Origin of the sequence: Mycobacterium sp. 48b, assembly GCF_048282725.1 — a bacterium.
Taxonomy (GTDB): Bacteria; Actinomycetota; Actinomycetes; order Mycobacteriales; family Mycobacteriaceae; genus Mycobacterium.
In genome coordinates this window covers 4,239,320-4,700,692 of record NZ_JBLVUL010000001.1, presented here as the reverse complement: position 1 = coordinate 4,700,692, position 461,373 = coordinate 4,239,320, and the positions used below count along the sequence as shown (strand labels likewise).

General features: G+C 65.6%; 388 protein-coding genes, 1 tRNA gene, 6 pseudogenes and 1 other annotated feature (1 of these 396 running past the window's edge). Of the genes and pseudogenes, 236 read left to right on the top strand and 159 right to left on the bottom strand.

Features of this window, described 5'->3' with window-relative positions; translation table 11 throughout:
• The 5 genes in view from ACNQR1_RS22935 to pyrF are tightly spaced (at most 2 nt apart) and all read left to right on the top strand, a layout consistent with a single transcriptional unit that may run on beyond the window.
• A protein-coding gene (locus ACNQR1_RS22935) for a dihydroorotase (RefSeq protein WP_418047996.1) crosses the window boundary here: on the top strand, positions 1-271 show its 3' end. 1,052 nt of this gene lie to the left of the window's left edge; 271 of the gene's 1,323 nt are visible here — the last part of the coding sequence; its start codon lies off the left edge, out of view; the stop codon is at positions 269-271.
• Positions 268-768 carry a transporter gene (locus ACNQR1_RS22930; protein WP_418047995.1) on the top strand — a complete coding sequence of 167 codons (501 nt, stop codon included), beginning with the start codon at positions 268-270 and terminating at the stop codon, positions 766-768. The genes ACNQR1_RS22935 and ACNQR1_RS22930 overlap by 4 nt, the downstream gene beginning before the upstream one ends.
• The gene (gene carA / locus ACNQR1_RS22925; RefSeq protein WP_418047994.1) at positions 765-1,898 is read left to right on the top strand and encodes a glutamine-hydrolyzing carbamoyl-phosphate synthase small subunit; all 1,134 of its coding nucleotides are present in this window, start codon (positions 765-767) and stop codon (positions 1,896-1,898) included. Before ACNQR1_RS22930 ends, carA begins: the two co-directional genes overlap by 4 nt.
• Positions 1,898-5,251 (top strand): carbamoyl-phosphate synthase large subunit, encoded by a 3,354-nt coding sequence (gene carB, locus ACNQR1_RS22920; protein WP_418047993.1) that lies wholly within the window; start codon positions 1,898-1,900, stop codon positions 5,249-5,251. The genes carA and carB overlap by 1 nt, the downstream gene beginning before the upstream one ends.
• A gap of 2 nt (positions 5,252-5,253) precedes the next feature.
• Positions 5,254-6,066, top strand: a complete 813-nt coding sequence (gene pyrF, locus ACNQR1_RS22915) for an orotidine-5'-phosphate decarboxylase (protein WP_418047992.1) — start codon at positions 5,254-5,256, stop codon at positions 6,064-6,066.
• Positions 6,067-6,240: 174 nt separating this feature from the next.
• Here pyrF and ACNQR1_RS22910 read toward each other — a convergent pair whose 3' ends face one another.
• Positions 6,241-6,804 carry a hypothetical protein gene (locus ACNQR1_RS22910; RefSeq protein ID WP_418050460.1) on the bottom strand — a complete coding sequence of 188 codons (564 nt, stop codon included), beginning with the start codon at positions 6,802-6,804 and terminating at the stop codon, positions 6,241-6,243.
• 499 nt (positions 6,805-7,303) lie between these two features.
• Between ACNQR1_RS22910 and mihF the strand changes: the two genes are divergently transcribed.
• From mihF to metK, 5 genes are all read left to right on the top strand, one after another.
• The gene (gene mihF / locus ACNQR1_RS22905; RefSeq protein ID WP_003880790.1) at positions 7,304-7,618 is read left to right on the top strand and encodes an integration host factor, actinobacterial type; all 315 of its coding nucleotides are present in this window, start codon (positions 7,304-7,306) and stop codon (positions 7,616-7,618) included.
• 11 nt (positions 7,619-7,629) lie between these two features.
• Positions 7,630-8,223, top strand: coding sequence for a guanylate kinase (gene gmk, locus ACNQR1_RS22900; RefSeq protein WP_418047991.1), 594 nt, complete (start codon positions 7,630-7,632; stop codon positions 8,221-8,223).
• A gap of 94 nt (positions 8,224-8,317) precedes the next feature.
• Positions 8,318-8,638, top strand: coding sequence for a DNA-directed RNA polymerase subunit omega (gene rpoZ, locus ACNQR1_RS22895; protein WP_044518192.1), 321 nt, complete (start codon positions 8,318-8,320; stop codon positions 8,636-8,638).
• Between the two features lie 19 nt (positions 8,639-8,657).
• Positions 8,658-9,905 (top strand): bifunctional phosphopantothenoylcysteine decarboxylase/phosphopantothenate--cysteine ligase CoaBC, encoded by a 1,248-nt coding sequence (coaBC, locus tag ACNQR1_RS22890; protein ID WP_418047990.1) that lies wholly within the window; start codon positions 8,658-8,660, stop codon positions 9,903-9,905.
• 143 nt (positions 9,906-10,048) lie between these two features.
• Positions 10,049-11,248: a methionine adenosyltransferase gene (gene metK, locus ACNQR1_RS22885; RefSeq protein WP_418047989.1), complete on the top strand. Its 1,200-nt coding sequence runs from the start codon at positions 10,049-10,051 to the stop codon at positions 11,246-11,248.
• Positions 11,249-11,423: 175 nt separating this feature from the next.
• On the opposite strand, the gene ACNQR1_RS22880 is transcribed toward metK, so the two are convergent.
• Together ACNQR1_RS22880 and ACNQR1_RS22875 are read right to left on the bottom strand one after the other, a co-directional pair.
• Complete coding sequence (locus tag ACNQR1_RS22880; RefSeq protein WP_418047988.1) at positions 11,424-12,896, bottom strand: flavin-containing monooxygenase; 1,473 nt, start codon at positions 12,894-12,896, stop codon at positions 11,424-11,426.
• Positions 12,896-14,275, bottom strand: coding sequence for a cytochrome P450 (locus tag ACNQR1_RS22875; protein ID WP_418047987.1), 1,380 nt, complete (start codon positions 14,273-14,275; stop codon positions 12,896-12,898). The genes ACNQR1_RS22880 and ACNQR1_RS22875 overlap by 1 nt, the downstream gene beginning before the upstream one ends.
• Positions 14,276-14,364: 89 nt before the next feature.
• Between ACNQR1_RS22875 and ACNQR1_RS22870 the strand changes: the two genes are divergently transcribed.
• From ACNQR1_RS22870 to ACNQR1_RS22860, 3 genes are all read left to right on the top strand, one after another.
• Positions 14,365-15,405, top strand: a complete 1,041-nt coding sequence (locus ACNQR1_RS22870) for an AraC family transcriptional regulator ligand-binding domain-containing protein (protein WP_418047986.1) — start codon at positions 14,365-14,367, stop codon at positions 15,403-15,405.
• Positions 15,406-15,479: 74 nt separating this feature from the next.
• A complete protein-coding gene (locus tag ACNQR1_RS22865) occupies positions 15,480-16,616 on the top strand; it encodes a catalase family peroxidase (protein WP_418047985.1) in 1,137 nt (378 codons plus the stop codon).
• Positions 16,613-17,179: a cytochrome b gene (locus ACNQR1_RS22860; protein ID WP_418047984.1), complete on the top strand. Its 567-nt coding sequence runs from the start codon at positions 16,613-16,615 to the stop codon at positions 17,177-17,179. Before ACNQR1_RS22865 ends, ACNQR1_RS22860 begins: the two co-directional genes overlap by 4 nt.
• A gap of 6 nt (positions 17,180-17,185) precedes the next feature.
• Here ACNQR1_RS22860 and ACNQR1_RS22855 read toward each other — a convergent pair whose 3' ends face one another.
• On the bottom strand, positions 17,186-18,133 hold the full coding sequence (locus tag ACNQR1_RS22855) for an alpha/beta hydrolase (RefSeq protein ID WP_418047983.1): 948 nt from the start codon (positions 18,131-18,133) through the stop codon (positions 17,186-17,188).
• On the opposite strand from ACNQR1_RS22855, the gene ACNQR1_RS22850 reads away from it, so the two are divergent.
• The 9 genes from ACNQR1_RS22850 (at position 18,096) to ribD (ending at position 29,143) form a co-directional block, all read left to right on the top strand.
• Positions 18,096-18,854: a lysoplasmalogenase gene (locus tag ACNQR1_RS22850; RefSeq protein ID WP_418047982.1), complete on the top strand. Its 759-nt coding sequence runs from the start codon at positions 18,096-18,098 to the stop codon at positions 18,852-18,854. The two genes, ACNQR1_RS22855 and ACNQR1_RS22850, sit on opposite strands and share 38 nt — an antisense overlap.
• Positions 18,851-20,851: a primosomal protein N' gene (locus tag ACNQR1_RS22845; protein WP_418047981.1), complete on the top strand. Its 2,001-nt coding sequence runs from the start codon at positions 18,851-18,853 to the stop codon at positions 20,849-20,851. Before ACNQR1_RS22850 ends, ACNQR1_RS22845 begins: the two co-directional genes overlap by 4 nt.
• 48 nt (positions 20,852-20,899) lie before the next feature.
• On the top strand, positions 20,900-22,738 hold the full coding sequence (locus ACNQR1_RS22840) for a DUF2207 domain-containing protein (protein ID WP_418047980.1): 1,839 nt from the start codon (positions 20,900-20,902) through the stop codon (positions 22,736-22,738).
• Entirely contained in the window at positions 22,732-23,268 is a 537-nt protein-coding gene (locus ACNQR1_RS22835; protein WP_418047979.1) for a LemA family protein, read from the top strand. Before ACNQR1_RS22840 ends, ACNQR1_RS22835 begins: the two co-directional genes overlap by 7 nt.
• 114 nt (positions 23,269-23,382) lie before the next feature.
• Positions 23,383-24,942, top strand: a complete 1,560-nt coding sequence (locus ACNQR1_RS22830; protein ID WP_418047978.1) for a DUF222 domain-containing protein — start codon at positions 23,383-23,385, stop codon at positions 24,940-24,942.
• A gap of 184 nt (positions 24,943-25,126) precedes the next feature.
• Positions 25,127-26,056, top strand: a complete 930-nt coding sequence (gene fmt / locus ACNQR1_RS22825; protein WP_418047977.1) for a methionyl-tRNA formyltransferase — start codon at positions 25,127-25,129, stop codon at positions 26,054-26,056.
• On the top strand, positions 26,053-27,462 hold the full coding sequence (locus ACNQR1_RS22820; RefSeq protein WP_418047976.1) for an RsmB/NOP family class I SAM-dependent RNA methyltransferase: 1,410 nt from the start codon (positions 26,053-26,055) through the stop codon (positions 27,460-27,462). The genes fmt and ACNQR1_RS22820 overlap by 4 nt, the downstream gene beginning before the upstream one ends.
• A gap of 5 nt (positions 27,463-27,467) precedes the next feature.
• Positions 27,468-28,145 carry a ribulose-phosphate 3-epimerase gene (gene rpe, locus ACNQR1_RS22815; protein WP_418047975.1) on the top strand — a complete coding sequence of 226 codons (678 nt, stop codon included), beginning with the start codon at positions 27,468-27,470 and terminating at the stop codon, positions 28,143-28,145.
• Entirely contained in the window at positions 28,142-29,143 is a 1,002-nt protein-coding gene (ribD, locus tag ACNQR1_RS22810; protein WP_418047974.1) for a bifunctional diaminohydroxyphosphoribosylaminopyrimidine deaminase/5-amino-6-(5-phosphoribosylamino)uracil reductase RibD, read from the top strand. Before rpe ends, ribD begins: the two co-directional genes overlap by 4 nt.
• A 314-nt stretch (positions 29,144-29,457) precedes the next feature.
• Here ribD and ACNQR1_RS22805 read toward each other — a convergent pair whose 3' ends face one another.
• Positions 29,458-31,131, bottom strand: coding sequence for an MFS transporter (locus tag ACNQR1_RS22805; RefSeq protein ID WP_418047973.1), 1,674 nt, complete (start codon positions 31,129-31,131; stop codon positions 29,458-29,460).
• Positions 31,131-31,844 (bottom strand): LppX_LprAFG lipoprotein, encoded by a 714-nt coding sequence (locus tag ACNQR1_RS22800; protein WP_418047972.1) that lies wholly within the window; start codon positions 31,842-31,844, stop codon positions 31,131-31,133. Before ACNQR1_RS22800 ends, ACNQR1_RS22805 begins: the two co-directional genes overlap by 1 nt.
• A gap of 73 nt (positions 31,845-31,917) precedes the next feature.
• Here ACNQR1_RS22800 and ACNQR1_RS22795 point away from each other — a divergent pair, with 73 nt between their 5' ends.
• The 4 genes from ACNQR1_RS22795 to ACNQR1_RS22780 all read left to right on the top strand — a co-directional run bounded on the left by ACNQR1_RS22795 (position 31,918) and on the right by ACNQR1_RS22780 (position 34,891).
• The gene (locus ACNQR1_RS22795; RefSeq protein WP_418047971.1) at positions 31,918-32,517 is read left to right on the top strand and encodes a riboflavin synthase; all 600 of its coding nucleotides are present in this window, start codon (positions 31,918-31,920) and stop codon (positions 32,515-32,517) included.
• Positions 32,518-32,614: 97 nt separating this feature from the next.
• The gene (locus ACNQR1_RS22790) at positions 32,615-33,943 is read left to right on the top strand and encodes a bifunctional 3,4-dihydroxy-2-butanone-4-phosphate synthase/GTP cyclohydrolase II (protein ID WP_418047970.1); all 1,329 of its coding nucleotides are present in this window, start codon (positions 32,615-32,617) and stop codon (positions 33,941-33,943) included.
• Entirely contained in the window at positions 33,940-34,419 is a 480-nt protein-coding gene (gene ribH / locus ACNQR1_RS22785; protein ID WP_418047969.1) for a 6,7-dimethyl-8-ribityllumazine synthase, read from the top strand. Before ACNQR1_RS22790 ends, ribH begins: the two co-directional genes overlap by 4 nt.
• 7 nt (positions 34,420-34,426) lie before the next feature.
• The gene (locus ACNQR1_RS22780; protein WP_418047968.1) at positions 34,427-34,891 is read left to right on the top strand and encodes a PH domain-containing protein; all 465 of its coding nucleotides are present in this window, start codon (positions 34,427-34,429) and stop codon (positions 34,889-34,891) included.
• 25 nt (positions 34,892-34,916) lie between these two features.
• Here ACNQR1_RS22780 and ggt read toward each other — a convergent pair whose 3' ends face one another.
• Positions 34,917-36,941 (bottom strand): gamma-glutamyltransferase, encoded by a 2,025-nt coding sequence (ggt, locus tag ACNQR1_RS22775; RefSeq protein WP_418050459.1) that lies wholly within the window; start codon positions 36,939-36,941, stop codon positions 34,917-34,919.
• A 56-nt stretch (positions 36,942-36,997) separates the two neighbouring features.
• On the opposite strand from ggt, the gene uvrC reads away from it, so the two are divergent.
• From uvrC to secG, 13 genes are all read left to right on the top strand, one after another.
• Positions 36,998-39,073, top strand: a complete 2,076-nt coding sequence (gene uvrC / locus ACNQR1_RS22770; protein WP_418047967.1) for an excinuclease ABC subunit UvrC — start codon at positions 36,998-37,000, stop codon at positions 39,071-39,073.
• Between the two features lie 37 nt (positions 39,074-39,110).
• Complete coding sequence (rapZ, locus tag ACNQR1_RS22765) at positions 39,111-40,025, top strand: RNase adapter RapZ (protein ID WP_044518226.1); 915 nt, start codon at positions 39,111-39,113, stop codon at positions 40,023-40,025.
• Entirely contained in the window at positions 40,022-41,080 is a 1,059-nt protein-coding gene (gene yvcK, locus ACNQR1_RS22760; RefSeq protein WP_418047966.1) for a uridine diphosphate-N-acetylglucosamine-binding protein YvcK, read from the top strand. Before rapZ ends, yvcK begins: the two co-directional genes overlap by 4 nt.
• Positions 41,077-42,054, top strand: a complete 978-nt coding sequence (gene whiA, locus ACNQR1_RS22755; RefSeq protein WP_217157918.1) for a DNA-binding protein WhiA — start codon at positions 41,077-41,079, stop codon at positions 42,052-42,054. The genes yvcK and whiA overlap by 4 nt, the downstream gene beginning before the upstream one ends.
• A 412-nt stretch (positions 42,055-42,466) precedes the next feature.
• A complete protein-coding gene (locus tag ACNQR1_RS22750) occupies positions 42,467-43,108 on the top strand; it encodes a TetR/AcrR family transcriptional regulator (RefSeq protein WP_418047965.1) in 642 nt (213 codons plus the stop codon).
• Between the two features lie 5 nt (positions 43,109-43,113).
• On the top strand, positions 43,114-44,043 hold the full coding sequence (locus ACNQR1_RS22745; RefSeq protein WP_418047964.1) for a sterol desaturase family protein: 930 nt from the start codon (positions 43,114-43,116) through the stop codon (positions 44,041-44,043).
• A 108-nt stretch (positions 44,044-44,151) separates the two neighbouring features.
• Complete coding sequence (locus ACNQR1_RS22740) at positions 44,152-44,787, top strand: SOUL family heme-binding protein (protein WP_418047963.1); 636 nt, start codon at positions 44,152-44,154, stop codon at positions 44,785-44,787.
• A 146-nt stretch (positions 44,788-44,933) separates the two neighbouring features.
• A complete protein-coding gene (locus tag ACNQR1_RS22735) occupies positions 44,934-46,709 on the top strand; it encodes an ABC transporter ATP-binding protein (protein ID WP_418047962.1) in 1,776 nt (591 codons plus the stop codon).
• Positions 46,706-47,698, top strand: a complete 993-nt coding sequence (locus ACNQR1_RS22730; RefSeq protein ID WP_418047961.1) for a phospholipase D-like domain-containing protein — start codon at positions 46,706-46,708, stop codon at positions 47,696-47,698. The genes ACNQR1_RS22735 and ACNQR1_RS22730 overlap by 4 nt, the downstream gene beginning before the upstream one ends.
• An 82-nt stretch (positions 47,699-47,780) precedes the next feature.
• On the top strand, positions 47,781-48,803 hold the full coding sequence (gene gap, locus ACNQR1_RS22725; RefSeq protein WP_418047960.1) for a type I glyceraldehyde-3-phosphate dehydrogenase: 1,023 nt from the start codon (positions 47,781-47,783) through the stop codon (positions 48,801-48,803).
• A gap of 5 nt (positions 48,804-48,808) precedes the next feature.
• The gene (locus ACNQR1_RS22720; RefSeq protein WP_418047959.1) at positions 48,809-50,032 is read left to right on the top strand and encodes a phosphoglycerate kinase; all 1,224 of its coding nucleotides are present in this window, start codon (positions 48,809-48,811) and stop codon (positions 50,030-50,032) included.
• Positions 50,033-50,054: 22 nt separating this feature from the next.
• Positions 50,055-50,840, top strand: a complete 786-nt coding sequence (gene tpiA / locus ACNQR1_RS22715) for a triose-phosphate isomerase (protein ID WP_418047958.1) — start codon at positions 50,055-50,057, stop codon at positions 50,838-50,840.
• 44 nt (positions 50,841-50,884) lie between these two features.
• A complete protein-coding gene (gene secG, locus ACNQR1_RS22710) occupies positions 50,885-51,118 on the top strand; it encodes a preprotein translocase subunit SecG (RefSeq protein ID WP_019348649.1) in 234 nt (77 codons plus the stop codon).
• Here secG and ACNQR1_RS22705 read toward each other — a convergent pair.
• Positions 51,115-51,528, bottom strand: a complete 414-nt coding sequence (locus ACNQR1_RS22705; RefSeq protein ID WP_418047957.1) for a hypothetical protein — start codon at positions 51,526-51,528, stop codon at positions 51,115-51,117. The genes secG and ACNQR1_RS22705 overlap by 4 nt on opposite strands.
• Positions 51,529-51,700: 172 nt before the next feature.
• Between ACNQR1_RS22705 and ppc the strand changes: the two genes are divergently transcribed.
• Positions 51,701-54,508, top strand: coding sequence for a phosphoenolpyruvate carboxylase (ppc, locus tag ACNQR1_RS22700; RefSeq protein WP_418047956.1), 2,808 nt, complete (start codon positions 51,701-51,703; stop codon positions 54,506-54,508).
• A gap of 24 nt (positions 54,509-54,532) precedes the next feature.
• Here ppc and ACNQR1_RS22695 read toward each other — a convergent pair whose 3' ends face one another.
• The 4 genes from ACNQR1_RS22695 to ACNQR1_RS22680 all read right to left on the bottom strand — a co-directional run bounded on the left by ACNQR1_RS22695 (position 54,533) and on the right by ACNQR1_RS22680 (position 58,826).
• Complete coding sequence (locus ACNQR1_RS22695; RefSeq protein WP_418047955.1) at positions 54,533-55,657, bottom strand: FAD-dependent monooxygenase; 1,125 nt, start codon at positions 55,655-55,657, stop codon at positions 54,533-54,535.
• A 16-nt stretch (positions 55,658-55,673) separates the two neighbouring features.
• Positions 55,674-56,948 carry an ABC transporter substrate-binding protein gene (locus ACNQR1_RS22690; RefSeq protein WP_418047954.1) on the bottom strand — a complete coding sequence of 425 codons (1,275 nt, stop codon included), beginning with the start codon at positions 56,946-56,948 and terminating at the stop codon, positions 55,674-55,676.
• Entirely contained in the window at positions 56,948-58,243 is a 1,296-nt protein-coding gene (locus tag ACNQR1_RS22685; RefSeq protein WP_418047953.1) for an MFS transporter, read from the bottom strand. The genes ACNQR1_RS22690 and ACNQR1_RS22685 overlap by 1 nt, the downstream gene beginning before the upstream one ends.
• A 205-nt stretch (positions 58,244-58,448) precedes the next feature.
• Positions 58,449-58,826 (bottom strand): ATPase, encoded by a 378-nt coding sequence (locus ACNQR1_RS22680; RefSeq protein ID WP_418047952.1) that lies wholly within the window; start codon positions 58,824-58,826, stop codon positions 58,449-58,451.
• 52 nt (positions 58,827-58,878) lie between these two features.
• Here ACNQR1_RS22680 and ACNQR1_RS22675 point away from each other — a divergent pair, with 52 nt between their 5' ends.
• A complete protein-coding gene (locus tag ACNQR1_RS22675; protein ID WP_418047951.1) occupies positions 58,879-59,034 on the top strand; it encodes a hypothetical protein in 156 nt (51 codons plus the stop codon).
• A 9-nt stretch (positions 59,035-59,043) separates the two neighbouring features.
• On the opposite strand, the gene pgl is transcribed toward ACNQR1_RS22675, so the two are convergent.
• Genes pgl through tkt form a run of 5 tightly spaced genes read right to left on the bottom strand, consistent with a single transcriptional unit; the run spans position 59,044 to position 65,492 of the window.
• Positions 59,044-59,751: a 6-phosphogluconolactonase gene (gene pgl / locus ACNQR1_RS22670; protein ID WP_418047950.1), complete on the bottom strand. Its 708-nt coding sequence runs from the start codon at positions 59,749-59,751 to the stop codon at positions 59,044-59,046.
• Positions 59,744-60,655, bottom strand: coding sequence for a glucose-6-phosphate dehydrogenase assembly protein OpcA (gene opcA, locus ACNQR1_RS22665; protein WP_418047949.1), 912 nt, complete (start codon positions 60,653-60,655; stop codon positions 59,744-59,746). The genes pgl and opcA overlap by 8 nt, the downstream gene beginning before the upstream one ends.
• 28 nt (positions 60,656-60,683) lie before the next feature.
• A complete protein-coding gene (zwf, locus tag ACNQR1_RS22660) occupies positions 60,684-62,231 on the bottom strand; it encodes a glucose-6-phosphate dehydrogenase (protein WP_418047948.1) in 1,548 nt (515 codons plus the stop codon).
• Between the two features lie 28 nt (positions 62,232-62,259).
• Entirely contained in the window at positions 62,260-63,375 is a 1,116-nt protein-coding gene (gene tal / locus ACNQR1_RS22655; protein ID WP_418047947.1) for a transaldolase, read from the bottom strand.
• A gap of 26 nt (positions 63,376-63,401) precedes the next feature.
• Positions 63,402-65,492 (bottom strand): transketolase, encoded by a 2,091-nt coding sequence (tkt, locus tag ACNQR1_RS22650; RefSeq protein ID WP_418050458.1) that lies wholly within the window; start codon positions 65,490-65,492, stop codon positions 63,402-63,404.
• A gap of 234 nt (positions 65,493-65,726) precedes the next feature.
• Here tkt and ACNQR1_RS22645 point away from each other — a divergent pair, with 234 nt between their 5' ends.
• The gene (locus tag ACNQR1_RS22645; protein ID WP_418047946.1) at positions 65,727-66,659 is read left to right on the top strand and encodes a heme o synthase; all 933 of its coding nucleotides are present in this window, start codon (positions 65,727-65,729) and stop codon (positions 66,657-66,659) included.
• Positions 66,660-66,719: 60 nt separating this feature from the next.
• Entirely contained in the window at positions 66,720-67,658 is a 939-nt protein-coding gene (locus tag ACNQR1_RS22640) for a DUF1214 domain-containing protein (RefSeq protein ID WP_418050457.1), read from the top strand.
• 95 nt (positions 67,659-67,753) lie between these two features.
• On the opposite strand, the gene ACNQR1_RS22635 is transcribed toward ACNQR1_RS22640, so the two are convergent.
• Entirely contained in the window at positions 67,754-68,728 is a 975-nt protein-coding gene (locus ACNQR1_RS22635; protein WP_418050456.1) for a quinone oxidoreductase family protein, read from the bottom strand.
• A gap of 32 nt (positions 68,729-68,760) precedes the next feature.
• Between ACNQR1_RS22635 and ACNQR1_RS22630 the strand changes: the two genes are divergently transcribed.
• Both ACNQR1_RS22630 and ACNQR1_RS22625 read left to right on the top strand, forming a co-directional pair.
• The gene (locus ACNQR1_RS22630; protein WP_418047945.1) at positions 68,761-69,699 is read left to right on the top strand and encodes an ATP-grasp domain-containing protein; all 939 of its coding nucleotides are present in this window, start codon (positions 68,761-68,763) and stop codon (positions 69,697-69,699) included.
• A 44-nt stretch (positions 69,700-69,743) separates the two neighbouring features.
• Positions 69,744-70,547, top strand: a complete 804-nt coding sequence (locus ACNQR1_RS22625) for an SDR family NAD(P)-dependent oxidoreductase (RefSeq protein ID WP_418047944.1) — start codon at positions 69,744-69,746, stop codon at positions 70,545-70,547.
• 16 nt (positions 70,548-70,563) lie between these two features.
• Here the strand turns inward: ACNQR1_RS22625 and ACNQR1_RS22620 are convergent, their stop codons facing one another.
• From ACNQR1_RS22620 to mptB, 4 genes are all read right to left on the bottom strand, one after another.
• Positions 70,564-71,466 carry a COX15/CtaA family protein gene (locus tag ACNQR1_RS22620; RefSeq protein WP_418050455.1) on the bottom strand — a complete coding sequence of 301 codons (903 nt, stop codon included), beginning with the start codon at positions 71,464-71,466 and terminating at the stop codon, positions 70,564-70,566.
• Between the two features lie 97 nt (positions 71,467-71,563).
• Positions 71,564-72,346: an ABC transporter permease gene (locus ACNQR1_RS22615; RefSeq protein WP_418047943.1), complete on the bottom strand. Its 783-nt coding sequence runs from the start codon at positions 72,344-72,346 to the stop codon at positions 71,564-71,566.
• Positions 72,343-73,281 carry an ABC transporter ATP-binding protein gene (locus ACNQR1_RS22610; protein ID WP_418050454.1) on the bottom strand — a complete coding sequence of 313 codons (939 nt, stop codon included), beginning with the start codon at positions 73,279-73,281 and terminating at the stop codon, positions 72,343-72,345. Before ACNQR1_RS22610 ends, ACNQR1_RS22615 begins: the two co-directional genes overlap by 4 nt.
• A complete protein-coding gene (mptB, locus tag ACNQR1_RS22605; RefSeq protein ID WP_418047942.1) occupies positions 73,272-74,948 on the bottom strand; it encodes a polyprenol phosphomannose-dependent alpha 1,6 mannosyltransferase MptB in 1,677 nt (558 codons plus the stop codon). Before mptB ends, ACNQR1_RS22610 begins: the two co-directional genes overlap by 10 nt.
• 116 nt (positions 74,949-75,064) lie before the next feature.
• Between mptB and ACNQR1_RS22600 the strand changes: the two genes are divergently transcribed.
• The 14 genes from ACNQR1_RS22600 to ACNQR1_RS22535 all read left to right on the top strand — a co-directional run bounded on the left by ACNQR1_RS22600 (position 75,065) and on the right by ACNQR1_RS22535 (position 87,009).
• On the top strand, positions 75,065-75,841 hold the full coding sequence (locus tag ACNQR1_RS22600) for a helix-turn-helix transcriptional regulator (protein ID WP_418047941.1): 777 nt from the start codon (positions 75,065-75,067) through the stop codon (positions 75,839-75,841).
• Complete coding sequence (gene sufB / locus ACNQR1_RS22595; RefSeq protein ID WP_418047940.1) at positions 75,838-77,268, top strand: Fe-S cluster assembly protein SufB; 1,431 nt, start codon at positions 75,838-75,840, stop codon at positions 77,266-77,268. The genes ACNQR1_RS22600 and sufB overlap by 4 nt, the downstream gene beginning before the upstream one ends.
• Positions 77,269-78,447 carry a Fe-S cluster assembly protein SufD gene (sufD, locus tag ACNQR1_RS22590; RefSeq protein ID WP_418047939.1) on the top strand — a complete coding sequence of 393 codons (1,179 nt, stop codon included), beginning with the start codon at positions 77,269-77,271 and terminating at the stop codon, positions 78,445-78,447.
• 2 nt (positions 78,448-78,449) lie between these two features.
• Positions 78,450-79,223 carry a Fe-S cluster assembly ATPase SufC gene (sufC, locus tag ACNQR1_RS22585; protein WP_418047938.1) on the top strand — a complete coding sequence of 258 codons (774 nt, stop codon included), beginning with the start codon at positions 78,450-78,452 and terminating at the stop codon, positions 79,221-79,223.
• 1 nt (position 79,224) lies between these two features.
• Positions 79,225-80,478 (top strand): cysteine desulfurase, encoded by a 1,254-nt coding sequence (locus ACNQR1_RS22580; RefSeq protein ID WP_418047937.1) that lies wholly within the window; start codon positions 79,225-79,227, stop codon positions 80,476-80,478.
• Positions 80,475-80,963 carry a Fe-S cluster assembly sulfur transfer protein SufU gene (sufU, locus tag ACNQR1_RS22575; RefSeq protein WP_418047936.1) on the top strand — a complete coding sequence of 163 codons (489 nt, stop codon included), beginning with the start codon at positions 80,475-80,477 and terminating at the stop codon, positions 80,961-80,963. The genes ACNQR1_RS22580 and sufU overlap by 4 nt, the downstream gene beginning before the upstream one ends.
• A complete protein-coding gene (locus ACNQR1_RS22570) occupies positions 80,960-81,301 on the top strand; it encodes a metal-sulfur cluster assembly factor (RefSeq protein ID WP_064886506.1) in 342 nt (113 codons plus the stop codon). Before sufU ends, ACNQR1_RS22570 begins: the two co-directional genes overlap by 4 nt.
• 70 nt (positions 81,302-81,371) lie before the next feature.
• The gene (locus ACNQR1_RS22565) at positions 81,372-82,355 is read left to right on the top strand and encodes a hypothetical protein (protein WP_418047935.1); all 984 of its coding nucleotides are present in this window, start codon (positions 81,372-81,374) and stop codon (positions 82,353-82,355) included.
• Positions 82,356-82,361: 6 nt separating this feature from the next.
• A complete protein-coding gene (locus ACNQR1_RS22560) occupies positions 82,362-82,889 on the top strand; it encodes a hypothetical protein (protein WP_418047934.1) in 528 nt (175 codons plus the stop codon).
• A gap of 128 nt (positions 82,890-83,017) precedes the next feature.
• Positions 83,018-83,629 (top strand): heme peroxidase, encoded by a 612-nt coding sequence (locus ACNQR1_RS22555; RefSeq protein ID WP_418047933.1) that lies wholly within the window; start codon positions 83,018-83,020, stop codon positions 83,627-83,629.
• Between the two features lie 187 nt (positions 83,630-83,816).
• Entirely contained in the window at positions 83,817-84,191 is a 375-nt protein-coding gene (gene trxA, locus ACNQR1_RS22550; protein ID WP_418047932.1) for a thioredoxin, read from the top strand.
• Between the two features lie 18 nt (positions 84,192-84,209).
• Positions 84,210-85,040 (top strand): enoyl-CoA hydratase, encoded by an 831-nt coding sequence (locus ACNQR1_RS22545; RefSeq protein ID WP_418047931.1) that lies wholly within the window; start codon positions 84,210-84,212, stop codon positions 85,038-85,040.
• 16 nt (positions 85,041-85,056) lie between these two features.
• Positions 85,057-86,685: an ABC-F family ATP-binding cassette domain-containing protein gene (locus ACNQR1_RS22540; protein WP_418047930.1), complete on the top strand. Its 1,629-nt coding sequence runs from the start codon at positions 85,057-85,059 to the stop codon at positions 86,683-86,685.
• 129 nt (positions 86,686-86,814) lie between these two features.
• Positions 86,815-87,009, top strand: a complete 195-nt coding sequence (locus ACNQR1_RS22535) for a helix-turn-helix domain-containing protein (RefSeq protein ID WP_044519487.1) — start codon at positions 86,815-86,817, stop codon at positions 87,007-87,009.
• Positions 87,010-87,038: 29 nt separating this feature from the next.
• On the opposite strand, the gene ACNQR1_RS22530 is transcribed toward ACNQR1_RS22535, so the two are convergent.
• Together ACNQR1_RS22530 and ACNQR1_RS22525 are read right to left on the bottom strand one after the other, a co-directional pair.
• Positions 87,039-87,617 carry a TetR/AcrR family transcriptional regulator gene (locus tag ACNQR1_RS22530; RefSeq protein WP_418047929.1) on the bottom strand — a complete coding sequence of 193 codons (579 nt, stop codon included), beginning with the start codon at positions 87,615-87,617 and terminating at the stop codon, positions 87,039-87,041.
• Positions 87,618-87,684: 67 nt separating this feature from the next.
• Positions 87,685-90,513 carry an aconitate hydratase gene (locus ACNQR1_RS22525; protein ID WP_418047928.1) on the bottom strand — a complete coding sequence of 943 codons (2,829 nt, stop codon included), beginning with the start codon at positions 90,511-90,513 and terminating at the stop codon, positions 87,685-87,687.
• Between the two features lie 312 nt (positions 90,514-90,825).
• Between ACNQR1_RS22525 and ACNQR1_RS22520 the strand changes: the two genes are divergently transcribed.
• The 9 genes from ACNQR1_RS22520 (at position 90,826) to ACNQR1_RS22480 (ending at position 99,937) form a co-directional block, all read left to right on the top strand.
• The gene (locus ACNQR1_RS22520; RefSeq protein ID WP_418047927.1) at positions 90,826-91,410 is read left to right on the top strand and encodes a DUF6676 family protein; all 585 of its coding nucleotides are present in this window, start codon (positions 90,826-90,828) and stop codon (positions 91,408-91,410) included.
• 223 nt (positions 91,411-91,633) lie between these two features.
• Positions 91,634-93,076, top strand: coding sequence for an NlpC/P60 family peptidoglycan endopeptidase RipA (gene ripA / locus ACNQR1_RS22515; RefSeq protein ID WP_418047926.1), 1,443 nt, complete (start codon positions 91,634-91,636; stop codon positions 93,074-93,076).
• A gap of 10 nt (positions 93,077-93,086) precedes the next feature.
• Positions 93,087-93,782: an NlpC/P60 family peptidoglycan endopeptidase RipB gene (gene ripB, locus ACNQR1_RS22510; RefSeq protein WP_418047925.1), complete on the top strand. Its 696-nt coding sequence runs from the start codon at positions 93,087-93,089 to the stop codon at positions 93,780-93,782.
• Positions 93,783-93,916: 134 nt separating this feature from the next.
• The gene (locus tag ACNQR1_RS22505; RefSeq protein ID WP_418047924.1) at positions 93,917-95,080 is read left to right on the top strand and encodes an AAA family ATPase; all 1,164 of its coding nucleotides are present in this window, start codon (positions 93,917-93,919) and stop codon (positions 95,078-95,080) included.
• Positions 95,077-96,024, top strand: coding sequence for a DUF58 domain-containing protein (locus tag ACNQR1_RS22500; protein WP_418047923.1), 948 nt, complete (start codon positions 95,077-95,079; stop codon positions 96,022-96,024). Before ACNQR1_RS22505 ends, ACNQR1_RS22500 begins: the two co-directional genes overlap by 4 nt.
• A gap of 42 nt (positions 96,025-96,066) precedes the next feature.
• The gene (locus ACNQR1_RS22495; RefSeq protein ID WP_418047922.1) at positions 96,067-97,074 is read left to right on the top strand and encodes a VWA domain-containing protein; all 1,008 of its coding nucleotides are present in this window, start codon (positions 96,067-96,069) and stop codon (positions 97,072-97,074) included.
• A gap of 84 nt (positions 97,075-97,158) precedes the next feature.
• The gene (gene fabG1 / locus ACNQR1_RS22490) at positions 97,159-97,935 is read left to right on the top strand and encodes a 3-oxoacyl-ACP reductase FabG1 (protein WP_418047921.1); all 777 of its coding nucleotides are present in this window, start codon (positions 97,159-97,161) and stop codon (positions 97,933-97,935) included.
• A 62-nt stretch (positions 97,936-97,997) separates the two neighbouring features.
• Positions 97,998-98,807 (top strand): NADH-dependent enoyl-ACP reductase InhA, encoded by an 810-nt coding sequence (inhA, locus tag ACNQR1_RS22485; protein WP_418047920.1) that lies wholly within the window; start codon positions 97,998-98,000, stop codon positions 98,805-98,807.
• 95 nt (positions 98,808-98,902) lie between these two features.
• Positions 98,903-99,937 carry a ferrochelatase gene (locus ACNQR1_RS22480; protein ID WP_418047919.1) on the top strand — a complete coding sequence of 345 codons (1,035 nt, stop codon included), beginning with the start codon at positions 98,903-98,905 and terminating at the stop codon, positions 99,935-99,937.
• Positions 99,938-99,963: 26 nt separating this feature from the next.
• Here ACNQR1_RS22480 and ACNQR1_RS22475 read toward each other — a convergent pair whose 3' ends face one another.
• Positions 99,964-100,821 carry a hypothetical protein gene (locus ACNQR1_RS22475; protein ID WP_418047918.1) on the bottom strand — a complete coding sequence of 286 codons (858 nt, stop codon included), beginning with the start codon at positions 100,819-100,821 and terminating at the stop codon, positions 99,964-99,966.
• 57 nt (positions 100,822-100,878) lie between these two features.
• On the opposite strand from ACNQR1_RS22475, the gene ACNQR1_RS22470 reads away from it, so the two are divergent.
• Positions 100,879-101,313 carry an NfeD family protein gene (locus ACNQR1_RS22470; RefSeq protein ID WP_418047917.1) on the top strand — a complete coding sequence of 145 codons (435 nt, stop codon included), beginning with the start codon at positions 100,879-100,881 and terminating at the stop codon, positions 101,311-101,313.
• 51 nt (positions 101,314-101,364) lie between these two features.
• Positions 101,365-102,564, top strand: a complete 1,200-nt coding sequence (locus tag ACNQR1_RS22465) for an SPFH domain-containing protein (RefSeq protein WP_418047916.1) — start codon at positions 101,365-101,367, stop codon at positions 102,562-102,564.
• A 10-nt stretch (positions 102,565-102,574) separates the two neighbouring features.
• Here ACNQR1_RS22465 and ACNQR1_RS22460 read toward each other — a convergent pair whose 3' ends face one another.
• Both ACNQR1_RS22460 and ACNQR1_RS22455 read right to left on the bottom strand, forming a co-directional pair.
• Complete coding sequence (locus ACNQR1_RS22460) at positions 102,575-103,051, bottom strand: nitroreductase family deazaflavin-dependent oxidoreductase (protein WP_418047915.1); 477 nt, start codon at positions 103,049-103,051, stop codon at positions 102,575-102,577.
• A gap of 22 nt (positions 103,052-103,073) precedes the next feature.
• Positions 103,074-103,841 carry a TVP38/TMEM64 family protein gene (locus tag ACNQR1_RS22455; protein ID WP_418047914.1) on the bottom strand — a complete coding sequence of 256 codons (768 nt, stop codon included), beginning with the start codon at positions 103,839-103,841 and terminating at the stop codon, positions 103,074-103,076.
• 138 nt (positions 103,842-103,979) lie between these two features.
• Between ACNQR1_RS22455 and mutA the strand changes: the two genes are divergently transcribed.
• From mutA to ACNQR1_RS22400, 11 genes are all read left to right on the top strand, one after another.
• Entirely contained in the window at positions 103,980-105,857 is a 1,878-nt protein-coding gene (gene mutA, locus ACNQR1_RS22450; RefSeq protein ID WP_418047913.1) for a methylmalonyl-CoA mutase small subunit, read from the top strand.
• Position 105,858: 1 nt separating this feature from the next.
• Positions 105,859-108,108 (top strand): methylmalonyl-CoA mutase, encoded by a 2,250-nt coding sequence (gene scpA / locus ACNQR1_RS22445; protein ID WP_418047912.1) that lies wholly within the window; start codon positions 105,859-105,861, stop codon positions 108,106-108,108.
• On the top strand, positions 108,108-109,082 hold the full coding sequence (meaB, locus tag ACNQR1_RS22440; protein WP_418047911.1) for a methylmalonyl Co-A mutase-associated GTPase MeaB: 975 nt from the start codon (positions 108,108-108,110) through the stop codon (positions 109,080-109,082). Before scpA ends, meaB begins: the two co-directional genes overlap by 1 nt.
• Positions 109,083-109,148: 66 nt before the next feature.
• Positions 109,149-109,490: a DUF4333 domain-containing protein gene (locus ACNQR1_RS22435; RefSeq protein WP_418047910.1), complete on the top strand. Its 342-nt coding sequence runs from the start codon at positions 109,149-109,151 to the stop codon at positions 109,488-109,490.
• Positions 109,491-109,565: 75 nt separating this feature from the next.
• The gene (locus ACNQR1_RS22430) at positions 109,566-110,831 is read left to right on the top strand and encodes a serine hydrolase domain-containing protein (RefSeq protein WP_418047909.1); all 1,266 of its coding nucleotides are present in this window, start codon (positions 109,566-109,568) and stop codon (positions 110,829-110,831) included.
• 971 nt (positions 110,832-111,802) lie between these two features.
• The gene (gene pks2, locus ACNQR1_RS22425; protein ID WP_418047908.1) at positions 111,803-118,090 is read left to right on the top strand and encodes a sulfolipid-1 biosynthesis phthioceranic/hydroxyphthioceranic acid synthase; all 6,288 of its coding nucleotides are present in this window, start codon (positions 111,803-111,805) and stop codon (positions 118,088-118,090) included.
• A 55-nt stretch (positions 118,091-118,145) separates the two neighbouring features.
• Positions 118,146-119,594: a condensation domain-containing protein gene (locus tag ACNQR1_RS22420; protein ID WP_418047907.1), complete on the top strand. Its 1,449-nt coding sequence runs from the start codon at positions 118,146-118,148 to the stop codon at positions 119,592-119,594.
• A 28-nt stretch (positions 119,595-119,622) separates the two neighbouring features.
• The gene (locus tag ACNQR1_RS22415) at positions 119,623-120,981 is read left to right on the top strand and encodes a hypothetical protein (protein ID WP_418047906.1); all 1,359 of its coding nucleotides are present in this window, start codon (positions 119,623-119,625) and stop codon (positions 120,979-120,981) included.
• A 6-nt stretch (positions 120,982-120,987) separates the two neighbouring features.
• Complete coding sequence (locus tag ACNQR1_RS22410; protein WP_418047905.1) at positions 120,988-122,379, top strand: hypothetical protein; 1,392 nt, start codon at positions 120,988-120,990, stop codon at positions 122,377-122,379.
• Between the two features lie 14 nt (positions 122,380-122,393).
• Positions 122,394-124,145 (top strand): AMP-binding protein, encoded by a 1,752-nt coding sequence (locus ACNQR1_RS22405; protein ID WP_418047904.1) that lies wholly within the window; start codon positions 122,394-122,396, stop codon positions 124,143-124,145.
• A 17-nt stretch (positions 124,146-124,162) separates the two neighbouring features.
• Positions 124,163-125,491 carry a hypothetical protein gene (locus ACNQR1_RS22400; RefSeq protein WP_418047903.1) on the top strand — a complete coding sequence of 443 codons (1,329 nt, stop codon included), beginning with the start codon at positions 124,163-124,165 and terminating at the stop codon, positions 125,489-125,491.
• A 3-nt stretch (positions 125,492-125,494) separates the two neighbouring features.
• On the opposite strand, the gene ACNQR1_RS22395 is transcribed toward ACNQR1_RS22400, so the two are convergent.
• On the bottom strand, positions 125,495-126,202 hold the full coding sequence (locus tag ACNQR1_RS22395; protein ID WP_418047902.1) for a GAP family protein: 708 nt from the start codon (positions 126,200-126,202) through the stop codon (positions 125,495-125,497).
• Between the two features lie 11 nt (positions 126,203-126,213).
• Entirely contained in the window at positions 126,214-127,458 is a 1,245-nt protein-coding gene (locus ACNQR1_RS22390) for a glycosyltransferase (protein WP_418050453.1), read from the bottom strand.
• A 294-nt stretch (positions 127,459-127,752) separates the two neighbouring features.
• Between ACNQR1_RS22390 and ACNQR1_RS22385 the strand changes: the two genes are divergently transcribed.
• Positions 127,753-130,935, top strand: a complete 3,183-nt coding sequence (locus ACNQR1_RS22385; RefSeq protein ID WP_418047901.1) for an RND family transporter — start codon at positions 127,753-127,755, stop codon at positions 130,933-130,935.
• A gap of 11 nt (positions 130,936-130,946) precedes the next feature.
• Here ACNQR1_RS22385 and ACNQR1_RS22380 read toward each other — a convergent pair whose 3' ends face one another.
• Both ACNQR1_RS22380 and ACNQR1_RS22375 read right to left on the bottom strand, forming a co-directional pair.
• Positions 130,947-131,681 (bottom strand): hypothetical protein, encoded by a 735-nt coding sequence (locus ACNQR1_RS22380; protein WP_418047900.1) that lies wholly within the window; start codon positions 131,679-131,681, stop codon positions 130,947-130,949.
• A gap of 45 nt (positions 131,682-131,726) precedes the next feature.
• Positions 131,727-132,095, bottom strand: a complete 369-nt coding sequence (locus tag ACNQR1_RS22375; RefSeq protein WP_418047899.1) for an XRE family transcriptional regulator — start codon at positions 132,093-132,095, stop codon at positions 131,727-131,729.
• A 136-nt stretch (positions 132,096-132,231) separates the two neighbouring features.
• Between ACNQR1_RS22375 and ACNQR1_RS22370 the strand changes: the two genes are divergently transcribed.
• Both ACNQR1_RS22370 and ileS read left to right on the top strand, forming a co-directional pair.
• Positions 132,232-132,798 (top strand): hypothetical protein, encoded by a 567-nt coding sequence (locus ACNQR1_RS22370; protein ID WP_418047898.1) that lies wholly within the window; start codon positions 132,232-132,234, stop codon positions 132,796-132,798.
• Between the two features lie 314 nt (positions 132,799-133,112).
• Positions 133,113-136,280 (top strand): isoleucine--tRNA ligase, encoded by a 3,168-nt coding sequence (gene ileS, locus ACNQR1_RS22365; protein WP_418047897.1) that lies wholly within the window; start codon positions 133,113-133,115, stop codon positions 136,278-136,280.
• 10 nt (positions 136,281-136,290) lie between these two features.
• Here ileS and ACNQR1_RS22360 read toward each other — a convergent pair whose 3' ends face one another.
• A complete protein-coding gene (locus ACNQR1_RS22360; RefSeq protein WP_418047896.1) occupies positions 136,291-136,509 on the bottom strand; it encodes an RNA-binding S4 domain-containing protein in 219 nt (72 codons plus the stop codon).
• A gap of 32 nt (positions 136,510-136,541) precedes the next feature.
• Here ACNQR1_RS22360 and ACNQR1_RS22355 point away from each other — a divergent pair, with 32 nt between their 5' ends.
• On the top strand, positions 136,542-137,924 hold the full coding sequence (locus ACNQR1_RS22355) for a DNA polymerase IV (RefSeq protein ID WP_418047895.1): 1,383 nt from the start codon (positions 136,542-136,544) through the stop codon (positions 137,922-137,924).
• On the opposite strand, the gene ACNQR1_RS22350 is transcribed toward ACNQR1_RS22355, so the two are convergent.
• From ACNQR1_RS22350 to ACNQR1_RS22340, 3 genes are read right to left on the bottom strand one after another with little or no spacing between them, the layout of a single operon-like run.
• Positions 137,906-138,352: a hypothetical protein gene (locus tag ACNQR1_RS22350; RefSeq protein WP_418047894.1), complete on the bottom strand. Its 447-nt coding sequence runs from the start codon at positions 138,350-138,352 to the stop codon at positions 137,906-137,908. The genes ACNQR1_RS22355 and ACNQR1_RS22350 overlap by 19 nt on opposite strands.
• Before the next feature lie 50 nt (positions 138,353-138,402).
• Complete coding sequence (locus ACNQR1_RS22345) at positions 138,403-138,873, bottom strand: hypothetical protein (protein ID WP_418047893.1); 471 nt, start codon at positions 138,871-138,873, stop codon at positions 138,403-138,405.
• A gap of 22 nt (positions 138,874-138,895) precedes the next feature.
• Complete coding sequence (locus tag ACNQR1_RS22340) at positions 138,896-139,864, bottom strand: asparaginase (RefSeq protein ID WP_418050452.1); 969 nt, start codon at positions 139,862-139,864, stop codon at positions 138,896-138,898.
• Positions 139,865-139,909: 45 nt separating this feature from the next.
• Here ACNQR1_RS22340 and lspA point away from each other — a divergent pair, with 45 nt between their 5' ends.
• The 7 genes from lspA to dnaE all read left to right on the top strand — a co-directional run bounded on the left by lspA (position 139,910) and on the right by dnaE (position 148,444).
• Positions 139,910-140,632: a signal peptidase II gene (lspA, locus tag ACNQR1_RS22335; RefSeq protein ID WP_418047892.1), complete on the top strand. Its 723-nt coding sequence runs from the start codon at positions 139,910-139,912 to the stop codon at positions 140,630-140,632.
• Positions 140,632-141,555: an RluA family pseudouridine synthase gene (locus ACNQR1_RS22330; protein ID WP_418047891.1), complete on the top strand. Its 924-nt coding sequence runs from the start codon at positions 140,632-140,634 to the stop codon at positions 141,553-141,555. The genes lspA and ACNQR1_RS22330 overlap by 1 nt, the downstream gene beginning before the upstream one ends.
• Positions 141,556-141,605: 50 nt before the next feature.
• Complete coding sequence (rarD, locus tag ACNQR1_RS22325; protein ID WP_418050451.1) at positions 141,606-142,505, top strand: EamA family transporter RarD; 900 nt, start codon at positions 141,606-141,608, stop codon at positions 142,503-142,505.
• Positions 142,506-142,535: 30 nt separating this feature from the next.
• Positions 142,536-142,913: a YciI family protein gene (locus ACNQR1_RS22320; RefSeq protein WP_418047890.1), complete on the top strand. Its 378-nt coding sequence runs from the start codon at positions 142,536-142,538 to the stop codon at positions 142,911-142,913.
• Positions 142,910-144,121, top strand: a complete 1,212-nt coding sequence (locus ACNQR1_RS22315; RefSeq protein ID WP_418050450.1) for an RNA polymerase sigma factor — start codon at positions 142,910-142,912, stop codon at positions 144,119-144,121. Before ACNQR1_RS22320 ends, ACNQR1_RS22315 begins: the two co-directional genes overlap by 4 nt.
• A 57-nt stretch (positions 144,122-144,178) precedes the next feature.
• The gene (locus ACNQR1_RS22310; protein ID WP_418047889.1) at positions 144,179-144,826 is read left to right on the top strand and encodes a TetR/AcrR family transcriptional regulator; all 648 of its coding nucleotides are present in this window, start codon (positions 144,179-144,181) and stop codon (positions 144,824-144,826) included.
• 69 nt (positions 144,827-144,895) lie between these two features.
• Positions 144,896-148,444, top strand: coding sequence for a DNA polymerase III subunit alpha (gene dnaE / locus ACNQR1_RS22305; RefSeq protein WP_418047888.1), 3,549 nt, complete (start codon positions 144,896-144,898; stop codon positions 148,442-148,444).
• Positions 148,445-148,475: 31 nt separating this feature from the next.
• Here the strand turns inward: dnaE and ACNQR1_RS22300 are convergent, their stop codons facing one another.
• Positions 148,476-149,309, bottom strand: a complete 834-nt coding sequence (locus ACNQR1_RS22300) for a class I SAM-dependent methyltransferase (RefSeq protein ID WP_418047887.1) — start codon at positions 149,307-149,309, stop codon at positions 148,476-148,478.
• A 135-nt stretch (positions 149,310-149,444) separates the two neighbouring features.
• Here ACNQR1_RS22300 and ACNQR1_RS22295 point away from each other — a divergent pair, with 135 nt between their 5' ends.
• Positions 149,445-149,849, top strand: a complete 405-nt coding sequence (locus ACNQR1_RS22295) for an SRPBCC family protein (RefSeq protein WP_418047886.1) — start codon at positions 149,445-149,447, stop codon at positions 149,847-149,849.
• Here the strand turns inward: ACNQR1_RS22295 and ACNQR1_RS22290 are convergent.
• Together ACNQR1_RS22290 and ACNQR1_RS22285 are read right to left on the bottom strand one after the other, a co-directional pair.
• Positions 149,843-150,073: a hypothetical protein gene (locus ACNQR1_RS22290; protein ID WP_418047885.1), complete on the bottom strand. Its 231-nt coding sequence runs from the start codon at positions 150,071-150,073 to the stop codon at positions 149,843-149,845. The genes ACNQR1_RS22295 and ACNQR1_RS22290 overlap by 7 nt on opposite strands.
• A gap of 80 nt (positions 150,074-150,153) precedes the next feature.
• A complete protein-coding gene (locus ACNQR1_RS22285) occupies positions 150,154-150,543 on the bottom strand; it encodes a lipoprotein LpqH (RefSeq protein ID WP_418047884.1) in 390 nt (129 codons plus the stop codon).
• 193 nt (positions 150,544-150,736) lie between these two features.
• Between ACNQR1_RS22285 and ilvA the strand changes: the two genes are divergently transcribed.
• A complete protein-coding gene (ilvA, locus tag ACNQR1_RS22280) occupies positions 150,737-152,017 on the top strand; it encodes a threonine ammonia-lyase IlvA (protein WP_418050449.1) in 1,281 nt (426 codons plus the stop codon).
• 26 nt (positions 152,018-152,043) lie between these two features.
• On the opposite strand, the gene ACNQR1_RS22275 is transcribed toward ilvA, so the two are convergent.
• Positions 152,044-153,708, bottom strand: coding sequence for a M4 family metallopeptidase (locus ACNQR1_RS22275; protein ID WP_418047883.1), 1,665 nt, complete (start codon positions 153,706-153,708; stop codon positions 152,044-152,046).
• A gap of 300 nt (positions 153,709-154,008) precedes the next feature.
• Here ACNQR1_RS22275 and ACNQR1_RS22270 point away from each other — a divergent pair, with 300 nt between their 5' ends.
• Both ACNQR1_RS22270 and ACNQR1_RS22265 read left to right on the top strand, forming a co-directional pair.
• On the top strand, positions 154,009-155,736 hold the full coding sequence (locus ACNQR1_RS22270; protein ID WP_418047882.1) for a tyrosinase family protein: 1,728 nt from the start codon (positions 154,009-154,011) through the stop codon (positions 155,734-155,736).
• A gap of 11 nt (positions 155,737-155,747) precedes the next feature.
• Entirely contained in the window at positions 155,748-156,560 is an 813-nt protein-coding gene (locus tag ACNQR1_RS22265) for a DUF2182 domain-containing protein (RefSeq protein ID WP_418047881.1), read from the top strand.
• On the opposite strand, the gene ACNQR1_RS22260 is transcribed toward ACNQR1_RS22265, so the two are convergent.
• Positions 156,529-157,695 carry an MFS transporter gene (locus tag ACNQR1_RS22260; RefSeq protein ID WP_418047880.1) on the bottom strand — a complete coding sequence of 389 codons (1,167 nt, stop codon included), beginning with the start codon at positions 157,693-157,695 and terminating at the stop codon, positions 156,529-156,531. The two genes, ACNQR1_RS22265 and ACNQR1_RS22260, sit on opposite strands and share 32 nt — an antisense overlap.
• Before the next feature lie 116 nt (positions 157,696-157,811).
• Here ACNQR1_RS22260 and ACNQR1_RS22255 point away from each other — a divergent pair, with 116 nt between their 5' ends.
• Positions 157,812-158,240, top strand: a complete 429-nt coding sequence (locus ACNQR1_RS22255; RefSeq protein WP_418047879.1) for a winged helix-turn-helix transcriptional regulator — start codon at positions 157,812-157,814, stop codon at positions 158,238-158,240.
• Here the strand turns inward: ACNQR1_RS22255 and treZ are convergent.
• Genes treZ through ACNQR1_RS22235 form a run of 4 tightly spaced genes read right to left on the bottom strand, consistent with a single transcriptional unit; the run spans position 158,234 to position 166,573 of the window.
• Entirely contained in the window at positions 158,234-159,967 is a 1,734-nt protein-coding gene (gene treZ, locus ACNQR1_RS22250) for a malto-oligosyltrehalose trehalohydrolase (protein ID WP_418047878.1), read from the bottom strand. The two genes, ACNQR1_RS22255 and treZ, sit on opposite strands and share 7 nt — an antisense overlap.
• Positions 159,960-162,227: a malto-oligosyltrehalose synthase gene (treY, locus tag ACNQR1_RS22245; protein WP_418047877.1), complete on the bottom strand. Its 2,268-nt coding sequence runs from the start codon at positions 162,225-162,227 to the stop codon at positions 159,960-159,962. Before treY ends, treZ begins: the two co-directional genes overlap by 8 nt.
• Position 162,228: 1 nt before the next feature.
• Positions 162,229-164,397: a glycogen debranching protein GlgX gene (glgX, locus tag ACNQR1_RS22240; RefSeq protein ID WP_418047876.1), complete on the bottom strand. Its 2,169-nt coding sequence runs from the start codon at positions 164,395-164,397 to the stop codon at positions 162,229-162,231.
• Positions 164,398-164,401: 4 nt separating this feature from the next.
• A complete protein-coding gene (locus ACNQR1_RS22235) occupies positions 164,402-166,573 on the bottom strand; it encodes an acyltransferase family protein (RefSeq protein WP_418047875.1) in 2,172 nt (723 codons plus the stop codon).
• A gap of 91 nt (positions 166,574-166,664) precedes the next feature.
• Here ACNQR1_RS22235 and ACNQR1_RS22230 point away from each other — a divergent pair, with 91 nt between their 5' ends.
• The 4 genes from ACNQR1_RS22230 to ACNQR1_RS22215 are packed head-to-tail and all read left to right on the top strand — an operon-like array spanning position 166,665 to position 170,335.
• Complete coding sequence (locus ACNQR1_RS22230) at positions 166,665-167,963, top strand: adenosylmethionine--8-amino-7-oxononanoate transaminase (protein WP_418047874.1); 1,299 nt, start codon at positions 166,665-166,667, stop codon at positions 167,961-167,963.
• Positions 167,964-168,001: 38 nt separating this feature from the next.
• A complete protein-coding gene (locus tag ACNQR1_RS22225; protein ID WP_418047873.1) occupies positions 168,002-169,150 on the top strand; it encodes an 8-amino-7-oxononanoate synthase in 1,149 nt (382 codons plus the stop codon).
• Positions 169,147-169,824, top strand: a complete 678-nt coding sequence (gene bioD, locus ACNQR1_RS22220; protein ID WP_418047872.1) for a dethiobiotin synthase — start codon at positions 169,147-169,149, stop codon at positions 169,822-169,824. The genes ACNQR1_RS22225 and bioD overlap by 4 nt, the downstream gene beginning before the upstream one ends.
• Position 169,825: 1 nt before the next feature.
• The gene (locus ACNQR1_RS22215; protein WP_418047871.1) at positions 169,826-170,335 is read left to right on the top strand and encodes a 2'-5' RNA ligase family protein; all 510 of its coding nucleotides are present in this window, start codon (positions 169,826-169,828) and stop codon (positions 170,333-170,335) included.
• A gap of 88 nt (positions 170,336-170,423) precedes the next feature.
• Here ACNQR1_RS22215 and ACNQR1_RS22210 read toward each other — a convergent pair whose 3' ends face one another.
• A complete protein-coding gene (locus tag ACNQR1_RS22210; RefSeq protein WP_418047870.1) occupies positions 170,424-171,041 on the bottom strand; it encodes a TetR family transcriptional regulator in 618 nt (205 codons plus the stop codon).
• Between the two features lie 96 nt (positions 171,042-171,137).
• On the opposite strand from ACNQR1_RS22210, the gene bioB reads away from it, so the two are divergent.
• From bioB to ACNQR1_RS22195, 3 genes are read left to right on the top strand one after another with little or no spacing between them, the layout of a single operon-like run.
• Entirely contained in the window at positions 171,138-172,145 is a 1,008-nt protein-coding gene (gene bioB / locus ACNQR1_RS22205) for a biotin synthase BioB (protein WP_418047869.1), read from the top strand.
• A 24-nt stretch (positions 172,146-172,169) separates the two neighbouring features.
• Positions 172,170-172,415, top strand: coding sequence for a hypothetical protein (locus ACNQR1_RS22200; RefSeq protein WP_418050448.1), 246 nt, complete (start codon positions 172,170-172,172; stop codon positions 172,413-172,415).
• On the top strand, positions 172,412-173,119 hold the full coding sequence (locus ACNQR1_RS22195) for a DUF2567 domain-containing protein (RefSeq protein ID WP_418047868.1): 708 nt from the start codon (positions 172,412-172,414) through the stop codon (positions 173,117-173,119). Before ACNQR1_RS22200 ends, ACNQR1_RS22195 begins: the two co-directional genes overlap by 4 nt.
• Here ACNQR1_RS22195 and ACNQR1_RS22190 read toward each other — a convergent pair.
• The 4 genes from ACNQR1_RS22190 to ACNQR1_RS22175 are packed head-to-tail and all read right to left on the bottom strand — an operon-like array spanning position 173,100 to position 176,470.
• The gene (locus tag ACNQR1_RS22190) at positions 173,100-173,510 is read right to left on the bottom strand and encodes a VOC family protein (RefSeq protein ID WP_418047867.1); all 411 of its coding nucleotides are present in this window, start codon (positions 173,508-173,510) and stop codon (positions 173,100-173,102) included. The two genes, ACNQR1_RS22195 and ACNQR1_RS22190, sit on opposite strands and share 20 nt — an antisense overlap.
• 48 nt (positions 173,511-173,558) lie before the next feature.
• Positions 173,559-174,374, bottom strand: a complete 816-nt coding sequence (locus ACNQR1_RS22185) for an AraC family transcriptional regulator (RefSeq protein WP_418047866.1) — start codon at positions 174,372-174,374, stop codon at positions 173,559-173,561.
• Positions 174,375-174,403: 29 nt separating this feature from the next.
• Positions 174,404-175,735 (bottom strand): lipase family protein, encoded by a 1,332-nt coding sequence (locus ACNQR1_RS22180; RefSeq protein ID WP_418047865.1) that lies wholly within the window; start codon positions 175,733-175,735, stop codon positions 174,404-174,406.
• Positions 175,736-175,777: 42 nt separating this feature from the next.
• Complete coding sequence (locus tag ACNQR1_RS22175) at positions 175,778-176,470, bottom strand: NUDIX hydrolase (RefSeq protein ID WP_418047864.1); 693 nt, start codon at positions 176,468-176,470, stop codon at positions 175,778-175,780.
• 46 nt (positions 176,471-176,516) lie between these two features.
• On the opposite strand from ACNQR1_RS22175, the gene nadA reads away from it, so the two are divergent.
• From nadA to nadC, 3 genes are read left to right on the top strand one after another with little or no spacing between them, the layout of a single operon-like run.
• Positions 176,517-177,560 (top strand): quinolinate synthase NadA, encoded by a 1,044-nt coding sequence (gene nadA, locus ACNQR1_RS22170; protein WP_418047863.1) that lies wholly within the window; start codon positions 176,517-176,519, stop codon positions 177,558-177,560.
• Complete coding sequence (locus ACNQR1_RS22165; RefSeq protein ID WP_418047862.1) at positions 177,557-179,158, top strand: L-aspartate oxidase; 1,602 nt, start codon at positions 177,557-177,559, stop codon at positions 179,156-179,158. The genes nadA and ACNQR1_RS22165 overlap by 4 nt, the downstream gene beginning before the upstream one ends.
• On the top strand, positions 179,158-180,015 hold the full coding sequence (nadC, locus tag ACNQR1_RS22160) for a carboxylating nicotinate-nucleotide diphosphorylase (protein ID WP_418047861.1): 858 nt from the start codon (positions 179,158-179,160) through the stop codon (positions 180,013-180,015). The genes ACNQR1_RS22165 and nadC overlap by 1 nt, the downstream gene beginning before the upstream one ends.
• Here nadC and ACNQR1_RS22155 read toward each other — a convergent pair.
• Positions 179,952-180,830 (bottom strand): helix-turn-helix domain-containing protein, encoded by an 879-nt coding sequence (locus ACNQR1_RS22155; RefSeq protein WP_418047860.1) that lies wholly within the window; start codon positions 180,828-180,830, stop codon positions 179,952-179,954. The genes nadC and ACNQR1_RS22155 overlap by 64 nt on opposite strands.
• 86 nt (positions 180,831-180,916) lie before the next feature.
• On the opposite strand from ACNQR1_RS22155, the gene ACNQR1_RS22150 reads away from it, so the two are divergent.
• A complete protein-coding gene (locus ACNQR1_RS22150) occupies positions 180,917-181,327 on the top strand; it encodes an SRPBCC family protein (RefSeq protein ID WP_418047859.1) in 411 nt (136 codons plus the stop codon).
• Here the strand turns inward: ACNQR1_RS22150 and rhtB are convergent.
• Both rhtB and ACNQR1_RS22140 read right to left on the bottom strand, forming a co-directional pair.
• Complete coding sequence (gene rhtB, locus ACNQR1_RS22145) at positions 181,324-181,959, bottom strand: homoserine/homoserine lactone efflux protein (protein WP_418047858.1); 636 nt, start codon at positions 181,957-181,959, stop codon at positions 181,324-181,326. The two genes, ACNQR1_RS22150 and rhtB, sit on opposite strands and share 4 nt — an antisense overlap.
• A 21-nt stretch (positions 181,960-181,980) precedes the next feature.
• A complete protein-coding gene (locus ACNQR1_RS22140) occupies positions 181,981-182,391 on the bottom strand; it encodes a nitroreductase family deazaflavin-dependent oxidoreductase (RefSeq protein ID WP_036446192.1) in 411 nt (136 codons plus the stop codon).
• A 104-nt stretch (positions 182,392-182,495) separates the two neighbouring features.
• Between ACNQR1_RS22140 and hisD the strand changes: the two genes are divergently transcribed.
• The 11 genes from hisD to ACNQR1_RS22085 all read left to right on the top strand — a co-directional run bounded on the left by hisD (position 182,496) and on the right by ACNQR1_RS22085 (position 192,121).
• Entirely contained in the window at positions 182,496-183,824 is a 1,329-nt protein-coding gene (gene hisD / locus ACNQR1_RS22135) for a histidinol dehydrogenase (RefSeq protein ID WP_418047857.1), read from the top strand.
• Complete coding sequence (locus ACNQR1_RS22130; RefSeq protein WP_418047856.1) at positions 183,824-184,972, top strand: histidinol-phosphate transaminase; 1,149 nt, start codon at positions 183,824-183,826, stop codon at positions 184,970-184,972. Before hisD ends, ACNQR1_RS22130 begins: the two co-directional genes overlap by 1 nt.
• Positions 184,969-185,577 (top strand): imidazoleglycerol-phosphate dehydratase HisB, encoded by a 609-nt coding sequence (gene hisB, locus ACNQR1_RS22125; protein ID WP_055113886.1) that lies wholly within the window; start codon positions 184,969-184,971, stop codon positions 185,575-185,577. Before ACNQR1_RS22130 ends, hisB begins: the two co-directional genes overlap by 4 nt.
• Entirely contained in the window at positions 185,574-186,191 is a 618-nt protein-coding gene (gene hisH / locus ACNQR1_RS22120; protein WP_418047855.1) for an imidazole glycerol phosphate synthase subunit HisH, read from the top strand. Before hisB ends, hisH begins: the two co-directional genes overlap by 4 nt.
• Entirely contained in the window at positions 186,188-186,922 is a 735-nt protein-coding gene (priA, locus tag ACNQR1_RS22115; protein WP_418047854.1) for a bifunctional 1-(5-phosphoribosyl)-5-((5-phosphoribosylamino)methylideneamino)imidazole-4-carboxamide isomerase/phosphoribosylanthranilate isomerase PriA, read from the top strand. The genes hisH and priA overlap by 4 nt, the downstream gene beginning before the upstream one ends.
• Positions 186,919-187,749 (top strand): inositol monophosphatase family protein, encoded by an 831-nt coding sequence (locus ACNQR1_RS22110; protein WP_090426294.1) that lies wholly within the window; start codon positions 186,919-186,921, stop codon positions 187,747-187,749. The genes priA and ACNQR1_RS22110 overlap by 4 nt, the downstream gene beginning before the upstream one ends.
• Positions 187,746-188,531 carry an imidazole glycerol phosphate synthase subunit HisF gene (gene hisF / locus ACNQR1_RS22105; protein ID WP_418047853.1) on the top strand — a complete coding sequence of 262 codons (786 nt, stop codon included), beginning with the start codon at positions 187,746-187,748 and terminating at the stop codon, positions 188,529-188,531. Before ACNQR1_RS22110 ends, hisF begins: the two co-directional genes overlap by 4 nt.
• Positions 188,531-188,875, top strand: a complete 345-nt coding sequence (gene hisI, locus ACNQR1_RS22100) for a phosphoribosyl-AMP cyclohydrolase (RefSeq protein WP_418047852.1) — start codon at positions 188,531-188,533, stop codon at positions 188,873-188,875. The genes hisF and hisI overlap by 1 nt, the downstream gene beginning before the upstream one ends.
• Positions 188,876-188,964: 89 nt before the next feature.
• Positions 188,965-189,420, top strand: coding sequence for a DUF2834 domain-containing protein (locus ACNQR1_RS22095; RefSeq protein WP_418047851.1), 456 nt, complete (start codon positions 188,965-188,967; stop codon positions 189,418-189,420).
• Between the two features lie 93 nt (positions 189,421-189,513).
• On the top strand, positions 189,514-191,136 hold the full coding sequence (locus ACNQR1_RS22090; RefSeq protein WP_418047850.1) for an N-6 DNA methylase: 1,623 nt from the start codon (positions 189,514-189,516) through the stop codon (positions 191,134-191,136).
• Positions 191,126-192,121 (top strand): hypothetical protein, encoded by a 996-nt coding sequence (locus ACNQR1_RS22085; protein WP_418047849.1) that lies wholly within the window; start codon positions 191,126-191,128, stop codon positions 192,119-192,121. The genes ACNQR1_RS22090 and ACNQR1_RS22085 overlap by 11 nt, the downstream gene beginning before the upstream one ends.
• A 7-nt stretch (positions 192,122-192,128) precedes the next feature.
• Here the strand turns inward: ACNQR1_RS22085 and ACNQR1_RS22080 are convergent, their stop codons facing one another.
• Both ACNQR1_RS22080 and ACNQR1_RS22075 read right to left on the bottom strand, forming a co-directional pair.
• Positions 192,129-192,926 carry an ABC transporter ATP-binding protein gene (locus tag ACNQR1_RS22080; protein WP_418047848.1) on the bottom strand — a complete coding sequence of 266 codons (798 nt, stop codon included), beginning with the start codon at positions 192,924-192,926 and terminating at the stop codon, positions 192,129-192,131.
• Positions 192,923-193,594 carry a FadR/GntR family transcriptional regulator gene (locus ACNQR1_RS22075; protein ID WP_418047847.1) on the bottom strand — a complete coding sequence of 224 codons (672 nt, stop codon included), beginning with the start codon at positions 193,592-193,594 and terminating at the stop codon, positions 192,923-192,925. The genes ACNQR1_RS22080 and ACNQR1_RS22075 overlap by 4 nt, the downstream gene beginning before the upstream one ends.
• 158 nt (positions 193,595-193,752) lie before the next feature.
• Between ACNQR1_RS22075 and ACNQR1_RS22070 the strand changes: the two genes are divergently transcribed.
• Entirely contained in the window at positions 193,753-195,501 is a 1,749-nt protein-coding gene (locus ACNQR1_RS22070) for a 2-isopropylmalate synthase (RefSeq protein ID WP_418047846.1), read from the top strand.
• On the opposite strand, the gene ACNQR1_RS22065 is transcribed toward ACNQR1_RS22070, so the two are convergent.
• On the bottom strand, positions 195,488-195,952 hold the full coding sequence (locus tag ACNQR1_RS22065; RefSeq protein ID WP_418047845.1) for a peroxiredoxin: 465 nt from the start codon (positions 195,950-195,952) through the stop codon (positions 195,488-195,490). The genes ACNQR1_RS22070 and ACNQR1_RS22065 overlap by 14 nt on opposite strands.
• A 63-nt stretch (positions 195,953-196,015) precedes the next feature.
• Between ACNQR1_RS22065 and ACNQR1_RS22060 the strand changes: the two genes are divergently transcribed.
• The 12 genes from ACNQR1_RS22060 (at position 196,016) to ACNQR1_RS22005 (ending at position 212,896) form a co-directional block, all read left to right on the top strand.
• Complete coding sequence (locus tag ACNQR1_RS22060) at positions 196,016-197,575, top strand: anthranilate synthase component I (RefSeq protein WP_418047844.1); 1,560 nt, start codon at positions 196,016-196,018, stop codon at positions 197,573-197,575.
• On the top strand, positions 197,572-198,180 hold the full coding sequence (locus ACNQR1_RS22055) for a TIGR02234 family membrane protein (protein ID WP_418047843.1): 609 nt from the start codon (positions 197,572-197,574) through the stop codon (positions 198,178-198,180). The genes ACNQR1_RS22060 and ACNQR1_RS22055 overlap by 4 nt, the downstream gene beginning before the upstream one ends.
• A gap of 83 nt (positions 198,181-198,263) precedes the next feature.
• Positions 198,264-199,082, top strand: coding sequence for an indole-3-glycerol phosphate synthase TrpC (gene trpC / locus ACNQR1_RS22050; RefSeq protein WP_418047842.1), 819 nt, complete (start codon positions 198,264-198,266; stop codon positions 199,080-199,082).
• A 38-nt stretch (positions 199,083-199,120) separates the two neighbouring features.
• Positions 199,121-200,386 (top strand): tryptophan synthase subunit beta, encoded by a 1,266-nt coding sequence (trpB, locus tag ACNQR1_RS22045; RefSeq protein ID WP_418047841.1) that lies wholly within the window; start codon positions 199,121-199,123, stop codon positions 200,384-200,386.
• The gene (gene trpA, locus ACNQR1_RS22040; protein ID WP_418047840.1) at positions 200,383-201,171 is read left to right on the top strand and encodes a tryptophan synthase subunit alpha; all 789 of its coding nucleotides are present in this window, start codon (positions 200,383-200,385) and stop codon (positions 201,169-201,171) included. The genes trpB and trpA overlap by 4 nt, the downstream gene beginning before the upstream one ends.
• Positions 201,168-203,567, top strand: coding sequence for a prolipoprotein diacylglyceryl transferase (gene lgt / locus ACNQR1_RS22035; protein ID WP_418047839.1), 2,400 nt, complete (start codon positions 201,168-201,170; stop codon positions 203,565-203,567). Before trpA ends, lgt begins: the two co-directional genes overlap by 4 nt.
• Positions 203,568-203,594: 27 nt before the next feature.
• The gene (locus ACNQR1_RS22030) at positions 203,595-203,990 is read left to right on the top strand and encodes an NINE protein (protein ID WP_418047838.1); all 396 of its coding nucleotides are present in this window, start codon (positions 203,595-203,597) and stop codon (positions 203,988-203,990) included.
• Positions 203,980-204,381 (top strand): DUF2752 domain-containing protein, encoded by a 402-nt coding sequence (locus tag ACNQR1_RS22025; protein ID WP_418050447.1) that lies wholly within the window; start codon positions 203,980-203,982, stop codon positions 204,379-204,381. The genes ACNQR1_RS22030 and ACNQR1_RS22025 overlap by 11 nt, the downstream gene beginning before the upstream one ends.
• A gap of 96 nt (positions 204,382-204,477) precedes the next feature.
• Complete coding sequence (gene gltB / locus ACNQR1_RS22020; RefSeq protein ID WP_418047837.1) at positions 204,478-209,046, top strand: glutamate synthase large subunit; 4,569 nt, start codon at positions 204,478-204,480, stop codon at positions 209,044-209,046.
• Entirely contained in the window at positions 209,039-210,541 is a 1,503-nt protein-coding gene (locus ACNQR1_RS22015; RefSeq protein WP_418047836.1) for a glutamate synthase subunit beta, read from the top strand. The genes gltB and ACNQR1_RS22015 overlap by 8 nt, the downstream gene beginning before the upstream one ends.
• Positions 210,542-210,568: 27 nt before the next feature.
• Positions 210,569-211,987, top strand: coding sequence for a pyruvate kinase (gene pyk, locus ACNQR1_RS22010; protein WP_418047835.1), 1,419 nt, complete (start codon positions 210,569-210,571; stop codon positions 211,985-211,987).
• A gap of 48 nt (positions 211,988-212,035) precedes the next feature.
• Positions 212,036-212,896 (top strand): acyl-CoA thioesterase II, encoded by an 861-nt coding sequence (locus tag ACNQR1_RS22005; RefSeq protein ID WP_418047834.1) that lies wholly within the window; start codon positions 212,036-212,038, stop codon positions 212,894-212,896.
• Positions 212,897-212,902: 6 nt separating this feature from the next.
• Here the strand turns inward: ACNQR1_RS22005 and ACNQR1_RS22000 are convergent, their stop codons facing one another.
• The 6 genes from ACNQR1_RS22000 to ACNQR1_RS21975 all read right to left on the bottom strand — a co-directional run bounded on the left by ACNQR1_RS22000 (position 212,903) and on the right by ACNQR1_RS21975 (position 219,819).
• On the bottom strand, positions 212,903-213,460 hold the full coding sequence (locus ACNQR1_RS22000) for a DUF4190 domain-containing protein (protein WP_418047833.1): 558 nt from the start codon (positions 213,458-213,460) through the stop codon (positions 212,903-212,905).
• Between the two features lie 10 nt (positions 213,461-213,470).
• Positions 213,471-215,003 carry an ATP-binding cassette domain-containing protein gene (locus ACNQR1_RS21995; protein ID WP_418047832.1) on the bottom strand — a complete coding sequence of 511 codons (1,533 nt, stop codon included), beginning with the start codon at positions 215,001-215,003 and terminating at the stop codon, positions 213,471-213,473.
• Positions 214,990-216,519 carry a thiol reductant ABC exporter subunit CydD gene (gene cydD, locus ACNQR1_RS21990; RefSeq protein ID WP_418047831.1) on the bottom strand — a complete coding sequence of 510 codons (1,530 nt, stop codon included), beginning with the start codon at positions 216,517-216,519 and terminating at the stop codon, positions 214,990-214,992. The genes ACNQR1_RS21995 and cydD overlap by 14 nt, the downstream gene beginning before the upstream one ends.
• Positions 216,520-216,593: 74 nt before the next feature.
• Positions 216,594-217,634, bottom strand: coding sequence for a cytochrome d ubiquinol oxidase subunit II (cydB, locus tag ACNQR1_RS21985; protein WP_418047830.1), 1,041 nt, complete (start codon positions 217,632-217,634; stop codon positions 216,594-216,596).
• A gap of 15 nt (positions 217,635-217,649) precedes the next feature.
• On the bottom strand, positions 217,650-219,143 hold the full coding sequence (locus tag ACNQR1_RS21980) for a cytochrome ubiquinol oxidase subunit I (RefSeq protein WP_418047829.1): 1,494 nt from the start codon (positions 219,141-219,143) through the stop codon (positions 217,650-217,652).
• 85 nt (positions 219,144-219,228) lie between these two features.
• Positions 219,229-219,819: an HdeD family acid-resistance protein gene (locus ACNQR1_RS21975; protein ID WP_418047828.1), complete on the bottom strand. Its 591-nt coding sequence runs from the start codon at positions 219,817-219,819 to the stop codon at positions 219,229-219,231.
• A 207-nt stretch (positions 219,820-220,026) separates the two neighbouring features.
• On the opposite strand from ACNQR1_RS21975, the gene ACNQR1_RS21970 reads away from it, so the two are divergent.
• The 8 genes from ACNQR1_RS21970 to ACNQR1_RS21935 are packed head-to-tail and all read left to right on the top strand — an operon-like array spanning position 220,027 to position 227,706.
• Positions 220,027-220,914, top strand: coding sequence for an ABC transporter substrate-binding protein (locus ACNQR1_RS21970; protein WP_418047827.1), 888 nt, complete (start codon positions 220,027-220,029; stop codon positions 220,912-220,914).
• Between the two features lie 7 nt (positions 220,915-220,921).
• A complete protein-coding gene (locus ACNQR1_RS21965) occupies positions 220,922-221,830 on the top strand; it encodes an amino acid ABC transporter permease (protein WP_418047826.1) in 909 nt (302 codons plus the stop codon).
• Positions 221,831-221,847: 17 nt separating this feature from the next.
• Positions 221,848-222,600, top strand: coding sequence for an amino acid ABC transporter ATP-binding protein (locus ACNQR1_RS21960; RefSeq protein WP_418050446.1), 753 nt, complete (start codon positions 221,848-221,850; stop codon positions 222,598-222,600).
• Positions 222,601-222,610: 10 nt separating this feature from the next.
• Positions 222,611-223,468, top strand: a complete 858-nt coding sequence (locus ACNQR1_RS21955; RefSeq protein ID WP_418047825.1) for a sulfurtransferase — start codon at positions 222,611-222,613, stop codon at positions 223,466-223,468.
• 57 nt (positions 223,469-223,525) lie between these two features.
• Complete coding sequence (macS, locus tag ACNQR1_RS21950) at positions 223,526-224,680, top strand: MacS family sensor histidine kinase (RefSeq protein ID WP_418047824.1); 1,155 nt, start codon at positions 223,526-223,528, stop codon at positions 224,678-224,680.
• Positions 224,677-225,330: a response regulator gene (locus ACNQR1_RS21945; RefSeq protein WP_418047823.1), complete on the top strand. Its 654-nt coding sequence runs from the start codon at positions 224,677-224,679 to the stop codon at positions 225,328-225,330. The genes macS and ACNQR1_RS21945 overlap by 4 nt, the downstream gene beginning before the upstream one ends.
• 43 nt (positions 225,331-225,373) lie before the next feature.
• Positions 225,374-227,161, top strand: a complete 1,788-nt coding sequence (locus ACNQR1_RS21940) for a DUF2339 domain-containing protein (RefSeq protein ID WP_418047822.1) — start codon at positions 225,374-225,376, stop codon at positions 227,159-227,161.
• 59 nt (positions 227,162-227,220) lie between these two features.
• Entirely contained in the window at positions 227,221-227,706 is a 486-nt protein-coding gene (locus tag ACNQR1_RS21935; protein ID WP_418047821.1) for a Dps family protein, read from the top strand.
• Here the strand turns inward: ACNQR1_RS21935 and ACNQR1_RS21930 are convergent.
• Positions 227,703-229,028 (bottom strand): adenylate/guanylate cyclase domain-containing protein, encoded by a 1,326-nt coding sequence (locus tag ACNQR1_RS21930; RefSeq protein WP_418047820.1) that lies wholly within the window; start codon positions 229,026-229,028, stop codon positions 227,703-227,705. The genes ACNQR1_RS21935 and ACNQR1_RS21930 overlap by 4 nt on opposite strands.
• A gap of 222 nt (positions 229,029-229,250) precedes the next feature.
• Here ACNQR1_RS21930 and ACNQR1_RS21925 point away from each other — a divergent pair, with 222 nt between their 5' ends.
• The 8 genes from ACNQR1_RS21925 (at position 229,251) to ACNQR1_RS21890 (ending at position 241,289) form a co-directional block, all read left to right on the top strand.
• Positions 229,251-230,162, top strand: a complete 912-nt coding sequence (locus ACNQR1_RS21925; RefSeq protein WP_418047819.1) for a hypothetical protein — start codon at positions 229,251-229,253, stop codon at positions 230,160-230,162.
• A 526-nt stretch (positions 230,163-230,688) separates the two neighbouring features.
• A complete protein-coding gene (locus ACNQR1_RS21920) occupies positions 230,689-231,099 on the top strand; it encodes an MmpS family transport accessory protein (protein ID WP_418050445.1) in 411 nt (136 codons plus the stop codon).
• Positions 231,096-233,996 carry an RND family transporter gene (locus tag ACNQR1_RS21915; RefSeq protein WP_418047818.1) on the top strand — a complete coding sequence of 967 codons (2,901 nt, stop codon included), beginning with the start codon at positions 231,096-231,098 and terminating at the stop codon, positions 233,994-233,996. The genes ACNQR1_RS21920 and ACNQR1_RS21915 overlap by 4 nt, the downstream gene beginning before the upstream one ends.
• Positions 233,997-234,036: 40 nt before the next feature.
• Positions 234,037-236,904, top strand: a complete 2,868-nt coding sequence (locus tag ACNQR1_RS21910) for an RND family transporter (protein WP_418047817.1) — start codon at positions 234,037-234,039, stop codon at positions 236,902-236,904.
• Between the two features lie 99 nt (positions 236,905-237,003).
• Positions 237,004-237,342 (top strand): hemophore-related protein, encoded by a 339-nt coding sequence (locus ACNQR1_RS21905; RefSeq protein ID WP_418050444.1) that lies wholly within the window; start codon positions 237,004-237,006, stop codon positions 237,340-237,342.
• A 199-nt stretch (positions 237,343-237,541) separates the two neighbouring features.
• Entirely contained in the window at positions 237,542-238,510 is a 969-nt protein-coding gene (locus ACNQR1_RS21900; RefSeq protein ID WP_418050443.1) for a sulfotransferase family protein, read from the top strand.
• Positions 238,510-239,895 carry a hypothetical protein gene (locus ACNQR1_RS21895; protein WP_418047816.1) on the top strand — a complete coding sequence of 462 codons (1,386 nt, stop codon included), beginning with the start codon at positions 238,510-238,512 and terminating at the stop codon, positions 239,893-239,895. Before ACNQR1_RS21900 ends, ACNQR1_RS21895 begins: the two co-directional genes overlap by 1 nt.
• A 107-nt stretch (positions 239,896-240,002) precedes the next feature.
• Positions 240,003-241,289 carry a glycosyltransferase gene (locus ACNQR1_RS21890; protein ID WP_418047815.1) on the top strand — a complete coding sequence of 429 codons (1,287 nt, stop codon included), beginning with the start codon at positions 240,003-240,005 and terminating at the stop codon, positions 241,287-241,289.
• 39 nt (positions 241,290-241,328) lie between these two features.
• On the opposite strand, the gene ACNQR1_RS21885 is transcribed toward ACNQR1_RS21890, so the two are convergent.
• Positions 241,329-242,117, bottom strand: a complete 789-nt coding sequence (locus tag ACNQR1_RS21885) for a GAP family protein (RefSeq protein WP_418047814.1) — start codon at positions 242,115-242,117, stop codon at positions 241,329-241,331.
• 413 nt (positions 242,118-242,530) lie between these two features.
• On the opposite strand from ACNQR1_RS21885, the gene ACNQR1_RS21880 reads away from it, so the two are divergent.
• Together ACNQR1_RS21880 and ACNQR1_RS21875 are read left to right on the top strand one after the other, a co-directional pair.
• Positions 242,531-243,820 carry a glycosyltransferase gene (locus ACNQR1_RS21880; RefSeq protein WP_418047813.1) on the top strand — a complete coding sequence of 430 codons (1,290 nt, stop codon included), beginning with the start codon at positions 242,531-242,533 and terminating at the stop codon, positions 243,818-243,820.
• On the top strand, positions 243,813-244,571 hold the full coding sequence (locus ACNQR1_RS21875) for a class I SAM-dependent methyltransferase (RefSeq protein ID WP_418047812.1): 759 nt from the start codon (positions 243,813-243,815) through the stop codon (positions 244,569-244,571). The genes ACNQR1_RS21880 and ACNQR1_RS21875 overlap by 8 nt, the downstream gene beginning before the upstream one ends.
• A 36-nt stretch (positions 244,572-244,607) precedes the next feature.
• Here the strand turns inward: ACNQR1_RS21875 and ACNQR1_RS21870 are convergent, their stop codons facing one another.
• Complete coding sequence (locus ACNQR1_RS21870; protein WP_418047811.1) at positions 244,608-245,396, bottom strand: GAP family protein; 789 nt, start codon at positions 245,394-245,396, stop codon at positions 244,608-244,610.
• 273 nt (positions 245,397-245,669) lie between these two features.
• Here ACNQR1_RS21870 and ACNQR1_RS21865 point away from each other — a divergent pair, with 273 nt between their 5' ends.
• The 3 genes from ACNQR1_RS21865 to ACNQR1_RS21855 all read left to right on the top strand — a co-directional run bounded on the left by ACNQR1_RS21865 (position 245,670) and on the right by ACNQR1_RS21855 (position 248,959).
• Positions 245,670-246,581, top strand: coding sequence for a class I SAM-dependent methyltransferase (locus tag ACNQR1_RS21865; protein WP_418050442.1), 912 nt, complete (start codon positions 245,670-245,672; stop codon positions 246,579-246,581).
• Between the two features lie 208 nt (positions 246,582-246,789).
• Entirely contained in the window at positions 246,790-247,629 is an 840-nt protein-coding gene (locus ACNQR1_RS21860; protein ID WP_418031001.1) for a TylF/MycF/NovP-related O-methyltransferase, read from the top strand.
• A gap of 64 nt (positions 247,630-247,693) precedes the next feature.
• Positions 247,694-248,959 carry a glycosyltransferase gene (locus tag ACNQR1_RS21855; RefSeq protein ID WP_418047810.1) on the top strand — a complete coding sequence of 422 codons (1,266 nt, stop codon included), beginning with the start codon at positions 247,694-247,696 and terminating at the stop codon, positions 248,957-248,959.
• 31 nt (positions 248,960-248,990) lie between these two features.
• On the opposite strand, the gene ACNQR1_RS21850 is transcribed toward ACNQR1_RS21855, so the two are convergent.
• Positions 248,991-250,397, bottom strand: coding sequence for a cytochrome P450 (locus ACNQR1_RS21850; RefSeq protein WP_418047809.1), 1,407 nt, complete (start codon positions 250,395-250,397; stop codon positions 248,991-248,993).
• A gap of 580 nt (positions 250,398-250,977) precedes the next feature.
• Between ACNQR1_RS21850 and ACNQR1_RS21845 the strand changes: the two genes are divergently transcribed.
• Genes ACNQR1_RS21845 through ACNQR1_RS21835 form a run of 3 tightly spaced genes read left to right on the top strand, consistent with a single transcriptional unit; the run spans position 250,978 to position 283,744 of the window.
• Complete coding sequence (locus tag ACNQR1_RS21845; protein ID WP_124712060.1) at positions 250,978-251,208, top strand: MbtH family protein; 231 nt, start codon at positions 250,978-250,980, stop codon at positions 251,206-251,208.
• Between the two features lie 17 nt (positions 251,209-251,225).
• Complete coding sequence (locus tag ACNQR1_RS21840; RefSeq protein ID WP_418047808.1) at positions 251,226-275,609, top strand: non-ribosomal peptide synthase/polyketide synthase; 24,384 nt, start codon at positions 251,226-251,228, stop codon at positions 275,607-275,609.
• Complete coding sequence (locus ACNQR1_RS21835; RefSeq protein ID WP_418047807.1) at positions 275,606-283,744, top strand: amino acid adenylation domain-containing protein; 8,139 nt, start codon at positions 275,606-275,608, stop codon at positions 283,742-283,744. Before ACNQR1_RS21840 ends, ACNQR1_RS21835 begins: the two co-directional genes overlap by 4 nt.
• Positions 283,745-283,784: 40 nt before the next feature.
• On the opposite strand, the gene ACNQR1_RS21830 is transcribed toward ACNQR1_RS21835, so the two are convergent.
• Positions 283,785-284,459, bottom strand: coding sequence for a methyltransferase family protein (locus ACNQR1_RS21830; RefSeq protein ID WP_418047806.1), 675 nt, complete (start codon positions 284,457-284,459; stop codon positions 283,785-283,787).
• Positions 284,460-284,657: 198 nt separating this feature from the next.
• Between ACNQR1_RS21830 and ACNQR1_RS21825 the strand changes: the two genes are divergently transcribed.
• Entirely contained in the window at positions 284,658-284,918 is a 261-nt protein-coding gene (locus ACNQR1_RS21825; RefSeq protein WP_418047805.1) for a hypothetical protein, read from the top strand.
• 26 nt (positions 284,919-284,944) lie between these two features.
• On the opposite strand, the gene ACNQR1_RS21820 is transcribed toward ACNQR1_RS21825, so the two are convergent.
• Positions 284,945-285,021, bottom strand: a tRNA-Leu gene (locus ACNQR1_RS21820).
• Between the two features lie 83 nt (positions 285,022-285,104).
• Between ACNQR1_RS21820 and ACNQR1_RS21815 the strand changes: the two genes are divergently transcribed.
• The 7 genes from ACNQR1_RS21815 (at position 285,105) to ACNQR1_RS21785 (ending at position 291,471) form a co-directional block, all read left to right on the top strand.
• Entirely contained in the window at positions 285,105-285,731 is a 627-nt protein-coding gene (locus ACNQR1_RS21815; RefSeq protein WP_418047804.1) for an ANTAR domain-containing response regulator, read from the top strand.
• 197 nt (positions 285,732-285,928) lie between these two features.
• On the top strand, positions 285,929-287,140 hold the full coding sequence (locus tag ACNQR1_RS21810) for a branched-chain amino acid ABC transporter substrate-binding protein (RefSeq protein WP_418047803.1): 1,212 nt from the start codon (positions 285,929-285,931) through the stop codon (positions 287,138-287,140).
• Positions 287,141-287,224: 84 nt separating this feature from the next.
• Complete coding sequence (locus tag ACNQR1_RS21805; protein ID WP_211154337.1) at positions 287,225-288,262, top strand: branched-chain amino acid ABC transporter permease; 1,038 nt, start codon at positions 287,225-287,227, stop codon at positions 288,260-288,262.
• Positions 288,259-289,461 (top strand): branched-chain amino acid ABC transporter permease, encoded by a 1,203-nt coding sequence (locus ACNQR1_RS21800; RefSeq protein WP_418047802.1) that lies wholly within the window; start codon positions 288,259-288,261, stop codon positions 289,459-289,461. The genes ACNQR1_RS21805 and ACNQR1_RS21800 overlap by 4 nt, the downstream gene beginning before the upstream one ends.
• Complete coding sequence (locus tag ACNQR1_RS21795) at positions 289,458-290,312, top strand: ABC transporter ATP-binding protein (protein WP_418047801.1); 855 nt, start codon at positions 289,458-289,460, stop codon at positions 290,310-290,312. The genes ACNQR1_RS21800 and ACNQR1_RS21795 overlap by 4 nt, the downstream gene beginning before the upstream one ends.
• Positions 290,296-291,042, top strand: coding sequence for an ABC transporter ATP-binding protein (locus ACNQR1_RS21790; RefSeq protein ID WP_418047800.1), 747 nt, complete (start codon positions 290,296-290,298; stop codon positions 291,040-291,042). The genes ACNQR1_RS21795 and ACNQR1_RS21790 overlap by 17 nt, the downstream gene beginning before the upstream one ends.
• A gap of 102 nt (positions 291,043-291,144) precedes the next feature.
• Positions 291,145-291,471: a YnfA family protein gene (locus ACNQR1_RS21785; RefSeq protein WP_418047799.1), complete on the top strand. Its 327-nt coding sequence runs from the start codon at positions 291,145-291,147 to the stop codon at positions 291,469-291,471.
• A gap of 3 nt (positions 291,472-291,474) precedes the next feature.
• On the opposite strand, the gene ACNQR1_RS21780 is transcribed toward ACNQR1_RS21785, so the two are convergent.
• Complete coding sequence (locus ACNQR1_RS21780) at positions 291,475-292,362, bottom strand: SCO6745 family protein (RefSeq protein ID WP_418047798.1); 888 nt, start codon at positions 292,360-292,362, stop codon at positions 291,475-291,477.
• An 8-nt stretch (positions 292,363-292,370) separates the two neighbouring features.
• A complete protein-coding gene (locus ACNQR1_RS21775) occupies positions 292,371-293,087 on the bottom strand; it encodes a FadR/GntR family transcriptional regulator (protein WP_418047797.1) in 717 nt (238 codons plus the stop codon).
• 124 nt (positions 293,088-293,211) lie between these two features.
• On the opposite strand from ACNQR1_RS21775, the gene ACNQR1_RS21770 reads away from it, so the two are divergent.
• Positions 293,212-293,727 (top strand): gluconokinase, encoded by a 516-nt coding sequence (locus ACNQR1_RS21770; RefSeq protein WP_418047796.1) that lies wholly within the window; start codon positions 293,212-293,214, stop codon positions 293,725-293,727.
• Positions 293,724-295,178 (top strand): GntP family permease, encoded by a 1,455-nt coding sequence (locus tag ACNQR1_RS21765; protein ID WP_418047795.1) that lies wholly within the window; start codon positions 293,724-293,726, stop codon positions 295,176-295,178. Before ACNQR1_RS21770 ends, ACNQR1_RS21765 begins: the two co-directional genes overlap by 4 nt.
• Before the next feature lie 60 nt (positions 295,179-295,238).
• Here ACNQR1_RS21765 and ACNQR1_RS21760 read toward each other — a convergent pair whose 3' ends face one another.
• The 3 genes from ACNQR1_RS21760 to ACNQR1_RS21750 are packed head-to-tail and all read right to left on the bottom strand — an operon-like array spanning position 295,239 to position 297,424.
• The gene (locus ACNQR1_RS21760; RefSeq protein ID WP_418047794.1) at positions 295,239-295,769 is read right to left on the bottom strand and encodes an RDD family protein; all 531 of its coding nucleotides are present in this window, start codon (positions 295,767-295,769) and stop codon (positions 295,239-295,241) included.
• Positions 295,770-295,778: 9 nt separating this feature from the next.
• Positions 295,779-296,639, bottom strand: coding sequence for a DoxX family protein (locus tag ACNQR1_RS21755; protein ID WP_418047793.1), 861 nt, complete (start codon positions 296,637-296,639; stop codon positions 295,779-295,781).
• A gap of 47 nt (positions 296,640-296,686) precedes the next feature.
• The gene (locus ACNQR1_RS21750) at positions 296,687-297,424 is read right to left on the bottom strand and encodes a tat pathway signal sequence (RefSeq protein ID WP_418047792.1); all 738 of its coding nucleotides are present in this window, start codon (positions 297,422-297,424) and stop codon (positions 296,687-296,689) included.
• Between the two features lie 131 nt (positions 297,425-297,555).
• On the opposite strand from ACNQR1_RS21750, the gene ACNQR1_RS21745 reads away from it, so the two are divergent.
• The 3 genes from ACNQR1_RS21745 to ACNQR1_RS21735 are packed head-to-tail and all read left to right on the top strand — an operon-like array spanning position 297,556 to position 300,236.
• A complete protein-coding gene (locus tag ACNQR1_RS21745) occupies positions 297,556-298,254 on the top strand; it encodes an MBL fold metallo-hydrolase (RefSeq protein ID WP_418047791.1) in 699 nt (232 codons plus the stop codon).
• 44 nt (positions 298,255-298,298) lie between these two features.
• Positions 298,299-299,117 carry an acyl-CoA thioesterase domain-containing protein gene (locus tag ACNQR1_RS21740; protein ID WP_418047790.1) on the top strand — a complete coding sequence of 273 codons (819 nt, stop codon included), beginning with the start codon at positions 298,299-298,301 and terminating at the stop codon, positions 299,115-299,117.
• A 51-nt stretch (positions 299,118-299,168) separates the two neighbouring features.
• A complete protein-coding gene (locus ACNQR1_RS21735; RefSeq protein WP_418047789.1) occupies positions 299,169-300,236 on the top strand; it encodes a M42 family metallopeptidase in 1,068 nt (355 codons plus the stop codon).
• Positions 300,237-300,268: 32 nt separating this feature from the next.
• Here ACNQR1_RS21735 and ACNQR1_RS21730 read toward each other — a convergent pair whose 3' ends face one another.
• From ACNQR1_RS21730 to ACNQR1_RS21720, 3 genes are read right to left on the bottom strand one after another with little or no spacing between them, the layout of a single operon-like run.
• A complete protein-coding gene (locus ACNQR1_RS21730; RefSeq protein ID WP_418047788.1) occupies positions 300,269-300,736 on the bottom strand; it encodes a GtrA family protein in 468 nt (155 codons plus the stop codon).
• Positions 300,737-300,787: 51 nt separating this feature from the next.
• Positions 300,788-301,264 (bottom strand): hypothetical protein, encoded by a 477-nt coding sequence (locus tag ACNQR1_RS21725; RefSeq protein ID WP_418047787.1) that lies wholly within the window; start codon positions 301,262-301,264, stop codon positions 300,788-300,790.
• Between the two features lie 40 nt (positions 301,265-301,304).
• The gene (locus tag ACNQR1_RS21720; protein WP_418047786.1) at positions 301,305-302,663 is read right to left on the bottom strand and encodes an aromatic ring-hydroxylating oxygenase subunit alpha; all 1,359 of its coding nucleotides are present in this window, start codon (positions 302,661-302,663) and stop codon (positions 301,305-301,307) included.
• Positions 302,664-302,805: 142 nt separating this feature from the next.
• Here ACNQR1_RS21720 and ACNQR1_RS21715 point away from each other — a divergent pair, with 142 nt between their 5' ends.
• Genes ACNQR1_RS21715 through ACNQR1_RS21700 form a run of 4 tightly spaced genes read left to right on the top strand, consistent with a single transcriptional unit; the run spans position 302,806 to position 305,244 of the window.
• Positions 302,806-303,345 carry a hypothetical protein gene (locus tag ACNQR1_RS21715; RefSeq protein ID WP_418047785.1) on the top strand — a complete coding sequence of 180 codons (540 nt, stop codon included), beginning with the start codon at positions 302,806-302,808 and terminating at the stop codon, positions 303,343-303,345.
• Between the two features lie 36 nt (positions 303,346-303,381).
• Positions 303,382-303,999 carry a TetR/AcrR family transcriptional regulator gene (locus ACNQR1_RS21710; protein WP_418047784.1) on the top strand — a complete coding sequence of 206 codons (618 nt, stop codon included), beginning with the start codon at positions 303,382-303,384 and terminating at the stop codon, positions 303,997-303,999.
• A 35-nt stretch (positions 304,000-304,034) separates the two neighbouring features.
• Complete coding sequence (locus ACNQR1_RS21705) at positions 304,035-304,868, top strand: EamA family transporter (RefSeq protein ID WP_418050441.1); 834 nt, start codon at positions 304,035-304,037, stop codon at positions 304,866-304,868.
• Between the two features lie 19 nt (positions 304,869-304,887).
• Positions 304,888-305,244 carry a hypothetical protein gene (locus ACNQR1_RS21700; protein WP_418047783.1) on the top strand — a complete coding sequence of 119 codons (357 nt, stop codon included), beginning with the start codon at positions 304,888-304,890 and terminating at the stop codon, positions 305,242-305,244.
• A gap of 2 nt (positions 305,245-305,246) precedes the next feature.
• Here the strand turns inward: ACNQR1_RS21700 and ACNQR1_RS21695 are convergent, their stop codons facing one another.
• From ACNQR1_RS21695 to ACNQR1_RS21675, 5 genes are all read right to left on the bottom strand, one after another.
• A complete protein-coding gene (locus tag ACNQR1_RS21695; protein WP_418047782.1) occupies positions 305,247-306,092 on the bottom strand; it encodes an ABC transporter permease in 846 nt (281 codons plus the stop codon).
• Complete coding sequence (locus tag ACNQR1_RS21690) at positions 306,089-306,964, bottom strand: ABC transporter permease (protein ID WP_418047781.1); 876 nt, start codon at positions 306,962-306,964, stop codon at positions 306,089-306,091. Before ACNQR1_RS21690 ends, ACNQR1_RS21695 begins: the two co-directional genes overlap by 4 nt.
• Before the next feature lie 5 nt (positions 306,965-306,969).
• Entirely contained in the window at positions 306,970-308,163 is a 1,194-nt protein-coding gene (locus ACNQR1_RS21685) for a polyamine ABC transporter substrate-binding protein (RefSeq protein WP_418047780.1), read from the bottom strand.
• Between the two features lie 61 nt (positions 308,164-308,224).
• Positions 308,225-309,265, bottom strand: a complete 1,041-nt coding sequence (locus ACNQR1_RS21680; protein ID WP_418047779.1) for an ABC transporter ATP-binding protein — start codon at positions 309,263-309,265, stop codon at positions 308,225-308,227.
• A gap of 431 nt (positions 309,266-309,696) precedes the next feature.
• Entirely contained in the window at positions 309,697-311,118 is a 1,422-nt protein-coding gene (locus ACNQR1_RS21675) for an MFS transporter (RefSeq protein WP_418050440.1), read from the bottom strand.
• A 142-nt stretch (positions 311,119-311,260) separates the two neighbouring features.
• Between ACNQR1_RS21675 and ACNQR1_RS21670 the strand changes: the two genes are divergently transcribed.
• Positions 311,261-312,649, top strand: a complete 1,389-nt coding sequence (locus ACNQR1_RS21670; RefSeq protein ID WP_418047778.1) for a purine-cytosine permease family protein — start codon at positions 311,261-311,263, stop codon at positions 312,647-312,649.
• 3 nt (positions 312,650-312,652) lie between these two features.
• Here the strand turns inward: ACNQR1_RS21670 and ACNQR1_RS21665 are convergent, their stop codons facing one another.
• Together ACNQR1_RS21665 and ACNQR1_RS21660 are read right to left on the bottom strand one after the other, a co-directional pair.
• The gene (locus ACNQR1_RS21665) at positions 312,653-313,717 is read right to left on the bottom strand and encodes an isocitrate/isopropylmalate dehydrogenase family protein (protein WP_418047777.1); all 1,065 of its coding nucleotides are present in this window, start codon (positions 313,715-313,717) and stop codon (positions 312,653-312,655) included.
• A 15-nt stretch (positions 313,718-313,732) separates the two neighbouring features.
• Positions 313,733-314,581, bottom strand: a complete 849-nt coding sequence (locus ACNQR1_RS21660) for an alpha/beta fold hydrolase (RefSeq protein WP_418047776.1) — start codon at positions 314,579-314,581, stop codon at positions 313,733-313,735.
• 162 nt (positions 314,582-314,743) lie between these two features.
• Here ACNQR1_RS21660 and ACNQR1_RS21655 point away from each other — a divergent pair, with 162 nt between their 5' ends.
• Both ACNQR1_RS21655 and ACNQR1_RS21650 read left to right on the top strand, forming a co-directional pair.
• Positions 314,744-315,391: a LysM peptidoglycan-binding domain-containing protein gene (locus tag ACNQR1_RS21655; protein ID WP_418047775.1), complete on the top strand. Its 648-nt coding sequence runs from the start codon at positions 314,744-314,746 to the stop codon at positions 315,389-315,391.
• 187 nt (positions 315,392-315,578) lie between these two features.
• Positions 315,579-316,451: a hypothetical protein gene (locus tag ACNQR1_RS21650; RefSeq protein WP_418047774.1), complete on the top strand. Its 873-nt coding sequence runs from the start codon at positions 315,579-315,581 to the stop codon at positions 316,449-316,451.
• Positions 316,452-316,515: 64 nt separating this feature from the next.
• Here the strand turns inward: ACNQR1_RS21650 and ACNQR1_RS21645 are convergent, their stop codons facing one another.
• The 5 genes from ACNQR1_RS21645 to ACNQR1_RS21625 form a co-directional block, all read right to left on the bottom strand.
• Positions 316,516-316,824, bottom strand: coding sequence for a hypothetical protein (locus ACNQR1_RS21645; RefSeq protein WP_418047773.1), 309 nt, complete (start codon positions 316,822-316,824; stop codon positions 316,516-316,518).
• Between the two features lie 324 nt (positions 316,825-317,148).
• Positions 317,149-317,667, bottom strand: a complete 519-nt coding sequence (locus ACNQR1_RS21640; protein WP_418047772.1) for a hypothetical protein — start codon at positions 317,665-317,667, stop codon at positions 317,149-317,151.
• A gap of 205 nt (positions 317,668-317,872) precedes the next feature.
• Positions 317,873-318,718: an alpha/beta fold hydrolase gene (locus ACNQR1_RS21635; RefSeq protein WP_418047771.1), complete on the bottom strand. Its 846-nt coding sequence runs from the start codon at positions 318,716-318,718 to the stop codon at positions 317,873-317,875.
• 133 nt (positions 318,719-318,851) lie between these two features.
• On the bottom strand, positions 318,852-319,142 hold the full coding sequence (locus ACNQR1_RS21630; protein ID WP_418047770.1) for a hypothetical protein: 291 nt from the start codon (positions 319,140-319,142) through the stop codon (positions 318,852-318,854).
• Between the two features lie 122 nt (positions 319,143-319,264).
• Positions 319,265-320,683 (bottom strand): MFS transporter, encoded by a 1,419-nt coding sequence (locus ACNQR1_RS21625; protein ID WP_418047769.1) that lies wholly within the window; start codon positions 320,681-320,683, stop codon positions 319,265-319,267.
• Between the two features lie 64 nt (positions 320,684-320,747).
• Between ACNQR1_RS21625 and ACNQR1_RS21620 the strand changes: the two genes are divergently transcribed.
• The 4 genes from ACNQR1_RS21620 (at position 320,748) to ACNQR1_RS21605 (ending at position 324,404) form a co-directional block, all read left to right on the top strand.
• A complete protein-coding gene (locus ACNQR1_RS21620; RefSeq protein WP_418047768.1) occupies positions 320,748-321,245 on the top strand; it encodes a CGNR zinc finger domain-containing protein in 498 nt (165 codons plus the stop codon).
• A 62-nt stretch (positions 321,246-321,307) separates the two neighbouring features.
• Positions 321,308-322,204, top strand: a complete 897-nt coding sequence (locus ACNQR1_RS21615; RefSeq protein ID WP_418047767.1) for an SAM-dependent methyltransferase — start codon at positions 321,308-321,310, stop codon at positions 322,202-322,204.
• A 107-nt stretch (positions 322,205-322,311) separates the two neighbouring features.
• Positions 322,312-323,106 carry a rhomboid-like protein gene (locus ACNQR1_RS21610; RefSeq protein WP_418047766.1) on the top strand — a complete coding sequence of 265 codons (795 nt, stop codon included), beginning with the start codon at positions 322,312-322,314 and terminating at the stop codon, positions 323,104-323,106.
• Complete coding sequence (locus tag ACNQR1_RS21605; RefSeq protein WP_418047765.1) at positions 323,103-324,404, top strand: TrpB-like pyridoxal phosphate-dependent enzyme; 1,302 nt, start codon at positions 323,103-323,105, stop codon at positions 324,402-324,404. Before ACNQR1_RS21610 ends, ACNQR1_RS21605 begins: the two co-directional genes overlap by 4 nt.
• A 20-nt stretch (positions 324,405-324,424) precedes the next feature.
• Here the strand turns inward: ACNQR1_RS21605 and ACNQR1_RS21600 are convergent, their stop codons facing one another.
• Positions 324,425-324,826, bottom strand: coding sequence for a hypothetical protein (locus ACNQR1_RS21600; RefSeq protein ID WP_418047764.1), 402 nt, complete (start codon positions 324,824-324,826; stop codon positions 324,425-324,427).
• Positions 324,827-325,144: 318 nt separating this feature from the next.
• Here ACNQR1_RS21600 and ACNQR1_RS21595 point away from each other — a divergent pair, with 318 nt between their 5' ends.
• A complete protein-coding gene (locus ACNQR1_RS21595; protein ID WP_418047763.1) occupies positions 325,145-325,741 on the top strand; it encodes a hypothetical protein in 597 nt (198 codons plus the stop codon).
• 18 nt (positions 325,742-325,759) lie between these two features.
• Here ACNQR1_RS21595 and ACNQR1_RS21590 read toward each other — a convergent pair whose 3' ends face one another.
• Genes ACNQR1_RS21590 through ACNQR1_RS21580 form a run of 3 tightly spaced genes read right to left on the bottom strand, consistent with a single transcriptional unit; the run spans position 325,760 to position 329,012 of the window.
• Positions 325,760-326,878: a hypothetical protein gene (locus ACNQR1_RS21590; protein WP_418047762.1), complete on the bottom strand. Its 1,119-nt coding sequence runs from the start codon at positions 326,876-326,878 to the stop codon at positions 325,760-325,762.
• A gap of 14 nt (positions 326,879-326,892) precedes the next feature.
• Positions 326,893-327,987 carry a phosphotransferase gene (locus ACNQR1_RS21585; protein ID WP_418047761.1) on the bottom strand — a complete coding sequence of 365 codons (1,095 nt, stop codon included), beginning with the start codon at positions 327,985-327,987 and terminating at the stop codon, positions 326,893-326,895.
• A complete protein-coding gene (locus tag ACNQR1_RS21580) occupies positions 327,984-329,012 on the bottom strand; it encodes an NADP-dependent oxidoreductase (protein ID WP_418047760.1) in 1,029 nt (342 codons plus the stop codon). The genes ACNQR1_RS21585 and ACNQR1_RS21580 overlap by 4 nt, the downstream gene beginning before the upstream one ends.
• Before the next feature lie 119 nt (positions 329,013-329,131).
• Here ACNQR1_RS21580 and ACNQR1_RS21575 point away from each other — a divergent pair, with 119 nt between their 5' ends.
• Positions 329,132-329,812, top strand: a complete 681-nt coding sequence (locus ACNQR1_RS21575) for a TetR family transcriptional regulator (protein WP_418047759.1) — start codon at positions 329,132-329,134, stop codon at positions 329,810-329,812.
• Here ACNQR1_RS21575 and ACNQR1_RS21570 read toward each other — a convergent pair.
• Positions 329,809-330,891 carry an SDR family oxidoreductase gene (locus ACNQR1_RS21570; protein WP_418047758.1) on the bottom strand — a complete coding sequence of 361 codons (1,083 nt, stop codon included), beginning with the start codon at positions 330,889-330,891 and terminating at the stop codon, positions 329,809-329,811. The genes ACNQR1_RS21575 and ACNQR1_RS21570 overlap by 4 nt on opposite strands.
• 53 nt (positions 330,892-330,944) lie before the next feature.
• A complete protein-coding gene (locus tag ACNQR1_RS21565; RefSeq protein ID WP_418047757.1) occupies positions 330,945-331,538 on the bottom strand; it encodes a TetR/AcrR family transcriptional regulator in 594 nt (197 codons plus the stop codon).
• A gap of 44 nt (positions 331,539-331,582) precedes the next feature.
• On the opposite strand from ACNQR1_RS21565, the gene ACNQR1_RS21560 reads away from it, so the two are divergent.
• Together ACNQR1_RS21560 and ACNQR1_RS21555 are read left to right on the top strand one after the other, a co-directional pair.
• Positions 331,583-332,437, top strand: coding sequence for a phytanoyl-CoA dioxygenase family protein (locus ACNQR1_RS21560; RefSeq protein WP_418047756.1), 855 nt, complete (start codon positions 331,583-331,585; stop codon positions 332,435-332,437).
• A 63-nt stretch (positions 332,438-332,500) separates the two neighbouring features.
• On the top strand, positions 332,501-333,046 hold the full coding sequence (locus tag ACNQR1_RS21555) for a phage baseplate assembly protein V (RefSeq protein WP_418047755.1): 546 nt from the start codon (positions 332,501-332,503) through the stop codon (positions 333,044-333,046).
• A gap of 17 nt (positions 333,047-333,063) precedes the next feature.
• On the opposite strand, the gene ACNQR1_RS21550 is transcribed toward ACNQR1_RS21555, so the two are convergent.
• On the bottom strand, positions 333,064-333,615 hold the full coding sequence (locus tag ACNQR1_RS21550) for a helix-turn-helix domain-containing protein (protein WP_418047754.1): 552 nt from the start codon (positions 333,613-333,615) through the stop codon (positions 333,064-333,066).
• A 213-nt stretch (positions 333,616-333,828) separates the two neighbouring features.
• On the opposite strand from ACNQR1_RS21550, the gene ACNQR1_RS21545 reads away from it, so the two are divergent.
• Positions 333,829-334,749, top strand: coding sequence for an MBL fold metallo-hydrolase (locus ACNQR1_RS21545; protein ID WP_418050439.1), 921 nt, complete (start codon positions 333,829-333,831; stop codon positions 334,747-334,749).
• 65 nt (positions 334,750-334,814) lie between these two features.
• Here ACNQR1_RS21545 and ACNQR1_RS21540 read toward each other — a convergent pair whose 3' ends face one another.
• Entirely contained in the window at positions 334,815-335,150 is a 336-nt protein-coding gene (locus tag ACNQR1_RS21540; protein ID WP_418047753.1) for a hypothetical protein, read from the bottom strand.
• A 252-nt stretch (positions 335,151-335,402) separates the two neighbouring features.
• Here ACNQR1_RS21540 and ACNQR1_RS21535 point away from each other — a divergent pair, with 252 nt between their 5' ends.
• The 8 genes from ACNQR1_RS21535 to ACNQR1_RS21500 all read left to right on the top strand — a co-directional run bounded on the left by ACNQR1_RS21535 (position 335,403) and on the right by ACNQR1_RS21500 (position 344,551).
• Positions 335,403-335,720, top strand: coding sequence for a hypothetical protein (locus ACNQR1_RS21535; protein ID WP_418047752.1), 318 nt, complete (start codon positions 335,403-335,405; stop codon positions 335,718-335,720).
• Between the two features lie 288 nt (positions 335,721-336,008).
• On the top strand, positions 336,009-337,037 hold the full coding sequence (locus tag ACNQR1_RS21530; protein ID WP_418047751.1) for a hypothetical protein: 1,029 nt from the start codon (positions 336,009-336,011) through the stop codon (positions 337,035-337,037).
• Positions 337,034-338,050 (top strand): hypothetical protein, encoded by a 1,017-nt coding sequence (locus ACNQR1_RS21525; RefSeq protein WP_418047750.1) that lies wholly within the window; start codon positions 337,034-337,036, stop codon positions 338,048-338,050. The genes ACNQR1_RS21530 and ACNQR1_RS21525 overlap by 4 nt, the downstream gene beginning before the upstream one ends.
• A gap of 335 nt (positions 338,051-338,385) precedes the next feature.
• Positions 338,386-339,402, top strand: a complete 1,017-nt coding sequence (locus ACNQR1_RS21520; RefSeq protein WP_418047749.1) for an AurF N-oxygenase family protein — start codon at positions 338,386-338,388, stop codon at positions 339,400-339,402.
• Positions 339,403-339,862: 460 nt separating this feature from the next.
• Positions 339,863-340,594, top strand: coding sequence for a TnsA-like heteromeric transposase endonuclease subunit (locus ACNQR1_RS21515; RefSeq protein ID WP_235718637.1), 732 nt, complete (start codon positions 339,863-339,865; stop codon positions 340,592-340,594).
• A gap of 137 nt (positions 340,595-340,731) precedes the next feature.
• Positions 340,732-342,684: a Mu transposase C-terminal domain-containing protein gene (locus ACNQR1_RS21510; RefSeq protein ID WP_036372924.1), complete on the top strand. Its 1,953-nt coding sequence runs from the start codon at positions 340,732-340,734 to the stop codon at positions 342,682-342,684.
• Positions 342,672-343,685, top strand: a complete 1,014-nt coding sequence (locus tag ACNQR1_RS21505) for a TniB family NTP-binding protein (protein ID WP_011891572.1) — start codon at positions 342,672-342,674, stop codon at positions 343,683-343,685. Before ACNQR1_RS21510 ends, ACNQR1_RS21505 begins: the two co-directional genes overlap by 13 nt.
• Before the next feature lie 2 nt (positions 343,686-343,687).
• Positions 343,688-344,551 carry a TniQ family protein gene (locus ACNQR1_RS21500; protein WP_011891571.1) on the top strand — a complete coding sequence of 288 codons (864 nt, stop codon included), beginning with the start codon at positions 343,688-343,690 and terminating at the stop codon, positions 344,549-344,551.
• Between the two features lie 89 nt (positions 344,552-344,640).
• Here ACNQR1_RS21500 and ACNQR1_RS21495 read toward each other — a convergent pair whose 3' ends face one another.
• The 3 genes from ACNQR1_RS21495 to ACNQR1_RS21485 are packed head-to-tail and all read right to left on the bottom strand — an operon-like array spanning position 344,641 to position 347,613.
• Complete coding sequence (locus tag ACNQR1_RS21495) at positions 344,641-345,234, bottom strand: cadmium resistance transporter (RefSeq protein ID WP_011894055.1); 594 nt, start codon at positions 345,232-345,234, stop codon at positions 344,641-344,643.
• Between the two features lie 19 nt (positions 345,235-345,253).
• Positions 345,254-347,221: a heavy metal translocating P-type ATPase gene (locus ACNQR1_RS21490; RefSeq protein ID WP_011891568.1), complete on the bottom strand. Its 1,968-nt coding sequence runs from the start codon at positions 347,219-347,221 to the stop codon at positions 345,254-345,256.
• A complete protein-coding gene (locus ACNQR1_RS21485; protein ID WP_063840634.1) occupies positions 347,218-347,613 on the bottom strand; it encodes an ArsR/SmtB family transcription factor in 396 nt (131 codons plus the stop codon). Before ACNQR1_RS21485 ends, ACNQR1_RS21490 begins: the two co-directional genes overlap by 4 nt.
• A 1,016-nt stretch (positions 347,614-348,629) precedes the next feature.
• Between ACNQR1_RS21485 and ACNQR1_RS21480 the strand changes: the two genes are divergently transcribed.
• Positions 348,630-349,436, top strand: a complete 807-nt coding sequence (locus ACNQR1_RS21480; protein WP_418047748.1) for a hypothetical protein — start codon at positions 348,630-348,632, stop codon at positions 349,434-349,436.
• Between the two features lie 179 nt (positions 349,437-349,615).
• Here ACNQR1_RS21480 and ACNQR1_RS21475 read toward each other — a convergent pair whose 3' ends face one another.
• The 4 genes from ACNQR1_RS21475 to ACNQR1_RS21460 form a co-directional block, all read right to left on the bottom strand.
• Positions 349,616-352,702, bottom strand: a complete 3,087-nt coding sequence (locus ACNQR1_RS21475) for an RND family transporter (RefSeq protein WP_003882619.1) — start codon at positions 352,700-352,702, stop codon at positions 349,616-349,618.
• Between the two features lie 124 nt (positions 352,703-352,826).
• Entirely contained in the window at positions 352,827-353,252 is a 426-nt protein-coding gene (locus tag ACNQR1_RS21470; protein ID WP_003882618.1) for a DUF6188 family protein, read from the bottom strand.
• Positions 353,253-353,325: 73 nt separating this feature from the next.
• Positions 353,326-353,886, bottom strand: coding sequence for a TetR family transcriptional regulator (locus ACNQR1_RS21465; RefSeq protein ID WP_079710224.1), 561 nt, complete (start codon positions 353,884-353,886; stop codon positions 353,326-353,328).
• Positions 353,887-353,945: 59 nt separating this feature from the next.
• Positions 353,946-354,458 carry a PaaI family thioesterase gene (locus ACNQR1_RS21460; RefSeq protein ID WP_003882616.1) on the bottom strand — a complete coding sequence of 171 codons (513 nt, stop codon included), beginning with the start codon at positions 354,456-354,458 and terminating at the stop codon, positions 353,946-353,948.
• Positions 354,459-354,601: 143 nt separating this feature from the next.
• On the opposite strand from ACNQR1_RS21460, the gene ACNQR1_RS21455 reads away from it, so the two are divergent.
• Positions 354,602-355,261, top strand: coding sequence for a TetR/AcrR family transcriptional regulator (locus ACNQR1_RS21455; RefSeq protein WP_003882615.1), 660 nt, complete (start codon positions 354,602-354,604; stop codon positions 355,259-355,261).
• Here the strand turns inward: ACNQR1_RS21455 and ACNQR1_RS21450 are convergent.
• The 6 genes from ACNQR1_RS21450 to ACNQR1_RS21425 form a co-directional block, all read right to left on the bottom strand.
• Positions 355,258-355,668, bottom strand: coding sequence for a DUF6262 family protein (locus tag ACNQR1_RS21450; RefSeq protein ID WP_003882614.1), 411 nt, complete (start codon positions 355,666-355,668; stop codon positions 355,258-355,260). The two genes, ACNQR1_RS21455 and ACNQR1_RS21450, sit on opposite strands and share 4 nt — an antisense overlap.
• Positions 355,665-357,896 carry a tyrosine-type recombinase/integrase gene (locus ACNQR1_RS21445; protein ID WP_003882613.1) on the bottom strand — a complete coding sequence of 744 codons (2,232 nt, stop codon included), beginning with the start codon at positions 357,894-357,896 and terminating at the stop codon, positions 355,665-355,667. The genes ACNQR1_RS21450 and ACNQR1_RS21445 overlap by 4 nt, the downstream gene beginning before the upstream one ends.
• Positions 357,883-359,085 (bottom strand): tyrosine-type recombinase/integrase, encoded by a 1,203-nt coding sequence (locus ACNQR1_RS21440; protein ID WP_021269098.1) that lies wholly within the window; start codon positions 359,083-359,085, stop codon positions 357,883-357,885. The genes ACNQR1_RS21445 and ACNQR1_RS21440 overlap by 14 nt, the downstream gene beginning before the upstream one ends.
• A gap of 16 nt (positions 359,086-359,101) precedes the next feature.
• Entirely contained in the window at positions 359,102-360,346 is a 1,245-nt protein-coding gene (locus ACNQR1_RS21435; RefSeq protein ID WP_003882611.1) for an ImmA/IrrE family metallo-endopeptidase, read from the bottom strand.
• 61 nt (positions 360,347-360,407) lie between these two features.
• Entirely contained in the window at positions 360,408-361,118 is a 711-nt protein-coding gene (locus ACNQR1_RS21430) for a hypothetical protein (RefSeq protein ID WP_003882610.1), read from the bottom strand.
• A 915-nt stretch (positions 361,119-362,033) separates the two neighbouring features.
• Positions 362,034-362,924 (bottom strand): pentapeptide repeat-containing protein, encoded by an 891-nt coding sequence (locus tag ACNQR1_RS21425; RefSeq protein ID WP_161494442.1) that lies wholly within the window; start codon positions 362,922-362,924, stop codon positions 362,034-362,036.
• A gap of 865 nt (positions 362,925-363,789) precedes the next feature.
• Between ACNQR1_RS21425 and ACNQR1_RS21420 the strand changes: the two genes are divergently transcribed.
• Positions 363,790-364,590 carry a hypothetical protein gene (locus ACNQR1_RS21420; protein ID WP_019347193.1) on the top strand — a complete coding sequence of 267 codons (801 nt, stop codon included), beginning with the start codon at positions 363,790-363,792 and terminating at the stop codon, positions 364,588-364,590.
• A gap of 474 nt (positions 364,591-365,064) precedes the next feature.
• Here ACNQR1_RS21420 and ACNQR1_RS21415 read toward each other — a convergent pair whose 3' ends face one another.
• From ACNQR1_RS21415 to ACNQR1_RS21395, 5 genes are all read right to left on the bottom strand, one after another.
• Positions 365,065-365,196, bottom strand: a complete 132-nt coding sequence (locus ACNQR1_RS21415) for a hypothetical protein (protein ID WP_264010420.1) — start codon at positions 365,194-365,196, stop codon at positions 365,065-365,067.
• Positions 365,197-365,229: 33 nt separating this feature from the next.
• A complete protein-coding gene (locus ACNQR1_RS21410; RefSeq protein ID WP_019347191.1) occupies positions 365,230-365,361 on the bottom strand; it encodes a hypothetical protein in 132 nt (43 codons plus the stop codon).
• 332 nt (positions 365,362-365,693) lie between these two features.
• Positions 365,694-366,140 carry a hypothetical protein gene (locus ACNQR1_RS21405; RefSeq protein WP_019347190.1) on the bottom strand — a complete coding sequence of 149 codons (447 nt, stop codon included), beginning with the start codon at positions 366,138-366,140 and terminating at the stop codon, positions 365,694-365,696.
• 4 nt (positions 366,141-366,144) lie between these two features.
• The gene (locus tag ACNQR1_RS21400) at positions 366,145-367,020 is read right to left on the bottom strand and encodes a DUF6192 family protein (RefSeq protein ID WP_043369900.1); all 876 of its coding nucleotides are present in this window, start codon (positions 367,018-367,020) and stop codon (positions 366,145-366,147) included.
• A 785-nt stretch (positions 367,021-367,805) separates the two neighbouring features.
• Positions 367,806-368,561, bottom strand: coding sequence for a hypothetical protein (locus ACNQR1_RS21395; protein ID WP_131721956.1), 756 nt, complete (start codon positions 368,559-368,561; stop codon positions 367,806-367,808).
• Between ACNQR1_RS21395 and ACNQR1_RS21390 the strand changes: the two genes are divergently transcribed.
• Positions 368,560-369,021: a hypothetical protein gene (locus ACNQR1_RS21390; protein WP_019347187.1), complete on the top strand. Its 462-nt coding sequence runs from the start codon at positions 368,560-368,562 to the stop codon at positions 369,019-369,021. The genes ACNQR1_RS21395 and ACNQR1_RS21390 overlap by 2 nt on opposite strands.
• Positions 369,022-369,076: 55 nt before the next feature.
• Positions 369,077-369,277 carry a hypothetical protein gene (locus tag ACNQR1_RS21385; RefSeq protein ID WP_019347186.1) on the top strand — a complete coding sequence of 67 codons (201 nt, stop codon included), beginning with the start codon at positions 369,077-369,079 and terminating at the stop codon, positions 369,275-369,277.
• A 129-nt stretch (positions 369,278-369,406) separates the two neighbouring features.
• Here the strand turns inward: ACNQR1_RS21385 and ACNQR1_RS21380 are convergent, their stop codons facing one another.
• The 4 genes from ACNQR1_RS21380 to ACNQR1_RS21365 all read right to left on the bottom strand — a co-directional run bounded on the left by ACNQR1_RS21380 (position 369,407) and on the right by ACNQR1_RS21365 (position 373,455).
• Entirely contained in the window at positions 369,407-370,381 is a 975-nt protein-coding gene (locus ACNQR1_RS21380; protein ID WP_019347185.1) for a hypothetical protein, read from the bottom strand.
• 44 nt (positions 370,382-370,425) lie between these two features.
• Positions 370,426-370,971 (bottom strand): hypothetical protein, encoded by a 546-nt coding sequence (locus tag ACNQR1_RS21375; protein ID WP_131721957.1) that lies wholly within the window; start codon positions 370,969-370,971, stop codon positions 370,426-370,428.
• A gap of 153 nt (positions 370,972-371,124) precedes the next feature.
• Positions 371,125-371,361, bottom strand: coding sequence for a hypothetical protein (locus ACNQR1_RS21370; RefSeq protein WP_019347183.1), 237 nt, complete (start codon positions 371,359-371,361; stop codon positions 371,125-371,127).
• Between the two features lie 33 nt (positions 371,362-371,394).
• Positions 371,395-373,455 (bottom strand): DEAD/DEAH box helicase, encoded by a 2,061-nt coding sequence (locus ACNQR1_RS21365; RefSeq protein WP_019347182.1) that lies wholly within the window; start codon positions 373,453-373,455, stop codon positions 371,395-371,397.
• 147 nt (positions 373,456-373,602) lie between these two features.
• Here ACNQR1_RS21365 and ACNQR1_RS21360 point away from each other — a divergent pair, with 147 nt between their 5' ends.
• Entirely contained in the window at positions 373,603-374,214 is a 612-nt protein-coding gene (locus tag ACNQR1_RS21360; protein ID WP_019347181.1) for a hypothetical protein, read from the top strand.
• Positions 374,211-375,257 carry a helix-turn-helix domain-containing protein gene (locus ACNQR1_RS21355; RefSeq protein ID WP_019347180.1) on the top strand — a complete coding sequence of 349 codons (1,047 nt, stop codon included), beginning with the start codon at positions 374,211-374,213 and terminating at the stop codon, positions 375,255-375,257. The genes ACNQR1_RS21360 and ACNQR1_RS21355 overlap by 4 nt, the downstream gene beginning before the upstream one ends.
• A 177-nt stretch (positions 375,258-375,434) precedes the next feature.
• Here ACNQR1_RS21355 and ACNQR1_RS21350 read toward each other — a convergent pair whose 3' ends face one another.
• The 5 genes from ACNQR1_RS21350 to ACNQR1_RS21330 all read right to left on the bottom strand — a co-directional run bounded on the left by ACNQR1_RS21350 (position 375,435) and on the right by ACNQR1_RS21330 (position 380,954).
• Complete coding sequence (locus ACNQR1_RS21350) at positions 375,435-375,920, bottom strand: hypothetical protein (RefSeq protein WP_019347179.1); 486 nt, start codon at positions 375,918-375,920, stop codon at positions 375,435-375,437.
• A 122-nt stretch (positions 375,921-376,042) separates the two neighbouring features.
• Positions 376,043-376,912 (bottom strand): hypothetical protein, encoded by an 870-nt coding sequence (locus ACNQR1_RS21345; RefSeq protein WP_162563158.1) that lies wholly within the window; start codon positions 376,910-376,912, stop codon positions 376,043-376,045.
• A 79-nt stretch (positions 376,913-376,991) separates the two neighbouring features.
• Positions 376,992-377,999 carry a TniB family NTP-binding protein gene (locus ACNQR1_RS21340; protein ID WP_019347177.1) on the bottom strand — a complete coding sequence of 336 codons (1,008 nt, stop codon included), beginning with the start codon at positions 377,997-377,999 and terminating at the stop codon, positions 376,992-376,994.
• Between the two features lie 4 nt (positions 378,000-378,003).
• Positions 378,004-380,070: a Mu transposase C-terminal domain-containing protein gene (locus ACNQR1_RS21335; RefSeq protein WP_418047747.1), complete on the bottom strand. Its 2,067-nt coding sequence runs from the start codon at positions 380,068-380,070 to the stop codon at positions 378,004-378,006.
• Positions 380,067-380,954, bottom strand: a complete 888-nt coding sequence (locus tag ACNQR1_RS21330; RefSeq protein WP_080989697.1) for a TnsA-like heteromeric transposase endonuclease subunit — start codon at positions 380,952-380,954, stop codon at positions 380,067-380,069. Before ACNQR1_RS21330 ends, ACNQR1_RS21335 begins: the two co-directional genes overlap by 4 nt.
• A gap of 626 nt (positions 380,955-381,580) precedes the next feature.
• Here ACNQR1_RS21330 and ACNQR1_RS21325 point away from each other — a divergent pair.
• From ACNQR1_RS21325 to ctaD, 19 genes and pseudogenes are all read left to right on the top strand, one after another.
• Positions 381,581-381,925: a helix-turn-helix domain-containing protein gene (locus tag ACNQR1_RS21325; protein WP_418047746.1), complete on the top strand. Its 345-nt coding sequence runs from the start codon at positions 381,581-381,583 to the stop codon at positions 381,923-381,925.
• A gap of 103 nt (positions 381,926-382,028) precedes the next feature.
• A complete protein-coding gene (locus ACNQR1_RS21320) occupies positions 382,029-383,432 on the top strand; it encodes an IS1380 family transposase (RefSeq protein ID WP_011768002.1) in 1,404 nt (467 codons plus the stop codon).
• A 227-nt stretch (positions 383,433-383,659) separates the two neighbouring features.
• Positions 383,660-384,514, top strand: coding sequence for a hypothetical protein (locus tag ACNQR1_RS21315; protein ID WP_418047745.1), 855 nt, complete (start codon positions 383,660-383,662; stop codon positions 384,512-384,514).
• Between the two features lie 807 nt (positions 384,515-385,321).
• The gene (locus tag ACNQR1_RS21310) at positions 385,322-386,812 is read left to right on the top strand and encodes a sensor histidine kinase (RefSeq protein WP_418047744.1); all 1,491 of its coding nucleotides are present in this window, start codon (positions 385,322-385,324) and stop codon (positions 386,810-386,812) included.
• Positions 386,813-387,048: 236 nt separating this feature from the next.
• Positions 387,049-387,372, top strand: coding sequence for a hypothetical protein (locus ACNQR1_RS21305; RefSeq protein WP_019347172.1), 324 nt, complete (start codon positions 387,049-387,051; stop codon positions 387,370-387,372).
• 517 nt (positions 387,373-387,889) lie between these two features.
• Positions 387,890-388,354, top strand: a complete 465-nt coding sequence (locus ACNQR1_RS21300) for a hypothetical protein (RefSeq protein WP_418047743.1) — start codon at positions 387,890-387,892, stop codon at positions 388,352-388,354.
• 117 nt (positions 388,355-388,471) lie between these two features.
• Positions 388,472-389,590, top strand: a complete 1,119-nt coding sequence (locus ACNQR1_RS21295; RefSeq protein ID WP_043369888.1) for a PLP-dependent cysteine synthase family protein — start codon at positions 388,472-388,474, stop codon at positions 389,588-389,590.
• Entirely contained in the window at positions 389,590-390,846 is a 1,257-nt protein-coding gene (locus ACNQR1_RS21290; RefSeq protein ID WP_044518562.1) for an MFS transporter, read from the top strand. Before ACNQR1_RS21295 ends, ACNQR1_RS21290 begins: the two co-directional genes overlap by 1 nt.
• Positions 390,847-391,166: 320 nt before the next feature.
• The gene (locus ACNQR1_RS21285) at positions 391,167-391,841 is read left to right on the top strand and encodes a hypothetical protein (RefSeq protein ID WP_131721945.1); all 675 of its coding nucleotides are present in this window, start codon (positions 391,167-391,169) and stop codon (positions 391,839-391,841) included.
• Between the two features lie 706 nt (positions 391,842-392,547).
• Positions 392,548-393,228 (top strand): MspA family porin, encoded by a 681-nt coding sequence (locus tag ACNQR1_RS21280; RefSeq protein WP_043369375.1) that lies wholly within the window; start codon positions 392,548-392,550, stop codon positions 393,226-393,228.
• A gap of 63 nt (positions 393,229-393,291) precedes the next feature.
• Positions 393,292-393,981 carry an MspA family porin gene (locus tag ACNQR1_RS21275; RefSeq protein ID WP_043369377.1) on the top strand — a complete coding sequence of 230 codons (690 nt, stop codon included), beginning with the start codon at positions 393,292-393,294 and terminating at the stop codon, positions 393,979-393,981.
• A 352-nt stretch (positions 393,982-394,333) separates the two neighbouring features.
• Positions 394,334-396,747: pseudogene (locus tag ACNQR1_RS21270) on the top strand (heavy metal translocating P-type ATPase).
• Positions 396,748-396,805: 58 nt separating this feature from the next.
• Complete coding sequence (locus ACNQR1_RS21265; RefSeq protein ID WP_264010416.1) at positions 396,806-398,746, top strand: cytochrome c oxidase assembly protein; 1,941 nt, start codon at positions 396,806-396,808, stop codon at positions 398,744-398,746.
• A gap of 508 nt (positions 398,747-399,254) precedes the next feature.
• Positions 399,255-399,443 carry a hypothetical protein gene (locus ACNQR1_RS21260; protein WP_019344409.1) on the top strand — a complete coding sequence of 63 codons (189 nt, stop codon included), beginning with the start codon at positions 399,255-399,257 and terminating at the stop codon, positions 399,441-399,443.
• A complete protein-coding gene (locus tag ACNQR1_RS21255) occupies positions 399,440-399,667 on the top strand; it encodes a twin-arginine translocation signal domain-containing protein (RefSeq protein ID WP_418047742.1) in 228 nt (75 codons plus the stop codon). The genes ACNQR1_RS21260 and ACNQR1_RS21255 overlap by 4 nt, the downstream gene beginning before the upstream one ends.
• 58 nt (positions 399,668-399,725) lie before the next feature.
• The gene (locus ACNQR1_RS21250) at positions 399,726-400,697 is read left to right on the top strand and encodes an IS481 family transposase (RefSeq protein ID WP_047328144.1); all 972 of its coding nucleotides are present in this window, start codon (positions 399,726-399,728) and stop codon (positions 400,695-400,697) included.
• Between the two features lie 8 nt (positions 400,698-400,705).
• A complete protein-coding gene (locus ACNQR1_RS21245; protein WP_418050438.1) occupies positions 400,706-401,272 on the top strand; it encodes a superoxide dismutase in 567 nt (188 codons plus the stop codon).
• Between the two features lie 67 nt (positions 401,273-401,339).
• The gene (locus ACNQR1_RS21240) at positions 401,340-401,564 is read left to right on the top strand and encodes a hypothetical protein (protein WP_043368143.1); all 225 of its coding nucleotides are present in this window, start codon (positions 401,340-401,342) and stop codon (positions 401,562-401,564) included.
• 217 nt (positions 401,565-401,781) lie between these two features.
• Positions 401,782-403,512 carry a cytochrome c oxidase subunit I gene (gene ctaD, locus ACNQR1_RS21235; protein WP_047040680.1) on the top strand — a complete coding sequence of 577 codons (1,731 nt, stop codon included), beginning with the start codon at positions 401,782-401,784 and terminating at the stop codon, positions 403,510-403,512.
• A gap of 339 nt (positions 403,513-403,851) precedes the next feature.
• On the opposite strand, the gene ACNQR1_RS21230 is transcribed toward ctaD, so the two are convergent.
• The 6 genes from ACNQR1_RS21230 to ACNQR1_RS21205 form a co-directional block, all read right to left on the bottom strand.
• Positions 403,852-404,175 carry a hypothetical protein gene (locus ACNQR1_RS21230; protein ID WP_019348707.1) on the bottom strand — a complete coding sequence of 108 codons (324 nt, stop codon included), beginning with the start codon at positions 404,173-404,175 and terminating at the stop codon, positions 403,852-403,854.
• Positions 404,176-404,881: 706 nt separating this feature from the next.
• Positions 404,882-405,784, bottom strand: a complete 903-nt coding sequence (locus ACNQR1_RS21225) for a cation diffusion facilitator family transporter (RefSeq protein WP_019348708.1) — start codon at positions 405,782-405,784, stop codon at positions 404,882-404,884.
• Between the two features lie 501 nt (positions 405,785-406,285).
• Positions 406,286-406,639, bottom strand: coding sequence for a zf-TFIIB domain-containing protein (locus ACNQR1_RS21220; protein WP_074416698.1), 354 nt, complete (start codon positions 406,637-406,639; stop codon positions 406,286-406,288).
• Between the two features lie 411 nt (positions 406,640-407,050).
• A complete protein-coding gene (locus tag ACNQR1_RS21215) occupies positions 407,051-408,274 on the bottom strand; it encodes an alpha/beta hydrolase (protein ID WP_080989476.1) in 1,224 nt (407 codons plus the stop codon).
• A gap of 80 nt (positions 408,275-408,354) precedes the next feature.
• A complete protein-coding gene (locus ACNQR1_RS21210) occupies positions 408,355-408,600 on the bottom strand; it encodes a hypothetical protein (protein WP_019348712.1) in 246 nt (81 codons plus the stop codon).
• 423 nt (positions 408,601-409,023) lie between these two features.
• Entirely contained in the window at positions 409,024-411,189 is a 2,166-nt protein-coding gene (locus ACNQR1_RS21205; protein ID WP_418047741.1) for a SulP family inorganic anion transporter, read from the bottom strand.
• 479 nt (positions 411,190-411,668) lie between these two features.
• Between ACNQR1_RS21205 and ACNQR1_RS21200 the strand changes: the two genes are divergently transcribed.
• From ACNQR1_RS21200 to ACNQR1_RS21190, 3 genes are all read left to right on the top strand, one after another.
• Entirely contained in the window at positions 411,669-412,433 is a 765-nt protein-coding gene (locus tag ACNQR1_RS21200) for a response regulator transcription factor (RefSeq protein WP_047041111.1), read from the top strand.
• A 412-nt stretch (positions 412,434-412,845) separates the two neighbouring features.
• Positions 412,846-413,241, top strand: a complete 396-nt coding sequence (locus tag ACNQR1_RS21195) for a BlaI/MecI/CopY family transcriptional regulator (protein ID WP_043370820.1) — start codon at positions 412,846-412,848, stop codon at positions 413,239-413,241.
• On the top strand, positions 413,238-414,158 hold the full coding sequence (locus tag ACNQR1_RS21190) for a M56 family metallopeptidase (RefSeq protein WP_019348596.1): 921 nt from the start codon (positions 413,238-413,240) through the stop codon (positions 414,156-414,158). Before ACNQR1_RS21195 ends, ACNQR1_RS21190 begins: the two co-directional genes overlap by 4 nt.
• Positions 414,159-414,286: 128 nt before the next feature.
• On the opposite strand, the gene ACNQR1_RS21185 is transcribed toward ACNQR1_RS21190, so the two are convergent.
• On the bottom strand, positions 414,287-414,883 hold the full coding sequence (locus ACNQR1_RS21185; protein ID WP_019348597.1) for a cytochrome c oxidase subunit 3: 597 nt from the start codon (positions 414,881-414,883) through the stop codon (positions 414,287-414,289).
• Positions 414,884-415,309: 426 nt separating this feature from the next.
• On the opposite strand from ACNQR1_RS21185, the gene ACNQR1_RS21180 reads away from it, so the two are divergent.
• Positions 415,310-416,182, top strand: coding sequence for a hypothetical protein (locus ACNQR1_RS21180; protein ID WP_131722456.1), 873 nt, complete (start codon positions 415,310-415,312; stop codon positions 416,180-416,182).
• Between the two features lie 213 nt (positions 416,183-416,395).
• A complete protein-coding gene (locus ACNQR1_RS21175; protein ID WP_048895639.1) occupies positions 416,396-417,037 on the top strand; it encodes a hypothetical protein in 642 nt (213 codons plus the stop codon).
• 334 nt (positions 417,038-417,371) lie between these two features.
• Here ACNQR1_RS21175 and ACNQR1_RS21170 read toward each other — a convergent pair whose 3' ends face one another.
• The 3 genes from ACNQR1_RS21170 to ACNQR1_RS21160 form a co-directional block, all read right to left on the bottom strand.
• Positions 417,372-418,004 carry a class I SAM-dependent methyltransferase gene (locus tag ACNQR1_RS21170; protein ID WP_019343365.1) on the bottom strand — a complete coding sequence of 211 codons (633 nt, stop codon included), beginning with the start codon at positions 418,002-418,004 and terminating at the stop codon, positions 417,372-417,374.
• A 29-nt stretch (positions 418,005-418,033) separates the two neighbouring features.
• Positions 418,034-418,636 (bottom strand): methyltransferase family protein, encoded by a 603-nt coding sequence (locus tag ACNQR1_RS21165; protein WP_019343366.1) that lies wholly within the window; start codon positions 418,634-418,636, stop codon positions 418,034-418,036.
• 70 nt (positions 418,637-418,706) lie between these two features.
• Complete coding sequence (locus ACNQR1_RS21160; protein WP_019343367.1) at positions 418,707-419,369, bottom strand: DsbA family protein; 663 nt, start codon at positions 419,367-419,369, stop codon at positions 418,707-418,709.
• Positions 419,370-419,415: 46 nt separating this feature from the next.
• On the opposite strand from ACNQR1_RS21160, the gene ACNQR1_RS21155 reads away from it, so the two are divergent.
• Both ACNQR1_RS21155 and ACNQR1_RS21150 read left to right on the top strand, forming a co-directional pair.
• Positions 419,416-419,793 carry an ArsR/SmtB family transcription factor gene (locus ACNQR1_RS21155; protein ID WP_019343368.1) on the top strand — a complete coding sequence of 126 codons (378 nt, stop codon included), beginning with the start codon at positions 419,416-419,418 and terminating at the stop codon, positions 419,791-419,793.
• Positions 419,786-421,906, top strand: a complete 2,121-nt coding sequence (locus tag ACNQR1_RS21150) for a heavy metal translocating P-type ATPase (protein ID WP_047039792.1) — start codon at positions 419,786-419,788, stop codon at positions 421,904-421,906. Before ACNQR1_RS21155 ends, ACNQR1_RS21150 begins: the two co-directional genes overlap by 8 nt.
• Before the next feature lie 31 nt (positions 421,907-421,937).
• Here ACNQR1_RS21150 and ACNQR1_RS21145 read toward each other — a convergent pair whose 3' ends face one another.
• Both ACNQR1_RS21145 and ACNQR1_RS21140 read right to left on the bottom strand, forming a co-directional pair.
• Positions 421,938-423,011, bottom strand: a complete 1,074-nt coding sequence (locus ACNQR1_RS21145; RefSeq protein ID WP_019344579.1) for a tyrosine-type recombinase/integrase — start codon at positions 423,009-423,011, stop codon at positions 421,938-421,940.
• Between the two features lie 146 nt (positions 423,012-423,157).
• On the bottom strand, positions 423,158-423,394 hold the full coding sequence (locus ACNQR1_RS21140) for a ribbon-helix-helix protein, CopG family (protein ID WP_019344578.1): 237 nt from the start codon (positions 423,392-423,394) through the stop codon (positions 423,158-423,160).
• Positions 423,395-423,452: 58 nt separating this feature from the next.
• On the opposite strand from ACNQR1_RS21140, the gene ACNQR1_RS21135 reads away from it, so the two are divergent.
• Positions 423,453-423,782: a hypothetical protein gene (locus tag ACNQR1_RS21135; RefSeq protein ID WP_019344577.1), complete on the top strand. Its 330-nt coding sequence runs from the start codon at positions 423,453-423,455 to the stop codon at positions 423,780-423,782.
• Between the two features lie 91 nt (positions 423,783-423,873).
• On the opposite strand, the gene ACNQR1_RS21130 is transcribed toward ACNQR1_RS21135, so the two are convergent.
• On the bottom strand, positions 423,874-424,365 hold the full coding sequence (locus ACNQR1_RS21130) for an HXXEE domain-containing protein (RefSeq protein ID WP_019344576.1): 492 nt from the start codon (positions 424,363-424,365) through the stop codon (positions 423,874-423,876).
• A gap of 907 nt (positions 424,366-425,272) precedes the next feature.
• Here ACNQR1_RS21130 and ACNQR1_RS21125 point away from each other — a divergent pair.
• The 5 genes from ACNQR1_RS21125 to ACNQR1_RS21105 all read left to right on the top strand — a co-directional run bounded on the left by ACNQR1_RS21125 (position 425,273) and on the right by ACNQR1_RS21105 (position 431,234).
• Positions 425,273-426,634, top strand: a complete 1,362-nt coding sequence (locus tag ACNQR1_RS21125; protein WP_064914151.1) for an LLM class flavin-dependent oxidoreductase — start codon at positions 425,273-425,275, stop codon at positions 426,632-426,634.
• Entirely contained in the window at positions 426,631-427,701 is a 1,071-nt protein-coding gene (locus ACNQR1_RS21120; protein ID WP_074330961.1) for an ABC transporter substrate-binding protein, read from the top strand. Before ACNQR1_RS21125 ends, ACNQR1_RS21120 begins: the two co-directional genes overlap by 4 nt.
• Positions 427,698-428,945: an acyl-CoA dehydrogenase family protein gene (locus tag ACNQR1_RS21115; protein ID WP_071289705.1), complete on the top strand. Its 1,248-nt coding sequence runs from the start codon at positions 427,698-427,700 to the stop codon at positions 428,943-428,945. Before ACNQR1_RS21120 ends, ACNQR1_RS21115 begins: the two co-directional genes overlap by 4 nt.
• A gap of 273 nt (positions 428,946-429,218) precedes the next feature.
• Entirely contained in the window at positions 429,219-429,812 is a 594-nt protein-coding gene (locus ACNQR1_RS21110; protein WP_071289706.1) for a TetR/AcrR family transcriptional regulator, read from the top strand.
• A 123-nt stretch (positions 429,813-429,935) separates the two neighbouring features.
• On the top strand, positions 429,936-431,234 hold the full coding sequence (locus ACNQR1_RS21105) for an IS256 family transposase (protein WP_071289707.1): 1,299 nt from the start codon (positions 429,936-429,938) through the stop codon (positions 431,232-431,234).
• A 49-nt stretch (positions 431,235-431,283) separates the two neighbouring features.
• On the opposite strand, the gene ACNQR1_RS21100 is transcribed toward ACNQR1_RS21105, so the two are convergent.
• From ACNQR1_RS21100 to ACNQR1_RS21085, 4 genes and pseudogenes are all read right to left on the bottom strand, one after another.
• Positions 431,284-432,741, bottom strand: a complete 1,458-nt coding sequence (locus ACNQR1_RS21100) for a Fis family transcriptional regulator (RefSeq protein ID WP_071289708.1) — start codon at positions 432,739-432,741, stop codon at positions 431,284-431,286.
• Positions 432,719-433,081: a helix-turn-helix domain-containing protein gene (locus ACNQR1_RS21095; RefSeq protein ID WP_071289709.1), complete on the bottom strand. Its 363-nt coding sequence runs from the start codon at positions 433,079-433,081 to the stop codon at positions 432,719-432,721. Before ACNQR1_RS21095 ends, ACNQR1_RS21100 begins: the two co-directional genes overlap by 23 nt.
• Positions 433,074-434,085, bottom strand: a pseudogene (locus ACNQR1_RS21090) (tyrosine-type recombinase/integrase). The gene ACNQR1_RS21095 and the pseudogene ACNQR1_RS21090 overlap by 8 nt, the downstream one beginning before the upstream one ends.
• A gap of 30 nt (positions 434,086-434,115) precedes the next feature.
• The gene (locus ACNQR1_RS21085; protein WP_048896466.1) at positions 434,116-434,298 is read right to left on the bottom strand and encodes a hypothetical protein; all 183 of its coding nucleotides are present in this window, start codon (positions 434,296-434,298) and stop codon (positions 434,116-434,118) included.
• Positions 434,206-434,334 (bottom strand) — a sequence feature (AL1L pseudoknot). (Overlaps the previous gene by 93 nt.)
• Before the next feature lie 120 nt (positions 434,335-434,454).
• Here ACNQR1_RS21085 and ACNQR1_RS21080 point away from each other — a divergent pair.
• Positions 434,455-435,579, top strand: coding sequence for a tyrosine-type recombinase/integrase (locus ACNQR1_RS21080; RefSeq protein ID WP_048896465.1), 1,125 nt, complete (start codon positions 434,455-434,457; stop codon positions 435,577-435,579).
• A gap of 347 nt (positions 435,580-435,926) precedes the next feature.
• Here ACNQR1_RS21080 and ACNQR1_RS21075 read toward each other — a convergent pair.
• Together ACNQR1_RS21075 and ACNQR1_RS21070 are read right to left on the bottom strand one after the other, a co-directional pair.
• A protein-coding gene (locus ACNQR1_RS21075; RefSeq protein WP_109772112.1) for an IS3 family transposase occupies positions 435,927-437,065 on the bottom strand; the annotation gives its coding sequence in 2 pieces (ribosomal slippage) (positions 435,927-436,795 and positions 436,795-437,065; 1,140 coding nt in all).
• Positions 437,066-437,249: 184 nt separating this feature from the next.
• A complete protein-coding gene (locus ACNQR1_RS21070; RefSeq protein ID WP_048896473.1) occupies positions 437,250-438,761 on the bottom strand; it encodes an aldehyde dehydrogenase family protein in 1,512 nt (503 codons plus the stop codon).
• Between the two features lie 550 nt (positions 438,762-439,311).
• Between ACNQR1_RS21070 and ACNQR1_RS21065 the strand changes: the two genes are divergently transcribed.
• Complete coding sequence (locus ACNQR1_RS21065; protein ID WP_048896462.1) at positions 439,312-440,025, top strand: TetR/AcrR family transcriptional regulator; 714 nt, start codon at positions 439,312-439,314, stop codon at positions 440,023-440,025.
• A gap of 328 nt (positions 440,026-440,353) precedes the next feature.
• Here the strand turns inward: ACNQR1_RS21065 and ACNQR1_RS21060 are convergent.
• The 15 genes and pseudogenes from ACNQR1_RS21060 to ACNQR1_RS20990 all read right to left on the bottom strand — a co-directional run.
• Positions 440,354-441,208 (bottom strand): annotated as a pseudogene (locus tag ACNQR1_RS21060) (integrase core domain-containing protein); the annotation flags it as partial.
• Positions 441,209-441,267: 59 nt separating this feature from the next.
• The gene (locus ACNQR1_RS21055) at positions 441,268-442,062 is read right to left on the bottom strand and encodes an RsiV family protein (RefSeq protein ID WP_064914587.1); all 795 of its coding nucleotides are present in this window, start codon (positions 442,060-442,062) and stop codon (positions 441,268-441,270) included.
• Between the two features lie 4 nt (positions 442,063-442,066).
• Entirely contained in the window at positions 442,067-442,765 is a 699-nt protein-coding gene (locus tag ACNQR1_RS21050) for a hypothetical protein (RefSeq protein ID WP_047040097.1), read from the bottom strand.
• A 17-nt stretch (positions 442,766-442,782) separates the two neighbouring features.
• Positions 442,783-444,057 (bottom strand): MlaD family protein, encoded by a 1,275-nt coding sequence (locus ACNQR1_RS21045; protein WP_418047740.1) that lies wholly within the window; start codon positions 444,055-444,057, stop codon positions 442,783-442,785.
• The gene (locus tag ACNQR1_RS21040) at positions 444,054-445,175 is read right to left on the bottom strand and encodes an MCE family protein (RefSeq protein ID WP_047040099.1); all 1,122 of its coding nucleotides are present in this window, start codon (positions 445,173-445,175) and stop codon (positions 444,054-444,056) included. The genes ACNQR1_RS21045 and ACNQR1_RS21040 overlap by 4 nt, the downstream gene beginning before the upstream one ends.
• Complete coding sequence (locus tag ACNQR1_RS21035) at positions 445,172-446,275, bottom strand: MCE family protein (RefSeq protein WP_052773255.1); 1,104 nt, start codon at positions 446,273-446,275, stop codon at positions 445,172-445,174. Before ACNQR1_RS21035 ends, ACNQR1_RS21040 begins: the two co-directional genes overlap by 4 nt.
• Positions 446,272-447,318: an MCE family protein gene (locus ACNQR1_RS21030; protein WP_047040101.1), complete on the bottom strand. Its 1,047-nt coding sequence runs from the start codon at positions 447,316-447,318 to the stop codon at positions 446,272-446,274. The genes ACNQR1_RS21035 and ACNQR1_RS21030 overlap by 4 nt, the downstream gene beginning before the upstream one ends.
• 7 nt (positions 447,319-447,325) lie before the next feature.
• Positions 447,326-448,369: an MCE family protein gene (locus ACNQR1_RS21025; protein ID WP_047040103.1), complete on the bottom strand. Its 1,044-nt coding sequence runs from the start codon at positions 448,367-448,369 to the stop codon at positions 447,326-447,328.
• 4 nt (positions 448,370-448,373) lie between these two features.
• Positions 448,374-449,912, bottom strand: a complete 1,539-nt coding sequence (locus tag ACNQR1_RS21020; RefSeq protein WP_074413391.1) for an MlaD family protein — start codon at positions 449,910-449,912, stop codon at positions 448,374-448,376.
• 1 nt (position 449,913) lies between these two features.
• Positions 449,914-450,774, bottom strand: a complete 861-nt coding sequence (locus tag ACNQR1_RS21015) for an ABC transporter permease (RefSeq protein ID WP_052773256.1) — start codon at positions 450,772-450,774, stop codon at positions 449,914-449,916.
• Between the two features lie 3 nt (positions 450,775-450,777).
• On the bottom strand, positions 450,778-451,644 hold the full coding sequence (locus ACNQR1_RS21010; RefSeq protein WP_047040105.1) for an MlaE family ABC transporter permease: 867 nt from the start codon (positions 451,642-451,644) through the stop codon (positions 450,778-450,780).
• Between the two features lie 136 nt (positions 451,645-451,780).
• Positions 451,781-452,425 (bottom strand): annotated as a pseudogene (locus ACNQR1_RS21005) (enoyl-CoA hydratase family protein); the annotation flags it as partial.
• Between the two features lie 62 nt (positions 452,426-452,487).
• The gene (locus ACNQR1_RS21000) at positions 452,488-454,470 is read right to left on the bottom strand and encodes an acetyl/propionyl/methylcrotonyl-CoA carboxylase subunit alpha (protein ID WP_047040114.1); all 1,983 of its coding nucleotides are present in this window, start codon (positions 454,468-454,470) and stop codon (positions 452,488-452,490) included.
• 5 nt (positions 454,471-454,475) lie between these two features.
• Entirely contained in the window at positions 454,476-456,071 is a 1,596-nt protein-coding gene (locus ACNQR1_RS20995; protein ID WP_047040116.1) for an acyl-CoA carboxylase subunit beta, read from the bottom strand.
• A gap of 100 nt (positions 456,072-456,171) precedes the next feature.
• A pseudogene (locus tag ACNQR1_RS20990) lies at positions 456,172-456,537 on the bottom strand (exopolyphosphatase); the annotation flags it as partial.
• 81 nt (positions 456,538-456,618) lie between these two features.
• Between ACNQR1_RS20990 and ACNQR1_RS20985 the strand changes: the two are divergent.
• Complete coding sequence (locus tag ACNQR1_RS20985) at positions 456,619-457,962, top strand: IS256 family transposase (protein WP_074328301.1); 1,344 nt, start codon at positions 456,619-456,621, stop codon at positions 457,960-457,962.
• A 24-nt stretch (positions 457,963-457,986) separates the two neighbouring features.
• On the opposite strand, the gene ACNQR1_RS20980 is transcribed toward ACNQR1_RS20985, so the two are convergent.
• Complete coding sequence (locus ACNQR1_RS20980) at positions 457,987-458,718, bottom strand: DUF6933 domain-containing protein (protein ID WP_019348133.1); 732 nt, start codon at positions 458,716-458,718, stop codon at positions 457,987-457,989.
• Between the two features lie 18 nt (positions 458,719-458,736).
• Here ACNQR1_RS20980 and ACNQR1_RS20975 point away from each other — a divergent pair, with 18 nt between their 5' ends.
• Positions 458,737-459,138, top strand: a complete 402-nt coding sequence (locus ACNQR1_RS20975; protein WP_019348132.1) for a hypothetical protein — start codon at positions 458,737-458,739, stop codon at positions 459,136-459,138.
• 206 nt (positions 459,139-459,344) lie between these two features.
• Here ACNQR1_RS20975 and ACNQR1_RS20970 read toward each other — a convergent pair.
• Together ACNQR1_RS20970 and ACNQR1_RS20965 are read right to left on the bottom strand one after the other, a co-directional pair.
• Positions 459,345-460,076, bottom strand: a pseudogene (locus ACNQR1_RS20970) (acyclic terpene utilization AtuA family protein); the annotation flags it as partial.
• Entirely contained in the window at positions 459,994-460,473 is a 480-nt protein-coding gene (locus ACNQR1_RS20965) for an HXXEE domain-containing protein (RefSeq protein ID WP_418047739.1), read from the bottom strand. The pseudogene ACNQR1_RS20970 and the gene ACNQR1_RS20965, both read right to left, overlap by 83 nt.
• Positions 460,474-461,373: the final 900 nt, after the last annotated feature.

Below are 461,373 nucleotides of genomic sequence, written 5' to 3'. Positions count from 1 at the left end.
CCTGCTGACCTGGCGCGGCGTCGCAAAGGTGATGAGCGAGGCTCCAGCTGCCATCGTCGGACTGCCCGACCAGGGCCGGCCGCTGGAGGTGGGGGAGCCGGCCAACCTCACGGTGATCGACCCTGACGCGACCTGGACCGTCGAGGGCGACGAGTTGGCCAGCCGCTCGGACAACACACCTTTCGAATCGATGACGCTGCCGGCGACCGTGACCGCCACGCTGCTGCGGGGCAAGATCACCGCGCTCGACGGGAAGCCGGGGCCACGGTGAACACGCCTACCCTGATTGCGTCACTGGTGCTGGCCGCCCTGCTGGCCGTGCTGATCGCCTTCCTGATCCGCCAGATGATGCGCGGCTGGCTGCATCGCGTGCAGCGCCAGGCCGAGCTGATCGGCACCCTGCCGACGCTGCCCGACACGGTCGGCGCGGCGACGATCGCGGCAACCAAGGGGATGTACGTCGGCAGCACGCTGGTACCGCACTGGAACGACAAGGTCGCCGCTGGCGATCTGGGCTTCCGGACCAAGGCGGTGCTGACGCGCTATCCCGAGGGAATCATGATGCAGCGCAGCGGTGCCGGGCCGATCTGGATCCCTGCCGAGTCGGTCACCGCGATCAGGACCGAGCGCGGAATCGCAGGCAAGGCACTGACTTACGACGGAATCCTGGCCATCAGGTGGCGGCTGCCCTCGGGCACCGAGATCGACACCGGGTTCCGCGCCGACAATCGCGCAGAGTACGACCGCTGGCTGGAGGAAGAGGCATGACGAACAATCGAAATGGTAAGGCGGTCCTGGTACTTGAGGACGGGCGCGTCTTCACCGGTACGACATTCGGGGCGGTCGGGCAGACCCTCGGCGAGGCGGTGTTCTCCACCGGCATGTCGGGCTACCAGGAAACGCTCACCGACCCCAGCTACCACGGCCAGATCGTGGTCGCGACCGCGCCGCAGATCGGCAACACCGGCTGGAACACCGAGGACGGTGAAAGCCGCGACGACAAGATCTGGGTGGCCGGCTACGCCGTCCGAGACCCCTCGCCACGCGCGTCGAACTGGCGCGCCAGCGGCACCCTCGACGACGAGTTGGTCCGGCAGGGCATCGTGGGCATCGCCGGGATCGACACCCGCGCAGTGGTGCGCCACCTGCGTACGCGCGGGTCGATGAAGGCCGGGGTGTTCTCCGGCGAGGCATTGGCGGGGACCGACGAGTTGGTGGCCCGCGTTCTCGACCAGCCCTCGATGCTGGGCGCGGATCTGGCCGGCCAGGTGAGCACCCAGAGCTCTTACGTCGTGGAACCTGAAGGCGGCCACCGTTTCACGGTCGCGGCGGTCGACCTCGGCATCAAGACCAACACTCCGCGCAATTTCGCCCGGCGCGGGATCCGCAGCCATGTCCTGCCGTCGTCGGTGACCTTCGACCAGATCGCCGACCTCAAGCCCGACGGGGTGTTCCTGTCCAACGGCCCCGGTGACCCGGCCACCGCCGATCACATCGTCGCGGTGACCCGCGAGGTGCTCGGCGCCGGAATCCCGTTGTTCGGCATCTGCTTCGGCAACCAGATCCTGGGCCGCGCGCTGGGCCGGTCCACCTACAAGATGGTGTTCGGCCACCGCGGCATCAACATCCCGGTGATCGATCACATCACCGGGCGGGTCGCGATCACCGCCCAGAACCACGGCTTCGCCCTGGAGGGCGAAGCGGGGGAGCAGTTCGGCACCCCCTTCGGCACCGCAGAAGTCAGCCACACCTGTGCCAACGACGGTGTGGTCGAAGGCATCCGGCTGGCTGACGGCCGGGCGTTCTCGGTCCAGTACCACCCGGAGGCCGCGGCCGGCCCGCACGATGCCGAGTACCTGTTCGACCAGTTCGTCGACCTGATGGCAGGAGAGAAGTAATGCCACGTCGCTCTGACCTCAACCACGTGCTGGTGATCGGGTCCGGCCCGATCGTCATCGGTCAGGCCTGCGAATTCGACTACTCGGGCACGCAGGCCTGCCGGGTGCTGCGTTCGGAGGGCATCCAGGTCAGCCTGGTCAACTCGAACCCGGCGACGATCATGACCGATCCCGAATACGCCGACAACACCTATGTCGAGCCGATCACCTGGGAGTTCGTCGAGAAGGTCATCGTCCAGCAGGCCGAGCGCGGCAACAAGATCGACGCCGTGCTGGCCACCCTCGGCGGGCAGACCGCGCTGAACACCGCGGTGGCCCTGCACGACAACGGTGTGCTGGAGAAGTACGGAGTCGAGCTCATCGGCGCCGACTTCGAGGCCATTCAGCGCGGCGAGGACCGGCAGAAGTTCAAGGACATCGTCGCCAAGGTGGGAGGCGAGTCGGCGAAGTCCAGGGTGTGTTTCACCATGGACGAGGTTCGCGACACGGTCGCCGAGCTGGGACTGCCCGTCGTCGTCCGCCCCTCGTTCACCATGGGTGGGCTGGGATCGGGCATGGCGTACTCGGCCGAGGACGTCGAGCGGATGGCCGGTGACGGGCTGGCCGCCTCGCCGTCGGCGAACGTGCTGATCGAGGAATCCATCTACGGCTGGAAGGAATTCGAGCTCGAGCTGATGCGCGACAGTCGCGACAACGTCGTGGTGGTCTGCTCGATCGAGAACTTCGATCCCATGGGCGTGCACACCGGCGACTCGGTGACCGTCGCGCCGGCGATGACACTGACCGACCGCGAATACCAGAAGATGCGCGACCTGGGCATCGCGATCCTGCGCGAGGTGGGCGTCGACACCGGTGGCTGCAACATCCAGTTCGCGATCGACCCGAGTGACGGGCGCCTGATCGTCATCGAGATGAACCCGCGGGTGTCGCGGTCCTCGGCACTGGCCTCGAAGGCCACAGGCTTCCCGATCGCCAAGATCGCGGCGAAGCTGGCCATCGGCTACACCCTCGACGAGATCATCAACGACATCACCAAGGAAACGCCTGCCTGCTTCGAGCCCACGCTGGACTACGTCGTCGTCAAGGCGCCGCGGTTCGCGTTCGAGAAGTTCCCCGGCGCCGACGCCACCCTCACCACCACGATGAAGTCGGTCGGTGAAGCGATGTCGTTGGGCCGCAACTTCATCGAGGCCCTCGGCAAGGTGATGCGGTCGCTGGAGACCAGCCGGGCCGGGTTCTGGACGGGCCCGGATCCGGACGTGACCGTCGAACAGCTGCTGACCGGCCTGCGCACCCCGGTGGACGGCAGGCTCTACGACATCGAGCACGCGCTGCGCCTGGGTGCCAGCGTCGAGCAGGTGGCCGAGGCCTCCGGCGTCGACCCGTGGTTCGTCGAGCAGATCGCCGGTCTGGTCGCGCTGCGGGTCGAGCTGCTGGAAGCGCCGGTGCTCGACGCCGAACTGCTGCGCCGGGCCAAGCACAGCGGGCTCTCGGATCGCCAGATCGCCGCTCTGCGACCGGAACTGGCCGGCGAGTCGGGTGTGCGCGCGCTGCGCCGCCGGCTCGGCATCCACCCGGTGTACAAGACCGTCGACACCTGTGCGGCGGAGTTCGACGCCAAGACGCCGTACCACTACAGCAGCTACGAGCTCGATCCCGCCGCGGAGACCGAGGTGGCCCCGCAGACCGAGAAGCCCAAGGTGCTGATCCTGGGCTCCGGACCGAACCGAATCGGCCAGGGCATCGAATTCGACTACAGCTGCGTGCATGCCGCGACCACGTTGAGCGCGGTCGGGTTCGAGACCGTGATGGTCAACTGCAACCCCGAGACGGTGTCCACCGACTACGACACCGCCGACCGGCTGTACTTCGAGCCGCTCACTTTCGAGGATGTGCTGGAGGTCTACTACGCCGAGGACGCCTCGGGCAAGGGCGAGGACGGGGCCGGCCCCGGTGTCGTCGGGGTGATCGTTCAGCTCGGTGGCCAGACTCCGCTGGGCCTGGCCAAGCGTCTCGAAGAGGCCGGGGTCCCGATCGTGGGCACCGGGCCCGACGCCATCGACCTGGCCGAGGACCGCGGGCTGTTCGGCGAGGTTCTGGTCAACGCCGGCCTGCCCGCCCCGCGGTTCGGGACCGCTACCAGCTTCGAGCAGGCCCGCCGGATCGCCTCCGACATCGGCTATCCCGTGCTGGTCCGCCCCTCCTACGTGCTGGGCGGGCGCGGCATGGAGATCGTCTATGACGAGGGGACCCTAGAGGGCTACATCGCCCGCGCCACCCAGCTGTCCCCGGAACACCCCGTGCTGGTCGACCGGTTCCTGGAAGACGCGATCGAGATCGACGTCGACGCGCTGTGCGACGGCAACGAGGTGTACGTCGGCGGCATCATGGAGCACATCGAGGAGGCCGGTATCCACTCCGGTGACTCGGCGTGCGCGCTGCCCCCGGTGACGTTGGGCCGCAGCGACATCGAAGCGGTACGCCGCGCGACCGAGGCCATCGCCCACGGCATCGGTGTGGTCGGGCTGCTGAACGTCCAGTACGCGCTAAAGGACGACGTGCTCTACGTGCTGGAGGCCAACCCGCGTGCCAGCCGCACGGTGCCGTTCGTGTCCAAGGCGACCGCGGTGCCGCTCGCCAAGGCCTGCGCCCGGGTGATGCTGGGTGCCACCATCGCCGAGTTGCGTGCGGAAGGCCTGCTGAACAAGAACAGCGACGGGGCCACCATCGCCCGCAACGCCCCGGTGGCGGTCAAGGAAGCCGTGCTGCCGTTCCACCGGTTCCGCCGTGCCGACGGTGCCCAGGTCGATTCGCTGCTGGGACCCGAGATGAAGTCGACCGGCGAGGTGATGGGCATCGACCACGACTTCGGCACCGCCTTCGCCAAGAGCCAGACCGCAGCCTACGGGTCGCTGCCGGCGCAGGGCACCGTCTTCGTCTCGGTGGCCAACCGCGACAAGCGGTCCCTGGTGTTCCCGGTGAAGCGCCTCGCTGATCTCGGATTCCGGGTGCTGGCCACCGAGGGAACCGCAGAGATGCTGCGCCGCAACGGCATTCCCTGTGATGAGGTGCGAAAGCACTCTGAGCAGCCCAGTGGAGACCGCGATCTCCCGTCCGCGGTCGACGTCATCAAGGCCGGCGAGGTCGACATGGTGATCAACACCCCGTACGGGAATTCCGGGCCGCGCGTCGACGGTTACGAGATCCGGTCGGCCGCAGTGTCGATGAACATTCCGTGCGTGACGACGGTGCAGGGCGCCTCGGCCGCGGTGCAGGGCATCGAAGCGGGAATCCGCGGCGACATCGGTGTGATGTCACTGCAGGAACTGCACAGCGAGCTGGAATCGCGCTGACGATGGAGGCTTTCGGGCAACGGCTGGCCGACGCGGTGTCGGAGCGGGGGCCGCTGTGCCCCGGCATCGACCCCCATCCTGAGCTGCTGCGGGCCTGGGGGCTGTCCGCCGACGCCGAAGGGCTGGCCACGTTCAGCGACATCTGTGTGACGGCATTCGCCGGCTTCGCGGTGGTCAAGCCACAGGTGGCGTTCTTCGAGGCCTACGGCTCGGCGGGTTTCGCGGTGCTGGAACGCACGATGGCCGCCTTGCGGGAGGCCGGCGTGCTGGTGCTGGCCGACGCCAAGCGTGGGGATATCGGCTCGACGATGGCCGCCTACGCCGCGGCGTGGGCCGGTGACTCGCCGCTGGCGGCTGACGCGGTGACCGCGTCGCCGTATCTGGGCTTCGGTTCGTTACAGCCCTTGCTGGACACCGCCGCGGCCCATGGCCGCGGCGTGTTCGTGCTGGCGGCGACCTCCAACCCGGAGGGGCCGAGTGTGCAGCGCGCGATGGCCGGCTCACGCACGGTCGCACAATCCATCGTCGACGACGTCGCCGCGGTGAACCGGGAGGCGGGCCGGTCCACGGGCTCCGTCGGTGTGGTGGTCGGGGCGACCGTGACCGAACTGCCCGATCTCAGCGCGCTGGGAGGGCCGGTGCTGGTTCCCGGCGTCGGGGCCCAGGGCGGCCGCGCCGACGCGCTCGGCGGATTCGGTGGGGCGCAACTGGTCCTGCCCACGGTGTCGCGCGAGGTGCTGCGTGCGGGGCCGGAGGTGGCCGATCTGCGTGCGGCAGCCGAGCGCCTGCGCGACGAAGTCGCCTATCTCGCCTGACCGCGCGCCCCGTCGCGTGGGCCGTTTTGGTTGTGCCCTGCGCCGTTTTCCACACCTGGGCCGTGGTCGCCGCGGCGTCGCGACCCAGGCGTGGAAAACGATGACCGATACGAGAAGCGGTCGAGCACAATCAGATTGACTGGTTGCCCGTCAGACCTGTTGCGGCGCAGGCCGTCACAGCGGGATCCAGATGCCGAAGAACCAGAAACCCCACGCGTTGTAGCCCGGATCGAAAATGGGTGTCACCCAGCTGCCGTTGTAGTTGAACGGCTGGTGGTCGAACCGGCCCTGGTCCATGCCGCGCCAGGACAGGTCCGGGGGTGGCGGGCCCCAATGCCGGCCATGGTCGTCCGGTCCACCGGGACCACCGGGACCACCGGGGCCTCGGTCACCCGGCCATCCGGGTCCACCTGGTCCGCCGGGGCCACCCGGACCCCCGGGCCAGCCTGGCCCGTCATGGCCTCCTGGGCCGCCGGGACGGTCCGGTCCACCGGGTCCGCCTGGTCCGCCCGGCCCGCCGGGGTGTTCGGGCCCTCCTGGGCCTCCTGGGCCGCCAGGACGGTCGGGTCCGCCTGGCCCTCCCGGTCCGCCTGGTCCTGGCCCACCTGGCCCCTGGCAATTGCCGAAACCGCAGGGCGGCCCGGGTTGGGCGGCCGCTACACCCGCTCCCGCCGCCAGAGTGGCGGTTCCGAGAGCTATGGCGAGGGCAGAAGCGCAGGTCAAGCGCTTGATGTTCATGTCCAGCTTCCCTTCGGGGGTCATGGATTCCCGACCACGAGAGGCTATTTAGCCAAGCTGTGTAATCGCTATGTGGCAATTAGGCGCGGGCTGGGCGTCGTGAAAGGCACCCGCCTGACGTGCGCGTCATCGGTTCCGACACGCCCGACACGCCGTGACCAGCGAAAATTTTCTCGAATACCCGGTGGTAACCGGGTCCGGTGGCGTCGGAACCGGTGTCGGAGGCCTGGATAGTTAGCTGTCGATCGCTCGAAAAGCATTGACTTGCAGGAATATCCGGTTCTACGGGGCGCCGCCGGCGATGCCGTACCCCGTTTTCGGAGAGAAATCGGCGGTCGCCCGCGCGCACTACACGCTGGGCTTTTAGCGTCGTAACCAGGGGGTGGCGTTCGCTTTCGTCAGCCAGCGTGGGTAGGTTCGTCGTCGCTGGCTGGTTTGCACTCCAGCCGTAAAAAACAAGAGATGGCCGAAGAAGAATCGCCAGGAGACGGAGGAACCCGTGGCCCTTCCCCAGTTGACCGACGAACAGCGCGCGGCAGCGTTGGAGAAGGCTGCTGCCGCACGTCGAGCGCGAGCCGAGCTCAAGGATCGACTCAAGCGCGGCGGCACCAACCTCAAGCAGGTGCTCACCGACGCCGAGACCGACGAGGTCTTGGGCAAGATGAAGGTCTCCGCGCTGCTGGAGGCCCTGCCCAAGGTCGGCAAGGTCAAGGCACAGGAAATCATGACCGAGCTGGAGATCGCCCCGACCCGCCGTCTGCGCGGCCTCGGTGATCGTCAGCGTAAGGCCCTCCTGGAGAAGTTCGACCAGTAGAGGCTCCGGCATTGAGCGCTGGTAGAGGGGCCGGACAACGCACAGCGACGGCTCCGGTCGTCGTGTTGTCCGGCCCCTCCGCCGTCGGAAAGTCCACTGTGGTCCGCTGTCTGCGGGAGAGGCTTCCCGACCTGTATTTCTCCGTGTCGGTCACGACCAGGGCGCCGCGCCCTGGCGAGGTCGACGGAGTCGATTACTCATTCGTGTCCGCCGAACGGTTCCAGCAGCTGATCGATGACGGTGAGCTGCTCGAGTGGGCCGACATCCATGGCGGATTGCATCGCTCCGGCACGCCTGCCCAGCCGGTGCGGGACGCCACCCGGGCCGGGCGCCCGGTGCTGATCGAGGTCGATCTGGCCGGTGCGCAAGCGGTCAAGCAGGCCATGCCCGAGGTGGTGTCGGTGTTCCTGGCACCGCCTAGCTGGGACGAACTGGTCAGCCGGCTGTCCGGTCGGGGCACCGAGTCGCCCGAGGTGATGGCCAGGCGATTGGAGACGGCGCGGGCCGAAATGGCCGCCAAATCCGACTTTGACCAGGTCGTGGTAAACCGCCAGTTGGATACTGCGTGTGCTGAATTGGTATCCTTGCTGGTGGACAGTCGATGACTCATCGTGGCAGGACCGACGCGATCGGATTCGCGAGCCACCAGCACGCTGTTCGCAAACAGCATTTTCGCCATAACCGCCAGGAGACTTTTTAGTGAGCACCCCGCACGCCGATGCGCAGCTGGCCGCTGCGGACGACATCGATTCGTCCGCCGCCAGCGCCTACGACACTCCGCTGGGCATCACCAACCCGCCCATCGACGAGTTGCTGGACCGCGCGTCGAGCAAGTACGCGCTGGTGATCTACGCCGCCAAGCGCGCGCGTCAGATCAACGACTACTACAACCAGCTGGGTGACGGCATCCTCGAGTACGTCGGCCCGCTGGTCGAGCCCGGTCTGCAGGAGAAGCCGCTGTCCATCGCGATGCGGGAGATCCACGAAGACCTGCTCGAGCACACCGAGGGCGGCGAGTAGCCAGGCCAGGGCCGGGCACGTGAGCGCGGGTAAGCGAATCGTCGTCGGTGTGGCCGGCGGCATTGCCGCCTACAAGGCGTGCACCCTGGTCCGTCAACTCACCGAGGCCGGACACTCGGTGCGCGTATTGCCCACCGAGTCGGCCCTGCGGTTCGTCGGAGCCGCCACGTTCGAAGCCCTGTCGGGCAATCCCGTGCACACCGGTGTGTTCACCGATGTGCACGAGGTGCCGCACGTCCGGATCGGCCAGGAAGCCGATCTGGTCGTCGTCGCACCCGCCACCGCCGACCTGCTGGCGCGTGCCGTGGCCGGCCGCGCCGACGACCTGCTGACCGCCACGCTGCTCACGGCGCGATGTCCGGTGCTGTTCGCCCCGGCCATGCACACCGAGATGTGGTTTCACCCGGCCACCGTCGACAACGTGGCCACGCTGCGTCGTCGCGGCGCGGTGGTGCTGGAACCCGCATCCGGGCGGCTCACGGGAGCCGACAGCGGCGCAGGACGGCTACCCGAGGCCGAAGAGATCGCCACCTTCGCGCAGTTGCTGCTGGAGCGGGGTGACGCCCTGCCGTACGACCTGGCCGGGGTCAAGGCCCTGGTGACGGCCGGCGGCACCCGCGAACCCCTCGATCCGGTGCGGTTCATCGGCAATCGCAGTTCCGGCAAGCAGGGATACGCCGTGGCCAGGGTCCTGGCCCAGCGCGGCGCCGACGTGACACTGGTCGCCGGCAACACCGCCGGTCTGGTCGATCCGGCCGGCGTCAACGTCGTGCACATCGGTTCGGCCGCACAGTTGCGCGACGCGGTGTCCAAATACGCCCCCGAATCCAACGTCCTGGTGATGGCCGCGGCCGTCGCCGACTTCCGACCTGCCCAGGTGGCCACCAGCAAGATCAAAAAGGGCGGCGCCTCCGAACCCAGCTCCATCGACCTCGTCCGCAACGACGACGTGCTGGCCGGGGCAGTGCGCGCCCGTACCGACGGGCAGCTGCCGAACATGCAGGCCATCGTCGGTTTCGCTGCCGAGACCGGCGACGCCAACGGCGACGTGTTGTTCCACGCCAGGGCCAAACTCCAGCGCAAGGGATGCGACCTGCTGGTGGTCAACGCGGTCGGGGAGAACCGGGCGTTCGAGGTCGACAACAACGATGGTTGGTTGCTGAGCGCCGACGGCGCCGAGGCCGCACTCGAGCACGGTTCAAAGACTCTGATGGCCACCCGTATCGTGGACGCGATCGCGGCGTTTCTGGGCAAGCACGACGGGTGATCCGACGTACGCATCAGGATGCGGCAAAGGGTTGCGCATTCGCGTCCCACGCGCTTGGGTGCAACAGGGCATGGATATTATTCGCCTAACTAAGTAGTTTTGAGATTGAGAACTTTTTCAGATCGGCAGGAAGGAAGCAGACCGTGAGCCAAGGTCGCCTGTTTACCAGTGAGTCGGTAACCGAAGGACACCCCGACAAGATCTGTGATGCGATCAGCGACTCGGTGCTCGACGCGCTGCTGGAGCAGGATCCCAAGTCGCGGGTCGCGGTGGAGACGCTGGTCACCACCGGTCAGGTGCACGTCGCGGGGGAGGTCACCACCTCCGCCTACGCCGACATTCCGAAGATCGTCCGTGACCGCATCCTGGAGATCGGCTACGACTCGTCGACCAAGGGCTTCGACGGCGCGTCCTGCGGTGTGAACATCGCCATCGGTGCGCAGTCGCCCGACATCGCCCAGGGTGTGGACACCGCCCATGAGGCGCGTGTCGAAGGGGCCGGCGATCCGCTGGACGCCCAGGGCGCCGGTGACCAGGGCCTGATGTTCGGGTACGCCATCGGCGACACCCCCGAGCTGATGCCGCTGCCCATCGCACTGGCCCACCGGCTGTCACGAAGGCTGACCGAGGTCCGCAAGAACGGCGTGCTCGACTACCTGCGCCCGGACGGCAAGACACAGGTCACCATCGCCTACGACGGCAAGACCCCGGTGCGGCTGGACACCGTGGTGCTGTCCACGCAGCACGCCGACGGCATCGACCTCGACGGCACCCTGACCCCGGACATCCGGGAGAAGGTCGTCAACACCGTGCTGGCAGACCTCAACCACGAGACGCTGGACACCTCCGATTTCCGCCTGCTGGTCAACCCGACCGGCAAGTTCGTGCTCGGCGGCCCGATGGGTGACGCCGGCCTGACCGGCCGCAAGATCATCGTCGACACCTACGGCGGCTGGGCCCGCCACGGCGGCGGCGCCTTCTCCGGCAAGGATCCGTCAAAGGTGGACCGGTCGGCGGCGTACGCGATGCGCTGGGTGGCCAAGAACGTCGTCGCCGCCGGCCTGGCGGAGCGGGTCGAGGTGCAGGTGGCCTACGCGATCGGCAAGGCCGCCCCGGTCGGTCTGTTCGTCGAGACCTTCGGCACCGAGACCGTCGACCCGGCCCGCATCGAGAAGGCCATCAGTAGTGTGTTCGATCTTCGTCCCGGCGCGATCATCCGCGACCTGGACCTGCTGCGGCCGATCTATGCCCAGACGGCGGCCTACGGCCACTTCGGGCGCACCGACATCGAACTGCCGTGGGAACAGCTGAACAAGGTCGAGGACCTGAAGGCCTCGGTCTAGTTCCGCTGCCGAGCAGACGCCGAAGCCCCCGCCATTGTGCGGGGGCTTTCGCGTCTTTTCGGTTCTTTGCTGGGTGATCAGCGCACAGCATGAACACAGACCGATACCGTCAGGCAGACCGACACGGCCACCGCGACAGCCACACAGACCGAGACATCACTGACGCCGGCGCCGACTACGAGGTGAACGCGTAGTCGTCCAGGGGGAAGCTGCGGCTCCGCCAGTACGCCTCGAACGTGGTGGCTGGCCGGAGCGGCACGTCCCCGTTGCGGTCGAAGTAGTAGCTGTTGGCCAGGCTGCAGCTGTCCTGCCAGAAGATCTGGCGGTGACGCTTGCGCATCATCTCGGCGAAATACCGGTCGTTGGCCTCCTGGCGGACCTCGACGCGGTGGGCCGTCCGGCGGTCGGCCTGCTCGATACACCGCACCAGATGGCGGGTTTGGGCCTCGATCATCGCGAAGTACGACGACCCGACGTAGCCGTACGGACCCATCACGGAGAAGAAGTTCGCGAAACCGGGAACGCTGACACCCTCGTAGGCCTGCATCCGGTGCTGCTTCCAGAATTCGCTCAGCGACTGCCCTCCCGAGCCCACGATGTCGAACGTCAGCGCGTCGACGTCCATCACCTTGAAGCCGGTGGCCAGGATCAGCACGTCGACGTCATGGCTCTCACCGTCGGTGGTGGCGACGCCCGAACTCGTGATCTTGTCGATCGGCTCGGTGACCAACCGGACGTTGTCCCGGTTGAATGTGGCCAGATAGGTGTTGTGGAAGCCAGGTCGTTTACATCCCACCGCATACCGCGGTGTGAGCTTGTCCCGCACTTCCGGATCACGGACCTGTTGACGTAGATAGGCCCTTCCGGCCGCGCCCGCGCGCTTGGCGAACGGGTTGATCGTGAAGTACTGCGCGGCGAGCGGGAACGTGAACTCCACGTACGCCTGGCTGATCAGGCGATGCAGCGTCCGGCCGCCGGGCAGGCGCAGCGCCCAGCGTGCGACCGGTGGGATCGGCACATCGAACTTCGGGAAGCACCAGATCGGGGTGCGCTGGAACACGGTGAGCTGCTTGACCTTCGGAGCGATTTCGGGGATCACCTGGACCGCTGACGCGCCGGTTCCCACGATCGCCACCCGCTTACCCGTCAAATCCAGGGTGTGGTCCCACCGGGCGGTGTGCACCGTGACCCCGGCGAAGGAGTCCACGCCGTCGATCTCGGGCAGCTTCGGGACGGTCAGCACCCCGCTGGCGTTGACCAGGAACCGAGCTGTCAGGGTCTCACCCGAGTCGAGGTCGAGCCGCCACAGGTTCTCGTCGTCATCGAAGACTGCGCGGGCAACCGTGGCGTTGAACCTGATCCGGGGCCGCAGGCCGTACTTGTCGACGCAGTTGTCGGCGTAGGCGCGCAACTCGTTGCCGGGGGCATAGGTGCGTGACCACACCCGCGACTGCTCGAACGAGAACTGGTAGGAGAACGACGGGATATCCACGGCAACACCCGGATAGGTGTTCCAGAACCAGGTTCCCCCGGCTCCGTCCCCGGCCTCCAGGATCAGGTAGTCGTGCAGCCCCGCCTTGTCCAAGGCGATCGCGGTGCCGATGCCGGAGAATCCGGCGCCGACGATGAGGGTGTGAAAGTCGGGCATCAGGCCACCTCCCGGCTGCGTCCGATCATGTGGACGCCGTGTTTGGGTCGCAATGTCAACGTAGCCTCCAACTCCACCGGGTGATCGGGATTGAGATCGAACGCGCACCGTCGACTCATGATCGCGGCGATCAGCACCATCTCCATCAGCGCGAAACTCTGTCCGATGCAGATCCGGCGTCCGCCGCCGAAGGGGAGATAGGCCGAGCGCGGGCGGTTCTTGGTCGAATCCCCGAGGAAACGACCGGGATCAAAGGTTTCCGGATCCAGCCACCACCGTGTGTCGTGGTGGATCTGGTGAATCGGGATGATCACCGTGGTGCCCGGACGGATGTGGTGGCCGTCGATGTCGTCGGGCTCGACGGCCTCACGCGCGATGATCCACACCGCGGAGTAGTACCGCTGCGACTCCTGCAGGCATGCGGTGGTCCACGGCAGCATGGTCAGGTCGGCGGCTGCCGGACGACGCGCCCCGATCACGTCATCCACCTCGGCCAGCATCCGGTCCCTGGCCTCGGGATGGCGCGCCATCAGGTACCAGAACCACGCCATCGCGTTGGCGGTCGTCTCGTGTCCCGCGAGCATGAACGTCAGCGCCTCGTCCCGGACGCGCTGGCGGGGCCAGGTTCCCTCGTCCGCGCCGAACAACACGTTGAGCAGGTCGGCCGATTCTGTCGGGTGGGCAAGACGTTCGTCGAGCACGGTGTTCACCGCGGCGTCCAGGGCCAGGGCGATCCGCTGGCCTTCGCGCAGCGGTGGCGGCAGGCGGATCCCGGAGAACGTGCTCGACGCCAACGCCTCGTAGACCGGGCGGGGGAGCAGGCCCAAGAGCCCGAGCCTGGCCAGCAGCTCGGTGCGTCTGAGTCCACGCGTCGTGAGGTCTCGCATGCTGTGCACGATCGGCCCGAAATCTTGGCTGAACAGTGCGTTGGACACGACTCGGAGGGTGGTTTCCACCATGGCCGCGTGCATGTCGAACTGCACGCCGTCGCCCTGCTCGCTGAGCTCGTTCGTCGCTCGTTCGATCGGGTCGATCATCAGGTCGACGATCGTATTGAGGTGACGGCGTGCGAACGTCGGATTCAGTGCCGTCCGGTGACCGGCCCAGGAGTTGCCTTCGTCGGTCAGCAGGTTGATCCCCGCTGCGGCCCGAATCGGCTCGTACTCGTTGGACTTGACGTAGCGGAGGCGCGCCTGGTGCAGCACGTGGTCGACGTAATCGGGATGGGTGATCGACACGAAACGTCTACCTGCGCAGCGGAATCGGGTGATATCCCGGCCTTGGGTCCGGGCGAGGAAGCCTCCGTCGGTGCTGAACCCGACGGTGATGGCCTCGCGCGTCATGGTCCACGTGCTCAGTCGTGCCGCCGGCGCCGCCATGAATCCAGCGTATGAGTGACAGCGCCGAGGAGGAATGGGACTATCGGACACGGAGTTGGGATTTTGGGACAGCGGGTGGGAGGTGGGCCATGGCCAGGTCGGGCTCATCGTGGTCTGCGGACGTGTGCCATCCGATCCATGCCACCAGGGTGCTGTGCGAGGTGGCCGTGGAGCGCGGCGTCGCGGCGGCGCAGGTCCTGGCCGGAACCGGTGTGACGCCGGCCGATCTCGATGACCCCGATGGCGTGATCAGCGCGCACGACGAGATCCTGGCCGTGCGTCATCTGCAGGCCCGGCTTCCCGACGCGCCCGGACTGGGTATCGATGTCGGTGGCCGGTCAGCCCTGACTCACATGGGGTTGTTCGGATTCGCGGTGATGTCCTGTGCCACGCTGCGAGAGCTGTTCAGCATCGGAATGCGCTATTTCGCCCTGACCACCCTGCAGATCGATCTGCAACTGTTCGAGGGTGCCGAAGATTGCGTACTGGAACTCAACGCCGGCCATCTGCCCCGCGACGTCCAGCGTTTCTTCGTCGAGCGCGATATCGCCGGAATGATAGCCACCACGGCAAGTTTCGCGTATCCGGTGGTGGCGCAATACGCCGACCGGATAACCGCCGAGGTGTCGATCGACGAAGACGTGCTGCAGCCGCTGCTGACATTGATGCCGCTACCCAACGTGGCGTTCGGCCGTGCCCACTCCCGGTTGCACTTTCCCCGCCGCATGTTCGACGAGCCACTGCCACAGGCCGATCCGTACACCCTCGACCTCTGCATCGCCCAGTGCGATGCGCTGATGCAACGATACGAGCACCGTCGCGGTATCACTGCTGTGGTGCGCAGCAAGCTTTTTCGCGACACCGGCCGGTTTCCGGCCCTGCCCGAGGTGGCCGCCGAGCTCGACATGCATCCACGCACCTTGCGGCGCCGACTCGCCGATGAGGGCAGCTCATTCCGCGCGTTGGTGAACGAGGCCCGCTCGGCGCTCGCGCGCGACCTGCTGTGCAATGTCGGGTTGACGGTGGACGAGGTGTCGCGGCGGCTCGGATACACCGAGACCTCGACGTTCTGCCACGCGTTCAAACGCTGGCACGGAGTGCCACCCAGCACGTTCGCGCAGACACGCTAGTCAATTGAACCGCGGGGAACGGCCGTTCGTTTCACACTAGGCCGAGGCCGGAACGGGAAAGGGACACAACCACGATGGAATCCGATGACGACTCTCCGACGGCAGACGAGCAGGGGGACGTCGAACCGCAGGCCCAATCCCCGGGTGCCCGACCGGTGCTCAGCCGCCGAGGAGCGCTGCTCGGTCTGGCCGCGGTCGGTGGTGTCGCGGCAGTCGGTGTCGGCGGTCTCGCCGAGGCTGCGGGCTGGCTGCGACCCGATGCGCTGACGCCCGCCGATTTCGCCGACCGATTCGAACAGATCGCCGGTCGTCACGAGGGATTCCGCCGCAACCACGCCAAGGGTTTGGCCGCGACGGGAACGTTCACCAGCACGGGCGCGGGCGCCCAGGTGAGCAGGGCGGCGGTGTTCAAACCCGGCACTGTGCCAGTCGTCGGCAGGTTCTCACTGTCGGGCGGACTACCCGACCAACCCGACAAGACCGACACCGTCCGCGGACTGGGCCTGATGTTCCCGCTGCCGGACGGGCAACAGTGGCGCATCGCGATGGTCAACGTCCCGGTGTTCACCGACAACACCCCGCGGGGCTTCTACGACCGGATGCTCGCGTCCCGCCCACAACCGCAGACCGGTAAGCCCGACCCGCAGTCGATGGCGGACTTCCTGGCACGCCATCCGGAGACGGCGGCGGCGATGAAGATCATCAAACAGAGCCCGCCGAGCGCCGGATTCGCCGACAGCACCTTCCGCGGCCTCCACGCCTTCCGCGCCACCAACGGCCAGGGTGAGACCACTTTCATCCGGTGGACAGCCGTGCCCGTGTCCGAACAGCCTGCCGAACCGCCCCAGAACAAGGACGAGAACGGCCTGTTCGACGCACTGATCGACACGGTGGCGCACGGCCCGGTCAGTTGGAAACTGATCCTCACGCTGGCCGAACCCGGCGATCCCACCGACGACCCCACACTGCCGTGGCCGGCGAACCGCCCGACGATCGACGCGGGCACCATCACCATCGACGCCGTCCACACCGAGGCCCCCGGCAACGCCCGCGACATCAACTTCGACCCGCTGGTGCTGCCCGACGGACTGGCCGCCTCCGACGATCCGGTGCTGAGCGCGCGATCCGCGGTCTATGCCCGCTCGTTCAACCGGCGGGCCCGAGAACCCAAGTCGCCCAGCGCGGTCGTGGTTCCCGGGGGTGAGCGATGACCACGGAGACGAAACCGCCGATCACCCGCTTCAACCTGCCGGCCAGGCTGCTGCACTGGTCGATGGCGGCAATGGTGATCGCGCAGTTCTTCATCGGCGTCACGATGATCGCCGCACTCAGCTACTACCCGTTGCTACTCGCCATCCACCGTCCGCTGGGCATCGCGATCCTGGTATTCGCGATCGTGCGACTCGCCAACCGGCTGACCCGTCGGCTGCCGCCGTTCCTGGCCACGATGGGGCCTGTGGAACGGCGGGTCGCCAGCTACTCCGAATACCTCTTGTACGCACTGCTGTTGGTACAGCCCCTGATCGGGTGGGCCATGCTGTCGGCCGCGCAGTCACCGGTCGTGCTGGTGGGGGCGTTGCAGCTGCCGGCGATCGCCCCGCACAACATCACGCTGTACGCCGCGCTGCGCACGGCCCACACCGTCGCGGCCTACCTGCTGTTCGCCACGTTCACCGCCCACATCTGTGCGGTGGTGTTTCACACCGTTGGGCTACGCGACGGCATCCTGCATCGAATGTCGTTGTGGCCCAACAGAAAGCATCCCGGGGAATAGGGCCCGTCAGCCGTGCAGCGCATCCCGCAGTACGGCCATGGCCTTCTCGAACGCCTCCGTGGTCGCGGGCACCACACCGACATATCCGAGATAGCCGTGCACCAGGGTCTTGGCGTTGTCCAGCTGCACCGGAACGCCTGCTGCACCGAGCATCTCGGCATAGCGAATGCCGTCGTCACGCAACGGGTCATGCCCGGCCACCGCAATATAGGCCGGTGCGAGTCCGGACAGGTCGGCCGCGCGGGCAGGCACCAGCGTGGCCGGCGGGTCGGACAGGTCGACGTGACCGGCATACCAGCGGGAGAACCCTGTGACGGCGTCGAGTCCCAGGATCGGTGCGTTGGCGTTCTCGGTGAACGACGGCAGGCTGGTGTCCCATGTGGTCGCCGGGTACCAGAGCAGCTGGAGGCGCAGCGCGGGAGCGCCCGCGTCTCGGGCCAGCTGCGCCACGACGGCGCTGAGGTTGCCACCCGCCGAATCCCCGGCGACGGCCATCCGGTCCGCATCGACACCCAACTCCGCGGCGTTGGCGGCCACCCACTGCGTCACGGCCCACACGTCGTCGACGGCGGCCGGGTACGGGTGCTCAGGGGCCAACCGGTAGTCCACCGACACCACCACCGCGTCGGCGCCCACGGCGTGCTGGCGGGCCGTACCGTCGTAGCTGTCCAGGTCGCCCAGTGCCCAGCCGCCACCGTGGATGAACACGATGACCGGCGCCGTCGTACCGTCGGCGGTTGGCGGCCGGTACACCCGGACCGGGACCGGGCCGGCCGGCCCCGGAACCTCACGGTCCTCGGTCTTCACCTCGGGATGGACCGGCATCCGCGGAATCTCACTGAACTGGCGACGGGCCTCTTCGACACCTATGTCGGTCGACAGTTGGAACGGCACTGCCTCCAGTACCTTCTGCAGGATGGCATCAACAGCTGGTAACGCGTCAGCAACGGGCATTCCGCAACCGTACGCACACCGCGTCACGGTGTGGTTGTGGGTGGTGGCCGCGGTGGTTGCGGCGGCTTACGGGGTGTTCCTGATCGTCACTGCGATGCGGTTGCCGACAGGAGCGGATCTGACCGGTCAATTCACCCTCCAGCCTGCGGTGAAGGCGCTTGCGGCGGTCCTGCTGGCCGGGGCCGCGGTGGCCCACCCGATCGTTCGGGAACGCCGCTGGCTGGTCGGTGCGCTGCTGTTCTCGGCGCTCGGCGACTTCCTGCTCGCCATCCCGTGGTGGGAGCCGTCCTTCGTGCTGGGACTGGCGGCGTTCCTGGTCGCGCATCTGTGCTTCCTGGGCGCGCTGGTGCCGCTGGCGCGGCGGTCGACCCCGCGGCTGATCGCCGTCGCCGTCACCGTCCTCGCGTGCCTGGCGCTGCTGACGTGGTTCTGGCCCCGCCTCGTCGAGCAGGGGATGGCTGTGCCGGTGGTCGCCTACATCGCGGTGCTCGGAGCCATGGTGTGCGCGGCGCTGCTGGCCCGGCTGCCCACGCCGTGGACTGCACTCGGGGCCGTGTGTTTCGCCGTGTCGGACGCGATGATCGGCATCAGCCAGTTCGTCCGCGGTGACCAGTTGCTCGCGGTCCCGATCTGGTGGGGCTACGCGGCGTCGCTGGTACTGATCACGGCGGGCCTCTTCTTCGGGCGCGCGACACCACCGCCTGCTAAACCTGCACCGTGACCATCACCCGCCGCGCCGCCGAGCATGAGCCCATCGCGCGGGTGCTTCCTCTACTCACCGTTCCGCACCTGGACCGGGAGTTCGACTATCTGGTGTCGGAGGAACAGTCCGACGACGCCCAGCCCGGCGTGCGGGTCCGGGTGCGCTTCAACGGCAGGCTGGTCGACGCATATCTGCTGGAGCGACGGTCCGACACCGAGCACACCGGCAAGCTCGGCTGGCTGGATCGCGTGGTCTCGCCCGAGCCGGTCCTCACCCCGGAGATCCGTCGGCTCGTCGACGCCGTCGCGGCGCGGTACGCCGGAACCCGCGCGGACGTGCTGCGTCTGGCGGTCCCGCCACGTCACGCCAGGGTCGAGAAGCAGACGCCCGAGGAGCCGGATCCGGTCGCGGCGATGCCGGTCGACACCAGTGCCTGGGCCCGCTACGGCCGCGGCGAACAGTTCCTGACCGCAGTGGGCGAGGGCCGTGCCGCCCGGGCGGTGTGGCAGGCGCTGCCCGGGGAGAACTGGGCGCACCGGCTGGCCGAGGCCGCCGCGATGGCGATGAACGCGGGACTGGGCGTGGTGGCGGTGGTGCCCGATCAGCGCGATGTGGACGCGCTGTACGCCGCGGCCACCGAACAGGTGCCCGAGTCGCGGGTGGTCGCATTGTCGGCCGGGCTGGGCCCGTCCGCCCGCTACCGCCGTTGGCTGTCGGTGCTGCGCGGGCAGGCCCAGCTGGTGATCGGCACCCGCAGCGCCGTGTTCGCCCCGGTGGCCAACCTCGGGCTGGTCCTGGTGTGGGACGACGGCGACGACAACCTCGCCGAGCCGCGCGCGCCCTATCCGCATGCCCGTGAGGTCGCCATGCTGCGCGCCCATCAGCTGCGCTGCGCCGCGATCATCGGTGGCTACGCGCGCACCGCCGAGGCGCAGGCGCTGGTGCGGACCCGCTGGGCACACGATGTGGTGGCGGCTCGGCCGGTGGTCCGGGCCGCCGCGCCGCGCGTCGTCGCCTTGGAAGACAGCGGCTACGCGCAGGAACGCGATCCGGCAGCCCACAGTGCGCGGCTGCCGTCCATGGCGCTGCAGGCGGCCCGCTCGGCCTTGCAGGCGCAGCACCCGGTACTCATCCAGGTTCCGCGGCGCGGGTACGTGCCCGCGCTGGCCTGTGCGCGGTGCCGCGCCGTGACCCGATGCAGGCACTGCACCGGCCCGCTGTCCCTGCCGGACCGGGGCAGCGCAGCCGCGGAATGCCGGTGGTGCGGCCGGGCCGAACCCGCATTGCGTTGTGCCCGTTGCGGTTCGGATGCGGTGAGGGCGGTCGTGGTGGGCGCGCGACGCACCGCCGAAGAGTTGGGTAGGGCATTTCCCGGCACCTCGGTGATCACCTCGGGTGGCGACTCGGTGGTCGGTGCGGTGAAGGCCGGCCCGGCCCTGGTGGTCAGCACCCCCGGCGCCGAACCTGTGGCCGACGGTGGTTACGGCGCGGCCCTGTTGCTCGACGCGTGGGCGCTGCTGGGCCGGCAGGATCTGCGCGCCGCGGAGGACACGATGCGCCGGTGGATGGCGGCGGCGGCCCTGGTCCGGCCCCGAACCGACGGGGGTGTGGTGGCGGTGGTGGCGGAGTCGGCGATCGCCACCGTGCAGGCGCTGATCCGATGGGACCCGGTCGGGCATGCGGATGCCGAACTCGACGGCCGTGGCGAGGTCGGACTGCCACCCGCGGTACACATGGCCGCCATCGACGGAACGACCGCGGCGGTCGAGGCCCTGCTCGAGACGGCGCAGCTGCCCGATGTCGCAGAAATCCTCGGGCCGGTGGAACTTCCCGTCGGTGCACGCAGGCCACCGGGCCTGGGCGCCGATGCCGAGGTGAGTCGGATGCTGGTCCGGGTGCCGCGGGGCGGGGGTCTGGAGTTGGCGGCCGCGCTCCGCCGGGCCACCGCGGTGCTCAGTGCGCGCAAGGATCAGCAACCATGTCGTATCCAAATCGACCCTCTGCACATCGGGTAAGGCGGATACTTCACCCGTTGTCGGTGAGTGCCGAATCAGGAGGCTGCGATGCGCCGGGTGGGGTCGTGGTTGTTTACGTTGGGGCTCATTGCCTTTGGCCTGCTGTGGCCGCTGCTGTTCACCGGCGGGTCGGGATCGGGAACAGCCGCGGGCCCTGCCGATCCCGTGGTGATCACCGAATACCGGGCGGATTTCACGGTCGACGCCGACGGACGGATGACCGCGGTCGAGACCATCACCGGCGATTTCCCCAGCGGCCGGCACGGCATCTTCCGCTACTGGGACGTGGCCAACCAGAACAATTCCCGGCTCCGGCAGGTGCCCGACATCACGTCGGTCACGATGGATGGTGTGCCGATGGCCTACGAGCTCCTGTGGGAGAGGGGCAACCGGTTCCGGGTCGCCAAGATCGGTGACCCCGCCACCACCCTGGACTGGGGCAGCCACGTCTTCGAGATCCGCTACAGCATCGACGGTGTCCTCGACCCGGGCTCTGTGGGACTGAGCCGTCAGTTCGCCTCGAACACCGGTGACCCCGCTGCCCGGTCGGCCTTCTACTGGAACGTCATCGCGCCGGCGTGGAACAACACGATCGAGCGGGCCGACATCTCGGTCACCCTGCCCGCCGAGATCACCGGGGCCGGTTGCAGTGTGGGATTCGGTGTCGGCAGCGGCTGTACGGATCTGCGCACCGAAGGCAACACCGTGCGGCTGGTGGCCACCGGCCTTCAGCCGCACACCCCGGTGACGCTGCGCGCCGGGGTCGACGTGGCGACACCGCCGCAGACGGTCCTGCCCTGGCCCTACACATGGGACCGGATCCTGGGGCGGTCGATCACCGCACTGGTCTGGGTCGCCCTGCTGACCGTCGGCATGGGATTCCTCGCGTACTTCTGGTCGCGGACCACCGTCGAACCGGCACCGGGATTCCCGGTGCAGTACGCGCCGCCGGAAGGGCTCGGGCCGGTGCAGACCGAGTACATCCGCACCGAGACCGTCCCCAAGAACGGGTTGAGCGCGACGCTGTTCCATCTCGCCGAGCGGGGACTCGTGGAGCTGCGGCAGGTCAGTGACAAGCACTGGAAGATCAAAGGTCTCGCGAAGCCGGCAGAGTGGGCCGGCGTCGATCCGGTCGGCATCGACGTAGGTGCCGCGCTCAAGGTGATGTCGGTGGGTGCGGAATTCTCCGCGAAGAACACCGCGACGTCGGGCAAGAAGCTGAGCAAGGCCAAAGCCGACATGGCTGTGGCCGTACGCAAGTGGGCGTTCGACGGCGGCTTCATGGTCAAGCGCCGCAAGGAACTGTGGGTTCGCGTCGCCAACGTGGTGGCGTTCTTCGCGGCGCTGGCCGGTTTCTTCCTCTTGTTCGGAATTCCGATGACTTTGTGGGGATTGCCCTTCGCGGTGTTCTTCCTGTGTTCACTGCGCGGCTGGCGTGGGGGTGTGGGGACCCGCCGGACTCCGGCAGGCCGGGAGCTGTGGTCGCGGGCAGAGGGATTTCACCGTCTGCTCTCCACCGATTCGGCCGAGACGAGGTTCGACTTCGCCGCCCGAAAAGACCTCTACCTGGCCTACATTCCTTTCGCGGTGGCCGGCGGTGCCGCGGCGCTGTGGGCCAAGAAGTATCAGGACACCATGGGTGCGGCTGCACCCCAGCCAAATTGGTACAACTCATCGTCGTCCTCGTCCGACAGCAGCCACGGTTTCAGCGGCGGATCCAGCGGTCCGGACTTCGACAGTTTCGAATCAGCACTATCGTCGTCGATCGGGGCGTACACCGCCTCGCAATCGTCGTCCTCCTCTTCGTCGGGCGGCGGGTCGTCGTCCGGTGGAGGTGGCGGCGGAGGCGGCGGCGGCGGAGGTGGGGGAGGTGGCGGCTCATGGTGAGGCTGCTGTTGGTCGTGGTGCTGATACTGGCCGTGGCGGTACTGGTGGGCTTCGTCGTCGGCTACAACAAGCTGCGGGCAGCCGACGTGCGGGTCGCCGAGGCGTTGAGCGGCATCGACGTCGAGTTGACCCGCCGGGCCGCGCTGATCCCGGCGCTGGTGCAGACCGTGGCGACGTTCGCCACACACGAGACGGCGGTGCTCGGCCGGGTCAGCAGTGCCCAGGCGGCGCTGACCTCGGCGACCGGAGGAGCCTCAGTGGTACAGCGCAGCGCCGCCGAACGGGATCTCGACTCGGCGCTGAGCGGGGTGCTGGCGCTGGGATCGTCCTACCCGCAACTCAATTCGTCGAACAACTTCCTGAATCTGCAGGAGAACCTGGCCGACACCGAGAACAAGCTGGCGTTCGCCCGGCAGTACTACAACGATGCGGTGGCCACCCTCAACCGGCTGGTCGGAACGATCCCGTGGGTGTATCTGGCCCCGCTGGCCGGGGTGTCGGAGCGGGAGTATTACCGCTCGCCCCAATAAGCTTCGAGGCCCCAGGCGGACTCACCTGAGCTCGCCGAAAAACTTTGGTCACTTTGGTCACGTCAGTCCCAAACTCAGGTGTTTCTGTCGGGGTGTCGAACTAGCGTTCGAATCATGGTGGTCGGGTTGGTGCTGAGCCGGGACGCGGTGCAGACAGCGCTGGTCGGCCACCGCGCCGCGACCGCGTCGCTGGTTGATGCCGATTTCACCGCGTTCGACACCGCGGAGTTGTTGGCGCTGCAGTCCGAGCGGGAGCGGCTCGCCCGTACCGAGGCTATGATCGATCACCGGATCCAGGCCGCTCTGATGGCTCGTGCCGCCCCGCACGAGATCGGGGGCAAGTCCTGGAAGGATGTACTGGCCTCCCGGATGCGGATCAGCGGCAGGGAAGCCTCCCGCCGGGTGGCCGCAGCCGCCGCCTTGGGGCCGCGGTATGCCGTCGGCGGTGAGGTGTTGGAGCCGCTGTTTCCCGCCTGCGCCGAGGCGCTGCTGGCGGGCACGATCAACACCGAACACATCACGATCATCCGTGACACCGTGGCCAAGGCCGAAAAGTACGTCAGCATCGCCGAACTCGGCCAGATCGAATCGGACCTGGTGGCCGCCGCGACGCGCGACACGCCCGAAACCTTGAAGGCCGCCGCCGAGAAACTGCTGTATCTGCTCAATCAGGACGGCGACTCGCCTGATGTCGCGGCGCACCTGCGTGGGCTGCGGATCGGCACGCAGGACGCTGACGGGCTGGTGCATGTCCAGGGCTGGCTGGATCCCGAGACGGCGTCGTATCTGACTACGGTCACCGGTGTGTGGGGTGCGCCGGGTATCAACAACCCAGCCGATCCCGAACCGGTCCACAACCCCACACCGAACCCGCTCGACGACCAGGCCGACACCCCCGGCCCCGATGCTGAGCCCGGCGTGCCCGGGCCTGATGTGAGCGACTCCGAGGCCGTCGATGTCATTGATGAGGAGTCTGAACTCGACGCCTGCGAGGAGCAGCAGACCTCTCATGAGCAGGACACCGCTCAGGCTCAGCACGACCAGCAGGCTGCCGCCGCACGGGACACTCGAACCCAGGCGCAGCGCAACCACGACGCGCTCAAAGCGGTGCTGCGCGAAGTGCTGATGTCCAAACGGCTCGGTCAGTATGGCGGTCTGCCGGTCACGGTGGTGGTCTCCACGACCCTGGCCGAACTGGAGGCCGGCGCCGGCATCGCGGTCACCGGCTCGGGGCTGTGGATGCCCATGGCCGACTTGATCAGGCTGGCAGAGCACAGCTTCCACTACCTCACCGTCTACAAACACCACACCGCCGAACCGCTCTACATGGCTCGCACCAAACGATTGGCCACCAAAGCCCAACGCCTGCTGCTCTACAACCGTGACCGCGGCTGCACCCGCCCGGGATGCACTGCAGCGGCCGACCGTTGCGAGGTCCACCACGCCAAAGCCGACTGGCAACACGGCGGGCAGACCGATGCCCCCGACCTCGGCCTGGGCTGCGGACCCGACAACCGCTTGGTCGGACTCGGCTGGACGACCAGCGTCGACCCCGACACCGGTCGCGTCCACTGGCACCCACCACCCCTGATGGATACCGGCCAAGACACCGTCAACCACCACTTCCACCCCGAGGAGCTCCTCGTTCCTCCGGACGAAGCTGACGACGGGTAGAAACCGCCCGCTCAATCACAACCACGCTGACGCGCAGCATGATTGAAATCACCCATGTGCGGAATCGTGCCCGTGAACGCGGCTCTGCGATAGCGCTGAGAACATCCGGATGCAAGACCGCCGATTCGACATCGATGAGTCGACGCATTAGGGCCGCACCGCCCTGGCTCCCTAAACTGGATCGGTGCGCCTCGTCTTTGCCGGAACTCCAGAGCCCGCCCTCCCGTCGTTGCAGCGGCTGATCGACTCGCCCCGCCACGATGTGGTCGCGGTGCTGACCCGGCCCGACGCCGCCGCCGGGCGGCGGGGCAAGCCCGCTCCGTCACCGGTCGCGAAGCTGGCCCTTGAGCACGACATACCGGTGCTCCGGCCGGCCAAGCCCAATTCCGACGAGTTCATCGCCGAGCTGTCCGAGCTGGCACCCGACTGCTGTGCCGTCGTCGCCTATGGAGCGCTGCTGAGTGAACGGCTGCTCGCGGTGCCCCCGCACGGGTGGGTCAACCTCCACTTCTCGTTGCTGCCGGCCTGGCGCGGTGCGGCACCGGTACAGGCCTCCCTCGCCGCCGGTGACGAGGTGACCGGAGCGACGACATTCCTGATCGAGCCTGCCCTCGACTCCGGGCCCGTCTACGGCGTGGTCACCGAGCGGGTGCGCGACACCGACACCGCGGGAGAACTGCTTGGGAGACTTGCTGATTCGGGCGCGGCACTGCTGGAATCCACCATGGACGGCATCGCCGAGGGGGCGCTGACCGCGGTGCCGCAGCCGGCTGACGGAATGAGCCTGGCGCCCAAGATCACCGTGGAGTCGGCCCGGGTGCGCTGGGACCTGCCGGCCCACGTCATCGACCGGCAGGTCCGTGCGGTCACCCCGAATCCCGGCGCCTGGACGATGATCGGGGACCTCCGCGTCAAGGTCGGTCCGGTCACGGTGGATCAATCGGGAGATTCGTTGGCGCCCGGGGAAATCCGGGTCGAACGCAATGCCGTGCTGGTCGGTACCGGCTCGCAACCGGTCCGACTGGGTCAGATCCAGCCGCCGGGAAAGAAACTCATGAACGCCGCTGACTGGGCCCGCGGCGCGCGGTTGGAGGAATCGGTGCGCGCATCATGAGCAGGCCCTCGAACTCACCGAACCGACCGAACCGGCCCAACCGACCGAACCGCCAGCACCGGCGGACCCCGCTGGATCCGGCCCGCAGGGCGGCGTTCGACGTGCTGCGTGCGGTCTCGGAGCGCGACTCCTACGCCAACCTGGCCCTGCCCGCACTGCTGCGGGAACGGGGGATCGAGGGCCGCGACGCCGCCTTCGCCACCGAGCTGACCTACGGCGCCTGCCGGACCCGGGGGCTGCTCGACGCGGTCATCACCGCCGCGGCCGGGCGCCCGCCCGAGCGGATCGATCCGGTGCTGCTCGACCTGTTGCGGTTGGGCGCCTATCAGCTGCTGCGCACCCGGGTCGAACCGCACGCCGCGGTATCCACCACCGTCGAGCAGGCCGGAATCGAATTCGACACGGCCCGAGCCGGTTTCGTCAACGGCGTGCTTCGGACGATCTCGCGCAGCACCGAGCAGGAATGGACGCAGCAACTGGCGCCGCCGGCGGCCACCGACCCGGTCGGGCACGCCGCGTTCCTGCACGCCCACCCGCGGTGGATAGCCCAGGCCTTCACCGATGCGCTCGGCGCCCGGGCCGGTGAACTCGACGCCCTGCTGACCAGTGACGACGAACGCCCACTGGTCCATCTGGCGGCACGGCCCACCGCGCTCACCGCGGCCGAGCTGGCCGCACAGTCCGACGGCACCGTGGGCCGCTACTCGCCGTACGCGGTGTACCTGCCGGGCGGTGATCCCGGACAGTTGGCGGCCGTGCGCGACGGTGCCGCCCAGGTGCAGGACGAGGGCAGCCAGCTGGTGGCCCGCGCCCTGACCCTGGCCGAACTCGACGGCCCGGACAACGGTCGCTGGCTGGATCTGTGTGCGGGGCCGGGCGGTAAGACCGCGCTGCTGGCCGCCATCGGTGCGGCCTCGGGTGCCCGGGTCACCGCTGTCGAGCCCGCGCCGCGCCGTGCCGATCTGGTCGAGGAGAACACGCGAGGTCTCGACGTCGACGTGCGTCGGGTGGACGGTCGGGAATCGGGCCTGGAGGCCGGATTCGACCGGGTCCTCGTCGATGCCCCCTGCACCGGTCTGGGAGCGCTGCGCCGCCGGCCGGAGGCCCGTTGGCGGCGCCAGCCCGGCGACGTCCCCGGACTGGCCAAACTGCAGCGCGAACTGCTCGCCGCGGCCATCGCGCTGACCCGTCCCGGCGGTGTGGTCCTGTACGCGACGTGTTCGCCGCACCTGGCCGAGACGGTCGGGGTGGTGGCCGACGCGGTGCGCCGGCATCCGGTGACCCAGCTGGACACCCGGGAGTTGTTTGCCCCGGCCGACGACCTCGGCGACGGACCGCACGTCCAGCTGTGGCCGCACCGGCACGGGACCGATGCGATGTTCGCTGCTGCTCTGAAAGTAGGCTGACCGCCATGGCAGAACCCCTGATCGCCCCGTCCATCCTGTCCGCTGACTTCGCGCGGCTGTCCGATGAGGTCGCCGCGGTGGCCGGGGCCGACTGGCTGCACGTCGACGTCATGGACAACCACTTCGTGCCCAACCTCACGTTGGGCCTGCCGGTGGTGGAGTCCCTGCTCAAGGCGACCGACATCCCGATGGACTGCCACCTGATGATCGACCAACCCGAACGCTGGGCGCCGCCGTACGCCGAAGCGGGCGCCTACAACGTCACGTTCCACGCGGAGGCCACCGACAACCCGATCGGTGTGGCCCGCGATATCCGGGCCGCCGGTGCCAAGGCCGGGCTGTCGGTGAAGCCGGGCACCCCGTTGGAGCCCTACCTGGAGATCCTGAAGGAGTTCGACACCCTGCTGGTGATGTCGGTGGAGCCCGGGTTCGGTGGGCAGAAGTTCATCCCGGAGGTGCTCGCCAAGGTGGGCACCGCACGCAGGCTCGTCGATGCCGGTGAGCTGACCATCGTCGTCGAGATCGACGGCGGCATCAACGCCGACACCATCGAGCAGGCCGCCGAGGCCGGCGTGGACTGCTTCGTCGCCGGCTCCGCGGTGTACAGCGCGGCCGATCCCGCCGCCGCGGTGAAGTCCCTGCGTCAGCAGGCTGCGAGCGCCTCGAAGCATTTGACGCTATGACGCCCGAGGCCGCGATGCGGCTGGCCATCGAGCAGGCCGAACAGGTCAAGGGGTCGACATACCCGAACCCGCCGGTCGGCGCGGTGATCCTGGACCGTGACGGGCAGGTCGCCGGCGTCGGGGGCACGCAGCCCGTCGGAGGCGCGCACGCCGAGGTGATGGCGTTGCAGGCGGCCGGGGACCGGGCCGAGGGCGGCATCGCCGTCGTCACCCTGGAACCGTGCAATCACCACGGCCGCACCCCGCCATGCGTGGACGCGCTTCTGGCGGCGGGGATTTCGGCTGTCACCTTCGCCGTGTCCGATCCCAACCCCACAGCCGAGGGGGGAGCGCGGCGACTCGCCGAGGCCGGTGTCGCGGTGAGCGCCGGGGTGCTCGCGGACGAGGTCGAAAAGGGCCCGCTGCGCGAGTGGCTGCACAAGCAGCGCACCGGATTGCCGCATGTCACATGGAAATTCGCGACGAGTGTGGACGGCCGCAGTGCCGCCGCCGACGGTTCCAGCCAGTGGATCACCAGTGAGGCGGCCCGGGCGGACGTTCATCGCAAGCGGGCCGCGGCCGATGCGATCGTGGTCGGCACCGGGACGGTGTTCGTCGACGATCCGACGTTGACGGCGCGCCGGGCAGACGGCACGCTGACCGGGCATCAGCCCCTGCGGGTCGTGGTGGGTATGCGCGAGGTGTCGCCGGATGCCAAGGTGCTCAACGATGATTCGCACACGATGCTGATCCGCACGCATGATCCGCACGAGGTGATGCGGTCGCTCGGTGACCGGACCGATGTGCTCCTGGAGGGCGGGCCGACCCTGGCCGGGGCATTCCTGCGGGCAGGCGTCGTCAATCGGATCCTGGCCTACGTGGCGCCGATCCTGCTGGGTGGGCCGATCACCGCGGTGGACGACATCGGGGTGCCGAGCATCGGGCACGCCCAGCGGTGGGGGTTCGACGGCATCACCGCCATCGGGCCGGATGTTCGCCTGAGCCTGGTACCCAACTGATAGCAGGCTTTCAGTAGGTAGCCAGCTCTAGTTAGGGTGACCTAAGTTACGCTTGCGAAATACCGGGCATTGTCAGTCATGATCGGTACACTCGTACCAAAGCGCGTTCGCTGCCGAATGTGCGCCGGTGAACACGAGCAAAGGACGCGAGCATGACTGCACTGCAGGATTGGCTCCCCAGCACATCATTGACCCCCCGCACGCTCCGCGCGCTGGTGCGCGCTCCGCTTCGCCTCGTGTTGCCCAGCCGGCCGGTTGAGGCCGACCGGGCACCACGTTTGCTGAGCCCCGGGGTTGAACGCTGCTGAACCGGATCAGCTCGATCGATGGCGTCCCGGCGGCTGGTCGGTGCCCTGGGCCTCCGGGTCGGCGGACTGCACCGGAAGAACCTGCGTCGGTAGGTACAGCTGCCCGGTCGACGGGTCATCGCTCTCACCGGCGCCGAGGTTCTCGGGAGGGCCACTGAGTTCGTCGGCGTGGACGTGCCGCGCGGCGATCAGCAGGCCGAGCACCGCACCCGCAGCGCAGACGATCGCGGTGATCCCGAAAATATCGCCGTACATCGACACGTACGCCTCGCGATAGCGGGTCGCCTGAGATGCCAGCCGCTCCTGCAGCGACATCGAGCCGGTGTTGGCTGCGGCCGTCAGACCGGCCAGGTGCTGATTGAAGCGGTACAGACCCCAGGCCGACAGACCCGCCATACCGATCAGCATGCCGATCATCCGGGCCACCACGACGAATGCCGAGGCGATGCCGTGCTGGGCGGCGGGCACCACCCGCAGCGTGGCCGAGGTGAGCGGAGCGATGACCAATCCGAGTCCCAGGCCGACGATCGCCAGATCGGTGTCCAGGACCGGCAGCTGGAACAGCCCCAGGTCGTGGACCGCGTCGAGCACATCGCTCGACCACTTGGTGATCAGCCAGAACCCGCCGGCAGCGATCATCAGCCCGACGAACGTAATGATGCGATCCCCGACCCGGGTGGCGATCCAGCCACCGATCAGCGCGCCGATCGGCAGCGCGCCCAGGAACCACAGCAACAGGAACGCGGTCTCGTACTTGTCCTTACCGAGCACGCCCTGACCGAACAGTTCGACGTTGACCAGCGTGACCATCAGTGCGGCACCGGTGCACAACGAGGCGGCCAGCGCGGCCAGGAACGGCCGGAACTGCACACCCGCGGGTTCGATCAGCCGAGTGCGGGCGACCTTTTCCCACGCGAAGAACGCGACCGCGGCCACCAGCGCACCGATCAGGACCGGAAGGCCCCAGTCGGGCAGGACCTGCTTGCCGTCCGGTTCCGGGTTGTAGAGGCCGACAACGGCCAGGCCCAACGCGATCGCCAGCAGGACGCCGCCGATGACGTCGACCTTCTCGGGATGGTCGCTCGGTTCCTTGCCCGGCAGGCTGAAGTGGATCATCACCATGGCGATGACGGCCAGCGGCACATTGATCCAGAACACGGCCTGCCAGTGATGGAACAGGGCCACCGCGCCGATGCCGTAGAGCGGGCCCAGGACACTGCCGAATTCCTGCGCGGCGCCGACGCCGCCCAGCACGGCTGCCCGATTGCGCGCGGCCCACAGGTCGGCGGCCAGCGCCAGGGTCACCGGGAGCAGCGCGCCGCTCGCGGTGCCCTGCACCACGCGGCCGATGACCAGCATGGTCAGATCGCCCGACAGCGCGGTGATCACCGAGCCGATCGCGAAACCGGCCAGACCGACCTGGATCAGCATCTTGCGCCCGAACCGGTCGGAAGCCCGGCCCAGCAGCGGCATGGCCGCGATATAGCCCAGCAGATAGCCGGTGATGATGGGTGTGACCTGCTGGATCTTGTTGATCGCGATGCCGACGTCGGACATGATGTCGGTCATGATCGTGACCACGACGTAGGTGTCGAGGGCACCGAGCAGCACGGCGAGACTGCCCGCGCTGATCGCGATGTGGCGGTTGCGGCCGGATTTCACCGACTCCGCGGCCTGCATCAGGACGCGGGCTTGGTGACGGTGACCTGCTTGCCCCAGTCAGACAGGGTCATGGTGACGCTGTTTCCGGGGGTGGGTTCGAGCTTGGCCTGCAGCAGGGCGTGGTCGCCGTCTTCCTTGATCCACGCCGTAGCGGGGACCGGGCCCTCCGCCTTGAGCTGCGGGGCGATCTTGTTGACGGCGTCGGCGCTGACCGTGCCGGTCACGCGGACGCCTTCGGTGCCGTTGACCGACTCACGGCCGTCGGCCTTGGGGTCGGTGAAGCTCGACAGCACGTTGGCCAGGCCCAGATCGGGGTTCAGGATGGTCGACACGTCGTAGATCTTCTCCGCGGGTCCGTAGTCGGACAGCGGATCGCCTGCGGTCAGCGCGGCATACAGATTGCCCTCGGCGACCACGAACTTCGCGTCGGCTATCTTCTGGCCGAAGGCGTTGAGGTCGACGGTTCCCTCGGCGGCCACGGCCGGCGTGTTGGTCAGGTCGCCGTCGAGCTTCTCCACGGGAAGACCCTTGATGGTGCCCTGCACGGTCAGCAGCAGATGCACGCTCTGCTGGGCCTTGGTGGTGGCTGCGGATTGCTGAAGCAGCGTGGCCGCGTCGGGCAGCGGGGCATTCGACTTCTCAGAAGACGACGAGCAGCCCGCGACCAGCGCGGCGGCTGCGAAGAGGATTGCGAGTAAGGACTGGACTGCGAAGCGTGGGCGCGTCTGCATTACTGCATCGTAGAGGCTCGCGGCAGCCGGGCGTTTTCTCCAACTCCTACTCGGGCCGAATAGTCTGGTCGGCGTGTTCACCGGAATCGTTGAAGAGCTGGGTGTCCTGGTCGACAAGGCGGAGCTGACGGATGCCGCCAGATTCACCATTCGCGGCCCCGTGGTCACCGCCGACGCCGGTCACGGCGACTCGATCGCGGTGAACGGGGTCTGCCTGACCGTGGTGGACGTGTTGCCCGACGGCGCGTTCACCGCCGACGTCATGGGGGAGACGCTGAACCGGTCGAGTCTGGGTGGGGTCGGAGTGGGCAGCCAGGTCAACCTGGAACGGGCCGCCGCGGTGAACAGCCGCCTCGGCGGCCACATCGTGCAGGGCCACGTCGACGGCACCGGCACTGTGATCTCCCGCACGCCCTTCGACCACTGGGAAGTGGTCCGCATCGGCCTGCCCGGCGCGTTGTCGCGCTATGTCGTCGAGAAGGGGTCGATCACCGTCGACGGGGTCTCGTTGACGGTGTCCGCGGTGGGTGACGACTGGTTCGAGGTGTCGCTGATCCCCACCACGCGTGAGCTGACCACGTTGGGCCAGGCGAGCGTCGGGACGACCGTCAATCTCGAGGTCGACATCATCGCCAAATACGTGGAACGGCTGATGGCCGGTCCCGGTGAGTAAGAGCTGGCAATAACCGCTGGATTTCGGTGGTTCATACTGGAGTCGGCGATTGGTCCCGCATTGGGGACCTGTCATTAGAACAGGCAAGGTGGCGCAGATGACCAGGCTCGATTCCGTCGAGAGGGCGATAGCCGATATCGCGGCGGGCAAAGCCGTGGTGGTGATCGACGACGAGGATCGCGAGAACGAGGGCGATCTCATCTTCGCTGCCGAGAAGGCCACCCCCGAACTCGTGGCGTTCATGGTCCGCTACACCTCGGGCTACCTGTGTGTGCCGCTCGACGGCGAGATCTGCGACCGGCTGGGCCTGCTGCCGATGTATGCGGTCAACCAGGACAAGCACGGCACCGCCTACACCGTCACGGTGGACGCGAAAAAGGATGTGGGAACCGGCATTTCGGCGTCCGACCGGGCAACCACCATGCGTGCCCTGGCCGATCCGGGTTCTGTGATCGACGATTTCACCAAGCCCGGCCATGTGGTTCCGCTGCGGGCCAAGGACGGTGGCGTGCTGCGCCGTCCCGGACACACCGAGGCCGCCGTGGACCTGGCCCGCCTGGCCGGGCTGCAGCCCGCCGGCGCGATCTGCGAGATCGTCAGCCAGAAGGACGAGGGCGACATGGCACGCACCGATGAGCTGCGTGTCTTCGCCGACGATCACGACCTGGCGCTGATCTCGATCGCCGACCTGATCGAGTGGCGGCGCAAGCACGAGAAGCACATCGAGCGCATCGCCGAGGCACGGATCCCGACCCGGCACGGCGAGTTCGTGGCGGTCGGTTACAAGAGCATCTACGAGGACGTCGAGCATGTCGCGCTGGTTCGCGGCGACATCTCCGGTCCGGCCAGCGACGGTCACGATGTCCTGGTCCGGGTGCACTCCGAATGCCTGACCGGTGACGTGTTCGGTTCCCGGCGCTGTGACTGCGGCCCGCAGCTGGATGCCGCGATGGCGATGGTGGCCCGCGAAGGCCGCGGCGTGGTGCTCTACATGCGCGGGCACGAGGGCCGCGGCATCGGCCTGATGCACAAGCTGCAGGCGTACCAGTTGCAGGACGCGGGCGAGGACACCGTCGACGCGAATCTGAAGCTCGGTCTGCCCGCCGACGCGCGCGACTACGGCATCGGCGCGCAGATCCTGGTCGACCTGGGGATCCGGTCGATGCGGTTGCTGACCAACAACCCGGCCAAGCGCGTGGGTCTGGACGGTTACGGGCTGCACATCATCGAGCGCGTGCCGCTGCCGGTGCGGGCGAACTCGGAGAACATCCGCTACCTGATGACCAAGCGGGACCGGATGGGCCACGACCTCGTCGGCCTCGAGGACTACGACGAAGCGGTCAGCATGGACGACTACGACGAGGCGGTGTACCTGCTCGGTGACCGCAGGCCGCCCAGTGCGACCGATTCGGGTTCGACCCTGTGAGCGGCCACGGAGTTCCTGATCTTCCCCAGGTGGACGCTTCGAACGTGAAGCTGGCGATCGTGGCCAGCACCTGGCACACCCAGATCTGCGATGCACTGCTCGACGGAGCGCGCAAGGTCGCCGCTGACGCCGGTATCGCCGAGCCGACGGTGGTGCGTGTGCTCGGTGCCATCGAAATCCCGGTGGTGGCACAGGCATTGGCGGCCACCCATGACGCAGTGGTGGCGTTGGGTGTGGTCATCCGCGGTCAGACCCCGCATTTCGACTACGTCTGCGATGCGGTGACGCAGGGCTTGACCCGGGTGTCACTCGATGCGTCCACACCGGTCGCCAACGGCGTGTTGACCACCGACAACGAGGCGCAGGCCCTGGACCGAGCCGGTCTCCCGGATTCCACCGAGGACAAGGGCGCTCAGGCGGCGGCAGCGGCCCTGTCCACCGCGTTGACGTTGCGCGAACTGCGCGCCAAGGCGTGACCGCGAGATGACCGACAAGAAGACTGCGGACACCTGGGACCTTGAGATCCGGCCTTACCGGACACCGTATTTCGCCTACGGTGCCGCGCTGATCATCTTCCTGGCCCACGTCGCGGTCGGCGTGCTGCTGAAGGTGGGCTCCACCGGCGTGGTCTTCCAGACCTCCGACCAGGTGGCGATCGCCCTGCTGGGAGCGATCATCGGCGCAGTGGTGCTGTTGTTCGCGCGACCGCGGCTGCGGGTCGGCTCATCGGGTGTGGCAGTCCGGAATCTGATCAGTTTCAAGGTGATTCCCTGGTCCGAGGCTCTCGGGGTGTCGTTCCCGGTCGGAGCCCGCTGGGCCCGGCTGGACCTGCCCGACGACGAGTACATCCCCGTGATGGCGATCCAGGCCATCGACAAGGACCGCGCGGTCAAGGCGATGGACGAGGTCCGGGACCTCATCGACCGCTATCGCTCAAATCTCGTCTGACCCAATCTCGTCTGACACCGCAGGATCAGCCGACGTCGCCGAGCACCACGCCTTCCCGGCGCGGATCGGCGCCGCCGATCCAGCCGTTCGGCGTTCGGACCAGGGCTGACAGGCCACTGGACTGATCCGCCAGCGAAACCTGATGGCCGAGTGCCCGCAGTCCCTCGACCAGTTGATCACGGTCGCCGTTGGCGACGGTGTCGACCAGCGGGTGTTCCCCTCCGACGTTGGTCACGGGTGTGTTGGCCGCCCCGAAGTCGATCATGGATACCGCCTGCTGTGGATCCAGGTTCCAATCCATGACGCCGACAAGGGTTTTCACGACGTACTGGATGATCACCGAGCCGCCGGGGGAGCCTGTGACCGCATACAGGGGACCGCGTTGCGGCCCGGTCTTGTCGAACACCAGGGTCGGCGCCATGGTGCTGCGCGGGCGCTTGCCGGGCTGAACCCGGTTGGGTATGGGATGGCCTTCGGCGCTGGTCGGCTCGGCGGAGAAGTCGGTGAGCTGGTTGTTCAGCAGGAAGCCGTCGACCATGTGGAACGAACCGAAGGCGGACTCGATCGTGGTGGTCAGTGACGCCGCATTGCCCTGACTGTCGATCACGCTGATCTGGCTGGTGCCGTGTTCCGGCGGGGGCGGGATGGTCATCGGCGGGGCGAAGTCCCCGGGCGCGGCTGTGCCCATCGTGTGGTTCCGGGAGATCAGGGCGGCGCGGCCGGTGAGGTAGGCGCCGCCGAGAAGTGCCTCCGGCGATCCGCCGGGGAGCGGGACGAAATCGGTGTCGGCGACGTAGCGGTCGCGGTCGGCGTACGCGAGGCGTTCGGCCTCCGAGACCAGGTGCACCCCGGTCACCGACGGATGCCCGCCGTTGAGGTCGATTCGGGCGGGTTTGTAATCGCTCATGGGAAAGTGCTCGAGTATGCCGAGGGTGGCGGCCACCGCGATGCCGCCCGACGACGGCGGAGGCATGCCGCAGACCTCGCGGCCGCGGTAGGTGGTGCACAGCGGGTCGCGCTTTTTGACGGTGTAGCCGGCGAGGTCCTGTTCGGTCATGACGCTCGGGGTGCGGCCGCCGCTGGTATCGGTCGCGGCTGCCACGACAGCGCGGGCGATGTCGCCGGTGTAGAAGGCCTGCGCACCCTCGGATGCGATGGCGCCCAAGGTTTTCGCGTAGGCCGGATTGGTCATGCGGGTGCCCACCGGCTTCGGACTGCCGTCGGGGTTGAGGAAGTAGCCGGCGGCAGCGGGGTCCACCCGGAGTTGGGCGTCGGCATCGTCGATGGCCGCGGCCAGGCGCGGGCTGATGTCGAATCCCCGGTCGGCCATCGAGACGGCCGGGTCGAACAGGTCGCGCCAGGCCTTCTTACCGAACTGGCGGTGCACGTCGTCGAGCAGGCGCACGATCCCCGGTACCCCGATGGAGCGGCCCGACGCCCGGGCGTCGGGTTTGGGGAGCGTGCGGTCGGTGTCCGAGACCCAACGCAGGTAGTTCTCGGTCGCCGCGGCGGGGGCGGTCTCACGTCCGTCATAGGCGCGCACCGCGTTGCCCGCCGCGTCGTAGTACAGCAGGAAGCCACCGCCGCCGATCCCCGAAGACTGGGGTTCGACGAGACCGAGCACTGCCTGAGCGGTCACCAGCGCGTCGGCAGCCGTGCCGCCGTCGCGCAGCACCTTGCAGGCGGCTTCGGTGGCCAGCGGATTGGCGGTGGCCACCGCGTAGGTGGCAGTGCGAACGGCTGTCATGTCGCTGCGGTAGCCGGTTCCGATTTCGGGGTTGGCGCCCAGGTCGGGGGTCGTCGGCGGTGCCGACGGTGGGGCAGGCGTCGGCGGTGCCGACGGTGGGGCAGGTGTCGGCGGTGCCGACGGTGGGACTGGGCCGGGCGGTGGCGGTGCCTGCGGCGGCCTGGGCAGCGGGGTTCCGTTGGAAAGGATCTGGCACGGCCCGGCATCGGTCCTCGCGGGGCGCCGACTGCCGTCGGCGCACCCGGCAAGGATCACGGCGACGACACTGAGCAGCGCGATGACCGAACGGGTGGACGCCAGCAACCGCACAGTTCGACGGTAGCGGAGTTCCGTCGGATCGCGGCAGTAACCTGGAAACCGTGCCCGATCCAGCGACGTACCGGCCGGCGCCCGGATCGATACCAGTTGAGCCGGGCGTGTACCGGTTCAGGGACCCGCACGGCCGGGTCATCTATGTCGGCAAAGCCAAGAGCCTGCGCAGCCGGCTGACGTCGTACTTCGCCGATATCGCCGGCCTTGCACCGCGCACCCGGCAGATGGTGATGACGGCGGGCAGCGTCGAGTGGACCGTGGTGACCACCGAGGTTGAGGCGCTGCAGCTGGAGTACAACTGGATCAAGGAATTCGATCCACGCTTCAACATCCGCTACCGCGACGACAAGACGTACCCGGTGTTGGCGGTCACACTCAATGAGGAGTACCCGCGGCTGATGGTGTACCGCGGACCACGGCGCAAGGGCGTGCGCTACTTCGGTCCCTATTCGCACGCGTGGGCGATCCGGGAGACACTCGACCTGCTGACCCGGGTGTTTCCGGCCAGAACTTGTTCTGCGGGAGTTTTCAAGCGGCACAGGCAGATCGACCGTCCGTGTCTGCTCGGCTACATCGACAAGTGCTCGGCACCGTGCATCGGCCGGGTCAGCGCCGAGGAACACCGGCGGATCGTGCTGGATTTCTGCGACTTCCTGTCGGGCAAGACCGACCGGTTGGCCCGCGACATGGAGCAGCAGATGACCGCGGCCGCCGAGGAGCTGGACTTCGAGCGGGCCGCCCGGTTGCGCGATGACATCGCGGCACTCAAACGCGCGCTGGAGAAGCAGGCCGTGGTCCTCGGCGACGGCACCGATGCCGACGTGGTGGCGTTCGCCGATGACGATCTCGAGGCGGCCGTGCAGGTGTTCCATGTCCGCGGCGGCCGGGTGCGGGGTCAGCGCGGCTGGATCGTCGAGAAGTCCGGCGACCCAGAACAATCCGGGCAGGAGCATCTCGTCGAGCAGTTCCTCACCCAGTTCTACGGTGAGCAGGCCGAACTGGGCGGAGCGGCCGACGAGGCGACCAACCCGGTGCCACGCGAAGTTCTGGTGCCGGTGCTGCCGCCGAATGCCGAGGAACTGGCGGCGTGGTTGTCGGGGCTTCGTGGTTCGCGGGTGAGCTTGCGGGTGCCGGTGCGCGGCGACAAGCGCACATTGGCCGAGACCGTCGCGCGCAATGCGCACGAGGCGCTGGCCCAGCACAAGCTCAAGCGCGCCGGTGACTTCAACGCGAGATCGGAAGCGCTGCAGAGCATTCAGGATTCCCTCGGCCTGGCCGACGCACCGTTGCGGATCGAATGTGTGGACATCAGCCACGTGCAGGGCACCGATGTGGTCGCGTCGCTGGTGGTGTTCGAGGATGGCCTGCCGCGGAAATCGGACTATCGGCATTACGCGATCCGCGAAGCTGCCGGTGAAGGACGCTCGGACGACGTCGCCTCCATCGCCGAGGTGACGCGGCGCCGTTTCCTGCGGCACGTGAGCGATGCGCAGCCGGATCTGGGCACGGACCAGCGTCCACGCCGGTTCGCGTATCCGCCCAACCTGTTCGTCGTGGACGGTGGTGCCCCTCAAGTGAACGCGGCGGCCGCGGTGCTCGACGAGCTCGGCGTCACCGACGTCGCGGTGATCGGGCTGGCCAAGCGGCTCGAAGAAGTGTGGGTGCCGGCCGAGCCCGATCCGGTGATCTTCCCGCGCAACAGTGAGGGGCTGTATCTGTTGCAACGCGTACGCGACGAGGCACACCGGTTCGCGATCAGTTATCACCGCAGCAAGCGGTCCAAGCGGATGACCGCCTCGGCGCTCGACTCGGTGCGTGGGTTGGGGGAGCAGCGCCGCAAGGCGTTGGTGACGCATTTCGGCTCGGTCGCGCGGCTCAAGGACGCCACGGTGGAGGAGATCACGGCGGTGCCCGGGATCGGTGTGACTACGGCGAAGGCTGTCCTGGCTGCGCTCGGCGGCGAGCCGCCAATCGAACCCGGCGGCGAGCCGCCAATCGAGCAATCGGGTACACCGCCGTCGGTCCAGAGCGGTGACCCGCGAAGTGAGAACAGCGCCGGACTGGGCGATTCAGGGACGCCCGCAACGGTTATCGAGGATGATCGACGCAGGGTGTCGGGATGACGGGTAACGGGGACATGAATAGCCAGGCGGGTCGCGCATGAATGAACATCTGCGCGAGGGCGGCATCGTGGGTGGTGCGGACGCGGATTCGGGAATCGATGTGGTGCTGGTCACCGGCCTGTCCGGGGCGGGCCGCGGTACCGCGGCCAAGGTGCTGGAAGACCTCGGCTGGTACGTCGCCGACAACCTGCCGCCGGAGCTGATTGCCCGCATGGTCGAGCTGGGGCTGGCCGCCGGTTCTCGGATCACCCAGCTTGCCGTGGTGATGGATGTGCGGTCGCGCGGCTTCACCGGTGATCTCGATTGGGTGCGCAATGAACTGGCGGCGCGCAGCATCACCCCGCGGGTGCTGTTCCTCGAGGCCTCCGACGACATCCTGGTGCGCCGCTACGAGCAGAACCGTCGCAGCCACCCGCTACAGGGCACGCAGACCCTGGCCGAGGGGATCGCCGCCGAGCGGGCTTTGCTGGCCCCGGTGCGCGCGGCGGCCGATCTGGTGATCGACACGTCCGCACTCCCGGTGCCGGCGTTGCGTGAGAGCATCGAGCGTGCGTTCGGCGGTGAGACCGTCGCCTACACGAACGTCACGGTGGAGTCCTTCGGCTACAAGTACGGCCTGCCGATGGATGCGGACACGGTGATGGATGTGCGGTTCCTGCCGAACCCGCACTGGGTCGACGAATTGCGCCCGCACAGCGGCCAACACCCGGATGTGCGTGACTACGTGCTGGGACAACCGGGGGCCAGGGAATTTCTCGACACTTACCATCGTCTGTTGGACGTGGTGATCGCCGGATACCGCCGGGAGGGGAAGCGTTATATGACCGTCGCCATCGGCTGTACTGGCGGCAAACATCGCAGCGTGGCGATCGCCGAGGCGCTCGCCGAGCGGTTGCAGGGCGGTGACGGGCTCACTGTGCATGTGTTGCACCGGGATCTGGGTCGCGAATGACCCCGCGGATCGTGGCCCTCGGCGGAGGGCACGGGTTGTACGCGACCCTGTCGGCGGCGCGGCGGCTCAGCCCGCACGTGACGGCGGTGGTGACCGTTGCCGACGACGGGGGGTCGTCGGGTCGGTTGCGCAGCGAACTCGATGTGGTGCCTCCCGGTGACCTGCGAATGGCGTTGGCGGCCTTGGCCTCTGACAGTCCGCACGGCAGGTTGTGGGCGACCATCATCCAGCATCGGTTCGGTGGCAGCGGCGCACTGGCCGGTCATCCGATCGGCAATCTGATCTTGGCGGGTCTCAGTGAGGTGCTGGCCGATCCGGTTGCGGCACTCGATGAACTCGGGCGAATCCTGGGGGTGAAGGGCCGGGTGCTGCCGATGTGCCCGATCGCCCTGCAGATCGAGGCCGACGTCGCCGGCCTGGAGTCCGATCCTCGGATGAGCCGGGTGATCCGCGGTCAGGTGGCAATTGCCACCACGGTGGGCAAGGTGCGACGGGTGCGACTGCTGCCCGGGGATCCGCCGGCCACCCGGCAGGCCGTCGAGGCGATCATGAGCGCCGATCTCGTGGTGCTCGGGCCGGGGTCGTGGTTCACCAGTGTGATCCCGCACGTGTTGGTGCCTCAGTTGGCGGCGGCATTGCGGGCGACGGCGGCGCGGCGTGCGCTGGTCTTGAATCTGGCGGCGGAACCGGGTGAAACCGCGGGGTTCTCGGCCGAGCGTCACATCCACGTTCTGGCCCAGCATGCCCCGGACTTCAGCGTGCATGACATCATCGTCGATGCCAGCCGGGTGCCGAGCGACCGTGAACGGGAGCAACTCAGCCGCACAGCCAACATCCTCAATGCCCGCGTTGAGTTTGCTGACGTGTCTCGACCTGGTACACCTTTACATGACCCGGCGAAGTTGGCCGCGGTGCTGGAGGGTGTCCGGTTGCGCGCGATGGCGCCCGGAATAGTGCAGGAGTCCACCGTTCCCACGCCCGCTGCGAGGTCGGTCGACGTGGCGCAGCAGGAGCCGGCGCCGAATACACCGAGAGGGGACGATCCGTGGCGATGACAGCCGAGGTGAAAGACGAGCTGAGCCGTCTCGTAGTCAACTCGGTGAGTGCTCGCCGCGCGGAGGTGGCGTCGTTGTTGCGCTTTGCCGGCGGTCTGCACATCGTGGCAGGCCGGGTGGTGGTGGAAGCCGAGGTGGATCTCGGGATCATCGCGCGCCGCCTGCGTAAGGACATCTACGACCTGTACGGGTACAACGCGGTGGTGCACGTGTTGTCGGCCAGTGGGATCCGCAAGAACACCCGCTACGTCGTGCGGGTGGCTGCCGATGGGGAAGCGTTGGCCCGGCAGACCGGGCTGCTCGACCTCCGCGGACGCCCGGTGCGCGGCCTGCCCGCTCAGGTGGTCGGCGGTAGCGTCGGTGACGCCGAGGCGGCGTGGCGTGGCGCGTTCCTCGCGCACGGTTCGTTGACCGAGCCGGGACGATCGTCGGCGCTGGAGGTCAGCTGCCCCGGTCCGGAGGCGGCTCTGGCGCTGGTCGGCGCGGCCAGGCGGCTCGGCGTCAGTGCCAAGGCCCGCGAGGTGCGCGGCAGCGACCGCGTCGTGGTGCGCGACGGCGAGGCGATCGGCGCGTTGCTGACCCGCATGGGGGCCCAGGACACGCGGTTGACGTGGGAGGAACGGCGCATGCGCCGCGAGGTCCGCGCCACCGCCAATCGTCTGGCCAATTTCGACGACGCCAACCTGCGTCGGTCGGCGCGTGCCGCGGTGGCCGCGGCTGCCCGGGTGGAGCGCGCGTTGGACATCCTGGGTGAGGGTGTGCCCGATCATCTGGCCGCGGCGGGCAAACTGCGCGTCGAACACCGGCAGGCATCCCTGGAGGAGTTGGGCCGGCTCGCCGACCCGCCGATGACCAAAGATGCTGTGGCCGGCCGTATCCGGCGCCTGCTGTCGATGGCCGACCGCAAGGCCAAGCAGGAAGGGGTTCCCGACACCGAGTCGGCGGTGACCCCGGACCTGCTCGACGACGCCTGATCCGCCGCGGTACGAAGGGTCGTCGCCGCGAGTGGCGGCAACCCCCTTGCCGATGACCGAAAACGGCTGCTGCCAAGGCTATTCGGCGCAACTGGCTCCCGTCGCAGCGGTGCCGGCTGTGCAGTGGTTGGCTGCGGTTTCGCTGGCGCTCCACGCGAGAAGTTCGACGGTGTCGACCTGTCGGCCGTGAAGCGCTACAAGCCGGGGACATGCGTCAGCCCGCCACGCCAGGGAGGCGGCTTCGGAATCCTCGCGATAGGTGATGGCTTACTGGGGTCGGTGCGGTTCCAGGTGATGGACAGATCGTCGAATTTCTGGTGGGCGATCCCTACCTGCTCGGCCGCTGACGTCCATGGATATTTCGGATAGCGAACACTATCCGAAATTTCAGATAACGAGTACTATCTGAAATATGGCGCACGACGAAAGCTCAAAGGGCCCGGCCGCGGCGCGGCTGACGCGGGCTGAGAATCAGGCCAGGACCAGGGCGGCGCTCTTGGAAGCGGCCGCCCAGACCTGCGCCCGCAAGGGATACGCCGCCGCATCGGTCGACGAGATCGCCGCGGCGGCGGGCTATTCGGTCGGCGCCGTCTACTCGAACTTCTCCAGCAAGGAAAACCTCTTCTCGGAGCTGATGAATGAGCGTGCCTCCGGTCGGCTCGACCAGGTGGCGCAGACCATCTCCGGGAACGCCAGCGGGCCGTTGACCGCGTTGGGCCGCGTGCTCGTCGAGATTGCCGACAACGACATCGAATTCGAGGCGATCCAGGCAGAGTTCTGGCTGCACGCGGTGCGCAACCCCGACGCCATGACGATTCTGCAGGAGAGGTCGGCGCGCACGCTGGCCTCACTGCGCGAGATCCTTGCCGAGGCGCTGGAGCGCAACAACATCGACGACAGCGTCTCGGTGGACGGATTCGCGGTGGTGGTCCTCGCGCTGTTCCAGGGACTGATCCGGCAGCGGCGCATCGACCCGACCCGGGTGCCGGAGGAACTGTTCGGTCAGGCACTGTCCTGGCAGTTGGCCGGTATGCCCAAGAAAGCCACGGGGTAGCCCCGATGGATCCGTTGCGCATCGGGCTCTACGCCATGCCCGCCTTCTTCGTCCTGATGGCGGTCGAGTTCCTCAGCTACTACTTCGACAAAGACAAGGACACAGACGGCCGCGATTCCGCCCGGCGCCGAGCCGGCATCTCCTGGCGGGACACCGGCACCAATCTGTCGATCTATGTGCTGGGCTTCATCCTGCGGCCGCTGGACAAGTTCATCGCGGTCCCGATGGTGGCGATCGCGGCCGCCGTGACACCGCTGCACCTCTCGGCCTCTCACTGGTGGGTCTGGGTGCTGGCCATCGTGCTGGCCGACCTGGCCTACTACCTGCAACACCGGATGTCACACCGCATCCGGCTGTTCTGGGCAGCCCACAACGTGCACCACTCGAGCCTGTACTTCAACCTGTCCACGGCCACGCGGTTGTCCTGGCTGATTCCCGGATCGTTCCTGGCCACCATCGGTTACGCCGCGGTGGCACTCATCGGCATCCCGGCCTGGATGGTCTTCCTGTCGCAGGCCATCGTGCTGCTCTACCAGTTCCCGATCCACACCGAGCGCATCGACCGGTTGCCCCGCGTCATCGAGTTCGTGTTCAACACCCCGTCGCATCATCGCGTGCACCACGGAGCCAACAACCCCTACCTGGACAAGAACTACGCGGGCATCTTCATCCTGTGGGACCGGATGTTCGGCACCTTCGTCGCCGAAGACGAACCGGTCCGGTACGGACTCACCAAGAACATCGACACCTACAACCCGATCAAGGTGAACTACCACGAGTTCGTCGCCATGGTCGGCGACGTCTGGCGGGCCCGGAGCTGGCGCGGCCGGCTCGGATACCTGTTCGGCCCGCCCGGATGGAGCGAAAATGCCGATGCCACAACGGCTGTGGAAGCCTATGCGCAGAAGGTGCCGGTCCCGAACGCGATGAGCTGAGGGCCGGCGACCAGATCTGATCCGCTTGCCGCCCCATCCGCAGGGGTGGCGGCTCCGAATGCCTGATGACGTCGCAACACGCTGCGTCACGGGAGGAAGGAGCATGCCATGGTGGACCGCTTCGCCAGCTTGATCGGCGACACCGTTGCTCTGGCCGGGTCGGTCGTCGGATGCCGGAGGGGCACCGAAGAACCGCCCTACCGGGCTGAACCGCTGATCGATGGGGTCGAGCTGCGTCACTATCTGCCGCGTCTGGCCGCCGAGACCACTGTCTTCGCAGCGGACAGGGAGGCTGCGCTGCACACCGGATTCCGTCGGTTGGCCGGCTACATATTCGGCGGCAACCACCGCCACGGCGCGGTTGCCGCCTCGGCATCCGAACGTGACACCGCCCGGGGCGGGCAGAAGATCGCGATGACGGCCCCGGTGGCGCAGGACGGCGATGCCGAGCAGGGGTGGGACGTCCGGTTCTACCTACCGGCCGCGTGGACGGTGCAGACGCTTCCCGAACCCGATGACAATCGGGTTCGGATCGTCGAGTTGCCCGCTCAGACCGTCGCCGTGCTGCGATTCAGTGGGGATCGCGGGGCGGACGCCATCTCGCGGCGTACCGAGCAACTCCGGGAGACGCTGCGGGCCACCGGTTTCGACAGCCAGGACGAGGCGACGGCCTGGTTCTACGATCCACCGTGGACGCTACCGCCGCTGCGGCGAAACGAGGTCGCTGTCCCGGTCGACGCGTAGTTCGGGCACTTCGCTGGGCGTGCGCCTCCACCAGATCGCCGGCCGGGTGATAAGTGAGCCACGCTGACGTCATTGCGGCGTTGTAGTGTGTGGCGACCAACTGGACGTCGAACCAGTTCACGACCCCGATTGAGGCAGCGGCCGCAATGAGACTGATTCTTGAGCTGATCCGCCCGTACCGGTTGCTGGTCGCCGGGATCTTCGCGGTACTGCTCGTCCAGATCGCCACCGGCCTGGCCGCGCCCTGGCCGTTGAAGGTCGTGCTCGACAGCGTCGTCGGCCACCACCCGCTGCCGGGATGGCTGCACGGTCTGCTGCAGCCGCTGCTCGGCGGCGAAGGCAAGATGCACATCGCCGGTCTGGCCGCGATCATGGTGTTCGTCATCGCGGTGGTGGCAGCCATCGCGTCCTATACCGCCAACTACCTGACCGAAACCGTCGGCCAGCGAATCGGCAACGACCTGCGCACCCGCGCCTACCACCACCTGCAGCAGTTGTCCCTCAACTACTTCGACACCCACCGCGTGGGCCCCATCTTGAGCACGCTCACCGACGACGTCGACACCATCCAGGGCTTCGCGTCGTCCTCGACGCTGGGCATCGCAACCGACCTGCTGACCATCGTCGGCATGTTGGCCATGATGTTGTGGCTGCAGTGGGACTTCACGCTCATCGCCCTCGCGGTGGCGCCGCTGCTGCTGTTGTTCGTGTCCCGGATCCGCAAGGCGGTCAAGGCCGCGACACATGAAGTGCGCAAGCGGGAATCCGACATCGTCGCGGTCGCGGAGGAGGGGCTGCAGTCGATCCGGGTGGTCAAGGCCTTCGACCGCGAGGACATGCAGGAGCGTCAACTGGCGATCGCCGGTCAGCAGGCCGTCGATGCGGCACTCAACGCGCGGCGGGTCAAGTCCGTGGTGTCACCGATTGTCGGCGTCGTGGTGGCCGCCTGTACCGCGGTGGTGTTGTGGCGGGGCTCGGCGCTCATCCTCGCCGGCGCGATGACGGCAGGCACGCTGACCGTGTTCATCTCCTATCTCGCGTCGTTCTTCAAACCGGTGCAGGATCTGGCCAAACTCACCAACACCATCGCCATGGCCTCGGTCGGCGTGGACCGCGTCAACGCCCTGCTGACCGCCGAGACCTCGGTTCAGGAGAAACCCGACGCGGTCGAGCCGGAGCAGCTCAGGGGAGCCATCAGCTTCGATCGGGTGGCGTTCGGCTACGACAGTGAAACTCCCGTCCTTCGCGAAGTCACCTTCGAGGTGCAGCCCGGTCAGTTGGTGGGCGTCGTCGGGCACACCGGGAGCGGAAAATCCAGCCTGGTCAGCCTGATTCCGCGGTTCTACGACCCGAGCGCGGGCACCGTCCAGATCGACGGGGTGGACCTGCGCGACTACAAACTCCATGAACTTCGCAGCCAGATCGCCTACGTCTTGCAGGACACGGTGCTGTTCCGGGGCACCATCCGCGAGAACATCGCCTTCGGCCGGCCCGACGCCGATCCCGACGAGATCGTCGAGATGGCCAAACTGGCCAACGCCCACGAGTTCATCTCCGCGATGCCGCTGGGCTATGACAGTCCGGTGGGTGAGCGGGGGTTGACTCTGTCCGGCGGTCAGCGGCAACGCATCGGCATCGCCCGCGCCCTGATCCGGGACAGCCCCATCTTGATCCTCGACGAACCGACCGCCGCCCTGGACGCCGAGTCCGAGCACCTGGTGATGACAGCGCTGCAGCGACTGATGAACGGCCGCACGGTGATCACCATCGCCCACCGCCTCAGCACGATTCGCGATTCGGACAAGATCGTCGTGCTTGAGGAAGGCCGGGTGGTGGAGGAGGGCACGCACAGCGAGCTGCTGACCGCAGGCGGCAGATATGCCGAGTTGCACCGCATCCAATACGAGGACGAGACAACGTGACACGTTCGCTGATCATCCTGCCCGACGACTCGGCGCAGCCGGTGCTCGACGCCATCGGTGCGGCCACCCGCTCGGTGCGGATCAAGATGTTCGCCTTCAACCACCTGCCGCTGCTGGAGGCCGTGGTGGCCGCCCACCGGCGTGGCGTGGACGTCAAGGTCATGCTCAACCCCGAACGCCGCGACGGGGAGACCGACAACGACAACGCGCGGGAGACGTTGCAGCGGTTCGGTATCGAGGTCCGGGCCAGCAACCCGGCCTTCGATCTGACCCACGAGAAGTCCATGGTCGTCGACGACGACCATGCGTTTGTCGAGTCGCTGAACTGGACCGAGGAGAACTTCACTGTGACGCGGGACTATGCCGTCGTCACACCCAGCGCCTACGAGGTGGCCGAGATCGTCGATTGCTTCGAGGCGGACTGGGCGCGTGAGGAGTTCGATCCGGGCGGCGGAGCACACCTGATCTGGTGCCCGACCAATGGTCGCCATCGCATCGCCGAATTCATCGACAGCGCCAAGCACACGCTGTTCGTCCAGAACGAGCGATACCAGGATCCGGTGATCATCGAGCGCCTGGTCCGTGCGGCGCATCGCGGGGTGAAGGTTCACGTCATGGCCCGCGCGCCCCACCACCTCAAGTCGGGCAAGCTCCTCGAGGGCGTCAGTGGGATGCGCATCCTGGACGACGTCGGCATCAAGATCCATCGGCTCAAGCACATGAAACTGCACGCGAAGATGATCCTGGCCGATCGCGAACGTGCGATCGTCGGTTCGATCAACTTCTCCCCGGGTAGCTTCGACCATCGTCGCGAGTTGGCCATCGAGGTGACCGATCATCACATCCTCAAGCGCCTCAACGAGGTCGCCCACCATGACTGGAAACATTCGGAGCCGATGGACCTGTCGGACGAGGGGTTGATCGCCGATCTGGTCGGTCAAGACCCCCACGAACTCGACCAACTCGCCCTACGCGACCCCGACATCTGATGCACTGACCGGACCGCACAGTGAGGGCTTTTCGCTACTAGGCTGGCGGCGAGCAGTTACCGGCAACCGAGGGAGAAATCACGTGACCATCCGGGTAGGCGTTAACGGCTTCGGCCGCATCGGGCGCAACTTCTACCGGGCCCTGGCAACGCAGCAGGCCGAGGGCAAGAACACCGACATCGAGATCGTGGCCGTCAACGACCTCACCGACAACGCCACCCTGGCTCACCTGCTGAAGTTCGACTCCATTCTCGGCCGCCTGCCGCAAGACGTCAGCCTCGAGGGCGAAGACACGATCGTCATCGGCGACAAGAAGATCAAGGCCCTCGAAGTCAAGGAAGGTCCGGCGGCGCTGCCGTGGGGCGACCTGGGCGTCGATGTCGTCGTCGAGTCCACCGGTATCTTCACCGCCCGCGCCAAGGCCCAGGGCCACCTCGACGCCGGGGCCAAGAAGGTCATCATCTCCGCGCCGGCCAGCGATGAGGACATCACCATCGTGCTGGGCGTCAACGACGACAAGTACGACGGCAGCCAGAACATCATCTCCAACGCCTCGTGCACCACGAACTGCCTCGGCCCACTGGCCAAGGTCCTCAACGACGAGTTCGGCATCGTCAAGGGCCTGATGACCACCATCCACGCCTACACCCAGGACCAGAACCTGCAGGACGGCCCCCACAAGGATCTGCGCCGCGCCCGCGCCGCCGCGCTGAACATCGTGCCGACCTCCACGGGTGCCGCGAAAGCGATTGGCCTCGTCTTACCTGAATTGAAAGGCAAGCTCGACGGCTACGCCCTGCGCGTGCCGATCCCCACGGGTTCGGTCACCGACCTGACCGCCGAGCTCGCCAAGCCGGCGCCAGCCGACGAGATCAACGCCGCCATGAAGGCCGCCGCCGAAGGGCCGATGAAGGGCATTCTCAAGTACTACGACGCGCCGATCGTGTCCAGCGACATCGTCACCGATCCGCACAGTTCGATCTTCGACTCGGGTCTGACTAAGGTCATCGACAATCAGGCCAAGGTTGTTTCCTGGTACGACAACGAGTGGGGATACTCCAACCGCCTTGCCGATCTGGTCGAACTCGTAGGGAAGTCGCTCTAATACCAATGACTGTTAAAACACTCGCTGACCTGTTGGCCGAGGGCGTGGAGGGGCGGGGCGTGCTCGTGCGCTCCGACCTGAACGTCCCCCTCGATGACGAGGGCAACATCACCGACCTCGGCCGCATCCTCGCCTCGGTCCCGACGCTCAAGGCGTTGGCCGAGGCCGGTGCCAAGGTCGTGGTCACCGCACACCTGGGTCGCCCCAAGGGCGCCCCGGACCCGAAATTGTCGCTGGCCCCGGTCGCCGCGGCACTGGGAGAGAAGCTCGGTCGTCACGTGCAGCTGGCCGGTGACGTGGTCGGCACCGATGCGCTGGCCCGGGCCGAGGGCCTCACCGACGGTGACGTGCTGCTGTTGGAGAACATCCGCTTCGACCCGCGGGAGACCAGCAAGGACGACGCCGAGCGGTCGGCGCTGGCCGAGGCGTTGGCTGCGCTCGTCGAGGGTGCCGACGGCTCGCCGGGTGCGTTTGTCTCCGATGGTTTCGGCGTCGTGCACCGCAAGCAGGCCTCGGTCTACGACGTCGCCACCCTGCTGCCGCACTACGCGGGCACGCTGGTGGCCACCGAGGTCAAGGTGCTCGAGCAGCTGACCAACTCGACCGAGCGTCCCTACGCCGTGGTGCTGGGCGGGTCCAAGGTGTCCGACAAGCTCGCGGTCATCGAGAACCTGGCCACCAAGGCCGACAGCATCGTCATCGGCGGCGGGATGTGCTTCACCTTCCTTGCGTCCCAAGGGGTTTCGGTAGGGACCTCGCTGTGCCAGGAAGAGATGATCGACACCTGCAAGCGGCTGCTCGACACCTACGCCGACGTGATACACCTCCCGGTGGACATCGTGGTGGCCGACAAGTTCGCCGCCGACGCCGAGCCGGAGACCGTGGCCTCCGATCGGATCCCCGAGGGCAAGATGGGTCTCGACATCGGTCCGGAGTCGGTCAAGCGCTTCACCGCTCTGCTGTCCAACGCCAAGACCGTGTTCTGGAACGGCCCGATGGGCGTTTTCGAGTTCCCGGCCTTCTCGGCAGGCACAAAGGGAGTCGCCGAGGCCATCATCGGTGCCACCGAGAAGGGCGCGTTCAGCGTCGTCGGAGGCGGAGACTCGGCGGCCGCGGTGCGCCAGCTCGGCCTTGCTGAGGACGGTTTCTCGCACATCTCGACCGGCGGCGGCGCGTCGCTGGAATACCTTGAGGGTAAGACCCTGCCCGGCATTGAAATCCTGAAATAGTAGTACTGGACAAAGGTTAATAATGGCCCGTAAGCCGCTCATCGCCGGCAACTGGAAGATGAACCTCAACCATTTCGAGGCCATCGCACTGGTGCAGAAGATCGCATTCGCCTTGCCGGACAAGTACTTCGACAAGGTCGATGTCACCGTCATCCCGCCGTTCACCGATCTGCGCAGTGTGCAGACCCTGGTCGACGGGGACAAACTGCGCCTGACCTACGGAGCGCAGGATCTCTCGCAACACGACTCGGGCGCCTACACCGGGGACATCAGCGGGGCGTTCCTGGCCAAGCTCGGCTGCAGTTTCGTGGTCGTCGGGCACTCGGAGCGGCGTACGTACCACCACGAGGACGACGCGCTGGTGGCGGCCAAGGCCGCCGCCGCGTTCAAGCACGGCATCACCCCGATCATCTGCATCGGCGAGCAGCTCGAGGTGCGCGAGGCCGGCAACCACGTGGAGTTCAACGTGAACTCGTTGCGCGGTTCGCTGGCCGGGCTGAGCAAGGAACAGATCGGCCAGGCGGTCATCGCCTACGAGCCCGTATGGGCGATCGGCACCGGGCGGGTGGCCAGCGCCGCCGACGCTCAGGAAGTCTGCAAGGCCATCCGTGACGAGTTGGGCAACCTGTCCTCGCCACAGCTCGCGGCCGGTGTGCGGGTGCTCTACGGCGGGTCGGTCAACGCCAAGAACGTCGGCGAGATCGTGGCGCAGGGCGACGTCGACGGTGCACTGGTCGGTGGAGCTTCGCTGGACGGCGAGCAGTTCGCGACGCTGTCGGCCATTGCCGCGGGTGGGCCGCTGCCGTAACCCGGGGGCCTGGGCCGGACACCGCACCCGGTAGTCTTACAGCCATGGAATTGGCTCTGCAGATCACTCTGGTCGTGACCAGCGTGCTGGTCGTGCTCTTGGTGCTGCTGCATCGCGCCAAAGGTGGCGGTCTGTCCACCCTGTTCGGTGGCGGTGTCCAGTCCAGCCTGTCCGGCTCCACCGTGGTGGAGAAGAACCTCGACCGGCTGACCCTGTTCGTGACCGGCATCTGGCTGGTCTCGATCGTGGGCGTCGCGCTGCTGATCAAGTACAGCTAACCGGGAGCGACGAGCGTCGGCAGCGGCCGGGTCGGACCGGTGCCCGGTGCGACCTCGGTCGCGGTGTCGATCGGTGTGTCGATGATTGCCCGCGGTGGCCGTGGTGCCGTGCCCTGCTCGACGCCGGCCTGCTGAGCGGGCGGTGCGTAACAGTTGGGCGAGCCGTCGGACTGAGTGTCGTTGGGGTCCGAGGTGGGCACGCCACCGGAGTCGAGGCAACACAGGTCGGCATTCCTGACCGTCTTGCTCATGCAATCGTCGTATGCCTCGATGTCCCATGTGCCGTCGTCGGGTGCGGCAATCGCCACGGCGGGTGCGGCCAGCGCACCGAGACCCAGCGTCGCGCTCAGAATGGCACCCTGAGCCAATCGACCCCAATTGCTGGGTTGTGAAGGTTTGATCCTTGCCATCGTGGCCTCCTGGGTTTGCCGGAACAGTCACAGCTGATTCACAACATGCTCCGCCGGATCCGGGGCGGCGTCGAGAGATCCGGCGGATCGCGCCAGGTGGTCGTTGCCCAGTCAAGCGTGGCGCTGGTGTTGCCGCCATGCGGGGGACCGTGGCTGCACCGATACTGGGGGAATGGCTGACGGTCCCGACACCACGCTCGACCCGATCGGCGCGGTCCAGCGCACTCCGGTGGGCCGAGAGGCCACCGAGCCGATGCGCGAGGACATCCGGCTGCTCGGTGCGATTCTCGGTGACACCGTGCGCGAGCAGAACGGCGCGGAGGTCTTCGACCTGGTCGAGCGGGCGCGGGTGGAATCCTTCCGGGTCCGTCGTTCGGAGATCGACCGGGCCGAGTTGGCGGCGTTGTTCACCGGCATCGAGGTCCACCAGGCGATCCCCGTCATCCGCGCCTTCACCCACTTCGCGCTCCTGGCCAATGTCGCCGAGGACATCCACCGCGAGCGGCGCCGGGCGGTGCACGAGGCCGCAGGGGAGCCGCCGCAGGACAGCAGCCTGGCCGCGACGTATCTGAAGTTGGACGCGGCTGGGCTGGATGGCGGTGGCGTCGCCGATGCGCTGTCGGGAGCCCTGGTTTCGCCCGTCATCACCGCTCATCCCACCGAGACCCGGCGCCGCACCGTCTTCGACACCCAGCATCGGGTCACCGAGTTGATGCGGCTGCGCCTGCACGGGCAGACCCGCACCGCCGACGGCCGCGACATCGAGATCGAATTGCGCCGCCACATCCTCACCTTGTGGCAGACCGCCCTCGTACGGTTGTCCCGGCTCAAGATCTCCGACGAGATCGAAACCGGCCTCCGGTACTACCCGGCCGCGTTCTTCGAGGTCATTCCACAGGTCAACGCCGAAGTCCGGACCGCGTTGCAGGCCCGCTGGCCTGGGGCGAACCTGTTGGAGCAGCCGATTCTGCGGCCGGGCAGCTGGATCGGCGGCGACCGCGACGGAAACCCCAACGTCGACGCCGGCGTGGTACGGCTGGCCACGGGGCGAGCCGCCCACGTCGCCTTCGCGCACTACTTCACCGAGATGACCGCGCTGGAGGAAGAGCTGTCGATGTCGGCGCGGCTGGTCAGGGTGAGCGATGGGCTCACCTCGCTGGCCGGTGCCTGCAACGAGCCGGCGCGGGGCGACGAACCTTACCGGCGGGCACTGCGGGTGATCCACGCCCGCCTCACGGCCACGGGGCGGCAGATCCTCGACGAGCAGCCCGAACACGAACTCGATCTGGGTCTGGAACCCTATCGAGCTCCGGGGGAGTTCCTGGCCGATCTGGACACGGTGGACGACTCGCTGCGCGCCAACGGAAGTGCGGTGCTGGCCGACGACCGGCTGGCCCGGCTACGAGAGGCGGTGCGGGTCTTCGGGTTTCATCTGTGCGGCCTGGACATGCGGCAGAACTCCGAGGTGCACGAGCAGGTGGTCGCCGAGTTGTTGGCCTGGGCCGGGGTGCATCCCGACTACGCATCGCTGCCCGAATCGCAGCGGGTGGAACTGCTCGCGCGCGAGATCTCCACCCGCCGTCCGTTGATCGGCGAGGGTGCCGAACTTTCGGAGCTGGCTCGCAAAGAACTCGACATCGTCGGAGCCGCGGCGCGGGCGGTCGGCGTCTTCGGTCCGCAGGCCGTGCCGAACTACATCATCTCCATGTGCCAGTCGGTATCCGATCTGCTCGAGGCCGCGATCCTGCTCAAAGAGGCCGGCCTGCTCGATGTCTCGGGTGCGGCTCACGGAGCGGAGGTGTACGCACCGGTCGGGATCGTGCCGCTGTTCGAAACCATCGACGATCTCCAGCGGGGATCCTCGATCCTGCAGGAGGCGCTCGCGCTGCCGGTCTACCGCAGTGTCGTCTCCGCGCGCGGGCAGCATCAAGAAGTGATGCTGGGGTACTCGGACTCCAATAAGGACGGAGGCTACCTCGCGGCGAACTGGGCGCTATACCGGGCTGAACTTGACCTCGTCGAAGCGGCAGGCAAGACCGGAATTCGCTTGCGCCTGTTTCACGGTCGGGGCGGCACCGTGGGCCGTGGTGGTGGACCCAGCTACGACGCGATCCTGGCGCAGCCGCCCGGTGCGGTGAAGGGTTCATTGCGGATCACCGAGCAGGGCGAGGTGATCGCGGCGAAGTACGCGGAGCCGCGGATCGCGCACCGCAACTTGGAGACGCTGTTGGCGGCGACACTGGAATCCACCCTGCTCGACGTCGAGGGGCTGGGCGACGAAGCCGAGCCTGCCTATCAGGTACTCGATGAGCTGGCCGCCCTGGCACAGCGGTCCTACGCCGAATTGGTCCACGAGACACCGGGATTCGTCGAGTACTTCAAGGCATCGACCCCGGTCAGCGAGATCGGTGCACTCAACATCGGCAGCCGTCCCAGCTCACGCAAACCGACGACCTCGATAGCCGACCTGCGGGCCATCCCGTGGGTGCTGGCCTGGAGCCAGTCCCGGGTGATGCTGCCCGGTTGGTACGGCACCGGCGCAGCGTTCGAACAATGGATCGGGGAGGACGAGTCCCGGGTCGCGGTGCTGCAGGACCTCTACGAGCGTTGGCCGTTCTTCCGCACCGTGCTGTCGAACATGGCGCAGGTGCTGTCCAAGTCGGATATGGGCCTGGCGGCACGGTATTCCGAATTGGTCGACGATCCGGAATTGCGGGCCAGGGTGTTCGACAAGATCGTCGCCGAACACGATCGCACCATCGCCATGTACAAGCTGATCACCGGCCAGGACGACCTGCTGGCCGACAACCCCGCGTTGGCCCGCTCGGTGTTCAACCGGTTCCCGTACCTCGAACCGCTCAACCACCTTCAGGTCGAACTACTGCGCAGGTACCGCGCGGGCGACACCGACGAACTGGTGCAGCGCGGAATCCTGCTCACCATGAGCGGACTGGCGACTGCCCTGCGCAACAGTGGCTGAATTGTCGCTGTCGCGTACGGGTGGCTAGCTCACGAGGACGTCCGCCAGCCGCAGCGACACTGTGGCCCGGCGGTCGGCGTAACTTCGCGCCGCACGCTGGATCTCGGCGGTCTGCTCCGTCCTGATCCGCTGGTAACGCTGCAACGCTTGGGGGAGGTCGCCGTCGTGCGCCGTGGCGATCTGGGCCGCGAGTTCCGCGGCGTCCTGGATGGCCTGGTTGGCGCCCTGGCCACCGAACGGCGTCATCGGGTGGGCCGCGTCCCCGAGTAGCGCAATTCGTGCACTGGTCCACCGGTCGATCGGATCCCGGTCGTACACCGGATGCATGTAGACCGGGCTCGTCGCGGCGCGCAGCATCCGCCCGACCACCGGATCGAACTCGTCGAACTGGCGGGCCAGTGCCTGCAGATCGGCCCGGGCCGACCACAGGTGCAGCGGTGGCTCGTCCACCCCGAGGGTGGCGTCGACCGCCACCTGCCTGCCGGCCCGCACCGGCATCGAGATGACGTGTTTCGCGTAGTCCGTGGAATGCCAGGATCGCAGCCGGTCGTTGGGGACGTCCAGGCATTCGGCGGGGCTGACGGCCCGGAAGATCACCGAACCGCAGTAGTGAATGTCGTCCTTGCTGAACATCTTCCGCACTGTCGACCGCAGGCCGTCGGCCGCGATCACCAGACCGGCCCGCTGCACCTCACCGTTGGTGAAGCGCAGCTCGACGTGATCGTCGCGCTCGATGATGCCGGCGAGCTCATGGCGCAGCCGCACCTGCCCGGATCCCACGGTCGAGACCAACAGGCTGTGCAGATCGGCGCGATGCACGGTGCGCGGGGACACCTCGGCGTCGGCGTAGCCGAACCGGCCGTGTTCGCAGCCGGCCACCGGGATCGCCGCGTAGTCGGTGATGTTCTCCAGGTGTCCCTGCTGGTCACGGTTCTCGAAGTATTGCGTGGCCGAGGAGATTTCGTTGAACCCGTCGACGATGTTCCACGTGTCGAACAATCTCAGGGTCTGCGGCGAGATCCCGAGCGGGCCACCGACCTCGCCGAGTTTGCGGGTCTTGTCGAACACGACGGGACGATGGCCGAGGTGCTGCAGGGCGACTGCGGTGGCCAGCCCGCCGAGTCCGGCGCCGATGATGGCGATGTCCATGATGGGCCTTTCGGGGTCAGGGGATTCGGGCGAGGGCTTCGGCGTCGAGGTAGACACCGGACAGTGCGCCGGGCCGGTAGCTGGTGACCGTGCGGACATTGCAGAGCGGCAGCCACAGGCCGCCGGTGAGGATGCGAAGCTGGATGGCGTGCACCAGGTCGCCGCGAGTGTCGGGGTCGGCACAGGCGAGCTGGGTGTCGAGCAGCGTGTCGAGGTCGTCAGGTACGGTGCGGCGGTTCATGTTCCGCTGGTCGACGGCGAACTGGTAGCGCAACAGATCGGGATCGCTGCCGGTGAAGTAGAAGAACCGGAAGTCATAGTCGCCGGACTGCTGGCGGCGGCGAAGCTCGGGAAACTCGACGTCGGCGAGGACGAGTTCGATGCCGTGTCGCTTCCACTGCGCCGCGACCGCGGTGAGGATCGCGGCGTCGACGGGGGAGAACGTGCTGTTGAACACCACCTCGAACGAAAGCCCCTGAGCGCCTGCGGCAGCGAGTAGCCGGTGGGCCGTCGCCGGATCGAAGGCGAGCTCGGCCGAGCAGTCCTGGTAGCCGACGGTCGTCGGCGTCAGCACTGAGGACGCGAGGCCGTACCAGTCGGCGGCCAGGATCGGCCGCAATGCCTGACGATCGATCAGCAGCGACAGCGCACGCCGGACCCTGGGGTCGGTCAGCGGGCCGCGGGATGCGTTGGGACACAACCCGTAACTGATGCCGGGATTGTGGAGTTCGGCGACGACGTAATTGTCGATCGGCCCGGCGTACACATCGCCGGTGCCGGCCTTGCGGAACGCCAGCCGGCGCGTTCCGTCGGCGACGCCTTCCTCGGTCTGCACCCACCGGCCGGTGCCCAGTCCCGATGAGCTCCTGATCGCGAGGTTCACGCTGGCCAGCGACCGGAGGAATGCCGCGTTGTGTCGCACGAAGTGAAACGTCACTTTGTCGGCCCCGGCCTCGATGCGGCCGAGTCCGGTGAGCATCGTGACCGCGGCCGGCAGCGGTGAAACCTGTTCGAGGGCAATGATGCCGGAAAAGCTCTGCACAACCGTCTCGGGTGTGAGCGGTGTGCCGTCGGAGAAGCATCTGTCGGGCCGGATGGTCAGGTCCAGGGTGAGCGGGTCGCGGTAGTGCCACGCGGTGGCCAGCCACGGGAGCAGTTCCCCGGTGCCCGGATCGATGTCGAGCAGGCTGTCATAGATCATCCGGCAGTACGTTTTCGAGATGCTGTTGTACGCCAGGCGCGGATCGTCGGTGAGCTGATGCGTCGGCCAGCCGAACGTGAAATCGCGCATCATCGCACCGGCACCAATTGCGTTGCGTGCCAGGCTGAACGGGCGGCCAGTATCGCGATCAATCCGGCCGCCGTCACCAGCACGGCCGCCCCGCCGAACAGTGCGGCACCCAGGCCGTCGATCATCGTCGCTCCGGCGGCCACCCCGATCGCGGCACCCAGCGCCCGAAGATAGTGGTACAGACTGGAATCGAACGGGATGTGCCTGGAACTGGTCAGCACGTTACTGGCCAGCGAACTCCACAGGAATCCCATCGCGGCGCCCATCAGCGCCGCACTGACCAGCAGCAGTTGCGCCGGCAGACTCAGGCCGGCCGCGATCAGGAACGCCGAGCCGACACACACAAGACCTGTGCTCTTCCGATTGTGCCCGGGCCTGCCGAGATTCAGCATGGGAATCAGTCCGGCGAAGAACGCCATGGGCAGCAGGAACAGCGCTGAGCCATAGGAATTCAGCCCTCGCACCTGCTGCAGGACATACACCACCGACAACGTGAACACGTTCGTGGCGATACCGGCGACGAACACCACGACCAGGCTTCTCGACAGGACACGAGATTGTGACCGGCCACGCAGGACGATCACGACAATCCCGAGCAGCATCGCGACGGCGAGCAGCGCGACCTTGACGTACAGCGCGGTAGCCCAACCGATCGCCAGAAAGATCGCCAACTGCACCACGGCGAGGCCCACGAGCGGGATCGCCTCCCGGTCGCCCGCCGTGTCCTCGCCGGTGGTTCCCGGGCTCCCCGGTGCCAGTGCCAGCAGCACCATCGCCGCGACCGTGGTCACCACGGTTTCGTACGGAAACGAGCGCCAGCCCCACAGATCGTTGAGCAGCGCGGTGATCAGGGGTGAACACAGCGCAGATGCCGACACCACCAGGCCCCAGGCACCCAGCACGGCCGAGTGGTGATCCGGATAGAACTGCGCGCGGATGATCCGGAAGATCTGGGGTGCGAGCACGGCCGAGGCGATGCCCTGGAGGAACCGCAATGCGATGAGGACCCAGAACTCAGGGCTGAGCCCGGCAGCGACACCGAGAACGGCCAGCGCCGCCGAACTGACGAAGAACGCCGCGGTGGGCCGCCAACGATGCGACAGCAGGCCCGCGGGCAGCAACGCCAGGCAGAACCCGGCCAGGAATGCCACACCGATGTACGCGGCCTGTGAGAACGGGATACCGAAGTAGCCGGCAATCGCCGAGTTCAGCAGAACAGCCGACGACGAGTTGGAGTAGAGGGTGTATTCGGTCAGGTAGAGAGACGCCGCAACGGCGTATAGGGACGGCTTCATGACGCCTCGAAGCTAGATAGCAGGATCGATGGGCAGCGAGAGCTAACCCGAGATCCTCTTCAGCGGCGCCAGCCGGGCCCGGTTCCAGATCGACGCGAGCAAACTCGGTGCGCACGGCGCGGCAGCGCACACGGCGCGTGCGTCTGCGCGATCGAGTCCGGCACCCATGGCGACCACTGTAACCGAGGCGTGGAGCGGACCGGCGCTACAGTCCTGCGCTCTTGCGGACCCGGGTGACCACGGCGCGCACCGCATTCTCGGTCGCTGCCAGCGGTGACATCACCGCCTCACCGATCCCGACGATGACTTCGACGCGGTCCACGATCGACTCGAGACGCTCGACGACCGCGATGAGGCGCGGCGCGAGCTCGTCGATTCGGGTGATGGTGTCGTTGAACCGGTCGAGGGTGGCATCCAGGCCGCCGGTCGATTTGTTGAGGTCCACCAGCGTGGTGCTGAGATCGGTGAGCAGGGTGTCGACCTGCTCCACCGTCATGTCGGCGTTGAGCGCGGCCTGCGTCAGTGTACGAATTCTCTGCCGTCCAGAATTCGGGCGGGTGCGGCCGTCGCCTTTGTCTGCCATGCCGAACAGTATGGCTCCGGTACGGAACCAAACGTGGTCGAACCGCGTCTGAATGGCTGTGCGGCAATTCTGTGAACACCGCGCCCGGTCGGCCGTGGCGGCCGACGGGGCCACACCCCACCATCAGGTGGCCGACTACCTGGCCGGGTACGCCGAGGCTCTGGCGGACGCGACGACCGAGCAGCACGACGGTGCCGCGGAGGACTAGCCGCTGGACTCAGAGCTTGCCGGCGGCAGCCTCGTCGAGCAGCCAGATGGTCTTCTCCTGACCGATGGCGCCCGCGGCGGGGACGTCGACCGGATCCGCACCGCCGACCGCGGCGGCGACGGCTTCGGCCTTCGCCTCGCCCGACACCACCAACCAGACCTCTCGCGAGCGTTGAATCGCGGGCAGCGTCAAGCTGATTCGGCGGGGTGGCGGCTTGGGGGAGTCGGTCACCGCGACCACCAGCCGGGTGGTCTCCCGCACGGCCGGCGTGTCCGGGAACAACGAGTTGATGTGCCCTTCGCCGCCCATCCCCAGCAGGTGCACGTCGAACTGTGCAGGCAACTGCTGTTCGTATGCGGTGGCGGCATCGTCGATGGCGTCACCGAACTCGCCGTCGCTGGTGGCCATCCGGTGCACATTGGCAGGCGGGATGTTGATGCTCCCCAACAGCGCGTCGTGGGCCTGCTGGTCGTTACGTTCGGCGTCACCCTGGGGCACGTAACGGTCGTCGCCCCAGTACAGCTGAACGTTCGACCATTCGATCTCGGCACACGCGACATGGCGCAGCATCGCGATCCCGACGGTGCCGCCGGTCAGCACGATGTTCGCGGCGCCGCGGGTGGCGATCGCCGAAGTGATCGCCCCGACCAGCCGCGCTCCGGCCGCCGTCGCCAATGCGTCTGCATCGGAATAGGTTTCGATGACACGCTCAGACATAGCTCACCTTGTCGATTCCCGTGAGTGCGTCGTAGTAGATCTCGTCGGCATCGAGGCGGCGTAGATCCTCGGCCAGGCACTCCTTGGCCTCGCGGCGGGCCAGCGGCACCAACGCATCCGGCTTGCCGGTACGGCTCAGTACGGCGGTGACGCCGGTCTGCGGGCGTGCCAGGGTCACGGTTTCACTGGGCCTGGTCAGCTCGACCTTCAATTCGCCGGCCGTCCGGGTCACCGGTCCGTCGATCCGGTTGGCCAACCAGCCGGCCAGGATGTCGAGCGCGGGTTCGTCTTTGAGCCCTGACACCAGCGCGGAGGTGATGGGTTCGTGCGGTGGCTGGTCGATCGCCGCGGCCAGCAACGCACGCCAGTAGGTGACGCGGCTCCAGGCCAGATCGGTGTCACCGTCCGTGTAGCCGTTGAGCCTGCTCTTGATGCAGGCCAGTGGATCGGTGCCGTTGGTGGCATCGGTGATCCGGCGAATCGCCAACTTGCCCAGCGGATCCTGTGCGGGGACGGCAGGGGCGAGATCGGGCCACCAGGTCACCACCGGGGTGTCGGGCAGCAGGAACGGCGTCACGACACTGCTGGCGTGATTGGCCAGCGGACCGGACAGTCGCAGCACCACCACCTCGTTGGCGCCCGCGTCGCGGCCCACCCGCAGCTGGGCGTCCAGCCGCGCCTCGGTGGTCAATCGGTCTCCGGGGATGACCACGATCACGCGGCAGGGATGCTCACGGCTGGCCCAGTTGGCCGCCTCGATCGACTCCTCGAGCACCGCTTCGGTATCGGGGGCGATGACCAGCGTCAGCACCCGGCCGAGGGTGATCGCACCGCCCTCCTCACGAAGAGCGACGATCTTCTTGTTGATCGCCCCGGTATTGGTCTCGGGCAGATCGACGATCATATTGCTCGGTTCCTCGCGCTAGCGCTCGTCACGGCCGCCTCCATTCCCGGCCCGACCGGCGCAGCATCTCGAATGCCGAATCGGGGCCCCATGTTCCGGACTCGTACGAATCGGGCTTACCGTGCGTAGCCCAGTACTCCAGTGCGGGATCCAGGATCTTCCAGCACAATTCGACCTCGGCGTTGACCGGGAACAGCGATGGCTCGCCCAGCAGGACATCGAGGATCAGACGCTCGTAGGCCTCGGGTGACTCCTCGGCGAAGGCCGAGCCGTAGGAGAAGTCCATGCTGACATCGCGGACTTCCATGATGTGACCCGGCACCTTGGACCCGAACCGCAACGTGATGCCTTCGTCCGGCTGGACCCGGATCACCAGCGCATTCTGGCCCAGCTCATCGGTCATCGTGGCGTCGAAGGGCAGGTGCGGTGCCCGTTTGAACAACAGCGCGATCTCGGTGACCCTGCGGCCCAAGCGTTTTCCGGTGCGAAGATAGAACGGCACACCTGCCCAGCGCCGGGTGTCCACATCCAGCGTGATGGCCGCGAACGTCTCGGTGGTCGACGTCTTCGAGAACCCTTCTTCGTCCAGCAGCCCGACGACCTTCTCGCCACCCTGCCAGCCCGCGGCGTACTGGCCCCGGGACGTGGTCTCGTCCAGTGGCTCGGCGAGCCGGGTCGCCGAAAGCACCTTGATCTTCTCGGCTTGCAGCTCGGCGGGGGAGAAACTCACCGGCTCCTCCATCGCCGTCAGCGCCAGCAGCTGCAGCAGATGGTTCTGGATGACATCCCGGGCGGCACCGACGCCGTCGTAGTAGCCACCGCGCCCGCCGAGACCGATGTCCTCGGCCATCGTGATCTGCACGCTGTCGACGTAGTGCGAATTCAACACCGGCTCGAACATCTCGTTGGCGAAGCGCAGTGCCAGGAGGTTCTGAACGGTCTCCTTGCCCAGGTAGTGGTCGATGCGGAACACCGACGACTCCGGGAACACGCTGTTGACCACAGCGTTGAGTTCCTCGGCGCTCTTGAGGTCGTGACCGAACGGCTTCTCGATGACCACCCGGCTCCAGCTGCCCTCCGGCTTGTCGGCCAGACCGGATTTCGACAGTTGCTCGCAGACCTGAGGGAACGCCTTCGGCGGGATCGACAGGTAGAACGCATGATTGCCGCTGGTGCCGCGCTCGACATCGAGTTTGTGCAGGGTGTCCTTGAGGCGCTCGAACGACGCGTCGTCGTCGAAAGTGCCCTGCACGAACCGGAATCCCTCGGCCAGGCGGTCCCAGACCTCCTGGCGGAACGGGGTTCTGGCGTGCTCCTTGACCGCGTCGAAGACGATCTTGCCGAAATCCTCGTCCGCCCAGTCGCGGCGGGCGAAGCCGACCAGCGCGAAGCTGGGTGGCAGCAAGCCTCGGTTGGCCAGGTCGTAGATGGCCGGCATCAACTTCTTGCGGGCCAGGTCCCCGGTCACGCCGAAGATCACCACCGCACAGGGTCCCGCGATGCGGGGCATGCGCTTGTCGCGCTTGTCCCGCAACGGGTTACGCCATGCGGCCGTGTCGGCGCCGGCCGGGCTCATCGCCGTCCTCGGCTCTCCGCGCGGGCGCTCATCGCGTGGCGGCGTCGAGTTGGCCCTGTGTCGCGTCGAGCAGTTCCTGCCACGACTTTTCGAACTTCTCCACACCCTCGTCCTCGAGCACCTTGAACACATCGACCAGGTCGATGCCGATGGCGCTGAGTTTGTCGAAGGTCTCCTGCGATGCCGCCGCGGTCCCGGTGATGGTGTCACCGGCGATCTTGCCGTGGTCGGCGACCGCTTCCAGCGTCTTCTCCGGCAACGTGTTCACCGTGTGCGGTGCGACCAACTCGGTGACGTAGAGCGTGTCCGAGTAGTCCGGGTTCTTGACGCCGGTGGACGCCCACAGCACCCGCTGCACGCGGGCGCCGTCGCCCTTGAGCGCCGCGAAGCGCTCGCCGCCGAAGACTTCCTCGTAGGCCGCGTAGGCCAGACGCGAGTTGGCCACACCGGCCTTGCCGCGCAGTGTCAGTGCATCCTCGGAGCCGATCTTCTCCAGCCGGTTGTCGATCTCGGTGTCCACGCGGGACACGAAGAACGAGGCGACCGAATGGATCTTGGACAGATCGTGGCCGGCCTCCTTGGCCTTTTCCAGCCCGGCCAGGTAGGCGTCCATCACCGCGCGGTGCCGCTCCACCGAGAAGATCAGCGTGACGTTGACGGAGATGCCCTCGGCGATCACCGCGGTGATCGCGGGTAGCCCGGCAAGCGTCGCGGGAATCTTGATCAGCAGATTGGGGCGGTCGACGATCTTCCACAGCTCGATCGCCTGCAGGATCGTCTTGTCGGTGTCGTGGGCCAGTCGGGGGTCGACCTCGATCGACACCCGGCCGTCCACACCGTCGGAGGCCTCGTACTGCTTGGCCAGGACGTCGCACGCGTTGCGGACGTCGTCGGTGGTGACGGTGCGGATGGTGGCGTCGACGTCGGCGCCCCGCTCGGCGAGTTCCTTGACCTGCGCGTCGTAGGCGGTGCCCTTCGACAGCGCTGCCTGGAAGATCGACGGGTTCGTGGTCACCCCCACGACGCTGCGGGTATTGATGAGCTCCGTCAGATTTCCTGATTGCAGCCGCTCGCGCGACAGATCGTCGAGCCAGACGGATACACCCGCGGCACTCAGGGCCGCGAGGTTCGGGTTCTGAGTCATGTTCGCCTTCTCCTGCCAGTCGTCGGTCAGTTGTCCAGAGATCGTTCAGCCGCGGCCACCACGGCCTCGGGGGTGAAACCGAACTCACGGAACAGCGTCTTGTCGTCGGCCGAGGCGCCGTAGTGCTCGATCGAGACGATCTCGCCGGTGTCCCCGACCAGCTTGTACCAACTCTGCGCCACTCCGGCCTCGACCGCCACCCGGGCCGAAACCGCAGGCGGCAGCACCGAATCGCGGTATTCCTTGGGCTGCGATTCGAACCACTCGACACACGGCATGGACACCACGCTGGCGTTGATGTCCTTGTCCGCCAACAGCTTCTGTGCTGCGACGGCGAGCTGGACCTCGGAGCCCGTGGCGATGATCACCACGTCGGGGTTCTCGTCGGGGGTGCCGCCGAGCACGTAGCCGCCGCGGGCCACGCCTTCGGCGCTGGTGCCCTCCAGCACGGGAACGCCCTGGCGGGTCAGGATCAACCCCACCGGACCGGTGCTGGCGGTGCGTTCCAGCACGGTCTTCCATGCGTAGGCGGTCTCGTTCGGGTCACCCGGCCGCACCACCGACAGGTTGGGGATCGCGCGCAGCGCCGCCAGGTGCTCGATCGGCTGGTGCGTCGGGCCGTCCTCGCCGAGGCCGATCGAGTCATGGGTCCAGACGTAGACCGGATCGATGTTCATCAATGAGGCCAAACGCACGGCCGGTCGCATGTAATCCGAGAACTGGAGGAAAGTTCCGCCGTACGCGCGGGTCGGGCCGTGCAGCACGATGCCGGACAGGATGGCGCCCATCGCATGCTCGCGGATACCGAAGTGCAGGGTGCGGCCGTACCAGGTCGCATTCCAGTCCTCGGTCGAGATCGAGGGCGGTCCAAACGAATTCGCGCCCTTGATGGTCGTGTTGTTGCTGCCGGCGAGGTCGGCCGAACCACCCCACAGCTCCGGCAGGGTCTGACCGACGGCGGCCAGAACGGCTCCGGAGGCGGCACGGGTGGCCACCGGCTTGGAATCGAGCTCCCAGTGCGGCAGGTCGGCGTCCCAGCCCTCGGGCAGCTTCTGTGCCTGCAGCCGGTCCAGCAGTTCCTTGCGCTCGGGCTCGCGCTCGGCCCAGGCATCGAAGGTCACCTGCCAGTCGGCGTGGGCCTTCTTGCCGCGGTCCACCAGCTCGCGGGTGTGGCCGATGACGTCATCACGGACGTCGAAGCTCTTGTCCGGGTCGAAGCCGAGGATCTTCTTGGTGGCGGCCACCTCGTCGGCACCCAGGGCCGAACCGTGCACGCCACCGGTGTTCATCTTGGTGGGGGCGGGGTAGCCGATGATGGTCCGCAGGGCGATGAACGAGGGCTTGTCGGTGACCTTCTTGGCCTCGGCGATGGCCTGCTCGATACCGACGACGTTCTCGCCGCCCTCGACCTCCTGGACGTGCCAGCCGTAGGCGCGGTAGCGCGCGGGCACGTCCTCGCTCAGCGCGATGTCGGTGTTGTGCTCGATGGAGATCTTGTTGTCGTCCCAGAACACGATCAGATTGCCGAGCTGTTGGGTGCCGGCCAGCGACGACGCTTCGCTGGTGACGCCTTCCTCCATGTCGCCGTCGGAGGCCACCACGTAGATGAAGTGGTCGAACGGGCTCTCACCCGCGGCGGTGTCGGGATCGAACAGGCCGCGCTCGTAGCGGGCGGCCATCGCCATGCCGACCGCCGACGCCAGCCCCTGGCCGAGCGGACCGGTGGTGATCTCCACACCCTTGGTGTGGTGGTACTCGGGGTGGCCCGGGGTCAGCGAACCCCAGGTGCGCAGTGCCTCGATGTCGGCCAGCTCCAGGCCGAATCCGCCGAGGTAGAGCTGCAGGTACAGGGTCAGGCTGGAATGTCCACAGGACAGCACGAAGCGGTCCCGGCCGATCCATTCGGTGTCGCTGGGATCGTGGCGCAGCTGCCGCTGGAACAGCGTGTAGGCGAGGGGAGCCAGGCTCATCGCTGTTCCCGGGTGGCCGTTGCCGACCTTCTGCACCGCATCGGCCGCGAGCACCCGGACGGTGTCGACCGCAACGCTGTCGAGGTCGGTCCAGTCATCGGGGTGGTTGGGCTGGGTGAGAGCGGTGATCTCTTCGGCGGTGGTCACTAAGCTCACTTCCTCGTCTTCGATCTGCTGGCACGTGCGCACGCAGTTGCCATGCTGCTACGACAAACACCCTAGTGGGGCGGACTGATCAGATGCAGACTGGTTCTCACAGCGATACCCGGTCGTTTACCCCGTTGTCGCCCGGAACAGACCCTGCGGTGCCGAGGCGTTCGGGCGGCGGTCTACCATCGTGTGTAGTAGAAGCCGCGTGACGCCACCCGAGGAGTTATTTGCGTGAGCATTCGCGAGCGCCGGCTCATCAATGGGGCGCCGAGCCGAATACGATCCACCTTCCTGTCGTATTTGGCGTTGACCAAGCCGCGTGTGATTGAGTTGTTGCTGGTCACCACGATTCCGGCCATGTTGCTGGCCGACCGTGGCACCGTTGACCCGCTGCTGATCCTCAACACGCTGATCGGCGGCATGCTGGCCGCGGCCGGCGCCAACACGCTCAACTGTGTGGCCGATGCCGACATCGACAAGGTGATGAAGCGGACCGCCCGCCGCCCGCTGGCCCAGGCGTCGGTCCCGACGCGGCACGCACTGATCTTCGGTCTGGTGCTCTCGGTCACGTCGTTCTGCTGGCTCAGCTGGACGTCGAATCTGCTGTCCGGATTGCTGGCCGTCGCGACGATCGCGTTCTACGTCTTCGTCTACACGTTGCTGCTCAAACGCCGCACGTCGCAGAACGTCGTGTGGGGCGGAGCGGCCGGCTGCATGCCGGTGATGATCGGTTGGTCCGCGGTCACCGGCACCATCCAGTGGCCGGCGTTGGTGATGTTCCTGATCATCTTCTTCTGGACGCCGCCGCACACCTGGGCGCTGGCGATGCGCTACAAGGACGACTACAAGGCGGCCGGGGTGCCGATGCTGCCCGCCGTGGCGACCGAGCGTCAGGTCACCCGCCAGATCCTGATCTACACCTGGTTGACGGTCCTCACCACGCTGGCGCTGGCGCTGGCCACCGGGTGGCTGTACGGCGCCGTGGCTCTGTTGGCAGGTGCGTGGTTCCTGGTGATGGCCCACCAGCTGTACTCCGGGGTCAAGCGCGGCGAGCCGGTGAAGCCGCTGCGGTTGTTCCTGCAGTCGAACAACTACCTGGCCGTGGTGTTCTGCGCGCTGGCCATCGACTCGGCGCTCGCGCTGCCGACGGTCTTCGGCCACTAGCTCGGCGAACTGCCGCCCCAACACCGTTGGTGTGGCAGCGTTGTGGGCATGACCGAACTGGTGAGCCCCGACAACTTCGCGCGTGCCGAATCCGACCTGTACTTCGCCAACATCGTCAACGACGGCGGCTTCGGACAGTTCTTCCACAACCGTGAGATGAGCTCGATCGATCATCAGATCGTCATCCGGCAGAACCGCGACACCCTGTACTCCGCGGCGGTGTTCGATCTCGACGCCGGGCCGGTCACCATCACGCTGCCCGACGGTGGCGGCAGGTTCATGTCCCTGCAGATCATCAGTGAGGACCACTACACCACCAACGTCGCCTACGCGCCCGCCGAGCTGACGTTCAGTCGCGACTCCGTGGACACCCGCTTTGCGGTCGCGGCCGTCCGCATCTTGGCCGATCCGGCCGATGCCGCCGACCTGGCCGCAGTGCACGAACTACAGGACGCGATCGGGGTGTCCCAGGTCGAGCCGGGCTTCTTCGAGGTGCCGGCGTGGGATCCGGCCAGCCAGAAGACGGTGCGGGACGCCCTCATCACCTTGTCCAGCACGCTTGCCGATACGAAATCGATGTTCGGACCCAGGTACGCGGTGGATCCGGTGCGTCACCTGATCGGCTCGGCGTTCGCCTGGGGCGGCAACCCGGAGCGCGATGCGCTGTATCTCACCGTGGTGCCGCCCCGCAACGACGGCGCCACCGTGCACCGGCTGACCGTGAAAGACGTCCCGGTGGACGGGTTCTGGTCCATCACCGTCTACAACAAGGACGGCTACTTCACGCCGAACGCACAGAACGCCTACTCGGTGAACAACGTCACCGCTGTCAAGAACCCCGACGGCACCACCACGGTGCAGTTCGGTGGGGACGAGAGCGCAGGCGGGGCCAACGTGCTGCCGGTCACCGAGGGCTGGAACTACCTCGTGCGGCTGTACCGGCCGAGGCCCGAGATCATCGACGGGTCCTGGGTGTTCCCCGAGGCGCAGCCCGTGTAACGACGTCCGAGCATCGTCGGTTTCTACGCCGGGGCTGCCGACCGGCCGTCAGCGCAGCCCTGGCGTGGAAATCGGTGTGGCCCGAACGTGAACGCTCAGGGCACCAGCACGATCGAGCCCACGGTCTTGCGGCCCTGCAGGTCGGTGTGGGCCTGGGCGGCCTCGGCCAGCGGATAACGGCCGCCGACGGTGATGTTGATGGACCCGTCGGCAATGGCGTTGATCAATTCTCCTGCACGCCAGGAGAACTCATCGGGTGTGCGAGTGTGGTGGGCCAGTGTCGGCCGGGTCAGGAACACCGAGCCGGCCGCGTTCAGTCGCTGCGGATCCACCGGTGGCACCGGCCCGCTGGCGGCGCCGAACAACGCCAGCGTGCCGCGGACCGCGAGGCTGGCCAGGCTGGCGTCGAACGTCGTCGCGCCGACCCCGTCGTAGACGGCCGCCACGCCCGCGCCACCGGTGAGATCGCGGATCTTGTCGCCGAATTCGGCCGGATCCTCCGGGTACTCGAGCACCTCGATCGCACCGGCCTGCCGGGACAGCTCGGCCTTTTCCGGAGTCGAGGCGGTGGTGATCACCCGGGTGCCGATGCTGGTGGCCCACTGGGTCAGGATCAGGCCGACACCGCCCGCGCCGGCATGCACCAGTACGGTGTCGTTCGGCTGCACGGCATAGGTGGACTTGATCAGGTAGTGCGCGGTCATGCCCTTCAGCAGGGCCGAAGCGATGGCATCCGGCGCCACGCCGTCGGGCACGTAGGCGACGAAATCGGCTGGGGCGACGCAGAAGTCAGCGTAGGCGCCCGTCGCGTTGGCGGTCACCACCCGGTCACCGACCGACAGGGCGGCCACGTCGTCGCCGACCGCGGCGACGGTGCCGCAGACCTCCGACCCGACGATGAACGGAACGTCCCGCGGATACTGCCCGGACCGGAAGTAGGTGTCGATGAAGTTGACGCCGACCGCCTCGGCCTTGATCAGTACCTCGCCGGGGCCCGGGGAGGGCTCGGGTCGCTCGACGTAGCTCAGGACTTCGGGTCCGCCGGTCTCGGCAACTTCGATGGCATACACGCCATCCATCATCCACACCTATCATCGCGAAGGTGAAGCTCGCCCGTCCGGATGTGTTCCATCCCCGCATCGTGTTGGCCGGTTGCGCCGCATTGCCCGAGGGTGACGGCGACGACGCCGGCCTGCTCATGGCGCTGCGCAACCGCGGTCTGCACGCCCGCTGGCTGCCATGGGACGACCCGGCCACCCTCGATGCCGACCTGGTGATCCTGCGGGCCACCTGGGACTACGCCGAGCGTCTTGACGAGTTCCTGGCATGGGCGCGGGCGGTGCCGCACCTGATCAACTCGGCACGGATCGTGGAATGGAACACCGACAAGCGTTATCTCGACGATCTGCACCGCACGGGGGTTCCCGTGGTGCCGACCGGGTACTTCGCGGTCGGCGACAAGGTCAGCGTTCCCGATGGGGAAGTCGTGGTGAAGCCCGCGGTGGGGGCCGGTTCGGCCGGGGCACAGCGGTTCGTCGACGCCTCGGAGGCCCTGGCTCACGCGGCGGCGCTGCACGCCGACGGCCGCTCGGTGCTGGTGCAGCCGTACGACCCGCGGATCGCAGAGGGGGAGACCGCCCTGGTGTTCCTGGGCGGTAAGGAATCCCACGCGTTCACCAAGGGGCCGATCCTGCCTCCGCCCGGGCAGTCGCCCGAGTTCGAGGAGACCGGCACCTACGCGCAGGAGTCGCTGTCACCGGCAGATCCCGACGACGAGGTCTGGGAGGTGGGTCGCCTGGCAGTCGACGCGGTGATCCGGTTGTTCGACCTGGAGCCCGAGGATCTGGTGTACGCCCGGGTCGATGTGGTCGGCGGACCGGAGGATCCCCGGCTGCTGGAGCTGGAACTGGTCGAGCCGGGACTGGGATTCCGCCAGCTCGCTCAGCCCGCGCGGGGAGATGCCGAGCGGCGGTTGGCCGTAGCCGTGGAGGGCGCCCTGGAGCGGTTCGGGCTGGGCCCGCTGTCGCACCGCGGTTTCTGACGAACTCGGCGAACTGGTCGGTCGAGGCGCCTTAGAGTCGGCCGGTGGACACCTTTGACGGTCGCGGTGCCGTGGTCACCGGCGGGGCCAGCGGCATCGGGTTGGCGACGGCGCGGCAGTTCGCCGCGCAGGGCGCCCGAATCGTGCTCGCCGACCACGACGAAACGGTGCTCGGTCGAGCCGTCGCCCAACTGCGGTCCGAGGGGCACGACGCCTACGGCGTGCCGTGCGATGTCCGCGAACTCGAGCAGGTCGTTCACCTCGCCGACGAAGCCTTCCGCCTGCTCGACGCTGTGCACGTGGTGTTCAACAACGCCGGCGTGGCGGTCGACGGGCCGGTCGCGAAGATGACCCACGACGACTGGCATTTCATCCTCGACGTCGACCTGTGGGGGCCGGTTCACGGTGTCGAGGCGTTTCTGCCCCGACTGATCGAGCAGGGTCAGGGTGGCCACCTGTTGTTCACCGCATCCTTCGCCGGCTTGGTGCCCAACGTCGGCCTCGGCGCGTACTGCGTGGCGAAGTACGGCGTGGTCGCACTGGCCGAGGTGCTGGCCCGCGAGGTCGGCGACGACGGCATCGGGGTTTCGGTGCTGTGCCCGATGATGGTGGGCACCAACCTCCTTGCCACGTCGGCGCGAGCGCGCGGACACGTGGTCGAGGACCAGATCATCACCGGCAACGACGTTCTCGACGTCGACGAGGTGGCCCGGCTCACCGCCGAGGCGGTTCTTGCCGATCGACTGTATGTGCTGCCGCACGAGGCGTCACGAACGTCGATCCGCCGCAGATTCGATCGGATCGACGCGACGTTCGACGCGCAGACCGCCGCCGGGTGGACCCACTGACGAGGGTGATACCGGACTAGTCGCCGACCCGGACCAGCTCACGCATCGAGGCCCACAACGCCGCGGTGGCCGCGGTGCAGGTGGCCGCACCGGCGACGTGTACGGCGACCAGGACGGCGGGAACACCGGTGTAGAACTGCACGATGCCGACGAGTCCCTGGGCGCACACCAGCGCCACCAGAACGGCGAGCCGGACCAAGACCGGACGTGGTGCGCGCACCGCGGCGAGGCCGAATCCCAGCGCGACGATCAGCGACAGGTAGGCGACCAGCAGCGACGAATGCATGTGCACCAGGGTGGTGATCTCGACCTGCAGGCGCGGCACCACACGGTCAAGGCTCTTGTCCCCGGCATGCGGGCCGGCGCCGGTCACCAGCGTTCCCGTCACCAGGACCGCGGCCAGGACGACGGCGCTCAGGACGGTCAACTGCCGCAACGGTTTCGGCACGGTCGCCGTCGGCGCACCGTCGTCGGGCTGGCCGATCTTGACGAACAGCAGCACCGCGAGCCACACCATCGCCATGGAGGCCACCAGGTGGATCGCCACGGTCCACCAGAGCAGGCCCGTCCGCACCGTGATACCGCCGATGATGGCCTGGACCACGGTGGAGGCCGGCATCAGCCAGGCATAGACCAGCACTTCGCGGCGACGACGGGCCCTGGTCACGGCCAGGACGGCGGCGATGGCGGTCAGCACCACCAGGAAGGTGATCATCCGGTTGCCGAACTCGACCACCTGGTGCACGACGGCGACTTCGGCGTGCGGGACGGGCGTGAAGCTGCCCGGGAAGCACTGCGGCCACGTGGGGCAGCCCAGGCCGGATGCGGTGACCCGGACGATCGCCCCGGTGACCGAGATGCCGCCCTGGGTGAGGATCACCAGGAAGGCGATCAGCCGCTGGACCCGAAGACTCGGCATGGGCAGCAGGTCGACCAGTCGCTGGAAAGCTGTTCCGCCGGGCACGGCCTGATCGTAGTTGATCAGGAACTACAGCCCGTAGTAGGGCTGGTGTGGATCAGGTGAACCGGAACCAGCGCAGCGCGCAGACCGCGGCGACGGCACCCCACACCACCAGCACGGCCACGCCGAACCAGTCCATCGACACGGTCATCGCCTGGGTCAGGGATTCGGTGAGGGCGCCCGACGGCGTCAGCCGGGCAGCCCAGCGCAGGGCCGACGGAACCGGGCCGCCTTCGAGGGTGAGCGCGCCGAGGCCGGCGAACACGAACCACAGCAGGTTGGCCAGCGCGAGCACGATCTCGGCCTTGAGGGTGCCGCCCAGCAACAGTCCCAGCGCGGCAAACGTGGCCGTGCCCAGTGCGATGATCACGGCCCCCAGCGCCAGCCCCGCCGGCGAAGGGCGCCAGCCGAGTGCAAAACCGATGGCGCCCAACAGGATTGCCTGCAAGAACACGACAGTCACCACCGCCAGCGACTTGCCGGCGATGATTCCCCACACCGGAAGTGCGGTGGCGCCGAGGCGCTTGAGGGCGCCGTACCGGCGGTCGAAGGCCACCGCGATGGCCTGCCCGGTGAACGCCGTCGAGATCAGGGCCAGGGCCATGATGGCCGGGGTGAAGGTCGCCGCCCGATTGTCACCGAACGAGCCCAGCGGCAGCAGGGTCATCCCGACCAGCAGCGTGATCGGGATGAACATCGTCAGCAGCAGCTGTTCACCGTTGCGCAGCAGCAACTTCAGTTCCAGCCCGAACTGGGCGGCCAGCATGGCCGGCACCTTGGCCGGGCGGGGATCCGGGGAGAAGGTGCCCGGCGCGAATCGGTTCTCGGCGCTGGTCATGACCGCAGCTCCCGTCCAGTCAGGTCGAGGAAGACATCTTCGAGGCTGCGCTGCTCCACCCGCATATCGGTGGCGAGCACGTTGAGCCGGGCGCACCACGCTGTCACGGTGGCCAGCACCTGCGGGTCGATGTGCCCCTCGACCAGGTACTCGCCGGGCGCGGTCTCGGTGGCCTTGTAGTCCTCCGGCAGGGCGGCGGCCAGCAGGGACAGGTCGAGCTTGCGCGGCGCGGTGAATCGCAGCTGGTTCTCGGCGCCGCTGCGGGTCAGCTCGGCCGGCGTGCCGGTGGCGACCGCGACGCCGTGATCGATGATGACGATCCGGTCCGCGAGTTCTTCGGCCTCGGTGAGGTGGTGGGTGGTCAGCACGACGGTGACGCCGTCTCGGCGCAGCGCATCGATCAACTCCCACACCACAATTCGGGCGTGGGCGTCCATCCCGGCAGTGGGTTCGTCGAGGAACACCAGTTCGGGTCGGCCCACCACTGCGCAGGCCAGTGCCAGGCGTTGTTGCTGGCCGCCCGACAGGCGCCGGTAGGTGGTGCGGGCGGATTCGGTCAGGCCGAGGGTGTCCATCAGCCAGGCCGGGTCGAGGGGATCGGCGGCATAGGAGGCGACCAGATTGAGCATCTCGCCGGCCTTCGCTGCGGGATAGCCACCGCCGCCCTGCAGCATCACGCCGATGCGCTCGCGCAGCCGGGCGTTGTCGGCAACGGGGTCCAGGCCGAGGATCTCGACACGGCCGCCGTCGGGGCGGATGAATCCCTCGCACATCTCGACGGTGGTGGTCTTGCCCGCGCCGTTGGGCCCGAGCAGGGCCAGCACCTCGGCACGTTGCACGTCGAGGTCGAGATCGGCGACCGCTGTTGTCGATCCGTAGCGCTTGCTGACGCCGCGGAGCAGCACCGGATGTTCAGAACGCGAGGTCACGGGGATTCAGCGTAGGCGTCGGGGGACTGCGTGCGTGCCGGCGGTGGGCTTGTGTCCGTCTGACGTGACGCGCGCCACGGTAGCCGGCGCCACGTCAGCCCGATCAGGATCAGCACGATCAGCGTGCTCGCCAGCGTCGCCATCACGATCTGGAACAACGTGAACCGGTCACCGTTGGCCGTCGGGCCGAAGATGCCGACGACCAGGGTGATGGCGATCGTGGATCCGCGGAACCCGGGCCGGGTCGCCCACGCGGCCAGCGGGATCACCGCCCACAGCAGATACCACGGTTGCACCACGGGGAACAGCAGGATCGTGCCGCCGAGGGCGACGCCCAGACCGCCCACGGGATGCAGGCGGCCGCGCATCACCGCCAGCAGCAGCCAGCTGACCAGGATCGCGATCAAGAAGACACCGATGGCGCGGGTCAGGGCGAGAACCGCGGTGGTGTGGTCACCGAGACCCAGCAGGATGCCGACCTGGCCGGTGCCCAGCGCCAGCAGCGTCGGCGGTGACATCCAGCTGCGCACGACGTTGGCCGTGCCCAGGGTGCCCAGCCACCCGAAGCCCAGCCCGCTGGCCCAGCCGATCAGGGCCATCACCGCCAGAGACACCGCGCCGAGGGGGATGCTCGCCACGAAGAACGCCTTGATCGTGCCGCCCAGGCGCCAGGCCAGAGCCATCGCCACGAATCCCAGCGCCAGCAGCGACGGCAGCTTGACCTGGGAGGACAGGGTGATCAGCACGGTGCCGAGCAGCAGCATCGCCGCGGGGTACCAGTGCTCCCAGTCCTCACGGGAATGCGGCCAGGTCAGTGGCCGGGGGATGAGCGGCGCCGCGGCGTCGATACCGCGCAGGGCGAACTCCGTGCCGGCCAGCATCAGCCCCAGCATCAGCGCCTCGTTGTGGATTCCGGCCACCAGGTGCATGAACAGCAGGGGGTTGCAGGCGCCCAGCCACAGCGCGCTGACCTCGGCGACACCGCAGCGGCGGGCCAGTCGCGGCGTCGCCCACACGATGAGCCCGACACCGAGAAGCACCACGACGCGGTGGCACAGCACCGCGGCGACGATGTTCTCACCGGTCAGCCTCGAGATGCTCTCGCCGATCCACAGGAAGAGCGGTCCGTATGGTGCCGGGGTCTCGCGCCACAGGCTGGGCACCGACAACGTGAACACGTGATCGAGACCGAGGCCGGTCGCCGGGCCGACCTTGTAGGGGTTGAGGCCGATGTACCCGATCTCGCTCTGGGCCAGGTAGGAGTAGACGTCCTTGCTGTACATCGGCGGGGCGATCAGCAGGGGAATGGCCCACAGCAGCAGCGTGCGGTCGAGCTGGCTGCGTGACATCCGCCGGGGACCGAGGGCGAAGCGTCCCAGCATGAGCCAGGCCAGCGCCATCATCACCGCACCGGTGGTGGTCATCGTCAGCGACACGGTCTGGATGCGGGAGGGGAGGTTGAGCAGCCGCACCCCGAAGGTCGGGTCCTGCACGACGGGGCGGGCGCCGGCGCCCAGGGCGCCGATCGCCATCAGTACGGTTCCGGTGGCCCCGAACAGCCGGGTACGGCGCTGCGCGATGACTTCGGCGGGGTTGAGTGGGGACCCGACGGTCCTTTCGTCGCCGTGCCACCGGGCGATCGATGAGCTGAAGGTCGACAGGCGGCTTGCCATCAGGGCAGCGTAACCGTCGGCGGAGGCGGTCTTCGCCCGGCAACGGTGGCCCAGGTCACGTAAGGGTGCCCTTGCTAGAACCCGGACGGGAATTCCGTCACAATGGTGTTGTGAAAATGCGTCGGACGGCTGCGGGCTCCGCTGCGAGCCCAGCTTCGGTGAGTGTGCCGAAGCCGGTCAACGACGTGGTGCCGGCCTCCGACGGCCATACCCGGCGGGCGATCATCCACCTGCTGCTCGAGGGCCCCATCACGGCCGGTCAGATCGGCGAGCGGCTCGGAATTTCGGCTGCCGGTGTGCGTCGTCACCTCGATGCCCTGATCGAGGCCGGCGATGCGCAGGCCAGTGCCGCGGCTGCGTGGCAGCACAACGGGCGGGGCCGCCCGGCCAAGCGCTACCGGCTGACCGCCGCAGGGCGCGCCAAACTCGGTCACACCTACGACGATCTCGCGGTCGCCGCGATTCGGCAGCTGCGCGAGATCGGCGGCAAGGATGCCGTGCGGACATTCGCACGGCGCCGGATGGACACCATCCTGGCCGGGGTCACCGAGGGCTCCGGCGGAGTCGCCGACACCGCTGAGCGCGTCGCCGATGCACTGACCCGGGCCGGGTACGCCACCACGACGACACCGGTGGACGGCCCCATCCACGGGGTGCAGATCTGCCAGCATCACTGTCCGGTATCGCACGTCGCCGAGGAGTTCCCGGAGTTGTGCGAGACGGAGAGCGAGGCGTTCGCCGAGATTCTGGGCACCCACGTACAGCGCCTGGCCACCATCGTCAACGGCGACTGCGCCTGCACCACCCACGTTCCACTCGATGCGGACGGCCCAGCCCAGGCGTCCGCAGTGACCACCCAAACGACAGCAAGCAAACAAGGAGCGGCGACATGACCATCACGCCCGAAACGCCATTGACCCAGGAAGAGACCATCGCGTCGCTGGGCAACTACGGCTACGGCTGGTCGGACTCGGACGTCGCAGGCGCAAGCGCGCAGCGCGGCCTGTCCGAAGCCGTCGTGCGTGACATCTCGGCCAAGAAGAACGAGCCGGAATGGATGCTGGAGTCCCGGCTCAAGGCCCTGCGTACCTTCGACAAGAAGCCCATGCCGAACTGGGGTTCCAACCTCGAGGGCATCGACTTCGACAACATCAAGTACTTCGTGCGCTCCACCGAGAAGCAGGCTGCTTCCTGGGAGGAACTGCCCGAGGACATCCGCAACACCTATGACCGCCTTGGCATTCCGGAAGCCGAGAAGCAGCGGCTGGTGGCCGGTGTGGCGGCCCAGTACGAGTCCGAGGTGGTGTACCACCAGATCCGCGAGGACCTTGAGGCGCTCGGCGTCATCTTCCTCGACACCGACTCGGGCCTGCGTGAGCACCCGGAGATCTTCAAGAAGTACTTCGGCACGGTCATCCCGGCCGGCGACAACAAGTTCTCGGCCCTGAACACCGCGGTGTGGTCGGGTGGGTCGTTCATCTATGTGCCGCCGGGCGTGCACGTCGACATCCCGCTGCAGGCGTACTTCCGGATCAACACCGAGAACATGGGCCAGTTCGAGCGGACGCTGATCATCGCCGACGAGGGCTCCTACGTGCACTACGTCGAGGGTTGTACCGCTCCGATCTACAAGTCCGATTCGCTGCACTCCGCGGTCGTCGAGATCGTCGTCAAGCCCGGTGCCCGGGTGCGCTACACCACGATCCAGAACTGGTCGAACAACGTCTACAACCTGGTCACCAAGCGGGCCCGGGCCGAGGCCGGCGCCACCATGGAGTGGATCGACGGCAACATCGGTTCCAAGGTCACCATGAAGTACCCGGCCGTCTGGATGACCGGTGAGCACGCCAAGGGCGAGGTGCTCTCGGTGGCGTTCGCCGGCGAGGGACAGCACCAGGACACCGGTGCCAAGATGCTGCACCTGGCTCCGCACACGTCGTCGAACATCGTGTCCAAGTCGGTGGCCCGTGGCGGTGGCCGCGCGTCGTACCGCGGCCTGGTCCAGGTCAACAAGGGCGCACACGGCAGCAAGTCGAGCGTGAAATGCGATGCGCTGCTGGTGGATACGATCAGCCGCAGCGACACCTACCCGTACGTGGACATTCGCGAGGACGACGTCACGATGGGGCACGAAGCCACCGTGTCCAAGGTCAGCGAGGATCAGCTGTTCTACCTGATGAGCCGCGGCCTGACCGAGGACGAGGCGATGGCGATGGTGGTGCGCGGCTTCGTCGAGCCCATCGCCAAGGAACTGCCCATGGAATACGCGCTCGAGCTCAACCGGCTGATCGAGCTGCAGATGGAAGGCGCGGTCGGTTAAGTGAGTTCCAATCTGACAGAGGCGGCCGAGAGTGTGGCCGTGAACAAGGGCGAGCTGTTCGCGTCGTTCGACGTGAACGCATTCGAGGTGCCCGGCGGTCGTGACGAGCTGTGGCGGTTCACCCCGCTCAAGCGGCTCCGCGGCCTGCACGACGGCTCGGCTGTCGCCAACGGCAGCGCCGGCATCACCGTGACCGAGCGGCCCGGCGTGACCGTGGAGACCGTCGGCCGGGACGACAAGCGGCTCGGCGAGGGCGGTGTGCCCACCGATCGCGTTGCGGCCCAGGCCTACTCGTCGTTCGAGACCGCGACCGTGGTGACGGTCAAGCGCGACACCGAGGTGGCCGAGCCCATCGAGATCGTCGTCGACGGGCCCGGTGTGGACACCGTCGGCTACGGGCATCTGCAGATCCGGGTCGAGGAGCTGTCCCGGGCCATCGTCGTCGTCGATCTGCGCGGCAGCGGAACCTACGCCGACAACGTCGAGATCATCGTCGGCGATTCGGCCGGCCTCGGCCTGATCTGGATCGCCGACTGGGCCGACGACATGGTGCATGTCAGCGCTCATCACGCCAAGCTCGGCAAGGACGCGGTGCTCGGGCACGTCAACGTCACCCTCGGTGGCGACGTCGTCCGCACCTCGGCCACCGTGCGGTTCACCGGTCCCGGCGGTGACGCCAAGATGCTCGGCACCTACTTCGCCGACGACGGTCAGTTCTTCGAGTCGCGTTTGCTCGTCGATCATGCTCAGCCGCACTGTAAGTCCGACGTCCTCTACAAGGGCGCGCTGCAGGGTGATCCGGATTCCAGCAAGCCCGACGCGCACACGGTGTGGATCGGCGACGTGCTGATCCGGGCCGAGGCCACCGGCACCGACACCTTCGAGGTGAACCGCAATCTGGTGCTCACCGACGGCGCCCGCGCCGATTCGGTACCCAACCTCGAAATCGAGACCGGCGAGATCGTCGGCGCCGGGCACGCCAGTGCCACTGGGCGTTTCGACGACGAGCAGTTGTTCTACCTGCGCGCCCGCGGTATCCCCGAGGATCAGGCCCGACGTCTGGTCGTGCGCGGATTCTTCAACGAGATCATCGCCAAGATCGCCGTCCCCGAGGTACGCGAGCGCCTGACCGCAGCCATTGAAAAAGAACTAGCCATCACTGAATCGAGAACTTCGTAGTCATGACCACTCTGGAAATCAAGGACCTGCACGTCTCGGTCAACGCCGCCGAAGGCGCCGAGAACACCGAGATCCCGATCCTCAAGGGTGTCGACCTCACCGTGAAGTCGGGGGAGACCCACGCGGTGATGGGGCCCAACGGCTCGGGCAAGTCGACGCTGTCGTACGCCATTGCCGGGCACCCGAAGTACACCGTCACCTCCGGGTCGATCACGCTCGACGGCGAGGACGTCCTCGAGATGAGCATCGACGAGCGGGCCCGCGCGGGTCTCTTCCTGGCGATGCAGTACCCGGTCGAGGTGCCCGGGGTGTCGATGTCGAACTTCCTGCGCACCGCGGCCACCGCGGTGCGAGGCGAGGCCCCGAAGCTGCGGCACTGGGTCAAGGAAGTCAAGGGCGCGATGGACGAGCTGGAGATCGACCCGGCGTTCGGCGAGCGCAGTGTCAACGAGGGCTTCTCCGGTGGCGAGAAGAAGCGCCACGAGATCCTGCAGCTGGGCCTGCTCAAGCCGAAGATCGCGATCCTCGACGAGACCGACTCGGGTCTGGACGTCGACGCGCTGCGCATCGTGAGCGAGGGCGTCAATCGTTACGCCGAGGCCGAGCACGGCGGTGTTCTGCTGATCACCCACTACACCCGGATCCTGCGCTACATCCAGCCGCAGTTCGTGCACGTCTTCGTGGGCGGCCGGATCGTGGAGTCGGGCGGCCCCGAACTCGCCGACGAGCTCGAAGAGAACGGATACGTGCGCTTCACGCAGGCGGTCGGAGCCTGACATGACGGCCGCACGGACTATTGACCCCACCGTGCTGGCTGAGGTCAGGGCGGACTTCCCGATTCTGAGCCGGGTCATGCGCGGTGGAAAGCAGCTGGCGTATCTGGATTCCGGGGCGACGTCGCAGAAACCGCTGCAGGTGCTCGACGCCGAACGGGAATTCCTCACCACCTCCAACGGCGCCGTGCACCGTGGTGCGCACCAGCTGATGGAAGAGGCCACCGACGCCTACGAGCAGGGCCGCGCGGACATCGCGGCGTTCGTCGGTGCCGAGCCCGACGAGCTGGTGTTCACCAAGAACGCCACCGAGTCGATCAACCTGGTGTCGTATGTGCTGGGGGACAAGCGGTTCGAGCATGCCGTCGGCCCCGGCGACGTCATCGTCACCACCGAGCTGGAACACCACGCGAACCTGATTCCGTGGCAAGAACTGGCCCAGCGCACCGGTGCGACGCTGAAATGGTTCTCCGTAACCGATGACGGCCGCATCGACCTGGACTCACTGGAGCTCGACGAGCGGGTGAAAGTGGTGGCCTTCAGCCATCATTCGAACGTCACCGGCGCGGTTGCCCCGGTGGACGAGGTGGTGTCGCGGGCCAAGGCGGTCGGTGCGCTGACCGTGCTGGACGCGTGCCAGTCGGTGCCGCACCAACCGGTCGACTTCCGTGCCCTCGATGTCGATTTCGCGGCATTCTCGGGTCACAAGATGCTCGGCCCCACCGGTATCGGCGTGCTCTACGGCCGTCAGCAGCTGTTGAACGCGATGCCGCCGTTCATCACGGGCGGTTCGATGATCGAGACCGTCACGATGGAGCAGACCACCTACGCGCCGGCCCCGCAACGGTTCGAGGCGGGCACCCCGATGACCTCTCAGGTGGTCGGACTGGCCGCTGCCGCAAGGTATCTGAGCGATATCGGGATGGACGCGGTCGAAGCGCACGAGGCGGACCTGGTGGCGGCCGCCCTGGAAGGTCTGGCAGGCCTGCCGCAAGTCCGCGTCATCGGGCCGACCACGACCGAACTGCGCGGGTCGCCGGTCAGTTTCGTGGTCGACGGAATCCACGCCCACGATGTCGGGCAGGTGCTCGACGACGAGGGCGTCGCGGTACGCGTCGGACACCATTGCGCGTGGCCGCTGCATCGTCGGTTCGGGATCGCGGCGACCGCGCGCGCGTCGTTCGCGGTGTACAACACGCTCGACGAGGTCGACCGCCTGGTGGCCGGCATCAGGCGCGCTGTGGAGTTCTTCTCGTGAAAATGGAACAGATGTACCAGGAAGTGATCCTGGACCATTACAAGCATCCGCATCACCGCGGACTGCGGGAGCCCTTCGCTGCCGAGGTACATCACGTGAACCCGACCTGCGGGGACGAGGTGACGTTGCGGGTCGCGCTCTCTGAGGACGCGGAAACGGTTGCCGACATCTCGTACGACGGCCAGGGCTGTTCGATCAGCCAGGCCGCCACCTCGGTGCTCACCGATCAGGTCATCGGCCTGAGCGTCGGCGATGCACTCAAGACGGTCGAGGCGTTCACCGAGATGATTTCCTCACGCGGCAACGTGGAGGGGGACGAAGATGTACTCGGTGACGGCATCGCGTTCGCCGGTGTCGCCAGGTACCCGGCGCGGGTGAAGTGTGCTCTGCTGGGTTGGTTAGCTTTCAAGGCCGCGCTGGCGGAGGCCAGGCCAGAAAATAAGGCGTTGGCACAGGCCAGCGACGACGTGGAGGACAAGCGATGAGTGATACCGCTTCTGACGAGCTGCTCGCCGATGTCGAGGAGGCCATGCGCGACGTGGTGGATCCCGAGCTGGGCATCAACGTCGTCGACCTGGGCCTGGTTTACGGACTCAACGTCGAGCAGGGCGACGAGGGCGCGGTTGCGCTGATCGACATGACGCTCACCTCGGCGGCCTGTCCGCTCACCGACGTGATCGAGGACCAGTCGCGTACCGCGTTGGTGGGCGCGGGCCTGGTCAACGAGATCAAGATCAATTGGGTCTGGAACCCGCCGTGGGGCCCGGACAAGATCACCGACGACGGTCGCGAGCAACTGCGCGCGCTCGGATTCACCGTCTAGACGCCAAGGCCGTCGGGCTGTCGGTCCTCGGTGCTACCAATGTCGCCACCAGGCGAAAACGGAGGCACGTATGGGACACAACAGCCCCGAGGTAAAGGTCGTCGGTGACCGGTTGGTGCTGGGACCGGCGTCGGTGACGTTCGAGCGGACCCTTCGTATCCCGGAGACCGGATTACACCCACTGCCACCGAGTCTCGGGTCGTTCCGACTGCGCCGGGTTCAGGACTATCCCGATCGGGTTCCCGCGCAGTGGCTGGCACACGGCGGCGTCATGCTGCCGGTCTATCAACGTGAGGCCATGTGGTTGTCGTTCGGCTCGGCCGAACCCGCCGCGCTGCAGATCGGCATCGGGAAGGTGTGTGCGGTCAGCGGCCAGGGCTGGAATGACCGCCTGACCCGCGATCCGCAGAACTACGTCGCTCTACCCGAGCAGCCGTGGCTCGACGGCATCAACGCCGGTGACGGGTTCATCCGACAGTTCGTGGCCGTGCCGCTCGGCTGCGGGGCGACGGTCGAAGGGCAGGTCACGGGACAGGAAGTCCATGGCGGTGTCCAGCTGCGCGCGGTCGGCCTGACGCCGGCGGCTCTCGAAGAGTGGCGGGCGCGTCCCCGATTCGACGAAGCGATGGTGGATTTCGATGACTGCGGGCCGCTCCCTGCGCCCTGCGCGGCACCGTCGATGGGCCTGGGGGCCGGCGGCAGGATGCGGCAGGAGGTGTACGCCGACGACCGGCCGCTGTCCGACTACGACCAGGACCGTTCGTGGCGGGTGTTCGTGCATCTGTGTAGCGCGGCGCAATGGGCTGCGATCACGGGGGAGGTGCCGCCTGCGACCCCGGTGGACCGCGACGCCTACGTCGAAGCCGGTCTGCCGTGGTTCGACTATTACGACGCGGATGCCCAGGACCTGGCGGCCACCGAGGTATTGAAGAACGTCAAGAGTGTCGGGGAGTGGTTCGGGGAAGGTGAGATGCCTTTTGTCCCTGTCGATCCCGCGAAAGTCGTCACGGTGAAGGGCACACCGGGTGATGCTGTGGCCGATGGAGATTGGTAGCGGGCGGTGCTGACCGCCCCGGCGTTCGTCTGGCGTGGTGGGTTCGCGGGCCGGGCGCTGATGGCCGGCGCCGCCGTGGGCATGGTGCTGGGCGTGCTGTCCTGGCTGGACTCCGGGTTGTGGGTCTCGGGTGCGGTCGTCCTCGTCATCGTCGGCACGTTCTACGGCATCTGGACGGCACGCCGGATGGCACGGTATTGGCCGATGTCGGCGCAGTTGTCCGGCGCCGACCGGGTGGCGGTGGTGCGCGCTGCCCGCGGTGGTGAACGGATCGACGACCCACGCTTGGTCGAGGCTGCCCGCGCGTACGGGCGGGGTGTGCACGAGGCCGCGGAGTCGGCCCGCCCGTTCCGGTGGCTGCTGCCGTTGGTGCTCATCGTCGCGGCGGCAAGTGCGTTGTGGGACGCCGTCTTCGGATCTGTGGGAAACGCCGTGGTGTCGGTCATCTATCTGGCGGCGCTGGCGGTCGAACTCTTCTGGTGGCCGCGGCGGCAGGCTCAACTGCTGGCCAACGTCGACCGAGCGTGTCGCTGACCGAACAACGTGTCCTGTGGATAACTGCCGACTTCGGACCTTTTTCGGGGTGGGCTTGTCGGCTGGCGTCTCTAGCTTTCGGCGCAACGGGGACGAAAGGCGTTCCCATGCAACCGGAAGGCAACATGATGAGCGCAGAACTAGAACGACTGCACGCGTCCTGCGAACGCGATCTCGGAGACCCGGCGGCCTGGCCGGATCCCGGTGCTTATCCGAACTCGCTGGCGTTGTGCATCATCGATGCGATCTACGTCACGGGAGCGCGGCATCTGACCGTCGAGCGGATCATCGAGCGGTATCGCAGTCACCGGGCCGGCCAAGGGGGCGACGCCGACTCCGACGGTGCCGCGGAACTGCTGGCGAACATCCACGACCTCGGCGGGCCGCAGCAGTGGGCCTCGCAGATCGGCAACCGTCGCCCGACCTCCACCGTGAGGAACGCGCCGCTGCGGTCGGTCGCACTCCTCGAAGCCACCCAGGCCCTCGTCGAATTGGGGATCCGGACGGCCGAGGATCTCCGTGCGGCCGCCCAGGACGAGGATCGCTGCGCCGCGGCGAAGGCCGCGTGGTGTGTGGTGCCGGGTCAGGGGTCAGGTTTCACCTGGGGCTATCTGGTGACGCTTGCGCAGGTCCCCGGCGTCACCGTCGACCGGGCGGTGGCAGGCTATGTCGCCCGCGAGACGGGTACGGCGGCGCCTGCTGCCGCGTTGTTGTGCGCGGTGTCGGAAAGCTCGGGCTAGGGGATCGCCGCTCTCCACCACGCGATCTGGCGATTCGAGTCCGGACGGCCCTACCAACGGGACGTGCCCGCCTGACGGCTCGCCGGTAGCTCAGCGGCTTTCGGCGCGCCCCCGCCGAAAGCCTGCTGCCAGCTCATATTGACCATATGGTGGGAACAGGCCGCTACGCCCCGACGTTAGGACAAGTGTGACTACGCAGGACATCACCGCAGATCAGTTCAATGACATCGTCAACGGCAACGACATCGTGCTGGTGGATTTCTGGGCGTCGTGGTGCGGGCCGTGTCGTGCATTCGCGCCGACGTTCAAGGCCGCCTCTGAGCAGCACCCCGATGTCGTCTTCGCCAAGGTGGACACCGAGGCCGAGCAGGGGCTGGCCGCGGCCGCCGACATCCGGTCGATCCCCACCCTGATGGCGTTCAAGAAGGGCAAGTTGGTCTTCAACCAGGCCGGAGCACTGCCACCGGCAGCACTGGAGGACCTGGTTCAGAAGATCAAGGAATTCGACATCGACGCAGCCATGAAAGAGCAGGCCGCTCAGGACGACGCCGAACAGGTGTGACGAACGGCACGCGATAGCGTGCTGTCCGTGACTGCCCACAACGAATTCGTACTGGTTGACCGTCCGCGGCCGGACGTAGCCCTGGTAACCCTCAACCGTCCTGAGCGGATGAACTCGATGGCGTTCGACGTCATGGTGCCGCTCAAGGGCGTGCTCGAAGAGCTGCGCTACGACAACAGCGTGCGCGTCGTGGTGCTGACCGGGGCAGGACGGGGCTTCTCCTCCGGGGCCGATCACAAGTCGGCCGGCTCCGTGCCGCACGTCGCCGGGCTGACCAGGCCGACCTACGCACTGCGCTCGATGGAGATCCTCGACGATGTGATTCTCGCCCTACGCCGGCTGCATCAGCCGGTGATCGCCGCGGTGAACGGAGCGGCCATCGGGGGCGGTCTCTGCCTGGCCCTGGCATGCGACGTCCGGGTCGCCGCCGAGGGCGCCTATTTCCGCGCCGCGGGGATCAACAACGGGCTTACCGCCAGTGAGCTGGGCTTGTCCTACCTCCTGCCACGTGCGATCGGGTCGTCACGTGCGTTCGAGATCATGTTGACCGGCCGGGACGTCGACGCGGACGAGGCGGCGCGCATCGGCCTGGTTTCCAGCGTGGTGGCCGAGGAGGAGCTTCTGGAGACCTGTTACGGCATGGCGGACCGGATGGCGGCGTTCTCCCGGCCGGGTATCGAGTTGACCAAGCGCACACTTTGGAGTGGACTGGACGCCGCTAGCCTGGAGGGGCACATGCAGGCCGAGGGCCTGGGACAACTCTTCGTGCGCCTGCTCACCGCAAACTTTGAGGAAGCGGTCGCTGCGCGCGCGGAGAAACGACCCGCCGTTTTCACCGACGAGAAGTAATTAGGAGGACCGCAGCGTGATCACCGCAACGGACCTGGAGGTCCGCGCCGGCGCGCGCACGCTGCTGTCCTTCGAGGGCTCGGCATTGCGGGTGCAACCCGGTGACCGGATCGGACTGGTCGGGCGCAACGGCGCGGGCAAGACCACCACCATGCGGATTCTGGCCGGCGAGGGCGAGCCGTACGCCGGATCTGTCACCTCGACCGGTGAGATCGGTTATCTGCCACAGGATCCCAAAGAAGGCGATCTCGATGTCCTGGCCCGCGACCGGGTGCTCTCGGCCCGCGGTCTGGACACGCTGCTGGCGGACCTCGAGAAGCAACAGGTCCTGATGGCCGAGGTCGCCGACGATGCGGCTCGCGACAAGGCGGTCCGCAAGTACGGTCAGCTCGAGGAGCGGTTCTCCGCGCTCGGCGGGTACGCCGCCGAGAGCGAGGCCGGGCGCATCTGCGCGAGCCTGGGCCTGCCGGATCGAGTGCTGACGCAGCCGCTGCGGACGCTCTCCGGTGGTCAGCGCCGCCGCGTCGAACTGGCCCGCATCCTGTTCGCGGCGAGCGACACGGGTTCCGGGTCGGCCACCACACTGCTGCTCGACGAGCCCACCAACCACCTCGACGCGGACTCGATCGGTTGGTTGCGGGACTTCCTGCACAACCACACCGGTGGCCTCGTCGTCATCAGCCACGACGTGGATCTGCTCGACGAGGTCGTCAACCGGGTGTGGTTCCTCGATGCCGTGCGTGGTGAGGCCGACGTCTACAACATGGGCTGGAAGAAGTACCTCGACGCCCGCGCCACCGACGAACAGCGTCGCCGCCGGGAACGTGCCAATGCCGAGAAGAAGGCCGGCGCGTTGCGGGCCCAGGCTGCCAAGATGGGCGCCAAGGCCACCAAAGCCGTTGCCGCCCAGAACATGTTGCGCCGGGCTGAGCGGATGATCTCCGAGCTCGATGCCGAGCGGGTGGCCGACAAGGTAGCCCGGATCAAGTTCCCGACGCCGGCGCCGTGCGGCAAGACCCCGTTGGTGGCCAAGGGACTGACCAAGACCTACGGGTCGCTGGAGATCTTCACCGGTGTCGATCTGGCGATCGACCGCGGATCCCGGGTGGTGGTGCTGGGACTCAACGGTGCAGGCAAGACGACATTGCTGCGGCTGCTCGCCGGTGCCGAGACCGCTGACGCCGGAGCGCTGGAACCCGGTCACGGGTGCAAGATCGGCTATTTCGCCCAGGAGCACGACACCCTCGACAACGAGGCGACGGTCTGGGAGAACATCCGCCACGCCGCGCCGGACACCGGTGAGCAGGATCTTCGAGGTCTGTTAGGCGCCTTCATGTTCACCGGCCCTCAGCTGGAGCAGCCCGCGGGCACCCTGTCCGGTGGTGAGAAGACCCGGTTGGCTCTGGCAGGCCTGGTTGCCTCGACGGCCAATGTTCTGTTGCTGGACGAGCCCACCAACAACCTCGATCCCGCGTCACGCGAGCAGGTTCTCGACGCGCTGCGCAGCTACCAGGGCGCGGTGGTGCTGGTGACCCACGACCCGGGCGCCGCCGAAGCTCTCGATCCACAGCGGGTGGTCCTGTTGCCGGATGGCACGGAGGACTTCTGGTCCACCGAGTACCGGGATCTCATCGAGCTCGCCTGACGGCGAATCCTCAAGAACCACCCCATCTTCGAGAACGTCAATTTAAGACGTTGGACAAATCGACCACCCGGTGTGTGGGTGGTTTCTACTCTGGGTACCCGTCGGGACATCACAAGCTGGGAGATGTCGATGAGGGATATGAACAAGAATCGCGGCGAACTGCTGTCAGAGCTTCGCAGGGCATACGAGGGGGGCGCCAGCATCCGCACACTGGTAGCGACAACGGGCCGTTCCTATGGCTCGATCCATAGCTTGCTGCGTGAATCGGGAACGACGATGCGCAGCCGTGGTGGCCCCAACCACCGAACCCGGTCCAGGGTGTGACGCGCACAACCGCTGTGCGGTAGCCGGATTCAGCTGTCGGCGGACGCCTGCTGTCGCACGCTGTCCTCGACGAGGTCCAGTACCGCGGTGAGATTCTTCGGGTCCTCGCCGGAGGCGATCCGGGCCACCAAGCCGTCGAGGACCAGGTCCAGATAGATGTGCAGGACCGCGCTCGGCACGTCGTCACGCAGTCGCCCGGCCTGCTTCTGGCGGCGCAGACGCTCGGTGATCGCAGCGTCCAGTTCGGCCGACCGTTCCGCCCACCCTTGGTGAAAAGCGGGATCGTTGCGCAGCTTTCGCGCGATCTCCAGCCGGGTGGCCAGCCAGTCGAACTGCTCGGGTGCTGCAAGCATGTTCCGCATCACCTGGATGAGGCCTTCGCGGGCGGCCACCTCGGCCATCCGCTCGGCGTCCTCGCGGGCCAGTTCGAAGAACAAGGTGTCCTTGTCCTTGAAGTGATGAAAGATCGCGCCGCGCGACAGCCCGATGGTTTCTTCGAGCCGCCGCACGGTCGCACTCTCATATCCGTACTGACCGAAGCAGCGCCGGGCGCCGTCGAGAATCTGACGGCGCCGGGCCGCGAGGTGGTCGTCCGTCACCCGGGGCATTCGACCACTCCTCGCGCAAGCGCCCGTCGGCGCTGTCGGTTACCTGCTTCGGTCAGTCTGGACAGGATTACTTCGACTTCAGCATGTTCCGCAGCACGTACTGCAGGATGCCGCCGTTGCGGTAGTAGTCGGCCTCGCCGGGGGTGTCGATGCGGACGACCGCGTCGAACTCCACCTTGGAGCCATCTTCCTTGGCAGCGGTGACCTTGACCGTCTTCGGCGTCTTGCCCTCGTTGAGCGCCTCGATGCCGGTGATGTCGTAGGTCTCGGTGCCGTCGAGCTTCAGGCTCGCGGCCGACTCGCCTGCCGGGAACTGCAGCGGGATGACACCCATGCCGATCAGGTTCGACCGGTGGATGCGCTCGAAGGACTCGGTGATGACGGCCTTGACGCCGAGCAGCACCGTGCCCTTGGCCGCCCAGTCGCGCGAGGAGCCCGAACCGTATTCCTTGCCGCCCAGGACGACCAGCGGGATGCCGGCTTCCTTGTAGTTGACCGAGGCGTCGTAGATGAACGACTGCGGGCCACCCTCCTGGGTGAAGTCGCGGGTGTAGCCGCCGGAGACGTCGTCGAGCAACTGGTTCTTCAGCCGGATGTTGGCGAAGGTGCCGCGGATCATCACCTCGTGGTTGCCGCGACGCGACCCCAGCGAGTTGTAGTCCTTGCGCTCAACGCCGTTGGCGTCCAGGTACTGCGCGGCCGGGGTGCCCGGCTTGATCGAACCGGCCGGGCTGATGTGGTCGGTGGTCACCGAATCACCCAGCAGGGCAAGGACTCTGGCGCCCTTGATGTCGCCGACCGGCTGCGGCTCGGCGGGCATGCCGTCGAAGTAGGGCGCCTTGCGGACGTAGGTCGAGGCATCGTCCCACTCGAACGTGTTGCCCTCCGGAGTGGCCAGCGAGCGCCAGCGGTCGTCGCCCTTGAACACGTCGGCGTAGGAGTCGGTGAACATCTCCCGGTTGATCGAGGAGGCGATGGTCTCCTCGATTTCCTGGGCAGACGGCCAGATGTCCTTGAGGAAGACGTCGTTGCCCTGCTGGTCCTGACCGAGCGGATCGGTCTCGAAATCGAAGTCCATCGTGCCCGCGATGCCGTAGGCGATCACCAGCGGCGGCGAGGCCAGGTAGTTCATCTTGACGTCGGGGGAGATGCGGCCTTCGAAGTTACGGTTGCCCGAGAGCACCGCGGTGACCGACAGGTCGTTGTCGTTGATCGCCTTGGAGATCTCGTCGGGCAGCGGACCGGTGTTGCCGATGCACGTGGTGCAGCCGTAGCCACCCAGGTAGTAGCCCAGCTTCTCCAGGTACGGCCACAGGCCGGCCGTGTTGTAGTAGTCGGTGACGACCTGGCTGCCCGGCGCCATGTTGGTCTTGACCCACGGCTTGGAGGTCAGGCCCTTCTCCACGGCCTTCTTGGCCAGCAGCGCCGCGCCGAGCATGACCGACGGGTTGGAGGTGTTGGTGCACGAGGTGATGCCGGCGACGACGACAGCGCCGTGGTCGAGCACGAATTCGCCGCGCTCGTCGGAGCGCACGGTGACGGGCTTGGTCGGCCGGCCCTCGGCGCCGTTGGCGGCCGACGGACGCACATCGACCGCACCGTCGTCGGCGAACGACAGCTTGGCCGGGTCGGAGGCCGGGAACGACTCTTCGACCGCCTCGTCGAGCTGCGTGTGCGGGGTCGGGAGGTTCTCCTCGACGTAGTTGTGGATGTCCTTGCGGAACGCGTTCTTGGCGTCCGACAGCTCGATACGGTCCTGGGGACGCTTCGGGCCCGAGATCGAGGGCACCACGGTGGACAGGTCCAGCTCGAGGTACTCCGAGAAGGCCGGCTCGTGGTCGGGGTTGTGCCACATGCCCTGCGTCTTGGCATAGTCCTCGACGAGCGCCAGCTGCTGCTCGCTGCGCCCAGTCAGCCGCAGGTAGTTGATGGTCTCCTCGTCGATCGGGAAGATCGCTGCGGTGGAACCGAATTCGGGGCTCATGTTGCCCAGGGTGGCGCGGTTGGCCAGCGGCACCTCGGCCACGCCCTTGCCGTAGAACTCGACGAACTTGCCGACCACGCCGTGCTTGCGCAGCATGTCGGTGACGGTGAGCACGACGTCGGTGGCGGTGACGCCGGGCTTGATCTCACCGGTCAGCTTGAAGCCGACGACGCGGGGGATGAGCATCGAGACCGGCTGGCCCAGCATGGCGGCCTCGGCCTCGATACCGCCGACGCCCCAGCCCAGTACGCCGAGGCCGTTCTCCATGGTGGTGTGGCTGTCGGTGCCCACACAGGTGTCCGGGTATGCGACTCCGTTGCGGGTCATCACGACGCGGGCCAGGTACTCGATGTTGACCTGGTGCACGATGCCGGTGCCCGGGGGGACGACCTTGAAGTCGTCGAACGCGCCCTGGCCCCAGCGCAGGAACTGGTAACGCTCGGAGTTGCGCTCGTATTCGAGTTCGACGTTGCGCTCGAAGGCGCCGGCGTTGCCGAAGACGTCGAGGATGACGGAGTGGTCGATGACCATCTCGGCGGGGGACAGTGGGTTGACCTTGTCCGGGTCGCCGCCCAGGGCGGCCACGGCCTCGCGCATGGTGGCCAGGTCGACGATGCACGGCACACCGGTGAAGTCCTGCATCAGCACGCGGGCCGGGGTGAACTGGATCTCGATGCTCGGCTCGGCCGAGGGATCCCAGTTGGCGATGGCCTCGATGTGGTCCTTGGTGATGTTGGCGCCGTCCTCGGTGCGCAGGAGGTTCTCTGCGAGCACCTTGAGGCTGTAGGGGAGCTTCTCGGTTCCGGGTACCGCGTCGAGGCGGTAGATCTCGTAGCTCTGGTCCCCGACAGTCAATGTGTCGCGGGCACCAAATGAGTTAAGGGACGAATTTTCCGTATTCTCGCTGCTCACATCAACTCCCGGCTTGATCTCACCGCGACGGGCTGTGTCGGCGGCGTTCTGATCCTAACAGTACGCTTGTCCTGCAATGCCCTGTGGGCCGGGGTCCAGTCTTCACTGGTCGGGTGTTCGGTGCTACCCCGTCCGGGCGATCCGTGTGATCCGGCCGCCCGGCGGCCGCCCCACGCCCGACCGACGCTCATTTGTCACGCCGGCGTGGCGCCTGACCGTGTGCGTCACCCCAGCGTGACGATAGGTGGTCGATGCGGTGACGATTCCCGTGTCGCCTCACAGGGCCCGGCGGGCTCGGCGTACCGTGCGTCTGTGACCGGACCCCATGTCATCCCGTTCCTGCCGGCCTATATCCCGGTCGAGGTGTGCGAGACCGTCGGAATGGACCCGGCCCAGCCCGACGGTGTGGCCAAGTGCATGGTGGCCGTACAGGCCGACGTCCGCGACGACGGGGTCAGTGCTCCGGGTGCCGATGTCGAGGCGCTGCGCCAGGTGGTCAGCGATGCCCGTCAGGGCGGGGTCGACCTCAAGATCGTGGTTCTGCCGAGCAATCCCGGCATCGACACACCGTTGCGTGATATCGCCTCAGAGGTGGGCGAGGCCAATCCGGGCGCGACCGTGCTCGCGCTGAGTCCGTCTTTCGCCGGCACGTACAGCCCGACTATCGACCGGGTGACTTTGGAAGCCGGACAGGACGTGGCCAAGACTGGTAATCCGGTGTTGTCGGCGAAGAATTTCGTGGGGGAGATTTCGACCCCGGACTTTCCCTGGACCGCGCTCACCATCGTGCTGACGCTCGGGGTCGCCGCAGCGGCCACGCTGACCCGCGTCCTGCAGGTGCGCAGCAAACGATTGGCCGGGTCAGGGGCCTCGAGCGCTCCCTCGGTAGAGGTCTGAAAAACCCGTCGAACATTAGTTCGGAATATCTCCGAATATCACTAATAGGTCACACTATTCGCAATTACATTCTTGTAATTCGTGACTAAAGTTTCTTTGGCTTCAGATGTGACGTACGGTGCAATCGGTAGCCATTGTTGCAGTTGTGCTTCGTGTGACTTCTGTGCAAAGGCCCCGAGCAAACGCCGTACGCCGGCGTTGAGCCATAGGAGACTTGAGTCGAATGAGACGCACCGTCGGCGTCCCGCGCACGCGAGGGGCAGTTGGGGTCGCTGCACCCCGGCTGAGCGGCCGCTTCTGGGCTGTGCCGGTGACCGTCGCGATGCTGTTGGCCACGGCGATGTCCGGCGGGGTGCGGGCCGCCGCTGATCCAGGCGCACCCGATCAGGTCGCAACGCTCGTCGCCGCGGTGGCCAACGCCGATCAGAAGCTGCAGGAGTTGGGCGCTGCGATCCAGACCCAGCAGGAAGCCGTCAACAAGGCGATCGTCGACGTGCAGGACGCCCGCGACGCGGCAGCGACGGCGCAGCAGGAGGTCGACGCCAGCCAGCAAGGCATCGCCGATGCCAATGCCGCGATCGTCGAGGCGCAGAAGAGGTTTGACACGTTCGCGGCCGCCACCTACGTCAACGGCCCGTCGAGTTCGTACCTGACCGCGTCCGATCCCGCTGACATCGCGCGCACCGCGGCGACCGGTCAGACCCTGGCGGCCAGCACCGACAAGGTGATCGCCGATCTGCAGCGCGCCCGCACCGAACAGGTGAACCGTGAGTCGGCGGCCCGGCTGGCCAAGCAGAACGCCGACCAGGCCACGGTCAATGCCCAGACCAGTCAGGACGCCGCGGTCTCGGCACTGCAGCAGGCGCAGCAGACGTTCAACGCCCAGCAAGGTGAGCTGAAGCGGTTGACCGACGAACGGGCAACGGCGGCAGCTCAACTCGCTCAGGTGCACAAGGCGGCGGCGCCGACCGCCCCGCCGGCCCAGGGAGCCGCCCCACAGGTCGCTGCGGGCGATTGGGACCGGGCCCCTGGTGCACCGGCTCAAGCCGGCCAGAAGTGGGCCGGTGAATGGGATCCCACACTGCCGGCGATCCCCAGCGCGTTCGTCAGCGGTGATCCCGTCGCGATCATCAACACCATCCTGGGCATCTCGTCGACCTCGGCTCAGGTCACCCAGAACATGGGACGGCAGTTCCTGCAGAAGCTGGGCATCCTGCCCACGCCGACCGGCTACACCAACGGCGCCATCCCGAGGGTGTACGGGCGGCAGGCATCCGAATACGTCATCCAGCGGGCCGGCTCCCAGATGGGCGTTCCGTACTCCTGGGGCGGTGGCAACGCCGCCGGTCCCAGCCGCGGCATCGATTCGGGCGCCAACACGGTCGGCTTCGACTGCTCGGGCCTGATCCTCTACGCGTTCGCAGGGGTCGGCATCAAGTTGCCGCACTACTCGGGCTCGCAGTACAACGCCGGTCGCAAGATCCCGTCCTCGCAGATGCGGCGCGGCGACGTGATCTTCTACGGGCCCGGTGGCAGCCAGCACGTGACGCTCTACCTCGGCAACGGCCAGATGCTCGAAGCGCCGTACACGGGTTCGCAGGTCAAGATCTCGCCGGTTCGGACCAGCGGGATGACCCCGTACGTCGTCCGCTACATCGAATACTGATGGGAACACATTGCGCTCCTTCGTCTTACGTTGCCTGATACTGATCGCCGCCACGATGTTCGCGGCGATCAGTTTGGTGGCGCCGGCCGGCGCCGCTCCTGACGACGGACAGTGGGATCCCACTCTTCCGAAGATCGTCAGTTCCGGGGCTCCGGGCGATCCGGTGGCGATCGCCAACGCGTCGTTCCAGGTCAGCCAGATCGCGCTGCAGACCACGCAGAATCTTGGCTCGCAGTTCCTGCAGAGCATCGGCCTGGCCCCGAAGCAGGCGGCCTCGACATTCCCCGGCGGTCGGGTTCGCGGACCGCAGGCCATCGAATACGCGATCCGGCGTGGCGGTACCCAGATGGGCGTGCCGTACTCGTGGGGCGGTGGCACGCTGACCGGTCCCGGCCCCGGTGTCGACTACGACGCCGGAAAGATGGGCTTCGACTGTTCCGGCCTGACGCGCTACGCCTATGCGGGCGTGGGTGTGCAGATTCCGAAGTATTCGGGCGACCAGTACAACACCGGCCGCAAGGTGCCGGTGGCCCAGGCAAAGCGTGGTGACCTCCTGTTCTGGGGTCCCGGCGGCAGCCAGCATGTGGCGATGTACCTCGGCGGCGGCAAGATGCTGGAGGCGTCGGGCAGCGCGGAAAAAGTGACCGTGAGCCCGGTGCGCACCTCGGGCATCCAGCCCTATGCGGCCCGCATCATCGAATCCTGAGGGGAACCTGAAGTCTTCCGGGCAGCGTCGACGGATCTCGAAGTGCCTGGAATAGTTGACGGCGGGCACCCGATTGCCCGATGAGCAACACCGCAAGACCAGCGTTTGTAGTCGAACACCGTGGGAGGAAGTTGATGACGTCACCGAGTGGACCGCCGCAGGGCGCCGGAGGTTATCCCGGTTCGAGCCCGGCGCCGGGCTTTCCGCCCGGGTCGGCCGGCTCCCACGCCGCCGCGCCGGCTGCGCAGGCTCCGACCAACGGCAGCCTGCAGGCCGAGGTGCACACCCTGGAACGCGCCATCTTCGAGGTCAAGCGAATCATCGTCGGCCAGGACCAGCTCGTGGAGCGGATGCTGGTCGGGCTGCTCGCCAAGGGGCACGTGCTGCTCGAAGGTGTGCCCGGTGTGGCCAAGACGCTGGCGGTCGAGACCTTCGCCAAGGTCGTCGGCGGTACCTTCGCCCGCATCCAGTTCACCCCTGACCTGGTGCCCACCGACATCATCGGTACCCGGATCTACCGGCAGGGCAAAGAAGACTTCGACATCGAGCTCGGCCCGGTGGTGGTCAACTTCCTGCTCGCCGACGAGATCAACCGTGCGCCGGCCAAGGTTCAGTCCGCACTGCTGGAGGTGATGGCAGAGCGCAAGATCTCCATCGGCGGCAAGACCTTCCCGCTGCCGAGCCCGTTCCTGGTGATGGCCACCCAGAACCCGATCGAGCAGGAAGGCGTCTACGCGCTCCCGGAAGCCCAGCGCGACCGCTTCCTGTTCAAGCTCAACGTCGACTATCCGACGCCGGAGGAAGAGCGCGAGATCATCTACCGGATGGGCGTCAAGCCCCCGGAGCCCAAGCAGATCCTGAACACCGGCGACCTGCTTCGGCTGCAGGACCTCGCGGCCAACACGTTCGTGCACCATGCGCTGGTGGACTACGTGGTGCGGATCGTCACCGCGACGCGCGAGCCGGAGAAGTTCGGCATGCCCGACGCCAAGGCGTGGATCGCCTACGGTGCGTCACCGCGTGCCTCGCTCGGCATCATCTCCGCGGCCCGCGCGCTGGCGTTGGTGCGCGGCCGTGACTACGTCATCCCGCAGGACGTCGTCGAGGTCATCCCCGATGTGCTGCGCCACCGCCTCGTTCTGACCTACGATGCGCTGGCCGATGAGGTCTCGGCTGAGACCGTGGTCAACCGGATCCTCCAGACGGTTGCCCTGCCTCAGGTGAACGCGCTTCCGCAGCAAGGGCATTCGGTTCCGCCCGCCGTACCTGCCGCGGCTGCCGCGGCCGGCAGTCGGTGACTAGTTCGCGACGCGCTGTCGATCTGCCATCGCTCAAGCGCGGCGAGATCCGGGATCCCGCGCTGACAGCCGCGTTGCGCAAGCTCGAGCTGACGGTGCGTCGCAAGCTCGACGGAGTTCTGCACGGCGACCACCTCGGACTGATCCCGGGTCCGGGATCAGAGCCGGGGGACTCGCGGATCTACCAGCCCGGCGACGACGTTCGCCGGATGGACTGGTCGGTGACGGCGCGAACGCAGACGCCCCACGTGCGGCAGATGATCGCCGACCGCGAACTGGAGACCTGGCTCGTCGTCGACATGTCGGCGAGCCTGGACTTCGGTACCACCGGCTGCGAGAAGCGTGATCTGGCCGTGGCGGCCGCGGCGGCGATCGCCTTCCTCAACAGTGGTGGCGGCAACCGGATCGGCGCGATCATCGCCAACGGTGACACGGTGCGCCGGGTCCCGGCATTGAGTGGGCGGGTGCACGAGCAGGAGTTGCTGCGGGCGATCGCCACCACGCCGAAGGCGCCGACCGGGGTGCGGGGCGACCTGGCCGCCGCGATCGATGCGCTCCGTCGTCCCGAACGCCGACGCGGCATGGCGGTCATCATCAGCGACTTCCTCGGGCCGATCAACTGGATGCGCCCGCTGCGGGCGATCGCCGGCCGCCACGAGGTGCTGGGCATCGAGATCCTCGACCCGCGCGATGTCGAGTTGCCTGCCGTCGGGGATGTGGTGCTGCAGGACACCGAGACCGGTGTCACCCGCGAGTTCACCATCGACGAGCAGCTGCGCAGCGATTTCGAGCGGGCCGCCGCAGCCCACCGGGCGGAAGTGGCCCGCACCTTGCGGCGTTGCGACGCCCCGCTGCTCAGCCTGCGCACCGACCGGGACTGGATCGCCGATGTGGTGCGGTTCGTCGCGACGCGGCGGCGCGGGGCCATGGCCGGCAGCAGGTAGCCGAAAGCTTGATGAGCAATCAACCGAAATGACTTCTAGCACATGACATTACCGATTCTCGGTCCGATGAGCCTGACGGGCTTCGCGCACGCGTGGTGGTTCCTGTTCCTGTTCGTGGTTCTGGGCCTGATCGCGTTCTACGTCGTCGTTCAGCGCGCACGCAAGCAGCGGATCCTGCGGTTCGCCAACATGGAGCTGCTCGAAAGTGTGGCGCCCAAACAGCCCACCCGCTGGCGGCATCTGCCCGCGGCGCTGTTGGCGGTCTCGCTCGTGCTGCTGACGGTGGCGATGGCCGGTCCCACCCATGATGTGCGGATCCCGCGCAACCGTGCGGTGGTGATGCTGGTGATCGATGTGTCGCAGTCGATGCGTGCCACCGATGTCGCCCCCAGCCGGCTGGCCGCGGCGCAGGAAGCCGCCAAGCAGTTCGCCGATCAGCTCACCCCGGGGATCAACCTCGGCCTGATCGCCTACGCCGGCACAGCGACGGTGCTGGTGCAGCCGACCACCAACCGCGAGGCCACCAAGAACGGCCTGGACAAGCTGCAGCTGGCCGACCGGACCGCCACCGGTGAAGGCATCTTCACGGCGCTCCAGGCGATCGCCACCGTGGGCGCGGTGATCGGCGGCGGTGACGAGAAGCCGCCCGCACGCATCGTGCTGATGTCGGACGGCAAGGAGACCGTGCCGTCCAACCCGGACAACCCCAAGGGCGCCTACACCGCGGCGCGCACCGCCAAGGATCAGGGGGTACCGATCTCCACGGTGTCCTTCGGAACGCCCTACGGCTACGTCGAGATCAACGATCAGCGCCAGCCGGTGCCGGTCGACGACGAGATGCTCGGCAAGATCGCCAAGCTGTCCGGCGGAGACGCCTTCACCGCATCCAGCCTGGAGCAGCTGAAGCAGGTGTTCACCTCGCTCCAGCAGCAGATCGGCTACGAGACGATCAAGGGCGACGCCAGCCTGGGCTGGCTGCGACTCGGGGCGTTGGTGCTGGCCGTGGCCGGTGTGGCGGCGCTGGTGATCAACCGCAGGCTCCCCGGCTAGGACGTGATCCGGACCCGGCGGAAACCGGTCGGCCAGGGTGACGCGATTTTCAGACCGTGCTGGTGAGGAGATAAGTTGGCGGGCATGAGTGACAGTGTCGCCACTGAAAGTGCCACCGAGACCGCCACCGCAGAATCCGGTGGCCGCCCGGCATTCGTTTCCCGCTCCGTACTGGTCACCGGTGGAAACCGGGGGATCGGCCTGGCGATCGCGCAGCGCCTGGCCGCCGACGGGCACAAGGTGGCCGTCACCCACCGCGGATCGGGTGCGCCCGACGGCCTGTTCGGCGTCGTGTGCGACGTCACCGACAACGAAGCCGTCGACCGTGCGTTCAAAGAGGTCGAGGAACACCAGGGCCCGGTCGAGGTGCTGGTGTCCAACGCCGGCATCTCCCAGGATGCGTTCCTCATGCGGATGACCGAAGAGCGGTTCGAGAACGTCATCAACGCGAACCTCACCGGGGCGTTCCGGGTGGCGCAGCGGGCGTCGCGCAGCATGCAGCGCAAGCGTTTCGGCCGGATCATCTTCATCGGCTCGGTCTCGGGGATGTGGGGCATCGGCAACCAGGCCAACTATGCGGCGGCCAAGGCCGGTCTGATCGGCATGGCCCGCTCGATCTCGCGGGAACTGTCCAAGGCCGGCGTCACCGCGAACGTCGTCGCCCCGGGCTACATCGACACCGAGATGACCCGGGCGCTCGATGAGCGGATCCAGGCGGGCGCTCTGGAATTCATCCCGGCCAAGCGGGTCGGCACCGCCGACGAGGTCGCCGGTGCGGTCAGCTTCCTGGCGTCGGAGGACGCCGGCTACATCGCCGGTGCGGTGATCCCGGTCGACGGCGGCATGGGTATGGGTCACTGATCCAAAGCTCGGTATTTCCAAGAACTTTCGCATAACTCTTCACCGAAGTAGGAGTCAGGACAATGGCAGGTTTGCTCGAAGGCAAGCGCATTCTCGTCACCGGGATCATCACGGACTCGTCGATCGCGTTCCACATCGCCAAGGTGGCACAGGAGGCCGGCGCCGAGTTGGTGCTCACCGGATTCGACCGGATGAAGCTCATCCAGCGCATCGCCGACCGGCTGCCCAAGCCCGCCCCGTTGCTCGAGCTCGACGTGCAGAACGAGGAGCACCTGGCCAGCCTGGCCGACCGGGTCACCGAGACCATCGGTGCGGGCAACAAGCTCGACGGTGTCGTTCACTCGATCGGCTTCATGCCGCAGACCGGGATGGGCGTCAACCCGTTCTTCGACGCCCCGTATGAGGATGTCGCCAAGGGCATCCACATCTCGGCATATTCCTACGCCTCGCTGGCCAAGGCGACGCTGCCGATCATGAACGAGGGCGGCAGCATCGTCGGCATGGACTTCGACCCGACCCGGGCGATGCCGGCCTACAACTGGATGACGGTGGCCAAGAGCGCCCTCGAGTCGGTCAACCGGTTCGTCGCGCGTGAGGCCGGCCCGTTCGGTGTCCGCTCCAACCTCGTTGCGGCGGGCCCGATCCGGACCCTGGCCATGAGCGCCATCGTCGGCGGTGCGCTGGGCGCCGAAGCCGGTGACCAGATGCGGCTGCTCGAAGAGGGCTGGGATCAGCGTGCGCCGGTCGGCTGGAACATGAAGGACCCGGAGCCGGTCGCCAAGACCGTGTGCGCCCTGCTGTCCGACTGGCTGCCCGCCACCACCGGCACCATCGTCTACGCCGACGGCGGCGCCAGCACTCAGCTGCTCTGATCTGACTTGTTTTCTGCCGAAACCGCATTCCAGCAGGTGTGCACGCGCACAAATCCTGCCGGGATGCGGTTTCGCCGTATGAGGGAGGCGAGATGATGGCCGGCGATGAAACAGGCTTCGACGCCGTTCTGCTGTTGTCCTTCGGGGGACCGGAGGCGCCGGAGGAGGTGATGCCGTTCCTGGAGAACGTGACCCGGGGGCGCGGTATCCCCGCCGAGCGGCTGGCCGACGTCGCCGAACACTATCTGCACTTCGGTGGGGTGTCGCCGATCAACGGGATCAACCGGGCACTGATCGAGCAGCTGCGGGCCGAGCTGCCCGACATGCCGGTCTACTTCGGAAACCGGAACTGGGCGCCCTACGTCGAAGACACGGTGGCAACGATGCGGGACAACGGGATTCGACGCGCAGCCGTGTTCACCACGTCGGCCTGGGGCGGGTATTCCAGCTGCACCCAGTATGTCGAGGACATCGCCCGGGCCCGTGCTTCGGTGGGCGACGATGCGCCCGAACTGGTCAAACTGCGCCAGTACTTCGATCATCCGCTGTTGGTGGAGATGTTCTCCGACGCGATCGCCCGAGCGGCAGCCACATTGCCTGCCGAGCTGCGTGATGAGGCTCGGCTGGTGTTCACCGCGCACTCGGTCCCCATCGCTGCCGATGAGCGGCACGGCCCGCGGCTCTACAGTCGGCAGGTCGGCTACGCGACGCGACTGGTCGCCGCCGCTGCGGGTTATCAGGACTTCGACCAGGTGTGGCAGTCGCGCTCGGGTCCGCCCCGGATCCCGTGGCTGGAACCCGACGTCGCCGATCACCTGACTGCATTGGGCCGCAAGGGAACTCGGGCCGTCATCGTGTGCCCGATCGGGTTCGTCGCCGATCACATCGAGGTGGTGTGGGATCTGGACTACGAGCTGCGACTGCAGGCCGAGCAGGCGGGTATCGCGTTCGCGCGGGCCAGCACCCCGAACGCCGACAGGCGGTTCGCTCGATTGGCCGCCGGGCTGATCGACGAATTGCGCACCGGTGCGGCACCGCTGCGGTCGGCCGGTCCAGATCCGGTGCCGGGTTACGGATTCAGCGTCAACGGTGCGCTGTGTTCACCGAACTGCTGCGGGACGCCGTCCTAGCTCGCGAACCAACAGGGCCGGGAAAGTCAGTCGCGCCAAGCCGATTGCAGGATCGCCTCAAGTGCGGCCAGCCGTGCCGAACGGACCACCCGGTCCAACGGCCTCATGGCATCGCCGGCGATCTGGACCTCCGAGGAACTCTGCAGGCCGATCGGCATCAGGCCCGAGCTCACCGTGATGATCGCTTCCACGTGGGCGGCGTTCTCCAGCACCCGCACGGCCCGGGTCGGCGCATGGTCCGGGATCGGGTGCATCCGGCCGGCTTCGAGGATGTCCTCCACCATGCCGCGCGGATCGTCGATGTCCACACCGACACCGGCCCGCAACGTGACCAGGGTGTCGGCGGCCGAGCGCACCGCCGACTTCAACTCGTACTCGGCCTCGCCGAGGTCGTAGTGCTGCGGCGGCGGCAGAAGAGGCAGTGAGTAGACCGTCCACGACAGTGCCCTCGGTTCGGGTTCCAACGTGGATTCGGTTTCCACGTCGTCGAATTCGAAATACTCGAACTCCGGCACCAGCCCGACGCCGTCCAGCTCGTCATGGGTCACGAGCACCGCTTCGCCGACCGCCAGGGCGTCCCGCTGGAACTGCGTACCCGCGGGTAGACCGCGGACGTCGCCGGGCACCGGCAGGGCCACCCTGATCGAGGGCCTGGTACCGGATCTGCCGACGGCGGTGCGCAGGGTCTGCAGCAAGGACACCGAACCGGAGTCCTCCAACTCCGGCCAGGGCAGGCTGGTTCGGACCGCTGCTTGCGAGTCATACGCGGTCACAGAATGCATTGGAGCCCACTGGGATAACGCGTCGAGGACGTCGTCAGGCGCGGCCGCGCCGGCAAGCCAGGCGTTGGCCCACATCGAAAGCGTTGCACTTGGACACCACATGATCCTGGCAGTGTAATTGTCGGCCGCCGATCGGGCCTGATTCGCTAGGGTGAGCGCATGCCGCTACCGCTGATCTGGCTCATCCTGGCGCTGGGACTCGCCGGGGCGGAGGCGCTGACCGGCGACATGTTCCTGCTCATGCTGGCCGGCGGCGCGCTGGCCGCGAGCGGGTCGAGTTGGCTCTTCGACCTGCCCCTCTGGGCGGACGGCGCGGTGTTTCTCGTGGTGTCGGTGCTGTTGCTGGTCTTGGTCCGGCCCGCGCTGCGGCGCCGTTTCGAGCTGGGACGCGGTCTTCCCGAGCCGGTGAAGGCACTGGAAGGCAAGACCGCGCTGGTGCTCGACCGGGTGGCGCAACACGAAGGTCAGGTCAAACTCGACGGCGAAGTCTGGACGGCGCGGCCCCTGAACGACCACGATGTGTACGAACCGGGTGAGCATGTGACCGTGGTCAGGATCGACGGCGCCACCGCGGTGGTCTTCAAGACGATGTAGTGCCTCTTCAATACGACTTCGATACGACGTAGCTCCAGGGAGGGATTCACCATGGAAGGTGCCGTAGCCGGACTGGTCTTGCTGCTTGTGCTGGTGGTGTTCGCGATCATCGTCGTGGCCAAATCGGTCGCGCTCATTCCCCAGGCCGAGGCCGCGGTGATCGAACGCCTCGGCCGCTACAGCCGCACCGTCAGTGGTCAGCTGACCTTGCTGGTGCCGTTCATCGATCGGATCCGGGCGCGGGTGGATCTCCGTGAGCGGGTGGTGTCGTTCCCGCCCCAACCGGTGATCACCGAGGACAACCTGACCCTCAACATCGACACCGTGGTCTATTTCCAGGTCACCAACCCGCAGGCGGCGGTGTACCAGATCAGCAACTACATCGTCGGTGTGGAGCAGCTGACCACGACCACCCTGCGCAACGTCGTCGGCGGCATGACCCTGGAACAGACGCTGACCTCACGCGACTCCATCAACGCTCAACTCAGAGGTGTGCTCGACGAGGCGACCGGCCGGTGGGGCCTTCGCGTTGCCCGGGTGGAGCTGCGCAGCATCGACCCGCCACCGTCCATCCAGGAGTCGATGGAGAAGCAGATGAAGGCCGATCGTGACAAGCGGGCCATGATCCTCACCGCAGAGGGTGTGCGGGAGTCCTCGATCAAGCAGGCCGAGGGGCAGAAGCAGTCGCAGATCCTGGCGGCAGAAGGCGCCAAGCAGGCCGCGATCCTGGCCGCCGAGGCCGACCGGCAATCCCGGATGCTGCGCGCCCAGGGCGAGCGGGCCGCCCAGTACCTGCAGGCACAGGGCCAGGCCAAGGCCATCGAGAAGACCTTCGCCGCGATCAAGGCCGGCCGGCCCACCCCGGAGATGCTGGCGTATCAGTACCTGCAGACGCTGCCGCAGATGGCCAAGGGGGAGGCGAACAAGGTCTGGCTGGTGCCCAGCGACTTCGGCTCGGCGTTGCAGGGCTTCACCAAGATGCTGGGGGCTCCCGGCGAGGACGGCGTGTTCCGGTACACACCACCACCGGTGGACGAGGATCTGCCCAAGCCCGAGGACGACAGCGACGAGGTCGCCGACTGGTTCTCCACCGAGACCGATCCGGCCATCGCCCAGGCGGTGGCCAAGGCAGAGGCCGAGGCCCGGGCCACCACGCCGCCGCTGAGCGCCAGGCCGCCGCAGTCGTCGTTGGAGACCCCGCCGGGGACGATGCCCAACGAACTGGATGGTGGCGCACACCGCGCGCAGTAGCGCGGCTGCGTCAGCGCTGAGGCTGCAGTCGGATCTCGACCATCGGCAGCGGTGTGTCCGTCTCGGTGATCGGCTGACCGAGCGTGCCTTCGAGGACGAGTTTGAACTGCTGCCACGTCGTCGGGTGGCGCTCCCGATAGTCGGTCAGGACCTGGTCGGCGCGGCGCTGGTCGAGGACATGGGCCACCCCGGACACCGGGCGGTGACTGCCGAGCCACACCCGGACCGCTGGATTGGCGGCAATGTTGCGGAACCACTGCGCTTTCGCCCCGAAACCCGAGGCGACGACGACGGCGTCGGGACTCGGTCGGTCGACGACTTCGAGCACCACGTAGCGGCGCTCACCGGAGGTGCGGCCGATGTGCTCGAGCATCATCAGCCGCTTGCCGAGTAGTGCTCCGGCGCGCATCCGGTAGAGCCAGATCGGGGCACGCACCAGCCGTCGGTTACGCAGGAGTCGGGCACCGAAATCGGGCAGTGCGCTCATCCGTCGTCTCCTCCCGCTCAGCTCACGGCTCCGTGAACGTGCATGGAACGTCCACCGATTGCGGCGTGTCGGCCTGCAGGCGCGCACGCTCGCGGTGGTGCTCGCGGCGATGGAGGCGCATCTCGTAGACCAGGCCGGTCACACCGAGCGCGGCGGTACTCAGCGACACCAGGATCAGCGCTGGGCTGATGTTCCCGGTCAGTGCGTCACCGAGGACCACGACCGCCGCGGTGCCGGGGAACAGCCCCACCAGCGTCGCCAAGGTGTAGGGCACGACCCGCACGGCGGACGCACCTGCGGCGTAGTTCAGTACCGAGAACGGCACCGCCGGGATCAGCCGCATGGAAAGCACCACCGGCCAACCACGCCGCCGAAGCCGGGTGTCGAGTGAGTCGATCCGAGGATGGGGCACCAGCCGATTGAGCTGCCAGCCGGCCGCGCGGATCAGGAACAGGGCCAGCACCGCACTCACCGCGCTGGCCGCCACCGCGATCGCCACCCCCAGCACCGGGCCGAACAACAGGCCCGCGGCCAGGGTGAAGGCGGTGCGGGGGAACGGGAACACCGTCACCACGATGTGGGCGCCGAGGAAGGCCAGCGGAAACCAGGGGCCCACCGACGTGGCCCAGTCCCGCATCTGCATCGCCGTGGGCAATGGAACCAGTACCGCAACTGCGACAAGAATCACAATGCCGGCCAGCAGGCCGACGATCCGCCGAGGTGGCAGCTGGGAAGCCGTCGCGATCACCGCGGCGCGCACCACGCGCAGGGTTCTGACGACGGGTTTCACGTTTTACAACAGTACGTCCCGGCGGCGGGGAACACCGCTGGGTGTAACCGCGAGTCCGCCCACCAGCGGTCAGCGCCGTGATGGCGATCATTTAGCCTTTAGCGCAAGTGGGTAGGTCACACGCTGCGATAACAGGAGATGCGGGTGTCGTTACAGGGGACTAGTGCGGTCGAGTCAGACCGTGAGCAGTGGCGGACGGCGGTCGCCGGCGTGCTGGCCAAGAGCAGTCGGCGAGACGTGGCGGATCTGCCGGCCGAGCCGGAACGCCTACTGGATTCGCAGACCTATGAGGGTTTCACGATCCGGCCGCTCTACACGAGCCTGGACGCGCGTCCGGAGACCGCCCTGCCGGGGCAGTGGCCGTTCGTGCGCGGCGGCGACGCCCTTCGCGACGTGAAGTCCGGCTGGAGGGTCGTCGAGAGCTTCCCCGCAGTCGCAGGCACCGACGTGGGCACGGTCAACGGCGCGGTCCTGGTGGCATTGACAGAAGGCGCCAGTGCGCTGGCAGTGCGGCTCGACGAGGGCGGGATCGCCCTGGGCGAGCTGGACCGCCTGCTGGACGGCGTGTTCCTTGATCTGGTGCCGGTGATCTTCGAAGGTGTTGCGGACAGCGCAGCAGACCTGGCCGCCGTTGCCGACGCAGTGCTGCCCCTCCTCGCAGATCTCGACGACGACCAGCGCTCGCGGTTGTCGATCGATTTGGGTGCCGACCCGCTGACCGCGCCGTTGTCCGGCCGGCCCGCCACTGACGGCGCCGACCTGCCGGCCGCCGTCGCCAAGCTCACCGGCCATGCCGGCGGGGTTCGGGCGATCACGGTCGACGGCCCGGCGTTCCACAACCTCGGCGCCAGTGCGGCCTGGGAGCTGGCCGGCTCCGTTGCCGCGGCGGTCGCCTATCTGCGGATCCTCAACGACGGCGGAGTGGCCGCACCGGATGCGTTGCGGCAGATCAGTTTCCGCTATGCCGCCGATGACGATCAGTTCATGACCATCGCCAAGCTGCGCGTCGCGCGGCAGCTCTGGGCCCGGGTCGCCGAGGTGGTCGGCGCCGACACTGCAGGTGACGCCGGAGCTGCGCGCATTCATGCCGTGACCTCGCTGCCGATGATGACCCAGCGGGATCCGTGGGTGAACATGCTGCGCACCACGCTGGCCGCCTTCGCCGCGGGCGTCGGGGGAGCCGACACCGTGCAGGTGCATCCGTTCGACGCGGCGATTCCCGCCGGCCTCGACGGCACGTCGACCAGCTTCGCCCGCCGCATCGCCCGCAACACGCAACTGCTGCTGCTCGAGGAGTCGCACATCGGTGAGGTGCTCGACCCGGCCGGCGGTTCGTGGTTCGTCGAGGACCTGACCGCTCAACTCGCCGAACAGGCCTGGGCGCATTTCCAGGACATCGAGGCGCGGGGTGGATTCGTCGCGGCCCGCGACCACATCGCCGCCCAGATCGCCGAGGTCGCAGCCCGGCGCAGCGCCGACGTCGCGCACCGCCGCACCGCGATCACCGGTGTCAACGAATTCCCCAACCTGGACGAAAAGCCGCTCCCGCAAGGCGGTTCGGCGTCGTCGATCGCTCGGTACGCGGCCGGATTCGAGGCGCTGCGTGACCGCTCGGACGCCTTCCTGGCATCCACCGGAGCGCGGCCCAAGGTTCTGTTGCTGCCGCTGGGGCCGCTGGCCGAGCACAACATCCGCACCACGTTCGCGTCGAACCTGTTGGCTTCCGGCGGAATCGAGGCGATCAACCCCGGGCCCCTGGACGCCGCCGCGATTGCCGCGGCGGTGGCCGAATCCGGTGCCCCGACCGTGGCGGTGCTGTGTGGAACCGATGCCCGCTACGGCGCCGAGGCGTCCGGTGCGGTGGCGGCCGCCCGTGCCGCCGGTGTCGGACAGGTGTTGCTGGCCGGACCGGAAAAGGCTGTCGCCGAAGCCGATTCGAAACCGGACGGATATCTGACCGCCAAGATCGATGCGGTCGAAGCCTTGTCGAACCTGCTCACCGGACTGGGGGCCTGAGATGACTGCCACAACTGGAATCGGAAGTTTCGCGGACGTACCGCTGCACGGCGAAGGCACGGGTGCGCCTGCCACTCCAGAAGCCGTCGAGACGCACGTCGCAGCGGCCGCCGCCGCGCACGGCTACACCCCCGAGCAGCTGACCTGGGCCACGCCCGAGGGTATCGACGTCAAGCCGGTGTACATCGCTGCCGACCGCGACGAGGTGGCCGAGGCCGGCTATCCGCTCGACAGCTTCCCGGGCGCACCGCCTTTCGTGCGCGGGCCGTACCCGACGATGTACGTCAACCAGCCGTGGACCATCCGCCAGTACGCCGGGTTCTCCACCGCCGCCGAGTCCAACGCGTTCTACCGGCGCAACCTGGCCGCGGGCCAGAAGGGCCTGTCGGTGGCCTTCGACCTGGCCACGCACCGCGGCTACGACTCGGACCATCCGCGCGTGCAGGGTGACGTCGGAATGGCAGGCGTGGCCATCGATTCCATCCTCGACATGCGCCAACTGTTCGACGGCATCGACCTGTCGACGGTGTCGGTGTCGATGACGATGAACGGCGCGGTGCTGCCGATCCTGGCGCTCTACGTCGTCGCGGCCGAGGAGCAGGGGGTGCCGCCGGAGAAGCTGGCCGGGACCATCCAGAACGACATCCTCAAAGAGTTCATGGTCCGCAACACCTACATCTATCCGCCCAAGCCGTCGATGCGGATCATCTCGGACATCTTCGCCTACACCAGCGCCAAGATGCCGAAGTTCAACTCGATCTCGATCTCGGGCTACCACATCCAAGAGGCCGGAGCCACAGCCGATCTCGAGCTCGCCTACACGCTGGCCGACGGGGTGGAGTACATCAAGGCCGGCCTGGACGCCGGACTGGACATCGACAAGTTCGCGCCGCGGCTGAGCTTCTTCTGGGGCATCGGCATGAACTTCTTCATGGAGGTGGCCAAGCTTCGGGCCGGCCGCCTGCTGTGGAGCGAGCTGGTGGCACAGTTCGAGCCCAAGAGCGACAAATCTCTGTCGCTGCGCACCCACTCGCAGACCTCGGGCTGGTCACTGACCGCACAGGACGTGTTCAACAACGTCGCTCGAACCTGCATCGAGGCGATGGCTGCAACGCAGGGGCACACCCAGTCGCTGCACACCAATGCCCTGGACGAGGCGCTGGCCCTACCCACCGACTTCTCCGCGCGGATCGCCCGCAACACCCAGTTGCTGCTGCAGCAGGAGTCGGGCACCACCCGGCCGATCGACCCGTGGGGCGGTTCGTATTACGTCGAGTGGCTCACCCACCAGCTGGCGGAGAAGGCACGCGCCCACATCCACGAGGTGAACGAGCACGGCGGCATGGCACAGGCGATCAGCGACGGCATCCCGAAGCTGCGCATCGAGGAGGCGGCCGCCCGCACCCAGGCGCGGATCGATTCCGGGGCCCAGCCGCTGATCGGCGTCAACAAGTACCAGGTGGAAGAGGACCAGGAGATCGAGGTCCTCAAGGTCGAGAACAGCCGGGTGCGAGCCGAGCAGCTGGCCAAGCTGCAGCAGCTGCGTGCCGACCGCGACGAAGACGCGACGCAGGCCGCGCTGGCCGAGCTGACCCGCGCCGCCGAGGCGACCGGTGCCGCAGGAGAGGACGGGCTGGGCAACAACCTGCTGGCCCTGGCCATCGATGCGGCCCGGGCGAAGGCCACTCTCGGCGAGATCTCCGACGCGCTGGAGAAGGTGTACGGGCGGCATCAGGCCGAGATCCGTACGATTTCGGGCGTCTACCGCGACGAGGTCGGAAAGGGCAGCAACATCGCTACCGCTACCGAGCTGGTGAACAAGTTCGCCGAGGCCGACGGCCGTCGGCCCCGCATCCTGGTGGCCAAGATGGGCCAGGACGGGCACGACCGCGGCCAGAAGGTGATCGCGACGGCATTCGCCGACATCGGCTTCGACGTCGACGTGGGCTCGTTGTTCTCCACCCCGGAGGAGGTGGCCCGACAGGCCGCCGACAACGACGTCCATGTGGTCGGGGTGTCCTCGCTGGCCGCGGGGCACCTCACGTTGGTGCCGGCACTGCGCGACGCGCTGGCCGAGGTGGGCCGCCCGGACATCATGATCGTCGTCGGCGGGGTCATCCCGCCCGGGGATTTCGACGAGCTCTACGAGGCTGGGGCCACCGCGATCTTCCCGCCGGGCACCGTGATCGCCGATGCCGCCATCGGCCTGCTGCAGAAGCTGGCAGACCGGCTCGGTTACCAGCTGAGCTAGTGGCTGCTTCAGTTCGCGAACTGGCGGAGGCCATCCGACGTGGCGACCGCGCCGCGCTGGCGCGGGCCATCACGATGGTCGAGTCCACCCGGGCCGATCATCGTGACCAGGCCCAACAGTTGCTGCTGGAGCTCATGCCGGACGCAGGCAAAGCCCAACACGTCGGGATCACCGGGGTGCCGGGGGTCGGCAAGTCGACGACGATCGAAGCCCTCGGCATGTACCTGATCGAGGCCGGTCACCGAGTGGCGGTGCTGGCCGTGGATCCGTCGTCGACCCGGACGGGCGGCTCGATCCTGGGCGACAAGACCCGGATGGCACGGCTGGCGGTCCATCCGGATGCCTACATCCGGCCCTCGCCGACCTCCGGCACGCTCGGCGGGGTGGCCAAGGCCACCCGCGAGACCATCGTGCTGCTGGAGGCCGCGGGCTACGACGTCATCCTGGTCGAGACCGTCGGGGTGGGGCAGTCCGAGGTGACGGTGTCGAACATGGTCGACACGTTCGTCTTCCTCACCCTGGCCCGCACGGGTGACCAGCTGCAGGGCATCAAAAAGGGTGTGCTGGAGCTGGCCGACGTCATCGTCGTCAACAAGGCCGACGGCGAGCACGCGATCGAGGCCAAGGCGGCTGCTCGCGAATTGACCGGCGCCATCCGTCTGATCTACCCCCGCGAAACACTATGGCGGCCACCGGTTCTCACGATGAGCGCGGTCGAAGGGCATGGGCTGGCCGAGCTGTGGGAGACAGTGCTCAAACACCGTGAGGTGCTCACTGAGGCAGGCGAGTTCGAGGCCAGGCGCCGGGCGCAGCAGGTGGACTGGACCTGGTCGATGGTGCGCGACACCGTGCTGGACCGGGTGATGTCGCATCCCGGTGTGCGTGAGATCCGCGACGAGGTGGAACGCCGGGTGCGCGAGGGTGAACTGACCCCGGCGCTGGCGGCCCAGGAGATTCTCGACGCGGCCGACTGACAGGACGTCCGCCGCACTTACGCTGTTCGCAGCGACACGGAAGCGAAAGGCTGGGCTGAGCCGGAGATGAGGGACGTGAAGGCGAAACTGCATGGGCTCGTGGCCGCCGCGATGGTCGGCGGCGTGGTGTTGACCGGATGCGGGGGAGGCGGGTCGACCGGTACCCAGCCCACCGTGGCCAAGACCAAACTCCAAGCCCTGGCAAAGGAGAAGCTGGAAGCAGCGGCCAAGCGCAAGGCCAAGTCTGTGACCTGCGACGATGGCATCGTCGGCAAGGTGGGGGCGACCCAGCGTTGTGTGCTGACGGCCAAGGACGGCACCAAGTACGGCGTCACGGCTACGGTCAAGACCGTCGAGTCCGACAACGTCAACATCGACTTCAAGGTGGACGACAAGCCGAGCCCGTGATCCGGAGGCCGAACCCGGGCTAACAGGTAGGTAACTCTTGTGGAATTTGCCGGGGGTCCAGGTAAATTCAAGTGTGTGACCGATCACAACGGGGTGCGCGACGAGGCGCTCCCACACGGCGTCCAAGGCGCGGCCGACAGGAACTTCTCCTGTACGGTCCGCGGGTTCTCGAAACTGTTCCCAGGCCGGAAGTACGGCGGCGGGGCGCTGGTGATTCTCCAGGACGGAGAACCCGTCGTCGACGTCTGGACCGGCTACTCGGATCGTCAAGGCACACAACACTGGACGGCCGATACCGGCGCGATGGTGTTCTCCGCGACGAAGGGGATGGCATCGACGGTCATCCACCGCCTCGTCGACCGCGGCCTGATCGAATACGACAGCCCGGTGAGCGCGCACTGGCCTGAATTCGCGGCCAACGGCAAATCCGCGATCACGGTGCGGCAGGTGATGGCGCACGAGGCGGGGCTGTCTCAGCTCAATGGCGTCAGCAAAGCCGATCTGCTGGATCATCTGGCGATGGAGAGCCGGGTAGCCGCCGCTCCCGTCAATTCACTGCTGTTCGGGAAGCCGGCCTATCACGCTCTGACCTACGGCTGGTTGTTGTCGGGTCTGGCGCGTGCGGTGACCGGGCAGAGCATGCGTGAGCTGTTTCGCGTCGAGTTGGCGCAGCCGCTGGGCACAGACGGTCTGCACCTGGGCCGCCCACCGCTGGAGGCTCCTACCCGGGCCGCACAGATCCTGCTGCCGCAACGAGTTTGGCCGAATCACATCTTCGACTTCGTGGCGCCACGGGTCGCTGCGCTGAACTTCTCGGGTGCGTTCGGCTCGATGTACTTCCCCGGCGTGATGTCAATGGTTCAGGGCGATACCCCGTTCCTGGACTCCGAGGCGCCCGCGGTCAACGGGGTGGCAACAGCGCGCGGCCTGGCCAGGATGTACGGCGCGATCGCCAACCGCGGCCGCGTCAGAGGCGCGGAATACCTGTCCGAGCGCACCGTGGCCGGGCTGACCGGTCCGCCCGGTCTCCGCCCGGACCGAAATCTCGGGGTGCCGCTCGGCTTCCACCTCGGATATCACTCGGTTCCGTTCGGGGTGATGCCAGGATTCGGACACGTGGGGCTCGGCGGGTCGGTCGGCTGGGCGGACCCGGCCAGCGGCCTGGCGATCGGTTTCGTGCACAACCGGCTGCTGACGCCGATGGTGCTCGACATGGCCGCCTTCGTCGGTCTGAACGCTCTGATCCGAAAGGACGTCGCCCGCGCCCGCGCGCGTGGATACGTGGCCGTACCGGATCTCGGCGCGTCGCCGCACGGGGTGCCCAGACCCGCCGCGGGGTAGGTCGTCGCTCACCGGGATGAGCCGACCTGACGGACGCCGTCAGGTCGGCTTTCTTCGTTGCGGGCCGCCCGCGTGGCCCCGCGCAGCCCGCTGCAGGGCTTCTAGCTGCAGTGATATACATCACATAATGTCCCAGTCTTGGGACACCTTTCCTGGCAATGCAGCGCTTCTCCGCCGTTAACCCTGGTCGGTTTGCTTTTCAATGCAAGCAGTGGGCTTGGTCACGCGATCGCGGACGGCGTGTGCTGGGTCTCAATGCGGCCCTGTCGAGGCCTGGGTGGGCTCAGCGCTGCGTTCAGGGGTTGCGAGCCGCCGGTCCATCTTCATGATCGGCGCTGGTCGCTACGGTTGCGGTGTCAATTAATCCCATTAGCCAATGCGGTTATCAGGTACACAATCGTACCATTATCGATACGCGCGTAAGCGGAACATGAATTCGGTTCAACTACGGTTTCGGTAGTTTGCGTGCAGGTTGCCAGCTAACTATTTGAAGGCAACCTATGAATTGACTGAGAGTGGGCAATTGAACACGGTTTTCGAATCGTGGACAACCTGCGAAAAGGTGTTTCAATGCCCGAAAGTTGGACGATGTTAGTTAGCGGAATAATTTCTTGCGGTGCGCGGTGATGTCAGTCTGCGTGGCGAATCTTGTTGTGCAGCAGGAGTATTAGGGAGAATCCAGGCGGAGCGACCGGCCTTACCGGCGTCTCGCTGAGGAAATTGTCTGGCGGTGTCAGTTTCCGATAATGGGTTAACCCAGCGAACACGCGATGCTTTTTGCGATCAAGTGTTTCCAACATCTAGGTTGGGCCACGCGCTAGGCTACGGACCCGCGTCGGCAACGACTCGAACCGGATACAGGGATTCGGTACCGTGCGTCGATGGCGACGTAGCGCACTTTCTTTTCCACGTTCTAAGTACGTTGATCGGAGCTTTGCTCATCGATCGCACCGAAGAGAGGTTGAGCCGACTTGGCCGAGACTCCAGTGACCCCGATTGCCGTCATAGGCATGGGCTGCCGGCTCCCGGGCCAGATTGAATCGCCCCAACAGTTGTGGGCGGCGCTGCTGCAAGGCGATGACCTGGTCACCGAGGTGCCGGCGCAGCGGTGGGACGCTCATGAATTCTATGACCCTGAGCCCGGCGTGCCTGGTCGGTCGGTGTCCAAGTGGGGTGCCTTCCTGGACGACGTGGCAGGTTTCGACGCGGGATTCTTCGGTATCAGTGAGCGCGAGGCGACGGCAATCGACCCGCAGCACCGCCTGCTCTTGGAAACTGCCTGGGAAGCCATCGAACATGCTGGAATCGACCCGGCAACGCTGGGCGGCTCGCTGACCGGTGTGTTCATGGGACTGACCCACGGCGATTACCAGTTGGTTGCCGCCGATGCCCATGCGATCGAGGGCCCGTACGGCTTCACCGGAAACAATTTCAGCCTGGCATCCGGCCGGATCGCCTATCACCTTGGCGTGCACGGTCCGGCCTATTCGGTCGATTCGGCCTGCTCGTCGGGCCTGCTGGCCGTGCACAATGCCTGCCGCAGCCTGCACGACGGCGAGAGCGACGTCGCGCTGGCCGGCGGAGTCTGCATCGTGCTGGAACCCCGGAAGCTGGCATCGGGTTCGGCTCAGGGCATGTTGTCGCCGACCGGGCATTGCCACGCGTTCGACGTGGCGGCCGACGGATTCGTGGCCGGTGAGGCCGCAGCTGTCGTGATGCTCAAGCGGTTGGTCGACGCCGAGCGCGATGGCGATCGCATTCTCGCCGTCGTCCGCGGCACAGCGGCGAATCAGGACGGCCGCACGGTCAACATCGCCACCCCGTCCCGCGACGCGCAGGAAGCCGTATACCGGGCAGCGCTGGCCGCAGCGGAGGTCGATCCGGTGACCGTCGGCCTGGTCGAGGCGCACGGCACCGGCACTCCGGTCGGCGACCCGATCGAGTTCGCAAGTCTGGCGGCGGTTTATGGGAGTGGCGCACCGTGTGCGCTCGGCTCGTCGAAAACAAACTTCGGTCATAGTCAGTCGGCATCCGGCGCGGTCGGCCTGATGAAGGCCGTGCTGGCGCTGCAACACGGCATCGTGCCGCCCAACCTGCATTTCACGCGGCTGCCCGACGAGATGGCACGCATCGAGACCGACCTGTTCATCCCGAAGGAGACAGTCGACTGGCCGGTGGCCGGGGCGCACCCCCGTCGTGCAGCGGTGTCCTCTTACGGGCTGTCCGGGACCAACGTGCACGCCGTGTTGGAACAAGCGCCACCCGTCGCAGACGCGGCCTCCGCGTCTCGGGGCCTCACCGGTTCGTGCCTGTTCGCGCTCTCGGCGACGTCAGCGGGCGAATTGCGCCGGACCGCGGGACGGCTGGCTGACTGGCTGGCGGACCGGGCCGACGTCGACCTGACTGATCTGGCCTACACGCTGGCACGCCGCAGGGCACACCGACCGGTACGCACCGCGGTCGTAGCCGAAGACCGGGGCAGCCTCATCGCAGGGCTGCGTGAGATCGCCGATGGCGACGTGCCCTACGAGGCCGCGGTGGCACAGGACGATCGCGGGCCGGTCTGGGTGTTCTCGGGCCAGGGGTCTCAGTGGGCCGGGATGGGGGCCGGGCTGATGGCGTCCGAGCCCGCGTTCGCCGCGGCGGTTGCCGAGATCGAGCCGCTCATCGAGCGCGAGTCCGGGTTCTCCGTCACCGAGGCGATGACGGCAACCGAGGTGGTGACGGGCATCGACCGGGTCCAGCCCACGGTGTTCGCCGTCCAAATCGGATTGGCGGCGACGCTGCGCGCCCGCGGTGCAGAGCCTGGTGCAGTCATCGGGCACTCGATGGGCGAGGTCGCTGCCGCAGTCGTGTCAGGGGTGCTGTCGCTTGACGACGGGGTGAAGGTGATCTGCCGGCGCTCGCGGTTGATGGCCACGATCGCGGGCTCCGGCGCGATGGCGTCCGTCGAGCTGCCGGCCCAGCAGGTGCTCTCGGAGCTGGCCGCGCGCGGAATCAACGACGTCGTGCTGGCAGTGGTCGCATCGCCCAAGTCGACCGTGGTGGGCGGTGCGAAGGAGTCGATTCGCGAGCTGATCGCCGAGTGGGAGAGTCGCGACATCATGGCCCGGGAGGTTGCCGTTGACGTGGCATCCCACACCCCCCAGGTCGATCCGATCCTGGACGAGCTCGCCGACGAGCTCGCCGATCTGGACCCGGCCGATCCGACCATCCCGTACTACTCGGCGACCCTGTATGACCCTCGCGACATGGCCGATTGGGATGCCGACTACTGGGTGGACAACCTGCGGCACACCGTCCGTTTCGCCGCAGCCGTACAGGCGGCGTTGGAGGACGGCTTCCGGGTGTTCACCGAGCTCGCGCCTCATCCGCTGCTGACCCACGCCGTCGACCAGACGGCCCGCACACTCGACATCCCGCACATGGCCTTGGCCACGCTGCGTCGGGAGCAGGAACGTGCCGGAGGCCTGCTCGGCGCGGTGGCCGACTTGCACAGCGCCGGAGCCCGGGTCGACTTCGCCGCGCTCCTGCCTGCCGGCCGGCTCGTCGACGCGCCGCTGCCCACCTGGAACCGGCAGCAGCTGATGCTCGCCCGCGATCCCAACGAACTTGCCCCCGGTGGCGCAGTGATCGCGGTGCACCCGCTGCTCGGAGCGCACGTGCGGCTCGCGGAGGAACCCGAACGCCATGTGTGGCAGTCCGATGTCGGCACGGGCACCCAGCCGTGGCTGGGCGATCATCAGGTGCACAACGTCGCGGCACTGCCGGGTGCGGCCTACTGCGAGATGGCGCTGGCGGCCGGACGCGCCGTGTTCGGTGACCGGGCCGAGGTGCGCGACATCACGTTCGACGAGATGCTGCTGCTCGAGGAACAGAGTCTGGTGTCGGCGTCGGCCACCGTGTCGGGGGACGGGACCGCCGATTTCGTGGTGGAGACCCAGAACGAGGGCGAGCGCGTCGGCCGGTCCGCCGCCCGCGTGCACCGCGCGGATGACGGGGCGGTTCCACCGAGCTACGACGTGGCCGCACTGTTCGACACCCATCCGCAGCGAGTGGAGGGTGCCGAGACGCGGGCCGCATTCGCCGAGCGCGGCATCCAGTACGGCCCGGCCTTCTCCGGTCTGGTCGCCGCGTATGTCGGTGCCCCGGAAGGGGAGACCCTCGATACGGTGCTCGCCGAAGTCGCGTTGCCCGGATCGATCCGTTCGCAGCAGGGTATGTATGCGATCCACCCGGCATTGCTGGACGCCTGCTTCCAGGCTGTTGGCGTTCATCCGCGCCTGCGTGGTGACCTCACCGGCTCGCTGATGCTGCCGCTGGGAGTGCGACACCTTCGGGCTTTCGGATCGACCCGCAATGCCCAGTACTGCCTCGCGCGGTTCACCGACGTCACGCCCATGGGCGTGGAGGTCGACATCGACCTGCTCGACGAGCAGGGCACCTCGGTGTTGAGCGTCGGCGGATTGCGTTTGGGCACAGGCATTTCGGCCAGTGGGCAGCGTGAGCGCACCCTCAACGATCGGCTGCTGGCGATCGAGTGGCGCGAGGAGGAGTTGCCCGAGCCCGACTTCGTCGATCCCGGCCGCTGGCTGCTGATCAGCACCTCCGATGTGGCAGACCTGATGGCGACCAGACTCGCCGACACCTTGAAGGCGCATCAGGTCGACGTCACGACCATGGCATGGCCGCAGCACTCTGATCACAACGCTCGTGCCGAGCGGCTGCGCGAGCTTCTTGTCGCTCGGCCGTTCAGCGACGTGCTGGTCGTCACCGCACCCCGCAACGGCACCATCGACGAACAGGCCGGCGTCCGCGGAGCCGACAACGTACGGCATCTGGTGCACATCGCGCGGGAGCTGCCCGAGGTGCACGGCGAACCACCGCGGTTGCATGTGTTGACGCGCAACGCCCAGACGGTGTTGGCCGAGGATTCCGCCAATCTGGAGGAGGCGGGTCTCCGCGGTCTCATCCGGGTGATCGGGATGGAGCATCCCCGCCTGCGGGCCAGCCAGATCGACGTCGACGACTACACCGATCCGGCGCGGGTCGTGGCCCAGTTGCTGGTTGGCTCCGAAGAGGACGAAACTGCCTGGCGGGGCGGAAATTGGTATGTGGCACGGCTGATCCCGGGTCCGCTGCGACCGGAGGAGCGCCGCACCACGGTGGTCAACCCGGCACGGGAGGGCATGCGGCTGCAGATCCGGACACCCGGTGACATCCAGTCGCTGGAACTGGCGGCGTTCGAACGCGTCGCCCCGGGTCCGGGACAGATCGAGGTGTCGGTCTCCGCGTCGAACCTGAACTTCGCCGACGTGCTCGTGGCGTTCGGGCGGTACCCCAGCTTCGAAGGGCGGCTGCCGAAACTGGGTGCCGACTTCGCCGGTGTGGTGACCGCGGTGGGTGCCGGAGTCGTCACTCACCAGGTCGGTGACCAGGTGGGTGGTATCTCGGCCGATGGTGCGTGGGCGACTTTCGTGACGTGCGACGCCAATATGGCCGTCACGTTGCCGGCCGGGGTGCCGATGAACCGGGCCGCTGCGGTGCCGAGTGCACATGCGACCGCCTGGTACGGCCTGCACGACCTGGCCCGGATCTCGGCCGGCGACAAGGTGCTGATCCATTCCGCCACCGGCGGTGTGGGCCAGGCGGCGATAGCCATCGCCCGCGCGGTGGGTGCAGAGATCTTCGCGACCGCTGGCAGTGAAACGCGGCGAAACTTGTTGCGCGACATGGGCATAGACCATGTCTACGATTCGCGGAGTGCCGAGTTCGCCGAGGCGATCCGTCGGGACACCGATGGCTACGGCGTGGACATCGTGCTCAACTCGTTGACCGGTGCGGCTCAACGGGCGGGACTCGAGCTGCTGTCCTTCGGCGGCCGGTTCATCGAAATCGGCAAGCGTGACATCTACGGCGACACCCGGATGGGACTGTTCCCGTTCCGCCGCAATCTGTCGTTCTACGCCGTCGACCTGGCCCTGCTGGCCCTGACCGAACCCGATACCGTGCGGCAGCTGCTGGAGACCTGCTACGGGCGCATCGCGGACGGGACATTGCCGCTGCCGGAGACCACCCACTATCCGCTGCAGGACGGCGCCACCGCCATTCGAGTGATGGGTGCCGCCGAGCACACCGGCAAGCTGGTGCTCGACATACCCGAAGGTGGGCGGATCTCGGCGGTGGTCCCGCCGGAAGAAGCGCCGGTGTTCCGGCCGGACGGCGCCTACATCGTCACGGGCGGCCTTGGCGGTCTCGGCCTGTTCCTCGCCGAGGCGCTCGCGGCGGCAGGTTGCGGTCGAATCGTGCTCAACGGTCGATCTGCACCGTCGCCGGAGGCTCTCGTGGTCGTCGACCGGATCCGGGCCGCCGGCACCGAGGTCGCCGTGGAGTTGGGCGACATCGCCGAACCCGATACGGCTGTTCGGCTGGTGGAGGTGGCGTGCGCGACAGGGCAACCGTTGCGTGGCCTGTTGCACGGCGCCGCTGTGGTCGAAGACGCGGTGTTGGCGAACATCACCGATGAGCTCATCGAAAAGGACTGGGCGCCAAAGGTTTACGGTGCATGGAACTTGCATCGCGCTACCCAGGGCCAGTCACTGGACTGGTTCTGCTCGTTCTCTTCGGCAGCGGCTCTGGTCGGTTCACCCGGGCAGGGCGCGTATGCCGCGGCGAACAGCTGGCTGGACGCGTTCACCCATTGGCGCCGCAGCCAGGGACTGCCGGCTCTCGCCGTCGCGTGGGGACCATGGTCGGAGATCGGCCGCGGTACCGGTCTGGCCGAGGGATCCGGTGCGGCGATCTCGCCGGACGAAGGTGCGTACGCATTCACGACGTTGCTGCGCCACAACCGCGCGTACAGCGGATACGCGCCGGTAGTCGGGACGCCGTGGCTCACCGCGTTCGCGCAGACGAGTCGGTTCGCAGAGGCGTTCGCATCCTCGGGTGGTGGACGTGGTGGTTCAGGCGGCAGCGCCTTCCTGTCCGAGCTACGTGCACTGCCTCCGGCCGAGTGGCAGACCCGGATGCGCCGGATGATCGCCGATCAGATCAGCACGATCCTGCGCCGGTCCGTCGACCCGGACCGTCCGCTGGCTGAATACGGTCTCGACTCGCTCGGGACTCTCGAGGTCCGAACCCGGATCGAGGCCGAAACAGGTATTCGCGTCGGTGCCACGGACATCAGCACCATCAGGGTGTTGGCCGAACGGCTTTGCGACGCCTTGGCTCCGGATTCGCCCGTCGCGGTTTCGTCGTGACGGTGGTGTGTGCGATGCCGTCCAGCGTGGTCGTCGAGACAGGAGATGATACTCAGTGGTTGCGATGAAACCGATTCACGACTGGTCGGGCGAGCCCGGCGAAGTGGTGTCGTGGAATCCATCGCGGGCATCAGTGGCCAAGGTGGCCGGAGCTCCGGTCAGCGACGTACCGGTGAGTTATCAGCAGGAGCAGCACCTGCTGGCCTTCCGCAAGCACCGGTCGCAGGGCACCGACATGGCCCGTCTCAACATCCCCGCGTGGGATGTGCCGGGTCGCTGCGATATCCGCGCGATGTCCTACGTGATCAACGCGTACCTTCGCCGGCACGACACCTTCCACAGCTGGTTCGAGTATGTCGACGATGGATCGATTCGTCGTCGGACCGTCAGCGATCCGCGGGATATCAAGTTCGTCCCGACCAAACACGGCGAAATGTCGGCGAGCCAATGGCGTGAGCACATTCTCGCCACGCCGGACCCGTGGCAGTGGGACTGCTTCCGGTTCGGGATCATCCAGCGGGACAGCTATTTCACGCTGTACATCAGCGTCGACCATGTCCACACGGATGCGATGTTCATGGGTCTGGCCTTTGTCGAGATCCACATGATGTACCAGGCGCTGGTCCATGGCGCCGCGCCGCTGCAGCTGCCCGAAGCCGGCAGCTACGACCGATACTGCCTGGAACAGCGGAAGTACACAGCTGGTCTCGATCAGGACTCATCGGAAGTGCGGGAGTGGATCTCATTCCTGAGGGCGAACGACGGAACCTTGCCGCGGTTCCCGTTCCCGCTCGGGGACCCGTCGTTGCCCCACAGCGGTGACGTCGTCACCATCCAATTGCTCGACAAGGAGCAGGGCGATCGGTTCGAGCAGGCCTGCATCGCCGCCGGAGCCCGGTTCAGCGGCGGTGTATTCGCTTGTGGCGCATTGGCGCAATATGCCCTGACCGGCGTGGACACCTACCGGGTCATCACACCGACCACGACCCGGCGCGACGAGGCCGAGTTCATGACGACCGGTTGGTTCACCGGGCTGGTGCCGATCACCGTCCCGATGCCCACCGCGTCGTTCGGTGCGGCCGCACGAGCCGCTCAGCAGTCGTTCGACGGCGGGATGGACCTGGCGCACGTGCCGATCGAGCGGGTGCTGGAGTTGGCGCCCGCCGACAGTGGCATCCGCACCGCGGATCCGGGCGTGCCGATGCTGTCGTACCTGGATGCAGGTCTGCTGTCGCCCGGCGTCATCGCCGAATGGCAACGACTGAACGGCACTCTCTACAGCGATTCCCGCTCTGCCTTCCAGGTCGGCATGTGGGTCAACCGGGTCGAGAACTGCACGACCGTCACCGCCGCGTTCCCCGGCAATCCGATTGCGCGGGAATCGGTTCTTCGGTACCTCGATGCCATGAAGGCTGCCTACCTGCGCGTGGTGGACGGCCACGATGTCGTGGTTGCCCCTGAGGAGGTCGGCGACGAGGCGGGCCTCGGTCTGAAAACGGCGTGAGCACAAACATGTTGGAGGTTCCTGCGCGATGACAGATGCCATCACGCGATCAGCGGATCGGCTGTCGTTCACAGACCAGGCGATGTTTCTCGGCTTGCGTGCCACCGGCCAGGAAGCCGTCATGCAGTGCGTGTGGATCTACGAGCGACCGGTCGACTTCGACGGTCTGCGGCGCTTTCACGAAGGCATCGGCCACGGCGTGTTCGGGCGGCGAATCGAACGCTCGCCGTTGCCATTCGGCCGACATCGCTGGGTGTCGGCACCCGGACCGCAGACGGAATTGGACATCGCCGAGCCCAGGGCTCGCGGCGAGCTGGGCCGTTGGGTGGACGAGCGCGCGGCGATGCCACTTGATCCGGAACACGGCCCGGGTTGGCACATGGGTGTGCTGCCGATGACGGACGGTTCGACCGCGATCTGCCTGGTGGGTTCGCACTGCCTCGGCGACGGTGGTGGCGGGATACTCACCATTCTCGATGCGGTGTACGGCAACAAGACCGACTTCGGTCATCCCGTGGCGTCGTCCCGTACCCGGTGGCGGGCGATCGGGGCGGATCTGCGTGAATCGTTGCGGGGCGCTCCCGAACTGGGCCGCACCGTGGTGGCCGCGACCAAACTCGCGCGGCGCCGGCGCGGCGACATCTCACGTTCGGGTGCGGCGCGGCCGAGAGTCGTCGCCGGCGCGGACGACCGGGTGTACATGCCCGCCGTCACCGCCTACGTCAACGTCGAGGATTGGGATCTGCGGGCCAAAACTCTTGGTGGAAACAGCTATTCGCTGGTAGCCGGACTCGCCGCGAGGCTTGCTCAATCGATGGGGCGGGTCCGGGCCGAAGACGGCGCGGTCACGCTGAACATTCCGCAGAACGATCGCACCTTGGATCGTGACATCCGGGCCAACGCTGTGCGCCTGGTGAACGTCGCGATCGACCCCTCGAAGGTGACCGCCGACCTGTCCGACGCCCGCGCGGCGATCAAACAGGGCCTGGCCACGGCCCGCGAGGTGCCGGACGAGACGTTGCAGCTACTTCCGCTGACTCCGTACATCCCGAAGCGGGTGGTGCGCAAGATGGCTGATGTGGTGTTCGGTTTCGCGGCCGATCTGCCGGTGTCGTGCTCCAACATGGGGGTGGTCCCGTCGGCCGTGGCGCTGGCCGACGGCACCGAAGCCGACTTCATGTACTTCCGGGGAATCGATCGGTACGCCACCAGAGGAGCCCTCGAACAGCGTTGCGGCCTGCTCACCGTGGTCGCCTGCCAGGTCGAGAACAAGGTTTCGCTCAGCGTGGTGGGTTACGAACCAGGTTCGGAGAATTCCACGCCGTGGCTGCACGAATTGGTCGCCAAGGTGCTGGCCGACTTCGAACTGACCGGTGTGATCGAGTAGGTACCGATGAGCAGATCTTTCTCTTTCTCAAAGATGTTCGGCTCGCCCGCTGCTCCGCCGGACCACCGCCTGGCGTTGTGGGATGAGGCTGCGGTGCGGACGATGCGCGCCACGGGCCGCGTGCAGGTCATGCAATGCACGTGGGTCTACGACCATCCGGTCGACTTCGACGGGATCCGGCGTTTCCACCAGAATTTCGGTGGCGGACTGTTCGGCCGGCGTATCGAGCGTTCGCCGTTGCCCTTCGGCCGATACCGCTGGGTTTCCGCGTTGGGGCCCCAGGCGCCGCTCGACATCGCCGAACCCCGTTCGCGGGCGGAGATCGGCGACTGGCTCGACGAGCGCGCGCAACTTTCGATCGACCCGGAGCGTGGCCCCGGTTGGCACATGGGTGTGCTGCCGGCGACCGATGGCTCGACCGCGGTCACCGTGGTGGTTTCGCACTGCCTGGGTGACGGCGTCGGGGGAGTGATGGTCGTCGCCGACGCGATCGCCGGCCGACGGACCGACCTCGGCTATCCGATGCCCAGCTCGCGAGGCAGATTACGCACGGCCGTTGCCGATTTCAGAGATACCGTTGCTGCGGTGCCGGAGGTGGCCCGCACCGTCGCCACCGGCGTCAAGATGCTGCGTCGGCGAGATCCCGAGGCAGGTGCACAGACGGACCCTAAGCCCCGACGACTGGTGCCCGACGGAGGCGAGCAGGTTGTACTGCCGGCGATCTCGGTGTTCGTCGACCTCGTGGACTGGAATGCACGCGCCGAAACCGTCGGCGGCAACAGCTATTCGATGCTGGCGAGTTTTGCGGCCAAACTGGGGGAGCGGATGAGCCGATCCGCTGCCGACGGCAACATCACGCTGCTCATCGCGGTCAACGACCGCACCGATGGCGACACCCGGGCCAACGCGATGTTGCTTGCCAACGCACGGGTGGACCCGATGACCGTGACGACCGATCAGTCCGGTGCTCGCGGGGTGATACGGCACGCGTTCAAGACATTGCGCGAGGTGCCCGACGAGACGCTGCAACTGCTGCCGTTGACCCCCTTGGTGCCGAGGCGTGTCCTCAAGCAGGTCGCCGACGGGTTCCTCGGGAACGCCGACCTGCCGGTGTCGTGTTCGAATCTGGGCGATCTGTCATCGGAGGTGACCCGCGTTGACGGTACCGAGGCCGAGTACATCGTGTTCCGTGGCGTGGATCAGGGCACAACGCGCCAGGAGTTGGAGGACACCGACGGTCAGCTGGTGCTCGTGTCTTCTCGCGTCGGCGGCAAGGTGTCCATCGGGATCACCGGATATCAGGCGGGCGAACAGAATTCGAAGGCGCGGCTGGCCGAGTTGACGGCAAAGACCCTCGCCGAGTTCGATCTCACCGGCGAAATTGACTGGAACAGCTGAGGAAGGCTGAATCGATGACCGATACGACGTTGGTCGGTGTGCTGCGGGAGCGTGCCAGCCTGCAGCCCGACGACATCGCCTACACATACCTGGATTACGACCACGATCCCGAGGGCGTTCCGAACGCGCTGACCTGGGCGCAGCTGTACCGCAAGGTTCGCGGACTGGCGCACGAGATCCGGCAGAACGGATCGGTCGGCGACCGTGCGGTGATCCTCGCGCCCCAGGGCCTGGAGTACGTCATCGCGTTCCTGGGCTCACTGGAGGCCGGGTTCATCGCCGTGCCGCTGTCGGTGCCGATGGGCGGGGTCCACGACGAGCGGGTATCGGCGGTGCTCACCGACTGCCAGCCGTCGGTGATCCTCACCACCTCGCCGTCCAGTGCGGCGGTTGCCGAATACGCAGTCCAACAGGGTGATTCGTCCGCACCCGTGGTGATTTCGGTCGACACGCTCGATCTCGACGCGCGGGTGAAGGCGATCAGCAGTCGCGAGGCTCGTCCGGCGACTGCCTATCTGCAGTACACGTCGGGTTCCACCCGTACCCCTGCCGGTGTGATGGTGACCAATCGCAACCTGACGGCCAACTTCGAACAGATGATGTGCGACTTCTTCCCGCATTTCGGCAAGGTTCCGCCGCCGGGTACCAATGTGGTGTCGTGGCTGCCCTTCTACCACGATATGGGTCTCATGCTCGGGGTCGTCGCACCGATTCTGGGCGGCTGGCACACGGCGTTCACCACGCCGCTGGCCTTCCTCGCGCGGCCGGCCCGCTGGATCCAGATGATGGGCAGCTACCCGCGCGTCGTCACCGCCGGACCGAACTTCGCCTTCGAGCTGGCCGTCGGGCGCACCTCGGATGAGGACCTCGCCGGCATCGACCTCGGTGATGTGATCGCGGTATGGAGCGGAGCCGAACGGGTTCACGAGGCGACGTTGAAGCGTTTCGCGCAGCGGTTCGGCAAGTTCAACTTCTCCGAGGGTGTGCTGCGTCCGTCGTACGGACTGGCAGAGGCGACGCTGTATGTCGCGACCGGTGAGCCTGGTCCGCCCAGCGTGGTGGCCTTCGAGACCGAGAAGCTGTCCGCCGGGCACGCCGAGCGGTGCGCCGCCGGGTCGGGCACCGAACTGGTCGGATACGGCACTCCCGAATCACCGCTGGTGCGCATCGTGGATCCCGAGACTCGCCTGGAGGTTTCGGCCGGTGGCATCGGTGAGATCTGGTCGCACGGTGAGAACAACTGCATCGGCTACTGGGAGAAGCCCGAACAGACCGAGTACACGTTCGGCGCCACCCTGGCCGACCCGTCGCCGGGCACGCCGGAGGGACCGTGGCTGCGTACCGGTGATCTCGGCTTCATCTCCGACGGCGAGCTGTTCATCATCGGGCGGATCAAGGACCTGCTGATCGTCCGGGGACGCAACCACTATCCCGATGACATCGAAGCCACCATTCAGGAGATCACCGGCGGCCGTGTCGCGGCGATCGGGGTGGAGGAGGACCGTACCGAGCAACTCGTCGCGATCATCGAGGTCAAGAAGCGTGGCGATACCGAAGAAGCGGCCGCGGAGAACCTGCTGACCATCAAACGCGATGTGGCGGCCGCGATTTCGCAGGCCTACGGGCTCAGTGCCGCGGATCTCGTGCTGGTCCCTCGGGGTGCGATCCCGATCACCACCAGCGGCAAGATCCGACGCGCTTCGTGCGTGGAACAGTACCGGGACGGTCAGTTCAACCGGCTCGACGACTGCCTGCAGCCGGCGTAGCGCGGTTGCCGACGCACGTGGATTCGCGACTCGCCTACATCGACCAGGCATCGTTTCTCAGCTTCCGGGCGCTGGGGCGTGGGCCGCTCATGCAGTACACCTGGATCTACGATCGACCGGTCGATCTCGACGGAATCCGCCGATTCCAACGCAATCTGTCCGAGGGCCTGCTGGGTCGCCGCATCGAGCGGTCACCGTTGCCGTTCGGGCGAGACCGTTGGGTGGCCTCGTCCGGGCCGGCCGACATCGCCGTATCCGTCACGGAGTGCGCCCGCGCCGAGGTCGGGCGGTGGGCCGACGAACGGATCCGATTGCCGATCGATCCTGAACACGGCCCGGCGTGGCATCTCGGCGTGCAACCCTTCACCGACGGCGGCGCGGCGGTGTCCCTGGTGGCGTCGCACTCGGTTGTCGACGGACAGGGCATGACGCTGGCAATCGTCGATGCGGTGAACGGCGTCAACCGTGAATTGGGTTATCCCGAGCCGGGTTCGCGGCCGCGCAGGAAGGTGCTGGCCGACGACGTCAGGGCCGCGGTTCGCTCGGTGCCCGAGCTCGGCAGGGCCGCGGTCGCAGCGGTGCGAGTAGCCCGGGCCGAACGTGCCGATCTGGCAACGTCGTTCAACACGGCAACCGAAGTGCCACCCACCGGTGACGACGTACCGGTTCTGGCGCCGACGGTGGCGGTGTTCATCGATCTGGAGCGGTGGGATGATCGCGCGAGAGCGCTCGGCGGCACCAGCAACTCGTTGTTCGCGGGGCTGGCCGCTCGACTGGGGCAGAAGCTGGGCCGCGGCGGTGGCGACGGATCGCTCACCCTGTCGTGGCCGGTCAGTGATCGCACCGACGGCGACACCCGGGCCAATGCGCTGATCGCCGCGAAGATGCAAGCCGATCCGGACATCGTGATCAGCGACCTGAATCCGGTTCGGAGCGCGATGAAATCGGCGCTGGGGGAGTCCGGCGAACTGTCCGCGCGGTTGATGGCTCCGCTACCGCTCACGCCCTTCACCCCAAAAGCGTTGGTACGGCGCCTGGAGGCCATGGTGGTGTCCGTCGACAACCCCGTCGGCTGCTCCAACATCGGCGAACTCGACCCCGCGATGAACCGTCCCGACGGAACGGACGCGGATCTCGTCTCGCTGCGGTTGCTCGAGCCGCAGATCACCACGCGCGCCCTGAACCGGATCGGCGGATACGTCTCGCTGGTGTCCGGACGTGTGCACGGACGGATCTTCATCAGCGTCGGCGCATGGACGGTCGGGGCCGCGAACACCAAAGAGGCCCTGCGTGAGGTTGTGGCCGCGGGCCTTGCCGATTTCGGTCTGTCCGGAATCGTCGAATAGCCTTCAGCGCCCGGCGATTCCGATACTGATCAGCACGCATCCGGCGATGGCCAGCACCATCGCGAAATCACGACGGCGCCGAGCGCGGATCCAGAGCTGGAACGAGGCGAGCGACGAGCGCGTGCGGTCCGGCGCCAGGGCATAGCTGACCAGGGGCACCGCCGACACGATGTTGGCGACCAGAAGATAGATGCCGAGGGTGAGTGCCTTGCCCCACGCGGACACGCTTGAGGCGCCGATCACGACGAGCAGCGCCATGTATTCGACCGACGGCAAGGCGGTGCTGATCCCCATCACGCCCGACACCCACGGAGCGGTGCCGAACGATTTGCGCTGGAACCAACCGGTCTTCTTGGCGGGGGTGGCTGTGCCTCCATCCCCGGGCGGAGGATCCACACCGCCGGCCGCAACCTTGCTGCGGGACCGGCTGGCGACGGAGATGTTGCTGGCCAGCGCTGCCGCGAGCAGCACTGCCAATATCCCGACAGCGAGCTGTACCGTCGCGCCGTTGATCTCCGGGACACTGAACAACCCACGATGGACCACGAACACCACGAGAACGGCGACCGCCGAGCTCATCGCGACACCGCCGGCCAGATAGGCCGCCAACTGAAGAATCGGCCGGGGCCGGCTCAGCACGACGAGGATGAAACCGATTCGCGTCGGATCGAAATTCACCGCGATGGCAAGTGCCAGAACGGTGGTCCACATAGCAGGCGACCCTACCGGTGTCCCGCGGCGGCGGTCTCTTCGAGCAGGCGCACAGCCGTCGAGACACTGACTTCCGGCGTTGTCATGGCGGCGCCCAAAGTGGCCGCGCGCGCGGCGCATTCCGGTAGTAGCACAGTCTGGAGCGCTGCTCGGAGCGTCTTGGGAGTGACCCTGGAGAACGGCTGCGAGGTACCGACTCCTAGCCGCTTGATCTGCCGGGCGAAGATCGGCTGATCGGCGGCCACCCACAGGATCAGGGTGGGCACCCCGGCCCGTAGGCCGGCAGCAGTGGTGCCTGCGCCACCATGGTGGACAACGGCGCGGCAGCGCGGGAAAACCGCGGCGTGGTTGACCGCTCCGACCACCTTGACGTGGTCGGCCTGACGGTTGGCGGCCAGATTCCACACGCCCGAACTGATCAACGCGCGCTGTCCGAGTTCGGCGCACGTGTCGGAGATCAACTGAACTGCGGCGGCAGGGTTCTCGACCGGCATGCTGCCGAATCCGAAGTAGATCGGTGGCTTGCCGGCGGCGATCCAGGCGGCCACTTCGTCATCGTTGTCGGTGCCCAGACCCATGGTGATCGCCCCGACGAGCGGTCGCGTGCCGCCCCATTCCGCTGACAAGCCGGGAAAGAGGAGTTCGTCGTAGGCCTGAATCTCCAGTGCGCCGCTCTCCACGATGCGCCGCACCGAACGGACCCGGGCGGGCGGAAGGTTCAGCTGTCGCCGCTGGGCGTCTTCGGCCTTCTTGGACAATCGCCACAGTGCCCATTCGAGGCCGGCGAACCCTGACCGGACCGCCCATTTGGGCACCGGCACCGGCACGATCTGGCTGTTGGGGCGGGCCGGGAAGTAATGCAGCGCGGCCAACGGAATGTCGTGGTGTTCGGCGACATTGGCGGCGACTTCCTGATACGTGGTGCCGGTCAGGATCAGGTCGGCCCCGCGGGCGAGTGGCGCCAGCGCGCCGTTCATGTCCGCCCAGCCTTCGGCGATGTACGCGATGCCTTCTCGCAGGGCTCGGACCGGGTTCTGCGGCTTCCAGAAGTTGCGGAACACGTCGTTGTCGAGTTGTTTCTGGGAATCGACTCCGTAGGCCGTCGCGGGTGCCAGTCCGACCTTCTCGACGAACTCGATCAGATTGGGCGGGACGGCCATCCGGACTTCGTGGCCACGCTCCCGCAGGGCAAGCCCGACTGCCGCGCATGGCTCGATATCGCCTCGAGTTCCATGGACTGCCACGACGAACTTCACTGCCACCCCGCTGTCGGATCGGGCGCCGGACACCCTGGTTCCGCTACACGCTAGCGGTTGTACGGTGTTCATGGCCTGCCAGGCCCAGATCATTTGTCGGTGTGCTCAACTCGGCTCGTCGACCCGACAGCGCCGGCCACCCGGTTGGCTGAGGTGAACACACCTGTTGTCGAGTTAGCCACGGGCATGCCGGGCTTCGGCTTCGGCGTCCATCGTCGCAGTATCCGATGGGCGCAAGGCATTACCGCAGTTCGTAGCCGTCGTTTGCGTGAATCTGCCGTGTAGCCTATGGGGATGTTGAGCCGCGCCAAGATCCGCGGCGCGTTTGCTCGCGTGGGATTTGCAGGTCTTGGTCAGCTGGTGGTCCGGCGTCCGTTGACGATCATCGTCAGCTGGGTGCTGCTCGCGCTGTCACTGTGGCTGGCTGTGCCCTCCCTGATGGAGGTGGCCCAGAAGAATCCGCCTGACTTCCTGCCGGCTGATGCACCGGTGCTGGTGGCGGGCCAGAAGATGAAGGACGCATTTCACGAGGCTGACGCGGGGAACTTCGCTGTCGTCGTGCTGAGCAATGAGAACGGCTTGACCACGGCCGACGAGGACTCCTACCGGAACCTGGTCGCTCAGTTGAAGGCCAACAGTGCCGTGACGTCCACTCAGAACTTCGTCGACATTCCCGAGCTGCGCGAGGCGATGACGAGCAAGGACCAGAAAGCCTGGACCTTGCCGGTGAGTCTGTCCGGGACGATGGGGACCGGGCCGGGCCAGGAGGCATATCGCAGCGCGATCAAAACCGTCAACGAGGCCACCCAGAATTCGGGCCTCGCGGTGAATGTCGTCGGCGCCGCGGCGACGTTCGACGACATCGACAAGATTGGTGCGCGTGATCAGCACATCATCGAGATCGCCACCGTGGTCATGGTGCTGACGATCTTGATCATCGTGTACCGGAACCTGGTCGCGATGCTGATCCCGCTGATCACCATCGGCATATCCATGGTCGTTGCCCAACAGGTGGTGGCGGCCCTCGGCGAATTGGGGCTCGGGCTCGGGCCGCAGACGATCGTGCTGATGACCGGCATGCTGATGGGCGCCGGGACGGACTACGCGGTGTTCCTCTTCAGCCGCTATCAGGAGTTGACGCGCGACGGGATGAGTTCCGACGTGTCCATCGTCAGCGCGCTGAGCTCGATCGGTGAGGTGATAGCCGGATCGGCAGCGACTGTCGCGATCACGTTCCTGGGCTTGATGTTCACCAAGCTGGGCGCCTTCTCGACGGTCGGGCCGGCGCTGGCCGTCACGGTCTTCATCGGTTTCCTGGCCTCGGTGACACTGCTCCCGTCGCTGATCACACTCGCCGGTCGCCGCGGGTGGGTCAAGCCCCGCCGCGACGTGACCGGAAGGTTCTGGCGCCGGTCGGGCATCCACGTGGTGCGGCGGCCGTTGGCACACCTGGCGGGCAGCCTGGTGATCCTGGTCGCGCTCGCCGGATGTGCGGCGATGGTGAAGTTCAACTACGACGACCGTAAGGCGCTGCCGGCCGACTCCTCCAGTAACCGCGGTTACGAGGCGATGGACAAGCATTTCCCGATCAGCCAGACACTGCAGCAGTTCATTCTCATCGAATCTCCGCAGGATCTGCGCACGCCGAAGGCGCTCGCCGACATGGAGCAGATGGCCCAGCGCGTCAGCCAGCTCCCCGACATCGACGTGGTGCGTGGTATCACCCGGCCGACCGGAGAGGTGCTCGAGCAGGCGAAGGCCACCTATCAGGCCGGTGAGGTGGGCGGGAAACTCCGGGACGCGTCCAACCTCATCGAGGAGAACAACGCCAACCTCGACATGCTGAGCGGCGGCGCGCATCAACTCGCCGACGTGTTGGGCCAGGTACGCACCCAGGTTGTCGGGGCGATCGGTTCGGTTCGCGGTCTGGTGGGTGCGTTGACGCAGATGCAGAAGCGCTTCGGTGGCTCCAAGACACTCACCGACGTCGATTCGACGTCGAGCCTGGTCGGCAACATGCGTGCCCTCGGTGATGCGCTGAGGAAGAACGTGAGCCAGGCCAAGGCCATCCACGACTGGGCCAAGCCTGCCGTCGATGCCCTCAACGTCAGTCCCGCCTGCAACCTCGATCCGGCCTGTGTGTCGTCGCGCTCAGATCTGCAGCGCGTCGTCGCTGCCTATGACGACGGCACGGCCAACACGATCGCCGACCTCAGCAAGCAGCTGGAGTCCACGGACGGCAGCTCGACCCTCGACGACACGGTTCGCCAGCTCGAGTCGACGATGAGCACGGCAACCAACGCACTTCAGCAGTTGGGCATGGACGATCCGCAGGGACTGCAGCGGCAGATCAACACCGCGGTCGAGGGGGCGAACCTCCTGGCGGATTCGAGTCGCCAACTCGCTGACGGCGTGCAGTTGCTCGTCGACCAGACCCGGACCATGGGGGGCGGGCTGGACCAGGCATCAGGGTTCCTGCTCGGGATGAAGCGGGATGCGGCGAATCCGCCCATGTCGGGCTTTTACATTCCGCCGGAAGTGCTCACCCAGACGGAGTTCGAGAAGGCGGCGAAACTGTTTGTTTCGGATGACGGGCACACGGTGCGCTACCTCGTCCAGACTGCCCTGAACCCCTTCGGCAGCGAGGCGATGGATCAGATCGATCAAATCATCGCGACCGCGAACAGCGCGAAGCCGAACACGACGTTGTCGGACGCGGAGATCTCGATGGTCGGGTTCTCGGCGGTGAACCGTGACATCCGCGGTTTCTACAACGCGGACATCCGCTACATCGTGTGCATCACGTTGATCGTGGTGTTCCTGATCCTGGTGGCCCTGTTGCGGGCGGTGGTGGCCCCGCTGTATCTGGTGCTATCGGTTGTGTTGTCCTACCTGTCCGCCCTCGGCATCGGGGTCTTGCTGTTCCAGTTCATCCTGGGGCGAGAACTGTCGTGGAGTGTGCCGGGAATGGCGTTCCTGGTGCTTGTCGCCGTTGGTGCCGATTACAACCTGCTGCTCATATCGCGGATCCGGGACGAATCGCGGCTGGGCATCAGGTCCGGCGTCATCAAGACGGTGGGGGCCACGGGCGGGGTCATCACCTCTGCCGGTCTGATCTTCGCCGCTTCGATGCTGGCGCTGACGGTGAGCAGCATTGCCAGCATCGTCGAAATCGGTTTCATCATCGGCGTCGGACTTCTGCTCGACACGTTCCTGGTTCGTACGATCACCGTTCCGGCAGCGGCCGTTCTGATCGGGAAGCTCAACTGGTGGCCGTTGAAACCTCCGCATGCCCGCCATGCCGCGACCCGTCCCGGCGAACAAGAGGCTGTCGGTCACGGCCAGGATGGTTCCGAAGGCACCGAGGCATCCGATGTGCACGATGCCGGCGCAGACACGGAGCCGGCCGGCGCACCGGGTGACCTATCAGATTCCGAACAGTCGGTGACCGATCCGGTGGGCGTCCGCGGGCGATGACGCGGGGGCGGTCACCGATTGCTCGAGGTGAGCCACCGCGTCTTGATCCGCCAGGAATGTGCGGATGCCAGCGCGAAGATCGCACCGCATGCGCACGCGAAAACCCAGACCAGTCGCCCGTTCTCGATGGGCTGCAGTGCCGGCACCAGCGACGTCACGATCCGGATCGTGCAGGCGAGCATTCCGCTGACCGAGGCGAACAGGTAGATGTTGGCGATCAGGCGGGACTTCGGGTCCCGGCGCAGCACCAGCATGGCGCGGGCCCCGTAGCCCAGCAGGTAGAGCAGGGTGCCGCAGAGCAGGATCCAGTACACGCTGAGCCAGAAGTCCGTGGGCACCTGGAAGAAGTCGGCCCGGTACACCGTCGCGCCGTTGCCCATCGAGAAGGTGGCCAGCAGCACCGGGATGCAGATGGTGGCCGGGCGCTCGACGTACTGCTTGAAGGAGCGCTGCATGGCGTTGTCGTCCTGGAGGCGGCCCAGGGAGTTGTAGACGATGGCCGACGCCGCCACGATGTAGGCGTCGTGGCCGAGGTAGTCCTCGACGTTCCACTTACCGGTCAGCTGGTACAGGGCGTGCCCGATGGTCCCCGAGGCCCACGGTGACATCAGGAGCACTGCCAGGCCCTGGAGCGCGATGTTCAGAGTGGCGGCCACTTCCCACCGGCAGGACCAGGTGACTCTTCTGATCCACAGGCTCCATGCGATACAGGCCAGTGTTATGGCGATGAGCGTGGCGATGGACATGACAATTGGCCTCGGACGGTGGTGCGGATAGCTGGCGCCGGCTGGCTACAGCGGGGGCGCGTCGGCTCGTGGGGTCAGTTCGGACAGTTTCCTGGGCCGATGGATCGACGGGCGGACACGGGTGGCGGTGTCCACCGGAGCAACGGTCACCGGTGACGACTCCATGTAGTGCCAGACTTCCTGGCGACTCATCAGCCCGAACCGGATCTGGAGGTCCGGATAGCTGAGGTGGAAGCGGTCGGCCACCTGCCGCAATTCCTCGGCATTGGGGTAATCGGCTTCTTTCACGCGCCGGTAGTACGTGCTGCTGGATACTCCCAGCGCGCTGTACACGGCCTTGGCGTCGACCTCGCCGTCCAGCAGATAGTCGAGCAGGGCCTTGAGCTGCCTGCCGTTCTCGTCGGTTCGCGGCATCTGAACACCATAGACCTACAGCCCGCAGTTGGTCACAGCGAACCGCAGCAAAGCCAGCAATGGCGTTATTGACAATGCTGTCAGACTTTTGGCACAGCTCTCCCATTTTTGGGAGACGCTGGCTACCGTTACAGACATGTCTGTTTCCGTCCTGCCCGACGCATATGGCACCGGTTCGTGGATCGCCGACTACGCCACGGTCGGTCCGCCGGCCGCCTCGGATATGGCAATGGTGGCCGGTGAGCTCGACGACGTGTTGTACGAGGAGTTGCACGGCGCCCGGGTCGCGTTGGGCTGCACGGCCGAGGAACTGCTGCTGGCCGCCCTGGCCCGGACCGTCGCCCGCACGATCGGTGAGGGCGTGTTGACCGTCGACGTGGTGAGCGGTCCCGAGCGGGCCGGGTATCGCCGCGTCGGGGTGCCCTGCGTGTCGCATCGCGGCCTGTCGGGGCCTGAACTGCTGGCGGCGGCACGCCCGGGTGTCGACACCGGCGACCACCCGGCGGCGGACATGAGCTTCGCGTACGGCGACGGGCCGCGGGCGGGGCAGTCCGATCACCCGCTCGCCCTGCACGTCCACAGCGATACCGAGACCACCATGCGCCTGGTCTGGCGGTTCGACAGCCGCAGGTTCGACCGGTGCACGGTCGACGAGTTGGCCGAGCAGTTTCCGCTGGCCCTGATCGAGGTCACCTCCGGTTAGGTCTGATTTCCGAATGATTTGCGGCGCTCATTAGACTGGGCGCATCGGCGCTGATCCGGCCATCACCGGGGAGCCTTCGGAAGAACAGCCACGGATTCGACCTTTCGGGTTCGGCGTGGCCCAGTAGAACCGGACGGGTGGGCCCGTGATCGCCCGAAGTTGAGCGGCGCGCTGCGGTGCAGCGCGCAAGCGGGGTGGTACCGCGGCGCTTGCGCACCCGCGCGACGTCGTCCCCGTGCCTGGACACACCGGCTTCCCGAGTGGGGGAGCCCCCGACGCGGCCCGGCCGCGTCATAGGCACAGGAGACGCGTCAGTGACTGCCCAATCGGAGTCGTCAACGTCGGCCGGTTACCCCAAGCCGGCCGCACCCAACTTCCCGGAGCGGGAACTTGAGGTGCTCGACTACTGGGCTGCCGACGACACCTTCCGGGCCAGCATCGCCCGCCGTGAGGATGCCGAGGAATACGTCTTCTACGACGGTCCGCCCTTCGCCAACGGGCTGCCGCACTACGGCCACCTGCTCACCGGTTATGTCAAGGACATCGTGCCGCGCTACCGCACCATGCGTGGTTACAAGGTGGAGCGCCGATTCGGCTGGGACACCCACGGTCTGCCCGCCGAACTCGAGGTGCAACGCCAACTCGGCATCGCCGACAAGGCCCAGATCGAAGAGATGGGCATCGAGAAGTTCAACGAGGCCTGCCGTGCGTCGGTGCTCAAGTACACCGACGAGTGGCGCGCCTACGTCACCCGCCAGGCCAGGTGGGTCGACTTCGACAACGACTACAAGACCCTGGACCCGACCTTCATGGAATCGGTGATCTGGGCCTTCAAACAGCTGTGGGACAAGGGCCTGGCCTACGAGGGCAACCGGGTGCTCCCGTACTGCTGGAACGACGAGACCCCGTTGTCCAACCACGAGCTGCGGATGGACGACGACGTCTACCAGAGCCGCCAGGATCCGGCGGTCACCGTGGGCTTCACCGTGACCGACGGCCCGCTCAAGGGTGCGCACCTGTTGATCTGGACGACGACGCCGTGGACGTTGCCGTCCAACCAGGCCGTCGCCGTCAACCCCGACATCGACTACGTCCTGGTGCAGGGTTCCGACGGGCGGCGCTACGTCCTGGCCCAGGCTCGGCTCGCGGCGTACGCCCGTGAGCTCGGGGAGGAGCCCGAGGTTCTCGGCAGCTACACCGGGCGGGATCTGCTCGGCACGCGGTACCTCCCGCCGTTCACCTACTTCATGGACGCGCCCAACTCGTTCCAGGTGCTGGCCGCTGATTTCGTCAGCACCGAGGACGGCACCGGCATCGTGCACATGGCACCCGCCTACGGCGAGGACGACAAGGCCACCGCGGACACCGCCGACATCGTCGCGGTCACCCCGGTCGACTCGAAGGGCCGATTCGACGCGACGGTGCCCGATTACGCGGGCCAGCACGTCTTCGACGCCAATTCGCAGATCATCCGCGACCTCAAGAACGGCGACGGGCCTGCGGCGGCCAACGGCGCGGTGCTGTTGCGCCACGAGACTTACGAGCACTCCTACCCGCACTGCTGGAGGTGCCGCAATCCGTTGATCTACCGCGCGGTCTCGTCGTGGTTCATCAAGGTCACCGAGTTCCGGGACCGGATGGTGGAGCTCAACCAGCAGATCACCTGGTATCCCGAGCACGTCAAGGACGGACAGTTCGGTAAGTGGCTCTCCAATGCCCGCGACTGGTCGGTGTCGCGAAATCGGTACTGGGGCAGCCCGATTCCGGTATGGAAGTCCGATGACCCGGCCTACCCGCGGATCGACGTCTACGGCAGCTTCGACGAGCTCGAGCGCGACTTCGGTGTGCGGCCGACCGATCTGCACCGGCCGTTCATCGACGAGCTGACCCGGCCCAACCCGGACGACCCGACCGGCAGGTCCACGATGCGCCGCATCGAGGACGTGTTCGACGTGTGGTTCGACTCCGGGTCGATGCCGTACGCGCAGGTGCATTACCCGTTCGAGAACCAGGAGTGGTTCGACGGCGTCAACGGTGAGGACGCGCACTTCCCGGGCGACTTCATCGTCGAGTACATCGGCCAGACCCGCGGCTGGTTCTACACCATGCACGTACTGGCCACCGCACTGTTCGACAAGCCGGCCTTCAAAACCTGTGTGGCGCACGGGATCGTCCTTGGCAACGACGGTCAGAAGATGAGCAAGTCGCTGCGCAACTACCCCGACGTCAGCGAGGTGTTCGACCGCGACGGGTCCGACGCGATGCGCTGGTTCCTGATGGCCTCGCCGATCCTGCGCGGCGGCAACCTGATCGTCACCGAACAGGGCATCCGCGAAGGCGTGCGCCAGGTGCTGCTGCCGTTGTGGAACGCCTACAGCTTCCTGGCGCTGTACGCGCCGAAGAAGGGCACCTGGCGGACCGACTCGGGCAACGTGCTGGACCGCTACATCCTGGCCAAGTTGGCTCAGCTGCGTGACGATCTGACCACCGCGTTGGACACGTGCGACATCTCCGGTGCCTGCGACGAGCTGCGGCAGTTCACCGAGGCGCTGACGAACTGGTATGTCCGCCGGTCACGTTCGCGCTTCTGGGAGGAGGATGCCGACGCCATCGACACCCTGCACACCGTGCTCGAGGTGACCTGCAGGCTGGCCGCGCCCCTGTTGCCGCTGGCGACCGAGGTGATCTGGCGGGGCCTGACCGGCGAACGTTCGGTGCATCTCACCGACTGGCCGGAAGCCGATGTGCTGTCGAAGGACGCCGACCTGGTCACCGCGATGGACCAGGTGCGCGAGGTGTGCTCGGTCGGGTCCTCGCTGCGCAAGGCCAAGAAGCTGCGGGTGCGCCTGCCGCTGCCGAAACTGACTGTGGCATTGGACAACACGGTTAATCCGTCCTCGATCGCACCGTTCGCGGACCTGATCGCGGACGAGCTCAATGTCAAGGCCGTCGAGTTGACCGACGACATCGACGCCTATGGCAAGTTCGAGCTCGCCGTCAACGCCCGCGTTGCCGGCCCCCGGATCGGCAAGGACGTGCAGGCCGCGATCAAGGCCGTCAAGGCGGGGGAGGGCGTGGTCAATCCCGACGGCACCCTGACCGCCGGGCCGGTCGTGCTGCAGCCGGAGGAATACACCGCCAAACTGGTTGCCGCCGATCCGGAATGGACCGCGGCCCTTCCCGACGGCGCGGGCCTGGTGGTGCTCGACGGCACGGTGACCGAGGAACTGGAGGCCGAGGGCTGGGCCAAGGACCGCATCCGCGAACTGCAGGAACTGCGGAAGTCGACCGGCCTTGAGGTGTCCGACCGCATCTCGGTGCAGATCTCGGTTCCGGCCCGGTACGAGCCGTGGGCCCGTACCCACCGAGACCTCATCGCCGGTGAAATCCTGGCCACCAGTTTCGAGTTCGTAGGCGCAGAGACGGTGCCGGAGGGCTCGGAGATCGGGGACGGGGTGCGGGTCGCGATCGCCAAAGCGTGAGGTGGCCGGATCAGCCGCCGGTCACCCGGGCCGTGCGGTCACCGAGTGAGACGGTGTCGCCCGGACGCAGCTGGCGGCCGCGCCGCAATTCGACCTCGCCGTTGACGCTGACCAGCCCGTCGGCGATGACAGCCTTGGCGTCGGCACCGCTGTCGATCAGGGACGCCAGCTTGAGGAACTGGCCCAGGCGAATCGACTCGTCCCTGATCGGTACGTCATCCGGCGTCATGCAGGTCAGGCTAGCGCCATAGCATCACAACCATGAACGGCGCCGAGGTCACGGGCGCGGGTGGACGTTGGGTCCTGCACCTCGACATGGACGCGTTCTTCGCATCCGTCGAACAGCTGACCCGCCCCACCCTGCGCGGCAGACCCGTGCTCGTCGGAGGCCTGGGCGGGCGCGGCGTGGTGGCCGGGGCCAGCTATGAGGCGCGCCGCTACGGCGCGCGCTCGGCCATGCCGATGCATCAGGCCCGCCGGCTCGTCGGTGCACCCGCGGTGGTGCTGCCACCCCGCGGCGCCGTGTACGGCGTAGCCAGCCGGCGTGCGCTGGACACGGTGCGCAGTGTGGTTCCGGTGCTCGAGCAGTTGTCCTTCGACGAAGCCTTCGGCGAACCTGTCGAACTGGCAGGCGCGACCGCGGCCGACGTCGAGGAGTTCTGCCAGCGGCTACGCGCCAAGGTGCGCGAGCAGACGGGGCTGGTGGCCTCCGTCGGGGCCGGGTCCGGAAAACAGATCGCCAAGATCGCTTCCGGGTTGGCCAAACCCGACGGCATCCGGGTTGTCCGCCGCGACGAGGAGGCGCGGCTGCTGGACGGCCTACCGGTGCGCAAGTTGTGGGGGATCGGGCCGGTGGCCGAGGAGAAGTTGCACCGGTTGGGCATCGAGACGGTCGGCGCGCTGGCCGCGCTGTCGGATGCCGAGGCCGCCAGCGTGCTCGGCACGGCGGTGGGCGCCGCGTTGCATCGGCTGGCCCGTGGCATCGACGATCGCCCGGTGGCGGAGCGGGCCGAGGCCAAGCAGATCAGCGCCGAATCGACATTTCCCGAGGACCTCACCACGTTGCGTCAGCTGCAGGATGCGATCGGCCCGATCGGCGAGCACGCGCACCGGCGCCTGGAGAAGGACGGCCGCGGCGCCCGCACCGTGACCGTCAAGCTCAAGAAGTCCGACATGAGCACACTGACCCGCTCGGCAACCCTGGCTTTCGCCACCACCGAGGCCGCCACCCTGATCGGCACCGCCCGCAGGCTGTTGCTCGACCCGATCGAGATCGGACCGATTCGCCTTGTCGGCGTAGGCTTTTCGGGACTCTCCGACAGCAGGCAGGAGTCGTTGTTCCCGGACCTGGAGCAACCCGAAGAAGCGTTCGACTCCCACCATCAGGCCACGGAGGCAGCTCAGGCAACCCAAACCGGTTGGCGCATCGGCGATGACGTGGTCCACCCCGACCACGGACATGGCTGGGTACAGGGTGCCGGGCACGGGGTGATGACCGTGCGCTTCGAAACCCGCGCCAGCGGGCCGGGCCCGGCCAGGACATTCCCCGACGACACACCGGGTTTCAGTCGGGCCGACCCGGTGGCCAGCCTGGACTGGGGCGACTATCTGAGCGGATTGGCCGATTACCAGAGCACGCCGTAGGTGGCGCTCAGGATGAAGCCGTGCTCGCCGTACGTCTTGCACGTCACGGTGCCCTGATGGCCGACTCCGCAACTGGCGCCCCAGTTCTCCAGCCGATGACCTTCGGGCAGCACGTCGACGTCGCGGGTGAACGATGCGGTGTCGGAGTGCCGGTAGGAGGCGGGCCCGCCACTGTTGACGACGATCTGGTTGCTGCCCGCCGGGGCATCGATCGGCACGGCGTCACAACCCACCGGACCGCCGTTGGGGCCGATGCCGCAGTGACGACCGTCCGCGGTCCGGAAGAACACCCCGTAGAAATCGGTGGGCGAGCTGTAATGGCCTTGCGCAAGGGGATAGCTGTCGATATCGTCGGCGCCCGGCGGCGGCTCGGCCGCGGCAGCCGGCGCGGAGACCAGCGCCGACAATCCGACTGCGGCAACTGCCATGATGTGGCGCATAGGTTCCATTCAACCGACGGCGTCAACCCCGCGGCTGATCACCAGAGCACGCCGGAAGCGGCATCGAGCGAAAAACCATGCCGGCCCGAGGTTTTGCAGATCAGTGTGCCCTCGTGGGTGACAGCGCAGGCGGCCTCCCAGTTCTCCAGCCGATGGCCCGCGGGCAGCACGTCGACATCTCGGGTGAACATCTTGCTCCCCGAATGGCGGTAGGAAGCCGGTGCTCCGGCCTCGACGAAGGTCTGGTTCATGCCTTCGGGCGCATCGGCGGGCACCGCGTCGCAACCGACCGGACCGCGGTTGGGCAGGATTCCGCAGAACCGACCGTCCGGGGTCTGGAAATACAGCCCGTAGAAATCGGTGGGCGAGGTGTAGTTGCCCTCGGCGATCGGGTAGCCGTTGATGTCCTCGATACCGGGCGGCGGCGGCCACGGCCAAGCCTGCGCGGTCGGAAGTGGGCCGAACACCGATAGGACGACGGCAGCCGCCGCCGCAATGTGGAATCGCACGTTCTCTATTGAACACAGGGCGTCAACCCCAGGCGTCGACGACCTCGGCAATCGGCCGGGTGGCAGCCAGCGCCGCCATCAGCAGTACCCGCGCCTGGGCCGGGCGCAGCCTGGGCACCACCACCGCACCAGCGTCGACGAGCTGCTGTCCGGGGCCGTACTGCGCGGCGACCGGCCCGCCGGGAACCCGGGTCGACACCGTCACCACCACACCGTCCCGGCAATGCCTGCCGACCCCGTCGATCAGTGCGGCGCCGGCGTTGCCCGAGCCCACCCCCTCGATCACGATGCCCCGTGCTCCGGCGGCGACACAGGCGTCGAGGGCCGCGGCATCGGCTCCCGGATAGGCGGCGACGATGTCGACGCGGGGCGCGGACTCCGCGACGAGCGCACCGAGAAAGGCGCGCGTTTTCGTCCCGGTGATCTCCCATCCCGCGTCGGTGACGGTCCCGAGCGCGGTTCCGGTGAAGGCCTCCAACTCGTGGGTGTGACGTTTGCGCAGGCCCAGCGGTTGCCACACCGTGCCGGCGAAGCTGACCGCGACGCCGAGACCCCGGGCCTGCCCGTCGGCCGCAACGGTGATCGCGTCCCGCAAATTGCCTGGGCCGTCACTGTCCGGATCGTCCGCGCTGCGTTGCGACCCGGTGAGTACCACGGGCACGTCTCCGCTGTAGGTGAGATCGAGCCACAGGGCGGTCTCCTCCATGGTGTCGGTCCCATGGGTGACGACGACTCCGTCGGCGGTCGCCGCTGCGGCGGCGACCGCGGCCGCGATCCGGTCCCAGTCCGCGGGGGTCATCAGTGCGCTGTCGGTCGCCATCGCGTCGACGATGTCGACCTGCGCAGCACCTGCGATGCCGGCCGTCAGCTCGGCACCGGTACGCGTCGGGCGTCTGATTCCCGCCTCGTCGGTGCTGGTCGAGATGGTGCCGCCGGTGGTGATGACGACGATGCGGCTGGGCGGGCGCTCGGGCGGCTTCGCGGGCTCCATCACGGTGCAGATTGTCCCGCATCGACTGTTTGGGATGATGGGAGAGTGACTGATGAAACGTCAGGCCCGGCGGAGCCGGTGACCGACGCAACCGGGGACACGAAATCGTCCTCCGTAACAGCTGCTCCGCCTCGGCGGCGGCTGCGTCTGCTGCTCACCGTTGCTGCCGTGGTGCTGTTCGTCGACGTGGTGACCAAGGTGCTCGCGGTGCGCCTGCTGACACCCGGGCAACCGGTGTCGATCATCGGTGACACCGTCACCTGGACGCTGGTGCGTAACTCCGGCGCCGCGTTCTCGATGGCAACCAGCTACACCTGGGTGCTGACCCTCATCGCGACCGGCGTGGTGATCGGCATCGTCTGGATGGGCCGCCGCCTGGTTTCCCCGTGGTGGGCCATCGGCCTGGGCATGATCCTGGGCGGTGCGACCGGAAACCTGATCGACCGTTTCTTCCGCGCGCCCGGACCGCTGCGCGGCCACGTGGTGGACTTCTTCTCGGTCGGCTGGTGGCCGGTGTTCAACGTGGCCGATCCGGCTGTCGTGGGCGGCGCCATCCTGCTGGTCGCGTTGTCCTTGTTCGGTTTCGACTTCGACTCCGTCGGGCGCAGGCGCGTCGACGATGCGGCGCCGGAGGAATCCAAGCCGGAACCGGCTGCCACGAAAGAAAATCGAGCCACGGACGCTGACGTGGAGGAGACCGGTGATGCCGACCCGGTGACCGAGCCCGACGAGTCGAGCACGGTCGGTCGCCAGGCCGAGACGTCATAGTGACCACCCGGTCGATGCCGGTGCCCGAGGGCCTGGCGGGAATGCGAGTCGACGCCGGGCTGGCCCGGTTGCTCGGGCTGTCGCGCACGGCTGTGGCGGCCATGGCAGAGGACGGCGGCGTCGACATCGATGGCGCCCCGGCCGCGAAGTCCGACAAACTCGTCGCCGGATCGTGGCTGGAGGTCCGACTGCCGGAGGCGCCCGCACCCGTCGAGAACACCCCGGTCGACATCGAGGGCATGGACATCCTCTACGCCGACGACGACATCGTGGCGGTGGACAAGCCGCCGGGGGTGGCCGCGCACGCCACGGTCGGCTGGCACGGACCGACGGTGTTGGGTGGCTTGGCCGCCGCCGGGTTCCGCATCAGCACCTCGGGCATCCACGAGCGCCAGGGCATCGTGCACCGACTCGATGTCGGCACCTCCGGCGTCATGGTGGTGGCGCTGTCCGAGCGGGCCTACACGGTGCTGAAGCGGGCATTCAAGCAGCGCACCGTCGACAAGCGCTATCACGCGCTGGTTCAGGGGCATCCGGATCCGTCGAGCGGGACCATCGATGCCCCGATCGGGCGGCACCGAGGGCACGATTGGAAGTTCGCGGTCGTCGAGGGTGGCCGGCACAGCATCACCCATTACGACACCCTCGAGGCGTTCCAGGCAGCCAGCCTGCTCGACATCCACCTGGAGACCGGCCGAACCCATCAGATCCGCGTGCATTTCGCGGCGCTGCACCACCCCTGTTGCGGTGACATGACCTACGGCGCAGATCCCACGTTGGCGAAAAAGCTCGGACTGGAACGTCAGTGGTTGCATGCCCGGTCCCTGGCCTTCACCCATCCGGCTGACGGCCGGCGCGTCGAGATCACCAGCCCGTACCCGGCTGACCTGCAGGCCGCTCTCGACGTCCTGCGCCGTCACTAGTCGTGGGTGTGCAGGCGCCTCCGCAACGAGCTGCTGCAGGCCGCTCGGGGGTGCTGTACGGAGCGGGTGCCTACATCTGGTGGGGATTGTGCCCGGGTTTCTTCCTGCTGTTGCTGCCTGCGGGGGCGCCGGAGGTGTTGGCCCACCGCATCGTGTGGAGCGCGCTTTTCCTGCTGCTGGTGCTGGCGGTCGCCCGCCGTCTCGGCGATCTGCGCCGGCTGACGCTGCGGACCTGGCTCCAGCTGCTGGTGGCCTCCGTCCTCATCGCCATCAACTGGGGGACGTACATCTACGCCGTCACCACCGGTCACGTCGTGGACGCAGCGCTGGGCTATTTCATCAATCCTCTGGTGAGCGTGCTGCTGGGCGTGCTGGTGTTCCGCGAACGGATCAATCGTTGGCAGGCCACCGCCTTGTCGCTCGCCCTCATCGCGGTGGCGATCCTGACCGCCGAACTGGGCGCTCCGCCGTACATCGCTGTCATCCTCGCGTTGTCCTTCGGCGTCTACGGCCTGGTCAAGAAGGTGGTGCAGGCGGACCCACGGGTGAGTGTGGCCGTCGAAACCTTGTTGGCCCTCCCGCTCGCGGCCGGTTACGTGATCACCCTGGAGGTACTGGGGCAGGGGAACTTCCTCAACCACGGCTCCTGGCATGCGGTGCTGTTATTGCTCGCCGGACCTGTCACCGCCATTCCGTTGTTGTTGTTCGCCGCGGCCGCACAACGGCTTCCGATGGTGACACTGGGCCTGCTGTTCTATCTGAACCCCGGATTGCAGATGGCCTGGGGCGTGTTCATCGGCCATGAGCCGATGCCACCGGGGCGATGGGTCGGTTTCGCCCTGATCTGGGTGGCGCTGGTGATCATGACGTTCAGTGCACTGCGAAGGAAGACCGCCGATTCGCCGGCCGAGATTGTCGATCAGGTGGAGCCGGAATCGTCATCACGGTGACAGGCTGGATTCGACAACCAGGAGGACACCGTGCAGTACTGCCTACTCATGCACTACCAGGAGGGACCGGAGGCGGGTCTGAGCGAGGAGGATATGAAGCCGGCCCAGGCCGCGTTCGCACGCTACGCCGACGACCTGGATGCGGCGGGCGTGCTCGTCGGCACTCAGGTACTCCAATCGGCGTCGGCCACCACGACCTTCACCGCACGCACCGGTACCGCCGAGATCCAGGACGGGCCCTTCGCTGACACCAGGGAACGGTTGGGCGGGGTGTTCGTGATCGACGTGCCCGACCTCGACGCGGCGTTGGCGTGGGCCGAGAAATGCCCCGCCGCGGCGTGGGGTTCGATCGAGATCAGACCCGTCGCGGTGACCTACGGCCGGGGACGGGGCTGGTACACGCCCTGAACGTGCCCGCCGGGGATCGGCTCAGCCAGGTGGTCGGCCAGTCGTACGGCCGGCTGCTTGCGCTGCTCGCCGCGCAGTGCCGCGACATCGCCGCGGCCGAGGACGCATTGGCCGACGCGATGGAACGTGCCGTGGGCCGCTGGCCTGGCGACGGCATCCCGGACAATCCCGAGGCGTGGTTGCTGACCGTGGCGCGAAATCGGCTGCGGGACATGTGGAAATCGCCGGCTCATCGGTTGCGTGGGTCCTGGCCCGAAGACCTCGATGTCGTCGAGCAGCTGACCGAGCCTGCGGCGATCCCCGACCGTCGGCTTGAGCTCATGCTCGTGTGCGCACACCCGGCCATCTCCGCCGACATCCGCACCCCGCTGATGTTGCAGACGGTCCTGGGGGTGGATTCGGCCGCGGTCGCGGCGGCATTCGCCGTCGCCCCGGCGACGATGGCGCAGCGGCTGGTACGCGCCAAGAGGCGTATTCGGGACACCGGGATACCGTTCACCCTGCCCGAGCGCACCGACCTTGCCGCACGACTGCCCGAAATACTCGAAGCGGTCTACGGCGCCTACTCGATCGACTGGTTGTCGGTGCCGCAACGGAATGCCCTCGAATCGCTGTCGTCGGAGGCCGTGCACCTGGTCATGGTGCTCGTCGAGTTGCTGCCCGACGAGCCGGAGGTGCTCGGCTTGGCCGCGTTGATGTGCCTGTGCGAAGCGCGGCGTCCGGCCCGCCTCGACGCGCTGGGCAGCTTCGTCGGGTTGGACGACCAGGACCGGCGCCGGTGGGACCCCGCGCTGTACGCACGCGGCGAAGACCTGCTCGCCCGGGCCCACGGCTTCGGTCGGCCGGGCCGGTTCCAGTACGAGGCGGCGATTCAATCGGCGCACTGCGCCCCCGAGGTCGACCGTCACGCGCTGCGCAAGTTGTATCGGGCGCTGATGCGCGTCGGGCCGTCGCTGGGAGCCGGCGTTGCCCTGGCGGCCTTGGACGGCGAAATCGACGGAGCTGAAGCGGGATTGCATGCCCTCGACACGATTACGGACCGCGCGGTCGAGAGATTTCAGCCGGCGTGGGTCACCCGCGGTCATCTCCTCGGCGTGGCGGGGCGGCTGGACGAGGCCGCGACGGCATACCGCCGAGCCATCGAACTGACCACCGACGATTCTGTGCGGGCCTACCTGAACGAGCGCGTGGTTGACCTGCCCAGATAGCGGCCTTTGCGGAGGGGTCTTTTGACCTTGATTCAGCAATGACTTAGTGTTTGCTAGATGACTCCCCGGGGTAGACCCAAGGCGAGCCGTCGAGGGCCCGGCCGACCGGTCGGTGCCGATGCTGCGCAAACCCGCCAACGCATCGTGCAAGCGGCCTACGAAGTCATCAACGAGCGGGGCTACGCCGCGGCGACGTTCCAGGAGATCGCCAAGCGCAGCGGCCTGAGCCGCCCGACGCTGAACTACTACTTCGCCAGTCGCGAGGATCTCTACCGTGCACTGCTGCAGCAGGCGCACGAGGTCGTCATGTCGTGCATCCACGTCGCGAAACAGCATGACGGAACGCTGAATCGGTTGCATGCGTACATCGATGCCGTGGTCGAGGTGTGGCATGGCGACGGTGCGGTGGTGGGGTTTCTGGTCAATGCCCGGCTGGAGTCGTACCGTCATCCCGATCTGCCCGCGGCCACCGTCACGGCGACCCGGGGCTTCCTCGGCGAACTGGTGACCGAAGCGGTCGTCCGGCGCGAGTTGCCGCCCTACACCGACCAGGCGAGCCTGGTCGAACTGCTGTACGCGATGCTGTGGGGGGTAGGTGCGTACGCCGGCTGGCAGCGCAGGCCCGTCGACGTTGTGGCGATAGCCAAGCAACTGCAATTGGTGATAGGTAGCGGATTGCTGTCTATCGCCGACGGTGATCTCTGACTCGCCGGCAAAGACACGCGAGGCGACACGCGCGGCGGTGTCGGTGGGGCGCCATAGACTGGCACCCCTATGAGCGGTTCATCTTCTGGGTCCTTCGTGCACCTGCACAACCACACCGAGTACTCGATGCTGGACGGCGCCGCGAAGATCACCCCGATGCTGGCCGAGGCGCAGCGTCTGGGCATGCCTGCGATCGGCATGACCGACCACGGCAACATGTTCGGTGCCAGCGAGTTCTACAACTCGGCGACAAAGGCCGGCATCAAGCCGATCATCGGTATCGAGGCGTACATCGCGCCCGCCTCGCGGTTCGAGACCAAGCGTGTCCAGTGGGGTGACCCGAGCCAGAAGAGCGACGACGTCTCGGGTAGTGGCGCCTACACGCACATGACGATGGTCGCGGAGAACGCGACCGGCCTGCGCAACCTGTTCAAGCTGTCGTCGTTGGCCTCCTTCGAAGGTCAGCTCGGCAAGTGGTCGCGCATGGATGCCGAGATCATCGCCGAACACGCCGCGGGCATCATCGCGACCACGGGTTGCCCGTCGGGTGAGGTGCAGACCAGGCTGCGGTTGGGCCATCGCCAGGAGGCGCTGGAGGCGGCCGCCAAGTGGCGCGAGATCTTCGGCCCCGAAAACTTTTTCCTCGAGCTGATGGATCACGGCCTCGACATCGAACGCCGCGTCCGCGAGGGCCTGCTGGAGATCGGCCAGAAGCTCAACATCCCGCCGCTGGCGACCAACGACTGCCACTACGTGACGCGGGAGGCCTCACAGAACCACGAGGCCCTGCTGTGCATCCAGACCGGCAAGACCCTGTCGGACCCGAACCGGTTCAAGTTCGACGGCGACGGCTACTTCCTCAAATCCGCCGAGGAGATGCGCGCGCTGTGGGACTCCCAGGTGCCGGGAGCGTGCGATTCCACGGTTCTCATCGGCGAGCGGGTGCAGTCCTACGCCGACGTCTGGACTCCCACCGACCGCATGCCGGTGTTCCCGGTCCCCGACGGCCACGACCAGAACTCCTGGCTGACCCATGAGGTGCAGGCCGGGCTGGAGCGCCGGTTCCGCGGCGCGCCCGTGCCCGCCGAGTACACCGATCGCGCGACCTACGAGATCAAGGTCATCTGCGAGAAGGGCTTTCCGTCCTACTTCCTGATCGTGGCCGACCTGATCAACTACGCCCGCTCGGTCGGGATCCGGGTGGGCCCGGGCCGTGGATCGGCGGCCGGATCGTTGGTGGCCTACGCGATGGGCATCACCAACATCGACCCGATCCCGCACGGTCTGCTGTTCGAGCGCTTCCTCAACCCGGAACGTCCGTCCGCCCCCGATATCGACATCGACTTCGACGACCGGCGCCGCGGTGAGATGCTGCGGTACGCGGCCAACAAGTGGGGCAGTGACCGGGTGGCCCAGGTCATCACCTTCGGTACCATCAAAACCAAAGCGGCGCTGAAAGATTCGGCCCGCGTGCATTACGGCCAGCCGGGTTTCGCGATCGCCGACCGGATCACCAAGGCGCTGCCGCCGCCCATCATGGCCAAGGACATCCCGGTGTCGGGGATCACCGACCCCAACCACGAGCGGTACAAGGAAGCCGCCGAGGTCCGCGCCCTGATCGACACCGATCCCGATGTGCGGACCATCTTCGAGACCGCGCGCGGCCTGGAAGGCCTGGTGCGCAACGCGGGTGTGCACGCCTGCGCAGTGATCATGAGCTCCGAGCCGCTCATCGACGCGATCCCGCTCTGGAAGCGGCCCCAGGACGGCGCGGTCATCACCGGCTGGGACTATCCGTCGTGCGAGGCCATCGGCCTGCTGAAGATGGACTTCCTCGGCCTGCGGAACCTGACGATTATCGGGGACTGCCTGGAGAACATCAAGGCCAACCGGGGGATCGACCTGGACCTGGACACGCTGCCCTTCGATGATCCGGCCGCCTACGAACTCCTCGGCCGCGGAGACACGCTGGGCGTGTTCCAGCTCGACGGCAGCGCGATGCGTGACCTGCTGCGGCGTATGCAGCCCACGGGATTCAACGACATCGTGGCGGTGCTCGCGCTGTACCGTCCCGGTCCGATGGGCATGAACGCCCACAACGATTACGCCGACCGCAAGAACGGCCGTCAGGCGATCAAGCCCATCCACCCCGAGCTCGAGGAACCGCTCAAGGACATCCTCGCCGAGACCTACGGCCTGATCGTCTACCAAGAGCAGATCATGTTCATCGCGCAGAAGGTCGCCTCCTACACCATGGGTAAGGCCGATGCGCTCCGTAAGGCCATGGGTAAGAAGAAGCTTGAGGTGCTCGAAGCCGAGTACAAGGGCTTCAAAGAAGGTATGACCGCGAACGGATTCTCCGAGGCCGCGGTGAAAGCCCTGTGGGACACCATCCTTCCGTTCGCCGGGTACGCGTTCAACAAATCCCACGCGGCCGGCTACGGCCTGGTGTCGTACTGGACCGCCTACCTCAAGGCCAATTATCCCGCCGAGTACATGGCAGGCCTGCTCACCTCGGTCGGTGACGACAAGGACAAGGCAGCGGTCTATCTGGCCGACTGCCGGCGGCTCGGCATCACCGTCCTGCCGCCCGACGTCAACGAGTCGGTGCAGAACTTCGCCTCAGTGGGTGACGACATCCGGTTCGGTCTGGGCGCCATCCGCAACGTCGGCGCGAATGTCGTTGCGTCGCTGATCAGTAGCCGAACCGAGAAGGGCAAGTACGCCGACTTCTCCGATTACCTCAACAAGATCGACATCGCGGCCTGCAACAAGAAGGTCACCGAGTCGTTGGTGAAGGCGGGCGCGTTCGACTCACTCGGCCATCCCCGCAAGGGGCTGTTCCTGGTGCACACCGACGCCGTCGACTCGGTGCTCGGCACCAAGAAGGCCGAGGCCATGGGTCAGTTCGACCTGTTCGGCGGTGCCGACGACGGCGGCGGCACGGATGCCGTGTTCACCATCAAGGTGCCCGAGGAGGAGTGGGAGGACAAGCACAAGCTCGCCCTAGAACGCGAGATGCTGGGGCTGTACGTGTCCGGCCATCCGCTCAACGGGATTGCCCACCTGCTGGCCAACCAGGTCGACACGCAGATCCCGGCGATTCTCGACGGCGACATCGCCAATGATGCGCAGGTGGTGGTCGGCGGTATCCTGGCTTCGGTCAACCGTCGCGTGAACAAGAACGGCTTGCCTTGGGCCTCAGCTCAATTGGAAGACCTCACCGGTGGTATCGAGGTGTTGTTCTTCCCTCAGACGTACTCGTTGTTCGGTCACGAGATCGCCGACGACGTGGTGGTACTGGTCAAGGCGAAAGTGGCTGCCCGCGATGACCGCATCTCGCTGATCGCCCACGAGCTGGTCGTGCCCGACTTCAGCAGCGCCCAGGCCGACCGCCCACTGGCGGTCAGCCTGCCCACCCGCCAGTGCACGATCGACAAGGTGAGTGCGCTCAAGCAGGTGCTGGCCAATCATCCAGGCACATCCCAGGTGCACCTTCGGCTGATCAGCGGTGAGCGGATCACCACGCTGGAACTCGATCAGTCGCTGCGGGTGACCCCGTCGTCGGCTCTGATGGGCGATCTCAAGGCACTGCTCGGCCCCGGTTGTCTGGGGTAGCAGCCCGGTCGACCCTGACGATCGCGTCCGGTCAGAACCGGTATCGCAGGATGCGCGCCTTTCGGGCCGTCGCCTTGGTGAGGCCGGTGGCTCGTGTTGCGACCCGGAGCGCAATGGGAAAGCGGTCGACCTCCGGTTGGTGAGCCAGGCTGGACTCCTCGACCAGCCTCAATCGCGGATTCCACGTCTCGGGATGGTGGGCATCCTTGAAACCCGGGTAACCCCACTGACTACCGACGTCCTTGAACATCTTGGCGGGAAAGAACTTCAGGGCAGCCCTGCTCATCCATCCGATGCGGCCGTAGTCGTTGAACGCGAGTTCCCCGGATTCGAAGTGTTCGGTGATCTTCCGGAAGATCCCGGCGATCACCGGTTCGCCGAGGAACGCGAACAGTCCGTCGGCAACCAGCATGGTGGGTCGATCGGAGGGGATCGGGTCGGTCCAGTCCGCGTCGGCCAACGACGCGGCGACGGTGTGCGCGTGGAGGAGCGCCGGCAGCACTCGGTCCCGCAGCTCGCTGATCCCCGGCAGGTCCACGGTGTACCAGTCGACCGTGACCGGCGGCGAGACGCGGTGGACACCGCTGTCGAGACCGCCGCCGAGATCGACCACCACGGCATCGGGATGGTCGGCGACGAACGTCCGAACACGGTCGTCGAGCATCTTGGCCCGCAGTGCCGACTGACACACCACGCTGGTCTGTACCCCCAGGCCGGTGAAGTCGTAGTCGAGTTGTCCGACTGTCTCATCGGCGATCGTGTCACCGAGGATCGGGCGGTCCCATCGGCTGTCGAGAGCCCTGGCGTACAGCGTCAGGAATGCGGTTTCCTCTACCGGCGTGAGACCCGTCGTCGCAATACCCACAAACCCGACCGTACACCCGGTGCGCGGCTGAACACTTCGGCGAAAACGTTTACCGCCCTTGCGATCACGGTCTGCTGAATCGCTTGCCGAATGGTCTGGGTGCGCGGTGGGCCTGCGGCAGCCTACGGTGGAACCATGCGTAGCAGGCATGTGAGCGTCTGGATCGAGGTCGCCCCCGACGCGGTGTACGCCTATGCGTCGGATCCGCGGCAGATGGTCACCTGGGCGGCGGGGCTTGCCAAGGGCGGGTTGCGCCTCACTCCGCGAGGGTGGTTGGCGGATTCCCCGATGGGTGAGGTCACCGTCGAATTCACTGCGACGAACGCGCTGGGCGTGCTCGATCACGTGGTGTGTCTGCCTTCGGGCGAGGCCGTCTACAACGCGATGCGGGTCGTTCCGGCAGGGGTCGACGCGACGGCGTGCGAAGTCGTGTTCACCGTCCGTCAGCGCCCCGGGATGACCGATGAGCAGTTCGAGGCCGACGCCGCCGCCGTGGCTGCGGATCTAGAGACGCTGCGGGGACTGCTGGAAGGTCACTGATCGGAGGGCGAGATACGGCCCAGTCCCAGCCACACCACAAGGGTGGCCGCGCTAGCCGAGAGCACAGCCGGTGCCGCACTCATCGTGGCCACCCCGACGACCACCAGCACCACGGCACCGATCGCCAGGGCGATCAGCTTGTAGGTCGGCCAGGGAACCCCGGCGATGTCGACCTGGTGATCGGCCCGGGAGGCGACGCTGCGAAAGTTCCCGGCGGTGGTCATATGTTGACGATAGCTCGCAATATTGATTTCGGCCAGCCGAAACCTCGGATCAGGCGTGTCGATTTACCGGCTGATCTGGTTCAACAGTGGGCTTCCACCCGATACCGGACCTCGGCCGGCTTCGTCGGGCGGTCGGCGAACGAGCCGTGGGCTGTGCCGCTGAAGTGGAATTTGGCGTCGTCGATGCTGGCACGCGTGTCCGAGGCGCCGGCCGGTGCGCCCCCGGTGAAGCCGGTCAGGTCCCGGATCCGCATGACCTTGGGCTCGACCGTGCCTCCGGTCTGGACGATCGCGGTGAATCCGGGCGTTTGCGGCTCGGTTTCGATGGTCCACAACCAGGACAGTTGCTTGCAGTCCACCTTGTAGGTGGTCGGCATCTCGTGGTCGTTGATGAAGACCCGCGCGGTGTGGGTATCGGAGGGGGTGCCGGTGGGTGCTGCGCACGCGGCAGCGGCGAGCGCAACCACCATCACGGTGTGCCGCCGCCCACTGCACTCGCTGAGTGTGTCGCACCACGGATGTTTTCCCAGTTCGGGGTCTGTTCAACCACAACCTGTGAATTTCGGTGGTCCGGCGCCGCGGACCGCGGAATCTCGGCGTGTGCGCCTACCCACGTGCAGCGAAACCGCTGGCCAGTGGCACCATTGAACGGTGACTGCCGATCTGAGCAAAGGCTCCCGAGTGTCCCCGCTGGCCGCGCCGCTGACCGCTGCCGACATCGACGAGGCCGCAGAGCGAATTTCCGGGGTGGTCACCCGCAGCCCGCTGCAGTTCAACGAGCGTTTGTCGGAAGCCACCGGGGCGAACGTCTACCTGAAACGCGAGGACCTGCAGGCGGTGCGTTCCTACAAGGTGCGCGGTGCGTTCAACCTGATGGCACAGCTCTCGCCGGAGGAGCTGGCGGCCGGCGTCGTGTGTTCTTCGGCAGGCAACCACGCCCAGGGCTTCGCGATGGCCTGCCGGTCGATGCGCACGCACGGCCGCGTCTATGTACCGGCCAAGACTCCCAAGCAGAAGCGGGACCGGATCCGCTACCACGGCCGCGAGTTCATCGAGCTCATCGCAGGCGGATCCACCTACGATCTGGCCGCCGCTGCCGCGCTCGACGATGTCGCACGCACCGGGGCCACCCTGGTGCCCCCCTACGACGACCTGCGCACCATGGCCGGACAGGGCACGATCGCCGCCGAGCTGCTCGACCAGCTCGACGACGAGCCGGATCTGGTGATCGTCCCCGTGGGTGGCGGCGGCTGCATCGCCGGCATCACCACATATCTGGCCGAGCGCGCGTCGGGCACCTCGGTGCTCGGGGTGGAGCCGGCAGGTGCGGCGTCGATGATCGCCGCACTGGCCGCGGGCGGACCCGTGACACTCGATCACGTCGATCAGTTCGTCGACGGGGCGGCAGTGGCACGGGCCGGTGCACTGCCCTACGCCGCACTGGCTGCCGCCGGGGACATGGTCGCCCTGACCACGGTCGACGAGGGCGCGGTATGTAGCGCGATGCTCGACCTGTACCAGAACGACGGGATCATCGCCGAGCCCGCCGGTGCGCTGTCGGTGACCGCGCTGCTCGAGGCCGATATCGAGCCCGGTTCCACCGTGGTGTGCCTGATCTCCGGAGGCAACAACGACGTCTCCCGCTACAACGAGGTGGTCGAGCGCTCACTCGTGCACCTTGGCCTCAAGCACTACTTCCTCGTGGATTTCCCGCAGGAGCCGGGGGCGCTGCGTCGCTTCCTCGATGAGGTGCTCGGGCCGGGCGACGACATCACCCTGTTCGAGTACGTCAAGCGCAACAACCGGGAGACCGGCGAGGCGTTGTGCGGTGTCGAGCTGAGTGCGGCCACGGACCTGGAAGGCCTGCTGGCCCGGATGCAGGATTCCGATATCCACGTCGAGTTGCTCGAACCGGGTTCACCGACGTACCGGTACCTGACCTGAGCACCCCGACCTGAGTCGGCGAGGCCTCAGGCTCCGATGCCGGTGGCCTCGAACCCGGCGCTGATCGCGGCGACCTTCTCGTCCAGCACGTCCGGCGGATCCTTTCGGAACAGCGACTTGGCCACCAGCTCGACCGCACGCCGGCTGTCGCTGAACCGCGATGTCCGCGAAAGGTGCAGGGTCAGTGCGAGATAGAACAGTGTGGCGACGTCCTGCGGCGTGAAGAGGTGGCCCTGCCCGTTCTTTGCGCTGATGACGTTGTACGCCGCCTTGTTGTGGATGCCGCTGTTCGTGTGCACGCCTCCGTTGTCGCGGACCGTGGTCACGTAGTCGCGCATGTGGGCGGGCTGTCCGCGCCGGGTCGGATCGCTCAGATCGCGCAACGGCAGACCGGTCCCGTCGAGTTCCTCGCCCATCTCCCAGTTCCAGCTGTCGATATCGGGTTTCTGGGAGTTGGCGATGATCGTTCCCATGATGTCCGAATAGGACTCGTTGAGCGCGCCGGACTCGTCCTTGTATTCCATGCGGGCGGTGTTGTCGGTCAATCCGTGTGTCATCTCGTGGGCGACGACGTCTACGGCCACCGCGTAGGACCGCAGCTCGCCGTCGACGCTGCGCTGGCCGTACACCATCTGTGTGCCGATCCACGCGGCGTTGCGCCATTCCCGGGGTGTCGGATCCTGGATCGACGTGCAGTTGATGGACGAGATGAACGGCCCGCCCTGGTTGTCCAGACCGTTGCGCTGCAACGTGTTCAGCAGGTAGTCGGCGACCTCCTGGGCATTGGCATGTGCGCTGATCGCGGCCGGGCTCCACGGGGCCGGAGGGTTGGTGATCGGCGCGGCACCGGGCAGCGAACGGAATTGCGATTCGATCCTGCGGAACCCGAAATCGTAGGTCTCGATGCGCCGGGTCGGGTCCACCAGCCGCTTGTTGTCGTTCTCATCGCGCTCTGCCCGGATGCGCCGGGTCTGTCCGAGCGCGTCGGTGGAGTCCAGCTCCTCGAGGGTCCACGAAATCGTTTGGGTACGGGGAAGTTTGGTCACAAGATCGCCGGAATGGGCGTCGACGACGTAGTCGAAGAGCTCCGGCAGCGCCTCCGGGTGACCGTCCGAGGTGTGTTTGCGGTGTCGCTGTACGTTCTTGGCGATGTAGACCAGGCGCCAGACCCCGGGCTGGGAGCTGTTGTCGAAGTAGAAGTACAGGCGGGGTGGCTCCGGCAGGGGCAGCGCGTCCTTGCCCGCATCCTTGACGATCACGTCTTGAGCCTGGGCCGGCGATATGGCCGCCACGGAGTCGACGCCGTCGGGATTGCCGATCGCGGAATTCACGGCCAGCATGTTGTTGTCGTCGTCCAACTCGATCGTCACGAGGGAGCCGTAGATCGGGATGTGCTGACGGTACTGGGCGAACTTGACGACGGTGGAATCGGTGAGCGGGATGGATTCGGTGCCCAGGGCACGGTACTCGGTTCCCGGACCCGCGCTCCTGTCGGTGATGGTCGGCACCTCGGGGCTGGCGATCATCTGGTTCAGGTAGCGGCGCGCCGCCGATTCAGGGTCGAGCGTTGTCACATCGACTGCCGGCGCCGCGTCGGGTCTGACCGCCTCGTCGTTGATGGCCCGCACGGCCGGGCCCTGGTACCTGTCCGCGCTGTGCAGCGCAAAGCTCTCTAACCCGTTGTCGTTCATCAGTTCTCACATCTCCTGGTCCAATGGTGGCTGCCCCTGGTCCGCGGCCGGCCGGGTGCCGGCCATGGCATGGCCTGATCATGCGTCTCGGACGCCACGAATTGCGTGCGTAGTCGCCTACTCGAAAATTGCGCCGAACCGACCGGCGAGGTCCGCCGCGGTGCCGATGCCGTGCGTCATCTGACCGCGCCGGCCGCGAATGCAGGTAGTGATCTACGCGCGCGCCGGCGGCCGCGGGTGCCTACCGTCCATGACGTGGGGTGAGGGCCTCACAGCAGATCCGCCGTCAAGGAGCCCGCCATGGCGAAATACCTCATCAATTCCGGTGACACCCTCGGTGCCATCGCAACTCGGCTCGGGGTGGGTCTGGCCGGCCTTGAGTCGGCGAACCCGCACATCACCGATCCGCACCGGATCTTCCCGGGCCAGATCATCACGGTGCCGGGCACCTCACCGGTACCCGGACCCGAATACGTCGTGCAATCCGGTGACACCCTGACCCACATCGCGGCGAGATTCGGGGTGAGCCTGGCCGATCTTGAGACCGCCAATCCCCAGATCGCCGACGTGAACCGGATCTTCACGGGTCAGATCATTACGGTCGCGGAGGCCGCCACGCGGGTCCGGCACGATATCTGGACACTCGACCAGATCGATCATTGGCACCCCGCCATCTACGCGTATGCCCGCGGCGTGCAGGTACTGATCGACCGGACCGACGTGGATCAGCTGGACCCGATCGGTTGGCAGTATCAGTCCGACATTCACGGCACCACAGTGAATCCCGACAACTTCCGCAACCAGTGCCAGCATTTCTGCTGGTTCTTCCTGCCCTGGCACCGGATGTATCTGCAGTGGTTCGAGCGGATCATCAGATCTGCCATCGCAGACCTCGACGATGTCGACGAGCAGACGAAGGCGACCTGGGCCCTGCCCTACTGGAATTACAGCAGCGACGATCCTGCCCACCGGCGGTTGCCGCAGGCCTTTCTCGACACCACCCTGCCGGACGGCGTGACGCCGAACCCGCTGTGGGTGCCCGGGCGCAATCTCAACGACGGGTCGTCACTGCCCGCCTCCGATGTCGACCTGTCGAGCGCTCTGGCGCCGGTCGATTTCGCCGGGATCGGCGGGTTTGCCGGTGGCCGTACCGGATTCAGCCACGGCGGTGAAGATCCAGGCTCGGCGATGGGACCGCTGGAAGGGACTCCTCACGGCGCGGTCCATGTGGGTGTGGGGGGTCTGATGGGATCGTTCAACTCCGCCGCGCTGGACCCGATCTTCTGGCTGCACCATGCCAACATCGATCGGATCTGGGAGATCTGGCGGACGATGCCCGACCGTTCGAACACCACGGAGGCGGCCTGGCTGACCGGCGTGACGTTCCATTTCCACGACGAGAACCGCGCGGCGCTCACCGAGACGGTGCAAGAGGTGCTCGACACCACGGCCCAGCTCAGCTACCGCTATGAGGACATCACGGCTCCTGTCGCACTGGAGGCTCTCATGCCAACCGAACCCGCACCGGAGAACCCACCGGAACTCGTCGGGGCATCGGACGACGCCGTCGCCCTCGCGGGCGAGACCACCAATGTCAGCTTCGGCATCGCGCCCCCGATCGGCCCGCTGGCCGAGGAGGCGACACCGGCATCCCGTGCCTTCCTCCGCATCGAGGACGTGACGTCACCGGCGCCGGTCGGTGTGACCTACAAGGTGTATCTCAATGTCGGTGGCGGTGAACCCGCCGTCGATGACGACCATTTCGTCGGCGTCGCGGCCTTTTTCGGGATCGAGGAAACGAGCAACCCCGACAACGAGCACGGCGGGATGCGTCTCGCGTTCGACATCACCGGCCTGTACCGGCGATTCAGTGCCGAAGGCCGTTGGAGCGATCAGGTCAGCGTCACCTTCGTTCCGCAGTATGTGGAACCGCCGGAACATCCGATCCAGCTGCCGGGTGCGCAGGCTTCACCGCCGCAGGAGTCCGGGAATGCACGAGTCGGTCGGGTGAGCGTCTTCCTGCAATGACTCTCACCGCAGTGACGAGCCGGACGACCCGGCCATCGGCGTGGCGGCGATTGCGGTGGGGACATCCGGAGCTGTCCCTGCTGGCCGTCTCGGTGGCCGCCTGGCTCGCGGTCGTCATCCTGCACCTGACGATGCCGTCTCACGGCGGAGCCGCACACTGTTCGATGGTGCCGCAGGGCGCGGGCCACCATCACGGCACGACGCGGGTCGATGTCGTCGCGGAACATTGCGTCGGGATACTCTCTGGTGCAAGGGAATTCCCTGAGTCAATGGCACTGTGGGTGGGTATGGCAGCGGCGATGATGCTGCCGACGGCACTGCCGGTTGCCCGGTCGATCGCTCTGAACGGCAGATGGAATCGCCGCCACCGTGGCCAGGGGTTGTTCGCAGTGGGCTATCTCGCGGTGTGGTCGGTGTTCGGGGCTGTCGTGCTGGCCGCCTCCTGGTTGGCCGGACCGGGAACCGCAGATGCCCTGCTCGTTTCGGCGCTCTTGGCGACGGCGGCGGCCTGGGAACTGACCCGCAGGAAGCGGTTCTTCCTGCGGGCGTGTCACCGGGTTCGGGCGTTGCCCGCGGACGGATGGCGAGCGGACCGGGCCTGCGTGGGGGAGGGCGTGCGGAACGGATTGCAGTGCACCGGCGCCTGCGGGCCGATGATGCTGGCGATGGCGCTGGCCCCGCACGCGTTGTGGCTCATGGTGGTTCTGTTCGGAGTGGTCGTGGGGGAGAAGTGGGTGACCAGGGGCGTGGACCATCTTCGCCTGTTCGCCGCGGTGCTGGCAGTGGTCGCCGTCATCGTGGCGTTTGGTGCGCCGCTCGGCTGACCGTCCAGACGACGAGCGCACAGGCCGCGAACGCAGCGCCGAGGATGCTGGAGCCGGTCCACCCCGCGACGGCGTAGATCGCGGTCGTGGTGGTTGCCCCGAGGCCCGAGCCGAGCGAATAGAAGAACATGTAGCCCCCGATGACGCTGCTGGTGCGATGCGGGTGGGCGGTGGTGAGCAGGTGCTGGTTGCTGACGTGCACTGCCTGCACGGCGAAGTCGAGGACGATCACACCCACGACGATCAGTGCCAGCGACCATGATGCGTGTCCGATGGCCAGCCATGACGCGGTGAGGAGTGCGAGTGCCCCGCCGGTGACGGCGCTCGCGAGTCCGGAGTCGGCCAAGCGTCCTGCCCGGGCCGCACCGAGCGCGCCGGCCAGTCCTGCGATTCCGAAGAGGCCGATCTGTGCCGTGCTCAGGTGCCACGGAGCCGCGGTGAGCGGCAGCGCCAGACCGCTCCACAGCGTGCCGAACGACGCGAACAGGAAGAAGGCGATGAGCCCGCGCGAGACGAAGAGACGTTCGCGGAACAGCCGGGCCAGCGAGGCCAGCACGTCGAGGTATTCCACCGGTTGCCGTCGTGGGTCGGGTGGCAGGAGTTTCGGGATCAGGCATGCCAGCGCAACCAGCAGTACCGCCAACCCGGCATAGACGCTGCGCCACCCCCACACCGCGGCGAGTGCGCCCGCCGCGACCCGTGAACCGAGGATGCCGACGACGACTCCGGAGGTCACCACACCGAGGGTGCGGCCGCGGTCCTCGACGGTGGACAGCGCCGCCGCGTAGGCAACCGTGGTCTGTACGACGACCGCGAACAACCCCGCGACCGCCAATCCGGCCAGCAGCAGCCAGGTTTGGGTGGCCGCCGCTGCCAGTGCCACGCCGACCGCGGCCAGGAGCAGATGCCCACTGATGAGCCGGCGGCGGTCGACGATGTCGCCGAATGGGACGAGGACCACCAGCCCGACCAGATAACCGAGTTGCCCGGCCGTGACGATCCATCCCAGATCGGCCTCCGGCATGCCCAGGTCGCGGCCGATCCCGGCGAGGACAGGCTGTGCCGCGTAGATCGTCGCGACGGCGACTGCGCACACGGTGCCGAAGAACATCCGCAGGCCGAAGGTCAGTTCCATGCACACCCCTTCAATTGGTTGCAGATTGCAACTTATTGGAGGCTACGGCAGAATGGTTTCATTCAGCAACTCTTCATGGGGGTGTGATGGCCGAGTCCGTGCCGCATGGCGATGACGTGACCTGGACCGATGCCACCTGTCCGGTGGCGCGCACTCTCGACCTGGTCGGGGATCGCTGGAGTCTGCTCATCGTGCGCGATGCGATGGACGGCGCACGGGCATTCACCGACTTTCAGCAGCGCACCGGCATCGCGCGCAACATCCTCACCGACCGGCTGCGCCGACTCGTCGAGCGCGGCATCCTCGACCGGGAGGTGGCCGCATCGGGCCGGCGGCAGGTGTACACGCTCACCCGGGCGGGCCGTGACCTCTTCACGGTCGTGGTCGCGTTGCGCCAGTGGGGCGAGCGGCACGCCTTCGAGCCCGACGAGGCGCGCTCCGTGCTCGTCGACCAGCGGGGTCTAGCGCTCGCGGAGTTGCGTCCCACGGACTCGCGCGGGGCCGCGGTGGATCTGGACGGCACCGCCGTGCGCAAGGACTACTGAAGGCGCTCGGTGCGCAGAATGGCGAAGGAGTGGCCGGTCAATACCGTAGCGGCGGAACCGATGTCGGGTTCTTCCCAGGCTGCCACGAGTTCGCCTGTCACCGGCACCGACACCGCGTCGGAGCCGAGGTTGCAGACGATGGACAGCGCACCGCGGTGCAGGACGATCCAGCGCTGCTGCTCGTCGAATTCGATCGACATGTGATCCAGCCACGGATCGGCGAGGTCGGGCTCGGTGCGCCGCAACGCGATCAGCTCCCGATACGTCCTGTGCAGCCGATCATGATCCCCGTCGGCGACCTCGCTCCAGTTCAGTTTGGACCGCAGGAATGTCTGCGGGTCCTGGGGATCCGGGATCTCGTCGGCATCCCAGCCGTGCTCGGCGAATTCGGCCTTGCGGCCCTCGGCGGTGGCGCGGGCCAGTTCCGGCTCGGGATGCGAGCTGAAGAATTGGAACGGCGAGGAGGATCCCCACTCTTCACCCATGAAAAGCATTGCCGTATACGGTGTGCCGAGTGCGAGCACCGCCTTGACGGCCAGCTGGCCGAAAGTCAGTAGCTGTGACGGCCGGTCGCCGACGGCGCGGTTGCCGACCTGGTCGTGGGTGAGGGTGTAGGCCAGCAGTCGGGTACCCGGAATGGTGGCGGTGTCCAACGGACGGCCGTGCCTGCGATGGCGGAACGACGAATAGGTGCCCGCGTGGAAGTATCCGTGCTTCAGCGTCTGCGCCAAGGCGGCCAGCGACCCGAAATCGGCGTAGTAGCCCTGCCTCTCACCCGACACCGCCGTATGGATGGCGTGGTGGACGTCGTCGTCCCACTGTGCGGTCAGGCCGTAGCCGCCACGGTCGCGCGGGGTGATCAGCCGCGGGTCGTTGAGGTCGCTCTCGGCGATCAGCGACAGCGGTCGGCCGAGTTCTTCGGCCAGGGCGTCGGTCTCGGTCGCCAGTTCCTCCAGCAGGTGGATTGCGGTGGTGTCCACCAGCGCATGCACCGCGTCCAGCCGCAGACCGTCGGCGTGGAAGTCGCGCATCCAGCGCAGCGCGCAGTCGATGATGTAGCCGCGGACCTCGTCGGCGTCGGCATCGGACAGATTGACCGAACTGCCCCACGGATTGCTGCCGGTGGACAGATACGGACCGAACCGCGGAAGGTAGTTGCCCGACGGACCGAGGTGGTTGAACACCGCGTCGATCAGCACGCCGAGTCCGCGTGCGTGGCAGGCGTCGATGAGCCGGATCAGGCCGTCCGGTCCGCCGTAGGGCTCGTGCACCGCGTACCAGAGCACTCCGTCATAACCCCAGCCATGGACGCCGTTGAAGGCGTTCACCGGCATCAACTCGACGAAGTCCACGCCGAGATCCACCAGATGGTCCAGCTTCTCGATGGCGGCATCGAACGTGCCCTCGGGGGTGAAGGTCCCGGTGTGAAGTTCGTAGATCACCCGGCCGCAGATGGACCGGCCCTTCCACCCGGCGTCGGTCCACACCTCCGGCGCGGGCTCCCACAGCTGTGAGCGCGCGTGTACACCGTCGGGCTGGCGGGCCGAGCGAGGGTCGGGAAGGACGGTCGTGTCGTCGTCGAGGACGAACCCGTACCGGGCGTCGGGGCGGCAGCCGACCTCGGCCCGCCACCAGCCGTCAGCGGCGCGCGTCATCTCGTGCAGTGTGCCGTCCACGTCGACCCGCACGCGGTCGGGTTTGGGTGCCCATACCGTGAATTCAGTCATCGGTGCGCTCCAACAAGGCCACCGGCGAATCGGCGAGCAAGTCGGTCAGCGGCACCAGGCCGGTCCAGCTCCGCCCATTGAGCCGGTCTGTCCACCGGCCGTCGGGCAATGGCAATGCCGTATCGGCCCAGCCGGTTTCGGCCAGAGCCACGGTCCACCGGCACGCGGCCACCAAGACATCCTGGCCGCGCAGAAACGACACCAGGTGTGCCGCGTTGCCACCGATGGCGGGCAGCGGCGTGTAGCCGCCTGCCAGGAAGGTCGCCGGCCGGTCACGGCGCAGGGTGAGCGCGGCGGTGGTCACCCGCAGTTTGTCATCGCCTCCGCGCTCCAACGCATCGCGCAGTGCCGCGTAGTCGATCGGGCGGCGATTGTCCGGATCGACCAGACTGTCCTCCGTCGTCTCGGTGCCCTGGTAGACATCGGGAATGCCGGGAACGGTCAGCTGGATGAGTTTCTGACCCAGGCTGTCGTTTCGGGCGTGCACCTCGAGCCGGCCCACCAAGGCCGTCAGTTCGCCTGCGACCGGCCCATCGAGGACCCGGTCGAGCCAGCCGTGCATTTCGTTCTCGAAGTCCACGCATGGGTCATGCCAGGACGTTCGGGTGGCGGCTTCCCTCGAGGCCTTCTCGGCGTAGGCGTGCAACCGGGCGCGAAGATCGTCTGTCACGGTGCCGTCCACCGGCCAGACGCCGAAAATGTTCTGCCACAGGAACAGTGCGGTGTCCCGGTCCGGGGGATTGGACGATGCCGACCACCGTTGGACCGAATCGGCCCAGGTCTGCGGCACCTGGGACAGCAGCCCGATGCGGGCGCGGACGTCCTCTCCGCGCTTGGTGTCATGGGTCGACAACGTGGTCATCGTCTTCGGCCAGGCCCGCATCCGCGTCGTCGTCCGCTGGTGGAACTCGGCAGTGGACACCCCGAACAACTCGGGTGCCCCGCCGACCTCGTTGAGCGACACCAGTCGGGCGTCGCGGTAGAACAGGCAATCCTCGACAGCCTTGGCCGTCGCAGCCCCGCACAGTTGGTTGAACCGGGCCACCACCTCGTCGCTGGAGGACAGTGCCGTCGCGATGATGGACAGCGCATCGGTGAGTTCTGGTGCGGCGCAGGCCGTCTCCCGTAGGGCTACCGGCAGGATCGCGCCGAGCGCCGGATAGTCACTGCGGTACACGCCGATCCGGCTGATCAGGGAGGCCACGGCCGTGGGCAGCAGGCGGTCCGGCTGATTCGTCACCGCCGTGATGGCCCGGCACAGCCGACTCAATTCGCTGGCCAGGGTGTCGGTGACCGCCGCGGCCTTGAGTGTGCGTTCGGCGGCGGGCTCCGGGCGCCCGCTCACCGCGGTGAGTGTGGCCTCCCCGGGCGGGGCGATGAACAACCCACCCACCTCGCGGAGCGCGTCGTAGCCGGTGGTGCCGTCGACGGGCAATGACGCATCGAGACTCTCGTCGACGGCCAGGATCTTCTCGACCACGATCCAGGCATCGGGGCCGGTGAGTTCGCGCAGCCGCCTCAGATAGCCTGCGGGGTTGGACAATCCGTCCGGATGATCGATACGCAGACCGTCCACCAGACCCTCGTCGAACCAGCGCTTGATCTCGACGTGGCTCGCGTCGAAGACGGCTCGGTCCTCCTGGCGCAGCGCCGCCAGGGAAGTGATCGAGAAGAAGCGACGGTAGCCGCAGACCCCTGTGCGCCAACCCGTCAGCCGGTAGTGCTGGCGGTCATGGACCTCCCTGCCGGTACCCGAGCCCGTTCCCGGTGCCACCGGGAACACCAGGTCGCCAAGTCGCAGCACATCGCCGTCGAGCACCAGATCCGCGACATCGCCGTCGGAACCCAGGACCGGCAACACGATCCGTCCGCCGTCGAGATCCCAGTCGATGTCGAAATAGTCGGCATAGGCCGAACCCCGGCCGTACCGCAGCAGATCCCACCACCACGGGTTCTGCTCGGGGTGGGCGACGCCGACGTGGTTGGGCACGATATCGACGATCAGGCCGATGTTTCGCTCACGGGCAGCCATGGACAGCCGCCGGAGACCGTCCGGGCCGCCGAGGGCGGCCGAAACCGTGGTGGGATCGGTGACGTCGTATCCGTGGGTGGATCCCTGCGCGGCGGTCAGGATCGGCGACAGATACAGATGCGAGATTCCCAGCCGGTCGAGATAGTCGAGCAGATTCACCGCATCGTCGAATGTGCAGCAGTCCGCACGCATCTGGAGCCGATAGGTGGACAGGACCGGGCTGGGCATGTCAGGCCGTCTTGCGCAGCACGAGCAGTGAGCGGGCTTGCAGCGAGATCTTCTCGCCCGCGGCCACGACCAGGTCGGAATCGCCTGTCGGACTGGCGGTATCGAGATCGCCCGTCCATTCGGCGGCGTAGTCGCCGTTCGGGGTGACGAAATCCTGCTCGTGGTCGTTGGCGTTGAAGCACAACAGGAACGTGTCGTCGACGACACGTTCACCGCGGGCATTGGGGGCAGGGATCGATTCCCCGTTGAGGAACACCGCGACACAGGTGCCCAGGCCGGTGCCCCAGTCCTCGGGGGTCATCTCGGATCCCGCCGGGGTGAGCCACGCGATGTCGCGGACCTGGTCGCCGCTGCGGATCGGCTTGCCCTCGAAGAACCGGCGGCGCCGGAATGCGGGATGGCGCTTGCGGAATGCCAGCACCTTGCGGGTGAACTCCAGGTGGTCGGCGTTGGTTTCCAGCCGTGACCAGTCCATCCAGGACAGCTCTGAATCCTGGCAATACACGTTGTTGTTGCCCGACTGGGTCCGCCCGATCTCGTCGCCGTGGGCGATCATCGGGGTGCCCTGGGACAGCAGCAGGGTCCCCATGATGTTGCGCATCTGCTTGGCGCGCAGGGCCACGATCTCGGGATCGTCGGTCGGCCCCTCGACACCGCAGTTCCACGAGCGGTTGTGGCTCTCGCCGTCGCGGTTGTCCTCACCGTTGGCCTCGTTGTGCTTCTCGTTGTAGGACACCAGGTCGTTGAGGGTGAATCCATCGTGGCAGGTGACGAAGTTGATGCTGGCGCCGGGCCGTCGACCGGTGGCTTCGTACAGATCCGAGGAGCCCGTGAGCCGTGACGCGAATTCTCCGAGCGTCGAGGGTTCTCCGCGCCAGTAGTCGCGCACCGTGTCGCGGTACTTGCCGTTCCACTCGGTCCACAGACCGGGGAAGTTGCCGACCTGGTAGCCACCCTCGCCGACGTCCCACGGTTCGGCGATCAGTTTCACCTGGCTGACCACCGGGTCCTGCTGGACCAGATCGAAGAACGCCGAAAGCCGGTCCACGTCATAGAATTCGCGGGCCAGCGTGGAGGCCAGGTCGAACCGGAACCCGTCGACGTGCATCTCCAGGACCCAGTACCGCAGTGAGTCCATGATCAGTTGCAGCGTGTGCGGGTGCCGGGCATTGAGGCTGTTGCCGGTCCCGGTGAAATCCTTGTAGTACTCGTGCTGCCCGTCGAGCAGGCGGTAGTAGGCGGCGTTGTCGATGCCGCGGAAATTGATGGTGGGCCCGAGGTGGTTTCCCTCGGCGGTGTGGTTGTAGACCACGTCGAGGATGACCTCGATCCCGGCGTCGTGGAACGCCTTGACCATGGTCTTGAACTCGGCGACCGCGCCGCCGGCGTGCCGGGTGGCCGCATATTGGAAGTGCGGGGCGAAGAAACCGACTGTGTTGTAGCCCCAGTAGTTTCGCAGCCCCAGGTCCAGCAGGCGGTGGTCGTGCATGAACTGGTGCACGGGCATCAGTTCGATCGCGGTGACGTTCAGCGACTGGAGGTACTCGATGACCACCGGGTGGCTCAAGCCCGCGTAAGTGCCCCGGAGTTCCTCCGGGATACCCGGGTGGGTCTGGGTCATTCCCTTGACGTGCGCCTCGTAGATCACCGTGTCGTGATACGGGGTCTTGGGTGCGCGGTCCGAACCCCACTGGAAGAACGGATTGATCACCACACTGGTCATGGTGTGTCCCAGGGAGTCGACCTGGGGCGGGGTCCCGGTTCCGGGTGGCTCAGCCGTCAGGTCGTAGGAGAACAGGGCCTGGCTGAAATCGAAGTCGCCGTGGAACGACTTGCCGTAGGGATCCAGCAGCAGCTTGCTGGGGTCGCACCGATGTCCGGCGCCGGGATCCCACGGGCCGTACACCCGGTACCCGTACCGCTGCCCCGGGGTGACGGTCGGCAGGTAGGCGTGCCAGACGTAACCGTCGACCTCTTCGAGGTTGATCCGGTGCTCGGTACCGTCCTTGGCGATCAGGCACAGCTCGACGCGTTCGGCCACTTCCGAGAACAGCGAGAAGTTGGTGCCCGCACCGTCATAGGTGGCGCCGAGCGGGTAGGCCTCGCCGGGCCAGACGGTCGACATCGGTGTGGGTGGGGGAGATGACGGCACGGGAGACGACGGTGGCATGGGTTCACCACCAACCGGTGGCCGCCGCCATCTGGCGGCCCAGTTCACCTGTCATCGTGCGCATGTACGTCGTGGAGATGTGGTGGGAATCGTGATACATCAAGACATTTCCCTCCACCACGCGGCAATAGTCCTTACGGCACACCGCATCGCTCATGTCGAGTGGCTTGAGCAGAGGAAACCTTCCGACGAAATCCAGCGTGGGGTTGTGGTCGGAGAGTACCTTGGACCGCTCGATGCCGCACGAGATGGAGTCGCCGCCGTTGGCCAGACAGTCGTAGGGGAAGTACGGCTGGCCATTTCGGGTCAGCCACGGTGTGTCGCGCATCGCGAGAACCGGAATGTTGTTCTTGGACAGGGTGTCCCAGATGCCGATGTAGGTGCCGGGCATGACATCGCCGTCTTTGATGTTCCACGGTCGGGTCGAAGTGGTGAACACGAATTCGGGGCGGTCGGTGATGAGCTGGGCCATCACCTTCTCGTTCCACTCGTGGCATTTCGGATACGGACGATTGTCGCCCATCACCAGTGGCGTCTCCTCCGTGGTGAGAGGACAACCCATCTTCAGGTACGTGACCACTTTGAAGTTGTGCAGGCGACCCAGTAGGTCCAGCGCGGTGATCCAGTGTTCTGCGTGCGACCCGCCCGCCACTGCGATGGTGCGCGTCGCGTTCTTGTCGCCGTAGGTGCAGTTGATGATGTCGGTGTTGCCGAAATCGCTGATGCAGCCGTCGGTCGTGGACGCCGGCAGATCGTCCTTCGCCTCCAGAACCGTGGGGCGCATGGGCAGTTTGGGGACCCGGGCATGGTCGATCAGTGCGCGTGCTCCCGGATAGTCGCGGGCCGACAGCCCGGACAGTTCCTTGCCGTTGGCGCGTTGCACCGTGACATGCTCACGCCAGGTGAACGAGGTGGCCGTCAACGCGACACCGAGCAGGCCGACGATGGAGCCCAGCACGATGGTCGGCCGGCGGAGACGGACCCGCAGCGGAACGGCAGACGCCGTGGCCGTGGAGGCCTTGGCCTTCTGCGAGCGCAGAGGCTCCTCGATGTAGCGGGTGGTGAGCCAGGCCAGCACGCCGGACACGAGCAGCACGACCGTGCCCTCGAGGAAGTTGGCGTGGGCGTGGCCCGAGTGCGACAGCCAGAAGATCAGCAACGGCCAGTGCCACAGATAGAGCGAGTAGGCCATAGAGCCGAGCGACACGAATGGTTTGGTCGCCAGCATCCGGTTGGGCGCGGGCAACCGCTGGCCCGCGCTCGGATCGTCGCTCCGATTGGCGGCGGTCAGAATGAAGATGACGGTGGCGCCGACCGGAACCAAGGTCCATGGCCCGGGAAATTCCTTGACCCCGTCGATCCACCAGCCACACGACAGGATCGCGGCCAGCGAGACGGTCGCCAGGACGGTGCGCAGCCACATCGGCCAGCGCACCGCCGGGACCAAGGCCCCGGCAAGAGCGCCGACCAGCAGCTCCCAGCCGCGGGCAAAGCTGTTGTAGTAGGCGGTGGCCTGGTCGTTGTTGTGGGCGATGATCGCGTACACGAACGACGCGATGGTCAGCGCGCCCAGTAAAACGATGAAGGCGGTTCGCAGGTGGCGGCCGAACAGCCGGCGCCCGAGGAAAGCGAACCCGAAGACCAGCAGCAGGAACGCCAGATAGAACTGCCCCTGGACCGACATCGACCAGATGTGCTGCAGCGGGCTGACCGCCTCACCGGCGCGAAGGTAGTCCGCGGCCGTGTTGGCCAGTTCCCAGTTCTGGTAATAGCCCAGGCTCGCCAGGCTTTGGTCAGCAAACGTTTCCCAGCGCGTCTCGGGCTGCACCAGGATGGTCAGCACGGCGGCTGCGGCAAGCACGACAACCAGCGCGGGAAGCAGACGTCGAATCAGCCGGACCACTTCCGGAAGCGGCCAGAGCGGCGCTTCCGGGTTGAGTGCGATCCGAAGCATCTTGCCGCCGAAGAAGAATCCCGACAGCGCCAGGAAAACGTCGACACCACCGGAAACCCGGCCGAACCAGATGTGGAACATCGCCACGAGGGCGATGGCGATACCGCGCAGCCCATCCAGATCATGCCGGTAGAAACCCGATGCACGGGTACCCATGACTGCGCGTGGAACGGAACCGGATTCGGTGCCGGGCTCCGTCCGGGGGGCGTCAAGGGTTTTCATGGTCGAGGCCAATTTACCTAACATCGGCCTGCCGCTCACATTTCGGATGCGTGCGTCACAGTCTGTGAGCAAAGGGCTAGGCTGCCCGACTGTGGCTGAGCTGACCCCAGCGCAGATCAATGCCATCGACGCGGCCCACATCTGGCATCCGTACAGTGCCATGGGCTCGGCGGCGCTTCCACCAGTGGTGGCGGTCGGTGCCAAAGGCGCGTGGCTGACTGTGATCGACCCTTCCGACGGCGCACCGATCGAGGTGATCGATGCGATGGCGTCCTGGTGGACCGCCGTGCACGGACACGGGCACCCGGTACTGGACCGTGCGATCAACGACCAGCTCGCGACCATGAACCACGTCATGTTCGGCGGACTGACCCACGAACCGGCCGCGCGGCTGGCTCAGCTTCTGGTCGAGCTCACCCCCGAGGGTCTGGAGACCGTGTTCTTCAGCGATTCCGGGTCGGTGTCCGTCGAGGTGGCCGTCAAGATGGCGTTGCAGTACTGGCGCAGCCTGGGCAGGGGCTCCAAACACCGCCTCATGACCTGGCGCGGCGGGTACCACGGCGACACGTTCACGCCGATGAGCGTGTGCGATCCGGACGGCGGCATGCACTCGCTGTGGACCGATGTGCTGGTGCCGCAAGTTTTCGCACCGCCTGTGCCCGCCGACTATCAACCTGCCTACAGCGCGGCATTCGAGCGTCAGCTGGCCGAGCATGCCGACGAACTCGCCGCGGTGATCGTCGAACCGGTCGTGCAGGGCGCCGGAGGCATGCGCTTTCACGATCCCCGGTACCTGACCGACCTGCGCGCGATCTGCGATCGCCACGATGTGCTGCTGATCTTCGACGAGATCGCCACCGGATTCGGCCGCACCGGGAAGCTGTTCGCCGCCGAGCACGCCGGAGTCAGCCCGGACATCATGTGCGTGGGCAAGGCGCTGACCGGCGGCTACATCACCCTGGCGGCCACGCTGTGCACCGGACAGATCGCCCGGACGATCAGCGCGGGGGAGCCCGGTGCGCTGATGCACGGACCGACCTTCATGGCCAACGCGCTGGCCTGTGCCGTCGGCGTCGCGGCAGTGGAACTGCTGATCGGCGGCGACTGGCGCGCCCGGGTGACCGAGATCGAGGCGGGACTGCGGGAGGGACTCGAGGCAGCCCGCGCGCTGCCGGGCGTCGCCGATGTCCGGGTGCTCGGTGCCATCGGCGTGATCGAGATGCGCGAGCCGGTGGACATGCGGGTTGCCACCTTGGCGGCGCTGCGTCACGGGGTCTGGCTGCGCCCCTTCGGCAAGTTGATCTACGCCATGCCGCCCTTCATCTGCACTCCGGCGGAGGTGGAACAGATCACCGCGGGCATGGTCGGCGTGGCGCGTGCACTAACCTGAACGGTGTTCAACGGTAGGTCGGCACAGAGGAGCACCACGTGACGCGCACGGATCTTTCACCGCTGGCCTGGCTCGCGGACGTCGAACTGCGGCGCCGGCAGGCCGGACTGCGCCGTGAGCTGCGCACCCGACCCGCGGTGGCCACCGAACTGGACCTGGCCTCCAACGACTATCTGGGGTTGTCGCAGCACCCGGAGGTGCTGGACGGCGGCATCGAGGCGCTGCGGACCTGGGGCGCGGGTGCCGGTGGATCCCGGCTGGTCACCGGCAACACCGAACTGCACGAAGGCTTCGAAACCGCTCTGGCAGCGTTCGTCGGCGCCGAGTCGGCGTTGGTCTTCTCCTCGGGCTACACCGCCAATCTGGGTGCCGTCGTCGCATTGTCCGGCCCCGGCTCGCTGCTGGTCTCCGACGCTCTCACGCACGCATCCCTGGTCGACGCGTGCCGGTTGTCGCGCGCCCGGGTGACCGTCACACCGCACCGCGACGTCGACGCGGTCGACGCCGCACTGTCGGCGCGCACCGAGGAACGCGCGGTGGTCCTGACCGAATCCGTGTTCAGTACCGATGGTGCGTTGGCGCCGTTGCGTGAGCTGCACGCCGTCTGCCGCCGCCACGGCGCGCTGTTGCTCGTCGACGAGGCGCACGGGCTGGGTGTGCGCGGCCCGGGTGGACAAGGTCTGCTCTACGAGACCGGCCTGGCCGGGGCGCCGGACGTGGTCATGACGACGACGCTGTCGAAGGCGCTGGGCAGCCAAGGCGGCGTGGTGCTCGGACCGGAGGCGATCCGGGCCCATCTCATCGACACGGCCCGCCCGTTCATCTTCGACACCGGCCTGGCGCCCGCGGCCGTGGGCGCCGCCTGGGCGGCCCTGCGGGTACTGATCGCCGAACCGCAGCGCGCGCAAGCCGTCCTGGACCATGCCGCCGAACTCGCCCGGATCTCCGGGGGCACCGCCGTGCCGGACTCCGCCGTCGTCTCGGTCATCCTCGGCGAGCCCGAGGTGGCGGTGGCCGCGGCAGCCGCCTGTCTGGACCGTGGCGTGCGGGTGGGGTGCTTCCGTCCGCCGACCGTGCCCGAGGGCACTTCGCGGCTGCGCTTGACCGCACGGGCGTCGCTGACCGCCGACGAGATGGACCTGGCGCGCGAGGTGTTGACCGAGGTGCTGTCGAAGGCCCGGTTGTGAGCACGCTGGTCGTCACGGGTACCGACACCGGCGTCGGGAAGACGGTGACGACCGCTGCGCTGGCGTGCGCGGCCCGCCTGGCCGGCATCGATGTCGCAGTGTGCAAGCCGGTGCAGACCGGAACCGTCGACGGCGACAACGATCTCGGTGAGGTGCACCGGCTGTCCGGGATCGGCAATCTGCACGGCGGATGGCGGTATCCGGAACCGCTGGCGCCGGTATCTGCCGCGCAGCGTGCCGGACTTCCGTTGCCCGCGCGTACCGAGTTGGTGGACGCGGTGCGAGCCGCCGAGGTTCCCGGCGGGCTGACCCTCGTCGAAGGTGCGGGTGGTCTGCTGGTCGAACTGGGGGCTGACGGCGTCACGCTGCGTGATCTGGCTGTTGATCTCTCCGCTACCGTCCTCGTGGTGGTCTCCCCGGGGCTCGGAACGCTCAACCACACCGCGTTGACATTGGAATCACTTGCTGGGCAGGGGATTCCATGTGCCGGTCTGGCGATCGGGGCGTGGCCGGACAAGCCCGGTGTCGCCGAGTCGGGCAACCGGGACGCGCTGGCGCGGTTGGCGCCAGTGCGCGCAGTACTGCCCGCAGGAGTCGGCCGGACGAGCGCCGAGGAATTCGAGAAGATCTGCGCCGACGCCTTCGATCTGAACTGGCTGACCGGCCTGGCTTGAGATGGTCCATTCCGTCGAGCTGGTATTCGATCCGGACACCGAGGACACGGTCCGGCGGATCTGGGATGCACTGCGCGACGCCGACATTCCCAGCCAGGCGCCCGCCAGCAGGCCGCACGCGACGCTGACCGTCGCCCAACACATCGACGCTCAGGCTGACGTCCTGCTCACCGACCTCGTCGACCGGTTCCCGCTGCCGTGCCGGCTGGGAGCGACGCTGATCTTCGGGCGCTCGGCCGGAGTATTGGCGCGGCTACTGGTCCCGACCGACGAACTGCTCGCGGTCCAGGCCGATACGTACCGCCTGTGCCTGCCGTTCATGGACCCGGCCCCGATGCCGCACGCCGAACCGGGGAACTGGACCCCGCATGTGACGTTGGCCCGACGGGTGCCTCCCGCCAGGTTGACCACGGCCGTACGCATTGCCGGACGCCCCGCAGAGATCCTGGGCCAGGTGACGGGGCTACGGCATTGGGACGGCGACAAGCGCCTCGAACACCCGATCGGCTGATCGGCCTTGAGCTGTGGGGCTCACCGGGTGATTTGTGCACGATCTTCCGCGGCAGCCGCGGGAAATCGTGCACAAACCGCTCGAAAGCTCAGCCCTGGCTGAGGTGCGAGATGCCGCGTCCGGAGCTGAGCGTGCTGGCGCCGCGCACCGCCAAGCCGTCGACGAGCAACTGCAGGCCGAAGGCGAATTGCCGCGACGTGTCGTGGCTGAGCACCGACTGCTCATCGGTCAGTGCGCCCGCCGCGTCCCACTGGAGCCGGGATTGTTCGTCGGCGGTGAAGCCCAGCACGTAATAGAGCACCGTGCGGGCGGCCAACTCGTCATCGGGCGACGTCACGCCGGCGTTCCGGGCGGCATCGGCGAGCTGCGCCACGATTTCACCGACGATCTGGGACTGGCCTGCGGCGAAGCTGGAGGAGACCAGCTCGGCTCCGTCGGTGTGCGACAACAGCGCGTCCCGCAACGCCACACAGATCTGGTGGATTCGGCCCGGCCATGCCGCCGCGGTGCCGTCGATGTGTACAGGCTGCAGGATGCGGTCGGCGACGGCGCCGAGCAGTTCCTGTTTGTTGGCGAAGTGCCAGTACAGCGCGCCGGGGCTGACGTTGAGCTCACGAGCCAGGCGTCGCATCGTCAGGTCGGCGATGCCGTAGTTGTCCAGGATGGCCGTCGCCGCATCCACCACGTCGGGTTTGTGGAGTTGCACACCGTTACCCTAGCCTGAACGGTGTTCAATTGTCGGCACCGCCGACGTGTTCAATCGTCGGCTCGACCGGCCACACGATCCACAGGAGGACTTTCGGTGACGCAGGCAGCCGTAGATGTACTGGGCGTAGCTCGCGAGCAGGTTCTGGAGCGTGGCGTCGGCCTCGACCAGGACCAGACGCTGCAGGTGCTGCAGCTGCCCGACGACAAGCTCGAGGAGCTGCTGGCACTGGCCCACGAGGTCCGGATGAAGTGGTGTGGCCCCGAGGTCGAGGTCGAGGGCATCATCAGCCTCAAGACCGGCGGCTGCCCGGAGGACTGCCACTTCTGTTCGCAGTCGGGTCTGTTCGCCTCCCCGGTGCGCAGCGCGTGGCTCGACATCCCGAGCCTGGTCGAGGCTGCCAAGCAGACCGCCAAGACCGGCGCCACCGAGTTCTGCATCGTGGCCGCGGTGCGCGGCCCCGACGAGCGCCTCCTGGCCCAGGTGGCCGCTGGTATCGAGGCGATCCGCAACGAGGTCGACATCCAGATCGCCTGCTCGCTGGGCATGCTGACCCAGGAGCAGGTGGACCGCCTCAAAGACATGGGCGTGCACCGCTACAACCACAACCTGGAGACCGCGCAGTCGTTCTTCCCGAATGTGGTCACCACCCACTCGTGGGAAGAGCGCTGGGGCACCCTGGAGATGGTGCGTGAGGCCGGTATGGAGGTCTGCTGCGGCGGCATCCTGGGCATGGGCGAGACGCTGGAGCAGCGTGCCGAGTTCGCCGCCAACCTGGCCGAGCTGAACCCGCACGAGGTGCCGCTGAACTTCCTCAACCCGCGTCCGGGCACGCCGTTCGGCGATCTGGACGTGCTGCCGGCGGCTGAGGCGCTCAAGGCGGTGGCCGCGTTCCGGCTGGCCCTGCCGCGCACCATGCTGCGGTTCGCCGGTGGCCGCGAGATCACCCTGGGTGATCTCGGCGCCAAGCAGGGCATCCTGGGCGGTATCAACGCCGTCATCGTCGGCAACTACCTGACCACGCTGGGTCGCCCGGCCGAGTCGGACCTGGAGTTGCTCGACGATCTGCAGATGCCGATCAAGGCCCTCAACGCCAGCCTGTAGAACAGGGGTGTGGTGATCTCCGAGATGGCAGAAACGCCGGCTCTGCCCGCGCCGGTCGGCGCAGGCCTTTACAACGTCTACACCGGGGTGCAGGCTGACGCGGCTGACGGGACTGTCGTTCCCACCGCGGCCCAGCTCGGCCTGGAGCCGCCGCGGTTCTGCGCCGAGTGCGGCCGCCGGATGATCGTCCAGGTGCGGCCGACCGGGTGGTGGGCCAAGTGTTCGCGGCATGGGCAGGTGGATTCGACGGACCTGGATACGCGGCGATGAGCCTCTCGGGCGAAGAGCAGAAGGCACCGATGAGCCTCTCGGGCGAAGAGCAGATGCTGTCGGTCGGCCCCACCCCTGCCGCTATTCCGGGCGCGCCGCGAGTTTCGCGTGAGCGGGCCGTCCTGATCGTCATCGCTGCTCTTGCTGTGGCCGGTGCGGTTCTCGGGGCGCTGTGGGCCTTCCTGGCCCCGGGAGTGCACGGCGTGGTGGCTTTGACCCGCAGCGGCGACCGGGTGCACGCCTATCTGGGCGGCGAATCCGACCACTTCTTCACTTCGGCGTTCATGTTCGTGGGCCTGCTCGTCGTCCTGGGCGTCGTGGCGGCGGTCGCACTGTGGCAGTGGACCCCGCATCGCGGGCCGGTTCTGGTCGCCGCGTTGGCCGCCGGTTGTGGGGTGGCGACGGCTGTGGCTGCGGGTGTCGGTGCGGCACTTGCCCATTGGCGGTTCGGTTCGCTCGACATCGCCGGTGCTCCGGTCACTCCGGAAAACCGGGTCCACTATGTGGTGGAAGCTGCGTCGGTCTTCTTCGGGCACACGCAGCTGCAGATTGCCGGCACCATCCTGTTTCCGGCAGCGATGGCGGCGATGGTCTACGCGTTGATGGCGGTGTCGACGGTGCGTGACGACCTCGGGGCCTGGCCTCCTGTCCAGACGCCGGCGTATCCGGTGATCCCGCCGGTGGTCACTCCGCCGGCGGTTTGACGGCTGCCGGTTCGAATAGCTCGACCGGGTTGCCGTCGGGATCGGTGAGCTGGATCTGCCTGCCGCCCGGACCCGTCTCCACCGTGTTGCGGAACCCGACGCCGGCTCCGCGCAACTCGGTGACGGCTGCGTCGAGATCGTCGACCTCGATCACGATCCGGTTGTAGCCTCCCGGCGTCTGCGGGGTGCCGTCGGGCAGTTGACGTGCGCCCGAGCTGCCCGGGCCGCTCAGAAACAGGGTGAGGTTGCCGTTGACCACGGATGCGAATGCTGGTCCTCCGCGGAGGGCGACATCGAATCCCAGATGCTTGGTGTAGAAGGCAACCGCGCGCTCGACGTCGGTGACCTGGTAGCGGGCCGCGCCGGTTCGGTAGGTGATGTGTCCAGACATGACCGCAGTCTGCCGATCGTCGCGGCGCATGTATTGAACAAAATTGACCTATGGTTCGAGGGCGATGTGGTCGTCCTTCGCGACGTACCCGCTGCGGCGCAGTTGCTGGGCCGGTGTCATCCCTGAGAACTCGTGGAACTCCCTGATCATGTGCGATTGGTCGGCGTACCCGTGCTCGATGGCGAAGGTGGACCAATGTGGCGGTGACACCGCCGAGGAGACGGCGTCATGTGCGTGGCGGAACCGTTGCAGGCGGGCGAACCGTTTGGGCGTCATTCCGACCTGGGTGGTGAACAGCTGGATCAGCCTGCGATGGCTGAAACCGATTTCGCGGGCAAGCTTTTCGATCGAAGGTGGGTGATGATCGAGGCTGAGCGTGTCCACGGCGAAGGCCACTTCTCGGGTCAGGCCGCCGCCGCGTGATCGGGTGAGCAAGGCGAACTCGACGATGGCGAAGCGCTCCCTGACCGACTCCGCCTCGCAGATCTCGGAGCGCAGTTCGGTGGCCGCGCCGTTCCACAGCGCCTCGAGGTCGATGTGGGAACCGAGCAGTTCGTGCGGTGATACGCCGAGGACCGCGCGTATCCCGCCCGGCTTGAAGTGCACGCCCACCATGGCGGTGTGCTCGCGCGCGTCGATATCGAATGGCCGGGTGTAGGGGCCGGAGACGACGGCTCCTGAAAATTGTTGTGAACCATGGTGGTTGGTGATGGCGACGACATCAGTACCCAGATTGATGACGAGTTCGGTGGTACCCGTGGGCAGGATGCGCTCAGCGGGATAGGTGGGTCCGTCCGCAATGCACCACAGGTGGTCGACGCTGTCGCGCAGGGCCACCGGCGGAAGCTGACGGATATAACGCATCTACCCCTATTGTGCCAGCTCTCGGCAGGTCAGAGCGGGCGTCGCCGAACTGTCCGACCCAACGCGACCTTGGTGGCGATTCCGGCCAGCCGCGCCATGCCCATGTAGGTGATCGGGTTCAGCAGCGTCGGCCACTTGGACCGCACGAGGTTGGCGGTCAGCGGGCGGTCTGCGAACCGGTCGGTGAGCCAGCGCAAGGCCATCGGCGCCGAGAACGGGTGCAGCAGCAGATGTTCGCTGAACATGTCGCGGTGGTAGGTCACGTCGGCGCCGCCGGCCAGGTAGGTGTCGGCGAGTTCGTCGATGTCGTCGACCGAGATGATCTCGTCGTGCACGGCCTGAACGATCAGCACCGGCGGAACCGGCACGGCCACACCGAGTTTGGTGTCCTGGAACACCTCGCTGACCTCGGGCCCGTCGAGGATTTCCTCCAGCGGCATGTCGACCAGGTCGGCCATGTCCGTGCGGAACATCCGGACGATGGCCTCCGCGGTCGTCATCCGGTGCAGCCGGTCGAGGACCTTGCGTCCCTCGGTCGTGGCGTGCTCGGCGATGACCCGGTTGAGGTTGGGGTAGATGTCGGCGAGGGCGGCGACCACGAGGGCAGGCAGACCTGAGAACACAGTGCCGTTGAGCCTGCGGAAGGTGTTGCCGAGGTTGCCGACGGGGGAACCGAGGACGGCGCCGACGATGTTGAGCTCGGGCGCGTAGCTGCCGGCCATCTCGGCGGCCCAGGCGCTGGCCAGGCCGCCGCCGGAGTATCCCCACAGCCCGATGCGGGTGGTCGGCGAGAGCGACAGGTGCTCGGCGTTGATCGCCGCACGCAAGCCGTCGAGCACCCGGTAGCCCGGCTCATACGGTGCGCCCCACATGCCGTTGATGCCCTCATGGTCGGGAACCGAGACTGCCCAGCCCTCGGCCAGGGCGGCCGACATCAGCAGGAATTCCAGCTGGGCCAGGGAGCCGGTGGCCTTGGCGTGATGGCGCAGGGCATATGAGGGGAAGCACCGGGCCGAGATCGCGTCGATCGCGCACTGGTACGACACGATCGGGCAGTCGGGCGCGGCGTCGGCCGGGACGATGACGGTGGTGGCGGCGGCTTCGGGGATGCCGTTGCGGTCGGTGGAGCGGTACAGCAGCTGCGTGGCGTGCAGGCGCTGCGGGATCAGGCCCAGAAATGCCAGCTCGACGTCGCGGCTGCGCAGCACGGTGCCCGGTTCGGCGTGCTGGAACCCGGCAGGGGGGACGTAGAACGGATCGTCGTGGGGGAGGACGGGGCGAGCGGTGTGGTCGAGGTCCTCGTGAGGTGCCCGACCGATCCATTCGGCTGCTGAGACGCTGGCCGCACTGCCCAAGTCCATCCCGGCATTCTTACTTAAGAAGGGTCTAAGAATCCAGTCGACTCACCCGGGAGGCCGTAGAGCAGCGAATTCGTCGGTGACGCGGTACCGCGAGTCGGTGAAGCGGTACAGCGCCGCGGGGCGGCCCCCGCTACGGCCCGATCGGGCGGTGGTTCCGGTGCGGGTGATGACCTTGCGGCGTAGCAGCACCCGTTGCAGGTTCGTGGCGTCGACCTGGTAGTCGAGTGCGGCGCTGTAGATGTCCCGCAACGTAGATAGCGCGAATTCTTTTGGTGCCAAAGCGAATCCGATGTTGGTGTACGACATCTTGGCCACCAGCCGGTTGCGTGCGTGTTCGACCATCGGCGCATGGTCGAAGGCCATCGGGGGCAGGTCACTGACCGGATGCCAGCGGGTGTCCGGCGGCAGGGCCGGGGTCGAGGGGGAGGGCACCAGGCCAAGGAAGGTCGATGCGATGGTCCGCGTGCCGGGGACCCGACGTGGGTCGGAAAACACCGCCAACTGCTCCAGATGGGCGAGCTCTCGCAGGTCGACCTTCTCGGCCAGTTGTCGTCGAACGGAGCTGATCAGATCCTCGTCGTCGTCCAGTCGGCCGCCGGGTAGCGACCATTTGCCCTGCTCGGGATCCAGTGCCCGCTGCCACAGCAGCACGTTGAGTGCGGGTTGCCTGGTGTCGAGGTCGCGAACCTGGAACACGACGGCGAGCACTTCGTGCGCGGTGTTACCATGTGGCATGTTTTCGATTATAAGTCGAAAACCTGACGCAGTGGAGGAGGTCGGCGTGACCGCTCTCAATGACACCCTCGCGGGGGGCTTGGCAGAACAGATCGTCGATGGTCCCGGTGGCTATTCCGGTGTTGACGGCGACGAGAAATGGGCTGCTGAGATCCGCCGTCTGGTCGATCAGCGCGGCGCGACGTTGCTGGCGCACAACTACCAGCTGCCCGCCATCCAGGACGTCGCGGACCACGTGGGTGATTCCCTGGCGCTCTCACGCATCGCCGCCGAGGCTCCCGAGGACACCATCGTGTTCTGCGGTGTCCACTTCATGGCCGAGACGGCGAAGATCCTCAGCCCTGACAAGACGGTGCTGATCCCGGACCAGCGAGCCGGGTGCTCGCTGGCTGATTCGATCACCGCCGACGAGTTGCAGGCCTGGAAAGACGAGCACCCCGGTGCGGTCGTCGTTTCCTATGTCAACACCACTGCCGCGGTGAAGGCGCTGACCGACATCTGCTGCACCTCGTCGAATGCCGTCGAGGTGGTCGCCTCGATTCCCGAGGACCGCGAGGTGCTGTTCTGCCCGGATCAGTTCCTGGGAGCGCACGTCCGGCGCATCACCGGCCGCAAGAACCTGCACGTCTGGGCCGGCGAATGCCACGTGCACGCCGGGATCAACGGCGACGAGCTGGCGGCCCAGGCCCGGTCGCACCCCGACGCCGAACTCTTCGTGCACCCCGAATGCGGATGTGCCACCTCGGCGCTCTACCTGGCGGGTGAGGGCGCGGTTCCCGAGGAGCGGGTGAAGATCCTGTCCACCGGCGGCATGCTCGACGCAGCCCGGGAAACCCGGGCGCGGCAGGTGCTGGTCGCGACCGAGGTCGGCATGCTGCACCAGTTGCGCAGGGCCGCACCCGAAGTCGACTTCCTCGCCGTCAACGACCGCGCGTCGTGCACCTACATGAAGATGATCACTCCGGCCGCGCTGCTGCGCTGCCTGATCGAGGGCGCCGACGAGGTGCATGTCGATCCCGAAACCGCCCGCCTGGGTCGTGCCAGCGTGCAGCGGATGATTGCGATTGGCCAGCCCGGCGGCGGCGAATGAACCCGACGGGCAGCGCCCGGGGATCAAGCCGCTTCGCCTGCGGCAGTTCAACGCTGTGGCAGCAGCGCGCTGACGTCGTCGTGGTCGGCACCGGTGTCGCGGGGCTGGTGGCGGCCCTGGCCGCGCATCGTCGCGGCCGCCGGGTGGTGGTGCTGAGCAAGGCCCGCGAGACCGCGACCTTCTACGCCCAGGGCGGGATCGCCGTCGTGCTGCCGGATACCGACGACTCTGTCGAGGCGCACGTCGCCGACACGGTGGCTGCCGGCGGAGGTCTGTGTGACCCCGATGCGGTGCGCTCCATCGTCGCGGCCGGCTACGACGCGGTGGCGGACCTGGTTGCCGACGGCGCGCAGTTCGACGAGACGGCCCCTGGGCGTTGGGCCCTGACCCGCGAGGGCGGACACACCCGACGCCGGATCATCCACGCCGGTGGCGATGCCACCGGGGCCGAGGTGCAGCGGGCACTCGATTCTGCGGCGGCCAAACTCGACATCCGGCGCGACCACGTGGCGCTGGAGGTTCTGCGCGACGACGCCACGGTGACCGGGGTACTGGTCCGCAATGAGGACGGCGTCGGCATCATCCACGCGCCGTCGGTCATCTTGGCCACCGGAGGCCTCGGCCACGTCTATGCGGCCACCACCAACCCCAGTGGCTCGACCGGTGACGGAATCGCCCTCGCGATGTGGGCCGGCGTTCCGGTCCGCGATATCGAGTTCGTCCAGTTCCATCCGACCATGCTGTACGCCGAGAACAGCGGTGGGCGGCGACCTCTCATCACCGAAGCGCTGCGCGGAGAAGGCGCGGTACTCATTGACTCGCAAGGTAACTCGGTGACCGACGGGGTGCACCCGATGGGGGACCTGGCCCCGCGCGACGTCGTGGCCGCAGCCATCAACGCCCGGCTGAACGCCACCGGCGACCCGTGCGCCTACCTCGACGCCCGGAGCGTCGCCCAGTTCGCCGACCGGTTTCCCACCGTGGCGGCGGCGTGTGCGGCAGCCGGTGTCGACCCGACCCGGCAACCCATCCCGGTCGTGCCCGGCGCCCACTACAGCTGTGGCGGCGTGGCCACCGACGTGCATGGCCGCACCGACCTGCCCGGGCTCTTCGCCGCTGGAGAAGTGGCCCGCACGGGTATGCACGGGGCCAACCGGTTGGCCTCCAACAGTCTTCTGGAAGGGCTGGTCGTCGGCGGCAGGGCCGGCCGGCTGGCCGCCGAGCATGCCGGCGCGGCAGGCTCGGTACGCGCGCAGCCGCCGCAGGACCGCCGCCAAGACGTCGTTGACCGAGATGCTCTGCAGCACGCCATGTCTGAGCATGCCTCAGTGGTCCGCGACGCCGATGGCCTGCGCCGGCTGGAAGCCGTTCTCGACGGTGCGCGGTCGGTGCAGCCGGCCAACCGTCAGAGCTTCGAGGACGCGTCCCTCACCACGACGGCCCGGGCGATTGCCGTCGCAGCCCTGGCCCGCACCGAAAGCCGCGGCTGCCACCATCGCGGCGATCACCCCGAAACCGATCCCGCTCAGGAGCATTCCGTGACGATTCGCGCCGTGGCCGGCCGCCCCGCCCTCGACACCGCAACGGTGGTGTGCTGATGGCACTTTCGGATGTCGAGCTGGGTGAGGCGCGTGCCACGATCGCCCGGGCGCTCGAAGAAGACCTGCGCTACGGCCCGGACGTGACGACCCTCGCCACCGTGGGCGCCGACGCGATGACCACCGCCTCGGTGGTCAACCGGGAGCCGGGCGTGGCTGCCGGTGTCGACATCGCGCTGCTGGTGCTCGACGAGGTCCTCGGCGCCGACGGCTACCGCGTCCTCAACCGCGTCGAGGACGGTGCCCGGCTCGACGCCCGTTCGTCGATCCTGACGGTCGAGGCGCCGACCCGGGGCCTGCTCACGGCCGAGCGCACGCTGCTCAACCTGATGTGCCACCTGTCGGGAATCGCCACGGCGACCGCTGCCTGGGTCGACGCGGTGGCCGGCACCAACGCCAAGATCCGCGACACTCGCAAGACGCTGCCGGGTATGCGTGCGCTGCAGAAGTACGCGGTGCGCGTCGGCGGCGGCGTCAACCACCGGATGGGTCTGGGCGATGCCGCGTTGATCAAGGACAACCACGTCGCCGCGGCCGGGTCGGTGCTGGCCGCGCTCAAGGCGGTTCGGGCCGAGGCCCCGGACCTGCCGTGCGAGGTCGAGGTGGATTCGCTCGAACAACTCGACGATGTGCTCTCGGCCGATGTGGAACTGGTGCTGCTGGACAACTTCCCGGTCTGGCAGACCCAGATTGCGGTCCAGCGCCGGGACAAGCACTCACCCAAGACTCTGCTGGAATCGTCGGGCGGTCTGACGCTGGACAGCGCGGCCGACTACGCCGGCACCGGGGTCGACTACCTCGCGATCGGTGCCCTCACCCATTCGGTGCGGGTGCTCGACATCGGGCTCGATACCTGATCCGCGGCGGCGCGGCGTAGTTCGCGCCGGGTCGCGGACGGTGTCCAGCCGGTGTGTGCCCGCACTGTGCGGCAGAAGTGGGCCTGGTCGGCGAATCCCAGTGCGGCTGCGACGTCGGCCATCGTGGAGTCCCCGCGGTGCAGATGCTCGAGTGCCCGGCCGACCCGGACCCGGTTGCGGTACCGCGTCACCGATACCCCCAACTCATTGCTGAACGAACGGCTCAGGCGGTAGGGCGACACTCCGAGCGCGGCTGCGAGCGGGAACAGCCCCACGGCAGCGTCATCGGCCTGCCTGATCGCGTCGCGGGCCCGTGCGACCAACCGCCGCTCGGACAGCCGGGCCGGTGATCCGGCCGGTAGCGGCCGATGCGCGGCCGAGCGCAGCGCCGCACCCACCAGCCGCACCAGACCCTCGGCGAGTTGACAGTCGGGATCGTCGCGACCGGTGGCCAGCAGCCGCCGGTGCGCCAGTTCGAGACGGGCGTCCACGTACACGGCAGCGGGTCCGATCTGTTTCGGCTCGCCGGCGAGTTGCCACCAGTTCTCGGCGTTGAGCTGCAACGACGTGCAGGCATCGCCGCCGTGTGGATGAGCGAAATGTTCGGGCTCCCCGGGCGCACCGAGATAGCCGAGCGTCGCATCGTGTTCCACCGTGCCCCCGGACCCACGACGCTGAAAGCGCCCGGAGCGCACCAGCACGAACCGCCCGTCGACCGGGCATTCGGGCTCCGACCAGTCCGCGTGCTCGCCGGTGCAGCTCCAGGTTGCGATGCTGAAATCCGGCCGGGAAATCAGCGTCTGTGCACTCAACACCTCCCACACGCTAGCCCCGCGGACCGACATCCAAGGCCCGCAAGAATGTTCAAGACACCAGGTCAGTGTCCGGCCAGACTGATGCCATGGCATCGATCCAGATCGAGTTCGACGTTGAAGCCGACAGTTCGCTGGTGTGGCAGGTGATCGGCGATTGGGCAGAAGGGCCCGTGCGGATGGCGCCGGGATTCGTGGCGTCCTGCCAGGCGGACGGCGATGTTCGCGTCGTGACGTTCGCGGACGGATTCGTCGCCCGCGAGCGCCTGGTCAGCCGCGACGACCCGGCCCGCCGAATCGCCTACTCCCTGATCGGCGACAGCGCCCGGCCCGAGCATGACAATGCCGTCATGCAGGTGGTGGCCGACGGCCCGCAGCGCTGCCGTTTCCTCTGGTCACGCGATGTGCTGCCCAACGAGGCCGCTGGCCCGCTTCGGGCCGCGATGGAGACGGCGGCGCCGATCATCAAGGCAGCGCTGGAGAACACGACGAGTGCCTAGGCGGTCGCGCCGCGACGTACCAACGAGAGCACCACGGCGGCCGTCGCGAACAGCCCGGAGAACACCCGGCCGAGGATGGTCTGCTGACGCGGCGTCTGGAGCCACGTGAGCAGCCGGGCCGCCAGTCCGGTGTAGAGGCTCATCACGACCACGTCGACGGCGACCATCGTCGCCCCGATCGCCAGATACTGCGGCAGCAACGGCGCGCTCGGCACCACGAACTGCGGCAGTACGGCGACCAGGAACACCAGGCCCTTGGGGTTGGTGGTGTTCACCAGGAAACCGCGCATCACCAGCGACAGCCGGCCCCGCTCGCCGGCGCCGCCCATCCGGGCGCGCAAGTCCTGAGAGGCGCTGCGCCATTGCTGGACCGCGAGGTAGATCAGATACGCCACACCGATCCACTTGACGATGTGGAAGGCCAGCATCGACTTGGCGACGAGGGCGCCCAGGCCGACGGCGACCAACACCAGCTGCGCAAGCAGCCCGATCTGGAGGCCGAGCACGCTCCATGACCCGCGGCGCACGCCATGGGTCAGGCCGGTCGCCATCGACTGGATCGCCCCGGCACCGGGGGACAGGCTGATGGCGATCGACGCGCCGAGAAACGCGAGCCAGATCTGCCAGGTCATGTATGCAGTCTGGCGAGCGTGTCAAACGATATCTGCGACGAAGACGCCCATCCGGCGGGCCGCGTTGCGGGGGATCCGGGGGAGGGTCGGATCGTCGGTGCCTGCCGGCAGGACACGCGGATTGGTGATCTTGATGTCGTCGCGGAACAGGTGCACATCGGCCCCGCCGGCTGCGATCACGTTCTTCACCCAGTTGGTCTTTCCGTGCAGGAGCGTCACCGCGAAAACGTTGCCTTTGCGGTAGCTGGTGACGATCGTCTCGTACGGCGTACCGGAGGTGCGGCCCCGATGCTTGATCACGGTGAAGCCGGGCAAGCGCTTGGAAAACGGCTTCACCAGCGGATTGATGTATTTGATCTGGAACCGCTCCAGTGCGGGCGGCACGAGCATCGGTACGCCGGGGGCGTTGTTCGGGTGGTCTTTCGCGGACATCTTGGGCTCCGTTCGGCAGTCTGGGACCACCCTACGGCGGGTCGTGCCGGTCGCAGTGGATGACGGATTTTTATCAACTGGACTGATCAGGGACAATTGAACCGATGGCCGAGTTTCAGATGTCCCGCATCGACCTGCGTAACCGTGTGCTGAACGCCGCGCAGTTGCGATCTGCGCTGCCCCGCGGCGGAGTCGATGTGGACGCAGTGGTGCCCAAGGTCCGCCCGATCGTGGAGGCCGTCGCCGAGCATGGCGCGACGGCCGCGCTGGACTACGGCCATACCTTCGACGGCATCCGGCCCGACACCGTGCGAGTACCTGCGGCCAGACTGGCTGCCGCCCTGGCCGACCTCGACCCCGACGTGCGCGCCGCCCTGCAGGTCGCGATCGACCGGGCGCGCATCGTGCACGCCGATCAACGCCGCACCGACACCACCACCGCGCTGGCCCCCGGTGCCACCGTCACCGAACGCTGGGTGCCGGTTGAGCGCGTCGGGCTGTACGTGCCCGGCGGCAACGCCGTCTATCCGTCGAGCGTCGTGATGAACGTGGTGCCCGCGCAGACCGCCGGCGTCGACTCGCTGGTGATCGCCAGCCCGCCTCAGTCGGAATTCGACGGACTGCCGCACCCGACCATCCTGGCCGCCGCAGCGCTGCTCGGTGTCGACGAGGTGTGGGCCGTCGGTGGCGCGCAGGCCGTGGCGTTGCTGGCCTACGGCGGCACCGACACCGACGGCGCCGAACTCGCCCCGGTCGACATGATCACCGGCCCTGGCAACATCTACGTGACCGCCGCCAAGCGGATCTGCCGCTCGCAGGTCGGCATCGACGCCGAAGCCGGCCCCACCGAGATCGCGATCCTGGCCGATCACACGGCCGATCCGGTACACGTTGCCGCGGACCTGATCAGCCAGGCCGAGCACGACGAGATGGCGGCCAGCGTGCTGGTCACCGACAGCGAAGCACTCGCTGAGGCCACCGACCGCGAGCTCACCCGCCAGCTGGCCACCACGGTGCACGTCGACCGCGTTCGGGTGGCGCTGTCGGGCAAGCAGTCCGCGATCGTGCTCGTCGACGACATCGAGGCCGGGGTGCGAGTGGTCAACGCCTACGCCGCCGAGCACCTGGAGATCCAGACGGAGGACGCGCCCGCCGTCGCCGGCCGGATTCGTTCTGCGGGAGCCATTTTCGTGGGTGCCTGGTCTCCGGTCAGCCTGGGCGATTACTGCGCCGGCTCCAACCACGTGCTGCCGACCGCGGGCTGTGCCCGGCATTCCAGCGGCTTGTCCGTGCAGACGTTCCTGCGCGGTATCCACGTCGTCGAATACGACGAGGCGGCACTGAAGGACGTTTCCGGACACGTGATCACGTTGTCCAAGGCCGAAAACCTGCCCTCGCACGGTGAGGCGGTACGACGGAGGTTCGAGCGGTAATGGGCGCACAGGATGTGACGCTGGCCGATCTGCCGCTGCGGGAGAACCTGCGCGGGAAATCTCCGTACGGTGCACCGCAATTGGTGGTGCCGGTGCGGCTCAACACCAATGAGAACCCGCATCCGCCGACTCAGGCCCTGATCGACGACGTCGCCGCGACGGTTCGCGACGCCGCCGCCGAGCTGCACCGCTATCCCGACCGGGATGCGGTGGAGTTGCGCACCAGTCTGGCCGCCTATCTCACCGAGGCCACCGGCGTGCAACTCACCGTCGACAACCTGTGGGCGGCAAACGGTTCCAACGAGATCCTGCAGCAGCTGCTGCAGGCTTTCGGCGGTCCGGGACGTACCGCGATCGGTTTCGTGCCGTCGTACTCGATGCACCCGATCATCTCCGATGGCACCCAGACGGAGTGGCTGCAGGCCGCCCGCGCCGCGGATTTCGGACTCGACGTCGATGTTGCCGTGGCCGCGGTCAAAGAGCGCACACCCGACGTGGTGTTCGTGGCGAGCCCCAACAACCCGTCGGGTCAGAGTGTTTCGATCGAGGACCTGCGCCGCCTGCTACAGGCGTTGTCTTCTGGGCCGGGTGGCATCTTGATCGTCGACGAGGCCTACGGCGAGTTCTCCTCGCAGCCCAGTGCGGTCACGCTGATCGACGAGTTCCCGGCCAAGCTGATCGTCACCCGCACGATGAGCAAGGCGTTCGCGTTCGCCGGCGGACGGCTCGGCTACCTGGCCGCCGCACCCGCGGTGATCGATGCGCTGCTGCTGGTGCGGTTGCCGTATCACCTGTCGGTGCTGACCCAGGCCGCAGCCTGTGCGGCACTGCGTCACGCCGACGACACCCTGGCCAGCGTCGCGACGCTGGCTGCCGAACGCGACCGGGTGAGCGCCGAACTGAACCGCTTGGGGTACCGCGTGATCCCCAGCGACGCGAACTTCGTGTTGTTCGGTGACTTCACCGATGCGCCGGCGACGTGGCAGCGCTACCTGGACAAGGGAATCCTGATCCGCGATGTCGGTATCCCTGGCTTCCTGCGCACCACGATCGGTCTGGCCGAGGAGAATGACGCGTTCCTGGCTGCCAGTGCCGATCTGGCTGCCACCGAACTTCAGCCCGCCAACAGCCCGGTAGGAGCATCGTGACCCGTCGCGCGAAAGTCGAACGCAAGACCAGGGAATCCGACATCACCGTCGAGATCGACCTCGACGGCACCGGTGTCGTCGACATCGACACCGGTGTCCCGTTCTTCGATCACATGCTGACTGCGCTGGGCACCCACGCCAGCTTCGATCTCACGGTGCACGCCAAGGGCGACATCGAGATCGAGGGGCACCACACGATCGAGGACACCGCGATCGTGCTGGGTCAGGCGCTCGGCCAGGCCCTGGGCGACAAGAAGGGCATCCGCCGGTTCGGTGATGCGTTCATCCCGATGGACGAGTCGCTGGCGCATGCCGCAGTCGACGTGTCCGGTCGACCGTACTTCGTGCACACCGGGGAGCCCGAGTTCATGGTGGAATTCACCATCGCAGGCTCCAGCGCGCCCTACCACACCGTGATCAACCGGCACGTGTTCGAATCGCTGGCGTTCAATGCCCGCATCGCGTTGCACGTGCGGACGCTCTACGGTCGCGACCCGCACCACATCACCGAGGCGCAGTACAAGGCGGTGGCTCGCGCGCTGCGACAGGCCGTCGAGTACGACGCCCGCGTGACCGGTGTCCCGTCGACCAAGGGCACTCTGTGACAAAGAAAGTCGTCGTACTCGACTACGGATCAGGCAACCTGCGCTCGGCTCAACGCGCGCTGGAGCGCGTCGGAGCCGATGTCGAGGTCACCGCCGATCCCGGCGCTGCCGCGGCAGCCGACGGGCTCGTGGTGCCCGGTGTCGGTGCGTTCGAGGCCTGCATGACCGGACTGCGGGCGATCGGCGGCGAGAAGATCATCGCCGACCGGCTACAGCATGGTCGCCCGGTGTTGGGCGTCTGCGTCGGCATGCAAATCCTGTTCGCCCGCGGAGTGGAGTTCGGGACGGAGTCCACCGGCTGCGGACAGTGGCCCGGTTCGGTGACCCGCCTGGATGCCCCGGTGATTCCGCACATGGGCTGGAATGTCGTCGACGCCGCTCCCGGGAGCACCCTGTTCAAGGGGCTCGACGCCGCCACGCGCTTCTATTTCGTGCACTCGTACGCTGCCCAGGAGTGGTCCGGAAATCCGGGCGCACTGGTCACCTGGGCGACGCATCACGTGCCGTTCATCGCCGCCGTCGAAGACGGTGCGCTGTCGGCTACGCAATTTCATCCGGAGAAGAGCGGCGACGCGGGTGCGACGCTGCTCACGAATTGGGTTGAGGGACTGTGAGTTTGATTCTGTTGCCGGCTGTCGATGTGGTGGACGGCAAAGCGGTGCGTCTCGTCCAGGGCAAGGCGGGCAGTGAGACCGATTACGGCTCGGCACTGGAAGCTGCGGAGGCCTGGCAGCGTGACGGTGCGGAGTGGATCCACCTGGTGGACCTGGACGCCGCCTTCGGGCGCGGCAGCAACCGTGAGCTGCTGGCCGATCTGGTCGGGAAGCTCGACGTGAAAGTCGAACTGTCCGGCGGGATCCGCGACGACGATTCGCTGAAGGCCGCCATGGACACCGGCTGTGCCCGGGTGAACATCGGCACCGCGGCTCTCGAGAGTCCCGAGTGGTGCCGCCGGGCCATCGCCGAATACGGCGACCGGGTGGCAGTGGGGTTGGACGTGCAGTTCGAGAACGACAGCTGGCGGCTCCGCGGCCGCGGCTGGGAGACCGACGGCGGCGAGCTCTGGGAGGTCCTGGATCGCCTTGACCGCGAAGGGTGTTCGCGCTACGTCGTCACCGACGTCACCAAGGACGGCACCCTGACCGGCCCCAACCTGGAGCTGCTGGCCGCGGTCGCCGACCGCACCGACGCCCCGGTGATCGCCTCGGGCGGCGTGTCGAGCCTCGATGACCTCCGGGCGATCGCCACCCTGACCGGCCACGGTGTCGAGGGCGCCATCGTCGGGAAGGCGCTCTACGCCGAACGATTCACTCTGCCGCAGGCACTGGCCGCGGTCAGCGGATAAGCGAGGTGGGTGACCTGGATCCGTCGAAGCTGGCCGCACTGGTAGCTGCGGCGACCGAGATCCTCGACGCGGCGTCGGTGCCGTTCATCGCCGGGCACCGCGCGGATTCCGCGGTCACCAAGCAGGGCAACGACTTCGCCACCGAGGTCGACCTCGCGATCGAGCGCCAGGTGGTGCGGGCACTGACCGAAGCCACCGGGATCGGCGTTCACGGTGAGGAATTCGGCGGAGAGCCCATCGATTCGCCGCTGGTGTGGGTGCTCGACCCGATCGACGGCACCTTCAACTACGCGGCCGGGTCGCCGATGGCGGCGATCCTGCTCGGCCTGCTGGCCGATGGTGAGCCGGTCGCCGGCCTGACCTGGCTCCCGTTCACCGGGCAGCGGTACTCGGCTTTGGCCGGGGGACCGGTGCGCGACAACGGAACCGCGCTGCCGCCGCTGGGATCGCCCACGTTGACCGATTCGATCGTCGGCATCCAGACCTTCAACATCGACTCCCGCGGCCGGTTCCCAGGCCGCTACCGGGTCGAGGTGCTGTCCAATCTGAGCCGGGTCTGCTCGCGGGTGCGGATGCACGGCGCCACCGGGGTGGACCTGGCCTACGTCGCCGCCGGGATCCTGGGCGGGGCCATCAGTTTCGGACACCACATCTGGGACCATGCCGCCGGCGTGGCGTTGGTTCGGGCCGCCGGGGGCATCGTGACGGACCTGGCCGGCGACCCATGGACGGCCGAGTCGAAGTCGGCGCTGGCCGCCGCGCCCGGCGTGCACGAACGCATGCTGGAAATCGTGAAATCCGCTGGCAATCCGGAGGACTACCTGTGAGCACCATCAGTGACGTTGCAACGAGGATCATCCCGTGCCTCGACGTCGACGCCGGCCGGGTGGTCAAGGGGGTCAACTTCGAGAACCTGCGTGATGCGGGTGATCCTGTCGAACTCGCCGCCGCTTACGACGCGGAGGGTGCCGACGAGCTCACCTTCCTCGACGTGACCGCGTCGTCGTCGGGCCGGACCACCATGCTCGAGGTGGTCAAGCGCACCGCCGAGCAGGTGTTCATCCCGCTGACCGTCGGTGGCGGCGTGCGTTCGGTCGACGACGTCGACGTGCTGCTGCGCGCCGGCGCCGACAAGGTGTCGGTCAACACCGCCGCGATCGCGCGGCCCGAACTGCTCGCCGAGATGGCCCGCCAGTTCGGTTCCCAGTGCATCGTGCTCAGCGTCGACGCACGCACCGTGCCTGCAGGCGAGCAGCCCACCGCCTCGGGGTGGGAGGTGACCACTCACGGCGGGCGCCGCGGCACCGGAATCGATGCGATCGAATGGGCTGCGCGGGGCGCCGAACTCGGGGTCGGCGAGATCCTGCTCAACTCGATGGACCGCGACGGCACCAAGGCCGGGTTCGACCTGCCGATGCTGCGTGCGGTGCGCGCGGCAGTGGGTGTCCCGGTGATCGCCAGCGGCGGTGCCGGTGCCGTGGCCGATTTCGCGCCTGCCGTGCAGGCCGGCGCCGACGCGGTGCTGGCTGCCAGTGTGTTCCATTTCCGGGAGCTGACCATCGGCGAGGTGAAGGCGGCGATGGCCGCAGAAGGGATTGTGGTGCGGTAATGGCTCTTGATCCCGATATCGCCAAGCGCCTCAAGCGCAACGCCGACGGACTGTTCAGCGCGGTGGCGCAGGAACGCTCCACCGGTCAGGTGCTGATGGTCGCCTGGATGGACGACGACGCGCTGGCCCGCACCCTGGAAACCCGTGAGGCCACCTACTTTTCGCGTTCCCGCGGAGAGCAGTGGGTCAAAGGGCTGACGTCGGGGCACACGCAGTACGTGCACTCCGTCCGCTTGGACTGCGACGGTGACACGGTCTTGTTGGAGGTCGATCAGACCGGCGCGGCCTGCCACACCGGAGCGCACACGTGCTTCGACGCGGATGTGCTGCTGTCCGACGGCTGACTGACGCCGGAACAGTTCGTCGTGGCAGTGTTCGGCGGGAGATTGCGATTATGCGTTCAACGAACGGTCAAGATCGCCTAGCGTGAGCTATGACAACAGCCGACCAGGCCGATCAAGCATCATCCGTCCCCACGTCTCGCAAAGTTCTCTGCGTCGCCTATGGGGCTGTCGCGGTCGCCGCGCTCATCGCGACGTGGGCACCGAATCTGGATTACTCGCCTGACCGGTTCATGAGCGACTTCATGAACGACCTGAAGATCACCCCGGCGTCACGCTCGTACACGGGCGACCTTCTCCTCTTGGCTCTCGCGGCAGTCATCTTCATGGTGGTCGAGGCCAGAAAGCACGGCATCAAGTTCGTGTGGCTCTACATTGCGGGCGGCTTCGTTACCGCGATCGGCTTCACGTTTCCGTTGTTTCTGATCGCTCGTGAGTTGCGTATGGGAACGTCCGACGCGCCCCAAATTCGCGGCAGAGACACCCTCCTGCTCGCGGTGATAGCCGTCTTGATAGCCGGACATGTCATCTGGCTGGACTTCGGGTGATTCGGTGAGCAGCCGGCGCCGACGACTCAACGTAATGGGCTACCGCGCGTTGCGGTGTCCGAACTTGTCGGGGTCATCGGCAACAATTGCGGAGTGACCGACACCGCTGCGACCCGCAAAGCGCGCGGTGCGTTCTTCACCCCGCCCGAGATCTCGCGTTACCTCACCCGGTGGGCCGTCCGGTCCTCCGACGATGCGGTGTTCGAACCCGCGGCCGGAGAGGCCGCGTTCGTGGTCGAGGCCGTCACGCGGCTGGCCGAATTGGGAGTACCCCGGCCGCGGGTCGACGGCGTGGAACTCCACGCGGCCAGTGCGGCCACTGCCCGCAAGCGCGTCGCCGCCGCCGGCGGCACGGCCCACATCAGGACGGCCGATTTCTTCACGATCGACCCGCGGGCCCAATACACCGCGGTGATCGGCAATCCGCCCTACATCCGTTACCAGGAGTTCCGGGGCGCCACCCGGGCGCAGTCGCGCCGGGCCGCGCTCAAGGCCGGGGTGACGTTGTCAGGCCTGGCGTCGAGTTGGGCGGCGTTCACCGTGCATGCCGCGCTGTTCCTCAAGCCGGGTGGTCGCCTGGCACTGGTGCTGCCCGCCGAGCTGCTCAGCGTCAATTACGCGGCGGCCGTGCGGAAGTTCTTGTTCGACCGGTTCGCCAGCGTCGAGCTGGTGATGTTCGACGAGCAGGTGTTCCCCGAGGCCGAAGCGGACGTGGTCCTGCTGCTGGCCGACGGCTACGGTGGCGGGCCCTGCGGTCACGCGGTCATCCATCGGGCCCGCAATGCCGCCTCGCTGACATCTGAACTCGCACAACGGCGTTGGTCGCCGCGCGATCCTGCCGACAAGTGGGTCAGCGGCCTGATCGGCAACGCGCCGGTGGATGCCATCCACGGCCTGCACGACGACGGGCAGTTCTGCATGTTGGAGGCCTGGGGAGACACCACGCTGGGCATGGTGACCGGCAACAACAGCTTTTTTGCCCTGTCCCCGGAACGGGTGGGTGAACTGGGACTGCGGCCCTCCGACCTGCTGCCGTTGTCACCGCCCGGCAGCGCCCACCTGCGCGGCCTCACCCTGTCCGCCGAGCAGTTGACCAGGCTGGGGGAGGAGGGGCGGTCGATCCACTTGTTCCGCCCTACCGGGGCCCCATCGGCCGCCGCGCAGCGCTACATCGACGCCGGTCACGCCGCCGGGGTGCATCTGGCCTACAAGTGCCGGGTGCGCCGGCCCTGGTATCTGGTGCCGCTGGTGAATCCGGCCGACCTGCTGCTGACGTGTATGAATGCCGACACCCCGCGGTTGGTCACCAATCGGGCCAAGTCCCATCACCTCAACTCGGTGCACGGCGTGTACCTGCGCGACGAGGCGCGGACGCTGGGCCGTGACCTGCTCGGGCTGGCCGCACTGAACTCGGTGACCGTGCTGCACGCCGAGATCGTCGGCCGTTCCTACGGCGGTGGCATTCTGAAGATCGAACCTCGCGAGGCCGACCGTTGGCTGGTCCCGTCGCCCGAGTTGGTGGCGGCTCGATCCGACCAACTGCGGGCCGTCCGGCGGAGGGTCGGATCGCTGCTGGAGCGTGGCCGGCTGCTCGAGGCGACGCGCATCGTCGACGACGCGTTGGGGCTGGAGACCCGGATCGTCCTGGAACCTGTTCGGACCGCGCGCGATTCACTGGCGACACGCCGGACGGTAAGGTCTCGGCGTGCCCGCTGAACCGTCGACCAAGGCCACCGCATGGGCCATCTTCGACCGGATTGTGGCCGATGCGGCCCCGCAGGGCGTGCACACCAACCCCTGGGTGCAGGTGGCCGGCGAGCTGACCTTCGTCCCGGATTTCCGGGTGCTGCGCAAGCTGCTCGGCGTGCCGTTGTACCTGGATGCACCGTCGACCACCGGGGTTCCGGCGCTGGCACTCGATGTGTGGTTGGCCTACGAGTTGCGCCGCGCCGGATTCGATCAGGATGCGGTGTGGCCCAGGGCGACAGATCCGCGGATCATGCCCAGCGCCATCGCCAGTCTGCTCGAGGCGCTGCCGCAAAAAGAACGGCACCTCATCGAGCAACGCCTGAAGCGGTCGATGAAAGGCGTTGCCGCGTCAAGCGCCAGCGTGCTGGGCAAGCACTACATGAAGCAGGTCGACGTGGTGATGTCGGACTGGGACACCGGTCCGGAATTGCTGATCAGTACCAAGCGCATGGATTCCAGCTTCGGCAAGAACGCCGCCAACCGCGTCGAGGAAAGCTACGGCGACGCCAAGAATCTACGACTGCGCCACCCGTTGTCCGCGCTCGGATTCGTCTACGGCCTGCGCTCGACGATCCTGAGCACAGAACCGGACAAGGCCGAGTGGCTCATCGACCTGCTGCGCAAGCTCGGCACCGAGGACGACGCGTATCACGCTGTAGCGCTGGTGATGATCGACTACGACTCCGAGGTCGCCGAGTCCGCGGACGAGGAAGTCGACAGCATCGAAAAGGCCGAGCCCGATGCGCTGTTCGAGATCGTGGACGTGGCCACGGCCGCTGTCGACGAGGCGCTGGCGGCCCTGCCCGACATCGCCATCCGGCACGACACGGTGCCGCCGGCGCTGCAGCCCTCGCGTTTTCTGGCGACCATGGTCAACCGCGTCATCGACACCACACCGGTGACCCGGCACCGTGAGGCGCGTCGGCGGCGCAACACACCGGCCGAAGGTTGAGCCGCGGCTACAAAACCCGCGAGCTGGCCTTGGCCCGCGCACTCCATCTGCCGTCTTGATATCCCACCACCACCGGATGTGCGAAAGCCTCGCTGACATGTTCGGTGTTGACGACCTCGCGGGCCAGCCCGCTGGCGACGGTGCGGCCGTGTGAGATCAGCAGCGCGTGCGTGGTGCTGGTGGGCAGCTCCTCGAGGTGGTGGGTGACCAGGATCGAGGCCATGTCGGGATGCGAGTCATCCAGGGTGTCAAGCGTTTCCAGCAGCTGCTCGCGGGCAGCAACATCAAGGCCGGTGGTGGGCTCGTCGAGCAAGAGCAGCTGCGGATCAGCGATCAGGGCCCGCGCGATCAGGGTTCGGCCGCGCTCACCCTGCGACAGCGTGGGCCAGATCGCGTCGGCGCGGGCCGACAGCCCCACGGTGTCGATCAATTCGTCGGCCCGGCGCGCCTGCTCGGCGGTGGGCGTCCAGTGCGCTGCGATGTCGATGGTGGCGGTGATGCCGGTGAGCACCACCTCGCGCACGGTGAGCGGATACTGCAGGCGGTGCCGGGGGTTCACGTGACCGAGCGAGCGGCGCAGCACCGCCAGGTCGGTGCGTCCCATCTGACCGCCGAGCACGTGCACGGTCCCCGTCGTCGGAAACGTCACGGCGGCACAGAAACCCAGCAATGTGCTCTTACCGGCGCCATTGGGGCCCAACAGCGCCCAGTGCTCGCCCGACTGCACGGTCAGTGAGATGCCGTCGATGATCTGCTTACCGTCACGGCGGAAGGTCACATCGGTGATGTCGAGGACCGGGGTCATGCGAAAGACTCCTTCAATGAGCTCAAATGGGTTCTGCTGGCCGCCGCGGCGGCCTCGGGATCGCGCGCGACGATCGCGTCGGCGAGCTGCTGGTGCAGGTCGTGATCGCAGGGTTCGGAGGCGATCGGGCGGATCTTGAGCATGTCGATCATCGCCAGCCGCAGCCGCGGCAGGAACGCGTCGAACAACTGGATCAGCACCTCGTTGTGGGCCGCGGCGATCACCGCGCGATGAAACGCCATGTCCGCATCGACGTGATCGGGTACCGACTGTCCCACCACACCGCGGGCGATCAGGGTGCGCCGAATCACGCGCAGATCAGCGGGCGTGCGCCGGGTGGCGGCCAGGGCGGCGGCCTCGGCCTCGATGGCGATACGTGCCTCGATCACCGACACGATGGTGGCGCGACGCAGCACGGTGTCCCAGTCCTCGGCGGCGTCCAGCGCGGTCACGAACACCCCGGCGCCCTGGCGGCTCTCCAGCACGCCCTTGCCGGACAGTTCGCGGATCGCTTCGCGCAGGGTCGAGCGGCCCACGCCGAGCTGGGCGGCCAGGGTGGTCTCGCCGGGAAGTCGATGGCCCAGCGGCCATTCGCCCTGACGGATGCGCGCCAGGAGAAGCTGGGCGGTCTGAGTCGCCAGCGGGTGACGCTGAACTTGGGACGTCATCCAAACCTGTCTACTTGTCTGAGGAGTTGTGTAGAGTCTACCCATCATGACGCGCACCCTTCTCCTTAGCCGCCGCGGCGGGGCCTGAATCGACCGGCCCCCTGCCGTGGGGCTGTGTCGCGCCGGTCGAATCTCCCAATCCGACCGAAAGCGCCCTCATGACCACTTCTACGTTTCCCACCATCGACACCCCGGCCGGGGACGTCCCGGCGAACGCGCCGGCCTGGAACCGGCAGCGCCACTCCCAGATGCCGTCACATCGCTACGCCTCCGTCTACGACCGCGTCGAAGTCCCCCTGGTCCAACGAGATTGGCCCACGGCCCGTATTGCCGCCGCACCGCTGTGGGTGCCGGTAGATCTGCGGGACGGCAATCAGGCGTTGGCCGAGCCGATGGACCCGGCCCGCAAGCGTCGATTCTTCGAGCTACTGGTGGCCATGGGCTACAAGGAGATCGAGGTCGGCTATCCGTCGGCGTCGCAGACCGACTTCGACTTCGTGCGGCTGCTGGCGGAATCCGACATCGCCCCGCCCGACGTCACCATCGTGGTGTTCGTTCCGGCGCGCCGCGACCTGATCGAGCGCACCGTGGAGTCGGTGCGCGGGATCGGCAACGACGTCGTCATCCACATGTACACCGCCACCGCACCCACCTGGCGCGATGTCGTGCTGGGCAAGGGCCGCGCCGAATTGCGCGAGTTGATCCTGACCGGTGCACGTGACGTCCTCGAATTCACCGATGGCGTGCCCAACGTCAGGTTCGAATTCTCCCCGGAGGTGTTCAACCTCACCGAGCCGGACTACGTGCTCGGGCTGTGCGACGCGGTCACCGAGCTGTGGCAGGCCACCCCGGACCGTCCGGTCATCCTCAACCTGCCCGCCACCGTCGAGATCGCCACCCCGAACGTGTACGCGGACCAGATCGAGTACATGCACCGCAACCTGTCCCGTCGCGACAGCGTGATCCTGTCGGTGCATCCCCACAACGACCGGGGCACCGGCATCGCGTGCGCCGAGCTGGCGGTGCTGGCCGGTGCGCAGCGGGTGGAGGGTTGCGTCTTCGGCAACGGTGAACGCACCGGCAACGTCGACATCGCCACCCTGGCGCTGAATCTGCATGCCCAGGGCGTCGATCCGATGATCGACTTCTCCGACATCGACGAGGTCGCCCGCACCGTCAGTCACTGCACCCGCATGCCCATCCACGAACGCCATCCGTATGTGGGCGACATGGTGCACACCGCGTTCTCCGGGACCCACCAGGATGCGATCAAGAAGGGCTTCGCCGAACATCGCGCCAGGGCGACGGCCACCGGGCGGCCGGAAAGCGAAATCGATTGGCGGGTGCCGTATCTGCCGATCGATCCGGCGGACATCGGTCGCACGTATGACGCGGTGATCCGGGTGAATTCGCAATCCGGCAAGGGCGGCATCGCCTATCTGCTGGCCACCGATTACGGGTTGGAATTGCCGCGCCGGCTGCAGATCGACTTCGCCCGCCACGTCCAGACGCACACCGACGAAAGCGGTGCCGAGGTGACCGCCGCCGAACTTTTCGACCTGTTCGAGGCGACCTACCTCGATCCGTCCGGCCCGGTGCAACTCAAGGACTGGCGCACCGGCGGCGACGGTGCCGCCGCGGTCACCGACCTGACCTTGATGTTCGGCGGGCGAACCGTGGCCAGCAGCCATCGCGGTGTCGGGCCTGTCGATGCACTGCGGGCAGCACTCGGGGAGATCGGCCATCCGATCGAGGTGCTGAGCCTGACCCAGCAATCGATAGGCAGCATCGCCGTCAGCTACCTGGAATACCGGGCAGCCGGTCGCACGGGCTGGGCGTGCGGCCGCAGCGATTCTGTGCTCACGGCGTCGATGGCGGCGGTGCTGCGCGCGGTCAACGTGCCCTGAGCAGCTCCAGTGCCTTGTCGGCATGGGTGTCCATGCTGATCTCGCTGGAGATCACCCCGAGCACGGTGCGGTCGGTGTCGATGACGAACGTGGTCCGCTTGACGGGCATGAGCTTGCCGAGCAGGCCACGTTTGACGCCGAACTGGGCGGCCACCTTGCCGTCGGCGTCCGACAGCAACGGGTAGTCGAAGTTCTGGATGTCGGCGAACTTGGCTTGCTTGGTCACCGGGTCGGTGCTGATCCCGACCCGGCCGGCGCCGGCAGCGGCGAACTCTGCTGCCAGATCGCGGAAGTGACAGGCCTCTTTGGTGCACCCGGGAGTCATCGCCGCCGGGTAGAAGAACAGCACCACCGGGCCGTCGGCGAGCAGGCTGGTCAGGCTGCGGATCGTGCCGGTCTGATCCGGCAGTTCGAACTCGGCAACGGTGTCACCCGTCTTGAGGGATGTCATGGCTGGCTACGCTACGCCGTCTGGATGGCAGGACCGTGGACCCGATCTGGGAGAATTGCCCTCGTGCAAACCACAGCCACCCACGCACCGGGATCCTCGGGCGCCGGCTCATCGCTCGCGGTCACCACATCGCGCGAGGATTTCCGCTCGCTGGCCGCCGAGCACCGGGTCGTCCCGGTGACCCGCAAGGTACTGGCCGACAGCGAGACACCACTGTCGGCGTACCGCAAGCTCGCCGCCAACCGTCCGGGCACGTTCTTGCTGGAATCGGCCGAGAACGGTCGCTCGTGGTCGCGCTGGTCGTTCATCGGCGCCGGTGCCCCGTCCGCGCTGACGGTTCGCGACAACGAAGCGGTGTGGCTGGGCACTGCCCCCAAGGATGCCCCCAGCGGCGGTGAGCCGCTGGCCGCGCTGCGGGCCACCCTTGAAGTGCTGCAGACCGAGGCGGTGCCGGACCTGCCACCCCTGTCGTCGGGGCTGGTGGGGTATTTCGCCTATGACATGGTGCGCCGGCTGGAACGGCTCCCGGAGCTGGCGGTGGACGATCTCGGCCTGCCGGACATGGTGCTGCTGCTGGCCACCGATATCGCCGCCGTCGACCACCACGAGGGCACCATCACCCTGATCGCCAATGCGGTGAACTGGAACGGCACCGACGAGCGCGTCGACGAGGCGTACGACGATGCGGTGACTCGACTGGACGTGATGACCGCCGCCCTTGGCCAGCCGCTGCCGTCCACGGTTGCCACGTTCAGCCGGCCCGCGCCCGAGCACCGTGCCCAGCGCACGGTGGAGGAATACACGGCGATCGTCGAGAAGCTGGTCGGCGACATCGAGGCGGGCGAGGCCTTCCAGGTGGTGCCGTCGCAGCGGTTCGAGATGGATACCGCCGCCGACCCGATAGACGTCTATCGGATGCTGCGGGTGACCAACCCCAGCCCGTACATGTACCTGCTCAACGTCCCCGATGCCGATGGCGGCCTGGACTTCTCGGTCGTCGGCTCCAGCCCTGAGGCACTGGTCACGGTGAAAGACGGCCGGGCCACCACCCACCCGATCGCCGGGACCCGGTGGCGCGGCAGCACCGAGGAAGAAGACGTGCTGCTGGAGAAGGAGCTGTTGGCCGACGAGAAGGAACGCGCCGAGCACCTGATGTTGGTCGACCTCGGCCGCAACGACCTGGGGCGGGTGTGCCGCCCGGGCACCGTGCGGGTCGAGGACTACAGCCACATCGAGCGCTACAGCCACGTCATGCACCTGGTGTCCACGGTGACCGGCGAGCTGGCCGAGGGGAAGACCGCGCTGGACGCGGTGACGGCGTGCTTCCCGGCAGGCACCCTGTCGGGAGCGCCCAAGGTGCGCGCCATGGAGTTGATCGAGGAGGTCGAGAAGACCCGGCGCGGCCTGTACGGCGGGGTGCTGGGATACCTCGATTTCGCCGGCAACGCCGACTTCGCGATCGCCATCCGCACGGCGCTGATGCGCAACGGCACGGCATACGTGCAAGCCGGCGGGGGAGTCGTGGCCGATTCCAACGGCCCATACGAGTACAACGAATCGGCAAACAAGGCCAAAGCCGTGCTCAACGCCATCGCCGCCGCCGACACATTGGCCGAGCCGTGACGCGGGCAGCGCAGGCGCTGTTCGTCGTCTCGGCCGTGGTTTTGTGGGTGGCGTCGCGGATGACCTGGGTCCAGGTGAGCTCCTTCGACGGGCTCGGCCAGCCCAAGACCACGACGCTGACGGGTGCGTCCTGGTCCACGGCGCTGATCCCGCTGGCGTTGCTGGTGCTGGCCGCCGCGGTGGCCGCGCTGGCGGTGCACGGCTGGGCGCTGCGGTTGCTGGCACTGCTGATCGCCGTGGCCAGTGCGGGCATGGGCTACCTGGCGATCAGCCTGTGGGTGATCAAGGACGTCGCGGTTCGGGCCGCTGACCTGGCAGAAGTACCTCTCGCCCAGTTGACGGCGACCAGCCGTTCCTATGGGGGCGCGGTGCTGACCCTGGTGGCCGCGGTGTGTGCGCTGGCCGGTGCGGTGATGCTCATGCGGTCGGCCAACAGCACGAAGAGCGGCATTGCAGGGCGGTACGCGGCGCCGGCGGCCCGGCGTGAGGCGGTCAGGAGTGAAGACAGCGGCGAGCCGATGTCGGAGCGGATGCTCTGGGATGCGCTCGACGAAGGACATGATCCGACCGGCGACGGCGGCGATCCTGACAATAAGGGCCGGTGAATGGTGAAGGTGTGGCGGCGGCTACCCTTCCAAGGAGGGCAACCGGGACCGGCCCGGAGGCACCAGAAAGGAACCGACGGGCGATGAGTTCGGCCACAGTGCTCGACTCCATTATCGAGGGAGTCCGCGCCGACGTTGCCGCCCGCGAGGCCGTTATCAGCTTGGCTGATATCAAGGCGCGGGCCCAGGACGCACCTCCGCCGCTCAACGTGATGGCTGCGTTGCGGGAACCGGGAATTGCCGTGATCGCCGAAGTGAAGCGGGCGAGTCCGTCCCGGGGCGAGCTGGCCAACATCGCCGACCCGGCGCAGTTGGCGCAGGCCTACGAGGCCGGCGGTGCGCGGATCATCAGCGTTCTCACCGAGCAGCGCCGGTTCAACGGCTCACTCGCGGACTTGGACGCGGTGCGGGCAGCGGTGTCAATTCCGGTGTTGCGCAAGGACTTTATCGTCAAGCCCTATCAGATCCATGAGGCTCGTGCTCACGGCGCCGACCTGCTGCTGCTCATCGTGGCCGCCCTCGAACAGCCGGTGCTGGAATCGCTGTTGGAGCGCACGGAATCCCTGGGGATGACGGCGCTTGTCGAGGTGCACACCGAAGAGGAGGCCGACCGGGCTTTGCAGGCCGGAGCCAAGTTGATCGGTGTCAACGCCCGCGACCTCAAGACCCTGGAAGTCGACCGCGACTGCTTCGCCCGGATCGCTCCGGGGCTGCCCTCCGACGTCATCCGTGTGGCGGAGTCCGGAGTCCGCGGAACCGCTGACCTCCTGGCGTACGCCGGCGCGGGCGCAGATGCCGTGCTGGTCGGTGAGGGGCTGGTGACCAGCGGCGATCCCCGCAGCGCGGTCGCCGATCTGGTCACCGCCGGTACGCACCCGTCCTGCCCGAAACCGGCTCGCTGAACCCAGTCAATGAGCCGCTTGCACGAAAAGACACTTTGATGGCGGATCTCGCGGGGCCCGGACTGCCCCGTACCAGCGCAGGCGTTGCCGAACCCACCGTTCACGATCCCGACGCATTGGGACATTTCGGTTCCTACGGCGGTCGGTTGGTGCCTGAGGCCCTGATGGCGGTGATCGAAGAGGTCACTGCGGCCTACGAGAAGGCTCGCGGGGACCAAGCGTTCCTCGACGAGCTCGACCGGCTGCAGCGGCACTACAGCGGCCGGCCGTCCCCGCTGTACGAGGCCGCCAGGTTGTCCGAGCATGCCGGTGGCGCGCGGATCTTCCTCAAGCGAGAAGACCTGAACCACACCGGTTCTCACAAGATCAACAACGTCCTGGGCCAGGCATTGCTGGCCCGGCAGATGGGCAAGACCCGGGTCATCGCCGAGACCGGCGCCGGCCAGCACGGGGTGGCCACCGCCACCGCGTGTGCACTGCTCGGCCTGGAATGCATCATCTACATGGGCGCGGTGGATACCGCCCGCCAGGCCCTCAACGTCGCGCGGATGCGGTTGCTCGGAGCCGCGGTCGTCTCGGTCGAGGCCGGCTCCAAGACCCTCAAGGACGCGATCAACGAGGCGTTCCGGGATTGGGTCACCAACGCCGACGACACCTATTACTGCTTCGGCACGGCGGCAGGCCCGCACCCGTTCCCGCTGATGGTGCGCGATTTCCAGCGGGTCATCGGTATGGAGGCCAGGGCGCAGATCCTCGATCAGGCCGGCCGGTTGCCCGACGCGGTCACCGCGTGTGTCGGTGGCGGCTCGAACGCCATCGGCGTTTTCCACGCCTTCATCGACGACCCGGCGGTGCGGTTGGTCGGTTTCGAGGCCGCCGGCGACGGCGTCGAAACGGGACGGCACGCCGCGACATTCACGGGTGGCTCGCCTGGTGCGTTCCAGGGATCCTTCTCCTACCTGTTGCAGGACGAGGACGGCCAGACGATCGAATCCCATTCCATCTCAGCGGGTTTGGACTATCCGGGCGTCGGGCCCGAGCACGCCTTCCTCAAAGACATCGGCCGCGCCGAGTATCGCCCGGTCACCGATACCGAGGCGATGGACGCGTTCTCGCTGTTGTGCCGCCGCGAGGGCATCATCCCGGCGATCGAGTCGGCCCATGCCGTGGCCGGTGCCCTCAAACTCGGTCCTGAGCTGGGCAGCGGGTCGATCATCGTGGTGAACTTGTCCGGGCGTGGCGACAAGGACGTCGAGACTGCCGCCAAATGGTTCGGACTGCTCGATGAGGGGAGCGCGGGATGAGCCGGCTGGCGGAGTTGTTCGACGGCTGCCGTGCCGAGGGACGTGCCGCGCTGATCGGTTACCTGCCCACCGGATTCCCTGATGTGCAGACGTCCATCGCAGCGATGACGGCGATGGTCGAATCCGGTTGCGACCTGGTCGAAGTCGGGGTGCCCTACTCGGATCCGGGGATGGACGGACCGACGATCGCGGCCGCCACCGAGGCCGCACTGGCCGGCGGCGTGCGGGTACGCGACACCCTGGCCGCGGTCGAGGCGATCAGCAACGCGGGCGGCCGCGCGGTGGTGATGACGTACTGGAACCCCGTGCTGCGCAAGGGTGTTGACACGTTCGCCCGCGACCTGGCTTCGGCCGGAGGATACGGGCTGATCACCCCTGACCTGATCCCCGAGGAAGCCGTCGACTGGGTCGCGGCATCCGAGGAACACAATCTGGACCGGATCTTTCTGGTCGCCCCGTCCTCGACGCCGGAACGGCTGGCGGCGACGGTGACCGCTTCGCGAGGCTTCGTCTACGCCGCATCGACCATGGGCGTCACCGGGGCACGCGATGTGGTTTCGAATGCGGCCCCGGAATTGGTGCGCCGCGTCAAGGAAGTGTCCGACATCCCCGTCGGGGTGGGGCTCGGCGTGCGCTCTGGAGCGCAGGCAGCCGAGATCGGCGCGTACGCAGACGGAGTCATCGTCGGGTCGGCCCTGGTGTCGGCCCTGGGCGAGGGTTTGGACGCGGTGCGTCGCCTCACCGAAGAATTGGCCAACGGCGTTAGGCAGAGGATTTCAGCTTGACCACTACCGTGCTCGCGTATTTGCCCAGCCCGTCACAGGGCGTCTGGCATCTGGGGCCGGTGCCGATCCGCGCGTATGCGCTCTGCATCATCGTGGGCATCATCGCGGCATTGGTCATCGGGGACCGGCGTTGGCAGGCGCGGGGCGGGCAACCCGGCGTCATCTATGACATCGCCTTGTGGGCAGTGCCTTTCGGGCTCGTCGGTGGCCGCCTGTACCACGTCATGACCGACTGGCCCACATATTTCGGGCCAAGCGGTAAGGGGCTCGGTGCCGCGTTCCAGGTGTGGCAGGGCGGCCTCGGCATCTGGGGCGCTGTCGCGCTCGGAGGCGTCGGAGCCTGGATCGGTTGTCGCTCACGCGGGATACCGCTGCCGGCGTTCGGTGATGCCATCGCGCCCGGAATCATCCTGGCCCAGGCGATCGGTCGGCTCGGAAACTACTTCAACCAAGAGCTTTACGGTGGCGACACCACGCTGCCGTGGGGCCTGGAGATCTACAAACGCGTCAACGCCATCGGTCAGGTCGATGAGCTGAACGGGGTCTCCACCGGAGAAGTCGTGAAGGTGGTCCACCCCACCTTCCTGTACGAATTGCTCTGGAACCTGCTGATTTTCGCGCTGCTGATCTGGGCCGACCGCAAGTTCAAACTCGGCCACGGCCGGCTGTTCGCGCTCTATGTGGCCGGTTACTGCGCGGGCCGCTTCCTGGTCGAATTGATGCGCAGCGACCCGGCGACCGAATTCGCCGGTATCCGAGTCAACACCTTCACCTCGACATTCGTATTCATCGGCGCCGTCGTCTACATCATGTTGGCGACCAAGGGACGCGAAGACCCGGCGACCTTGGCGGGCAAGCCAGATGAGGACGAATCGACGGCCGACGAACTCGGCAAGGAGCTTGTTGCCGCAGCGGCGACCACAGGTGTCGTCGCTGCCGCGGCGGTGGCCGGTCAGGACGATGACGAGGATGCAGACCACATGCATCCGGACGAGGTCGGCGCCAGCGAGGACGACGGAGCCGAGGCTGCCGCTGCGATCGAACTGAAGGCCATCACCAACGAGCCTGACGAGTCTGAAGAAGGCGAAGCGGACGAGGACGAGGCGGAAGCCGAATTCGAGGAAGCCGCCGAAGACGAGGCTGCTGACGAGGACACCGAGCGGGACTCCGGCGAGGCCGTTGTTGACGCCGACACCGCCGAATCTGACGATGCCGAATCCGAGGCTGACGAGATCGCGGTCGAGTCTGAGGATGAGGCGGAAGACGGCGAGGAGGCCGAGCCAGCCGAATCGGTGGATGCCGACGAGGACGCCGAAGAAGATGTCACGGAAGAGGCTGTAGCGGACGCTGAGGCTGAGGCCGAGGTTGAGCCCGAGGCCGAGAGCGAAGCCGACGACGAGTCGATCGAAACTGACGACGAGGCCGACGCTGAGGATGCTGAGTCGGTCGAATCCGTGGACGTCGATGAAGCGGGCGAAGCGGAAGCGCTGGAAGCTGACGACGCCGAGGTCGAGTTCGAGGCCGGCGAGGAAACCGCGGCACAGGTGGCCGAGGACGAAGGCGCTGAAGAAGCTGCGGAAGCCGAAGCTGCGGTGTCTGTCGAGTCTGTGGACGGCGATGAAGCGGGCGAAGCCGAAGCACTGGTAGCTGATGATGCCGAGGCCGAAGCTGGTGAGGAAACCGCCGACGAGGCCACCGACGCCGTAGGCGAGGCCGACCTCACGGAAGAGGCTGCAGAAGAAGTTGACGCCCCGGCTGAGGAAGATGCTGAGGCAGAGGTTGCGGAAGATGCGGCCGACGCTGCTGACGATGCCGCTGAGCCGGTCGAGTCGGAGGTCACCGATGAAGGTGAGCCCGAGGACGCCGACGAGGGTGCCGTCGAATCACCGTCGGCCGATGAGCTCGAGCAGGATGCGGCTGCGGTAGAAGAGAATCCCTCCGAAGCCGAAGCCGAAGCCGAAGCCGAAGCCGAAGCCGAAGCCGAAGCCGAAGCCGAAGCCGAAGCCGAAGCCGAAGCCGGCGAGAGCGACGAGGTGGCGGACGAGGACGGCGACGCGGCTGCTGACGCGGCGGATGCCGACGAGGATGCCGAACCTGCTGAGCCGTCCGACATCGAGTCCGTGTCCGTGTCCGAGGTCGAGTCTGAGGACGAGACCGACGAGGGCGAGGCCGCTGAATCCGCGGATGACGCAGAGTCTGACAGCGACGAGTCGGACGAAACCGACGATGACGCCGACGGCGAAGACGAGGAAGGCGCCGAAGAAGCGGTCGCCGACGAGTCCGAGGACGATGCACCAGCGGAGGCCGAGGCCGAATCACCGGCTGAGGTCGAGCAGCCCGAGCCGGCTCCGCAAGGCGGCCGGGTACGGCGGCGCTGGTTCCGGCGCAACCGGTAACAGGCCGGGCTCTGGCATCCTGGCTGTATGACTGATCCGTCTCAGTCCCCGGACCCATTGAGCGGCCCGCAGCCGGAGAGCTTTCCGCCGCCTGCCGGCTATCCGCCGCCGCCGGGCTACCCGCCGTATCCGTCGCCGTATGGGGACCCGAGCGCGCCCTACGGCCGTCATCCGATCACCGGTGAGCCGTTCTCCGACAAGTCCAAGGTGATCGCCGGTCTGCTGCAGTTACTGGGGCTGTTCGGCATCGTCGGTATCGGGCGTATCTACATCGGCGATACCAAGTTGGGCGTCATCCAGTTGATCGTGGGTTTGGTCACCTGCACCATCGGCGCCATCGTGTGGGGAATCATCGACGCGGTCCAGATCCTCACCGACAAGGTGCGTGACCCGGACGGGCGTCCGCTGCGCGATGGAACGTAGCGGCCGTAGCACCACCTCGTCAGCGCGGTACTCGCTGCTGGCCGGGGGTACGCTCGCGGCCGGCGCGCTCGTGTACATCGGTGTTGCCGATCCGCATCGTCCGGGGTTCTTGTTCCCGGGGTGCCCGTTCAAGGCCCTGACCGGCTGGGACTGCCCGGCCTGTGGCGGCCTGCGGATGACGCACGATCTGCTGCACGGTGACGTGGGTGCGGCGGTTGTCGACAACGTGTTCGCCCTGGTCGGCCTTCCCGCCCTGGCTGTGTGGCTGTTGGTGCGGTGGCGGCTGGGCAAGACGCTGTTCCCGCTGCCCGTGGTGGTGACGATCGTGGTGACTGCGGTGGTCTGGACGGTGGTGCGCAACCTACCGGGCTTCCCCCTGGTCCCGACTTAACTGCTCAGTAGTAGCCCACCTGCGCTGATACACTGAAAATTCGGGCCGGTGCAGTCCCGGGACCAGGATGTTCCGGACTTGCGGAGGTGCGATCAAGTGCTGTTCTCGGCATTGCCAGATGCGCAGGGGCTCTATGACCCCGCCAATGAGGCCGATTCCTGCGGCGTGGCCATGATCACCGATATCCAGGGCCGCCGTTCCCACGGCATCGTCAGCGACGGTTTGACCGCGCTCGAACACCTCGAACACCGCGGAGCTGCCGGGGCCGAACCCAACAGTGGTGACGGTGCCGGCATCCTGCTACAACTGCCGGTCGAACTGCTGCGCGAGGTGGTCAACTTCGCCCTTCCGGGACCGGCTGAGGACGGCAGCAACACCTTCGCCGCCGGCCTCTGTTTCCTGCCGCAGGACGAGGACGCGCGCAGTGCCGCTCGCGCCCGCATCGAGGCGTTGGCCGCCGAGGAAGGCCTTGAGGTTCTGGGCTGGCGCGCGGTGCCGGTGGATCCGGACGGGGCCGGGATCGGCTCGACCGCGCTCGGTTGTATGCCACACATGGAGCAGCTGTTCGTCGCGACGCCGGAGGCCGATGGTGTCCGGGTGGGCGGAATCGAGCTCGACCGCAAGGTTTATCCGCTGCGCAAGAGGGCCGAGCAGGGCACGGGTGCCGACGCGGTCTACTTCGCGTCGCTGTCCAGCCGGACCGTCGTCTACAAGGGCATGCTGACGACAATGCAGCTGCCGCAATACTTTCCGGACCTGCGTGACGAACGCTGCATGAGCGCGATCGCGATCGTGCACAGCCGGTTCTCCACGAACACGTTCCCGTCCTGGCCGCTGGCGCATCCGTTCCGGTTCGTCGCACACAACGGCGAGATCAACACCGTGCGCGGGAACCGCAACCGCATGCATGCCCGCGAGGCGCTGCTTGCCAGCGCCCGGATTCCCGGTGACCTGAGCCGGTTGTCGCCCATCTGCACGCCCGACGCCTCCGACTCGGCGTCCTTCGACGAGGTACTCGAGCTCCTGCACCTGGGCGGGCGCAGTCTGCCACATGCGGTGCTGATGATGATCCCGGAGGCATGGCAGAACGCCACCACCATGGATGCGGCCGAGCGCGCATTCTGGAAATTCCACGCGTCGTTGATGGAGCCGTGGGACGGTCCGGCCTGCGTCACCTTCACCGACGGCACTGTGGTGGGTGCGGTGTTGGACCGCAACGGTTTACGGCCGGGCCGCTGGTGGCGCACGGTCGACGACCGGGTCATCCTGGCCAGTGAGAGCGGTGTCCTGGACGTGCCGTCGGGGGAGGTTGTCGCCAAGGGCCGGCTCCAGCCGGGCAAGATGTTCCTGGTCGACACCGCCGCCGGCCGTATCGTGCCCGACGACGAGATCAAAGAACAGCTGGCCGCGGCCGAACCCTACGGTGAGTGGCTGCACGCCGGACTGCTGGATCTCAACACATTGCCCGAGCGGTCCCGTATCCAGCCGAATCACGATTCGGTGGTGCGTCGGCAGATCGCCTTCGGTTACACCGAAGAGGAACTGCGGATCCTGCTGACGCCGATGGCCGCGTCCGCCGGTGAGCCGCTCGGTTCGATGGGCACCGATACCCCCGTCGCGGTGCTCTCGAAGCGTTCACGGCTGCTGTACGACTACTTCATCGAGCTGTTCGCCCAGGTGACAAACCCGCCGCTGGATGCCATTCGCGAAGAGGTGGTCACCTCGATGGCCCGCGTGATGGGGCCTGAGGAAAACCTGTTGGAACCCTCGGCGGCGTCATGTCGTCAGATCGTGCTGCGCTGGCCGGTGCTCGACAACGACGAGCTGGGCAAGATCGTCCACATCAACGACGACGGCGAACATCCGGGTCTGCGTACCACGGTGCTGCGTGCCCTCTACGACGTCGAACGCGGTGGGGAGGGATTGGCCGAGGCGATCGAGGACCTGCAGATGCGGGCCACCGAGGCCATTGCCAAAGGCGCTCGCACGCTGGTGATCTCGGATCGGGACTCCGACCACACCAGGGCCCCGATCCCGTCGCTGCTGGCGGTCTCGGCGGTGCACCACCACCTGGTGCGCACCAAGGAACGGACCAAGGTGGCGCTCGTGGTGGAAAGCGGCGACGCCCGCGAAGTCCATCACATCGCGATGCTCATCGGGTACGGCGCGGCCGCGGTCAATCCCTACCTCGCATTCGAGTCGATCGAGGACCTGATCCGCGAGGGCGAGCTGACCGGGATCGAAACTGCCACCGCCGTGCGCAATTACGTCAAGGCGCTGGGCAAGGGCGTGGTCAAGGTGATGAGCAAGATGGGCATCTCCACGGTCGCGTCCTACACCGCCGCACAGGTTTTCGAGGCGATCGGGCTGAGCCGCGACGTCGTCGACGAGTACTTCACCGGCACCACCAGTCAACTCGGCGGCGTCGGGCTGGATGTGCTGGCCGAGGAGGTCAAGCTGCGCCACCGGCGGGCCTACCCGGAGAACCCGACCGAACGGGTGCACCGGCGCCTCGAAGTCGGCGGTGAGTACGCATTCCGCAGGGAGGGCGAGCTGCACCTGTTCACCCCGGAAGTGGTGTTCCTGCTGCAGCATTCGACCCGTACCGGGCGTCGCGACATTTTCGCCAAGTACTCCGAGGAGGTCGACCGGCTGTCCCGGGAAGGTGGGGCACTGCGCGGCCTGTTCGAGTTCAAGAAGGGGCTACGGCCCCCGGTCCCGTTGGAGGAGGTCGAACCGGTCGAAGCCATCGTGACCCGCTTCAACACCGGGGCCATGAGCTACGGGTCCATCTCGGCGGAGGCTCACGAGACCATGGCGATCGCCATGAACAACCTCGGTGGGCGGTCCAACAGTGGTGAAGGCGGGGAGGACGTAGACCGGCTCTACGATCCGCGCCGGCGCAGTGCGGTCAAACAGGTCGCCTCCGGCCGCTTCGGCGTCACCAGTGACTATCTGGTGAACGCCACCGACATCCAGATCAAGATGGCTCAAGGCGCCAAACCCGGCGAGGGAGGCCAGCTTCCGGGATACAAGGTGTATCCCAACATCGCCAAGACCCGGCACTCCACGCCCGGTGTGGGACTGATCTCGCCACCTCCGCACCACGACATCTATTCGATCGAGGATCTCGCCCAACTCATCCACGACCTGAAGAACGCGAACGCTGACGCGCGGATCCACGTGAAGCTGGTCAGCAGTGTCGGGGTCGGCACGGTCGCGGCCGGGGTGTCCAAGGCGCATGCCGACGTGGTGCTGATCTCGGGGTACGACGGCGGCACCGGTGCTGCGCCGTTGACCTCGCTCAAGCACGCCGGAGCGCCGTGGGAGATCGGGCTGGCCGACACCCAGCAGACACTGGTGCTCAACGGTTTGCGTGATCGGATCACCGTGCAGTGCGACGGTGGCATGCGCAGCGCACGCGATGTGATCGTGGCGGCGCTGCTGGGCGCTGAGGAGTTCGGTTTCGCCACCGCACCTCTGGTGGTGTCGGGCTGCATCATGATGCGCGTCTGCCATCTGGATACCTGCCCGGTCGGAGTGGCCACGCAGAACCCCGAACTGCGGGCACGGTTCAACGGCAAGCCCGAGTTCGTCGAGAACTTCTTCACGTTCATCGCCGAGGACATCCGGCACTACCTGGCGGAGTTGGGGTTCCGCAGCATCGACGAGGCGGTCGGCCATGCCGAGATGCTCGACACCGATCCCGGTGTGGCGCACTGGAAGAGCCGTGGCCTCGACCTCAGCCCGATCTTCGCACTGCCGACCGACGCCGACGGCAGCGTGCTCACCCAGCGACGGCGGGTTCGCGGTCAGGATCACGGACTCGACCAGGCACTCGATCAGACCTTGATCCAACTTGCCGAGGGTGCGCTGGAAGATGCCCATCCGGTTCGGCTTGAGCTGCCGGTGCGCAACGTCAACCGCACGGTGGGCACCCTGCTGGGTGCCGAGGTCACCCGTCGCTACGGCGCGGCCGGGTTGCCCGACAACACTATTCACATCACCCTGACGGGGTCGGCCGGCCAGTCGATCGGAGCCTTCCTGCCGCCGGGGGTCACCCTGGAGCTGATCGGTGATGCCAACGACTACGTGGGCAAGGGACTCTCGGGAGGACGGGTGATCGTGCGACCGCCCGACGACGTGTTGTTCCTGCCGGAGGACAACGTGATCGCCGGCAACACCCTGCTCTACGGCGCCACCTCGGGTGAGGTGTTCCTGCGGGGCCGGGTCGGCGAGCGGTTCTGCGCCCGCAATTCCGGAGCCCTGTCCGTCGTCGAGGGCGTGGGCGACCATGCCTGCGAGTACATGACGGGTGGCCGGGTGGTGATCCTGGGCAAGACGGGACGCAACCTGGCTGCCGGCATGTCCGGCGGTATCGCCTACGTGCTGGGCCTGGACCCGGCCAAGGTCAACACCGAGATGGTGCAACTGCAGCTGCTGGAACCCGAGGACCTGACCTGGCTGCATGATGTGGTCGCGGCCCATGCGCGCCACACCGGCAGTACGCTCGCAGCCTCGATCCTGGCCGACTGGCCCAGGCGCAGTGCGCAATTCACCAAAGTAATGCCCACCGACTACCAGCGTGTGCTGCAGGCGACCCGGATGGCCAAGGCCGAGGGACGCGATGTGGACAGCGCGATCATGGAGGCCAGCCGTGGCTGATCCGACCGGATTTCTTCGGGTACCCAAGATCGAGGCCGCCAAGCGGCCGGTCGAGGAACGCGTGGGGGACTGGCGCGAGGTATACGAGCGTGAGGACCCCAACGAGCGCGCCGGGGAGGTGGCGCAGCAGGCGCGTCGCTGCATGGACTGCGGAATCCCGTTCTGCCACTCCGGCAAAGCCGGCTGCCCGTTGGGCAACCTGATCCCGGAATGGAACGACCTGGTGCGGCGGGGTCGCTGGGACGCGGCCAGCGATCGCCTGCACGCCACGAACAATTTCCCGGAGTTCACCGGTCGGCTGTGCCCGGCGCCGTGTGAGGCGGCCTGCGTGCTGTCGATCGCCGAGGAGCAGACCGGCGGCAGTGTGACGATCAAGCGGATCGAGCAGACGATCGCCGACCACGCCTGGATGAACGGCACCGTCGAGCCTCAGCCGGCTGCGATCTCCACCGGCAAGAGCGTCGCTGTCGTCGGCTCAGGCCCGGCGGGTCTGGCTGCCGCACAACAACTCACCCGCGCCGGCCACGAGGTCACGGTCTACGAGCGCGACGACCGGGTGGGTGGATTGCTGCGCTACGGCATCCCCGAGTACAAGCTCGAGAAGTCGGTGCTCAATCAGCGCTTGGCCCAGATGCGCGCCGAGGGAACGCGATTCGTCACCGAATGTGAGGTCGGCGTCGATCTGACCGTGGAGCAGTTGCGCCAGCGCCATCAGGCGGTGGTGCTGGCGGTCGGTGCGCTGCGGGGTCGCGACAACGAGGTGCCCGGCCGGGAACTCGACGGCGTGCACCTCGCCATGGAGCATCTGGTGCCGGCCAACCGGGAATGTGAGGGTGACTCCTCCACGCCTCTCTCGGCCGCAGGCAAACACGTGGTGATCATCGGTGGCGGTGACACCGGCGCCGACTGCCTGGGCACCGCGCACCGCCAAGGCGCCGCCTCGGTGACTCAGCTGGACTACAACGCCGAGCCGCCCGAGATCCGCGACGACGACCTCTCGCCGTGGCCCACCTGGCCGTTGGTGCTGCGGACCTCCCCGGCCCACGCCGAGGGTGGCGCCCGCCGTTTCGAGGTGGCTGTGCAGCGATTCATCGGCGACGACAACGGCCATGTGCGGGCCATCGAGATCGCCGAGGTCCGGGTGACACGGGACGCCGAGGGGCGCCGCGAGATCACCCCGGTGGGCGAGTCGTTGCAGATTCCCTGCGACCTGGCATTGCTGGCGATCGGGTTCGAGGGTGTCGAGCACATGGCGTTGCTCGACGGGTTGAACCTGAAACTGACCCGGCGCGGCACCGTGTCCTGCGGTTCGGACTGGCAGACCGACGCCCCTGGGGTGTTCGTGTGCGGCGACGCGCACCGCGGCGCCTCGCTGGTCGTGTGGGCCATCGCCGAGGGCCGCAGCGCGGCGCACGCGGTCGACGCGTACCTGATGGGCGAGTCGGATCTGCCGGCCCCGGTGCGGCCGGGCACCCTCCCTCTGGCCGTCATCTGAATCGATTAACGACTATGCTGACATGACGTGAGCAGACGCGGAAAGATCGTTTGTACGCTTGGCCCCGCTACCAGCACGGATGAGACGGTACGGGCCCTGGTGGAGGCCGGTATGGATGTCGCCCGGCTGAACTTCAGCCATGGTGATTACACCGACCACGAGGCCGCCTACAAGCGGGTGCGGGCGGCATCGGATGCCACCGGTCGCGCCGTGGGTGTACTCGCTGACCTGCAGGGTCCCAAGATCCGCCTCGGCCGCTTCGCCGAGGGCCCGACCTACTGGGCGGCCGGTGAATCGGTGCGGATCACCGTCGATGACTGTGAGGGCACCCATGACCGGGTGTCGACCACCTACAAGCGGCTGGCCGAGGATGCCCGGCCGGGCGACCGTGTCCTCGTCGACGACGGCAACGTCGGTCTGAAGGTCGACGAGATCGACGGCAACGACGTGGTCTGCACGGTCACCGAGGGCGGTCCGGTCAGCAACAACAAGGGCATGTCGCTGCCCGGGATGAACGTGACGGCCCCGGCGCTGTCCGAGAAGGACATCGAGGATCTCGAATTCGCGCTGCGCCTGGGCGTCGATCTCATCGCCCTGTCGTTCGTCCGTTCGCCCGCCGACATCGAACTCGTCCACGAGGTGATGGACCGGGTCGGCCGACGCGTTCCGGTGATCGCCAAGCTGGAGAAGCCGGAGGCCGTCGAGAACCTCGAGGCGATCGTGCTGGCGTTCGACGCGATCATGGTCGCCCGCGGTGACCTCGGCGTCGAACTGCCGCTGGAGGAAGTGCCGCTGGTCCAGAAGCGGGCCATCCAGATGGCAAGGGAGAACGCCAAACCCGTCATCGTGGCCACCCAGATGCTGGAATCGATGATCGAGAGCTCCCGGCCCACCCGGGCCGAGGCCTCCGACGTCGCCAACGCCGTCCTCGACGGTGCGGACGCGGTGATGCTCTCCGGGGAGACCTCGGTCGGCAAGTATCCGCTGGAGGCCGTTAAGACGATGGCCCGCATCATCAAGGCGGTCGAGGACAACTCGGTCACGGTGCCCCCGCTGACACACACCCCCCGCACCAAGCGCGGCGTGATCTCCTACGCGGCCCGCGACATCGGTGAGCGCCTCGACGCCAAGGCGCTGGTGGCCTTCACCCAATCCGGGGACACCGTCCGCCGCCTCGCCCGGTTGCACACCCCGCTTCCGGTCCTGGCGTTCACGGCGCTTCCCGAGGTCCGCAGTCAGCTGGCGCTGACCTGGGGCACCGAGACGTTCATCGTGCCGCAGATGGCCAGCACCGACGACATGATCCGCCAGGTGGACAAGTCGCTGCTGGATCTTGGCCGGTACAAGCGCGGTGAGCTGGTGGTCATCGTCGCGGGCGCTCCGCCGGGCACAGTAGGCTCCACGAATCTGATCCACGTGCACCGCATCGGGGAGGACGACGTCTAGCGGTCCTCAGCCGCAGAGCGCCTGCAAAAAGTTCTCGAAAGGCATTCCTTGACACACCCGGATTTCGAGGAGCTGCTGGCTGTTCTCGATCTGAATCGCGTCGACGACAACCTGTTCACCGGCTCGCATCCGAGCAAGAACCCGGTGCGCACCTTCGGCGGGCAGATGATCGCGCAGGCTTTCGTCGCGGGCGGCCGCACACTGGAGCACAATCTCGCCCCGAGCGCATTGAACGCGCACTTCATCGCCGGTGGCGATCCGGAGAAGGATCTGGAGTTCCACGTCGTGCGGCTGCGAGACGAACGCCGGTTCGCCAACCGCCGCGTGGACGTCATGCAGGACGGCAACCTACTGACCACGGTGATGTTGTCCTACATGAACGCCGGTCGGGGCCTCGAGCACAGCGTGGCTGCGCCGGAGGTTCCGCATCCGGACACCCTGCCCAAGATCGACGAACTGCTCCGCGGCTATGAGAAGACGGTGCCGCTGTTCGTCGAGGCGTTGCGCCCGATCGAATGGCGGTACACCAACGATCCTTCCTGGATCATGCGGAAAAAGGGCGGCAAGCTCGATCACAACCGGGTGTGGCTCAAGACCGAGGGCGCGATGCCCAGCGACCCGGTGCTGCACGGTGCGGCCCTGGTGTACTCATCGGACACCACGGTGCTCGACTCGATCATCACCACCCATGGGCTGTCCTGGGGATTCGACCGGATCTTCGCGGTGACGATGAACCACTCGGTCTGGTTCCACCGGCCGATCAAATTCGACGAATGGGTTTTGTACTCCACCACTTCGCCGGTGGCGGCGGAGTCCCGCGGCCTCGGCAGCGGACACTTCTTCGATGCCTCGGGTCACTTGCTGGCGACGGTGGTGCAGGAGGGAATCGTCAAGTACTTCCCGTCGTGACACCGCTCAGCGGGTAGGCGTCGGTGTCACACCGAACGAATCCTCGACCCGTCGCTCGAATTCCCGCTCGCACTGCTGTTGGGCCGCGGTGTCGTCACCGGCGCGCTCCAGGCACTGCACGTAGTCCGGGCCGCCGATGTCATCGAACCATTGCTTGCCGAAGTGCACCCAGATGCCGATGAACACGAGCGACAACACGCACGCGATGGCGCCGAGCACGATCCCGGAGACGGCGACACCGCCATTGGTGGCCTCGCCGCGTCGGCTGCGTCCTTGGGCGAGGAATCCGAGGATCACCGCGGTGACGCCGAATATCAGGCCGCCGATCACCGACCACGTCAGCAGCAGAGCGATGATCGCGATCACCAGCGCGGCGATGCCCAGACCGTTGGCGGGGCTGCGTTGGACGGGCTGCATCGGGTACCCGCCGTACGGCGGCGGGGCCGGCGGGTAGGCCCCGGGATAGGCGCCGGGGGGCGGCCCGTAGGGATACGCCGGGGGCGGGGGAGGTCCGGTCGGCTGTGGCTCGTCAGACCCGGGCGGGTTGGAACGCTCGTCGGTCATGTCAGTGAGGCTACTCGCTGATCGCCGTGCCGGGTTGTCCGCAACGGACGACGGGGCAGTCGAGCGTGTCCGGTAGGTGATGGGTGGCGACGACGACGGAACGCTCGGCCGCGAACCAGCCACCCGGAGTGAGGATTTCGGTGAGGATCCGTTGACTGTCGGCGGCGTCCAGGTTCTCGGTCGGTTCATCGAGAAGCACGACCGAGAAATCTGACAGCAGCACCCTGGCCAGGAGCAGTCGGCGACGCTGTCCGGCCGACACTGCGGTATGGCCACCTTCGAGTACGGTCGACAAACCCTCGGGTAGGCCGGCAAGCCAGCCCGCGAGGCCGACACGCTGGAGCGCGGCGAGCAGTTCGGAGTCGGTGGCATCACCGCGGACCACCAGCAGATTGTCCCGCACCGTGGTCTCGAAGATGTGTGCGTCTTCGGCGAAAAATGCTGCACGCCCGGAATTTCCGTTGAGCTCGTCGGCCAGCGCCATGAGCATGGTGGTCTTGCCCGAGCCGCTGGGGCCGACGACGGCGAGCCTGCCGCCGGCGGGCAGGTCGACCGGGGGAGCCGTGGGCCGCAGGCGGGCCGCGGGGTCGCTCTCGGTGAGTTCGAGGAGACGCCGCGCGGCGATGCGGGACTTGGTGAGCCCGACTGCGGCGTCGGGAAGCGCGGTGGTTGCCTCGAAGGCCGACAACGGCAACAGCATCAGGATGGCCAGGGTGGTCGGCGCGGTGGTGGGAGCCAGGGCGATACCTGCGATGACGGCGCCCAGGACACTGGCGCCGATGGCGATGCTGGGCAGGGCAGCGGCCAGCGCAGCAGGCGCCGCGGCGCGGTCGGCGGCCCGCCCCCAGTCGCGGTGGTGGCGTTCAGCGGTGGCGATCACCTCGTCGAGCCGTCCGCTCACCCGCAACTCCGGGGCGTACTCGAGGGCCAGCATCGTCGCGGAATCGCGGTCACTACGGTGTTGAACCGCAACGGATTCCGCAGCAGCCACCGCACGGGCCGTGACTGCGGGGGCCACCACTCCGGCGATCAGCAGGCACAGTCCCAATACGGCGGCAGCGCTCGGCGAGATGAGTGCGATGACGGCGACGGATATGCAGCTCAGCACCGTCGCCACCACGATCGGCAACACCGAGCGCACCACGACATCGGCCAGTTCATCGACCGAGCTTCCGACCCGGGCCACCAATTCGCCACTGGGCCGCCGCATCGCGACGTCCTCGGGTCCTGTGGCGAGCTTGCGGTAGAGCCCGGTGCGGGCGCTGGCTGCCGCCCGCAGCGCCGTGTCATGGGCAGCCAGTCGCTGGCAGTAGCCGAGCACGCCGCGCGAGATACCCAGCGCACGTACCGCAACCACAGCGACGGACAGGTCCAGGATCGGGGGCATCTGCCAGGCACGGGTGATCAACCATGCCGAGACACCCGCCAGAGCCAGGGCACTACCGAGGGACAGCACACCGAGAACACAGGCCAGGACCAGCCTACTCAACCGGGGGCGCAGCAACTCCAGTGTCAGCCGCAGCAACGGATCACGACGAAACATGAACCGCACCAATCGTGATCACCCGGTCGCCGACGGCCAAGATCGGGTCCCGGTGTCCGACCACCACCACCGTGGCCCCGGCCTGCGCCCGGGTGACGATGGCCTGCAGCACCCGCTGCTCCAACACGGCGTCCAGGTGAGCCGTGGGCTCGTCGAGCAGCAGCAACCGGGCGGACGACCCGAGGGCGCGGGCGAGTCCCAGCCGCTGTCGTTGGCCCAGGGACAAACCCACTCCGGTACGGCCGATCTGGGTGTCGAGGCCGTCGGGAAGGTCGTCGAGGACCTCGTCGAATCCGGCGTCGCGGCAAGCCCGGTCCAGGTCCGCCAGTGGTCCGAGCAGCTCCAGGTTGTCGCGGACGGTACCGGGGATGAGAACCGGACGGTGGGGAAGCCAGGCGATGTCGTGCCACCACGCCGTCAGATCCAGGTCGGCGACATCGATCCCGTCGACCCGCACGGGGCCTGACGGCAGTGTGGTCAAGCCGAGAACAGCTTGCAGCGCAGTGGATTTTCCGGCGCCGTTGGGTCCCGTCAGCACCGTCACCCGGCCGGGTTCGATCGCCGGACCAAGACCGTCCAACTCGATTGTCGGTGCGGAGCTCGAGATCCGGACGCCGCCGTTGACCGGGGCGTGGGTCTGGCACAGCCGAAAAGCCTCTTCTGCGGCCGTTTTGCCGTCCTGCGCGGCATGAAACGCCGCGCCCACCCGGCGCAACGGCCAGAACACCTCGGGGGCCAGCAGCAGGACGGTCAATCCGGCCGTCAGGGTCACCTCGCCGTACACCAGCCGCAGACCGACACTCACCGCCACCAGCGCCACGCCGAGCGTGGCGAGCAGTTCCAGTACCAGCGAGGACAGGAATGCGATCCGCAGCGTTGCCATCGCCGAACGACGTTGTGCTGCAGTCAGTTCGGCGATTCGTTGCACTGACCCGTCGGCTCGGCCGAGGGCCCGCAGGGTCGGGATCCCCGCCACCAGATCGAGCAGGCGGGCCTGCAGCGTGGTCATGGCGGCCAGCGCGGCGGCCGAGCGTTCGGCGGTGACCAGACCGATCAGCACCATGAAGATCGGAATCAAAGGCAGCGCTATCACCACGATTGCCGCCGCCTGAAGGTCGTAGCAGGCCATCACGACCACCGCCACCGGAGTGAGGACCGCGGCCTGCACCACGGCGGGCAGATAACCGGTGAAGTAGGGGCGCAGCCCGTCGAGTCCGCGGGTTACCACTGCCGCAGCGGCATCACGGTCGGCTGCCAATCGCCTTGGTGGCGAAGTGGTCACCGAGCACAGGACCTGGCTGGACAACTCGCCGATCACCGCGGTGGCGCCGCGTTGTGAGAGCCGTCCCTGGAGCCAGTGTGCGGCTGCCCGCAACACCCACAGCGCACACAGCGCGACGATGGCGGTGCCGTGGCGGGCCGCCGAGGCCGGTTCGGTGATGATGCCTGCGACGATGTGTGCCAACACGACGGCTGCGGCGATGGTCGCGGCGCTGATGGTTATGCCGCACCCCACCGTCCCCAGGAGATGGCGCCGCAGTGCCGCCGTCGACCCGGTGGCGCCGCGGACGCCGAGTGCGCGCCAGAGGTTCAGGCCGACCGCCGTGACAATCCGATGGGCGCCGGGATGCGATCCGCCGAGATCCGCTTGCGGAACACCCAGTAGGTCCAGCCCTGGTACACCAGGACCAGAGGCAGCAGCGTCAACGAGGCCCAGGTCATGATCTTCAAGGTGTACGGGGTCGACGAGCCGTTGTAGATCGTCACACCCCAATCCGGGTTCAGGGTCGATGGCAGCAGGTGCGGGTACATGGCGCCGAACAGCAGGATGACGACGGAAGCCACGACCACCACCGTGGCGACAAACGCCCACCCTTCCCGCGACCGCGACCACATGAGCGCGACCGAGATCAGCAGCGCGATCACAGCTACCGCCAACGGCGCCCAGGTCCATGGCTTGCCGTGGGCCAGTTGCGTCCACAGCCCGAAGCCCCCGGCCAACAGGATCACCGGCAGGGTCAGAATCCGGGCGAACCGGAACGCGTCATCGCGCACGGGCCCTGAGGTTTTCAACGCGATGAAAACCGAACCGTAGAACGCGAACAACGATGCGGTGGCCAGGCCGCCGAGCAGGGTGTAGGCGTTGAGCACGTCACCGACGGTGGTATGGACCCGATGGTCGGCGTCAATCGGTAAGCCACGCACCAGGATTGCGAAGGCAACGCCCCACAGTATCGCGGGCAACCACGATCCTACGGCGATGCCGATGTCGGCCCATTTGCGCCACTTGGTGTCATCGATCTTGCCGCGCCACTCGATACCCACGATTCGCAGGATCATTCCGAACAGAATTGCCAGCAGCGGCAGGTACAGCGCCGAGAACAGGGTGGCGTACCAGTTCGGGAATGCCGCGAACATGGCCGCACCCGCCGTGATGAGCCACACCTCGTTGGCGTCCCACACCGGCCCGATGGTGTTCAGGACGGCGCGCCTGCGACTTTCGGGATCGCCCTCGCCTGCGCTTCCCAGCGGGGCCATGAGCATCCCGACGCCGAAGTCAAAGCCTTCCAGTACCACGAATCCGAGGAACAGAACGGCGATGAGTATGAACCAAAGTTCTTGGAGTCCCATCTGCGATCAGTCCTCTCAGTACGCGAACGACAAGGGGGCGGATTCGTCCTCGCCGGGAGGCGTGGGCGGTGCGGGCTCGGAATCGTGTTCCAGCGGCCCTTCGGTCACATAGCGACGCATGAGCCAGAACCAGACGACCGCGAGGACGCCGTAGAGCAGGGTGAAGACCGCGAGTGAGAAGAACACCGTGCCGGCCGAATGATCCGACACGCCTTGTTGCACGGTCAGCCGAACCATCTGGTCGCCGGTCGGATTTGGCACCACCACCCAGGGTTGACGGCCCATTTCGGTGAATACCCAGCCGGCTGAATTGGCGAGGAACGGTGTCGGCAGGGTGATCAGGGCGAAGATGCCGAACCACCGCTGATCGGGAAGCCTGCGACGACGGGTGAGCCACAGTGCCACCAGGGCGAACGCCAGTGGCACCAGCATGAGGCCGATCATGGCTCGGAACGACCAGTAGGTGACGAACAGATTCGGCCGGTAGTCGCCGGGGCCGAACCGTGACTCGTACTGCTGCTGCAGGTCGTTGACGCCCTCCAGGGTGACGCCGCTGAACTTGCCCTCGGCCAGGAAGGGCAGCACGTAGGGAACCTCGATCACGTGGGTCACGCTGGCGCAGTTGTTGTGCGTGCCGACGGTCAGGACCGAGAAGTCCGGATCGGTCTGCGTGTCGCACAGTGATTCGGCCGAAGCCATTTTCATGGGCTGCTGGACGAACATCAGCTTGCCTTGCACGTCACCGGTGAGGAACAACACCACCACGGCCGCCAGTGCGACCACACTGCCCAGAATCGTTGCCGGGCGGTACATCCCGGCGGAGTCGTGCGTGCCTTCCACGGCCGGGGTGTCCAGCGCTTCGCCGCGAGCGGCTCGGCGCCGGTCGCGCACCATCAGCCAGGCGCTCACCGCCGCGACGAACGTGCCGGCGGTGAGCAACGATCCGGCGACGACATGCAGGAATGCCCAGATCGCAGTGTTGTTGGTGAGCAGGGCGCCGAAGTCGATCAGTTCCGCGCGTCCGCTCTCCGGGTTGAACTTCGCTCCGACCGGATGCTGCATGAACGAGTTCGCCGCGATGATGAAGAAGGCCGAAGCGTTGACGGCGAAGGCCACCATCCAGATGCAGAACAGGTGCACCGCTCGGGGCAGTCGGGTCCATCCGAAGATCCACAGCCCGATGAACGTGGACTCCACGAAGAACGCGACCAGGCCTTCGAATGCGAGCGGGGCACCGAAGATGTCGCCGACGAAGCGCGAGTATTCGCTCCAGTTCATGCCGAACTGGAATTCCTGCACGATGCCGGTGGCGACACCGATCGCGAAGTTGATCAGGAACAGCTTGCCGAAGAACCGCGTGAGGCGATACCAGCTGTCGTTGCCGGTGACCACCCACGCCGTCTGCATGACGGCGATCAGTGGCGCCAACCCGATGGTCAGCGGAACAAATATGAAGTGATAGACGGTGGTGATGCCGAACTGCCACCGCGATACGTCCAAAGCGTCCATCTGGCCCTACTTCCGAGGTCTCAGACCAATCTACGACGAAGTGTAGTAGACGGTTGGGGGCCAGGCGCCGACCTTGACCGGTGTCTTACGTCACCGGCGGCGCCTGGTGTGAGATTGCGGCTTTGAGCTTCTTGGCGTCGCTGCGGATTCCGAAGGCGGAGATCACCTCGAACACGCCGACGACGATCAGGATGATGCCGGTGACCTGAGTCAGCGCGACCAGACCCTCCAGCGGGGCGACGAACATGATGATGCCGGCGATGACGCTGACGATGCCGACGATGATCTCCCAGATCCGCCCGGGCAGGGCGGGGTCTCCGATGGCCGACATCGCGGTCGCGACGCCGCGGAAGATGAACCCGACACCGATCCAGATCGCGAGCAGGTCGATCGAATTCTGAAGGTTCACAAAGCAGAGCACGGCCAGCACGAGTGCCGCGGCGCCGCCGATGAACAGCAACACGCGGCCGCCGACCGACGAACGGATGCTGAACGCCAGCACGAGCTGCGAGATGCCGGTGATCAACAGATAGGCGCCGAAGAAGATGGCGGTGACGAAGATTGCGGCACCGGGACGGATGAAGACGAGGATGCCCAGGAGGATGGCAAGGATGCCGGTGACCAAGGCCGTCTTCCACAGGTGCGGCAACAAGCTTGGGGCAGCGGTGGTTTCCATGGTCGCAGTCTGGCACATACAGCGGCCCTGAACACGGATTTTACGGTACGGCTGTGGCGCTGAAGCATGCTCGTTAAGGTTCCGTTACCGGCGCTGCATCCCCGGCCGGAGGCCGTTAACGTCTCCGATTTGGGATAGCCCGACCACAGCCGCAGACAGAGAGAAGAGGCAACCGTGACTGTTGGATGTCGTCCCCGACGAAGCAAGATGTGGCGTTTTGCGGTGGTGGTCGCCGCGAGCGGCGCTCTCGCGTTGTCGGGCTGCGCGAACAATACCGAATCCGGTGGATCCGAAACCAAGACGACGACCGCGGCAAAGGTTGAGAAGGTGGATGCGATCGCCGCCACCGTGCCGGAGCCGATCAAGTCGAGCGGCAAGCTCATCGTCGGTACCGACCCGTCCTACCCGCCGAACGAGTTCAAGGACCCGGCCGGACAGATCATCGGCTTCGATGTCGATTTGATGAACGCGATTGCCGCCACCCTTGGCCTCACCCCGGAGTACCGGGCGTCGTTGTTCGACAAGATCATCCCGTCGGTCCAGGGCGGAAACTACAACGTCGGTATGTCCTCGTTCACCGACTCGAAGAAGCGCGAAGAGCAGGTCGACTTCGTCACCTACTTCAGCGCAGGCTCGTCGTGGGCGCAGAAGGTCGGTGCGGGGATCGATCCCGAGGACGCGTGCGGCAAGAAGATCGCGGTGCAGACGGCCACGGTGCAGGACACCGACGAACTGCCTGCGCGTAACGAGAAGTGCCTCAAGGAGGGCAAGCCCGCGATCCAGGTGGTGAAGTTCGACGACCAGACCGCCGCCACCAGTGCGGTCATGCTCGGGCAGGCTGACGCGATGTCGGCCGATTCCCCGGTGACCGCGTACGCGATCAAACAGAGCAACGGCAAGCTCGAGGCGGCAGGGGACGTATTCGACTCCGCCCCGTACGGCTGGGCGGTGCAGAAGGGGTCGCCGCTCGCGGCCTCCCTGCAGCAGGCCCTTCAGCACCTGATCGACAACGGTGTCTACAAGCAGGTGGCCGCGAACTGGGGCGCGGAGAACGGGATGATCGACAAGCCGGTCGTCAACGGTGCGATCAACTGAGCCGCCGATGACTGATGATGCATCGCCGCCACCCGCCATCGACGCAGTACCACTGAGGCATCCGTGGCGGTGGGTGGCGGCGATCGTCATCCTCATCCTGCTCGGGCTGTTCGTCTACGGTGCCGCCACCAACGAGGCCTACGGGTGGCCGACGTACGCGAAGTACCTTTTCGACCAGCGCATCTCGCAAGCGGCGTGGAACACGCTGCAGCTGACCATCTACTCGATGGTCCTGGCACTTGTCCTCGGTGTGCTCCTCGCAGTGATGCGGCTCTCGCCGAATCCGGTTCTCAAGGCCGTGTCCTGGACCTACCTGTGGATCTTCCGCGGCACGCCCATCTACGTGCAATTGGTGCTGTGGGGCCTGGTCCCGGTGATCTACCGGAACATTCAGATCGGCGTGCCGTTCGGTCCGAGCCTGTTCGAGTTCAGCCTGTCCGATCCGAACGTGTTCTGGCTGGCGGTTCTCGGCCTGGGCCTCAACGAGGCCGCCTACATGGCCGAGATCATCCGCGGCGGCCTGATCTCGGTGCCCGAAGGGCAGACGGAAGCCTCCGTCGCGCTGGGCATGTCGTGGGGAATGACCATGCGCCGCACCGTTCTTCCTCAGGCGATGCGCGTCATCATCCCGCCGACCGGCAACGAGTTCATCAGCATGCTGAAGACCACGTCGCTGGTCACCGCCGTTCCGTACAGCTTCGAGTTGTACGGCCGCTCAAAGGATATCGGGGTCGCGCTGTTCGAACCGGTTCCGCTGCTGCTGGTGGCATCCACCTGGTACCTGGCGATCACCAGTGTCCTGATGGTCGGTCAGTACTACCTCGAGCGGCACTTCTCGAGGGGCGCCTCGCGCAGGCTCACCTCCAAGCAACTTGAGGCGTTGGCCAAAGCGCAGATGGGAGAACCACATCCATGACCGCCGTCGCCGAACCGATGGTGCGGGCCGAAAGCGTGTGCAAGAACTTCGGAGCCCTGCACGTGCTCAAGGGCGTCACCCTGGACGTCGGCAGGGGTGAGGTGTTGTGCATGGTCGGCCCGTCGGGCTCGGGCAAGTCGACGTTCCTGCGCTGTATCAACCATCTCGAACAGGTCAACGCCGGCCGCCTCTATGTCGACGGGGAGCTGATCGGCTATCGCGAACGTGGCGGCAAGCTGCACGAGATGGCCCCGCGAGATGCCGCCCGGCAGCGCCGCGACATCGGCATGGTGTTCCAGCATTTCAACCTGTTCCCGCACCGCACCGCGCTGGAGAACATCATCGAGGCGCCCATCCGCGTCAAGAAGGTGAAGAAGGACGCCGCGCTGGCCCGGGCCAAGGACCTGCTCGACCAGGTGGGTTTGGCCGCCAAGGCCGACGCCTATCCCGCACAACTGTCGGGCGGGCAACAGCAGCGCGTGGCCATCGCCCGGGCACTGGCGATGAATCCGAAGCTGATGCTGTTCGACGAGCCGACTTCGGCGCTGGATCCCGAGCTTGTCGGCGAGGTACTGGCGGTCATCAAGAAGCTCGCGGGTGAGGGCATGACGATGGTGGTGGTCACCCATGAAATGGGTTTCGCCCGCGAGGTCGCCGACAAGCTGGTGTTCATGGACGGCGGCGTCATCGTCGAGACCGGTCCTCCGCGTGAGGTGATGGCCAACCCCAAACACGAACGCACAAAGGAGTTTCTGTCGAAGGTGATGTAGCGTCGATTACGTGGCATCCGCACGAGAAGGTGTTTTCGTCACGGTCGGTGAACTCCGAGAGCACATCGCCTCGGGAGCGCCGGTCACCGTGCTCGACGTGCGTTGGTCGTTGGCCGAGCCCGACGGTGAACAGGGCTATCTGAGCGGTCATCTACCTGGCGCGGTCTACGTCTCGCTGGACGACGAACTGTCGGACCACCGGCTCGCCGGCCGCGGCAGGCATCCGCTGCCTTCCGGCACCGACCTGCAGGCCGCGGCGCGGCGGTGGGGAGTGCGCAAGGGCGTGCCCACGGTCGTATACGACGACTGGAACCGCGCTGGATCGGCCAGGGCCTGGTGGGTGCTCACCGCGGCGGGCATCGCCGGTGTCCGCATCCTCGACGGCGGCCTCGCGGCCTGGTCGGCAGCGGGTGAGACCCTGCAATCGGGCCCGGTCACGCCCGAAGCCGGTGACGTCGACGTCGTTCACGACGACCTGTACAACGGGGCTCTTCGCACCCTGACCGCCGAACAGACGCAGTCCGCCGTGGACGTGCTGCTGGACGCGCGGGCGCCCGAACGCTTCCGCGGGGACGTCGAACCCGTCGACCCGGTGGCCGGCCACATTCCTGGGGCCACCAATCTGCCCAGCACCCAGTTCCTTTCCTCCGACGGCACGCTGCTCGCCGACGCCCCGCTCCGTGCGCTGCTCGCCGACCGGGGCGTGGCCGGCGGTGCCGACATCGGCACCTACTGCGGGTCGGGGGTGACGGCGGCGCTGGCGGTGGCAGGGCTGGCCGCAGCTGGGGTGGACGCGGCGTTGTATCCGGGGTCCTGGTCGGAATGGGCGTCGAATCCGGACCGGCCCGTGGCTCGGGGCGAGCGGTAGTCGCAACGCGCGAAATCCCTGCGCCCAGGTGCGGGGCGGCAACTTTATGCTGGGCCAATGCAGAGCAGCCCCGACCCGGTCACGCCGTTGTGGCGTGCCGCGCAGATCTTTCGGCTGCTGAGCTGCCTGTACGCGCTCGGGTTCCAGATCGCGATCAACGACGATCTGGCGCGTCCGGTCCTCGCCGGTGTGCTGTGCGCGGCACTGATCGCCTGGAGCATCGCGTGCGCGATCGCCTACCTGCAGGGTTTCGGTCGTCGTCCATCGTGGGTGGTCGCCGAGATCGTGGTGGTCCTGGCTTTCATGCTGTCCACCGAGTTGGTGGCGTCCGACCATTGGATCGCCGACAACCAGTCGTGGCCGACCACGTTGTGGGCGACGAATGCCACCATTTCGGCGGCGCTGCAGTTCGGTCCGGTCGGGGGGATGGCGGCCGGGCTGGCAGTGATGGCTGCGGCGGCCGCGTTGAAGGGTTACGTCAGCATCAATCTGGGCCGCAATGCCACGATCGTCATCGAACTGGCGGTGGGGCTGGCGGTGGGCATGGCCGCTCAGACCGCGCGCCGCGCCCATGCCGAGTTGGAGCGCGCGGTGCGACTGGCCGCCTCTCTGGAGGAACGGGAGCGACTGTCCCGCCGGGTCCACGACGGTGCCATCCAGGTGCTGGCCCTGGTATCGCGGCGGGGTCGCGAGATCGGCGGCGAGACAGCGCAACTGGCTGAACTCGCAGGGGAACAGGAGCGAGCCCTCCGCAGGTTGGTCAGCGCACCCGACCCGGAAGTGCACACCGGCGGGGCCACAGACATCGGCGCACTGCTGCGGGGTCGCGCCTCGGACCGTGTGTCGGTCAGCTTGCCGGCAGAACCGGTGCTGCTCGACCACGAGGCCGCCCATGAGTTGTTCGCTGCGGCGAGCAACGCCTTGGACAACGCCGCCGCGCATGCCGGGCCCGACGCCCGGGTTTTCGTCCTGCTCGAAGACCTGGGGGATTCGGTGACGGTGAGTGTCCGCGACGACGGTGTCGGCATCGGCGAGGGCCGGCTGGCCGAGGCGGCCCGTGAAGGTCATGTGGGGATCACGAAATCGATTGTGGGCCGGATGGATTGGCTGGGAGGTCGGGCACAGTTGCATACCGCGCCGGGATGCGGCACGGAATGGGAGCTGACGTTGCCCCGCCCGGGCGGCGCCGCGATCGAGAAGGGACGGGGATGACCGAGACTGCCCTGACGGTGATGGTCGTCGACGATCATCCGATCTGGCGCGACGCGGTGGCACGCGACCTTGCCGACGAGGGATTCGATGTGGTGGCCACCGCCGACGGCGTGGCTTCGGCGCGCAGGCGGGCCGGTGTGGTGCTGCCCGATGTGGTGGTGATGGACATGAGCTTGTCCGACGGCAGCGGTGCCACGGCCACCGCGGAGGTGCTCACCGTGTCGCCGTCGTCGCGGGTGCTGGTGCTCTCGGCCTCCGACGAGCGTGACGACGTCTTGGAAGCGGTGAAGGCCGGGGCCACAGGGTATCTGGTGAAGAGCGCATCCAAAGCCGAGCTGACCGCGGCGGTGCGGGCGACCGCCGAGGGGCGTGCGGTGTTCACCCCGGGGCTGGCCGGGTTGGTCCTCGGCGAGTACCGGCGAATCGCTCAACGGCCCGACGACGGCCCGGCTACTCCGAGCCTGACCGAACGGGAGACCGAGGTGCTGCGCTACGTGGCAAAGGGGTTGACGGCCAAGCAGATCGCCACCCGTCTGTCGCTGAGTCACCGCACGGTGGAAAACCACGTCCAGGCGACGTTCCGCAAGTTGCAGGTCGCCAACCGGGTCGAATTGGCCCGCTACGCCATCGAACACGGCCTCGACGAGTAGTCCTACTCATCACGGCAGCCGGTTTTGTTGCCACGATGACCGCATGAGCGAACCTCATCGTGTTGTCATCGCCCGGATGTCCTCGGATCTTGCGGCGATCTCGGCGTATCTGAACCGGGTGTCGGCCGACCTCGGGGAGTTGAACCGGATGCTGGTGCAGGCCCCCGCGCCGGTGCCCGCATCCTTGGCCGTACCGCCTGCACCTCCTGTGCCGTCGCCATCACCGGTGCCCGTTGCCGCCCCCGTCCCGCCCCGCCCTGCGCCCTCTGCCCGTCCGGAACGGTCAGAAGGCTGGATCGGCAAGGCGCTGGCCGTGGCCGGGGTGACGGTGACCCTCACCGGTGTGGTGCTCCTGTTGGTGCTGGCGGCGCAGGCGGGGATCCTCCGGCCGGAGTTCCGGGTTGCCGCAGGCGCGGTTCTGGCCGCGGGGCTCGTCGGCGTGGGGTGGTGGCTGTACAACCGGCCGGGCGGCCGGGTCGGGGCGATCGCGTTGGCTGCGACCGGCGTTGCCGCCGCCTACATGGATGTGATCGCGGTGACCACGATCTATGACTGGGTGTCCGCGCCGGTCGGTCTGGCATTGGCCGCAGCAGTCGGCGGCGGCGGCCTGATGCTGTCGCGGCGATGGGACTCCGAACAGCTGGGTCTGCTGGTTTTGGTGCCGCTGATCGCCCTGGCGCCGGTCGTGACCGACGGTATGACGCTGTTGCTGATCGGGTTCATGCTGGCCTTGTCGGCCGCCGCGCTGCCGGTCCAGTTCGGTCGGGACTGGCTCTGGTTGTATGCCGCGCGCACTGCCGCGCCCACCTTGCCGCTGTTGATCGCGCTGGCGGCCACCTCGATCGACGGTCGCCACGACCTGGTCCTCGCACTGACCTGCGGGATCGCCGCAGTGCTGGCGCTGGTGGGTGCAGTGCTGGTGCTGCGTTGGTCCACCAGGCCGGCGGCGACGGCGGTCTTGGCGGCCGGTGGCGTCCTGCCGGTGCTGTGTGTCGCAGCTGCCGTCGATCGCGTCATCGCAGCACTCATGGCGGCGGCTCTGGCGGCTGCGCTGGTCGGGATCGTCACGATCGGTGACCGTGTACCCGGGATGAGCGCCATGGTCCGCCAGGTGTGGTCGGTACTGGCGGCCGTCGCCGCGCTGATCTCGGTGCTGGTGGCCTTCGACGGACCGGTTGCCGGTCCGCTGCTGTTGGCGATGGCCGCTGTGGTCGCAGTGGCGGGGCGCCGGCGCGGCGTGGCGCGGGGGATAGCCGTGGGCCTGGCGGCGGTGGGTGGTGCCGTGTACCTGGACTCCGCCGGACCCGACGCCCTGGTTCACGCGACGAAACTGTCTGCAGGGCTTACGGTTTCGGCGCTGATCGGCAGCGTTCTGGCGATCGCTGCGGCTGCCGCCATCTCGTGGGCGTGGTCGGCCGACAGTGAGGCGGATCAGGAGGTGGTCCGGCTGGTGTTGATGGTCGCGGCCGCCGCCGCAGGGTATGCCGCGACGGTGTTCACCGTCACCGCAGGCGTAGCCATCGGCGGTACCGGGGCCGGGTTCTTCGGCGGCCACATGGCGGCGACGATCTGCTGGATCGCGGTGGCGGCCGGGTTGCTCGGCTATGCGGCGCGACGTCCCAAGGCGCAACGATCGCTGCCGATCGGTGGCGGCATGGCACTCGTCGTCGCTGCCATGGCGAAGTTGTTCCTGTTCGACCTGGGCACCCTCGACGGGATGTTCCGCGTCGCGGTGTTCATCGTCGTCGGGTTGGCACTGCTGGGAATGGGGGCGGGTTATGCGCGCCTGCTAAATCAGCAGGACCAGGTGACCGAACGGCAACCGATGTGAGCGTGACCACATATTCACTAAACTGGATTGATTCCAGAATAGCTCCGGTTGTGTATGGCATGAGTACACGTCGAAACGAATCCGATATTCAGGGTTACCAGGCCGCACCGGAGCTCGGCGGTCATCTGCAGCAGGTGCTCGTCGACCTGATCGAGCTCGGGCTCCAAGGCAAGCAGGCGCACTGGAACGTCGTGGGCACGAACTTCCGGGATCTGCACCTGCAGCTCGACGAGGTCGTAGATTTCGCCAGGGAGGGCAGCGACACGATCGCCGAACGGATGCGCGCGTTGGACGCCGTCCCCGACGGACGGTCGGACACCGTCGTGGCGAGCACGACGCTGCCGGAGTTCCCCGCCTACGAGCGCAGTACCGACGAGGTGGTCGACCTGATCACCACCCGGATCTACGCGACCGTGGGCACGGTGCGCGACGTCCACGACTCGGTCGATGAGCACGATCCCACCACCGCCGACATCCTGCATCAGTTGATCGACGGACTGGAGAAGCTGGCGTGGCTGATCAAGTCGGAGAACCGCAAGGTCTAGGCGCCGGCAGGCGGCACAGCCGAGGCGGTACGCATCGGGCCGGCATTCTCCAGCCGGGTGCGTACCGCCTCGTCCCGGCGCCCGACCAGATACCAGGTGTGCATCAGGCCCTTGCCCTTGATCTCGACGTCGCCGCGCTCCTCGAGAACGAATGCGTGGCTTATTCGCTCGTACACGTTGTGCGGCACCTGAATTCGTCCGGCCACATCAGTGGTCTCCATGCGGGAGGCGACGTTGACGGCGTCGCCCCAGACGTCGTAGAAGAACTTGCGGGCTCCCACCACCCCTGCCACTACGGGCCCGGCGGCCAGGCCGATCCGCAGCGGCACCGCACGCCCTCGCGGATCCTTGAGGTCGGCGACGGCGTCGGCCAGGTCGAGGGCCAGGCAGGCCAGGGCCTCGATGTGATCGGCGCGCGGCTTGGGCACCCCGGCCACCACCATGTAGGAGTCACCGCTCGTCTTGACCTTCTCCAGGCCATGGCGGTCCACCAGCGCATCGAGATCGGTGTAGAGCCGGTCCAGAAAACCCACCAGATCCGTCGGGGTGATGTCGCTGGCGCGTTCGGTATAGCCGGCGATATCGGCGAACAGGATCGAGGCGTCGTCGTATTTGTCGGCGATGATCGTGCGTGACGGTTCCTTGAGGCGCTGGGCTATTGTCGCCGGCAGAATATTGGCCAGTAGTTGCTCGGATCGCTGATATTCGGCTTCCATCGCCTCTTCGGCCCGAGCCATCTCACGTAGCGACAACCAGACCGTGGCAAACACCATTACTCCGGCCGAGACTGCCGAAAGGATGAAGCCCGCGGTCAGTGCCCACGGTGGTCCGAGGCCCCGATCGTTGGGAACCAGGATTTCCAGCACGATCGCGGCGGCCACCGCCAGTGCCGTCAGCGTCCCCGCCAGCACGATGCGTTCGATTCCCAATACCAGCACTGCCAGCGACGCCGCCACGATGAAGTAGAACTGCAGCCCGGAGCCGGTCCCGACCGCGAAGCACATCGTCGACACCGATACGTAGGCGAACAGGAAGAATGCCAGCGGCGCGATCAGTTCACCGAATCGGTACAGCAGTGGCACCAGTAGGAATAACGCGGCGGATCCGAGGTTGACGAAGCCGAACCGCCACATGGGCCCGCCGAGGATCAGCTGGAAGACACCGAACCCCCCGGATACCGCGGCCGCGAGGCACGTCGCGATGGTCAACACGCGCAGCCGGCTAGACACGCTCTCGGCATAGTGCCGAGTGCGGGCCGGAATGCGGTTGTTCAACGCCATCTCGGGTATGCACACTGACCGGCGGAACTCGCTGACCACCACGAACAAAGGGTATCGCCGCAACCGACCCGGTTGGCCGACATTGACGCGGCCGCTATTTCGAAACCCGGTCCAGCAAACCCAACGGACTGCCGGTATGTCACAATGGGAACTTGTTCCAGTGCGTGCGGCTATATCTGTCGCGATCTCTTGTGGGGGGATCTTTTCGTGGACCGGTCATGGGTGCGTAACACCGCAGCTGGCTGTGCAATCGCTTGTGGTGCCATGGTGGCGGGACCGGGCATGCTCGGCACCGCGGTGGCCTCGGCCGATCTGTTCGGGATCGACTTCGATGTCCTGGACATCTTCGATCACAAGGACAAGAAGAAGAAGTCCGACCACAGCGCCAGGGTCGGCAACCAGCGCAGCGGTGGGGCGAAGAATTCCGGCGGCGGCCTCACCGGACCGAACGCGTCGACCGGGCCGAAGGTCAAAGTGGGTGCCGGCGAGGCTTCGGCGCCGTCGGCGGCCCGTTCGGCCTCGGCCGCCGAGGCTCCGCAGTCGTCGGGCGTCGGCGCAACCGGACAGGCTCCTTCGGCAGCGGTCACCGGTGGGACCGGGCAGGCTCCGTCTTCCGCGGTCGTGACCGGCGGGATCACGCAGGCGCCTTCGGCTGTCGTGTCCGGCGGCGGGGGAGGCGGTGCAGGAGCGCCGACCAACGGCAACATCGGCAGAGCCCCGAATCTGGCGCCGGTGCCCACTGCTCCGAGCAGCCGGGCGATCGTGATCCGCTCGGCCCCGCCCAAGGCCCCTGCCGCGCCGGCTCCTGCGGCACCCGCGGTGCCGGTCGCCCCCGCGCCCGTGGTCGTCCCGCCTGTTCCGGTGATCCCGGCCCCGGTGCCGTCGGCGCCTCCCGCCGGCGCGCCGCCTGCGGCCCCGAGTGCGCCGAGCATTGCGGCGCCAAGGTCCGAACCCCCCGCAGCACAGCCACTTTCGGTACCAGCCGTGCCGGAGTCCTTCCGGCTCGGCTACGCCGACTACCTGCGGACGGCCAGCACGAGCGACCTTCTGTTCGCCGTGCTGCCCGGCCTCGGCGGCATGGTGTTGATGACAGCGGCCGGCGGTTTGGTCGGTTTCCGCCAGGCCCGGGCGGCGCAGACGCTCCCGTCACCGCAGATCGCCCGATTCCTGCCCTGAACGAATTCAGATAACCGCTAGTGCCTGACCCCGGGGGACCGGGACCGGCGAACTGTGCCGGAGCGTGCGCCGGATGTATTCATCGCCGTGGGGTCGCATCCGTCGGCCCGCCCGTGTCAATGGCATACTTCGTGGTCCTTTCATAGAAAATTCATAGCCAGTTCCCAGTGCCGAAGCAGCGTGAATGGCCTCGGAGGTGCTCGAACACCGGTATTCACCGGTGGTGTCGGCTGGTGTGCCAGCGGCTGGGGCGTCACGGCGATTGTCAAGGCGTTGAACCGATTCCGGCCAACTGACTCGTTTGCGACAAATTGACGCAGCGGCATGGTTTACTCTTCGGGATCGGTTGCGCTCGTCGACGGGCGCCGCACGTTTGCGGGAGCTTCGTGCAGGGTCAGGCCTCGGATGCCACCGCATCCGGGGCTCGATCGTTCGCATCCGATCTGCAAATGCATGTTGAGCACCCGCAGGGTGCCGGCACGGAAGACAGTCGGAGGAACTCGCGATTTTCAGGATCCTGAAGCGGCTGTGGATTCCGCTGGTGCTGGTGGTGGTGGGAGTCGCAGGCGGATTCACCGTGTCTCGATTGCACGGCGTATTCGGCAGCCAGAGCCGCCCCGCGTACACCAGCGCCGAACGTGAGGAGAAGCGGCCCCATGACCCCAAGCACCTGGTTTACGAGGTGTTCGGTCCTCCGGGGACGCTGGCGACCATCAGTTATTTCGACGCCGATGCCGAACCGAGACTCATCAGGGATGCGCCGCTGCCATGGTCGATGGACTTCCCGATCTCCGATGCGACGGCGATGGGAAACATCTCCGCGCAAGGCAATACTGACTCGATCGGATGCCGCATCCTCGTCGGCGACGAGGTGAAGGACGAGAAGGTCAGGACTGGCGTGAGTGCCTTCACCTTCTGTCAGCTGAAGGCCGCATGAGCACGGACAGTGAGCCGATAACGGAGCCGTTGCCCATGGCCAGGCGCCGCCCGTTCATCGCACGCATGGTCCGCGTCCTGTCGGTGCCGATCATCCTGGCCTGGTTGGCGGTCACCGTCATCCTGAGTGTTGCCGTGCCTTCGCTCGAGCAGGTGGAGAAAGAGCATCCGGTAGCGATGGATCCCACCGCCGCACCGTCGTTCGAGGCGATGCAGCGCATGGGGCAACTGTTCGGCGAAGCCGGGTCCGGCGCTGTCGCGATGATCGTTCTGGAGGGGGAGCAGCCCCTCGGCGATGCCGCACACGGTTACTACGACGAGATGGTTCGTCAGCTCAAGGCCGACACCACACACGTCGTGCACGTCCAGGATTTCTGGGGCGATCCGATGACCCAGGGCGCCGCGCAGAGCGTCGACGGCAAGGCCACCTACGTACAGGTGACGCTCACCAGCAACACGGACATCTCGGCGGTCAAATCCGTTGAGGCGATGCGTGCGATCGTGGACCGGATTCCGCCGCCGCCGGGAATCAAGACGTATGTCACGGGACCGGCGGCATTCGCCGCGGATCTGGGCCCGGCCGGCAACAGGACGGTGGGGCTGGTCACCTCGCTGAGCCTCACGGTCATCTTCGTGATGCTGCTGCTCGTCTATCGGTCGATCATCTCCGTGATTCTCATGCTGGTGGTTGTCGGCATCGAATTGACGGTGGCCCGAGGGGTAGTGGCGTTACTCGGCAGTCTAGGGGTCATCGGTATCACGACGTTCGTCGTCAACCTGTTGGTGGCGCTCGCGATCGCGGCGGGCACCGACTACGGCATCTTCTTCACGGGGCGCTACCAGGAGGCGCGCCAGGCCGGCGAGGACAAAGAGGAGGCGTTCTATACGACGTTCAGCAGCGTCGCGAAGGTGGTCGTGGGTTCGGGCATGACGATCGCCGGAGCGATTCTCTGTCTGCACTTCACCCGCCTGCCGGTCTATCAAACCCTCGGCGTTCCCACCGCCGTGGGCATGACTGCCGCCGTATTGGTCGCTGTCACACTCGTTCCCGCGGTCATCGCCGTGGGTAGCCGGTTCGGGCTGTTCGAACCCAAGCGGAAGCTCACCACCCGGCGGTGGCGGAAGGTGGGAACTGCGGTCGTCCGGTGGCCCGGGCCCATTCTCATCGCGACGTGCGCGGTCTCGCTCATCGGCCTGCTCGCGCTTCCCGCGTACAAACCGAGCTACAACGACCAGAATTACATCCCGCAGGACATCCCCGCCAACGTGGGTTATGCGGCGGCGACGCGCCATTTCCCCCAGTCATTGATGATGGCGCCCGACATTCTGTTGGTCGAGGCCGACCACGACATGCGGAATCCGATCGACTTTCTGGTCTTGAACAAACTGGCCAAGGGTGTGCAATCCGTGCCCGGAGTCGCCATGGTCCAGGCACCGACCCGCCCCGCCGGGGAGCCGCTCAAACACTCGACGATCCCGTTCATGCTCAGCATGAGCAACGCGTCTCAAACCCATTTGATGCCGTTCCAGAAGGATCGAATGGAAGACCTGCTGGTGCAGGCCGACGACATGACCAAAACGATCGCCATCGTCAAGCGCATGCAGGCACTGACAGAAGAGATGGTCAGCACCACGCATCAAATGGTCGCCGATACCCACGAGCTGCAAACGGTGACCAATCAACTGCGCGATCACGTTGCGAACTTCGACGATTTCTTCCGACCGATCCGGAACTACTTCTATTGGGAACCGCACTGCTACACGATTCCGATATGTTCGTCGATCAGAGGGGTTTTCGACACGCTCGACGGGATTGACCAAATCACCGTCAAGATGGTCAGCCTGGTTGACAACCTCGATCAACTCGACGCGATTCTGCCGCAATTGGCCGCGCAGTTTCCGGTGATGATCTCGACCATGGAATCCACCCGAACCATGATGCTGACGATGCACAGCACCATGTCCGGGATCATGGACCAAATGGCGACGTCGAACGACAACGCCACCGCGATGGGCAAGGCATTCGACGCTGCCCAGAACGACGACTCCTTCTATCTGCCGCCGGAAGTCTTCGAGAACAAGGACTTTCAGCGCGTCATGGACATCTTCCTGTCACCGGACGGGAAAGCGGCCCGCATGCTCATCACCCAGCGAGGCGACCCGGCAACGACTGAGGGCATGTCGCTGGTCGACCCGATCGAAACCGCGGCCGAAGAAGCGCTCAAGGGCACGCCGCTGCAAAATGCCTCGGTCCATCTCACGGGCACCGCAGCGTCAGTGAAAGACCTGGTCGAAGCGTCCAAATACGATCTTCTGATCGCGGCTGTCGCCGCACTCTGCCTCATTTTCGGCATCATGCTCGTGGTGACGCGGAGCTTCATCGCCGCACTGGTCATCGTCGGCACGGTGGCGCTTTCACTGGGCGCAGCCTTCGGGCTTTCCGTGCTCATCTGGCAGCACATCCTCGGTATGCCGTTGAACTGGGTGGTGCTGGCGATGTCGGTGATCGTTCTGTTGGCGGTGGGTTCTGATTACAACCTGCTGCTGGTGTCCCGGATGAAAGAGGAAATCGGCGCCGGGATCAACACCGGCATCATCCGGGCCATGGGCGGCAGCGGCAAGGTGGTGACGGCCGCCGGCCTGGTGTTCGCGTTCACGATGTTGGTGATGGTCGTCAGTGACCTGGTCACTATCGGGCAGTTGGGTGCCACCATCGGCGTCGGTCTGTTGTTCGACACCTTGGTGGTACGCGCATTCATGACGCCGGCGATCGCCGCGCTGCTGGGGCGGTGGTTCTGGTGGCCGCAGCGGGTGCATCCACGTCCGCTCAGTGCAACGGGGCGCCCGTCGGGCCGCGGCCAGCTTGTGCGGTCGATCCTGCAGAGAGAAGAGCGCTGACAGCCATGAATGCGTCTTCCTTCTGTGCGGTGAAGGCCGCATGAGCGATCGGCACACAAGCGACCGGCCGCCGTTGATCGCTCGGGTGATCTATCGGCTGTCGGTGCCGATCATTCTCGGCTGGCTGGCGATCATCGCCGTCGTCACCTTCGCTGTTCCGTCACTGGAACAGGTCGGGCGGGAAAGCTCGGTGTCGCTGGTTCCCAAGGATGCGCCGTCGTTTCAGGCGATGCAGCGCATGGGGCAGGTGTTCGGCGAATCCGATTCCGACAGTGTGGCGATGATTGTCTTGGAGGGCGACAAACCCCTCGGCGAGGACGCGCGCAGTTATTACGATGATCTGGTTCGTCAGTTGCGGGCCGATACGAAACACGTGCAGCACGTTCAGGATTACTGGGGGGACTCACTCACCGCGTCGGGTGTTCAGAGTGCCGATGATCTGAGTGTCTATGTCCAGCTGAATCTCGCCGGCAACCAGGGGCAGGCCCTCGCGAACGAATCTGTGGAAGCGGTCCGGGGCATCGTGGCGGGAACGCCGCCGCCGCCCGGGGTGAAGGCCTACGTCACGGGTCCGTCCCCGCTGATCACCGACATGAACCACGCCGGTGACACGTCGATCATGAAGATCACGCTGGTGACCCTGGTGGTGATCTGTACGGTGTTGCTTTTCGTGTACCGCTCGGTCATCACCGTCGTTCTCCTACTGGCCATGGTCGGAATACAGGTGCAGGCGGCTCGGGGAGTGGTCGCATTCCTCGGCGATCACCAGGTTCTGGGGCTGTCGACATTCGCGGTGAATCTGCTGGTATCGCTCGGAATCGCGGTCGGCACCGATTACGGAATCTTCTTCATCGGGCGATATCACGAGGCACGTCAAGCTGGCGAAGACCGCGAAACCGCGTTCTACACCACCTATCGCAGCGTTGCCAAAGTGGTTGCGGCCTCAGGCTTGACGATTGCCGGAGCCATTTACTGTCTGAGCTTCACCCGGCTGCCGTACTTCGAGACGATGGGTATCCCATCCGCCATAGGTATGGCGGTTGCCGTCGCGGTTGCCGTCACGCTGGTTCCGGCCGTCATTGCCGTCGGCGGCCGGTTCGGGCTGTTCGAACCGAAGCGGAAGCTCATGGTCCGCCGGTGGCGGGGGGTCGGCACGGCGGTGGTCCGATGGCCGGTGCCGATTCTGGCCGGGGCGTGCGCGGTGGCGTTTGTCGGGCTGTTGGCCCTGCCCGGGTATCAGACCAGCTACGACGACCGGCTGTATGTGCCCCAAGACATCCCGGCCAATGTCGGATATGCCGCCGCCGAGCGTCATTTCCCCGAATCGCGGATGACTCCCGACATCCTGATGCTCGAAGCCGACCACGATATGCGCAACCCGACAGATTTCTTGGTCCTGCACAAGCTGGCCAAGAACATCTTCGCGGTCCCCGGGATTGCCACGGTGCAGAGCATCACCCGGCCTGAGGGCAGCCCGATCGAGCGCACGTCGATACCGTTTCAGATCAGCTTGCAGAGCGCCGGCCTCCGACAGATCGTGCCGTTCGCGAAAGATCGCATGAATGGCATGTTGAAGCAGGCGGACGACATGCAGAGAATGATCACCCAGATGGAGGGCACTCACAATCTGATGAAGTTGATCGGCTCGATCACCCACAACACGGTCGAGGTGACCGGGGAGACTGCCGAACTTACTGACGATCTGATGGCCACCGTTTCGAATTTCGACGACTTCTTCCGGCCGCTTCGCAATTACCTGTACTGGGAAGGTCACTGTTACGACATTCCCATCTGCTTCGCCATTCGATCAGTGTTCGACGCGCTTGACAGCACCGACCAGCTCAGCCTTCAGATGCACAAACTTCTCAACAACTTGGTGAAAGTCGACGGGTTACAGGCGCAGCTTGTCACTCAGTTGCCGCCGATGATCGAGATCATGAAGTCGATGCGAGCCATGATGCTGACAATGCACAGCACCATGTCCGGAATGATCGCCATCATGGATGAGACGACGTCGAACGCCAGCGCGATGGGCAAGATCTACGACGGCGCCCAGAACGACGACTCCTTCTATCTTCCTCCGGAAGTGTTCGAGAACAAGGACTTCCAACGGGCGATGAGCTTGTTCTTCTCGCCCGACGGGAAGGCCGTCCGACTGATCCTCACGCACCGGGGTGATCCCGGAACTCCCGAGGGCATCTCTCGGGTCGATGCCGTACGGACGGCAGCCGAGGAAGCGATCAAGGTGACGCCGCTGCAGAACGCTTCCATCGACCTCGCCGGAACCGCTGCGACATACAAGGACCTGCGAGACGGGTCGAAATTCGACCTCTTGATCGCGGGTGTCGCGGCGCTCTGCCTGATCTTCGGCATCATGCTGGTGGTGACGCGGAGTTTGGTCGCCGCACTGGTCATCGTCGGTACGGTGGCGCTTTCGCTCGGTGCCGCGTTCGGGCTCTCGGTGCTGGTCTGGCAGCACATACTCGGCATCGAATTGCACTGGCTCGTCTTGGCGATGTCGGTGATCGTCCTGTTGGCGGTGGGTTCTGATTACAACCTGCTGTTGGTATCGCGGATGAAGGAAGAGGTCGGCGCCGGGATCAACACGGGCATCATCCGGGCCATGGGCGGCACGGGCAAGGTGGTGACGACCGCGGGCCTGGTGTTCGCGTTCACGATGCTGTCGATGGTGGTCAGCGACCTGCGCATCATCGGGCAGGTGGGTTCGACCATCGGGCTGGGCTTGTTGTTCGACACTCTGGTGGTACGTGCATTCATGACGCCGGCGATTGCCGCGTTGCTCGGGCGATGGTTCTGGTGGCCGCTGCGGGTCCGTCAGCGGCCCTCCAGTGCGGTCCTTGGCCCGGTGAGCCTTCCTTCCGCCCCACTGGTCAAGCAGGAGGCCTGATTTCGTGCTTTGGCAGACCTGGGCAAATCATGGGTGAGATGGGCCCGACCCGATTACAGTCGGAATTGTCGGGAGCAATGGTAGGGAGGAAGTTTGAATATGTTCCGTCTGTCGTTGACCAGACTGGCCGTCGGGCTCGGCGGCCTGGCCCTGTCGTTGACCGCCGGGGCCGGGATCGCATCCGCAGGGCCCAACCTGGATTCCGCGATCAACACGACATGCAGTTACCCGCAGTTGGTATCGGCACTCGATGCGCAGGATCCCCAGGTTCGTCAGGCATTCGACCAATCGCCGATACTGCAGCGCGGCTTGCGTCAGTTCATCGTCGACCCACCGGAGAAGCGGGCGAGGACGGCCCAGGACGTGGCCAACGCTCCGATGTTTCAGCCGTATCTCGGCACCATCGAGCAGGCGTTCAACACCTGCAACAACTTCTGATCCCGAGATGGGCGTCCCCGTCGTGTGAGGGCGCGGGGCGGCCAAGAGATTGTGCAGCATATGGCAATTCACCACGGCAGCAACGCATCTCCGAATACTCTGCCGTCATGAATCAGAGCCGGTGCAAAGCCGCGAAGCGCGCCGCAGGTTGCACATACGCAAACGGATCGTCGTCGGCGCCGCTCGCGGAGTTGTTCTCGTGAACCCGGCGGGACGCAGTGAGTCCGGGGCCCGCCCGGTCGCCCTGTTCGTGTTGGGTGTGCCTCGATCCGGAACGTCGGCGGTCACGCGGGTGTTGTCCCTGTGCGGTGCCACGCTCCCGACCGGGTTGTCGGGCGCGGACCCGCGCAACCCGCGTGGCTACTGGGAGCCGCGGGCGTCGCTTCATCTCAACAACACGATTCTGCGCAGCCATGGCAGCGCCGTGTTCGATGCGTCATTCCGCCTGCAGGAGGAGGGCGGACTCGATGAAGACCAGAAGGCCACCTGCATCAACAAGATTGGACAGTTTCTCTCGACGCTGCCGTCCGCGCCGCTCGTACTCATCAAGGATCTGCAGATCACGCTGCTTTCCGGTTTGTGGTTCGAGGCCGCGCGGCAGGCCGGCTTCGACGTCGCGGTCGTGAACATGGTGCGTCCCCCGCAGGAAGTGATCGCATCGGGTGCGGCGGACTTCCTGACGTTGCCCGAACTCGGGAGCGCGCTGTGGTTGAAATTCAACTTGTTGGCCGAGAGAGACACCCGCGACGTGCCGCGCGCGTTCGTCGAGTACGCGAACCTCCTCGATGACTGGCGTCGGGAGGTGAAACGGATTTCGGTGGCACTGGGGATCGATCTGGAGACGCGTGACGAGGCCGCCATCGAGGAGTTCCTCACACCGGACCTTCACCGCCAGCGGCACACCGGCCCGGTGAACGAAACCTTCGGCACCGACTGGATTTCTACCGTCTACGAGGCGTTGCACGCGGCGGCGCGCGACGAACCCCTGGATCAGTCTGCGCTGGACCGCGTCTATGCCGAATATCGCGCGAGCGAACAGGGTTTCCGCAAGGTCTTCGAGAACTCCGAGCGCCTTCACAAGCTCAACCGATTCATCCGGCCATCCATCCTGAAGTTCCGCTACGAGGTCGTTGCGATGGCTCACCGCCGGCGGGGAACGTGGGCCTGATGGGACCACTCCGCAATTCCAAACCCTCTGTACGACCGGATAATCGGCTCGCATTGGCAGACGAAGCGCTGTTGGCAGAGCATCACGCTGCCGGCATGAACGTGGTCATCCAGGTCACGTGGCTCTATGACCGTGCTGTCGATCTCGATGGGTTACGTCGTTTCCATCATTTTCTCGGTCAGGGATTGCTGGGTCGTCGTATCGAACGCCCGGCACTGCCGATCGCCCGGCATCGGTGGGTCGCAGATTCCGGACCGTCAGACATCGACATCGCCGAGTCTCCCCGCTCGCGCACGGAATTCAGTGACTGGGTCGATGAACGTTCCCAGCTTCCGGTCGATGCGGAATCGGGTCCGGGCTGGCACATCGGTGTCCTTCCCCTCGATGACGGCTCGACCGCGATCAGCCTGGTACTTTCGCACAACCTGATTGACGGCCTCGGGCTCGCGCTCGTCATAGTCGAAGGGGCTGTGGGTAAGACCCGCGATCTCGGGTACCCCCCGCCACTGTCACGAACACGAATGCGTGCGTTGGGGCAAGATGCCCGACAGACGGCCCGGGACGTGCCGAATGCGGCTCGGGCTCTTGTCAGTGCGGTGAGATCGGCTCGAAAGCAGACCCGCGCCGCGGCTGAGGAACACCGTTTTTCCGTACCACGGCCCGAGCCGGCCAAGGCGGCCGGCGCCGATGAGGTTGTCCTCGTGCCTGCCCTCACGATCTACGTCGATCTGGATGACTGGGACGCGCGAGCGGCGGATCTCGGCGGAGCGAGTCATACCTTGGCCGCGGCCTTCGCTGCCAAGTTCGGCGAACGTATCGGGCGGGTACGCGCAACGGATGGCGCCGTCACACTTCAGATTCCGATGAGCGACCGCACCGATGAGGACGACACACGCGCGATGGCACTGTCATACGCCCGCGTCACCGTCGACCCGACACAGTCCGCCACCGATCTGCGTGAAATCCGGGCTGCCATCAAGCAGACGCTGCGGACGTTGAAAGAGACACCAGACGAGTCGAAGCAACTCCTGTGGCTGCCGTCATTTGTGCCGAAGCGAATGCTGAAACAGATGGTGGCCAAGGCACCGGCCGATCCCGACCAGCCGGTGTTTGCATCTCACCTCGGCGATTTGAGCTCTTTGATCAGCCAAGCCGACGGCACCGTATCTGCCTTCGCCAACGCGCGCACCACTGGGCAACATGAATCGCGGCAGTTGCTCGAGCGAACAGGTGGCCGCGCCGTCATCCTCTCTGGACGCATCAGCGGCAAGATCTTCATCAGCATCGGCGCCTATCAGCCCGGTGCGGAGAACACCACGTGCGCTTTGCGTGAACTCGCCGCGAAAACGATGACTGATTTCGGCCTAACTGGCGAGATTCACTGACGTACACGTAAAACCGTGAGTACCCTTTACATTTCGACCCCGAACATCCGGTGTTACAGCGTTGTTCGCAACAGGTCGACCGGAGATCTCATGTCGGAAGAAGCGCTATGAAGTTGGTGCTGGCGAGCTATGGAACTCGCGGCGATGTGGAGCCTTGCGTCGCGGTCGGTTGCGAGTTGCTGCGCCGCGGCCACGATGTCCGGTTGGCGGTCTCACCGGACCTGGTGGGTTTCGCTGAGGCGGCCGGCCTTCCGACTGTCCCGTATGGGCCGGACACCGCGGTCTGGTCGGATGCGCATCGAGACTTCTGGATCCGATTCTTCGGCAATTTCTGGAAGGTCCGCGAACTGGCCAACCTGTGGCGCGAAATGCGCGAGATCGGGGAGTCCGTCGTCCAGTTCTGGGAGGAGATCTCTGCGACCCTGAAGTCGCTGGCCGAGGGGGCTGACCTGCTCATCACGTTTCTGAATTTCGAGCCGCCGGCCGTGAATGTCGCAGAGTATTACGGTATTCCGTTGGCTACGGTGCACGTCTCACCGGTGCGCCCCAACGGCCGGATGCTCGGATTCCTGCCGCCGGCGTTGGGGCGCTACGCACTGATGGTGTACGAGTGGGCCAACTGGCGCGGGGTGAAGAAGTTCGACGATGCACAGCGCCGTCAACTGGGCTTGCGTAAGGCGACAGTCTCCTCGCCGCGGCGTATCACCGAGCGCGGATCACTGGAAATTCAAGCCTACGACCAGGTTTGCTTTCCCGGACTGGCCACAGAATGGGCGAAGTGGAATGGCCAAAGACCTTTTGTCGGAGCACTGACGATGCAGTTGACAACAGCCGGCGATGACGAAGTCGCTGCATGGATTACCGCGGGAACACCGCCGATCTTCTTCAGCTTCGGCAGTACCCCGGTCAAGTCTCCCTCCGACACGCTTGCCATGATCGAGAACGCCTGCGCGGAACTGGGTGAGCGGGCACTGGTGTGCGCCGGCTCGAGCGACTTCAGCCAGGCGCCTGATTCCGACCGAGTCAAGGTCGTGGACACGATGAACTTCGCGGCCGTGTTTCCGGCCTGCCGCGCGCTCGTACACCACGGTGGCATGGGCACCATGTCCGCGGGGCTGCGCGCAGGAGTTCCCATGCTGGTGTACTGGACGGCCCTCGATCAGGCGATCTGGGCCTCTCGTGTCAAACAACTGAAAGTTGGCCTGGGCCGGCGCATCTCGGCCGTCACCAGCGAAGCACTCGTCGCCGACCTGCAAACGATTCTCGATCCTGAGTATGTCGCCCGGGCCCGTGGGGTAGCTACGCAGATGACCAGACCGGACGAAAGTGTCGTCAACACCGCAGATCTCCTGGAACGTTTCGCCATCCAAGGCTTCTTGACCGACGTCGGCTAGACCCTCGTGCGGCCGGCCAGGTCAGCATCGGGGCTCAACTCAGATGATGCCCAAGCCCTTGACAACCTGCAGTAGCCCGATCATCACGAAGATTCCGATCATCACCTGGCGGCGGTTGGCCAGCGCCCAGTCGTGCACCGGCTGCAGCACCGCTTGGGTTCGCACCGGTGCGATCAGGTGACTCACCACCGCGACCTCGAACACCGCGAACATCGCGAGGACGAACAATACGACGGCGAGGATCTGCGTTGCCGTCGACGCCCCCGAGGATACGACGGTGGTCGCTACGAACAGAACCAACGGGAATCCCGGCAAGAAACCCATGCCACACACCAACGCCACCCACAAAGCGCCACTGTCCCAAGCCCTTTGAAGACGCCCGAACAGCCGCCGAATCGCGGACTTGCCTTCCGGCAGACCTTCCAGACCGGCGAACGGCGACGAGATCGGGGCCGGCTTCTCGGCTTCCAGCACCTGGTTGGAGGAGTTGCCGCTCGGTGCCGGCACCTGCGCGCGCCGACGCACCCAGAAACGCACTGCGATCAGCGCAGCGACCGACAGCACCAGCACACCCATGCCGAGTTGTATGTGCCGGGTCGCGGCGCTGGCAGCAGGGGCCTGAGGGCTGAACAAGGGGGCGCGGTGCAGCAACACCACCGGGACCACCAGCGCCGGAATATTCGTCGTGAGGCAGCCGATCCAGCACACGAGCAGGTTCTGCACTGGACGCGGACGGGAGATCACGAGGAGGATGAGGGCCAGCAGGGCGGGATTGAACGCCATCACAATCGCCATCCCGAACAGTGAGCCCCACACGGCCCGGGACACTACCTGCTGGTTGTTTGTATTTTGCGGCTTTCGAAACCCTCGCGATCTTGATATGGCATACCCAGCGGATATGAGAGTTGGCTATGAGCCGCCGGGCGCCGCTCACCGTGCACTGAGAGTGCTTGGCGTCGTTTCGGTTTGATGCCACCACAGGTGTGCTTGACGGTACGTCCGACTACCCGCTATCGGACCCGCCTCGTCAGCGCCAGGGAGCCGGGAAAGCGTACTGCCGGGGCATCGGACGGTAGTGCCCATCGACTGATGGATCCATTTGATCTTCACCGGACCGTGCGAGTTGTTCCGCTGGATCCAGCTGCTCAGTTTTGGACCGGAACCGGCAGGGGATCGGGATAATGACCGGTGTCTCTGGGCGCCCCAAGGGCGCGACAACTGAAAGGCACGAGGTCTCCGCGATGAAATTTGTGCTGGCTTTCTACGGAACTCGCGGTGATGTCGAGCCCGGTGTTGCGGTCGGCCGTGAGTTGCTGCGCCGCGGACACGACGTACGCATGGCCGTCTCGCCCGATCTGGTCGAGTTCGTCGAGGCGGCCGGCCCGGCGGCCATCGCTTGCGGGCCCGATGTCCGCGTGTGGCAAGACCTCAACCGCGATTTCTGGGCGCGCTTCTTGCGCAAATTCTGGCAGAACTTCTGGCGGGTGCGGGATCTGGCGGGGCTGTTGCGGGAGGAATGGCATCTCTTCGACCAGTACTGGCAGGAGGTCAGCAAGACGCTGATGTCGTTGGCGGATGGGGCGGATCTGCTGTTCACCGGTGTGATCGGCGAGGAGGCCGCGGGCAACGTCGCGGAGGCCTGCGACATTCCGTTCGCGATGCTGCACGTCTTCCCGCTACGGCCCAACGGCCGGCTCGTCCCTGCCCTCCCGGCACGGTTGGCCCGCGCAATGATGAGGACCTCAGAGTGGCTGAGCTGGCCGATGATGAAGCGCCTCGAAGATCCGCAGCGGAGGGAACTGGGCCTACCGAAGGCCACCGGCCCCTCCGCGTGGAGGGTCGCCGAGCGCGGCTCGCTGGAGATCCAGGCCTACGACGAGATCTACTTTCCCGGGCTCGCCGCCGAATGGGCCCAATGGGAGGACCAAAGGCCCTTTGTCGGCGCTCTGACAATGGAGTTGCCGACAGACACCGATGACGAGATCGCTACCTGGATTGCCGCGGGGACACCGCCGATCTGCTTCGGTTTCGGCAGCATGCCGGTCGATTCGGGCGCTGAGACCCTGGCAATGATCAGCGCCGCGTGTGCGGAGCTGGGCGAGCGGGCGGTCGTCTGCGCCGGCGCGAGTGACTTCAGCGACGTCCCGCATCCCGACCACGTCAAAGTGGTGGACACCATGAATTACGCGGCCGCCTTTCCCTCCTGCCGCGCAATCGTGCACCACGGCGGTGCGGGCACCACCGCCGCTGGTCTACGCGCCGGCGTCCCCACGTTGATCCTCTCGACCGATCTGGACCAGACGCTGTGGGGTGCTCGAATCAAACAGCTGAAAGTGGGTACCGCCCGGCGCCTTTCGGCTACCACCCAGAAATCGTTGATCGCAGACCTGCGCACGATTCTCGAGCCGCAATATGCGACTCGAGCCCGCGAAGTCGCAACCCAGATGACCAAACCCGCCGAAAGCGTCGCTGCCACCGCCGACCTACTGGAGAAGTTCGCCCACGTCAGGCAAGTGGGTCTACATGGATAGCGGAACCCGCGACATCGCGAACATGCCCCGGGGCGGACCAGATGCGTCCTGGCTGGACCGGCGATTGCAGACCGACCGGCTGGAGTACCTGGATCGCGACGACGTCGACGAGCTGAAACGCAAGGTGATGGATTCACTCGACCGTGCGGGACGACGGCGGGGGATCGGTATTCACGAGAAGTGCGCCCGGATGGTGCTTCGCGAGGTGGCCGAAGTGCCCGCGCCGAAAATCCTCGAACTCGGCGCCGGCCTCGGCGGGCTGTCGCGCAAGCTACTGGACAAGCATCCGACTGCTCAGGTGACGGTCACCGACATCGAACCCGCGTTCGTGGCGGGCATGGCAGAAGGCGACCTCGGCAGTCACCCACGCGCCACCGTGCGGCAGATGGATGCCACTGAAATCGACGCGCCGGAAGGCTATTACGACCTCGCGGTGTTCGCGTTGTCGCTGCACCACCTGCCTCCTGAGCTGGCCACCCGAGTGTTCGCCGCAGGTACCCGGGCGGCGAAGAAGCTCCTGATAGTCGACCTTCCCAGGCCACCCGCGCCCCTGCATATCGCGTTGTTGGCGGTGGTGCTTCCGCTCGTCAGAATCTCTCCGCTGCAACACGACGGGTTCATCAGTTCCTTGCGCGCCTACAGCCCATCGGCTCTGCGTGCGCTGGGCCGTCACGCCGACCCGTCCATCACGGTCGAGTTTCGGACCCGGCGGGGTTTGGGACCCACAGTGGCGGTTGCCAGTCGCTCTTGACCCGGCGACACCCGGATAATGGCCGTCACCTGCAGGTCAGATGCTGTTCAGACCCTTGGCGATGAGCATCGTGCCGGCCAGCACGCACATGGCGACCAGGATCTTTCGATGATGGGCCCACGCCCAATCGTGCAACCGTTGCACGATGGCTTCGGTTTTCGCAGGTGCGACCAGATAGCTGACGAGGACGACCTCGACGACCGCGAGCATCCCGACGACGAACGCGATGGTCGCGGTGATCTGCGTACCTACCGCAGCTCCCGACACCACGACGATCGCAAGCAGGAACAGCGCCACGTCAGGAGGCGCACCGGCAAATGAGAAGCCGATCACGAACGAGACCCATAAAGATCCGTCTTCCCACGCGTCGTGGCCGCGCCGCAACAATCGGCGGAATACCGAGCCGCCCTCTGCCGGGGCATCCTGCGCGCGGGCCAGGAGTCGTGAGACCGGTGTCGACGTGTTCGCGTCCGACACCAGGGTCGACGTCCCACCCTCCGCAACCGGCACCGCAGCCCGCTGGCGCACCCAGAAGTGCACGGTCAGCACCGTGGCAGTGATCAGCGCGACCGAACCCATGCCGATTTGTATGTAACCGCCCGTCGAGCTCTTGGCCCATGATTCCGCGGTGGACTTGAACATCGGCGTGAGGTGCAGCAGCGTCAGCGGGATCACCAGCGTGGGAATGGTCGCCGTCACACAACCCGCGCCGAACATGAGCAGGTTCTGCACGGGTCGCGGCCGCGAGATCACGAGAAGGGTGATGCCCAGGCGCATGGGATCGAGCCCAACCAGAACACCTAGCGCCAGCACCGAACCCCACACCGCCGAAACACTACTAGGTTGCTGCCGACTGTCAGCAGTTTTGAAGGCATAGTTGCGTCGAGGGTCCCGATGCACCAAAGTCGGCTTGCCAGAGCTAACTTCGCCCGCGTGCCGGATCCGGTGGCGTGCCGGTTTCGGCACGGGCGGCCTCGGCAAACGCTATGCTTCGCCGGTGGCGTGGAGTTCTCTGAGGTTGGACGGGTGAACGCGGTTCAGAAAGATTGCCGACTGTGCGGATCGACCGGTCCCCATCGGGCGATCGAAGTTCGCGAGATGATGTTCGGAACTCGCGAACTGTTCGAATATTTCAGTTGCGCCGACTGCGACACGTTGCAGATTCAGGACGCGCTCGAGGGCGACGAGCTCATGCGCCACTACCCGCCAAACTACTACTCGCACAACGCGTCGGCCCAACCGAGTGCGTTTCGATGGCTGGTCACCCAACACGATGCGCACAAGCTGAACGGCGGCGGCAACCGGATGCTCGGTGCCCTGATCTCGGCGCGGATATCTGAGGGCATCTTCCGCGTGCTTCTCGGAGGAGACGTCATCAGGATGCTTGCTCAACTCGAAGTCGAGCGTGACGCACGAATTCTGGACGTTGGGTGTGGCACCGGTGAGCTGCTCGACCGGATGAGCAGAATTGGATTCAACAATTTGCTCGGTGCTGATCCGTTCATCGCGGCCGACGGCGTGTCTGCCGAGGGTGTGCCGTTGATGAAGCGCGATCTGAGCGCTGTCGAGGGCAAATTCGACCTCTTGATGTTCAACCATTCCCTCGAGCACGTTCCCGATCCGGTGGCGACACTGCAAGTTGCGTACGAGAAGCTCGCGGTGGGCGGGATGTGCCTGGCTCGTGTGCCCACGACCTCGTCAGAAGCGTGGGCCACCTACCGGGCGGACTGGGTGCAGGCTGATGCACCGCGGCACATGGTCATACCGTCACGGCAGGGAATGGCAATGGCGGCCGAGAAGGCCGGACTGCGCGTGGTGCAGACGTTTGACGATTCGAATCTGGGCCAATTCCTCGGCAGCGAAGCCTATCGACGCGATGTTGCGGTGACCGATCCCAAGATTCTGCGAATGTTCGGTCCCAGGCAGCTGTGGGAGTGGGAGAAACGCGCGTTATCGCTCAACCTGCAGCAGCGCGGAGACCAAACCGGGTTTGTGTTGCAGGCGATGTGAGACGTCGGACTGCTGGAAATCCGCTCTGCCGCAACCAAATCTAGCCGGCTGCGTTAGGCGACCCTTCGTTGGTCTTGGTGCATCGTCCGCGCAGCGCCCGCCGAGCCAGTTATTGAATCCGAATCAACCGAACCGTGCCGATTCCATGCCCGTTCGAAGCTAGAGTCATCCAAACCATCTGGACATACAAGCTGGGGGCTCTTTTCACGTGACCGATCTCGACGTTCGATCTCTGTACCTCGACCTGATCCGAGGCAACCTCACCAGGTACGGGATGCACGAGCGAATGCCCGCGCAGTGGACACTGCGGCGACGTCTCTACTTCAAGACCCTCAATCGCATGATGGTTCGCGGCGGGGCGTATCGACTCGCCCGCGCCACTCCGAACGAGAATCGCAGCACGCTCGTCCAGCACAAGCGTGACCTGGGCATCGATTGGCCGGCGGAGGCCGAGACGATGATCGGAATGCAGCGGCTCACCAGTCTTCAGCATTGCGTCGAGACTGTGCTGGCGGAGGACATCCCGGGCGACCTGATCGAATGCGGAGTGTGGCGCGGCGGGGCCTGCATCCTGATGCGGGCCGTACTGGCTGCCTATGGCGATGAGACGCGAAGTGTCTGGGTGGCGGATTCGTTCGAGGGCCTGCCACCGGCAGACCCCGAGAACTACAAGGCGGACAAAGGCCTCAGAACACAGAGCCTTGCCGGGATCCTCGGTGTGTCCGAAACCGAGGTCAAGGCAAACTTCCAGCGCTACGGACTGCTGGACGACCAGGTCCGCTTTCTTCCCGGTTGGTTCAAGGACACCCTGCACGATGCGCCGATCGATCGCATCGCTGTGTTACGGGTCGATGGCGATCTGTATGAATCTACGATCCAGGCCCTTGAGGCGCTCTACCCGCGGCTGTCTCCAGGGGGCTTCTGCGTCATCGACGACTATCACGATCTGAAGCCGTGCCGGGAAGCCGTCACCGACTACCGGGCGGAGCATGGGATCACCGCCGAGATCGTCGACATAGACGGGACCGCCGTGCTGTGGCGCAAGTAGCGCAGGCGCGGCCGTTGCGGCCATTGCGCAGGCGCGCAAGGTAAGTGAGAGGCCAGAGTCCACGATGAAATTCGTCCTCGCGAGCTACGGCACACGCGGTGACATCGAGCCGTTGGTTGCCGTTGGCCGGGAGCTGCTCGGTCGCGGACACGATGTGCAGATGGCCGTCCCGCCTGATCTGGTTTCCTTCGCCGAGGCGGCTGGGCCGACGGCGATCCCGTATGGGCCCGATCTGCAGGCTGTCCTGGATTCACACCGCGACTTCTGGACCCATTTCTTCCGCAATTTCTGGAAGGTCCGGGAACTGATCAGGTTGCGGCGCGAGGTCGTCGAGCCCTTTCATCAGTGCTGGAAGGACATCATCGCCACATTGACGTCACTGGCCGACGGTGCCGACTTGCTGTTCACCGGCGTGAACTTCGAGGACGCCGCGGGCAACGTTGCCGAGTATTACGACATCCCGTTGGCCACTCTGCACCTGTTCCCGTTACGGGCCAACGGCCAGTTCGTACCGTATCTACCGGCACCGTTGGGCCGTTCAGCGATGAAGGCCTCTGAGTGGGTCGCGTGGCGCAACGCCAAGAAGGTCGAGGGCATTCAGCGCGGTGAATTGGCGCTGCCGAACGCCACATCACCTTCACCGTGGCGGCTCACCGAACGCGGTTGCCTGGAGATCCAGGCCTACGACGAAGTCTGCTTTCCCGGCCTCGCCGCCGAATGGGCTCAATGGTCTGATCAACGGCCCTTTGTCGGTGCGTTGACGATGGATCTACCCGGCGATTCCGATGACGAGGTCGCTTCCTGGATCGCCGCGGGAACCCCGCCGATCTTCTTCGGCTTCGGCAGCTTGCCGATGGAATCCGGCACCAAGACACTCGCGATGATCAGCTCGGTCTGCGCGGATCTGGGCGAGCGGGCGTTGGTGTGTGCTGCCGGAACCGACTTGAGCGACGTCCCGCAGTTCGATCACGTCAAGGTCGTCGGCGCGATGAACTACTCGGCCGCTTTCCCCGCCTGCCGCGCCGTCGTTCACCACGGGGGACTGGGCACTACGGCCGCGGGGCTGCGTGCAGGCGTTCCCACGCTGATCCTGTCGACGGATCTCGATCAGACGCTGTGGGGCAGGCGGGTGAAAGAGCTGAAAGTAGGTACCGCCCGCCGCTTTTCGGGAACCACCGAAAAGTCGTTGGCCGCGGATCTGCGCACCATCCTCGACCCGCAATGTGCTGACCGCGCCCGCGAGATCGCAGCGCAGATGACCAAGCCTGCCGAAAGCGTGATGGCCGCCGCCGACCGCGTGGAGAAGCTCGCCGCCCTCGGCAGCCCGTGACCGACGTCGAATCAGTTTCGCGGCGCCGTTACTACTGCGAGTCGTGTGACCCGTGAGCGCTGGCGGGGCAGTGTGTCGGGGCCATCGGCGCCTGTGATGGCGGTGTGGCGTCTCTGATCGCGCGAACGTGGATCACCCCGCCGCGATGCGGCACGAACGTGACATGTTTCGGCCGCTGCTTCTCGTCGGCCGCGGTGGTGGTGCTCAACTCGACCCTGCGGAGGATCTCACGTAGTACGAGCCGTATCTCGACCATGGCGAAGGTGGCACCGAGGCAGCGGCGGTTTCCGCCGCCGAACGGCAACCAGGTCGTCGGGCTCAGGGTGGTGCCGAGCATGCGATCGGGGTCGAACCTGCCCGGATCCGGGTACACCGTGGGGCTGGCATGCACGAGCCCGATCGCTGGGTCGACCATGATCCCCGCGGGAAGCCGGTAGCCGCCCACCTCGACCGGCGCCTTCAGCACGCGGCCCGAGCTGAACAGCACCGGACGGATCCGCAGCGTCTCCTTGATCACCGCGTCGAGGTACTCGTCACCGGCAGGATCGCCCGCAGCGCTGGCATCGGCGGCCTGCACAGCCTTGGCCAACGCCACCGGGTGGCGGGTCAGCCGCTCCAGCGCCCAGGACAGGGCCGTCGCGGTGGTCTCGTGCCCGGCCGCGATCGCCGTCAGCAGCTGGTCCCGCACTTCGCTGTCAGACATCACGCGGCCGTCTTCGTCGGTGGCGCGGACCAGCATGGCCAGCACGTCGGTGCGTTCGGCGAGGTTGGGGTCGGCGCGACGGTCGGCGATCTCGGCATAGAGCAGGGCGTCGGTCTCCGCGAACCGCCGGCCCACTCCTCGCCACGGGTGGTGGCGCCGCAGACTCGGCTTCGTAATCGCCGGTGTTTCCCACGATTTCATGTAGAGCAGTCGCGGCACGACCTTGCGCAACGCGGCCAGCCGCACCGGGTCACTGGCGCCGATGACGGTCCGCAGGATCACTTCCAGCGTGATCTCCGTTGTCTCGGGTGCCACCGGGAAGCTCTTGCCAACCTGCCAGCCGGCAATATTCGCTGCGGCGATCTCTGTCATCTGAGCAGCCTGGTTTGCGACGGCATCGCGATGAAACGCCGGCATCGTCAGGCGACGCAAGCTGTGGTGTGCGTCCTCGTCGAGCACGAACAGCGAGCTGTCGCCAAGAAGTCCACGGAAAAACCAATGCGCTTCGCCGGAATGAAAGACCTTGGGGTCACCGGCATACACCGTCTTGATGTCAGCGGGATCCGCGAGGTACACGACCGTGCCCGACAGCGGAATGCGGAGCGTGAACATGTTGCCGTAGCGCCGTTGGCATCCTCTCAGGAAGCGCAAACCGTAGCCCGCCATCAATGCGGACTGCACCACCATCGGCAGCGGAGGCCCAGGCGGCAGTGCGGTTTTCACGGTATCGCTCACTTCTGCAAGATCCCTAGCTACTAGACGGTAGATATGCCGACATCACGACCTCGGGCTGTGACCGACGCTGATCGCCGGTCGCGGGGGAGCTCGTGCTCCGCGTCGATCCACGGTCGCAGCTCTGGGTTCTACGGCAACTCCCAACCGTACGTTGTCGGTTGGGGTGTGGGGCACTTTCGGCGGATACCGTTGCCCGCGGAATCCTGAGCGGATGCCCAGCGTGTGTTGATCGATTGAATTTGTATTTCCTATGAGCTCTAGGGATCGACCGATGGCTCCGCGGCACATCGCCGATGCGGGCTACCCGCCGGTCAGCAAAATTCTGGCAAACCATGACAGTATCGGCGAAACGGCTGGTGTCGACCTTGTCAGCAGGTCGCTTACCAGGTACATGCCAAGGTCTGTTGGCTAATTCGCCATGTTAACGGTGGTCCCGTGGGGCGTCGCCGCGTCGCGCCGCCCTCGCTGGATGTAGAACAGCAAATATTGACGATTTCCCTAAAATCGCTTGCCAGGCGGACCGTCTGGGTTAGGTTTAGAACGTGTTCCATTTAACTCGCCCAGATGGTCTGGAGAACTGGTGAGTATCAATCCATTCGACGACGACAACGGCAGCTTCTTCGTCTTGATCAACGACGAGGAGCAACACAGCTTGTGGCCGGCCTTCGCGGATGTCCCAGCCGGCTGGCGGGTGGTTTACGGCGAGGCGAACCGCGCGGCATGCCTTGAGTACATCGAGCAACACTGGGCCGACATTCGGCCGAAGAGTTTGCGAGACAGGTTGGCACAGGGTCGGACTGTTGATCAGTAGTCGGCGGGCTGCGACCGATGGAATGTGATCATGAGAGACTCCCGCTCACGCGGGGCCAGTTGGACATTTGGCTTTCGGAGGAAACCGGCCTCGCTGGTGTCAAATGGCAGCTGGGCATGCTGGCGCGCATTGACGGCGTCATCGAACATGAACTGCTCGAACGGGCGATTCGCCACGTCGTCCGTGAGGCCGAACCCCTCAGGGTTACCTTCGGCGAAGCCGACGGCCAGGTCTTCCAGACGGTGGTCGACCATCCGGATGTCGAGCTTGCCCGCCATGACCTGACGGGCTCGTCTGATCCGGCACAGGACGCCTATCGGGTAGCGTCAGCGATCCGGCAGACGCCGATGCCGCTCGACGGCCCGTTGTTCAAGTTCGCGCTGCTGCAGACGCGCGCCGACGAGTTCTACTTTTTTGTGTGCTGCCACCACATCGCGATCGATGGAATCGGGATGGCCCTGGTCTGCCACCAGATTGCCGCTGCCTACACAGCAATCGCTGGTGCCGCACCGATGCCACCTGCGATCTTCGGCTCGTTGAAGGGCCTGATCGATTGCGAGTCCGACTACGAGGCTACCGAGGATTACCTCGACGATCAGGCCTATTGGGCGAGGAATGTTCCGCCCGAGAGTGAATACCGTTCTGGGCCTGCCCTCGGAGTCGCAAACCCGCACAACCAATATGAGCCTTCTGCGCCGATCCAGCTGGCCTCCTCGGTGGTGGCCAAGGCCCGGGAGCTGGCGAAAGCTCTGGGGGTGCGTCGTGCCTCGGTGATCACCGCGGCCTATGCGCTGCTCGTGCATGGCGAGATCGGGGGAACAAAGGTCGTACTCGATCTTCCGGTCAGCCGGCGGGTGCGTCCAGAGGCACTGATGGTGCCCGGGATGGTGTCCGGGGTTGTGCCGTTGATCTTGGACATGTCGCCGCAGTCGACAGTGGCGGCGTTGTGTGAGCACGTTGACCAGCGGTTCCGAGATGCGCTGCGCCATCAACGATTCCCGTTGCGCGTGATCGAGAACAAGTCACGATTCCAGGGCAGCGGACAGCCGTCGGCCCGGCCTGCCATCAATTTCATTCCGACCATTCCCGAGGATGAATTCGCCGGTGCTCCGGCATCGGGAACCGTCACGCACACCGGTCTGGTCGATCAGTTCGGTCTGGTCTTCCTCCAGAAGGACGAAGAGCTTCTTCTCAGCACCACGGGTGTGGGTGAGTTGTTCGTCGGTTGCGACGCCCGTGAATTGGCGGACCGCTTCGAGCGGGTTCTGACCTCGATGACCGCCGCTCCGGGACGGCCGATTTCCGCGGTCACTGTCCGCGCTGCCGTCGAGGAGATCGACGGGTGGGGTAACCGGGCCGCGTTGAGTCGGGCGATGCCGGAGTCGGTGTCGATCCCGATGCTGTTCGACGCGCAAGTGGCTCGTCATCCGGCGGCGGTCGCGGTCAGCTTCGGCGACAGTTCGATGTCGTACCGCGGATTGAATGCCGCTTCGAATCGGTTGGCGCACCTGCTGATCGAGCAGGGCGTGGGGCCCGGACACCGGGTGGCGTTGTTGTTCCCGCGGTCGGTCGAGGCCGTCGTGGCGATCATGGGGGTACTCAAGACCGGTGCGGCGTATGTGCCGATCGATCCTTCGGTGCCCGACGCACGGTTGGATTTCGTGCTGGCCGACTCCGGGTCGGCGGTCGCGGTTACGACCGGTGATCTGGCCGATCGGTTGGGTGGGCGCGGGTTGGCGGTGATCGATGTCAGTGACCGTGCGGTCTACAGTCAGCCGGGTACGGCGCTGTCCGTAGGGCCGACGCCTGACGACATCGCGTATTTGATCTACACCTCAGGTACGACGGGTACGCCCAAGGGCGTGGCGATTCCGCATCGGAATGTGGTGCGGTTGTTGGCTGCGATCGATCGTGATGTGGATCTGTCGGCGGGGCAGGTGTGGACGCAGTGTCATTCGCTGGCCTTCGACTTTTCGGTGTGGGAGGTTTTCGGCGCGCTGCTGCATGGTGGCCGGTTGGTGGTGGTGCCCGAATCGGTGACGCGTTCGCCTGAGGAGTTCCACTCCCTGCTCGTCGATGAGCGCGTGAGTGTGTTGAGCCAAACGCCGTCGGCGTTTTACGCGCTGCAGGCGGTGGATGCGGCCCAGCCGGAAAATCGGATGGCGCTGGAGGTCGTGGTGTTCGGCGGGGAGGCGCTGGACCCGTCGCGCCTGAGCCCGTGGCTGGCCGAACATCCGAGGCTGCCGCGGTTGATCAACATGTATGGGATCACCGAGACGACGGTGCATGCCTCGTTCCGGGAGATCACCGCCACCGATGTGGGCAGTCCGGTTTCGCCGATCGGTGTGCCGCTGGCGGATCTTGCCTTTTTCGTGCTGGACGGTTGGTTGCGTCCGGTGCCCGCGGGTGTGGTGGGCGAGTTGTATGTCGCCGGTGCCGGTTTGGGGGTCGGCTACGTCGGTCGGCCGGGGTTGAGTGCGTCGCGGTTCATCGCGTGTCCGTTCGGGTCGCCGGGGATGCGGATGTATCGCACCGGTGATTTGGTGTCGTGGGGCGCTGATGGGCAGTTGCAGTACCTGGGGCGCGCTGACGAGCAGGTCAAGATTCGTGGTTATCGCATCGAGTTGGGCGAGATCCAGTCCGCGCTGATGGCTTTGGACGGTGTCGAGCAGGCGGTGGTGATCGCCCGTGAGGACCGGCCGGGGGACAAGCGGCTGGTCGGTTATGTCACCGGGACCGTCGATGTGTCCGCTGCGCGTGGTGCGCTGGGGGAGACGCTGCCGCCGTATATGGTGCCCGCGGCGGTGGTCAGGTTGCAGGCGTTGCCGTTGACGGTCAACGGCAAGCTCGACAAAAAGGCTTTGCCGGCACCGGAATACCAGCATGTCGATGGCTACCGGGCCCCGAGCACGCCCATCGAGCAGATCCTGGCCGGCATCTACTGCGAGATCCTCGGCCTGGACCGCGTCGGTGTGGACGCGTCGTTCTTCGAGTTGGGTGGCGACAGCATCCTGTCGATGCAGGTGGCCGCCCGCGCCCGGGCCGCAGGACTGACGTGTCGCCCACGAGACATCTTCGTTCAGCAGACCGTGGCCCGAGTTGCCCAGGTGGTCGAGGCGGCCGGTGTCACCGACCAGCCTGCTGACGAGGGTCTCGGTCCGGTGGTGGCGACCCCGATCATGCGGTGGCTGAAGGGCCTGGAGCGTGTCGACGGCCCGATCGACGAGTTCAATCAGACGGTGGTGCTGCAGGCACCCACCGGCGCCTGCGAGGACGACGTGGTAATCCTGTTGCAGGCCTTGCTGGATCGGCATGGCATGCTCCGCTTGCGTGCCCAGGACGACGGCGCCGGCGGATGGGCGCTGACAGTGCCCGACGTGGGGGCCGTCGACGCCGCTCAATGCTTGCGCCCAGTGGACGTGCTATCCGATGAGGCGCTGGTGGCGGCGAGGTCAGCGTTGGACCCTGCTGCCGGTGCGATGCTCCGCGCGCTGTGGGTCACTTCCACGAGTCAGCTGGTGCTGATCGTGCACCATCTGGCGATCGACGGTGTGTCATGGCGAATTCTGTTGGACGACCTCAACATTGCCTGGTCCCAGCATCGTGGCGGCCAACCGGTGGCGCTGGCGCCGAGCGGGATGTCGTTCGCCCGATGGGCGGGCCTGCTGGCTCAGTTGGCGCAGAACTCGCCCGTGACGGACCAGGCGCATGCATGGCGGCAGGTCGCGGCCACGCCGCCGGTGCTGCCCGCACCGCAACCCGAGGTCGATACCTATCAGACCGCCGGGCAGCTGTCGATGACGCTGGACCGCGAGACCACCCACCTGCTCCTCGGTGAAGTGCCTGCGGCGTTTCACGCAGGCACTCAAGACATTCTGCTGATCGCGTTCGCGCTCGCAGTCGCCGAATTCTCGCGTGGCGGCGGCGCCAAGATCACCATCGATGTCGAGGGCCATGGCCGCACCGAAGAACTCGGCGACTATCGCGATATCGACCTGTCGCGCACGGTCGGCTGGTTCACCACCAAATACCCGGTGGCCCTGGCTGTTGGCGAATTGCGCTGGTCCCAGGTGGTCGCCGGAGACGCGGCGCTCGGGACCGTGGTCAAAGACGTCAAGGAGCAGCTCCGCGCTCTGCCGGACAGCCTGACCTACGGTCTGCTGCGCTACCTGAACCGTGACACGGACCTTTCCGGACCCGACCCGGCGATTGCGTTCAACTATCTGGGCCGCCTGGGCGGAACCCCCGGCGATACGTCCGGCGATCGGTGGCAGATCCAGCCCGACGGCTTGTCGTTGACTCGCGCCGCCGCGGCGGTGCCCACGTCACTCGGGCATACCGTCGAACTCAACGCAGCCACCCTCGACACGGACACCGGCCCGCGACTGAACGCCGACTGGACGTGGGCGCGTTCGGCACTCGATGACGAGCAGATCAGTCGATTGAACCGGTTGTGGTTCGAGGCTCTGGTCGGCATCTGCGAGCATGTGCGAAGCGGTGGCGGCGGATTGACTCCGTCGGATATCGCCCCCGCGGAGCTGAGCCAGGACGAGATCGACGAGCTCAGCCGGCAACACCGTATCGCCGACGTCCTGCCGCTGACCCCCTTGCAACAGGGCCTGCTCTTCCACGCCGACACCGCGCAGGGTTCCGACGACGTCTATGCGATGCAGCTGGATGTCGCGCTGAGTGGCCCGCTCGACCCGCAGCGGCTGGGCGAAGCGGTGCAGACGGTGGTCCGCAGACATCCGCAACTGGCCGCCCGATTCCGCGGACAGTTTGAGCAACCGGTCCAGGTCATCCCCGCTGATCCCGTGGTGCCCTGGCGGTACATCGAGTTGCACGCCAATGGCATCGGCATCGGCATCGACGGTCGCATCGACGAGATCTGCGCCGGCGAACGTGCGGCGGTCTGTGACCTCGACAACCAGCCCGCGTTCCGGGCCGTGCTCATTCGCGTCGCCGACGATCGGCATCGGTTCGTGCTGACCGCTCACCACATCGTGCTCGACGGCTGGTCGATGCCGATCTTGCTCCAGGAGATCTTCGCAGGCCTCAGCGGGCAACGACTGCCTGCCGCCGCCCCGTATCGCAGTTTTGTCACCTGGCTCAGCGAACGTGATCGCGCCGGTGCCCACGAGGCGTGGCGCGAGATGCTGGCAGGATTTGAAACGCCGACGTTGATCGGTCCACTCGAGCGAGATGGACTGGGGCAGCGAGGTGTTGAGTCGTTCCGGCTGTCCGAGCAGATCACGCGCGCGCTCGGCGATCTGGCACGCTCGCATCACACCACCCCCAGCATCGTGCTGCAGGGCGCGTGGGCGCTATTGCTCAGCTCGCTGACCGGCCGGCAAGACATCGCCTTCGGTACGACGGTTTCCGGCCGCCCCGCCGAGATTCTCGGCGCAGATTCCATGGTGGGCCTGCTGATCAACACGGTGCCGGTGCGGGCGACCTTCCACCCGGACACCACCACCGCCAACCTGTTGCGTCAATTGCAGGCCGCCCACAACGACACCCTCGAACACCAGCATGTGGCGCTGAGCGACATCCACCGGATCACAGGCCAGGACAGACTGTTCGACACCCTGCTGGTGTTCGAGAACTACCCGGTCGACGCCACGGCACTGTCGAACATCGACGGCTTGGCGATCACCGAGTTCGATTTCCGCGAATCCAACCATTACCCGTTGGCGGTGCAAGCGCTGCCGGGCCGCGAACTGCAACTCCGCGTCGAACATGACACCGATGTGTTCGGCCTCGACGCCGTCGAGGCCCTGATCGAACAGCTGAATGCGGTTCTGTCGGCGATGACAGCGGATCCGTTGCGCCCGTTGTCGTCGGTGGATCTGCTCGACGAAGCTGCTCACGCACGTCTCGACGCGTGGAGCCATCGGGCGGCCTTGACCGAAGCGCCAACCACGGAATCGATTCCGGCTCTGTTCGCCCGACAGGTGGCCCGTACGCCACACGAAGCGGCGGTCACTTTCGATGGCCGGTCGATCACCTACCGGGAACTCGATGAGGCCGCCGACCGGTTCGCGCACGTGTTGTCCGCTCACGGTGCGGGCCCGGGCGAGGTAGTGGCGCTGCTGTTCTCCCGGTCGTCCGAAGCCATCGTGGCGATTCTCGCCGTTCTGAAAACCGGTGCGGCTTACGTGCCGGTCGATCCGGCGCTCCCGCTTGCGCGCATCGAGTTCATGGTGGCCGATGCCGCGCCGGTCGTGGCGGTCACCGCTGCGGCGCGGCGGTCGCGCCTGGACGGGTGCGACGTTCCGGTCATCGACATCAGCGATGTCGCGGCCACCGCTGACTCCGTTTCGGGAGTTCGCCCCGGCACTGCCCTGACGGGCCCGGCGCCCGATGACATCGCGTACATCATCTACACCTCGGGCACCACTGGCGTCCCGAAAGGTGTTGCCATCCCGCACCGTAACGTGCCGGGCCTGTTCGGATCCCTCGGCGCCCACGTGTCGTCGGGACCGGGGCAGGTATGGACGCAGTGGCACTCCTACAGCTTCGACGTCTCGGTCTGGGAGATCTTCGGTGCGTTGCTCCATGGGGCGCGCCTGGTGGTGGTGTCAGAGTCGGTCGCCGCATCGCCCGACGACTTCCACGATCTGCTGGTTGCCGAACACGTCACTGTGTTGAGCCAGACCCCATCGGCTGCGGGCATGATCGCGCCCCAGGGCCTGGAATCGGCGGCGTTGGTGGTGGCCGGCGAGGCGTGTCCGCCCGAGTTGGTGGAGCGCTGGGCGCCGGGCCGGGTGATGATCAACGCGTACGGCCCCACCGAGGCCACGGTGTACGCGTCGATCAGCGCGCCCCTCGCCGCGGATTCGGTGGTGCCGATCGGCGCGCCGGTCGCCGGGGGAGCGCTGTTCGTCTTGGACGGCTGGCTGCGTCCGGTGCCGCCCGGAGTGGCCGGTGAGCTCTATATCGCCGGTCGCGGTGTGGGGACAGGATATTGGCGCCGCTCGGGGCTGACGTCTTCCCGGTTTGTGGCGTGCCCGTTCGGGGCGCCGGGACAAAGGATGTACCGCACCGGCGATCTGGTGCGGTGGGGCCTCGATGGTCAGGTGCAGTACCTGGGTCGCGCCGACGAGCAGGTCAAGATCCGCGGCTACCGCATCGAACTCGGTGAGGTCCAGGCCGCTCTGGCCGCACTCGACGGTGTCGTGCAGGCCGTGGTGGTCGCCCGCGACGACGGCCCTGGGGGCAAGCGCCTGGTCGGTTACATCACCGGCACCGCCGACCCGGGCCAGATCCGCGCCCGGCTCGCGGAGCGACTCCCGAGCTACATGGTCCCGTCCGCGGTGCTGGTCATAGACACGGTGCCGCTGACGGTCAATGGCAAGCTCGACCGGCGTGCCCTGCCGGCACCGGACTACGTTGGCGGCGAAGGCTATCGGGCCCCGGCCAACCCGGTCGAGGAGATACTGACCGACATCTACACCCGTGTTCTCGGCGTGGACCGGGTGGGCGTCGACGATTCGTTCTTCGATCTGGGTGGGGACTCGTTGTCGGCCATGCGCCTGGTCGCCGCGATCAACAAATCGCTGGATGCCGGCATCGCTGTGCGTTCGTTGTTCGACACGCCAACCATCGCGCACCTGGCCTCCCATATCGGTGGGCGCGAGGCCCGGTTGGAGCCGGTGGTGGCCCGTGAGCGGCCCGCGGTGGTTCCGTTGTCGTTCGCCCAGTCCCGATTGTGGTTCCTGGACCAATTGCAGGGTCCGTCAGCGGTTTACAACATGACGGCTGCGTTCCGGATCAGCGGTGTGCTGGACATCGACGCCATGAATGAGGCGTTGGCCGACGTGGTGGCTCGCCACGAGAGTCTGCGCACCCTGTTCGTCTCACCCGACGGCGTTCCACGTCAGGTGGTGATTGCCCCTGGGGGCACGGAATTCGGCTGGGATGTCGTCGATGCCGGCGGGTGGACACCGGAGGAGCTGCGGGCCGCTCTCGAGGCCACGGCAAGGCATACTTTTGACCTGGCCAGCGAGATTCCCCTGCGGGCACGACTTTTCCGCCTGGCCGACGACGAGCACGTGCTGGTCGCGGTGGTGCACCATATCGCCGCCGATGGCTGGTCGATCACCCCGCTGGTGGCCGATCTCGGTGTGGCCTACGCCCGCCGTTGCGCGGGGCAGACTCCCGACTGGGCGCCCCTGCCGGTGCAGTACGCCGATTACACCTTGTGGCAGCACGCGCAGTTCGGTGACTTCGAGGACAGCCAGAGTCGCATCGCTACACAGCTGAGCTACTGGCAGGACGCGTTGGCCGGTATGCCCGAGCGCATTGCCCTGCCCACCGATCGGCCCTACCCGCTGGCGACCGATCAGCGCGGAGCCACGATGGCGGTGGACTGGCCCGCGGACTTGCAGCAGCAGGTTGCCCGCGTGGCGCGCGAGCACAACGCGACCAGCTTCATGGTGGTTCAAGCGGCACTCCTGACCCTGCTTGCGAAACTCAGCGCGAGTTCAGATGTGGCAGTGGGTTTCCCGATCGCCGGACGTCGCGACCCCGCGCTGGATGAACTGGTCGGCTTCTTCGTCAACACCTTGATCCTGCGGGTCGACCTGGCCGGGGACCCGACGGTGACCGAAATGCTGGCTCAGGTCCGCGCGCGGAGCCTGGCCGCCTTCGATCACCAAGACGTGCCGTTCGAGGTGCTCGTCGAGCGGCTGAACCCGGCTCGGTCCCTGGCCCACCACCCGCTGATCCAAGTAGCGCTGGCATGGCAGAATCTCGCCGGGCACGACATCAACGATTCAGCTGTCGGCCTGGAATTGGGCGATCTGCGGGTCACTCGGATGCCGGTGAACACCCACACCGCCCGAATGGATTTGAATTTCTCGCTGGCGGAACGCCGGACCGATTCCGGCGAGCCCGCCGGAATCGGTGGCACGGTGGAGTTCCGCACCGACGTGTTCGACGCCGATACCATCGCCACGCTGATCACCCGGCTGCAGCGGGTGCTGACGGTGATGACTGCCGACCCGACGGCGCGATTGTCGTCGGTCGATCTACTCGACGACGACGAGCACGCCCGGCTCGCTGCGATGGGCAATCATGAAACGTTGACCCGTCCGGCTCCCAGACCGGTCTCGGTCCCCGCGTTGTTCGCCGAGCATGTGGCGCGCACCCCCGGGGCGGTGGCGGTCACCTGCGGCGACCGTTCGTGGACCTATCGAGAACTCGATGACGCCGCGAACCGGTTGGCGCACTTGCTCACCCGCTGGGAAGCAGGCCCCGGTCAGTGTGTCGCGGTGCTGTTCAACCGGTCCGCCGAGGCGATCATCGCCATCCTGGCTGTCCTCAAGACCGGCGCGGCGTATCTGCCGATCGATCCGTCGGTGCCCGATGCGCGGTTGGAGTTCGTACTGACCGATGCCGCGCCGGTGGCCGTGGTCACCACCACCGATCTCGCCGATCGGGTGCGGGGACGCGGTGTGGCGGTCGTCGATGTCAGTGAGGTCGCTGCCACCGCATCCGCCGCCGGTGGGTTGCCGACGCCGGGCGCAGACGACATCGCCTACCTGATCTACACCTCTGGTACCACCGGTGTGCCGAAAGGCGTTGCGGTCACCCATCACAACGTGACCCAATTGCTGGAGTCCCTCGATGCGGGGCTGCCTCGCCCTGGAGTGTGGCCCCAGTGTCACTCCCTGGCCTTCGATGTCTCGGTGTGGGAGATCTTCGGCGCTCTGCTCCGTGGTGGACGAGTGGTGGTCGTGCCAGAGGACGTCGCGGTCTCACCGGATGACTTCCACGCCTTGCTGGTCGCCGAACGAGTCGACGTTCTCACCCAGACACCTTCTGCGGTAAAGGCATTGCCTACCGAAGGCTTGGAGTCGGCGGCGTTGGTCGTGGTCGGTGAAGCGTGCTCACCCGAGGTGGTCGAGCAGTGGGCTCCCGGCCGCGTGATGATCAATGCGTACGGTCCTACCGAGACCACGATGTGCGTGGCGATCAGTGCCCCCCTGCAGCCCGGCCACGGCGTGCCGATCGGTTCACCGGTTCCCGGAGCCGCGCTGTTGGTGCTCGACGAGTCGCTACGTCCGGTGCCTGCCGGAGTGATCGGTGAGCTGTACGTGGCAGGTGCGGGGCTGGCGTATGGCTATGTGGGTCGAACCGGTTTGACCGCCTCCCGGTTTGTCGCGTGCCCGTTCGGCGGCATCGGCACACGCATGTATCGCACCGGAGACCTGGTGTGCTGGCGCCCGGACGGCCAGTTGCAGTACCTGGGCCGAGCCGACGAGCAGGTCAAGATCCGCGGCTATCGCATCGAACTGGGTGAGGTCCAGGCCGCCTTGGCGGCGCTCGCTGGTGTGGAGCAGGCGGTGGTGGTCGCCCGCGAGGACCGACCCGGCGACAAGCGGCTCGTCGGCTACATCACCGGCACCGCCGATCCGGCCGGGATCCGTGCCCAACTGTCGGACCGGTTGCCCGCCTACATGGTGCCCGTCGCCGTGATGGTGTTGGACGCGATTCCGTTGACGGTCAACGGAAAACTCGACACCCGTGCGCTTCCCGCTCCCGACTACGGCTCCGGGGACGGATATCGCGCCCCGGCCGACGCGGTGGAAGAGGTCCTGTCGGGTATCTACGCCCAGGTTCTCGGTCTGGACCGGGTCGGTGTCGACGACTCGTTCTTCGACCTCGGCGGCGACAGCATCTTGTCGATGCAGGTGGTTGCCCGGGCGCGCGCAGCGGGGCTGGTATGCCATCCTCGCGATGTCTTCGTCGAGCAGACGGTGGCCCGGTTGGCGCGGGTGGCCGGAACGGCCGCCGCACCCCGTGGCCCGGTCGACGAAGGAGTCGGGCCGGTGCCGGCGACGCCCGTCATTCGGTGGCTGAACGACGTGGAACGCGCCGACGGCCCCGTAGACCAGTTCAACCAGACGGTGTTGCTGCAGGCGCCCGATGGGGTGACCGAGGCCGATGTCGTGATCATGTTGCAGGCCTTGCTCGATCGGCACGGCATGCTGCGGCTGCGAACCGGGGGCACCGCGGCCGGCTGGCAGTTGACCGTGCCCGAGGCCGGCGCGGTCGACGCGCATGGATGCCTGCAATCGGTGGACACCCTGACGGATGAGGCACTGGTTGCAGCGCGGTCGCGGTTGAACCCGGCCGCCGGGGTGATGCTGAGCGCGCTGTGGGTGACCTCGACGAGCGAGCTCGTACTGATCGTCCACCACCTGGCTGTCGACGGGGTGTCGTGGCGAATTGTCCTGGAAGACCTCAATCTCGCGTGGGCACAGCGTCGCGGCGGACAACCGGTGGATCTGCCGCCTGCTGGAACGTCCTTCGCGAGGTGGGCCGAACTGCTGGAGATGCACGCCGGCCACTCGGACGTTGTGGCCCAGGGGCCGGTGTGGCGGCGGGTGGCGGCGACCCCTGCGGTATTGCCGGCGGTGCGGCCCGAAGCGGATACCTATGAGACCGCCGGGCAGCTCCCGGTGTCCCTCGACGTCGCGGCGACGCGCATGTTGCTCGGTGAAGTGCCGACGGCGTTCCACGCCGGGGTGCACGACATCATGTTGATCGCGTTCGGGCTTGCGGTGGCCGAATTCTCCGGAACGCTGGGCACACCGGACGCGCCGATCGCCGTCGACGTCGAAGGGCACGGCCGTCAGGAAGAACTGGGCGGAACCCTCGATCCGACCATCGATCTGTCGCGCACTGTCGGGTGGTTCACCACCAAATACCCGGTGGCATTGAACTTCGCAGGTGGCTTCGAGGGACTGACCTGGTCCCAGGTGGTCGCCGGCGATGCGGCGCTGGGCGAGGTGGTCAAAGACGCCAAGGAGCAACTCCGTTCGCTCCCGGATCCGCTGACGTACGGCCTGCTGCGCTACCTGAACGCCGACGTTGATCTCGACGGGGCCGACCCGACCATCGGGTTCAACTACCTGGGTCGTCTTGGCGGCGGATCCACGCCGGCAGTCGATGAGCTGTGGCGGATATCCGCGGATGGTCTGTCGGCCACCGGTGCGGCCGCGGCGATACCCATGCCGCTGACCCACACCGTGGCACTCAACGCGGGCACCCTCGACACCGATTCGGGTCCGCAGCTGCAAGCCAATTGGACCTGGGCGCGCTCGTGTGTCGACGACGCACAGGTCAGCCGGCTCAGCAAGCTGTGGCTGGACGCTCTGGCCGGCATCTGTGAGCACGTCCGAAACGGCGGGGGTGGGCTTACCCCGTCGGACATCGCGCCGGCCCGGCTCAGCCAGTCCGAGATCGATGAACTGGCAAGGCAGTACCGGATCGCCGACATCCTGCCGCTGACCGCGTTACAGCAGGGACTCGTTTTTCACAGCAGCAGCGCGCAGAGTCCCGACGACGATCTATACGTGGTGCAGTTGGACATCACCGTCGCCGGTGCGCTCGACGAGCACCGGCTGCGGGATGCCGTGCAGGCCGTGGCCACCCGCCATCCGCACCTGGCGGCCCGGTTCTGCGAGCAGTTCGACGAGCCCGTGCAGATCATTCCGGCCGATCCCACCGCGGGGTGGCGATATGTCGAATTGGGCACCGCCGCAACCGAAGAGCAGGTCCAGCAGGTGTGTGCGGACGAACGCGCCGCGGTCTGCGATCTGGCCCATCCGCCGGCCTTCCGGGTGGCGATGATCCGCACCGGACACAACCGGCACCGGGTGGTACTCACCAACCACCACATCGTGCTCGATGGGTGGTCGCTGCCGATCCTCCTGCAGGAGATCTTCGCCGGCTACCAGGGGCATCGGCTGCCCGTGGCCACGCCGTATCGGAGCTTCGTCAACTGGCTCGCCGATCGGGACCTTCCCGGCGCCCACGCCGCCTGGCGCGAGGTGCTGGCAGGTCTCGACGCCCCAACCCTCGTCGGCCCGGCGCAGAAACCGGAGCTGGGGCAGCGGGGAGTGCTGGCACATCGGGTGTCCGCGAAAACCACCCGCGCGCTCAACGAACTGGCCCGCTCGCATCGGACCACCGCCAACATCGTCTTGCAGGGCGCCTGGGCGCTTCTGCTGAATTCGCTGACCGGCCGGCGCGACATCGTGTTCGGCACGGTCGTCTCGGGACGCCCGGCCGAGGTCGTCGGCGCGGAATCGATGGTGGGCCTGCTGATCAATACGGTGCCCGTACGCGCGGACATCACCGCGGCGACAATCACCACCACCGGACTGCTCGACTATCTGCAGGACGCGCAAACGAAGACCCTTGAGCACCAATATCTCTCGCTCAGCGAGATCCACCGCATCGCCGATCACGACCGACTGTTCGACACCCTGTTCGTGTTCGAGAACTACCCCGTGGACACCGGCGCGTTATCAGGCGGTGACGGCGGGTTGGAGATCATCGAGGTCACCAGCCACGAGTCCACCGACTACCCGTTGACGATGCAGGCCATACCCGGTGACGAACTGCGCCTGCGTCTCGAATACGACACAGCCGTCTTCGACGTCGCCGACATCGAAGTCCTCGCCCACCGGGTCGAGGCGGTGCTGGAGGCGATGACGGCCGATCCGGGTCGCTCGCTGGCGACCGTGGACCTGCTCGATGAGGCCGAGCGCAGCCGTCTGGCGCGCTGGGGCAATCGGGCGGTGCTGGGCGACCTGGCGCAGCCGGCGTCGGTGCCGGAATTGTTCGCCGCGCAGGTGATACGGGCTCCGGAGTCGGTGGCGCTGGTCTGCGGGGATCATTCACTCACGTATCGAGAACTCGACGAGTCCGCGAATCGGTTGGCGCACTTGCTCGTCGGTCATGGGGTCGGCCCCGGCGAGCGGGTGGCCCTGATGTTCCCGCGTTCGGCCGAGGCCATCGTGGGGATCCTGGCGGTGCTCAAGGCCGGGGCGGCCTACCTGCCGATCGACCCGGCACTGCCGGAGTCCCGCGTGGAGTTCATGCTGACCGACTCCGCCCCGATCGCCGTGGTGACCACCACCGAGTTCGCCGACCGGTTCGACAGGCACGGCCTGATGATCTTCGACGTGACGGACCCCGTCGTCGCCGACCAGCCCGGCACGGCACTGGCGCCCCCGGCTCCCGACGACATGGCCCACATCATCTACACCTCGGGGACCACCGGACAGCCCAAGGGCGTGGCGGTCACCCAGCGCAACGTCGCGCAGCTGTTCGACTCGCTCCAGATCGGGATACCGCTGGAGCCGGGGCAGGTGTGGACGCAGTTCCACTCATATGCGTTCGACTTCTCGGTCTGGGAGATCTGGGGTGCACTGCTGCACGGCGGGCGGCTCGTGGTGGTGCCCGACACGGTGACTCGTTCCCCGGAAGACTTCCATGCCCTCCTGCTGCGCGAGCAGGTCACGGTGTTGACGCAGACCCCGTCGGCGGTGGGAGTGCTGCCGGTGCAGGGCCTGGACGCCACGGCATTGGTGATCGGCGCGGAGCCCTGTCCACCGGAATTGGTGGATCGCTGGGCGCCGGGACGGGTGATGGTCAACGTCTACGGCCCGACCGAGACCACCATGTGGTTGTGTGCCAGTGCGCCGCTGGCGGCCGGGACCGGGGCTCCACCGATCGGTTCGCCGACGGCGTGGGCGGCGTTCTTCGTGCTGGACGAGTGGCTGCGTCCGGTGCCCGCCGGCGTGGTCGGTGAGTTGTATCTGGCCGGCGCGGGCGTCGGCATCGGGTACTGGCGCCGGACGGCGCTGACCGCTTCCCGCTTCATGGCCTGCCCGTTCGGGGAGCCCGGCACGCGCATGTATCGCACCGGAGACCTGGTGCGGTGGCGCGCGGACGGGCAGCTGGACTACTTCGGCCGCGCTGATGAACAGGTCAAGATCCGCGGGTACCGCATCGAACTCGGCGAGATCCAGTCGGCGCTGAACGCCCTGGACGGCGTGGATCAAGCGGCGGTGATCGCGCGCGAGGACAACCCGGGCGACAAGCGTCTGGTGGGTTACATCACCGGGACGGCCGATCCGGTGAAGGCGCGTGCCGCACTTGCCGAACGGCTGCCGGGCTACATGGTTCCCGCCTCGGTGGTGGCCCTCGCCGCGCTGCCGGTGACGGTGAACGGCAAACTCGATACCCGGGCGCTACCGGCGCCGGACTATCGGGACGTCGACCACTACCGTGCGCCGGCCAGTCCCGACGAGGAGATCCTGGCCGGCATCTACGCGCGGGTCCTGGGTGTCGATCGGGTCGGCGCCGACGACTCGTTCTTCGATCTGGGCGGAGATTCCGTCTCGACGATGCGTCTGGTCTCCGCGATCAACGCCAGCATGGATACCGAGCTTTCGGTACGGACGGTGTTCGAATCACCCACGGTTGCCCAGCTTGCGCTGTGTATCGGTGAAGGCGAGCGGCGACTGGCACCGCTGGTCGCCGGTGAGCGCCCCGCGGTGATCCCGCTGTCGTTCGCCCAGAACCGGTTGTGGTTCGTCGACCAGCTGCAGGGGCCGTCGCCGGTCTACAACATGCCGGTCGGCCTACGGCTTCATGGACGGCTCGACACCGACGCGTTGGGTGCGGCACTGGGCGATGTCGTGGGTCGCCATGAGAGCCTGCGCACGCTGTTCGATGCGCCCGACGGAACTCCTCGTCAGGTGGTCATGTCCGTCGACCGAGCGGACTTCGGTTGGGCCGTCGTCGATGCCGCCGGCTGGACCGAGAGCGCGCTGAACGAGGCCATCGGCGCCGCGGTGAGGTACAGCTTTGACCTTGCTTCCGAAATCCCGTTGCAGGCGAAGCTTTTCCGCGTCGCCTACGACGACCACGTACTGGTGGCGGTCGTGCACCATATCGCCGCCGATGGCTGGTCACTCGCCCCGCTGGTGAGTGATCTCAGTGTGGCGTACGCCGGCCGCTGCGCAGGGGCGGCACCCGACTGGGAGCCGCTGGCAGTGCAGTATGTCGACTACACGTTGTGGCAGCGTGAGCAGTTGGGCGATCTCGACGACTCCGACAGTCCCATCGCCGCGCAGTTGACCTACTGGGAAAACGCGCTGGCCGGGCTCCCCGAACGTATCGCGCTGCCCACCGATCGGCCCTACCCGCCGGTCGCCGATCAGCGCGGCTCCACCGTCGCGGTCGACTGGCCGGTCGAGCTACAACAGCGGGTGTGCGCAGTGGCCGGCGAGCACGGCGCGACGAACTTCATGGTGATGCAGGCTTCGCTGGCGGTGCTGCTGTCCAAGATGAGTGCCAGTTCCGATGTGGCCGTCGGGTTCCCGATCGCCGGGCGCAGTGACCGCGCCCTCGAAGAGTTGGTGGGCTTCTTCGTCAACAACTTGGTGCTCCGCGTGGATCTGGCCGGGGATCCCGCCGTGGCAGAGGTGTTGGCCCAGGTGCGGGCGCGGAGCCTGGCCGCTTTCGAGCACCAGGACGTGCCGTTCGAGGTTCTGGTGGAGCGGCTCAACCCGACCCGCAGCCTGACCCATCACCCGCTGGTTCAGGTGGCGTTGGCGTGGCAGAACCTTCCATGGCAGGACACCGGCCCGGCCGGCGGGCTGAGCCTGGGAGACCTTCAGGTCACCCCGTTGCCGGTCGACACACAGACCGCCCGCATGGATCTGACGTTCTCCCTCGGGGAACGCTGGACGCCCGAGGGTGAGCCCGCCGGGATCGGCGGGGCAGTGGAGTTCCGTACCGATGTGTTCGACGCCGGCAGCATCGAGGCGTTGATCGCACGGTGGCGGCGGGTTCTGGCGGCGATGACCGCCGACACGTCCCAGCGGGTCTCGTCACTCGATCTTCTCGACGAGGCCGAGCGCGCGCGTCTGGACGGGTGGGGCAATCGGGCGGTACTGAATGCTCCGACGACCGCCTCGTCCACAATCTCGATCCCGGCGCTGTTCGCCGCACAGGCTGCCCGGGTGCCCGAGGCCGTGGCGATCAGTTTCGACGGCAGTCGCATGACGTACCTGGAGCTGGATGCGGCCGCAACTCGACTTGCGCACAGGCTGACCGCCCACGGCGTCGGTCCGGGTGCATGCGTGGCGTTGCTGTCGGAACGCTCGGCGGACGCGATCGTGGCCATGCTGGCGGTGCTCAAGGCGGGCGCGGCATATCTGCCGATCGACCCCGTGTTGCCCGATGCGCGAATCGAATTCATGCTTGCCGACGCCGGGCCGACGGTCGCGATCGTCACTGCGGGCCTGGCGGACCGGCTGGCAGGATGCGACCTGCGGGTCATCCGTGTCGGTGATGCCGCGGACCCGGTTCTCGACGGTGTCCCCGGCGCCGTATTGCCGATGTCGCACCCCGACGATGTCGCCTACGTCATCTACACCTCGGGCACCACCGGCGTCCCCAAAGGTGTGGCGATCACCCACCGCAATGTGACCGTACTGTTGGGGTCGCACGACACCTTCCTGGCGGGACAGGTGTGGACGCAGTGGCATTCCTACGCCTTCGACGCCTCGGTCGAAGAGATCTGGGGCGCGCTGTTGCACGGCGGGCGGCTGGTGGTCGTGCCCGAGTCGGTGGCCCGCTCACCGGAGGACCTGCAGGCGTTGCTCGTCGCCGAACAGGTCGATGTCTTGAGCCAGACCCCGTCGGCGGTGGCGATGCTGTCCCCAGAGCGGCTGGGCGCGGTGTCGTTGCTGGTGGCCGGTGAGGCCTGCCCGGCCGAGTTGGTGGACCGCTGGGCGCCGGGCCGGGTGATGGTAAACGCCTATGGTCCGACCGAGACCACGATATGTGCCTCCAGGACTGAGCCTTTGGCCGTAGGGACGGGGGCGCCGTCGATCGGTGCGCCGGTGCCGGGCGCCGCGGTGTTCGTCCTGGACGGGGCCTTGCGCCAGGTTCCGGCCGGTGTGGTCGGCGAGCTGTATGTGGCCGGCCGCGGTGTCGGCGTCGGCTATCTGGGCCGCGCGGACCTGACCGGTTCGCGATTTGTGGCCTGCCCCTTCGGATCTCCGGGACAGCGGATGTACCGCACCGGGGATCTGGTGTGCTGGGGCCCCGATGGGCAGCTGCGTTACGTCGGGCGTGCCGATGAGCAGGTCAAGATCCGTGGCTATCGCATCGAACTCGGTGAGATTCAGTCGGTTTTGGCAGGCTTGGACGGCGTCGAGCAAGCCGCGGTGATCGCCCGGACCGATCGTCCCGGGGACCAACGACTGGTGGGCTACGTGACCGGGACCGCGGACCCGGCAAAGCTGCGCACCCAGCTGGCCGAGCAGCTCCCGGCCTACATGGTTCCGGCCGCGGTGGTTTCGCTGCCGACGCTGCCGTTGACCACCAACGGCAAGCTCAACACCCGCGCCCTGCCCGCACCCGAGTATCAGGACATCGACCGCTACCGCGCGCCCGGCACCCTTACCGAGGAGATCCTGACCGGGATCTACGCCTCCGTGCTGGGAGTGGAGCGGGTCGGGGTCGACGATTCGTTCTTCGATCTGGGTGGGGATTCCCTGTCGGCGATGCGCCTGGTTGCCGCGATCAACACCGCCCTCGACAGTGGTCTTGCGGTGCGGGTCCTGTTCGAGGCGCCTACGGTGGCGCAATTGGCGCCGCGGATCGGCGGCGAAGAGGCCCGCCTGGATCCGCTGGCGGCCGGTCAGCGGCCCGCTACGATTCCGCTGTCGTTCGCACAGTCCCGGCTGTGGTTCCTCGACCAACTGCAAGGCCCGTCACCGGTTTACAACATGGCCACCGCGCTGCGGATCAGTGGGGCGCTGGATGTCGACGCCCTGGGTGTCGCGCTGGCCGACGTGGTGGCCCGCCACGAAAGCCTGCGTACCGTCTTCCCCGCGGTCGAGGGAATCCCGCGGCAGTCGGTGGTGCCGATCGAGCACGCCCGGTTCGGTTGGGACGTCGTGGATGCCACCGGCTGGTCGGGGGATCACCTGCACGAGGCGATCGGCGAAGCGGCCCGTCACACGTTCGATCTGTCCGGCGAAATCCCGTTGCGGGCGAGCCTCTTCCGGCTCGGCGGTGACGAGCACGTGCTGGCGGCGGTGGTGCACCACATCGCCGCCGACGCCTGGTCTCTCGCCCCGCTGGTGGCCGACCTCGGGGTGGCCTACGCCGGCCGAAGCGCCGGGCGGGCGCCCGCCTGGGCCGATCTGGCCGTTCAGTACGTCGACTACACGCTGTGGCAGCGCGCCCAGTTCGGTGACTTCGACGACAGCCAAAGCCGTATCGCCACACAGGTGAGCTACTGGCAGGATGCGCTGGCCGGCATGCCCGAACGGTTGGCATTGCCCACCGATCGGCCCTATCCGCCGGCGGCCGATCAACGCGGCGCCATGGTTTCGCTGGACTGGCCGGCCGAACTGCAGCAGCAGGTCGCCCGGGTCGCCCGCGAACACAACGCGACAAGCTTCATGGTGATCCAGACTGCGCTGCTGACCCTCCTGTCCAGGCTCAGCGGAAGCTCCGATGTGGCAGTGGGTTTCCCCATCGCCGGGCGCCGCGACCCCGCCCTCGACGACCTGATCGGGTTCTTCGTCAACACCTTGGTCCTGCGGGCCGATCTGGCCGGGGATCCGACGGTGGCAGAACTGCTGGCGCAGGTGCGGTCCCGCAGCCTGGCCGCCTACGACAATCAGGATGTGCCGTTCGAGGTACTCGTCGAGCGGCTCAATCCGACCCGGTCGCTGACCCATCACCCCTTGATCCAGGTGGCACTGGGATGGCAGAACGTTCCCGGCCAGTCCGGGAGTGCCCTGGCGCTCGGTGATCTGGAGGTCAGCCAGATGCCCGCGGATACCCACACCGCACGCATGGACCTGAGCTTCTCGCTCGCCGAACGGCGGACCCAGACCGGTGCACCCGCCGGAATCGGTGGGACGGTAGAGTTCCGCACCGACGTGTTCGACACGGCGACCATCGAAACGATGATCAAGCGGTTCGAGCTGGTGCTGTCGGCGATGACCGCCGACACGGACCGGCACCTGTCCTCGATCGACCTGCTCGATGCCGTCGAACACGCCCACCTCGACGTGATCGGCAACCGGGCTGCGTTGGCGGGGCCGGGGCCGTCCTCGGATCCGGTATCGGTCCCGGGATTGTTCGCCGCGCAGGTCGCGCGGAACCCGGAAGCGGTCGCGGTCACCTTCGACGGCCGGTCACTGACTTATCGCGCGCTCGACGAGGCAGCGAACCGGTTGGCGCACTTGCTCATCGGGCAAGGTGCCGGACCTGGTAGCTGCGTGGCCCTGCTGCTCGAGCGCTCCGCGGACGCGATCGTCGCGATGCTGGCGGTGTTGAAGGCCGGCGCCGCCTACCTGGCCATCGACCCCGCGCTGCCCACGGCCCGGATCGAGTTCATGCTGGCCGATGCCGCCCCGGTCGCCGCGATCACCACCAGCGGTCTGGCCGACCGGCTCGATGGCCATGGCCTGCGCGTGATCGATGTCGATGACTTGGCAATTGCTCACCAGCCCGACACCGCGCCCGCGGAACCGGCGCCGGACGGCATCGCCTACCTCATCTACACCTCGGGGACCACCGGACTGCCCAAGGGCGTGGCCGTCACGCACCACAACCTGACGCACCTGGCCCGGTCCACACCGGAACAACTTCCGGAGAGACAGGTTTGGACGCAGTGTCATTCGTACGCATTCGACTTCTCGGTATGGGAGATCTGGGCTGCGCTGCTGGGCGGGGCACGCCTGGTCGTCGTGCCCGAGTCCATCGTGAGTTCACCCGAGGACTTCCATGCTCTCCTGGTCGGCGAGCGGGTCAACGTGCTCACCCAAACTCCGTCGGCAGCCGGGGCGCTGTCTCCGCAAGGACTCGAGTCCGTCGCGTTGCTGCTCGGTGGGGAAGCCTGTCCGGGTGAAGTCGTCGATCGGTGGGCACCCGGACGCGTGGTGATCAATGCCTATGGCCCCACGGAGATCACGGTGTACGCGTCGATGAGCGCACCCCTGAAACCCGGGTCGGGGGCAGCGCCCATCGGGGCACCGGTCCCGACGTCGGCATTGTTCGTACTCGATGAGTGGCTGCGCCCGGTGCCTGCCGGGGTGATCGGCGAACTGTATGTGGCCGGCGGGGGCGTGGCGTGCGGTTACCTGGGCCGCGCGGGCTTGACCGCAGCGCGGTTCGTGGCGTGCCCGTTCGGTGAACCGGGGCAGCCCGCAACACGGATGTATCGCACCGGAGACCTGGTGAGCTGGCGTGCTGACGGGCAGCTGCAGTACCTGGGCCGTGCCGACGACCAGGTCAAGATTCGTGGTTATCGCATCGAACTCGGCGAGGTTCAGGCCGCCTTGGGTGCGCTGGACGGAGTCGGGCAGGCGGTGGTGATCGCTCGCGAGGACCATCCGGGCGTCAAGCGTCTGGTCGGCTATGTCACCCCGGCCGCGGCCAGTTCGGTGGATCCGGCCGGTATGCGAGGCGCGCTGGCCGATCGACTTCCGCAGTACATGGTTCCGGCAGCGATCGTGGTCCTGGACGCACTGCCGTTGACGGTCAACGGCAAACTCGATACTCGCGCCTTGCCTGCACCGGAATACCAGGATGCCGAGCACTACCGTGCGCCGGAGACAGCGGTCGAGGAGATCCTGGCCGGTATCTACGCGCAGGTGCTCGGGCTCGAGCGGGTCGGGGTCGACGACTCGTTCTTCGACCTGGGTGGCGACAGCATTCTTTCCATGCAAGTGGTGGCCCGGGCCCGGGCGTGCGGGGTGATGTGCAGGCCCCGTGACATTTTCGTCGAACAGACGGTGGCTCGATTGGCGCTGGTGGTGGGCGTCGACGGCGACGACGCCGGTCCTGTCGACGAAGGCGTCGGTCCGGTGGGTGCAACGCCGATCATGCGCTGGCTGGAAGCGGTTGACCGTGCCGGCGGCCAGGTGGACCAGTTCAATCAGACGGTGGTGGTCCAGGCACCGCCGGGAGCCACCGTGTCCGATGTCGAGATGGTGCTGACCGCCCTGCTCGACCGGCATGCCATGCTGCGGTTGCGTGCCCAAGACGCCGGGGCGGGGGGCTGGTCGCTCCTGGTACCCGAGAAGGGTTCGGTGCGAGCGCATCTGGAGTCTGTCGACGCGCTGACCGACGATGCGTTGGTGCGGGCCCGGTCGCGGCTGAACCCGGGCGCGGGAGCGATGGCCAGTGCCCTGTGGGTGGCAACCACCGGCCAATTGGTGTTGACCATTCACCACCTCGCGATCGACGCCGTGTCGTGGCGGATTTTGCTCGAGGACCTCAATATCGCCTGGGTTCAACATTGTCAGGGCCAGCCGGTGGATTTGCCGGTCACCGGGACTTCATTCGCGCAGTGGACCGAACTGCTCGGTGAACACGCGCGCTCGGCGGCAGTGGCGGATCAGGCCGACACCTGGCGGCGTGTGTTGGCGACCCCCGCCGCACTACCCGAGGTCCGGCCCGATGTCGACACGTACGGGGCCGCCGGGCACCTCACCGCGTCGTTGGATGTCGAGACCACCCGCGTCCTGCTCGGTGAGGTTCCGGCAGCGTTCCACGCTGGGGTACAAGACATTCTGCTGATCGCCTACGGGCTGGCCCTGACCGAGTTCCTGGGAGTCACCTTGCCGGTCGCCATCGACGTCGAGGGCCACGGCCGTACCGAGGAATTGGGTGGGGCATTCGACCGAAATCTCGACCTCTCGCGAACCGTGGGCTGGTTCACCACCAAGTACCCTGTGACACTCGATGTCCGAGGGCCCCTTGCCGGGCTGCAATGGGCTGAGGTGCGGGCCGGCGATCCGGCACTCGGCCGCGTGATCAAGGACGCCAAGGAACAACTGCGCGGCCTGCCCGAGGGAATGACCTACGGACTCCTTCGCTACCTCAACCCCGACGTCGATCTGTCCGGAGCCGACCCGACCATCGGATTCAACTATCTCGGCAGGCTGGGCGCGACCGGCCCAGCACAGTCGGACGAACTTGCCGGGCTGTGGCAGGTCAGCCGTGACGGAGCGGCGGTCGCGGCGGTCGCCGCGGCCATACCGATGCCGCTGGGACACACGGTCGAACTCAACGCGAGCACCGCCGAAACCGATGCCGGCCCAAGTCTTCACGCGGCCTGGACGTGGGCGCCCTCGGCTCTCGACGAGACCCAGATCAGCCGGCTGAGTCAACTGTGGTTCGAGGCGCTCACCGGAATCTGTGCGCACATCCGCAGGGGTGGCGGCGGCCTGACGCCGTCCGACATTCTCCCCGCACGTCTCACCCAGCCCGAGATAGACGAGCTGAGTGAGCACCACCGGATCGCCGATGTGCTGCCCCTGACGCCCCTACAGCAGGGACTTCTGTTCCAGGCCAATGCAACTCGAAGCAACGATGACGACGTCTACGCCATGCAACTCGACGTCACCATCACAGGCCCGCTGGATCCACACCGGCTGCGCGAGGCGGTGCGCACCGTGGTCAGCCGTCACCCCAACCTGGCCGCGCGGTTCGACAAACGATTCGGCGAACCCGTCCAGATCATCCCGGCGGAACCGAGCGTGCCCTGGCAGTACCTCGACATGACCACGGACACAGATGGCACCGGTGTGGACGAGCGCATCCAGAGGTTGTGCGCCGACGAACGCACGACTGTCTGCGATCTGGCCCACCAATCGGCGTTCCGCGCGGCGCTGATCCGGTCCGCGCAGGACGAGCACCGCTTCGTGATGACGTATCACCACATCGTGCTCGACGGCTGGTCACTGCCGATCCTGTTGCAGGAGATCTTCGCCGGCTATTACGGGCAGCGGCTTCCCGCCGCCCCGCCCTACCGCAGGTTCGTCACCTGGCTGGCCGATCGAGACGTCGACGCTGCTCACACCGCGTGGCGCGAAGTCCTGGCGGGCTTCGCCACCCCGGCTCTGGTCGCTCCCAACCGGGCAACTCCAGGGCGACGGGCCACCGAGTCGTTCCGATTGCCCGCCGAAACCACCCGAGCGGTCAATGAACTCGCGCGCTCACAGCACACGACTGCCAGCACCGTGCTCCAAGCGGCGTGGGCACAGGTGCTCATGTGGCTCACGGGCCGGCATGACGTCGCCTTCGGTGTCGCGGTCTCGGGCCGGTCGGCGGACGTGGCCGGCGCGGATTCGATGGTGGGCCTGCTGATCAATACCGTGCCGGTTCGGGCCACCATCACCCCGGACACGACGATCGCCGGTCTGCTCGACGAACTGCAACGCCATCACGGCGACACCCTCGAGCATCAGCATCTGGCTCTCAGCGATATTCACCGTGCCGTGGGCCAGGACCAACTGTTCGACACGCTTTTCGTCTACCAGAACTACCCGGTCGAGACGGTCGCGGCCACGATGGCCGACGGGTTGGCCATCACCAAGGTCAACGGCCGCGAATACAACCACTACCCCCTGACCCTGCAAGCCATGCCCGGCGCCGAACTGGTTCTGCGGGTCGAATTCGACACCGACGTATTCACCGCGAAGCGGGTGCACAAAGTGGTCGCACGGTTCCAACGGGTACTTGAGGCCATGACCGGGGAGGTTCAGCCAGCGTGACTGCCGACGCCAACCGGCGATTGTTGTCGATGGATCTCGACGATGACGATGACGTCGAGGAGCTGGATGAGTGGGGTAACCGGGCGGCGTTGAGCGGGGCGGTCCCGGTGTCGGTGTCGGTGCCGGTGTTGTTCGCCGAGCAGGCATCTCGTCGTCCGGACGCGGTGGCGGTCACCGCGGGCAATTGCTCATTGACCTATCGCGGGCTGGATGCGGCTTCGAATCGGTTGGCGCATCTGCTGATCGAGCGGGGTGCGGGGCCGGGCCGTCGGGTGGCGTTGTTGTTTTCGCGGTCGGTTGAGGCCGTCGTGGCGATCTTGGCGGTGCTCAAGACCGGTGCGGCGTATGTGCCGATCGATCCGTCGGTGCCCGACGCACGAATCGATTTCGTACTGGCCGACTCCGAGCCGGCGGTCGCGGTTACGACCGGTGATCTGGCCGATCGCCTGGGTGGGCGCGGGTTGACGGTCATCCATGTCAACGACCCCGCTGCGGCGGACCGGCCGAGTACCACACCGCCGATCGAACCATCTGGCGAGGATGTTGCGTATTTGATCTACACCTCGGGTACGACGGGTGTGCCCAAGGGTGTGGCGGTTGCGCATCGGAATGTGGTGCGGTTGTTGGCTGCGATCGATCGTGATGTGGATCTGTCGGCGGGGCAGGTGTGGACGCAGTGTCATTCGTTGGCCTTCGACTTTTCGGTGTGGGAGGTTTTCGGCGCGCTGCTGCATGGTGGCCGGTTGGTGGTGGTGCCCGAATCGGTGACGCGCTCGCCTGAGGAGTTCCACTCCCTGCTCGTCGATGAGCGCGTGAGTGTGTTGAGTCAGACACCGGCAGCGTTCTACGCGTTGGCCGCGGTTGACGACAACCGGTCTGACCGTCAGCTGTCCCTTGAGCTCGTGGTGTTCGGCGGGGAGGCGTTGGAACCGCAGAGGCTCGCCTCATGGCTGGACAGGTATCCGGTGATGCCGCGGTTGATCAATATGTACGGGATCACCGAGACGACGGTGCATGCCTCGTTCCGTGAGATCACCGCCACCGATGTGGGCAGCCCGGTTTCGCCGATCGGTGTGCCGCTGGCGGATCTTGCCTTCTTCGTACTGGACGGCTGGTTGCGTCCGGTGCCGGTCGGAGTCGTGGGCGAGTTGTATGTCGCCGGTGCAGGTTTGGGCTACGGGTATGTGGGCCGCCCCGGGTTGAGCGCGTCGCGGTTTGTGGCCTGCCCGTTCGCTGACAACGGAACATCGGGCATTCGCATGTATCGCACCGGTGATCTGGTGTCGTGGGGCGCTGATGGGCAGTTGCAGTTCCTGGGGCGCGGCGATGAGCAGGTCAAGATTCGTGGTTATCGCATCGAGTTGGGTGAGATCCAGTCGGCCGTGATGGCTTTGGATGGTGTCGAGCAGGCGGTGGTGATCGCCCGGGAGGACCGGGCCGGCGACAAGCGGCTGGTCGGTTACATCACCGGGACCGCCGATCCTGCTGAATTGCGTGCGATGTTGGGAGATAAGCTCCCGCCGTACATGGTGCCCGCCGCAGTGGTCGCCGTCGATGCGATGCCGCTGACCGTCAATGGCAAGCTGGACAAAAAGGCCCTGCCGGCACCGGAATACCAGCACCTCGATGCCTACCGGGCCCCAGCCACACCCACCGAGGAGATCCTGGCCGGCATCTACGCCCAGATCCTCGGCCTGGACCGCGTCGGCGTCGATGACTCCTTCTTCGATCTCGGCGGGGATTCCTTGCAGGCCATGCGCCTGGTCGCCGCCCTCAACCGGACCCTGGGCACCGGACTCGAGGAGCGCGTCCTGTTCGACGCCCCGACGGTGGCCCAACTGATATTTCACATCGGTGACGATGAAGGACGGCATCAGCCGCTGCTGGCCTGTGATCGGCCTGCGGTGATGCCGCTGTCGTTTGCGCAGAGCCGGTTGTGGTTCGTCGACCAATTGAACGGTCCTTCACCGGTTTACAACCTGGCGGCGGGATTGCGCCTTGACGGCCCCCTTGATGTCGACGCGCTGGGCGCGGCGTTCGGAGACCTCCTGGACCGTCACGAGAGCCTGCGCACGTTGTTCCCGACGGTCGACGGGACACCTCAGCAGGTGATTGTTCCCGCCGAGCAGACCGCGTTCGGCTGGGAGGTGGTTGACGCGGTCGGATGGCCGGCCGGCAGGTTGGAGCAGGCCATCGAGGACGCGGCGCGCCACAGTTTCGATTTGGCTTCCGAGATCCCGCTGCGGGCAAAGGTTTTCCGCGTAACCGAGAACGAGCACGTGCTGGTGGCGGTGGTGCACCACATCGCCGCCGACGGGTGGTCGATCACTCCGCTGGTCGCCGATCTGGGAGTGGCCTACGCCAGTCGGCGTGAAGGACAGGCGCCACGCTGGCAGCCGTTGGCGGTCCAGTACGCGGATTACACGCTCTGGCAGCGTGCCCAGCTCGGCGATCTGGAAGACAGCGACAGCCGCATCTCGCAGCAACTGAGGTTCTGGGCGGACACACTGGCCGGGATGCCGGAACGGCTGGCATTGCCGACCGACCGCCCCTATCCGTTGGTGGCTGACCAGCATGGCGACCGGGTCGAGGTGGAGTGGCCGGCAGATCTGCAGCAGCAGGTGACTCGCCTGGCTCGCGATCACAACGCGACCAAATTCATGGTCATCCAAGCGGCACTGCTGACCCTGCTGTCCAAGCTCGGCGGGAGTTCCGATGTGGCGGTCGGCTTCCCGATCGCAGGGCGCCGCGACCCCGCTCTCGACGAGCTGATCGGATTCTTCGTCAACACGTTGGTGCTACGCGTCGATCTGGCAGGGGACCCGAGTGTCACCGAGGTGCTGGCTCAAGTTCGAGCACGCAGTCTCGGTGCCTTCGAGCACCAGGACGTGCCGTTCGAGGTGCTCGTCGAGCGGCTCAATCCGACCCGGTCGCTCACCCACCATCCGCTGGTGCAGGTGATGCTGGCCTGGCAGAACGTCCCCGGACAGGCGGGCGATTCCGGCAGCGGGGTGGCACTGGGGGATCTGCGGGTCACCCAGTTGCCGCTGGACACCCACACCGCGCGGATGGACCTGTCGATCTCGCTGGCCGAGCGTTGGACGGACGCCGGTGAGGCCGCTGGGATTTCCGGCACGGTCGAATTCCGTACCGACGTGTTCGACGCCGCCGGCATCGAAGCCCTGATCGATCGGTTACATCGCGTCCTCGAGGCGATGGCCGCCGATCCCACCCGGCGACTCTCTGCGATCGATGTGCTCGATGCCGATGAGCGGACTCAGCTGGACACAGTCGGCAACCTGGCGACGCTGAAACGCCGCGCACCCGGGCCGTCGTCGATCCCAGCTCAGTTCGAAGCTCAGGTGACCCGTGATCCCGGCGCGGTGGCAGTCAGTTTCGACGGAAGCCATATCACGTACGGGGATCTCGATCGGGCCGCGAATCGATTGGCGCACCTGCTCGTCGAGCAGGGTGTGGGACCGGGCCGGCGGGTGGCGTTGCTGTTCTCGCGGTCAGTCGAGGCGATCGTCGCGATCTTCGCGGTGCTCAAGACCGGCGCGGCGTACGTACCGATCGATCCCGCGGTTCCCGATTCCCGGCTGGAGTTCATCCTCAGCGATTCCACGCCGCTGGCGGCGGTCACCACCACGGATCTGGCCGATCGGCTGACCGGGGCCGAGTTGAGCGTGATCGCCGTCGACGATGCCGCGGTGGCCGGCCAACCCGACACGCGTCTTCCGGCGCCGGGCCCCGACGATGTCGCGTACCTGATCTACACCTCGGGCACGACAGGCGTGCCGAAAGGCGTGGCGATCCCACACCGCAACGTGACCCGCCTGCTACATGCCTTGGACGCCGATCTGGAGTTGACGGCGGATCAAGTCTGGACGCAAAGCCATTCGCTCGCCTTTGACTTCTCGGTGTGGGAGATATTCGGCGCCCTGCTGCACGGCGGGCGGTTGGTGGTGGTGTCGGATTCGGTGGCACGGTCACCCGAAGAGTTTCACGCCCTGCTGGTCGCCGAGCGGGTCAGTGTATTGAGCCAGACACCGTCGGCGTTCTATGCGCTGCAAGCAGCGGATGAGCTGTCATCCGAGCCGGGTTCAGAGCTCCAGCTTGAGTTGGTCGTATTCGGCGGTGAGGCGTTGGACCCGACCCGGCTCGCGGACTGGATGCAGGACCACCCGGTGTTGCCGCGGTTGATCAACATGTACGGGATCACCGAGACGACGGTGCATGCCTCGTTCCGTGAGATCACCGATGCCGATGTAGAGGTCGCGGTCAGCCCGATCGGTGTGCCGCTGAGGCACCTGGCCTTTGTGGTGCTCGATGGCTGGTTGCGTCCGGTGCCTGTCGGTGTGGTGGGTGAGTTGTACGTGGCCGGTGCGGGTTTGGGCTACGGGTATGTCGGCCGGGGGCCGTTGACATCGACGCGGTTTGTGGCGTGTCCGTTCGGGTCGCCGGGGATGCGGATGTATCGCACCGGGGATCTGGTGTCGTGGGGACCGGATGGAGAATTGCGGTACCTGGGGCGTGCCGATGAGCAGGTCAAGATTCGTGGCTATCGCATCGAGCTCGGTGAGATCCAGTCGGCCTTGATGGCATTGGACGGTGTCGAGCAGGCGGTGGTGATCGCCCGGGAGGATCGTCCCGGGGACAAGCGGCTGGTCGGCTACGTCACCGGGAGCGCCGATCCTGCTGAGCTGCGGGCCGCGCTGGGGGAGAAGCTGCCGCCGTACATGGTCCCGACCGCGGTGGTGGAGATCGAGGCCCTGCCTTTGACGGTCAACGGCAAACTCGACATTCGCGCGTTGCCTGCACCGGAATACCAGGACGTCGATCGGTACCGTGCTCCGGCCACCGGAGTCGAGGAGCTTCTCGCCGGTATCTTCGCCCAAGTCCTCGGGCTGGAACAGGTCGGCGTCGACGACTCGTTCTTCGACCTTGGCGGCGACAGCATCTCGGCCATTCAGGTGATCTGGCGCGCCCACAGTGCGGGCTTGACCGGCCGCCCGCGCGACATCTTCGTCCAGCAGACGGTGGCCCGGTTGGCGCGGGTGGTCAGGATGGCCAACAGCGCCGCCGATGTGATCGACGAGGGTTTCGGTCCGGTGGTGGCGACCCCGATCATGCGGTGGCTGAAGGGCCTGGAGCGTGTCGACGGCCCGATCGACGAGTTCAATCAGACGGTGGTGCTGCAGGCACCCGCCGGTGCGTCCGAGGACGACGTGGTAATCCTGTTGCAGGCCTTGCTGGCTCGTCATGGCATGCTCCGATTGCGTGCCGAGGACGACGGCGCCGGTGGATGGGCGTTGACGGTGCCCGAACCGGATGCGGTGGATGCACGCGAGCATCTGCTGACCGTCGACCTGTTGACGGAAGACGCGCTGGCAGCGGCACGGTCGCGGTTGAATCCCGCCGCCGGGGTGATGTTGAGCGCGTTGTGGAGTTCCGCCACAGGGCAACTGGCGTTGGTCGCCCACCATATGGCAGTCGACGGAGTGTCGTGGCGAATTGTGTTGGAGGACCTCAACATCGCCTGGACCCAGCATCGCGGTGAGCAGCCGGTGCTGCTGCCACCTACGGGTACGTCCTTCAAGCGGTGGGCGGATCTGCTGGGTGAGTACGCGCATCACCCCGAGGTGGTCGGCCGGGCGGGGGCATGGCGGCAGGTGGCCTCGATCCCACCCGCATTGCCGGCACCGCGTCCCGCGGAGGACACGTTCGCCACTGCTGGATACCTCACAGAGTTTCTCGATGCCGAGACCACCCACATGTTGCTGGGCGACGTTCCGGCGGCATTTCACGCCGGGGTGCAAGAGATCCTGTTGATCGCGTTCGCCCTGGCGTGGTCCCAGTATCTCGGGACCGACGGCGCTCCGATCGCCATCGACGTGGAGGGCCACGGGCGTCAAGAGGACCTGGCAGATCTGGGCGCACCCGATGATCCAGACGTCGACCTGTCACGCACGGTCGGGTGGTTCACCGCCAAGTATCCGGTGTCGCTGGCGGTCGGTGGGCTGCGTTGGACGCAGGTGGTGGCAGGCGATGCGGCGCTCGGTGCGGTCATCAAGGACGCCAAAGAGCAGCTCCGCGCCCTGCCCGACGGCTTGACCTACGGGCTGCTGCGCTACCTCAACTCCGACGTGGATCTGGCCGGATCCGATCCGGTGATCGGGTTCAACTATCTCGGGCGGCTGGGCTCCCCGGCGGCGTATGCGTCTGGTGACGTATGGCGTTTCAGTCAGGACGGCTTGTCGATGACCGGTGCGGCGGGCGCGATGCCGATTGCGCTGGCGCACTCCGTAGAGCTCAACGCGGTCACCATCGACACCGACAGCGGCCCGCACCTGAATGCCACCTGGACGTGGGCGCCCACCGCACTGGATCGTACGGCCGTCACCCGGATCAGCCGGTTGTGGTTTGACGCCCTGGCGGGTATCTGTGCCCATGTCAGGCGAGGTGGGGGCGGATTGACGCCGTCGGACATCGCGCCTGCACGCCTGAGCCAGCACCAGATCGATGCGTTGCACAGCGAATTCCCCATCGCAGACGTACTTCTCCTGACGCCGTTGCAGCAGGGACTGCTGTACCACGCGAGCATCGCGAACTCCTCCGGCGACGACGTCTACGCGGTGCAGCTGGACCTCGCATTGAGCGGTCCGCTCGACGTACACCGGCTGCGCGATGCCGTGCAGACCGTGGTGGGCCGGCATCCGCATCTGGCTGCCCGCTTCTGCCCGCAATTCGAGCAACCCGTGCAGGTGATCCCCGCTGATCCGGTGACGCCCTGGCGGTATATCGAGTTGGACGCCAACGGCATTGGCGTCGACGAGCAGATCGAGGAGATCTGCGCCGCCGAACGTGGCGCAGTGTGCGACCTCGAGAACCAGCCCGCCTTCAGGGTGGTCCTGATCCGGATCGCAGACGACCGTCACAGGTTCGTGGTGACCAACCATCACATCGTGCTCGACGGCTGGTCGATGCCGATCCTGATGCAGGAGATCTTCGCCGGTTACCAGGGATTGCGACTGCCTGCCGCCTCCCCGTATCGCAGCTACGTGACGTGGTTGTCCGAACGCGATCACCATGCCGCCCATGCGGCGTGGCGTGAGGTGCTGGCCGGTTTTGACACCCCGATTCTCGTCGGACCACCGCAGAAGCTGCGGATCGGGGAGCGTTGCGTCGACTCGTATCGGGTCCCCGCGAAAACCACGCGGGCCCTTGCCAAGTTGGCGCGCTCGCATCGCACCACGGTGAACGTCGTACTACAGGGTGCCTGGGCGCTGCTGCTCAGCTCGCTGACCGGCCATCACGACGTCGCCTTCGGAACTGTGGTCTCGGGTCGGCCACCGGAGGTCGACGGTGCGGATTCGATGGTCGGTCTGCTGATCAACACGGTGCCGGTGCGGGCCACCTTCTCGCCGGACACCACCACTGCCGATCTGCTCGATCAGCTGCAGAGTGCCCACAACGACACGCTGGATCATCAGCACGTGGCGCTCAGCGACATTCACCGCATGACAGGCCAGGACACACTCTTCGACACGGTCTTCGTCTACGAGAACTATCCGACCGATACCGGGACGCCACCGGGTGGTGACGGGCTGGCCGTCACCGGTTTCAGCAGCCGCGACTTCTATCACTATCCGATCGCGGTGCAGGCCGGCCCGGGCCGCGAGTTGGACCTTCGGGTCCAATACGACACCGATGTCTTCGACAGGGAGACCGTCCAAGCGCTCATGGAGCGGTTCAAAAAGGTACTGGTGGCGATGACGGCCCATCCCCGCCGCCCGGTGTCGTCCTTGGATCTGCTGACGAAGGCCGATCGGCTCGACGGGTGGGGCCATCGGGCGGTGTCGACGGCTGCCGTCGGTGAGACCGATGATTCGTACAGCCCGCCGACCACCCTGGTCGAGCAGATCCTGGCCAGTATCTTTGCCGAGGTGCTGGGCGTCGACCGCGTGGGCGTCGAGACGTCCTTCTTCGATTCGGGCGGCGATTCGATCTCCGCGATGCGGGCCATCGCCGCGATCAACGGGGCCCTCGACGTCGAACTCACCATGCTGACGCTGTTCGAGGCGCCATCCGTACGGAACCTGGCTCAGCAGTTGGCGAACGCACCCGTTCAGTGAACGACGACCGTGCCGGCCCGCCCGGGCCGGCACGGGGTCGTCACCACATGTAGGGCACCAGGCGATAGCGCGCCTTCTGCGCGTATTCGCGGTAGCCGTCCAACTCTGCGACCAGCAGCTTCTCCTCATCCCGAATCCGGATGACGAGCATCATGAGGCCCGGGATGACGGGCAGGAGACCCCAGTACGAGCCGAGCGCGAGAGGGAAGCCGACGATCGTCAGCACATTGCCGGTGTACATGGGGTGACGCACGAGCCCATACAGGCCGGTGGAGGCGAGCTTCTGTCCCGTCTCCACCTGCACGGTAGAAGCCGCGAAGCTGTTCTGGATGACCACCAGGCTCGTCACACCCAGTCCGAGCGCGACCAGAACATCACCGGCCACGCAGATGGCCGCCGGCACCGATGACCAATCGAAGCGATGGTCCAGGGCACTGACCACCACCATGGCGGCCAGCGACAGGTACCAGCCGGCGATGAGGACCTTCTGCACCGTTCGGGTTTCCGCCGCCGGTCCCGCGTGCTTACGCCGTTGGTGTGCCTCGGGGTTTGTCCGTTGCAAGAAGATGCTGGGAATCCACGTCGACAGGACGAACACCACGAGAAAAGCCCAGGCCTGCCAGAAGTTGAGCGTTCCGGCCAGTGAGAACAGCACCAAGCCGAACACGATGAGTTCAACAAGCCCGAACCCGACTACTCTCGCAACGGCTTTCACGATCCTCCTGTCGTCCGTCGCGGCACAGACCGCCGGCGGGCGCAACCCAGCGCACGGCTCAACCTACCGTCGGTCACCGGTGAGACGGGCGCGATTGACGGACAAGTCAAGGCCGTGAACGCAGGTCGCCCAGAAGCGACAGCGGACCCGAAGCGTTCTGGCAGGGGTACGCCGGGTCTGCGGTGATAGTCCTGACTGATGATGACGAAAGCACGTATTGCGGCAACGGCAGCGGTCCTTACCGCGGGTATCGGTCTTGCGGGTCTGGGTGGCGGTGTTGCACAGGCGGCGCCCACCGTGCCGCTGCCGGATTACCACTGGTGTCCGGGGGAGTTCTGGCACCCCGAATGGGGTTTCAACTGGGGCGGCAACCGCTGCCATGACGATTTCTACTTCGACGGCGAGGCCCGTGACCGCGGGCACTGGCACGGACGCGGTGACTGGCGCCCGGGCTTCTGATCAGCCAGGCGCCGATTGGTGTGTGGTGGTGCCCTCGGTGAGATTCGAACTCACACTGTACGGGTTTTGAATCCGTTTCCTCTGCCAGTTGGGATACGAGGGCGTGCCGATCAGTACTGCGGCCTACCACCATAGAGGATGGCCCCGCGCTCGCCGAACAGCGCCCTCCACGACACAATGTTCCCCATGACCGGGTCACCGAAAGACGCTGACAGCCCCCGCCGCGTGCTCATCGCCGAGGATGAGGCGCTCATCCGCCTAGACCTCGCGGAGATGCTCCGTGAAGAGGGCTACGAGGTCGTCGGGGAGGCCGGCGACGGTCAGGAGGCTGTCGAACTCGCCGAGTCGCTGCGTCCGGACCTGGTGATCATGGACGTCAAGATGCCGCGTCGCGACGGCATCGACGCCGCCTCTGAGATCGCCAGCAAGCGCATCGCCCCGATCGTCATCCTGACCGCGTTCAGCCAGCGGGAACTGGTCGAGCGGGCCCGCGATGCCGGGGCGATGGCCTACCTGGTCAAGCCGTTCAGCATCACCGACCTGGTCCCGGCCATCGAGGTGGCGGTCAGCCGGTTCAGCGAGATCGCCGCCCTGGAAAACGAGGTGGCGACGCTGGGGGATCGTCTGGAGACCCGCAAGCTGGTCGAGCGGGCCAAGGGTTTGCTGCAGAGCAAGCACCAGATGACCGAGCCCGAGGCGTTCAAGTGGATTCAGCGGGCCGCGATGGACCGCCGTACCACCATGAAACGAGTCGCCGAAGTGGTGCTGGAAACTCTCGAGGAATCCGAGGAATCGCCCGCTCAGGAGAACTGATTCGCGGGGCCGGTTGTTAATTGTGGGTTTCCGCCCGGTCGAAATTCCGCGTTCGACCAGGACCCGTGGAAGAACCATTCACTCAACATCCCGCACTCGGGGCAGTCGTTGGCTATGTTCTACCCGAAGCTCCGGCGCCCAGCCCTCCCAAGGTCGGGGCGCCGGTGCCGCTGACAACTCTGACCCGGAGGTGAAGCGTGCGCGGTCGCGTGGCACGGAAAGCATTTGCTCTCGGAAGTGCGGGTGTGGTTGCCCTGGCGATTGCCGGCTGCAACCAGTCCTCGCCGGAAGGTGAGGCATCGCAGACCAATTTGAAGATCGTCGAGAAAGTCCAGATCGACGAGAACGGTGCCGAGGTCAAGGCCGCCGAGGGCGTCAGCCCAGCTGATCCCGCGGGCGACGGCAAGGCCACCTGCCCGCCGGTGATGATCGGCATGATGGGTGCGCTCAACGGTCCGGACGCCGCGCTGGGTATCAACATCAAGAACGGTGTGCAGCTCGCGATCGACAAGCACAACGCCGCCAACTCCGGCTGCCAGGTGCAGCTCAAGAGCTTTGACACCGAAGGCGATCCGCAGAAGGCGACCGGTGTGGCGCCGCAGATCGTCGACGAGGCGTTCATCATCGGCCTGATCGGGCCCGCGTTCTCCGGGGAGACCAAGGCCACCGGCGACGTGTTCAACCAGGCCGGCCTGGTCGCGGCCACCGCATCGGCCACCAACGTCACGTTGAGCGAGAACGGGTGGAAGACCTTCTTCCGCGGCCTGGCCAACGACGGCGTCCAGGGCCCCTCGGTGGCCAACTACCTCAGGAACACCCTCGGCAACAAGAAGGTGTGCGTGGTCGACGACAGCACCGACTATGGGCTCGGTCTGGCCGAGACGGTGCGCGAAACCCTTGGCCCGGTGGCCGATACGTCGTGCAACATCTCGGTGAAGAAGGGCGACAAGGAGTTCTCGGCTGCCGTCACCCAGATCAAGGGAGCCGCTCCGGACTCGGTGTTCTACAGCGGCTACTACTCCGAGGCCGCACCGTTCGTCCAGCAGCTCAAGGACGGCGGCGTGACGGCGACCTTCGTCAGCGCCGACGGCACCAAGGATCCGCAGTTCGTCGACCAGGCCGGTGAATCGTCGAAGGGCGCCCTGCTGTCCTGCCCGTGCGGTCCGGCCACCGGATCGTTCGCCGACGAGTACACCCAGAAGTTCGGCCAGGCACCGGGCACCTACAGCACCGAGGGCTACGACCTGGGCACCATCCTGCTCAAGGGCATCGACTCGGGTGCCATCACCCGGCCGGCACTGCTGGACTACGTCCGCAAGTACGAGGGCCAAGGCGTGGGCCGCAAGTACCAGTGGACGGACAAGGGTGAGCTCACCACCACCCTGATCTGGATGTACGAAGTCAAATAGCCCACCAGACGAAACGCGTCCGAGACCGTCACCAGGACTCGGACGCGTTTCGTTACACACCACGAAGTCAGGAGCCGCCGCCGGATGATCCACCAGTGCGTCGAGCAGTCCGCCTGCCTGGCATCCAACATCAGCTTCAACCTGGATGGCCTGCGAGACGGCTTCTGGCAGTTGACGATCGACGGCCTGTCCTGGGGCGCGATCTACGCGCTGGTGGCGGTGGGCTACACCCTGGTCTTCGGTGTGCTGCGCCTGATCAACTTCGCCCATTCCGAGATCTTCATGCTGGGCATGTTCGGCGCCTACTTCTGTCTGGACGTCATCCTCGGTTTCGCCCCGAGCGGTAACGCCTACAACAAGGGCGTCGCGCTGACAGTGCTGTATCTCGGCATCGCCATGCTGTTCGCGATGCTGGTCTCGGGATCGGCGGCGGTCGGTCTGGAACTGATCGCCTACCGGCCGCTGCGAAAACGCAACGCCCGCGCCCTGACCTTCCTCATCACCGCCATCGGAATGTCGTTCGTGCTGCAGGAGTTCGTGCACTTCGTGTTGCCGAAGCTCCTGAAGGGCTACGGCGGAAGCAACGCTCAACAACCCATCGTCCTGGTCCAGCCCAAGACTCAGTTCACGATCTTCGGCGCCACGGTGTCGAACGTGACACTGGTGATCGTGGGTGCCGCGCTGGTGCTCGCCGTGCTGACCGACATCGCGATCAACCGCACCAAGTTCGGCCGCGGCATCCGGGCCGTGGCGCAGGATCCGACCACCGCGACGCTGATGGGTGTCTCCCGGGAACGCATCATCATGCGGACCTTCCTCATCGGCGGTCTGCTCGCGGGGGCCGCAGCGCTGCTCTACACGTTGAAGGTTCCGCAGGGCATCATCTATTCCGGCGGATTCCTGCTCGGCATCAAGGCATTCTCGGCGGCGGTGCTCGGCGGTATCGGTAATCTGCGCGGCGCTCTGCTGGGCGGTCTGCTGCTGGGCATCATGGAGAACTACGGGCAGGCGGTATTCGGAACGCAGTGGCGTGACGTCGTGGCATTCGTTCTGCTGGTGCTGGTCCTGCTGTTCCGGCCGACCGGCATACTCGGTGAGAGCCTCGGGAAGGCGCGGGTATGAGCGAGCATCACGGTTCAGAGTCCGCCGGGTCGGTGACCAGGACGCTGCTGGCCCCCGGCGACGCGATTCGCGACTCGTGGTCCAGCCTGCCGCGGGTGGCCAAATGGCTTGTCGGCGTGGTGGGTTTCGGGCTGCTGGCCCTGCTGCCGTTGTTCACCCCCAGCTTCCTCAACACCACCGGCATCAGCTTCGGCGGCACCATGGCCCAATTCGCGATGGTCGCCATCATCGCGATCGGGCTCAACGTCGTCGTCGGGCAGGCCGGTCTCCTCGACCTCGGTTACGTGGGCTTCTACGCGGTCGGCGCCTACACGGTCGCGCTGCTGACCAGCCCCGACAGCCCGTGGAACAAGGTGGGGCCCGACGGGTTCTTCAGCAAGGACTGGGCCTGGCTGTCGTGTGTGCCGCTGGCGATGGCGGTCACCGCGCTGGCCGGGCTGATCCTGGGAACGCCCACCCTGCGGTTGCGTGGGGACTATCTGGCCATCGTCACCCTCGGATTCGGCGAGATCATCCGGCTGCTCGCCGACAACCTGTCCGACATCACCAACGGTTCGCGTGGACTCAACCAGGTCGCGTACCCACGGCTGGGGGAGAGCGAGAAGCTGCCCAATGGGGTGTTCTCCAGCGGCAACTCGGCCGGTGAGGCGAACTACGGCACCTGGTGGTTCTGGCTGGGCCTGATCCTGATGGTCGGCATCCTCCTGCTGGTGGGTAACCTGGAGCGCAGCCGGGTCGGGCGCGCCTGGGTGGCGGTCCGCGAGGACGAGGACGCCGCAGAGGTGATGGGCGTCAACACCTTCCGGTTCAAGCTGTGGGCGTTCGTGATCGGCGCCGCGATCGGCGGCCTCTCCGGTGCGCTCTATGCCGGCCAGGTTCAGTACGTGGCACCGCCGACGTTCAACATCATCAATTCGATGCTGTTCCTGTGCGCGGTGGTGCTCGGCGGACAGGGCAACAAGCTCGGCGTCATCTTCGGCGCCTTCATCGTGGTGTACCTGCCCAACCGGCTCCTGGGAGTCGAGTTCCTCGGGATCAACCTCGGCGACCTCAAGTACCTCTTCTTCGGTCTGGCTCTGGTGGTACTGATGATCTTCCGGCCGCAGGGCCTCTTCCCGGTACGTCAGCAGCTGCTGACCTACGGACGATCGGCTCGACAGTTGTTGCGCGGCAACACGGACAAGGAGCCGGTGGGATGAGTGAACCCATGCCCGGCGTGACCGAGAGCGTCGAGGAACTGGCCGGCGTACACCGCGAGATCCAGGCCGCCGAGGGTGAGATCCTGCTGGAGACACAGGATCTCACCGTCAAGTTCGGTGGCCTCGTCGCCCTCGACTCGGTCAGCTTCAACATCCGCCGTGGCGAGATCCTCGGCCTGATCGGGCCCAACGGTGCGGGCAAGACCACCTGCTTCAACGCGATCACCGGCGTGTACCGGCCGAGCTCGGGATCGGTGATCTTCGACGGCGCCCCGCTGGGCCGGATCAAGCGGCACCAGATCACCCGCCGCGGCATCGCGCGTACCTTCCAGAACATCCGGCTCTTCGGCGAGATGACCGCGCTGGAGAACGTCATGGTCGGCACCGACGCGCGGCACAAGACTTCGGTTCCGGGCGCCCTGGTGCGTTCCCCGCGGCACCGTCGCGAGGAACGGTCGGCGATCGAACGAGCCGCGGCCCTGCTGCACTTTGTCGGGATCGCCCACCGCGGTGAGGAGAAGGCCAAGAACCTGCCCTACGGTGACCAGCGTCGCCTCGAGATCGCCCGCGCCCTGGCCACCGAGCCCAAGCTGTTGTGTCTGGACGAACCGGCCGCCGGGTTCAATCCCGCCGAGAAGGCGTCCTTGATCGAGCTGATCCGCAAGATCCGCGACGACGGCTACACCGTGCTGTTGATCGAACACGACATGCGTCTGGTGATGGGCGTGACCGACCGCATCGTGGTGCTGGAATTCGGCCGCAAGATCGCCGACGGATTGCCATCCGAAATCCGCGAGGACCCGAAGGTCATCGCCGCCTACCTGGGGGTGCCCGATGACGAGCTCGGCTGAGACCGGTCGCCCGGTGCTGCTCGAGGTGCGTGACGTGGTCGTGCACTACGGCCGGATCAAGGCGTTGCACGGGGTTTCGCTGGTGGTGCACGAGGGGGAGTTGGTCACCCTGCTGGGCTCCAACGGGGCAGGCAAGACCACGATGATGCGTGCGATCTCCGGCCTGCGGCCGCTCTCCTCGGGCTCGGTGTGGTTCGAGGGTCGCGACATCACCCGGGTGAAAGCACACCAGCGCGTCATCGACGGGCTCATCCAGGCTCCCGAGGGCCGGGGCGTGTTCCCCGGCATGACGGTGCTGGAAAATCTCGAGATGGGTTGTTACGGGCGCAAATTCGCCTCCCGCGCCGAGCACGACGAGCGGTTGGACTGGGTGTTCACGACGTTCCCGCGGCTGGCTGAGCGGCGCTCCCAGGTCGGCGGCACCCTCTCCGGTGGGGAACAGCAGATGCTGGCCATCGGCCGCGCGCTGATGGCCCGGCCCAGGGTGCTGCTGCTCGACGAGCCGTCCATGGGTCTGGCACCGATGGTGATCTCGCAGATCTTCAAGATCATCTCCGAGATCAACGCGCAGGGCACCACGGTGTTGCTGGTCGAGCAGAATGCCCAACAGGCGCTGAGCCGGTCAGACCGCGCCTACATCCTGGAAACCGGCAATGTCACCCGCACCGGTGACGCGCGGGAACTGTTGGCCGACGACAGCATTCGCGCCGCCTACCTCGGCGTCGCGTAACCTGCCCAGCATCCCCCCTTGCACCGCGAGCGTGCGTGTCTGCCGGCGACACGCCGTGCAGAAACCGACATTTGCGCACACTCGCGGCACGCTGAGGTGGTGATGGTAGGCAAATCGATCGCGTTGTTCGTCCTGGCCGCCGTGCTGGAGATCGGCGGGGCCTGGCTGGTGTGGCAGGGCGTGCGCGAGCACCGCGGCTGGATATGGATGGGCGCCGGGGTGATCGCACTGGGCGCCTACGGCTTCGTCGCGGCATTCCAGCCAGACGCCCATTTCGGCCGGGTCCTGGCAGCCTACGGCGGGGTGTTCATCGTCGGATCGTTGTTGTGGGGCATGGTGGCCGACGGCTTCCGGCCCGACCGCTGGGATGTCGCCGGTGCACTCGTGGCGCTGGCCGGCGTCGGGCTGATCATGTACGCCCCACGTTGACGGTCAGCCCAGTTGGGCGCTGTCGTCGTCGAGATCGTCGCGGTTCAGACCCATCGGCGTCGCGGCAGGCACGTCACCGGCGGCCACCACCTGTCGGGTGATCGGCGTCAGAACCCGGAACAGGGTGGTGATCTCGTCGTCGGTCAACGCGTCCAGCGCACCCAGGGCCAGGGCATCGGTCCGGTCCTCGATCGCCTGCTTGACGTCGCGCCCGGAATCGGTGAGGTCGCCCCGGTCGTCCAGCCAGCCTCGCGAACGCAACTGCTCGACATATCCCGCCCACTGCTCATCGTCGTAGTCGCGGCTGCGCATGATCATCTCGCGCGGAACCCGGCCTGCGGCGGCATGCAGCACGTTGCTCTGCCTGCCGCTGATCCCTTCGGCGACCAGGACCGCGATATGGGCATCGCCGCGTTGCTCGCGCAGCAGGGTGACCGCATGCCAGAGCTTCGCGATCGGGTCCTCCGGCCACGGCAGAGCCCGGTTGGCAGCGTAGAGTGGGCGGCCATCCAGGGGTGCGGTACGGGCGGCCTTGGCGGTCAGCTCTGCCGCCAGTCGGGTCGGCTCGGAGTCGGTCACGCCGGACCGACGCAGTGCCGCGACGGCCGAGTCGCACCGGACCTGCAAAAGGGTTGCCGGACTTGCGGTGTCCCAGACTGTGGGCAGCGCCTTGGCGACTCGCTCGGCGGTGAAGTTGTAGAACATCGCGGTGACGACATCGGCCGGCACGATGCCCAGCGGCGCCGAGCGGGCGGCGAAGTAGCCCATCCAGAAACCTCGGTAACCCAGGGCGTCGAGAGCCGCGCGCGACTCCGGACCGAAGTAGGTGACCGCGTGAACCGGCTCCAGCCGGTCGAAGAAACGACGTGCCAATGCCGGAGAACGACCCATACGGCTAGTTAAGCACCGGGACCGTCACCGTCGATCACCGCGGTGGCGGCCTCGTCGATGATGGCGCGCATCGCCCGTTCGGCGCCGTCCTCGTCGCGCAGCCGGATCGCCCGGGCCACCTCGTCGTGCAACTCGATGGCCGCGGGGTTGGGGGAGTCCGGCATCAGACCGTGTTGGGTGCGCCCGGCCAGGACCTCTGCCACGACGTCGTTGAGAGCACGGAACATCTCGTTGCCGCTGGCGTCCAGCAGGGTCTGGTGGAAAACCTTGTCCGCCAACAAGTAAGCGTCGAGGTTTCCGGACCGGCCGTGCACCACCATGTCCGAAACCGCGGCGGCCATGATCCGGCACTGATCCGGGTTCGCCCGCCGGGCGGCGAGTGCCGCGGCTGCCGGTTCGAAACCTCGCCGCAGTTCCGACAGTGACGCGAGCAGGGCGGCTCGGTCACCCGCCTGAAGGCGCCAGCGAATCAGCCTGGGGTCGAACACATTCCATTTACGTGAGGGCTGAACGGTGATCCCGACCCGGCGCCGGGACTCCACCATGCCCATCGATTCCAGCACCCGGATCACCTCACGCGCGACGCTGCGGGACACGTCGTGCTCGGCGCTGAGCCGGTCCAGGGTCAGCACCTGCTCAGCGGCCAGCTCGCCGGACACGATCCCGGTGCCGAGCGCGGTCAGCAGGCTGGCATGCAGCGCGCCGACGTTTGAGGGCGAGGACACGATTACATCGTGTCATATCCGGCGTTCATGAGATTAAAAACATATGTAATCGAGACACACTTGCAAACGTATGATTTTTAAGTCATGCTGTGTGACGGCAGACACATCTTGTGGAGGCGGATGTATGGGTTCACCAGTCGTGGTCATGGGCGTATCAGGGTCGGGAAAGTCGACCGTCGGCGCCGCACTGGCGCAGCGTATGCGGGTGCCGTTCGCCGATGCCGATGACTTTCACCCGGCCGCCAACATCGCCAAGATGTCTGCGGGTCATGCCCTCGACGACGACGATCGCTATCCCTGGCTGGAAGCGATCGGTGAGTGGCTCGCCAAACACCACGGCGGCGGCGTGATGAGCTGCTCGGCGCTCAAACACAAGTACCGCGACCAATTACGCCGGCACTGCGCCGATGTGGTGTTCCTGTACCTGAGCGGATCAGCCGAGGTGATCCGCCGCCGCCAGGCCAGCCGGCCCGGGCATTTCATGCCGGCCGCCCTGCTGGACTCCCAATTCGCGACGCTGGAGCCGCTCGGCCCCGACGAGGCAGGCATCGCCATCGACGTGGACCAGAGCATCGATGCCATCGTCGATGAATATGTTGCCCAATCCGACACTGTGACAAAAGAACAGGAGAACCGATGACCTCGGCGCTCACCCATCTCGCGGCGGGGACGGAACTGGTCGAGCCGGTGGCGGGCGGTGCGCAGTTGGTGCTGGCGGCACTGGCCGGCATCGCCCTGATCGTCCTGCTCATCACGATCGTCAAGCTGCATCCGTTCCTGGCTCTCATCTTCGGCGCGCTGACGGTGGGGATGGCAGCGGGTGAGAACGTCAGCGACGTACTGTCTTCGTTCTCCACCGGCTTCGGGTCCACCGCTGCCAGCGTCGGGATATTGATCGCTCTCGGTGCGATGTTCGCCAAGCTGTTGGCCGACTCCGGGGGAGCGGACGAGATCGTGGACACCATCGTCGGGCACGCATCACCGCGAGCGCTGCCGTGGGCAATGGCGTTGGTGGGCGCGATCATCGGTCTGCCGATGTTCTTCGAGATCGGTCTGGTGTTGTTGATGCCGGTGATCTACCTGGTGGCCCGTCGTTCTCAACTGTCCCTGATCACGGTCGGCATCCCTGCGCTGGCAGGCCTGTCGGCCATGCACGGATTCGTACCACCCCATCCGGGGCCGGTTGCCGCGATCTCATTGCTGAACGCCGACCTCGGTGTCACGCTCGCGCTGGGTGTGCTGGTGGCAATCCCGACGATCGTGGTGGCGGGTCCGTTGTTCGGCAAATTGGCCGGACGCTGGGTCGTCCTCGAGGTCCCGGACCGGTTCGACGCCACGGAATCCGGGGGCACAGACTCCGACGCCGGTGCCACGTCCGGCGCGACCACAACGTCCGGCACGACCACGACCGCCACAAAGGCGCGACCGACCTTCGGCATCACCATGTTCAGCGTCCTGCTGCCGGTGGCACTGATGATGGGCAAGGCGCTGGTCGACATCTTCGTCGACGACAAGTCGCACCTGCTGCGTCAGGTGTTCGACATCCTCGGCCAGCCCTTGATGGCATTGCTGATCGCGGTGGTGGTGGGCATGTTCACCCTCGGAGGGGGCGCCAAGATGAGTCGCGACCAGATCGTGAAGTGCATCGAATCGTCACTACCGCCGGTGGCCGGCATCATCCTGATCGTCGCGGCCGGTGGAGGATTCAAGCAGGTTCTGGTCGATACCGGGATCGGCACCCTGCTCGCCGAGTGGGCCAAGGGCGCCAATCTGTCCGTGGTCCTGCTGGCCTGGGTGCTGGCGGTCCTGATCCGGTTGGCCACGGGGTCGGCCACGGTGGCAACCATCACCGCGTCGTCACTCATGCTCGGACTGGTCGAGGGGATGAGTACCGGGCAGGTGTCCCTGGTGGTGCTCGCCGTCGGCGCCGGCTCGTTGTTCTTCTCGCATGTGAACGACGCCGGATTCTGGCTCGTGAAGGAGTATTTCGGGATGACCGTCGGACAGACCATCAAATCGTGGTCGCTGATGGAGACGGCGCTGTCGGTGTCAGGCCTGGTTTTCGTCTTGTTGCTCGGGCTCGTCATCTGAGCCGGTAGAGCCCGCCCTCGCGTGAGGTGCCCATCGAACGGGCACCTCACGCAACGGGTTTCAGCCTCGGACCACCTGCGTGCCGCCGGCGAGCTCGTCGTGCTTGCCCTGCTTGGTGGGGCTGGAGCTGATGGTCACCGCGATCACGATCATCGCGATGATGCCCAGGAATCCACCCACGAACGGGATGATGGGCAGCAGGGTGAACGCGTTTCGAATGGCCGACTCTTTGGCCGTCGGCTTGGGTGTGTTGCCCGCGCCGTGCACAGCCAACCCGAGCAGCTTCTTGCCGGGTGTCGCGCCCGTCGCCACCTCGAGACCGAGGAAGTAGACGAACATCAGCAATCCGCTGAACAGGCCGGTGACCCAGTAGTTCGACAGAGAATCGGTGATGAACGACAGGAAGAACGCCACGATCCCGACGATGATGCCGTCGATCACGCGGGCGAAGAATCGTCGGCCCAAACCACCCGGCGCCTGCGTGCCGTAGGGCGGGGGATAGCCACCGGGCACCTGCCCGCCATAGGGCGGGGGATAGCCGCCCGGTTGTCCGTATTGCCCGAATTCCGGTTGATAGTCACCCGTGCTCATGCCATAACGCTACCGATCACGGCGCTGGTCGAGTTGGGTTCGTGCGAGATCGGCGAGAGCGGCGGAGCGTTCGCGGGCGGCCTCGGCCAATTCGGGGGCGCGTTCGCGGGCAACGAGGGCGAGCTCGCCGGCCCGCGCACGTGCGGCGTCAGCCACCTCGGGTCCGTGCTCACGCGCGAGATGGGCCAACTCGCTGGCCCGCGCACGTGCGGCGTCAGCCACCTCGGGTCCGTGCTCACGTGCCAGATTGGCCAACTCGGTGGCCAATTCGGTCGCCCGTTCCACGGCTGCATCGGCGATCTCGCGGCCGCGTTCGGCACCGGCTGCCAGCCCGTGGCCGATCTTCTCGGCGATCGCACTGTCGGCGAGGCTGTCACCACCGGCCGCCACACCGGGAACGGCGGCGGCGACACTGGCCGAGACCTGTCGGGCGGCACGACGTCCGCGCCAGGCCAGTGACGGCTTGCCCGCGGTGTCGGCCGCCGCGATGATCAGGCCGCCCAGCAGGCTCACGTCGGTCAGCAATTCACGGCGCTGCCGCGCGGCGTGCTGCGGGTCGGAATCCTTCAGGAAGGCCTGCGAACCAAGACTTCCCGGGATCATCGTGACGGCGAGGGCGGCCGCGGTCAGCCGGGGTGCCCGCCCGGCCGCCAACAGCAGCCCACCCGCCACCTGGACCACGGCGTTGACCCGCGCGACTGTATCGGCATTGTTGGGAACTCCGGCCCCCACCGGGCCGGGTAGGGCGCTCAGCGCGCCGAGGGTTCTGCGTGTGCTCTCAGTGGAGGTACCCGGGTCACGCAAGGTGTCGACGCCTCGGGCGATGAAGGTCGCAGACAGCATGGGGCGGGCGATTCGTCTGATCAACATGGGCTAGGAGTTCCCCCAGCCCGCCAGGGCAAACCTGTACGGTCAGGTCAACGACCGGCCAGGAGCACTTCGCTGAGATGGGTGGCGGTCTGGACGCCGTCGTCGTAGCCGCCCTGGTCGCCAAGGGCATTCATGATGGCCAGCGTGTACCGCTGCTGCGGTCCCGCGAAGCCGACGCTGTTGATCACCCAGCCGCCCTGTTCGAGTGACCAGCCGTCCTTGTTGCCGGGATTCATCGCTGCGCCCGCACCCCAGACGCCCCACTGCTGGTTGGTGTCCACGTGCTGCAGTGCCTCCACGATGCCCGCCGTCTCGGCCGGTGTGAGGCTGGACAGCGTGTAGTTCATCAACCGGTCCAGGTCCTCCGGCGTGGCCTTCTGGAAGCCCCAGTACGGGAAGGTCTTGCTGAATCCGCGTTGTGGCTGAAGCGAGGTCAGCCCGTACGCCGGGAAATCGGCATTGAAGGCCTGGTGGTCGGCACCGCTGTACCTGGTCCACAGGGTGTCGGCGGCGTCGTCGTCGGACGAGTGCAGCATGGCTGCCATCAGGGCCCGGTCCGCATCGGTCAGCGTCACGGTGCCGGCCCGTTGCCTGGTCAGCAGGTCGACCACCATGCCCAGCTTGATCGTGGACGCCGTCCAGACGAGCTCGCCCGCGTGCGCGTTCCGGTGCACGGCGCCGGTGGTGCGGTCGCGCAGCACGTACCCGACCGTGCCAGGGCGGGCCGCCAGATACGCGTCGGCGGCGGCGATGCGCTCGGCGACATCGCAGTCCGTTCCCGTCATGCAGGCAGCCCGAGCCGGCGGGATCGTGATGGCGCACGCCATCGCAAGGAGTGCGCAAACAGAGAACAGGTGGCGGTGCACAGGAGTAGCTTCGCAGGCGTGCGTCCCGTTGCCGGCATCGACGGTGGGTGATGAACTACGACTGGGAACAGTTGGGCGAGGGCGTGTGGCGCACCCGCCTGCCGTTTCTCGACGTGACAGTAGGACTCGTCAGCGGCAGCACACACACCCTGTTGGTCGATTCCGGAACCACGTTGGCCGAGGCCCGCGGCATCGAGGCCGATGTTGGCGCGCTGACGGCGCGACGGGTCGGGCATGTCGTTCTGACACACAACCATTTTGACCACGTCCTCGGTTGCGCCTGGTTCAAGGATGCCGAAATCCATTGCGCACCAGAGGTTGCCGAGGCCATGGCCTCGGGCCGGGGACACCTGCGCGAGGATGCGATCGGCTACGGGGCCGACGCCGACGAAGTCGACCAGGCCATCGCGGCGCTGCCGGTGTCCGTGCACCGGGTGTCCGGCGGCGATATCGATCTCGGCGGTCGGGCGGTGAGCATCCAACGTCCCGGCCGCGGCCACACCGACCACGACCTGATCGTCACGGTGCCGGGCAGGCACGCGGTGGTGTTCTGCGGTGATCTCGTCGAGCAGTCCGGTGACCCGGTCATCGACGCCGACTCCGACCTCGCGGCCTGGCCGGGCACCCTGGAGGCGGTGCTGGCCGCGGGAGGGGAGGACGGTGTGTTCGTCCCCGGCCACGGCGCCGTTGTCGACGCGCATTTCATCCGGCTTCAGCAGCGTTGGCTCAGCGCCTGGTCCACTTCGTGATCCCCGCCGACGAATTTAGTTAGCCCATATGCGACGATTCGCCGATGACCGAGGTTGACGCCCATTTTGTGCAGTCCGAGCAGGACAGGTTCCAGCCGACCCGCTTTGCGCAGAGCCACTGGGGTGAGGATCACCTCAACGGCCCGGCATTGGTCGGTCTGGCTGCGCGGGCTCTGGAGTCGGCCTTCGGGCTGCCCGAATTTCTGCCGGCCCGGCTGACGGTCGACCTGTTCAAGGCTGCGCGCGGGGTGCCGACCACGACGAAGGTGGCGTTGGTCCGCGACGGTCGGCGGGTCCGCAACTCCGAGTGTGAACTGGTCCAGGACGGTGTCACCGTGGCACGCGCGACGCTGGTGCAATACCGGCTGAGCGCACCCCCGCGCGGTGAGGAGTGGACCGCGCCCGTCCGGTTCGAACCGCCGACCGCACTCGACGGGGACCGGACTACGTACATGGGCAGCGACAAGGGCGGTTGGAGCCGTGCCATTGCCGAGCACCAGAACGCGTCCCGCAAGCGTTTCATGAACCGCACCATCACCGTGGTGCAGGGACAACCCAACTCACCGTTCGTGCGCGCGGCGATGGCCGCCGAGGGCACCAGCCTGGTGACCAACCTGGGCACCGCCGGCGTCGGCTACATCAACGGTGACCTGACGGTTGCCCTGTCGCGGTTGCCTCGCGACGAGTGGATCGGTGTCCAGGCCGATTCGCATTGGGCCGCCGATGGTGTCGCCGTGGGCGCGTCGACGCTGTTCGACAGCGCCGGGGCGTTCGGCACCGGCCTCGTCACGGCGATCAGCAATCCGACGGCTCAGATCGATTTCGCCCACGACCCGTTTCCGGATCGCACCGCGCCGAGGTGACCGTCTGACCGCTGAGGTTTCCTGCCGGGCACCCGCGGCAATTCAGCAGACATGGCCGAACGGGATGACGGGTTCGAAGGTGCGCTGTTGCAGGAACTCCTGTGGGCATACGGTCCCTGCGGCCAGGAGGACGAGGTTCGCGAGATCTGCCGACGGGAACTCGAACCGCTCGTCGACGAACTGTCGATCGACGCGGCCGGCAACCTCGTCGGCCTCATTCGTGGGGCGAAGCTGGCTTCGACGATCCGGGTACTGGCGCACCTGGATGAACTGTCCATGCTCGTCAAACGGATCGAGCCGGACGGCACGCTGCGCCTGACCCCACTGGGCACGATGTACCCGGCCAATTTCGGTCTGGGCCCGGTCGCGATTCTGGGTGATGACGAAACCCTTTGCGGTGTCCTCGCATTGGGTTCAGAGCACACCACCCAGGAGACCACGCACGTCTGGCAGACCAAGCCCGACCAGGGTGACCGAGCGCTGGACTGGACCGACGTCTACGTCTTCACCGGCTCGGAGCCCGAGCAGTTGGCGAAGGCGGGGATCGGACCCGGTACCCGAGTATGCGTCGACCGCAGTAAACGTGAACTCATCGACGTGGGCGACTATGTCGGCTGCTACTTCATGGATGATCGCGCCGCGGTGCTGGCCTTGATACAGCTGGCTCGACGGTTGCGTGACGCCGATCAGCGCCCGGCCGGCGACCTGTACCTGGTGTTCACGACGAACGAGGAGATCGGTGGGGTGGGAGCCGCTTACGCCTGCCGCACCCTGCCCGGAGATCTCACCCTGGCGGTGGAGGTGGGTCCGACGGAGGCCGAGTACGACACCACGGTGACCGGTGGTCCGATCGTGGCCTACGGCGACGCGGAGTGCGTGTACGACAAGGGCGTCGCCGACCGCCTCTGCCAGATCGCCCGAGATCTCGGACACTCACCGCAGGCCGCGGTGCTCGGCGCCTTCGAGTCTGACGCTTCACATACGAAAGCCTCCGGGCTGTCTCCCCAGGCCGGGTTGCTGTGTCTGCCGACGTTGAGCACCCACGGATACGAAGTGATCTCGCGTCGCGCCATCGCTGCGGTGACCGACGTCCTGGCGGAGTTCGTCGTCCGTATCTGATCGGCGGGATTCCATCTCGTATTTCGCCGCCGTCAGCGCCGAAACACGACCCACCGCATGGCGCTGTACATGAAGAGCGCCTCGCAGCCGCCGGCGACGATCCGGGCCAGGTGGTACTCCACGCCCAAGGCGGCCAGCCCGCTGGACACCCCGAGGATGAACGCCAGATAGTTGAGCACGACGGCCACCACGTACACCGTGAGCTGAGGACCGACGGCCGCGTGCGAGCGGAAGTTCAGTGTCCGATTCAGGTAGTAGGCCAGTCCGAAGGCACCGGCGTACCCGACGGTCACCGCGAGCGGTAGGGCTATCCGGAGCCCGCCGTGGAGGGCGGTCAGGATCGCCAGATCCACGCCGAAGGTGAAGGTGTTGATCACCACGAAGCCGAGAAAGGTCGGGGCCACAAGAGAATCGAGCGGCGCCGGCAGGCGCCGAACCACCACAAGACAGATCTGATGAAACCGATCGGCCGTGGACACCCGGCCGGGTTTGCTCCGCACCTGGCCACCGTGCCATCGGAAGGTGTCAGGTCAGTGAGCACCGAGCGAACTTCACTCGATGCTCAATCTGAGAATCTCGACTCCTTCGTAACTGGTCAGCATCTCGGTGTTGGGCAACGCCATCTGCAGGTAGACATCGATGTGACGGATCTTGTCGTCGGCGGTGAACTCGTACACCGAGATCGAGTTGACCACCGATTCGAAATCGCCCATCTTCGTGCGTTCCTCGAGCTCGAGGAACACCACGCCGTCGACCTCGCTGACCCGTTTGAACAAACCGTCCCACTCCGAGGCAGTAGCCCAGTTGGTCAGGAAGTCCGTGTACTGGCCCCAGTCCATCACTTCTTTGAAGTTGCCGACCCGTTCGAATTCGTCGACGGCGACCAGGTCCGCCAACGGTGCCCAGCCGTCGACCCCGAAGCCGGGTTGTTTGGCGGCGTCCACGAGTTGTTTGGTGGTGACCGCGTACTGCACCGCAGCGCGGCTCCGACCGGTGTGGTCGCCGACGACCTCACTGACTTGCTTCAACGAAAGGTCCTCTTCTGTTGTGGTTTCGGATGGGCATCGATCAGGACTGGGCACCTGCCGATTCCAGATACTTGTCGACGACCGAATGGAAGTGCGCGATGACGACTTCTTCCTTGACCAATGCCATGTGCTTCAGCGCGGTGTTGCGCAACCCGATCTGCTGGCGTGGCATCTGCTCGTAATCCTGTTGCAGCGCTTCGAAATATTTGAAGCTGCCGGCCTCGTCGACGACGACGGGGTCGGCCGTGAACGCGGCTTTGGCCTCGTCCGGCAACCACATGTAGCTGGCGACGTGCCAGATGCACCGGTTGGGGTCTCCGTCGGGATGGGGCAGCGACATGATGATGTGTGCCTCGCCGGCGCGGATGGTCATGAAGAAGTTCGGGAACCACACCCAGCCGTGGTTGTCGCTCATCTGAGCGTCGGTCAGACCACTGACGTCAAGTCCCATGGCGGTCAAGGTGTCTCGCGTCGCCCTCTGTAGCAGGGTGCGGGCGGTGACCCCGTCGGGAAAATTCAGTGACCCGTCGTCGCCACGGTATTCGGCGACGAGTTCCTGGAAGCGGGGGATCACCGCGACGGTGGAGGGGAAAGTCTCGGGCAGGTCCATGATTCCGTCGACCTGATGCTCCGGGGTGGCGCCGACGACGTCGAACGGTGCCATCGAAACACTGTGCTGGTCGAAGAACCGGTACCGGCTGGTGGCGGGATCGATGTTGATCACCCGCAAGAGCTGGGGGTGGATGCCGTCGATGTGGTAACCCTCCTGGAAGGCATCGAGGACGACCTTCCAGTTGCAGTCGATGGCCTCGGTCACGTCCATCACCGTGACCATCTCGTCGAGGTGGTACGGCTCCAGCATGGCCACCACCTCCTGACCGATGAACTCCGTCAACGGCGCCGCGTCCGGATCCGGATTGAGGAAGATGAATCCGGCAAAGGTGTCCGCCGCGACCTCGATCAACCCATGGGTGTCCTTGTCGATCGGGCCGGCCAGCGCCTCCCGCAACATGCCCTTGAGGCGGCCGTCGAGGTCGTACGACCACAGGTGGTACTGGCACAGGAAGCCGCGCTTGGCGTTCCCGCGGGCTTCGCGGCAGAGCACGTTGCCCCGATGGCGGCAGGCATTGACGAATGCGCGGATCCTGTCGTCCTTACCGCGCACGATGATGTAGGACTGATCGAAGATCTGATACTGCTTCCAGTCGCCCGCCTTGGTCAACTCATCGACCCTGCCGACCACCTGCCAGACCTTCTTCCAGATCGAATCGCGCTCCTGCGCAACAAATTCCGGTGCAATATAGCGACTGGTCGGAATCTCCATCCGGTATGCGTCCGGAGCGATGTCGTCCAGGCGGGTGGCGTTCTCGACCCAATCTCCGGGGCGTGCTGTCTGCACGGGCGGACCTCCTCAATCGATGTGCGGGGCGGTGAGGTGTCGCTGACGGCCGGGTGTGACCAGCCCTGTCGGCGCCGGTGAGCTGTTGTGACTGCGATCACTACTATACATATGCGTATATCTAATACAAGAATGAATATGCGTGTCCTCAAGGGCAGTGATCGTGGAGGTGTTCCGGGTGCGTTCTCAGTTGGAGTTGTTGGCCGCAGATGCGGAGCAAGTGGTGATCGGGGCCGGCGGGCTGATCTGCGACCGCGCGCTCGACGGCTGGCAGGTGGTGGTCTGGATGCCCGATGCGGCCGGGTCGGTGGCATTGAAGATTCTGGGCGCGGAGGTGCGCCTCGCCGGATCGGAAGTCGCCATCGCGGCGGACATCAAACTGCCGCTGGTCCAGATCACGCCGGCTCTGGATGCGTCGAGTGGGGTACGGCAGTGTCAGACCTACCTCTGTGACCGATCGGACCCCGGCGGGGCCCGAGTGGGAAGGCCCGGTCCTCAGGCGGTCGCCGACGGCGTGTTCCACCATCGACTCAGCTTTGCTGCGCAGGCTTTCAAGGCTCAGGCACTGGGCGCTTGCGGAAGTCCCGCCGCCGTCGAAGTGGTGGAGGTGTTCCGCGCCACCGACATGCGGTGGTCCATTGGCCCATCTGCTGGCCGGACCGTGACAACACAAGTGCACTGACAACACAAGTGCACTGACCTTTGACAGGATGGGACGATGGCCGAACGCTGGACCAAACAACGCCGCTTGGAGCACACCCGCAGTGTCCTGCTGGATGCCGCCGAAGAGGTGTTTGCGCGCAAGGGGTTCGACGGGGCCGCGCTCGAGGACATCGCCGAGGTCGGCGGCTACACCCGTGGTGCCATCTACTCCCATTTCGGGAGTAAGGCCGAGTTGTTCCTGGCGGTCGTCGAACGGCAGCGCCAACAATTCCTCGACGGGTTCGCCGACGTCATCGCGACGTTTCACCGGCTCGAGGATCTCGAGGCCGACGAACTCGGCGACCGCTGGCGGGATCTGGTCGCCGCCGAGGGGCCCGATCGGGCTGTCCTCGGGTCCGAATACACGCTGTTCCTGCTGCGCAATCCCGAGGCGAGGGAGCGCGTGGCCGCGCAGCGGGAGGAGACGGTCGGCGCCCTCGCCGACTACATCTCCAAAGGCGCTGCCCGCCTGGGCGGCCATCTGAGCATCCCGGCGCTGGACCTGGCCCGGGTCATTCTGGCTGCCAACGATGGCGTCACCCTCAACAGCCTGCTCGACGACCATGCGGTCTACCGGCCGTTCCTTCGGATGGTTCTGGCCAATATCGTTGTGCCCAAGGGGAACAACTTGTGAGCAGGTCCGGACATCCCGCGCGCACCGGCGCGCTGATGGCCATGGCCTCCATGCTGTGCGTGCAAATCGGGTTGGCCGTTGCGGTCGGCCTGATCGACGACATCGGCGCGGAGGGCGCCGCGTGGCTGCGTTTGGCCTGGGCCGGGGTTCTCATGCTCGTGATCGTGCGGCCGCGCCCCTCGGCCTTCACCAGATCCGCATTCTGGACCTGCGTCGCGCTCGGCGTGGTGACGGCCGGCGTGACGATGCTCTTCATGGCGGCCCTCTCCCGTATCCCGCTCGGCACGGCCAGCGCGCTGGAATTCCTCGGGCCGCTCGGGGTGGCAGTTGCGCACGGGAAAGGCCGCGATCGGATTCTGTGGCCCGGGTTCGCGGCCGCCGGCGTGGTTCTGCTCACCGAGCCCTGGACGGGCGCCGTCGACCTCATCGGTGTGCTCTACGCGCTGAGCGCCGCGCTGTGCTGGGCCTGCTACATCCTGCTGACCCAACGGGTGGGGGATGAGGTGGCCGGCATCAAGGGTCTGGGGGTGTCGATGCCGGTCGCCGGCCTGGTGGGTACCGCGGTGGTCGGTCCGTCGGTGTTTCCCGAGCTGACACCGCAACTTCTGCTCATCGGTGTGGGGCTCGCGGTCCTGCTGCCGGTGATCCCGTTTGCGCTGGAGATGTCCGCGCTGCGGTATTTGAGTACCGCCGCGTTCGGGACGCTGATGGCGCTGGAGCCGGCGTTCGCGATGCTGGTCGGCTTGGTTCTGCTACACCAGGTCCCGGCTCCGGCCGCCGTGATCGGCATCTGCCTCGTGGTGGCTGCCGGGATCGGCGCAGCGCGCACGGGAGCACGCGCCGCACCGGTGCCCGCCGAGATCGGCTGATCGGGCTACGCTGGCGCCAATGGCAAGTGGCATCTTCAATTCCCCGTTCGCCCGGTGGTTCAATGCGGCCGCAGTGGGCCTGACCCGAGTTCCGGTGCTCGGCCGATGGATCGGCCACGGCGTGGTCGTCATCCGTTACACCGGACGCCGGTCGGGCCGCACGTTCGAGACTCCGGTTTCGGTGACGCGTGACGGCAATCTGGTGACCATCAACGTGATGGCGCCGGACAGCAAGAACTGGTGGCGTAACTTCCTCGGCGAGGGCGGTCAGCTCACCTTGCTGAACCTGGACGGCAGCGACCGCACGGGGCACGCCGTTGCCAACCGTGACGACCGCGGCAAGGTGGCCGTCACGGTGCAACTCGACGCGTCCTGACCTCAGACGTCGATACGCTTGCGCCGGTAGAGCGTTCCGGCCACCAGGAGCAGCAGGCTGACGACCAGGATGGCCGTGGCCAGCACGTTGATCTGCGGAGGCACGGCCGCCTTGACCGCCGCGTTCACGTAGAGCGGATAGGTGACGGTGGAGCCGCTGACGAAGTAGGTGATGATGAAGTCGTCGAGCGACAAGGCGAACGACAACATCGCCGCCGCCACGATGCCCGGAACGATCAGCGGCAGAGTCACTTTGAAGAACGTTCTGGTCGGTCCGGCGCCGAGATCCATCGACGCGTCCTCCAGCGTCCAGTCGAATCCACGCACCCGGGCCCGGACGGTCATGGCGATGAAGCTCACCTCGAACGCGATGTGGGCGATGAGGATCGTGGTGTAGCCCGCCGCCCAGCCGAGATCGAGGAACAGGGTCAGCAGCGAAGCACCCATCACGACCTCGGGTGCGGTCAGCGGAAGCACCAGGAACGTGTCGACCGCCTTCTGGCCGCGGAAGCGCTGGCGCACAAGCGCGATGGCGACCAGCGTGCCGAGAACCAGGGCGACGGCGGTGGAGACCGCCGCGACGTTGAGGCTCAGCTTGAGCGCGTCGGTCAACGCCGGATACTTGAACGGGTGCGCCCAGTTGTCGAGCGTGAAGCCCTGCCAGGTGTAGTTGAACTTGCCCGCCGGTTTGTTGAACGAGAACAACACGATCACGAAGATCGGCAGGAACAGGTACAGCAGAACCAGACCGGCGACGATCCGCAGGGACCAATCGCCCCACCGCGGTGATCCTTTGACCACCGTCGGGGTGGCCGGGCTTGTGGCGTCTGCCATTGCGGTCGACGTCATACCAAATCCTCCGTGCCGAGCGCCCGCGTGTAGAGCAGCACCCCGACCAGGATGATCGCCATCAGCACCATGCTGAGTGCGGCCGCGGCGGGATAGTCCTTGACCACCAGGAACTGCTTCTGGATCACGTTGCCGATCATCGTTGTCTGCGTACTACCGAGGTAATCGGCGTTGATGAAGTCGCCGGCCGCCGGGATGAAGACCAGCATGCTTGCGGCCAGAACTCCTGGCATCGACAGCGGCAGAATCACTTTGGTGAAGCTTCGGGTGTTCGACGAGTAGAGGTCCTTGGATGCCTCGATCAGACGCGGATCGATCTTCTCCAGGCTCACGTACAGCGGCAGGATCATGAAGATGATCCAGTTGTAGGTGAGGCCCCCGATCACGGCCCAGCTCGTCGACAGCAGCCGGCCTTCACTCGGCAGCAGGCCGATGGTCCCGAGCGCGTTGACCACCAACCCGTCGTCGGCGAGGATCGTCTTCCACGCGATGGTGCGGATCAGGAAGGTCACGAAGAACGGCAGGATGACCAGGCCCAGGATCAGGTTCTTGTACCGGCCGGCCTTGAACGCGATGACGTACGCCAGCGGGAATGCCAGCACCGCGCACAACACGGTCGCCACCAGTGCGTAGCCAAACGTCCGCAGAATCTGGTCCTGATATGTGCTGAACGCATGCAGGTAATTGCCGAAGTTCCAGTCGAACTCGAGCGTCGGTAGGTACACCGAACCGCCCGACGTCGACAACGAGGTGCGCGCCAACGAGAAGAACGGCACCACGAAGAAGATCCCCAGGTACACCAACGCCGGCAGGATCATCAGGTACGGGGCGATCTTGCTCCGCTGCCGGCTACTGGTTGCTACTCCCGCCATCGGCGTCAGCCTCCGGTCACTGCGGCGTAGAGGCTGTTGAACTCCTGGGTCTGCTCGTCAGTCAGCGCCGCCCACGACTTGAGCTTGGCGAGCATGTCGGCCGGCGGGTTGATCAACGGGTTACCGGCCAGCTTGGGATCGATCTTGGCGAGCTCGTCGGTCATGTCCGACAGCACCGGCACGAACTGGGTGAACGCGATGAGCTTGGCGTAGTTCGCGCGATCGTAGACGTAGTCGATCCACGCTTCGGCGCCCTTCTGGTTCTGCGTGGTGTAAGGGATCACCATGGTGTCGATGAACCAGTCGCCGCCCGACTCCGGAACGATGAACTGCAGGTCGGGGTTGTCAGCCTGCAGCTGCACCACGTCTCCCGAATATGCCTGGGCGACAGCAATGTTGCCGGCCGCCAGATCATCGGCGTAGTCGTTGCCGGTGAACCGGCGGATCTGGCCCTTGTCCTTCTGTTCACGGATGAAATCGACGGCCTTGGTGACGGATTCGGTGGTGGGATCCTCGACCGAATTGCCCTGCCACTGCATGATCATGCCGAGCCCGTCCTGGACGTCGGACAACAAGCTGACCCGGCCCTTGAATGCGGGATCCCACAGATCTTCGATCTTGGTGATGTCGCGTCCGGTGGCGGCCTTGTTGTAGGCCAGGCCCACCATGCCGGTCATGTACGGTGCGGTGTACTTACGGCCCGGATCGGCCTTCGAGTTGAGCAGATCCTCGCGCAGGTTCTTCTTGTTGGGGACGCGGGAGTCGCGAATCTCGTTGAGCCACTTGAGTCCGGCGAGCCGGACGGCCATGAACTCCGTGGGGACGACGAGGTCGGCGCCAATGTCCTGCTTACGCGACAACGGTTCCTTGACCTTGGCGAACCATTGTTCGTTGTCGTTGAAATCTTCCTTGTAGTCCACCGTCAGACCCGATGCGGTCTGGAACGCAGCGACGAATCCCTCGGCCATGTAGAGCGGCCAGTTCGAGATCCGGACCGTGCCGGTGGCCGGTGACCCGTCGTCGGGGGCGGCGGAAGTGGACGGCGCACTGGACTTGTCGCCCGAACCGCAGGCGGCCAGGACCGAGGGACCCAGCGCCAGCGCGGCAGCGGCAGCGGCGCCGCCACCCAGGAACCGGCGACGTGACGTGCGGTTCGCGGTCAGCCGGGCGAGAAGGCGGGGATCGATGTTGTCAGGCATGGGCGACCTTTCGGTGAATTCGGACGCTTCTGTGAAGGGGAGGGGGTGAGTTGGAGAATGTCTACGTGTCGTCGAGCATCTCTTCGAGGTCTTCGGTCGTGGGGATGTCCGCGGCCGGGAGCACCCGCGACGCGTCCGGTGACCAACTCACGTGGACCTGGTCGCCCGGGCGCAGCAGGGGGAGCTCCTGCTCGGGGCCGACGTGGGCGATGATCGTCGAATCATCGGGTGCGGCAAGGGAAACCCGCAGCACCGGCCCCTGGAAAGTCAGGTCCTTGACGGTGGCCTGCAGGGTAGCCACATCCCCGGTGGGAACGTCCATGGACACGCGGACCCGCTCGGGACGGATCATCAGGGTGGCGTGGCCGCCGGGTTCGATGGTGGTGTCGCCGGGCTTGGCCTTGAGCGTGGTGCCGAGCACGTCGACCTCGACGAAGTCGCGGTTGGTCCGCCCCGTCTGCCGGCCCGGCCACAGGTTGGCCTGCCCGATGAAGCTGGCGACGAACACCGTTGCCGGGCGGTCGTAGATCTCGGTGGGACTGCCGATCTGCTCGACATTTCCGTTGTTCATCACCGCGATCCGGTCGCTCATGGTGAGCGCTTCTTCCTGATCGTGGGTGACGTAGATGAACGTGATGCCGACCTCGCGCTGAATACGCTTGAGTTCGAACTGCATCGCGTGGCGCAGCTTGAGGTCGAGCGCACCCAGCGGCTCGTCGAGCAACAGCGCGCTGGGGTAGTTGACCAGGGCGCGGGCCAGTGCCACCCGCTGCTGCTGACCACCCGAGAGCTGGCCCGGCTTGCGCTTGGCGAAGTCGGTCAGCCTGACGATCTCGAGCAACTCGTCGACGCTACGTTTGATCTCGGCCGCGTCCTTCTTGGCGGACTTCTTTCTGCTACGCGGCCCGTAGGCCACGTTGTCCCACACCGTCATGTGCGGGAACAGCGCATAGTGCTGGAAGACCGTGTTGACGTTGCGCTTGTGCGGTGGCACGTGGGAGACGTCGACGCCCTCGAGCCGGATGGCGCCCTCGGTGGGGCTTTCGAACCCGGCGATCATCCGCAGCGTGGTGGTCTTCCCGCAGCCCGAGGGGCCGAGCATCGAGAAGAACTCACCCGATGCGATGGAAAAGTCCGCCTCGGCTACAGCTACGTAGTCGCCGAACCGTTTCGTGACGTGGTCGATCTCTATGACGGGCGCGCCAGTGCGTGGCGAGCCGTCGTGTCCCGTCGACTTGTCGACGGCGGTGATATCTGGGCCGGTCAGCGGAATCCTCCTCCAGTACAGCCGGGAAGCTGTCGGTAAACAATCGCGGATTGTGCCGACCTTCGCAACCGTTTCCGCAATGAATTAACAATTTTTCAATGGAATCCTTCGTCTGAACCGGGTTGACAGCGCGATTCCATAGCGTGGCCAACGAACGGCCACGGCGGGAGCGGTCGGTCCGTGGTCCGGAGGGGGCAGTGAACTGGCTGGCGCTAAGTTTTGCAGCTCAGCGGGTTGTCACGGCAGGAAACCGGCGACTGCAGGACTCAGCCCCACTCGTGGTTCATCGCGCGGGACTCGGACAAGGTGTGTACGGACTCGCCGTGGCGGTCGGGTGCGCGTGAGACCGCGATGAGGGCCATCGCCAAGGCTGCTGTGACCGCGCCGGCGACGAAGATCGTGACGAAGCTGCCTTCCGACGGCACCATGCGATGCCCGAGAAGCACCGCGACGAGCGCCGCCGCCACGGAGCTGCCGATCGTTCGTGCGATCGCGTTCATGCTCGTGGCGATGCCCGTCTCGCTGGGGTCCACCTCGCTGACGACCAATGCGGGCAAGGCGCCGTAGCCCAGGCTGATGTAGGCGTTGGCCAAGACGCCGGCCACGACGACCTGCCAGGGACGGCCGTGCGCCACGGCGAGCATGACGAATCCCGCGATACCGGCGACCGCGGCGACCACCAGGACCCGACGGGCGCCGTATCGGTCGATGTAGCGGCCGCTGACCAGTGCCACCAGAAATCCGGTCAGCGCCCCGGGCAGCAGGAAGTAGACGCTGGCCTGCAGCACGGTCGCCCCGAATCCGTAGCCGGCGACCTGGCGCGACATCTGTACGAACTGGGTGAGCCCGAGGAAGGCGAAGTACAGACCCATTCCGACCAGGATCGTGGCCAGGTTGGTCAGCAGGATGGGCCGCCGGGCCAGCATCGTGGTCGAGACGAGGGGATCGGTGGCCCGTCGCTCCCACCACCACCAGCCGATGAGCACGCCTGCCCCTGCGGTCAGGAATCCGACCGTCCCGGGATGGGTCCACCCCCACGAGTTGCCCTGGGTGATCGCCAGCAGCACCGCCGACAGGCCGATCGCCAGGCCCGCGGCACCCAACCAGTCGATCGAGCCGCCGGTGTCGGGCCTGCGGTTGGGAACGACCACGACCGCCACCACGATGACGACGGCGGTGAATGCGGTGGTGAGCCAGAAGACCCGGTGATACCCGGCGTCACCCGACATCAGGAGGCCGGTGACGACGAGGCCGACGCCGCCGCCGAAACCCAGCGTTCCCGACAGCACCGACATCGCCCCGACCAGACGATCCTCGGCGAGCTCTTCGCGCAGGATCGCGATGCTGATGGGATAGAGCGCGTACGAGGCGCCCTGCAGGATGCGTGCCGCCACCAGCAGCGGCACCGACGCCGTCACCGCGGCCAGCACCGAACCCGCCAGCACCACCACCAGCACACCGAGCAGGACGCGCTTCTTGCTGTAGAGGTCGGCGAGCCGGCCGATCAGCGGGGTCGACGCGGCCGCCGCCAGCAGGTTGGCCGTGACGGCCCAGCTGACCGCCACCGACGAGGTGTTCAGCTGGTGGGCGATGATGCCCAGGATCGGGACGACTGCGGTCTGCAGGATGGCGACGGTGAGGGCCACCAGACTCAGGCCGGCGATCAGGACACCGGGGCGACGCGGCATTCCGGGCACCGCGGGGGAGTCGGACCGGTCGATTTCGGTCCTGGCCACGTCCCGCTCCGATCCATAGGTAATCTTTGTGTTTCTCGATTATGGCCTTGGTGGGGCACGTGCCCGCACACCGGGTGCGTGGTCGAATAGACGAATGGCTTTCGGAGTCAGTGCGCTCAACACATCCACGTTCAGCGGGCATCGCCCGACCGCCTCGGGACATCTGACCGTGGAGACCCATGGGATCGCACCGCTGGCCGCCGACCAACGCTACGGACATCCCGCCCGGCTGTTCACTGTGTGGTTCGCCCCGCAGGTGAACATGACCGGCGTCTTCACCGGGACTTTGGCGATCACCCTCGGTTTGGGCTTCTGGCTGGGCCTGCTGGCCATGGTGATCGGCACCGTTCTGGGTTCGGCCGTGGTCGCGTACCTGTCGACGTGGGGGCCGCGCACCGGGGCAGGCCAGCTTCCCAACGCGCGCATGGCATTCGGTGGTTTGGTCGTGGTGCCCGGCATCCTGCAGTGGGGATCGTCGATCGCTTGGGATGCGCTCGTCGGATTGTTCGGTGGCGAGGCGCTCGCGGCACTGCTGGGCATCCCGTTCTGGAGTGCCGTGTTGATCGTGCTGGCGGTCCAGGGGGTCGTCGGCTTCTTCGGTTACGAGGTGATCCACCGACTGCAGGCGGTGTTGACGGTCATCCTCTTGATCACGTTCGCGGTCTTCACCGTCAAACTCGTGGCGGGCCACGACATCGTGGTGGCGCCGTCGGTGGCCGGTGCCGATCTGGCCGGAGCCTTCGTTTTCGAGGTCACCATCGCGCTGAGCCTGGCGATCTCGTGGGCCAGCTACGCCGCCGATTTCAGTCGCTATCTCCCGAGCGATTCGTCACGGAGGCAGGTGTTCGGATACTCGTTCGCCGGGATCGTGCTGGGCTACGTCTTTGTTCAGGGCATCGGGATCGCGGCCGCGTCAGTCATCGGCGAGCACACCGCCGACGGCGTTCACACGGTCATGGGCGGCGGCCTTCTGGGCGGTCTGGCGTTGTTGGTGATCGCGCTCGCGGCGATCGGGTCGGGGGTGATGAACGACTACAGCGGCTCCCTGGCGCTGCAGACCATCGGTGTGCGGGTGCGCCGGCCGGTGTCGGCGATCATCGTGACGGCGCTGGCATTCGGTTTGATCCTGTGGCTGCATGCCGCCGATACCGCGACCAGGTTCACCGACGTCCTGCTGTTGGTCAGCTACTGGATTCCGGCCTTCGTCGCGGTGGTCGTGGTCGATTGGGCGATCCGTACCCGCGGACGCGGCAGCATCGATCCGAGTGCCGAATTCACCGGGCGCCGCGACGCGGTGGTGGCACTGGTCACTTTCCTGGTGGCCTACGCAGTCGCAGTCCCGTTCATGAACACCACCCTGATCCAGGGTGTGGTGGCCACCGCATGGCACGGCGCCGACATCGCTTACTTCGTCAATTTTGTTGTGGCGCTGTGCCTTTACGGGGGCTATCGGCTGGTGACACGGCAGAGGAGCCGAATCTAGCGGTCAGGACATTGCGGTCAGTACGTGCTCGGTGAACGCTGACGTGGACGCGCTGCCGCCGATGTCGGCGGTTCCCACACCGGCATTCAGGGTCCGCCGGACGGCATCTTCGATGCGGTCCGCGGCCACGCCGAGCGCCGGTGTGCCACCGTCCCGGCCGGCCAACCACCGCAGCAGCATCGCTGTGGACAGGATCATGGCGACCGGGTTGGCAATGTCGCGCCCGGCGATGTCGGGTGCCGATCCGTGCGCTGCCTGCGCCATCGCGTGGGTGAGCGAGGCGTTGATCGAGGGCGCCATGCCGAGTGAACCGCTCAACTGGCCGGCAAGGTCGGACAGGATGTCGCCGAACATGTTCTCGGCGACGATCACGTCGAAGTCGCGGGGATGGCTCACCAACCGGGCTGCCAACGCATCGATGTGCTCGCCGCGGACTTCGACATCCGGGTAGCTGTCGGCGACCGCCAAGCACACGTCGCGGAACAGCCCGGTGGTCTTGGCCAGGACGTTCGTCTTGTGGGCGATGGTGACCGACTTGCGTCGGATGGCCGCCAGCTGAAATGCCTGATGGGCGATTCGCTCACACGCGGTCCGGGTGAACACGGCCACGGCCAGAGCGACATCGGGCGTGGGCATGAATTCGCCTGCGCCGTCGAACATATTGCGGTCGGCGTAGAAACCTTCGGTGTTCTCCCTGACGATGACCACGTCCAGATCCGGGCACACGGCGCCGACGGCCGCACTCAGGGTCCGGGCGGGCCGGATGTTGGCGAACAAGTTGTAGCGCTTGCGGATTGCCCCGCCGGGCGACAGCGTTCCGCGGAATTGCTCGGGGTATCCCGCGTTGTCGTGCGGTCCGAGGATCCATCCGGGCAGCCCGTCGAGTGCGGACAGGGTCGGTTCCGGCAGTGGCGTTCCGAATTCACCGATCGCCTCGCGGCCGAACGGCAGTTCACGCCACTGCACTTCGACCGACGCGCCGGCCAGGGCGCGGTCGGCGACCCTGGTGGCCGAATCCACGATCTCCGGCCCGATACCGTCGCCGAGAAGCACGCCCAGAGTCAGCACATTGTCATCTTCCGCTCAAACCGGATGCGCCGCGAACCACTGCAACAGCATTTCCGCGATCTCCGCCGGCTTCTCTTCCGGAAGCCAGTGTGAGACGCCATGCAGGATTTCGAAACGGTAGGGACCGCTCATGTAATTCGCGGTGTCGTGCGCCGGCTTGGCGGTGATCGCGATGTCGCGGTCACTCCAGACATACAGTGTCGGCACCGTGATCTTGTCCGCAGCGCCCAGGCCGGACCGGCTCAGCGGCATCGCGCGATACCAGTTCAGCGCCGCGGTCAGGGCCCCGGGTTCCGCCATGGCCCGAGCGTCACGAGCGGCCGCCTCGGGTGGCAGCCCGCTGCGGATCAAGGATCGGGCTATGGCCTTGCCGCCGCCGTCGCGGCCCAGCAGCAACCGTTCGGACACCCTCGGCAGCTGATTGACGTACATGTACCACGATGCCAGTCCTTGCCGGCTGGTCAGCAGCGAGCGCAGGAACGCGATCGGATGGGGCACCGACAACGCTGACAACGAGGCCAGCTTCTCGGGTGCATGACCCGCGACGCTCCAGGCGACCGCAGCACCCCAGTCATGGCCGACGAGATGGACACGATCAGCGCCGCTGGCATCTATCAGTGCGAGGGCGTCCCTTACCAACTCCGTCGCACGGTAATCGCGGCGGCGAGTCGGCCGGGCGCCGGGGGAGTACCCGCGCTGATTGGGCGCCAGGCATCGGAACCCCTCGGCAGTGAGCTTGGAGATGATCGGTTCCCAGCTGACGTTCTGCTGCGGAAAACCGTGAAGCAGCACGACCACCGGACCGTCGGCGGGACCGGCATCGATGACGTCGAACACGAAATCCCCGCGGCGGTATTGATCCATACGTCGCATCATGCCAAGCCGCTGGTGGCTGCGTATCAGGGATCGTCTTTGGACGACGTCCACCGCATCTGTTTGAGGTAGCCGGCTACTCGCGACCGCCATCGGAACGGCGCCGGACACTGGGCCGATCGAAGCCTCATCGGACCAGGAAGGTAGCGGCAGATGAAGAACTACACCGTGGCGCTCGGGGACACCCTCTTCGGGATCGCCCAGCGTGAGTACGGCGATGGTGGTCTGTATCCCGTGATCGCCGAACAGAACCACCTCAGCAATCCGGGGCTGATCAACATCGGGCAGGAGCTGTTGATCCCGTACGTCACCTACCGGCACCTGTTCACCACCGATGACGGCACCGCCGCGCGCCGGCAGCTCACGCAGTCGTTCTATGGCACGCAGAGCCCGGAAATCCAGTTGGTCTGGGAAGTGGTGAACGGAGTCGCGCAGCGGGAGATCCGTCGCGGGAGCTGGTTGCTGCTGCCGGATCTCACGAATGTCGGACACCACACCATCGTCGAGGGGGAGAGCTTCGCGGTATTGGCGGCCCGTTGGTACGGCGACGATCACCTTGCCATCGTCATCGCCAACGCGAACAACCTCGACCCCGCCACCGATCCGTCCCCGGGCCAGGTGCTGATCGTCCCCGGGCTCAATCGCCGTCGGCATGTAGCCGGCGACACCCTCGAGTCACTGTGCATCGAGGAGTATGGAGATCAGGATGTGACGACCCGCGCCGCGGTTGCCGGCGCTGCCAACTACATCGACCGCCCGCACAGCCTGTTCTCCAATCAGGTGGTGTACTTCCCGTCATGAGCACGTTTATGTAGACGAGAGTGGTTGTTTGCCAGGGGATCCCGTGCCGTCGGCGAATTCGAGGGCCGTGACCTTTCGGTGGCCAACTTGTGACAGCAACGTGGCGGCGGTCGGGCCCTCGCGCGGTTGCAGCGTGTGTGCGGGATGCGGTACCAATCATCAGGTGTGCGCGGGAAGGACCACCTGAATGAGCGGGATTGGGGCAGAAGACGTTCCAGGGCACTGGCTGACCGCCGGAGAAATCGCCCGGGCGTCGCAGCTGCGCGAGGACCTGGTCGAGCGGTTCCTGCCGCCCGGGCAACCGCAAACGAATCTCTACGGCCGCGATCTCGTGTCGGTGGCGCGGTTCGTCAAGGTACTCACCGATCTGGGAACGCCGACGGCCGCCGTCGAAGTGGCTGTCGCCGAGCTCCGGGCCCGCCCGGATGCGGCGTTCAGCGTGGCTCTTCGTGGAGGCGGTGCCGGTCGGTCGCCGCTGGGCCCGAGGCTGACGGGTAACCGGACCCGGATGTTCAAGACGATCGGCGCGACGACCGCCGCCGCGTTGCTCGTCGGCGGCGTCGTTGCAGTCACGTGGTCGGGCCACGAGGACGAGCAGCCCACCGCGGGCCCGGCGCCATCCAGTGCCAAACCTGTTCCCGCCGAGGTGGTTGCGTCGACCGTCACGGACGGGCCGGGCAGCAGGCCCGCTCAGGCATTTTCCGCAGCCAAGCCGGATCCGGTCTGCTCGCAGTGGCAGCGGGCCAGTGCCGGGTACGACGGTAGACAGCAGGCTTGGGTCAAGACCGATCACCGGGTACCGGCCTCGCGATGGTCACCCAAGCAACGGTCGGTGACGGTGGCTGTCGTCCCGGTGATGCGTCAGGAGGCCGCCGAACTGCGCGCCTTGGCCGACAAAGCGACGGATCCGCTGTTGACGGGTCTACTCAGGGCCCAGTCTCGATACGTGGACAACTACGCCACCAAGCTGCCGAAGTTCGAGCCGGCGGACCATGCGACCTGGACGGCGGCCACTGCGATGGACGGTGCGGTGAAGGCAGTCTGCTCGACGCCACGTTGAGCGCCCTCGTTCCGGTTTCTGGTGGGGCACTAGGGGATGAGTGCCCCACCAGAAACCGGTTCGGTTACATCGGAATCCAACGGTCGAGGAACCAGAAGCCCCAGCCGCGGCTATCACCGGCAGGCATCGGGGTCACCCGCTGGCCGTTCCACTCGAATGGTTGATGATCGCGACGACCCGCGTCGATGCCGCGACCGTGCCAGTCGTCGGGCCGATTGCCGCGGTCGTCATGACGGTCGCACTGCGGCGCTCCCGGACGGTCGCAGCCGGGGCCCGGGTCGGCGCCGGCGGTGCCGATGCCAAGGCCCAGAAGCCCCGCCATGCCGATTCCTGCCGCCATCGCCGATATGCCCACGGATTTCTTGAAACCCATTGCTTTACTCCGTTTCTGACCAGTGCGACGACGGTGCCGCACGGAGAGCAAAGCTATTTGGGAGGGTTGTGTTTGCCCTGTGTTGAGGATTGGCACGCGCTGTGTGGTCGGTAACGAGATGAAAACTGCTTGGATTCAGCGATATTGAGCGCTGACCACCGGCTCTCAGATACGTCCCGATTCACCGCCGCTGCCACCTGCTGCCGATCTACGCCTTTGCCGAGGTCAACCGCCCAATCGGGGATGTGGACGATGGGCCCGTCAAAAGCGACGGGACCATCGTTACACCACAAGGCATTTCCCAGGAATCAGCCCGCGGTATCATCAGGTCAAGTTGTGCTTTTCGAAATGGCGGGCCAGCGCCTCCATGTACTCGTCGCCGTGGAAGGGCCCGCGTGCTCCGATCGCCTTTTCCAGGAACGGCCCGTACTCCTCGTCGTTGACGTAGGTCGACCAGTGGGTGATCTGGCCGTCGTCGTTGGTGTCGATGAAGCTGATCGAGTAGAAGCCCATCGTCTCGCCCTCGGCGGTCGTGCCCTCCCAGCGGTAGCGCATGACGAGGCCGTTCTCGGCGGGCCAGAACTTGTGGTCGACGGGCTTCCAGTCAGGGAAGACCACCGAGTACGCCTTGGCCTCGACGGTGGCCGCCACGTCGAAGGAGGTCGCCACATCTTTGAGCACGAGCTCCTGCCCGGCCACGAAGTAGGGAGAGGTGTACACGGCGTCGTCGGTGAACTCCCACTCGTCGTACGACTCGCCTTCCTGCACCTTCCGCAACACGTACTTGTCGCGGTAGCTCTCGGCCATGCGGCGATGTTTGGCGATTCGATCGACCAGATCCATTGCGGTCCTTATCCGTTGGGGAAGCGACAGGGCCAGGCCAGGGGCTCATGTGGCGTGGCGCACACCTAAATATACAGATCTGTATCGCAGATTCAATGGTGAATGTCGAGGGCCGGGGCAGCCGCATACCCGCAGGTCGGAAGGAAGCAATACCCTGCCGCGCCGCGCCACCATGGCGCTCGGGCGGCATGCTTGTGGACGGGACCTAGGCGCGTGTGAGGAACCCCAGCACGGTCTGTTCGAAGGCCTCTTTGGCCTCGATCATCGCCCAGTGTCCGCAGTTGGGGAACACGTGGAGCTCGGCGTTCGGGATGGTCCGCATGGGGATCAGTGCCATGTCGAGTGGGCTGACCCGGTCATCGCGGCCCCAGGTCAGCAGCGTGGGAGCGGCGACCTTGTGCATCTGGGCCCACGGCATCGGAGCATCCGACGACCTCATTGCGGCCATCATCCCCGCGAACGCGGCCTTGCCGTACATCCGCTTGGCCGCGGCCAGTGTCGTGGGGTCGGTGGCCAGTTCCCACCGCTGTTCGATGAGCTCGTCGGTGACCAGTGCCGGGTCGAAGACCATCGAGTTCAGCCAATCGATCAGGCGCTGGCGGGTCGGGTCCTCGGTGAACTCCTGCAGGAGACGAATGCCCTCGCTGGGCCCCGGACTGAAGACGTTGGTTCCGATGCCGCCGATGGTGACGAGCTTGCCGATGCGGTCCGGCCGGCGGATGGCGAAGTTGATTCCCACTCCGCCGCCCATCGAGTTGCCGACAATGTGTACGCGATTGATGCCGAGAGCATCGACGAACGGCTCCACCACACTCTGGGCGGTGACCATGGGATGGCCGCCGATATCGTCGGTGACACCGAATCCCGGGAATTCGAGGATCAGGCACCGGAATTGCTTGGCGAAGGTGGGGAGGATCCCCTGGAAATTGCGCCAGCCCGTGACCCCCGGCCCCGAGCCGTGCAGGAACAGCAGTGCCGGTCCGTCCCCGGTGTCGGAGTAGCGCAACACTCCGGCGGATGTCTCGATCTCCTGCAGTTCAAGCTCGGTCATGCCGACCAAATTACGGGGTGCCCGCCCGCCGGTACGCCGGCAGTCCCGCAGCGTGAAACACGATCTGGCTCCGCACCCGGCAACAACTCCGCCACCGCAGGGATGATCTGCGGTGGCGGAGGACGCGATCGACTCAGAACGTCGGCACGAACACGCCGTTCATCCAGACGCCCCAGTGGTTCCAGCCCTCATCCCATACCTGGGGATTTCCCGCACCCCACGTCGGCGGCGCCGGGGTTCGCGGCGCCCATGCGGGCGGCGAGCCCGGGTTCGGTCCGCCGGGGATGGCCGTCGCGATCATGGGCTGATTGGGCACCGGGGCCTGCGGCGGTGCAGCGCCCGCGGTGGCCGCGGTAAGCCCGACGGCTCCAGCCCCCATCCCACCTGCAATCGCTGCGCCGGCAATGATCTTGGCGATCTTCATAGTCGTGGACCTCCAATCCGTACGTGAATGAATTTCGCCGGACCCGTTGGCTAGCCGGCGTGGGAGATATGTAAACCTGACCACACCAATGAGCAGGACACTGGACAGGAACTCGGTATCGCCTACGTTGTGGTGTTGCAGGATCTTTCGCGGCGGAGCAACAGGAAGCTGATCGCCCCGCCGCAAAGGGCAACCGCACTACACGCGAAAAGGACTGTTACCACTGCGAACGTCGACGGTCCATCGCTGACGCGCGCCGCCTGTCCGATGGTGCCGCATATTGCGATACCGAGGGTCAACCCGAGTTGGCGGGCCGCGTTAGCTGCTGCGGCGGCAATTCCGGCCCGTGCGGTCGGCACCGATGTCGCCGCAACGGCGGGCAACACAGGGGAGACGATCGCAGCACCGATGCCAGTGCCGACGAGCATCGTGATCAGTGACGGCCACTCTGGATGCACCAAGAGCGCCGCGCCGGGCAGACAGGCCAGGCCGGTGAGCAATGTTCCGCCACCGAGCACCCAGCTGTGGGACGCATGGTGCAGTCGAGCGCTGAAGATCAGGGAAACCATGATGAATGCGGCAAGTTGAACCGTCAGCACCAGCGCGGCGTGGAGCGGCTGCATGCCCCGGCCGACCTGTAACCACCACGACAGCACCGGCAGTGCAGCGAAAGCTCCAAAATAGTAAGCGAATCCGGCGATGAGTACGGCGATGAATCCACGCGTGGCGAATAGATCCGGCGGTAGTAGCGGGTGGGTGGCGCGGCGTTGGACCGTGACGAACAAGCAGACGGCGGCGAGGCTCACCGCAGCGGTACGCACGGTTCCCGTTGAACCCCAGCCGGACTCACCGGCGTTGATCACGGCATACGTGATCCCTGTCATCGCCATGGTGATGAGGGCAACGCCCGCGACGTCGAGTCGAGTGCGCACCGGACGCTCGCAGGACAACGCCTGCATGCCGATGACCACGGCGCACACGCATATCGGCAGCGCACCGAGAAACAACCAGCGCCACGTGATGAATTGGGTGACCGCTCCGCCGGCGATCGTTCCCGTGGTGCTACCGATGCCCGCAACTGCTCCCCAAACAGCGAACGCAGTTCCACGCGCCCGACCGCGGTAGTGCTGGGTCAACAGCGGAACGACCGTTCCGAAGATCGCTGCACCGCCGACTCCCTGGACGACGCGCCCCGCTACCAGAACGCCACCGCTCGGGGCCACCGCACATCCCGCCGACGCCACTCCGAAAACGATCAGCCCGATCAAGAACAGCCGTCGGTGGCCACACCGGTCCCCCAGGGTGCCCATGGCCATCACGAGAGCGGCCAGCGCGAGGGTGTACCCGTCGATAATCCATTGGGCTGTGGCGAATCCGGCACCCAGCGTGCTTGCGACATTCCCGGCGCTGACCGTCACGACGGTGGTGAATGCCAGTAGCAGGAAGGTCGCCAGACAGCAGGTCAGCAACGGGCGCCAATCCAGGAGTTGATCGGCGGCAGCCTCGTGAACAGGGGCGGGCCTGGGGGATCCGGAGTGCATGGCCCAACCCTGCTGTAATGGTCTTGTGCATGTAAACCATTACATTGAGCCCCTACTGCGCAACGTGACCGATCTGGTCAATCGGCCTGCGACCACACCGGCAGACCTGGAACAGCGCTGGACGGCTCGTGACATGCCCATCCACTGTCGTGTCACGCGCGCCGACGTACGGCAGGTGAGGGAGTTTCTGGAAATCTGGACGGATGCCGTGGACGCCGGCACCGAACAGAGTCGAGTAACAGTTCTCAACCAGCTACTGGCACGCTTCGCCACCAGCCCGTCGATCACCGATCACGACGGTAGCGGCTGGCATCTGCACTACCGCGACGCCGAGGCCGGTTTCGCCGCAACACTGGCCGGCGCCACGAGCGCCGCGGCCGCCCACTTCCTCACCGAACGCGGGATGGGGCGGCTGCGGCGTTGTGCGCGCGATGGGTGCACCATGGCGTTCGTCGACTTCACCCGACCTGGAACACAGAAGTACTGCAGTCACGGCTGCGCCAATCGCGACGCTGTCCGACGGCACCGAGCCATGTCGGCCCGCAATACCGGGCCGCGTTGAAACTCCCTCGCCGGCAAGGTCGCATTGCTTGACGATCGGGTAGCGGGCACCTAGCGTCCTGAATGACCGACGCCACGTCGAGGATCTGCGGGGGAATGGTGGGGGAATCAGGTTCTGCGGTGCCCGTCGAGGGCGTCGCGATGACGGCGATCGGGGTGGCCGTCATTCGTGCACACGAGAGTCAACGCGCGGATCGGCTCTACCTCGACCCACTTGCGCAGGCGTTCGTCGACGCCGCCCGTGAAGGGTTCTCGGCGGAGCGCTGGGCGTCCTTGTTGGAGCTCGCCGATCAGTTCTACGAGGGCCGCTCTGTGGCCGTCCGGCTGGTCGATGATCGCGTCCGCGATGCGGTAAATGCCGGCATCGAACAGATCGTCATCGTCGGATCCGGTTTGGACACCCGAGCCTTCCGGATGGAATTGCCCACCAAGGTAACTGTTTTCGAGATTGACCTGCCTGAGCTCTTCGTGTTCAAAGAGCGCGTGCTCGCCGACCAGGCGACCTCACCCACCTGCAGGCGCCGTGTCGTGGCGGCCGACCTTCGTGAGGATTGGACGACGCCGCTGCGCGAGAGCGGGTTTGACCCGGATGCGCCGACACTGTGGGTCGACGAAGGTGCGTTGGCATTTCTCCCTCCTGATCCGCGCCGTGACGCCGTGGTCACACTCACCCAACTGTCCGCTCCGGGTAGCCGATTCGGTGTCAGCCGCTACTCGGTGGACGGCAACAGTGCGCCGTACAAGGGGTTGCGGTCCATGGTGGGTAGCAGCGCTTCAGGCGATGCGCCGCTGCGGGAAACCGTCAACGACGTTCGCGATTGGCTCGACAGTCTCGGCTGGGACACCGAGTTCCAGAGCTGGAACGACGCTGTCAGACGGCTGGACCGTGCGGTCGCGAAGGCCGATTCCGAGATCGGCCACGTCGCTGCCGTCCGTCGATCGGGAGTGCACCCAGCTTGAACCCGTGTGGGGTGCGGCCGCTTCCACGTGGTGTTGCCGCTGGTACGCCTCGCCCGACGCTGTGGCCAGCTCATTCGGCGGCGGCAACGTCGGTATCCTGGATCGGGATGTTTGCGCGATTGCTCTCCGCTCTGATCCGGGTTCGAGTCACCCTGGTCTACGCGGCGGCACTGTTCGTGATCGCATCCCTGCTGCTGATCTTGGGACCCAAGGTGCAGGACAGGGTGGTCGGTCACCTCAGCACCAACTTGGAGAATCTGCGGCAGGGTCACCTGGGGACCCTGGTCGGAAGTGCTTTCGTCACTGCTGAGGGATACACGTATCTCCTCCTGCCGGGTCTGGTGTGTCTCCTGGCATTGGCGGAGCTGCTGTGGTGCAGCAGGCGGTTGATCCAGGCCTTCGCCCTGGGGCATGTCGGGGCCACCCTGATCGTGGCCGCCGGTTTGGCCGGGGCGGTCAAACTCGGCTGGCTGCCGCTTTCGGTCGCGCACGCAAAAGACGTGGGGCTGAGCTACGGCACCATCGCCGTCCTCGGCACGCTCACCGCGGCCATACCGGTACTATGGCGCCCGGCCTGGGTGGGCGGGTGGGTGACAATCGCCCTGGTGGTCGCGGCCTGGGGGACAGATTTCACCGCCGCCGGGCACGCCATTGCGCTGATCATCGGCATCTTGTTGTCGACCCGCTTCGGCACCGACTCGGACTGGACACCGGCCCGGCTGATACTGCTGGCCGTGGGTATCGCGTTCGGACTGCTGCTCCTCCTCGGGGTGTCGCTGCCGGCGGCGCCGATCGCGCTGCCCGCCGGTCTCGCCGTCGCCGTGATCGCGTCTTGGGCCTGGTGGCGGTGGTTCGGAGTGCCGGAACCGAGCGAACCGAGCCTGGCTACAGTGTCGGCATGACGCTGCACGCCGACGCTGCCCACCCGGATCTGGTTTCCGTCGGGGTGCCGACGCACTGGTACAACCTGGCCGCCGAACTGGACCAGCCGATCCCGCCGCATCTGCACCCGGGCACCAAGGAACCGGTGGGCCCCGACGACCTCGCAGCGCTCTTCCCGAGCGGGTTGATCGCGCAGGAGGTTTCCACCGAGCCGTACATCGAGATCCCCGAGGTGGTCCGCGACATCTACTCGATGTGGCGGCCATCGCCGTTGATCCGGGCCCGCAGGTTCGAGCAGGCGCTCAACACCGGTGCCCACATCTACGTCAAGTACGAGGGTGTCAGCCCGGTCGGCAGCCACAAAACCAATTCGGCTGTGGCGCAGGCCTATTACAACAGCATCGACGGGGTCCGGAAGCTGACCACCGAGACAGGAGCGGGGCAGTGGGGTAGCGCGCTGTCCTTCGCGGGAGCTCAGTTCGGTCTCGAGATCGAGGTATGGCAGGTCCGTGCGTCCTACGAGTCGAAGCCGTACCGCGGTCACCTGATTCGGACGTACGGCGGCACCGTGCACTCAAGCCCGTCAAATCTCACCGAGTCGGGTCGCGCGATCCTCGCGGCGAACCCCGACACCACCGGCAGTCTCGGGATGGCGGTGAGCGAGGCGGTCGAGGTGGCAGCGGCCAACCCGGACACCCGCTATGCGCTGGGCAGCGTGCTCAACCACGTCGTCCTGCATCAGAGCGTGATCGGTCTCGAGGCCGTCGCACAGCTGGCCGCAGTCGAGCCCGACGGGGCCGACGTCGTCTTCGGCTGTGCCGGTGGCGGATCCAATCTTGCGGGCCTCGCATTCCCGTTCCTACGCGAGAAGATCCAAGGCCGATCGAACCCGAAGGTGATCGCCGCGGAGCCGGCCGCATGTCCGTCGATCACGCAAGGGGAGTACCGGTACGACCACGGCGACGTCGCAGGACTGACCCCGCTGCTCAAGATGCACACGCTCGGAATGGATTTCGTTCCGGATCCGATTCACGCCGGTGGCCTGCGCTACCACGGGATGGCCCCGGCGCTCAGTCACACCGTCGAGCTGGGACTGGTCGAGGGTCTTGCTGTCGGGCAGCATGATGCGTTCTCCGCGGGCGTCCTGTTCGCTCGAACTCAGGGCATCGTGCCCGCACCCGAGTCCACTCATGCCATCGCGGCCGCGGCCGCGCACGTGGCCGACGACCCGAGCGAGCAGGTGGTCGTGATCGGACTGTCGGGTCATGGCCAGCTCGATCTCCCGGCGTACGCGGAGTTCCTCGACGGGAATTTCTGATCCGCCACCGGGCGCGGGGTTTATGACCGGACGGCGATGAAGGACGCGACCAGCCCGGCTGCGGCCTGACCACCGGAATGGGGCACGGTGCGGATCACCGATCCGGTGATCGCGGGAATCTGGTCGACTCCATGCGGCCAGGCCGGGGTCAGATAGCCGGTGTAGTCGTACACCCAGGTTTCGCCGCCGATCACCCCCACACCTTGAAGACGGCACGCGAACGGATTCCCGTAAGAAGCGGCCCCTTTGAGGCTGAGTTCCCATCCTGCGCCACCCAGCGTTCCGGCCAGCCGGCCGAGACTCGGCGAGTGCAGGGTCAGCGTCCCTGCGCCGAACCTGAGGTCATCGAAGCTCACGTCGAGGTCGGGGTTGTTGACGAAACTGCGGTAGCTCCATGTGCCTGTGAAGGATTCAGTGTCCACGGTGTGACCTCCTGGCGTTGATCAGCCCCGGTGCGGCTGTCGTGAGCTGTGGCCGCAAATGTTCCACGGGGCGGGCCGCAACACACGCGTAGTGGGCTACGCGGATCAGATCTGCCAGTCATGCGCTCCGTCGGGCTGGTTGTAGAGGCAGACGGAGTTCTTGACGACAACGGGGGCCTCGTGTTGCCCGCCACCAGGCCCCCAGAACAGGCATCGTCCTATCGCGCGAATGCACAGAACAGGTAGCGGATTACGCATGGCACCCGCGTCACCGCTCCATACGCTTGTTCACATCGAGCTGAAGAAGGGGTGCCGGCGATGATCGTCTTGACGGATACCGTTCAAACCTGGGGTCATTCGGCCACCGTGCACTACTCGCATGCACCGCGCTCCATCGTCGCGCAGTCGACCCTGGCGTTGCACATGGAGTTCAACGTCGATCTCCCGCCCAAACCGATATTTCGCAGCTTCGGGTTCTTTCGTACTGCCGTAGTCAACGGATCGACCGTCACCGTGAACGGGCCGACCCTTGTCGCAACCGGTGTGACCGAGGTGAATTTTGAACTCCTGACCGACAACGGCGCCTCGGCGTCGGTCGTCACTCAGTTCGATACGACGGGTAGCGTCACCGGGGCGCCGCAGGAAGCCGTCACTGTCCGGCGAGTCTCGTTTCACCGTCCCGTGAACGGAACAACCGCTTTCGCCCACACCGTCAAGGTCTATGCCGGCGGCCGTGACATCAGCGAGCAGGAGGCCGTCGAGACGGCAGTTGCGAATCTGAAGTCACGGGGCCTGGACCCGGCAGATCTGGTCATGAAGGTGACGGCCGACGCCGACGAAGTGTCGCGCCTTGAGAGGCTGGACCCCGCGACGAATGAGCTGATCGACGGGGTGAGCGACCCGCGAATCGGCTAGCGGAGCTCTTCCGCCGTCTCAAGCCTGGTAGCCGTCGGTGAATCCGGTGAGCCCTGAAGGCGCGTGGGGTCCGATGGCGATCTGCTCGACGACACCGATCCCGGTACGTTCACCCATCGTGGCCTTGACGACGTTCTGCAGGTGGATCGAGGCGAAGTCGGTCGGGTCGAATTCGTCGAGACGGATGGACTCCCGGCCGATCTCGAATTGCCCGTGGTTGGAGCCATGTCCCCAGTGCGGATGCCAGTAGCCGATTCCGCGCATGCGGAAGGTGAACAGCTTCTCCACCTCGATGTGTGTCTCGCCTTCGACGGGATCGGTGAACCACAGGTGCGCCCGCCGGATTTCGCGTCGTCCCGGTTCCCACTCCAGCTCATAGCCGATGTCGTAGCACTCACGCACTCCGACCCGGCTGCACGGGGAGACGCCGGCCGGCAGCGGATCGAGAACCTGCGCGGTCTCCAACCACCGCCGCCCATCCTCATGCTCGTGAAAGGCGTAGTGGGTGAACCGATCTCCGAAATGTAGAGGTGCCCAGAGCCAGAACACCTGGAACGGCATCGGCTGGCGGATCACCGGCACCTGCTCACCGACCGGCCGAATTCCCCAGGAACGGTCGCGGGTCCCCGGCACCGAACCGGCGTCGACCTTAGTGTCCTCACCGTCGACGCTGATGGTCCCTTCCCAGGTGCCCCATTGCGTGAGGCGGGTATGGTCGGTCAGCACAATGCCTTCGGTGGTTCGGCGCTGCTGTCGGGGTTCCTCGATGGCCACAGTGGTGGCCTGGAACGTCAGGTCACACGCGATATTTTGTTCGTTCGAGTCGACGATGTAGCGGATAGCGCGCAGCGGTTCGATGACCTCGATGTGGAATGGGCCGATAGTGGCCGATCTGTCCAACGGCATCGCCCCGGAGGCGAAGATCGAGTGCTCCACACCGTCTTTGACCAGACTGAACGCCGCGTCGATGATCCCGCGCACAGGGTAGTGGCCCATCGCCGCACCGAAGTAGAACTCGCCGTCGCGCTGATGCCCGTTGAACCAGTACCGGTCGTAATGGTTGGGGTCGGCACTGGCCGGCGTCGCAACCGGCTCAGCCGTCGAATGGATGGGGTAGTCGTCGAACGGTGTGAGCATCGGTCCTGTTTCTTCTATGTGCCCAGGAGGGCGAATGCGTCGAGGTCGGTGATCGCGGCGGCCGACCGTTCGGCCATGACCGTGAACATCCGGTCGCCTCGCTCGGACGCCTGGCCCACCAGGGCGCCGAGCACGGTCACAAAGGGTCCCTGGAACTGCGCGTAACGATAATCTTCCCAACAACTTTCGAGGCTGTACCCGGTGACGCCGAGTTCGGCCAACCGGCGGTGGTAGGCCTCGATGACCGCACGTTCACCGGCGCGTCGGTCAGGTATCGACAGCCCCGGCGCGACAAGCAGCGCGACATCGCGCAGCGGTAGCCCGGTCGACATGACCTGCCAGTCGACCGCCACCACCGGATCGGGGGCATCGGCCTTGGCGAACAGAAGGTTGTCCAGGCGATAGTCACCGTGCAACAACGCGAACGGCTCTCGGCGTCCGGCCGCCCAGGACATGAACTCGTCGGAGAACCGCCGCAGCACCACGGCGGTCTCAGGCGACAGCGTGTACCGCTGCAGGAACTGGTCGGTGGCGTTGGACAGCAGCTCGGCCGCGAACTCGGGCATCGCCGTGAGATCGGGGATCAACCAGTCCAGCTCACGCACCGCGGGGTCGTTCCAGGTCGATGCGTGCAGCCCGGCGACATTGACTGCCGCGGCCAAGGCCTCATCCACTGTGCAACCGGCGATTTGATCGCCCTGCTCAGCCGGCGCGAGGTCTTCGAGCAACAGGGTGAAGCCGTTGGCCTCGGCGTCTGCCGCAGCGTAGTAGCAGCGGGGGAGCCGCGCCTTGATGCGGTGCGCGTAGTCGCGGTAGAAACTGGTCTCGCACCGATAGCTGAGGGTGCCGGCCGCGCGACTGTTGGCGTCGACGGCGGGCAGCTTGATGATCAGCCGGTCAGGCCCGCTGCCGTCCGAGTAGTCGATGAACAGTCTTGAGCAGGAACCCATCTGGCCGGTGCCCACGCGCTCGGCCGTCACCTGCCCCACGGTTGCGGCGATGCCGGACGAATTCAGCGCTGCGGTGAGCCATTGCGGATCGGCCTCCTCGGCGGTATCCACAACTCCCGGTGCAGCTACGGTGCCCCGCTCGGGATTCACCGTGGTCATCCCTGGCCGGCTTCGTTGATCTTGACCAGCATCTTGCCGATGTTGGCCCCGTTGAACAGACCGTTGAGGGCGTCGATGCTGGATTCCAGCCCTTCGTAGACGGTTTCGCGGTGGACCAGCAGGCCCTGCTGTTCCCAGCCTTGCAGCGCCGCGAACGCCTCGTCGAAGCGCGCCCACTCTTCGAGTGCGATGAAGCCCTGCATCGTCGAGGCGGTGGCGAGCAGATTCACGTAGTTGGACGGCCCGGGGTGATCACCGTTGAGGTAGCTGGAAATGATGCCGCACATCACCACGCGCGCCTTGTGCGCCAGATTGGCCAGAACGGCGTTGAGAACGTCGCCGCCGACGTTGTCGAAGTACACGTTGATCCCGTTGGGGCACACTTCCTTCAACGCGGCGGTCAGGTTGCCGGCCTTGTAGTCGACGCAGGCATCGAAGCCGAAATCTTCGACCACGGCCCGACACTTGTCCGGGCCGCCCGCGATCCCGACCACCCGAGCGCCGGCGATCTTGGCGATCTGGCCGGCCACTGAACCGGTGGCGCCCGCGGCCGCCGACACGACGACGGTCTCACCGGCTTGCGGGTTTCCGACACCCTTCATGCCAAAGTAGGCCGTCGCGCCGGTGGGCCCGTAGATCGACATCACCGCCAGCGGATCGGTGTATCCGACCACCGGTGTACTGAAGAGGTCGTCGCGGATGATCGCGTAATCCTGCAGTCCGGTCAGGGTCGTGACAAGGTCACCTACTTTGTATGCATCACAACGGGTTTCGACGACCTCGCCGATACCCGCCACCCGCACCACGTCGCCCAGTTCGAGGGGCGGAAGGTAGCCCGGCTCGCCGTCCAGCCAGGTCCTGGCGGCTGCGTCGATGCCGACGTAAGTGGTCCGCAGCAGTGCCTCCCCTTCGGCGGGCACCGGTGCTGGTGTGGTCACCATCTCCGTGTCATCGGGGGAGACCAGTCCGGTGGGGCGGCGGCGCAACAGGACCTGACGGTTCTGGCGGTGCGCGGCGTCAGTCATGTTGCTCATTCCTGTGGCAGATCGAGACGGTCATCTGAATTTTCATATTGATTCTTAGAACTCACATCGATTACCGTCAACCCCCAGATTGAGAGTGTCCCGCCTGGTAGGAGGATTCCGTGACCTCCAACGACGCAGTGCCTCGCCGTGGACGGCCGCCGCGCATCGACAAGGGCGCCATCGTCGCTGCGGTGCTGGAGATCGGTACCGAGAACGTCACCATGCGCCGGGTTGCCGAACACCTCGGCGTCAGCCTTCCCGGGCTCTACCACCACGTGAAGAACCAGGACGATCTTCTACGTCTGGCGACCGAGAGTGCGCTGGTCAACTCCCCGCCACCCCGCTACGCCGGAGAGCACTGGGCGACCTGGATGCGCAGTTATGCGTCGTACATCCGGACGGTGCTGGCCTCGCAGCCGGCCCTGGTCGAAAAATTCGTCACCGGCGGGGTCCGCGACGACATGGAGATGGAGTGCAACGGCGATGCGGTCGAGGCGCTGGCCCAGCACGGACTGGCGCCCGATGACGCGATGGCCGTGTGGGCGGCGGTGAGCGCAATCGCGATCGGCAGTGTCACCGAGGCGCATCGCGAACACCTTCACGCCGAGAGCGGACAGCCGTGGCTCGCCCGGATCTTCAAACTCACCGCCAAACGTCCCGCGTCCGACTATCCGACATTGCGGGCAGTCGCCCAGTCCGGTTACGACCCGTTCAGTGAAGCGACCTTCCAACACCGAATGACGATGTTGCTCACCGGCATTGCCGTGCAGTACGGGCTTCCACCCGAACCCGGGGGTTAGCTACCGGGCATTCGGCGGACCAACCCGTCGTCAAGCATCTGCTGGAAGTGATCGGTGACCGTCTGTTCGGCAGGCCGGTAGTCCAGTCCCAGCTCGTTCCGGCTGCGGCTGTTGTCGAACTCCAGCGGGTATCCGATGTTGCGGTCGACGAACTTTCGGGTCAGACCGGCCATCGGAGCGATGGCTTTGACGAGCATCTTGGGCGCGGTCATTCTCGGGAACGGGTACAGCGGGCCGAACCGGCGGCGCAGCACCTTGCCGATCTCCAGCAGGGTCAGAGAGTCGGCGTTGACGATGTAGCGGCCGTTGGCCTCGGGAGTGAAACCAGCTCGCAGGTGGGCATCCGCGACGTCACGCACATCCACCACACCCATGGTCAGCGCGGGCGCCCCGGCCAACAGGCTGCCGTCGGTGAACTGCTTCATCGTGCCGAGACTGGCCGAGTCGCTGGCACTGGTCAACGACGGCCCGAGCACCAGGCCGGGATGGATGGTGACCATGCCCCAACGGTTCTGTGCCTGCTGGTACCGCCAGGCCTCCTGCTCCGCCACAGTCTTGGAATAGGGGTACGGCTGATGGTCGACACTGCTGGTGGTGTTCCAATGCTCCTCGGTGAATACGCCGCCTGGGACATCTCGAGACTCACGGGCGTCTCCATAGATCGCGACCACGCTGCTGGTCAGCACCACGCGCTTGACGCTCTGCGTGCGATCGACCGCGTCCAGCACATTGCGGGTTCCCTCAAGGGCAGGGCGAACCAGGGCCTCCTGGGCATCCGTGAAACCGGAGAGCAGAAACGGCGACGCCGTGTGCATCACCAACTCACATCCGTTCATGGCCTCGTCGAAGCTGCCGGGCTCGAGCAGGTCCGCCTTGAAGAGCTCCAGCCGGCCGGGATGGTCAGCCGAAAGCTTGTGCAGATGCTCCAGCCCAGAGGGCTTCTGCGGGTTGCGCACCGTTCCGTGGACGGTGCGGCCGGCTTCGAGAAGGTACCGGACGATCCAGCTGCCGATGTAGCCGCTGGCGCCGGTTACGAGCACCGGCGCATCCAGGTCGACCGGTGTCCGGGGTGTGCTCATCTTCGGGTCCTCTCCTACAGGTTCAGTGCGCCGGGCGTGCTGCCGACCAGGGATCAGTCGGCCGCGTCGGCCTGTGTGATGCCGAGGACGGCTGCGGTGAAGCGCCAAAGTGTTTGTGTGGCTTGATCGGAATTCGGCGTCGGCGTGACCCGGAGTTGTTGCGCGATGCCGTGGCGCAGGCCGCCGATGACGTAAGCACCAGCACTGTCGGGATCGAGGTCGGCCGGGAGCTCACCCGCCTGCTGGCCGTGGCGGATGTTGGCGGCCGCGTTGTCGATGAGGTTGTGGATGTAGGCGGCCTCGAGTTCGGTCAGCTGCGGGTCGCTCGCGGTGCGGTTGAGCAGGATCGGCGCCAGCGGGTCGGCCAGATGGTAGGAGACGAAGCGGTGGGTGCGGTCGCGTTCGCGAGTGGCCCAATCCCCGGTGGGGAGGAGGGTATCGGCGATGGCATGGCGCAGCCCGTCGTAAAAGGCGTCGTAGATCGCCGCCAGCAGGCCGCTCTTGGACCCGAAGTGGTGGTAGAGAGCGCCGGTACTGAGGCCGGCCCGGCGGGTCAGCCCGCTGAGCTCGATGACACCGTTTCCCTGCACGAGTTCGTCATGGGCGGCGTCGAGCAGTTGTTGACGTCCGATCGGGGCCCGTGCCATAGTTCGGACCATAACAGAAGTCAGTTATGTTTGGGCGGGGCGATATGAGCACTGAAGTGACATCGTTGACGGAGCTGTCCGGCGACCTGGCAGGTACGTATCGGCGAACCCGCAGCAGTGGCGAGCAGGTCGACCCGGCCGTGGCCGAGGCGGATCTGGCGGCGGTACTGCGCGACGGCTACGTGATCCTGCCCGACCTGCTCACCGCAGCCGAACTGGACGCGATCCGGGCGGATGTCGGGCCGCTGCTGGAGCAGCGGGGCCGCAACGGATTTGAAGGTCATGCCACTCAGCGGGTGTACAGCGTGTTGAACAAGACCCGCACGTGTGACCGCATCGCCGATCATCCGCGGGTACTGGCCCTGCTGGACCGGCTGTTCATGCCGAACTATCTGCTGTCGATGTTGCAGGTCATCAAGATCCTGCCGGGGGAGCAGGCCCAGATGCTGCACACCGACGATGGCTTCTACCCGCTACCCAGACCGCGAAAAGCGTTGGGCGCAGCCACGATCTGGGCGATCGACGACTTCACCGCCGACAACGGCGCCACCGACATCGTCCCCGGCAGCCATGAATGGGGCGATCGGCTGCCCGAGCCCGCCGAACGCGAACCGGTGGTGATGAGCGCCGGGTCATGCGTCTTCTTCCTCGGAACCCTGTGGCACGGCGGAGGCGCCAACCGCTCGGCGAAAGCACGTCTGGCCCTGACCGCGCAGTATTGCGAACCGTGGCTGCGTCCACAGGAGGCGTTCACCTTGTCGATGACCCGGGACACCGTGCGGGCGGTGTCCGAGGACATCCGCCGCATGCTCGGCTACAGCATCCACCCGCCGTTCATCGGCCAGGTCGATGGCATGCACCCCAAGCGACTGCTCGAGCCTGGAGCCCAGCCCGTCTGACGTATCCCAGTGCGAAGGTGAATGTTTGGATCGAAACCCAGCCCGATCCGAGCAAGTCGCACCATGTCGGCGTCGCTGACCGCGATCATTGATGGCATGAGCGATCAGCATGTGTTCGGGGTCTACCGGGGCCTCGTCGCGGAGAACGTCGATCCGCAACTGGCGGGGCGCGTAAAAGTGGCCATGCCTCTTGAGGCAGGTGGCGACACGCTGTGGGCGCCAGTCGCACACCCCGTCGCAAGCGTCGCGCAGGAGGCGCCGGCCGTAGGCGCAGAGGTGCTCGTCGCGTTCGAGGCGGGCGACCCCAGCCGGCCCTACGTGATCGGTGCGTTGAGGCAAAATCCGCCGATCCCGGCGGTACGGTTGCTGACGTTGGGGACCGGACATCAGGTGGTGATCGACGAGCCCGCACAGGAAGTGCGGGTCCTGCATCCCAACGGGACCGAACTCGTCCTCGAATCCGATGGCGGCCTGACGATTACCGCGCCGGTGGTCAACGTTGATGCACCGACGGCCAGATTCAGCGGCACCGTCACGTGCACGACGATGGTCGCGTCCACCGGCGTGATATCGCCGTCCTATACGCCCGGCGCCGGCAACATCATGTGACGGCGGAGCGGACCCGGTCACCCGGTGGTCGGGGTGGCTACCAGGAGAACCTCGGCGGGCGCATCGCCGGGGTTGTGGACGCGGTGGGTGGCGTGAGCCGGGAAATGGATGGCGTCTCCGGCAGCGAGTTCGATGGTGTCGGCCCCGATCTGGACATCCACCGCGCCCTGGAGTACATAGAGCCATTCTTCGCCGCTGTGGCGAGCCTCCGGGCCGTCCGTGTTGCCGGGCACCGCCAGATGCACGGCCTGCAGCCCCGGGAAGTCACCGCTGAGCAGGGTGAGCCCCTTCGCTTTCGAGCGCGAGGAGCGATCGGCCGCCCGCGTGAGATGGTAAGGGGCGGTGTACTGCTCGTCGACGAGACGGCTCAGGGATACTCCAAAAGCATGGGCGATCTGGATGAGGGTACCGACGGAGGGTTGACGGGTGCCCGACTCGATGCGGGACAGCTGTGTGGTGGACAGCCCGACTTTCTCGGCGAGTGTGGCCAGGGTCCAGTTGCGGTCGCGGCGGTACTCGCCGACCCGCCTACCGATCCAGCTGTCGTCATGGGGTTCAGGCTCTGCCACGGGGTAACCCTACCGCTCCGCGCGTTGCCACACTGGCAATAATAATGCCTACTGGGTTGCAATGTTGTCACTGGCATGCAATCGTCAGGTATGTGCGACCCGGCCGGTCGCCTCAACAGATCGTGTGAAATCACCAGGGGGGCTGGATGACTGACGCCCGAGTCGGCTATCGATCAGATGAAACCGGAACCGGCAGGCGCGTCGAAGGAGCACATGGTGAGCGACGCCGTTGAGGTTGCCAAACCGAGCTTGTCGACGTGCTGCCAGGCATTGGCCGGGTTGCCACTCGGCGTCGTTCGGCCGCGCCGGCCCGATCATCGGCTCCTGGCGTCCCTGACGGACCACGGGTTGCCCACGGTCGCAACGACAGTCGAGTTGATCACGTTGCCGCAACGGGCACGGATGGTGCCGACTCCGGCGATCGCCGAAGGAGTGTGGCGACCGGGACGAACCGCCAACCTGATCAACGCTTTCGTCATCCGCCATCCCAAGGCGACGTTCCTCGTGGACCCGGGCGTCTGTGTGAACGTCATCGATCGCGCGGTGGCCGAGTTGCCCTGGATTCTCCGGCTTGCGGTGAAACCGCGTCGCGACGTCGTCGATATCCGGGAAGCCCTCGCGCTCGCCGGCATCGACGACGCCGACATCGACTTCGCCTTGCCTACCCACCTGCATTGGGATCACATCGCCGGGCTGCTCGACCTGCCCGGGCTCCCTGTACATCTCCATCGTCCCGAGCACGCCTGGATGATGGGCAGCCAGCTTGCACCGCAGGGCGGCGTGCGTCCTGCACTGCGCAACAGACCGGTGACCCTCTACGACCTTGACGGCCCGCCCATCTTGACCTTCCCACGCAGCCTCGACATGTTCGGTGACCGATCTGTCATCCTGGTCGACCTGCCGGGGCATACGCCGGCGAGTATCGGGATCGTGGTCCAAACCCTCGCCGGCCCAACACTGCTCGCCGGCGACGCTGTATGGGGACGTGTCCAGATCGATCGATTTCGGCAAAAGGCGTCCTACCCGGGGTTACTCGCCGACGCCGACCGCGATAGGGCGTGGGAGACGCTGCACCGCCTCTACGCCATACGTCGGAGTGTCACTATCATTCCCAGCCACGACCACAGCGTCTGATGCTGTGAAAGATATTTTGTTACAACGCAATAGGTCACAGTGGCGGATATCGACCCGCTAGCCGTTCACGGGAAAGGGATCGGCGGGATGGCGGACGGCAATTGAATCTGGGGGATCTCGCCGGGCATCTCAATGCGCGGTACGTCGGCCGGGAGCGGCGACCGCGGGATCTCGTTCGGCATCTCCACGACAGGGACGGCACTCGGCAACGGCACCGGTGGGATGTCGCTGGGCATCGGAAACGGCGGAACGTTGGCCGGGACCGGCAGCGTCGTCACCGAGTCATCCGATGCGATCGGCCGGATCATGTCGACACTGCAGCCCACCGTCATTGTCAGCGCAACCACGATCGACACGTACAGCGCACTGTGCTGCAGCGTCCGCCGCGGCTCTGTGGGCATCTGTCCGGCTCCTCGTGAACTAGCGTCCCTCGACGCTATCACCGGCATGCACTCCGCCCGTCCGCCGCAATCGTCGCAGGGTGAGCCGTCGTGTCTGCAAAGCGGATGAGATTGCTATGAATTTCGTATGGGCATACTTATGCGTCGCCTATGAGTTCCTCGCCTTATTTTCTGCCACGACTAAACTCGATAAAAAACCGTGCGCGGAAATTTTGTGCATGCACTGCTTGAAATATCGGAAAGGGAATTGAATTGTCGAGCGGCAGGATCGTAGGGAGCGTCGTCGTTGCCTCAGCTGCGGCGGTACTGGGATTGTGCTCAGCCGCGCCGGCCCTTGCAGCGCCGACCGGCCAGACTTCGGCGCAGGCGACGATCAGTGACCTCGAAGCCCAGGGATTCCGGGTGATCCTCAACAAGGTGGGCAACGCGCCCATGGATCAATGCACGGTGACCGCTGTGCGCCAAGGCACAGACGTCAAGCATTCCTGGGTACAGCGGGGTCCGACGGGCAGGGTGAACAATCTGGTGCGCTACACGACCGCGTACGTCGATCTGATGTGCAAGCGCTGAACGTTCCACCGACAAATTGATGCATAGGATGCGCCGAATACCTATTTCCCATTGAATTGCGGATAGGCGGGAATTGTCGGTGTCTGCTTCCCACGTCGGCGTATCGCGAGACGCTCGTAGTGATCTCCAACGGTGACGACAACCGCACATCAATCGAGTAGTCGGCTACTCATGTGCTCCAGGCAACTTCGGGGACATACTTCACGTGGGAGAAACAGCGTGCGCTCAGCAGAACTCGCGCTGAACATTCGCGGCAGTGGTTACGACTGAGCTGACGAGGGGACCGCGATGAAGAAGGTAGTCGCCACCATCCCGATAAATGACCGACCCACGTTCATGGCCATGCGCCCCGACGGTGCGCGTGCCTACACATGCAACAACGATTCCGGCACGGTGTCGGTCATCGATACCGCCGCCAAGAAGATGATCGGCGCCATTCGCGTCGCGGTCACTACCGCCGGGATGGCGATCCACCCGAGCGGCACCAAACTGTACGTTGTCACGCCTGAAAACAACGGGCCCGCCGCCGCGGTTCCTGGCGGCGCTGTCAGGGTGATCGATACGGTCACAAACAAACTGACCGCGAACATCGTGGTCGACGATCGGCCGCTGGGTGTGGCCATCCACCCGAATGGGACCCGGTTGTATGTGGGATGCGAAAACAACCATTCGGTCAAAGTCATCGACCTGGCCACCGCCGGCATTACCGCGACGATCGACGTCGACTCGGCGGGCTTCTGGCTCGCGATCAGCCCGAACGGTTCTCACCTGTACGTCGGCGGTGGCGACATTCACCAGGTGACCGTGGTGGACACCGCGACCAATCTCGTGACCGCAAAAATCCCGGTGGCCGACACCCCATGGGCGATCGCCGTCAGCCCGGACAGCGCACATGTCTATATCGGTGCCGGCCAACTGAATCCCTCCACAGGGGCGTTGTACGTGTGCGACGCCTCCAGCAAGGTCATATCGGCGACCATCCCTTTGGCAGGGCCACCCATCGGCGCCGCATTCAGCCAGGATGGCCGCCGCCTCTACGTCAGCAACGGGAGCGCGCTGACGGTGATCGCCACCGCCACGAACAGCGTTGTCAACACGGTGACCATCGCCGATTTAGTGACAGGTGTGGTTGTCAGCCCCGACCAGCAGCGCATCTACGCCGCCTATGGGAACAACAGCGTGGCGGTGATCGAAGACTACTTTCCGCCTTCCCTTGCAGAGGCGATCGCCAGGATTCGCCGGCTGCTGGAAATCGTCTTGCCTCGTGTGTTCACGAGACCTCCACGCCCAACCAATTTCACCAGCGAGCCGTCATGAGCTACCAGATCCTGCAGACGATTCCATTGCCCGCGAATGGAATCGGCATTGCCGTCGCACCCGATGGCAGGCACGCGTACGTGTGCAACTCGGCCGGTTCGGTATCGGTCATCGACACCGTGACCTACGGCGTGACTGCCAATATCCCTGTGGGGCCAAATCTTCGCGAGATCGCCATGAGCCCTAACGGGTCTTCGGCGTATGTGGTGTCCGAACGAGATGACGGCGGCGTGCTGTCGGTGATCGACACCGCGACCAACACGGTCAGTACAACCTTCTCATTGCCCGCGCGCCCTGCGTCGGTACTCGCCCACCCGGACGGCGCTCGTCTTTTCCTCGGCTGCTTCGACGACAACACGGTTCGGGTGATCGACATCGCCTCACAGGTAAACATCGCCACCATCGAATTCACCTACGCCGACAGGTACCTGGCGCTCAGCCCCAGTGGCGACGAACTGTATGTCGGCCACGACGAGGACAACGTGGTGTCGGTGGTCAACACCACCATCTATGCGGTGACGTCGACCATCGGTGTCGGCGACGAACCCGTCGGGATCGCGGTCAATTCCGGTAACGCTCGGGTGTACGTCGGTTCCATCGCCCTCAATACAAACCGCAACGCCGGACCGTTGAATGCGTTCAGCGTCGGCGAACAAGCGAGGATTTGGTCGATTCCGTTCAGTCCTCCTGCCTTGGCGATCGCGCTCAACGCGACCGACACACGCGCCTACGTCGGCGGGAAAGGCGTGTTCACGGCGGTGGATACCGGTGCCGGCCAAGTCATCAATGCGGTTCAAACAGGTGGTGAGATTGCGGATCTCGCTGTACAGCCCGGCAAAGAGCTGGTTTATCTGACGAACTATGAGCAAAACCAGGTAACCGTGATCGGCTGGCTACCCGACAGCGACCAGAGTCCTTGGCCGGAACTCGGTCGGCTACTCGATACCGTCTGGGCGTGGGTCCTGCGCCCAATCCGGTTCATCAGGCCCCCGCGTCCTACGACCTGGTGGTGACGGCGGCCGACAGCCGCTTGCGGACCCTGCTTTGTCTCCGCAATGGGGGAGCACACCCGGTTCATGGACCGTGTCGGCTCCAAAACCTCGTCAGTAGCTGGTCCCGGTAGCGGACGCGCATCGGGCATGATCGCTCCGATGTTGTGGGCCCGGATATCGAGATGCATTGTGGCAAGCGCAGATTTGCCTCCAGCGCGGGAGGCGTGGCCGCCAGGGACAGGGGATTCCCTACTTGACAGGCGTACGAGACAGGGTGTCCTATATACGAGAGTAGTGGGACTCAGGGTCTCGGTAAATTGGCCACGGTGAATCAACCGTCTAGGAGCAACGACGTCATGGCATTTGCGAAGGCGATCAGTCGGTGGCGGGACGGAATGAACGTCCGCGACGACGCGGACTATTGCACCAGGCTCGAAACTCTCTCAGCGGGATCGGTGCGCCGCAATTTCAATCCCTATCAGGACATTCCGTGGGATTCGCCGGAGTTCAAGGTGATCGAGAACGACCCGCGCTGGGTGCTTGCAGCGGATAGCGATCCAATTGGGATGAGCCCGTGGTACCAGGCGCAGCCGCTGCAGAAGCAGATTGCGATCGGCATGTGGCGTCAGGCGAATGTCGCCAAGGCCGGCCTGCAATTCGAGAACATGCTGATCCGAGGAATCCTGAATTACACCTTCTGGGTTCCCAACGGCAGCCCTGAATACCGGTACTGCCTGCACGAGGCTGTCGAAGAGTGCAACCACACCCTGATGTTCCAGGAGATGGTGAATCACGCGGGCGTGGATGTTCCAGGTTTGGCGCGGTGGCTGAGATGGATGCACTCACTGCCCCCGCTGTTCGCGAGTCCGATGCCGGTGTTCTTCTTCATGATGGTGCTTTGCGGCGAGGAGCCGATCGACCACATGCAGAAGTCCATCCTGCGCGAGGGCAAACCGATACATCCCATCATGGAGCGCGTGATGGCGATCCACGTCGCTGAGGAAGCCCGGCACATCTCGTTCGCCCACGAGTTCCTGCGTCGGCGAATCCCGGAGATGCGGCGGCTCAGCCGATTCGGGCTGTCGATCATCTATCCGCTCAGCTTCCGCCTGGCGGCCACACTCATCGCCAAGCCGCCGCGCTCATTCTGGCGCGAGTTCGAGATCCCACGATCGGTGAAGAAAGAGATCTACTGGCGGGCGCCCGAATCCAGGGCGATGCTCCGTGAGATCTATGGCGATGTGCGGATGCTCGCTGTAGAGACCGGCCTGATGAACCCGATCGCCAAGATCCTGTGGCGGGTTCTGCGAATCGACGGTCCAGCGTCCCGTTACCGTAGCGAACCTGCGCGCCAGGCGGTCGGCGCAGCGTGACCATCCGCGCCTAACCGGAAACCTCTTGCAGCGCAACCTATTTCATCACAGTGACGAATTAGGTTGCGGCGCCTCCCTTCTCAAAGAGGGGATAGGAGGGATCGCATGGGAAAATGGGTCCCCCCGGGGGCCCGGCCGCATCCCGGTTCGACCAAATTGTCACCCGAGCCCGCCCGCGCCATCACCGGCCGTGCCCTTGAGTCTGCGGCCGAGCCTCAGCTCAGGCCGATGGTGCGCCAAAGTACCTGCACGGCAACCAAATCCGCCATGCAGCCACCAGGCGATAAATCGTCACTGTGACGTAAATACCGAGGCGAGACCTGGAAGGGGCGGAGCCCTTGATGGCCGTCGCCGCCGATTGTCAGTTCTCATCCGATCTGAAGCATTCTCATTTGATGTGACACATCGGCGCGCCTTTCTCATTTGATCTGATACAGCCGGTACCGTTCTGGGCATGTCGATGCTGGCCGGTGATGCTGTTGCCGCGGGCCGGTGCGATGCGGTGTTTGAGGTAGCCGACGTGGATGGGACTTCCCGTCTTCCATTGGAGTTGGCTCATGGGATCCGGTTCGATGTCGATTGCGAGCCGGTGCGGTCGTTTCCGTCGTTTCGTGGGCAACGGAATTTTCCTGGGCTGTGGTGGTTCGCGACGACGCGCCGGCACATCGGTTATGAATCGTGGGTTGAGCGGGATCAGCTGATGGCATTGGATGCTAATCCTGAAACCGTTGGCGTTGCCTCCCAACCTTTTCGGCTGCGATGGCCCGATGGCCGTCATCATGTGCCCGACTACTACGCTCGCAGATCCGACGGCACGGTCGTGATCGTCGATGTTCGTCCCGATGACCGGATTCCTGAGTCTGATGCGGAGTTGTTCGCCCGCTCGGAGGTCGTGTGCATTGCGGCCGGCTGGCAGTACCGGCGCGTCGGTGTATTGGACCCTGTGCTGGCGGCGAACCTGCGGTGGCTGTCTGGGTACCGGCATCCGAGAGCGTTGCGACCTGGCGTGGCGGCAGAACTGTTGAGCTGTTTCGCCCGCGAGCAGCCCCTTCTGGAGGGCGCGACGGCGGTGGGCGACCCGCTGGTGGTGCTGCCTGTGCTGTTCCATCTGCTCTGGCATCGACGCTTGGTGGTCGATCTGTCCCGGACGGTCCTCGACGATCGGACGGCAGTGAGCGCGGCAGCGTTATGAGTTCGCTTCGAGGCGGTGTGATCCGTGAAGGCGATGAAATCCGTCTAGGTTCACGGGTTTTCACGGTCGCAAGTCTGGCCGGAGGATCGGTACGGCTTGTCGACGCTGTTGGTGAACGCACAACCGTTCCCCTGTCGATGGTATTGGCCGATTCGACTCTGGAGGTTCTGGCGGGGTCACGACCGGTGCTGTGGTCTGTTGAGGCGCTCGAAGGTGTCCCCGAGGAGGTCGCTGATCGCGCACGATGGTGGGAGCAGCACATCGTTGAGGTATTGACCGGGCGCCGACCCGAAAGTCCGCCTGGGCAGCCAATCCGGCCAGAGTTCGATCCGGCGGTCCGATCCCTTCGCCAGAGGGAGCTGACCAAGCTTGAGGAGCTTCGAGCAGCCGGTCACGATCTGGCGTTGATCACCCTGCAGCGTCAGCGATCTCGCTACGAGGCCAAAGGTCTTCTGGGATTGGTGGACGGCCGCTATCTCGCCAAACGTCCAGTGTTGGGCCGTGTCGATGAGCGTGTCGTTGCCGTGGTCCGGCGTCTGATCGACAACGAAACTGAGCTATCAACCGGCACGGTGAGCAGACTTCAGCGCAAGCTGGAGAAGGCGCTGTTGGCCGAATACGGTCCCGACGACGCCCCGAAGGCCCCGTCACAGGCGACCTTCTACCGGCTCGTCAAACGCCTGGAGGAAGGCAAACACACCTTCGGTTCCGCCCGTACTCGCAGGTCATTGGCCAAGCAACCCGACGGCCCCTTCGGCACGGTAACCGCGGCCCGTCCCGGTGAAATGGTGGAAATCGACTCCACCCCGCTGGACGTGCGGGTGGTCCTTGACGACGGTGTAGTCGATCGGGTGGAGCTGACCGCCATGGTCGACAACGTCACCCGCTCGATCCCGGCGGCAGTTCTGCGGCCCACCACCAAGGCCGTCGATGCCGCGCTGCTGTTGGCCAAGGCGCTGACCCCAGAGCCGATGCGCCCGGGTTGGTCCGATGCGTTGCGGTTGTCACGCTCGGTGTTGCCGCATCGGCGTTTGACCGATATCGATCAACGGCTCGCCGATGCCGCGGCTCGCCCGGTGATCGCTCCCGAGACCATCGTCTGTGATCACGGGAAAGCGTTTCTCTCCAAGACATTTGAGCAGGCGTGCTGCTCACTGGGCATCAACCTGCAACCCGCTCATCCGGATCAGCCCACCGACAAACCGAAGGTGGAACGCACCCTGCAGTCGGTGGGTACATTGTTCGCCCAGTATGTCGCCGGGTATGTCGGTTCCAGCGTGGAACGTCGCGGCAAGAACGCCGACCAGGACGCAGTGTGGTCGCTGGTGGAACTGCAGGCGTTGCTCGATGAGTGGCTCGTCGCGGTGTGGCAGAACCGTCCCCACGACGGACTACGTGACCCGGTGACCCCGGGCAAAGCGCTGACGCCGAACGAGAAGTTCGCGGCCCTGGTCGAAGTCGCTGGTTACGTCCCGGTGCCTCTGAGCGCTGATGCTTACATCGAGTTGTTGCCCGCGACGTGGCGCACCATCGGCTCAGCGGGTATCCGGGTCAATCACCGGACCTACGATGCCCGGGCATTGAACCCGTACCGGCGAGTCGACTCTGGGGTTCGTTCCCGCAACGGCCGGTGGGAGGTTCATTACGACCCCTATGACGTCTCTCAGATTTGGGTTCGCAATCACCACGACGACGGTTGGATCACCGCGACCTGGACCCACATGCGCACCGCTGCAGTGCCGTTCGGGGACACCGTGTGGAAACAGGCCCAAGCGATCGTCGCCGAAAGGGGCGCAGATCCGGTGACCGAAGCCGAGATCGCGGCGGCGGCCGACGCCCTGCTGGACCGTGCCGAACGCGGCCCCGACACCCAGCAGGACCCGCCAGCAGCTCGACGCGCAGCCGCCAGGGCCCGATCCATCCCCGAGCCGTCCTGGCCACACCCCAGTGTCGAGGGCACCAACCAGAACCAGGAACCGTCTGAGGTGAGCACCGACAGGCCAGCGAACTCCGACGATGACGATCTTGCTGATGTCATCCCGTTGCCGGTGTTCGACGCACGTAAGGAGGCCGAGCAGTGGCATTGGTGAGTCCGATCAGTCAACTCGAGGAGCGCCGGCAGCCGACGACAACCCTGGAAGGGTGGCGACGGTTCATTGACGCTGACCGGCCTGAATTCACCTTGCTGCCCGACCAAGACTGGTCCGATCTCGACGATGCTGATCGGATCGCCTACAACGAGGCCAGGGTGGCCCACCATTCCGAGCTCGTCGTGGTGACCACCTCGGCGATCCAGAAGATCACCAACGAGGGTCAGCTGCTCACTTTGCTGAATCAACGCGAGATCGGCGCCCGGCGAGGGCTGATCGTCTCCGGTGGCGCAGCCACCGGAAAGACCACGGCCATCAAACAACTCGGCCGGTTCCACGAACTTCGGATCCGCACCCGTTACTCGGACAAAACCCGCATCCCTGTCGTCTACGTGACCGCTCCACCGAAGGGCTCAGCACGCAAGCTCGCAATGGAATTCGCCCGCTTCCTCGGGCTTCCACCGGTACGACGGATGAACGTCACCGATATCGCCGACGCGGTGTGCCAAGTGCTCATCGATGCGCGTACCGACATAGTGGTCGTCGACGAGATCCATAACCTCAATCTCGATACCCGTGCCGGAGAAGAACTTTCCGATCACCTCAAGTACTTCACCGAACACCTGCCCGCGACCTTCGTCTACGCCGGCATTGACGTCGAACGCTCCGGAGTGTTTACCGGTACTCGCGGCCGCCAGCTTGCCGGGCGCTGCGGTGTCATCAACACAGCGGCCTTCCCGTATGGGCAGGAGTGGCGGGCTCTGGTCGCCGCGATGGAGGGAACCCTGCGACTGCACCGACACGAGCCGGGCACGCTCGTGCGCCAGACGAAACACCTGCACCAGCGCACCGGCGGAATGATCGGAAGCCTCGCCCACCTCATCCGCTCGGCAGCCATCCGGGCAATGCTGGACCACACCGAACACATCGACCGCGAGGGCTTGGACAGCGTCCTCATCGACTACGCGGCTCAGGCCTCAGCCCAACGCAGCGCCGGATAGCAGTGATCACCGACTGGCCCCGACTCCCACCACGACCACTTCCGCAGTCAGTCACCGCATTTCGCGATGAGACCGTGTACTCCTTCACCACCCGACTCGCCCACGCCAACAGAATCCCACCCCAAAGCCTGCGCGACTACGCCGCACGCGAGAGCCATTACGTCGACCCTGAGCGCCTCGCCCGCCTCAGCGGCTACCCACGACATGTCCTCTGCGCCCGACTGCGGGGCCTGACCGCTGATGAACGTGATCTCACCCGCCAGCGGGCACGTGCCCGCCCGATTTGCCGGTACTGCACAGCACGGCGAGGGGTGCCCCAGCCGGTCCATTGCTGGTTGCCCGACCACCTCACCGTCTGTCATCGCCACGGCCGCTGGATTGGCCCCTCCGCCCAGCGATGGGACGATCAGATGTCACTGAAACACCATCCAGCTGTTGCCCGATCTGCCAGGGCACATCATGCCCTGGCCAAGCGCAATGCCCCCGACATCGTTGAGCTAGCGATCAACGACGCATCACGTATAGTGCTGCGGCAGCGCCGATTCCGACGGGATGACGGTCTCGGTGATAGCGCGGCCACCGGTATCGCATTACGGGGGCGATGGGCCAGCATCTCAACGGTCAACCTGCACATCGCCACCTACGTCGAAACAGTCCGGATGGCCGCAGTCATCATTGACCAGCGGCCAGCATTGTTGAACCGCACCGGCGATCCCAGTGTCGCCCGCGTAGCTCTCTTGGCAGCCGCGAACGCAGTGTTCGGCGCCGAGGATGAGACGGCGACCACCGCGGCCCTCGACGGCTGGCTGAACAACCAGCAGATCATCCGGAAGTCCCGCGATAAATCAATGATCGTTCATACCTGATGCAAAAGTCTTTATCTTGCAACCATATTCGTAGGAAAACCCATTGCCAGCCGACCGTGAGGCATACGTAGATGGAAATACTAGACGAGCTAGAAAGCTAGGCCGCCGATCAGGATGACAATACCCAGTCCGATCAGAACAATCGGGAACAGGATGTGTTCCCATCGTTCGAGGATCTCCGCGATCGGGCGGCGGGTGGCAACATATCTGGCGATGACCACCAGCACCCCGACGAGAAGAAGGAAGACGACGCAGTAGGCCACGACGGCTGCGTGTCCGACGCTGAGGAAGACCGGGACGTAGACGCCGACGTTGTCGCCGCCGTTGGCGAAGGTCACGCCAGCGACCGCCCAGACGCTGACGGTCTTGCCCGCAACCTTCGCGTCACCATCATCGTCACCGTTTCCGCGCCAGGCTTGCCAAGCCGCCTTCAGTCCCAGGGCGAGGGGGATGAGTCCGAAGAACGGGATGACGTCGGGCGGCAGGAATGCGCCCGCACCTAGGGTCACGAGGACGGCGGCGCCGAGAATTCCAGCGAATCCCAGGTATTGGCCGGCGGTGATCCGGGAGGTGGTCCCGCGTTGTCCTGCGCCGCGGGCGAAGAACAGTGAAAGCACGATGATGTCGTCGATGTTGGTGACGATGAACAGCCCGATCGCGGGCAGAACCGACGACAGGATCATGGGTGTGTGCCATCGGTGGTCACGACGGGGCACCCACTGCGGTCGCGGTGGCTAGGTTGGTTGACCGCTGTGCGGTGAGTGCGGTCAGTGCTGTGGTGCGGCCGGCGCGCACACCGTTGGCGATGACCACGATTTCGGCGAGTTCATGGACGAGCACGACGGCGGCCAACCCGAGCACCCCGAACAAAGCCAGCGGCATCAGCACAATGATCAGTCCGAGGGATAGGCCGACGTTTTGCAGCATGATCCGTCGGGCGCGGCGGGCATGGGTGAATGTTTGTGGCAGGTGGCGTAGGTCTTCACCCATGAGTGCGACGTCGGCGGTTTCGATGGCGACGTCGGTGCCCATGGCGCCCATCGCGATGCCGAGGTCGGCGGTAGCCAGTGCGGGGGCGTCGTTGACGCCATCGCCGACCATCGCGGTGGGGCGCTGGGTGCGGAGCTGTTCGATCAGTCGGGCTTTGTCTTCGGGGCGCAGATCGGCGTGCACGGTGTCGATGCCGACTTCGCGGGCCAGGGCGGCCGCGGTGGCGTGGTTGTCGCCGGTGAGCATCGCCACCTGGTAGCCGTCGCGGCGCAGCTGGGTGATGACTTCGGTTGCCTCGGGCCGCAATTCGTCACGCACGGCGATGGCACCGATCACCTGTCCGTTGTCTTCGACCAGGACGGCGGTGGCTCCGGCCTGCTGCATCCGGGTGACCTCGGCGGTGAGCGGACCTCGGTCGAGCCAGCCGGGGCGGCCCAGCCGGATGCGGTGCCCGTCGCGGTGGCCGGTGAGTCCGGCGCCGGTGACTGCCTCGACGTCGGCGGCGGGGGTGACGGTGCCGGCGGCGGCCAGGATCGCCGCGGCCAGGGGGTGTTCACTGCGGGCCTCTACGGCGGCCGCGAGGTCCAGGACGTGCTCGGGGGTGACGTCGGGGGTGGTGGCCACCTCGATGACGGTGGGCCGGTTGGCGGTGAGGGTACCGGTCTTATCCAGGGCGACCCCACGGATCCTGCCCAGCGCTTCCAGCGCGGCGCCACCTTTGACCAGGGCGCCCAGCTTGCTGGCGGCGCCGATGGCGGCGACGACCGTGACCGGTACCGAAATCGCCAGAGCACAGGGCGAGGCGGCGACCAGCACCACCAGAGCGCGTTCGATCCAGGTGGCGGGGTCACCGAGCAGGCTCCCCGCGACGGCGATCAGGGCGGCGGCGATCATCACGGCGGGGACCAGGGGTTTGGCGATGCGGTCAGCCAAACGTTGGGCGGCGCCCTTGCGGGACTGCTCGGCTTCCACGATGCGCACGATGCGGGCCAGGGAATTGTCCTCGGCGGTGGTGCTGACTTCTACTTCGAGGGCGCCGGCTCCGTTGATCGACCCGGCGAACACCTCATCACCGGGGCCGGCTTCAACGGGCACTGATTCGCCGGTGATGGCCGAGAGGTCCAGGGCGGTGCGGCCCCGGGTGATGATGCCGTCAGTGGCGACTCGTTCTCCGGGTTTGACGACCATGAGGTCACCGATGCGCAATTCTGTTGGCGCGATGGTTGTTTCGGTGCCGTCGCGGCGAACGGTGGCCTCATCGGGCACCAGCGACAGTAGTGCGCGCAGTCCGCGGCGGGTGCGGGCCAGCGAGTATTCCTCCAGGCCTTCGCTGATGGAGAACAGGAACGCCAGCATCGCGGCCTCACCGACCTCGCCGAGCAGCACCGCGCCCACGGCGGCGATGGTCATCAGCGTGCCGACCCCGATCTTGCCCTTGGCCAGCCGCCCCAGGGTGGACGGCACGAAGGTATAGGCGCCGGCCAGCAGCGCCGCTGCCTCCAACGTGAGCACCACCGGGTCGGCGGCGCCGACCAGGTTGGCGATCAACGCCGCCAGCAGCAGTACCCCGGAGAGCGCGGCGAACTGCAATTCTGTGATCTGCCAGAGCCGTTCGGGTTCACGCTCCTGCTCCTCGGCGCTGCGGGGTTCGTCGCTGCCGCAGCCACAGGCATCGCTCATTGCCGCGTCTCCTCGGTGTCGATCGCCGCACCCCGGGCGCCGGTTCCATAGGTGGGACACAACGCCACCGCGTTGCCGGTGGCCGCCAGCAGCGTTTCCGCCGCAGCGAGCACGTCCAGCAGCTCGGGGCGAGACAAGGAATAGAACACCTGACGGCCTTCTGGGCGGCCGGTGACCAGCCCACAGTCCCGCAGGCACGCCACGTGCGCGGAGACGGTGGATTGCGCCAACCCCAGCTCACCGATCAGATCGACAACTCGCGCCTCCCCGTCAGCCAGGCGGCGCACGATCGTCAACCGCGTCGCATCGGAGAGACTGTGGAACAGTGCCACCGCGGCATCGAGGTCGGACGTGTTGCCGGCCAGGCAGGTGTCCCGCTTATTCATCGTCACACAACGATGATAACCATCGAAGCCGATTTAGCGAAAGGGGCGCATTCGTGACAGCCATTCTCGGAGCTGCTCCCGGTCGCGGCGAGCGTCGCAGACGAATTCGGTCGTGCATCAGATCGGCTGATAAAGCTGGTCAAGTGGAATTCTCATCCGATCTGATACACCGCAGTTCAGCTCACTGGTCCTGTGTCAGATCAAATGAGAACGGACACCGATGGAGCGACGCGAGTACCGGCGTACTTATCCGGGGCGTCGACGCGGCGACCGGGTCCTTGGCGGCACGGCCGGCGCCGCGACGCTTGTGAGGTTTACACATCGCACAGCCGCGCCATGAACGAGACGGGTGATGATTGGACACGAGAAGCTCCTGGGAACAACTCCGCAGGCAGGGTGAAGAGATTGATGTCCGATCCGGGAAATGTTGAGAGTACAAGGGTGCTGTGACCTGGGTACTTTCAACTAGTCGCGGACCGATCCGCTGGCGATTATTCCGCGAACACGTGAGAGTGTCGGGCGGAATCCGGAAAGACTTGAGAGTGTCGGGCCGTGGTCGGGATCCGCTAGCGTTTCTGCTGCGGAAAGTTCGGCTAACTCGCATGTTCGGTAACCGTTTGGCCCGGTCGTTGCGTGCCGTACCTGGAAGCTCCGGAGGTGATCGCGGCGGGCCGGCTCTACTGCCGGGTCACCAACGAGCACGTCGGTGAGGTCCGTCGGGTAGACCGCCGATCTGCAAGCCGTACCTGAAAGTTCAACCTGCACGGGAAGCAGCGGCCACGGTGATGCGGGCGGGCGTCGGAGGTCCGGTGCCCGGTGTCCAGGTTGGCGATGGAAGGCGACGAGATGCGGACAGCGCAACGTCGAGACTGAGGCCCTCGACTCATCAGGCGGGCAAGCGAGCTTGTCGTGTGCCAGACAACGGCAGGATTCGCCGATGAACTTTTTCTCTGCGGCACAGAATCTTTCGGTCCCGCCACGCCATTCCGTAATCGATTGGACCTAGCGGATACGGTAACGACATGACTGTTTCCGAATGCAACGACGAACTTGCTCCAGACGACGAACTGATGTCGGCCATTGACGAATTACTCCTCAATGCCGTCGTTGTCAGCGTCACCGGTGCGCATCTGCTAAACGAGACGTCGAGGATGCGCTGCGTAGAACCTGGCATCGACATCGAGGTGTTCGATTCAGAGCACGGGTGGAACGAGAGCGAAGGCTTGCAGCAGCCGCTCAAGGATGCGCACGAGCTAGCGTCCCTGTGCCTGCGTGGAGCCGGCGAAACTCTCTTCGCCTCGGCATCGGTCCTGAACAGCCCGTCGCAGTGGGCGGTGTCACCTGCGGTCCTCGCCCGAGCGACCGCGGTGTATTCGGCGAAAGCATTTCGCCTGAGCGACCCCGGCTTATCGGCATGGGACCGCTGCAGCCTGTCTCTGCATTTTTGGAAGACAGGCGTCGCGAATAAGGCTCATGGCCATATGAACTCCGAGACTGATGAGATTCAACGCTGGATCGATACGCATGGCCTAAAAAAGCCGAAGCAGACCAGCCAAGAAGACCAGTTGGTGGCGTCGATGTATGTCGAGGAGGAAAGAAACAGCAAGAAAGTCCACGGCCGGCGCCTGAGATTTCTGGAGGATGACAACTTCTATGCTCGCCTCTCGAACCTGGCACACGCGAATCCGGTGAATCTGTCCATTGCCGTGAAGTCCCCGGACTCCATACCGGAGTACGCGAAGGTGCGCGTTCTGTTCGATGCGATGTTTGGGTTGTACTGCGGATACAAGGCAGCTCAGCGCATCAACGAGTTACGCGGTTATCTGTAGGTCGGTTGCGGGTGTCCTCGACTGTCGCTGACGGTGATCGGGATGGTGTTTGCGACCGTGGGCGACATGCTTATCTGTAGTGCTGTACTCGATGATCTGCGCTCTGCGGGGCGGGTTTTGGCGGATCGGTGTGAATCGGGAATGCCGCGTGTGACTGTGGTTGAAATTTCTTAGCGCTGTCAGGTTGTGGCGGTGGCTGGTTGTGGTGTTGGTGTGGGGTGTGTTGTGGGTGTGGTGGGGCGTTGTGGCCACCAGCTGGCTTGGCGGAGCAGGGTGGCGATGGCTGGGACGGTGAGGGTGCGTACGAGGAAGGTGTCCAGCAGTAGTCCGCAGCCGATGATGAGTCCGGTTTGGATCATGATGGCTACCGATCCGATCATCAGGCCGAACATGCTGGCTGCGAAGATGAGGCCGGCGGAGGTGATGACTGAGCCGGTGGTGGCTACGGTGCGCAGCACGCCGACGCGGATGTTGTGGGTGGATTCTTCGCGGAGTCGGGATACGAGCAGCATGTTGTAGTCGGCGCCGACGGCGACGAGGATGATGAACGCTAGTAGTGGTACGGGCCAAGCGATTTGGTGGCCGAGGATCCATTGGAAGACGATGACTCCGATACCGAGTGAGGCCAGGTAGTTCAGCACGACGGTGCCCAGCAGATATAGCGGGGCGATCAGGGCGCGTAGCAGGGCGATGAGGATGAGTCCGACAATGACCAGGGTGGCGATGGCCAGTTGGGTGAAGTCGGATGAGAGCAGGCGTTGGATGTCGGAGTTGACGGCGGGGAATCCGGCGACCGAGACGGTGGCGTGGTCCAGGGAGGTGTTGGGGCGTGCGGTGTTGGCGACGTCGGTGATCTGGCGGGCCAGGTTCATCGCCTCGCCGCTGTAGGGGTCGGTGTTGGTGTCGATGGCGAAGCGGGCGGTTTTGCCGTCGGGTGAGAGGAAGTGTTTGGCGACGTCGGCGAATTGGCGGTTGTCGAAGGCTTCGGGGGGCAGGTAGAAGCCGGTGGCGGCATCGGATCCGGCGGTGGCGCGGGCGGAGTTTTGCAGTTGGGCCGCGATTTGACTCATCCCGGACAGCATTTGGATGTTGCTGTCGGCCAGGGTGTGCACGCCGGTGGCCAGGGCGCGTGCGCCGGAGGCCAGTTGGCTGATGCCGTGTTGGAGTCGGCCGATGTTGGCGGTCAGGTTTTCGGGGTTGCCGAGGGTTTTGAAGGCGTTGTTCATGGTGGCCACGGTGTGTTGCACTTCGGTGAGGGTGCCGGTGACGGTGGCGTTGGTGGCCGGGTTGTACTGGTCGCCCAGGGTGGCGAGTTGGGTGAAGAATCCGTTGTCGCGCAGGGTGGTCAGGATACTGACCTGGTCGCGGATCTGGGTGCATTGCGGGGTGGTGATACACCACGGTGAGGTGTTGAGTGCGGTGACGAGCGGGTCGAGGGCGGCGATGGCGGTCTGGGCGCGTTCGGCCAGGGGTCGGATGCCGGGGCCGGCTTGGATGGCGGTGTCGACCTCGGGTGCGGTGGCTGAGAGTTGTTGCAGCAGCGGGCCGAAGCGCTGCATGTTCTCACCGGCGGCGCCGGCTTGGGTGAGTACACCGCCCAGGGGGGTGAGCGCGGTGCGCACGGTGGTGTCGAGTTGGGCCAGGCCGTCGGCGAGTTGGTCGGCGCCGTGGGTGAGCTTGTCCAGGTCGGTGCGCCGGTCGTTGCCCTGGGCGACCGAGTCGGCCATCTTGTCGCCGATTTGTCCGTTCTGCCAGGACAGTTGGGCTTGGTCGAGGCGTTGCCCGGCCGGTCGGGTGATCCCGGAAACACGTGTCACGGCCGGGATTTGGGCGATGCGTGAGGCCATCTCGTCGAGGTCGGCCAGGCCTTTGCCGGTGCGCATGTCGGTCGGGTTTTCCACGACGAGGAATTCGGTGATGACGACGTCTTTGGGGAAATGGCGGTCCAGCAGCTGATAGCCCTGGTTGCTGGCGGTGGTGGGGGGTTGTCCTTGGCGGTCGTCGTAGCTGATGGTCATGGTCGCCGCGGCCGCTGACAGTGCCACCAGGATGGTCAGGCTGATGACCAGCAGCGGCACCGGGCGACGCACCACGGCCACGGCCACGCTGTTCCAGTAGCGGCGGGTGCGGTCGGGTTTGGGTTCGCCGATGCCGCGGGTGGCCGCCAGCGCCAGCACCGGCGGCAGCAGGGTCACGGTGGCGGCGAATCCGACTGCCACGGCGACCGCGCAGGCCGGACCGAGGCCGGCGAACACACTCAAGGTGGCGAACACCATGGCCAGAAAGGCCAGGGCCACGGTGCCCGCCGAGGCCAGGATGACTCGGCCGATGCTGGCGGTGGCCGCGATGACCGCCTGCTCGGCGGGCACCTGGGCGCGGCGTTGTTCGTGGTAGCGGCTGATCAGAAACACGGTGTAGTCGGTGCCGGCGCCGAGCAGGATCGCGGTCATGAACGCCACGGTGAACTGCGAGACCGGCATGCCGATTTCCCCCAGGGCAGAGAGCACCCCACGCCCGACGGCCAGGCTGATCCCGATCACCAGCAGCGGCAGCAGCGCGGTGAACACCGACCGGTACACGATCAGCAGGATCAGCGCGATCAGCCCGGCGGTGGCGATCGAAATGAACACCAGGTCGTGCTCGGCTGAGGCGATCTGATCGGCGAACGTGGCCGGTGGCCCTGTCACATAGGCCGTGGTGGACGTGTTGGCGAATGCCGTGTCGGTGAGATCGCGCACGGCTTGCACGGATTCGGCCGCGGTGGGATCACCGAGCGTGCCGGCCACCCCGACCGGCAGATACCAGGCCTTGCCGTCACCGCTGACCGCCTGGGTTCTGGTGACCGGGTCGGCCAGCAGATCCTGGACCAGCAGGACATGGTCGTGATCGGCGCGCAACCGCCCCACCAGATCCTGATAGCGCAGCTGATTATCGGGGGTCAGACCGGCCGGGTCTTGCATCGCGACGAACAGCATCGTCTTGGAGCCCTGCTCACCGAACGCCTCACTCATGCGGTCCACGGTCTGAAACGAGGGCACATCACGCGGGATCAGATCGACCGACTGTTGGCGCACCACCGTCTCCAGCTGCGGGAACAGCAGCGCCAGCACCACCGCGGCCGCGATCCATCCACCGATCACCAATGCCTTGTGGCCCACCGTGAACGCCGCGAGCCGACCCAACCGGGCGCTGTATTCCGAAGATCCGGACAGATCGACGCCGCGCCGGCCACGGGAAGGCCCAGCATCTCCGGTTCGATCGCCCATCCCCACGCCTCCCAAGAAACGAAACTATCGGTATCGCTACGATACTAATAGTCCCACACGAGGATCGGAAGGGCCGCGCCGACCTTTCGGGCCATGGTTGCGGCTGGGCGCGGTGGGGGGTGAATTAACTTGCGGTGTCCTCAGATTCGTCGTCGGGCAGGTCGTGGCGCACCACCCGCACCCGCCCGCGGGGCAGGCATGCCATGTAGCCGTGGCGTTTGCCGTAGAGCTCCCAGGAGGTCGCGGCCTCCTGGGGGGCGACATCGATGCGATGCCCGCGGGAAAAACCCAGGTGCAACCCGCCGCCCTCGTCGCACCACGCCCCCGTGCACACCGCGCCGGCCAGGTCCAGCAACGGACGCTGCTGGACCGAGACGTTGCCCGGGTCGATGAGGACCTGCTCTTCGGGATAAGACGATCCGATCGGCGGCAGGGTCAGCCGGATCGGGGTGGCGATCACCAATTCGTTGTAATCGTCGAGGTCGAGCACCAATCCGTCGCGCAACGAGACACGCTGAACGGTGCACCGCTCGATCCAGGGGGTATGCATGCCCGGCTCCCTTCGACACGTCGTTGTGTCGCTTTATGGTACTGGGAGTAGCGCAGCGATACTACTAGTATCGCTAAGTGGTGGTGTGGGTGCCGTGCACCAGCTGTCGGGTTGTGCGGTCGATGCGTTCGCGGGCCAGGTCCGCATCGATCCGGCCGCCGATGACGGCGATCAGGTTGGCCAGCCACACGTCGGCGATCAGGCTGGCCACGTCCCGGTCATGTGCGCTGGGTGTGGGCCCGCCCAGGGCGCGGGCCAGCATGTCCTCGATCACCGCGACAGCGTGCTCGATCGCGCTGGTGGCCTCGGTGTCGGCCACGACGAACGCACGCACCATCGCCTCGGTCAGGTGCGGGTTGGCCTGCCAGGCTGTGTGCAGGTGGGTGGTCAACCGCCCCAGCCGGGCCTGCGGCGCCAGTTCACCGGTACTCCAGACGAATTCGGTGTCGAGACGTTCGAATTCGCGGGCCAGCACCGTCACCAGCAGATGGCTTTTGGATCGGAAATGCCGATACAGCGAGCTGGCGGCAATGCCGGCCTGCGCGGCCACCGCACGCATCTGCACACCGTCAAAACCGTGTGCTGAGGCCACCGTCCACGCGGCATCCAGGATCGCCTCGCGACGCGCCCACACCGAGGCCGCCGGCCGGCGCGGGCGCCGCACCCGGTCCCGGGGTGCGGCGGTGGGCGCGCTCACCGCGACCCCGCGTCGGGGCCGGCGCCACCGTAGCGGGCCAGCTCGGCGAACAACTCCCCGAAACCGCTGATGTCACCGTGGGCGGCGAAATGGGCCGCATCCACCGTGATGAACACCGCCGAGGCGGTGAACCGGGTGACACCGTCCACGCCGACCCCCACCCCGTCCACATGCAACGCCCGGCCCTCGCGGGTGGCGATCCGCGCGGTCAGCCGATGCGTACATCCCAACGGCACCGGCTGCAGATAGTCCACCGTCAAACGGCGCGTCACCGCCGGGGTGGCCGCGATCCACAACGAAAACCCCAGCACGTCATCACAGGCCGCGGCGATCGCGCCACCGTGTGCGAGCCCCGGCGCACCGATATGACGCTCATCGAACACCAGATCAGCGAACACCTCATCGCCGCACCGAAACACCTCCAGCTGCAAACCGTGCGGATTGTCCGGCCCGCAGCCCATGCAGGTCGGCGTGTGTGACGGCAACCGCTGCGGCTGATCAGCACCCATCACGGCCTCCTCACACCCGGGCAGCCCCGCCACCGCGTCCCGACCCGGGACCGCCGGTACTAGCAGTTTCGCTGCGCTACTATCGGTACCATAACCGGGAGAGCGGGGGCAACGCACCGGCGATCGGAACACCAGGAGGTCAGGTGGGGACAGAACCCGCGGCGGCACCCGACGACGAGGACGACGTCGACCCGCGCCGCACCCGATCGCGCACCCGACTGCTCGACGCCGCGGCCAACCTGCTCAAAACCGGTGGGATCGAAGCCGTCACCATCGACGCGGTCACTAAAGCCTCCAAGGTCGCCCGCACCACCCTCTACCGCCACTTCAACAGTTCCTCACAACTGCTCGCGGCCACCTTCGAACGCCTTCTGCCCCAAGTCATCCCGCCCGCCCCGACCAGCGGCACCCTGCGTGAGCGGCTCATCGAACTGCTCTCGCGCCAAGCCGACCTGTTCGCCGAAGCGCCGCTGCACGTCACCACCTTGGCCTGGGCCGCGTTGGGCCCCACCGAAACGCACGACAGCGACAGCGATACCGGCCAACACGCCACCGCCAGCATGCTGCGCACCCGGGTGATCGAGCAGTACCGGCGGCCTTTCGACGAAATCCTGCACAGCCCCGAAACCTTCGACCAACTCGGCGAACTCGACATCGAACTGGCACTGTGCCAACTGGTCGGCCCCCTGGTCTTCGCCAGAATGACCGGCCTACGCGCCATCGGCCACCACGACTGCACCCGCATCGTCGACGACTTCATCACCGCGCAAACCACGCAGCGACCCGCACAACCAGCCAGCTAGGAGTTGGTGTCCGGGTGGGGTTTGCCGGCCAGTTGCCCGTGCAGGGTCGCGATGATGTGGTCGCGTTCGCGCAGTTGGGCTTTCAGGTCGGCGATCTGGGCGTCTCGTGCCTTCAGGCGGGTCCGTAGCGCGGTGATGATGCTGCTCTCGGTGTCGGTAGCCGGTGGTGGCGGTGGATCGGGGGCGGCGGCCAGCGGCTGGGTGGTGCGGATCTGTTCTCGCAGTTGGGGGCGGCGGTGGATGACGCTGCGTGACACTCCGGCGTGGCGGGCCAGGCTGCTGACGTTGATGTCGAGGCCCTGCTTGCGCATCTTCTTCAGGGCCCGATCGATACGGGCCTCGACGTCGGCGCTGCGTTTGCGGGCGCTGGCCTCAAGGGCGGTGAGGGAGGCGGGGGTGACGGTCATGCGGGTGTGTGAGGATCGGCTTTGCGCAGTGCTGAATCGTGCGCACCGCGGGTGGCCACAGGTTGCAGCGGGATGCGGTTGGCCGTCCCGGCCCCGGCGATCGCCTCCTGATGGGTGCGTTGATCTGCGGTCAGGCGGTCCAGGATGGCTTGCAGGGAATGCAATTCGCGCAGGCGTTGGGCGACCCATACGTTGTCATCGGTGAGTTCGCGGCCGGTGCGCTGGCGGTACTGCTGACGTCTGATCTCGACCAGCGCCGTGGTCTTGGCGTGCTGATCTTTGAGTTCGTCGAGGTGGGTGGCGTCGGTGGCGAAATGCCCGCACGACAGACAGGCGTTGCCCTTGTCGCAGGTTTTCAGTGGCGGCAGCAGGCACACCCCGTTGGGCAAGACCCGGTCGGTGCGCACTGAGAGCTGGGTCATGTCCAACATGTCAGACGGGCTGATTCCGATGTCGGTGCCGTGAGCGCCGATCTTCTTGTGTTTGAGGAACTCCGCTTCGGCGGTCGCGGCCAGTGTCGCGGCATAACGCATGGTCATCTCGGGGCTCTTGTGGCCCAGGTAGCGCTGGACGACGTGGATCGGCACGCCGTCGTTGAGCAGTTCGGTGGCCCGGGTGTGGCGCAGCCGATGCGTTTGGGTGAACCGCAACGGGTTTCCCGCAGCATCGCTGAGACCATGGATGGCATCGAGCTTGTCCAGGGAGGCCCGATACGTTGCATACGGGCGGGGCCGGCGCCCGGCCAGGTTTTGTTTGACCGCGATGAACAGGTATTTCGGGGTGAGGCTGGGGTGGGTGTCGGCGAGCCAGCGCTGTTGCTCGGCGATGACGTTGACCACGGCCTGCTCGACCAGGATGGTGGGGATGACCCCGTCGACTTTGGTCTGTTGGTAGCGCAGTTTGGCCACGAACACATCGGGGTCATCGGTGGCGGTGGGCCGCGCCGCGCCGGGGATCGCTTCGAGCGGGTGGTGATCGAGCATGAGAATTTCTGAGGCCCGCCGCCCAGTCAGTGCTTGCAGCAGCCAGATCCGGGCGGCCTGGGGGTCGCCGAGGCCTTTGATCAGCGACACGGTGCCATCGGGATGGGTCACCGACACCAGGGCGCCCCGTTGGGCGGCGAGCACGTCGAGGTAGGCCAGCATCTGCTGCAGTTCTCCAGTGGAGTACCAGGTCAATTCCCGGGTGCGGTGGGCGCGGCGGGTGCGAAACGCCGGCCCCCACAACCGGGTGTGCGCCGCGGACAGGTTCTCCCAACGCGCATCGCCGGTGGCTGCCGCGGCCTCGGGTGCATGGTCGAGCATGAACGTGTAGAAGCTCTGGATCTGAGATTGGCTGTCGCCGATCGCCGTGGCAGACAACGGCTTGTCAGGTCGGGCAGCCGCGGCTGGGGAGCGCAGGTATTCGTTGTAGGTAGTGAAAATCAGGCGTAGCTGCGCCGGGTCATCGGATAAGACGGGATCGGTGTAGCCACGCGCGATCACGAATTCACCGAAATGGCGCGCCATCTCGCGGGCACGATCGACTGCCGATGACCAGCGCAGCAACTCCGCATCCAGGCAGGTGCGCAGCCAAAACCGCACCCCTTCGCGCAGCCACGCTGGTTCGATCGCGCCGATGCGCACCGTCTTCTCGTGGCACGGTTCGTGTTCGCGTTGCGGGATCCGTGGATCGGCCCGCAGATCCCAGGTGTCATAGGCCCACCAGTCGATGGCGCTGGCCCGCACCGACACAAACAGGTGCAGATGCTCGATCAGGCCCACAATATTGCGGCGTGTGCCGCCGGCGGGCAGCCGCGCATTGCGCCGCTCGAACACCACGACCGCGTGGCGCACCATGTCGTTGACCGCCAGGTCGGTGATGCTCACCGGGTGGCGGCCGTGCGCACTGCGGTACTCGGCCGCGGCGGCGCTGATGGCCTGGGTGGCCCAGCGCAGCAGGGAATGCTCGATCTTGCGCAGCCCCTCGTGGTAGCACACCCACACCCACCAGGCGATCTCGTCGGCGAACCGCGCCGGTGTGGCCTGCGGGGTGAAGTCGTACACCCCAGCGGTCGCAGCGGGCGGCAGATCGTTCTTGCGGGACAGGAACACCCGATCTGCCGGGGGCAGATGCACCTGATAGGCCGGGCGGCGCCATTCGGCGGGTACCTGGGCCCACTGCGCCTGCCACGCCACCGCACCGAGGTCGCCTACCGGTGTGGTCAGGCGGCCCTCATTGCTGGCCATCGTGAAGTCCTTTCCATCCGGCGACATAGTTTTTCCACTCGGCCAGTGAACGCATCGCCGCGTCCTGGGTGACCCAGCCGTAGGTGGACAGAGTGGTCTGCACATCGGCGTGGCCCAGACGCCGCATCACCACATGCTCAGGCACCCCCGCCAGCAGCAACGCGGTGGCGTGAGTGTGGCGCAGCCAGTGCGGTGACCAATCCGGCGGCAGACTCCGATGCGCTGTGCGCAGCCCGCGCACCTTCTCGTAGATGTTCTCCTGGCGCATCGGCGAAAAACGCGGTCCCCGTTGCAGATTGACGAACACGAAATGATTCGACAGATCATCGACCACCTGGTCGGCGTTCATCGCGACCAACTGCCACACATACTCTGAATACAGTGCCTCCAGGTCATCACCGACATAGATCCGCCGCGGCCCGGTCTTGACCCGAGCACCATGGGGATGATCTTGGCGCTCCACAATGTCGATCCACGGGGTCGCACCGGCGCCGATATGAAAATCGTTGTGCCGCAGTGATAAGGCCTCGCCCAGACGCATTCCCGTTTCGGCCAGTACTGCGAAAAACAATCGGTTGCGCACCGCGGCGGCCCCGCCGGTCCAGTCCCCGTCGCGCTGCACCGAGCAGCCATCGAGGATCGTGGCCACCTGGGCAGGCGACAAGACAGGGGTAGCCGATCGCCGCGGGGTGCGCACCGGGTAGATCGGGTGCTCGCCGTCGCGGTGGGGCCCGACGCCGTCGAGGAACCCGACGTAGCGGTTGTGGCGCCGCCAGCTGCCCCGCTGAGTGACCAAACGCCGATAAGGCACCTCGGTGGTGCCGGCATCAGCGTGATAGCGATACATCGACAACACCGCAGCCGCCCGCGGCTGCAAAGAACTGGTCACCATCTTGGTCTCGGGGGCACCCAGGCGCGGTGTCCCGGGCAGATCCCCAGTCCGCAGATACTGCAAGTACTGCCCGAACAGGGTGGTGGGGAAGTCATCCCAGCGATGGCCGGTGTGCTCGAGCATCGTGAACCACCGCGCCAACCCCGCGGCGTAGCCACGCACCGTGTGCGGGGACGCGCCCCCCTCACGCAGAAACCTCAGATACTCCGCAGCCGGGGCCACCGGCAGATGATCGGCGCCAACGACCGTGTAGGTGACAGGCTGGTCGGCAAAGATCACCCGCTGCACTCGCGCCACCGGCCCCCCTTGTGTTCTAGCCGCGCCGGCTTCGCTGCCGCAACGGAATCACATTGCTGCCCGTACTGGGCGCCGATGACCCGGGTCCGACCGTCGCTCTGCCGCTGCCGGCGGCCACCCGCACCGCCGCCGCGCCCGGGGCGGCCCGCTGCCCGGCCATGAAGTCCTCCAGCAGATCCTGCGGCCACACCAAGTCATAGGGGGCCAGCATCGCCGCCGAACGCGCCGAAAACGCCATCTCCAGCCACTTGCTGATCAATCGTGGCCGCTCCACCTCACGGTCATTCCAGCCCGGCTCCACCCGACCCCACGTCGTATCGGTATCCGGATTGACCCGGGTGTAGAGCTGGCGGCGCAACGCCTCAAACCGCGCCCCAGTCAACAACTGCGAGGTATGCAGATGCTTGATCAACGCCCCCAGCGACACACCCCACTTTGCTTTCACCGGCAACAACTCCGCCAGCGACGGAGCCCGCGACACGTCCTTGGCCAGCACCGCCGCCGGCGCCAACAACTCCGAGGCGAACTGCGACGCCTGCTCCTCGCAGGCCTCGGTGACGCTGCCCGAGGCATGCAACACCAGATGACCCACCTCATGAGCCAGCGTCCAGCGGGTCCGTTCCCACGAATTCGATTGCCGCACAACGATCAACGGCCGGGTATTGAACTCCCCGACACGCACCGAATAACCCAAATGCTTGTCGATCTTGCCGGTGGAATCCCCGTCACCCAGGATCCGCCGTGACGAGGAGGTCAGCAAGCGGCGCACCACGACCACCACACCGCTGCGCTCGATCTCATGCGTCAGGTACTCGATCGGCTGATCGTGCTCCAACCCCCAACTGGCACGCACCGCCGCAGCGGCCTGGGTCACTGCGGTGTCGATCGGAAGTATCGGCAACTTCACCGCAGGTAACTGAGTGCGGCCATTGAGCTCGTCGAGAAACTCCCCAGCCAATGCCGCGAACTGCGCCAAATACTCCCGCTCGGTCGCCGTGATCGACCGCGGCGCACGGAACAACAGATCCGACTGGTGCACCCGCGACGTCGGAGCGGTGGTGAAAAATTTCGCCGGGAACCGCAACACCGCCACCAGCCGGTCGAAATCCTTGATCGGCAACGCCGTCGTGGTCGACTTCTCCAACCGGTTCAGCCGAGAATGCTTCCAGCCCAACGCTTCCATCACCGCAGTGGCAGTCATCGCGCGCATGACCCGGGCCTGGTTGACCCGCAACCCATACACGTCCACGGTCGTCGTCATTGCGACCTCGATTCAACAGCCACCCGCCGACATTCGCATCGACCCCCGACACCACGACCCCTTAAGCCGGCTCCTCGGGATCCTCGCCCGTCCCCAGCGCCGGCGGCTCGTACTCGCCGAAGTCGTCCCTGGGCCCCTGACCCTGCGCCGACGGAGTCACCAGCGGAGAGTCGGTGACTGGAGGCAGCGGCTCGGTTGCCAAAATCTGCACCCGCGACGCATTGTCCACATCCACCACGAACGCCAACACCGCCTCCGACAATCCCCACCCATCGTCGGTCGGCCACCACAGGGCGAAGATATCCGGTGTACCGGCCGGAGTCACAATCGGCGACGGAAACAACTGCGCCGGCTCGTCCTCGTCCAACAACATCTGCTCGTCGACCTGAGCCTTCGGCGGCCGCAGCACCCGAAGATCGCCGCCCGTCGGATGCGTCACCACCCGAACTCGCTCCCCGTGCAACACCTTCGACGGCCACCGTCGCGCACGAAAATCCATCCCCCGCGAATCGGCGATCTGCACCGACAACCCACTGCCACGAGAAGTCAACAACGTGTCCCCAGGGATCGGCTTGCGAAGCTCGCGCATCCTCAACACCATCTGGCGCACACACGTACAAAACGCCTGACCATGAATATCCAACGGATCCTCGAACAACGGCTGCCACATCTGGCCAACCTTGGGGATCACCACCTCCAAGTCGTAACGCAGAGTCGCCAACGACGGCCCATGATCCGACACCGCCTTGCGCAACCGCTCTTGTAGGTTCACACGGCGAATTTCGCACACAAAAACAGAGAGCGCAAGCAACACGCCGCATCGGCGTGGCGAGAGGGTTGATATTGCTACGCACACTCTTAGAGTACATGTACCCGACGATAAATACGCAGTTCAACACGCATTGTGCGCCCACATTGTGTAGTTAACTACTGATAAGCGGTGTGGGCCGACAGAGCCCCTCGACGAAATGTACGACTCGATCGTGACGCTGGTGGATGCAGGACGCATAGCCCGGGAATCGGTGGATCTCAAGTACAACCGCCGTTTCCACTGGTAGGCGTAGGCACGGCCGCCTCGACGGCGAAGATCTGCTCCAAATTCCCTGCTACCAGGACGACTAACGCGAAGCACGCACCACGGGTGCGCCTGCGGGCTCGGCCAAAGGCCGAGCCCGCACAAGGCACGTTTAGTCGAACCAGACGTTCGGGAGGCTCAGCGCGGCAGAGGAGGTTGATCCTCTAGCGCGACCTGGGCCAACAGTGCATGGGCGACTCCCATCGTGGCGCGCGCTTGCGCGTAGCCTATGAGCTCTGCGGGTGAAAGTGTCCCGATATCAACATTATTGAAAGCCGTCCAGGCCCTGGAGAGGTCGTCTTCAGCCTCAGTGCGGTGGGTGTGGAAGCCTCTGCTGTCTGCCATGGCCTTACCGTATCGGTCTTGACAGGTGTCTGGGATGATGACGGCACGGCGGTGCTGCGACCTGATCGCTCGACTCGTCTTGGACGGGTCAGGCTGGACTATTCCGCGTTGACGTGAGGGTGCCGGACGGAGGTGGTTTCGATTGAAGCCCAGTGGTCGTCGGTGAGCAGGCGTCGGTGGCAATGCCGTGATTCGAGCTACTGTTCATTGTGCGCGAGTACCCGTGCTCCCGCCCGTTGGCAGGCTTAACGTCATGCGTTGAACGCCTCAGGTGCTTCTTGGCTTCGGTGGCCATTGTTGCGGGTCAACAACGGGCGGCATGCTGTCGGGGTCGGAGTCCCAGTCGAAACTCGTGCCGTTCCAGTGCCCGGGGTTTGCGAACGAGACTGTTCCGTCTCCGTGGAAACTTGAGCCGTCGAACGTAGTCTGACCATCATGGTCGGCTAGGAATACCCCTTCGCGGAAAGTTATCCGCGCGTGGTTAGTAGTAACGAACGTCGCTTCTGTGAATCGGATGCGACCGCGGTCTGCACGAAACACCGCGTGGTCAAACGTAATCCCTTCGTTGCTGTTGGCGGCAAATGTGGCCCACATGAAGGTAATGCAATCGGGCAGCTGTCCGTCGGTGAATACTTGCCGGGCTGGGTTCGTTGCCGTGAAGTGGGCAGCTTCGAAACTGATCGCTCCGGCGCCGTCCGTGCTGAACGTCGATTGAATAAACGATAGTCCGCCGTCGCGCCGCGAGTCGAAATGAGCGGAATGAAAGGATATGCGCCCTTCTTCGCGCGCCAGGAATGTCACGCCTTCGAAGCTGATACCCAGTATCGCGTCCGCAGTAAAGGTTGCGTCAGCGAAGTTCGTCCAGTCCCTGCTTCCCGTTGCGGTGAACGTCGCGCCGTCGAATGTTATTGCGTCTTCGGCCGATCCGTTGAAGGCCGTTCCCTCGAATCCGACGTATCCGGTGAAACTTGCCCCGGAGAAGTCGGCCGACGTTATACGGGCGCCGCTCAAATCGAGGTCGTGCAGGTGGGCACCTGAAAGGTTGATCGCACATGCTGACCAGTTAGGCGATGCATCAGGTTGTAGGTGCTGCCGGAGTACCGACGAAATTGTCTCGCGGACGACGCGTTCCTCTGCGATGTCTGCGTTGTCGTCCAACGGATCCCACGGTCGTCGTAGATAGGAGCATAAGACGTCGACGCATGCCTGGATCTGGCGGCTCGAAGGGTCGATTGCATGCCAGTCGTCTGCCAGTGCCGCCAAGGAGTGAGCTCCAGCGTGTCGGCTCATGACGGTTGCGCTGTCGAGTTGCGTTGTAGCCGTAGTGAATCGAGCGTGCAGGTCGCGTCTAACTTCTTGTGCTCGCTCGTCTCGATACCGTAGCTGCTCAGCGTCGTGACGTTCCTTTTCGGCGGAACGTGTGTAGTGGCCGCTGTAGTAGGCCAAGACACCAGCGGTGATAGCACCGAAACCGGCCGCCAACGTTGCGTACGGTTGGGCCGCGTGTTGCCAAAAGGCCGCCCAGTTCGGTGACCCGTGGGCTAACACGACGTATGCGGCCGGAGGTAAGCCCACACATGTGGCCGCACCGGCGGCGAGTGCGCTGAGCGTGCGGCCAAGACCAAGATGTCTGCGGACTGGCGCTCGGCGGTGAGGCAGATCAGACATGGTGGCCGGGCGTTCGGAGTTTGGTGGGAGTCGGCATCAGCTGCAATCCTTCTCGCGAGATCTTGGGCCATCACATCACAGCGTCGTGGGTCGCAGCACACGTACCTGCGGGCGACTTTCGTCGGATTGCCCTTGCCCGACGCGCAGGATGCCCGAGATTGCGACGGTGGCGTTTTGGATGCGCAAATCGGTTGATGACCGTGTGGTCAGCGTTCAGTTGGGTCGGCGTAGTCGGGCTGTGCGGTGGTTGTTGCCCTAGCCACGCAGGCGGCGTGCCTGGCTACCGCTGGGGGCTCTGGCGCTGCTGGCATCGTTGTCCACAGTCTGGTCGACCCGAGCGACTACTGTCTGTCACGTGCAGCCCTACGAAGCGATCACCCTGGTCGAGCGGGTGCTTCGCGATCTCATACGGGAAGTGATGGCAGAGGGCTGGCGGGACGATCCAGCGGTCAGGATTGACCGCCTCGAGGACAAGCTGGCCGCTGAAATGGCCAAGCGGCGGGGGACCATCGCGTCGAGCGACCTAATCGAGTACCTGGAGTTCCACCAACTCAGAGAGATCATCGGTCGCGATCAGAATTGGGCGAGGTTCGAGCCGATCCTCGGTAAGAAGAAGTACTTCGAAACCTACATGGATCGCCTAGAGGGTTTCCGCAATCCAACGATGCATGGGCGACAACTGTACCCATTCGAACAATCACTCGTGGTGGGGATCGTTGGAGAGATCACCAATCAAGTGACAATCTGGCGCAGCGAACAAGGACCAGACTTGAAGTACTATCCCGAAATCGTCTCTGTCACCGATTCTTTTGGACGCCAGCCCCGCAATGGGACGCCAGCAGAGTTGTGCGTGCGCCCTGGGGACTGCATCACGTTCAAGTGCATCGGCTCAGACCCGCACGGCCGGCTGCTCAGATGGGACCTTCGGGTGAAAAGCCGGGGCGGGTCGATGGTCACAGAAGACGGCCGCAAGGGCGAGGAAGTCACTCTCAGTTGGACGGTGCACCCGAATCAGATCCAAGAGGGCGCCGACGTATGGATCACGCTCGAAAGCGATAGTCAGTATCACCGGCACGGTGAGTTCGATGACCGCTTCCATCTTGCGTATCACGTGCTGCCACCCTTAGACGCAGACCTAGGATCACCGGGCGAGTAAGCGCACAACCGATGCCGGTGCGCTACTGCCCGAGCCCGGGCTCGGGCAGTAGTTCTGCCCCCCGATCGGGACCGAGGCGTACCAGTGGCTCTGGATAACGTCGAGCGACCGAGCACGAACACACCAGTGGCTCGCTGAGGTCAACAGGTCCATCGTGGACTCGCATCAGCACTCAGGAGATGACCGGGCAGCGTGAGCTGATCCAGCCGACCACCGGTCACGGGGGAGTCGCGCTGGGATCAGGTGCTCACGAACTGACCGCCTCCCCAATACGAGATGGGCAAGCCGAAGTGCTTGCTCATCGAGGGTGATGATGGCCATCGGTGACGGCAGAGAGCTGACCGGTACGCGTCACCGCTGAACTGGTGCCGCCGGAGGCCCCACATGCACTGCGCCGAGATCATCGGCCCCGGTCATGTTGCTGCCGGCGGCGCTATTCAACGTCGCTCGCCGCATCCCAAACCCCTGCACTCATCACCACCCGGCGTTGCCGTCAACCAGACCGCTCAGATCGCTAGGGCTCGTCAACAGCAGCGACAACTCCCACCGCACCAAATCGATGGCCATCACCACCTGCGGGTCATCTGGATCAAATCCCTCGTCCACCAGCGCTTGGCGATCCTCGGCATCCACATCCAGTTAGACGCCCAGCCCCTCGATCCGGTTCCCATCCCACAACCCCCACTCGGCGATCCCGGGTCGATCCACCGCGCTGCCGAACCCCGAACCCAGATCATCGAGTAGGGCACACCGGATAAGCGTGTCGCTCACCGTCGCAGACCCAACCCCTATCCCCGTGAGCGATCGTCGAGAACACCCCCGCACTGGGCTACAGACAGTTCCAGCCGTGCGGCTCACCACGAAACCGAGGAACATTGGCGGCGCCACACTCTTGTCGCACAGCTTCATGCCTCGCCGCAGCGCTACGCGGCGTTGAATGCGTCCTTCAGGTTGCCGCGGTCGAGTGTGCGCCTGACGCTGAATGCCGCTGCCACAACTGATGTGGGCACAGATTCTCGGCCTGCACGTTCTCAGGTACGTGCGGATCAAACACAACGAGGTCCGTCTACTGGGTCGAAGGTCGCAGCCCACTGTGCTGGTGGTTACCGCTGGCCGTTGTGCGGAGGGATGCCCGCCGGGGTGGGTGGTGGAAGTCGGCTGGTTGCGTCGAGAAACGCGCGCACGCCGGTGAGTTGGTCGAGGTAGAGGCGGATCCAGGGGTCTTCGGGTGTGCGGTGTGCGTGTGGTTCGGCGGTGCCGGTCACCAGGCGCAGTACGCGGGTGTAGAGGCCGTGCACTGCGGTGCGCTCGTGGGCGATCCAGTCCTGTGGTTCGTCGGTGACGCCGTGGCCGTCGCGGGTCCACGTCAGCGGCATTGCGTGCTGGAGCGCGCCGTATTCTTTGACCCACACGAGCCCGGCCCGTACCTGGTTGGGTGAGAGTCCGGTCGCTTTGGTCAGCTGTGCGGTGGACAGCCGGCCTGGCTTGGCGGCGATGAGCGCTTCCAGAACCCGTTCCCCCGAAATATGCCTGGGTAACCGGCTGGCCATGGTCCTACGCCTCGGTGAGTAGGCGTGCGAGTGCTTCGTCCAGACTGACGTCGCCGGTGTCGACTGCGGTTTCGATCCAGTCTGCGGTGCTGCGCACCCGAGCGATATTGGTGTGCACCGTTTCTCGTTCCTCGACGGTGAACGTGTGACCTCGAAGATGCGGCACCGCGCGGCCGGCGGAAGCGACGAATTGGGCGCACATCGCGATCAGTTCGATGTATTGAGCGCTGTGTTCGATCCGGGGTATCGCTGGGGTGCGCTGGCGGGCGCAGACGATGGCTTGGCGGGATTGCTCGACTTGGGCGGTGTTGACCGCGTGCCGAGCGGTGCGGTCGGCCATCGCGTGGAACGCCACACTGGGCCGGTTCAGGAAGTTCTTGGTGGCTTCGGTGGCGATGCTGTCGTCGTTGGCCAGCTCGTGGATGCGGTCGAGTTTCTCCTGCCGGGTTTTGGGGATCGGTGATTTCCAGCCCGCGGCGCGGCACGCGGTGTCCACTGTCCACCGATCGTGGCCGGTGTCGTCTGCCGGTGGCCGGTGAATCACGTCGAACCGGTCGTCCAGGCCGGCCAGGATCTTGTGAATGTAGTGCGAAATGCCTTTTACTCGTTCGGATTTCGGCCAGCGCGAGGACACCCATCGGTAAGTGTCGAGGGTCTTGACCGGCATGCCCAGGTCTTCGGAGAACCGCGCAAGGCCGTATCCCACGCTCATCAGCGGTTCGGCGGCGTGTTCGCCGCCGCGGGGTTGCATGGGTGCCACTTTCAGCGCGAGGTCTCCCAGGCCGAATTGGGCGTGGGCCTGCTGCTCAACCAGCGTGCGTCCCTCGCGCACCAATGTCTTGTAATGACGCTCGCTGACGTTTCCCACCATGGTCGGCATCGACATCATCTCCTCGCCATGCCCGACCTCGCACGCCGCTGCCGATCGCGACGGCAATACCGTCTTGTCGTGATGCGATGTGCGAACGTTTACGGATAGGTACCGCCGCATTGTGCAGCGGTGATCACTCGACCGCAATACCGATGCGCCCCCTATTTTCGCTGTTCAACCGGGATATTCGTCGTCCAAACAACCCGTTCGGGTAGGCGTCACGGTGACGGCTGCGGCGAACGTTTATCGCGCCAGGCGCGGGTTCGGCACCGATGCGAGCAGTAGATGGCCGACGACCGATGCTCGATACCGACAATCCAGTCCTGCCCACACACCGGGCACACCGCCCGCGCCGCGGAAACACCGCGCATCGTGCGCACACGGGTCCGGGTGCGTTGGGTCCAGCGCCAATGCCGGGCCCGGCACGCCGCCGAACAATACAAGGCATCACCACGTACAGACTCGCTCAGCGGGGCTCCGCAGCCGTGACAGTAACGGCCCACCAGTGCCGGTTCGACCATCACCATCGCCTCCACTGTTCAAGCCATCGGCGTGTTGCCCTGCCCTCTGATGTCACCCGGCGGGGCTCACACCAGACTAGAGTGCGCCGCTGTGTCGATCCCGCCAAAATGAGGTGGGGCAGTTCACTGATCTCGAACCTGTTGGGAAAGCCGCGATCCCGCGGGCGGCCATGGCTCCTCGTGGTTGATCGATGTACCCGATCACCTTGTTCCCAACGCCTAGGTCAGGGCACCGGCCAAGCTCGGCGGTGGGCGCAGGGGCCGAACCAAGACTCAGCCGTTGGCCACGCGATAGTGTTCCCGCACGCGCCGCGGGTCGCGGGTGCATCCAAGGGCGATGCAGTAGGTGACGACAAAGTCGGCGTCGAGCCCGGCTCGGTGAAACGTCCGCATGAACTCGTGGACATAACCGCGGTCACGCCCGCTCTTAGGTGCAGACGATAAACGGTCGTCGAGGAAAAGCATGCTTTCGAACTCGTCGTGCAGCGAGGGCTCTAGCGGTGGCGTCAGTTCGCCGGTGGCGGCGTTGAACGCGCCTGTGGCGGTTGCCCATCCGAGCACCCCGGGCGCCTTTCCCCATTCGAATACCGTGAGGGTGGATTCCCCGACGCGGGATACACACTTGATCAAGGACTCTTCACTGGGCCATGCCGCTACCACGGGCCCGCCCCACGGAACTGTGTCGGATCGGGCAGAAACCCATGTCGACTGGGCGGCCAGGGCCGCTAATACAGGTGGGTTGTCGATCGCGTTGCCCGACTTCTGCGGCGTCATGATGACGCGCTTGCCTTGGCCGCGGCGCTCATTTGCGTTGAGCCACTTGGCGAGCCGCTTGCCGGTGATCGTCTCCATACGCGCTTCAAAGGGAACCCAGGCCGCGTTGTATCGGGGTTCGACGACGTGCATTCTTCGCAACCTACACCTCGGCACCGACGACGAACTCGTGGTGAACCGACCGAGCTGCGCGTCGATGACCAGAAGTCGCCCGTGGCCGCTTTCTCGTGTCCGATCCGGCACGATAACGGTCATGACCCCCGACATATGGATTTCAACGACGACATCCGAAGTCACCTTTGAGAACAACACCCCGGGCCGCCAATGGCAGCGCGTCGGCACGATCGACACCGCGCAAGAAGCCGATCTTGCCAAACACATCCAAGTACTGCTCAACCTGCGCGGCTCCGCGCCGCCAATCTCCGGCTTCTACGTAAGCGCAGACCCCGACAACGTCTGGGTCCGCGCTGCACAGCGGGATCCTGCCGGGCAGCCGCCGTTCTGGATCGCGGTCGACCCCTGGGGCCGGGACAGGCCCACGATTGTCAACGCGGCTCAGACCTACTTCGTCAGCAACGAGATGGCGACCGCGACAAGGTCGCTGGCCCGGCGTGCACCGCAGCCCCATCCCGGTCGTGCCGTGAAACCAGTCATGATCGGTGTCAAGATCAAGCACCACGAGGACGGGCTGTTCACCCCGCACGTGAATCGATAACTGCGGCGCTGGTCGGTGGCGCGATCGATACCATGACCGAGGGGAGGTATGGCCCGTGGATTGTCCACCCGAGAAGACCCAGGCGGGTGTCCAGCCCGCGGCGAAGTGCCAGGCGGTGATCAAGAAGATCGCGGCCCGGGCCACCACGGCCTCGGCGAAGCTGGAGAACCGCCAGGTGCCGGCCGGGCATGTGCGTTCGGCCGGTGTGCAACGCCTGCTGTCTGAGCGGCAAGGCCGCGAACACCGACCCCGCTGACCCCTCGACCCGGTGCACCGCCGCGCGCGGGCACGAGTTGGTCTGCCCTGCTTGCTGATGTCGTCGCCGCTCGATCAGCCGGGCGACCCGTTCAACCCCAGTTTCAGCAGCGCCAGAGTGCAACACATTTCATCGGGCGCGGAATTTGTCGGCGCGGCGACGTTCTTGTTGGAAATCGGCTGTCCACCAACGGCCCTCGGCGATATCGAGGAACTCCTTAGCTCGGCGCCGATCCAGCACGAGTTTGTCTTCATGGTCGAACCACTCTGCGGGATCTTCACCGTGTTTGGCCAGCACCTCGCGCAGTGAGGACGGCGTCATGGCGCTGATGCCTGGCTGGGACGGCAGACGATTCAGCCTTTTGGCCACGCTGCTGAGCGCGGTTCCCAGCTCGACGATTGCTTCGGCGGTGCCCTCAGCGAACGGCAGCTCGGGCATGGCCACGTCGAAGCCGGCAACATTGGCCGGCACCTCGGCGGCCAGCTCATCGAGATCGGAGAACAGCCGGTCATATGCCGACCTGCGGATGATGGCCAATTCGCTGCCGGTTACCACCAGGTCGACTTCTGACTCCAGCATGAGATCAGGCTTCTGAGTGCGGCGCAACGACCCGGCGAACCGGCCCCAGAAGGCCGCTTTCTTCAAGGTCCGGGCCGGATTGATCGCCCGGACACATCCGATCATCTCCCCGCTGGGCTGGCGAAACACGATGCCGTACAACGCGAAGTTTCCGTCAGCGAGTTGACCTGCGGTGATATCTGTCAATCCCTCACAGTCGGCGATGAGCCGAACCAGGTCGGCGCTGTCGTCCTGGTCATCGCCGCCCTCCTCTGGCTCAGCTCGGTGCACGGCGGGTAGGTCGACAATCTCGCGGCGGATGTACTCCTCGCCGGCGACAGGCAGAACCTCGTGGCCGAAGTCGATCGCTTCGGCGGACGCGAGATAGGCCATCGCATCGTGAACCACAGCCCTCAGGTCCTCGAAGGTGTCCGCGTGCAGGTCGATCCGTCCGCCGGTGAGTTGGCGGGCGCGGGGCCGCCAACCGACAATTAATTGCGGGTCGGAATCGGTTCCAATCCCCAGCCAGTCCTCGTCGTTTCTCATATATCGCCCCCCTCAGAGCACTGCGCCAAAATACGGCACCGATTCTAGCCATCAACTTTCACCAACCCGCCGGCAAAATTCACCCCACTGAATGGCTCGCCGGCTCGCGGCGGGGTCTTGGCGAGGATCAAGACGTCCTGTTCGTTGACACGCCCTGCAATCACCTTCCACCCCAGCACATACAGCGTCGGGTTGATAAATAGTAGATCGCTGTTCACGAACACAATCCACGCCACCGCGAAGTACACCAGATACGCCCCGGTCGACCACCAGGAATTCGGTGGTCCGGACAAAAACGGCAGCAAATAAGTGGCCAGGTATCCCGATACTTCGCTGCCTTTGTCGCGCACAGTGCTGGCCTGCACCGTGCGCGAGTTCTTCCTGCGCTGACCATATGTGCAGCGCCAGCCATCAACAACGACCACCGCGCCGGCAGCGAAGTAGCCGATACGAGCCGGCCACGTCGTGCACTGCAACCCGAAGATCAGCAACAGCGGCATGTAGGACAGCACAAAGAGCCTGGTACGCATCCACGTCCTGCCGAGACGGTCGAATGCCCCCTCAGCCGCTGGTCCGCTGGTCGTGCCCATACCCACCACGCTAGGCAATGTGTCCGACAAACTGGACATCTCACCCGCAATGACGGTGGCGGCGATCAGCGCCCGATCCCTGCGCCGACGAGCAGACGGGGCGGTGGGCAGCAGGATGCGCCCGGAGTCACTACCTCACCGTGGCCGCCAATGTCACAGTCCGAGCTGTCGGCGCAGCTCGGACAGTTGGTGCGCGGCGAGGTCGAGGACTTCGGCGGCCGCCGGCAGGCAGTACCTGAACTGCTTGTCGTTCTCCACGACGACCAAGTGCGTGTCGCCGGCCAGGATGAAGTGGGCGTTCTTGCCCCGCAGGTGTGCAGCGCAGTGCCGCTCATGATTTGTGCGAGGTGTTTCGACGCGGACGTGGCGCAGTATCGCTTTGGGGGACATGCCGACTCCTTCGGGGCACGGTGCGGGTTGTGGTTACTCGTGTTGGGACAGTTGGGATCTCAAGGTGTCACCGACGGTGTCAGCGATCTCGTCGATGCGGTCGAAGATGGTGCTGAACTGTTCGCGTGACCAGTCACCGCGGGTGCCGTTGGGCATGCCTACCGCTTCGTTGATCGCCGCGGACAGACGCCGGATCGCGATGACGGAGTTGTGCTGGCGAGGGCCCGCGGTGACGGCCATCAGCTGATGACCCCGCGGGGGCAGATCCAGGTCGGCCAGGATTCGGTTGGCTACCGACTTGGTGCGTTGGTTGACGCGAGTTTTGGCCGACTGTCGGGCGCGTTGCGGGGAGACCGGGATCGGTTGTGGCGCGGGCGGCACGGCGGCAGCCTGCTGGGCGAGCAGACGCTGGCGTAGCTGGTCGCGTTCGACGAGGTCGCCGAGGCGGACACCGGGAGCGACTTCGCGGCCGAGGATCTCGTCGAGAACGCGGTCGTCGGTGGGGTCGAGGTAGGTCTGCTCGACGAAGTCGGTGAGGATCTCGTTGTCAACGAGCATGCCGCCGTCGAAGCGGCGGGCCCGCGGGCCACCGTCACCGTCCTGGTCGGCGTCCTCGTCGGTGATGCCGGCGACCCATCCGTGCACCAGGGCTTGATCGTCGAGGTCGAGTTCACGGAACTCCGACCAGCGGGCATCGTTGTTCAGCCCGACGTGGGACACGATGTGGCCTTGATTATCGGGGTGCTCAGGGGCGGCTTCCTGCACGACGCGCATCACCCGGCCGACGAATTGGATGTAGGGCGCCAGACTGCGAAACGGCCGGAAGATCGCGGCCACGCTGAGCCGGGGGTGGTCGAACCCTTCACCGAGCATCTGCACCTGCACGATGCAGTCGAGCTGACCTTGGCGCAGCCGCTCGATCACCGCGTCCTGGGCGTCTTCGTCCATATCGGAGTGGATTTCAGCGGCCCGGTATCGGCACTCGTTGTAGAGGGCGGCGACCTGGCGGGCATGGTCGACCGAGCATGCGGCAGCGATGATCTGATGCTGGATGCCCGTCTGGGCGCGCATCCGGTCGCACGCCTGAATGCTGGCTTCGACGATGTGGCGGTTGCATTCCGGGCTCAGCGCCACCCCGCGGCGAAACCACGCCTCTTCGCGCAGTTGCAGGACTTCCTCGAGAGTGTGATGGCGGGTGTCGTCGCGGTAGGTGAAGTAGATCTCGGCCGGCGCGACGTTGCGGGAGTGGATCTGCTTGATGTAGCCGGTGACCATCGCCCGGGTGAACGGATACCGGTAGACGATCTCACCGTGCAGTTGCTGCTGATCGGAGCGAAACGGGGTGGCGGTGAGACTGACCACCTTGGCGTTGGGGAAACGGCGAAAGACCTTCTGCCAGCTTTCGGCCGCGGCGTGATGGCCCTCGTCGACCAGGATCATGTCGAAGAAGTCCTCGGGGAACTGCGGCAGCCAGCGATCAGCCTGGCTGGCCAGCTGCTGGATGTTGCAGACCACGAAGTCGCTTTCGATCGCATCGTGGATATTGGCATTGGGTCCGTCCAGGACGGCCATCCACGGTCCCGCGGTGAAGTCCGACAGCACGCGGCACTTGGTCCAAAAGCATTGTGGGCTGGTGATGTCCACGGCATCGGCGACGCCCTTGCGGATGGTGAGATTCGGGGTAATCACCAGTGTGCGTCCACGCGCGATGCCGAAAGGCAAAGTGGCCATGATCCCGGTCTTGCCGCACCCGACCGGAATCTGCACAATCGCGGGACCAGCACCGGTGGCGAAGTGTTCGCGGACCGCGCGATGCGCCTCACGCTGCGGGTCGCGCAGTGCGGCGTTGGCTTCGATATCGGCATTGGCGGTGGCGAACACACTGCTGTCGGCGCCGGCGGCGGCAGCCTCCTGGGCACGGCGGTACTGCAGCCGGAACGGCTCCAGATCGGCGCGCCGATAATACCGGTAGTCACTGCCGGGCCGCCGCAGCGCGGGCAGGGTGCCATCACGATCCCATCGCCGCAGCGTCTGCGCGGACACCCCAAGGTAGGCCGCGGCTTGCGCGACACGCAGGAAACCTTCATCAGCCATAGGGCTCACTATACAACCTTGTACAACATTAACAAGATGGTTTCCGGGCGCTTGGAGCGCCGACATTGATGCCTCTGACCTCGACACACCGAGCCGGTACGGGGCTGATCGCGACGAGACCGGACGCTCACTGGTATATTTTCTGGCATGTCGCAATACCCGGATCCGCAGGTTGTGGTGGATGATCTTGGCGACAAGTTCTTGCGCGCCTTCGTCGTGGCCGTCGACACCGCGCGGGCGGATCTGGCGGTCTTCGAGGAGTTCAAGCCGCAGTGGTTCGTCAACTTCTCCAAGCGTTTCGTCGCGAACTTCATCCACGAGCGCATGTGGGACTCCATGACCAGCCAGGTCGCCAGTCATCCCGAGGTGACCGTCGTCGATGAAGAGCCGACGCGGCAGATCCACTACGGAGCCAACTATGTGGTGCGCTTCAAGCGCCACGCCGCCAACTTGCGGATCGAGACGTTCCCGACCAGCGGAGCGTTGGCGTTCTGGACCAATCAGGCCGCGTTGCCCGGCTTGGAGCTGGTCACGCTGGCCATGGGTTATATCTGGGAGCCCGAGCTCGGTGAGATCGGTGAGGCGATCTTGTCGTTCCGCGACGGCAAGAACAACCCGGTGTGGTCGGTGACCTTGACGTCGCCGGCAGGTGGTGAGGCGACCGGCATCACGTGGGAACCGATCGACCCACAGCTGCCGCAACTGGACCTCAGCGACGTGGTCGAAGAGCGCGACGAAGGCACCACGGATCAGCCATGAGCCAGATCGGCGACGTCATTCTGACCGCCCGACGCGCCGCCGGACTCACGCAGGAAGAACTCGCAGAGCACCTGGGAATCACTCAGGCCGCCTTGTCGCGCTACGAGAATGACCTGCGCGAACCCGACGACGCCACAGTCGAGCGAATGTCTGAAATCCTTGATGTGTCACCGGATTTCCTCACCCATCCATTCCAGCTTCGGGGAGCGTTGGCAGCCGACGCGCACATGCGCCGGCAGAAGACGACCAAGGTCTCGGAGTGGAAGTCGGCCGAATCGAAGTTGAACCTCTACCGGATGCGGTCGGCGTTTTTGACCCGCCGCATCCCGATGAGCCCGACCAACCACATGCCCACCTTCGATCCGGATGACACGACACCGGCTGATGCTGCCCGCATGGTGCGGGCCCAGTGGAGGATGCCGATCGGTCCCGTGCGCAATCTGACGCGCTGGGTCGAGTCGGCCGGCGTCATCGTTGTCGAGGAGCACTTGGGAACTCGGCGCATTGACGGGTTGTCGCAGTGGGCCAGCGAGTATCCGGTCATATTGCTCAACGCAGATCTGTCCACTGATCGGAAACGATGGACGCTGGCCCACGAGGTGGGCCACCTTGTGTTGCATTCGAGCTATGTGGACCCCGATGTCGAATCGCAAGCCGACGATTTCGCCGCCGAACTGCTGATGCCGTCGCACGTGATCGAGTCCGACCTGCACAGTCTCACGCCGTCACGGTTGCTCGCGTTGAAGAAGATGTGGGGCGTCTCGATGCAGGCGATCTTCGAGCACGCCCACCGTCTGGGGAAAGTCAGCGCTGCCGACCGCACCAAGTTCTATCGCACCATGAACGCGCGCGGGTGGCGCCGGCACGAGCCCGGCGCCGATGCCATCCCCACCGAGCGACCCGAGTTGGCGCAAACGATCGGACAGACGCTCATGACCCGTGGCGGCCTCAGCCGAGACGAAGTCGCCCGCTTGACCGGTCGCCGCACTGCCGGCAACGAAAGTGTGTTTCTCCCACCGGAAACACGTCTGCGGGCCCTCTAGGTGCGGTCGCGATGAACCCGTCGATCGGCACCGCAATGACCTCTGCCCGCACCGGTGTGGTTCTGCGTGGGTATCTGCGCTGCTGGGGTGTGGATGTTGTGCTTGCCGCGGGAGCGTCAGGCGGTTCCCTCAGGTGCCAGGCCCCACAATCCGTTCCAGCTTCGTGCCGTCGAGCGGCTATTTCAACGTGGCTGCCCGCTGCCTGATTTCCTTCTCGTCGAATTGCGGGTGGGCGACTGCCCGCAAGTGCGTCACGAGCAGCTGCCCCCGCATCAACGCAAGCCCATTGAACATGGCGCCAAGCAGCGAGTACGGCTTGCCGTCGGTCTCGTTGCGAAACGTACTCATTCGCTCCAGTGATTGCGTGACCGCTCGTGCGCACGAGGGAGAGACCACTTCGATGACCGTCTTACGGCTCAGGAACTGGTACGACAACTCCATGTAGCGCACGCCGCTCACGTCGAATCCGTCTTCCTGCACGCTGCCTGCACCAAGTCGCGCAAGTTCGGCGTCGATGAGCACGAGCAGTTCGGTTACGTGTTCTGTCAACAGCTTCCGATTGAATCCGCGCAGCTCGCGCTTGCCGTGCGTTCTCAGTGCGAACAAGGCGACCACAACCGAGGCAAGACTGATCACCACTGACACCCACGGCAGGAAGGTCATGGCCAGACCCTATACAGGTCCGCGGCTGCCCCAGCGCGAGCACAACCGACAAACGTGCTGCCGCGCCGCGCGACGACAACTCAGGCTCTGGCAGGTCCGGCGGCCCGGGGCTGCAGGGTTCGTCAGGTTTGTTGATTGTCCGTTGCTGCGGGGGAGTGTCGGGGGCGGGCGGGGGCTTCGACTTCGGAGTCGGGTTCGATTCGATCGCTGGTGATGGCGTAGCGGTAGGGGTCAAACGCGCCGCTGGTGGCCAATCCCTCGACGACTTCTCGTCTGAGCCGCTCCACGCTGGCGGTAGCGATGTTGCGGGTCATTCCGCGTGCGGTTTTGATCTCCCGGCGTTGAGCCAGGATCACCCGCGTCAGCGATACCGCGTTGGGATACCACGCCGCGATCTCAGCCGGCGACAGCGGTGGGCTTTCGTCGGTGATGTCGAGGCGCTCCCAGCGCCCTCGAATGTCGGATGCAGTCATGACGACCGGCCAGCGGCTCCACCTCGACAGGCACGTCACCGCATCAAGGAAGCTGGCATGGGTGGGCCCACGTCCCCAGCGGCTGATTATTCGCTTGTGCTGCAGGTTTGCGGCAATAATTTCGGGGCATGCGGCAATCGAGAATTGGTGTGGTCGTGGGCATTTCAACGACCCATTCCCGAGCCAGCGGCTGTGGGTGGGGCAAATGAGCTGTTCGTGGCTGGCGAAGACGGTGACGCAGTCATCGGTACCCAGTCGCGCGGCGACACACTGTTGGCACGCGGGTCGCTTGCCGGCGCAGGAACTTACTTCGCCGGCCAATTGTGGGTACGCACGCAGACTGGCCGGCGTGCGTAGTTCGGGGAGGGAGAAGACCAGGTGGCGTTTCGAGTAACCGGTCAATGTTGACAGCGTGGTCGCAAACCCGCGGCCCTTCGACAGGTCGCGAAGCATCCCGGGGCGCAGCAAGTTTTGGTCGGTGACTCTGCCGAGGTAGCTGTGCAATGTTTCGGCGGTCATGGGCCGGACCTGGATCGGCAGGCGCCGGAATCGTGACCGGTGGGCGATCGGGCCGAGGTCTCGGGGCGGGGTGTCAGGTTTACTGCTCATGGGGGACCGTTCCGCGGTCTTCATCGTCGACGGCGATGGTGTCGAGCAGTTCGAGAGTGATCGCTTCGGTTCCCGAATCGATGGCGGCCGAGGCTGCATCAACGATGAGATCGCTGAGCAGTGCGAGCGAGCCGTCGGTGCGGTGCAGCAGGTAGGCGGCGTTGCGTTCCAACAGACCCCGTTCGTGCAGCGGCAGCGGCAGCAGACATTCGAATGCCGCGACCAACCGTTGCCACTCAAGTTGGTCACCGTTCCTGCTGGCTTCGTACTTGCTCATGTTGACCGGCCGCGTGCGCTTTCGCCACTGCTCACCGCTCCTGCCGCTGAACAGCGGCGCCGTGTCCAGCGAGATTCCCGCGAATATCATGGTGGCGTCGAGGGTCTCGGCGAAGACTTTGATCGCGTCGGCCACCTCAGCCACGGCCGGACGGTCGGTGTTGAGGCGCTGCGCCTCATCGAGGATGACAAACCGTGTGCCCAACTTCTTGAGCAGGTGCGCGAGGTCAAGTAGGCGTTCATCGGGATCGGTGCCGCGTATCTCACGTGCTCCGACGAAGTCGGCCAGTCTGATCCACAGCTTGTTTATCGACGTCGCCGTGGCGATCGGGGTGTAGATGACGGGCAGGTAGGACAGGTCGGTTTCGCGTCCGCTGATGCGACGCATTTCGCAATCCAGAGTTTTACCCGCGGCCATGACGGCAGTGGATTTTCCGATGCGCGTGTTTCCCGACACGCGTATGCCTCGGCGCGCGACGAACTTCTTGACACGTGCAGCGCGCATCAGTTTGTGTGCCAACGCGAGGACGCTGGTGAGGTCGCGGGTCGGAAACAACCGCTCTTCTTCGAGGTAGGCGACGCGCTGGTCGTTGTAGAGCGATCTCTGTTCTGCAGTGAGAGCCCTGATCTCATCGATGCTCAGGTGGGGGCGACCTGCGTCTGGGGTCGGCTCGTAGGTGCAGTATTCGCGCCATTCCTCTTTCGTAGTTGGTGACGCCACGCCCTCACCATCCTTCAGACAGGCGCATGACGCGCATGGGTTCGACCGGGGGCGGTGGTGGGTAGTCAGGTAGTGGCACCGCATCGGCATCCTGTAGCGACGGAGCGCGGTCGGGCTGGGCCGGTATGGGCGTGCAGAGCTGTTGTCTGGCGAGGTTCGCGCGGCCGGCGACGGTCTCCAAACGAGTCAGCGGTCGGCGGTGGGGTTCTGGCGGGCCACCGAGAAGTTGGCGGTGGATGTGCTCAGCGCGTTCGAGCACCTGCTTGTCGCTCACCTTTTTTCCCAGGTCGCGTCTGATGGCGTGAAGGAGGTCGATGCCGAACGGGATGACCGCGAATTTGGCCAGAACCCAGTCGCATTCGATCCAGCCGTTGTCCTTGAACACCTGGCGGCCGCGCTCGTCGTAGTCGAATGATTCATCGCGTACCCAAATATGCAGCAGGTTATTGGGATCGTAGCGAATCTCCCACTTGCCGTTGTGTTTCTGGTTGGGCGACTTTCGCCGACGCAGTCGGTGAAACGCTGATGAATCGCAGTCGTAGACCAGTTTTTCGAAGTTGATTCCGTAGCGGTTGATACGCCTGAACTTGTAGGGGTGCAAGCCGATCCACTCGTCGCGGCTCAGCGTGCGGATCGGGGTAGGCGCCGACTGGGACAGTGCGCGGTAAATAGCATTGGGGGACAACTTCATTCGTGGCGCCATTCCTACCTCGACACCGGTGTGTGGGCGGTTCTGGTAGACGGTGACGGTCCATTCGTCGAGAAGGGCCTGAAGCAACGGCAGCGGCCACAGCGCTTCTTTGTCCGGTCGACGACCGCGATGATTGACCGATCGTCCTTTGTAGCCGGGTATCCATCGCACGAAGTCATCAGCGATGGTTTCCAGGAGCCGTTCAATGTGGGGCTTAGCCGTGGGGGTGAACGGGGGCGACAAGTAGTAGTTGACACCGCGGGTTTCGGCGGCGCGCTTAAAGGCCTCTGACACAAAGATCTTGCCCCGATCAACCACCACACCTCGCACATCGATGATGGGGTAGTTGGCGAGGGCGGCATCAAAGTCCTCGGTGGGCAGCATGACGTCGGGCAGATAGCTCCGCGCGATCGCCATGGTCTCTGACCAACCGGGGATCAACTGTTTGGGAACCGCGGCGTTGGCCCAGATCTCCAAGGCATCCACTGTCTTGCAGGCGTTTGGGCGCAGGATCGGTGAGAGCATGGTCTCGGTGGCGACGTCGATTCCTGCTGCCAGATCGACGGTGGCCGGCTGCCCGTCGGCCATCAGCACCATGGCATCCAGCCGTGTGGAGTCCAGCTGGACTTCCTCCCCGGGGAACAGGGCGACGATCTTGTTGAAGGCCCGGTCGGGGCTGTTGGCGTGGCTGCGGCGCGAGGTTGCGTCGCCGGTGATGTGCTCGCCCCGGTCCACTCTCTTGAGCAGCTCGTACCAGGAGGTTTTGCCGGGCATGGCGACGTTGTCGTCGGTGAGTCGGTGTTTGGCCATTTCGATGATCTGCTTCTTTGTGGGGGTGGATTTGTCGATGAAGTGGTTGCGGACAGCGGCCAGGGTTGCCTCCACGCGGTGATCAATTCCCGACAGCCGGACGTGGCCGGGCATTCCGCGCAGATCAGCACATCCGAGGACGCCTCGACGGTTGAAGCCGCGCCACTTGCGCCACATGGTGGACATGGAGACTTCGAGGCCGGCGCGCATCAGTTCGTGCCGTTTGGCGCCCAGACGTGAGGCGATGGTGGCCGCGGGTGGGGGTGCGTCGATGACGCCGCGGTCCCGTAACGCGATGCCGTACTTCACTTCGTACATGTGGGCGTACCAGAATTCGGCCTCCCTGCGTCGTTGCGGGACGGTGAGGTCGAGCAATCGCTGGTCTGCCACGCTCGGGCCGGGATCGCCGGGGCCGACGAAGGTCTCATCGGCCAGCAGCACCCCCGTCGGCAGCGTGAGACTGCTGCCGTCGTCGAGGCATTTCAGGTGCACTGTGGTGGCATCCGAATCGCGGATCTGCCATGTCTGGCCGCGAAATTCGACGATGTCACCGGTTTGGATGTGGATCATGGTCGCACCGTCGCGTTCCATGTCAACGGATGGTTCAGATCCACGTGAAGCTGCGCGTTCCACAGCATGTGATACACCGCGGCGATCACCTGATCGGCGGTCAGACCAGTGCAGAGGGCTGCGGCATCGATCAGTTCGGGCAGCCGAACACCGTTTTCCCCGGCGGCCCGCGCCTGCGCTGCGATGAGGGCACCGCTGTCGTCGGGGGGAGCAAACCGTGGGTGACGGTACCCCGACAGCAGGCGCAGATTGCGCTCAAGTACGACATTCAGCTCGGTGAATTCTTGGTAATCCCAACCTAGTTCACCGCAGACAGCGCGTGTCCAGTCATGTTGCACACGATCCTTGTCGGTCATTCGCTGCGCGGGTTTGACGTCGACGATCAGCACCGATTCGTCGCGGCGCCGCACGAAGAAATCCGGGGCGTGGCGCACCGGTGTCGTTCCGGTCGGCCACAGCAGCCAGAACGGATTGGAGCTGACCGCTGTTGCGTGGCCAACGAAGTCGAGCACCATCAGCGCGGTCATCTCGAAACGAGACTCAAACCGCACATGCGATTGAGACCGCGAAAACCAGTATCGCCCTTGGCGTGACCGCCTGCCGCGGTAGGCGGGAAACGTGCGGATGGGTACGCAGGATTCGAACCGGATACCGCCCAGCTCGGCGACGATCCGAGACCGTGTGCGTCGGCCCGTCTCCGGGTCGTCGTACAGAATCTTGGTGTACGGAGCATCGTTGACCGGAAGCGGCGCCCGCCCAGCCGGTTGCCCGGTGATGGCCACAGCTTTGACGGGCGGATCAGCGCACGATTCCCGCAGCACTGACGGCCGAACGATTGTCGCCGAGGGGTTGACATCTGTTCCAGGGCACGGTGAAATAGCCATGTGTCCTCCTCACATGGAGAGAGATGCGAGCCGCATCGAGGCACACCGAAGAAGCCGGGCTGGCCCCCGGCTTTTTCAATGTCTAGGTGAGAATTACGAGATCAGCGGTCGAGTGCGTATCGGTCACCTCCTTCATAGGAATGTGTGATCGTCTCCGACCCAAAGCTGACGCGTCAGCGGCGGCCGCGCGCCAGCGGAAGATAACCGCTAGTTCACCACATGCATGTAGCGCCGCACAAGATCTCCAGCAATCCAGCGTGACCCGCCCCGCACCTCGCCCTGCGACCAGCCTTGGACGTCCTTCGGGCGGGACACTTCCGGGCACCCAGTGGTGGTAGCGCGGTTCACCCTCCCGAACGATGTCAGAGTTTCAACGCGAAATATCTATGTGTCACACGGTATTCGCCATCAGCGCGACGGCGCAGCAATGCAACCAAGGCATGGGGCTCGAATCGAGCGGGCCAGGATCCCGGGACCGCAGCGCGCCTTAGCCTCAGCCGGGAACAGCACACGCAAGCGAAAGATCAGCAAACACCATCACCGGATGCTACTCGCAAGTCGGTAACACGATAATAGACGCGAAAAGGGGTGGGCAAAAGGTCTGCAGCCCTACGAGCGAAGCCGGTGTGCCGCCGGGCCGACATGGCAGGATTAGCCGTGTGTCCAGAGAGGATCGTCCAAAGGGCGGCTTTGACGGGTCCCGCCTGACCGCGGCACGGGAGCGGCTGGGCTTGACGCGCACGGAATTGGCCCGACGCCTCGAGACCGAGTGGGAAGTGGTCTTGCAGTGGGAGACCGGGGAATGTCGACCGCGGCCGCGCAGCATTCCCGCGATCGCCGCAGCCGTGGGGGTGGCGATCGCGGATCTGTATCACGCGCCCACAGGTGCGGCGACGCTGGCGCAGCTCCGAGTAGCTGCGGGGCTGAATCAAACCGACATCGCACGAGCCTTAGCCTCGATCCACCGATGAATTGCCTGTGTAGGTGGGTGTCGATATAAGGAAAGTGCCCCTTGAGCTGGGAGGATTGGTGTTCTCTACGCATCAATCAGGCCAGTTAAGAAAGGCACTTCCAGTGCAAGTGTCCCACGGGTTCGCTGCGTCGTCGGCGGTCTTCGATGAGGATCATCTCGTGTCGTGCGCCGGACTGGTGCCGGTGATGACACTGGCTGAGCAGACCGGCCTGCCGAATCTGTTGGCTGACAAGATCTTCATCCCCGCGCCGAAGATCAAATCCGGGTCAGCGAATCCGGCACCGAAGCTGGCCACGGTGATCGCCGGGATGTGCGCCGGCGCCGACAGCATTGATGACCTCAACATCGTCCGGGCCGGGGGCATGAAAACACTCTTCGGCGATGTGTACGCACCATCAACCATCGGAACCCTGTTGCGGGAGTTCACCTTCGGACACGCACGCCAACTCGAATCAGTCCTGCGCGAACACTTGGCCGCCCTCTGCCGGCGCGTTGAGTTGCTACCCGGATCCGACAGCGGTGTGTTCATCGACATCGACTCCCTGCTACGACCGGTCTACGGCCATGCCAAACAAGGCGCCTCCTACGGACACACCAAAATCGCTGGCAAGCAGGTCCTGCGCAAAGGACTCTCGCCGTTGGCGACCACGATCAGCACCCCCGGTGCGGCGCCGGTGATCGCCGGGATGCGGCTGCGGGCCGGCAAGACCGGCTCCGGTAAAGGAGCCGGTCGAATGGTCGCCCAGGCCATCACCACGGCCCGAGCGGCCGGGGTCACCGGCCAGATCCTGGTCCGCGGCGATTCGTCCTACGGCACCCGCGCCGTCGTCGGCGCCTGCCGACGCCATGGTGCGCAATTCTCGGTGGTCATGGGCCGCAACAGCGCGATCAACCGGGCCATCAACGCCATCGACGACGCGGCGTGGACACCGGTGAAATACCCGGGCGCGGTGCGTGATCCCGACACCGGAGAGTGGATCTCTGATGCCGAAGTCGCCGAAATCAGCTACACCGCATTCGCGGCCACCACAGACCGCTTCACCGCCCGACTGGTGGTACGTCGGGTCAAAGATGCGCGCTTCCGCGACGCCCTGTTCCCGGTCTGGCGGTATCACCCGTTCTTCACCAACACCGACCTACCAACCGCCGACGCCGACATCACCCACCGTCAACACGCGATCATCGAAACTGTCTTCGCCGACCTGATCGCCGGCCCCTTGGCCCACATGCCCTCCGGGCAATTCGGCGCCAACTCCGCGTGGGTGCTCTGCGGGGCCATCGCCCACAATCTGCTGCGCGCCGCCGGTGTGCTTGCCGGTGGAGCGCACGCAGTGGCCCGGGGAGCCACCTTGCGACGCACGATCATCACCGTCCCGGCACGGCTGGCCCGACCGCAACGCCGACCCATCCTGCACCTACCCAGCCACTGGCCCTGGACCGAGCACTGGCTCACCCTGTGGCGCAACACCATCGGCTACAGCCCACCCGCTACCGCAACCGTCTAACCGTCGCCGAACAGGCCCCACCGAAGCACACAGGAAAAGCTGGGCAGACCAGCGGCTACATCCTGCCCACCCCACAAACCGCCGTCAGAATCACCGTCGAACCACACCACTCAAGTCAGTCCACGGATTGAGGCTTAGGCGTCAGTCGAGCAACCGTTTCACAGTGGGAACGGGGCACTCGCCCGGTGCCGGCCAAATATCACAGCACCTACCGTCGACTGCTCGGCTTGACCCACGGTGGCGATGCAAATCTGACCGTGAACACCGGCCGGTCACCGTGGCCGCCCCCGTCCACAGAACCGACCACGCCGAGTACACCGAGTCCGGGCCTGACCGAAGCGGACACCCCAGGCCCGGACTCGATTCACACACCCAAAGGCAACGCCGCGCGGGTGGCCCATCTGATAGTGATCAGTGACCTCGAATATGCCGACGGCACGTTCCTCAGCGCGGATCGCCCCAAGAATTGGCACGTCTATTCACCCCAGGGGGTAGACGTGAACAAAACGGGGGCGCCCGTCCTCGACGAGCTCATGGAGGAAGCCGCGATTCGGCTGGCCAAGATGGGCTACCGGCAGATGTGCCTTCATGCTGAGCAACGCATCATCATCGATGATGAGCCGCTGCGCGTTGTGCGGGTTCAGACCAGCCCACCGAGTGATGCCAGATTGCACACCAGCCGGCTGTTCCTCTCGCAGTTCACTCCTGAATTCTATCGTGAAGGTGTCGGCGAGGACCTGGAGCAGAAGGCACGCATTCGCAAGGACTTCGAGCGAGACTTCCCTCAATCGGCCACGGGCGAAATGCTTTTCGTCGTAGCCGAGTCGACCGATTCCTACGGATGGCTGCAAGACCAGACGCTGCCGTACATGCCCTACACCATTGTGGCGCATCTGCCCGAAGCCGACCGGCACTTCTTTGCCTCGGTGTATTACGACCACGTCGGGGTGAAAACCGGCGCCGGGCTCGTGTCCTTCGATGAGTTGGGTATACAGCGCGACACGACCGTCGGTGAGTTCGCACAACGCCTCGACGAGCACCACCGCCGCAGCACGAGCCTGCCAGCGGCCGGCCGCCAGTAACGCTGCAATCCGGCACACCAAATGGGAATCGATCATCGGCTTCGACTGTCGGCCCAATCGCCCTGGCGCACTGAGCGTGTCGCACCTTACGCACATAGACGGTGACTCCAACGGCCCGGACACGCTAGAAAGGCGGCCCCGTTCGTAGCGGCGCAAGGTTGAGTTGAGCACCCCGCGTTGGCCGACAGGGCCTGAGGGCAGCACTCATGAGTCACCCGCACCACGGGCCGCTCATAGCGCAACGGTCGAATGTGGTTTCGACGCGCACCTGCACCCAGCTGGAGGTAATCGTTGTCCAGCGTCGCGAGGTGCGCTCAGGTGTGAAAACGGCATGAACTTGGTGACATGCGAATATGCGCACGTAACAATATGGGTGTGTCACCGCCAGCGGCGCGTGCCTGTCGACCTTCCCGCATGCCGGGGCCCTGCTCGCTACGTCACACATGACAACCGCGGCGTGTTCACGCGGAGGTCGTCGCGCGCCGTGGCGTGTGGCTCGGCTTGTCGTGGCGCTGTGGCGGTGGGTCACCGCCTGGGGTGCCGGTGAGTTGTCGGCAGTTGCGCCCATGGTCGAAGGCGCAGCGTGAAGGGGGCGTTCATGATAGCGAGATCGATTTTGCTGCAGCGGAATTGGAACCAGTGCGGATCTGGCAGGCTAGCACTTCCCAATGCACGCAACGATGCGGGACCTGTTGCGCGCCAGTTGAACTGTGGTCTTGTCGACCGCGGCTGGTATCGCTGCGCCAGTGTGGAGCATCGGAGAACGACGAACGCCGTTGATCGGGGCAGTTCGGCACGGAGGGCCCGATGATCGGCAAGCAACGGCGATGGTGGGTCCCCGGAACCGTCCGCCGGCAGGTGTTGTTCGGGGTATGCGCCGTTGTGACGGCTGTGCTTCTCGCTGTGGGCGCGATCTCGGTGCTGAGCGTTCGGAGCTACGTCAACAGCACGAGCGATGCCGAGTTGGCGCGGTCATTGACCGCTTTCACCCATATCTACTCCAAATTGAAGCAGAACGGAACGGGGTCGCAGCACTCACCGGATCCGGCAACTACCGAAGAGTTGACCGAATTCATCGGGCAGGGCCCCGGGAATCTGATCGCGGTGTTACGCAAAGGCACCGTGGTTGAATCCGCGTTGTTTTCTGACACCGGGGCGGATCCGGCCCCACAAGATGTTGTTGGGGTGATCGAGTCGCAGGCCTGGAGCGATGGCCCGCCCCGCACATTCGAATTCCCCAACCTGGGATTCTACCGGGTTCAAAGTCGCGAGGCCGAGGGCGGGGATCGGTTGGTGTCGGCGGTGTCGCTGAACCGGGCCGAGGAAGTGGTTGCCGCAAAAACCATTGCCACAGTGGGACTTATCGTCATCGCGCTGGTGGTCACAAGCATCGGGACGGTGTTAGTGGTGGACTACGCGCTGCGGCCGTTACGCCGTGTAGCGGCGACAGCAGCCAGGGTCGCGACGTTACCGCTGGCCGACGATGAGCACAGGATCACGGCGCGCGTCGACGAAGCTGACACTGATCCTGACAACGAGGTGGGCATTGTCGGTGATGCCCTCAATCGGCTGCTGGTCAACGTGGACGGCGCGCTGGCACAGCGAGCCGAATCGGACCGCAGGATTCGCCAGTTCCTCACAGACGCCAGTCACGAACTACGCACCCCGTTGGCCGCGATCCGCGGCTATGCAGAACTCACCCGCCAAGACAGTGTCGAGCTGCCCCCCACCAGCGAGTACGCCTTCGCGCGCATCGAAGCCGAAGCGCAGCGGATGAGCGGCTTAGTCGGTGACCTGCTGCTGATGTCGCGCCTCGACGAGGGGCAGGACCTGCTGGCCGACGAGGTGGACTTGTGCGATGTCGTCGCCGCTGCCGTCAACGACGCATCAGTATCGGGACCCGATCATCGTTGGTCCACGACCGTGCCGACTGCACCGGTGTGGATCAGCGGTGACCGTGATCGTCTACACCAACTCCTGAGCAATCTGCTGACCAATGCGCGGGTGCACACGCCGGCTGGGACGACGGTCACGACCAGCGTCACTGTCGGTGACGACGGATTCGTCGAGGTCACTGTTGCCGACGACGGCACCGGTATCGACCCGGATTTGTTGCCACGTTTATTTGAGCGCTTTGTGCGCGCACACAATTCCCGGTCAGGCGAAATCGCCAGCACAGGGTTGGGATTGGCCATCGTCGCGTCGATTGCCGAAGCCCATCATGGGTCGGTGAGTGCCGAATCAGAGTACGGGCAGACAGTTTTTCGCGTGAAACTACCTCTGACCAGTAACGACTGAACACCGCGAACAAATTTATCGGGATTCGATGTGACTGGATTTATGTGGATTATGTGTGTTGAACATGGGTTTCATTCTGTCTGTAACATGTGAATTCTATATGCTGGAAGACTTCCCGATTCGTATGCATCCGATGTGAATGTCTTGCCGATGTGCGTGTGGGTTCCTAGCCTGGAATCAGGCGCCGAATAAGCGGAAAAAAATGCACACTGACGTGTTTTGTGAAGGATTTCAGTATGACGCGCATATCGGGAACCACTGTTAAGGCTTTAGCCGTCACGACGCTAATCAGTGCGTCCGGTCTCGGTCTGGCGGCACCGGTACTGGCCGCGCCGACAGCACAGGCATCAGCCCAAGCGACGATCGCCGAACTCGAAGCCGATGGCTATCGCGTCATCCTCAACAAGGTCGGCAACGCGTCGATGGACAAGTGCAGCGTCAGCGCGGTACGCCCGGGAACTTCGGTCAAGCACTCGTGGATACAGCGTGGACCCGCAGGAAACGTCAACCCGCTGGTTCGCTACAAAACCGTCTACGTGGACCTCATGTGCAAGCGCTGACCACGGCTGTCTCCGCTCGCGGCCGCCGTCGGCGCGGCCGCGGGTTCAGCAGCGGCGGTCAGTCCGTCGCCCACATCAACGATCGCCTCGCGACACCCGGCGACCAGGCTCAGCCGCCCGGCCAGGAATGCGGGCGTGCCGATCACGCCAAGTCGATTTGGCGGAGCTCGTTGCACCGACGCGATCGTCCTCAGGCCTGCCCGCGTCTGCGCAGCGCGAGACCGCAACGGCCGGCGGGCTGCTGGGCGCCACGGGTGTCGCCGCGATCGATCCGCGGAGGCCCAATCCTGATCCTGGCGGGCCCGTTGCGGCGGCGCAGATCCCCACAGCGACCTGAGGGGGTTGTGAAGGCGCACGTGACCACCCACACCGGGGCAGAGGCATTGCGAGGATGGTCCGCGAGCAGCCGCGTCGAGGATAAACGTGTCCTGAAACCGGTTGCGGTACGGCGGTACTGGGTTGCTCGGCCCGGGCATGTCGCCGGACGATCGCGGACGGGCAAACCCGAGCGGCCCGCATGTCAGCCACAGCGAAGGGCCTCGACACCGTCGTGAGTACCATCGCGCGCTTTGTCAAAGTCTTGCCGAGGCATCGATGGCGTCCAGTCCTGCTGCTGGCCTTGGCATTGTCGGTGCTCGCGACCGGCGGTGTGGCCGTCTCGTCGTGTCCGACGGCCATCGGGTTGTCCTCGGCCTCGGCTGTAGGTGCACCGGCTCTGGCCGCGGGGTCTGTCGACGGTGTGGTCGCCGACCATCTTCACGCTGCCGAAGGCCTCACCTCGTGTCCTGAGGAGTTCGCCATCGCGGTGCTACCACGGCCCGCCGGGGCGGTGGCGGCGTTGGGCGTCGTCATCGCGGTGGTGTGGGCCTGGAGGTTGTGGGGCTTTTCGGTCTGGTCCGCGATGCGTGCTCCGCCGACCATTCCCGCCGTAATCGCCTCGGGCCAGCAGGTATTGATCCGCTTGTGCGTAGCGCGGCGCTGAGCGGGGCGGACGCCTAGGCCACCCCCTGAGGGTGTGACACAGCCTGGGCACAGCTGCTCCCTATTTCTCATTGCCACACGGTCAGGTTGTGGCGCGCCCAGAAAGCCGACACCGGATATGAACGACCTACTGTCGACTCGTTCGACACCACCAGCCGACACCGACCAACCCCAACATCGCTGTCTACAGCGAAATAGTGGCCCCGGGACGTTGGTCGGCCACACCCCAATTCTGCGGGTATCCTCGCCGTTCAGCGACGGTGGAGCTGGCTTTTGGGCCAAGCTTGAGGGCTTCAATCCCGGCGGTATGAAAGACCGGACCGCGATGCATCTGGTGGAACGGGCCCGTGCCCGCGGTGACCTGAAATCCGGAGCACGAATCGTTGAATCGACTAGCGGCACACTGGGTTTGGGGCTAGCCCTCGCCGGCACGGTGTACGGACACCCGGTGACACTGGTCACTGACCCGGGGATGGAGCCGATGATGCACCGGATGCTGGCCGCCTACGGCGCCGATCTGCGGGTCGTCACCCAGCCGCATCCCGACCGGGGCTGGCAAGGCGCACGCTGTGACAAGGTCGCCGAGGTGCTCGCCGCTGACCCGCATGCGTGGAATCCCGACCAGTACAACAATCCCGACAACGTCGAGGCATACCAGGGTTTGGCGCTGGAACTGCACGCCCAACTCGGCACCATTGACGTCTTGGTGTGTTCGGTGGGCACAGGTGGCCACTCTGCCGGCGTCACCCGCGTCTTGCGCCAGTTCAACCCAGATCTGAAGCTCGTCGGTGTCGATACCGTCGGCTCGACCATCTTCGGCCAGCCCGCCGCGACGCGCTTGATGCGCGGCCTGGGCTCCAGCATCTATCCCCGCAACGTCGATTACGCCGCCTTCGATGAGGTGCACTGGGTCGGGCCGGCCGAGGCCGTGTGGGCATGCCGAACGCTGGCAGCAACCCGCTACGCCAGTGGGGGATGGAGTGTGGGAGCGGTCGCCCTGGTAGCCGGGTGGCTCGCTCGTACCCATCGGCCCGATACCACGATCGCCGCGATCTTCCCGGACGGACCGCAACGTTACTTCGACACCGTGTACAACGACGATTATTGCCGCCAGCACGATCTGCTCGGTGTGCGACCGCCCGCCGATCCCGCCGAGATGTGCAGGCCCACCGACCGCGTCGTGCACGCGTGGACGCGCTGCTCGACAGTGTGTGATCCGATGCGTTCTGATCACTGATGGCAGCGCTACGCCAGTTCACAAGCTTTGGTTGGCCCAGCCGCCTGCTGATGATCAACCAATTCGGCATCAACCTCGGTTTCTATATGTTGATGCCTTACCTCGCGGGGTATCTCGCCGGGCCTCTGGGGTTGGCAGCCTGGGCCGTCGGTCTGGTGCTGGGGGTCCGTAATTTCTCTCAACAGGGAATGTTCATCGTCGGTGGAACACTGGCCGATCGTTTGGGCTACAAGCCACTGATCGTGGCGGGCTGTCTTCTGCGCACCGCCGGGTTCGGTCTGCTGGTCGTGGCACAGTCGCTGCCCACACTGCTGATCGCCTCGGCAGCAACCGGTTTCGCAGGAGCGCTGTTCAATCCGGCCGTGCGCGCCTACCTGGCAGCCGATTCGGGCCCACGCCGGGTGCAGGCGTTCGCCATGTTCAACGTGTTCTATCAGGGAGGCATTCTCGCGGGCCCGCTGGCGGGCCTGGCGCTGATGGCCCTTGATTTCCGCATCGCCGCCGCAGTCGCGGCCACGGTATTTCTCGGGTTGACGGTGGCGCAGTTGTTCGCCTTGCCTCAACACACCGCCGACCCGCCGGGTGAGACGACCTCGATCCTTGACGACTGGCGCGTCGTGATGTCCAACCGGGCATTCCGGCGTTTCGCCGCGGCCATGATCGGCTGCTACGTGTTGAACTTCCAAATCTATCTGGCCCTGCCCTTGCACGCCGCCGCGCTCGCCCCTGAACATGAATCGCTGGTCGTGGCAGGTCTTTTCGTGATCTCGGGCATCATCGCTGTGGGTGGCCAGTTGCGCATCACCCGATGGTTCGCCACCAGATGGGGCTCGGCGCGTTCGCTGGTCATCGGAATGGGTGTCCTGGCGGTCTCCTTTGCCCCACTTGCGATCATTCCCGACAGCAATCGGTGGGGCTCCATGGCGGCTCTGATTGCCCTGTTCGCCTGCGCGTCTCTGCTGGCACTGGGCTCGGCCGCGGTATTTCCGTTCGAGATGGACACCGTGGTCTCGCTTGCGGGAAATCGTCTGGTGGCCACCCATTACGGTTTTTACAACACGGTGGTGGGAATCGGGATACTCATCGGCAACCTCGCCACTGGAGCGATCCTGCAAGTCACCCGGGACGCCGGGGTCAGCGAATTACTCTGGGGCGGACTGCTCTTGGTGGGCGCCTTGGCCGCAGTCGCGCTTCACCGCATGAGCCGTGCAGGTGACCTCGACCCCATTCCGGAGATGGCTGTACGCCCAGAATGAGTCGCATTCGAGTTCAATGTGGCGGCGATGTCGGGTAGGTGTGCGCGCCTTGTACACACGATTGGCAGTCGACGTGTCGCGCCCGGCTGGGAGCGGGGTACCGCGCGTGCAATGACCTTGGCATCGTGGGCCGCCGGGCGCGGGGCCTCGTGAGGCGAGCATGGCCGTTGTGGCCGTCGTCAACGCCACCGCCGCAACATGTTTGGTGGCTTCGCGCCCAGTCGGGTGCAGGCAGGAGGGCCTCCGATCGCAACGGCAGCTATCCAAGAGGTTGATATGAATTCAGCGACCACCGCCAGTGTGGTCGGCACAATGACGTCATGGCGATGGTGTCGGACGCTACCCGTGTTCGGCAATCATGGCAGGTACCCCTCGGGCAGATCCCGATGATTCAAGGTACTGACCCCCTGGGGCCTCGTCTGTACAGCGTCGAGGATGCCGCGACGCCGCTGCAGCACCCGCGGGCCCGCCAGGGCGAGAGGGCCCACCACCGCGCCGGTGCCAACATCGACGAGCTCGGCGAGGTCGCAGGTCTCGTGTGCGAGCAAGAGCTGCAGCAGGCTCTGTACTATCGCGCGCTGTTGGAAGACCAGCAGGAGGCCGTCGATGTGGAATTGGCCCATGACTGCTATCTCCTGCGTAGACACCTGGGCGCCGTCGGCGACCGACGTCGCATGCCCCGGATTCGCGAGGCTATCAAGCAAAAGCGCCGCCAGGAGTACCAGATACACTGCCTGCTGGAATCATTGAACTCCAGGTTTTTTCTCTCGCCGCCATCGCCGCCGCCAGGGTTGCTTTTCGCCGTCGAGGTCGAAGCGATCCGCAGCGGCCGTCGGCTGCGGATCGCCGAACTCGATCACGTCGTCACCGTCAGTCGACATGCCAATGTGGAGATGGCAGCCCGGGAGCACATCGCAGTGCACATCGACACTGCCATCAGCCAGATCGCCGTACGCGTCATCCTCAGCGGCCCTCGCACTCACACCGGCCGCTGACATTGCAGCGCGAGACAGCACCTTGCCTGCCCACCACAACCAAGCGTCACGACCGCGGCCATGCTGAATAGTCCTCGATCGAGCCGGGTCGCCGCCGCCGGCCACTACTAACCGAGTCTCCGGTACAGACCGGCGTCGGCCTGCGCGGTGTGGCCGCTGCCCACGCGCGCAGATGTGGCAGCGCAGCCACTGAACACGAGTGTGGCGCAACAACCGTCAATTCCCCGTGCGGTCACTACCGAGAATGCACGCCGTGGTTCGCCGGGTGAGATGGCCGATAAGGCATCGGTGCAACAACTGCCCGACGCGACTCTACGGTGTTTTACCACAGGCGAACCCACGATTCAGGTGTATAGACGATGTGTAATACCTTTGCATTTCACAACCCGATGACCGGTCTGGGATGTGAGTTTCCGGCCGAAAGGTGTTGGTTCCCATCACGCCTGTCGGGTCCACCACGGGCTGGGGGGTCGGAAGCGCCGATGCGGCCTGAGGTCCCCGACGCGACCTGAACCCGATGCGTCCCCTATGTGTAACCCCAACGGACGGTGAATCACCCGCCTGCGTTTCCCGGTCGTTAACCCAGCAGAAGCGTGACCTCCCAAGTGTTTAATGGCTGAACCCGTCATCGGTAGTGACACGACTTTGCGCCCACTGTTACGTTCCCAACGCATCGTTGCCACACACCGAGAGGCGCAGCCGCACCATGTTGAAAACTCTTGCCGCACTTACTGCTGCCTATTCTCTGGCGGCAGCAACGCCGTTGGCTGGTGCCAATCCGACAGAGGGACAACCAGTTCCCGTGATGCCGGCCGCCGACGGCGCAGCACCTGCCGTCGAGGCCAGCGGAGCCGTTCCCTCATCCGCGCCAGGCGTATTGACGACTCCCGAAGGCTGGGTTCTGTCGGTCGCCGCCTCCGACGAGACGCAGCAGTCGGTGGCGCCGCTGACGACCGCCCTGTCGTCGCGGGAGTACGTGGTCGGTGGCAGCTTTATGGGAACGGTGAAGGGCGCCGGGACAGCCGCCTTGGCCGGTGGTGTTCTCGAAGCGGGCTACCAGATCGGTTGTGGCGTCAATGCCGACGTAGTGGATGCACGATTTGGCGGCAGCCTCACCCCGTCCGGAAGCCTGGGCGGCTCGCCCAGTCTGGGGGGCAATCTGTTCGCCCAGATCCGCCCCACCCTCAAGCCGGGGACCACAACCATCGTCCCGGTCACCAAGATGGACTACAAGGGCGACTCCGCCCGCGTGACCATCACAGCCCTTCGCATCAAAATTGATAGCTGCGTCGGCCAATCGTTCATCCGGTCCTACGCGACCTTCACCAGCGCCACGGCCGACACCCAAGACGTCGTCTCGTACGTCGGTGTGACCAAAGCCGTGTGACATCGGTCATCCAAACCTGAACTCGCTCTTGTCGATTCCGCACCGAGAGGTCTCACACACCCCATGCTGAAAATTCTTGCCCCTCTAGTCTCAGCCAGTGCACTGGTGATCATGGCACCAACCGTCCTGGCCGCTCCCGAACCCGCCCCACCGCCCGGACCCGCTGACGCTGCCTCTGCACCCCAAGCCGAACAGGGCCCACCACCAGACAGTGGAATCGTGGCCTCCGGCGAACCCACTGTGGTCACGACACCGGACGATTGGACCCTGAAACTGGCCGCCACAGGCGAGACCCAGTTGCCGATCCCGCCGTTGACCACCGCGCTGTCCTCGCGTGAGTACCTGGCCGGCGGCACCTTTACCGGCAGCGTCGAGGGTGCGGGCCGCACTACCTTGAAAGGCGGCACCCTAGAAGCGGGGTATCAGATTGGCTGCGGTATCGAACTGAGCGCTGTGCGCCTGACCGGCAGCCTTGGCCTGACGTCATCGATCAGCCGGTCCGGCCTCGGCAGCATCAGCGTGCCCATCCAGGGCAACGTGGAAGTCAGACCCAAGCCTGGCGAGGTGCTCAACGTGTCGGTCACCCAGAAGAAGTTCGAGGGCACGAAGTCTCGCGTCACGCTCAAAGATGTACACATCAAGATTGACGGCTGCGTCGGGCAGTCGTTTCTGCGGTCGTATGCCAAGCTGACCAGCGCCACCACCGGCACCCAAGACATCGTCGCCTATTACGGCGTGACCAAAACCGTCTGACCTCAGGCTCTGGGCGATCGCCGGCAATCTCGGATGTGTGTCCGCGGGTCAATCAGCCCTCCGATCACCGGCATGCCGGGGCCGTCGTGCGGGCTTCACACCCTTGCTGAACGTCGGCTTGCCCCAATTGCCAAGCGCGACCCAGCATCCCGCCGGCGCGGCTATCGCATGGCTGCCGGGAGTCGAAAAGGTGGTGTCACGTTGCTACTATCTTACTCAGTAGTTGGTGGCCCGCCTGCTGTCGACGTTGCCGGTCCGGACAGGTTGGCGAGGCATTGCCATCTAGCCAATTTATCGTAATATTGCAATGTATGCATGAATTGCGAAGGGCCGCGGCCTGGGGGATGGGGCGATGACTGACAAGCTGCCATTGGACATCGACGGGTTGCTGCCCGACAGTGACGATCGTTGCGTTGACCGATTAGTGCGCGATCTGACGGCCGATTCCCGTATTGAGCATGCCCACCTGCTCGCCGACGCCGGCACGTCGAGGCTGTGCGTGCACTACGACTCGGCGATGACCGCCGCCGATGTCGAGCAGCACACCCGCCGCATCGCGTCCAATATCGATGCCCAGTACGGGCATTTGCGTTGGGCCGCTGCAGACCTCGCCGCGCGTCCGGGAGACATTCAATCGCTGGTCGGCCGACTCGATGCGCTGCCCGGAGTGGTGGAGACCAGCACCGAGACCGACGGTTTGCGAATCGAGTTCGAGCGTGACCGGATCACTGCCGACGAACTGGTGGCCGTCATCACCGGTGGCCATACCCCCTCGCCTGTCGCCGCCCCGGTCGAGGAAGACCACGGTGATCACGAGCACGGCTGGGGGATGATCTTCGGCGAACGCAGTGAACTGATTTTTGCCGGCCTGTCAGCGCATCCTTGCTCACCGGCTTCCTGCTGGCATCGTTTGCCGATACGCCGCGCAGCGTGGAGATGGTCTTCTACGGGCTCGCTTTCGTACTCGGTGCCTTCTTCACCGCGCAGGAAGCGTGGCAGAGCGTGCGCGCCAAGCGCTTCGAGATCGATTTCTTGATGCTGGTGGCGGCCGCCGGCGCGGCCGCGTTGGGCGAGGTCGCCGAAGGGGCGCTGCTGCTGTTCCTGTTCAGCATCGGCCATGCCCTGGAGGGATACGCGATGGGGCGCGCGCGGCGCGCCATCGAGGCTCTGGCCGATCTTGCTCCCAAGACGGCCCTCGTGCGCCGCGACCGGACCGGCGAAACCGTCGAAGTTCCCGTCGAGCAGCTGCGGGTCGGTGACGTCGTGGTAATCCGGCCCAACGTGCGTATCGCCGCCGATGGCTTCGTCGTCGCCGGCACGAGCAGCGTGGACCAAGCACCCGTCACTGGTGAAAGTGTTCCAGTCGACAAACTGCCCGTTACCGATGTGCGCCAGGCCTCAGCCGCACCCGAGCAGGTGGACAGCTCCTCGCGGGTGTATGCCGGCACGATCAACGGTGCCGGCGCCATCGAGATCCAGGTCACCCGGCTCGCGGCCGACTCGACGCTGTCGCGCGTGGTCCGGCTGGTGTCTGAGGCTCAGGTTGAGGTGTCTCCCACCCAGCGTTTCACCGATAGGTTTCAGCGGGTCTTCGTGCCGGCCGTGCTCGTCGTGGTGGGCTTGTTGCTGTGTGCTGGGTGGGTCATCGACGAGCCGTTCAGCGCGACGGTTTACCGGGCGCTGGCAGTCTTGGTCGCGGCCAGTCCGTGCGCCCTGGCCATCGCCACACCGAGTGCCGTTCTGTCGGCGGTCGCCCGCGCTGCCCGCAGCGGTGTCCTCATCAAAGGTGGCGCCGCCCTGGAGACACTGGGCCGCGTCGATGCTGTCGCGTTTGACAAGACCGGAACCCTCACCCAAGGGATGCCACGTATCGCCGACGTCGTCGTCGCCGACGGTGCCGACCGCACTGAACTGTTGGCGATCGCCGTGTCTGTGGAACAACAGAGCGATCATCCACTGGCACGCGCGATCGTGCGGGACGGCTCGACTCTGTTGGGCGACAACGAGCTTCCACGCGCGACCGATGTACAAGCGGTGACCGGCCGTGGCGTGACCGCCGACGTGGAGGGCGTCAAAGTCCGGATCGGCAAGCGGGAACTGTTCGACGAGGCCGACGAGCTGCCCGCCACGATGGCTGAGGACATCGCGGCGCTGGAGCGATCCGGCCGCACCACCATGCTGGTTCGTGCTGGGGGAAGGTGGCTTGGTGCCATCGGGGTCATGGACACCGCGCGCGGCGAAGCTGTCGATGTCGTCGGGCGCCTCACACAGCTCGGCGTCAAGACCACGGTCATGTTGTCCGGTGACAATCAGCGAGTAGCCGACGCGGTCGCGGCCGAGATCGGCATCCTGCAGGCTCGGGGCGACCTGATGCCCGAAGACAAAGTCACCGAGATCAAGCGTCTACGCGACCAGTACGGCCTCGTGGCGATGGTCGGTGACGGTGTGAACGACGCCCCAGCGCTGGCCTCAGCAAACGTCGGAATCGCCATGGGGGCTGCGGGATCCGATGTCGCGCTGGAAACCGCCGATATTGCGCTCATGGCTGACGATCTGAAAGCACTCCCGTTCGCCGTCAAGATCAGCCGACGATCGAACAGGATCATCGCGCAGAACTTGTGGGCGAGCCTAGGCGTGGTGGCTCTGCTCATTCCCGCAACGATCTTCGGTCTGGGTATCGGTCCAGCGGTGCTTATCCATGAGGGGTCCACACTCATTGTGGTGGCGAACGCGCTGCGGCTTCTTGCGTTGCGTGAGCAAGGCTGATGGAACCAGACCTGCAGCTGGTGGGATTCGCGGGCCGGTCGGATCCGGCGGGGGAGCAATGACAGGCGCGCACATGTCGGCAACTGCGGTTAGCCGGTGGATTGTGCTGGGCAGTGTGCCGGTCGTCGCGGTGATGCTGGTGATGGTGGTCCCCAGGGTAGGTGTCGCGACGGTGGGCGACGCCGGCATCGTGGCGCTCGGGCCGGTGACGACGACGGGCCAGTTGGTCGGATACTGGGCAGCGACGCTGGCCGGCGCGTTTTGTCTGGGTGCGCTCGTGTGGATCGTGGTCACCGCCAAGCCCAGTGCCAGCGGCCGCATCGACGTCGCCGCGTTTGGTGTTCACAGGTGGATCGAACGCGTGGCCATCCTGTGGGCGGTGTGCTCAGTGGCGATGGTGCTGCTTGTCTCGGCGGCCGAGGCCGGGATACCGATCGGAAAACTGGTCCGCCGAGTCGATTTCGTCAATGCGATCGTGGCGTCAGAGGCCGCGCTGGGATGGTGCGTCACTGCGGGCTGCGCCGTCGTGCTGGCCGTATGGATACGATTCACGTTGCGTTGGATCGGTCATTGCCTGGCCTTAATGCCTGCCGCTGTCGCCGTGGTTGCGGTGCCGGTGACCGGTAATGCCGGGCAGGGCCCCGATCACGACATCGCGACAAGCGCTGTGATCGTGTTTGCGCTGGCGCTGGCGGTCTTGACCGGCACCACGATGGTGGCGGCCCTCAACCGAGACGTTCCGCACCGAATCCGGGTCCTGCACGTCGTGTGCGCAGCAGTCGCTGTGGGTTACGGTCTGCTGCTGGCGACCCTGGGATTGGGGGGCACGCCGATCTGGGATTCCAGATACGGGTGGGCAGTGCTGGCGGCGGGGGCCATGCTGATGCTGGTACTGCTCGTTGACGGTGCTTTGTTAGCGTTTGGCCGCGCTCGGGCGGGCCCGGTCGACATTGGGTCTGCGGTCGCGCTGGTCGTCGCCGGTGCGGCGGTGGCGGTGGCCTCGACCAGTATCCCGCCGCGGTTTGCCACGCAGGAGTTCTCGACGTGGGACATTTTCCTGGGCTACCAGCTCACCGATGCGCCCGACGTCGTGGGCTTGCTGACGGTATGGCGCTTCGACCCGTTTATCGGGACCGCGGCCATCGTGGCTGCACTGAGCTATGTCGTCGCCGTGGCTCTGCTGCGCCGCCGCGGGGATCACTGGCCGGTGGGACGCACCATCGCCTGGACCCTGGGTTGCGCAGCCTTGCTGATCACCACGAGCTCCGGAGTGCGGGCCTACGGCTCAGCGATGTTCAGCGTCCACATGGCCGAACACATGGCGCTGAACATGTTCGTCCCCGTGCTCCTGGTGCTCGGCGCACCCGTCACCCTCGCGCTGCGGGTGCTGCCCACCGCGCCGAAAGGTGAAACGCCTGGACCCCGCGAGTGGCTGGTGTGGTTCGTGCACGCGCCCGTGACCCGGTTCCTATCGCACCCGGTCACGGCGTTCCTCCTGTTCGTCGGATCGCTGTACCTCGTCTACTTCACCCCCCTGTTCGACACCCTGATCCGGTATCACTGGGGCCACGAGCTCATGAGCGTGCACTTCCTGCTCACCGGCTACCTGTATTACTGGGGCATCATCGGCATCGACCCCGGACCGCGGCGCCTGCCCTTCCTGGGGCGGCTCGGGCTCCTGTTCGCCGTGATGCCCTTCCATGCCTTCTTCGGTATCGCCACGATGACGATGACCTCATCGCTGGGTGAGAGCTTCTACCGGTCCGTCAATCTGCCCTGGCTGCAAAACATTTCAGACGACCAACACCTCGGCGGCGCCATCGCATGGGGTTCCAGCGAGCTGCCGGTGATCATCGTGGTGATCGCCCTGGTGACCCAGTGGGCACGCCAAGACCGCCGAGCGGGCGCGCGAGACGACCGCCACAGCGACCGCGGGTACGACGACGAACTCGACGCCTACAACGCGATGCTGCGTGAGCTCGCCCGAAACCGGCGCTGAATCGCAGCTCTGGCACCGCTACCAGAGGTGCGCAGCCGGCAAGCCTGCCTAGTTGCGGCGTGTGGTCGCCGCCTGGGCGCCGCAATCGCATCGTTTCGTTCAGATGCTGGCAGCCGGGCCATAAGCCGCCACCGATCCCGCCCGCACCGATGCCATCTGTGTTCACCGCCGAGCAAGTACCTTTGCCCGAGTGCCATCGTCTGACGCCCTAGCCGCCTCGGTGCGCGGTGCTGACTGCAGGCGCGCAAAAAAACCCCCGCCCATGACCGCCTCAGCCGATGGGTGAGGACTCCTGCACGCTGTGTGGAACTGTGCGCGTGCGAAGTACGTACTTGTATAGTAGAACGGGTTGCAGGTCGGTGCTCCTCTTCTGCGCGGGCAAGATGGTCTGACGCTACGGCGCACGACCCGCGATCGATCGTTATGGAGGTTGTGTTGGTGGCCGAAGCGCCCCAGTCGCAGGATTCGTTTATCGCGCGATCAACTGCGTTCCGGCAGCACCGGTGACATGCGGCAGCGCTCTGAGCAGGTTCGGGCCGAGCGGACGCTGCGTTTGGACCTCGCGGTGACGGTCGTGGGTCCGGCCACCGCACCCGGTGAAGCCACCCGGGTGATGTTCACCGATGCGACGCCGAACTGGCGTGGCGCGGTCGGGATCTGGACCCAGACCGCTGCAGGCACTGGGGAAGCACCGTGAAATCAATCGACGCTCACCTGTCCCGCCGCCAGTTTGTCGGGCTGACGACCGCAGCGGCCGGACTGCTGACGATCGGCGCCTGCGCCGAAAACTCCTCTCCACAAGAACTATCGGGTAGGGGAGGCCAGCCGGTCTATACATTGCCCGACCTCGACTGGGATTACGGTGCACTAGATGTAACTCCCAGACAGGTTGTGAACGGCGTGGTGAGCGGAAGTAGGTGAGGACCTCCGGTATCGGTGTGGTTACCAAACACGCACATCCGATTACCGAGAGGTCCTCATGGTCCACGCTAATGCTTCGTTGACTCCTCGTGGGCGGTTGCGGCTTGCGCAGGCGGTTGTTGATCAGGGCTGGAGTTTGCGGCGCGCGGCTGAGCGGTTCCAATGTTCGGTGGCCACAGCCAAGAAATGGGCCGACCGTTATCGCGACGGTGGCGAAGCAGCGATGGTAGACCGGCCCAGCCGGCCGCATCGCAGTCCGTTGCGGTTGCCGAAACGACGTGAGCGGCGCATCGTCAACCTGCGCTTCACCCGGCGCTGGGGCCCACATCGCATCGCCGCTTACCTGCACCTGCCACGCTCGACCGTTGAGGCGGTGCTGCGCCGCTACCGGATGCCATTGCTGCGGCACCTGGACCAAAACACCGGGTTACCGGTACGCCGGCCCAAACCCCGCCGCTATGAGCACCCGGCTCCCGGCGACTTGGTCCATGTCGACGTCAAGAAACTGGGCCGCATCCCCGACGGGGGCGGCCATCGCAAGCTGGGTCGCCAAGCCGGCCGGCGCAACCGCTGCGGCATGGGATACACGTTCTTGCACCACGCCGTTGATGACCACTCCCGGCTGGCCTACTCCGAGGACCTCACCGACGAACGCAAAGAAACCGCCGCGGGATTCTGGAAACGCGCCAACGCGTTCTTCGCCGACCACGGCATCACCGTCAAACGAGTGTTGACCGACAATGGATCCTGTTACCGGTCAAAGAATTTCGCTGAAGCGCTCGGCCCCGACATCACCCACAAGAGGACCCGGCCCTACCGGCCACAGACCAACGGCAAAGTCGAGCGATTCAACCGCACCCTGACCACCGAATGGGCCTATGCGCAGACCTACCGCTCTGAGGCCGAACGCGCCGGAACCTACCAGCACTGGCTGCATCACTACAATCACCACCGACCCCACACCGGCATCGGCGGAATGACACCAATCGAGCGCCTACGCGTTCACAACCTACCCGTGAAGAACAACTAGAGCCGCATATTTCCGGTGAGATCAACGAGTTGCATCACGCCAAGCATCACGCGACCTATGTCAACGGTGCCAACACGGCCCTCAAACAGCTCGACGACGCGCGGTACAACAACGACTACGCCGCGATCGTGTTGCATGAGAAGGATCTCGCCTTCAACCTCGGGGGACACATCAACCACAGCATCTGGTGGAAGAACCTGTCCCCGGACGGCGGCGGCACGCCGGCGGGGCCGCTGGCGGCCGCTATCGACGAGCACTTCGGCTCCTTCACCCTTTTCCGTGATCAGTTCGCTGCCGCCGCCAACGCCGTACAGGGATCGGGATGGGCGTGGCTGGGCTATGACACCCTCGGGCGAAAGCTGCTGACTTTTCAGATGTATGACCAACAGTCGAACGTGCCGCTGGGCATCATCCCGCTCCTGGGGTTGGATGTTTTCGAGCACGCCTACTATCTCCAATACAAGAATGTCCGCGCCGATTACGTGGCGGCGTTCTGGAATGTGGTCAACTGGCCTGACGTTCAACGTCGATTCGATCTCGCCGTGTCCCGATCATCCGGCCTGATCTTCCCCTGACGTGGTAAAAACCAGGACCCTACCGACGCGCGGTCCTTCCTGGCCGATCTGCGCTCGGGCGTCGTTGATGCCGCTGACGCACCTGTGCGCACCGCAGCGCTGCATGTGTGGTCGTGCCGGCGCGGCCACCTGCCGTTACTACGGCATCAGCCGCAACGTGTTCCGCCGGTACGTCCTGGGCGGATCACCGCTACAGGTCAGCGAGCCCGTGGCCAGTCTGACCGTGATGGTCGCCGGCGTTCTCACAGAAACGCGGAATGCTCGCAGCTCCGTGGATGATCGCACGGTGTGAGTGGGGAAGTGATTATGTGCCCTGCGCCGCCGTGAGCGGCGCACTGCCGATGTCATTGTCTGGCCGCCGATCCCCGCAACTACGTAGTACGGCAGTACGTATGAAGTACAGTTGTTATCAGCGAGGTGGTGACGGAGACTGCGAGCGCTGATCGCGGTTGCAGACACGCTTGTCCCCGATACTGCACGGCCCGCGATCGATCATTACGGAGGATCTCTTGGTAGCCGAAGCGCCCCCAATCGGAGAACTCGAGGCACGTCGTCCTTTTCCGGAACGGATGGGCCCCAAGGGCAACCTGATCTACAAGCTCATCACGACGACCGATCACAAGCTGATCGGCATCATGTACTGCGTCGTCTGCTTCGCCTTCTTCTTCATCGGCGGTCTGATGGCGCTGTTCATGCGTACGGAACTGGCGATGCCCGGGTTGCAGTTCCTGAGCAATGAGCAGTTCAACCAGCTGTTCACCATGCACGGCACGGTGATGCTGCTGTTCTACGCCACCCCGATCGTGTTCGGGTTCGCCAACCTGGTGCTCCCGCTTCAGATCGGCGCGCCCGACGTGGCGTTCCCGCGGCTGAACGCCCTGTCGTTCTGGCTGTTCCTGTTCGGCGCGCTGATCGCCCTCGGCGGCTTCATTACGCCGGGCGGTGCCGCGGACTTCGGCTGGACGGCCTACTCGCCGCTGACCGACGCCATCCACTCGCCGGGTGCCGGCGGTGACCTGTGGATCCTGGGTCTGGCCGTCGGTGGTCTTGGCACCATCCTCGGTGGCGTCAACATGGTCACCACCATCGTCTGCATGCGCGCGCCCGGCATGACCATGTTCCGGATGCCGATCTTCACCTGGAACATCCTGGTGACCTCGATCCTGGTGCTGATCGCGTTCCCGATCCTGACCGCCGCGCTGTTCGGCCTGGCCGCCGACCGCCACCTGGGCGCGCACATCTACGACCCGGCCAACGGCGGTGTCCTGTTGTGGCAGCACCTGTTCTGGTTCTTCGGTCACCCCGAGGTGTACATCATCGCGCTGCCGTTCTTCGGCATCGTGTCCGAGATCTTCCCGGTGTTCAGCCGCAAACCGATCTTCGGTTACACCACCCTGATCTACGCCACCATCAGCATCGCGGCCCTGTCGGTCGCGGTGTGGGCGCACCACATGTACGCCACCGGCGCGGTCCTGCTGCCGTTCTTCTCCTTCATGACGTTCCTGATCGCGGTCCCGACCGGCATCAAGTTCTTCAACTGGATCGGAACGATGTGGAAGGGCCAGTTGACCTTCGAGACGCCGATGCTGTTCTCGGTCGGCTTCCTGATCACCTTCCTGCTGGGTGGCCTGTCCGGTGTGCTGCTGGCCAGCCCGCCGATCGACTTCCACGTAACCGACAGCTACTTCGTCATCGCGCACTTCCACTACGTGCTCTTCGGCACCATCGTGTTCGCCACCTATGCGGGCATCTACTTCTGGTTCCCGAAGATGACCGGACGTCTGCTCGACGAGCGCCTGGGCAAGCTGCACTTCTGGCTGACCTTCATCGGCTTCCACACCACCTTCCTGGTGCAGCACTGGCTCGGTAACGAGGGCATGCCTCGTCGCTACGCCGACTACCTGCCCACCGACGGCTTCACCACGCTCAACGTGATCTCCACGATCGGTGCCTTCATCCTGGGCATCTCGACGCTGCCGTTCGTGTGGAACGTGTTCAAGAGCTGGCGCTACGGCGAGCCCGTGACGGTCGACGACCCCTGGGGTTACGGCAACTCGCTGGAGTGGGCGACCTCCTGCCCGCCGCCGCGGCACAACTTCACCGAGCTGCCCCGGATCCGTTCGGAGCGCCCGGCGTTCGAGCTGCACTACCCGCACATGGTCGAGCGGATGCGCGCCGAGGCCCACGTGGGCCGCACGCATCACCCAGAGCTCACACCCAACGCGCACACCTCTGCATAGGCCGCACCACAGTCGGTGCGAGGCCAGAAGACAATCGAAACCAGTGCCCGCTCAACACCTCTCGGGATGAGTGTCAACACCTCAGACACATGGCAACGGTCGGGCCAACCCGCAAACAAAATCCGGGATTCAACGGCGATGCCCGAACCGCCGGCATCACAGCGGCGGATCGGGCAATCGCAGAAGAGATTTCGCATCGTGTACGGCCGAGAAGGACTATAGAAATCGACTCGGCCACAGGTAACGCCGTTTGGACTTGGTGATGGTGACCGGTGTAGGAATCACGGCCCCGATAGCGCCCGCCCTGACTCGCGCTGCAAGAGTCGGGGACTCACGGCCCTACGGCTTGCAGGCAAGGTCGACGTAGACGGTTGGTGATGCCGGAGGTTGATTGCGAACGCCCGCCCGGATGGGCGGATTCGTTAGTTGAGACGCCTTACGTCCGGGGCGGACAGCTTTCACGGTGCATTGGTCGATGGGCCCGTCGCCAATCTTGCTGATCATGACGTGGAAGCCTTGCGCCTGCAACATGCCAATGGTGGCCTGCGCACTCTGCTGCGCGGTGGGCGCCGCTCCGGCCGGGCCCGCCAGGCCCACCGCGACGATGCTCGCCGCGGCGCCGACAAGAAGTGACGTTGTCTTACGGCGCTTTCGATAGGTCATCGAGATTTCTCCTTTCGTCGGGGTTCAACCGACGCATTGCCTGGGCCATTAACCTCGTGGCCAGAATATGTTCAGGTCGGCCAACCAATGCGATATTCATATCGAATGCCTTTCTAACGGCTCCGAACAATACAGACGCATATCATTTACCTAGCATTCGTAAATCATCGTCCTGTCGACAACGTGTCAACAACCAACAATTGGCTGCTCGGCGGTGTCAAAATATGTGAAAAATCCTGGCCTGCAACCGGATGCGCTCCTGGGCCAAGCTCCTGGCGACCGTCGAGGTAATCAGCCGGTCCGCACTTTTCCGCGACGCGACCGGTGATGTGGATGAACGTCATAGCACTGCGTCAATTGGTCCCAATGCTGCAACGACGCATTATCGGTCACTCATTGGCCATTTCGATGCGACACCTCAACCCGAAGTTCGCAGGGGATAGCTCCGGTGATGGCGGGCCTCCGGCTTGTTGTTGGCACCAAGCGGGGATGCAAATCTCGCGGTCGGCAAGGAGGTTGCCGCGAGTCCGACGACGGCGGTGCTCACAACGGAGGATCGGCGCCGGCAGTCGATCACAGTGATCGTCAAGACTGCCGGCACACGCTCGCCCATGCGGATGGCCAAGCGCAGCCCCAGGGGCCCCGCCCAACCAGCGGGGAATAGCGTGTGTGCGGGATGCAGGATGAGGCCGTCTACCGGGTGGTCTCAGATCGAGGATGGGGTCTCGTTGAAGCCCTCCGGTTCGCATTGCATCGTGATGTGAGTGATCGAGTATTCGCTTGCCAACACGTCGCGCACCGCTTGCAGAACGGCGGCGTACTCACCGTCGGGCGCAACCACGATGTGCGCCGTTGCGGTTTCCATACCCGCGGTCAGCGTCCAGACGTGCAGATCGTGTACGGCACGCACACCCGACACCTTCTCCAGCTTGCGTTGGACCTCGTCCACGTCGAGCCCCCGCGGGGCGAACTCCATGATGATCCAAAACGCCTCGCGCATCAGCGCAGCGGTGCGGGGCAAGATGAACAGGCCGATCGCGGCACCGACAATCGGATCGGCATACCGCCACCCCGTTACGGTCACGATGACCGCCGCGACGATCACGCCGATCGAGCCCAACATGTCCGACAGCACCTCTAGGTAGGCGCCCTTGACGTTGAGGCTCTCCTTGGCCCCAGCGGTGAGCAGCCAGAAGCTCGTGGCGTTGACCGCCAGCCCGACTACCGCAACGATGAGCATCGGCACACCCAGGACGTCCGGCGGCTCCCGGAACCGCTCGTATGCCTCATACAGGATGTAGCCCGCTACACCGAACAGCAGCAGACCATTGCCCAGTGCGGCAAGCACTTCCAGCCGGTAGGTGCCATAGGACCGCTGACCGGTTGCGGGGCGCCGAGCAAAGTAGATCGCCGCCAGCGCCATACTGATCCCCAGTACATCGGTGCCCATGTGCGCGGCATCAGATATCAGAGCCAGCGAGCCGGTGATGATTCCACCGATCAGCTCGACCAAGAGGTAGCCCCCGGTGAGCGCTAGCGCTGCCCATAACCGCTTGACGTGTTTGGCGCTCGCCGAGACGGCCGAACCGTGCTCTTGTCCTTGCCCCACGACCCGCCTCCCTAAAAAACGCGGACAGGGCCCGCGGTGAAATCTCTTGGCGGTCTTGACTGCCTCGTCCAGTGGGCCAATCCTAATGGTCGCCCGCTCGCTGTCATGGGATCACGGGGATCGAATTGGCACTGCGGTAACGCGCACCAACATCGAAAGCCGTTGTGCACCTCAAAAAGCGATCTCGACTGACCGGACCAGCCCAGCAACGTGGCGCCGACCAGCACCAGCAGTCGGTAGGGACATCACCGCACGGTTTCACACACACGGTCGGTCAACTCCGCGATGGCCATCGTCTCGTTGACTGCGATGTCGCAAGAATCCGCGGTCGGGATCCACGTGCAACCCGTCACGGGCCTGGCCGGGAGCGTCCGCCGCAGCGGGCGGCCGCCCCGCTCTACTGCGGTGATCGAACCCCCGGCCGACTGACTGGACAATACGTCCGCCGTGGTTACCTCTGGCTTTATTTGCAGAGCACCCCTACAGAATCCACCGCTGTGCTCAGTGGTGCCCGTATCGGCGACCGTGGTGGCTGTCGTAACCTCCGCCCCCGAACAAGGAGCCGAGGAAGCCGCCCTGCTGATAGGGCTGCGGTGGGTACTGCTGAGGTGGTGGATACTGCTGCGGCGGCGGTGCCGACGGAGCCGGCGGTTGGGCAGCAGCGGCATAGAACTTCGATTCGGCCTGCGCGAGAACTTCAAGCTCGCCCCGGTCGAGAAATATTCCGCCGCATCCGGTGCACTGGTCGATCTCCACCCCGAACCGTTGCACCGCCAACATCTGTGAGCTGCATTTCGGACAGAGCACTGCTGCTCCGCCGCCTCCGGAAGGCACTGAACTCGATGACTGTGTCATCTTCGGCCCCCTTCTGTATCGGTTGTCATCAACACCGTCAGTCTATGCGCGCGTACGCATTTGCGCCGCGACCCACCGAATCGACTTTCCCGAGCGGGCCGGCGGATAACCGAGCGCGGGGGCACTCCTGCGGTCACCTGCAGGTGACGATGTGACGATGAAGGCCGGTTCAACGCGTTCTGGGGGGTTGCGTTGGCGCCCATTGATTTCAGCGCTCTCGGTGGATCACGTTTGGTCGCCAATTTCGGCGGGGCCGGACACATTTCTGCCTTCAACCCCGGGCGACGGCAACTGTCATCGACCTGCCTACGGCTTGTCCGCCGGCAACCCGATCCAGCCGCTCTACGTCGGTCCGCGACGAACTGCGCCTGCACGTTCGTCGACGATCGTCACCGGCGACGCGGAGTTTTCTTACTGCGTGAGCCCTGTTCGTTGTGCAAGCCAAGGTAATTCACGCATCAAGGCGGTGGAGAACACTTGCCAGTCATGACCGCCGGGCACTTCGCGGTACGTGGTATCCATGCCAGCAGCCCGGGTGGCGTCGTAGACGGCGCGGACTTCTGCCTTGGTGTCACGGTCATCGGCGCCGACCACCACCGCTCCTGCGCTGTCGGGGTAGCGGCGCGCACGCAGCAAATCCAACGGGTTGATGCGTTGGAACGCTGCCTTATCGCCGCCGAATGCTTCGGCGATGGTCTGAGACTGATCGCCCAAGCTGGGCTCAGGGCCCCCGGATATGTCGAGGAAGGTGGGGTAGACGTCAGGGTAATTTGTGGCGAGCTGAAGCGCGCAGGTTCCTCCGTAGGAGGCGCCGCCGACGGCCCACGCTTGCGGTTCTTGATCGACAGCAAGATTGGCCTTGATCCAGGCCGGGACGTCGCGGGCGATGTAACTGGCGGCGTTGCCGAGCCGCGAATCCAAACACAGAGGGTTACCGAAAGGGCTCCCGGTGCCATCGACGACGACTACCACCGGCGCCAGACCGCGGTGGGCTCGCGCGAACTCATCCAAAATCTGGACGAGTTTGCCGCCGCGCAGCCAGTCCTGCGGTGATCCGGGCTGTCCTGGTACCAGAATCAGCACTGGCAGTTGGGGGCGGGGATCGGCGAAAAAGGCTGGTGGAAAGTAGAGTTCGGCATTGCGCGCAGGAAAGCCCGACAGCGACCCCGGGATCGGCGCTGAAGACAGTTTGCCCCCGCGCGGTAACCCGGGTGGAGGTGACCAGCGCATCGCGAGCGGGCCGACGTCGGCCAACAGTCGCGGTGGACGCTTCACGACTTCGGGCAGCGCGACATAGCTGAAGCGCCGGGCCCCCACCGCATCGGCCAGCGTGGGATAGGCAGCGAATATCACATTGACTTGATTGGCACAGGCCAAGACGACGACCGCCGCGGCGGCGGCAGACCACAGCATACGACGCATGCCCGGGGCGAGGAACCCACCAACTGCCACGACCGTCACAGCGAACACCGACACCCCAGCCCACACGTATATCAGCGGTTGCAGGCGGTCGGGAAACAGCTTCCACTCGTTGCGTGCCAGGTCGGCGACGATGATCGTGGTGACCACAGCCACCAGCGCGCACGCAGCCAACATCACCGCCTTGGTACGCCCGCGGCGGGGCGCCATGACCATGAGAGCCAATAGCAGTGCGGCGGCTCCGATTCCGGCCAAACGCAGCAGGACCGGGAGCGGACCGGACAGCAATGCCCAGCTCAGCACCTCGCTACACCGTTGAGTCGCAGGTCGTTTGTGCCGTTGGCGAGTTCTGGGTGATGTGCGCGGGCATCGACGGGCATCGGCTCAACCATGTGCAGGCAGTGCCGATGGAACGCCGGGCGCTCCGAACAGATCCGGGGTAGCTCGGTGAAGTAGCGCCGTGGCAGCGCCACGGCAAGCGCATCAATCCGCAGCGGGAGCACCAGGTTGAGTTCTCCGACTGGGGGCGCTTCGGCTACCAAGACAACCTCCGTAATGATCGATCGCAGGCCGCGCGGTATCGGGGACGAACGCCTCTTGCACCGGTCCGGCACTGGCAAATCTGTGCCGCCAACTGGCCAGATAACAACTGTACTTCATACGTACTGCCGTACTACGTAGTTGCGGGGATCGGCGGCCAGACAATGACATCGGCCTTGCGCCGCTCACGACGGCGCAAGGAACATCGCGACACCGGCCGGCCGTTGAGTGTCGAAGCCCTCGACTGCGGGCATGGAAGCTGCGCGTCGGCGGCGACCACCCGCGCGCGAGGCATTCGTCGATGGGGCGCAGGGCCGAAGCATGCGGCCCATTACCTTTCGGAATTGCGTTCCACTCCCGTGTGTTGACGATCCGCGTATGTGCGAGCATTCGGCCTCGGCGTGAGCCCCGTGTGCGGGCTTCATTTAGGCGGCGCCGGCAAGTGATTTGACCTGGGTGGGGGTCACCTGCAGGACGCCGGCGCTGGCGATGTCGTAGAACAGGCCGATGACGTTGACCCGCCGAGCCAAGGGATGGGACTGCAGGGTCTGCACCTGTACGGCGATGTTGACCATCGACAGCTGATCCACCGTTCCGAAGCCGGCTTCGGCCGCGGACTGCGCGACCGGGTGATTACCTTCGTCGAAAGCCGTGATCGACGGATCACCATGGGCCAGCCAGGATTCCAGATGCTTGGCACCGGCGTCGGTCTTGCCCAGCATCGCGGTCATCGCGCCGCAGCTGGAGTGTCCGCACACCACGATCGAGGAGACATCGAGCTTGTCCACGGCGAACTCGATGGCCGCCTCGATCGAGGGGTCGGTCTGGCCGGCCGGGATCATGTTGCCGATGTTGCGCACCGTGAACAGGTCGCCCGGGCCGCTGCTGGTGATGACGTTGGGCACCACCCGCGAGTCGGCGCAAGTCAGGAACAGCGTCTCGGGGCGCTGGGCATGGGCGAGTTCCTGCATGTGCGGGCGCAGCACCGGGGCGGTGCGCCGGTGGTAGGCGGCCAGGCCGTGCAGCACCGAAGCCGTCTCTTCGCGCTGCCACGAGCTCCACGGCACCACGCCGGAGCGTTTGTCGAACGGGGTGAAGCCGCGCATCGGCGGGCCGGCGACGGCGCTGCCCATCTCGACTACACCCACGTCGTGGATGTCGACGGCGCCGCCGGTGGCCACGTGCTGGCGCTTCCACGCTTCGATGGTCTCGTGGGCGGCGTGGTCGATGAAGTCCACCGACAGTTCCACGGTCACCGCGGTGCCGGTCGGCACCTGCGCCAGTGCGCTCGTCAGGCGGGGCAGGGACAGGAACGTGGCCGAGCCCTCGATGGCGACGCGCCAGGTGTCCTCGCCGGTGGACTCGGAGACGATGTTGGTGCGCACCACACGCCACACGGTCAGGGCGACCGCCAGCGCCAGGCCGATCAGCACGCCTTCGAGCAGGTTGAGGAACACCACACCCGCTACTGTCACCGCGTACACAGCGAGATCGCCGGTACGCCAAGCGGTTTCAATGTGCGCGCGTTTGACCAGCTGGCAGCCGATGACGATCAGCAGGCCGGCCAGGGCGGCGGTGGGGATCATCTGGGCCAGGCCGGCGAACGGCACGGCGAAGATCAGAATCCACACCCCGTGCAGGATGGCCGACGCCCGGGTGCGGGCGCCGGCGGCGACGTTGGTGGAGCTGCGCACGATCACACCGGTAACGGGCAGCCCGCCGATGGCACCCGAAACCATGTTGGCGGTGCCCTGGCCGATCATCTCGCGGTCGAAGTTGGTACGCGGGCCGGTGTGCAGGCGGTCCACCGACACCGCCGACAGCAGGCTCTCGACGCTGGCGATCAGTGCGACGGTGAGCACACCGGCGGCGAAGCCGCCCCAGTTGCCCTGGGGCAGGGAGGGCAGGGACAGTGCGTCGATCAGGGAGCCGTTGATCTGGATGCGGGTGACGTCACCGAAGGCCGGCAGCAGCGACAGCGCGGTGACGCCGACGATGGCCACCAGCGGACCGGGCACCTTCTTCACCGCTTTGGGCGCCCAGCGGCAGGCCACCAGGATGGCGATCACCAGGCCGCCCAGAACGACGCCGTGGCCGTGGGCGTTGATCAGCTTTCCGGGCAGTGCGGTGACGTTGGCCCAGGCCGAGCTGTTGGAGCTGCCGCCGAGCAGCACGTGGATCTGCTGCAGGGCGATGGTGATGCCGATGCCGGCCAGCATCGCGTGCACGACGACGGGGGAGATGGCCAGCGCGGCGCGTGCCACCTTGCTCAGTCCGAACAGCACCTGCAGGATGCCCGCGCAGACGGTGATGGCGCAGGTGACCTTCCAGCCGAACTGCGAGATCAGGCCGGCGACCACCACGGTCAGCCCGGCCGCGGGTCCGCTGACCTGCAGCGGCGATCCGCCCAGAATGCCGACGAGGATGCCGCCGACGATGGCGGCGATGATGCCGGCCAGCACCGGAGCGCCCGACGCCACGGCGATACCCAGCGACAACGGCAGGGCGACAAGGAACACCACCAGTGAGGCGGGCAGGTCGTATCGCAAGATGGCCCGGGCCCGTTCGGCGAGTTGGGTAGTTTGCTGCATTGCGCGCCTCCGTGCTGGAGTTGATGATTGTGCGTACCCGCCTCATTGCGGGTACGCACAAAAGTTGTTGACGCCGTTGTCGGTGGACAACTTCGAAAGGCGTTGGAGCGCAGCGCAACCCGGGCCTGTTTCTGGACCCGTTGGAACTCGGCAACACCCAATTGCTAAGGGCGAGGGTATTTATCGCCCAGGGCAGGTGCAAGGAAATGCGTGGCATGCATAGAGAACCCAAATATTTGGGGGATGCGCAGAACGCTGAATATGCCTGATAGGAGAGTGAAATGGCGGCATCCAAACCCATCACCAGCATTACGCGGTTCATTCCATTGGTCGAAACCGTCGGGTTTGCAACAATTTTCACATGAATCACCAAACTATTTCCCAGGCAGCAGGGTCGCGGTGGCTGATATATACAGCGTTTCCTTAGAGCTCGATATGAACTCCGTGACTCGGGTCTATGCGCCCCGCACAATGGAAGTATGACGGCGATGTCGGTTCCTCCCCGTGCCCAGCAACCCCGCCAGGCCATCCTCGGACAGCTGCCGAAAATCCACCGCACCGATGGATCCCCAATCCGGGTCTTGCTGGTCGATGATGAGCCGGCGCTGACCAACCTGGTCAAGATGGCCCTGCACTATGAGGGCTGGGAAGTCGATGTGGCGCACAACGGCCACGACGCGGTAGCCAAGTTCGACGAGATCGAACCCGACGTCTTGGTGCTCGACATCATGCTGCCCGACATCGACGGCCTGCAGATCCTGCGGCGGGTCCGGGAGGCCGACGGCTATACGCCCACGCTGTTTTTGACCGCCAGGGATTCGGTGCTGGACCGGGTATCGGGGCTGACCGCCGGTGCCGATGACTACATGACCAAACCGTTCAGCCTCGAGGAGTTGGTGGCCCGGCTGCGCGGGCTGCTGCGCCGCTCCAGCCACACCACGCCGGTCTCCGATGAAACCCTGGAGGTCGGCGATTTGGTGCTCGACGGGGCCAGCCGCGAGGTCACCCGGGCCGGTGAGCCGATCAACCTCACCGTCACCGAGTTCGAACTGTTGCGCTACCTGATGCGTAACCCGCGCCGGGCGCTGAGCCGCGCCGAGATCCTGGACCGGGTGTGGAATTACGGGTTCGGCGGGAAGTCCAGCATCGTCGACCTCTACATCTCCTACCTGCGCAAAAAGGTCGATACCGACCGCGAGCCGATGATCCACACCGTGCGCGGCGTCGGCTACATGCTCAGATGATCGCGTGGGATTGCGATTGCCAAACCTGTGCGGAAGTCTATCGCTAGCCCACCCCGATCCTGAGCGCTGGCTCACATCCGACACCGCCATCTACGCAGGTTGTACGTAAGTTGTTGTCCGGCGGGCGCGCAAAGCGCTGCGCGCTGAATTCGTCATGTCGGCGCCGGGTGCGCTTTCACCGGTCACGGCTGTGGGGCGAGATGTCGTGCCTTCGGGGGTTTCGAGCAAGGGCGCTCACCACCTACTAGCGAAGTGCGTAGTTGTACCTCACCAGTGCAGAACGTGGGTGAGGTGATGTTCGGGGTTCTGCGGCGACGGCGCAGCAGCGTGTGGGGTGGGGCCAGCGATGGTGCAAGGCACGGCGAGCCGCTAGCCTCACAGCAACGGCGTCTTGCCGGCACGGCACGAGGGGATGGGAGTGGTCGTTCTGGGCCAGCAGCGAGGATTTGGCGACTTGGAGGCTGTTGTCATGGACACGGTGTGGTCCTACGCCGAACCGGTAACAGTGCGTGACGTATTCGACGAGTTATCGCAGCAGCGCGATATCGCTTACACGACGGTGATGTCCACCATGGATAACTTGCACCGCAAACGTTGGTTGAAACGCGAGCGGGTGGGCAGGGCCTACAGCTACTGGCCGGCGATGACGCGTGAGGAACGTTCGGCCGACCTCATGCGGGAGGCGTTGCACACCGGTGGAGACGCCGACCTTGTTCTGAACTTCTTTCTCACCAAGATCAACGACGAAGAGTCTGCCCAGATTCGCGCTGCTTTGCGCAAAGCGGCGCGTCGACGTCCACCGTCATGAACGCCGCCTTCTGCCTCTTGCTGTACGGCGCGGTGTTGACCTGGCAGGGTCCTCCCGTACTCAACCGGCTGACCCGCAGTGGCCGCAGTCCACGGCTGTCGGTGACGGTGTGGTTAACGGTGATTGGCCTCGCCGTGGGGGTGTGGCTTGCGGCAGGGTTCACCGTGTTGCGCGAACTTGCCTCAGTCCATCCCGCCGGACGGGTGAGGTACTGCCTGGACATGCTTCTGGCGCTCAACCATGTGGGATGGGCAGGTCATGTGGCCTTGGTGGTGGTCGGCGCGGCGGCGCTGGCCACCTCAGCGATCGTGGCGCGGCGTGTGATCGGGACGCTACGACAGTTCTGCAGGCGCAGCCGCGAACATGCTGATGCGGCGCGCATTGCCGGTTTGGCCACAGACGACCCCAGGGTGGTGGTCCTACTGACCGACGAGCCCACTGCGTACTGCGTGGCAGGCCGACCGCACACCATTGTGGTCACCTCCGGCGCCGTCCAGACTCTTGACGACGACGAATTGGCCGCGCTGCTCGCCCATGAGCAGGCCCACGTAGCGGGTCGCCACACCGAGTTGCTCATGCTGCTGCGGGCGTTGGCGACTGCGATGCCACGCCTTCCCTTGTTTTCGGCGTCGGTACACGCGGTCGGCGCGTTAGTTGAGATGCGCGCCGACGACTCCGCCGCGCGGCGCCACGGGCGCGAGCCGCTGTTGAGCGGGCTGGCCCGGCTGGCCGGGCATTCCCCAGTAGTAGCGGGTGTCACGCTGGGGGCCGCCGCCACCGCCGTGACCGCTCGCGCCGTTCGCTTGAGCACACCCGTCGGATGGATGTCGCAATTCGTCCACCGCCTGGCGCTGTCGGGGACGTTGACGATGATCACTGGCGCACCTGTTGTGATCACGTTGCTCTGCCATCGTTGAACCACCCTATGACCGTGCGGGGTAGCCCCGCACGGTCAGTCGTCGTGGTGCTGTGCGGTTCTGCGCTCTCGGTGGCGGCAAAGGGCAGTGAGACCGTGCACGCCCGGTCACCGCGCCCTATTGCGGGATCACCTAACGAAGTAGATGGTGGCGAACAGGGCTATCCACACAATGTCGACGAAATGCCAGTAGTAGGACACCACAATGGCAGCGGTTGCCTGCGCCGGGGTGAACTTGCTCATCTTTGTGCGGGCGAGCAACAAGATGAAGGCGACCAGGCCGCCAATCACATGCAGGCCATGGAATCCGGTCGTGATGTAGAACACCGAACCGTAGGCGCTGCTGGCCATCGTGGTGCCCTCGTCGACCAGATTGAGATATTCGTAGCCCTGGCCGAGCACGAAAAACAATCCCATCACGAATGTCACGACATACCAGCGGCGCAGCCCGAAGACGTCACCTCGTTCAGCGGCGAATACGCCCATCTGGCAGGTGAACGACGAGGCGATGAGAACCAGGGTGACCGGGACGGCCAGCGCGAGGTTCAGCTCGGTAGGAGGTGGTGGCCAATTTTCACCTGCCTGGGCGCGGGCGGTGAAGTACATCGCGAACAGGCCCGCAAAGAACATCAACTCACTGGACAACCATACGATGGTGCCCACCGCCACCATGTTGGGGCGATTCAGTGAATGCACGCGCGCAGTGATCGCGGTTGGAGAGGTCATGGCATCCCTTTGATTCCGGGCGAGCGATCGCGGATCTACGCTTCAGGATAGTACTATCTAAAATAGTAGATTCGCGGTGCCTGCGACGGGTTACTGTGGGTCACAAGGCAATCTAGAACGGTATGTGGTGCTCGTGCCCGGCTGGAACGCATTGTCGCGCCGACATCCGAGTGCTGGCATGGGCCTGTGTGAGCGTGGTCGGATCGGGTCCGTTGATGCCAGCAATTCCCGGGAAGGCTTCGTGGTTTCTGGAAGTTGACCCGCGTTGGTTCTTCGAGTGTTGACCCACCTATGCGCCTGAGCATTATCGGTGCTGGCTGAGTCAGTGGCGATGTTCTGTGGCGGGGGAGTCCTGGTTGTGGCGGTGTTGCTCGGCGGGGTTGTCGTTGTCGGCGGGGTAAGCGTGGATCACCGGGAGCATCCTCGATGGCTTTGAGTCTCAAACCGCACGCCAGCATCGCCGATGATGACGATCGCGGGTTGGTCCGACATCCCTACCTGTATGAATCATTGACCGACATCGCGTTTCTCGGCCGCCGCGCCCAAATCTGGGGTGAGCTGGTGATCGCCAGCGGCGCGGGGCCCGGCGCTGATGTTCTCGATGTGGTTTGCGGCACCGGCTATTTCACCCACCGCCTCGCCGAGGGTGTTGTTCCCGGGGGCGCCTGGCCCACATTGCGCCGACCACGCAGTGGGCGGCGCGAGGATCGGATCCATGAGCTCACGACGAACCCTGGAAATGCCCTCTTTGTCGAGGACCTCAATCCGCAAATCGCTGGTGCGGAAACGAAACGTCTAATGTGCTGCGGTTGCGAAAGCGCGCGCCTTCTGCGGGATACGCACCCGGTAGTCAGCCTGATGGTCCCTGCTTGCCGCGGTGGGCACCAGCCCTGTGTAAGAGGCGTTTTCAATGCTGACGCCGTAACGTCAATCCTTCTCCAGGCTCTGGATTTCATCTCTGGCAGCCGACAGGTCTGCGACGAGACTCTCGATGTCGGTCACCTTCAGATCTATATGGTCAGCATGAAGGTGAGCCACTCGCTCAACGCGCCCGTCGGCGAACTGGAACCCAACAATCTCCACGGCCGCACGCTCACCACGGCGAGTGCCTCGGAAGAATCGGAAGCGGTCGTCCGCCGGCCCTTCCCAGGCATCGACGTGGACAGCTCCCTCGGGAGGGCCAATAGAGCCATTCTGGGCGGTCATGGGGCGAAGCCTACGCCTTCGCACTTCTGTGCGTCTGCCACTCAAAGCCCGTGCAAGCTAGGCAATCGACTCCGAAAAGCATCCTGGCGCTAGATAATTGAGTTCCTCGGGTCGGCACTGCGGCGGATAACTGCGCCATCTGAGCCCTGTCGCAAACAAAACCAAATGGACGACCGCTACAGCCCGCCGCCGCGGACACTTCCTTCCGCTGTGACCATACGCATGCAAGGATACGCATATGACGCTACGGGCGGTGCAACCGGCAGCCCGAATCGGCAGCGTGGCCGGTGCCGGGAGGTTTCGGCGATGAGCTCGGCTACTACGGTGGATGGGCAGGGGAGCAAACCGGTGTCAACGGTCCTGGCCGCTGCGGCGTTCACCGCGGCGATACTCGGGCTCGGATATCTGGCATTCGGTCTGCTCACTATGCTGGTCTTCACCGCCGGGTTCGTGGGCGGGCTGCTGCTGTGGCTCCTGGTGCCATCGCGCGGGTCCTGGGCCGATATCAAGGTGCCGTACTGGGTCGCCCTGCTGCTATTCGCGCTGCACCGCGTCGAGGAGAACCGGATGGGGTTCTTCCGGTTCCTGGCCGAAGTAACAGGGTTGCCGACACCGGAACTGTCGTCGCCTCCGCTCGTGCTGCTGCTGGCCCTTTCGGTCGGCGCATGGCTAGTGGTGCCATTCCTGATGGCACGCGGCTTGCGGTTCGGGCGTTACTTGGCGTGGACGTTCTTTGCTTCCATGGGTGTCACCGAGCTGGCGCACTTCCTTGTGTTCCCCTGGTTCAGCGATGTTGCCTGGCACTACGTTCCAGGGATGTGGACAGTGATAGCGCTGGCCCCTGTCGCCTGGTTTGGCATGTGGCGGCTGGCCCGCGGCGCCAACGTGAAACCTATTCTCAGCGGCCCCGAACAGACGACCGCGACGCCCTCGTCACCGACAGAATGAACTACGCCACGTTCTTGCCTGCCTGAGCAGCGCGGTTCGAGAACACACATGAGCGACGAGGGCCGGGACACCTACGGGTGGTCTGCTGGCATGCGTTGAGCCTGGTGCCAGGGCAGACCAACAATCGTTCACGCCAGAGGTACATCGGAGGGTTGTCATCCAACTCGGTTTTGGGTGCTGAGCGAGGAGATCGGCACGCGTCGGATCGGTGGCGTTGGGGATTCCGCGATCGCTGGATTCGGTGAGTGCGGCACTGCCGGTGATGAATTCGGTCATGTGCGGCTTGTTGGGTGATGGTGTCCAGGTCGGGCTTGCCGCCGCATTGCAGGTCAGCTTATGGGATTTTGCGGGCGACAACGCGTTCGACGAGCCCAAGGGTGAACCGCTCCACGCGGTCGGCGTCGAGGTCGCTGGCCGACCGAATGTGGTTGAGCGGGCGGCGCAGGAAATGTTCGCCGCCTAGGGGAACAGTGAACAGTTCCAGAAACCGCTGTACGGCCCGCACGGGGGCCGCACTGCTGCGGATGTGGTCGACCAGGATGAGCTGGCCACCTGGGCGCAGTACCCGGGCCATTTCGGCGAGCGCTTGGGTGTGGTCGGGGATGGCGCACAGCCCGAAGGTGCAGACCACGGTGTCAAAGCTGGCGTCGTCGAACGGCAGGTGGTGGGCGTCGGCCCGTTGCAGGGTGGCGGTGCGCCCGAGGTCGGCGGCGCGCTGGCGGGCGAGATCGAGCATCTGCTCGCTCCAGTCGATCCCTGTCAGCGTGACGTCATTGCGGTAGAAGGACAAGTTGAGTCCGGTGCCGATCGCTACTTCCAGAACGTCGCCGGCGGCCTGCTTACAGACCCAGTCGCGGGAATCGCCGAATAGGTGGCGGTCGAAGAATCCGATCTCGCGGTCGTAGGTGCGGGATTTCTTGTCCCAGTACCGGTTCCAGCGGGCGGTGTGATCATCTGATGTTGCCATGGGCTCACCTCGCGTCACCGGCCAGACGATCAGGCACGTCCGATGTGGGGAACAAACCGGCCGACAGTCTCACAGTAGTCGCGGTAGGCCTGGCCGTGAGTGGCGGTCAGGTAGGGCTCTTCGACCACGCGGACCTGCAGTTCGATCGTGACCGCCAGCGCCCCGAACGCGGCCAACGCAAGTGGATTGGGGGTCATGAGGGTGATGCCGGCGGCGAAGGTCAGCATTGCGGTAAAGATCGGGTTGCGCGCCAGGCTGAACACGCCGTGGCGTACCAACGGTGTGGTCTCACTGGGGTCGACGCCGATGCGCCACGACGCACCCATGTCGCGTTGGGCGTAGAGGGTCGCACCGATCCCCGCGACCGCCAGGACCGTGCCGGTTGTCTGGATCCACGGCACCTCCAGGGTACCGACCGGGTCGAGGATGCCGAGTAGTTGCAGCAGGGGCGCGGCGAGGCCCGCGAGGATGGCGGCGATGAACCCTGCCCCGGCCAACCATTCCAGTGAGCCGGGGCGGCCGTTGATCCCGCGGAATCCGGTCGAACCGGTGTGACGGTACTGGGTCCAGCTGCGCCAGCCGAACCCCAACAGGGCGAAGACCAAGTAAAGGGCGAGCGCGGTGATAGGCATCGGGGTGAGTCCTCCTGTCCGGGTGCAGAGCTGGCCGAGTGCTGACGGTGTGCTTTCGGTACGGGCGGTCCTATTCGGCGAGCGCCTTGTCGAGTGCTGCGGTCACGTCCTCGTAGCTTCGGGGCTGGAAACGAGTGCCGTTGAGGAAAAATGTCGGGGTGCCCTGCACGCCCAATGCTCGACCATCGGCCACATCGAGCCGGACGCGCTCCAGTGTCGCCGGATCGGCGTAGGCCGCGTCGAAGGCGGCCATGTCCAGGCCGAGTTCTGCGGCAAATCCACGGAAGACATTGTCGGCCGGGGTCTGCTTCTCACCCCATTGCGCCTGGGTGTCATACATTTTCTTGTACATCGCCTCGAATTGGCCCTGCTGGGCGGCAGCTTCCACCGCCCGCGCGGCCCGCTCGGCGTTGACGTGTGCCTGTAGTGGGAAGTAGCGGATCACGAAGTTCACCCGGTCTCCGTATTCGCCCCGCAGCTGTTCGATCACCGGGTAGAGCGCACGGCAGCCCTCGCATTCGAAGTCGAGAAACTCCACGAACGTCACGTCGCTGCCCGCCACCGTGTTCAGCCGGCGGCTGTTCTCGCGCACCACCTGCCCGACGGCCTCGCTGGTCTCTGGCCGCTGCGCGGTGGTCGGCCCGCGATCACGCGCCGACAGGTAGACCAGAACGCCGATCGCCAGGGCGGCGATGACAAACGCGGTGAGCAAAATACGCCTGGAACGGGCCATGCAGACGTCCTTCCTTAGACATATCAACATACATTAGGATGTGAGTATGGACGAGCAATCGGTAGATGCCTGCGACCTGCTGTGCCTGGACCTGCCGCACGCCGAGGCGATCCGCACCGCCCTCCCAGGCCTGGAGCGGGTCGAACCCGCCGCCGCCGCCGCTCGCGCCCTGGGCGACCCCACACGCCTCACGATCGCCGCGGCCCTGCATGACGGTGAGGAGATGTGTGTCTGCGACATGGCCTGGGTGGTCGGGGCCCCGCAAAACCTGGTGTCCCATCACCTGCGTCAACTCAAGGTCGCCGACATGGTGGTCTCGCGCCGCAACGGACGCCTGGTGATGTACCGGCTGACTGAGCGCGGCCGTGCCTTGACCGCCGCGGTGCTCGGAACTTCTGTGCGCACGGAGGCTGACCGTGTCTGACGCATGCTGCGGACCCCAGGACGACACCGAGCCGCAGGCTGGTCCCGAGAAACTGTGGCAGGTCCGCGAACTGCAACTGGCCGCGCTGTCGGCAGTGTTGCTGCTGGCCGGCTGGCTGGTCGCCCGAGCGGGATACGAATCCTGGTCGCTGGCTATCGAATTGGTCGCCGTCCTGGCGGCCGCGTCGACGTTCGTTCCCGACGCGCTGCGCAACCTGCGGCACGGCCGCATCGGTGTGGGCACGCTGATGACGATCGCCGCGGTCGGGGCGGTCGCGCTCGGCCAGATCGCCGAAGCCGCGTTGCTGGGCATCCTGTTCTCCATCGCCGAGGGGCTCGAACACTACGCGGTCACCCGCACCCGCCGCGGCCTGCGTGCCCTGTTGTCGCTGGTGCCACCCAAAGTCACCGTCATCCGGGGTGGCCGTGAAATCACCTTGTCACCACAGGATCTGGTGATCGGCGAAGTGATGGTGGTGCGGCCCGGGGAACGCGCCGCCACCGACGGCACCGTCACCTCGGGCCGCACCAGCCTCGACCTGTCGGCGATCACCGGTGAGTCGGTCCCGGTCGAGGCCGGTCCCGGCAGCGATGTGCACGCCGGAGCGATCAACGGCGGCGGTGCCATCGAAGTCGCGGTCAGTGCACTGGCCGCCGACAGTTCCCTGGCCCGCATCGTGCATATCGTCGAGGAAGCCCAGGAACGCAAAGGCGCCGGGCAACGCCTGGCCGATCGGATCGCGCGACCCCTCGTACCGGCGATCGTGGTGCTTGCCGCGGCGATCGCCGGTCTCGGTGCGCTACTTGGGGATCCGATGCTCTGGCTGCAACGCGCCCTGGTGGTGCTGGTCGCAGCCTCCCCGTGCGCGTTGGCGATCGCGGTGCCGCTGACGGTGGTCGCGGCCATCGGCGCCGCCAGCCGCCAAGGTGCCCTGGTCAAAGGCGGGGCCGCGGTCGAAGAACTCGGCCGCATCAAGGTCATCGCCCTGGACAAGACCGGCACCCTCACCCGCAACAAACCACAAGTCGTCGCAACAATCACGGTTGACGGCATCACCGAGACGGAGGCGCTGCGCACGGCTGCCGCCCTGGAGGCCCGAAGCGAACATCCACTCGCGCAAGCGATCTTGGCCGCCGCCGACGACGCGACCCCCGCCAGCGAGGTGACCGCGATCCCTGGTCACGGAATCCAGGGCCACCTCGACGGTGCCACCATCCGCCTCGGCAAGCCCAGCTGGATCCCACCCGGCCCACTTACCGACGAGGTCGCACGCCTGCAAGGTCAGGGCGCCACCGTCGTCGTTCTCGAACACGACGGCCATGTCGTCGCCGCCATCGCCGTCCGCGATGAACTTCGTCCCGAAGCCTCTGAGGCCGTGCAGCTTTTGGACCGGATCGGGATCCGGGTGGCGATGCTCACCGGCGACAACCAGCGCACCGCCGACGCCCTGGCAGCCCAAGCCGGCATCACCACCGTGCACGCCGAGCTACTGCCCGAAGACAAGGCCCGGCTACTGCCCGAGTTAGCGGCCGGCAAACCGATCGCCATGGTCGGCGACGGCGTCAACGACGCCCCCGCGCTGGCCACCGCCGACATTGGAATCGCCATGGGCGCCATGGGAACCGACGTCGCCATCGAAACCGCCGACGTCGCACTCATGGGGGAAGACCTGCGCCACCTCCCCCAAGTCCTTGCCCACTCCCGGCACGCCCGAAAAATCATGGTGCAGAACATCGGATTCTCGCTGGCCATCATCGGAGCCCTGATTCCGCTGGCTGCCTTCGGGGTACTCGGCCTGGCCACCGTCGTGTTCATCCACGAATTCGCCGAAGTCCTGGTCATCCTCAACGCCATCCGCGCCGCACGCACCCAACCCCTACCCGGCCTGACCGCCTCACCGGTGACAAACACGACCGCACACCACCTCGACATCGGCGCCCCGCCACCGGCTACCGATGCATGCTGCGGAAGCCCTATTGGTCCCAGGCCAGCAGCCCAGCTCCTGACCCTGGACACCGTGGGGGATCAACCCGGCGATGCGGGTAGCTGCGACTGCTGTGACGACACAGAAGCTGACCCTCCCGCTGGACCGCCCGCAGCGGTAAGCCTGTAAGCCTGTAAGCCTGTAAGCCTGTACCAGCTAGTCATCGGTTCCCCGGTCCCGCAATATCTGCCACCAACGTATAGAGGTAGTTTTGCGCTGCGGCGGTTCGTGTTTCATTTCCCGCTGCGGTGACGTAACGCTGAGACGTGGTCATTGATTCGTGGCCGAGTAGCTTCATCAACGTGTAGACGCTGATGTTCGCGCTAGCCAGTTCAGTAGCGTAGGTGTGCCGCAATCCATGCACCATGGCCCCAGGGACCGGCTGGGCATCGGGGCCTGCAAGCTTGAACGCACGCTTAATACGAGACTGCACCGTGCCACGCGTGATCCGCTCGCCGTCACGCCCAACAAACAGAGGTGAACGAGCCGGCCACCGAGACAGACCCAGCGTGGGGGATGCGCGACGTTTGACGGCATCGGGGAATCGGGTCGCTCTACTGTCGAGATAGGCTTCAATGACTCTCAGCAAGTCGGCCTCAACCGGTACCGCCCGATCCTTGCCGCCCTTGCCTCTCACCTGGATGATCCCCGCACCGTCCTTGGCAGTGCGCACATCGCCGATGTCAGCCTGGCGCATTTCCTCCGCGCGCAAGCCCGCCAACAGAGCCGTGAGAATGATCGCCAGATCCCTTTCAGCCCAATCAGTTTGACGTGGCGAGCCCACATCCTCTGCGACAGCGTGTAGTAATGCGCCGACCGCAGCGCGGGGGAGCGCCTTGGGCAGCGACCGTGCGAGTTTCGGTCTACCGACCAACGCCATTGGGTTCGCGGTCAGCAGTTCAGAAGTGAACAGGAATGTGCACAGCACATTCCACGTGGACCAGCATCGCCGGATCGAAGCGGCTTCATGGTCGCGCGCATAGGCGGCGAACGCGGCCCGCATCGAGTCCTTCGTTATGTCAGATATGGCGAGTCGAGCGGGATCGCCGCCGGTGGCCAGCGATGCTATGGCTACAAAGTCCTGGCGGTACGCCTTCATCGTGTGTGCGGACGGTTTGCGGGTCTGCCGATCATTGAGGAACTCGACAAACCAGACCGGCAGCGCATCGGCAGATGCCTCAGTCGTCGCTACAGGGACAGGCGAGGCAGGCGGGGGTCCGTGGCTGACGACCATGTGTCAACGCTGACGCAAGAAAGATGGATAATCAATCTTATCCATCAAATGTGCCAATAATGCAGTGCGGCAGTAACTTTCCCGAGATATCGGAAGTGGGGAAGTGTCACAGTGACGGAAGTGGCTGCAGGCTCCCAAAAGCGCGATCACAGATCCGAAGCCCGGTTGATCCGGTAGATTCTGTGCGCGTAGTCGTCGATATGGAGTTCCCGTACAGTCGTGGCCGCGTAGCCCTCCAGCGTGATCCGGAGATGTTCGTGACGCAAGGCCTGCTCGACCAATTCGGACCGGTTGAGCCCAGCCGCTTGAGCGTCTACATCTGCCGCAGCTAGCACGTCCCGATCCAACGTGATCCACACCTGGGCCTTTCCCACACCGGTCATCTTACTGAATCCTTAACCAACCAAAAGTGGATGTCTGTCTCCGACATAGACTGTCGGAGTGAGTCGCGAGAGCGCCGACGATGAACCCGACAGCTTGACCGTCCTGGCCGAGCTCCTGCACGGCAGCGATCTGTCAGCCGCCCAGAAGCGCGCGGTGCACGACGCCATCGTCAGCAGCGTGCTCGAAGGTGCAACACCTGATCGCAAGTCGATGCTCCGACTCATCGAGTTCGCCGCCGGACGTATCACGTTCGACCAATGCAAAACGCAAGTACTCCAGACGCGCATCTCGAACCTCAACCACGAGCTCACGCAGGCCGACGCCGACTATGCGGCCGGCAACACCATCGCCGGTGAGGATCTGCGCAAGCACTACGGACTCCGCTGATCCCCATCTAGCCCCATTAGGTCCGGAATCCAATGGCTGAGAAGGTTCCCTTCGACATCCAGCCAACAAGGCCAAAAAGTAGAGATTCCTCTCATGCCGACTGCGAAGCGCGCTCCAGCGTCGGGTTCTCGCGATAGAGCAAAGCAATAGCGCCGAGGTTGAGCAGCGTGCCGGCCAGTACGGCTGCGCCACGGCGTTTTCCTTTGATCCCAGCCTCCTTGGTTAGCATCAGCGTCTGGGTTGCGGTCGGTCCAATTAGGGTGACGGCTGAGATTACGCCTGGAGAGTATTCACGCCAGCGTAAGGTCGTTGCGGCGTGGAAGATAGCGTTGGCGAGCATTCCTGCCGCCGTTGAGGTCGCCAACCAGTTGCCCAGCTCGCTCCGCGGATTCCGCGCAGGCATTAGCCCGGCGGCCGTGATCGCCGGCAACAACGTAGTTGCATGCGAAACGATGAAGAACCGGGTACTGAAGGTGCCACCGAAGTGCCGTGACGCCCAATCGGGAAAGCGCGGCAACTCTTCAGCGACATGGATCCAGATCGCCACGGTAAGTCCCAGGTATCGCCAGTTCCGGATCGCCATTCCACCATCCTGACCCCATTCGCATTCGCACTCAACTGTGATTGGGCGTCACTTCTTGCGGTCAACGCACCGAGCGGTCGACGCCCCCGGCGATCACGCAGCCGGGCGACTCTCGCCCCCAGTCCGCAACGTTTGACAATTGCCGAGACCCCGCCAGCCCATTCCCATTCACCCCGAAATCCTCTGGTCGAAAAGGCAATTCACTTTCTTTCGACATCCCAGCCACACCAGGCATTAACGTCACGTGACAGATAAGTTGCAGCGGGGACCGGGAGCGGCGGGGGCGCCTGCGGACGGTGCGGTAGGCGAAAGGCCATCGAATCCGGCGCTCTCACATGGTTCTGGAACGGTAATCCGGCACTGTCAGGTAGTCGCGGAATCAGCGCCGCGCCGGCGACCCAACGTGGACGCCTCGCCGGAAAAGCACTCAGCCACCAGGGCCAGCTCAACTCTCAGATAGTTCCGGAAAACAGGGCGGAATCGGACAGCTCTCACGTTTTCCCGGAATGCTCTCAACTAGTTCCGGATCGGACAATTGACCGTACGCCTTGGCGGCCATGTTTTCGACCAGGTTGACGAGCTGGTAACGGTGCGTGCTAGCGAGGTGCGAGTTCCGCGCGGTAGCCATCCGCTTCATTGATTTTTACATCGATACCGCCGCGGTGGCCGTCAGGGTGTCGAAGCCGGGCGGAGGTGCACACCCCGCCGGTTGGTGATCTTGCTCACAGGTGGCGCTTTGACGGCACTCGTCCGGGGGCGAGAATCGGCGAAGGTCGGGTGGGTCGTCGGGAGGAAGTGGCGTGTTGGGTGCCCCTTTGAATCATCGGGCTCCTAACTCTGTTGGGGTCGGTTGCAGTAGCCGAGCATTGGTCTCCGGTAACTGATCCCCACGGAGGCACTGCTGATTATGGCTGAACAACGCCAACTACATTTAGCCGGGTTTTTCTCGGCCGGCAACGTCACTCATGCGCATGGCGCGTGGCGCCATGTCGGTGCGACGAACGGTTTTCTGACTGGCGAGTTCTACAAGCAGATTGCGCGGACCCTGGAGCGGGGCAAGTTTGATCTGTTGTTTCTTCCCGATGGCCTGGCCATCGAAGATAGCTATGGCGATAATTTGGAGACGGGGGTCGGTCTGGGTGGCCAGGGCGCGGTGGCGCTGGAGCCGACCAGCGTGATAGCGACGATGGCTGCGGTGACCCAGCGATTAGGTCTGGGCGCTACGGTTTCGACGACCTACTACCCGCCCTATCATGTGGCTCGGGTGTTTGCCACGCTCGACAATCTGTCTGATGGCCGGATCTCGTGGAATGTGGTCACGTCGCTGAACGACTCCGAGGCACGCAACTTCGGTGTGGATGAGCACCTTGAGCATGACATCCGATACGACCGGGCTGACGAATTCTTGGAGGCCGTCAAGAAGCTATGGAGTTCTTGGTCCGAGGATGCCTTGTTGTTGGACAAGGTTGGCGGTCGGTTCGCTGATCCCAAGAAGGTTCAATACGTCAATCATCGCGGCCGCTGGTTGTCGGTCCGTGGCCCGTTGCAGGTTCCACGGTCCCGTCAGGGTGAACCGGTCATCTTGCAGGCCGGCTTGTCGCCGCGGGGGCGTCGCTTCGCGGGGCGCTGGGCTGAAGCGGTATTCAGCGTCTCGCCCAACCTCGACATCATGCGCGCGGTCTATCAGGACATCAAAGCTCACGTTGCGGCCGCGGGGCGTGACCCGGAGCAAACAAAGGTATTCACCGCGGTGATGCCGGTGCTCGGTGAGACAGAGCAGGTGGCCCGGGAACGTCTGGAATATCTCAATTCGCTGGTGCATCCCGAAGTGGGTTTGTCGACGCTATCCAGCCACAGCGGCTTGAATCTCTCCAAGTATCCGCTGGATACGAAGTTTTCCGACATCGTCGCCGATCTCGGGGATCGTCACGTGCCGACCATGTTGCAGATGTTTTCCGCCGTGGCCGGTGGCGGTGCGGACCTGACGCTGGCCGAACTGGGCCGCCGATACGGCACCAACGTCGGGTTTGTGCCGCAGTGGGCCGGAACTGCCGAACAGATCGCTGATCAATTGATTAGTCACTTTGAGGCCGGGGCCGCTGACGGATTCATCATTTCGCCGGCGTATCTGCCGGGTATTTACGAGGAGTTCGTCGACCAGGTGGTTCCGCTGCTGCAGCAACGTGGTGTGTTCCGTACCGAGTACGAAGGGACAACGCTGCGTGAGCACCTTGGGTTGGCTCACCCTGAAGTCGGGAGCATCCGATGACCACCACCGATGTTGATCATGACGTTCTTGCCTACAGCAACTGCCCGGTTCCCAATGCACTACTGACAGCGCTGGAGTCAAACCTGTTGGCCGGCAACGGGATTTCGCTGAATGTGCTCAGCGGCGCGCAAGCAGGGTTGCATTTCACCTACGATCATCCCGCTTACACCCGCTTTGGTGGCGAAATTCCACCTCTTATCAGTGAGGGCCTGCGGGCGCCGGGACGCACCCGCCTGCTAGGCATCACCCCTCTGGCCGGTCGGCAAGGGATCTATGTCCGTGTTGACAGCCCGGTGACATCACCGGAGCAGCTGCGGGGCCGGCGGGTGGGTGTGTCGGGTGCAGCGATCCGCATCCTCACCGGCGAGTTGGGCGATTATCGGCACTTGGACCCGTGGCGGCAAACACTGATCGCGCTGGGTACCTGGGAGGCGCGGGGACTTTTGCAGACCCTGCACATCGGGGGGATAGGGGTCGACGACGTCGAGTTGGTGCGTATCGAAAGCCCTGGCGTCGACGTGCCCGAAGAGCGGCTGGAAGCAGCGGCCAGTGTCAAAGGCGCTGACCTGTTTCCCGACGTGGCCGGCCACCAGAGGGACATCCTGGATAGCGGCAACGTTGATGCGCTGTTCACCTGGTTGCCCTGGGCGGCGGAGTTAGAAGATCTCAGCGGAGCGCGGGTGCTCGCCGATCTCGGCGATGACCAACGAAGCCGGTATGCCAGTGTCTGGACGGTCAGCGCTCAGCTGGTTGACGAGCGACCCGACCTGGTGCAACGACTCGTCGACGCGGCGGTCCAAGCCAGCCGTTGGGCACAGGCCCATCCCGAGGAAACCGTTGGCATCCATGCCGCCAACCTCGGGGTCGCGCCCTCGGCGATCGGACGCGGTTTCGGCGCTGATTTCGCCCAACATCTGATCCCACGGCTTGACGACTCGGCACTGGCCGTTGTCGACCAAACTCAACAGTTCCTCCTCGACCACAATCTCCTCGACCATCCGGTGGACCTCACGCAGTGGGCGGCACCGCAATTCCTCACTCAATCCACGACTGGAGACCAGCAATGACCCTGACCGATGACACCGCCACGGCACAGAACAATAGGAATGGCGACCCCATCGAGGTGGCGCGCGAGCTGACGCGAAAGTGGCAAGCTACCGTCGTCGAGCGCGACAAGGCTGGTGGTTCGGCGACAGAAGAGCGTGAGGATCTACGCGCCAGTGGGCTGCTCTCGGTGACCGTTCCCCGGCACCTGGGCGGTTGGGGAGCCGACTGGCCTACCGCTCTGGAAGTGGTGCGTGAGATCGCCAAGGTCGATGGATCGCTGGGCCACTTGTTCGGATACCACCTCAGCACCCCAGCCGTTATTGATCTGTGGGGTTCACCCGAGCAAAGTGAACGCCTACTTCGTCAACTGGCCGAAAACAACTGGTGGACCGGGAACGCCTCCAGCGAGAACAACAGCCACATCCTCGAATGGAAGGTAACTGCCACCCCGACCGACGACGGCGGGTACCTTCTCAACGGTATCAAGCACTTCAGCAGTGGAGCCAAGGGCTCAGATCTGCTCTTGGTGTTCGGCGTGATACCGGAGGGTTCCCCACAGCAAGGCGCCATCGTTGCCGCGGCCATTCCCACCACCAGAGAAGGCGTTCAAACAAACGACGACTGGCAGGCGCTAGGGATGCGGCGCACCGACAGCGGCACCACCGAATTCCACAACGTCGTAGTCCGTCCCGACGAGGTGCTGGGCAAACCCAATGCCGTTGTCGAGGCGTTCCTGGCGTCCGGGCGCGGCAGCCTATTCGGCCCGATCGTGCAGTTGGTGTTCGCAACGGTGTATCTGGGGATCGCGCGTGGTGCGCTCGAAACAGCGCGCGAGTACACCCGAACGCAGGCACGCCCCTGGACGCCGGCTGGGGTTACTCAAGCCGTCGAGGATCCGTACACCATTCGCAGCTACGGCGAATTCGGTATCGAACTACAGGCTGGCGATGCTGCAGCACGTGAGGCTGCGCAGCTGCTACAGACCGCGTGGGACAAAGGTGACGCATTAACTCCACAAGAACGCGGCGAACTCACGGTACAGGTAGCCGGAGTCAAAGCCATAGCCACCAAAGCGGGCCTGGACGTGACCAGCCGAATTTTCGAGGTCATCGGTGCCCGGGGAACCCACCCAAACTATGGATTCGACCGGTTCTGGCGCAACATCCGCACCCACACGCTGCACGATCCCGTCTCTTACAAGATCGCTGAAGTCGGAAACTACGTCCTTAACCAGCGCTACCCGATACCCGGTTTCACTTCCTGACTCCAGGACCGCGCTGCCGGGCACGCGTTAATGCCTGAGAACGGTGGGTCCGTCTGACACAATGGTGGCCGACGGACCCACCCGTTCTCAGGGCAACACTGCCATGTTGGGTGAGTACAGGACAACGCGAGTACTGCAAACCTCCAGATGACAATGATCGTCCAAGTCCGGCGCCGTCTCGTCTCTAGCGACCGTTTTCGAAGAATGGGAGCGCGATTTGGTAGGGGGAACGGGGATCCGATCTCACCGAGAAGCGCGCGCACTCGACAACCGATGACCGCGACAACCGACCCGGACGCAGAACCCGCGTGGTCGCCCCGCGAGAGCGAGCTACTGGGGGTGGCATTGGGTGTCCTGCAGGAGCATGGGTACCACGGCTTAACAGTGGAGGCCGTGGCGGTCGCCGCTCATGCCAGTAAAGCTACCGTCTATCGACGCTGGCCCTCGAAATCTGAGCTGATACTGGCGGCCGTCAGCGAAGGCACCCGTCAGAACGCTGTTGCACCCAACACCGGCACCCTGCGCGGCGACTTGTTGTGTCTTGGCCAGATTATCTGCGAACAGGGCCGAGAACATGCCGGAACCATCCGAGCGGTGCTCGTCGAGATGTCCTGCAATCCCGCGCTCAACAACGTTATGCAAGACCGGTTCCTTCATGAACACAGAGCTCTGGTCTGGCACGTCCTGCAGCAGGCGATCCGTCGCGGCGAGATCGGCGCGGCGGCGGTCAACGACGAGCTTTACGATCTGTTGCCGGGCTACCTGATCTTCCGGTGCATCTTTTCCGACCGACCCCCGACCCCTCCCACCATCGAAGCTCTGGTCGACAAAGCGCTGCTCCCGAGACTCATCTCAGCAACTGAATAACTCCCCTCGACATCGGGGTCACGGTCAGGGACTGGGACCGTCAAGTTTTCTGGGTCTGTCCGGGGGACTGTAAATTTTCCGGTGTAACTCCTGAGTAAGAAGGAGACCACTGTGACCGATGTGATGAATGATGAGCAGCCCGTCGAGCTCGATGCGGTGCCGCTGGAGCCGGCGGCGTTGCGGGAGGCGACCAACGACGAGCTGGTGGCGCAGCTGGCCGCGCGGGCCCGCGCGGAGGGGTTGCAGCTGACCGGTGAGGGCGGGTTGCTCTCCCAGTTGACCAAAAGGGTGGTGGAGTCCGCGCTCGAAGGTGAGCTCGATGATCACCTGGGCTACGGCAAGCATGACGCCACCGGGCGTGACGGCGGCAATTCCCGCAACGGCCGTCGCGGCAAGACCGTGTTGACCGAAGCAGGACCCGTCGCGCTGGAGGTGCCTCGCGACCGGGATGGTTCCTTCGAGCCACAGCTGGTCAAGAAGCGTCAGCGGCGCCTGACCGGGCTCGATGATCTGGTGATCTCGTTGTCGGCCCGAGGATTAACCCACGGCGAGATCTGCGCGCACCTGGGCGAGGTGTACGGGGCGAGCGTGTCCAAGCAGACCATCTCGACGATCACCGACCGGGTGATCGAGGGCATGGCGGAATGGCAGTCCCGTCCCTTGGATGCCGTGTACCCGGTGATCTTCATTGACGCTGTGAACGTCAAGATTCGCGACGGCAACGTCGCGAACCGGCCGATCTACCTGGCGCTGGCGGTGACCGTGGAGGGCACCCGCGACATCCTGGGGTTGTGGGCTGGTGAGCACGGCGACGGGGAGGGGGCGAAGTTCTGGGCCCGGGTCTTGTCCGAGATCAAGAATAGGGGTACCCAGGACGTCTGCATGGTGGTCTGCGATGGACTCAAGGGCCTGCCCGCAGCGATCGAAACCGTGTGGCCGCAGGCGATCACCCAAACGTGCGTCGTGCATCTGCTGCGCAATAGCTTCAGCTACGCCTCCAAGCGGCACTGGCCGGCGATCGCCAAGGACCTCAAACCGATCTACACCGCGCCGAGTGAATCGGCCGCGTTGGAGGCGTTCGTGGCGTTCACCGACACTTGGGGTGATCGGTACCCGGCGATCACCAAGCTGTGGGATGGCGCGTGGGCCGAATTCGTGCCGTTCCTGCAGTTCGACAACAGTATTCGCAGCGTGGTCTGCACGACCAATGCCATTGAAAGCATAAATGCCCGGATCCGTAGAGCGGTCAACGCGCGGGGCCACTTTCCCACCGAGGCCGCCGCGCTGAAGTGCGTGTACCTGGCGGTCATGAGCCTCGACCCCACCGGACGTGGCCGCAAACGGTGGACCAACCGCTGGAAAGAAGCGTTGAATGCCTTCGACATCACCTTCGACGGACGCCTGTCCGCCGGACGAAAGTAGAACCACCACAACCAGTTACACCGTTAAGTTGACAGACCCCTGTCCGGTGTCAGTCGAGTCGTGTCGCAATGTATCGGGCGTATGTTGATGCCGATGCTCTCGCGTGGGCTTCGAGTGTCTGCGGGCTGTAGCCGAGTGTTTCGGCCAGGATCGCGATTGGCGTGGTCTGGGTGAGTTCATTGAGTGTGCCAAGGCGTGCTTCGAGGGCAGCGAGAACAGGTCGCAGATGGTTACGAAGGTGCGTCGGAGTGACGTGAGTTCCGGGTCCATACCCGCGAAATACCCAGGGCGAGTTGGGATGTGCAGCAGTTTGACCGTTGTAGTTGACTGCCGCGAGTAGTCGGATGGGCTCATCGAGCGGCGGCGGGATATCGATGGGCATGCCAGCCAGGTTGACGCTCACGGAGTCCGCTGTGATGGTCACCTGCTCCCAGGTCAGGGCAGCGATATCCTCGACGCGCTGAGCGAAAACGATGATCAAGATCGCGGCGAACCGGTCACGGGGATGCAGGGTCTGTTGATGTACGACGTGCTCGATAACGGCGTTCTGCTCGGTGATCGGTAGCCGTGGTGCGGTACCGCGCCGGTGCGGGGTCACCTCGAGATCCGCGGGGATCAGTTTGGTTTTGATGGCCCAACGGACGAATCGCAGAATGTGCTCCCGGGTAGTTGGTCCGGTGGACTGCCACAGGTCAATGTGCGCCTGGGTGACGTTCTCGACATAGGTGTCGTGTTCGGTGGTGAGCCAGTTGCAGAACTCGATCGTCACGGTCGTGGTCTGCTTGGCGCGCAGAAATGCTGAGTCGGTGACGGCGTCCATCGAGCGGAGCCGTCTTTCCAAGCCCCAGCGGATAAAACGGGCAATCACCTTGCGGTGCTCGTCCGTCAGGATGCGCTGTTGCGCGGTCGCCGCCCAGCCCAGGAACCGCGCTAACCGTTCGTCGCGCGCCGGCAGCGACTGATGAGCCACGAGGAGGCCGCGAACATAATTGGTTGTCCGGCCCGCCGGAAGCAGGTCAACAAGCTCATGGGTGAGCGTCGGATGGCACGCAAGTTCGCGCAGGACGCGTTCGACATGGCGTTGGCGGATCCAGGTCAGGCCGCTATTGGGGCGTTGCATTCCGGTGAGCGCATCAATGATGACCTGCAACTGCGAGGCGACCACGCCGGTGTCGGGGTTGGTCAGGAAGCGAGTAGCAGTCTCGCCGAGGACGCAGCGTTGACATTTGCCGCCGCTATAGAGTTCGGCCTCGTCCCCGCAGGCAACGCAGTCGACGTTGAGCGTGATCCCGGTGCATCGGCGGCACGCGGGCCGAGCATCAATGATCCCGGGGAGAACGCCCTGGTGGCCGCAAGCGCAGATCCCGGTGACACGTTTGGCGGCCTGGTAGCAATACCCGCAGACCGATTCGCCCGGCCAGTTCGCGACCACCATGTAGTGCCCGCCGCACCGGTCGCAGGGCACCGGCCACCGCTCGGGGTCGTCAGGTTTGCGCGGGCGGGCCATCGTCGTCCTGGACGATCCGAATCCGTTTGGCGACGGGGTTTCCCGGTTTCAGGCCGAGGTCACTGGGCCGTGGTGCGTTGGCAGTTTTCGCGGCTTGCATCTCGACGTACGGCTCGAACAGGTCGTTGGGCGTGCAGTCGAAGATGTCGCACAGGGCAGCGAACGTCCTTGACGGAATGCGTTGGGGTTCACCGGTAACCAGGCGATAGACCTGGGCGTCGGAGAGGTTGATTCCGCGCGATTTGAGCAGCGGTCGCAGCTCGGTGGACTTCCACAGGTTGTGGGCGGCCATCATCCGGCGCAGATGCCAGTGGAAGCCGATGCGGCGCTGTTCAGCCATCGGGCTGATCTTCCTCCATTCGGATGCGTCGAGCGATCATCTGTTGGATCGTCTTTTGTTTGAAGTCTGACGACACCGAGGTGTACAGCGAGGTGGTCGATGCAAATGAGTGCCCGAGCTGTTCCTGCACGAACAGTGGGTCGTAGCCAGCCTCCAGAAGGTGGGTGGTGAAGGAGTGCCGCAGTGCGTGCAGACTCAATTCTGGTGGCAGCCCGGCTCGTTTGCGAAATGCGGTGAAGGAGCGGCCCAGCGCACCGAGCGTCAATCTGGAACCACGCTCGCTGGGCCACAGCGCGGGGGAGCGGCGGTGCTCGGTGATGTCGGTCAGCCAGACCTGGTTGGCGGCCTCGGCGCTGAACAGACGCTCGACGAGGTCGTCATGGACCGGCGGGCCGGATCGGCGGTTCAGTCCACGTTTCTTGGCGAAGACTGACCAGATGCGCTCTTGGGAGCACAGCCCCGCGACGCGGTTTTCGCCGGCGGTAATCCCGCGCCCGGGCAGTTCGTCGGCGATGAACCGGTAACCGAAGGCAGGGTCATCGGCGTGGATGTCACGCGCGGCGTTGATCAGGTGTGCATCGTCCCAATCACGCTGGGACACGGGCGCTTTACACCACTTGTAGAACGCCTGGGTGGAGAACCCAAGGACCCGGCAGGTCACCGTGACGGGCACACCGTCATCGGCAAGGTCAAGGACCAGCGGGTACATCATTTGGGTTGGCGTCCCGCGACAGGTAGCCCACCGCGCGGCGCATCACTTCGGCTTCCTGCTCGAGGAGCTTGATCCGCTTGTGCACCTCGCGCACTTGCGCGGCGACGTCATCAGGGGCTGCCGCAAACCCAGGCCGGTCGACACCGTCCTCACGATCGGCGATCTTGAGCCAGCGGTGCAAGCAGGCCTCCGAGATCCCGAAGTCCTTCGCGATCTGACGCAGCGGCGCCTCACCCTTGCGGGCCACAGCGATCACGTCAGCACGGAACTCGGCAGGAAACGGTTTCGGCACGAGATTGATCCTTCCAGCAAGGACGAATCCTCACAGGTCAGGAGTCAACCAAGCCGGGGGCAGTCCCGCTTGACGCTTGGACGGCTGCGTGCGCCGGACGCAGGCGTCGTAGTAGGTGGACGGCGCAATCTTGCAACCATGCGCGGAGAGCACACGGCAGATCGGCTCGACGCCGTAGGCCTGCTTGTGGGTGTCGATGTAGTCGACGATCACCGATTGCGGCGGTCGAGCTCCGCCGCGAAGACAGTCGATGCAGATTTCAGAATATCGTTGGTTATCTCCAGCCTTCTGACTGCATGTCGTTGATGTAGGCGACACACCCTTTGAGGCTCATCGTGTTTCGTCGTGGACCGGTTATCTTTAGTGTCTATGACACCCTCACCGGGTTATGTGGTCCAACGGGTGGTGATGCCGTTCGGCGATCCGGAGTCGTGGACTGTGGTGGGTGCCGATGCATGCGCTGTGGAGCCGGTTGAGGCGTTCTTGGCTCATCTGCATGCGGTGGAACGATCTGCCAACACCGTGCGTGCGTATGCCCATGATCTTCGGGACTGGTTCACGTTTTGCGCCCGGTCAGGTCTGGGGTGGTCGAATGTACGCCTGGAGGATGTGGGCCGGTTCGTCGCCTGGCTGAGGTTGGGGCCAGAGTCCAGGGATGCGCCGAATGTGGTGGCGTTTCCGACCATGGCGCCTGCGGGGTGCTCAGGGGCGACGGTGAATCGGAAGCTGTCGGCGGTGTCGGCGTTCTATGAGTTCCATCAGCGCCACGGTGTAGATCTGGGTGATCTGCTGGTGACGTGGCAGCGACGGGGATCCGGTGGTGGTTCGTGGCGGCCTTTGTTGGCGCACTTGGGTTCTCGACCGGAAAAGACGCGACGGATCCGGTTGCGTGCCGACAAGCGGCTGCCGTCGACTCTGGATGAACAGCAGGTCGCAGCGGTGTTGGGGTCGTGCCAGCGGTTGCGGGACCGGTTGTTGTTCACCTTGCTGGCCGAGACCGGATTGCGCATTGGCGAAGCTCTGGGATTGCGCCATGAGGACATCGACGCTGCGTCGTGCGTGGTGTCGGTGGTGGGCCGTAACAACGCTAACGGGGCGCGGGCGAAGTCTGGCTCCCGTCAAGTTCCGGCGCCGGGCCAACTGATCCGACTGTACTGCGATTATCTGCATACCGAGTATGGCGACCTGGATAGCGATTACGTGTTCGTGAATCTGTGGGCTGATCCGGTGGGGGTGCCGATGAGTTACCGCAGCGTTTACGATCTGGTGCTACGTCTTCGTGCTAGATCGGGAATCATGTTCTCACCGCATGTGTTTCGCCACACCTACGCAACTGATCTGCTGCGCCGCGGGGTCGCGGTAGAGGTGGTGAGCAAGTTGCTGGGACACGCCTCGATCAGCACAACCGGTGACACGTACTCCCACCTGAGTGTGGAGGACACCCGCCGGGCACTGCTGGCCGCAGGGGTTCTCAATCACGACGGCGCACTGTGATGAGCACACTGGCGGCACATTCCACGACCGCCGGTATGAGCGGATACGCGCAGAGATTGGCCGCCGCGGTGCGGCCTGAGTTCCGGGTCGAGGTGCTGGTTCCCGCGGTGGGGGATCCGATCCTCGGCACTCCGGCGTGCATCGTTGCCGGTTGTGTGCGATCGAGCCATTACGACCGTTTATGCCAGGCTCACCGGCACCGATGGAAGAAAGACGGCCGGCCCGAACTTACCAAGTGGGCCGCCCAGGCGAACCCGCAAGTGACCGGCCACAGGCCGCTGCACACCTGCGAGGTGACCGGCTGTGGGTTCGGGCAACTGAGGGGGGCCCGTTTGGTGGTCCAGCCGCTATGCGACTTGGGGTTGATGGGTCGTGGTCCACTGTAGAGCGAACTCGGCTGGTGTGAGGTCGCCGTGGGCCGAGTGGGGCCGGTTCGCGTTGTAGTCGCGGCGCCAGTCTTCGATGATCACCCGGGCTTCCAGTAGCGAGTCGAAGCGCCACGCGTTGAGCAGTTCATCACGCAAGCGGCCGTTGAACGATTCGATCCAAGCGTTCTGCCACGGCGAGCCGGGATCGATGAAAAGTGAACCGGCACTGTTGAATCGGCACCAATCGGCCACGGCGTACGCCACAAATTCGGGACCGTTGTCGAAGCGCACATAGTGCGGCGCGCCGTTCGTGAGGGCCAGGCGATCCAGAACATCGACAACACCGTCGGCGTCGATGGAACGGTGCACGTCGATCGCGAGGGCTTCGCGGGTGAACTCGTCGATGACGTTCAACATCTTGATGGTGCGGCCATCAGCGGTGGTGTCGAACTGAAAGTCCATCGCCCAGATCACGTTTGGACGAATCGGTGACATCGCACCGACCGCCGCACCGATACCGGTCAGCCGCTTCTTGCGACGGCGCTGCGGGACCCTCAGGCCCTCCTCGCGCCACAGTCGGCGGATGCGTTTGTTGTTGGCCTTCCAGCCGGCCCGACGGGCCATCTTCGCCGCCCGCCGCCACCCCCAGCGCGGCCGGTCAACCGAGAACCGGCGCAGCCAAGCCCGTAGCTCGGCTTCCTCGGTGGTCATCGGCGCAGGCGTCAGGCGCATCGTCGAGCGGTGGATACCGACGACCGAGCAGGCACGTCGCTCAGAGACCCCGAACCGCTCACGGAGCGCTGTAACGGCGCTGCGCTTGCGGTTCGGGGTCAGAAGTTTCCCGACGAGATCTCCTTGAGCATGTCGATGTCGAGGGCCTGGTTGGCGACCAGCTTCTTGAGCCGGGCATTCTCGGCTTCGAGTTCCTTGAGGCGCTTGGCGTCGTTGGCCTTCATGCCGCCGTACTGGGCCACCCAGCGATGCCACGTCGACTCAGTGATCTCCAGGTGTCGGCACACCTCGGCCAGCTCCTGGCCGGTTCCGAGGAGCTTATTGCCCTCGGCCAGCTTGCGGATGATCTGATCCGGCGTATGCCGCCGGCGTTTGTTCGTAGCCATGTCGTCGTCGATTCTTCCTGCCCAAACACCTGGGCAACAGAGTCGCACAACAACTGGACCACTACGACGGGCTCACCTCAGGGCCATGACTCACATCCGCCTAACGTGCGTCGAGAACGCCACAACCGCCCGGCACGCGATCCCTACGGACCACGATCCCTGCACCCAACCGAAAGCCACGTTCCTAGGCCGGAGTGGACACGACCAGCGAAAACGCTCGCTTGGACCGGTCATTCGTCATATCGACATGGACAAACTTCTGTTCGAGATACTCGCGTAGTGCATCGGGGCCAAGCTCCCGCCCGATACCCGATTGTTTAAAGCCACCAAAAGGATGCAGGCAGTTCACCATGTGCCAGTCATTGACCCAGACCGTACCTGCTTCTAGCCGCCGCGCGAGGGCAAGAGCTCGCTGATTGTCTGTACTCCAGATTCCAGCCGACAGGCCGTATTCGCTGTCGTTAGCGATCCGAACCGCGTCGTCGTCATTGTCGTACCTAATGACTACAAGGACGGGCCCGAAGATCTCTTCACGAGCAACGCGCATGTCGTTAGTGACATCCGTGAGGATTACCGGTGCAACCCAATGCCCGTTGGACAGATCTGGATCAGTTGGTGGCGAACCTTGGTATGCAACGGTCGCGCCCTCCTCTTGGCCGACCGCGATGTACTTCTCTACGCGCTGTTTTTGTTTTAGCGACACGAGCGGGCCGATGTCGGTTTCGGTCTTCATCGGGTCGCCGATGTTGACCGTTGCAATCCTCTCCACCAGTTTCGTCATGAAAGTGTCGTATATCGAGTCCGCGACCAGGAGGCGAGTTCCAGAGGAACATATCTGGCCACTCAGCAAGAGAAATCCGAAGAGGGTTCCATCCACTGCAAGGTCGACGTCTGCATCGTCGAGAACAATATTGGCGCCCTTGCCGCCCAGCTCGAGTGTGACCTTCTTGATGTTGCCGGCGGCCGCGCGCATCACTTCCCTACCGACTTCGGTCGAACCGGTGAACGCGATTTTGCGAACGTCAGGGTGCTCCGCTAATCGGGCGCCTGTCGTGACACCCGGTCCTGTCACGATGTTGAGCACCCCCGCAGGCAACCCGACTTCATCGGCAGCGCGGGCAAGCTCGAGCAATGTAAGTGGAGTCTGCTCATCAGGTTTCAGAACCACCGTGTTTCCCGCTGCCAACGCGGGGCCCAGCTTCCACACCGCGAGCAACAAGGGAAAGTTCCACGGCACAATTGCTCCGCAGACACCGACTGGCTCGTGTCGGACGATCCCAGTCGCCAGTGTGGGCACTTCCAGCAACTCACCAAGTTGTTCAAAGGGAAATTTCCGTGCGAGTTCAGCGAAGTAGCGCAGATGGGCAATCGAGTAACCAACCAGGAACGCCCCCGCGGCGCGAACTGTGGCTCCATTCTCTCGAACCTGCAGGACAGTCAGTGTCTCGATTCGCTCCTCAAGCCGATCCGCGATTGCGTCAATCACTTCCGCACGTTCGGCCGGCGTACGCTCCCGCCACACCCCCGACTCATGCGCATCCTTAGCCGCGGCTACTGCCCGGTCGATGTCCGTCACATCACCCCAAGCGACGGTGGCCACGGGCAATCCGTCAGTAGGCGAGAGAATCTCGACCGTCTCGGATGAGTCGACCCACTTACCAGCTATGTACATCCGGTAGTGATCCATATCGGACATCTGCACATCCCTTACTCGTCATTGAGTCCCAACATCGCGGCCGGGTCGAATACTAACCGCTTGTACGGTCAACAACAAGGTCGTGAGTCGAACTCCCTGGTCAATGCACATACTGCAGCCTCAGCTGGTCAGGCTGTAACAGGTTGCGGTTCAATCACTTCACGCTCAAGGCGGCGGTGAAGGCCGGGCCATTCCCGTTGATCCACACTGCATGTCGCCGACCACGAGGGCAGTGGCTCGTCGCTTGAGCGGACCACTCGATCCTGCTCGCACCTCACACCAGTATTGCCCTACTCCAGCGGCCAAATCCAGGCACTGCGCAGAGTCCTTCGCCAGGATCGAAGGTTAAAGTGGGGCCGTCCAACCACGACCTGGGCACACCCCTACTTGACAAGGCTGGCAAGGCCTAGGTTGTATTGCCGTACCAGGCCAAACTGGCGCCGGCAGCCTGACTATTTTCGTTGTGTCGGCGGTCACCTACGCTGAATCTCTGATATAGGTTGACTTCCATTCGATGAAAGTTTCTTTACATTAAAGGAGTGAGGTCACTGTGGCGGCAAAAGAACCCGCACGAGCTCGCGCTCGGAGGGGCCGTGCGCAGGACATCCTCAGCGCGTTCACCCGAAACGTTGCCCGCAGAGGATATTCTGGCAGCAATTTCAGCGAGATCGCGAACGAGTTGGAGATCTCCAAGGGGACAATTGTTCATTTCTACGGCACCAAGGACAAGTTGTTCGCCAAGCTGCACGACGGCTACATGGAACGACGTTTGAGGGAAGCCCACGACATTTTGAATCGGTTGGATTCGCCGGATCAGAAGTTGTCCGGGCTTTTGTTTGCGCTCATGCAATATCAAGACATCGATCGTGACGCCACCCTCGCGTTCCAACGTGAGATAGCGATGGTCGCAACCCTCGATTCACTGGCCCACGGACGCGAGTTGCGCAACGAGTACATGTCTATGTTCCGGTCGTTGATCGAGGAAGGCACACGAAATGGCTCGTTTCGACCGCTCGACGTTGAGGTACAGAGCCTTCTGATATTCGGTGCGACGCAATGGACTTGGACGTGGTTCAAACCGGAGGGAAGGCTCACCGCCTTGGAAGCAGGTTCTCAACTGGTGCAGCTTTGCCTGGGTTCACTGTTAAGCGATCGCCGCAGACTGGACCGCCTCGCTGACCCTGAGGGCAAGTCCGCGTCGACAGCCCTTGCTGTCCTCGCTAGCCACATGGACTCTAACTCACCGAGTACTCAGGCACGCTAATTCGATAGGCATTTGTGCCAGCAGATTGGCAAAAGCGAATACCGCATCGATACTGCCGATATCGAACGAGCCGGTTACAAAAACCGTGCCACTAGCGGATTCGAACGTATATTCATTGGCGTTTGAAATGGCCGCAATATTGCCAGCGGATTATTGATGCCGTTGATAGACCGCTGATCATGCGGCTTCGTCAATGGGCATGCGGAGTCGGTTGTGTTCTCGAAATCTCCATTTCCATGGCCTAATACTACAGTAGTAAACTGGGGTGCGGCGTGTTTGCGCTGGTAGGAGTGAAGGGGACCCATTCGGTGGTCCAGTCGCTATGCGGCTTGGGTTTGCGGTTCATGGTCCACTGTAGGGAGAACTCGGCGGGGCTGAGTCCGCGGTGGGCCGAATGTGGTCGGTTGGCGCTGTAGTTGATCCTCCAGTCCTCGATGATCACCCGGCTCTCAGCGGTGAGTCGAAGCGCAAGGAATCGAGCAGTTCATCGCACAGTCGGGCGTGGAACGACTCGATCCATGCGTTCTGCCAGGGTAATCCGGGGTCGATGAACAGTGAACCGGTGCCATTGAACCGGCACCAGTCGTTGTCCGCGTGGGCGACTAACGCAGGCCCGTTGTCGATGCGCACGTACGGCGCCCCATGTGTTTCGACCAATTGGTCGAGGATGTGGACGACTCCGTCGGCGTTGATGGCGCGGTCGACGTGGATCGCCAGGGCTTCGCGGGCGAACCCGTCGATGACGTTGAGCATCGTGATGGTGCGCCCGCCGGCGGTGGTGCCGAACCGGAAGTCCATCGCCCGGATCAGATTCGGACGGTTCGGGGACATCGCCCCGACCGCGGTCCGGTCAGGCGTTCCTTCTTGCGGCGCTGCGGGACCCGCAGGCCCTCGTCGCGCCACAGCTGGCGGACGCGCTTGTTGTTGATGACCCAGCCCGCTTTCGTGCTGCAATCGCTGCTCGTCGCCATAGCCCAGCAGGGCCGGTCGGTGGAGGATTTCCGCAGCCAGGCCCACAGCCGGGCTTCCTCATCAGTGGTCGGCGCGGCGCGAGGCGCATCGTGGACCGATGCAGGCCCACCACCGCACAGGCTCGACGCTCGGAGATCCCGAATCGCTCACACAACACCGTCACGGCGCTGCGCTCGTTGGCCTTCATGCCGCCGTACTGGGCCACCCAGCGGGATGAAGACCTCTGGGAAAAACTCCACACCACGCTGCCGAAACTTCCTCCGTCGAGATTCAGATCGTCAAATCTTGGCGGAGGATCGACGAGAGTGCCTCGAGAGGGATATGGGTTTGAACGGCCCCGCCGTCCATCGACCACACCAACTGGTTGTGTGGCATCGGGTTCTCGCGCGACATCGGTCGATCAGGCATGAAAAGAATCAGTTCACTCGATGTCAACGCAAATGCTCGGTAATTCTCTGAGTAGCCTGAGCCATCAACCTGCGGTTCGAACCGGTCGACGATGAAAGGGTATGCGCCGACAACGTGTGGCGGCCGTGCCGTGGCGAGCGATTCTTCGAGAAACGGCCGAGCCAGGGGCGGTAAGGCCGTGAGCGGGTCGATTCCGGGCTTGAACAGGTCGGCAAGCGATAGTTGATTGCCGGTGCCGAGGTCAAAAACGAAACTCCTGACAGCATTATTTGCGTTGTTGCCTACGGTCTGCTGAGTCTCGCGAAATACGACGGACCGCAGAGCTCGATGGGAGTGCGCGCTGTAGTCTATTGAGACATCGCTAGCACGAACCATGCTCGAACCCGCTGTGCGCCAGGACAAGACGCGATCACGCAAATACTCTACGATTGGCGGCCCCATGTGCGGATGGCCGACCAGGTATTGTGGAACCACAACTTTCAGAGCGAGGACAGCTTCCCGTTGCGAACGAATGAAGGTCGTACAGTTGTCGTCCTGCGCTTCCCATTGGCCTCCGAACACCGCGTTGCACAGGGTGTCGGCGTGAGCTGATGACGCGCCGGCAAGCGCAGTGACGCATGCAATAGCGAGCGCGATCCGTAAGCCAGTTGTACCCATTGCGCTACTTGATATCCACTTTGCTTGCGAGCCAGCGGTTATCGATGCGTTCGAGAGCGATCGTAACCCGGCTGCGGTCGATCCGCGGCTCTGGGTTGACTGCATTGCTTATTGATTGATCTATGAAGAGGAGCACTTCCACCTTGTCAGGGGTGACTGACTTGACCGCTGAATCCACGACCACGCCATGGCTTACAGCCTTGTTGTCGATAAGCAACTGCCGAAGTTGGGCAGCCGACTGGGTGTAAAGATCCTTGAACTCGCCAGTTGCACCCTGGAGTACCTTCGCGTAGTTCTCATCGACCTTGGCGCTGTCGATACTCGTCAGGGTAACCCCATAATCATTGGCAACTGCGAGTGCTTCACGACCCGTCGCGACTAGATCGTGTTGGCGTTTGACCTGCCACCCAAAGAAAGCCGCCGTGCCCACTGCGAGGAGCAGCGCCACTAGCAACACGGCGCCGATGAGGGTCGTCCGGGAACCCCGACCAAGCCGACTCTCGGTAGCAGGGTCGTCTAGGTCGACAGATTGGTGTTGATCGTCGGGATCGTCCGTGGGATCAACGCCTGTCACCTCATCTGCATCGTGGTTCTCGGGTGATTGATCGACGTCCTTGTCGCCGGAACTATGCTCATTCTCCTCACAGTCGTTGCTCCCGTTGATCTGATCGAACACATCCTTGGTTCTGGTCCGGCTGAACATCGTGCCTCCTATGCGTCTTACTTCGGCGGTGGCGCCAGGTTCTTGGGCGGCCCACCATAGGGTGTCGGGATAGTGTTGGGCCCCACGGGCGCTGGGTCGGTGGTTGCGAGGGGATCGTGGCCTGGCGGTGGCCGATCAGTGTCGTCGCCGGGAGGCCGCGGCGCATTGCGCGCGCCCCGAATAAGTACCGCGGGATCAGGATTATTGCAGTACGTATACCTGTACGGCTCGGGAAAGTCCGCCTGTGATGGGGGACGTCGCGGCAGGTTGTAGTCGCAGGAATAGCGTGGGTAGGGGTCGACGATCTCCCAGACTCCTCCATCGCGGAAAGTCGACGCTACCGCATCGATCACCGAACCCCGTTGCTCCAGTGGCGGGAACAGAGCTTTGAGCGCAGGTACCCTCACATAGGACAACTGCGCGACGGTGGTCAGGTTGCCGAGCAACTGGACCATGGTTTCGGAGTTGTCCGCAATGACAGCGTCCAGCGCGGTGAGTGGCCGACTTCCCGTATCGACCAATTGACGGTAGCCCCCCTCCATCCGGTTGGCTCCCGCTATGATTTCACGGACGTCCGTCGCCGTTTCGAGCAGCTCGGATTCGGCGTCGGTCACCATCGTGAAAATCGTACGGCTATTGCGAATGACCCGAATGGTTTCTGGGAGAACAGAATCCAGTGTCGAAATGAGGAAAACTCCGCCATCGAAGATGGCCGAAAGCTTCGCCGGTCCTGCCGCCCCTACGCCCATCTCCTTCGTCATTGCTGAGAGCTTCGCTGGATCAAGCTGTGCAAGAAGGCCTTCAGCGTCTGTCACCAGACGATGAAACTGCACGGGGATGTCAGTCTGAGTTGCGCTGACCGTGTCGCCGTCACGAAGGAACGGCCCGGTACCGTTTGCGGGCCGGATGTCTAGGTACTGCTCGCCGGCGGGAGAAAGGCCGGAGACCCGGAATGCCGCGTCTTTGGGAATCTGGAGGTCTGGGTCGATCTCGATCTCGGCTACCACTCCATCGCCATCGACTTGTACAGCAAGGACTTTGCCAATCTGGACGCCCCGCAGTGTCACATCTTGACTGGCGAGGAGCCCGCCTGACTCTGACAGCTGAATGCGGAGACCAACTGTCGCGCGGACCGGATTGTATCCGAACGTACCCAACGATATGTAGCCGAATGCAGCAGTGAGAGTGAGGAACAGGCCCGCAAGAGCGACCGCTGTACGGCGCGCGCGTATGGCTTGCACTGAGTCGACGGCGGCACCGGCGCATCGCTGGAAGATATTGGGCACGCTCATCGCTGAGGCCCGTAAATTCTATTCAGCAAGAGATTCCATTGATACCGCAAACTACCGATCATCGCGTGCCAGTCGGTGCCGTCCGGACCGTGCGTCATCGGATCGCCTGGATAGTTCATATCTGGTAGAGCGCCAAGTGCGATCTGTTCTACGTCCCCTGCGGCATGGAGGTTGGCGCCGGAGGTCAGCTTGAGAAGCCTTGGGACGATTCGATTGAAGGTCGTCAGCGACGTGTTGGGGTCGATGCTTGCGTCGTTGAATGCGTCACTCAGCCTATTCAAGTCGGCAATGAGGCTGCGGGAATCAGTGCCTTGTAACGACGGAAATCGCGATAGTTGCCGCGTAGTGCGGGCGACAGAACCGATCAAAGCCACGATCTGATCGCGGTTATCGGCGATGACTGCGATCGCTGGATCTGCAGCTGCGAGCGCAGCATTGATCGTGTGCTGACGTGCGGACAAGCTAGACGCCAGTTCGGATGTGCGGTGCAGGGCCTCTGTGATCTCATCTGAGCGTGCGTTGAGTTGTGCAATCAATCTGTTCGACTGATGGAGCAGGTCGGCGATCTTCGTGCCACTGTCTCCGACGGCCGAGCCGGCGCCGTTGAGGATGTGGGTTAAGCTGCGGATCACCCCGCCATTGACAAGCACAGCAGCTGAACTGAGCAACTCCTCGACGGTGGCACCAGCCGATGTTGCAGCCAAGGGAATGACGTCTCCGTCGGCCAACGGTGTGCTAGCCGACTGTTGGTCCGGATGAGGCTGGACTGCGACGAAGAGATCGCCGAGGGGCGTGGCCGACCTAAGCTCAACGGTTGCGCCGTCGTAGATCGAGACGTCCTCACGTATGCGCATAGTTACCTGCGCGGTGAACTCCTTGGCTTGAATCTTCTCAACCTCGCCGATGTCAGCGCCACCGACCTTCACCTTCGCATGAGCCGGCAAGTTCAGTGCATTAGTGAAAACCGCAGTCAACGTGTAGGTCTCGCCACCTACTGAAGGGGAACTCAGCGGGAGGCTTTCTAGTCCGGACGAACAACCGGACAAGACCGCGATCACCCCGATAGACAGTACGTTGCGATAGCGGCGAGTTACGTGGGTGCCCAGCAGAGACGTCATTTCTCCACTCCCGCCATGAGTTCCAGCATTCCGGTGAGGCCGAAATCCGGTCCGTAGTCGCGGAGTGTGCCTGTGGCGCAGCCGAGCTGTTTGAGGCCGATGAGATTACACATTTCTTTGCTGAGCTGGCTGTCGAAGAGAATCTTGTCGGCGAGGGCGTGCAGTCGGACGGCGCCATTGTCGGCGTCGATGGCATTCCAGACGTTGTCGAGTGTCATTGGCGCGAGGTTGAAGAACTCTGCGACCTCACGTTGGTAGTCGACCAGTGCTTGGGTGATGGCCCTTGAGTCGGCGGCAGTCGTCTTCAGTCCGTCACGTCTGGATTCCAGTACCGATGCAACTTGCATCAGAATTTGGTTGATCTTGGAGCCCGTCGTGCCAGTGCCTAGGCTTTCGTCGGCCAGTATGTCGCTGAGCTGGTGCACGTTTGATCCGAACTCTCGGATCGTCTGCTCGTTCTCTGCGGCGGATTGCGTGAGCATGTCGAGGCTGGTGGCAATCGTATTAATGTTCTCTTTGGTGCGGGCCCCGTGATCGGTCTCGAGCCGTAGGGCTGATGACAGTTCGCTCAGCGTGCTCTTGAGATCCTCACCGTTGTCCGTCGCGATCTGCGCGCCGACATTCACCAGATCGGCCAACGGCCCAGAGCCCTCGCCGTTTCCGCGGAGGGCGACTGCTAGCCGGTCGATCATGGCAAGTGTCCTGTCGAATTCCACGGGAGTACGGGTACGCCCGAGGCCGATGACGTCTCCGTCGCCTAGCTTCGGACCTCCGCGATAGGGGGGCGTAAGTTCAACATGTCGGTCTGTGAGAATCGACGTGGACACAGTGACTGCCTGAACATCAGCGGGTATGTCGATCCCGTCGTCGAGCACGAGCGTGACTTCGACGGAATCACCCTTCGTCGTGATGCGGTCAACATGTCCGACCTGCATACCTAGCACAGCAACGGTGTTGCCTTCGTAAAGCCCGATCGCGTCCTCGAAATGAGCAGTCACCGTGATTGGTTGGGTGCCAGCGCGGTTGGTTATCAAAGTCGTGGCAACGGCGAGGGCGGCGGCAATCACGGCAGTGAGCCAGACCAATGTCCTTCTACTCATGCGCAATCCTCGAAATACTCGACCAATCCGAATTGTTCGGCACGGCCGCTGATTGCGCACATCCATGAGTCGATGAGTGGGCCGGATGAAAATGTTCCATCGATTCCGGTGCCACTGCCCGTAGCGTTGGCGATGTTACGCATGGCGATCGGGAGGGCCTGCAGTGTATTGCGGAACAGCGCGTCATGCTCGGCGATCATTCGCGTGAAGTCGCGCACACTGTCTAGCATTTCGTTGAGAGCGTGCTCGTCCGTCAGGATTCGGGATAACGTGTGCGCCAAGGCAGTCGTGCCTTCGAACAGTCGTTCAATGGCCGCGCGACGAGTCGTGATCTCGCCGATCAGGTCTCGACCTTGCAGGACGAGCATCCCCAGGTTGGCTTTCTGGTCCCTGATGGTTGCGGCGAGCTTGTCGGTGCTGGAGAGTAGTGTGCCAATCTGACCCCGCCGATCGGAGATGATGCGGGACAGCGACTTCAGATTCCGCAGTGCGTCTGGCAACGCTTGAGGAAGACCGTCAAGGCTGCGCGACACAGTGGTCAATGAGTTGGCGATTTGATCGGCATCAACCTGATCGAACGTCGTTGTGGCATCGGCTAAGGCAGTCTGTAGGTCATAAGGCGCCGACGTATTGGAGAGAGGGATCGTGTGGCCTTGGAGGCTGCCCGAACGGCCGGGAGTCAACTCGATGTAGCGGGACCCCAGTAGGGTAGTGAGTTTGATAGCCGCCTTCGTATCGCTGCCCAGGTAGACGCCCTTGTCGATCGACAATCTCATCTCAACCCGATCGCCGGCCAACGTGAGGGCATCGACATGGCCGACGGAGATACCGGCGATGGTTACCTGGTCGTCCTCGCGTACAGAGGCTGCTTGAGCGAATTCGGCACGATATATCGTCTTGCCGAGATTCAATGCGCCCGTTAAGGCAACTGCGCCCACTACCGCAACCATGACGACCAGTGCGACCGTGCCGATGGCAATCTTGTTGTAGTCCTCAATGGGGCGCGTGAGGCTTAGGCGCCCGAGTGCTCGTCTGATGATCATTCTGGACCTACCTGCAGATCGGGGTGTTCTTGATGGTGTTGCCGGGGGTCGCAGCTCGCACGATTCGAGGGACGAGCCGACCGAGGAAATCGAAGATCGTTATATTTATGTCGCACGCATACACGTCGACGTAGGCACCGGATTGCATCGAGCGAGCGACACCTTTCAGCATGGCTGGCAAATTTGCGCCGAAGTATGAGAACCGCTCACGAGCGTCGGCGGTGAGGTGTGCGGAGAGGCCGGGCTCTCGTGTCATCATTGCGCTGAGGTCTGGCTGTATGCTGGCCGATATCGCCCCAAGTCTGTTCACAGTTGTGGCGATAGAACCGACCGCTGCAGCCAAATCTGCGCGCCGGTTCCCCAGCCCTACCATCAACTCGCGGGTATGGGTGATGATCGATTGAAGATTGGCGTTTTGGTTCGCCAGCATGGTCATCGTGTTATTCAGATTGGCGATGACCTCGCCCAGGAGCTGATCGGGGCCAGCGAACAGCTCAGCCAGAGCGGATGTCTGCGTGATCAATGCAAGGACCGAGCCACTATCCCCTTGCAAAGCTTGAATAATTCCGTTGGTGAGATTTTCTACTTGACTCGGATCGAGCAGTGCGAAGAGCGGTTCAAATCCACGCAACAGGTGAGTAATGTCAAATGATGGCTCGGTTTGCTCGACGGGTAGCTGACCGTGATCACCGAGGATGCGCCGACTAATGTCCTGGCCAGGAGACAGGCCCATATAACGCTGTCCGACGATATTTTGGTAGGTGACGGATGCAACGGTGTCGGTGTAAAGGGTTTGCTCCCGCTGGACGCGGAACGTTACTTTTGCCAGGGCATCTTTCTCCAGTGAGATTTCATCTACACGGCCGACGCGTACACCCGCGACTCGAACGTCATCTCCAGGATGTAGGCCGGCGACATTCGTGAATATCGCCGAATAGGTAGCGACTGGCCCGCTGACCTGGCGCAGCAACGTCACAGATACGAGCCACGTGGCCGATATGCACAAAACCAGAAAGATGACAAGACCGATCGATGACTTTCGGATGCTCAATCTTCTACCTTCCTGTGTCCGGAGTGATGTGTACCGCCGCGCCCCGCAACACCGGTCCGAGTAGAAGTTGAACTGCCGAATCGGCCTCGCGGCCTACTACTTGGCTCAACTGGGAGTTCTCGGCGACGCTGCCGACCGGGCCGACACTCCCTCCGTACTCCTGTTCGTAATTCTGTGGCAGCCCGAACGTTTCGGACGAGGCCTCCTCGGGCTTATCAGAAGGAGTCGTAATCACTGTTTCTGGGGCCGATGCTTCCGTGGGCGCGAGCGAACTGCCGGGATCTGAGATTGGCGGGCCAGGGGTGGGGTGAGCGCTCGGAGGAATCCCGCCAGGTACGTCGCCGGCGTGCCGAACCGAATCACGCGGTGGAGCAAGATTCGGTCGATTCTCCGTGATCCCATTCGGTGGTGGGATTCCCATTGATCCTAATGCCGGCAACAGATCGGGCGCAGTCGGTACCTCTGGCGCTGTTTGACAACTTGGCCCCTCGAGTTCTCCGTAACGGGGGCAATCAGCGCGGACGTATTGTCGGAAAGGCGCCAGACTGACGATTGCCTTGATGACGTAGTTGTGTCTTTCGGTGTCGTAATTGGCCTCGACGCGTTCGGCCATTCTCGTCATCCTGGTTGCGATCGGTGTGAATTCATCGGAGTTGTCGGCGAGCGTGCCGATAACAGGGGTCAACTGGGTGGTAATGGCAATAAGACGGTCGGTGTGGTTATCGAACGCCTCACCAAGTGTTGTAGTCGTATTGGTGCCTGCCGAGATCAAGTTAGTCAACTGAGATCGCGTTTCGGTCAGTGCACGCATGGGTGCGATCGCCTCGTCGAGAGCGTCGCTCAGAACTGGCTCAGCTTGTCGTAGCGCATTGGCCGCAGTCGCGAGTGCCGATATGGTGGTGGGGTCATTGTTATCGCCGACAACATTATTCAGCTGCGTAACAATGTGGTGGAGGTCGCTGCCCGCCGCACGGATGCTACTGCCGCGGCTTTCGGCCGCGCCGCTGAGAGCTGCGAGCACACCGATGGTGTTGTCGTTGTCATCTCGGCTCACTGACTTGAGTAATTCGCGAACTTTGGTTAACAAAGACTGGAACAACACCGTGGGTAGGGTGTGATCCTCGCGTATCACTGAGCCAGAGCGCAGCGGAGACAGGTCCAGCCCGTTCGAGACCAATTGCACCGACGAAACCGCGAAGACGTTGGACGGAACAACTCGCGCCGTGACCGTGTCGGGGATGCTGGATGCATGATTGGGTTTGAGGTTGATTCGAACAATGTACGGTCGTCCTACGCCGGAAAGCTCGACGTCGCTAACTTCGCCTACAAGTACGCCTCGAAACTTGACATCTGACTTCGCAGGAAGACCGTCGCCCACGTTCATCAGCTCAGCGGTCACACGAACTATGTTGTCGAGCCTTCCTTGAGACTTCATGAGACACAACGCGATGACGCTACCGATGACGGTGAGAAAGCAAACTCCCGCGACGAACAGACGCCGATTGGATGGGCCGCGGGAGTCAGTGTCGAAGGAATTTGTCACGCTACCCTCCGAACCTGGCGCCAGAGTCGACGCTCCAAAGCGCCATAGTGAGAAGCATGTTCACGATGATCACGACAGTGATGCTGGCGCGCATCGCCCTCCCGGCGGCGACACCGACGCCGGCTGGGCCACCGCTCGCGTAGTAGCCGTAGTAGCACTGCATTGTGGATGCTGCGAAGACAAACACCACGGCCTTGACCACGGCAAAGAAGACGTCACGTCCGCTTGCAGCCAGATTGAAGTAGTGCATATAGGTACCGACAGAGTGGTCGCTTACCGCCGCCGCAACCATTTCAGCCGAAAGGTACGCCGCCGCAAGACATACGAGAAATAGCGGAACGGCGGCTGTGACAGCCGCGGCCACTCGGGTTGTTACCAGGTATGCAACTGAGTTGATGCCAAGGGTGTCAAGGGCATCGATCTCCTCGTTGATGCGCATTGCGCCTAATTGTGCGGTAAATCGACAGCCTGCCTGGGTCGCGAATGCCAACCCAATCATCACAGGCGCCAGCTCACGGGTACCGACAAACGAGGAAATCAGCCCGGTGGCTGGGCCCAGCCCAAGCAGATTCAAGGCGTTGAATCCCTCTACGCTGATCAGCGCGCCCGCTGTGGCGCCCAACACGATCGCAACGCCTATGGTCCCGCCACCGACCACAATCGAGCCGTTGCCCCAGCTGATATCGACCAGTACCCGCGTGAACTCTTTTCGATAGCGGCGCACGACAAGGGGGATCGATAACAGGATGTTGCGGAAGAAGTAGCTGATGTGGCCAGCTTTTGCCACGAGCAGTCCTGCGACGAGCGCGGAGCTTGCCACCATCTGCGTCCCTGGCGGGCGGAACCAAGTGGGTGCCGTCATGGGCTAGAAACTCGCTTTGGGGAAAACGATGATATACAGCTGGGTCATGACCACGTTGACAGTCATCAGTAGCAGTATCGACTGGACGACTGCTGCGTTCACCGAGTTGGCGACTCCGGCGGGCCCACCGCGAGTGCTCAAGCCTTTGTGACAACTCACGATCGCCACAATGGCGCCGAAGACCACGGCCTTGGCGAGCGCCAACAGCAGGTCGCCGATCGTTGCGAACGAGGAGAACGTCGCGACAAAAGATCCCGGCGTGCCGTTTTGCATGTAGACGTTGAATGTGTAGCCGGCGAGGAAGCCTACAAAGCTGGTTAAGCCAGTCAGTGCTATTCCCACAATGATCACAGCCGCAAAACGCGGAACTACCAGGCGGTGGATCGGCGAAACTCCCATCACCGTCATCGCGTCGATCTCTTCACGCATCGTTCGGGATCCCAGGTCTGCGCAGACTGCCGAACCTACCGCGGCTGCCAACAAGACAGCTGCAACGAGTGGCGCACCTTGGCGGATGACTGCGAGCCCTGTGGCAGCTCCCGCCAGCGACGTTGCGCCCACTTGTCCTGCCAACAAGCTGAACTGGATCGCCAGTGTTACACCGATCGGAATCGTCACGAATATTGTTGGGACAAAGGCTGTTGAGGCCATGAATGCGGCCTGCTGTATGAACTCTCGGAACTGGAAGCGGCGAGCGAGTGCATCGGTGAACAAGCACTGAACAGTGCGCACCGCCAGTACGGCCTGTCCGCCCAATGTCCCCAGCGACATCAACGGGTGGGACGCAATGTACCTGCGCGCCCCATCCGCAACCTCGCCTATGGCATCGCGGGTTCCCGTTGTCGCGGAGCCGGATTCGGAGATTGTCATCGGAAGCCGCAGCGTAGACCAAACGGGGTGGAAGTGAACATTGTTGGATCCTCCTGATTGCTACGCGCGGCATCAATGCCTGCGCGTCGGGGACGTCCGCGAGACCAATTGCCCGAGTACCGACCGTGCGTAGGGTTAGTATGCACAGGTGCTGTTGGGCATGCAAGACTGCAAGTCCCTGTGGAGATCCCATCACCAATGCGTCGGTAAATCGGGCCACCTCCGCCGCGATTTCGGTCACTGCGGTCGTGGCCAGCCCAATCTCAACGGCGCGCTCCGAGCTGAACGATTCTCCAGTGAGAAAGTAGCGGCTCGCAGCGCGGGCGTTCATCCTTGGCAGCAAAGTGAGGGAAATGATTGCCGGCGCAACACCAATGCGGGCTTCGGTCAACGCGAATGTGCTCCGGGGACCGGCCACCGTGATGTCGCACGCGCCGATCAGGCCCATCCCACCAGCCCGTACATGTCCATCGACGGCGGCAATAACGGGCAGTGGACATTCAAGGATGCCGCGCAGCAGCTTTGTCATTTCTCGCGCGCGGTTGACGGCGAGCTCTTCCGGTGGACTTGCAGTTGATTCGCTCAGGTCTGCACCGGCACAGAATGTGCCACCCGAGTGGGTAAGCACGACCACGCGCACCTGTGGGTCGGTTACAGCGGCGCGGAGACCCCGAAGCAGTTTGGCGATGAGTTCGGTGGACAACGCATTGCGATTGTGCAATGAGTTCAAGGTCAGGCGTGCCGTCGCGCCCTCAACACGATAGTCCACCAACGTGTCCAAACGGCTGGTGAGATCCACGCCAAGCGCTTGGCCGTCACAGGTCTCATCTGTCCGAGATCGAATCACTGCGCGAGTCCCTCCTGGGAATCGTGTTGACCGACGAACGCCAGAATGGCACCTACTTCGACCTGTGTCCCGACCGCAACGTGCAGTTCGGTAAGGACACCGTCGTTCGGGGCTGTGATCGTGTGCTCCATCTTCATGGCTTCCAGCCAGAGCAAAGGTTGGCCTTGTGACACTGTTTCACCGCGTTCGGCACCCACCCGGATGACGACGCCGGGCATCGGAGCCAGTAGCGACCCCTCGGGTGCCGCCGACCCTGGCTCTGTGAATCGCGGTATCACTTCCAAAACGACGCCGCCGAACGGTGAGTCGACACAGACGGTGTTGTCGTAGCGCTGCACTTTGTATTCGGTTTCCGCACCGGAGCTATCGGCGAGAACCACTCGGTCACCTGCCGCTTTGACAAGGCGCATGCCGTCGTCATCGGGGAGAACCAGACCTCTCCGCGTGAATAGGTACTCGACGTAGTATTCAGACTGGACTGTGTCGCGGTATCGCTTGGTTTGGTTGCTTGAGACCACGTTGCGCCAGCCGCTCGGAACGGCGTTGAGAACCTGTGCTGTGGCTCGGTTATGTGCGGCATCGGCTATAGCCGCGGCCACCGCCGATGCCCGTATCGTGGCTGGGTCGGCCAATGGAGCGGCCAGTTCAGTCAATCCATGAGATGTGAAGAATGCGGTGTCAGTCGAGCCCTCCAGAAATGCAGGATGACGCAGAATGTTGACAAGGAGATCCCGGTTGGTTCGAATGCCGTGGATCTCGCTGCGTCCCAGCACGTCAGCCAGCGCCAGTGCGGCCTGGTGGCGAGCGGGGGCAGATGAGATCACCTTGGCGAGCATCGGGTCGTAGTGAATCGACACCACGGAACCGTCGACGATCCCGGAGTCAAGACGGATGCCTGCACGCCCCTGACATTCGAACGATGTGTGGATGCCCGGCACGCGGAAGCGGTGGACGGTACCTGCCTGGGGTTGCCAGTTTGCGGCGGGATCCTCAGCGTACAGCCGGGCCTCGATTGCATGTCCCCGCACTGCAGGAGTTCTAGCGGGAAGTCTGCCTCCGTCCGCTATCTGTATCTGCAATTCGACTAGATCGAGTCCGGTTGTGGCTTCGGTCACCGGATGTTCGACCTGGAGTCGAGTGTTCATCTCGAGGAAGAAAAACTCGCCGTTGTCGTCGGCCAAGAACTCGACTGTGCCAGCTCCGGAGTATCCGATAGCGGCTGCGGCCGACTGACTTGCTTCGAAAAGCCGCTCGCGCATGCCTGATATACGTTCGACAAGAGGAGACGGTGCCTCCTCGATGATCTTTTGGTGGCGGCGTTGGATCGAGCACTCGCGTTCTCCGACGGTCCACACCATTCCGTGCGTATCTGCCATCACTTGCACTTCGATGTGGTGCCCAGTCGGCAGGTAGCGTTCACAGAATACCGTTGGGTCGCCGAACGCCGCCTCGGCTTCGCGACTGGCTGCTTCGACCTCTTTGGGAAGGTCGGCAATTGTGGTTACCACCCGCATTCCACGGCCCCCGCCGCCGGCCGAAGCCTTCACTAGGACGGGAAGTTGGTCTTCGGTAATGCATTGCGGGTCAAGTTCGTCCAGGATTGGTACACCCGCTGCCGCCATGATCTTTTTGGACTCGATCTTGGACCCCATGGCCATGACCGCGTCTACTGGAGGGCCGATCCAGGTCAGACCTGCGCGCTGGACAGCTTCGACGAATTGGCCGTTCTCCGACAAGAATCCGTATCCGGGATGGACTGCGTCGGCCCGAGAAGCTTTGGCAGCGGCCAGGATCGAATCGATGTCGAGGTAGCCGTTGACCGTATCGAGCCGCACGCGCACGTCTGCATCGGAAACGAAGGGTGCGTCGGCGTCGGGTTCGGTATAGACGGCCGCGGTGCTGATGCCCATTCGCCGACAGGTGGTGAACACGCGGCGCGCAATCTCGCCACGGTTAGCGACCAATATTCGTGAGATCATTCGCGTCACATCCTAAAAACGCCGAAGTTGGACGTCCCCTTGATCGGGCCGCTTGCGATGGCAGACAAGCACATCCCGAGTGTGCTGCGGGTGTCGCGTGGATCGATGACACCGTCGTCATACAGTCGGCCCGAAATGAACATTGGCAGTGATTCGGCCTCGATTTGAGCCTCAACTGCTGCGCGTAATACCGCGTCGGCCTCCTCGTCGATCCGCTGACCACGAGCCTCCGCGGCGGCACGGCTGACTATGGATAACACGCCAGCAAGCTGGGTACCGCCCATGACTGCAGATTTCGCTGTCGGCCATGCGAAGAGAAATCGCGGATCATAGGCCCGCCCGCACATTCCGTAGTGCCCTGCCCCATAGGACGCACCGAGAAGAACGGAAATATGAGGAACGGTCGAGTTGGACACGGCATTGATCATCATCGATCCGTGCTTGATCATGCCCCCTTCCTCATAGGCTCTGCCGACCATGTACCCGGTTGTGTTGTGTAAGAAGAGAAGCGGAGTATCTGACCGGTTGGCCAGCTGAATGAACTGAGTGGCCTTCTGGGCCTCGGCGCTAAACAACGCGCCGCGGGCATTGGCCAGTATCCCCAATGGGTAGCCATGTATCGTCGCCCATCCTGTTACAAGCGAGCTGCCGTATAGCGGCTTAAATTCATCGAATTCTGAGCCGTCGACGATACGGGCAATTACCTCGCGGGGGTCGAATGGGACGCGCAAATCTGGAGAGACAATGCCTAGCAGCTCCTCTGAGCAGTACAGCGGCTGCCTAACGGGCAAGGGGATTGGCCCGTGCTTGCGCCAGTTCAGCCGGGCTACGATGCGCCTCCCGATGCGGATCGCATCCGTCTCGTCGATGGCGAAGTAGTCGGCCAGTCCGGAAGTGCGAGCGTGCATCTCAGCCCCACCGAGAGACTCGTCATCGGATTCTTCGCCGGTAGCCATCTTCACCAGCGGTGGTCCGGCCAGAAACACCTTCGATCGCTCTTTGACCATCACTACGTGATCTGACATGCCAGGTACGTAGGCACCACCGGCCGTCGAGTTTCCGAAAACCAACGCGATTGTGGGGATTCCGGCCGCCGAGAGGCGAGTCAGATCGCGGAACATCTGCCCGCCAGGTGTGAAGAGCTCCTTCTGCGTCGGCAAGTCCGCTCCACCCGATTCCACCATGGATATCACCGGCAACCGATTCTCCATAGAAATCTGCTTGGCGCGGAGTATTTTTCGTAGAGTCCAGGGGTTCAGTGTGCCGCCCTTGACGGTCGGGTCGTTGGCAACAATCAGGCATTCGACACCACACACAACGCCGATTCCTGTCACCACGCTGGCACCAACCGTGAATTCGCTACCCCAGGCTGCCAGAGGGCTTAGCTCCAGGAACGGTGAATCAGGATCAACGAGTAGTTCGATGCGCTCCCTGGCGGTAAGTTTGCCGCGTTCGTTGTGGCGCTTGGTGTACTTTTCGCCGCCACCAGCAAGCGCCTTGGCCACCTCGGTATCCAGGTCGTTGAGCTTGCACAAGAGGGCATCGACTGCCTCGGCGTAGCCATCCGATGTTGTGTCAAGTGTTGAACTCAGAACGGTCATGATTCTCGCTTCCACGATGTTGCCGCAGCGGCCGATACCTGACGCTCCGCTTGCCTACAGGGCCTTTCGTCGCCGCCGTGGCAATGATGGGGGCTCACACTCATCCGAGGATCTCCTCCGGAATGTAGACGTAGCGGCTGCGCAACCACTCGCCTAGCCCTTTGGCTTGCGGGTCGAAACGTGCCTGGTACGCGACGCCTTCGCCGAGGATGCCTTCGATCACGAAGTTGACTGCGCGTAGGTTGGGTAGCAGGTATCGGTGGACTGGGAGGTCGGCGGTCTCCGGCAGTAGTTCTTTGAGCATTGCAACAGATATGGTGTGGACTAACCAGCGCCATTGTTCATCTGTACGGACCCATATGCCGACGTTGGCGCTGTGGCCCTTGTCTCCACTACGGGCACCGGCGATGGTGCCGAGTGGGAGGCGCAATGTCGGCCCGTGCACCAATCGGTCTGGAAGGTCGTGTCCGGGACGCGGTGTAAATACGGAGCACGGGCGTAGGTTCCGCTTCACGACCTGCAAGTCTGCGAAGAAGGAGTCACGCCCGTGCCTGTTCGAGTATCAGCCGTCGATCGCATCCGCACCAGAATCGATGCCCTATTTGCCGAGGATCGGGAGCTTTCGGAGATCCTTGAAGAGGTTGCCCGGCTGGGCGCTCAACTGTTGATGCAGGCGGCCCTGGAGGCTGAGGTCACCGAGTTCCTCGGTCGCGAACGCTACCAACGCGCTGCTGCCTGTCCCGACGCTAACGGCGGCTCGCGCAACGGGTATCGACAGGTGACGGTGAAAACCACCACTGGGCCGGTTACGTTGGAGCGGCCGAAGCTGCGTGGCACCACCGCAGCGTTTGCGTCGCGGTTGTTCGGCAAGCACGTGACGAGAACCAACGCCTTGGAGACGCTGGTGATTGCCTCGTTCGTACGCGGGTTATCGGTGCGCGACGTGCAGGCCACCCTCGCCGAAACACTTGGCGACCAGGCCGCGATCTCCAAATCCACGGTCTCGGAAGTGTGCAAGGCGATCCGAGCCGAATACCAGGCGTGGGCGCGTCGTCGACTTGACGAGATCACGCTGGATTACCTGTTCTTGGATGCCAGCTTCTTTCGGATGCATCCGGGGTCGCCGGCCGAGCCGGTGCTGGCCGCCTGGGGCATCACCACCGAGGGCAAGCCGGTGTTCGTCGGGTTGGCGCCCGGGACCGGCGAGTCGACCGACGCATGGGCCGACTTCCTGACTGATCTGGGCGATCGCGGCCTGGGTTGTCCACTGTTGGTTGTCTCTGACGGCGCCAAGGGCCTGATCGCAGCCATCGAACAAATTTTCCCAAAAGCGTTGCGGCAGAGATGTCTTATTCATCGACTCCGCAACGTGCTCGCGAAGATTCCCGCCGGGATGCAAGCCGAGGTCCGCGACGGCTACTGGGCCATCTTCGATACCGCCGATCTGACGGTTGAACCGGGGCCTGGGCTCGTTGAGATCATCGACAAGCGGATCGAGGCGTTCGCCGCCAAATACTTCGACCTCTATCCGGCGGCGATGCGCATTCTGCTCACCGACAAAGCTGGGTTGACTGCCTATCTGCGGTTCCCGGTCGAACACCATGGGCGCGTTCGACATTCGAATTTTATTGAGCGCTCCTTTGGGGAGACCAAGCGTCGGACCAAGGTCATCGGCCGATTCCCCGGCGAGACCAGCGCCGTTAGCCTGGTATGGGCGGTGCTCGACCGGGCCTCGGCCGGTTGGCGCGGGCTGTCCATGACACCGGTCGGTACCCGATTGCTGCACGACCTACGTCGATCGCTGCTGGACCCACCCCGTGAACTGCGGCTGACACCGTCCACCACGAGTAACGGCACCAACCCCGCAGATCCCATCTCGGCCACCGCGTAACAACTCCGTGTCGCTTTGGCAGGCTCAGTTTCGGTGACGGCTGGCGGTGACCAGGTCGATCGGTGGGATGTAGCCGGTGATGCTGTTGATGGTGCGATGCAGGCCGTGGTGCAGCGCGTCGATGTCGCAGCGGGCCAGGCCGCCAGCGGTGGCGATGACGTGTTCGGTGGTGAACGCCAGGTCGTTGATCGTGCCCAGGATGCGGCGGTCGGCGGTCTTGGCCACGGCCACCTGCTGGGGATCAAGATCGCCGAGCGTATCGGCGGGCAGACCCTCGACGTGCAACGCGGCCTGGATCGCCGAGACGACCGGCGGGCCGATCGGGCGCAACCCGGCGGCGGTGACGTTCGGCATGAACACCGAGAACAAGGTCCCGGCGTGGGTCACCAGCAGGCATTTGCGTCGGTCGATCCAGACCAGGTGGGCATACCAGTCGGTCGCGCAGGCTTGGCCGATGGCCGGCTCAGGCGCCCTCAGCAGCGCCAACACCTTGGCGGTACATCGCAGCATCACGACCCATGATCGTAGGCAGCGTCCCCGAGGATCGGTACCCAAGAACACCGCGACGTGGCGCCGGTACAGTGTGGCGACGTGTTGGTCGCCGATCTGCATCACTTCCTCGACATGCCGCACGACGCTTCCGGTCCCGCGCGCCGCCTGGCACAACACCTGGGCGACATTGTCCGGGCGGGCACCGCCGGCCAGGTCGGTGATCGGTGGGTATCGGCATTGCCGTGTCGGCGCCGCCCCGCCCACAGGCGCTGCCCCGGGCGGATGACCATCGCTATCGCCTCGGCCGAGACGGCGGCGCCGATCCGATGGTCGTGCAGCGTCTGCGACGACGAGGGGGTGATCAGCAACTGGGCAGACTCCCCATACGACCTGCGCCGCCGCCGCTCCAGCGTTGCCGGCGACCTCAAGGAGGTCATCGTCAGCGACACGACCGCCGCCGTGTTACGCGACCTGATGCTGCTTGACCCCGACTGTGAGCGACTGGTGTACGGCATGCGCGCCCACCCAAACGGCGCTGCCTTACTGACCAATGCCGACGACCTCGAAGAGCTTATCGGGTTCGTAGCCGCCGAAGCCAACCACGAACCCAACCGCCGCCGCCAAGACCGCCTCGACGCCGCGTTCAACGCACTGACCGACGCCGCCCAAACCCTCTCCAGCTGAGCATCTCTCGGCCCTACGCATCAGCCCTGGGCGCGCCAAAGCATCCGCAGCAAGCTACCGAACCCGCTCGCCGTTATCCCCAACACCACCAGCTCAAGCTGCAAGAGCCTGTCACTTGAGTTCCCCAGCCCGTATGCTCACCCACGAAGCTGCGAACCGACCGGTGCTTTTACACCCACTTTCGGACGCGACCGTTCGGTCGCAATAAGCTCGCGAGTGTGACTAGCAGGGGCGATATCAACGCGGTTCCCGTTGGCGTGCACGGCGGAATGTCGGACCAAACTCGCCTTCACGGAGGCGGCGGTGAACCTACCGTATGCTTGGCTGTCGCTTGGGGGTGCGGTGACATGAAACCCTGGGTAGCTCGCGAGACCGAGTTCTATTGCGGTGCCTGTGAATGCGCGTCCCACGTTGGCAGGATCGGAATCTCGAACAATGCAGTGCAGCAGGGCGCTCGCTGTCTCCTCGGTGTCCGCGTTCAGATGGTCGGTTCGGGCTAACGTCCACTCGAGTTCTGCTGGTTTGATCGGAAGCGCAGCTTCAAGTTGCCGACGGACCAATTGGCCCTTTGCCTCGATGTTCAGTCCGGTGAGCACGAACGTCACCGCATTGCGGTATCCGGCGATGTCATTGACAGACACCTTCAATGTCGGCGGCGGCGGTTCCCCTTTCGCTGCCGAGATCGCCACCCGGTCTGGACCGTCTGGAGCGAGAGTCACACTGTCTATTCGCGCGGTCGCGTCGGGATTGGCGTAACGGCCGCCGGTGATCTCGTAAACCAGCTGGCTCGTCACCGTTCCGACACTGACCTCACCTCCCGTGCCAGGATGTTTCGTGATCACCGAGGAGCCGTCGTCATGAATCTCCGCTATGGGAAAGCCGGGGTGCCCCATGTCGTCGATACTGCCGAAGAATGCGTAGTTGCCGCCGGTTGCTTGCGCCACGGCGTTTTCCTTTGATCCCAGCCTCCTTGGTTAGCATCAGCGTCTGGGTTGCGGTCGGTCCAATTAGGGTGACGGCTGAGATTACGCCTGGAGAGTATTCACGCCAGCGTAAGGTCGTTGCGGCGTGGAAGATAGCGTTGGCGAGCATTCCTGCCGCCGTTGAGGTCGCCAACCAGTTGCCCAGCTCGCTCCGCGGATTCCGCGCAGGCATTAGCCCGGCGGCCGTGATCGCCGGCAACAACGTAGTTGCATGCGAAACGATGAAGAACCGGGTACTGAAGGTGCCACCGAAGTGCCGTGACGCCCAATCGGGAAAGCGCGGCAACTCTTCAGCGACATGGATCCAGATCGCCACGGTAAGTCCCAGGTATCGCCAGTTCCGGATCGCCATTCCACCATCCTGACCCCATTCGCATTCGCACTCAACTGTGATTGGGCGTCACTTCTTGCGGTCAACGCACCGAGCGGTCGACGCCCCCGGCGATCACGCAGCCGGGCGACTCTCGCCCCCAGTCCGCAACGTTTGACAATTGCCGAGACCCCGCCAGCCCATTCCCATTCACCCCGAAATCCTCTGGTCGAAAAGGCAATTCACTTTCTTTCGACATCCCAGCCACACCAGGCATTAACGTCACGTGACAGATAAGTTGCAGCGGGGACCGGGAGCGGCGGGGGCGCCTGCGGACGGTGCGGTAGGCGAAAGGCCATCGAATCCGGCGCTCTCACATGGTTCTGGAACGGTAATCCGGCACTGTCAGGTAGTCGCGGAATCAGCGCCGCGCCGGCGACCCAACGTGGACGCCTCGCCGGAAAAGCACTCAGCCACCAGGGCCAGCTCAACTCTCAGATAGTTCCGGAAAACAGGGCGGAATCGGACAGCTCTCACGTTTTCCCGGAATGCTCTCAACTAGTTCCGGATCGGACAATTGACCGTACGCCTTGGCGGCCATGTTTTCGACCAGGTTGACGAGCTGGTAACGGTGCGTGCTAGCGAGGTGCGAGTTCCGCGCGGTAGCCATCCGCTTCATTGATTTTTACATCGATACCGCCGCGGTGGCCGTCAGGGTGTCGAAGCCGGGCGGAGGTGCACACCCCGCCGGTTGGTGATCTTGCTCACAGGTGGCGCTTTGACGGCACTCGTCCGGGGGCGAGAATCGGCGAAGGTCGGGTGGGTCGTCGGGAGGAAGTGGCGTGTTGGGTGCCCCTTTGAATCATCGGGCTCCTAACTCTGTTGGGGTCGGTTGCAGTAGCCGAGCATTGGTCTCCGGTAACTGATCCCCACGGAGGCACT

Coding starts and splice junctions, on each gene's coding strand:
- carA (WP_418047994.1), top strand. CDS start 765: ATGACGAACAATCGAAATGGTAAGGCGGTCCTGGTACTTGAGGACGGG.
- carB (WP_418047993.1), top strand. CDS start 1,898: ATGCCACGTCGCTCTGACCTCAACCACGTGCTGGTGATCGGGTCCGGC.
- pyrF (WP_418047992.1), top strand. CDS start 5,254: ATGGAGGCTTTCGGGCAACGGCTGGCCGACGCGGTGTCGGAGCGGGGG.
- ACNQR1_RS22910 (WP_418050460.1), bottom strand. CDS start 6,804: ATGAACATCAAGCGCTTGACCTGCGCTTCTGCCCTCGCCATAGCTCTC.
- ACNQR1_RS22880 (WP_418047988.1), bottom strand. CDS start 12,896: ATGCCCGACTTTCACACCCTCATCGTCGGCGCCGGATTCTCCGGCATC.
- ACNQR1_RS22875 (WP_418047987.1), bottom strand. CDS start 14,275: ATGGCGGCGCCGGCGGCACGACTGAGCACGTGGACCATGACGCGCGAG.
- ACNQR1_RS22870 (WP_418047986.1), top strand. CDS start 14,365: ATGGCCAGGTCGGGCTCATCGTGGTCTGCGGACGTGTGCCATCCGATC.
- ACNQR1_RS22865 (WP_418047985.1), top strand. CDS start 15,480: ATGGAATCCGATGACGACTCTCCGACGGCAGACGAGCAGGGGGACGTC.
- ACNQR1_RS22860 (WP_418047984.1), top strand. CDS start 16,613: ATGACCACGGAGACGAAACCGCCGATCACCCGCTTCAACCTGCCGGCC.
- ACNQR1_RS22850 (WP_418047982.1), top strand. CDS start 18,096: ATGGCATCAACAGCTGGTAACGCGTCAGCAACGGGCATTCCGCAACCG.
- ACNQR1_RS22855 (WP_418047983.1), bottom strand. CDS start 18,133: ATGCCCGTTGCTGACGCGTTACCAGCTGTTGATGCCATCCTGCAGAAG.
- ACNQR1_RS22840 (WP_418047980.1), top strand. CDS start 20,900: ATGCGCCGGGTGGGGTCGTGGTTGTTTACGTTGGGGCTCATTGCCTTT.
- ACNQR1_RS22835 (WP_418047979.1), top strand. CDS start 22,732: ATGGTGAGGCTGCTGTTGGTCGTGGTGCTGATACTGGCCGTGGCGGTA.
- ACNQR1_RS22830 (WP_418047978.1), top strand. CDS start 23,383: ATGGTGGTCGGGTTGGTGCTGAGCCGGGACGCGGTGCAGACAGCGCTG.
- ACNQR1_RS22820 (WP_418047976.1), top strand. CDS start 26,053: ATGAGCAGGCCCTCGAACTCACCGAACCGACCGAACCGGCCCAACCGA.
- rpe (WP_418047975.1), top strand. CDS start 27,468: ATGGCAGAACCCCTGATCGCCCCGTCCATCCTGTCCGCTGACTTCGCG.
- ribD (WP_418047974.1), top strand. CDS start 28,142: ATGACGCCCGAGGCCGCGATGCGGCTGGCCATCGAGCAGGCCGAACAG.
- ACNQR1_RS22805 (WP_418047973.1), bottom strand. CDS start 31,131: ATGCAGGCCGCGGAGTCGGTGAAATCCGGCCGCAACCGCCACATCGCG.
- ACNQR1_RS22800 (WP_418047972.1), bottom strand. CDS start 31,844: ATGCAGACGCGCCCACGCTTCGCAGTCCAGTCCTTACTCGCAATCCTC.
- ACNQR1_RS22790 (WP_418047970.1), top strand. CDS start 32,615: ATGACCAGGCTCGATTCCGTCGAGAGGGCGATAGCCGATATCGCGGCG.
- ACNQR1_RS22780 (WP_418047968.1), top strand. CDS start 34,427: ATGACCGACAAGAAGACTGCGGACACCTGGGACCTTGAGATCCGGCCT.
- rapZ (WP_044518226.1), top strand. CDS start 39,111: ATGAATGAACATCTGCGCGAGGGCGGCATCGTGGGTGGTGCGGACGCG.
- yvcK (WP_418047966.1), top strand. CDS start 40,022: ATGACCCCGCGGATCGTGGCCCTCGGCGGAGGGCACGGGTTGTACGCG.
- whiA (WP_217157918.1), top strand. CDS start 41,077: ATGACAGCCGAGGTGAAAGACGAGCTGAGCCGTCTCGTAGTCAACTCG.
- ACNQR1_RS22750 (WP_418047965.1), top strand. CDS start 42,467: ATGGCGCACGACGAAAGCTCAAAGGGCCCGGCCGCGGCGCGGCTGACG.
- ACNQR1_RS22745 (WP_418047964.1), top strand. CDS start 43,114: ATGGATCCGTTGCGCATCGGGCTCTACGCCATGCCCGCCTTCTTCGTC.
- ACNQR1_RS22740 (WP_418047963.1), top strand. CDS start 44,152: ATGGTGGACCGCTTCGCCAGCTTGATCGGCGACACCGTTGCTCTGGCC.
- ACNQR1_RS22735 (WP_418047962.1), top strand. CDS start 44,934: ATGAGACTGATTCTTGAGCTGATCCGCCCGTACCGGTTGCTGGTCGCC.
- ACNQR1_RS22720 (WP_418047959.1), top strand. CDS start 48,809: ATGACTGTTAAAACACTCGCTGACCTGTTGGCCGAGGGCGTGGAGGGG.
- tpiA (WP_418047958.1), top strand. CDS start 50,055: ATGGCCCGTAAGCCGCTCATCGCCGGCAACTGGAAGATGAACCTCAAC.
- secG (WP_019348649.1), top strand. CDS start 50,885: ATGGAATTGGCTCTGCAGATCACTCTGGTCGTGACCAGCGTGCTGGTC.
- ACNQR1_RS22705 (WP_418047957.1), bottom strand. CDS start 51,528: ATGGCAAGGATCAAACCTTCACAACCCAGCAATTGGGGTCGATTGGCT.
- ppc (WP_418047956.1), top strand. CDS start 51,701: ATGGCTGACGGTCCCGACACCACGCTCGACCCGATCGGCGCGGTCCAG.
- ACNQR1_RS22695 (WP_418047955.1), bottom strand. CDS start 55,657: ATGGACATCGCCATCATCGGCGCCGGACTCGGCGGGCTGGCCACCGCA.
- ACNQR1_RS22690 (WP_418047954.1), bottom strand. CDS start 56,948: ATGCGCGATTTCACGTTCGGCTGGCCGACGCATCAGCTCACCGACGAT.
- ACNQR1_RS22685 (WP_418047953.1), bottom strand. CDS start 58,243: ATGAAGCCGTCCCTATACGCCGTTGCGGCGTCTCTCTACCTGACCGAA.
- ACNQR1_RS22680 (WP_418047952.1), bottom strand. CDS start 58,826: ATGGCAGACAAAGGCGACGGCCGCACCCGCCCGAATTCTGGACGGCAG.
- ACNQR1_RS22675 (WP_418047951.1), top strand. CDS start 58,879: ATGGCTGTGCGGCAATTCTGTGAACACCGCGCCCGGTCGGCCGTGGCG.
- pgl (WP_418047950.1), bottom strand. CDS start 59,751: ATGTCTGAGCGTGTCATCGAAACCTATTCCGATGCAGACGCATTGGCG.
- opcA (WP_418047949.1), bottom strand. CDS start 60,655: ATGATCGTCGATCTGCCCGAGACCAATACCGGGGCGATCAACAAGAAG.
- zwf (WP_418047948.1), bottom strand. CDS start 62,231: ATGAGCCCGGCCGGCGCCGACACGGCCGCATGGCGTAACCCGTTGCGG.
- tal (WP_418047947.1), bottom strand. CDS start 63,375: ATGACTCAGAACCCGAACCTCGCGGCCCTGAGTGCCGCGGGTGTATCC.
- ACNQR1_RS22620 (WP_418050455.1), bottom strand. CDS start 71,466: ATGCCGAGTCTTCGGGTCCAGCGGCTGATCGCCTTCCTGGTGATCCTC.
- ACNQR1_RS22615 (WP_418047943.1), bottom strand. CDS start 72,346: ATGACCAGCGCCGAGAACCGATTCGCGCCGGGCACCTTCTCCCCGGAT.
- mptB (WP_418047942.1), bottom strand. CDS start 74,948: ATGGCAAGCCGCCTGTCGACCTTCAGCTCATCGATCGCCCGGTGGCAC.
- ACNQR1_RS22600 (WP_418047941.1), top strand. CDS start 75,065: ATGCGTCGGACGGCTGCGGGCTCCGCTGCGAGCCCAGCTTCGGTGAGT.
- sufB (WP_418047940.1), top strand. CDS start 75,838: ATGACCATCACGCCCGAAACGCCATTGACCCAGGAAGAGACCATCGCG.
- sufC (WP_418047938.1), top strand. CDS start 78,450: ATGACCACTCTGGAAATCAAGGACCTGCACGTCTCGGTCAACGCCGCC.
- ACNQR1_RS22580 (WP_418047937.1), top strand. CDS start 79,225: ATGACGGCCGCACGGACTATTGACCCCACCGTGCTGGCTGAGGTCAGG.
- ACNQR1_RS22570 (WP_064886506.1), top strand. CDS start 80,960: ATGAGTGATACCGCTTCTGACGAGCTGCTCGCCGATGTCGAGGAGGCC.
- ACNQR1_RS22565 (WP_418047935.1), top strand. CDS start 81,372: ATGGGACACAACAGCCCCGAGGTAAAGGTCGTCGGTGACCGGTTGGTG.
- ACNQR1_RS22555 (WP_418047933.1), top strand. CDS start 83,018: ATGAGCGCAGAACTAGAACGACTGCACGCGTCCTGCGAACGCGATCTC.
- ACNQR1_RS22535 (WP_044519487.1), top strand. CDS start 86,815: ATGAGGGATATGAACAAGAATCGCGGCGAACTGCTGTCAGAGCTTCGC.
- ACNQR1_RS22530 (WP_418047929.1), bottom strand. CDS start 87,617: ATGCCCCGGGTGACGGACGACCACCTCGCGGCCCGGCGCCGTCAGATT.
- ripA (WP_418047926.1), top strand. CDS start 91,634: ATGAGACGCACCGTCGGCGTCCCGCGCACGCGAGGGGCAGTTGGGGTC.
- ACNQR1_RS22505 (WP_418047924.1), top strand. CDS start 93,917: ATGACGTCACCGAGTGGACCGCCGCAGGGCGCCGGAGGTTATCCCGGT.
- ACNQR1_RS22495 (WP_418047922.1), top strand. CDS start 96,067: ATGACATTACCGATTCTCGGTCCGATGAGCCTGACGGGCTTCGCGCAC.
- fabG1 (WP_418047921.1), top strand. CDS start 97,159: ATGAGTGACAGTGTCGCCACTGAAAGTGCCACCGAGACCGCCACCGCA.
- inhA (WP_418047920.1), top strand. CDS start 97,998: ATGGCAGGTTTGCTCGAAGGCAAGCGCATTCTCGTCACCGGGATCATC.
- ACNQR1_RS22480 (WP_418047919.1), top strand. CDS start 98,903: ATGGCCGGCGATGAAACAGGCTTCGACGCCGTTCTGCTGTTGTCCTTC.
- ACNQR1_RS22475 (WP_418047918.1), bottom strand. CDS start 100,821: ATGTGGTGTCCAAGTGCAACGCTTTCGATGTGGGCCAACGCCTGGCTT.
- ACNQR1_RS22470 (WP_418047917.1), top strand. CDS start 100,879: ATGCCGCTACCGCTGATCTGGCTCATCCTGGCGCTGGGACTCGCCGGG.
- ACNQR1_RS22465 (WP_418047916.1), top strand. CDS start 101,365: ATGGAAGGTGCCGTAGCCGGACTGGTCTTGCTGCTTGTGCTGGTGGTG.
- ACNQR1_RS22460 (WP_418047915.1), bottom strand. CDS start 103,051: ATGAGCGCACTGCCCGATTTCGGTGCCCGACTCCTGCGTAACCGACGG.
- mutA (WP_418047913.1), top strand. CDS start 103,980: ATGCGGGTGTCGTTACAGGGGACTAGTGCGGTCGAGTCAGACCGTGAG.
- scpA (WP_418047912.1), top strand. CDS start 105,859: ATGACTGCCACAACTGGAATCGGAAGTTTCGCGGACGTACCGCTGCAC.
- ACNQR1_RS22435 (WP_418047910.1), top strand. CDS start 109,149: ATGAGGGACGTGAAGGCGAAACTGCATGGGCTCGTGGCCGCCGCGATG.
- ACNQR1_RS22415 (WP_418047906.1), top strand. CDS start 119,623: ATGACAGATGCCATCACGCGATCAGCGGATCGGCTGTCGTTCACAGAC.
- ACNQR1_RS22410 (WP_418047905.1), top strand. CDS start 120,988: ATGAGCAGATCTTTCTCTTTCTCAAAGATGTTCGGCTCGCCCGCTGCT.
- ACNQR1_RS22405 (WP_418047904.1), top strand. CDS start 122,394: ATGACCGATACGACGTTGGTCGGTGTGCTGCGGGAGCGTGCCAGCCTG.
- ACNQR1_RS22395 (WP_418047902.1), bottom strand. CDS start 126,202: ATGTGGACCACCGTTCTGGCACTTGCCATCGCGGTGAATTTCGATCCG.
- ACNQR1_RS22385 (WP_418047901.1), top strand. CDS start 127,753: ATGTTGAGCCGCGCCAAGATCCGCGGCGCGTTTGCTCGCGTGGGATTT.
- ACNQR1_RS22380 (WP_418047900.1), bottom strand. CDS start 131,681: ATGTCCATCGCCACGCTCATCGCCATAACACTGGCCTGTATCGCATGG.
- ACNQR1_RS22375 (WP_418047899.1), bottom strand. CDS start 132,095: ATGCCGCGAACCGACGAGAACGGCAGGCAGCTCAAGGCCCTGCTCGAC.
- ACNQR1_RS22370 (WP_418047898.1), top strand. CDS start 132,232: ATGTCTGTTTCCGTCCTGCCCGACGCATATGGCACCGGTTCGTGGATC.
- ACNQR1_RS22360 (WP_418047896.1), bottom strand. CDS start 136,509: ATGACGCCGGATGACGTACCGATCAGGGACGAGTCGATTCGCCTGGGC.
- ACNQR1_RS22355 (WP_418047895.1), top strand. CDS start 136,542: ATGAACGGCGCCGAGGTCACGGGCGCGGGTGGACGTTGGGTCCTGCAC.
- ACNQR1_RS22350 (WP_418047894.1), bottom strand. CDS start 138,352: ATGGCAGTTGCCGCAGTCGGATTGTCGGCGCTGGTCTCCGCGCCGGCT.
- ACNQR1_RS22340 (WP_418050452.1), bottom strand. CDS start 139,864: ATGGAGCCCGCGAAGCCGCCCGAGCGCCCGCCCAGCCGCATCGTCGTC.
- ACNQR1_RS22310 (WP_418047889.1), top strand. CDS start 144,179: ATGACTCCCCGGGGTAGACCCAAGGCGAGCCGTCGAGGGCCCGGCCGA.
- dnaE (WP_418047888.1), top strand. CDS start 144,896: ATGAGCGGTTCATCTTCTGGGTCCTTCGTGCACCTGCACAACCACACC.
- ACNQR1_RS22295 (WP_418047886.1), top strand. CDS start 149,445: ATGCGTAGCAGGCATGTGAGCGTCTGGATCGAGGTCGCCCCCGACGCG.
- ACNQR1_RS22290 (WP_418047885.1), bottom strand. CDS start 150,073: ATGACCACCGCCGGGAACTTTCGCAGCGTCGCCTCCCGGGCCGATCAC.
- ACNQR1_RS22285 (WP_418047884.1), bottom strand. CDS start 150,543: ATGGTGGTTGCGCTCGCCGCTGCCGCGTGCGCAGCACCCACCGGCACC.
- ACNQR1_RS22275 (WP_418047883.1), bottom strand. CDS start 153,708: ATGAACGACAACGGGTTAGAGAGCTTTGCGCTGCACAGCGCGGACAGG.
- ACNQR1_RS22270 (WP_418047882.1), top strand. CDS start 154,009: ATGGCGAAATACCTCATCAATTCCGGTGACACCCTCGGTGCCATCGCA.
- ACNQR1_RS22260 (WP_418047880.1), bottom strand. CDS start 157,695: ATGGAACTGACCTTCGGCCTGCGGATGTTCTTCGGCACCGTGTGCGCA.
- treZ (WP_418047878.1), bottom strand. CDS start 159,967: ATGACTGAATTCACGGTATGGGCACCCAAACCCGACCGCGTGCGGGTC.
- treY (WP_418047877.1), bottom strand. CDS start 162,227: ATGCCCAGCCCGGTCCTGTCCACCTATCGGCTCCAGATGCGTGCGGAC.
- glgX (WP_418047876.1), bottom strand. CDS start 164,397: ATGCCACCGTCGTCTCCCGTGCCGTCATCTCCCCCACCCACACCGATG.
- ACNQR1_RS22235 (WP_418047875.1), bottom strand. CDS start 166,573: ATGAAAACCCTTGACGCCCCCCGGACGGAGCCCGGCACCGAATCCGGT.
- ACNQR1_RS22215 (WP_418047871.1), top strand. CDS start 169,826: ATGGTCCATTCCGTCGAGCTGGTATTCGATCCGGACACCGAGGACACG.
- ACNQR1_RS22200 (WP_418050448.1), top strand. CDS start 172,170: ATGGCAGAAACGCCGGCTCTGCCCGCGCCGGTCGGCGCAGGCCTTTAC.
- ACNQR1_RS22195 (WP_418047868.1), top strand. CDS start 172,412: ATGAGCCTCTCGGGCGAAGAGCAGAAGGCACCGATGAGCCTCTCGGGC.
- ACNQR1_RS22190 (WP_418047867.1), bottom strand. CDS start 173,510: ATGTCTGGACACATCACCTACCGAACCGGCGCGGCCCGCTACCAGGTC.
- ACNQR1_RS22185 (WP_418047866.1), bottom strand. CDS start 174,374: ATGCGTTATATCCGTCAGCTTCCGCCGGTGGCCCTGCGCGACAGCGTC.
- ACNQR1_RS22180 (WP_418047865.1), bottom strand. CDS start 175,735: ATGGACTTGGGCAGTGCGGCCAGCGTCTCAGCAGCCGAATGGATCGGT.
- ACNQR1_RS22175 (WP_418047864.1), bottom strand. CDS start 176,470: ATGCCACATGGTAACACCGCGCACGAAGTGCTCGCCGTCGTGTTCCAG.
- ACNQR1_RS22165 (WP_418047862.1), top strand. CDS start 177,557: ATGAACCCGACGGGCAGCGCCCGGGGATCAAGCCGCTTCGCCTGCGGC.
- nadC (WP_418047861.1), top strand. CDS start 179,158: ATGGCACTTTCGGATGTCGAGCTGGGTGAGGCGCGTGCCACGATCGCC.
- ACNQR1_RS22150 (WP_418047859.1), top strand. CDS start 180,917: ATGGCATCGATCCAGATCGAGTTCGACGTTGAAGCCGACAGTTCGCTG.
- rhtB (WP_418047858.1), bottom strand. CDS start 181,959: ATGACCTGGCAGATCTGGCTCGCGTTTCTCGGCGCGTCGATCGCCATC.
- ACNQR1_RS22140 (WP_036446192.1), bottom strand. CDS start 182,391: ATGTCCGCGAAAGACCACCCGAACAACGCCCCCGGCGTACCGATGCTC.
- hisD (WP_418047857.1), top strand. CDS start 182,496: ATGGCCGAGTTTCAGATGTCCCGCATCGACCTGCGTAACCGTGTGCTG.
- ACNQR1_RS22130 (WP_418047856.1), top strand. CDS start 183,824: ATGGGCGCACAGGATGTGACGCTGGCCGATCTGCCGCTGCGGGAGAAC.
- hisI (WP_418047852.1), top strand. CDS start 188,531: ATGGCTCTTGATCCCGATATCGCCAAGCGCCTCAAGCGCAACGCCGAC.
- ACNQR1_RS22095 (WP_418047851.1), top strand. CDS start 188,965: ATGACAACAGCCGACCAGGCCGATCAAGCATCATCCGTCCCCACGTCT.
- ACNQR1_RS22080 (WP_418047848.1), bottom strand. CDS start 192,926: ATGACCCCGGTCCTCGACATCACCGATGTGACCTTCCGCCGTGACGGT.
- ACNQR1_RS22075 (WP_418047847.1), bottom strand. CDS start 193,594: ATGACGTCCCAAGTTCAGCGTCACCCGCTGGCGACTCAGACCGCCCAG.
- ACNQR1_RS22070 (WP_418047846.1), top strand. CDS start 193,753: ATGACCACTTCTACGTTTCCCACCATCGACACCCCGGCCGGGGACGTC.
- ACNQR1_RS22065 (WP_418047845.1), bottom strand. CDS start 195,952: ATGACATCCCTCAAGACGGGTGACACCGTTGCCGAGTTCGAACTGCCG.
- trpC (WP_418047842.1), top strand. CDS start 198,264: ATGAGTTCGGCCACAGTGCTCGACTCCATTATCGAGGGAGTCCGCGCC.
- trpB (WP_418047841.1), top strand. CDS start 199,121: ATGGCGGATCTCGCGGGGCCCGGACTGCCCCGTACCAGCGCAGGCGTT.
- trpA (WP_418047840.1), top strand. CDS start 200,383: ATGAGCCGGCTGGCGGAGTTGTTCGACGGCTGCCGTGCCGAGGGACGT.
- ACNQR1_RS22030 (WP_418047838.1), top strand. CDS start 203,595: ATGACTGATCCGTCTCAGTCCCCGGACCCATTGAGCGGCCCGCAGCCG.
- ACNQR1_RS22025 (WP_418050447.1), top strand. CDS start 203,980: ATGGAACGTAGCGGCCGTAGCACCACCTCGTCAGCGCGGTACTCGCTG.
- ACNQR1_RS22000 (WP_418047833.1), bottom strand. CDS start 213,460: ATGACCGACGAGCGTTCCAACCCGCCCGGGTCTGACGAGCCACAGCCG.
- ACNQR1_RS21995 (WP_418047832.1), bottom strand. CDS start 215,003: ATGTTTCGTCGTGATCCGTTGCTGCGGCTGACACTGGAGTTGCTGCGC.
- cydB (WP_418047830.1), bottom strand. CDS start 217,634: ATGGGACTCCAAGAACTTTGGTTCATACTCATCGCCGTTCTGTTCCTC.
- ACNQR1_RS21980 (WP_418047829.1), bottom strand. CDS start 219,143: ATGGACGCTTTGGACGTATCGCGGTGGCAGTTCGGCATCACCACCGTC.
- ACNQR1_RS21975 (WP_418047828.1), bottom strand. CDS start 219,819: ATGGAAACCACCGCTGCCCCAAGCTTGTTGCCGCACCTGTGGAAGACG.
- ACNQR1_RS21970 (WP_418047827.1), top strand. CDS start 220,027: ATGTGGCGTTTTGCGGTGGTGGTCGCCGCGAGCGGCGCTCTCGCGTTG.
- ACNQR1_RS21965 (WP_418047826.1), top strand. CDS start 220,922: ATGACTGATGATGCATCGCCGCCACCCGCCATCGACGCAGTACCACTG.
- ACNQR1_RS21960 (WP_418050446.1), top strand. CDS start 221,848: ATGGTGCGGGCCGAAAGCGTGTGCAAGAACTTCGGAGCCCTGCACGTG.
- macS (WP_418047824.1), top strand. CDS start 223,526: ATGCAGAGCAGCCCCGACCCGGTCACGCCGTTGTGGCGTGCCGCGCAG.
- ACNQR1_RS21945 (WP_418047823.1), top strand. CDS start 224,677: ATGACCGAGACTGCCCTGACGGTGATGGTCGTCGACGATCATCCGATC.
- ACNQR1_RS21940 (WP_418047822.1), top strand. CDS start 225,374: ATGAGCGAACCTCATCGTGTTGTCATCGCCCGGATGTCCTCGGATCTT.
- ACNQR1_RS21935 (WP_418047821.1), top strand. CDS start 227,221: ATGAGTACACGTCGAAACGAATCCGATATTCAGGGTTACCAGGCCGCA.
- ACNQR1_RS21925 (WP_418047819.1), top strand. CDS start 229,251: ATGGTGGCGGGACCGGGCATGCTCGGCACCGCGGTGGCCTCGGCCGAT.
- ACNQR1_RS21915 (WP_418047818.1), top strand. CDS start 231,096: ATGAGCACGGACAGTGAGCCGATAACGGAGCCGTTGCCCATGGCCAGG.
- ACNQR1_RS21910 (WP_418047817.1), top strand. CDS start 234,037: ATGAGCGATCGGCACACAAGCGACCGGCCGCCGTTGATCGCTCGGGTG.
- ACNQR1_RS21905 (WP_418050444.1), top strand. CDS start 237,004: ATGTTCCGTCTGTCGTTGACCAGACTGGCCGTCGGGCTCGGCGGCCTG.
- ACNQR1_RS21895 (WP_418047816.1), top strand. CDS start 238,510: ATGGGACCACTCCGCAATTCCAAACCCTCTGTACGACCGGATAATCGG.
- ACNQR1_RS21890 (WP_418047815.1), top strand. CDS start 240,003: ATGAAGTTGGTGCTGGCGAGCTATGGAACTCGCGGCGATGTGGAGCCT.
- ACNQR1_RS21880 (WP_418047813.1), top strand. CDS start 242,531: ATGAAATTTGTGCTGGCTTTCTACGGAACTCGCGGTGATGTCGAGCCC.
- ACNQR1_RS21875 (WP_418047812.1), top strand. CDS start 243,813: ATGGATAGCGGAACCCGCGACATCGCGAACATGCCCCGGGGCGGACCA.
- ACNQR1_RS21865 (WP_418050442.1), top strand. CDS start 245,670: ATGATGTTCGGAACTCGCGAACTGTTCGAATATTTCAGTTGCGCCGAC.
- ACNQR1_RS21855 (WP_418047810.1), top strand. CDS start 247,694: ATGAAATTCGTCCTCGCGAGCTACGGCACACGCGGTGACATCGAGCCG.
- ACNQR1_RS21840 (WP_418047808.1), top strand. CDS start 251,226: ATGGAATGTGATCATGAGAGACTCCCGCTCACGCGGGGCCAGTTGGAC.
- ACNQR1_RS21825 (WP_418047805.1), top strand. CDS start 284,658: ATGATGACGAAAGCACGTATTGCGGCAACGGCAGCGGTCCTTACCGCG.
- ACNQR1_RS21815 (WP_418047804.1), top strand. CDS start 285,105: ATGACCGGGTCACCGAAAGACGCTGACAGCCCCCGCCGCGTGCTCATC.
- ACNQR1_RS21805 (WP_211154337.1), top strand. CDS start 287,225: ATGATCCACCAGTGCGTCGAGCAGTCCGCCTGCCTGGCATCCAACATC.
- ACNQR1_RS21800 (WP_418047802.1), top strand. CDS start 288,259: ATGAGCGAGCATCACGGTTCAGAGTCCGCCGGGTCGGTGACCAGGACG.
- ACNQR1_RS21795 (WP_418047801.1), top strand. CDS start 289,458: ATGAGTGAACCCATGCCCGGCGTGACCGAGAGCGTCGAGGAACTGGCC.
- ACNQR1_RS21790 (WP_418047800.1), top strand. CDS start 290,296: ATGACGAGCTCGGCTGAGACCGGTCGCCCGGTGCTGCTCGAGGTGCGT.
- ACNQR1_RS21785 (WP_418047799.1), top strand. CDS start 291,145: ATGGTAGGCAAATCGATCGCGTTGTTCGTCCTGGCCGCCGTGCTGGAG.
- ACNQR1_RS21780 (WP_418047798.1), bottom strand. CDS start 292,362: ATGGGTCGTTCTCCGGCATTGGCACGTCGTTTCTTCGACCGGCTGGAG.
- ACNQR1_RS21770 (WP_418047796.1), top strand. CDS start 293,212: ATGGGTTCACCAGTCGTGGTCATGGGCGTATCAGGGTCGGGAAAGTCG.
- ACNQR1_RS21765 (WP_418047795.1), top strand. CDS start 293,724: ATGACCTCGGCGCTCACCCATCTCGCGGCGGGGACGGAACTGGTCGAG.
- ACNQR1_RS21760 (WP_418047794.1), bottom strand. CDS start 295,769: ATGAGCACGGGTGACTATCAACCGGAATTCGGGCAATACGGACAACCG.
- ACNQR1_RS21755 (WP_418047793.1), bottom strand. CDS start 296,639: ATGTTGATCAGACGAATCGCCCGCCCCATGCTGTCTGCGACCTTCATC.
- ACNQR1_RS21750 (WP_418047792.1), bottom strand. CDS start 297,424: ATGACGGGAACGGACTGCGATGTCGCCGAGCGCATCGCCGCCGCCGAC.
- ACNQR1_RS21745 (WP_418047791.1), top strand. CDS start 297,556: ATGAACTACGACTGGGAACAGTTGGGCGAGGGCGTGTGGCGCACCCGC.
- ACNQR1_RS21740 (WP_418047790.1), top strand. CDS start 298,299: ATGACCGAGGTTGACGCCCATTTTGTGCAGTCCGAGCAGGACAGGTTC.
- ACNQR1_RS21735 (WP_418047789.1), top strand. CDS start 299,169: ATGGCCGAACGGGATGACGGGTTCGAAGGTGCGCTGTTGCAGGAACTC.
- ACNQR1_RS21710 (WP_418047784.1), top strand. CDS start 303,382: ATGGCCGAACGCTGGACCAAACAACGCCGCTTGGAGCACACCCGCAGT.
- ACNQR1_RS21705 (WP_418050441.1), top strand. CDS start 304,035: ATGGCCATGGCCTCCATGCTGTGCGTGCAAATCGGGTTGGCCGTTGCG.
- ACNQR1_RS21700 (WP_418047783.1), top strand. CDS start 304,888: ATGGCAAGTGGCATCTTCAATTCCCCGTTCGCCCGGTGGTTCAATGCG.
- ACNQR1_RS21695 (WP_418047782.1), bottom strand. CDS start 306,092: ATGACGTCGACCGCAATGGCAGACGCCACAAGCCCGGCCACCCCGACG.
- ACNQR1_RS21690 (WP_418047781.1), bottom strand. CDS start 306,964: ATGGCGGGAGTAGCAACCAGTAGCCGGCAGCGGAGCAAGATCGCCCCG.
- ACNQR1_RS21685 (WP_418047780.1), bottom strand. CDS start 308,163: ATGCCTGACAACATCGATCCCCGCCTTCTCGCCCGGCTGACCGCGAAC.
- ACNQR1_RS21680 (WP_418047779.1), bottom strand. CDS start 309,265: ATGCTCGGCCCCTCGGGCTGCGGGAAGACCACCACGCTGCGGATGATC.
- ACNQR1_RS21675 (WP_418050440.1), bottom strand. CDS start 311,118: ATGCCGCGTCGCCCCGGTGTCCTGATCGCCGGCCTGAGTCTGGTGGCC.
- ACNQR1_RS21670 (WP_418047778.1), top strand. CDS start 311,261: ATGGCTTTCGGAGTCAGTGCGCTCAACACATCCACGTTCAGCGGGCAT.
- ACNQR1_RS21660 (WP_418047776.1), bottom strand. CDS start 314,581: ATGGATCAATACCGCCGCGGGGATTTCGTGTTCGACGTCATCGATGCC.
- ACNQR1_RS21655 (WP_418047775.1), top strand. CDS start 314,744: ATGAAGAACTACACCGTGGCGCTCGGGGACACCCTCTTCGGGATCGCC.
- ACNQR1_RS21650 (WP_418047774.1), top strand. CDS start 315,579: ATGAGCGGGATTGGGGCAGAAGACGTTCCAGGGCACTGGCTGACCGCC.
- ACNQR1_RS21645 (WP_418047773.1), bottom strand. CDS start 316,824: ATGGGTTTCAAGAAATCCGTGGGCATATCGGCGATGGCGGCAGGAATC.
- ACNQR1_RS21640 (WP_418047772.1), bottom strand. CDS start 317,667: ATGGATCTGGTCGATCGAATCGCCAAACATCGCCGCATGGCCGAGAGC.
- ACNQR1_RS21635 (WP_418047771.1), bottom strand. CDS start 318,718: ATGACCGAGCTTGAACTGCAGGAGATCGAGACATCCGCCGGAGTGTTG.
- ACNQR1_RS21630 (WP_418047770.1), bottom strand. CDS start 319,142: ATGAAGATCGCCAAGATCATTGCCGGCGCAGCGATTGCAGGTGGGATG.
- ACNQR1_RS21625 (WP_418047769.1), bottom strand. CDS start 320,683: ATGCACTCCGGATCCCCCAGGCCCGCCCCTGTTCACGAGGCTGCCGCC.
- ACNQR1_RS21615 (WP_418047767.1), top strand. CDS start 321,308: ATGACCGACGCCACGTCGAGGATCTGCGGGGGAATGGTGGGGGAATCA.
- ACNQR1_RS21610 (WP_418047766.1), top strand. CDS start 322,312: ATGTTTGCGCGATTGCTCTCCGCTCTGATCCGGGTTCGAGTCACCCTG.
- ACNQR1_RS21605 (WP_418047765.1), top strand. CDS start 323,103: ATGACGCTGCACGCCGACGCTGCCCACCCGGATCTGGTTTCCGTCGGG.
- ACNQR1_RS21595 (WP_418047763.1), top strand. CDS start 325,145: ATGATCGTCTTGACGGATACCGTTCAAACCTGGGGTCATTCGGCCACC.
- ACNQR1_RS21590 (WP_418047762.1), bottom strand. CDS start 326,878: ATGCTCACACCGTTCGACGACTACCCCATCCATTCGACGGCTGAGCCG.
- ACNQR1_RS21585 (WP_418047761.1), bottom strand. CDS start 327,987: ATGACCACGGTGAATCCCGAGCGGGGCACCGTAGCTGCACCGGGAGTT.
- ACNQR1_RS21580 (WP_418047760.1), bottom strand. CDS start 329,012: ATGACTGACGCCGCGCACCGCCAGAACCGTCAGGTCCTGTTGCGCCGC.
- ACNQR1_RS21570 (WP_418047758.1), bottom strand. CDS start 330,891: ATGAGCACACCCCGGACACCGGTCGACCTGGATGCGCCGGTGCTCGTA.
- ACNQR1_RS21565 (WP_418047757.1), bottom strand. CDS start 331,538: ATGGCACGGGCCCCGATCGGACGTCAACAACTGCTCGACGCCGCCCAT.
- ACNQR1_RS21560 (WP_418047756.1), top strand. CDS start 331,583: ATGAGCACTGAAGTGACATCGTTGACGGAGCTGTCCGGCGACCTGGCA.
- ACNQR1_RS21555 (WP_418047755.1), top strand. CDS start 332,501: ATGTCGGCGTCGCTGACCGCGATCATTGATGGCATGAGCGATCAGCAT.
- ACNQR1_RS21545 (WP_418050439.1), top strand. CDS start 333,829: ATGGTGAGCGACGCCGTTGAGGTTGCCAAACCGAGCTTGTCGACGTGC.
- ACNQR1_RS21540 (WP_418047753.1), bottom strand. CDS start 335,150: ATGCCCACAGAGCCGCGGCGGACGCTGCAGCACAGTGCGCTGTACGTG.
- ACNQR1_RS21530 (WP_418047751.1), top strand. CDS start 336,009: ATGAAGAAGGTAGTCGCCACCATCCCGATAAATGACCGACCCACGTTC.
- ACNQR1_RS21525 (WP_418047750.1), top strand. CDS start 337,034: ATGAGCTACCAGATCCTGCAGACGATTCCATTGCCCGCGAATGGAATC.
- ACNQR1_RS21520 (WP_418047749.1), top strand. CDS start 338,386: ATGGCATTTGCGAAGGCGATCAGTCGGTGGCGGGACGGAATGAACGTC.
- ACNQR1_RS21515 (WP_235718637.1), top strand. CDS start 339,863: ATGCTGGCCGGTGATGCTGTTGCCGCGGGCCGGTGCGATGCGGTGTTT.
- ACNQR1_RS21510 (WP_036372924.1), top strand. CDS start 340,732: ATGGTATTGGCCGATTCGACTCTGGAGGTTCTGGCGGGGTCACGACCG.
- ACNQR1_RS21495 (WP_011894055.1), bottom strand. CDS start 345,234: ATGATCCTGTCGTCGGTTCTGCCCGCGATCGGGCTGTTCATCGTCACC.
- ACNQR1_RS21490 (WP_011891568.1), bottom strand. CDS start 347,221: ATGAGCGATGCCTGTGGCTGCGGCAGCGACGAACCCCGCAGCGCCGAG.
- ACNQR1_RS21480 (WP_418047748.1), top strand. CDS start 348,630: ATGACTGTTTCCGAATGCAACGACGAACTTGCTCCAGACGACGAACTG.
- ACNQR1_RS21475 (WP_003882619.1), bottom strand. CDS start 352,702: ATGGGCGATCGAACCGGAGATGCTGGGCCTTCCCGTGGCCGGCGCGGC.
- ACNQR1_RS21470 (WP_003882618.1), bottom strand. CDS start 353,252: ATGCATACCCCCTGGATCGAGCGGTGCACCGTTCAGCGTGTCTCGTTG.
- ACNQR1_RS21460 (WP_003882616.1), bottom strand. CDS start 354,458: ATGGGTGCTGATCAGCCGCAGCGGTTGCCGTCACACACGCCGACCTGC.
- ACNQR1_RS21450 (WP_003882614.1), bottom strand. CDS start 355,668: ATGACCGTCACCCCCGCCTCCCTCACCGCCCTTGAGGCCAGCGCCCGC.
- ACNQR1_RS21445 (WP_003882613.1), bottom strand. CDS start 357,896: ATGGCCAGCAATGAGGGCCGCCTGACCACACCGGTAGGCGACCTCGGT.
- ACNQR1_RS21435 (WP_003882611.1), bottom strand. CDS start 360,346: ATGACGACGACCGTGGACGTGTATGGGTTGCGGGTCAACCAGGCCCGG.
- ACNQR1_RS21405 (WP_019347190.1), bottom strand. CDS start 366,140: ATGGCCAGCCGGTTACCCAGGCATATTTCGGGGGAACGGGTTCTGGAA.
- ACNQR1_RS21400 (WP_043369900.1), bottom strand. CDS start 367,020: ATGCCGACCATGGTGGGAAACGTCAGCGAGCGTCATTACAAGACATTG.
- ACNQR1_RS21390 (WP_019347187.1), top strand. CDS start 368,560: ATGACCCCCGACATATGGATTTCAACGACGACATCCGAAGTCACCTTT.
- ACNQR1_RS21395 (WP_131721956.1), bottom strand. CDS start 368,561: ATGACCGTTATCGTGCCGGATCGGACACGAGAAAGCGGCCACGGGCGA.
- ACNQR1_RS21380 (WP_019347185.1), bottom strand. CDS start 370,381: ATGAGAAACGACGAGGACTGGCTGGGGATTGGAACCGATTCCGACCCG.
- ACNQR1_RS21375 (WP_131721957.1), bottom strand. CDS start 370,971: ATGGGCACGACCAGCGGACCAGCGGCTGAGGGGGCATTCGACCGTCTC.
- ACNQR1_RS21370 (WP_019347183.1), bottom strand. CDS start 371,361: ATGTCCCCCAAAGCGATACTGCGCCACGTCCGCGTCGAAACACCTCGC.
- ACNQR1_RS21365 (WP_019347182.1), bottom strand. CDS start 373,455: ATGGCTGATGAAGGTTTCCTGCGTGTCGCGCAAGCCGCGGCCTACCTT.
- ACNQR1_RS21360 (WP_019347181.1), top strand. CDS start 373,603: ATGTCGCAATACCCGGATCCGCAGGTTGTGGTGGATGATCTTGGCGAC.
- ACNQR1_RS21355 (WP_019347180.1), top strand. CDS start 374,211: ATGAGCCAGATCGGCGACGTCATTCTGACCGCCCGACGCGCCGCCGGA.
- ACNQR1_RS21350 (WP_019347179.1), bottom strand. CDS start 375,920: ATGACCTTCCTGCCGTGGGTGTCAGTGGTGATCAGTCTTGCCTCGGTT.
- ACNQR1_RS21345 (WP_162563158.1), bottom strand. CDS start 376,912: ATGACCGCCGAAACATTGCACAGCTACCTCGGCAGAGTCACCGACCAA.
- ACNQR1_RS21335 (WP_418047747.1), bottom strand. CDS start 380,070: ATGATCCACATCCAAACCGGTGACATCGTCGAATTTCGCGGCCAGACA.
- ACNQR1_RS21330 (WP_080989697.1), bottom strand. CDS start 380,954: ATGGCTATTTCACCGTGCCCTGGAACAGATGTCAACCCCTCGGCGACA.
- ACNQR1_RS21310 (WP_418047744.1), top strand. CDS start 385,322: ATGATCGGCAAGCAACGGCGATGGTGGGTCCCCGGAACCGTCCGCCGG.
- ACNQR1_RS21305 (WP_019347172.1), top strand. CDS start 387,049: ATGACGCGCATATCGGGAACCACTGTTAAGGCTTTAGCCGTCACGACG.
- ACNQR1_RS21300 (WP_418047743.1), top strand. CDS start 387,890: ATGTCAGCCACAGCGAAGGGCCTCGACACCGTCGTGAGTACCATCGCG.
- ACNQR1_RS21295 (WP_043369888.1), top strand. CDS start 388,472: ATGAACGACCTACTGTCGACTCGTTCGACACCACCAGCCGACACCGAC.
- ACNQR1_RS21290 (WP_044518562.1), top strand. CDS start 389,590: ATGGCAGCGCTACGCCAGTTCACAAGCTTTGGTTGGCCCAGCCGCCTG.
- ACNQR1_RS21285 (WP_131721945.1), top strand. CDS start 391,167: ATGGCGATGGTGTCGGACGCTACCCGTGTTCGGCAATCATGGCAGGTA.
- ACNQR1_RS21280 (WP_043369375.1), top strand. CDS start 392,548: ATGTTGAAAACTCTTGCCGCACTTACTGCTGCCTATTCTCTGGCGGCA.
- ACNQR1_RS21275 (WP_043369377.1), top strand. CDS start 393,292: ATGCTGAAAATTCTTGCCCCTCTAGTCTCAGCCAGTGCACTGGTGATC.
- ACNQR1_RS21265 (WP_264010416.1), top strand. CDS start 396,806: ATGACAGGCGCGCACATGTCGGCAACTGCGGTTAGCCGGTGGATTGTG.
- ACNQR1_RS21260 (WP_019344409.1), top strand. CDS start 399,255: ATGCGGCAGCGCTCTGAGCAGGTTCGGGCCGAGCGGACGCTGCGTTTG.
- ACNQR1_RS21250 (WP_047328144.1), top strand. CDS start 399,726: ATGGTCCACGCTAATGCTTCGTTGACTCCTCGTGGGCGGTTGCGGCTT.
- ACNQR1_RS21240 (WP_043368143.1), top strand. CDS start 401,340: ATGCCGCTGACGCACCTGTGCGCACCGCAGCGCTGCATGTGTGGTCGT.
- ACNQR1_RS21230 (WP_019348707.1), bottom strand. CDS start 404,175: ATGACCTATCGAAAGCGCCGTAAGACAACGTCACTTCTTGTCGGCGCC.
- ACNQR1_RS21220 (WP_074416698.1), bottom strand. CDS start 406,639: ATGACACAGTCATCGAGTTCAGTGCCTTCCGGAGGCGGCGGAGCAGCA.
- ACNQR1_RS21215 (WP_080989476.1), bottom strand. CDS start 408,274: ATGGTCATGGCGCCCCGCCGCGGGCGTACCAAGGCGGTGATGTTGGCT.
- ACNQR1_RS21205 (WP_418047741.1), bottom strand. CDS start 411,189: ATGCAGCAAACTACCCAACTCGCCGAACGGGCCCGGGCCATCTTGCGA.
- ACNQR1_RS21200 (WP_047041111.1), top strand. CDS start 411,669: ATGACGGCGATGTCGGTTCCTCCCCGTGCCCAGCAACCCCGCCAGGCC.
- ACNQR1_RS21195 (WP_043370820.1), top strand. CDS start 412,846: ATGGGAGTGGTCGTTCTGGGCCAGCAGCGAGGATTTGGCGACTTGGAG.
- ACNQR1_RS21190 (WP_019348596.1), top strand. CDS start 413,238: ATGAACGCCGCCTTCTGCCTCTTGCTGTACGGCGCGGTGTTGACCTGG.
- ACNQR1_RS21185 (WP_019348597.1), bottom strand. CDS start 414,883: ATGACCTCTCCAACCGCGATCACTGCGCGCGTGCATTCACTGAATCGC.
- ACNQR1_RS21180 (WP_131722456.1), top strand. CDS start 415,310: ATGGCTTTGAGTCTCAAACCGCACGCCAGCATCGCCGATGATGACGAT.
- ACNQR1_RS21175 (WP_048895639.1), top strand. CDS start 416,396: ATGAGCTCGGCTACTACGGTGGATGGGCAGGGGAGCAAACCGGTGTCA.
- ACNQR1_RS21170 (WP_019343365.1), bottom strand. CDS start 418,004: ATGGCAACATCAGATGATCACACCGCCCGCTGGAACCGGTACTGGGAC.
- ACNQR1_RS21165 (WP_019343366.1), bottom strand. CDS start 418,636: ATGCCTATCACCGCGCTCGCCCTTTACTTGGTCTTCGCCCTGTTGGGG.
- ACNQR1_RS21160 (WP_019343367.1), bottom strand. CDS start 419,369: ATGGCCCGTTCCAGGCGTATTTTGCTCACCGCGTTTGTCATCGCCGCC.
- ACNQR1_RS21155 (WP_019343368.1), top strand. CDS start 419,416: ATGGACGAGCAATCGGTAGATGCCTGCGACCTGCTGTGCCTGGACCTG.
- ACNQR1_RS21145 (WP_019344579.1), bottom strand. CDS start 423,011: ATGGTCGTCAGCCACGGACCCCCGCCTGCCTCGCCTGTCCCTGTAGCG.
- ACNQR1_RS21140 (WP_019344578.1), bottom strand. CDS start 423,394: ATGACCGGTGTGGGAAAGGCCCAGGTGTGGATCACGTTGGATCGGGAC.
- ACNQR1_RS21130 (WP_019344576.1), bottom strand. CDS start 424,365: ATGGCGATCCGGAACTGGCGATACCTGGGACTTACCGTGGCGATCTGG.
- ACNQR1_RS21125 (WP_064914151.1), top strand. CDS start 425,273: ATGGCTGAACAACGCCAACTACATTTAGCCGGGTTTTTCTCGGCCGGC.
- ACNQR1_RS21120 (WP_074330961.1), top strand. CDS start 426,631: ATGACCACCACCGATGTTGATCATGACGTTCTTGCCTACAGCAACTGC.
- ACNQR1_RS21115 (WP_071289705.1), top strand. CDS start 427,698: ATGACCCTGACCGATGACACCGCCACGGCACAGAACAATAGGAATGGC.
- ACNQR1_RS21110 (WP_071289706.1), top strand. CDS start 429,219: ATGACCGCGACAACCGACCCGGACGCAGAACCCGCGTGGTCGCCCCGC.
- ACNQR1_RS21105 (WP_071289707.1), top strand. CDS start 429,936: ATGAATGATGAGCAGCCCGTCGAGCTCGATGCGGTGCCGCTGGAGCCG.
- ACNQR1_RS21100 (WP_071289708.1), bottom strand. CDS start 432,741: ATGGCCCGCCCGCGCAAACCTGACGACCCCGAGCGGTGGCCGGTGCCC.
- ACNQR1_RS21095 (WP_071289709.1), bottom strand. CDS start 433,081: ATGGCTGAACAGCGCCGCATCGGCTTCCACTGGCATCTGCGCCGGATG.
- ACNQR1_RS21080 (WP_048896465.1), top strand. CDS start 434,455: ATGACACCCTCACCGGGTTATGTGGTCCAACGGGTGGTGATGCCGTTC.
- ACNQR1_RS21070 (WP_048896473.1), bottom strand. CDS start 438,761: ATGTCCGATATGGATCACTACCGGATGTACATAGCTGGTAAGTGGGTC.
- ACNQR1_RS21055 (WP_064914587.1), bottom strand. CDS start 442,062: ATGGGTACAACTGGCTTACGGATCGCGCTCGCTATTGCATGCGTCACT.
- ACNQR1_RS21050 (WP_047040097.1), bottom strand. CDS start 442,765: ATGTTCAGCCGGACCAGAACCAAGGATGTGTTCGATCAGATCAACGGG.
- ACNQR1_RS21045 (WP_418047740.1), bottom strand. CDS start 444,057: ATGAGCGTGCCCAATATCTTCCAGCGATGCGCCGGTGCCGCCGTCGAC.
- ACNQR1_RS21040 (WP_047040099.1), bottom strand. CDS start 445,175: ATGACGTCTCTGCTGGGCACCCACGTAACTCGCCGCTATCGCAACGTA.
- ACNQR1_RS21035 (WP_052773255.1), bottom strand. CDS start 446,275: ATGAGTAGAAGGACATTGGTCTGGCTCACTGCCGTGATTGCCGCCGCC.
- ACNQR1_RS21030 (WP_047040101.1), bottom strand. CDS start 447,318: ATGATCATCAGACGAGCACTCGGGCGCCTAAGCCTCACGCGCCCCATT.
- ACNQR1_RS21015 (WP_052773256.1), bottom strand. CDS start 450,774: ATGACGGCACCCACTTGGTTCCGCCCGCCAGGGACGCAGATGGTGGCA.
- ACNQR1_RS21010 (WP_047040105.1), bottom strand. CDS start 451,644: ATGACAATCTCCGAATCCGGCTCCGCGACAACGGGAACCCGCGATGCC.
- ACNQR1_RS21000 (WP_047040114.1), bottom strand. CDS start 454,470: ATGATCTCACGAATATTGGTCGCTAACCGTGGCGAGATTGCGCGCCGC.
- ACNQR1_RS20995 (WP_047040116.1), bottom strand. CDS start 456,071: ATGACCGTTCTGAGTTCAACACTTGACACAACATCGGATGGCTACGCC.
- ACNQR1_RS20975 (WP_019348132.1), top strand. CDS start 458,737: ATGACCATCGCTATCGCCTCGGCCGAGACGGCGGCGCCGATCCGATGG.
- ACNQR1_RS20965 (WP_418047739.1), bottom strand. CDS start 460,473: ATGGCGATCCGGAACTGGCGATACCTGGGACTTACCGTGGCGATCTGG.